421 protein-coding genes, 8 tRNA genes, 1 other RNA gene, 4 pseudogenes and 1 riboswitch (2 of these 435 only partly in view) are annotated in these 461,373 nt (G+C 61.2%); of the genes and pseudogenes, 180 read left to right on the top strand and 254 right to left on the bottom strand.

Annotated elements, in window-relative coordinates:
* From ACU688_RS02675 to hemN, 4 genes are all read left to right on the top strand, one after another.
* On the top strand, positions 1–478 hold the 3' portion of the coding sequence (locus ACU688_RS02675; RefSeq protein WP_448183555.1) for a heavy metal translocating P-type ATPase. The gene continues 1,973 nt to the left of window position 1, outside the view; only the last 478 of its 2,451 coding nucleotides appear in the window; its start codon lies beyond the left edge, outside the window; it ends in the stop codon at positions 476–478.
* A 22-nt stretch (positions 479–500) separates the two neighbouring features.
* Entirely contained in the window at positions 501–713 is a 213-nt protein-coding gene (ccoS, locus tag ACU688_RS02670) for a cbb3-type cytochrome oxidase assembly protein CcoS (RefSeq protein WP_017735332.1), read from the top strand.
* Positions 706–1,389: a sulfite exporter TauE/SafE family protein gene (locus ACU688_RS02665; RefSeq protein WP_448183554.1), complete on the top strand. Its 684-nt coding sequence runs from the start codon at positions 706–708 to the stop codon at positions 1,387–1,389. Before ccoS ends, ACU688_RS02665 begins: the two co-directional genes overlap by 8 nt.
* Before the next feature lie 103 nt (positions 1,390–1,492).
* Complete coding sequence (gene hemN, locus ACU688_RS02660; RefSeq protein ID WP_448183553.1) at positions 1,493–2,875, top strand: oxygen-independent coproporphyrinogen III oxidase; 1,383 nt, start codon at positions 1,493–1,495, stop codon at positions 2,873–2,875.
* Positions 2,876–2,881: 6 nt separating this feature from the next.
* On the opposite strand, the gene ACU688_RS02655 is transcribed toward hemN, so the two are convergent.
* A complete protein-coding gene (locus ACU688_RS02655; protein WP_257781825.1) occupies positions 2,882–3,346 on the bottom strand; it encodes a hypothetical protein in 465 nt (154 codons plus the stop codon).
* 155 nt (positions 3,347–3,501) lie between these two features.
* On the opposite strand from ACU688_RS02655, the gene fnr reads away from it, so the two are divergent.
* On the top strand, positions 3,502–4,236 hold the full coding sequence (fnr, locus tag ACU688_RS02650; protein ID WP_016979302.1) for a fumarate/nitrate reduction transcriptional regulator Fnr: 735 nt from the start codon (positions 3,502–3,504) through the stop codon (positions 4,234–4,236).
* A 92-nt stretch (positions 4,237–4,328) separates the two neighbouring features.
* A complete protein-coding gene (locus ACU688_RS02645; protein ID WP_257781826.1) occupies positions 4,329–4,877 on the top strand; it encodes an adenine phosphoribosyltransferase in 549 nt (182 codons plus the stop codon).
* A 135-nt stretch (positions 4,878–5,012) separates the two neighbouring features.
* On the opposite strand, the gene ACU688_RS02640 is transcribed toward ACU688_RS02645, so the two are convergent.
* From ACU688_RS02640 to dnaX, 5 genes are all read right to left on the bottom strand, one after another.
* Entirely contained in the window at positions 5,013–6,161 is a 1,149-nt protein-coding gene (locus tag ACU688_RS02640) for an acyl-CoA dehydrogenase family protein (protein ID WP_448183552.1), read from the bottom strand.
* 215 nt (positions 6,162–6,376) lie between these two features.
* A complete protein-coding gene (recR, locus tag ACU688_RS02635) occupies positions 6,377–6,979 on the bottom strand; it encodes a recombination mediator RecR (protein WP_017735338.1) in 603 nt (200 codons plus the stop codon).
* A gap of 66 nt (positions 6,980–7,045) precedes the next feature.
* Positions 7,046–8,080 (bottom strand): NADPH-dependent curcumin/dihydrocurcumin reductase, encoded by a 1,035-nt coding sequence (gene curA, locus ACU688_RS02630; RefSeq protein ID WP_448183551.1) that lies wholly within the window; start codon positions 8,078–8,080, stop codon positions 7,046–7,048.
* Between the two features lie 189 nt (positions 8,081–8,269).
* The gene (locus ACU688_RS02625) at positions 8,270–8,608 is read right to left on the bottom strand and encodes a YbaB/EbfC family nucleoid-associated protein (protein ID WP_003175481.1); all 339 of its coding nucleotides are present in this window, start codon (positions 8,606–8,608) and stop codon (positions 8,270–8,272) included.
* Positions 8,609–8,651: 43 nt separating this feature from the next.
* Positions 8,652–10,694: a DNA polymerase III subunit gamma/tau gene (dnaX, locus tag ACU688_RS02620; RefSeq protein WP_448183550.1), complete on the bottom strand. Its 2,043-nt coding sequence runs from the start codon at positions 10,692–10,694 to the stop codon at positions 8,652–8,654.
* Between the two features lie 133 nt (positions 10,695–10,827).
* Here dnaX and ACU688_RS02615 point away from each other — a divergent pair, with 133 nt between their 5' ends.
* Complete coding sequence (locus ACU688_RS02615; RefSeq protein WP_448183549.1) at positions 10,828–11,586, top strand: substrate-binding periplasmic protein; 759 nt, start codon at positions 10,828–10,830, stop codon at positions 11,584–11,586.
* Here the strand turns inward: ACU688_RS02615 and ACU688_RS02610 are convergent.
* The gene (locus ACU688_RS02610; protein ID WP_448183548.1) at positions 11,537–12,436 is read right to left on the bottom strand and encodes a DMT family transporter; all 900 of its coding nucleotides are present in this window, start codon (positions 12,434–12,436) and stop codon (positions 11,537–11,539) included. The two genes, ACU688_RS02615 and ACU688_RS02610, sit on opposite strands and share 50 nt — an antisense overlap.
* A gap of 102 nt (positions 12,437–12,538) precedes the next feature.
* Here ACU688_RS02610 and ACU688_RS02605 point away from each other — a divergent pair, with 102 nt between their 5' ends.
* Complete coding sequence (locus ACU688_RS02605; protein ID WP_448183547.1) at positions 12,539–13,402, top strand: LysR family transcriptional regulator; 864 nt, start codon at positions 12,539–12,541, stop codon at positions 13,400–13,402.
* A 110-nt stretch (positions 13,403–13,512) separates the two neighbouring features.
* On the opposite strand, the gene ACU688_RS02600 is transcribed toward ACU688_RS02605, so the two are convergent.
* From ACU688_RS02600 to ACU688_RS02565, 8 genes are all read right to left on the bottom strand, one after another.
* Positions 13,513–14,100 (bottom strand): SH3 domain-containing protein, encoded by a 588-nt coding sequence (locus tag ACU688_RS02600; protein ID WP_448183546.1) that lies wholly within the window; start codon positions 14,098–14,100, stop codon positions 13,513–13,515.
* A gap of 1 nt (position 14,101) precedes the next feature.
* Positions 14,102–15,148, bottom strand: a complete 1,047-nt coding sequence (locus ACU688_RS02595; RefSeq protein WP_448183545.1) for an N-acetylmuramidase family protein — start codon at positions 15,146–15,148, stop codon at positions 14,102–14,104.
* A gap of 241 nt (positions 15,149–15,389) precedes the next feature.
* Positions 15,390–15,486: signal recognition particle sRNA small type (gene ffs / locus ACU688_RS02590), an RNA gene on the bottom strand.
* 193 nt (positions 15,487–15,679) lie between these two features.
* Positions 15,680–16,846, bottom strand: a complete 1,167-nt coding sequence (locus ACU688_RS02585) for a zinc-binding metallopeptidase family protein (protein ID WP_448183544.1) — start codon at positions 16,844–16,846, stop codon at positions 15,680–15,682.
* 157 nt (positions 16,847–17,003) lie between these two features.
* Positions 17,004–19,361, bottom strand: coding sequence for an NAD-dependent DNA ligase LigA (gene ligA / locus ACU688_RS02580; protein ID WP_448183543.1), 2,358 nt, complete (start codon positions 19,359–19,361; stop codon positions 17,004–17,006).
* An 87-nt stretch (positions 19,362–19,448) separates the two neighbouring features.
* Entirely contained in the window at positions 19,449–20,312 is an 864-nt protein-coding gene (gene zipA / locus ACU688_RS02575; protein WP_017739590.1) for a cell division protein ZipA, read from the bottom strand.
* A gap of 259 nt (positions 20,313–20,571) precedes the next feature.
* A complete protein-coding gene (smc, locus tag ACU688_RS02570) occupies positions 20,572–24,060 on the bottom strand; it encodes a chromosome segregation protein SMC (protein WP_448183542.1) in 3,489 nt (1,162 codons plus the stop codon).
* A gap of 2 nt (positions 24,061–24,062) precedes the next feature.
* Positions 24,063–24,722 carry a GntR family transcriptional regulator gene (locus ACU688_RS02565; RefSeq protein ID WP_124526631.1) on the bottom strand — a complete coding sequence of 220 codons (660 nt, stop codon included), beginning with the start codon at positions 24,720–24,722 and terminating at the stop codon, positions 24,063–24,065.
* 280 nt (positions 24,723–25,002) lie between these two features.
* Here ACU688_RS02565 and xdhA point away from each other — a divergent pair, with 280 nt between their 5' ends.
* The 4 genes from xdhA to guaD all read left to right on the top strand — a co-directional run bounded on the left by xdhA (position 25,003) and on the right by guaD (position 31,123).
* Positions 25,003–26,451, top strand: coding sequence for a xanthine dehydrogenase small subunit (gene xdhA / locus ACU688_RS02560; protein ID WP_448183541.1), 1,449 nt, complete (start codon positions 25,003–25,005; stop codon positions 26,449–26,451).
* Entirely contained in the window at positions 26,444–28,843 is a 2,400-nt protein-coding gene (gene xdhB, locus ACU688_RS02555) for a xanthine dehydrogenase molybdopterin binding subunit (RefSeq protein WP_448183540.1), read from the top strand. Before xdhA ends, xdhB begins: the two co-directional genes overlap by 8 nt.
* Positions 28,844–28,966: 123 nt before the next feature.
* Positions 28,967–29,806, top strand: a complete 840-nt coding sequence (xdhC, locus tag ACU688_RS02550; protein ID WP_448183539.1) for a xanthine dehydrogenase accessory protein XdhC — start codon at positions 28,967–28,969, stop codon at positions 29,804–29,806.
* Positions 29,807–29,818: 12 nt separating this feature from the next.
* Positions 29,819–31,123 carry a guanine deaminase gene (gene guaD, locus ACU688_RS02545; RefSeq protein WP_448183538.1) on the top strand — a complete coding sequence of 435 codons (1,305 nt, stop codon included), beginning with the start codon at positions 29,819–29,821 and terminating at the stop codon, positions 31,121–31,123.
* Between the two features lie 61 nt (positions 31,124–31,184).
* On the opposite strand, the gene ACU688_RS02540 is transcribed toward guaD, so the two are convergent.
* Positions 31,185–31,949 carry a GntR family transcriptional regulator gene (locus ACU688_RS02540; protein WP_017739583.1) on the bottom strand — a complete coding sequence of 255 codons (765 nt, stop codon included), beginning with the start codon at positions 31,947–31,949 and terminating at the stop codon, positions 31,185–31,187.
* A gap of 213 nt (positions 31,950–32,162) precedes the next feature.
* On the opposite strand from ACU688_RS02540, the gene ACU688_RS02535 reads away from it, so the two are divergent.
* Positions 32,163–33,353 (top strand): benzoate/H(+) symporter BenE family transporter, encoded by a 1,191-nt coding sequence (locus ACU688_RS02535; RefSeq protein WP_448183537.1) that lies wholly within the window; start codon positions 32,163–32,165, stop codon positions 33,351–33,353.
* Between the two features lie 37 nt (positions 33,354–33,390).
* Here ACU688_RS02535 and ACU688_RS02530 read toward each other — a convergent pair whose 3' ends face one another.
* Positions 33,391–33,735, bottom strand: coding sequence for a YggL family protein (locus ACU688_RS02530; RefSeq protein WP_448183536.1), 345 nt, complete (start codon positions 33,733–33,735; stop codon positions 33,391–33,393).
* 237 nt (positions 33,736–33,972) lie between these two features.
* Here ACU688_RS02530 and dacB point away from each other — a divergent pair, with 237 nt between their 5' ends.
* Positions 33,973–35,433, top strand: a complete 1,461-nt coding sequence (gene dacB / locus ACU688_RS02525; protein WP_017739580.1) for a D-alanyl-D-alanine carboxypeptidase/D-alanyl-D-alanine endopeptidase — start codon at positions 33,973–33,975, stop codon at positions 35,431–35,433.
* Between the two features lie 227 nt (positions 35,434–35,660).
* Here the strand turns inward: dacB and ACU688_RS02520 are convergent, their stop codons facing one another.
* Both ACU688_RS02520 and rlmKL read right to left on the bottom strand, forming a co-directional pair.
* Positions 35,661–38,060, bottom strand: coding sequence for a sensor domain-containing diguanylate cyclase (locus ACU688_RS02520; RefSeq protein ID WP_448183535.1), 2,400 nt, complete (start codon positions 38,058–38,060; stop codon positions 35,661–35,663).
* Between the two features lie 140 nt (positions 38,061–38,200).
* A complete protein-coding gene (gene rlmKL, locus ACU688_RS02515) occupies positions 38,201–40,465 on the bottom strand; it encodes a bifunctional 23S rRNA (guanine(2069)-N(7))-methyltransferase RlmK/23S rRNA (guanine(2445)-N(2))-methyltransferase RlmL (protein ID WP_207041714.1) in 2,265 nt (754 codons plus the stop codon).
* A 532-nt stretch (positions 40,466–40,997) separates the two neighbouring features.
* Between rlmKL and rmf the strand changes: the two genes are divergently transcribed.
* Positions 40,998–41,213 (top strand): ribosome modulation factor, encoded by a 216-nt coding sequence (gene rmf, locus ACU688_RS02510; protein ID WP_002553055.1) that lies wholly within the window; start codon positions 40,998–41,000, stop codon positions 41,211–41,213.
* Between the two features lie 122 nt (positions 41,214–41,335).
* On the opposite strand, the gene ACU688_RS02505 is transcribed toward rmf, so the two are convergent.
* The 5 genes from ACU688_RS02505 to ACU688_RS02485 all read right to left on the bottom strand — a co-directional run bounded on the left by ACU688_RS02505 (position 41,336) and on the right by ACU688_RS02485 (position 44,592).
* Positions 41,336–42,361 (bottom strand): quinone-dependent dihydroorotate dehydrogenase, encoded by a 1,026-nt coding sequence (locus ACU688_RS02505; RefSeq protein ID WP_448183534.1) that lies wholly within the window; start codon positions 42,359–42,361, stop codon positions 41,336–41,338.
* 85 nt (positions 42,362–42,446) lie between these two features.
* Positions 42,447–42,908, bottom strand: coding sequence for a transglycosylase SLT domain-containing protein (locus ACU688_RS02500; protein ID WP_448183533.1), 462 nt, complete (start codon positions 42,906–42,908; stop codon positions 42,447–42,449).
* Positions 42,901–43,287, bottom strand: coding sequence for a winged helix-turn-helix domain-containing protein (locus ACU688_RS02495; RefSeq protein WP_448183532.1), 387 nt, complete (start codon positions 43,285–43,287; stop codon positions 42,901–42,903). The genes ACU688_RS02500 and ACU688_RS02495 overlap by 8 nt, the downstream gene beginning before the upstream one ends.
* Positions 43,288–43,452: 165 nt before the next feature.
* Positions 43,453–43,668 (bottom strand): FliM/FliN family flagellar motor switch protein, encoded by a 216-nt coding sequence (locus tag ACU688_RS02490; RefSeq protein ID WP_448183531.1) that lies wholly within the window; start codon positions 43,666–43,668, stop codon positions 43,453–43,455.
* Positions 43,669–43,683: 15 nt separating this feature from the next.
* Positions 43,684–44,592 (bottom strand): secretin N-terminal domain-containing protein, encoded by a 909-nt coding sequence (locus tag ACU688_RS02485; RefSeq protein ID WP_448183530.1) that lies wholly within the window; start codon positions 44,590–44,592, stop codon positions 43,684–43,686.
* A 272-nt stretch (positions 44,593–44,864) separates the two neighbouring features.
* Between ACU688_RS02485 and ACU688_RS02480 the strand changes: the two genes are divergently transcribed.
* The 8 genes from ACU688_RS02480 (at position 44,865) to cobA (ending at position 56,237) form a co-directional block, all read left to right on the top strand.
* Positions 44,865–46,091 carry a CmpA/NrtA family ABC transporter substrate-binding protein gene (locus ACU688_RS02480; protein WP_448183529.1) on the top strand — a complete coding sequence of 409 codons (1,227 nt, stop codon included), beginning with the start codon at positions 44,865–44,867 and terminating at the stop codon, positions 46,089–46,091.
* 13 nt (positions 46,092–46,104) lie between these two features.
* Entirely contained in the window at positions 46,105–46,680 is a 576-nt protein-coding gene (locus tag ACU688_RS02475) for an ANTAR domain-containing response regulator (RefSeq protein WP_053132788.1), read from the top strand.
* Positions 46,681–46,891: 211 nt separating this feature from the next.
* Positions 46,892–48,103: a nitrate/nitrite transporter gene (locus ACU688_RS02470; protein ID WP_257781167.1), complete on the top strand. Its 1,212-nt coding sequence runs from the start codon at positions 46,892–46,894 to the stop codon at positions 48,101–48,103.
* On the top strand, positions 48,103–49,773 hold the full coding sequence (locus tag ACU688_RS02465) for a bifunctional protein-serine/threonine kinase/phosphatase (RefSeq protein WP_448183528.1): 1,671 nt from the start codon (positions 48,103–48,105) through the stop codon (positions 49,771–49,773). Before ACU688_RS02470 ends, ACU688_RS02465 begins: the two co-directional genes overlap by 1 nt.
* Before the next feature lie 234 nt (positions 49,774–50,007).
* Positions 50,008–52,461 carry a nitrite reductase large subunit NirB gene (nirB, locus tag ACU688_RS02460; protein WP_448183527.1) on the top strand — a complete coding sequence of 818 codons (2,454 nt, stop codon included), beginning with the start codon at positions 50,008–50,010 and terminating at the stop codon, positions 52,459–52,461.
* Complete coding sequence (gene nirD, locus ACU688_RS02455) at positions 52,458–52,775, top strand: nitrite reductase small subunit NirD (protein ID WP_017739567.1); 318 nt, start codon at positions 52,458–52,460, stop codon at positions 52,773–52,775. Before nirB ends, nirD begins: the two co-directional genes overlap by 4 nt.
* Complete coding sequence (locus ACU688_RS02450) at positions 52,775–55,483, top strand: nitrate reductase (protein ID WP_448183526.1); 2,709 nt, start codon at positions 52,775–52,777, stop codon at positions 55,481–55,483. The genes nirD and ACU688_RS02450 overlap by 1 nt, the downstream gene beginning before the upstream one ends.
* A gap of 10 nt (positions 55,484–55,493) precedes the next feature.
* Entirely contained in the window at positions 55,494–56,237 is a 744-nt protein-coding gene (gene cobA, locus ACU688_RS02445; RefSeq protein ID WP_448183525.1) for a uroporphyrinogen-III C-methyltransferase, read from the top strand.
* A 61-nt stretch (positions 56,238–56,298) separates the two neighbouring features.
* On the opposite strand, the gene ACU688_RS02440 is transcribed toward cobA, so the two are convergent.
* The 8 genes from ACU688_RS02440 to ppsA all read right to left on the bottom strand — a co-directional run bounded on the left by ACU688_RS02440 (position 56,299) and on the right by ppsA (position 64,395).
* Entirely contained in the window at positions 56,299–57,279 is a 981-nt protein-coding gene (locus ACU688_RS02440) for an OmpA family protein (protein WP_448183524.1), read from the bottom strand.
* A 107-nt stretch (positions 57,280–57,386) separates the two neighbouring features.
* A complete protein-coding gene (gene sigX / locus ACU688_RS02435; protein ID WP_124526653.1) occupies positions 57,387–57,977 on the bottom strand; it encodes an RNA polymerase sigma factor SigX in 591 nt (196 codons plus the stop codon).
* A gap of 87 nt (positions 57,978–58,064) precedes the next feature.
* Positions 58,065–58,889: a mechanosensitive ion channel family protein gene (locus tag ACU688_RS02430; protein ID WP_003175519.1), complete on the bottom strand. Its 825-nt coding sequence runs from the start codon at positions 58,887–58,889 to the stop codon at positions 58,065–58,067.
* 2 nt (positions 58,890–58,891) lie between these two features.
* On the bottom strand, positions 58,892–59,137 hold the full coding sequence (locus ACU688_RS02425) for a hypothetical protein (protein ID WP_025854229.1): 246 nt from the start codon (positions 59,135–59,137) through the stop codon (positions 58,892–58,894).
* Between the two features lie 86 nt (positions 59,138–59,223).
* Positions 59,224–60,219 carry a zinc transporter ZntB gene (locus ACU688_RS02420; RefSeq protein ID WP_207041693.1) on the bottom strand — a complete coding sequence of 332 codons (996 nt, stop codon included), beginning with the start codon at positions 60,217–60,219 and terminating at the stop codon, positions 59,224–59,226.
* Between the two features lie 24 nt (positions 60,220–60,243).
* Entirely contained in the window at positions 60,244–60,735 is a 492-nt protein-coding gene (gene rraA, locus ACU688_RS02415) for a ribonuclease E activity regulator RraA (protein ID WP_448183523.1), read from the bottom strand.
* A 188-nt stretch (positions 60,736–60,923) separates the two neighbouring features.
* Positions 60,924–61,913: an alpha/beta fold hydrolase gene (locus ACU688_RS02410; RefSeq protein WP_448183522.1), complete on the bottom strand. Its 990-nt coding sequence runs from the start codon at positions 61,911–61,913 to the stop codon at positions 60,924–60,926.
* 106 nt (positions 61,914–62,019) lie between these two features.
* Complete coding sequence (gene ppsA, locus ACU688_RS02405) at positions 62,020–64,395, bottom strand: phosphoenolpyruvate synthase (protein ID WP_124526656.1); 2,376 nt, start codon at positions 64,393–64,395, stop codon at positions 62,020–62,022.
* Between the two features lie 178 nt (positions 64,396–64,573).
* Here ppsA and ppsR point away from each other — a divergent pair, with 178 nt between their 5' ends.
* On the top strand, positions 64,574–65,392 hold the full coding sequence (gene ppsR / locus ACU688_RS02400) for a posphoenolpyruvate synthetase regulatory kinase/phosphorylase PpsR (protein WP_017739558.1): 819 nt from the start codon (positions 64,574–64,576) through the stop codon (positions 65,390–65,392).
* Positions 65,393–65,923: 531 nt separating this feature from the next.
* On the opposite strand, the gene ACU688_RS02395 is transcribed toward ppsR, so the two are convergent.
* Entirely contained in the window at positions 65,924–67,348 is a 1,425-nt protein-coding gene (locus ACU688_RS02395) for an aminotransferase-like domain-containing protein (RefSeq protein WP_448183521.1), read from the bottom strand.
* Between the two features lie 160 nt (positions 67,349–67,508).
* On the opposite strand from ACU688_RS02395, the gene ACU688_RS02390 reads away from it, so the two are divergent.
* The 7 genes from ACU688_RS02390 to ACU688_RS02360 all read left to right on the top strand — a co-directional run bounded on the left by ACU688_RS02390 (position 67,509) and on the right by ACU688_RS02360 (position 76,291).
* The gene (locus ACU688_RS02390; protein ID WP_448184020.1) at positions 67,509–68,402 is read left to right on the top strand and encodes a DMT family transporter; all 894 of its coding nucleotides are present in this window, start codon (positions 67,509–67,511) and stop codon (positions 68,400–68,402) included.
* Positions 68,403–68,425: 23 nt separating this feature from the next.
* Positions 68,426–70,288 carry a molybdopterin-synthase adenylyltransferase MoeB gene (moeB, locus tag ACU688_RS02385; RefSeq protein WP_448183520.1) on the top strand — a complete coding sequence of 621 codons (1,863 nt, stop codon included), beginning with the start codon at positions 68,426–68,428 and terminating at the stop codon, positions 70,286–70,288.
* A gap of 15 nt (positions 70,289–70,303) precedes the next feature.
* Positions 70,304–71,218 (top strand): PLP-dependent cysteine synthase family protein, encoded by a 915-nt coding sequence (locus ACU688_RS02380; RefSeq protein ID WP_448183519.1) that lies wholly within the window; start codon positions 70,304–70,306, stop codon positions 71,216–71,218.
* A 37-nt stretch (positions 71,219–71,255) separates the two neighbouring features.
* The gene (locus tag ACU688_RS02375; protein WP_448183518.1) at positions 71,256–72,248 is read left to right on the top strand and encodes a serine O-acetyltransferase; all 993 of its coding nucleotides are present in this window, start codon (positions 71,256–71,258) and stop codon (positions 72,246–72,248) included.
* A 2-nt stretch (positions 72,249–72,250) separates the two neighbouring features.
* Positions 72,251–72,979, top strand: a complete 729-nt coding sequence (locus tag ACU688_RS02370) for an alanyl-tRNA editing protein (protein ID WP_257781155.1) — start codon at positions 72,251–72,253, stop codon at positions 72,977–72,979.
* A 228-nt stretch (positions 72,980–73,207) separates the two neighbouring features.
* Complete coding sequence (locus tag ACU688_RS02365; RefSeq protein WP_448183517.1) at positions 73,208–74,953, top strand: ABC transporter permease; 1,746 nt, start codon at positions 73,208–73,210, stop codon at positions 74,951–74,953.
* A 15-nt stretch (positions 74,954–74,968) separates the two neighbouring features.
* Entirely contained in the window at positions 74,969–76,291 is a 1,323-nt protein-coding gene (locus tag ACU688_RS02360) for an ABC transporter ATP-binding protein (protein WP_448183516.1), read from the top strand.
* Between the two features lie 135 nt (positions 76,292–76,426).
* Here ACU688_RS02360 and prpD read toward each other — a convergent pair whose 3' ends face one another.
* The 6 genes from prpD to ACU688_RS02330 all read right to left on the bottom strand — a co-directional run bounded on the left by prpD (position 76,427) and on the right by ACU688_RS02330 (position 84,872).
* Positions 76,427–77,911, bottom strand: coding sequence for a 2-methylcitrate dehydratase (prpD, locus tag ACU688_RS02355; protein ID WP_448183515.1), 1,485 nt, complete (start codon positions 77,909–77,911; stop codon positions 76,427–76,429).
* Positions 77,912–78,122: 211 nt separating this feature from the next.
* Positions 78,123–79,313 (bottom strand): 2-methylaconitate cis-trans isomerase PrpF, encoded by a 1,191-nt coding sequence (gene prpF / locus ACU688_RS02350; protein WP_448183514.1) that lies wholly within the window; start codon positions 79,311–79,313, stop codon positions 78,123–78,125.
* Between the two features lie 9 nt (positions 79,314–79,322).
* Positions 79,323–81,917: a Fe/S-dependent 2-methylisocitrate dehydratase AcnD gene (gene acnD / locus ACU688_RS02345; RefSeq protein ID WP_448183513.1), complete on the bottom strand. Its 2,595-nt coding sequence runs from the start codon at positions 81,915–81,917 to the stop codon at positions 79,323–79,325.
* Positions 81,918–82,100: 183 nt separating this feature from the next.
* Positions 82,101–83,228, bottom strand: a complete 1,128-nt coding sequence (gene prpC, locus ACU688_RS02340; RefSeq protein WP_448183512.1) for a bifunctional 2-methylcitrate synthase/citrate synthase — start codon at positions 83,226–83,228, stop codon at positions 82,101–82,103.
* Between the two features lie 40 nt (positions 83,229–83,268).
* Positions 83,269–84,162 (bottom strand): methylisocitrate lyase, encoded by an 894-nt coding sequence (gene prpB / locus ACU688_RS02335; RefSeq protein ID WP_017739215.1) that lies wholly within the window; start codon positions 84,160–84,162, stop codon positions 83,269–83,271.
* Positions 84,162–84,872 carry a GntR family transcriptional regulator gene (locus ACU688_RS02330; RefSeq protein ID WP_448183511.1) on the bottom strand — a complete coding sequence of 237 codons (711 nt, stop codon included), beginning with the start codon at positions 84,870–84,872 and terminating at the stop codon, positions 84,162–84,164. Before ACU688_RS02330 ends, prpB begins: the two co-directional genes overlap by 1 nt.
* Before the next feature lie 272 nt (positions 84,873–85,144).
* Between ACU688_RS02330 and rloA the strand changes: the two genes are divergently transcribed.
* From rloA to pabB, 4 genes are all read left to right on the top strand, one after another.
* A complete protein-coding gene (gene rloA / locus ACU688_RS02325) occupies positions 85,145–85,681 on the top strand; it encodes a retropepsin-like aspartic peptidase RloA (protein WP_257782999.1) in 537 nt (178 codons plus the stop codon).
* Between the two features lie 5 nt (positions 85,682–85,686).
* Positions 85,687–87,219, top strand: a complete 1,533-nt coding sequence (rloB, locus tag ACU688_RS02320; RefSeq protein ID WP_124526668.1) for an osmotic stress tolerance membrane protein RloB — start codon at positions 85,687–85,689, stop codon at positions 87,217–87,219.
* The gene (locus ACU688_RS02315) at positions 87,219–88,205 is read left to right on the top strand and encodes an alpha-L-glutamate ligase-like protein (RefSeq protein ID WP_027603666.1); all 987 of its coding nucleotides are present in this window, start codon (positions 87,219–87,221) and stop codon (positions 88,203–88,205) included. The genes rloB and ACU688_RS02315 overlap by 1 nt, the downstream gene beginning before the upstream one ends.
* 216 nt (positions 88,206–88,421) lie before the next feature.
* Positions 88,422–89,765 carry an aminodeoxychorismate synthase component I gene (gene pabB, locus ACU688_RS02310; protein WP_448183510.1) on the top strand — a complete coding sequence of 448 codons (1,344 nt, stop codon included), beginning with the start codon at positions 88,422–88,424 and terminating at the stop codon, positions 89,763–89,765.
* A 123-nt stretch (positions 89,766–89,888) separates the two neighbouring features.
* Here pabB and thrH read toward each other — a convergent pair whose 3' ends face one another.
* On the bottom strand, positions 89,889–90,506 hold the full coding sequence (gene thrH, locus ACU688_RS02305; protein WP_192297184.1) for a bifunctional phosphoserine phosphatase/homoserine phosphotransferase ThrH: 618 nt from the start codon (positions 90,504–90,506) through the stop codon (positions 89,889–89,891).
* A 152-nt stretch (positions 90,507–90,658) separates the two neighbouring features.
* Between thrH and ACU688_RS02300 the strand changes: the two genes are divergently transcribed.
* From ACU688_RS02300 to ACU688_RS02290, 3 genes are all read left to right on the top strand, one after another.
* Positions 90,659–91,393 carry a phosphoadenylyl-sulfate reductase gene (locus ACU688_RS02300; protein WP_448183509.1) on the top strand — a complete coding sequence of 245 codons (735 nt, stop codon included), beginning with the start codon at positions 90,659–90,661 and terminating at the stop codon, positions 91,391–91,393.
* A gap of 479 nt (positions 91,394–91,872) precedes the next feature.
* Positions 91,873–93,399 carry an NCS1 family nucleobase:cation symporter-1 gene (locus ACU688_RS02295; protein WP_207045921.1) on the top strand — a complete coding sequence of 509 codons (1,527 nt, stop codon included), beginning with the start codon at positions 91,873–91,875 and terminating at the stop codon, positions 93,397–93,399.
* 13 nt (positions 93,400–93,412) lie between these two features.
* Positions 93,413–94,141, top strand: coding sequence for an aspartate/glutamate racemase family protein (locus ACU688_RS02290; RefSeq protein WP_448183508.1), 729 nt, complete (start codon positions 93,413–93,415; stop codon positions 94,139–94,141).
* A 122-nt stretch (positions 94,142–94,263) separates the two neighbouring features.
* On the opposite strand, the gene ACU688_RS02285 is transcribed toward ACU688_RS02290, so the two are convergent.
* Positions 94,264–95,187, bottom strand: a complete 924-nt coding sequence (locus tag ACU688_RS02285; RefSeq protein ID WP_448183507.1) for a LysR family transcriptional regulator — start codon at positions 95,185–95,187, stop codon at positions 94,264–94,266.
* A gap of 126 nt (positions 95,188–95,313) precedes the next feature.
* On the opposite strand from ACU688_RS02285, the gene ACU688_RS02280 reads away from it, so the two are divergent.
* Positions 95,314–96,060 carry a 3-oxoacyl-ACP reductase family protein gene (locus ACU688_RS02280; protein WP_448183506.1) on the top strand — a complete coding sequence of 249 codons (747 nt, stop codon included), beginning with the start codon at positions 95,314–95,316 and terminating at the stop codon, positions 96,058–96,060.
* Between the two features lie 111 nt (positions 96,061–96,171).
* Here the strand turns inward: ACU688_RS02280 and ACU688_RS02275 are convergent, their stop codons facing one another.
* Positions 96,172–96,858, bottom strand: coding sequence for an HAD-IA family hydrolase (locus ACU688_RS02275; protein ID WP_448183505.1), 687 nt, complete (start codon positions 96,856–96,858; stop codon positions 96,172–96,174).
* A gap of 109 nt (positions 96,859–96,967) precedes the next feature.
* On the opposite strand from ACU688_RS02275, the gene ACU688_RS02270 reads away from it, so the two are divergent.
* From ACU688_RS02270 to ACU688_RS02245, 6 genes are all read left to right on the top strand, one after another.
* Positions 96,968–97,333 (top strand): DUF2784 domain-containing protein, encoded by a 366-nt coding sequence (locus ACU688_RS02270; RefSeq protein WP_448184019.1) that lies wholly within the window; start codon positions 96,968–96,970, stop codon positions 97,331–97,333.
* 54 nt (positions 97,334–97,387) lie between these two features.
* Complete coding sequence (locus ACU688_RS02265; protein ID WP_448183504.1) at positions 97,388–97,966, top strand: DUF4337 domain-containing protein; 579 nt, start codon at positions 97,388–97,390, stop codon at positions 97,964–97,966.
* Between the two features lie 158 nt (positions 97,967–98,124).
* Positions 98,125–98,784 (top strand): M24 family metallopeptidase, encoded by a 660-nt coding sequence (locus ACU688_RS02260; RefSeq protein ID WP_448183503.1) that lies wholly within the window; start codon positions 98,125–98,127, stop codon positions 98,782–98,784.
* Positions 98,785–98,801: 17 nt separating this feature from the next.
* Positions 98,802–99,155: a gamma-glutamylcyclotransferase family protein gene (locus ACU688_RS02255; RefSeq protein WP_448183502.1), complete on the top strand. Its 354-nt coding sequence runs from the start codon at positions 98,802–98,804 to the stop codon at positions 99,153–99,155.
* A gap of 86 nt (positions 99,156–99,241) precedes the next feature.
* Complete coding sequence (locus ACU688_RS02250; protein WP_448183501.1) at positions 99,242–99,619, top strand: c-type cytochrome; 378 nt, start codon at positions 99,242–99,244, stop codon at positions 99,617–99,619.
* Positions 99,620–99,731: 112 nt separating this feature from the next.
* On the top strand, positions 99,732–100,691 hold the full coding sequence (locus ACU688_RS02245) for a fimbrial protein (protein ID WP_448183500.1): 960 nt from the start codon (positions 99,732–99,734) through the stop codon (positions 100,689–100,691).
* Between the two features lie 262 nt (positions 100,692–100,953).
* Here ACU688_RS02245 and ACU688_RS02240 read toward each other — a convergent pair.
* Positions 100,954–101,043, bottom strand: a tRNA-Ser gene (locus ACU688_RS02240).
* Between the two features lie 337 nt (positions 101,044–101,380).
* On the opposite strand from ACU688_RS02240, the gene ACU688_RS02235 reads away from it, so the two are divergent.
* The 3 genes from ACU688_RS02235 (at position 101,381) to ACU688_RS02225 (ending at position 104,117) form a co-directional block, all read left to right on the top strand.
* Complete coding sequence (locus ACU688_RS02235) at positions 101,381–102,073, top strand: crotonase/enoyl-CoA hydratase family protein (RefSeq protein ID WP_124526680.1); 693 nt, start codon at positions 101,381–101,383, stop codon at positions 102,071–102,073.
* Between the two features lie 213 nt (positions 102,074–102,286).
* Entirely contained in the window at positions 102,287–103,009 is a 723-nt protein-coding gene (locus tag ACU688_RS02230) for a lysophospholipid acyltransferase family protein (RefSeq protein WP_448183499.1), read from the top strand.
* A 136-nt stretch (positions 103,010–103,145) separates the two neighbouring features.
* Positions 103,146–104,117, top strand: coding sequence for a magnesium and cobalt transport protein CorA (locus tag ACU688_RS02225; protein ID WP_257782959.1), 972 nt, complete (start codon positions 103,146–103,148; stop codon positions 104,115–104,117).
* On the opposite strand, the gene ACU688_RS02220 is transcribed toward ACU688_RS02225, so the two are convergent.
* From ACU688_RS02220 to ACU688_RS02210, 3 genes are all read right to left on the bottom strand, one after another.
* The gene (locus tag ACU688_RS02220; RefSeq protein WP_448183498.1) at positions 104,114–104,839 is read right to left on the bottom strand and encodes an amidotransferase; all 726 of its coding nucleotides are present in this window, start codon (positions 104,837–104,839) and stop codon (positions 104,114–104,116) included. The two genes, ACU688_RS02225 and ACU688_RS02220, sit on opposite strands and share 4 nt — an antisense overlap.
* A gap of 94 nt (positions 104,840–104,933) precedes the next feature.
* Positions 104,934–107,078, bottom strand: coding sequence for a 3-hydroxyacyl-CoA dehydrogenase NAD-binding domain-containing protein (locus ACU688_RS02215; protein WP_448183497.1), 2,145 nt, complete (start codon positions 107,076–107,078; stop codon positions 104,934–104,936).
* A gap of 16 nt (positions 107,079–107,094) precedes the next feature.
* Positions 107,095–108,300 (bottom strand): acetyl-CoA C-acetyltransferase, encoded by a 1,206-nt coding sequence (locus ACU688_RS02210; protein ID WP_448183496.1) that lies wholly within the window; start codon positions 108,298–108,300, stop codon positions 107,095–107,097.
* A 650-nt stretch (positions 108,301–108,950) separates the two neighbouring features.
* Between ACU688_RS02210 and ACU688_RS02205 the strand changes: the two genes are divergently transcribed.
* The gene (locus ACU688_RS02205; protein ID WP_448184018.1) at positions 108,951–109,757 is read left to right on the top strand and encodes a c-type cytochrome; all 807 of its coding nucleotides are present in this window, start codon (positions 108,951–108,953) and stop codon (positions 109,755–109,757) included.
* Positions 109,758–109,918: 161 nt separating this feature from the next.
* Here ACU688_RS02205 and ACU688_RS02200 read toward each other — a convergent pair whose 3' ends face one another.
* The 15 genes from ACU688_RS02200 to ACU688_RS02130 all read right to left on the bottom strand — a co-directional run bounded on the left by ACU688_RS02200 (position 109,919) and on the right by ACU688_RS02130 (position 121,493).
* Positions 109,919–110,722 (bottom strand): transglutaminase family protein, encoded by an 804-nt coding sequence (locus ACU688_RS02200; RefSeq protein ID WP_448183495.1) that lies wholly within the window; start codon positions 110,720–110,722, stop codon positions 109,919–109,921.
* A complete protein-coding gene (locus ACU688_RS02195; RefSeq protein WP_026137110.1) occupies positions 110,719–111,669 on the bottom strand; it encodes an alpha-E domain-containing protein in 951 nt (316 codons plus the stop codon). Before ACU688_RS02195 ends, ACU688_RS02200 begins: the two co-directional genes overlap by 4 nt.
* Before the next feature lie 4 nt (positions 111,670–111,673).
* Positions 111,674–113,083, bottom strand: coding sequence for a circularly permuted type 2 ATP-grasp protein (locus tag ACU688_RS02190; protein ID WP_017739244.1), 1,410 nt, complete (start codon positions 113,081–113,083; stop codon positions 111,674–111,676).
* A 70-nt stretch (positions 113,084–113,153) separates the two neighbouring features.
* Complete coding sequence (locus ACU688_RS02185) at positions 113,154–113,405, bottom strand: hypothetical protein (RefSeq protein WP_448183494.1); 252 nt, start codon at positions 113,403–113,405, stop codon at positions 113,154–113,156.
* A gap of 78 nt (positions 113,406–113,483) precedes the next feature.
* Positions 113,484–113,825 carry a ribonuclease E inhibitor RraB gene (locus ACU688_RS02180; protein ID WP_448183493.1) on the bottom strand — a complete coding sequence of 114 codons (342 nt, stop codon included), beginning with the start codon at positions 113,823–113,825 and terminating at the stop codon, positions 113,484–113,486.
* Positions 113,826–114,038: 213 nt separating this feature from the next.
* Positions 114,039–114,275, bottom strand: coding sequence for a hypothetical protein (locus tag ACU688_RS02175; protein ID WP_448183492.1), 237 nt, complete (start codon positions 114,273–114,275; stop codon positions 114,039–114,041).
* A 103-nt stretch (positions 114,276–114,378) separates the two neighbouring features.
* Positions 114,379–114,984, bottom strand: a complete 606-nt coding sequence (locus tag ACU688_RS02170; protein WP_017739246.1) for an START domain-containing protein — start codon at positions 114,982–114,984, stop codon at positions 114,379–114,381.
* 41 nt (positions 114,985–115,025) lie between these two features.
* Positions 115,026–115,280 (bottom strand): YkgJ family cysteine cluster protein, encoded by a 255-nt coding sequence (locus tag ACU688_RS02165; protein WP_026137112.1) that lies wholly within the window; start codon positions 115,278–115,280, stop codon positions 115,026–115,028.
* Positions 115,281–115,442: 162 nt separating this feature from the next.
* Positions 115,443–115,907 carry a translation initiation factor 2 gene (locus ACU688_RS02160; RefSeq protein WP_448183491.1) on the bottom strand — a complete coding sequence of 155 codons (465 nt, stop codon included), beginning with the start codon at positions 115,905–115,907 and terminating at the stop codon, positions 115,443–115,445.
* A gap of 104 nt (positions 115,908–116,011) precedes the next feature.
* Entirely contained in the window at positions 116,012–117,451 is a 1,440-nt protein-coding gene (locus tag ACU688_RS02155) for an aminotransferase-like domain-containing protein (protein WP_017739249.1), read from the bottom strand.
* A gap of 287 nt (positions 117,452–117,738) precedes the next feature.
* On the bottom strand, positions 117,739–118,554 hold the full coding sequence (locus tag ACU688_RS02150) for an OmpA family protein (protein ID WP_017739250.1): 816 nt from the start codon (positions 118,552–118,554) through the stop codon (positions 117,739–117,741).
* Positions 118,551–118,913: a DUF4398 domain-containing protein gene (locus ACU688_RS02145; protein ID WP_448183490.1), complete on the bottom strand. Its 363-nt coding sequence runs from the start codon at positions 118,911–118,913 to the stop codon at positions 118,551–118,553. Before ACU688_RS02145 ends, ACU688_RS02150 begins: the two co-directional genes overlap by 4 nt.
* 9 nt (positions 118,914–118,922) lie before the next feature.
* Complete coding sequence (locus tag ACU688_RS02140; RefSeq protein WP_448183489.1) at positions 118,923–119,738, bottom strand: substrate-binding periplasmic protein; 816 nt, start codon at positions 119,736–119,738, stop codon at positions 118,923–118,925.
* 73 nt (positions 119,739–119,811) lie between these two features.
* Positions 119,812–120,741 carry an electron transfer flavoprotein subunit alpha/FixB family protein gene (locus tag ACU688_RS02135; RefSeq protein ID WP_207045894.1) on the bottom strand — a complete coding sequence of 310 codons (930 nt, stop codon included), beginning with the start codon at positions 120,739–120,741 and terminating at the stop codon, positions 119,812–119,814.
* 2 nt (positions 120,742–120,743) lie between these two features.
* On the bottom strand, positions 120,744–121,493 hold the full coding sequence (locus tag ACU688_RS02130; RefSeq protein ID WP_017138339.1) for an electron transfer flavoprotein subunit beta/FixA family protein: 750 nt from the start codon (positions 121,491–121,493) through the stop codon (positions 120,744–120,746).
* 506 nt (positions 121,494–121,999) lie between these two features.
* Here ACU688_RS02130 and ACU688_RS02125 point away from each other — a divergent pair.
* Entirely contained in the window at positions 122,000–123,664 is a 1,665-nt protein-coding gene (locus tag ACU688_RS02125) for an electron transfer flavoprotein-ubiquinone oxidoreductase (RefSeq protein WP_017739254.1), read from the top strand.
* Positions 123,665–123,744: 80 nt separating this feature from the next.
* Here the strand turns inward: ACU688_RS02125 and ACU688_RS02120 are convergent, their stop codons facing one another.
* Positions 123,745–124,638, bottom strand: coding sequence for an AraC family transcriptional regulator (locus ACU688_RS02120; RefSeq protein WP_124526694.1), 894 nt, complete (start codon positions 124,636–124,638; stop codon positions 123,745–123,747).
* 181 nt (positions 124,639–124,819) lie between these two features.
* Here ACU688_RS02120 and ACU688_RS02115 point away from each other — a divergent pair, with 181 nt between their 5' ends.
* Positions 124,820–125,872 (top strand): NAD(P)-dependent alcohol dehydrogenase, encoded by a 1,053-nt coding sequence (locus ACU688_RS02115; protein WP_448183488.1) that lies wholly within the window; start codon positions 124,820–124,822, stop codon positions 125,870–125,872.
* Here ACU688_RS02115 and ACU688_RS02110 read toward each other — a convergent pair whose 3' ends face one another.
* The 6 genes from ACU688_RS02110 to ACU688_RS02085 all read right to left on the bottom strand — a co-directional run bounded on the left by ACU688_RS02110 (position 125,873) and on the right by ACU688_RS02085 (position 131,890).
* Positions 125,873–126,676, bottom strand: coding sequence for an IclR family transcriptional regulator (locus tag ACU688_RS02110; RefSeq protein WP_448183487.1), 804 nt, complete (start codon positions 126,674–126,676; stop codon positions 125,873–125,875). It lies immediately after the preceding gene.
* A gap of 204 nt (positions 126,677–126,880) precedes the next feature.
* The gene (gene araH, locus ACU688_RS02105) at positions 126,881–127,846 is read right to left on the bottom strand and encodes an L-arabinose ABC transporter permease AraH (RefSeq protein ID WP_448183486.1); all 966 of its coding nucleotides are present in this window, start codon (positions 127,844–127,846) and stop codon (positions 126,881–126,883) included.
* Positions 127,847–127,863: 17 nt separating this feature from the next.
* On the bottom strand, positions 127,864–129,363 hold the full coding sequence (gene araG, locus ACU688_RS02100) for an L-arabinose ABC transporter ATP-binding protein AraG (RefSeq protein ID WP_448183485.1): 1,500 nt from the start codon (positions 129,361–129,363) through the stop codon (positions 127,864–127,866).
* The gene (locus ACU688_RS02095; protein WP_448183484.1) at positions 129,360–130,340 is read right to left on the bottom strand and encodes a substrate-binding domain-containing protein; all 981 of its coding nucleotides are present in this window, start codon (positions 130,338–130,340) and stop codon (positions 129,360–129,362) included. Before ACU688_RS02095 ends, araG begins: the two co-directional genes overlap by 4 nt.
* Positions 130,341–130,370: 30 nt before the next feature.
* Positions 130,371–131,192: an SDR family oxidoreductase gene (locus ACU688_RS02090; RefSeq protein WP_448183483.1), complete on the bottom strand. Its 822-nt coding sequence runs from the start codon at positions 131,190–131,192 to the stop codon at positions 130,371–130,373.
* 218 nt (positions 131,193–131,410) lie between these two features.
* Complete coding sequence (locus ACU688_RS02085) at positions 131,411–131,890, bottom strand: GNAT family N-acetyltransferase (protein WP_010208407.1); 480 nt, start codon at positions 131,888–131,890, stop codon at positions 131,411–131,413.
* A gap of 184 nt (positions 131,891–132,074) precedes the next feature.
* Here ACU688_RS02085 and ACU688_RS02080 point away from each other — a divergent pair, with 184 nt between their 5' ends.
* Together ACU688_RS02080 and ACU688_RS02075 are read left to right on the top strand one after the other, a co-directional pair.
* Positions 132,075–133,277 (top strand): MFS transporter, encoded by a 1,203-nt coding sequence (locus ACU688_RS02080; protein ID WP_448183482.1) that lies wholly within the window; start codon positions 132,075–132,077, stop codon positions 133,275–133,277.
* 34 nt (positions 133,278–133,311) lie between these two features.
* Complete coding sequence (locus ACU688_RS02075) at positions 133,312–133,632, top strand: hypothetical protein (RefSeq protein WP_124526702.1); 321 nt, start codon at positions 133,312–133,314, stop codon at positions 133,630–133,632.
* Between the two features lie 109 nt (positions 133,633–133,741).
* Here the strand turns inward: ACU688_RS02075 and ACU688_RS02070 are convergent, their stop codons facing one another.
* From ACU688_RS02070 to ACU688_RS01975, 20 genes are all read right to left on the bottom strand, one after another.
* Complete coding sequence (locus ACU688_RS02070) at positions 133,742–134,647, bottom strand: PfkB family carbohydrate kinase (RefSeq protein ID WP_448183481.1); 906 nt, start codon at positions 134,645–134,647, stop codon at positions 133,742–133,744.
* A complete protein-coding gene (locus tag ACU688_RS02065) occupies positions 134,640–136,106 on the bottom strand; it encodes a purine-cytosine permease family protein (RefSeq protein WP_448183480.1) in 1,467 nt (488 codons plus the stop codon). The genes ACU688_RS02070 and ACU688_RS02065 overlap by 8 nt, the downstream gene beginning before the upstream one ends.
* 100 nt (positions 136,107–136,206) lie before the next feature.
* Positions 136,207–137,208 (bottom strand): ADP-ribosylglycohydrolase family protein, encoded by a 1,002-nt coding sequence (locus ACU688_RS02060; protein WP_448183479.1) that lies wholly within the window; start codon positions 137,206–137,208, stop codon positions 136,207–136,209.
* Positions 137,205–137,918 (bottom strand): GntR family transcriptional regulator, encoded by a 714-nt coding sequence (locus ACU688_RS02055; RefSeq protein ID WP_448183478.1) that lies wholly within the window; start codon positions 137,916–137,918, stop codon positions 137,205–137,207. Before ACU688_RS02055 ends, ACU688_RS02060 begins: the two co-directional genes overlap by 4 nt.
* A gap of 70 nt (positions 137,919–137,988) precedes the next feature.
* The gene (locus tag ACU688_RS02050) at positions 137,989–138,549 is read right to left on the bottom strand and encodes a DUF1285 domain-containing protein (RefSeq protein WP_448183477.1); all 561 of its coding nucleotides are present in this window, start codon (positions 138,547–138,549) and stop codon (positions 137,989–137,991) included.
* 16 nt (positions 138,550–138,565) lie between these two features.
* Positions 138,566–139,171, bottom strand: coding sequence for a DUF4823 domain-containing protein (locus tag ACU688_RS02045; protein WP_017737748.1), 606 nt, complete (start codon positions 139,169–139,171; stop codon positions 138,566–138,568).
* A 116-nt stretch (positions 139,172–139,287) separates the two neighbouring features.
* Positions 139,288–140,256 (bottom strand): GTP 3',8-cyclase MoaA, encoded by a 969-nt coding sequence (locus ACU688_RS02040; protein WP_448183476.1) that lies wholly within the window; start codon positions 140,254–140,256, stop codon positions 139,288–139,290.
* A 115-nt stretch (positions 140,257–140,371) separates the two neighbouring features.
* Positions 140,372–141,025 (bottom strand): TetR/AcrR family transcriptional regulator, encoded by a 654-nt coding sequence (locus ACU688_RS02035; protein WP_124526710.1) that lies wholly within the window; start codon positions 141,023–141,025, stop codon positions 140,372–140,374.
* Positions 141,026–141,454: 429 nt separating this feature from the next.
* Positions 141,455–142,240 carry a TatD family hydrolase gene (locus ACU688_RS02030; protein WP_124526711.1) on the bottom strand — a complete coding sequence of 262 codons (786 nt, stop codon included), beginning with the start codon at positions 142,238–142,240 and terminating at the stop codon, positions 141,455–141,457.
* 63 nt (positions 142,241–142,303) lie between these two features.
* Positions 142,304–143,293 (bottom strand): DNA polymerase III subunit delta', encoded by a 990-nt coding sequence (locus ACU688_RS02025; RefSeq protein ID WP_448183475.1) that lies wholly within the window; start codon positions 143,291–143,293, stop codon positions 142,304–142,306.
* Positions 143,286–143,918 carry a dTMP kinase gene (tmk, locus tag ACU688_RS02020; protein WP_448183474.1) on the bottom strand — a complete coding sequence of 211 codons (633 nt, stop codon included), beginning with the start codon at positions 143,916–143,918 and terminating at the stop codon, positions 143,286–143,288. Before tmk ends, ACU688_RS02025 begins: the two co-directional genes overlap by 8 nt.
* 19 nt (positions 143,919–143,937) lie before the next feature.
* Complete coding sequence (gene mltG, locus ACU688_RS02015; RefSeq protein ID WP_448183473.1) at positions 143,938–145,050, bottom strand: endolytic transglycosylase MltG; 1,113 nt, start codon at positions 145,048–145,050, stop codon at positions 143,938–143,940.
* A gap of 1 nt (position 145,051) precedes the next feature.
* Entirely contained in the window at positions 145,052–145,867 is an 816-nt protein-coding gene (gene pabC, locus ACU688_RS02010) for an aminodeoxychorismate lyase (RefSeq protein WP_448183472.1), read from the bottom strand.
* Entirely contained in the window at positions 145,867–147,111 is a 1,245-nt protein-coding gene (gene fabF, locus ACU688_RS02005; protein WP_448183471.1) for a beta-ketoacyl-ACP synthase II, read from the bottom strand. The genes pabC and fabF overlap by 1 nt, the downstream gene beginning before the upstream one ends.
* 125 nt (positions 147,112–147,236) lie before the next feature.
* Positions 147,237–147,473 carry an acyl carrier protein gene (acpP, locus tag ACU688_RS02000; RefSeq protein WP_448183470.1) on the bottom strand — a complete coding sequence of 79 codons (237 nt, stop codon included), beginning with the start codon at positions 147,471–147,473 and terminating at the stop codon, positions 147,237–147,239.
* A gap of 191 nt (positions 147,474–147,664) precedes the next feature.
* Complete coding sequence (fabG, locus tag ACU688_RS01995; protein ID WP_124528226.1) at positions 147,665–148,408, bottom strand: 3-oxoacyl-ACP reductase FabG; 744 nt, start codon at positions 148,406–148,408, stop codon at positions 147,665–147,667.
* Positions 148,409–148,439: 31 nt separating this feature from the next.
* Positions 148,440–149,378: an ACP S-malonyltransferase gene (fabD, locus tag ACU688_RS01990; protein WP_448183469.1), complete on the bottom strand. Its 939-nt coding sequence runs from the start codon at positions 149,376–149,378 to the stop codon at positions 148,440–148,442.
* Between the two features lie 126 nt (positions 149,379–149,504).
* Positions 149,505–150,515, bottom strand: coding sequence for a phosphate acyltransferase PlsX (gene plsX / locus ACU688_RS01985; RefSeq protein ID WP_448183468.1), 1,011 nt, complete (start codon positions 150,513–150,515; stop codon positions 149,505–149,507).
* Between the two features lie 4 nt (positions 150,516–150,519).
* Entirely contained in the window at positions 150,520–150,702 is a 183-nt protein-coding gene (gene rpmF / locus ACU688_RS01980; protein WP_008152339.1) for a 50S ribosomal protein L32, read from the bottom strand.
* 13 nt (positions 150,703–150,715) lie between these two features.
* A complete protein-coding gene (locus ACU688_RS01975) occupies positions 150,716–151,246 on the bottom strand; it encodes a YceD family protein (RefSeq protein WP_071483177.1) in 531 nt (176 codons plus the stop codon).
* Positions 151,247–151,351: 105 nt separating this feature from the next.
* Here ACU688_RS01975 and ACU688_RS01970 point away from each other — a divergent pair, with 105 nt between their 5' ends.
* On the top strand, positions 151,352–151,930 hold the full coding sequence (locus ACU688_RS01970) for a Maf family protein (protein ID WP_448183467.1): 579 nt from the start codon (positions 151,352–151,354) through the stop codon (positions 151,928–151,930).
* A 135-nt stretch (positions 151,931–152,065) separates the two neighbouring features.
* Here the strand turns inward: ACU688_RS01970 and ACU688_RS01965 are convergent, their stop codons facing one another.
* From ACU688_RS01965 to rluC, 3 genes are read right to left on the bottom strand one after another with little or no spacing between them, the layout of a single operon-like run.
* Positions 152,066–153,049, bottom strand: coding sequence for a S49 family peptidase (locus tag ACU688_RS01965; protein WP_448183466.1), 984 nt, complete (start codon positions 153,047–153,049; stop codon positions 152,066–152,068).
* A 21-nt stretch (positions 153,050–153,070) separates the two neighbouring features.
* Positions 153,071–153,733, bottom strand: coding sequence for an HAD-IA family hydrolase (locus ACU688_RS01960; RefSeq protein ID WP_448183465.1), 663 nt, complete (start codon positions 153,731–153,733; stop codon positions 153,071–153,073).
* Positions 153,720–154,679 (bottom strand): 23S rRNA pseudouridine(955/2504/2580) synthase RluC, encoded by a 960-nt coding sequence (gene rluC, locus ACU688_RS01955; RefSeq protein ID WP_071483181.1) that lies wholly within the window; start codon positions 154,677–154,679, stop codon positions 153,720–153,722. The genes ACU688_RS01960 and rluC overlap by 14 nt, the downstream gene beginning before the upstream one ends.
* 759 nt (positions 154,680–155,438) lie before the next feature.
* Between rluC and rne the strand changes: the two genes are divergently transcribed.
* Positions 155,439–158,579 (top strand): ribonuclease E, encoded by a 3,141-nt coding sequence (rne, locus tag ACU688_RS01950; RefSeq protein WP_448183464.1) that lies wholly within the window; start codon positions 155,439–155,441, stop codon positions 158,577–158,579.
* 187 nt (positions 158,580–158,766) lie between these two features.
* Here rne and ACU688_RS01945 read toward each other — a convergent pair whose 3' ends face one another.
* The 3 genes from ACU688_RS01945 to ACU688_RS01935 all read right to left on the bottom strand — a co-directional run bounded on the left by ACU688_RS01945 (position 158,767) and on the right by ACU688_RS01935 (position 161,769).
* Positions 158,767–159,351 (bottom strand): nucleotidyltransferase family protein, encoded by a 585-nt coding sequence (locus ACU688_RS01945; protein ID WP_448183463.1) that lies wholly within the window; start codon positions 159,349–159,351, stop codon positions 158,767–158,769.
* On the bottom strand, positions 159,348–160,301 hold the full coding sequence (locus tag ACU688_RS01940) for an XdhC family protein (protein WP_448183462.1): 954 nt from the start codon (positions 160,299–160,301) through the stop codon (positions 159,348–159,350). Before ACU688_RS01940 ends, ACU688_RS01945 begins: the two co-directional genes overlap by 4 nt.
* A gap of 136 nt (positions 160,302–160,437) precedes the next feature.
* Positions 160,438–161,769 (bottom strand): dicarboxylate/amino acid:cation symporter, encoded by a 1,332-nt coding sequence (locus ACU688_RS01935; RefSeq protein ID WP_017738180.1) that lies wholly within the window; start codon positions 161,767–161,769, stop codon positions 160,438–160,440.
* Positions 161,770–162,108: 339 nt separating this feature from the next.
* Here ACU688_RS01935 and ACU688_RS01930 point away from each other — a divergent pair, with 339 nt between their 5' ends.
* Positions 162,109–163,107 carry an AraC family transcriptional regulator gene (locus tag ACU688_RS01930; protein WP_448183461.1) on the top strand — a complete coding sequence of 333 codons (999 nt, stop codon included), beginning with the start codon at positions 162,109–162,111 and terminating at the stop codon, positions 163,105–163,107.
* Between the two features lie 129 nt (positions 163,108–163,236).
* Here ACU688_RS01930 and ACU688_RS01925 read toward each other — a convergent pair whose 3' ends face one another.
* From ACU688_RS01925 to ACU688_RS01915, 3 genes are read right to left on the bottom strand one after another with little or no spacing between them, the layout of a single operon-like run.
* Complete coding sequence (locus ACU688_RS01925) at positions 163,237–164,583, bottom strand: ATP-binding protein (protein WP_448183460.1); 1,347 nt, start codon at positions 164,581–164,583, stop codon at positions 163,237–163,239.
* The gene (locus tag ACU688_RS01920) at positions 164,580–165,257 is read right to left on the bottom strand and encodes a response regulator transcription factor (protein ID WP_207046425.1); all 678 of its coding nucleotides are present in this window, start codon (positions 165,255–165,257) and stop codon (positions 164,580–164,582) included. The genes ACU688_RS01925 and ACU688_RS01920 overlap by 4 nt, the downstream gene beginning before the upstream one ends.
* An 18-nt stretch (positions 165,258–165,275) precedes the next feature.
* Positions 165,276–165,584, bottom strand: a complete 309-nt coding sequence (locus ACU688_RS01915; protein ID WP_448183459.1) for a hypothetical protein — start codon at positions 165,582–165,584, stop codon at positions 165,276–165,278.
* 136 nt (positions 165,585–165,720) lie between these two features.
* Between ACU688_RS01915 and ACU688_RS01910 the strand changes: the two genes are divergently transcribed.
* The gene (locus ACU688_RS01910) at positions 165,721–166,437 is read left to right on the top strand and encodes a 4'-phosphopantetheinyl transferase family protein (RefSeq protein WP_448183458.1); all 717 of its coding nucleotides are present in this window, start codon (positions 165,721–165,723) and stop codon (positions 166,435–166,437) included.
* A 98-nt stretch (positions 166,438–166,535) separates the two neighbouring features.
* On the opposite strand, the gene ACU688_RS01905 is transcribed toward ACU688_RS01910, so the two are convergent.
* Complete coding sequence (locus ACU688_RS01905; RefSeq protein ID WP_448183457.1) at positions 166,536–168,146, bottom strand: ATP-binding protein; 1,611 nt, start codon at positions 168,144–168,146, stop codon at positions 166,536–166,538.
* Positions 168,143–168,868 (bottom strand): response regulator, encoded by a 726-nt coding sequence (locus ACU688_RS01900; RefSeq protein ID WP_448183456.1) that lies wholly within the window; start codon positions 168,866–168,868, stop codon positions 168,143–168,145. Before ACU688_RS01900 ends, ACU688_RS01905 begins: the two co-directional genes overlap by 4 nt.
* Positions 168,869–169,435: 567 nt before the next feature.
* Between ACU688_RS01900 and ACU688_RS01895 the strand changes: the two genes are divergently transcribed.
* On the top strand, positions 169,436–172,330 hold the full coding sequence (locus ACU688_RS01895; RefSeq protein WP_448183455.1) for a ribonucleoside-diphosphate reductase subunit alpha: 2,895 nt from the start codon (positions 169,436–169,438) through the stop codon (positions 172,328–172,330).
* Positions 172,331–172,705: 375 nt separating this feature from the next.
* Here ACU688_RS01895 and flgE read toward each other — a convergent pair whose 3' ends face one another.
* The 6 genes from flgE to ACU688_RS01865 form a co-directional block, all read right to left on the bottom strand.
* Positions 172,706–174,022, bottom strand: a complete 1,317-nt coding sequence (gene flgE, locus ACU688_RS01890) for a flagellar hook protein FlgE (RefSeq protein WP_448183454.1) — start codon at positions 174,020–174,022, stop codon at positions 172,706–172,708.
* A gap of 31 nt (positions 174,023–174,053) precedes the next feature.
* Complete coding sequence (gene flgD / locus ACU688_RS01885; RefSeq protein ID WP_448183453.1) at positions 174,054–174,773, bottom strand: flagellar hook assembly protein FlgD; 720 nt, start codon at positions 174,771–174,773, stop codon at positions 174,054–174,056.
* A gap of 16 nt (positions 174,774–174,789) precedes the next feature.
* Positions 174,790–175,233 (bottom strand): flagellar basal body rod protein FlgC, encoded by a 444-nt coding sequence (flgC, locus tag ACU688_RS01880; protein WP_065873987.1) that lies wholly within the window; start codon positions 175,231–175,233, stop codon positions 174,790–174,792.
* A 3-nt stretch (positions 175,234–175,236) separates the two neighbouring features.
* Complete coding sequence (flgB, locus tag ACU688_RS01875; RefSeq protein ID WP_017529461.1) at positions 175,237–175,644, bottom strand: flagellar basal body rod protein FlgB; 408 nt, start codon at positions 175,642–175,644, stop codon at positions 175,237–175,239.
* Between the two features lie 343 nt (positions 175,645–175,987).
* On the bottom strand, positions 175,988–176,815 hold the full coding sequence (gene cheR / locus ACU688_RS01870; protein ID WP_016979774.1) for a protein-glutamate O-methyltransferase CheR: 828 nt from the start codon (positions 176,813–176,815) through the stop codon (positions 175,988–175,990).
* 42 nt (positions 176,816–176,857) lie between these two features.
* Entirely contained in the window at positions 176,858–177,790 is a 933-nt protein-coding gene (locus ACU688_RS01865; protein ID WP_448183452.1) for a chemotaxis protein CheV, read from the bottom strand.
* 94 nt (positions 177,791–177,884) lie between these two features.
* Between ACU688_RS01865 and flgA the strand changes: the two genes are divergently transcribed.
* The 4 genes from flgA (at position 177,885) to ACU688_RS01845 (ending at position 180,480) form a co-directional block, all read left to right on the top strand.
* The gene (gene flgA / locus ACU688_RS01860) at positions 177,885–178,649 is read left to right on the top strand and encodes a flagellar basal body P-ring formation chaperone FlgA (RefSeq protein WP_207046569.1); all 765 of its coding nucleotides are present in this window, start codon (positions 177,885–177,887) and stop codon (positions 178,647–178,649) included.
* A 142-nt stretch (positions 178,650–178,791) separates the two neighbouring features.
* On the top strand, positions 178,792–179,115 hold the full coding sequence (flgM, locus tag ACU688_RS01855; RefSeq protein ID WP_448183451.1) for a flagellar biosynthesis anti-sigma factor FlgM: 324 nt from the start codon (positions 178,792–178,794) through the stop codon (positions 179,113–179,115).
* Positions 179,116–179,163: 48 nt separating this feature from the next.
* Positions 179,164–179,634: a flagella synthesis protein FlgN gene (locus ACU688_RS01850; protein ID WP_448183450.1), complete on the top strand. Its 471-nt coding sequence runs from the start codon at positions 179,164–179,166 to the stop codon at positions 179,632–179,634.
* A 96-nt stretch (positions 179,635–179,730) separates the two neighbouring features.
* Positions 179,731–180,480, top strand: a complete 750-nt coding sequence (locus tag ACU688_RS01845; RefSeq protein WP_448183449.1) for a flagellar brake protein — start codon at positions 179,731–179,733, stop codon at positions 180,478–180,480.
* Positions 180,481–180,540: 60 nt separating this feature from the next.
* Here the strand turns inward: ACU688_RS01845 and ACU688_RS01840 are convergent, their stop codons facing one another.
* On the bottom strand, positions 180,541–181,926 hold the full coding sequence (locus tag ACU688_RS01840) for an MFS transporter (RefSeq protein WP_448183448.1): 1,386 nt from the start codon (positions 181,924–181,926) through the stop codon (positions 180,541–180,543).
* 267 nt (positions 181,927–182,193) lie between these two features.
* Positions 182,194–182,270: transfer RNA gene (locus ACU688_RS01835), tRNA-Arg, on the bottom strand.
* Between the two features lie 325 nt (positions 182,271–182,595).
* On the opposite strand from ACU688_RS01835, the gene ACU688_RS01830 reads away from it, so the two are divergent.
* From ACU688_RS01830 to ACU688_RS01820, 3 genes are all read left to right on the top strand, one after another.
* On the top strand, positions 182,596–182,823 hold the full coding sequence (locus ACU688_RS01830) for a hypothetical protein (RefSeq protein ID WP_448183447.1): 228 nt from the start codon (positions 182,596–182,598) through the stop codon (positions 182,821–182,823).
* A 10-nt stretch (positions 182,824–182,833) separates the two neighbouring features.
* A complete protein-coding gene (locus ACU688_RS01825) occupies positions 182,834–183,013 on the top strand; it encodes a PA3371 family protein (RefSeq protein ID WP_448183446.1) in 180 nt (59 codons plus the stop codon).
* A gap of 392 nt (positions 183,014–183,405) precedes the next feature.
* The gene (locus tag ACU688_RS01820; RefSeq protein ID WP_003193592.1) at positions 183,406–183,732 is read left to right on the top strand and encodes an Arc family DNA-binding protein; all 327 of its coding nucleotides are present in this window, start codon (positions 183,406–183,408) and stop codon (positions 183,730–183,732) included.
* A 102-nt stretch (positions 183,733–183,834) separates the two neighbouring features.
* Here ACU688_RS01820 and mgtE read toward each other — a convergent pair whose 3' ends face one another.
* From mgtE to ltaE, 8 genes are all read right to left on the bottom strand, one after another.
* Positions 183,835–185,277, bottom strand: coding sequence for a magnesium transporter (gene mgtE, locus ACU688_RS01815; protein ID WP_017738211.1), 1,443 nt, complete (start codon positions 185,275–185,277; stop codon positions 183,835–183,837).
* A 349-nt stretch (positions 185,278–185,626) separates the two neighbouring features.
* Positions 185,627–185,703, bottom strand: a tRNA-Arg gene (locus tag ACU688_RS01810).
* Positions 185,704–185,775: 72 nt separating this feature from the next.
* Positions 185,776–185,852 (bottom strand) — tRNA-Arg (locus tag ACU688_RS01805).
* 107 nt (positions 185,853–185,959) lie between these two features.
* Positions 185,960–186,050 (bottom strand) — tRNA-Ser (locus tag ACU688_RS01800).
* A gap of 62 nt (positions 186,051–186,112) precedes the next feature.
* Positions 186,113–186,301 carry a carbon storage regulator CsrA gene (gene csrA, locus ACU688_RS01795; RefSeq protein WP_003175645.1) on the bottom strand — a complete coding sequence of 63 codons (189 nt, stop codon included), beginning with the start codon at positions 186,299–186,301 and terminating at the stop codon, positions 186,113–186,115.
* 175 nt (positions 186,302–186,476) lie between these two features.
* Entirely contained in the window at positions 186,477–187,718 is a 1,242-nt protein-coding gene (locus ACU688_RS01790; RefSeq protein ID WP_124528199.1) for an aspartate kinase, read from the bottom strand.
* A gap of 97 nt (positions 187,719–187,815) precedes the next feature.
* Positions 187,816–190,434 (bottom strand): alanine--tRNA ligase, encoded by a 2,619-nt coding sequence (gene alaS, locus ACU688_RS01785; protein WP_448183445.1) that lies wholly within the window; start codon positions 190,432–190,434, stop codon positions 187,816–187,818.
* Between the two features lie 146 nt (positions 190,435–190,580).
* A complete protein-coding gene (gene ltaE / locus ACU688_RS01780) occupies positions 190,581–191,585 on the bottom strand; it encodes a low-specificity L-threonine aldolase (protein WP_448183444.1) in 1,005 nt (334 codons plus the stop codon).
* A 190-nt stretch (positions 191,586–191,775) separates the two neighbouring features.
* Positions 191,776–191,945: riboswitch (FMN riboswitch) on the top strand.
* Between the two features lie 88 nt (positions 191,946–192,033).
* Here ltaE and ACU688_RS01775 point away from each other — a divergent pair.
* Together ACU688_RS01775 and ACU688_RS01770 are read left to right on the top strand one after the other, a co-directional pair.
* Complete coding sequence (locus tag ACU688_RS01775; protein ID WP_056861672.1) at positions 192,034–192,540, top strand: 6,7-dimethyl-8-ribityllumazine synthase; 507 nt, start codon at positions 192,034–192,036, stop codon at positions 192,538–192,540.
* A gap of 144 nt (positions 192,541–192,684) precedes the next feature.
* Positions 192,685–194,205, top strand: coding sequence for a M91 family zinc metallopeptidase (locus ACU688_RS01770; protein ID WP_448183443.1), 1,521 nt, complete (start codon positions 192,685–192,687; stop codon positions 194,203–194,205).
* Here the strand turns inward: ACU688_RS01770 and astE are convergent.
* The 7 genes from astE to ACU688_RS01735 form a co-directional block, all read right to left on the bottom strand.
* Complete coding sequence (astE, locus tag ACU688_RS01765) at positions 194,202–195,206, bottom strand: succinylglutamate desuccinylase (RefSeq protein WP_448183442.1); 1,005 nt, start codon at positions 195,204–195,206, stop codon at positions 194,202–194,204. The two genes, ACU688_RS01770 and astE, sit on opposite strands and share 4 nt — an antisense overlap.
* Positions 195,207–195,218: 12 nt before the next feature.
* Complete coding sequence (locus ACU688_RS01760) at positions 195,219–195,509, bottom strand: hypothetical protein (protein ID WP_003214319.1); 291 nt, start codon at positions 195,507–195,509, stop codon at positions 195,219–195,221.
* A gap of 24 nt (positions 195,510–195,533) precedes the next feature.
* Complete coding sequence (gene astB, locus ACU688_RS01755; RefSeq protein WP_448183441.1) at positions 195,534–196,880, bottom strand: N-succinylarginine dihydrolase; 1,347 nt, start codon at positions 196,878–196,880, stop codon at positions 195,534–195,536.
* A gap of 190 nt (positions 196,881–197,070) precedes the next feature.
* Complete coding sequence (astD, locus tag ACU688_RS01750) at positions 197,071–198,540, bottom strand: succinylglutamate-semialdehyde dehydrogenase (protein ID WP_448184017.1); 1,470 nt, start codon at positions 198,538–198,540, stop codon at positions 197,071–197,073.
* Positions 198,537–199,562 carry an arginine N-succinyltransferase gene (astA, locus tag ACU688_RS01745; protein WP_124528192.1) on the bottom strand — a complete coding sequence of 342 codons (1,026 nt, stop codon included), beginning with the start codon at positions 199,560–199,562 and terminating at the stop codon, positions 198,537–198,539. The genes astD and astA overlap by 4 nt, the downstream gene beginning before the upstream one ends.
* Positions 199,563–199,613: 51 nt before the next feature.
* Positions 199,614–200,633 (bottom strand): arginine/ornithine succinyltransferase subunit alpha, encoded by a 1,020-nt coding sequence (aruF, locus tag ACU688_RS01740; RefSeq protein WP_124528191.1) that lies wholly within the window; start codon positions 200,631–200,633, stop codon positions 199,614–199,616.
* 221 nt (positions 200,634–200,854) lie between these two features.
* Positions 200,855–202,075: an aspartate aminotransferase family protein gene (locus tag ACU688_RS01735; protein WP_448183440.1), complete on the bottom strand. Its 1,221-nt coding sequence runs from the start codon at positions 202,073–202,075 to the stop codon at positions 200,855–200,857.
* Between the two features lie 244 nt (positions 202,076–202,319).
* Here ACU688_RS01735 and ACU688_RS01730 point away from each other — a divergent pair, with 244 nt between their 5' ends.
* Positions 202,320–208,196: a dermonecrotic toxin domain-containing protein gene (locus tag ACU688_RS01730; RefSeq protein WP_448183439.1), complete on the top strand. Its 5,877-nt coding sequence runs from the start codon at positions 202,320–202,322 to the stop codon at positions 208,194–208,196.
* A 3-nt stretch (positions 208,197–208,199) separates the two neighbouring features.
* On the opposite strand, the gene argR is transcribed toward ACU688_RS01730, so the two are convergent.
* The 7 genes from argR to acs all read right to left on the bottom strand — a co-directional run bounded on the left by argR (position 208,200) and on the right by acs (position 216,246).
* The gene (gene argR / locus ACU688_RS01725) at positions 208,200–209,180 is read right to left on the bottom strand and encodes a transcriptional regulator ArgR (RefSeq protein WP_257783038.1); all 981 of its coding nucleotides are present in this window, start codon (positions 209,178–209,180) and stop codon (positions 208,200–208,202) included.
* Between the two features lie 248 nt (positions 209,181–209,428).
* A complete protein-coding gene (locus ACU688_RS01720) occupies positions 209,429–210,193 on the bottom strand; it encodes an ABC transporter ATP-binding protein (RefSeq protein ID WP_124528187.1) in 765 nt (254 codons plus the stop codon).
* A 27-nt stretch (positions 210,194–210,220) separates the two neighbouring features.
* On the bottom strand, positions 210,221–211,333 hold the full coding sequence (locus ACU688_RS01715) for a succinylglutamate desuccinylase/aspartoacylase family protein (RefSeq protein ID WP_448183438.1): 1,113 nt from the start codon (positions 211,331–211,333) through the stop codon (positions 210,221–210,223).
* Position 211,334: 1 nt separating this feature from the next.
* Positions 211,335–212,033, bottom strand: a complete 699-nt coding sequence (locus tag ACU688_RS01710; RefSeq protein WP_017734152.1) for an ABC transporter permease — start codon at positions 212,031–212,033, stop codon at positions 211,335–211,337.
* Positions 212,030–212,719, bottom strand: a complete 690-nt coding sequence (locus ACU688_RS01705) for an ABC transporter permease (protein WP_010208305.1) — start codon at positions 212,717–212,719, stop codon at positions 212,030–212,032. The genes ACU688_RS01710 and ACU688_RS01705 overlap by 4 nt, the downstream gene beginning before the upstream one ends.
* A 91-nt stretch (positions 212,720–212,810) precedes the next feature.
* On the bottom strand, positions 212,811–213,596 hold the full coding sequence (locus ACU688_RS01700; RefSeq protein WP_448183437.1) for an ABC transporter substrate-binding protein: 786 nt from the start codon (positions 213,594–213,596) through the stop codon (positions 212,811–212,813).
* Between the two features lie 694 nt (positions 213,597–214,290).
* Positions 214,291–216,246 carry an acetate--CoA ligase gene (acs, locus tag ACU688_RS01695; RefSeq protein WP_017734150.1) on the bottom strand — a complete coding sequence of 652 codons (1,956 nt, stop codon included), beginning with the start codon at positions 216,244–216,246 and terminating at the stop codon, positions 214,291–214,293.
* Between the two features lie 397 nt (positions 216,247–216,643).
* Between acs and ACU688_RS01690 the strand changes: the two genes are divergently transcribed.
* The 6 genes from ACU688_RS01690 (at position 216,644) to ACU688_RS01665 (ending at position 221,124) form a co-directional block, all read left to right on the top strand.
* Positions 216,644–216,913 (top strand): DUF2790 domain-containing protein, encoded by a 270-nt coding sequence (locus ACU688_RS01690; RefSeq protein ID WP_026136438.1) that lies wholly within the window; start codon positions 216,644–216,646, stop codon positions 216,911–216,913.
* A 485-nt stretch (positions 216,914–217,398) separates the two neighbouring features.
* On the top strand, positions 217,399–218,649 hold the full coding sequence (locus ACU688_RS01685) for a ribonucleotide-diphosphate reductase subunit beta (protein ID WP_448183436.1): 1,251 nt from the start codon (positions 217,399–217,401) through the stop codon (positions 218,647–218,649).
* A gap of 50 nt (positions 218,650–218,699) precedes the next feature.
* A complete protein-coding gene (locus ACU688_RS01680) occupies positions 218,700–218,888 on the top strand; it encodes an HNH endonuclease (protein ID WP_448183435.1) in 189 nt (62 codons plus the stop codon).
* Between the two features lie 8 nt (positions 218,889–218,896).
* The gene (locus ACU688_RS01675; RefSeq protein ID WP_448184016.1) at positions 218,897–219,541 is read left to right on the top strand and encodes an HAD-IB family hydrolase; all 645 of its coding nucleotides are present in this window, start codon (positions 218,897–218,899) and stop codon (positions 219,539–219,541) included.
* Between the two features lie 149 nt (positions 219,542–219,690).
* Entirely contained in the window at positions 219,691–220,638 is a 948-nt protein-coding gene (locus tag ACU688_RS01670; protein ID WP_448183434.1) for a hypothetical protein, read from the top strand.
* 105 nt (positions 220,639–220,743) lie between these two features.
* Complete coding sequence (locus ACU688_RS01665; RefSeq protein WP_448183433.1) at positions 220,744–221,124, top strand: helix-turn-helix domain-containing protein; 381 nt, start codon at positions 220,744–220,746, stop codon at positions 221,122–221,124.
* Positions 221,125–221,513: 389 nt separating this feature from the next.
* On the opposite strand, the gene ACU688_RS01660 is transcribed toward ACU688_RS01665, so the two are convergent.
* Together ACU688_RS01660 and ACU688_RS01655 are read right to left on the bottom strand one after the other, a co-directional pair.
* Entirely contained in the window at positions 221,514–222,068 is a 555-nt protein-coding gene (locus tag ACU688_RS01660) for a hypothetical protein (protein ID WP_448183432.1), read from the bottom strand.
* A gap of 279 nt (positions 222,069–222,347) precedes the next feature.
* Positions 222,348–223,406, bottom strand: coding sequence for an MBL fold metallo-hydrolase (locus ACU688_RS01655; RefSeq protein ID WP_448183431.1), 1,059 nt, complete (start codon positions 223,404–223,406; stop codon positions 222,348–222,350).
* Positions 223,407–223,529: 123 nt separating this feature from the next.
* Here ACU688_RS01655 and ACU688_RS01650 point away from each other — a divergent pair, with 123 nt between their 5' ends.
* From ACU688_RS01650 to ACU688_RS01630, 5 genes and pseudogenes are all read left to right on the top strand, one after another.
* Entirely contained in the window at positions 223,530–224,156 is a 627-nt protein-coding gene (locus ACU688_RS01650; protein ID WP_448183430.1) for a TetR/AcrR family transcriptional regulator, read from the top strand.
* A gap of 187 nt (positions 224,157–224,343) precedes the next feature.
* The gene (locus ACU688_RS01645; protein ID WP_448183429.1) at positions 224,344–225,402 is read left to right on the top strand and encodes a diguanylate cyclase; all 1,059 of its coding nucleotides are present in this window, start codon (positions 224,344–224,346) and stop codon (positions 225,400–225,402) included.
* Positions 225,403–225,626: 224 nt separating this feature from the next.
* Positions 225,627–226,433 (top strand): annotated as a pseudogene (locus ACU688_RS01640) (PAS domain-containing protein); the annotation flags it as partial.
* A complete protein-coding gene (locus ACU688_RS01635) occupies positions 226,434–226,985 on the top strand; it encodes a methyl-accepting chemotaxis protein (protein WP_412547887.1) in 552 nt (183 codons plus the stop codon). It begins immediately after the preceding pseudogene.
* A 77-nt stretch (positions 226,986–227,062) separates the two neighbouring features.
* Positions 227,063–227,581, top strand: coding sequence for a DUF1003 domain-containing protein (locus ACU688_RS01630; protein WP_124524826.1), 519 nt, complete (start codon positions 227,063–227,065; stop codon positions 227,579–227,581).
* Positions 227,582–227,695: 114 nt separating this feature from the next.
* Here ACU688_RS01630 and ACU688_RS01625 read toward each other — a convergent pair whose 3' ends face one another.
* A complete protein-coding gene (locus ACU688_RS01625; RefSeq protein WP_448183428.1) occupies positions 227,696–228,580 on the bottom strand; it encodes a LysR family transcriptional regulator in 885 nt (294 codons plus the stop codon).
* A gap of 80 nt (positions 228,581–228,660) precedes the next feature.
* On the opposite strand from ACU688_RS01625, the gene ACU688_RS01620 reads away from it, so the two are divergent.
* Both ACU688_RS01620 and ACU688_RS01615 read left to right on the top strand, forming a co-directional pair.
* Entirely contained in the window at positions 228,661–229,359 is a 699-nt protein-coding gene (locus tag ACU688_RS01620) for a CTP synthase C-terminal region-related (seleno)protein (RefSeq protein WP_448184015.1), read from the top strand.
* Entirely contained in the window at positions 229,356–229,676 is a 321-nt protein-coding gene (locus ACU688_RS01615) for an antibiotic biosynthesis monooxygenase family protein (RefSeq protein WP_448183427.1), read from the top strand. The genes ACU688_RS01620 and ACU688_RS01615 overlap by 4 nt, the downstream gene beginning before the upstream one ends.
* A gap of 118 nt (positions 229,677–229,794) precedes the next feature.
* Here ACU688_RS01615 and ACU688_RS01610 read toward each other — a convergent pair whose 3' ends face one another.
* Complete coding sequence (locus tag ACU688_RS01610) at positions 229,795–230,118, bottom strand: DUF2025 family protein (protein WP_124524831.1); 324 nt, start codon at positions 230,116–230,118, stop codon at positions 229,795–229,797.
* Positions 230,119–230,350: 232 nt separating this feature from the next.
* Here ACU688_RS01610 and ACU688_RS01605 point away from each other — a divergent pair, with 232 nt between their 5' ends.
* Together ACU688_RS01605 and ACU688_RS01600 are read left to right on the top strand one after the other, a co-directional pair.
* Positions 230,351–231,478, top strand: a complete 1,128-nt coding sequence (locus tag ACU688_RS01605) for a glycerophosphodiester phosphodiesterase family protein (protein WP_448183426.1) — start codon at positions 230,351–230,353, stop codon at positions 231,476–231,478.
* A complete protein-coding gene (locus ACU688_RS01600) occupies positions 231,479–232,132 on the top strand; it encodes a helix-turn-helix domain-containing protein (protein ID WP_448183425.1) in 654 nt (217 codons plus the stop codon).
* Here ACU688_RS01600 and ACU688_RS01595 read toward each other — a convergent pair.
* Entirely contained in the window at positions 232,124–232,987 is an 864-nt protein-coding gene (locus tag ACU688_RS01595; RefSeq protein ID WP_448183424.1) for a sterol desaturase family protein, read from the bottom strand. The two genes, ACU688_RS01600 and ACU688_RS01595, sit on opposite strands and share 9 nt — an antisense overlap.
* Before the next feature lie 154 nt (positions 232,988–233,141).
* Between ACU688_RS01595 and ACU688_RS01590 the strand changes: the two genes are divergently transcribed.
* Positions 233,142–233,447 carry a PepSY domain-containing protein gene (locus ACU688_RS01590; RefSeq protein WP_448183423.1) on the top strand — a complete coding sequence of 102 codons (306 nt, stop codon included), beginning with the start codon at positions 233,142–233,144 and terminating at the stop codon, positions 233,445–233,447.
* 77 nt (positions 233,448–233,524) lie between these two features.
* Here ACU688_RS01590 and ACU688_RS01585 read toward each other — a convergent pair whose 3' ends face one another.
* Positions 233,525–235,153: a methyl-accepting chemotaxis protein gene (locus tag ACU688_RS01585; protein ID WP_448183422.1), complete on the bottom strand. Its 1,629-nt coding sequence runs from the start codon at positions 235,151–235,153 to the stop codon at positions 233,525–233,527.
* A 262-nt stretch (positions 235,154–235,415) separates the two neighbouring features.
* Here ACU688_RS01585 and ACU688_RS01580 point away from each other — a divergent pair, with 262 nt between their 5' ends.
* The gene (locus ACU688_RS01580) at positions 235,416–236,438 is read left to right on the top strand and encodes a transporter (RefSeq protein ID WP_017737099.1); all 1,023 of its coding nucleotides are present in this window, start codon (positions 235,416–235,418) and stop codon (positions 236,436–236,438) included.
* Positions 236,439–236,699: 261 nt separating this feature from the next.
* Positions 236,700–238,316: an inorganic phosphate transporter gene (locus tag ACU688_RS01575; RefSeq protein ID WP_448183421.1), complete on the top strand. Its 1,617-nt coding sequence runs from the start codon at positions 236,700–236,702 to the stop codon at positions 238,314–238,316.
* A 463-nt stretch (positions 238,317–238,779) separates the two neighbouring features.
* Here the strand turns inward: ACU688_RS01575 and ACU688_RS01570 are convergent, their stop codons facing one another.
* Genes ACU688_RS01570 through ACU688_RS01560 form a run of 3 tightly spaced genes read right to left on the bottom strand, consistent with a single transcriptional unit; the run spans position 238,780 to position 241,446 of the window.
* The gene (locus ACU688_RS01570) at positions 238,780–239,754 is read right to left on the bottom strand and encodes a 5-oxoprolinase subunit C family protein (protein WP_448183420.1); all 975 of its coding nucleotides are present in this window, start codon (positions 239,752–239,754) and stop codon (positions 238,780–238,782) included.
* Complete coding sequence (locus ACU688_RS01565; protein WP_448183419.1) at positions 239,751–240,629, bottom strand: 5-oxoprolinase subunit B family protein; 879 nt, start codon at positions 240,627–240,629, stop codon at positions 239,751–239,753. The genes ACU688_RS01570 and ACU688_RS01565 overlap by 4 nt, the downstream gene beginning before the upstream one ends.
* Before the next feature lie 58 nt (positions 240,630–240,687).
* Positions 240,688–241,446, bottom strand: coding sequence for a 5-oxoprolinase subunit PxpA (locus ACU688_RS01560; RefSeq protein ID WP_448183418.1), 759 nt, complete (start codon positions 241,444–241,446; stop codon positions 240,688–240,690).
* A 102-nt stretch (positions 241,447–241,548) separates the two neighbouring features.
* Here ACU688_RS01560 and ACU688_RS01555 point away from each other — a divergent pair, with 102 nt between their 5' ends.
* Positions 241,549–242,466, top strand: a complete 918-nt coding sequence (locus tag ACU688_RS01555; protein ID WP_017738802.1) for a LysR family transcriptional regulator — start codon at positions 241,549–241,551, stop codon at positions 242,464–242,466.
* On the opposite strand, the gene ACU688_RS01550 is transcribed toward ACU688_RS01555, so the two are convergent.
* On the bottom strand, positions 242,463–243,359 hold the full coding sequence (locus ACU688_RS01550; protein WP_017738801.1) for a LysR family transcriptional regulator: 897 nt from the start codon (positions 243,357–243,359) through the stop codon (positions 242,463–242,465). The genes ACU688_RS01555 and ACU688_RS01550 overlap by 4 nt on opposite strands.
* 106 nt (positions 243,360–243,465) lie before the next feature.
* Between ACU688_RS01550 and ACU688_RS01545 the strand changes: the two genes are divergently transcribed.
* Positions 243,466–244,224 carry an SDR family NAD(P)-dependent oxidoreductase gene (locus tag ACU688_RS01545; RefSeq protein ID WP_448183417.1) on the top strand — a complete coding sequence of 253 codons (759 nt, stop codon included), beginning with the start codon at positions 243,466–243,468 and terminating at the stop codon, positions 244,222–244,224.
* On the opposite strand, the gene ACU688_RS01540 is transcribed toward ACU688_RS01545, so the two are convergent.
* Positions 244,181–244,642: a multidrug/biocide efflux PACE transporter gene (locus ACU688_RS01540; RefSeq protein ID WP_448183416.1), complete on the bottom strand. Its 462-nt coding sequence runs from the start codon at positions 244,640–244,642 to the stop codon at positions 244,181–244,183. The two genes, ACU688_RS01545 and ACU688_RS01540, sit on opposite strands and share 44 nt — an antisense overlap.
* 87 nt (positions 244,643–244,729) lie before the next feature.
* Here ACU688_RS01540 and ACU688_RS01535 point away from each other — a divergent pair, with 87 nt between their 5' ends.
* Positions 244,730–245,584 carry a LysR family transcriptional regulator gene (locus ACU688_RS01535; RefSeq protein WP_448183415.1) on the top strand — a complete coding sequence of 285 codons (855 nt, stop codon included), beginning with the start codon at positions 244,730–244,732 and terminating at the stop codon, positions 245,582–245,584.
* 43 nt (positions 245,585–245,627) lie between these two features.
* Here the strand turns inward: ACU688_RS01535 and ACU688_RS01530 are convergent, their stop codons facing one another.
* The gene (locus ACU688_RS01530; RefSeq protein ID WP_448183414.1) at positions 245,628–246,107 is read right to left on the bottom strand and encodes an SRPBCC family protein; all 480 of its coding nucleotides are present in this window, start codon (positions 246,105–246,107) and stop codon (positions 245,628–245,630) included.
* 158 nt (positions 246,108–246,265) lie between these two features.
* Between ACU688_RS01530 and ACU688_RS01525 the strand changes: the two genes are divergently transcribed.
* Positions 246,266–246,766, top strand: coding sequence for a GNAT family N-acetyltransferase (locus tag ACU688_RS01525; RefSeq protein ID WP_448183413.1), 501 nt, complete (start codon positions 246,266–246,268; stop codon positions 246,764–246,766).
* Positions 246,767–246,826: 60 nt separating this feature from the next.
* Here the strand turns inward: ACU688_RS01525 and ACU688_RS01520 are convergent, their stop codons facing one another.
* Positions 246,827–247,309 (bottom strand): GyrI-like domain-containing protein, encoded by a 483-nt coding sequence (locus ACU688_RS01520; protein ID WP_448183412.1) that lies wholly within the window; start codon positions 247,307–247,309, stop codon positions 246,827–246,829.
* Positions 247,310–247,502: 193 nt separating this feature from the next.
* Between ACU688_RS01520 and alaC the strand changes: the two genes are divergently transcribed.
* The gene (alaC, locus tag ACU688_RS01515; RefSeq protein WP_226456204.1) at positions 247,503–248,714 is read left to right on the top strand and encodes an alanine transaminase; all 1,212 of its coding nucleotides are present in this window, start codon (positions 247,503–247,505) and stop codon (positions 248,712–248,714) included.
* Between the two features lie 94 nt (positions 248,715–248,808).
* On the opposite strand, the gene ACU688_RS01510 is transcribed toward alaC, so the two are convergent.
* Both ACU688_RS01510 and ACU688_RS01505 read right to left on the bottom strand, forming a co-directional pair.
* Complete coding sequence (locus tag ACU688_RS01510; RefSeq protein WP_017738791.1) at positions 248,809–250,161, bottom strand: GntP family permease; 1,353 nt, start codon at positions 250,159–250,161, stop codon at positions 248,809–248,811.
* A gap of 85 nt (positions 250,162–250,246) precedes the next feature.
* Positions 250,247–250,780, bottom strand: coding sequence for a gluconokinase (locus tag ACU688_RS01505; RefSeq protein WP_026137052.1), 534 nt, complete (start codon positions 250,778–250,780; stop codon positions 250,247–250,249).
* Between the two features lie 214 nt (positions 250,781–250,994).
* On the opposite strand from ACU688_RS01505, the gene gntR reads away from it, so the two are divergent.
* From gntR to ACU688_RS01485, 4 genes are all read left to right on the top strand, one after another.
* Positions 250,995–252,026 (top strand): HTH-type transcriptional regulator GntR, encoded by a 1,032-nt coding sequence (gene gntR, locus ACU688_RS01500; RefSeq protein WP_448184014.1) that lies wholly within the window; start codon positions 250,995–250,997, stop codon positions 252,024–252,026.
* A gap of 221 nt (positions 252,027–252,247) precedes the next feature.
* Positions 252,248–252,880 carry a glutathione S-transferase family protein gene (locus tag ACU688_RS01495; RefSeq protein WP_448183411.1) on the top strand — a complete coding sequence of 211 codons (633 nt, stop codon included), beginning with the start codon at positions 252,248–252,250 and terminating at the stop codon, positions 252,878–252,880.
* Between the two features lie 18 nt (positions 252,881–252,898).
* Positions 252,899–253,636, top strand: a complete 738-nt coding sequence (locus tag ACU688_RS01490; RefSeq protein WP_448183410.1) for an NAD-dependent epimerase/dehydratase family protein — start codon at positions 252,899–252,901, stop codon at positions 253,634–253,636.
* 143 nt (positions 253,637–253,779) lie between these two features.
* Positions 253,780–254,268 carry a hypothetical protein gene (locus tag ACU688_RS01485; RefSeq protein ID WP_124524857.1) on the top strand — a complete coding sequence of 163 codons (489 nt, stop codon included), beginning with the start codon at positions 253,780–253,782 and terminating at the stop codon, positions 254,266–254,268.
* Between the two features lie 148 nt (positions 254,269–254,416).
* On the opposite strand, the pseudogene ACU688_RS01480 reads toward ACU688_RS01485, so the two are convergent.
* The 3 genes and pseudogenes from ACU688_RS01480 to ACU688_RS01470 form a co-directional block, all read right to left on the bottom strand.
* A pseudogene (locus ACU688_RS01480) lies at positions 254,417–254,830 on the bottom strand (methyl-accepting chemotaxis protein); the annotation flags it as partial.
* Positions 254,831–255,007: 177 nt separating this feature from the next.
* Positions 255,008–255,631: pseudogene (locus tag ACU688_RS01475) on the bottom strand (PAS domain-containing protein); the annotation flags it as partial.
* 270 nt (positions 255,632–255,901) lie between these two features.
* A complete protein-coding gene (locus tag ACU688_RS01470) occupies positions 255,902–256,771 on the bottom strand; it encodes a LysR family transcriptional regulator (protein WP_448183409.1) in 870 nt (289 codons plus the stop codon).
* A 96-nt stretch (positions 256,772–256,867) separates the two neighbouring features.
* Between ACU688_RS01470 and gstA the strand changes: the two genes are divergently transcribed.
* Positions 256,868–257,470: a glutathione transferase GstA gene (gene gstA, locus ACU688_RS01465; protein WP_448183408.1), complete on the top strand. Its 603-nt coding sequence runs from the start codon at positions 256,868–256,870 to the stop codon at positions 257,468–257,470.
* Positions 257,471–257,617: 147 nt separating this feature from the next.
* Here gstA and ACU688_RS01460 read toward each other — a convergent pair whose 3' ends face one another.
* From ACU688_RS01460 to ACU688_RS01445, 4 genes are all read right to left on the bottom strand, one after another.
* Entirely contained in the window at positions 257,618–258,622 is a 1,005-nt protein-coding gene (locus ACU688_RS01460) for an ABC transporter substrate-binding protein (protein ID WP_448183407.1), read from the bottom strand.
* 8 nt (positions 258,623–258,630) lie between these two features.
* Positions 258,631–259,134 (bottom strand): sigma-70 family RNA polymerase sigma factor, encoded by a 504-nt coding sequence (locus tag ACU688_RS01455; protein ID WP_448183406.1) that lies wholly within the window; start codon positions 259,132–259,134, stop codon positions 258,631–258,633.
* 219 nt (positions 259,135–259,353) lie between these two features.
* Positions 259,354–260,145 (bottom strand): phosphate/phosphite/phosphonate ABC transporter substrate-binding protein, encoded by a 792-nt coding sequence (locus ACU688_RS01450; protein ID WP_448183405.1) that lies wholly within the window; start codon positions 260,143–260,145, stop codon positions 259,354–259,356.
* A 9-nt stretch (positions 260,146–260,154) separates the two neighbouring features.
* On the bottom strand, positions 260,155–261,084 hold the full coding sequence (locus tag ACU688_RS01445) for a fatty acid desaturase (protein WP_448183404.1): 930 nt from the start codon (positions 261,082–261,084) through the stop codon (positions 260,155–260,157).
* A gap of 301 nt (positions 261,085–261,385) precedes the next feature.
* On the opposite strand from ACU688_RS01445, the gene ACU688_RS01440 reads away from it, so the two are divergent.
* The gene (locus tag ACU688_RS01440) at positions 261,386–261,823 is read left to right on the top strand and encodes a GNAT family N-acetyltransferase (RefSeq protein WP_448183403.1); all 438 of its coding nucleotides are present in this window, start codon (positions 261,386–261,388) and stop codon (positions 261,821–261,823) included.
* A 60-nt stretch (positions 261,824–261,883) separates the two neighbouring features.
* Positions 261,884–262,702 carry a class I SAM-dependent methyltransferase gene (locus tag ACU688_RS01435; RefSeq protein ID WP_448183402.1) on the top strand — a complete coding sequence of 273 codons (819 nt, stop codon included), beginning with the start codon at positions 261,884–261,886 and terminating at the stop codon, positions 262,700–262,702.
* Positions 262,703–262,838: 136 nt separating this feature from the next.
* Here the strand turns inward: ACU688_RS01435 and def are convergent, their stop codons facing one another.
* The 3 genes from def to ACU688_RS01420 all read right to left on the bottom strand — a co-directional run bounded on the left by def (position 262,839) and on the right by ACU688_RS01420 (position 264,682).
* Positions 262,839–263,378, bottom strand: coding sequence for a peptide deformylase (def, locus tag ACU688_RS01430; RefSeq protein WP_448183401.1), 540 nt, complete (start codon positions 263,376–263,378; stop codon positions 262,839–262,841).
* A gap of 3 nt (positions 263,379–263,381) precedes the next feature.
* Positions 263,382–264,326, bottom strand: a complete 945-nt coding sequence (locus ACU688_RS01425) for a YihY/virulence factor BrkB family protein (protein WP_124524870.1) — start codon at positions 264,324–264,326, stop codon at positions 263,382–263,384.
* Between the two features lie 170 nt (positions 264,327–264,496).
* Complete coding sequence (locus ACU688_RS01420; protein ID WP_448183400.1) at positions 264,497–264,682, bottom strand: CsbD family protein; 186 nt, start codon at positions 264,680–264,682, stop codon at positions 264,497–264,499.
* Positions 264,683–264,882: 200 nt separating this feature from the next.
* Here ACU688_RS01420 and ACU688_RS01415 point away from each other — a divergent pair, with 200 nt between their 5' ends.
* A complete protein-coding gene (locus tag ACU688_RS01415) occupies positions 264,883–265,260 on the top strand; it encodes a hypothetical protein (protein ID WP_448183399.1) in 378 nt (125 codons plus the stop codon).
* A gap of 196 nt (positions 265,261–265,456) precedes the next feature.
* Here ACU688_RS01415 and fadD1 read toward each other — a convergent pair whose 3' ends face one another.
* Both fadD1 and fadD2 read right to left on the bottom strand, forming a co-directional pair.
* Positions 265,457–267,148 (bottom strand): long-chain-fatty-acid--CoA ligase FadD1, encoded by a 1,692-nt coding sequence (gene fadD1, locus ACU688_RS01410; RefSeq protein WP_448183398.1) that lies wholly within the window; start codon positions 267,146–267,148, stop codon positions 265,457–265,459.
* Between the two features lie 384 nt (positions 267,149–267,532).
* Positions 267,533–269,221, bottom strand: coding sequence for a long-chain-fatty-acid--CoA ligase FadD2 (fadD2, locus tag ACU688_RS01405; RefSeq protein ID WP_017735667.1), 1,689 nt, complete (start codon positions 269,219–269,221; stop codon positions 267,533–267,535).
* A gap of 210 nt (positions 269,222–269,431) precedes the next feature.
* Between fadD2 and ACU688_RS01400 the strand changes: the two genes are divergently transcribed.
* The gene (locus ACU688_RS01400) at positions 269,432–270,376 is read left to right on the top strand and encodes an alpha/beta hydrolase (protein ID WP_448183397.1); all 945 of its coding nucleotides are present in this window, start codon (positions 269,432–269,434) and stop codon (positions 270,374–270,376) included.
* 57 nt (positions 270,377–270,433) lie between these two features.
* Positions 270,434–270,904, top strand: coding sequence for a MaoC family dehydratase (locus tag ACU688_RS01395; RefSeq protein WP_448183396.1), 471 nt, complete (start codon positions 270,434–270,436; stop codon positions 270,902–270,904).
* Between the two features lie 133 nt (positions 270,905–271,037).
* Here the strand turns inward: ACU688_RS01395 and ACU688_RS01390 are convergent, their stop codons facing one another.
* Positions 271,038–271,505, bottom strand: a complete 468-nt coding sequence (locus ACU688_RS01390) for a ferritin-like domain-containing protein (protein ID WP_448183395.1) — start codon at positions 271,503–271,505, stop codon at positions 271,038–271,040.
* A 206-nt stretch (positions 271,506–271,711) separates the two neighbouring features.
* On the opposite strand from ACU688_RS01390, the gene ACU688_RS01385 reads away from it, so the two are divergent.
* Positions 271,712–271,948, top strand: coding sequence for a DUF3820 family protein (locus ACU688_RS01385; RefSeq protein ID WP_076949988.1), 237 nt, complete (start codon positions 271,712–271,714; stop codon positions 271,946–271,948).
* A gap of 10 nt (positions 271,949–271,958) precedes the next feature.
* Positions 271,959–273,134 (top strand): aminotransferase class V-fold PLP-dependent enzyme, encoded by a 1,176-nt coding sequence (locus ACU688_RS01380; protein WP_448183394.1) that lies wholly within the window; start codon positions 271,959–271,961, stop codon positions 273,132–273,134.
* Between the two features lie 204 nt (positions 273,135–273,338).
* Here the strand turns inward: ACU688_RS01380 and ACU688_RS01375 are convergent, their stop codons facing one another.
* The 3 genes from ACU688_RS01375 to zwf are packed head-to-tail and all read right to left on the bottom strand — an operon-like array spanning position 273,339 to position 276,188.
* Positions 273,339–274,004, bottom strand: a complete 666-nt coding sequence (locus ACU688_RS01375) for a bifunctional 4-hydroxy-2-oxoglutarate aldolase/2-dehydro-3-deoxy-phosphogluconate aldolase (RefSeq protein ID WP_017735662.1) — start codon at positions 274,002–274,004, stop codon at positions 273,339–273,341.
* A 17-nt stretch (positions 274,005–274,021) separates the two neighbouring features.
* Positions 274,022–274,735 carry a 6-phosphogluconolactonase gene (gene pgl / locus ACU688_RS01370; protein WP_448183393.1) on the bottom strand — a complete coding sequence of 238 codons (714 nt, stop codon included), beginning with the start codon at positions 274,733–274,735 and terminating at the stop codon, positions 274,022–274,024.
* Positions 274,722–276,188, bottom strand: a complete 1,467-nt coding sequence (gene zwf / locus ACU688_RS01365) for a glucose-6-phosphate dehydrogenase (RefSeq protein ID WP_124524877.1) — start codon at positions 276,186–276,188, stop codon at positions 274,722–274,724. The genes pgl and zwf overlap by 14 nt, the downstream gene beginning before the upstream one ends.
* Positions 276,189–276,407: 219 nt before the next feature.
* Here zwf and ACU688_RS01360 point away from each other — a divergent pair, with 219 nt between their 5' ends.
* Complete coding sequence (locus ACU688_RS01360) at positions 276,408–277,268, top strand: MurR/RpiR family transcriptional regulator (protein ID WP_177325322.1); 861 nt, start codon at positions 276,408–276,410, stop codon at positions 277,266–277,268.
* Positions 277,269–277,390: 122 nt separating this feature from the next.
* Here the strand turns inward: ACU688_RS01360 and ACU688_RS01355 are convergent, their stop codons facing one another.
* The 10 genes from ACU688_RS01355 to ACU688_RS01310 all read right to left on the bottom strand — a co-directional run bounded on the left by ACU688_RS01355 (position 277,391) and on the right by ACU688_RS01310 (position 288,623).
* The gene (locus tag ACU688_RS01355; RefSeq protein WP_448183392.1) at positions 277,391–278,236 is read right to left on the bottom strand and encodes a D-hexose-6-phosphate mutarotase; all 846 of its coding nucleotides are present in this window, start codon (positions 278,234–278,236) and stop codon (positions 277,391–277,393) included.
* Positions 278,237–278,339: 103 nt separating this feature from the next.
* On the bottom strand, positions 278,340–279,686 hold the full coding sequence (locus ACU688_RS01350) for a carbohydrate porin (protein ID WP_017737958.1): 1,347 nt from the start codon (positions 279,684–279,686) through the stop codon (positions 278,340–278,342).
* Positions 279,687–279,771: 85 nt separating this feature from the next.
* Positions 279,772–280,932 (bottom strand): ABC transporter ATP-binding protein, encoded by a 1,161-nt coding sequence (locus ACU688_RS01345; RefSeq protein ID WP_448183391.1) that lies wholly within the window; start codon positions 280,930–280,932, stop codon positions 279,772–279,774.
* 2 nt (positions 280,933–280,934) lie between these two features.
* Positions 280,935–281,780, bottom strand: coding sequence for a carbohydrate ABC transporter permease (locus ACU688_RS01340; protein WP_124524882.1), 846 nt, complete (start codon positions 281,778–281,780; stop codon positions 280,935–280,937).
* Entirely contained in the window at positions 281,773–282,681 is a 909-nt protein-coding gene (locus tag ACU688_RS01335) for a carbohydrate ABC transporter permease (protein WP_026136944.1), read from the bottom strand. The genes ACU688_RS01340 and ACU688_RS01335 overlap by 8 nt, the downstream gene beginning before the upstream one ends.
* Positions 282,682–282,762: 81 nt before the next feature.
* Positions 282,763–284,049 (bottom strand): ABC transporter substrate-binding protein, encoded by a 1,287-nt coding sequence (locus ACU688_RS01330; RefSeq protein WP_017737962.1) that lies wholly within the window; start codon positions 284,047–284,049, stop codon positions 282,763–282,765.
* A 104-nt stretch (positions 284,050–284,153) separates the two neighbouring features.
* Complete coding sequence (locus ACU688_RS01325) at positions 284,154–285,413, bottom strand: D-mannose isomerase (protein WP_448183390.1); 1,260 nt, start codon at positions 285,411–285,413, stop codon at positions 284,154–284,156.
* A 257-nt stretch (positions 285,414–285,670) separates the two neighbouring features.
* Complete coding sequence (locus ACU688_RS01320; protein WP_448183389.1) at positions 285,671–286,516, bottom strand: ATPase; 846 nt, start codon at positions 286,514–286,516, stop codon at positions 285,671–285,673.
* Between the two features lie 114 nt (positions 286,517–286,630).
* Complete coding sequence (locus ACU688_RS01315; RefSeq protein WP_448183388.1) at positions 286,631–287,629, bottom strand: NAD-dependent epimerase/dehydratase family protein; 999 nt, start codon at positions 287,627–287,629, stop codon at positions 286,631–286,633.
* A 97-nt stretch (positions 287,630–287,726) separates the two neighbouring features.
* Positions 287,727–288,623, bottom strand: a complete 897-nt coding sequence (locus ACU688_RS01310) for a LysR family transcriptional regulator ArgP (RefSeq protein WP_448183387.1) — start codon at positions 288,621–288,623, stop codon at positions 287,727–287,729.
* 98 nt (positions 288,624–288,721) lie between these two features.
* Here ACU688_RS01310 and ACU688_RS01305 point away from each other — a divergent pair, with 98 nt between their 5' ends.
* From ACU688_RS01305 to ACU688_RS01275, 7 genes are all read left to right on the top strand, one after another.
* A complete protein-coding gene (locus ACU688_RS01305; RefSeq protein ID WP_448183386.1) occupies positions 288,722–289,123 on the top strand; it encodes an ACT domain-containing protein in 402 nt (133 codons plus the stop codon).
* 5 nt (positions 289,124–289,128) lie between these two features.
* The gene (locus ACU688_RS01300; protein ID WP_448183385.1) at positions 289,129–289,728 is read left to right on the top strand and encodes a LysE/ArgO family amino acid transporter; all 600 of its coding nucleotides are present in this window, start codon (positions 289,129–289,131) and stop codon (positions 289,726–289,728) included.
* A gap of 178 nt (positions 289,729–289,906) precedes the next feature.
* On the top strand, positions 289,907–290,503 hold the full coding sequence (locus ACU688_RS01295; protein ID WP_016975406.1) for a superoxide dismutase: 597 nt from the start codon (positions 289,907–289,909) through the stop codon (positions 290,501–290,503).
* 128 nt (positions 290,504–290,631) lie between these two features.
* On the top strand, positions 290,632–290,841 hold the full coding sequence (locus ACU688_RS01290; protein ID WP_448183384.1) for a hypothetical protein: 210 nt from the start codon (positions 290,632–290,634) through the stop codon (positions 290,839–290,841).
* Between the two features lie 178 nt (positions 290,842–291,019).
* The gene (locus ACU688_RS01285; protein WP_207040704.1) at positions 291,020–293,071 is read left to right on the top strand and encodes a putative bifunctional diguanylate cyclase/phosphodiesterase; all 2,052 of its coding nucleotides are present in this window, start codon (positions 291,020–291,022) and stop codon (positions 293,069–293,071) included.
* A 127-nt stretch (positions 293,072–293,198) separates the two neighbouring features.
* Positions 293,199–294,542, top strand: coding sequence for an imelysin family protein (locus ACU688_RS01280; protein WP_448183383.1), 1,344 nt, complete (start codon positions 293,199–293,201; stop codon positions 294,540–294,542).
* 249 nt (positions 294,543–294,791) lie between these two features.
* Complete coding sequence (locus ACU688_RS01275; protein WP_448183382.1) at positions 294,792–296,246, top strand: TrkH family potassium uptake protein; 1,455 nt, start codon at positions 294,792–294,794, stop codon at positions 296,244–296,246.
* On the opposite strand, the gene ACU688_RS01270 is transcribed toward ACU688_RS01275, so the two are convergent.
* Positions 296,203–297,261 (bottom strand): AraC family transcriptional regulator, encoded by a 1,059-nt coding sequence (locus ACU688_RS01270; RefSeq protein ID WP_448183381.1) that lies wholly within the window; start codon positions 297,259–297,261, stop codon positions 296,203–296,205. The two genes, ACU688_RS01275 and ACU688_RS01270, sit on opposite strands and share 44 nt — an antisense overlap.
* Positions 297,262–297,423: 162 nt before the next feature.
* Between ACU688_RS01270 and ACU688_RS01265 the strand changes: the two genes are divergently transcribed.
* The 4 genes from ACU688_RS01265 to ACU688_RS01250 all read left to right on the top strand — a co-directional run bounded on the left by ACU688_RS01265 (position 297,424) and on the right by ACU688_RS01250 (position 299,569).
* Positions 297,424–297,735: an Mpo1-like protein gene (locus ACU688_RS01265; protein ID WP_257782669.1), complete on the top strand. Its 312-nt coding sequence runs from the start codon at positions 297,424–297,426 to the stop codon at positions 297,733–297,735.
* Positions 297,736–297,747: 12 nt separating this feature from the next.
* On the top strand, positions 297,748–298,023 hold the full coding sequence (locus ACU688_RS01260; RefSeq protein WP_448184039.1) for a hypothetical protein: 276 nt from the start codon (positions 297,748–297,750) through the stop codon (positions 298,021–298,023).
* Between the two features lie 74 nt (positions 298,024–298,097).
* Positions 298,098–298,268, top strand: coding sequence for a hypothetical protein (locus ACU688_RS01255; RefSeq protein WP_448183380.1), 171 nt, complete (start codon positions 298,098–298,100; stop codon positions 298,266–298,268).
* A gap of 104 nt (positions 298,269–298,372) precedes the next feature.
* Entirely contained in the window at positions 298,373–299,569 is a 1,197-nt protein-coding gene (locus ACU688_RS01250) for an MFS transporter (protein ID WP_448183379.1), read from the top strand.
* Here the strand turns inward: ACU688_RS01250 and arfB are convergent.
* The 8 genes from arfB to ACU688_RS01210 form a co-directional block, all read right to left on the bottom strand.
* On the bottom strand, positions 299,566–299,979 hold the full coding sequence (arfB, locus tag ACU688_RS01245) for an alternative ribosome rescue aminoacyl-tRNA hydrolase ArfB (protein WP_016973225.1): 414 nt from the start codon (positions 299,977–299,979) through the stop codon (positions 299,566–299,568). The genes ACU688_RS01250 and arfB overlap by 4 nt on opposite strands.
* Before the next feature lie 12 nt (positions 299,980–299,991).
* Entirely contained in the window at positions 299,992–300,675 is a 684-nt protein-coding gene (locus ACU688_RS01240; protein ID WP_448183378.1) for a pentapeptide repeat-containing protein, read from the bottom strand.
* A 105-nt stretch (positions 300,676–300,780) separates the two neighbouring features.
* Entirely contained in the window at positions 300,781–302,202 is a 1,422-nt protein-coding gene (locus ACU688_RS01235; RefSeq protein ID WP_448183377.1) for an amino acid permease, read from the bottom strand.
* A gap of 622 nt (positions 302,203–302,824) precedes the next feature.
* Positions 302,825–304,033, bottom strand: a complete 1,209-nt coding sequence (gene rluB / locus ACU688_RS01230; protein ID WP_305431118.1) for a 23S rRNA pseudouridine(2605) synthase RluB — start codon at positions 304,031–304,033, stop codon at positions 302,825–302,827.
* Between the two features lie 199 nt (positions 304,034–304,232).
* The gene (scpB, locus tag ACU688_RS01225) at positions 304,233–305,147 is read right to left on the bottom strand and encodes an SMC-Scp complex subunit ScpB (protein WP_448183376.1); all 915 of its coding nucleotides are present in this window, start codon (positions 305,145–305,147) and stop codon (positions 304,233–304,235) included.
* Positions 305,148–305,159: 12 nt separating this feature from the next.
* Positions 305,160–305,978 (bottom strand): segregation and condensation protein A, encoded by an 819-nt coding sequence (locus ACU688_RS01220; RefSeq protein WP_124524903.1) that lies wholly within the window; start codon positions 305,976–305,978, stop codon positions 305,160–305,162.
* On the bottom strand, positions 305,979–306,608 hold the full coding sequence (locus ACU688_RS01215) for an L-threonylcarbamoyladenylate synthase (RefSeq protein WP_448184013.1): 630 nt from the start codon (positions 306,606–306,608) through the stop codon (positions 305,979–305,981).
* 13 nt (positions 306,609–306,621) lie between these two features.
* On the bottom strand, positions 306,622–307,485 hold the full coding sequence (locus ACU688_RS01210) for a PHP domain-containing protein (protein ID WP_448183375.1): 864 nt from the start codon (positions 307,483–307,485) through the stop codon (positions 306,622–306,624).
* 87 nt (positions 307,486–307,572) lie between these two features.
* Here ACU688_RS01210 and ACU688_RS01205 point away from each other — a divergent pair, with 87 nt between their 5' ends.
* The 7 genes from ACU688_RS01205 to ACU688_RS01175 all read left to right on the top strand — a co-directional run bounded on the left by ACU688_RS01205 (position 307,573) and on the right by ACU688_RS01175 (position 313,189).
* Positions 307,573–308,169, top strand: coding sequence for a septation protein A (locus ACU688_RS01205; RefSeq protein WP_448183374.1), 597 nt, complete (start codon positions 307,573–307,575; stop codon positions 308,167–308,169).
* A gap of 1 nt (position 308,170) precedes the next feature.
* Positions 308,171–308,470, top strand: coding sequence for a YciI family protein (locus tag ACU688_RS01200; protein WP_448183373.1), 300 nt, complete (start codon positions 308,171–308,173; stop codon positions 308,468–308,470).
* Between the two features lie 107 nt (positions 308,471–308,577).
* Entirely contained in the window at positions 308,578–308,985 is a 408-nt protein-coding gene (locus tag ACU688_RS01195) for an SH3 domain-containing protein (RefSeq protein WP_448183372.1), read from the top strand.
* 7 nt (positions 308,986–308,992) lie between these two features.
* Complete coding sequence (locus ACU688_RS01190) at positions 308,993–309,670, top strand: response regulator transcription factor (protein WP_448183371.1); 678 nt, start codon at positions 308,993–308,995, stop codon at positions 309,668–309,670.
* Between the two features lie 252 nt (positions 309,671–309,922).
* Positions 309,923–310,387: an LTXXQ domain protein gene (locus ACU688_RS01185; RefSeq protein ID WP_448183370.1), complete on the top strand. Its 465-nt coding sequence runs from the start codon at positions 309,923–309,925 to the stop codon at positions 310,385–310,387.
* 68 nt (positions 310,388–310,455) lie between these two features.
* A complete protein-coding gene (locus ACU688_RS01180) occupies positions 310,456–311,799 on the top strand; it encodes a sensor histidine kinase (protein ID WP_448183369.1) in 1,344 nt (447 codons plus the stop codon).
* Positions 311,800–311,839: 40 nt separating this feature from the next.
* Positions 311,840–313,189, top strand: coding sequence for a CoA transferase (locus ACU688_RS01175; RefSeq protein ID WP_448183368.1), 1,350 nt, complete (start codon positions 311,840–311,842; stop codon positions 313,187–313,189).
* A gap of 107 nt (positions 313,190–313,296) precedes the next feature.
* On the opposite strand, the gene ACU688_RS01170 is transcribed toward ACU688_RS01175, so the two are convergent.
* Both ACU688_RS01170 and arcD (ACU688_RS01165) read right to left on the bottom strand, forming a co-directional pair.
* Positions 313,297–314,160, bottom strand: coding sequence for a DNA-3-methyladenine glycosylase family protein (locus ACU688_RS01170; protein ID WP_448183367.1), 864 nt, complete (start codon positions 314,158–314,160; stop codon positions 313,297–313,299).
* Positions 314,157–315,584, bottom strand: a complete 1,428-nt coding sequence (arcD, locus tag ACU688_RS01165) for an arginine-ornithine antiporter (RefSeq protein WP_448183366.1) — start codon at positions 315,582–315,584, stop codon at positions 314,157–314,159. The genes ACU688_RS01170 and arcD (ACU688_RS01165) overlap by 4 nt, the downstream gene beginning before the upstream one ends.
* A gap of 447 nt (positions 315,585–316,031) precedes the next feature.
* Between arcD (ACU688_RS01165) and arcD (ACU688_RS01160) the strand changes: the two genes are divergently transcribed.
* From arcD (ACU688_RS01160) to ACU688_RS01105, 12 genes are all read left to right on the top strand, one after another.
* A complete protein-coding gene (arcD, locus tag ACU688_RS01160; RefSeq protein ID WP_026136948.1) occupies positions 316,032–317,459 on the top strand; it encodes an arginine-ornithine antiporter in 1,428 nt (475 codons plus the stop codon).
* Between the two features lie 34 nt (positions 317,460–317,493).
* Positions 317,494–318,750, top strand: coding sequence for an arginine deiminase (arcA, locus tag ACU688_RS01155; RefSeq protein WP_448183365.1), 1,257 nt, complete (start codon positions 317,494–317,496; stop codon positions 318,748–318,750).
* A gap of 69 nt (positions 318,751–318,819) precedes the next feature.
* Positions 318,820–319,830 (top strand): ornithine carbamoyltransferase, encoded by a 1,011-nt coding sequence (locus ACU688_RS01150; RefSeq protein ID WP_124524915.1) that lies wholly within the window; start codon positions 318,820–318,822, stop codon positions 319,828–319,830.
* Positions 319,831–319,977: 147 nt separating this feature from the next.
* On the top strand, positions 319,978–320,907 hold the full coding sequence (gene arcC / locus ACU688_RS01145; protein ID WP_124524917.1) for a carbamate kinase: 930 nt from the start codon (positions 319,978–319,980) through the stop codon (positions 320,905–320,907).
* Between the two features lie 18 nt (positions 320,908–320,925).
* Positions 320,926–321,288, top strand: a complete 363-nt coding sequence (locus tag ACU688_RS01140; RefSeq protein WP_207040665.1) for a DUF5064 family protein — start codon at positions 320,926–320,928, stop codon at positions 321,286–321,288.
* Positions 321,289–321,511: 223 nt separating this feature from the next.
* Complete coding sequence (gcsR, locus tag ACU688_RS01135) at positions 321,512–323,020, top strand: transcriptional regulator GcsR (protein WP_448183364.1); 1,509 nt, start codon at positions 321,512–321,514, stop codon at positions 323,018–323,020.
* Positions 323,021–323,437: 417 nt separating this feature from the next.
* Positions 323,438–323,821: a glycine cleavage system protein GcvH gene (gene gcvH / locus ACU688_RS01130; protein ID WP_078738842.1), complete on the top strand. Its 384-nt coding sequence runs from the start codon at positions 323,438–323,440 to the stop codon at positions 323,819–323,821.
* A gap of 10 nt (positions 323,822–323,831) precedes the next feature.
* Positions 323,832–326,669 carry an aminomethyl-transferring glycine dehydrogenase gene (gene gcvP, locus ACU688_RS01125; protein WP_448183363.1) on the top strand — a complete coding sequence of 946 codons (2,838 nt, stop codon included), beginning with the start codon at positions 323,832–323,834 and terminating at the stop codon, positions 326,667–326,669.
* 191 nt (positions 326,670–326,860) lie between these two features.
* The gene (locus ACU688_RS01120; RefSeq protein WP_448183362.1) at positions 326,861–328,237 is read left to right on the top strand and encodes an L-serine ammonia-lyase; all 1,377 of its coding nucleotides are present in this window, start codon (positions 326,861–326,863) and stop codon (positions 328,235–328,237) included.
* Positions 328,238–328,276: 39 nt separating this feature from the next.
* Positions 328,277–329,401 (top strand): glycine cleavage system aminomethyltransferase GcvT, encoded by a 1,125-nt coding sequence (gene gcvT, locus ACU688_RS01115; RefSeq protein ID WP_448183361.1) that lies wholly within the window; start codon positions 328,277–328,279, stop codon positions 329,399–329,401.
* Positions 329,402–329,791: 390 nt separating this feature from the next.
* Positions 329,792–330,010: a cold-shock protein gene (locus tag ACU688_RS01110; protein ID WP_003193835.1), complete on the top strand. Its 219-nt coding sequence runs from the start codon at positions 329,792–329,794 to the stop codon at positions 330,008–330,010.
* A 93-nt stretch (positions 330,011–330,103) separates the two neighbouring features.
* Positions 330,104–330,592, top strand: a complete 489-nt coding sequence (locus ACU688_RS01105; protein WP_448183360.1) for an RDD family protein — start codon at positions 330,104–330,106, stop codon at positions 330,590–330,592.
* 134 nt (positions 330,593–330,726) lie between these two features.
* On the opposite strand, the gene nadA is transcribed toward ACU688_RS01105, so the two are convergent.
* The 15 genes from nadA to ACU688_RS01030 form a co-directional block, all read right to left on the bottom strand.
* A complete protein-coding gene (gene nadA / locus ACU688_RS01100; protein WP_124524925.1) occupies positions 330,727–331,785 on the bottom strand; it encodes a quinolinate synthase NadA in 1,059 nt (352 codons plus the stop codon).
* Positions 331,786–332,021: 236 nt separating this feature from the next.
* Positions 332,022–333,308, bottom strand: a complete 1,287-nt coding sequence (locus ACU688_RS01095; protein WP_448183359.1) for an OmpP1/FadL family transporter — start codon at positions 333,306–333,308, stop codon at positions 332,022–332,024.
* Positions 333,309–333,498: 190 nt separating this feature from the next.
* Positions 333,499–334,572 (bottom strand): glucuronyl hydrolase, encoded by a 1,074-nt coding sequence (locus ACU688_RS01090; protein ID WP_448183358.1) that lies wholly within the window; start codon positions 334,570–334,572, stop codon positions 333,499–333,501.
* Positions 334,569–335,723, bottom strand: coding sequence for an MFS transporter (locus ACU688_RS01085; RefSeq protein WP_448183357.1), 1,155 nt, complete (start codon positions 335,721–335,723; stop codon positions 334,569–334,571). The genes ACU688_RS01090 and ACU688_RS01085 overlap by 4 nt, the downstream gene beginning before the upstream one ends.
* On the bottom strand, positions 335,720–336,856 hold the full coding sequence (locus tag ACU688_RS01080) for an acyl-CoA dehydrogenase family protein (RefSeq protein ID WP_448183356.1): 1,137 nt from the start codon (positions 336,854–336,856) through the stop codon (positions 335,720–335,722). The genes ACU688_RS01085 and ACU688_RS01080 overlap by 4 nt, the downstream gene beginning before the upstream one ends.
* Positions 336,850–338,499 carry a class I adenylate-forming enzyme family protein gene (locus ACU688_RS01075; protein ID WP_448183355.1) on the bottom strand — a complete coding sequence of 550 codons (1,650 nt, stop codon included), beginning with the start codon at positions 338,497–338,499 and terminating at the stop codon, positions 336,850–336,852. Before ACU688_RS01075 ends, ACU688_RS01080 begins: the two co-directional genes overlap by 7 nt.
* On the bottom strand, positions 338,496–340,307 hold the full coding sequence (locus tag ACU688_RS01070; protein ID WP_448183354.1) for a CoA transferase: 1,812 nt from the start codon (positions 340,305–340,307) through the stop codon (positions 338,496–338,498). Before ACU688_RS01070 ends, ACU688_RS01075 begins: the two co-directional genes overlap by 4 nt.
* Before the next feature lie 84 nt (positions 340,308–340,391).
* Positions 340,392–340,664: a MoaD family protein gene (locus ACU688_RS01065; protein ID WP_124524932.1), complete on the bottom strand. Its 273-nt coding sequence runs from the start codon at positions 340,662–340,664 to the stop codon at positions 340,392–340,394.
* Between the two features lie 44 nt (positions 340,665–340,708).
* On the bottom strand, positions 340,709–341,116 hold the full coding sequence (locus ACU688_RS01060; protein WP_448183353.1) for a M67 family metallopeptidase: 408 nt from the start codon (positions 341,114–341,116) through the stop codon (positions 340,709–340,711).
* Positions 341,117–341,121: 5 nt separating this feature from the next.
* Positions 341,122–342,294 (bottom strand): molybdopterin-synthase adenylyltransferase MoeB, encoded by a 1,173-nt coding sequence (gene moeB / locus ACU688_RS01055; RefSeq protein ID WP_448183352.1) that lies wholly within the window; start codon positions 342,292–342,294, stop codon positions 341,122–341,124.
* A 247-nt stretch (positions 342,295–342,541) separates the two neighbouring features.
* Positions 342,542–345,040 carry a prodigiosin MAP biosynthesis aminotransferase PigE gene (pigE, locus tag ACU688_RS01050; protein WP_448183351.1) on the bottom strand — a complete coding sequence of 833 codons (2,499 nt, stop codon included), beginning with the start codon at positions 345,038–345,040 and terminating at the stop codon, positions 342,542–342,544.
* Between the two features lie 20 nt (positions 345,041–345,060).
* Entirely contained in the window at positions 345,061–347,463 is a 2,403-nt protein-coding gene (locus tag ACU688_RS01045) for a decarboxylase (protein ID WP_448183350.1), read from the bottom strand.
* Positions 347,464–347,494: 31 nt separating this feature from the next.
* Positions 347,495–348,724 carry an MFS transporter gene (locus ACU688_RS01040; protein WP_448183349.1) on the bottom strand — a complete coding sequence of 410 codons (1,230 nt, stop codon included), beginning with the start codon at positions 348,722–348,724 and terminating at the stop codon, positions 347,495–347,497.
* Positions 348,721–349,752, bottom strand: a complete 1,032-nt coding sequence (locus tag ACU688_RS01035) for a methyltransferase (RefSeq protein ID WP_448183348.1) — start codon at positions 349,750–349,752, stop codon at positions 348,721–348,723. The genes ACU688_RS01040 and ACU688_RS01035 overlap by 4 nt, the downstream gene beginning before the upstream one ends.
* 11 nt (positions 349,753–349,763) lie before the next feature.
* On the bottom strand, positions 349,764–351,680 hold the full coding sequence (locus tag ACU688_RS01030; protein ID WP_448183347.1) for a TonB-dependent receptor: 1,917 nt from the start codon (positions 351,678–351,680) through the stop codon (positions 349,764–349,766).
* A 222-nt stretch (positions 351,681–351,902) separates the two neighbouring features.
* Between ACU688_RS01030 and ACU688_RS01025 the strand changes: the two genes are divergently transcribed.
* A complete protein-coding gene (locus ACU688_RS01025; RefSeq protein ID WP_448183346.1) occupies positions 351,903–352,868 on the top strand; it encodes a helix-turn-helix domain-containing protein in 966 nt (321 codons plus the stop codon).
* Between the two features lie 5 nt (positions 352,869–352,873).
* Here the strand turns inward: ACU688_RS01025 and ACU688_RS01020 are convergent, their stop codons facing one another.
* The 19 genes from ACU688_RS01020 to ACU688_RS00930 form a co-directional block, all read right to left on the bottom strand.
* Entirely contained in the window at positions 352,874–353,743 is an 870-nt protein-coding gene (locus ACU688_RS01020; RefSeq protein WP_448183345.1) for a phosphotransferase, read from the bottom strand.
* Positions 353,744–353,877: 134 nt separating this feature from the next.
* Positions 353,878–353,953 (bottom strand) — tRNA-Lys (locus ACU688_RS01015).
* 63 nt (positions 353,954–354,016) lie between these two features.
* Positions 354,017–354,706 (bottom strand): 7-cyano-7-deazaguanine synthase QueC, encoded by a 690-nt coding sequence (queC, locus tag ACU688_RS01010; RefSeq protein ID WP_448183344.1) that lies wholly within the window; start codon positions 354,704–354,706, stop codon positions 354,017–354,019.
* A 1-nt stretch (position 354,707) separates the two neighbouring features.
* Positions 354,708–355,355 (bottom strand): 7-carboxy-7-deazaguanine synthase QueE, encoded by a 648-nt coding sequence (queE, locus tag ACU688_RS01005; RefSeq protein ID WP_124524942.1) that lies wholly within the window; start codon positions 355,353–355,355, stop codon positions 354,708–354,710.
* Between the two features lie 164 nt (positions 355,356–355,519).
* Complete coding sequence (gene ybgF, locus ACU688_RS01000) at positions 355,520–356,353, bottom strand: tol-pal system protein YbgF (protein WP_448183343.1); 834 nt, start codon at positions 356,351–356,353, stop codon at positions 355,520–355,522.
* A gap of 6 nt (positions 356,354–356,359) precedes the next feature.
* Positions 356,360–356,860: a peptidoglycan-associated lipoprotein Pal gene (pal, locus tag ACU688_RS00995; RefSeq protein ID WP_003209827.1), complete on the bottom strand. Its 501-nt coding sequence runs from the start codon at positions 356,858–356,860 to the stop codon at positions 356,360–356,362.
* A gap of 55 nt (positions 356,861–356,915) precedes the next feature.
* Entirely contained in the window at positions 356,916–358,196 is a 1,281-nt protein-coding gene (tolB, locus tag ACU688_RS00990) for a Tol-Pal system beta propeller repeat protein TolB (protein WP_032865025.1), read from the bottom strand.
* Between the two features lie 17 nt (positions 358,197–358,213).
* Positions 358,214–359,287 (bottom strand): cell envelope integrity protein TolA, encoded by a 1,074-nt coding sequence (gene tolA, locus ACU688_RS00985; protein ID WP_017738026.1) that lies wholly within the window; start codon positions 359,285–359,287, stop codon positions 358,214–358,216.
* On the bottom strand, positions 359,287–359,739 hold the full coding sequence (gene tolR, locus ACU688_RS00980; RefSeq protein ID WP_161630238.1) for a protein TolR: 453 nt from the start codon (positions 359,737–359,739) through the stop codon (positions 359,287–359,289). Before tolR ends, tolA begins: the two co-directional genes overlap by 1 nt.
* 23 nt (positions 359,740–359,762) lie before the next feature.
* On the bottom strand, positions 359,763–360,458 hold the full coding sequence (gene tolQ, locus ACU688_RS00975) for a protein TolQ (protein ID WP_015885609.1): 696 nt from the start codon (positions 360,456–360,458) through the stop codon (positions 359,763–359,765).
* A gap of 1 nt (position 360,459) precedes the next feature.
* A complete protein-coding gene (gene ybgC, locus ACU688_RS00970; RefSeq protein WP_071484353.1) occupies positions 360,460–360,915 on the bottom strand; it encodes a tol-pal system-associated acyl-CoA thioesterase in 456 nt (151 codons plus the stop codon).
* Between the two features lie 139 nt (positions 360,916–361,054).
* Positions 361,055–362,113 (bottom strand): Holliday junction branch migration DNA helicase RuvB, encoded by a 1,059-nt coding sequence (gene ruvB, locus ACU688_RS00965; protein ID WP_015885611.1) that lies wholly within the window; start codon positions 362,111–362,113, stop codon positions 361,055–361,057.
* A complete protein-coding gene (gene ruvA / locus ACU688_RS00960; RefSeq protein WP_003193868.1) occupies positions 362,114–362,725 on the bottom strand; it encodes a Holliday junction branch migration protein RuvA in 612 nt (203 codons plus the stop codon).
* 68 nt (positions 362,726–362,793) lie between these two features.
* A complete protein-coding gene (ruvC, locus tag ACU688_RS00955) occupies positions 362,794–363,318 on the bottom strand; it encodes a crossover junction endodeoxyribonuclease RuvC (RefSeq protein WP_065908840.1) in 525 nt (174 codons plus the stop codon).
* A gap of 154 nt (positions 363,319–363,472) precedes the next feature.
* Complete coding sequence (locus tag ACU688_RS00950; RefSeq protein ID WP_448183342.1) at positions 363,473–364,219, bottom strand: YebC/PmpR family DNA-binding transcriptional regulator; 747 nt, start codon at positions 364,217–364,219, stop codon at positions 363,473–363,475.
* Between the two features lie 135 nt (positions 364,220–364,354).
* Positions 364,355–366,130, bottom strand: coding sequence for an aspartate--tRNA ligase (gene aspS / locus ACU688_RS00945; protein ID WP_448183341.1), 1,776 nt, complete (start codon positions 366,128–366,130; stop codon positions 364,355–364,357).
* A gap of 108 nt (positions 366,131–366,238) precedes the next feature.
* Positions 366,239–366,460, bottom strand: a complete 222-nt coding sequence (locus tag ACU688_RS00940; RefSeq protein ID WP_010208103.1) for an FmdB family zinc ribbon protein — start codon at positions 366,458–366,460, stop codon at positions 366,239–366,241.
* Positions 366,461–366,631: 171 nt separating this feature from the next.
* On the bottom strand, positions 366,632–366,973 hold the full coding sequence (locus ACU688_RS00935) for a ribbon-helix-helix domain-containing protein (protein ID WP_448183340.1): 342 nt from the start codon (positions 366,971–366,973) through the stop codon (positions 366,632–366,634).
* 181 nt (positions 366,974–367,154) lie between these two features.
* A complete protein-coding gene (locus ACU688_RS00930; RefSeq protein ID WP_448183339.1) occupies positions 367,155–367,628 on the bottom strand; it encodes a Dps family protein in 474 nt (157 codons plus the stop codon).
* Positions 367,629–368,058: 430 nt separating this feature from the next.
* Between ACU688_RS00930 and ACU688_RS00925 the strand changes: the two genes are divergently transcribed.
* Positions 368,059–368,661, top strand: coding sequence for a cold-shock protein (locus ACU688_RS00925; protein WP_005790922.1), 603 nt, complete (start codon positions 368,059–368,061; stop codon positions 368,659–368,661).
* Between the two features lie 83 nt (positions 368,662–368,744).
* Here ACU688_RS00925 and ACU688_RS00920 read toward each other — a convergent pair whose 3' ends face one another.
* Both ACU688_RS00920 and ACU688_RS00915 read right to left on the bottom strand, forming a co-directional pair.
* On the bottom strand, positions 368,745–368,951 hold the full coding sequence (locus ACU688_RS00920; protein WP_448183338.1) for a SlyX family protein: 207 nt from the start codon (positions 368,949–368,951) through the stop codon (positions 368,745–368,747).
* A gap of 3 nt (positions 368,952–368,954) precedes the next feature.
* Complete coding sequence (locus ACU688_RS00915) at positions 368,955–369,380, bottom strand: HIT domain-containing protein (protein ID WP_448183337.1); 426 nt, start codon at positions 369,378–369,380, stop codon at positions 368,955–368,957.
* 735 nt (positions 369,381–370,115) lie between these two features.
* On the opposite strand from ACU688_RS00915, the gene ACU688_RS00910 reads away from it, so the two are divergent.
* Positions 370,116–371,405 (top strand): OprD family porin, encoded by a 1,290-nt coding sequence (locus ACU688_RS00910; protein WP_448183336.1) that lies wholly within the window; start codon positions 370,116–370,118, stop codon positions 371,403–371,405.
* 190 nt (positions 371,406–371,595) lie between these two features.
* Here ACU688_RS00910 and ACU688_RS00905 read toward each other — a convergent pair whose 3' ends face one another.
* Both ACU688_RS00905 and ACU688_RS00900 read right to left on the bottom strand, forming a co-directional pair.
* Positions 371,596–372,438 carry a mechanosensitive ion channel family protein gene (locus ACU688_RS00905; protein ID WP_448183335.1) on the bottom strand — a complete coding sequence of 281 codons (843 nt, stop codon included), beginning with the start codon at positions 372,436–372,438 and terminating at the stop codon, positions 371,596–371,598.
* Between the two features lie 138 nt (positions 372,439–372,576).
* Positions 372,577–373,062, bottom strand: coding sequence for a YajQ family cyclic di-GMP-binding protein (locus tag ACU688_RS00900; RefSeq protein ID WP_448183334.1), 486 nt, complete (start codon positions 373,060–373,062; stop codon positions 372,577–372,579).
* A 123-nt stretch (positions 373,063–373,185) separates the two neighbouring features.
* On the opposite strand from ACU688_RS00900, the gene ACU688_RS00895 reads away from it, so the two are divergent.
* Genes ACU688_RS00895 through ACU688_RS00885 form a run of 3 tightly spaced genes read left to right on the top strand, consistent with a single transcriptional unit; the run spans position 373,186 to position 376,767 of the window.
* Positions 373,186–374,103 (top strand): putative 2-dehydropantoate 2-reductase, encoded by a 918-nt coding sequence (locus ACU688_RS00895; RefSeq protein ID WP_448183333.1) that lies wholly within the window; start codon positions 373,186–373,188, stop codon positions 374,101–374,103.
* A gap of 46 nt (positions 374,104–374,149) precedes the next feature.
* Positions 374,150–376,186 (top strand): sensor histidine kinase, encoded by a 2,037-nt coding sequence (locus ACU688_RS00890; RefSeq protein WP_448183332.1) that lies wholly within the window; start codon positions 374,150–374,152, stop codon positions 376,184–376,186.
* 2 nt (positions 376,187–376,188) lie between these two features.
* Entirely contained in the window at positions 376,189–376,767 is a 579-nt protein-coding gene (locus tag ACU688_RS00885; RefSeq protein ID WP_448183331.1) for a cob(I)yrinic acid a,c-diamide adenosyltransferase, read from the top strand.
* Positions 376,768–376,884: 117 nt separating this feature from the next.
* On the opposite strand, the gene ACU688_RS00880 is transcribed toward ACU688_RS00885, so the two are convergent.
* From ACU688_RS00880 to secA, 3 genes are all read right to left on the bottom strand, one after another.
* Positions 376,885–377,829, bottom strand: coding sequence for a Nudix family hydrolase (locus ACU688_RS00880; protein WP_448183330.1), 945 nt, complete (start codon positions 377,827–377,829; stop codon positions 376,885–376,887).
* Positions 377,830–377,849: 20 nt separating this feature from the next.
* A complete protein-coding gene (gene argJ, locus ACU688_RS00875; RefSeq protein ID WP_448183329.1) occupies positions 377,850–379,067 on the bottom strand; it encodes a bifunctional glutamate N-acetyltransferase/amino-acid acetyltransferase ArgJ in 1,218 nt (405 codons plus the stop codon).
* Positions 379,068–379,191: 124 nt separating this feature from the next.
* A complete protein-coding gene (secA, locus tag ACU688_RS00870) occupies positions 379,192–381,927 on the bottom strand; it encodes a preprotein translocase subunit SecA (RefSeq protein WP_448183328.1) in 2,736 nt (911 codons plus the stop codon).
* Between the two features lie 305 nt (positions 381,928–382,232).
* Between secA and ACU688_RS00865 the strand changes: the two genes are divergently transcribed.
* The gene (locus tag ACU688_RS00865; protein WP_448183327.1) at positions 382,233–382,688 is read left to right on the top strand and encodes a DUF721 domain-containing protein; all 456 of its coding nucleotides are present in this window, start codon (positions 382,233–382,235) and stop codon (positions 382,686–382,688) included.
* Positions 382,689–382,692: 4 nt separating this feature from the next.
* On the opposite strand, the gene ACU688_RS00860 is transcribed toward ACU688_RS00865, so the two are convergent.
* Entirely contained in the window at positions 382,693–384,171 is a 1,479-nt protein-coding gene (locus tag ACU688_RS00860; RefSeq protein ID WP_448183326.1) for a helicase HerA-like domain-containing protein, read from the bottom strand.
* A gap of 204 nt (positions 384,172–384,375) precedes the next feature.
* On the opposite strand from ACU688_RS00860, the pseudogene ACU688_RS00855 reads away from it, so the two are divergent.
* Positions 384,376–385,407 (top strand): annotated as a pseudogene (locus ACU688_RS00855) (cache domain-containing protein); the annotation flags it as partial.
* A gap of 93 nt (positions 385,408–385,500) precedes the next feature.
* Positions 385,501–386,265, top strand: coding sequence for a methyl-accepting chemotaxis protein (locus ACU688_RS00850; protein ID WP_448184012.1), 765 nt, complete (start codon positions 385,501–385,503; stop codon positions 386,263–386,265).
* A gap of 606 nt (positions 386,266–386,871) precedes the next feature.
* On the opposite strand, the gene ACU688_RS00845 is transcribed toward ACU688_RS00850, so the two are convergent.
* Together ACU688_RS00845 and purU are read right to left on the bottom strand one after the other, a co-directional pair.
* Positions 386,872–387,042, bottom strand: a complete 171-nt coding sequence (locus ACU688_RS00845) for a hypothetical protein (RefSeq protein WP_257781279.1) — start codon at positions 387,040–387,042, stop codon at positions 386,872–386,874.
* 86 nt (positions 387,043–387,128) lie between these two features.
* A complete protein-coding gene (gene purU / locus ACU688_RS00840; protein WP_124524960.1) occupies positions 387,129–387,977 on the bottom strand; it encodes a formyltetrahydrofolate deformylase in 849 nt (282 codons plus the stop codon).
* 346 nt (positions 387,978–388,323) lie between these two features.
* Here purU and mvaT point away from each other — a divergent pair, with 346 nt between their 5' ends.
* Positions 388,324–388,698, top strand: coding sequence for a histone-like nucleoid-structuring protein MvaT (gene mvaT / locus ACU688_RS00835; protein ID WP_005790963.1), 375 nt, complete (start codon positions 388,324–388,326; stop codon positions 388,696–388,698).
* 87 nt (positions 388,699–388,785) lie between these two features.
* Here the strand turns inward: mvaT and sbcB are convergent, their stop codons facing one another.
* Positions 388,786–390,213 (bottom strand): exodeoxyribonuclease I, encoded by a 1,428-nt coding sequence (gene sbcB, locus ACU688_RS00830; protein WP_448183325.1) that lies wholly within the window; start codon positions 390,211–390,213, stop codon positions 388,786–388,788.
* 167 nt (positions 390,214–390,380) lie between these two features.
* Between sbcB and ACU688_RS00825 the strand changes: the two genes are divergently transcribed.
* From ACU688_RS00825 to ACU688_RS00800, 6 genes are read left to right on the top strand one after another with little or no spacing between them, the layout of a single operon-like run.
* Positions 390,381–391,073: an RDD family protein gene (locus tag ACU688_RS00825; protein WP_448183324.1), complete on the top strand. Its 693-nt coding sequence runs from the start codon at positions 390,381–390,383 to the stop codon at positions 391,071–391,073.
* Complete coding sequence (locus ACU688_RS00820; protein ID WP_448183323.1) at positions 391,070–392,050, top strand: stage II sporulation protein M; 981 nt, start codon at positions 391,070–391,072, stop codon at positions 392,048–392,050. Before ACU688_RS00825 ends, ACU688_RS00820 begins: the two co-directional genes overlap by 4 nt.
* On the top strand, positions 392,037–393,566 hold the full coding sequence (locus ACU688_RS00815; protein WP_448183322.1) for a DUF4129 domain-containing protein: 1,530 nt from the start codon (positions 392,037–392,039) through the stop codon (positions 393,564–393,566). The genes ACU688_RS00820 and ACU688_RS00815 overlap by 14 nt, the downstream gene beginning before the upstream one ends.
* Complete coding sequence (locus tag ACU688_RS00810) at positions 393,563–394,720, top strand: DUF4350 domain-containing protein (protein ID WP_448183321.1); 1,158 nt, start codon at positions 393,563–393,565, stop codon at positions 394,718–394,720. Before ACU688_RS00815 ends, ACU688_RS00810 begins: the two co-directional genes overlap by 4 nt.
* On the top strand, positions 394,717–395,712 hold the full coding sequence (locus ACU688_RS00805) for an AAA family ATPase (RefSeq protein WP_448183320.1): 996 nt from the start codon (positions 394,717–394,719) through the stop codon (positions 395,710–395,712). Before ACU688_RS00810 ends, ACU688_RS00805 begins: the two co-directional genes overlap by 4 nt.
* 7 nt (positions 395,713–395,719) lie before the next feature.
* Positions 395,720–397,051, top strand: coding sequence for a DUF58 domain-containing protein (locus ACU688_RS00800; protein ID WP_448183319.1), 1,332 nt, complete (start codon positions 395,720–395,722; stop codon positions 397,049–397,051).
* A 61-nt stretch (positions 397,052–397,112) separates the two neighbouring features.
* On the opposite strand, the gene ACU688_RS00795 is transcribed toward ACU688_RS00800, so the two are convergent.
* On the bottom strand, positions 397,113–397,472 hold the full coding sequence (locus tag ACU688_RS00795; protein ID WP_448183318.1) for a PilZ domain-containing protein: 360 nt from the start codon (positions 397,470–397,472) through the stop codon (positions 397,113–397,115).
* A 222-nt stretch (positions 397,473–397,694) separates the two neighbouring features.
* Complete coding sequence (locus ACU688_RS00790; RefSeq protein ID WP_124524969.1) at positions 397,695–398,069, bottom strand: tol-pal system YbgF family protein; 375 nt, start codon at positions 398,067–398,069, stop codon at positions 397,695–397,697.
* 173 nt (positions 398,070–398,242) lie between these two features.
* On the opposite strand from ACU688_RS00790, the gene pyk reads away from it, so the two are divergent.
* Entirely contained in the window at positions 398,243–399,694 is a 1,452-nt protein-coding gene (gene pyk / locus ACU688_RS00785) for a pyruvate kinase (protein WP_124524970.1), read from the top strand.
* Between the two features lie 110 nt (positions 399,695–399,804).
* Here pyk and ACU688_RS00780 read toward each other — a convergent pair whose 3' ends face one another.
* Entirely contained in the window at positions 399,805–400,554 is a 750-nt protein-coding gene (locus tag ACU688_RS00780; protein ID WP_448183317.1) for an enoyl-CoA hydratase-related protein, read from the bottom strand.
* 30 nt (positions 400,555–400,584) lie between these two features.
* Entirely contained in the window at positions 400,585–401,517 is a 933-nt protein-coding gene (locus tag ACU688_RS00775) for an iron-sulfur-binding ferredoxin reductase (RefSeq protein ID WP_448183316.1), read from the bottom strand.
* 215 nt (positions 401,518–401,732) lie between these two features.
* On the opposite strand from ACU688_RS00775, the gene ACU688_RS00770 reads away from it, so the two are divergent.
* The 4 genes from ACU688_RS00770 (at position 401,733) to ACU688_RS00755 (ending at position 408,202) form a co-directional block, all read left to right on the top strand.
* Positions 401,733–403,256, top strand: a complete 1,524-nt coding sequence (locus tag ACU688_RS00770) for a fumarate hydratase (RefSeq protein ID WP_016971118.1) — start codon at positions 401,733–401,735, stop codon at positions 403,254–403,256.
* Between the two features lie 252 nt (positions 403,257–403,508).
* Positions 403,509–405,284, top strand: coding sequence for an ATP-binding protein (locus ACU688_RS00765; RefSeq protein ID WP_448183315.1), 1,776 nt, complete (start codon positions 403,509–403,511; stop codon positions 405,282–405,284).
* On the top strand, positions 405,269–406,594 hold the full coding sequence (locus tag ACU688_RS00760; protein WP_448183314.1) for a sigma-54-dependent transcriptional regulator: 1,326 nt from the start codon (positions 405,269–405,271) through the stop codon (positions 406,592–406,594). Before ACU688_RS00765 ends, ACU688_RS00760 begins: the two co-directional genes overlap by 16 nt.
* Positions 406,595–406,882: 288 nt before the next feature.
* A complete protein-coding gene (locus tag ACU688_RS00755; protein ID WP_124524981.1) occupies positions 406,883–408,202 on the top strand; it encodes an MFS transporter in 1,320 nt (439 codons plus the stop codon).
* A gap of 133 nt (positions 408,203–408,335) precedes the next feature.
* Here ACU688_RS00755 and ACU688_RS00750 read toward each other — a convergent pair whose 3' ends face one another.
* Entirely contained in the window at positions 408,336–409,097 is a 762-nt protein-coding gene (locus ACU688_RS00750) for a COG4705 family protein (RefSeq protein WP_448183313.1), read from the bottom strand.
* A 166-nt stretch (positions 409,098–409,263) separates the two neighbouring features.
* Here ACU688_RS00750 and ACU688_RS00745 point away from each other — a divergent pair, with 166 nt between their 5' ends.
* Positions 409,264–409,896, top strand: coding sequence for a flavin reductase family protein (locus ACU688_RS00745; RefSeq protein WP_448183312.1), 633 nt, complete (start codon positions 409,264–409,266; stop codon positions 409,894–409,896).
* Positions 409,897–410,023: 127 nt separating this feature from the next.
* On the opposite strand, the gene ACU688_RS00740 is transcribed toward ACU688_RS00745, so the two are convergent.
* Both ACU688_RS00740 and ACU688_RS00735 read right to left on the bottom strand, forming a co-directional pair.
* Positions 410,024–410,302, bottom strand: a complete 279-nt coding sequence (locus ACU688_RS00740; protein WP_448183311.1) for a hypothetical protein — start codon at positions 410,300–410,302, stop codon at positions 410,024–410,026.
* Positions 410,303–410,314: 12 nt separating this feature from the next.
* Positions 410,315–410,656, bottom strand: coding sequence for an antibiotic biosynthesis monooxygenase family protein (locus ACU688_RS00735; protein ID WP_207040609.1), 342 nt, complete (start codon positions 410,654–410,656; stop codon positions 410,315–410,317).
* A 328-nt stretch (positions 410,657–410,984) separates the two neighbouring features.
* Here ACU688_RS00735 and ACU688_RS00730 point away from each other — a divergent pair, with 328 nt between their 5' ends.
* The gene (locus tag ACU688_RS00730) at positions 410,985–411,914 is read left to right on the top strand and encodes an AraC family transcriptional regulator (RefSeq protein WP_448183310.1); all 930 of its coding nucleotides are present in this window, start codon (positions 410,985–410,987) and stop codon (positions 411,912–411,914) included.
* Between the two features lie 57 nt (positions 411,915–411,971).
* Here the strand turns inward: ACU688_RS00730 and ACU688_RS00725 are convergent, their stop codons facing one another.
* From ACU688_RS00725 to edd, 4 genes are all read right to left on the bottom strand, one after another.
* Positions 411,972–413,441 carry an ATP-binding protein gene (locus tag ACU688_RS00725; protein ID WP_448183309.1) on the bottom strand — a complete coding sequence of 490 codons (1,470 nt, stop codon included), beginning with the start codon at positions 413,439–413,441 and terminating at the stop codon, positions 411,972–411,974.
* Positions 413,431–414,165 carry a response regulator gene (locus ACU688_RS00720; RefSeq protein WP_017738074.1) on the bottom strand — a complete coding sequence of 245 codons (735 nt, stop codon included), beginning with the start codon at positions 414,163–414,165 and terminating at the stop codon, positions 413,431–413,433. The genes ACU688_RS00725 and ACU688_RS00720 overlap by 11 nt, the downstream gene beginning before the upstream one ends.
* Before the next feature lie 144 nt (positions 414,166–414,309).
* Entirely contained in the window at positions 414,310–415,266 is a 957-nt protein-coding gene (locus ACU688_RS00715) for a glucokinase (protein ID WP_448183308.1), read from the bottom strand.
* Entirely contained in the window at positions 415,263–417,089 is a 1,827-nt protein-coding gene (gene edd / locus ACU688_RS00710; protein WP_017738076.1) for a phosphogluconate dehydratase, read from the bottom strand. The genes ACU688_RS00715 and edd overlap by 4 nt, the downstream gene beginning before the upstream one ends.
* A 221-nt stretch (positions 417,090–417,310) precedes the next feature.
* On the opposite strand from edd, the gene gap reads away from it, so the two are divergent.
* The 7 genes from gap (at position 417,311) to ACU688_RS00675 (ending at position 426,364) form a co-directional block, all read left to right on the top strand.
* Positions 417,311–418,312, top strand: a complete 1,002-nt coding sequence (gene gap / locus ACU688_RS00705; protein WP_049711713.1) for a type I glyceraldehyde-3-phosphate dehydrogenase — start codon at positions 417,311–417,313, stop codon at positions 418,310–418,312.
* Between the two features lie 212 nt (positions 418,313–418,524).
* A complete protein-coding gene (locus ACU688_RS00700) occupies positions 418,525–419,043 on the top strand; it encodes an RNA polymerase sigma factor (RefSeq protein WP_101272772.1) in 519 nt (172 codons plus the stop codon).
* A gap of 61 nt (positions 419,044–419,104) precedes the next feature.
* Entirely contained in the window at positions 419,105–420,073 is a 969-nt protein-coding gene (locus tag ACU688_RS00695) for a FecR family protein (protein WP_448183307.1), read from the top strand.
* A 115-nt stretch (positions 420,074–420,188) separates the two neighbouring features.
* Positions 420,189–422,759, top strand: coding sequence for a TonB-dependent receptor (locus tag ACU688_RS00690; protein ID WP_448183306.1), 2,571 nt, complete (start codon positions 420,189–420,191; stop codon positions 422,757–422,759).
* A gap of 137 nt (positions 422,760–422,896) precedes the next feature.
* Complete coding sequence (locus tag ACU688_RS00685; protein ID WP_448183305.1) at positions 422,897–423,505, top strand: biliverdin-producing heme oxygenase; 609 nt, start codon at positions 422,897–422,899, stop codon at positions 423,503–423,505.
* 179 nt (positions 423,506–423,684) lie between these two features.
* Positions 423,685–424,086 (top strand): YbaN family protein, encoded by a 402-nt coding sequence (locus ACU688_RS00680; RefSeq protein WP_305431199.1) that lies wholly within the window; start codon positions 423,685–423,687, stop codon positions 424,084–424,086.
* A 139-nt stretch (positions 424,087–424,225) separates the two neighbouring features.
* The gene (locus ACU688_RS00675) at positions 424,226–426,364 is read left to right on the top strand and encodes a methyl-accepting chemotaxis protein (protein WP_448183304.1); all 2,139 of its coding nucleotides are present in this window, start codon (positions 424,226–424,228) and stop codon (positions 426,362–426,364) included.
* A 139-nt stretch (positions 426,365–426,503) separates the two neighbouring features.
* On the opposite strand, the gene ACU688_RS00670 is transcribed toward ACU688_RS00675, so the two are convergent.
* Positions 426,504–427,067: an NAD(P)H nitroreductase gene (locus ACU688_RS00670; protein WP_448183303.1), complete on the bottom strand. Its 564-nt coding sequence runs from the start codon at positions 427,065–427,067 to the stop codon at positions 426,504–426,506.
* 139 nt (positions 427,068–427,206) lie between these two features.
* On the opposite strand from ACU688_RS00670, the gene ACU688_RS00665 reads away from it, so the two are divergent.
* Genes ACU688_RS00665 through ACU688_RS00655 form a run of 3 tightly spaced genes read left to right on the top strand, consistent with a single transcriptional unit; the run spans position 427,207 to position 430,830 of the window.
* Positions 427,207–428,634, top strand: a complete 1,428-nt coding sequence (locus ACU688_RS00665) for a di-heme oxidoreductase family protein (protein ID WP_448183302.1) — start codon at positions 427,207–427,209, stop codon at positions 428,632–428,634.
* Positions 428,635–428,665: 31 nt separating this feature from the next.
* Positions 428,666–429,730, top strand: a complete 1,065-nt coding sequence (locus ACU688_RS00660; RefSeq protein WP_448183301.1) for an imelysin family protein — start codon at positions 428,666–428,668, stop codon at positions 429,728–429,730.
* A 2-nt stretch (positions 429,731–429,732) separates the two neighbouring features.
* Positions 429,733–430,830 carry a DUF1513 domain-containing protein gene (locus tag ACU688_RS00655; protein WP_448184011.1) on the top strand — a complete coding sequence of 366 codons (1,098 nt, stop codon included), beginning with the start codon at positions 429,733–429,735 and terminating at the stop codon, positions 430,828–430,830.
* A 174-nt stretch (positions 430,831–431,004) separates the two neighbouring features.
* Here ACU688_RS00655 and ACU688_RS00650 read toward each other — a convergent pair whose 3' ends face one another.
* The 5 genes from ACU688_RS00650 to colR form a co-directional block, all read right to left on the bottom strand.
* Positions 431,005–431,232 (bottom strand): hypothetical protein, encoded by a 228-nt coding sequence (locus ACU688_RS00650; protein WP_017738089.1) that lies wholly within the window; start codon positions 431,230–431,232, stop codon positions 431,005–431,007.
* A complete protein-coding gene (locus tag ACU688_RS00645) occupies positions 431,229–431,948 on the bottom strand; it encodes a lipopolysaccharide kinase InaA family protein (RefSeq protein WP_207040597.1) in 720 nt (239 codons plus the stop codon). The genes ACU688_RS00650 and ACU688_RS00645 overlap by 4 nt, the downstream gene beginning before the upstream one ends.
* Before the next feature lie 4 nt (positions 431,949–431,952).
* Positions 431,953–432,633 carry a class I SAM-dependent methyltransferase gene (locus ACU688_RS00640; protein WP_448183300.1) on the bottom strand — a complete coding sequence of 227 codons (681 nt, stop codon included), beginning with the start codon at positions 432,631–432,633 and terminating at the stop codon, positions 431,953–431,955.
* 191 nt (positions 432,634–432,824) lie between these two features.
* On the bottom strand, positions 432,825–434,105 hold the full coding sequence (locus ACU688_RS00635) for a sensor histidine kinase (RefSeq protein ID WP_448183299.1): 1,281 nt from the start codon (positions 434,103–434,105) through the stop codon (positions 432,825–432,827).
* Positions 434,095–434,778, bottom strand: a complete 684-nt coding sequence (colR, locus tag ACU688_RS00630) for a two-component system response regulator ColR (RefSeq protein WP_026136965.1) — start codon at positions 434,776–434,778, stop codon at positions 434,095–434,097. Before colR ends, ACU688_RS00635 begins: the two co-directional genes overlap by 11 nt.
* 201 nt (positions 434,779–434,979) lie before the next feature.
* Between colR and ACU688_RS00625 the strand changes: the two genes are divergently transcribed.
* Positions 434,980–436,929: an LTA synthase family protein gene (locus ACU688_RS00625; protein WP_448183298.1), complete on the top strand. Its 1,950-nt coding sequence runs from the start codon at positions 434,980–434,982 to the stop codon at positions 436,927–436,929.
* Positions 436,930–437,011: 82 nt separating this feature from the next.
* Here ACU688_RS00625 and groL read toward each other — a convergent pair whose 3' ends face one another.
* The 5 genes from groL to ACU688_RS00600 form a co-directional block, all read right to left on the bottom strand.
* Positions 437,012–438,655, bottom strand: a complete 1,644-nt coding sequence (groL, locus tag ACU688_RS00620) for a chaperonin GroEL (RefSeq protein WP_448183297.1) — start codon at positions 438,653–438,655, stop codon at positions 437,012–437,014.
* 50 nt (positions 438,656–438,705) lie between these two features.
* Entirely contained in the window at positions 438,706–439,002 is a 297-nt protein-coding gene (locus tag ACU688_RS00615) for a co-chaperone GroES (protein ID WP_003175874.1), read from the bottom strand.
* Between the two features lie 246 nt (positions 439,003–439,248).
* Positions 439,249–439,725, bottom strand: coding sequence for an FxsA family protein (locus tag ACU688_RS00610; protein WP_448183296.1), 477 nt, complete (start codon positions 439,723–439,725; stop codon positions 439,249–439,251).
* Between the two features lie 66 nt (positions 439,726–439,791).
* Positions 439,792–440,523 (bottom strand): HugZ family pyridoxamine 5'-phosphate oxidase, encoded by a 732-nt coding sequence (locus tag ACU688_RS00605; RefSeq protein ID WP_448183295.1) that lies wholly within the window; start codon positions 440,521–440,523, stop codon positions 439,792–439,794.
* 107 nt (positions 440,524–440,630) lie between these two features.
* The gene (locus tag ACU688_RS00600; RefSeq protein WP_448183294.1) at positions 440,631–441,638 is read right to left on the bottom strand and encodes a DUF481 domain-containing protein; all 1,008 of its coding nucleotides are present in this window, start codon (positions 441,636–441,638) and stop codon (positions 440,631–440,633) included.
* Positions 441,639–441,831: 193 nt separating this feature from the next.
* Between ACU688_RS00600 and ACU688_RS00595 the strand changes: the two genes are divergently transcribed.
* From ACU688_RS00595 to ACU688_RS00580, 4 genes are all read left to right on the top strand, one after another.
* Complete coding sequence (locus ACU688_RS00595; protein WP_207040803.1) at positions 441,832–442,146, top strand: MGMT family protein; 315 nt, start codon at positions 441,832–441,834, stop codon at positions 442,144–442,146.
* Between the two features lie 43 nt (positions 442,147–442,189).
* Positions 442,190–443,722, top strand: a complete 1,533-nt coding sequence (locus ACU688_RS00590) for an AmpG family muropeptide MFS transporter (RefSeq protein WP_448183293.1) — start codon at positions 442,190–442,192, stop codon at positions 443,720–443,722.
* A 127-nt stretch (positions 443,723–443,849) separates the two neighbouring features.
* The gene (locus ACU688_RS00585) at positions 443,850–445,565 is read left to right on the top strand and encodes a proline--tRNA ligase (protein WP_257784011.1); all 1,716 of its coding nucleotides are present in this window, start codon (positions 443,850–443,852) and stop codon (positions 445,563–445,565) included.
* Positions 445,566–445,585: 20 nt separating this feature from the next.
* Complete coding sequence (locus ACU688_RS00580; protein ID WP_207040591.1) at positions 445,586–446,539, top strand: hypothetical protein; 954 nt, start codon at positions 445,586–445,588, stop codon at positions 446,537–446,539.
* Positions 446,540–446,671: 132 nt separating this feature from the next.
* Here ACU688_RS00580 and dinB read toward each other — a convergent pair whose 3' ends face one another.
* Positions 446,672–447,730, bottom strand: a complete 1,059-nt coding sequence (dinB, locus tag ACU688_RS00575; RefSeq protein ID WP_448183292.1) for a DNA polymerase IV — start codon at positions 447,728–447,730, stop codon at positions 446,672–446,674.
* Between the two features lie 279 nt (positions 447,731–448,009).
* On the opposite strand from dinB, the gene ACU688_RS00570 reads away from it, so the two are divergent.
* From ACU688_RS00570 to ACU688_RS00555, 4 genes are all read left to right on the top strand, one after another.
* Positions 448,010–448,086: transfer RNA gene (locus ACU688_RS00570), tRNA-Met, on the top strand.
* 194 nt (positions 448,087–448,280) lie between these two features.
* A tRNA-Met gene (locus tag ACU688_RS00565) sits at positions 448,281–448,357 on the top strand.
* 279 nt (positions 448,358–448,636) lie between these two features.
* Positions 448,637–451,279: a bifunctional lysylphosphatidylglycerol flippase/synthetase MprF gene (gene mprF / locus ACU688_RS00560; protein ID WP_017736759.1), complete on the top strand. Its 2,643-nt coding sequence runs from the start codon at positions 448,637–448,639 to the stop codon at positions 451,277–451,279.
* Positions 451,279–452,559 (top strand): virulence factor family protein, encoded by a 1,281-nt coding sequence (locus ACU688_RS00555; RefSeq protein ID WP_448183291.1) that lies wholly within the window; start codon positions 451,279–451,281, stop codon positions 452,557–452,559. Before mprF ends, ACU688_RS00555 begins: the two co-directional genes overlap by 1 nt.
* 137 nt (positions 452,560–452,696) lie before the next feature.
* On the opposite strand, the gene recJ is transcribed toward ACU688_RS00555, so the two are convergent.
* Together recJ and ACU688_RS00545 are read right to left on the bottom strand one after the other, a co-directional pair.
* Positions 452,697–454,406, bottom strand: coding sequence for a single-stranded-DNA-specific exonuclease RecJ (gene recJ / locus ACU688_RS00550; protein WP_448183290.1), 1,710 nt, complete (start codon positions 454,404–454,406; stop codon positions 452,697–452,699).
* Between the two features lie 197 nt (positions 454,407–454,603).
* A complete protein-coding gene (locus ACU688_RS00545; RefSeq protein WP_017736762.1) occupies positions 454,604–455,146 on the bottom strand; it encodes a YaeQ family protein in 543 nt (180 codons plus the stop codon).
* 148 nt (positions 455,147–455,294) lie between these two features.
* Here ACU688_RS00545 and ACU688_RS00540 point away from each other — a divergent pair, with 148 nt between their 5' ends.
* Both ACU688_RS00540 and ACU688_RS00535 read left to right on the top strand, forming a co-directional pair.
* Complete coding sequence (locus ACU688_RS00540) at positions 455,295–456,494, top strand: CaiB/BaiF CoA transferase family protein (RefSeq protein ID WP_448183289.1); 1,200 nt, start codon at positions 455,295–455,297, stop codon at positions 456,492–456,494.
* Positions 456,494–457,381, top strand: coding sequence for a TIGR02285 family protein (locus tag ACU688_RS00535; RefSeq protein ID WP_448183288.1), 888 nt, complete (start codon positions 456,494–456,496; stop codon positions 457,379–457,381). Before ACU688_RS00540 ends, ACU688_RS00535 begins: the two co-directional genes overlap by 1 nt.
* A gap of 170 nt (positions 457,382–457,551) precedes the next feature.
* Here ACU688_RS00535 and ACU688_RS00530 read toward each other — a convergent pair whose 3' ends face one another.
* Positions 457,552–457,836, bottom strand: coding sequence for a DUF3509 domain-containing protein (locus ACU688_RS00530; protein ID WP_026136787.1), 285 nt, complete (start codon positions 457,834–457,836; stop codon positions 457,552–457,554).
* A 313-nt stretch (positions 457,837–458,149) separates the two neighbouring features.
* Between ACU688_RS00530 and ACU688_RS00525 the strand changes: the two genes are divergently transcribed.
* Both ACU688_RS00525 and ACU688_RS00520 read left to right on the top strand, forming a co-directional pair.
* Positions 458,150–458,350 carry a hypothetical protein gene (locus tag ACU688_RS00525; RefSeq protein WP_124525018.1) on the top strand — a complete coding sequence of 67 codons (201 nt, stop codon included), beginning with the start codon at positions 458,150–458,152 and terminating at the stop codon, positions 458,348–458,350.
* Positions 458,351–458,486: 136 nt separating this feature from the next.
* Positions 458,487–459,140, top strand: a complete 654-nt coding sequence (locus tag ACU688_RS00520; RefSeq protein WP_448183287.1) for a response regulator — start codon at positions 458,487–458,489, stop codon at positions 459,138–459,140.
* Here the strand turns inward: ACU688_RS00520 and ACU688_RS00515 are convergent.
* Together ACU688_RS00515 and ACU688_RS00510 are read right to left on the bottom strand one after the other, a co-directional pair.
* Positions 459,109–460,353: an EAL domain-containing response regulator gene (locus ACU688_RS00515; protein ID WP_448183286.1), complete on the bottom strand. Its 1,245-nt coding sequence runs from the start codon at positions 460,351–460,353 to the stop codon at positions 459,109–459,111. The two genes, ACU688_RS00520 and ACU688_RS00515, sit on opposite strands and share 32 nt — an antisense overlap.
* 73 nt (positions 460,354–460,426) lie before the next feature.
* Positions 460,427–461,373: the 3' portion of a transporter substrate-binding domain-containing protein gene (locus tag ACU688_RS00510; RefSeq protein WP_448184010.1), read on the bottom strand. The gene runs 2,611 nt beyond the window's last position; 947 of the gene's 3,558 nt are visible here — the last part of the coding sequence; its start codon lies beyond the right edge, outside the window; the stop codon is at positions 460,427–460,429.

The raw sequence follows: 461,373 nt of genomic DNA, 5'->3' as shown, positions 1-461,373 counted from the left end.
CGTGGCGGCCGAATTGGGCATCGACGAAGCCCGTGGCGGCCTGCGCCCGGACGACAAGCTGCAGGTGTTGCAACAGTTGCATCAGCAAGGCCGCAAGGTGCTGATGCTTGGCGATGGGGTCAACGATGTGCCGGTCCTCGCCGCCGCCGATATCAGCGTGGCGATGGGTTCGGCCACCGACCTGGCCAAGACCAGCGCCGACGCGGTGCTGCTGTCCAACCGCCTCGACGCCCTGGCCCAAGCCTTCACCCTGGCGCGCCGCACCCGCCGGGTAATCATTGAAAACTTGCTGTGGGCCGGGCTGTACAATGGCCTTATGCTGCCGTTTGCTGCCCTGGGTTGGATCACGCCGATCTGGGCGGCGATCGGCATGTCCCTCAGTTCGTTGACCGTGGTGCTCAACGCCCTGCGCCTGACTCGCCAGCCGAGCGCGCCTGCCGCCAGCGCCCCTACCGTCACCCGCCCGCTGCCGGCATGAGCCGGGCGGGCATGGAGTACCGATGCCAGCTCTCTACGTGATGATTCCAGCGGCGCTGCTGTTAGTCGGCGTGGCCATCTACATCTTCTTCTGGGCGGTGGACAGCGGCCAGTACGACGACCTCGACGGCCCGGCCCACAGCGTGCTGTTTGACGACCAGGACCCCAACCACCTGGCCGCCGTCGACGAAGCCAACGGCCCCGAACAGCCCCCCAAAGACCCGCCCCATGCTTGAATTGGCGCCGCTGCTGGTCTCCGCGCTGATCCTTGGCCTGCTCGGCGGCGGCCATTGCCTGGGCATGTGTGGCGGGCTGATGGGCGCTCTGACCCTGGCGATCCCCAAGGAGCAACGCAGCCGCCGCTTTCGCCTGCTGCTGGCGTACAACCTGGGGCGCATCCTCAGCTATGCCACCGCTGGCGTCCTGATCGGCCTGGCGGGCTGGGCCGTGGCGGATAGCCCGGCAGCGGTGTTCATGCGCGTGCTCGCCGGTTTGCTGCTGATCAGCATGGGCCTATACCTGGCCGGCTGGTGGAGCGGCCTGACCCGTATCGAAAGCCTCGGGCGCGGCCTGTGGCGGCATATCCAGCCGATTGCCAACCGTTTGCTGCCGGTGTCCAGCCTGCCGCGCGCCTTGCTGCTGGGCGCGCTCTGGGGCTGGTTGCCGTGCGGGTTGGTCTACAGCACCCTGCTGTGGGCGGCGAGCCAGGGCAATGCGCTGGACAGCGGGTTGTTGATGCTGGCGTTTGGCTTGGGCACTTGGCCGGTGCTGCTGGCCACCGGGCTGGCGGCTGAACGGGTCACCGCGTTACTGCGCAAACGCAGCATAAGGATGGCGGGCGGCTTGCTGGTGATTGTGTTCGGGATTTGGACGTTACCCGGCCCGCATCAGCACTGGCTAATGGGCCACTAAATCGCCATGTGGCATAGCGCCGCTCCCCGTTGATGCAAATCAAGATGCCATCCCCGCCACGCCCCTAGACTCGGCCCATTAGCCTATCCGGGGGAACGCCCGCATGCTCGACGCCATTCGTTGGGACACCGATCTGATTCACCGCTACGACTTGGCGGGGCCGCGCTACACGTCCTACCCCACCGCCGTACAATTCGACAGCCAGGTTGGCACGTTCGACCTGCTCCACGCCCTGCGCGATAGCCGCAAGGCCGCACGGCCGTTGTCGCTGTATGTGCATGTGCCGTTCTGCGCGAACATCTGCTACTACTGCGCCTGCAACAAGGTCATCACCAAGGACCGTGGCCGCGCCCATGCCTACCTGCAACGGCTGGAGCAGGAGATCCAACTGGTGGCCTGCCACCTCGACCCCAAACAGCCGGTAGAGCAACTGCACTTCGGCGGCGGCACCCCGACCTTTCTTAGCCACGACGAACTGCGCCAGGTCATGGGCTGCCTGCGCAAGCACTTCAATCTGCTCGACGATGACTCCGGCGACTACGGCATCGAGATCGACCCGCGCGAAGCCGACTGGGCGACCATGGGCCTGTTGCGTGAGCTGGGTTTCAACCGCGTGAGCATCGGCCTGCAGGACCTCGACCCCGAGGTGCAACGGGCGGTCAACCGCCTGCAAAGCCTGGAAGAAACCCGCGCGGTGATCGATGCGGCGCGCACCCTGCAATTTCGCTCGATCAATATCGATCTGATCTACGGCTTGCCCAAGCAAACCCCGCTCAACTTTGCGCGCACCGTGGAAGAAGTGATCAAGCTGCAACCCGACCGCCTGTCGGTGTTCAACTACGCCCACTTGCCGGAACGCTTCATGCCCCAGCGGCGGATCAACACCGATGACCTGCCCTCCCCGGCGGAAAAACTGCTGATGCTGCAAACCACCATCGAACAGCTGACCCAGGCCGGCTACCGCTACATCGGCATGGACCACTTCGCCCTGCCGGACGACGAGCTGGCCATCGCCCAGGAAGAAGGCACCTTGCAACGCAACTTCCAGGGCTACACCACCCACGGTCATTGCGACCTGATCGGGCTGGGCGTGTCAGCCATCAGCCAGATTGGCGACCTGTACTGCCAGAACACCAGCGACCTCAACGCCTACCAGAACACCCTGGCCAGCGCGCAACTGGCCACCAGCCGGGGCTTGGTGTGCACCACGGACGATCGCTTGCGCCGGGAAGTGATCCAGCAGTTGATCTGCAATTTCAGCCTGGCATTCGAGAAGATCGAACAGGCCTTCAACATCGATTTTCGCGGGTATTTCGACGACATCTGGCCGCAACTTGAGGCGATGGCCGCCGACGGCCTGATCGAACTGGATGCCCAGGGCATTCGCGTGTTGCCGGCCGGACGCCTGCTGGTGCGCTCGGTGTGCATGGTGTTCGATGCCTACCTGGAGCACCAGAATAGGCAGCGGTTTTCACGGGTGATTTGAGCGCGGTTATTTCATTGCCAGGCTGGCGGCCTTGATCGCGTCGCCGGCACTCAGGTCCTTCATCGCCTTGGTCAAGGACGCCTGGGCACTGGTCAGGCTGGCCTGCAGCGCACCCAACGCCGATTGCAGGGCAGTGGCCTTGGCCCTGGCCTGATCGGGGCTCAAGCTTTTGTCAGCCATGACCGCCGCCATTTCCGCCTGTTTCTCGGCGATCTGCTTCTTGATTTCGCGGATCATCTTCAACAGCTGTTTGACGTTGTCTGCCAGGCCGCTGTCGTCGATGTCACTGTTGGAGGTTTTCTCGGCCGCCGCCGCTTTCATCGCCGCACCGGAAATAACCACTGAGACCGCAGGTTTGGTCTCGTCGGTGGCCTTGGGATCGGCGGCGTCGGTTTTAGCAACGGGCTTTTTTGTATCTGGCGTCGTCGTAATCTGCGTGCGCATTGCCAGGTCAAGCGTTAGGGAAGCCATCTTGTGAACATCCAGGTTCCAGGGTTGATAGCAAGCCATCGGCACCTGGCGAAAATTCTTTATACCCCTGCCGGTTTTTTGTACAGGCTGGCCTCACCCTCCCTCAGTGCGTTACCCTTACGTCTTATGTGTGTTTTCCCACAAGGATTTAAGAAATGTCCGAGCCAGTTAAACTGCGCGCTCACAGCCAGGCTCATTGCAAGGATTGCAGCCTGGCCCCCCTCTGCTTGCCACTTTCGTTGAATTTGGAAGACATGGATGCGCTGGACGACATCGTTAAACGTGGCCGCCCACTGAAAAAAGGCGAGTTCCTGTTTCGCCAGGGCGACAAGTTCGATTCCGTCTATGCAGTACGTTCCGGCGCGTTGAAGACGTTCAGCCTGAGCGACAGCGGCGAAGAGCAGATCACCGGTTTCCACCTGCCCAGCGAACTGGTCGGGCTGTCCGGCATGGACACCGAGATTCACCCGGTGTCGGCCCAGGCGCTGGAGACCACGTCGGTGTGCGAAATCCCCTTCGAACGCCTCGACGAACTGGCCCTGCAATTGCCGCAGCTGCGCCGCCAGTTGATGCGCGTGATGAGCCGCGAAATTCGTGACGATCAACAAATGATGCTGCTGCTGTCGAAGAAAACCGCCGACGAGCGCATTGCTACCTTCCTGGTCAACCTGTCCGCACGTTTCCGCGCCCGTGGTTTCTCGGCCAACCAGTTCCGCCTGAGCATGTCGCGCAATGAAATCGGCAACTACCTGGGCCTCGCGGTGGAAACCGTGTCCCGCGTATTCACCCGCTTCCAGCAGAACGAACTGATCGCCGCCGAGGGCAAGGAAGTACATATCCTCGACCCGATCCAGCTCTGTGCGCTGGCCGGTGGCTCGCTCGAAGGTTAAGCGAAAGGCTGATCCAGACACCTGTGGCCGCGCCAACCGGCGAGGCCGCAGGTATACTTCGAGTCCGTTTCCAGCCCCAGGACTCTTCGACGATGATCGCTGATTCGTTCGACATCAAATCCCTGATCCGCCCCGTAATCGACTTCCCCAAGCCTGGGGTGATCTTTCGTGACATCACGCCGCTGTTCCAATCGCCCCGCGCCCTGCGCCTGGTGGCCGATACCTTTGCCCAACGGTATGTCGAAGCCGACTTCAGCCACATCGGCGCGATGGATGCGCGGGGCTTCCTGATCGGCTCGATCATCGCCTACCAGTTGAATAAGCCGCTGATCCTGTTCCGCAAGCAGGGCAAACTACCGGCCGACGTGCTGGCCGAGGGTTACCAGACCGAATACGGCGAAGCCTTCCTCGAAGTGCATGCCGACAGCCTATGTGAAGGCGACTCGGTGCTGATGTTCGATGACCTGATCGCCACGGGCGGTACCTTGATAGCGGCGGCGAATCTGGTGCGACGCATGGGCGCGAAGATCTTTGAAGCGGCGGCGATTATTGATTTGCCGGAGCTGGGTGGCTCGCAGCGGTTGGAAGATATGGGGATTCCGACGTTTTGTTTGACGCAGTTTGCGCTGAGCGAGCAGTAACGGTTTTTTCGGGCGCCTGTACTGGCCTCTTCGCGGGCAAGCCCGCTCCCACAGTTGACCGAGTACATTCTTTGGAATGCGGTCGAATGTGGGAGCTGGCTTGCCTGCGAAGAGGCCCTGAAAAACATTACAAAACTACAGCCCCATCTGCTTGCTGATGATCTCGTTCATCACCTCCCGCGTCCCCCCACCAATCGACAGGATGCGATTGTCGCGATACAGCCGCTCCACCAGGCTGCCACGCATATACCCCTGCCCGCCCAGGATCTGCACCGCGTCATAGGTCACCCGATCCGCCGTATCGGTCGCCAGGTTCTTGGCCATGGAAATCTCCTTGATCACACTCTTGCCCGCCGCCATCTTCGCCGCCTGGCGATAGGTGAATTCCCGCGAGACTTCCACCGCCGTGGCCATTTCCGCCAGCCGGTGCTTGAGCACCTGGAATTTGCCGATGGGCCTGCCGAACGCTTCACGCTGAGCGGCCCACTTGAGGCTTTCTTCCAGGGCCATCTGCGCCGTCATGTTGGCCATCAGCGCCAGGGCCAGGCGTTCACTCTGGAAGTTGCCCATGATGCAGGCAAAGCCCATGTTCTCGGCGCCGATCAAGTTGCCTACAGGCACGCGGCAATCGTCGAAGAACAATTCAGCCGTGTCCGACGCCCACCAGCCCATTTTCTTCAGGGGTTGGCCGACGGTGAACCCGGGGGTGTTTTTTTCGATAAGTAGCAGGCTGATGCCGGCAAATCCCGGGCCGCCGGTGCGCACGGCGACCGTGTAGAAGTCGGCGCGGATGCCGCTGGTGATAAAGGTCTTGCTGCCACTCACCCGGTAGTAGTCGTCATCACGGACGGCGCGGGTTTGCAGGTTGGCCACATCGGAACCACCGCCCGGCTCGGTGACGGCCAGGGCGATGATCTTCTCGCCCGCCAGCACCAGAGGCGCCACGCGTTCGCGCACCTCGGCCCGCGCCCATTTGACGACGGGCGGCAGGCCGATATCCAGCGAACCGAGCCCGGCCACCACGCCACCAGAGCCACAGCGCATCAACTCCTCGCTGGCCGCAACCTTGGCGAACAGATCCCCTTCATGGCTGCCGCCGACGGCTTCGGGGTAGCCGATACCGAGGATCCCCGCCGCGCCGGCCTTGAGGTACAGCTCGCGGGAAAAGCTCTCGGCCTCCTCCCATTGCTCGATCCCCGGCAGCATCTCGCGCTCGACAAAACGGCGCACGCTGTCGCGGACCAATTGGTGGCTGGGGTCGAAGTAATCCTGATAGGCAGACATCGGCAAGCTCCACGGTGAGGTGGAGGGAAATTACCAAGCGCTTGCTTGGTTATCAAGCCAGACACAAATATCACCAACACTACAAAACTACTGTGGGAGCTGGCTTGCCTGCGATAGCGGAGTGTCAGGCGACATCAATGTCGCTGTTCCACCGCAATCGCAGGCAAGCCAGCTCCCACAGAAGCCAGCGTCCACATTGGGGGTTGCCGTGTTGCTTAGAGCGCGATTGGCTTGCGACCGGCAAACGAATGCGCCAACGTGCCGCCATCCACCAATTCCAACTCGCCCCCCAACGGCACGCCATGGGCGATACGCGAGGTGATCAAGCCTTTGTTGGTCAGCAGTTGCGCGATGTAATGCGCCGTGGCTTCGCCTTCCACCGTCGGGTTGGTGGCCAGGATCACCTCGGTAAAGGTGCCCTGCTCTGCAATCCGCGCCACCAGTTGCGGGATGCCAATCGCCTCCGGCCCCAAGCCATCCAGCGGCGACAGGTGGCCCTTGAGCACAAAGTAGCGCCCGCGATAACCGGTCTGCTCCACCGCGTACACATCCATCGGCCCTTCCACCACGCACAGCAGCGTGTCGTCGCGGCGCGGGTCGGCGCATTGCGGGCAGAGGTCTTCTTCGGTGAGGGTGCGGCACTGGCGGCAGTGGCCGACGCCGGTCATGGCCTGGCTCAGGGCCTGGGCCAACCGGGTGCCACCACTGCGGTCACGCTCCAGCAGTTGCAGCGCCATGCGCTGGGCGGTTTTCTGGCCGACGCCGGGCAAGGTGCGCAGGGCGTCGATCAGTTGGCGAATCAGGGGGCTGAAGCTCATGGGCGAAGGGTCCGACAAAACAACGAGACGCGGTTTATACCCGCGCCCCGGATTAGCGTCAAATGCTCAATCCTGCGCGACGCGCACCACCAACTTGCCGAAGTTGCGCCCTTCGAGCAAACCGATAAAGGCTTCGGGCGCCTGCTCCAGGCCGTCCACCACGTCTTCGCGGAACTTCACCTTGCCCTCGCGCACCCACGGCGCCATGGCGCTGATGAACTCCGGGTGGCGGTCGCCGTAGTCGTCAAACACGATAAAACCCTGGATGCGCACGCGCTTGGTCAACAACGTGCGTTGCAGTGCCGGCAGCCGGTCGGGGCCACTCGGCGGCTGATGGGTGTTATAGCCGGCGATCAACCCGCACAACGGGATGCGCGCCTTGGGGTTGAGCAACGGCAGCACCGCGTCGAACACCTTGCCGCCGACGTTTTCGAAGTAGATGTCCACGCCCTTGAAGCAGGCCTGGGCCAGTTCATCGGCGAAGTCCGCGCTCTTGTGATCGATACAGGCATCAAAGCCCAACTCTTCCACCACGTAGCGGCACTTGTCCGCACCGCCGGCGATACCGACCACACGCAAGCCCTTGAGCTTGGCCACTTGCCCTACCACCGAGCCCACCGCGCCGGACGCCGCCGCCACCACCAGGGTTTCGCCAGCCTTGGGCTGGCCGATATCCATCAGGCCCATGTAGGCGGTCATGCCCGGCATGCCGAGCACGCCCAAGGCCATGGAGGGGCTGGCGAGGCCCTTCGGCACCGGTATCAGGTTGTGTCCGTCGGAAATGCTGTGGCTTTGCCAGCCGGTGGCACCGACCACCAGATCACCCACTTCGAATTTCGGATTGCGCGACTGCTCGATACGGCTGACAGCGCCGCCGGTCATCACTTCGTCGATTTCCACCGGAGCGGCGTAGGACGGCGCGTCACTCATGCGTCCGCGCATGTAGGGGTCGAGGGACAGGTACAAGGTCTTTAGCAGGACTTGGCCGTCTGCCAACTCCGGAAGATTCACACGCTCCAGGCGGAAGTTTTCCGGGGTGGGGGCGCCCACGGGGCGTGAGACCAGGACAATGCGCTGGTTCAAAGTCGGTTGTTGAGGCATCTGGGGCTCCTTTCGCGAATCCATCGGTATAAGGTGCAGACCATGATAGAGCGGTTGGGGTTCGATGTTTTATCCGTAGCACCGAGGTGACTGCATCGCAGGCAAGCCAGCTCCCACATGGGTCGTGGCGCGCGCAAAAAAAATGCCAGGCACATGGCCTGGCATTCGAGTGTAGCTAAGGCTCGCGAATCAGAACGGCAGCTTCATGCCCGGTGGCAGTTGCATGCCAGCGGTCACGCCGCCCATTTTTTCCTGGCTGTTGGCTTCGATCTTGCGCACGGCGTCGTTGACGGCCGCGGCGAACAGCGCTTCGAGCATTTCCAGGTCGTCTTCGCCAACACCTGGCAATACGCTTGGGTCGATGCTCACGCGTTTGATGTCGTGACGACCGGTCATCACCACGCTGACCATATCGCCACCGGCTTTACCGGTGACTTCGGCGTTGGCCAGTTCTTCCTGCATCTTGGCCATCTTTTCCTGCATCTGCTGCGCCTGCTTCATCAGGCCGGCCATGCCACCTTTCATCATGGGAATCACCTCAAAGTACGTGGATCAAGTTAGTAGCCCGGTGTCAGGATGCCTGGGGCACCGGGGCTTCGACAGGTTCAATAGTATCGTGACGGACGACCGCACCGAACTGTTGCATCATTTGCTGGATGAGCGGATCAGCGTGGATCGAGTCCTCGGCTTCGCGCTGACGGTTGATGCGCCGGCGGGTCGCGGCCTGGGCCGGGGTTTCCTGCTCAGGCTTGATCAACTCGATGGCGATGGTCAGCGTGCGCTCATGGTACTGGTTCAGTGCGTCATTCAGGCGACGTTGCTGGGTGGCGTTGAACAGGGCGCTGTGGGCCGGGTCCAGGTGCAGTAGCCAGTGGTCGCCGTCAATGGCGATCAGCGTGCAGTTGGCGGCGATGCTGCCGGTCATGCCGGAGATCGGCAGTTTCGGGAACAGTTCCAGCCATTGCAGGGCCAGGCCGGTGGCCGGCGCCGCAGCGGGTTCCGCCTCGGGCTCGGGGGCTGGCTCGGCGGTGTGCTCGCTGGCCAGGTCGTCCAGGTAGCTGTAGGCCGAATCCATGTCCGGCTCGATGTAGTCTTCGTCCAGCGGTGGTTCGTCGTCGTCGATACCCGGCACAGCCGCTTCAACCTGGGCGACGGTCGGCTCCGGCACGGGTGCAGACACCCATTCAGGGGCGTCGGGCACCGCGCTGTCCGGGGTCGGCGTGGGCATTGGCGTCAGCTCGGGCTGTTCGCCGGTGGTTTCCAGCACGGGCTCCACGGCCGGCTGTTGCTCGGCTTCGGGTTCGGCCTCGGCTTCCACCGGGTCGTTCCACGGCAGGTCAACGACCGGCGCGGGCTCGGGTTCGGATTCAACAACCGGTTCCGGCGCGACCACCACCGGCTCGGGAGCCGGTGCGGGTATAGCAACCACTGGCGCGACAACCGCCGCGCCAGCCACTGGTTTGGCGGAATCAACTGTGGCCTGGCTGATCCCCACTGGCTTTAGCGGCTGTCTCGGCGCATCTGCCGCGTCAGCGGGCCGGAACGCCAGCATGCGCAGCAGGACCATTTCGAAACCACCTCGCGGGTCTGGCGCCAGGGGCAGGTCGCGACGACCAATCAGGCCCATCTGGTAGTAGAACTGCACATCCTCGGCCGGCAGCGCCTGGGCCAGGGCCAGCACGCGGTCACGGTCGCCGTGACCGTTATCGACGCCTTCAGGCAAGGCCTGGGCGATGGCGACACGGTGCAGCACGTTGAGGATTTCCGAGAGCACGCCGTTCCAGTCCGGGCCTTGCTCCGACAGGTGGCGCACGGCTTCGAGCAACGCCTTGGCGTCGCCTTCGATCAGCGCGTGCAGCACGTCGAACACCTGGCCATGGTCGAGGGTGCCGAGCATGGCGCGCACATCGGCGGCCATGACCTTGCCTTCACCAAAGGCGATGGCCTGGTCCGTGAGGCTCATGGCGTCACGCATCGAACCATCGGCGGCACGGCCGAGCAGCCACAGCGCGTCGTCTTCGAACGGCACGTTCTCGACGCCCAGCACGTGGGTCAAATGCTCGACCACGCGCTCGGGGGTCATGTTTTTCAGGGAGAACTGCAGGCACCGCGACAGAATCGTTGCAGGAAGTTTCTGCGGGTCGGTGGTGGCCAGGATGAATTTGACGTAGGGCGGCGGCTCTTCCAGGGTTTTCAACAAGGCGTTGAAGGAGTGGCTGGACAGCATGTGCACTTCGTCGATCAGGTAGACCTTGAAGCGGCCGCGGCTGGGCGCGTACTGCACGTTGTCCAGCAGCTCGCGGGTGTCTTCGACCTTGGTGCGGCTCGCGGCGTCGATCTCGATCAGGTCGACAAAGCGCCCTTCGTCGATTTCCCGGCACACCGAGCAGGTGCCGCAGGGCGTCGAAGTGATACCGGTTTCACAATTCAGGCATTTGGCAATGATGCGCGCGATGGTGGTCTTGCCCACCCCGCGTGTACCGGTGAACAGGTAGGCGTGGTGCAGCCGCTGGCTGTCCAAGGCATTGATCAGAGCCTTGAGCACATGGGTCTGGCCGACCATTTCGCGGAACGAGCGCGGACGCCATTTACGTGCAAGAACCTGATAACTCATCGAAAACCGTCGCAACTGGGAAGCGGAAGCCGGTAATGCTAGCGGAGCAAGGGGGAAATTGCATCCGGCACGCTCGCCTAATCTGACTAAGCTCATCGCACTGGCCCCGAAAAGGCCTGAACCCGGAGAGCATATGCGCGTAGTCCTGGGCGCTTTATGGATGATTGCCACGGCTAGCCTAGCGGCGCCTGCACCGCTGCGCTTCTCGGTTTCCGACAGTTGGGCGATGCCCATGGTGCAACTGGAGGACGGCCGGCCCACACAGGGCATTTTGTATGACTTGATGTCTAGCCTCGCCACCCAGGTCGGGCGCCCGGCGCACTTCCACGTGCTGGCACGGGCGCGCATCGCCGCCGCCATGGAGCACGGCGAGATTGATGTGCGTTGTTATGTCGCCCAGGCGTGGGTCGATGACATGTCCGGCGACTACACTTGGAGCATTCCGCTGTTTGTGCAGCGCAACCTGCTGGTCAGCACCCATGTGCCCGCGCAGACCGTGGAGTTGAGCAAGCTGGCACCGCAGTTGATCGGCACGGTGCTCAACTACCGCTACACCACCCTCGACCCCTTGTTCGCCAGCGGCCAGCTCATCCGTGACGACGCCCGCAGTGAAGAGCAGGTGCTGCACAAACTGGTGGCCGGTCGCTTCAAGTACGCGGTCACCAATGAATGGATACTCGACCGCTTCAACCAACGCCTGGCGCCCGGTCGGCGCTTGCATAAAGTCGCGGTGATCGAGGAGCAAAGCCTGGGCTGCACCGTGCGCAACGACCCGAATGTGCCGGTGCAACGCATCCTGCGCACCTTGTTGCGAATGAAAATGTCCGGCGAAATCGACGACATCATCCAGCTGTACACCGGGGAGCACGCAGCCAGCGCCCCTCCAGACTGATCGCCGCCACACTGGCCAGCACGATCACCCCGCCCAGCACCACTTGCGCGGCAATGTGCTCGCCGAGCAGCGTCGCAGCCATCAGCATGGCCACCGGCGGGATCAGGTACATCGCCACCGACGCGCGGCTGACCTCGACATGCTTCAACACATAAGCCCAGGCCAGGTACGCCAAGGCGCTGGGAAAAATCCCCAGTACCAGCACCGCCAGGTTCTCCGGCAACGGCGCCTGCGCCACGGCGGCGGGCAGGCCGGGCAGGTTGACGCACAGCATCAAGGTGCCCGCCCACACCATGTAGCACGCCATCGTCAGCGGGCTGTAGCGATGGGAATAATGCTTCTGGATAGCGAAATACACACTCCACGACAGCGCCGCCAGCAGGATCAACAGGCCACGCGGGTCGATGTCTGCCACGCCCTGATCGCCCCAGATCACCACCAGCACGCCCAGCAAACCGAGCAACACACACCCCCAGCGCCAGGCGCTGACCCGCTCCTTCAAGGCGAAAAAAGCGATCAACACGCTGAACAGCGGCGCCGACTGCGCCAACACGCTGGACGCCGCCGCCGTGACGAACTGCTGCCCATAGTTAAGGCTGGTGTGGTGCAGAAACACGCCGAAAAAACCCAGCACCAACAACCACGGCAGATCCCGCAGGCGCGGCCGGCCGATCCCCATCACCAGCGCCACGCCGCCCATGAACAGCGACGCAATCAGAAATCGCAGCAAGGCCAATTGCCCGGGGCTGTAGCTGTGCAGCCCCATGTGCACGCCAATCGGCGAATAAGCCCAACAGAGGATGACGCTGGCAACCACTAGCGTAAGCTTCACGGGTGACGGGGATTTCATCGAAGGCATCCAGAAACAGGGAAGGAATGCCGTCAGTCTTGACCCCGGTAACGCGCAGGACAATTAACCGTTTCTGACTTCTGCAATCACTGGAACTGAGCAATGGAACTGGCCCAACTGAAGATGGTGCGAGCCGTGGCGCAAACCGGCAGCGTGGCCCAGGCCGCCGTGCAATTGCACTGCGTGCCGTCCAACATCACCACGCGCATCAAGCAACTGGAAAACGAGTTGGGCACGCCGCTGTTTATCCGAGCCGGACGCGGGCTGGCGATCAGTGCCGCCGGCGAGATCTTCCTGGAGTACTGCGAACGCATCCTCGCGCTGGTGGACGAATCCAAACGCGCCGTGGACGCCAACGCCATCCCCCGTGGCACCTTGCGTATCGGCGCGGTGGAGTCCAGCGCCAGCGGGCGCCTGCCGCCGCTGTTGGCGGAGTATCACCGGCGCTACCCGGACGTCAGCCTGGAGTTGGTGACCGGCGCCTGGAGCCAACTGCTCGACGACCTGCAACACCATCGCCTGGACGTGGCACTGGTGGCCAGCGGCGGCAAGCGCGCCAAGCTCGAGCACAGCGTGGTCTACAGCGAACGCCTGGTGCTGATTGCCAGTGCGTCCAGCGCGCCGATCCATAGCGCCGAAGACCTGGCCGGGCGCACGTTGCTGGTGTGGCCACCGGGCTGCCCCTATCGCGCGGCGCTGGAGAACTGGGTCAAGCCCCAGGCCTTCAAGCCAAGCATTGCCAGTTACGCCAGTTGGGGCACGATCATTGGTTGCGTGAGCGCAGGGATTGGCGTGGCGTTGGCGCCGGAGGGCATTTTGGCCCGCTATGAGCAGGCCAATCAGCTGGCGTCGTATCGGTTTGAGGAGTTGCAGGCGGTGGACAATCTGCTGTTCTGGCACGCGGACACCCAGCGGCATCTGGCCAGGGATGCGTTCGCCGGGCTGCTACGCGAAACCTTCGGCTGATGTGGTAGCAGGCTTCTGTGGGAGCTGGCTTGCCTGCGATGCAGGCACCTCGGTGTGTCAGACCTACCGAGGTGATGCCATCGCAGGCAAGCCAGCTCCCACAGTGCAGGTCAGCTTCCAGGGGCCTTCAAGCGCGCATATTGATCCTGGCTGATCCAGCCAGTAAACGAACGATTCTGCGCATTGATGAACTCAACCTGCGCCCAGCCATCCTTGAAGGCCAGTACCCCGACCACATCATCCTTGACGATATACGGACGCTTGGCCGCCTTGGCCCCCGGGGTTTTCAGCAGGTAAACCTTGTCGGCGGCCACCGTCACCAAACCAATCCACTGTTTATTCGCGGTCTGGGTCAGGTCCAGCCCCGTGGCAATTTCCGGCATCAGCACATTCATGCAGCCGGCATGCTGGCGGCCCTGTTCCACGGTCAAGGTCACGCCGTCGGCGGACGGTGTCACGCTGCCAGGGTAGGCATCGACGAGCCAGGTGGTCAGTTCGTTCCCGCTGCCTTGTAGGTAGAACGCGCATCTGCTGACGCCCTCCCCCAGTTCTTCCGCGTAAAAACCTTCCACCCGGTGCTCGGGCGTCACCGCCAGCATCAGCCCTTCATACATGCCCGAATGCAGCGCAGGCGCACCCGCAAATGCCGGGGCCACGGCGCACAGCGACAACACACCCATCGTCAGAACACGCATCATCTTATTTTTTCCCTTCAAGTGCGTTGTAGGCTTTTTCGATAAGCACGTCATAGTTACCGTAATCCTTGCCGTTATAGTTACGCGCCATGGCCACGTAATCCTTGTCTTTCATGGCTTTCATCAGTGTCGGGCTCTGACTGCAAAAACTCAGGAACGCTCTAAGTTGGCTGCCGGCATTGATCTTTAATGCCGCGACAAACTCAAACACCGTCTTGTAACCGCACGCCGCGAAGTTAAAACCCATCACCTGAAACATGCCCCAGGACGCCGACATCAACGCCGCTTCCTGATCCAACGCAAAGGCGGTGGCCATGGTCTCCCAGGCCTTGACTTGATCCTTATTATTGACCTGCCACTGCGGCCCGGCTTTTCGCACATAGGGATACGACAGCAGCGGATGCGCCTGGTCGTAGATGTGTTTGGTGTACTTGCGAAACAGGTGCCCCTCAAAAGCGATCACCGGCAACTTCGCCGGCCCGAACCCCGAGCGCCCGCCCGATTCAACCGTGGCGAACGCCTTGATGATATTGACCGAGATGCCGTTGCCCAACTGCTTGGCGGCGTTCTGGAAGTCGCTTTCAGTCAGGGTCATGCCCCCGTCGCACGTGGCCTGGAGCACCAACTGGCGGTTGCGCCGCTCGGCCTCGACCATGGCGCGCATGCGGTCCAGGTACACATTGACCGTGGCCTGCACCGCATCGCCCTGGTTATTGCCGAACACATTGAGAAAGCTCGGGATGCGCATCGCCGGGAAGGCCTTCACCGGCACTTTCACCGCTTCTTCGATCAGGCTGTTGAAGGTGCGGCCCGTCGGATCGATCACCCCATCGGGGTGCGCGTACTTGAGATGGCGGAACTGATACTGGCTGATGCACTGCACCAACTGGCCGTCGCACTTGCCGTTCTCGGCAAGCGGAAAACCCAGCTTGGGAATGATCAGATTGAATAAATACTGGATGCACTGCACATCGGCGGGCAAGTTGCGGGCTTTACCGGGGGCGCCCACCGACGCACTGATAAGTCGGGGCAACCCTTGCAGGCTTTTCATCACAAACATCCTTGTTAGTTAAAGAAGTGATAGCACTTCAATATCAATTCCGCACACTTGTCACATTCTGAAACAAGCTGGCGGCGCAAACTAACAAGGTGGTTTTGGCTTGTAAAGTGGGGGAATTTAAAGTTGTGAGACAGGCGTCATCGCTGCGCAATAAGTTGAGCAGGTGGCTAGATAAAAGATTTTTTGATTTGACGCAGAAGAGGTACTGCAAGGGAGAGCGTTATGGAGGCAACCCCACCAGCCACACCCCGGCACACAATGTTCCCGCTGTGGCTGCTGCCTTCCGGCTCTGACCAGGTTCACGGGTAATCGTTGCGGGGGGACCGATGGGGTCACCATAACGACGCCTGCCTCTCGGCAAGCGGGGCCATTGTACCGATCTCATCGGAAGTTACAACCGTTCGCTCCAGATTAAAAATAGCTGATGGCTCAAGCACTTGCCCGTGATGCAGGCGACGCGGTCGGTCAGCTGGACCGAGGTGATGCTATCGCAGGCAAGCCAGCTCCCACAGAAAAGCCATTTCACTGGGCCTGTAGGACCTCATCCGCCCTTCCGCCCTCCTCCTGGATGACCAAGTGGATAAAGTGCAACTTGGCAATCACCGCCGGTGGCAGCACGAAGGGATAGAAATCCGGCTGGCCCATGCTGCGTGACAGTTCGTTGAGCATGCCGGCCAGTTCGATCCAGGCGTTGACGAACGACAGGAACGCCACGCCGCCAGGATGTTCGGGGTCGTAGAGGGTGCTGAGGGGGAACGGCTGGTAATCCAGATCCATCTCGCGGGCGCTCATGCCAAAGCCGAGCGCCGTATCGACTGCATCCATCATGTGCAGGTAGTGAGCCCAGGTTTCAGCCCAGTCTTCCCAAGGGTGCATGGTAGCGTAGGCGCTGACGCAGGTCTGTTGCCAGCCGGGGCGCGGGCCGTTCTGGTAGTGCTGGTCGAGGGCGTCGGCGTAGCTGGCGCGTTCGTCGCCGAACAGGCGGCGAAACGGTTCAATCCAATGGGTATTGGCGATCAGGCGATCCCAGTAGTAATGGCCGACCTCATGGCGAAAATGCCCCAGCAAGGTGCGGTAAGGCTCACGCATCTGTACGCGAACTTTCTCACGGTGGGCGTCGTCGGCTTCCTTGATGTCCAGGGTGATCAGGCCATTGGCGTGGCCGGTCATGGGCGCGTTGCCTTCAAGGTCGATACCGACAAAATCGAAGGCCAGGCCCGTGTCTTCGTCGACGCTCTTGGGCACCACTTGCAAGCCGAGGCTGATGAGCTGGGCCACCAGGCGGCGCTTGGCGATCTCCACTTTGCGCCAGCGTTCGGGGTTTTCCGGGATAGACAGGTCGGGGATGGTGCGGTTGAGGCTGCACGCCACGCACAGCGGCGCGGTGCTATGGGCGGGGATCAGCCAGTTGCAGGCGGCCGGGGTGTCGAGGTTGGCGCAGCGGCGGAAGGCGCCGGCGTCGAGATTGCCGTCTTGTAGCCACGTGCCTTCCACGGGGCCGGGTTGCAGGGAGGCGAGCCGACTTTGTTGCGGCTGGTAGCCCAGCAGCGCCTGGCAGGCCAGGCATTGGCTGTTGCGAAAGAACAGGGATTGGCCGCAGCGGCATTGCCATACCTTGCCGTCGCGAGACGGCCCGGCCACGAAGGGGGCGGCGATGCGTGAACTGAGCTGCTCGAAGTAACGGAACATGGCGATCTCTCCCCTGGATGACTGAGACTAGATCATTTCCCGCGTAAGATCGTTCCCACGCTCTGCGTGGGAACGCCTCTTGTGACGCTCAGCGTCACGCTTTGGGCGCAGAGCGCCCGGGGCTGCATTCCCACGCGGAGCGTGGGAACGATCATCATCAGACGGTGATGTTGTGCTTGGCCAGGAAGGCGACGAAGGCTTCTTCGTCGAGGACCTTGAGCCCCAGTTCGCTGGCCTTGGCCAGTTTTGAACCGGCACCCGGCCCGGCCACCACGCAGTGGGTTTTCGCCGAGACGGAACCCGCCACCTTGGCACCGAGGCTTTCGAGCTTGTCCTTGGCCACGTCGCGGCTCATCAGCTCCAGGGAGCCGGTGAGCACCCAGGTGTGACCGGCTTCGGGCAGGCCTTCGACGACCTTTTTTTCGCTCTCCCAATGCATGCCGAAGTCTTTGAGCTGCTGCTCGATGGCCAGGGCGCGGTTGGCGTTATCAGGATTATCGAAAAACTCACGCACGGCCTTGGCCTGCTTCTCGGGCAGCGCCTGGCGCATGTCCAGCCAGTCGGCCTTGATTACGCCTTCGAGGCTGCCGAACTTGTCCGCGAGTTTCTGCGCTGCACCCGGGCCGACGCTAGGCACGTGCAGCTTGTCGAGCAAGCCGCCCAAGGTGGTGCTGGCGGCGAACTCGGCGCTCAGGTCGCCCTGATCCTGCAATTGCAGGCCGCACTCGTCCGGCGACAGCAGCGCGCCGATCACCTCCTGGTTGTGGCTGTCTTCAAAGAAACTGTGGATCTCGTGCGCCACTTCCAGGCCCACGTCCGGCAAGTACGTCAGCACTTCCGGCAAGGCCTGCTGCACGCGCTCCAGGGACGCCAGGGACCGCGCCAGCACCTTGGCCGTCTCCTCGCCCACGTCGGGGATGCCCAGCGCATAGATAAAACGCGCCAGGGTTGGTGTCTTGCTGTTTTCGATGGCCGCGATCAGCTTCTTGCTGGAGATGTCGGCGAAGCCTTCCAGGTCGATGACCTGCTCATACTTGAGCTTGTAGAGGTCGGCCGGCGAGCCGATGAGTTTTTCGTCCACCAATTGCTCGATGGTCTTGTCACCCAGGCCGTCGATGTCCATGGCACGGCGCGAGACAAAGTGGATAATCGCCTGCTTCAACTGCGCGCCACACGCCAGGCGCCCGACGCAGCGGTACACCGCGCCTTCGCTGACGGTTTCCTTGCCCTTGCTGCGCTTGACCAGTTGGGTGCGTTCCACATGGGAACCGCACACCGGGCAGCTTTCAGGAATCGGTACCGCGCGGGCGTCTTGCGGGCGGCGTTCGAGCACCACGGAGACGACTTGCGGGATCACGTCACCAGCACGGCGGATGATCACGGTGTCGCCGATCATCACGCCCAGGCGCGCCACTTCATCCATGTTGTGCAAGGTGGCATTGGACACGGTAACCCCCGCGACCTTGACCGGCTTCAAGCGCGCCACCGGGGTGACGGCGCCCGTGCGGCCGACCTGGAATTCCACGTCGAGCAGCTCGGTCATTTCTTCCAGTGCCGGGAATTTATGCGCGATGGCCCAGCGCGGTTCGCGGGCGCGGAAGCCCAGCTCGCGCTGGTAGGCAATGCTGTTGACCTTGAACACTACGCCGTCGATCTCGTACGGCAGGCTGTTGCGGCGCTCGCCGATGTCGCGGTAGTAGTCGAGGCAATCCTGAATGCCCTTGGCCAGTTTCAGCTCGTGGCTGATGGGCATGCCCCACTTTTGCAGTTGTTGCAGGTTGCCGATATGGGTGTCGCTGATGTCGGTGGTCACGCCGTAGCAGCAGAACTCCAGCGGGCGGCTGGCGGTGATCTTCGAATCCAGCTGGCGCAGACTACCAGCGGCGGCGTTGCGCGGGTTGGCGAAGGTTTTGCCGCCGACTTCCAACTGCGAGGCGTTGAGCCGCTCGAAGCCGGCCTTGGACATAAACACTTCGCCACGCACTTCCAGAGTCGCCGGCCAGCCGCTGCCGTGCAGTTTCAGCGGGATATTGCGTACCGTGCGCACATTGACGCTGATGTCTTCGCCGGTGGTGCCATCGCCACGGGTGGCGCCGCGCACCAGTTCGCCATCCTGATACAGCAGGCTGACCGCCAGGCCGTCCAGCTTGGGTTCGCAGCTGTATTCCACCACCGCGCCACCGCCGAACAGATCACCGGCCGGCAGGTCGAGACCTTCAGTCACACGGCGATCAAATTCGAGCATGGTGGTTTCATCAAACGCGTTGCCGAGGCTGAGCATCGGCACTTCGTGCTTGACCTGGGTGAACGCCGACAACGCCGCACTGCCCACCCGCTGTGTCGGCGAATCCCGCGTAACCAGGTCCGGGTGCTCGGCCTCCAGGGCCTTGAGTTCGTGGAACAGCCGATCGTACTCGGCGTCCGGGATGCTCGGCTCGTCAAGGACGTGGTAACGGTAGTTGTGCTGATCCAGTTCAGCGCGCAGTTCGAGGATGCGGGTGTGGGCGGCGGTCATGGGTGTTCTCTCATAAAGCAAAAGAGCAGCCGAAGCTGCTCAATATGTTAGTGCACGGATTCTACAGACAACGCTTAAGCTCAGGCCTCAGCGTTTCTGTGTCAGGGCGCGACGCTCGAACTCGACGATGCGCTGACGGTAATGTTCGATGGTCTGCGCGGTGAGGACGCTGCGTTGGTCGTCCTTCAGCTCGCCGTTCAGTTCCTGGGACAGCTTGCGCGCTGCGGCCACCATCACGTCGAACGCTTGTTTCGGGTGACGCGGGCCTGGCAGGCCGAGGAAGAAGCTCACGGCCGGGGTGCTGAACAGGTCGATGTCGTCCAGGTCAAACGTGCCCGGCTTGACCGCGTTGGCCATGGAGAACAGCACTTCGCCGTTACCGGCCATGCTTTCGTGGCGGTGGAAGATATCCATCTCGCCAAAGCGCAGGCCGCTTTCGAGGATGTTCTGCAACAGCGCTGGGCCTTTGAAACCGGCGGCGTCGCGGCAGATCACGCTGATCACCAGGACTTCTTCCGCGGCCGGCTGGTCGTTGACTGATTGGCGCGGCGCGGGCTTGCCGACGTTTTCATCCGGGAAGTCATCGTCGCGGCTGCTGAAGCTCGGGCCATCATCGACGTCGAGGTTCAGGTCGCCCTGATGTGGCTCGGCCACGGCAGCGCTGGCACGCTTGCCACGTTTGGACGAAGGCTCACGGGCTTCACGCAACGGCGCGCTCATCGACGGCAGGTCGTGCTCGTCCAGTTGCGGTTCTTTATGGGTATCCAGCACACGGGGCGGCCCCAGCAGCTCGGCGGCGCCGTCGTCGTCTGGCAGGTTGGACAGGTTGCGGTCCAGGCGGAATTTGAGCTTGCCCTTGCCACCGCGCATCCGGCGCCAGCCATCAAAAAGAATACCGGCAATGACAATAATGCCGATGACGATCAGCCACTCGCGCAGACCGATTTCCATGTAATCCCGTGCCTCTAATAAAAAATGCTGAAAAATAAGGGGTTTAGCACCGTGCAAACCGCTTTAAAACGTGGCGCCAACTCTATGTTCTGACTGACGTTTTGCCCACGCACACGAAAAATTGACATTAAACTAGCACGACCAAAGATAACTTTACACCGTCTGTCAAAATGCCTTGAACAATTATGTCGTTAGGCCATCTTTGCCAGACCGGTAAAACACCTTACATCCTGCTGAAAATTCTCTTTCGAAGCCTGGGTCAGGATTCCACCATCGCCATTGCTTCTTCCACATCCACCGCCACCAAACGCGAACAACCCGGTTCATGCATCGTCACGCCCATCAACTGATCAGCCATTTCCATGGCGATCTTGTTGTGGGTGATATAGATGAACTGCACGGTCTGGGACATCTCTTTGACCAGTCGTGCATAGCGTCCAACGTTAGCGTCATCCAGCGGCGCGTCAACTTCGTCGAGCATGCAGAACGGCGCCGGGTTCAACTTGAAGATGGCAAATACCAGGGCCAATGCGGTCAGGGCTTTTTCGCCGCCGGACAACAAATGGATGGTGCTGTTCTTCTTGCCCGGAGGCCGCGCCATGATCGTTACCCCTGTATCGAGTAGATCTTCGCCCGTCAGTTCCAAGTAAGCGCTGCCACCGCCGAAAACTTTCGGGAATAACGCCTGTAAACCGCTATTAATCTGATCAAAGGTATCTTTGAAGCGGTTGCGGGTTTCCTTGTCAATCTTGCGGATCACGTTTTCCAAGGTATCCAGGGCTTCGACCAAGTCGGCGTCCTGCGCGTCCAGATAACGTTTACGCTCGGATTGTTGCTGGTATTCGTCGATAGCCGCGAGGTTGATCGCACCCAGGCGCTGGATACGCGCGGCAATCCGCTCAAGTTCTTCTTCGGCGTCTTTCTCGTTGGCCTGGGTAGTCAACGTATTGAGCACGCCGTGCAAGTCGTAGCCGTCTTCGAGCAACTGGTCTTGCAGGGTCTTGCGGCGCACGGTCAGGGCTTGCCATTCCATGCGCTGTTGTTCGAGCTGGCCGCGGATCAACTGGGATTGCTGCTCGGCCTGGGTCCGGCGTTTCTCGGCGTCGCGCAGTTCGCGGTCGGCGTCTTCCAGGGCGATTTGCGCGGTCTTGAGTTCTTCGTCGACGGTCATGCGCTTGTCGAGCAATTCTTCAAGCTTGAGGCGCAACTCTTCCAGCGGCGCTTCGCCCTCTTCCAGGTTGAGGCTCAGTTGCTCGCGTTTTTCGGTGAGGCGTTCGGACTGCATCTCCAGGCGTTCAAGGGCCTGGGCGGTGGACGCGTGCTGGGCCTTGAGCGAGCCCAGGCGCACCGCCAGTTGGTGCGCGTGGTCCTTGTGCTGACGGGCTTCCTGGCGCACGCGGTCGAGGCGTTCGCGCAGGCTGTCACGCTGGGCCAGCAACAGTTCGCGCTGCTCGGTGTCGAGGGCCATGCTGTCGAGGGCTTCCTGCAATTGCAGGCGCGCTTCGCCGATCTGTTCGTGCTCCAGGGCGCGCTGTTCGCCCATCTCGGCGACTTCTTCGTCGAGACGGGTGCGGCGCAGGGTCAGTTGTTCGGCCTTGGCCTTGCTCGCGGAGAGCTGGGCCTTGAGTTCACCTTGCTGGCGCGCTTCGTCCTGCAACAGGCGGCGCAGGTGTTCACGACCGGTCTCTTGCTGGCGCTGGGTGGCGCGCAGGGTTTGCAGTTGGGTTTCCAGGCTTTCCAGGGTGGCTTCGCGCTCTTCGCGCTCGGCGATCAGGTTGACGATTTCCTGGCCACGGGCCAAGACGCCGCTTTCCGCTTCGCTGGCGCGGCGCACCCGCAGGAAGTGCCGGCCAACCCAATAGCCGTCGCGGCTGATCAGGCTTTCGCCGGCGCCGAGCTGGCCACGCTGGGCCAACGCTTGCTCAAGTGATTCAACCGGCTTGACCTGGCCCAGCCACGGCGACAGATCAATCGCCGCCTCAACCTTGTCCAGCAAACTACCCGGCACCCGTTTGCCATCGGCAGCGGGGCTGAGCAAACGCAGGTCGCCCTGGGCAAAACCGGCCAGGTCGAAGCCGCCAAAGTCATCCACCAGCACGGCTTGCAGGTCGGCGCCCAGCACGGTTTCCACCGCCAGTTCCCAACCCGCTTCGACTTTCAAACCTTCGGCCAGGCGCGGGCGCTCGGCCAGATGCTGGTCGCGCAGCCATTCGGCGGTGCCGGTGTCGGGGTCCAACGCCGCTTGTTGCAACGCCTCAAGGGACGCCAGCCGGCCATTAAGCCGCTGCAAATCGCCCTGGGCCTGCTGCTGCGCCTGGGTCGCCTGTTGCAGTTGCTGACGCAGTTGCTCCAGGCGCTCCACTTGTTGTTCTTCGCTGGCTTCCAGCTCCTCAAGCGTCATTTCGCTTTCGGCCAGTTGCTCGCTCAGCTCCATGATCGCCGCGTCTTCCGGGTCGGCGGCGAGCAGCACGCGCTCTTCCTGCAAGCGGCGCTGGCGCTCGGCCAAACGCTCCATGCTGGTTTCCAGTTGCTGGATGCGTGACTGCTGCACCTCGGCCTGGCGGCGCGGCTCGGCGGATTGCAGGTTGAACGTGTCCCACTGCTCCTGCCAGCCGTGCATGGTGCTTTCGGATTCTTCCAGGGCGGCGGCGGCTTCTTCGGCGGCGGCGTTGGTAACTTCCTGCTCGGGGGTGAGCATGTCCAGCTCTTCGCCGAGGGTCAGCAGCAACGTGCGGTCGTGGCCCAGGTGGGATTCGGTCTCCAGGCGCGCGCGTTCGGCTTCCTTGAGATCGTCCTGCAACTGGCGCAGGCGTTGCTGGCCGTGCTGGATGCTTTGTTCCACGCGGGCGATATCGCCGCCCACCGAATAGAAACGGCCCTGCACCAGATTGAAGCGCTCAGACAAATCATGGTGCCCATCACGCAGGCGTTCGATGCTCGCGTCGGCATTGCGTTGCTCGGCCACCAGCGCTTCAAAGCTGATTTCCTGGGTGCCGATGATCGCCTCGCGCTGGCCGACCTGCTCGTTCAACGCCTGCCAGCGCAGGGCCGACAGTTGTGCCTTGAGCTGGCGCTCTTCGCCCTTGTATTCCTGATACTTCTCGGCCGCCTGGGCCTGGCGGTGCAGGCGCTCCAACTGGCGCTCCAGCTCTTCGCGCAGGTCGGTGAGGCGGGCGAGGTTTTCGTGGGTGCGGCGGATACGGTTTTCAGTCTCGCGGCGGCGCTCCTTGTACTTGGAGATGCCGGCCGCTTCTTCGATAAAGTTGCGCAGGTCTTCGGGCTTGGCTTCGATCAGCTTGGAGATCATGCCCTGCTCGATGATCGAGTAGCTGCGCGGACCCAGGCCGGTGCCGAGGAAAATATCGGTGATGTCCCGACGGCGACACTTGGTGCCGTTGAGGAAGTAACTGTTCTGGCTGTCGCGGGTCACTTTGCGGCGGATCGAGATTTCCGCGTAGGCCGCGTACTCGCCAATCAAGGTGCCGTCGGAGTTGTCGAACACCAGTTCGATGCTCGCCTGGCTCACCGGCTTGCGGCTGGTGGAGCCGTTGAAGATGACGTCGGTCATCGACTCGCCGCGCAGGTTTTTCGCCGAGCTCTCGCCCATCACCCAACGGACGGCGTCGATGATGTTCGACTTGCCGCAACCATTGGGCCCGACCACCGCCGCCATATTACTGGGGAAGTTCACCGTGGTCGGGTCGACGAAGGATTTGAACCCCGCCAGTTTGATGCACTTGAGCCGCACGTTTAGGCGTCCGCCAACGCAGCGATGACCAGCGAGCAACTGCGCTCGCCGTAGGCCGACAGCACCTGGCGAATCTGTGGCAGGTCACGGGCGAGGACGGCGGCGAGCAATTGCTCGAACAGCACCAGGTATTCGCTCATGGACGCCTTGCGCTGATCCAGGGCCAGGTAATAGGCGCGGTTCATCGCCGGTTGCAGGTTTTCGACGGTTTCCTGCAAGTACGGGTTGTTGGCGAACGGGTACGCGGCGCGCATCACGTTGAAGCTTTCTTCGACGAAGGCGCGGATGTCCTGGCGCTCGAAATTAGTCACCAGGCGCTGCTGGATTTGCACGAAGGGCGCCATGTCGGCCTGGGTCTGCCAGCCTTGGGCGACTGCATTGCCGAGCAGGATGTACAACTCGCCCATCAACGTGCACAGGCTCTGCACTTTGTGTGCGGTGAGTTCGGTGACGTGGGCGCCACGGCGCGGCAGGATCGCGATCAGGTGGCGGCGTTCGAGGATCAGCAAGGCTTCGCGCACGGAACCACGGCTGACATTGAGTGCCAGCGTGACCTTTTGCTCCTGGATCCGCTCCCCAGGCTTGAGTTCGCCGCGAATGATGCGTTCGGCGAGGTGGTGAGCGATTTGCTCGGCGAGGCTGTCCGGCGCCTTGAACGTCATGTTTTACCTTCAAAATCTTCTATCGATACAAGCGCGGCAGTGTAGCGCATTGGCCCGCTGATGGCGCTACGCCCACCGTGGCTAATTTGGCACGGAATAAGCAGCGTTGAAAACTCAAAAGCCCCTGAAAACGCCGGTTCCAGAAGACTGGACCATAATTGAAAGTGTTGCGACCGGATTTTCTTGACCTTCTGGTCAGAAAATCGTTGACCGAAAAGTCAGACATGACTAGATTCGGCGCAAAGCGGTTAACAACAATAATGAGTCTGCGAGGCCTTCCGTGATCCAGTTTTTACTTAACCAGGAACTCCGTAGCGAGCACGCCCTGGACCCCAATCTCACCGTGCTCAACTACCTGCGTGAGCACCTGGGCAAATCCGGTACCAAGGAAGGCTGCGCCAGTGGCGACTGCGGCGCGTGCACCGTGGTGGTCGGCGAGCTGCACACCGACGCTCAAGGCGCGGAGCAGATCCGTTATCGCAGCCTCAACTCGTGCCTGACCTTTGTCTCGTCCCTGCACGGCAAGCAATTGATCAGCGTCGAGGACCTCAAGCACCAAGGCCAATTGCACAGCGTGCAACAGGCGATGGTCGAGTGCCACGGCTCGCAATGCGGCTTTTGCACCCCCGGTTTCGTCATGTCGTTGTTTGCCCTGCAAAAGAACAGCGACGCCCCCGACAGCCAAAAAGCCCACGAAGCCCTGGCCGGCAACCTGTGCCGCTGCACCGGTTATCGGCCGATCCTCGCCGCCGCCGAACAGGCCTGCTGCAACAAGCCGCAGGACCAGTTCGACAGCCGCCAAGCCGACACAATCGCCCGCCTCAAAGCCATCGCGCCGACGCAAACCGGCGAACTCAACAGCGGCGACAAACGCTGCCTGGTGCCACTCACCGTGGCCGACCTGGCCGATCTCTACGACTCGTATCCGCAAGCACGCCTGCTGGCCGGCGGCACCGACCTGGCGCTGGAAGTCACCCAGTTCCACCGCACGCTGCCGGTGATGATCTACGTCGGCAATATCGAAGAGATGAAGCGCATCGACGACTTCGCCGACCGCCTGGAAATCGGCGCCGCCACTGCCCTCTCCGATTGCTACACCGCACTGCACCACGAATACCCGGACTTCGGCGAGTTGCTGCACCGCTTCGCCTCCTTGCAGATCCGCAACCAGGGCACCCTCGGCGGCAATATCGGCAACGCTTCGCCAATCGGCGATTCGCCGCCGCTGCTGATCGCCCTCGGTGCGCAGATCGTGCTGTGCAAGGGCAACACCCGGCGCACCTTGGCGCTCGAAGATTACTTCATCGACTACCGCGTCACCGCGCGCCAGGACAGCGAATTCATCGAGAAGATCATCGTGCCGAAGGGTCACGCGCTGTTCCGCGCCTACAAGGTTTCCAAACGCCTGGACGATGATATTTCCGCCGTCTGCGCCGCGTTCAACCTGAAGATCGACAACGGCGTGATCCGTGAAGCCCGCGTCGCCTTCGGCGGCATGGCTGCCACGCCGAAACGCGCGAAAAGCTGCGAAACCGTGCTGGTCGGTGCTACCTGGAACAGCGCCACCGTGGAAAAAGCCTGCGCCGCCCTGGCCGAGGATTTCACCCCACTGTCGGACTTCCGCGCCAGCAAGGAATACCGCCTGCTCAGCGCGCAGAACCTGCTGCGCAAATACTTCATCGAACTGCAAACGCCGCACATCGAGACTCGGGTGACCGCTTATGTCTAACCATCACGCCGTCGTTAAAACCCAAGCCGAACTCGCCGAGCTGTTCGCCCAGGACCTCACCTCCGGTGTGGGGCGCAGCGTCAAGCATGACAGCGCCGCCAAGCATGTTTCCGGTGAAGCGCAGTACATCGATGACCGCCTGGAATTCCCTAACCAGCTGCATCTGTATGCGCGCATGTCCGACCGCGCCCACGCCCGCATCATCAGCATCGACACCGCGCCGTGCTACGCGTTTGAAGGCGTGCGCATAGCAATCACCCACGAAGACGTGCCCGGCCTGAAAGACATCGGCCCGCTGATGCCCGGCGACCCGTTGCTGGCCATCGATACCGTACAGTTCGTCGGCCAAGTGGTGCTCGCCGTCGCCGCCCGTGACTTGGAAACTGCACGCAAAGCCGCGATGGCGGCGGTGATCGAATACGAAGACCTGGAACCGGTGCTGGACGTGGTCGAGGCCTTCCGCAAGAAACACTTCGTGCTCGACAGCCACACCCACCAACGCGGCGATTCGGCCAGCGCACTGGCGTCGGCGAAAAACCGTATCCAGGGCACCCTGCACATCGGCGGCCAGGAACACTTCTACCTGGAGACCCAGATCTCCTCGGTGATGCCCACCGAAGACGGCGGCATGATCGTCTACTGCTCCACGCAAAACCCCACCGAAGTGCAAAAACTGGTGGCCGAAGTGCTGGACGTGTCGATGAATAAAATCGTCGTGGATATGCGCCGCATGGGCGGCGGTTTCGGCGGCAAGGAAACCCAGGCCGCCAGCCCGGCGTGCTTGTGCGCCGTGGTCGCGCGCCTCACTGGCCAGCCGACCAAGATGCGCCTGCCGCGCGTCGAAGACATGCTGATGACCGGCAAGCGCCACCCCTTCTATATCGAATACGACGTGGGCTTTGACGACAGCGGCCGCCTGCACGGGATCAACCTCGATCTGGCCGGCAATTGCGGCTGCTCGCCGGACTTGTCCAACTCGATCGTCGACCGCGCCATGTTCCACTCCGACAACTCGTATTACCTGGGCGATGCCACGGTCAACGGCCACCGCTGCAAGACCAACACCGCGTCCAACACCGCCTATCGCGGCTTCGGCGGCCCGCAAGGAATGGTCGCCATCGAAGAGGTAATGGACGCCATCGCCCGCCATCTGGCCCTCGATCCGCTGGCGGTGCGCAAGGTCAATTACTACGGCAAGACCGAGCGCAACGTCACCCACTACTACCAGACCGTCGAGCACAACCTGCTCGAAGAGATGACCGCCGAGCTTGAGGCCAGCAGCCAATACGCCGAGCGCCGCGAAGCGATCCGCCTGTACAACGCCCACAGCCCGATCCTGAAAAAAGGCCTGGCGCTGACCCCGGTGAAATTCGGTATTTCGTTTACCGCCAGTTTCCTCAACCAGGCCGGCGCGCTGATCCACATCTACACCGACGGCAGCATCCACCTGAACCACGGCGGCACCGAGATGGGCCAGGGCTTGAACACCAAGGTCGCGCAGGTGGTAGCCGAAGTGTTCCAGGTGGAAATCGACCGCGTACAGATCACCGCCACCAACACCGACAAGGTGCCCAACACCTCGCCGACTGCGGCCTCCAGCGGCGCCGACCTGAACGGCAAGGCCGCGCAGAACGCCGCCGAAATCATCAAGCAGCGCCTGGTGGAATTCGCCGCGCGCAAGTACGACGTAAGCGAAGCGGATGTGCAATTCCACAACGGCCATGTGCGCGTGCGTGAACAGATCCTCACGTTTGAGGCGCTGATCCAGCAGGCGTATTTCGCCCAGGTGTCGCTGTCGAGTACGGGCTTCTACAAGACCCCGAAAATCTTCTACGACCGCAGCCAGTCGCGCGGTCGGCCGTTCTACTACTTCGCCTTCGGCGCGGCGTGCTGCGAAGTGATCGTCGATACCCTGACCGGCGAATACAAGATGCTGCGCACCGACATCCTCCACGACGTGGGCGCCTCACTGAACCCGGCCATCGACATCGGCCAGGTGGAAGGCGGGTTTATCCAGGGCATGGGCTGGCTGACGATGGAAGAGCTGGTGTGGAACAACAAGGGCAAGCTGATGACCAACGGCCCGGCCAGCTACAAGATCCCAGCCGTTGCCGATATGCCGCTGGACCTGCGGGTGAAGCTGGTGGAAAACCGCAAGAACCCGGAAGACACGGTGTTCCATTCCAAGGCCGTGGGTGAACCACCGTTCATGCTCGGGATTGCTTCGTGGTGTGCGATCAAGGATGCGGTGGCGAGTTTGGGTGACTATCGGCATCAGCCAAAGATCGATGCGCCGGCGACGCCGGAGCGGGTGCTTTGGGGCTGTGAGCAGATGCGGCAGTTAACGGCGGCTTCGCCTGTGGAAACTGAAACCGAGTTGGCTTCGCTTTAGGACCGAGGTGCTGCCATCGCAGGCAAGCCAGCTCCCACATTTTGAACTGTGAACACCGTCAAATGTGGGAGCTGGCTTGCCTGCGATAGCGGCCTGACTGACAACAGAAATGTTGAGGTAGACATGAACAACTGGATCAGCGCCCTCGCCCACCTGCAAACCAGCGGCGAACCCTGCGTACTGGTAACCATCATCGAAGAACTCGGCTCCACGCCGCGCAACGCCGGTTCCAAGATGGTCATCAGCGCCGCCCAGACCTTCGACACCATCGGCGGCGGGCACTTGGAATACAAGGCGATGCAGATCGCCCGAGACATGCTTGTACGTGGTCAGCAGAACACCCATCTGGAGCGCTTCAGCCTGGGCGCCAGCCTGGGCCAATGCTGCGGCGGGGTGACCGTGCTGTTGTTCGAGCCCATGGGCCAGGTGCAGGCCCAGATCGCGGTGTTTGGCGCCGGCCATGTCGGCCGTGCGTTGGTGCCGCTACTGGCCAGCCTGCCGTGCCGGGTGCGCTGGATCGATTCCCGCGAGCAGGAGTTTCCAGAACATATCCCCGAAGGCGTGCGTAAAATCGTCAGCGAAGAGCCGGTCGATGAAATTGCCGACCTGCCAGTGGGCAGTTACTGCATCGTCATGACCCACAATCACGCGCTGGACCTGGAGCTCACCGCCGCCCTGCTCAAGCGCAATGACTTCGCCTACTTCGGCCTGATCGGCTCCAAGACCAAACGGGTCAAGTTCGAACACCGCCTGCGTGATCGCGGCTTCGACGCCGCACAGTTGCAACGCATGCGCTGCCCCATGGGCCTCACCGAGGTGAAGGGCAAGTTGCCAGTGGAGATCGCGATCTCCATCGCCGGCGAAATCATCGCCACCTATAACGCCAATTTCGGCCAGCACACTGCGAGTGCCGAACCGATTGCCAAACTGCTGCCGGCTTCGCGTCGCAGCCAAGCCATTTGAATTGAGATGACCATGCCTTTGACTCGCAAAGCCTACCGTGCCGCCATCCTGCACAGCATCGCCGACCCCGCTGAAGTGGGCATCGAAGCCTCTTATGAGTATTTCGAAGACGGCCTGCTGGTGATCGAAAACGGCAAGATCAGCGCCGTCGGCCCTGCCAGCGATTTGCTGCCGACCCTGCCTGCCGATATCGACATCACCCATCACCAGGACGCCCTGATTACCCCCGGCCTGATCGACACCCATATCCACCTGCCGCAGACCGGCATGGTCGGCGCCTACGGCGAGCAGTTGCTGGACTGGCTCAACACCTACACCTTCCCGTGTGAAAGCCAATTCGCCGACAAGGCCCACGCTGAGGAAGTAGCCGACATCTTCATCAAGGAACTCCTACGCAACGGCACCACCACCGCGCTGGTGTTCGGCAGCGTGCACCCGCAGTCGGTGAACGCGTTCTTTGAAGCGGCGGAAAAGCTCGACCTGCGCATGATCGCCGGCAAGGTGATGATGGACCGCAACGCCCCGGACTACCTGACCGACACCGCCGAATCGGGCTATCAGGAAAGCAAGGCGCTGATCGAGCGCTGGCACGGCAAGGGCCGCCTGCATTACGCCGTCACGCCACGTTTTGCGCCGACCAGCACGCCGGAACAACTGGCGCTGGCCGGGCAACTGCTGGGGGAATACCCGGACCTGTACATGCAGACTCACATCAGTGAGAACAAGCAGGAAATCGAGTGGGTCAAGGCGCTGTTCCCTGAGCGCAACGGCTACCTGGACGTGTACGACCATTACCAGCTGCTCGGCGAACGCTCGGTGTTTGCCCACGGCGTACACCTGTGTGACGACGAGTGCGCGCGGCTGGCGGAGACCGGTTCGGCGGTGGCGTTCTGCCCGACGTCGAACCTGTTCCTCGGCAGTGGTTTGTTCAACCTGCCGATGGCGGAAAAACATAAATTGAATGTAGGACTGGGCACGGACGTGGGCGGCGGCACCAGCTTCTCGCTGCTGCAAACGTTGAACGAAGCCTACAAGGTCATGCAGTTGCAGGGCGCGCGGTTGAGCCCGTTCAAGTCGTTGTATCTCGCCACATTGGGCGGTGCGCGAGCGCTGCGCCTGGAAGACAAGATCGGCACGTTGCAACCGGGGACGGATGCGGACTTTTTGGTGTTGGATTACAACGCCACGCCACTGCTGAGCTATCGCTTGAAGCAGGCGAATGACATTGCCGAGACGTTGTTTGTGCTGATGACGCTGGGGGATGATCGGACGGTGTTGCAGACGTATGCAGCCGGACAATTGGTGCACCAACGCTAACTTCAAAACCACCACAAAACAAATGTGGGAGCTGGCTCAGCTCCCACATTGTTGATCGGGTTTACAGTTTTACTGAGGAGCGCCCCGGCTTCTTGGTCTGCAACAAATGCGAAAACACCGCATGCAAATCATCCGACGCGCTTTCCTCATCGAGGTTGAGCTTGCTGTCGATGTGATCCATGTGATGCATCATCAAATCCACCGCCAACACCGCGTCCCGCGCTTCGATCGCGTCGATCAACTGGGTGTGTTCATCATACGAACAGTGCGAGCGGTTACCGCTTTCGTACTGGGCGATGATCAACGACGTCTGGGACACCAGGCTGCGCTGGAAGCTGATCAGCGGTGCGTTCTTCGCCGCTTCGGCCAGCTTGAGGTGGAATTCGCCGGAAAGACGGATACCCGCACCCCGGTCGCCACGGGAAAAGCTGTCGCGCTCGTCGTTGACCATTTGGCGCAACTCGGCCAGTTGTTCGGCCGTGGCGTGCTGCACCGCCAATTCGGTAATCGCGCGCTCCACCAGACGCCGCGCCATGAAGACCTGGCGGGCCTCTTCGACACTCGGGCTGGCCACCACGGCACCGCGATTGGGCCGCAGCAACACCACGCCTTCATGGGCCAGACGCGACAGCGCGCGGCGAATGATGGTGCGGCTGACGCCGAAGATTTCGCCCAGTGCCTCTTCACTCAATTTGGTGCCGGGTGCCAGGCGTTGTTCGAGGATCGCCTCGAAGATATGCGCGTAGACGATATCGTCCTGGGTTCCGCTGCGACCGGCCTTGCCGGCTCGCGGTTGTTTCTTGAGAGGTTGCAACTGTTCGTTCATGGGCACTCGGTTTGGAGAACGGCGGCGAATTAACGGTAATACGGCAACAACGGGTTGCTGGCAAGTATCACCTAAAAACATGGCACATTGTACACAACCGTATGCGCCAACACACTGTACGGCTGTTTGTGGCCTCGGCTGTATTGCAATGAGTGGTTACGTTTGAGTTTAGGCTTGAATCCGCTTTTTCATAGGTAGAAGGAACACCGCTCCATGACCGATGCCACCCAAGCGCCTCTGCGCCCGCTGGCCGACACCTCACCGTCGGCTGTCGTCGCCGGTTTTATCGCCATGATGACCGGCTACACCAGCTCCCTGGTGCTGATGTTCCAGGCCGGACAAGCCGCGGGCTTGACCACGGCGCAAATTTCTTCCTGGATCTGGGCGATTTCCATCGGCATGGCGGTGTGCAGCATCGGCTTGTCGCTGCGCTACCGCACGCCGATCACCATCGCCTGGTCCACACCCGGCGCGGCGCTGCTGATCACCAGCCTGGGTGGAGTGAGTTACGGCGAGGCGATTGGCGCCTACATCACCTGCGCGGTGCTGGTGACCATCTGCGGGCTGACCGGCAGTTTTGAAAAGCTGGTCAGACGCATCCCGGCGTCATTGGCGGCGGCCCTGCTGGCGGGGATTCTGTTCAAGATCGGTAACGAGATCTTCGTCGCCGCCCAACACCGTACCGGCCTGGTGCTGGGGATGTTTTTCACTTACCTGATCATCAAGCGCCTGTCGCCACGTTACGCGGTGTTGGCTGCGCTGGTGATCGGCAGCCTATTGTCAGGCTTGATGGGGCTGCTGGATTTCAGCGGCTTTCACCTGGAAGTGGCGACGCCGGTGTGGACCACCCCGCACTTTTCACTGGCCGCGACCATCAGCATCGGCATCCCGCTGTTCGTGGTGGCGATGACCTCGCAGAACATGCCGGGCGTCGCGGTGCTGCGGGCCGACGGTTATAACGTGCCCGCCTCGCCGTTGATTACCGCCACCGGCCTGGCGTCGCTGGTGCTGGCGCCCTTCGGTTCCCACGGCATCAACCTGGCGGCGATCAGCGCGGCGATCTGCACCGGGCCCCACGCCCATGAAGACCGCAACAAGCGCTACACGGCGGCGGTCTGGTGCGGGGTGTTCTACGGGATTGCCGGGGTGTTTGGCGCGACGCTGGCGGCACTGTTCGCAGCCTTGCCCAAGGAACTGGTGCTGTCGATTGCGGCATTGGCGCTGTTTGGCTCGATCATCAATGGCCTGAGCATCGCCATGAATGAGCCGAAGGAGCGGGAAGCGGCGCTGATCACCTTTATGGTCACGGCGTCTGGCTTGACGCTGTTTTCCATCGGGTCGGCGTTCTGGGGGATTGTCGCGGGGGTGTTGACGCTGTTGATTCTGAACTGGCGCAAGGCATAAAAAAACGGCGACCCTCAGGTCGCCGTTTTTTTCAGTATCACTTAGCCGCGTTGATCGGCTTTTCCGGATACCACACGTCCAGCAGCGGGCTGACTTCAGCGCTTTTCAGTTCGCTGCGGCCTTTGAGCCAACTTTCAACAGCGGCACGCTGTTCTTCGCTGACCGAGCCACGCTTCTGCAGGCAAACCAGACCGAAGTCATCGCCGCCGACATAGCCCAGAAGGTTGGCTTCCATGGCTTCTTTGATGAATGCTTCGAGGAAAGCATCGGTAGCTTCTTCACTCAGGTCTTCTTTGAAGTCCAGGTTCAGTTCGAAACCCAGCTCTTGAAATTCATCAACGCACAGTTTTTTGCGCAGACGCTGGGAACGGTTAGTCGCCATTGGAACAATCCTCTTAAGTAATAACGGGCGGCACTTTAGCAGTTTAAGGCGGCGATTGCCCGACTCTCTGGGACGGGCGGCAAATTGCCTGCAAAAAAACGCCGATTTCCAGCTATCGTTCAGCTACAAGAGGCCCCACCTTGGGGCATAATGCCGACACTTTCGTGACCAATGAGGGATTTTTCTTATTTACCCCTCGCCTTTTTCACCCTCCTCAGCAGTAGGGTTTTATTCTCTATGATCAAATCTTTGCGTCCATTGCTCCTTGCCGGTCTTCTTCTGCCACTGGCCTTCTCTGCCACCGCCGCCACCGTCAACAACACCCTGCCGCCGAACGTCCAGCAGGCACTGTCCAAAGCCAAGCTGCAAAACAACGCACTGTCCCTGGTGATGATCCCCCTGAACGGCCCGGGCACGCCGACCATCTTCAACGCCGACGTTTCGGTCAACCCGGCCTCCACCATGAAGCTGGTCACCACCTACGCCGCCCTGGAAATGCTCGGCCCCAACCACCAGTGGAAAACCGAGTTCTACACCGACGGCACCCTCAGCGGTGGCGTGTTGCACGGCAACCTGTACCTCAAGGGCGGCGGTGACCCCAAGCTGAACATGGAAAAACTCTGGCTGTTGATGCGCGACCTGCGCGCCAACGGCGTGCAGCAAGTCACCGGCGACCTGGTGCTGGACCGTGCCTTCTTCAAACAGCCGCTATTGCCCGAGTTCAATGACGACGGCAACGACGAGAACAAGCCCTTCCTGGTCAAGCCCGACGCCCTGTTGGTCAACCTCAAGGCCCTGCGCTTCGTGACCCGCAATGACTCGGGCCGGGTGATCGTGTCGGTCGAGCCGCCGATTGCCAGTATCCGTATCGACAACCAGGTCAAGGTGTCCAACACCAAGCAGTGCACCGGCGACGTGCGCTACAACCCGGTCACCGCCGCCGACGGCAGCGTGACGGTCACCGTCAGCGGCCAACTGGCCGATGGCTGCAGCTCGCAGACTTATCTGTCGCTGCTCGACCACGCCACCTACACCGCCGGCGCCGTGCGGGCGATCTGGCAGGAACTGGGCGGCAGCATCCAGGGCCGCGATATCCAGGCGCCGGTGCCGAAGGACGCCAAGGTCCTGGCCCGTGCGTTCTCGCCGGACCTGGCGGAAATCATCCGCGACATCAACAAATACAGTAACAACACCATGGCCCAGCAGTTGTTCCTGAGCCTGGGCGCGCAGTTCCGCAACGATGCCGACGGCGACGACGCCAAGGCCGGCCAGCGCGTCGTGCGCCAGTGGCTGGCGAAAAAAGGCATTACCGCGCCGCACCTGGTGATGGAAAACGGTTCCGGCCTGTCCCGCGCCGAACGGGTCAGCGCCCGCGAAATGGCGGCGATGCTGCAAGCCGCCTGGAAAAGCCCTTACGCCGCTGAGTACATCAGCTCACTGCCGATTGCCGGCACCGACGGCACCATGCGCAAACGCCTGAAGACCACGGCCATGCGCGGCGAGGCCCACGTCAAGACTGGCACCCTGAACACCGTGCGCGCCATTGCCGGGTTCAGCCGCGACAACAACGGCAACACCTGGGCAGTGGTGGCGATCCTCAACGATCCGAAGCCGTGGGGCGCCTCGTCGGTGCTGGATCAGGTGCTGCTGGACCTGTATCGCCAGCCGAAACTGGCGGCGGCTGCGCCCGTTCTCTGACCCTGGAAGGCAGAGTGTCAGACTGATAAACCGCTATCGCAGCGATGCGGCGACCCGACTAGCCAGCTCCCACAGTGGGTGGGGTTCACAAAGCAAAATGTGTGTGAACCCCACCCACTGTGGGAGCTGGCTTGCCCGCGAATGCAGTGCATCAGTCACCTGATAAATTGGCTGACCCACCGCTTTCGCGAGCAAGCCCGCTCCCACATTGGGTACTGCGTCAGCCTTCAGGCCCGTACCCGCTCCGCTTCTACCCGATCCCGACCGGCTTGCTTGGCCACATACACCGCCGAATCAGCGCGCAGCAACAACCCATCAATCCCCTCATCAACGCGCCAACTGGCCACGCCAAAGCTGGCGGTGACAATACCGACCGGCTCCATCGGCTCGCTGCGCAGCGACTGCCACAACTCCATCGCCAGGCTGTAGGCCTGTTCGCCATCGGTGTTGGGGCACAGCACCATGAACTCTTCCCCCCCCAAACGGCAGAACACGTCGGTACGCCGCAGGCGCACGCTGATGCGCTTGCACAACTCCTGCAACACGCCGTCGCCCACGCCATGCCCGTGCTGGTCGTTGATCCGCTTGAAGTGGTCGATATCCAGCATGATCAGCGACAACGACCCCGACACCCGATTGAGCCGCACCATCTCGGCCTTGAGGCGATCCTGGAAATACCGACGGTTATGAATACCCGTCAGGGAATCGGTAATGGACAGGGCGCGCAGTTCTTCCTCAACCCGTTTCAAGTCGGAAATATCCGACACATAGCCGTGCCACAACGTACCGCCTCCCGGTAACTCTTCCGGAGTAGCTTCGCCGCGAATCCAGCGCACGCCCCGCTGCGGCAACTGCACCCGATATTCTTCACGCCAATGGCTCAATTGCAGCGCCGACAAGCGAATCGAGGCCCGCACGCGCTCGATGTCCAGTGGATGAATACGGTCCAGCGCCTTGCTGGCGTCCTGTTGCAACACGCCCGGTTCGATCTCATAGATATCGCGTATGCCATCGCTGGCGTAGATAAAGCGCCAGTTGTCCTTGGGCTCAAGGGTGAACTGGAAGATCCCGCCGGGGACATGGGCACTGAGTTTTTTCAGCAGGCGATCCCGTGCAGCCAAGGCTTCGTAGGCACGTTTTTGTTCGGTGATATCCAGGTAAATCGCCAAGTGCCCCACCCACAAGCCATGGTCATCCAGCAACACCGTGGCCAGCATATTCACCGTCAACTGGCTGCCATCCTGGCGTTTCAAGGTCCACTCGCGGGCCTCGTGCTGGTGGTCGGGGCTTTCTACCAGCATTGCCTGGCTCGGCGGGATGCGCTTGCCCATGACCATGCTCAGGCTGGCGGCGCGCGCCTCCAACTCAGGTGCCAGGTGCAGGCTTTCCAAGGTCAGGCGGCCCAGCACATCCTCGGACTTGAACCCCAGCATCTGCTCGGCGCCGGCATTGAACGTATTGATCACGCCGCGCAGGTCGGTGGCAATGATCGCGACTTGGGTCGCCGCGTTCAGCACGCTGCGCAACTGACCATGGGCGCCGCGCAACTCCAGTTCGCTCAAGCGCAATTGCTCAGTACGTTGTTCGACCATTTTCAGCGCGCGCTGACGCTGGCTGACCAATACATAGAGCAACGCGCTGAGCAGCAGGCTGAGCAGGCCGCCCATGGTCAGGATCGTGTTCATCGAGGAATGGTTGGCCTGGTCGAACACCTGGCTCGCTTGCAGGCTCAGGGCATAGACGTGATCGCCCAGGGTCAGGCGGCGCGCAGCGGCCAGGTCGCTGCTGCCCGGCGTGTTGCTGGACGCGTACAGCACGCGCTTCTGGGTGTCAGAGGTGTCGATGATCTGCATCACCAGGTTGTCGCGGTTTGGCTTGGGCAAGCCATCGGCCACCAACTGCCGCATGCTGATCACGGCCATCACAAAGCCATAGGCCTCGGGCTGGGATTGTTGACTGTCCGGCAGCTTGCTGACGGGTGCTACCAGCAATACGCCGGCGGCATAGGACGGTTCCACCCCCACCAGTTGCATGGGTTGCGACACCGCCATCTTGCCGGTCTTCAGCGCACGCTCAAGGGTTGAACGGCGCAGCGGCTGGGCCAGCAGATCAAAGCCCAACGGCGAACCGAGCAGGCTCTGGGTCTGGCTGTAGAGCACCGGCACGTACTCATCGCGTTCGGGCGCAGGGGCCAACTCGCCCGTGGCGTCCAGCTCGCGAATGACAAAGGGCTTGCCGCGCTGGCGTGACACCTCCTGCTCAAACGCGCTGCGCTGCTCGCGAAACACCCGCGGCGCCCAGGAATAGGCACGGGCGCGCAGCAGCAGGGGCTGGGCGAAACCGTCGAATTCTTCACGGGAGACGTCGCCGGAATTGACGAAGAAACGCCGCAGGCTACCCAGGCGTTGCTCCTGGTCCTCGAAGCGCTCTTGCAAGCGGCTGTAACGCTCATTGACCAGCAACTGAAAGCGCTGGCGCAGCTGTTGCTGATAGAGATTGGACGCCGCCCACGCGACGATCAGCGTCAGCGCAGCCCCCGCCAATAACACCACCAATGCCACCAGCCAAGCCGATGCCTGCTCACTGATAAAACCAAGGATTTTCGGGCGAACGGCTTGCAACGGCATAGGCAACACTCACAACGCCAGCGTGCGGGGGGTGTCACTTTGGCTAGGCGTTAAGTTATAGCCATCGGGCCTGTATTTGACCAGCGTAAAAAAGCCGCAAGGCCGGAATATTCCAGGCTTGCGGCTTTTAGTGACGGCGATCAGCGTGCGGTGATTTTCCACGCCCGGTGGATCTTCGCGTTACGCGCGAAATCCGGGTCGATGGTCTTGTCGCTGATTTCCTCGACCGCGTAGCGTTCGCTGAGGTTGTCCTCCAGCGCGAACTTACGGAAGTTGTTCGAGAAGTACAGCACGCCGCCCGGTGCCAGGCGGGCCATGGCCAGGTCGAGCAACTGCACGTGGTCACGCTGCACGTCGAAGATACCTTCCATGCGCTTGGAGTTGGAGAAGGTCGGCGGATCGATGAAGATCAGGTCGAACTCATCGCGGCTGGCTTCCAGCCACGCCATCACATCGCCCTGCTCCAGACGGTTCTTGTCGGAGAAACCGTTCAGGGAGAAGTTTCGACGCGCCCAGTCCAGGTAAGTCTTCGACAAGTCGACGCTGGTGGTGCTGCGCGCGCCGCCCTTGGCTGCATGCACGCTCGCGGTGGCGGTGTAGCAGTACAGGTTGAGGAAACGCTTGCCCGCCGCTTCTTTCTGGATGCGCATGCGCATCGGGCGGTGGTCGAGGAACAGGCCGGTGTCGAGGTAGTCGGTGAGGTTGACCAGCAGCTTCACGCCGCCTTCGCTGACTTCGGTGAACTTGCCCTGGGCGCTCTGGCGCTCGTACTGCTTGGTGCCGCTCTGACGCTCGCGACGTTTGACGACGACGCGGCTCTTGTCGATGTTCAGCGCCTGGGGAATCGCGGCCAGGGCATCGAACATGCGTGCGGAGGCTTTTTCCGGGTCGATGGACTTCGGCGCGGCGTATTCCTGGACGTGCACCCAATCGTGGTACAGGTCGATGGCCATGGAGTATTCCGGCATGTCGGCGTCGTACACGCGGTAGCAATCCACGCCTTCACGCTTGGCCCACTTGCCCAACAACTTGAGGTTCTTTTGCAGGCGGTTGGCGAACATCTGCCCGCCTTCGCTCAGGCGCGCCTGTTCAACCACCGGCGCCGGGGCTGGCTTGATCGGGTTGCCGTTCTTGTTGTACTGGCGCTCTTGTGGCTCAACCGGGGCTTGATCGTAAGCGGCTTGCTCGCGTTCGGCCTGACGTTGCTCCGGGGTGCGGCGCTCGCCGGTGACGAACTGGTCCGGGTTGACCTTGATCAGCAGCAACTTGCACGGCAACGCGCCGTTCCAGAATGAGTACTGCTTGTGACTGCGGATGCCCATGCGCTTGCCCAGGTCCGGCGCGCCGGTGAACACCGCCGCTTCCCAGCCCATGCACGCCTGGCGCAGACGCTCGCCGAGGTTCTGGTAGAGGTACAACAGGCTGGCTTCGTCACCCAGACGCTCGCCGTACGGCGGGTTGCAGATGACCAGGCCTTTCTGATTCTGGTCCGGGCGCGGCTCGAAGGTGCCGACTTCGCCCTGGTAGACCTTGATCCAATGGCTCAGGCCGGCGCGCTCGATGTTGTTACGAGCAGGCTGGATCAGACGCGGGTCGGCTTCATAACCACGCACCCACAGCGGCGGCTTGTTCATGCCGATAGCGGCACGTTCCGACGCTTCGGTGTGAAGTTTCTTCCACAGCGCCGGGACGTGACCGAGCCAGGTGGTGAAACCCCACAGCTCGCGGTTCAGGTTGGGCGCCATGTCGGCAGCGATCATCGCGCCTTCCACCAGGAAAGTGCCTACGCCACACATCGGGTCAGTCAGCGCGCCGCCTTCGGCAGCAATGCGCGGCCAGCCGGCACGGATCAGGATCGCGGCGGCCAGGTTTTCCTTCAACGGCGCAGCGCCCTGCTGCAGGCGGTAGCCGCGCTGGTGCAGGCTGTGGCCGGAGAGGTCGAGAGAGAGGATTGCCTCGCCACGGTCCAGACGCAGGTGAATGCGCAGGTCCGGGTTGATCTTGTCGATGGACGGACGTTCGCCGGTCGGGGTGCGCAGCTTATCGACAATCGCATCCTTGACCTTCAGCGCGCCGAAGTGGGTGTTGTCGATGCCCGAGCCGTGACCGCTGAATTCCACGGCCAGGGAACCGTCGGGGACCATGTGTTCGGCCCATTCGATATCCAGCACACCGTGGTAGAGGTCTTCGGCGTCCTTCATCGGGAAGCGCTTGAGTACCAGCAACACGCGGTTGGCGAGGCGCGACCAGAGGCACAGGCGATAGGCGGTTTCCATGTCGGCCATGCCGCGCACGGCCGAGGTGTGCTCGCGGGCTTCCTCAAGGCCAAGCCCGACGGCTTCCTCGATCAGCAGGCCTTCGAGGCCCTTGGGGCAGGTGAGGAAGAGTTCAAAACGGTCCGACATGGGGCATTCCAGGCTTTTCAGCAATAAATGAACGGGCGACGCATCGCCGGCTCGGTTTTTAATCAAGCACTTTTCTTGAAGAGTGCTCGCGTGGCACGAATGTGCCGTCCCACCCCGCCTGCCGGGCCTTGAGGCCGTGGTTGACGGGGCAGATAGATAATGCGACGTAACAAAAGGAAATATTCCGACCCTTCGTCGAATAGTAACCGACTGCAACGGGCGGGAATTCTCACTAAAGGATTAAACCCATCCTCTTTGCAGGGTGCATCATAGCTGGCTTTGCCCATTAAAAGGGGCGAAAAGCCATCCCAGCTTATGGCTATAGCATCGTTATCGTTACGTGCTTATGACAAAACGATCATTGAATCCATGTGACCTATTGGTTAGAACTCAACACAGGTTGGCGCCGTAACGACGCCGACACATAGGCTCGCCACGCCGGCAGCGAGCCCACCAACGGCAGAAAAACTCTGCCCGGCCCCAGACGAGGCCGAAGGATATCAAGACAGTCAACAAGTGAGGGAAACACCCTATGAGAAGACTTAAGCGTGATCCGTTGGAAAGAGCATTTTTACGCGGATATCAATATGGCGTTCATGGCAAATCCCGTGAGCTTTGCCCATTTACTCTACCGTCGGTACGCCAAGCCTGGATCAACGGCTGGCGAGAAGGACGCGGCGACAACTGGGACGGTATGACTGGCACTGCGGGAATCCACAGACTCAACGAACTTCACGCCGTCGGCTAATCAGGGCATTCAATTCCGACATACACTGTTGAAGATGTAACGACTTAACCATGCACGTCCTATCCGGGCGGCGGGCTTCGGCCCAGGGGGCTCCTTTATGGAGCCCTTTTTATTGGGTGGCTTCAGGCCTTTGGCAGTGCCGCGATGGCATCCACCGACTGGCGAATCAACGCCGGGCCCTTGTAGATAAACCCGGAATACAACTGCACCAGGCTGGCGCCAGCGGCAATCTTCTCAGCGGCGTGCTGGCCTTCGGTGATGCCACCGGCAGCGATGATCGGCAAACGCCCGGCCAGTTCGGCTGCCAGCACCTTGACGATATGGGTACTTTGCTCACGCACCGGTGCGCCCGACAGGCCGCCCGCTTCGTCGCCATGGGCCAGGCCTTCGACGCCAACCCGGCTGAGGGTGGTGTTGGTCGCGATCACTGCGTCCATGCCCGAGTCCACCAGGGCCTGGGCCACCAGTACGGTCTCTTCGTCGCTCATGTCCGGGGCAATCTTGATCGCCAACGGCACGCGCTTGCCATGGCGCACGGCCAGGTCTTCCTGGCGCTGGCGCAATGCTTCGAGCAATTGCTTGAGGGAGTCACCGAACTGCAGACTGCGCAGGCCCGGGGTGTTGGGCGAGCTGACGTTGACGGTGACGTAGCTGGCGTGGGCGTAGACCTTGTCCAGGCAGATCAGGTAGTCATCCACCGCACGTTCCACCGGCGTGTCGAAGTTCTTGCCGATATTGATCCCGAGGATGCCCTTGTACTTCGCCGCCTGAACCCGCGACAGCAAATGATCCACGCCCAGGTTGTTGAAGCCCATGCGGTTGATGATCGCCTCGGCTTCCGGCAGGCGGAAGATACGCGGCTTGGGGTTGCCCGGCTGTGGGCGCGGGGTCACGGTGCCGATCTCGACAAAACCGAAACCCAGCTGCGCAAAACCGTCGATGGCCGCACCGTTCTTGTCCAGGCCAGCCGCCAGCCCGACCGGGTTGGGGAAGTCGAGCCCCATTACCGATACCGGCATTTTTGCCGGCGCCTTGCATACCAGGCCATTGAGCCCCAGGCGGCCACCGGCACCGATCAGGTCCAGGGACAGATCGTGGGAGGTTTCCGGGGAAAGTTTGAACAACAGCTGGCGGGCCAGGGTATACATGGGCGGGCTAGACTCGGATGGCGGCGAAAGGTGGCGACGATTATAGCCGGGGTGGCGTGCTGCATGCGAGGCGTGCCGCCAATCGTCATGGGCGATTGGCAACCAGCTCTTCGTAGCGTGCCCAGATCTTCTGCGCGTATTGCATGCGCAAGGCGTCACGCTTGCGGCCCGCTCCTCCACCGACGTTATAGGAGCCGACGGCCGTCCAGTTGTAACCAAAGCGCTGGATGAACTCGGTCAGAATCGACGCTGCCACCTCCACCGAGAGACAGGGCTCGCTCAACAACCGCTCTTCCGTAATACCCTGCTTCAGCAGACGGGGCAGATGAATGCTGTTGATCTGCATCAAGCCGATATCCCGTGTGCCATTGCGGTTGGCTTTGTTGATGGTCTGCGGGCGGTAACCCGACTCGACAGCAGCGATGGCCTGCAGCAGCTCCGGCTCAAGATCATAACGGCTGGCCACTTCATCCCAGCAGTAGGCCAGTGCCGGGCTGCTGCCCATCAACAAGCTAAAAAACAGGCCCTTGCCCCAGGTTTTAAACATTGTTGACCTGACCACACACCGCACACACATGCGCTACCTGCCGCGCATCGACACTTCCCGCGTGCACCGGGCAAGTAAACCGATACCCCCGGCCATAGATCGTCTTGATAAACCCCTTGTCGGCCTTCAAGTGCTTGCGTAACGAATAAATGCAACGTGTCAGTGACTCCTCGGCCACCTCTCCCCTGGGCCATGCGAGTTCCAGCAAGCGGTCCTTGGTCATCAGCATGCCACCAGCCCCCAGCAGCAACCGCAGCACCTGGCCCTCCTTGGGGGGCAACTGAACGTCTGTCCCGCCACCCGTCAACCGACCATCACCATGCAAGGTCCAGTGGGCAAAAACGAGGGACGTCGCTGATCCGTCAATCACGGCCGCCATACGCACCTCTGTATCCAACTACTGACATTGAAATCCTTATTTCCTGTACTGGCTCACCCGCCAACATCACGACTATAAGAAGCAGCCCTACGCCCCGCGCTAGGGAAAAACCCATTCATCTGGCGCTTTTCGCAGCTGCTCGGTAGGAGAATTCTTTATCTGGTCCTAGCGAGGGACCCAATCCTGATAAACCTCATGCAACTCGACTCCCAATCGATCCTCCAATTGCACCAACTCTCCCAAAGCCATCAACTGACCATTAACCCGCACCTCCACGCAGCGAATGACTTCAGGTGCCAGCGGCAACACCTTCCCTACTGCAAACGTCGCCAGACGCTTGCGACTGACCAGTTGCTCTTGCAGAAGTATTTCCAGGTGCATGGACAAGCGCCCTATTCATGGAGAAATTTCGCGACCCCGCTGCATGAACGCGCGATGCACATGCTCATGCTGCTCCGCCGTCAGGGGTAATGGCACAGGAGGGGCGGTCAGGATCTTGGGTTCGTCTTCGGCGCCGACCTGCCACAACGAGACCTCATCCCGCCGGGTGAGTACATCCAGCTCCGCGACCCATTGCTTGATGAGACTCACCTGATCGGGCTTGCCCTGGATCAGCAGGCTGTTGGTGTCTGGGTAGGCAACGAACATAAGGCTGCCGTCAGCCAGTTGAGCTTTGTGCACGCTGGACAAGCGGGCTTCGATCATTGAAGCCATCCCCGGCACGCTGATGGTGTCCGTACCCACTCCATACTGACGATCCGCCACATCGACATTGAACACCTGCACCACGCCAATGGCGGGCAACTCCACACGCGGCGGGACGGGCGGCCGATCCATCAGTTGCGCCAGGCGCAGCACCTGATCGACATAGCTGGGCGGCCCCGTGACGGAGAGCATGCGCTCACCGCTTTTACGCAAGGGATAGCTGGGCTCATCCAGCCCCGTATGCCGCATCAGGCTCCGCAGCCTGTCGACGGAAATGTGCCGTAGCGCCACCGCCGAGTTCCTCACCTCATCGGCTTGGTAGAGATAGAGGACTTGCCCATCGCGATGCCAGATCAGGCCCTCCTGCATGGCCAGCACCTCCAGCACCTGTTGCGGCGCATCAAAATCAAACAGGCCACTGACGTGCAGGCGCGCGACTTTGCGGCTGAGCACCACCGACAGACCCAAGGGCACCGAGAGCGCCGTAAAGAACCGCTGCGAGTCTTCCTCCTGCGCCCGGTAGGCCTCGCCCCTGGCCGCACAGGTGCCCAGCAATAACGCAGCGCACAACAACCAGCTGCACAGCCGGTGGCGGGTCATCCTTGCTGGGAATTCACTCTTCACCTTGGTTATTCTCGGCGGCCTGGCGTGACAAAGCGGCCATACTGAGAGCCAGCCAGTTTTCAATCTTGACGAAAAAGTGACGGCCCGCCCTCTTCCCCTGGCCATGGCATGTGCATTGCTAGACACACTCCTCAGAGCGCGCGCCAACGAAGGCACGGGCCTACGAACAAAGGCGTCGTTACCCTGCAATGGCCTCTAGCGCCATCCGAGGGAACGACGCTTTTTTTTGAGAGAAAAGGCAGGTGCTGATGAACGAACCGGCAGATATCCGCCCGGGAAAAGACCCACTGGCTTGGGTCAACGGCAGTGACGCGCCGGAAAAGAGCAGCCTCGACCTGGGCTTCATGGCCTTGAGCGATTGCGCCTCACTGGTGGTCGCCGCCACCCAGGGCTTCGCCCAACCCTACGGCCTGACACTCAATCTCAAGCGCCAGGCGTCATGGGCCAACCTGCGCGACAAACTGGTCAGCGGCGAACTCGACGCCGCCCACAGCCTGTACGGGCTGATCTATGCCGTGCACCTGGGCATCGGCGGCGTGGCGCCCACCGACATGGCGGTGCTGATGGGGCTGAACCAGAACGGCCAGAGCATCAACCTGTCCCACACCCTGCAACAGCAAGGCGTGGTCACTCCTGAGGCACTGGATCGCCATGTGCACCAAAGCCGCACAAAACTGACCTTCGCCCAGACATTTCCCACCGGCACCCACGCCATGTGGCTGTATTACTGGCTGGCGAGCCAAGGCATCCACCCGCTACAGGACGTCAACAGCGTGGTCGTGCCGCCGCCGCAAATGGTCGCGCACCTGCAAGCCGGACGTATCGATGGTTTTTGTGTCGGCGAACCCTGGTCCGCCAGCGCGGTGCAACAAAATCAGGGCTTTACCCTGGCCACCACCCAGGCGATCTGGCCAGACCACCCGGAGAAAGTCCTCGGCTGCACCCAGGCGTTTGTCGACCAATACCCCAACACCGCCCGCGTGTTGGTGATGGCCATCCTCGAAGCCAGCCGCTTTATCGAACAAAGCCAGGAAAATCGGCGCTCCACCGCCCAGTTGCTCAGCGCCCGCGACTACCTTGACGCGCCCCTCGACTGCATTGAGCCGCGCCTTTTGGGCACTTACGACGACGGCCTCGGCCACCAATGGCAAGACCCCCATGCCCTGCGTTTTTTTGCCGATGGCGAGGTGAACCTGCCGTATCTCTCGGACGGCATGTGGTTCATGACCCAATTCCGTCGCTGGGGCCTGTTGCGCGAAGACCCGGACTACCTGGGGGTTGCCCGCCAGGTGCAGCAATTGAGGCTGTACCGCGAGGCCGCCAGCGCCGTCGGCGTCGCCCCCATCGCCCAGGACATGCGCAGCAGCCAATTGATCGACGGCAAGATCTGGGACGGCGCCAACCCCGCCGCCTATGCGCGCAGTTTCCGTCTGCACGCCATGAGTGATCCTACCGGCCGCCAGGCCCTGCGCTGACAGGAAGACCGATATGTTGCGAATCCTGTTGATCAATGACACCCCGCGCAAAGTCGGCCGCCTCAGGGCTGCGCTGATCGAGGCCGGGTTCGAGGTGATCGATGAGTCCGGCCTGACCATCGACCTGCCCGCGCGCGTCGAAACGGTGCGCCCGGACGTGATCCTGATCGATACCGAGTCACCCGGCCGCGACGTGATGGAACAAGTGGTGCTGGTCAGCCGCGACCAGCCCCGGCCCATCGTGATGTTTACCGACGAGCACGACCCGAATGTGATGCGCCAGGCGATCAAGTCCGGCGTCAGCGCCTATATCGTCGAAGGCATCCAGGCCCAGCGCCTGCAACCAATCCTCGACGTGGCCATGGCGCGCTTCGAGAGCGACCAGGCCCTGCGCGCCCAGTTGCAGGCCCGCGACCAGCAGTTGGCCGAGCGCAAGCGCATCGAGCTGGCCAAGGGCATGCTGATGAAAATGAAGGCCTGCAATGAGGAAGAGGCCTACACGCTGATGCGCCGCCAGGCCATGAGCCGCCAGCAGAAACTGATCCAGGTGGCGGAGCAGATTATCGCCATGAGCGAGTTGCTCGGCTGATCTGGCTCAGCTCTTGCTAAAGGATCACTACAGGTAACCAACGGCGGTTGCCCCTCCACGACAAAGACGTCGCACATCCGGTTTGCCCCTCGCGAACCCGGTGGCGGCGTTTTTGCGTTTTGGCCCCAGCGCTTGGGGCCGGTGGGGCGGCCTTCGCCGGCAGCTCCATCACCAGGCCTTCTTATAAGACTCCCAACCGTTGAGGTGCGTGATGAAATCAAGCTTCTGGAAATCCGGGCACACCCCGACCCTGTTTGCCGCGTTCCTGTATTTCGATTTGAGCTTCATGGTCTGGTATTTGTTGGGCCCGCTGGCGATCCAGATTGCCGCCGACCTGCACCTGACCACGCAACAACGCGGCCTGATGGTCGCGACACCGATCCTCGCCGGTGCGGTGCTGCGCTTTTTGATGGGCATGCTGGCCGACAAACTGTCGCCCAAGACCGCCGGGCTGATCGGCCAGGTGATCGTGATCGCGGCGTTGTTCGGCGCCTGGAAACTCGGGATTCACAGCTACGAACAAGCCTTGCTGCTGGGGGTATTCCTCGGCATGGCCGGTGCGTCGTTTGCGGTCGCCTTGCCACTGGCGTCCCAGTGGTACCCCGCTGAACACCAGGGCAAAGCCATGGGCATCGCCGGCGCGGGCAACTCCGGCACCGTGTTTGCGGCGTTGCTGGCGCCGGTGCTGGCCGCCGCGTTTGGTTGGAGCAACGTGTTCGGCTTTGCCCTGATCCCCTTGATCCTGACCCTGATCGTCTTCGCCTGGCTCGCGCGCAACGCCCCGGAACGGCCAAAAGCCAAAGCCATGGCCGACTACTTCAAGGCCCTGGGCGACCGCGACAGTTGGTGGTTCATGTTCTTCTACAGCGTGACCTTCGGCGGCTTTATCGGCCTGGCCAGCGCCCTGCCCGGCTATTTCAATGACCAGTACGGCCTGAGCCCGGTGACGGCCGGCTACTACACCGCTGCCTGTGTGTTTGGCGGCAGCCTGATGCGCCCATTGGGCGGCGCCTTGGCTGATCGTTTCGGCGGGATTCGTACCCTGCTCGGCATGTACGGCGTGGCGGCGGTCTGTATTGCCGCGGTGGGCTTCAACCTGCCGAGTTCCTACGCGGCTCTGGCGCTTTTCGTCTGCACCATGCTCGGCCTCGGCGCAGGCAATGGCGCCGTGTTCCAGTTGGTGCCGCAACGTTTCCGCCGTGAGATAGGTGTGATGACGGGCTTGATCGGCATGGCCGGTGGTATCGGCGGCTTTGCCCTCGCGGCGGGAATGGGCGCGATCAAACAGAGCACCGGCAGCTATCAATTGGCCCTGTGGCTGTTCGCCAGCCTCGGCGTGCTGGCCTGGTTCGGCCTGCACGGCGTGAAACGGCGCTGGCGCACCACCTGGGGCTCGGCCGCCGTGACGGCCGCGCGCGTCTGATGAGCCTGCGACTGAGCATCGCCCAGGCCAGCGCCATCGGCCCACGGCCGGAAAACCAGGACGCGCTGCGGGTGGTCACGCCCGTGGCCGAACTGGCCGCGAGCAAAGGCTACCTGTGCGCGCTGGCCGACGGCGTGAGCCAATGCGCCGACGGCGGCCTGGCCGCCCGTTCGACCTTGCAGGCGCTGGCCCTCGACTACTACGCCACGCCGCAGACCTGGGGCGTGGCCCAGGCGCTGGAGCGCTTGCTGCTCGCGCAGAATCGCTGGCTGCAAGCCAATGGCGGCGGCCAGCCACTGCTGACCACCCTCAGCGCCCTGGTGTTTCGCGGCCAGCGCTTCACCCTGGCCCATGTCGGCGATTGCCGGGTGTATCGCTGGCTGGAGGGCGAGTTGCAGCGCATCAGCGAAGAGCATGTGTGGGAACAACCGGGCATGCAGCATGTGCTCAAGCGCGCCCTCGGCCTGGATCAACACCTGGTGCTGGATTTTCTCGATGGCGAACTGCGTGAAGGCGAGTGCTTCCTGCTGGTGAGCGACGGTGTGTGGGCCACCTTGGGCGACAACAGCATCAACACGATCCTGCGTGAGCAAAGCGACCTCGACGTGGCGGTCAACACCTTAGTCAACGCCGCGCACCTGGCCGGCAGCCAGGACAACGCCAGCGCCTTGCTGGTGCGTATCGACACACTCGGCGCCGCGACCCTCGGCGATGCACTGGTGCAGTTGCAGCAGTGGCCGCTGCCGCCGCGATTAAAAGCCGGACAACACTTCGAAGGCTGGCAAGTGGAAAGCCTGCTGGCCCAGAGCCAACAGTCACTGTTGTACCGGGTGCGCGATGCCCAACAGCAACGTTGGCTGCTGAAAACCCTGCCGCTCAACCGTGACGACGACAACGATGCGGGCCAGGCCTTGCTGTCGGAGGAATGGTTTTTGCGTCGCGTCGCCGGGCGTGCGTTTCCTGAAGTCCATGCCGCTAGCGCGCGACAGCATTTGTACTACGTGATGCGTGAATATTCTGGGCAAACCCTGGCGCAGTTGTTCCAGCAACAAGGCCCATTACCCCTGGCGCAATGGCTGTCCATCGCCGAGCGATTGGTGCGGGCGGTGGGCATGCTGCATCGACGGCAGATCCTGCATCGCGACATAAAACCGGAGAACCTGTTGCTGGCAGACGACGGCGAACTGCGCGTACTGGACTTCGGCCTAGCCTACTGCCCAGGGCTCTCGGAAGACCGCGCCCACTTGCTGCCCGGCACCCCGAGTTTTATCGCCCCCGAGGCCTTTGCTGGCGAGCATCCTACGGCTCAACAGGATTTATACAGCGTTGGTGTGACGCTGTATTACCTGCTGACCGGGCATTACCCCTACGGTGAGATCGAAGCCTTTCAACGGCCGCGCTTCACCCAGGCCGTCAGCGCCAGCCGCTACCGTCCCGACCTGCCCGAGTGGCTGCCCCTCAGCCTGGAGCGGGCAGTCGCCGCTCAACCCACACAACGTTACGAAACGGCCGAGGAGTGGCTGCGGGCCCTGGAGCAGGCCGACCGCCGCGAATTGAGCGTGCGCCCCAGACCGCTGCTGGAGCGTGAACCGCTCAAGGTCTGGCAAACCCTGGCGGCCGTGTCTTTGCTGCTCAATCTGGTGCTGCTGTACTGGCTGTTGCACCACTAGAGGGCGAAACAACCTCGCCAGATCCGGCGCGAACCCAATAAAACCGGCGGCTGGCCAACTTGGCACAAGCGCTGCATTAGCTTCCCCAACACCATACATATAGCCGCCCCTTCAACGACGAAGGGCCGTGCTTCCCGAGAGAACGGGACCAGGACAAAGGCGTCCTCGCTAGCTAACTAGCGGGGACGCCTTTTTTGTTTGCGCGCGATTTGTCGAGCCATTGCGGAGAACGACATGAAAAAACTCAAATTGGTGATGATCGGCAACGGCATGGCCGGGGTTCGCACCCTTGAAGAATTACTCAAGTTGAGCAGCGACCTGTACGACATCACCGTGTTCGGCGCCGAGCCCTACACCAACTACAACCGGATCCTACTGTCGCCAGTGCTGGCCGGAGAACAGACCTTCGATGAGATCGTGCTCAACGACCTCAGCTGGTACCTGGACAACCACATCAAGCTGCTGCTCAACCGCAAAGTGGTGCAGATCGACCGCGTCAAACGCGTGGTTATCGCCGAAGACGGCAGCGAAGCCGAATACGATCGCCTGCTGATCGCCACCGGCTCCACGCCGTTTATCCTGCCGATCCCCGGCAATACTTTGCAGGGCGTGATCGGCTACCGCGACATCGCCGACACCCAAGTCATGATCGACACCGCCAAGACCCACAAGCATGCGGTGGTGATCGGCGGTGGCCTGCTCGGCCTGGAAGCCGCCAACGGCCTGATGTTGCGCGGCATGCACGTGACCGTGGTGCATATCGGCGAGTGGCTACTGGAGCGGCAACTGGACAAGACCAGCGGCCAATTGCTGCAAACCGAGCTGGAAAGCCGTGGCCTGGTGTTTCGCCTGTGTGAACAAACCCAGGCGCTGCACGATGCCGGCAATGGCCGCGTCGGCTCGGTGCAATTCAAGAACGGCGACATCATCCCCGCCGACCTGGTGGTGATGGCCGCCGGTATCCGGCCCAACACCGAACTCGCGGAAAAATCCGGCATCCCCTGTAACCGTGGGATTCTGGTCAACGACACCCTGCAAACCTACGACCCGCGCATCTATGCGATCGGCGAATGCGCCAGCCATCGCGGGATCGCCTACGGCTTGGTGGCGCCGCTGTTCGAACAGGCCAAGGTCTGCGCCAATCACCTGGCCCAGCTGGGTTTTGCCACCTACAAGGGCTCGGTAACCTCGACCAAGTTGAAGGTCACCGGTATCGATCTGTTTTCTGCCGGCGATTTCATGGGCGGCGAAGGCACCGAGACCATCACGCTCTCCGACCCGATTGGCGGCGTGTACAAGAAGCTGGTGATCAAGGACGACATCCTGGTCGGCGCCTGCCTGTACGGCGACACCGCCGACGGTGGTTGGTACTTCCGCCAGATCCGTGAGAACCATGCCATTGGCGAGATCCGCGACCACCTGATGTTCGGCGAAAACGCCCTGGGTGACGTAGGCCATCAAGGCCAGGACAAGGCCATGAGCATGGCCGACAACGCCGAGGTCTGCGGCTGCAATGGTGTGTGCAAGGGCACCATCGTCAAGGCGATTCAGGAACAGGGGTTGTTTAGTGTCGATGAGGTGAAAAAGCACACCAAGGCGGCCAGCTCTTGCGGCTCTTGCGCTGGCTTGGTGGAGCAGATCCTGATCAACACCGTCGGCGGCGCGGCTGACGTCAAACCGAAAAGCGAAAAAGCCATCTGCGGTTGCAGCGACCTCAACCACGGGCAAATCCGCCAGGCCATCCGCGACCAGCACCTGCTGACCATCGCCGGCACCATGAGCTACCTCAACTGGCGCACACCCAACGGCTGCGCCACCTGCCGCCCGGCGCTGAACTACTACCTGATTTCCACCTGGCCCGGCGAAGCCAAGGACGACCCGCAATCGCGCCTGATCAACGAACGGGCCCACGCCAACATTCAAAAAGACGGCACCTACTCCGTAGTCCCACGGATGTGGGGCGGTGTGACCAATCCCTCAGAACTGCGCCGCATCGCCGACGTGGCTGACAAGTACAACGTGCCCATGGTCAAGGTCACCGGCGGTCAGCGCATCGACTTGCTGGGGATCAAGAAACAGGACTTGCCAGGGGTGTGGAAAGACCTCGACATGCCGTCCGGCCACGCCTACGGCAAATCCATCCGCACCGTTAAAACCTGCGTGGGCAGCGAGTTCTGCCGATTCGGCACGCAGAATTCCACGCAGTTGGGCATCGAGCTGGAGCATGACCTGTTCAATATGTGGTCGCCGCACAAGGTCAAGTTGGCGGTGTCCGGTTGCCCACGCAATTGCTCGGAAGCCGGGATCAAGGACGTGGGAATCATCGGCGTCGACTCCGGCTGGGAGATGTACATCGGCGGCAATGGCGGGATCAAGACCGAAGTCGCGGAGTTCTTCGTCAAGCTGAAAACCGCCGAAGAAGTACGCGAATACAACGGCGCCTTCCTACAGCTATACCGCGAAGAAGCCTTCTACCTTGAGCGCACCGTGCACTACCTGCAACGGGTCGGCATGGAGCACATCAAGAAAGCCGTACTGGAAGACCCCGCCCGCCGCCAGGCCCTCAACGAGCGCCTGCAATTCTCCCTGTCGTTCGAACAAGACCCGTGGAAAGAGCGCCTGGAACAACCGCTGCTGAAAAAGGAATTTGATGTCATCCCCGTCCAACAGCTGGAGGTGCCGGCATGAACTGGCTGAATATCTGCGCCCTCGACGAGATCAACGTACTGGGCTCGCGCATCATCCAGGGCCCCAAGGGCGACATCGCGATTTTTCGTACCAGTGACGACGAAGTCTTCGCCCTCGACGACCGCTGCCCACACAAGGGCGGTCCGTTGTCCCAAGGTCTGATCTACGGCAAGCGCGTGGCCTGCCCGCTGCACAACTGGCAGATCGACCTGGCGTCCGGCGAAGCCCAGGCGCCGGATATCGGTTGCGCCCACCATCACCCGGCCCGCGTGGAAAACGGCCGGGTGCTGCTGGCCCTGCGGGACGCCGTGTGATGAACCGCCAGACCACCGCGTCCACCTGCTGCTATTGCGGCGTGGGTTGCGGCGTGCTGATCGAGCATGACGGTGCGCAGATCCTCGGGGTGACGGGCGACCCGCACCACCCGGCCAACTTCGGCAAATTGTGCAGCAAGGGTTCCAGCCTGCACCTGACCGGCGACCTGTCCGCCCGCGCCCTGTACCCGGAGCTGCGCCTGGGCAAAGGCATGGCCCGCGCGCGCAGCGACTGGGACACGGCCCTGGATCACGCGGCAAACGTGTTCGCCGACACCATCGCCGAACACGGCCCAGACAGCGTGGCCTTCTACATCTCCGGGCAACTGCTGACCGAGGACTACTACAGTTTCAACAAGCTCGCCCGGGCATTGGTGGGCACCAACAATATCGACAGCAACTCACGGCTGTGCATGTCCTCGGCGGTGGTCGGCTACAAACGCAGCCTGGGGGCCGATGCGCCACCGTGCAGCTATGAAGACCTGGAGAACAGTGACTGCGTGATGATCGTCGGCAGCAATATGGCCTACGCCCATCCGGTACTGTTCCGACGCTTGGAGGAAGCCAAGGCGCGCCGCCCGCAGATGAAAGTGCTGGTGATCGATCCACGGCGTACAGACACCTGCGATCTGGCTGACCTGCACCTGGCGATTTTGCCGGGCACCGATGTGGCGTTGTTCCATGGCATTTTGCATCTGCTGCTGTGGGAAGACTGGATCGACCGCGGGTTTATCCAGGCCCACACCGAAGGCTTGGCCGAGCTGAAACGCCTGGTGCATGACTACACGCCGCAGATGGTCTCGCAGCTGTGTGGGATCAGCGTCGAGCAACTGCGCCTATGCGCTGAGTGGGTGGGCACCTCCAGCAGTTTCCTGTCGTTGTGGTGCATGGGCCTTAACCAGTCCACCGCCGGCAGCGCGAAAAACAGCGCGCTGATCAACCTGCACCTGGCCACCGGGACGATTGGACGGCCGGGTTGTGGCCCGTTTTCCCTGACGGGGCAGCCGAATGCCATGGGCGGGCGCGAAACGGGTAGCTTGTCGAACCTGCTGCCGGGGCATCGTGAGGCGGCGAATCCTGAGCATCGCGCAGAGGTCGCGGCGTATTGGGGCGTGGCGTCGTTGCCCGCCACCGTTGGGTTGAGCGCTGTCGAACTGTTCGAGCAGATGCAGGCTGGCAAGATCAAGGCGGTGTGGATTGCCTGCACCAACCCGGCCCAATCGCTGCCGGACCAGAACACCGTGCGCGCGGCCTTGGCAACCTGCCCTTTTGTGGTGTTGCAGGAAGCCTTTCACACCACTGAAACGGCGGCCTATGCCGACCTGTTGCTGCCCGCCGCCAGTTGGGGGGAGAAAGAAGGCACGGTGACCAACTCCGAACGGCGTATTTCCCACGTCCGCCGCGCCATCGCCCCACTGGGAGAAGCACGGCCGGATTGGGCAATTACCGTGGATTTCGCACAGCGCCTGGAGCATCGTTTACGCCCGGGGCGTGAGAGCCTGTTTGCCTTCGAGCAGCCAGCGCAGATTTTTGATGAATACAAACGGCTGACCCGCGGGCGCGATCTCGACCTGTCGGGCATCAGCCACGCCTTGCTCGACAGCATCGGCCCACAGCAATGGCCGTTTCCTGCCGGTGCGCAGGCCGGCACCTCACGCTTGTACACCGATGGCCACTTTCCCACCGCCAGTGGGCGCGCGCAGTTTGTCGCCGACCCTTACCGCGCGGCCAAGGAACAGCGCGACGCGCGCTTCCCCTTGACCCTGATCACCGGCCGCCTGCGTGACCAGTGGCATGGCATGAGCCGCACCGGCACCGCCGCGCAGCTGTTCGGCCATGTCAGCGAGGCATTGTTGAGCCTGCATCCAGACGAAATGCGCCGTCATCGCGTGAAAGACGGTGATCTGGTCAACCTGAAAAGCCGTCGCGGCCAAGTGATCGTTGCGGTCAGCGCTGACGACAGCGTGCGCCCTGGCCAGGCGTTTCTGCCGATGCATTGGGGGGATCGCTTTCTCAAAGGCGGCGTGAATGCCCTCACCCAGCCGGCGTTCGATCCGCTGTCGAAACAGCCGGAACTCAAGCACAGCGGTGTGCGCCTGGAGGCAGTGAGCCTGCCGTGGCAGTTGTTCGCCTTGATCGAGGGCGATGTGCAACAACACTTTGCTGCGTTGCGCCCGCTGTGCGAGGAATTTGCCTACGTCAGCCTGAGCCTGGCCGGACGCGAGCGCCCGGCCCTGCTGCTGCGTGCGGCACACAGCGAAGCGCCCGACTTGCAACTGCTGACGCGTATCGACGAATTGCTCGGCCTCAACGACGGCCCGGTGATGGCCTATGACGACCCGCGTCGCTCTATTGGCAAGCGCGTGAAAATCGAGAAAGGCCGGATCACGGCGCTGCGCCTGGCCGGGGAAACCCTGGCGCGCCACTGGCTGCAAAGCCTGTGGTTGGAGGGGCGTACCGACGATCAACTGCGGCGCTGGCTGTTAGCGCCACTCAGCGCACCGCCGGGAGGCGCGGCGGCCAGCAGCAAGGTGCTGTGTAACTGCAAGAACGTCAGCGAGAACGCTGTGTGTGCCGGCATTGCCCGTGGCCTGGAGTTGGATGGGCTCAAGCGGGAGTTGGGTTGCGGCACGCAATGCGGCTCCTGTGTACCGGAAATCAAACGTCTGTTGGCCAGCAATCCGCAGCCAATCGCAATCAGTGTGTGAGGGGAAGAACATGAGCGCAAAAGTCTGGCTGGTGGGTGCAGGGCCCGGCGACCCGGAGTTGCTGACCCTCAAGGCGGTAAGGGCGATGAATGAAGCCGATGTGGTGCTGATTGATGATCTGGTCAACCCGGTGGTGCTGGAACATTGCGCCGGTGCCCGGGTGATTACTGTCGGAAAGCGCGGCGGTTGTCGCTCGACGCCGCAGGATTTTATCCACCGCCTGATGCTGCGTTATGCACGCCAGGGCAAGTGCGTGGTGCGACTCAAGGGCGGCGACCCGTGCATTTTCGGTCGGGGTGGCGAAGAGGCGATGTGGCTGCGTGAGCGTGGGGTCGAGGTGGAGTTGGTCAACGGCATCACCGCCGGCCTGGCGGGGGCGACGAATTGCTCGGTGCCCCTCACGTTGCGCGGTGTCAGCCGGGGCGTGACGCTGGTGACGGCGCATACCCAGGACGACAGCAGCCTCAATTGGCGGGCGCTGGCCGAGGGCGGGACGACGTTGGTGGTGTATATGGGCGTGGCGAAGCTGGAGGAGATTCGTCAGCAATTGCTGGAGGGCGGCATGGCGGCGGATATGCCGGTGGCGATGATCGAAAATGCCTCGTTGCCCCAGCAGCGCGAGTGTCGCAGCACGCTGTTGCGGATGCACGAAGACGCCCAAGACTTTGCCTTGAAAAGCCCGGCCATCCTGGTGATTGGCCAGGTTGCGGCCAGCGGGCAAGCGGCCTATGTGGCGGCAGCGGTCAGCGCCTGAGGCAAATTGCAGGCGAAAAAAAGCCCGGCCTAAGCCGGGCTTTTTTCTACCACTCAGCTAATTACTTAGCTTGAGTTTCAACCGCTGCTTCTACGCGACGGTTAACAGCACGACCAGCTTCAGTTGCGTTATCAGCAACTGGGCGGGATTCGCCGTAACCTACGGAAGTGATACGGCTAGGAGCAACGCCGTCTTTAACCAGGACTTGCTTAACAGCGTCAGCACGACGCTGGGACAGCTTCTGGTTGTAAGCGTCTGGACCTACGGAGTCAGTGTGACCAGCCACTTCTACGCGAGTGTCTGGGTACTGAGCCATGAAGTCGGCCAGGTTTTTCACGTCGCTGTAGCTGTTAGGCTTAACAACGGATTTGTCGAAGTCGAACTTAACGTCCAGCTCAACACGAACAACCTGAGCAACCGGAGCTTCTGGCTCTGGAGTTGGCTCTGGAGCTGGTGCTGGGGTAGGAGCTGGAGCAGCTGCGCCAGCGTTACCGCCGAAGTTTACGCCCAGGCCAACCAGTGCGGAGTAATCCCACTTGCCGTTGTCCAGACCGTAGTCAGCTTCAACACCGGCACGAGCGTACAGGTTGTTGGTGAAGTAGTACTTCACGCCAGTACCGACGGTAGCGAAAGTAGTTTGATCGCGACCGCTGTGGCCGTCAGCTTTGACGTTGCCACGGCTCTGGTGGCCGAAACCGCCTTCAACGTATGGACGCAGGCTGTCTACGCCAGCTTGACCGAAGTGATACTGGGCAACCAGGCTGCCGGTATCGCCTTTGATCTTCTGGTTACCAGTACCGTCGTTCGAACGGGTGTGGTTGGTTTTGTCGTAGGACAGGTTCAAGGACAGGTCGTCGGTCAGGAAGTAACCGATGCGAGCGCCAGGATTGAAGCCGTCTTCGATGTGCTTGACGCTATCGTTGTACTGCTTCTTGTAGAACAGCTCGCCTTCAACTGCGCCTTGGCCTTGTGCCAGAACGCCGAAAGAAGTAGCGGCAATAAGAGAACCAATGGCCAAGCCCAAGGTGTTTTTCAGTTTCATCCGTTAAATCCCCATCTGGTGATTGTAAAGCAGTCCCACAAACCGGGGGACAACTCGGCGACAAGTCTAACAGAACTTGCCTACACGTAAGAGATATTTGCCACGCACTAAGTTTCAGTCTCGCCCGCAAATTTCTCACGTAATTTATCTAGAGCACGTTTGTAACGCATTTTTGTAGCACTCAAACCCATGTGCATGATGTCAGCGATTTCCTGAAATTCCAGTTCTGCGACAAATCGTAGCACCAGGATTTCGCGGTCAATCGGGTTCACATACACCAACCAGCGATCGAGTCCAGCCTTGTCCTCGGGTGCCGGCGTCTTTTCTTCAGACGCCTCCTCAAGGGGGTCCAGACTCAAAGCGTCCATCAAGCGACGCTTTCGCCGTTCCTTACGATACTGCGTGATGCACTCGTTGTACGTGATGCTATATAGCCATGTCTTGAACTTCGATTTGCCCTCGAAGTTCTTCAACCCATACAGCACCTTGAGCATCACTTCCTGACAGACATCATCCGCATCTCTATCGTTCCCTAAATACCTTGAACAAACGTTGAACAGAGTGCGTTGATATCTGCGCATCAATTCTTCGTACGCGCGAGTTACGTGAAACAGCTCCGTGTGCGAGCGCGCGACCAACTCCTCATCAGAGAGCTCACGGGGGTCATAGCGCGTGGACAGCGTTTGGGCTTTATTCAAAACAAGTCGTGCCGACAGTCAGGTCAATGTCCGCTACAGCCCGGTCAGCCGGGTTTGCGGCGGCGTACATTAGCAGGGTTTGCCGGGTTAGCGGCTACTGACCTGCTGTTCCAGGAGAATCCGATTGGACAACGACACCAGGTCGCCGTCATCGGTCAGCACCGTCGTCTTGACTGTGCCGATCTCCTCGATTTGCCCTTCGACCTCGCCTACACGCACCTGTTGCCCAACCTGATACAACTCACGCACATAGATTCCCGCAAGAATCTGCCCGGCAATTTCCCGGCTTCCCAAGCCCATGGCCAGCGCAACGGCCAGACCAACGGTAATCAAAACGATCACAATCACGTGGTTGAGCAGGTCAGTCTTGACCTCCAACTGGCTGATCGCGACCGAAATACTTATGATGATCACCAGGCCCTGGGCAATTCGCCCAAGGCCCGCGGCATAGTCCAGCCCCACGCCTTCAGCGGCCCCGCGCACCAGGCCATTGGCCAGTTGCGCCAGTAAAACGCCTACCAGCAGTACCAGCGCGCCACCGAAAACCTTCGGCAAATACAGCGCCAGCATGTCGAGCGTAGCTGAAACTCGCTCAAGGCCAAGGGATTGAGCCGCAGAAACCAGAAAAATCAGCAAAACGAACCAATAGACGATCTTGCCGATCAGCGTGGAGATCGGCACTTGCAGCCCGGCACGACCCAGCAGCTTGGTCAGGCCGGTGCCTGCCATCAAGCGGTCGAGGCCAAGTTTGGCGAGGAGTTTGGACAGCAGGGTGTCGAGCAGCTTGGCCACGACAAAACCCAGCAGCACTAGTACCAGGGCACCAAACAGGTTGGGAATGAAGTTCGCCACCTTGGTCCACAATGCGGTCATCGCGGTGACCAGGCTCTGGGTCCAGAGATCAAGTTCCATATTCAATCAGCCTTATCAGCAGTGCGAGCAAGAGGTTTACGACGGGAAACCGGTGATACGTGGGCCGAACCGTTGTTCAGGGCCATCATCAACGCCGGCACCCAACGCCCGAGCAGGCCGAACAAATCACCCGCCCCTACCTGACGGTTGGCGGTTTTCAACACGCGGCCCAGGCAGGCATCGTCGTCACGGTTGGACGGCGAAGCATTGAGCATGTCACGCAAAGACTGTTCGAACGGATCGTGCATAAAGACCTCTCGCAAGTGTTTTAAAAGACGAGGGTTAAATTCTTGGGGTCACATAGGCCCCTTCCTACGTTCAGGTCATATTCAGGTCAAACCCAGCGCAATCGTCGAAATAGCCACCATTGCCCCAGTGCCACCGACACCATCAACAGGCATGCAATCACAAACCCATAGGGGCTGGCGGAGAACGGAATCCCGCCCACATTGATACCCAGCAAGCCGGTGAGAAAGCTCATCGGCAGGAAGATCCCGGTGATGATGCCAAAACGGTACATCGTGCGATTCATACGCACGCTCAAGCGCCGGTCTTCGGCTTCCAGCACAAGCCCCACGCGCTCCCGGGTCAATTCAAGCTCTTCCAGGTAGCGGGTCAGGCTGTTGTTCAATTCGTTCCAATAGTCGGCATCGTCGTCGCAGAACCACGGCAATTTGATCCGCGTCAGCTGGGCAAAAATATCCCGCTGCGGCGCGAGGAATCGCTTGAGCCCCGCCGCTCGCCGACGGATCTGCAAAACGCTGCCATGCTCCGGGGTATACCGTTCGTCGGTATCGAGTTTTTCTTCCTCGGCATCGACGATTTCGGACAGGTCGGTGACCAGATCCTGCACTTTATTGGTCAAGTACTGCGCCATATAAAGGATAAGTTCTGACGCCGTTTTAGGACCTTTGCCATCCGCCAATTGCACCAACAGCTCATCGGTGGCGCGCAATGGCCGCAAACGCAGGGAAATCACCCGACTGGCCGCCGCAAAGATGCGCACCGAGACCATGTCTTCCGGCTCGGCGCCCGGATTGAGGTTGACCCCGCGCAGGAACAGCAGCAACTCGGCATCCGGCAGCGGCAGCAGGCGCGGGCGGGTGTTTTCCTCCAGCAACAGGTCACAGGCGAATTCGCTCAAGCCACTGGATTTGCGCAGCCAGGTCTGCGTCTGGGGATGACTGCGATCCCAGTGCAGCCACAGGCTTTCCTGGGGCTGCAGTTGCAAGTCGTCGAGCTCAGTCCGGGCAATCGAACGCGCACCGCCTTTACCGTCCAGCACCAGGGCATGCACCAGCCCCCATTGCGCGTTTTCTTCCTCGAACATCCTCACCCCATCGGCTATTGCGGTTTATTCAGGCATTTTCAGCGGGCTTGGCGACACGATCACACCGTTGTTATCGGCATAGATGTATTCACCCGGGCGGAACGTCACGCCGGCAAACGTGACCACCACGTTCAGGTCGCCGATGCCGCGCTTGTCGGTTTTCATCGGGTGGCTAGCCAGCGCCTGCACACCCAAATCGGTCTGCGCGATGACATCGACGTCACGGATGCAACCGTAGATCACCAGCCCTTCCCAACCGTTTTTTGCGGCCTTTTCAGCGATCATGTCACCCAGCAAGGCGCGGCGCAGGGAACCACCACCATCGACCACCAGCACCTTGCCGGAGCCCGGCTGGTCGGCTTGTTCCTTGACCAACGAGTTATCTTCGAAGCACTTGATAGTGACGATCTCACCACCAAAGGAGTCTCGGCCGCCGAAGTTGCTGAACATCGGTTCGACAACCTGTACCAGCTCCGGGTAGGCGTCGCACAGGTCGGGGGTCACGTAATGGTTCATCGAAAAAATTCCTTTCTGTCAAAGAAGTGTCTTTCAAGGAAGTACCGGTAAAGGCGGACAAGGAACATCCCACTCACCTCGCCGTAACGCAATAGCCACTGCGCGACTGAATATGACCAGAAGCGCTCAGCGCGTCATATCTTAGCCGCAACCGTAAAGGAGCGAAACGCCCGTGGTTGAGCGCCTCATCAAACCTCAGTCGCAGCCTCGACCGAGGCCCCGAACAAAGGTGTGAGTGGATCCTTCAACCATTGCGCCACCAACGGCCACACTTCAACCTGTGCAGCTTTGCTGACCAGCATCTCAACGTGCCCGAAATCCCCGGTAAACCCTTGCTGGCGCCCCAGGCACAGATACTGGCGATGTTCGGAGCCGATCTGCTCGAACAGCTTGCGACAGGCCCAGTCCGGGTCTTGATGGTCGCCGGCAGCGCTCACAGCCAAGAGCGGCACCTCGACGTCGGCCAGGCCTTTCCACCAATCATTTTTACCTTCGCCAAAACGTCCAAACAGGCCGTTCCAGCGCATGGCTTCGATCAGCACGCCCGCCGGTTCGTCCTCCGGGCCGCGCTTGAACCGTGTGCCGGAAATCTCGCCGAAGCGTTTCAACAGCAAGCGGCCAGTCCACTCCAGCGGCGGCAGTTTCAACGGCCAATGCGTGCGACTGACCTGGCAGCCAAACAATGCCACCGACGCCACTGCCGGCGCGCCCAAGTGTTGCCCACCCAGGGCCGCAGCCAAGCTGGTGGCGCCCAACGAATGACCGAGCCAATGCGGGATCTGCCCGCTTTGCTCACGCACAAACGCGCCAATGGCCGGCAAATCGTAGCGCGCATAGTCCGCGACACGGTTGCGCGCGTAGTCATGATTGCGCTTGGACAGGCCATGCCCGCGCATTTCCGGGATCCACACATCAAACCCCTGACGGGCCAGGTGAGCGCCCAGCCCGAGCCCCTTGGGCGAATACCAAAAGCGTCGATTGGAAAAACTGCCGTGCAACAAAATAACGGGGATGCCCCGGTTTTCCGGGACATCAGCCAGGCCCAAACGGGTAACCGCCAGCTCGACGGTGCCGTCGGGACTGTTACCGGGTTTGAGGCGATAGACATCTTCACTCAGGTCGCCACGACGTTCAGCGCTGATCAAGGCGACGGGAAACAGGTTGCTGCTGCTTTGCATAATGCTCTTGCACAAAAAAGGGCGGCGTCCGCGAGGAGGCCCGCCCTGTACAGATAAGAATGCCGGCCACCCTCAACGAGTGACCGGCACTTTTGACGTACCGACCTTAGGCGGACGCTTGGCCTTCCGCCAGGAAGAACCAGGTTTCCAGCACGGAATCGGGGTTCAGCGAGACGCTCTCGATACCTTGTTCCATCAGCCATTTGGCCAGGTCCGGGTGGTCGGAAGGGCCTTGGCCGCAGATACCGATGTACTTGCCGGCCTTGTTGCAGGCCTGGATGGCGTTGGCCAGCAGCTTCTTCACCGCAGGATTTCGCTCGTCGAACAGGTGCGCGATGATCCCGGAGTCGCGGTCCAGGCCCAGGGTGAGCTGGGTCAGGTCGTTGGAGCCGATGGAGAAACCGTCGAAGAATTCCAGGAACTCTTCGGCCAGGATGGCGTTGGACGGCAGCTCGCACATCATGATCACGCGCAGGCCGTTCTCGCCACGGGACAGGCCATTTTCAGCCAGCAGGTCCACCACCTGGCTCGCTTCACCCAGGGTGCGCACGAACGGCACCATGATCTCGACGTTGGTCAGGCCCATCTCGTTACGCACGCGCTTGAGGGCGCGGCATTCCAGCTCGAAGCAGTCGCGGAACGCTTCGCTGATGTAACGCGAGGCACCACGGAAACCCAGCATCGGGTTTTCTTCTTCCGGCTCGTACAGCTTGCCGCCGATCAGGTTGGCGTATTCGTTGGACTTGAAGTCCGACAGGCGCACGATGACCTTTTTCGGGTAGAACGCCGCCGCCAGGGTGCTGATCCCTTCCACCAGCTTCTCGACGTAGAAACCCACCGGGTCGTTGTAGCCGGCGATGCGCTTGTCGACGCTTTCCTTGATGTCCAGCGGCAGGCCGTCGTAGTTCAACAGGGCCTTGGGGTGCACGCCGATCATGCGGTTGATGATGAACTCCAGGCGGGCCAGGCCCACACCGGCGTTCGGCAGCTGCGCGAAGTCGAAGGCGCGGTCCGGGTTGCCGACGTTCATCATGATCTTGAACGGTAGGTCGGGCATGGCGTCGATGGAGTTTTGCTTGATGTCGAAGCCCAGCTCGCCTTCAAAGATGAAGCCGGTGTCGCCTTCGGCACAGGAAACGGTGACGCCCTGGCCGTCCTTGAGCAGTTGGGTCGCGTTGCCGCAGCCCACGACCGCAGGAATCCCCAGTTCACGGGCGATGATCGCCGCGTGGCAGGTACGCCCGCCACGGTTGGTGACGATGGCGCTGGCGCGTTTCATCACCGGTTCCCAGTCCGGGTCGGTCATGTCGGAGACCAGTACGTCACCTGGCTGGACTTTGTCCATTTCGGACACGTCCTTGATGATCCGCACCTTGCCGGCGCCGATGCGCTGGCCGATGGCACGGCCTTCTACCAGCACGGTGCCGGTTTCTTTCAGCAGGTAGCGTTCCATGACGTTGGCCGAAGTGCGGCTCTTCACGGTTTCCGGGCGGGCCTGCACGATGTACAGCTTGCCGTCGTCGCCGTCTTTGGCCCACTCGATGTCCATCGGGCACTTGTAGTGCTTTTCGATGATCATCGCTTGCTTGGCCAATTCGCTGACTTCAGCGTCGGTCAGGCAGAAACGCGCGCGATCAGCTTTGTCGACGTCAACGGTTTTCACCGAACGGCCGGCCTTGGCTTCGTCGCCGTAGATCATCTTGATGGCCTTGCTGCCCAGGTTGCGGCGCAGGATGGCCGGACGACCGGCTTCAAGGGTGTGCTTGTGGACGTAGAATTCGTCCGGGTTCACCGCGCCTTGTACGACGGTTTCCCCCAGGCCGTAGGCGCCGGTGATAAACACCACATCACGGAAGCCGGATTCGGTATCAAGGGTGAACATCACGCCGGCGGTGCCAGTTTCCGAACGCACCATGCGCTGCACGCCGGCAGACAGGGCTACCAGCTTGTGGTCGAAACCTTGGTGTACACGGTAGGAAATCGCGCGATCGTTGAACAGCGAGGCGAACACTTCCTTGGCCGCGCGGATCACGTTTTCCACGCCGCGGATGTTCAGGAAGGTTTCTTGCTGGCCGGCGAAAGAGGCATCCGGCAAGTCTTCGGCGGTGGCCGAGGAACGCACGGCAACGGCCACGTCCGGGTTGCCAGCCGACAGTTCGGCGAAGGCGGTGCGGATTTCTTCGTTGAGCTTCTCGGGGAACTCGGCGTCCATGATCCATTGACGGATCTGGCTGCCGGTCTTGGCCAGGGCGTTGACGTCATCGACGTCCAGTGCGTCCAGCGCGGCGTGGATCTGAGCGTTGAGGCCGCTCAGTTCGAGAAAATCGCGGTAAGCCTGGGCCGTGGTGGCAAAACCACCCGGCACCGAAACACCAGCGCCTGCAAGATTACTGATCATCTCGCCGAGGGATGCGTTCTTGCCCCCCACGTGCTCTACATCATGGACGCCGAGCTTATCGAGGGAAACTACGTACTCTACCAAGGTGATCTCTCCACTAACTGTGTTGGAAAAGCTCAGGACGCCGGCTGCTCAGTAGGAGCTTTCGCCAGCGCTTGTGGCCTGGACCTGGAAAATAAGTGAGAATGCGGCCCACTGCGGGACGGCAAAATCGCGCCTATCATATCCAAGATTCGTCATCAGCTTAAGGCCCAGGGCTCAAATGAAACGATCTGCTTTCTTTATCTCCGACGGCACCGGCATCACCGCCGAAACATTGGGTCAAAGCCTGTTGGCGCAGTTCGAAAACATTACCTTCGCCAAATTCACGCGGCCTTATATCGACAGCGTGGATAAAGCGCGGGCCATGGTACAACAAATCAATCTGGCGGCTGAAAAAGACGGCTTTCGGCCGATCATTTTCGACACCATTGTCAATCAGGACATTCGTGAGATCCTCGCGACTTCCAATGGTTTCATGATCGACATCTTCTCGACGTTCCTCGCGCCACTGGAGCAAGAGCTGAGTGAACACTCCTCGTACTCGGTAGGAAAGTCCCATTCCATTGGACACAACTCCAACTATATGGAGCGTATCGAGGCGGTGAACTTCGCCCTCGACAACGACGACGGCGCCCGCACGCATTACTACGACAAGGCCGACCTGATCCTGGTGGGCGTGTCTCGCTGCGGCAAGACGCCAACTTGTCTGTACATGGCCATGCAATTCGGCATCCGCGCGGCCAACTACCCGCTGACCGAAGACGACATGGAGCACCTGACGCTGCCTGCGGCCTTGCGCTCACACCGGCACAAGTTGTTCGGCCTGACCATCGACCCGGACCGCCTTACCTCGATCCGCAACGAGCGCAAGCCCAATAGCCGTTACTCCAGCTATGCGCAGTGCGAGTTCGAAGTGCGTGAAGTAGAAAATCTGTTCCGTCGCGAGAATATTGCGCATATCAATTCCACGCACTTTTCGGTGGAAGAGATTTCCGCGAAGATTTTGGTGGAGAAGGGTGTGGAGCGTAGGTTCAAGTAGTTGTGTTGCCTGGGTTGGCCCCTTCGCGGCATAGGTATCTACACAACTTTGAGCATGACTGCTGGACCTGTGGCGAGGGAGCTTGCTCCCGTGACGGCCTGGCAGTCGGGCGATTTTTACCGGGTGTAAATCGGCTCTACTGTGGGAGCTGGCTTGCCTGCGATAGCTAGGTGTTAGGCGCTGAGGTTTTTTGGCCGGAGTACATATCCGTTATTTAGGTAACGGCTGATATTGGTTCCGCCCTTACGGCGGCTCACTTTTGAAGAGCGCAAAAGTAAGCAAAACGCTCTTGCCCCACCACTCGGCACCTCGCCTAGGCTCGGTGTGCCCTCTCTCCGGCCAGCGTGGTTAACGGGGCGCCTAAGATCAAAAGCCAGAGCCAGAGCCAGAGCTTCGGGTTTTGTCAGGTCCAATAGTTGTGTAGATGCCTATGCCCATCGCGGGCAAGCCCGCTCCCACATTTGACTGCATTTACATATCAAAATGTGGGAGCTGGCTTGCCTGCGATGAACGATAACGCGGTAACCCTGCCTACAACTGAAACCGCCCCCCACCCTGCCCCAGCGCCGTCGCCAACGCATCAAACCCCGCCAACAACAGCTGATCATCCCCCGATGTATTGCAGACACTCGCCCGAATAAACTGCGGCACCGCCGTCTGCCCTACGGCAAACGCCTCGGCCGTGGCGATCAGGTAATTATTCTGCTTAAGCTCCGCCTCGATTTCCGACGCGCGCCACGGTTCCGGGACTTCAATCCAGAAGTGCGGGCTGTTGAGGTGCGTGCGGTACTCAAGCCCGGCCAACAAGTCCTCGACCAGGGTTTTGCGGCGGCTGATCTCGTTGATCTGCTGACGCAAGAGATATTCCGCAGTGCCATTTTCGATCCACTGCGTCGCCAGTTCCAGCGTGACCGGCGTGGCCATCCAGCAGGTCGAACGCAGCGCCGCCGAGATACGGCTGACCAACGCCGGCGGCGCATGCACGTAACCCACGCGCAACCCAGCCGACACCGCCTTGCTCAGGCTGCTGATCAAGATCGTACGCTCGGGCGCGAAATAACTGAGGGGCGGCGGACGATCTTCCACCAACACGCCGTGAGCCTCGTCTTCGAGCATCAGCAGGTTGTGTTCGCGACAAACCCTGGCCAACGCTTCCCGGCGCGAAATCGACAGGACCGCCGTGGTCGGGTTCTGGATGGTCGGTGTGCAATACAACGCCGAAACCCGGTGGTTACGACAGACTTCGTCCAAGGCCCCCGGCAGCACGCCCTCCTCGTCCATCTCCAGACCGATCAAGCGCACGCCAAGCATGCGGGCTGCGGTGATCAACCCCGGGTACGTCAATTGCTCGGTGACCACCGTATCGCCCGCGCGCAGCAACGCCATCATCGCGCAGAGCAAACCATGCTGGCCGCCATTGACGCAGATGACCTGCTCGGGAATCGGATGAAAGTCACGCTGCACCAGCCATTGCGCGCCCGCTTCGCGGTAACGCGGCAGGCCGGCATCGGGGGTGTAGGCGCTGATGTCCTGGAGGAACTTGGCGTTGGTCGCCAAGGTTTGCAGGCTCTGGGAAAGAAAGGCCGTCTCTTGCCCGGGGATATGCATGTTGCGGCTCATGTCGAAGAACTGGCGCGGCTCCTCACTGAAGTTGCGAAAACCTTCATCACGTTGGCGCTCCATCCCACGCTTGCGTACGAAAGTGCCGTCACCCACCCGCGCCACCACCAACCCCAGGCGTTCCAGTTCGCCGTAAGCCCGGCTGATGGTGCCGATGGTCACCCCAAGATTGTCGGAAAGCACCCTGTGGGGCGGTAGCTTTCGTCCTGGTTCAATCAGCCCTTCAAGGATGCCCCGCTCCATGACATCGGACAGGCGCTTGTACTTCACGCCCTGCCCGCTGGACAACCCTTCACGCATAATTGACACCATGTCAATATTTGTTTTGACAGCCATCTTTCGCCCTAATAGTGTGCTTTTACGGGTTCAATCGCCGAATTTAATAACTCATTACAAGTTCAATATAGAGTTCAATTCCGGCTCAGGGAAGCAATAAACGATGCCAATGTCCGCCGTTCTCGAAAACGCTGAAAAAACCAAATCCCAGAAACAGTGGTTGGCCGGCCTGGTCACCAGCCTGATGTTTCTCATCGTGTGCCTGAGCTGGGGCACCACCTGGCTGGGGATCAAGATCGCCGTGGAGAGCGTGCCGCCGCTGACGTCCGCGGGCCTGCGCTTCCTGATCGCCTTCCCGCTGTTCCTGTGTTTTGCCCTGGTGCGTCGCGAGCCGATCCTGTTCCCCCGGGAAAGCCGCTGGTTCTTTGTGTTCGTGACCCTTTCCTACTTCAGCGTTCCCTATTACCTGCTCAACTACGGCGAGATGCATGTGTCGTCCGGCCTGACCGCCCTGCTGTTCAGTTGCATGCCGGTATTCATCCTGATTTTCTCCGCGCTGTTCCTGCGCGAGCGCATCTACTTCTCCCAGGTGGTCGGTATCGGTATCGGTTTCGGCAGCCTCTACATGATCATCAAGAGCCAGGGCCTGCACCTGGACCACGCCGAGTTCTTCGGGGTGCTGGCGATTCTGACCGCCGCGATCATGCACGCCTTGTGCTACGTCATTACCAAGCAAAAAGGCAGCGCCATCAGCGTAATCACCTACAACACCCTGCCCATCGGCATTGCCGGGCTGATGCTGTTCGTGGCCGGGCTGTGGTTTGAAACCCCCAGCTTCGACAGCATCACCCTGCGCTCCTGGAGTGCGCTGTTCTACCTCGGCCTGGTCGCCTCGGTCGGCGGTTTCATCGTGTACTTCATGCTGCTCAAGCGCCTGAGCCCGATCATCCTGTCGTTCGTGTTCATCATCTTCCCGGTGTTCGCGGTGATCATCGGCGCCTGGTACGAAGGCGTGGCGATTTCCCGCGACCTGATGCTGTATTCGGCCATCCTGCTGGCCGGTTTTGCGATCACCAAGTTGCCGGTTGAAAAACTCCTGGCCAAGAAAAAATGACCTTTAACAGACGCGAGAGAAACATGGACGTCCTCCGCCCAAAAGCCCTGGAACAGATCTACGCCCACGCCAGCCGCAGCTATCCCGAGGAATGCTGTGGTTTCGTCTTCGCCGATGGCAGCGTGCATCTGGGCAGCAATATCCAGAACGAGCTGCACCGCAAGAACCCCGAGATCTACCCGCGCACCGCCGCCAACGGCTACACCTTCTCGGTGGCCGACACCCTGCTGCTGAACAAGGCGTTTCGCAGCGATAACCCGGTGGTGGTGATCTACCACTCCCACCCCGACGTCGGCGCCTACTTCAGTGACGAAGACCAGGACAAGGCGCTGTTCATGGGCGAACCGATCTTCCCCGTGAGCTACCTGGTGGTCGATGTTCGCCAGGGCCAGGCCCTGTGTTCAAAGCTGTTTGCCTGGGATGGCAAGCAGTTCGCCCTTAACCCTTTCAACGACCTGCACACGGAGTTGTCCATGAACGCTGTCTCTTTCCCCGACATTCTGGTTCGCGTGGCCAGGCTGCCAGAATCGACCCTTGAGGGCACCGGATCGACATTGCGCGAAGTCATTGAAAACCTCTGCAACAGCCACCCGCAATTGCGCCCGCACCTGTTCCACGAAAAGAACAACCAGCTCAAGGAACACTTCCTGTTTACCGCCGAGGAAGAGTTGATCGGCGCCGACGATCCACTCCCCGGGAAAGCCCGGATCGAAGTGTTGCTCGCCACATCCGGCGGCATGGATGTGCAGACGTTGAGCAATGAAGAAGTACAACGCTACGTGCGCCACATCACCCTGCCGGGCGTCGGCCGTGAAGGCCAGTTGAACCTGAAGAAAGCCAAGGTGCTGATCATCGGCACCGGCGGCCTGGGCTCGCCCATCAGCCTCTACCTGGCGGCGGCCGGCATCGGCACCCTCGGGCTGGTGGATTTCGACGTGGTGGAAAGCAGCAACCTGCAACGCCAGATCGTCCACGGCAACAGCACGTTGGGCATGCCCAAGGTCGAATCCGCCAAGCAGCGCCTGCAAGACCTCAACCGTCACATCCAGATCAACGCCCACGACACCGCCCTGAATGGCGACAACGCCCTGGAACTGGTGGGTGCCTACGACCTGGTGATCGACGGCACCGACAATTTCGACACCCGCTACCTGGTCAACGACGCCTGCGTCCAGCTGGGCAAACCCTTGGTGTACGGCGCCATCTACCGTTTCGACGGGCAGATCAGCGTGCTCAACTATAAAGGCGGGCCGTGCTACCGCTGCCTGTTTCCCCAGGCGCCGCCCGCCGAGCTGGCGCCCAATTGCAGCGCCGGTGGCGTGATCGGCGTGTTGCCCGGTGTGGTCGGGATGATCCAGGCCACCGAGGCGATCAAGTTGCTGATCGGCATCGGCGAACCCTTGTCCGGCCGCTTGATGCGCTTCGATGCGCTGGCGATGAAATTCAGCGAGATCCGCTTCAAGCGCCGCGCCGACTGCCCGTGCTGCTCAGAGCTGCGCCACAGCGCAACCCAGGCACCGGCGGTGTGCGCCGATGCCGTGCCGAGCACACCGTCACTGGCCGCAGAACGCTACATCAAGCCTCGCGTGCTCAAGCAACTGCTCGAACACCACCACAGCGCCGACGTACTGCTGGACGTGCGCGACGCCAGCGAACTGGAAGTGTGCAAATTGCCTGGGGTGGTACACATCCCCCTGGCCGAGCTGGATGGGCAACTCGACAGCCTCAGCCGCGACAACACCCACTACCTGATCTGTTACGCCGGTACCCGCGCCGAGCAAGCGGCCACCACCCTGTTGGCGGCCGGCTTCGCCAACACCAAAGTCCTGCAAGGCGGCATGAAGCATTGGGTGCGCGACGTCGAACCCGACATGCCTTTGTATTGAGCCGGGGGCTGACTGATGCTGCATAACTCCATTCTCGACGTCATCGGCCATACGCCGATCGTACGCCTGGCACAGTTTTCCGAAGACCTCGGCATCGAGGTCTATGCCAAGCTCGAATCCCTCAACCCGGGCGGCAGCCACAAGGCGCGCATCGCCCTGGGCATGATCCTCGATGCCGAGCGCCGTGGCGTGCTGATCCGTGACGCCGGGCAAACCATCATCGAGCCCAGCGGCGGCAACACCGGCATTGGCCTGGTGATGGCGGGCAACGTGCTGGGCTACAAAGTGGTGCTGGTGATCCCCGACAACTACAGCCCCGAAAAGCAAAAGCTGCTGCGTCTCTACGGCGCCAAGGTGGTGCTGTCGGACAGCCGCCTGGGCAACAACTCCCATGGCGAAAAGTGCCTGGAACTGCAACTGGAAAACCCCAGCTACGTGATGCTCAACCAGCAACGCAATGGCGCCAACCCGCAAACCCACCGCGACACCACCGCACCCGAGATCCTGCGCGCCTTCGGTGAACGGCGCGCGGACTACTTCGTAAGCGGCATCGGCACCGGTGGCCACATCACCGGCATCGGCGAAACCCTCAAGGCCGCCTGGCCGGAGCTGCGCGTCATGGGCGTGGAGCCGGAAGAATGCGACCTGCTGAAAAACCAGCACGCGCCGCACCATATCCAGGGCCTGTCGATTGGCCTGATCCCCAGCATCCTCAACCTGGATGTGCTGGACGGCATGCTCAAGGTGTCGCGCCAGGAGTGCATCGACATGATGAAACGCATCATGCGCACGGATGCCATCAGCCTGGGCCTGTCCTCGGCCGCCAACATGGTGGCCATCGCCAAGCTCGCCCCGGAGCTGCCCACCGAAACAGTGGTACTGACCATGGTCTACGACAATGCCGACAGCTACCTGCCCAGTTTCGAATAAGCGGTTTCCCAACCATCCAGAATGCGGGGGTGCCTCCATGGGGGGCTTTATTGACATGCAACAGCTGCACGATGAGTTGCTCACCCACCTCATCAAGACCCTGACGCCAACGCAGATGAAGCAGCTGGAACCGCACCTGGCGCCTTTGGTGCAGAACGCCGCCCAGGCCGTGGCCGAAGACTTGATCGCCTACGCCTACCGTGACCCGGCGTCACGGGGCCGGGGTGAACTGATCCTGGAGTCCTACGCCTCGTTCAAGGCCGTGCTGTTCTATCGCCTGGCGCACCTGGTGTGGAACTTCCCCGACCAGGTCAACGGCGTGTTCTCGCGCATTGCCCTCAAGCTCAGCAACCAGGGCAAGATCCTCTCCGGCGCCGAGATCCACCCGGCGGCGCGTATCGGCCGGCGCTTTGTGCTCGACCACGGCTACGGCACGGTGATCGGCGAAACCTGCGAGATCGGCAACGACTGCTACATCCTCTGCGGCGTGACCCTCGGTGCCCGTGGCATCGCCAACAACCCGGACGGCAAGCGCCACCCGCGCCTGGGCAATAACGTCGAAGTCGGCTCCGGCGCGCGCGTGCTGGGCTATGTGCTGATCGGCGACAACGTGTTTATCAGCCCGTCCTGCGTGATCACCCAGGACGTGCCGGCGGGCACCAAGGTCAAGGTGGTCAACCAGGTGCAACTGCAAAGAAACGACGAGTCCGAGCACAGCAATTACCTCGGCGCCTTTGCCCTCGACGAGCGCCTGCACGTGGTCGGCGAAATCAACGCCAACCACAAGGTCACGGTGCTGGACGCCGACTTTCACCCCTTGCCGGGCTTGATGCTGGAGCCGACGGTGAAAGAGCGCCACCACCTGCAATTTCGCCTGCACCGCATTGAAGCCGATAGCCACCTGCCGCGCCTGCCCCTCAACCTGAAGGTCTGCGGCCCGGAGTTTGAAATCACCCTGCTTTCCCCACCTGGCTTGAGTGCAATGGTGCGTCACCTGTTGCAAACCAGCCCTTTGAACGTCGGAGGTTGAACATGTCCGTACACACCATGGAAACCCTGGCGCTGTTCGACAGCGCGCCCTACCAGAATGCGTTCAGCGCTCGGGTCATCGCCGTCAGCGAACACGGCATAGCCCTGGAGCACACGCTGTTCTATCCCACGGGCGGCGGGCAGCCAGGTGACACCGGCCACTTCACCCTGGCCGATGGCACGCGGGTCGAGGTCGTCGGCACCGTGCGCGACCCGGTGCTGCGCTCGATCATCTGGCACCAGGTGGAACACTGCCCCGAACAATTGACCTCGGGGGTGCAGGTTGACGCCGGCCTCGATTGGGAACGGCGCTACCAGCACATGAAGATGCACACCTGCCTGCACCTGTTGTGCTCGATCATCGACGCCCCCGTGACCGGTTGCAGCATCAGCGCCGACAAAGGTCGCCTGGATTTCGACCTGCCGGAAATGACCCTCGACAAAGACAGCATCACCCGCGACCTGAATGCGCTGATCGAACAGGCCCACACGGTGAAGGCCCTGTCGATGCCTGCCTCGGAGTATTCGACCCTGCTGCAAATCACCCGCACCCAGGCGGTTGCGCCGCCGGTGGTGCAAGGCTCGGTGCGCATCATTGAAATTGCCGGGGTGGATATCCAGCCGTGCGGCGGCACCCATGTGATCAACACCGAGGAAATCGGCCGGGTGTTCTGCGAAAAAATCGAGAAGAAGAGCAAGCACAACCGCCGCGTCATCCTGCGTTTTGAATAACCCTCAAGCGGCTGGAGCGCCAATGCCCCAGCCGCTTTTCGTACAGCGAACTGACAGGAAATTTATCCGCTTGTAACATTCAGAAACGTATCATTCCACCAGCAGCCATCGTCCTGATGTGCTGCTACCCAGCTCTCGCAGAAAGCGCACCCGCCCGCCTTTCGAACAGAAGCTAAGCTCACCCCGTCGCCCCCCCACTGAACCTGAACGCAGCAGGAATGACTGCCTATGAATAAAGTGCTCCGTCACTACATACCAGCCTCCACCTTGCGCTTGCTGCCCAATCGTTGGGACCTGGTCGCCCTACCGCTGGTGATCGGCTTTCTGCTGTTTTTTTCCATCACTGCACGGGAAACCTGGGCGCCCATCGACACGTTGCAGAGCGAGGTCATCTCCCTCGACCCGGCCAACCTGCCGGAATACGCCATGCGCACCACCCTGCGCATGCTCGCGGCGATGGTGGCGGCACTGGTGTTCACCTTCCTCTACGGCACCCTGGCGGCAAAAAGCCGGCGCGCCGAAAAACTCCTGGTGCCGGTGCTCGACATCCTGCAATCGGTGCCGGTGCTTGGTTACATCTCCTTTACGGTGACCTTCTTCCTGTTGCTATTTCCCGGCCGTGTGCTCGGCGCCGAGTTTGCGGCGATCTTTGCGATCTTCACCAGCCAGGCCTGGAACATGACGTTCAGCTTCTACCAGTCACTGCGCATGCTGCCCCATGACCTGGTGGAAGTGTCCACCAACCTGCGGCTCTCCGGCTGGCAACGCTTCTGGAAGCTTGACGTGCCCTTCGCCATGCCCGGCCTGGTGTGGAACATGATGATGAGCATGTCCGGCGGCTGGTTTTTCGTGGTCGCCTCCGAAGCCATCACCGTCGGCGACAAGACCATCACCCTGCCCGGCGTGGGCTCGTACCTGGCCCTGGCCATCGCGCAGAAAGACCTGCATGCCGTGGGCTACGTGATCCTGGCGATGATCGCGGTGATCCTGATCTACGACCAGTTCCTGTTCCGCCCGCTGGTGGCCTGGGCCGACAAGTTCCGCATGGAAACCACCGCCTCCCAGGGCGCCGCGCCGCAATCCTGGGTATTGAACCTGATCCAGCGCACGCGCATAGTCCAGCGCATCCTGCGTCCTATCACCCGCACCATCAGCCGTATCGGCAATAAGCGCTTCAGCCTCGCCGGCGGTGCGCTCAAGGCACTGCCAGCGGAATCGCCGGCGGCGTCCAAGGTGATCGATTGGGTGTGGGGTTCGTTGATTGCCGTGCTGACCGCCTACGCGCTGTACCACATCGTGATGTACGTCGGCACCGAAGTGACCTTCGCCGAGGTCGGCCATGTGTTCGTGCTGGGCTTGATTACCCTGCTGCGGGTCAGCGGGTTGATCCTGATTGCCTCGCTGATCTGGGTGCCGCTGGGCGTGATGATCGGCCTGCGCCCGCGCCTGGCGCAAAAGATCCAGCCCGTGGCGCAGTTCCTCGCGGCGTTCCCGGCGAACCTGCTGTTCCCGGTGTTTGTCATCGTGATCCTGCACTACCACCTCAACCCGGACATCTGGCTCAGCCCGCTGATCGTGCTCGGCACTCAGTGGTACATCCTGTTCAACGTGGTGGCCGGTGCCAGTGCGTTTCCCAATGACTACAAGGAAGCTGCGGCCAACTTCCGCATTCGCGGCTGGCTGTGGTGGCGCAAGGTGATGCTGCCGGGGATTTTCCCCTATTACGTCACCGGCGCGATTACCGCCTCGGGCGGCGCATGGAACGCCAGCATCGTTTCCGAGTACGTGTCCTGGGGCCAGGACAACGTGGTCGCCCACGGCCTTGGCGCCTACATCGCGCAAACCACCGCTGCCGGCGATTTCCCGAAGATCGCCCTGGGCGTGGTGGTGATGTCGATCTTTGTGGTGGCCTTCAACCGCGCGGTCTGGCGCCCGATGTACGCCCTGGCTGAAAACAAACTGCGTCTGAATTGAGGGGGATTCACCCAGATGACTACCACTACCGAACACAGCGCCGACACCCCGCAAATCTATTCGCTGAAGAACGTGAACCGGGTGTTCGGCAAAGGCAAAGACGAGCTGCAAGTGCTCAGTGGCGTTGACCTGAGTCTGCACGAAGGCGAGATCGTCGGCATGCTCGGCCGCTCCGGCTCCGGCAAATCCACCCTGCTGCGCATCATTGCCGGGCTGATCCAGCCGTCGTCGGGCGAGGTGCATTACCACGGCGTGCCGCTGACCGGCCCGGCCGAAGGCGTGGCCATGGTGTTCCAGACCTTTGCTCTTTTCCCCTGGCTGACCGTGCTGGAAAACGTCGAAGCGGGCCTGCAAGCCTTGCAGGTCGAACGCAAGGAAACCCGCCGCCGCGCCCTGGCCGCCATCGACCTGATCGGCCTGGACGGTTTTGAAAACGCCTACCCCCGCGAACTGTCCGGCGGCATGCGCCAGCGCGTCGGCTTTGCCCGTGGCCTGGTGGTCAACCCGACCCTGCTGCTGATGGACGAACCCTTCTCCGCCCTCGACGTGCTCACCGCCGAAACCCTGCGCACCGATTTGCTGGACTTGTGGAGTGGCAAGCAACTGCCGATCAAGTCGATCCTGATCGTGACCCACAACATCGAAGAAGCGGTGCTGATGTGCGACCGCATCCTGGTGCTGTCCTCCAACCCCGGCCGTGTGGTCGCCGAGATCAAGGTGCCGTTTGCCCACCCACGCAACCGGCTGGACCCGACCTTCCGGCAAATGGTCGATGACATCTACGCGCTGATGACCGACCGGCGCAGCGCCGATGCCAGCGCCGGCAAGCCCGAGTTGAAAATGAGCAGCCTGCTGCCAGAAGTCTCCACCAACCTGATGGCCGGCCTGATCGAAACCCTCGCCGCCGAGCCCTACAACGGCCACGCCGGCTTGCCCACCGTGGCCGAGCGGCGCTTGCTGGAAGTCGACGACCTGTTTCCCGTGGCGGAGATGCTCGAACATCTGGGCTTCGCCGAACTCAAGGGCGCCGACATCACCCTCACCGACGCCGGCAAGTTGTTTGCCGACTATGGCACCCAGGAACGCAAGACCCTGTTCGCCGAACACCTGATCCAGCACGTACCGTTGGCCGCGCGCATTCACCAAGTGTTGCTAGAGCGCAGCGGACACCGCGCGCCACGGGTGCGTTTCGAGCAGGAGCTGGAGGACTCGATGACCGAGGCGTTCGTGGAAAAAACCCTGGAAAGCGTGGTGGCGTGGGGAAGGTATGCGGAGATTTTTTCGTATGACGACCATACCGAGACGTTTAGCCTGGAAGACGTCGAAGGCAGCATGTAACTCAGCCCCCTTGAACAACACAGAACAAAGTGTGGGAGCTGGCTTGCCTGCGATAGCGGCCTAACAGTGCCAGATGTGTGGCTGACCCACCGCTATCGCAGGCAAGCCAGCTCCCACAGTTGACCGCGTTGTTATTTAAATGACGAACAGGTCCATGAACCGATTCACCGGCGTGGCCTCAAGCTTCGCCTGATCCTTGCACAACGCAAAAATCTCCCCGCTGCGCTGCGCCGTAAACCGCGTAGCCAGGTTGGCCTTGAACTTGTCTTCCAGCAACGGAATACCCTCCACCCGGCGGCGGCGATGGCCAATCGGGTATTCCACCGCCACTTGCTCGGTGCTGGAGCCGTCCGTGAAAAACACCTGCACCGCGTTGGCAATGGAGCGCTTGTCCGCTTCCAGGTATTCGCGGCTGTAACGCGGGTCTTCGACGATGACCATCTTGTCCCGCAGCGCGTCGATGATCGGGTGCGCAGCGTGGAATTCATCTTCGTACTGCTCGGCCACCAAGTTGCCGAACGCCAGCGGCACGGCAGTCATGTATTGCAGGCAATGGTCACGGTCGGCGGCGTTGGCCAGTTGGCCGACCTTGGAAATGATGCGGATCGCCGACTCATGGGTGGTGATCACGATGCGCTCGATGTCGTGCAGGCGATCCTTGACCAACGGGTGCAGCGTCACGGCGGCTTCGCAGGCGGTTTGTGCGTGGAATTCGGCGGGGAAGCTGATCTTGAACAGCACGTTTTCCATCACGTAGGTGCCGTAGGGTTGGGACAGGCTGAAGGCGCGCTTGTCCTCAGGCTTGAGGGCCAGGTCCTTGTTGGTGTGACTGAACAGCACGTCGTAGAAACCCCATTGTGGCGCGCTCAACACGCCGGGGATGCCCATCTCGCCACGCAAGGCGATGTCGGCCAGGCGCACGCCGCGACTCGATGCATCCCCCGCCGCCCACGATTTGCGCGAGCCGGCGTTCGGCGCGTGGCGATACGTGCGCAGCGCTTGGCCATCGACAAAGGCATGGGACAAGGCCGCCAGCAGTTGCTCGCGGTTGGCGCCCATCAGCTTGGCGGTCACGGCGGTGGAGGCGACTTTCACCAGCAACACATGGTCGAGGCCGACACGGTTGAAGGAGTTTTCCAGGGCAATCACGCCCTGGATTTCGTGGGCCATGATCATCGCGTCCAGCACCGCGCGCACGGTAAGCGCCGCATCGCCTTGAGCTACACGTTTTTGCGAAAGATGGTCGGCCACGGCGAGAATGCCGCCGAGGTTATCCGAAGGGTGGCCCCATTCGGCGGCGAGCCAGGTGTCGTTGTAGTCGAGCCAGCGCACGATGCAGCCGATGTCCCAGGCGGCCTTGACCGGGTCGAGCCGGAACGAGGTGCCGGGCACCCGTGCGCCAAACGGTACCACCGTGCCTTCGACAATCGGTCCCAGGTGCTTGGTGCACTCCGGGAAACGCAGGGCCAGCAGGCCGCAACCCAGGGTGTCCATCAGGCAGTTGCGGGCCGTGTCCAGCGCGGCCGGGGAATCGATCCGGTAGTTGAGGACGTAGTCGGCGATGTCCTGCAAGACCTGGTCGTAGTCGGGGCGGTTGTTCTGGTCGACGTTGGCGCTCATGGCAGTACTCCAAAAAAGGGTTGGGGTTGGTCCTCGGGCTCACGGTTGTTAGAGAGCAGATCTTGATCGCCTGCCTTGGAATAGAAACTCTATGTAGGTAGTCCCCTGTGGGAGCGGGCTTGCCCGCGATGGCGGTGGGTCAGCAAACCTGTTGTAACTGATCTACCGCTATCGCGGGCAAGCCCGCTCCCACAGGGGTTAGTGTGATGTTTTAGAAGGCATCACCGGGGATGCGCACAAAGCCCTCCATCAACACCCGCGCACTGCGGCTCATGATGGCTTTTTTCACCACCCACTCCCCGTTGACTTCACTGGCCTCGGCGCCCACCCGCAACGTGCCGGACGGATGCCCGAAGCGCACCGCATTACGCTCCACACCACCCGCCGCCAGGTTGACCAGGGTGCCGGAAATCGCCGCCGCCGTGCCAATCGCCACCGCTGCCGTGCCCATCATCGCGTGGTGCAGCTTGCCCATGGACAGCGCGCGCACCAGCAAATCCACATCAGCGGCCTTGATCGCCTTGCCGCTTGAGGCCACGTAGTCCGCAGGTTTGGCGACAAACGCGACTTTCGGCGTGTGCTGGCGCTGGGCGGCTTCGTCCAGGTGTTTGATCAGGCCCATGCGCAACGCGCCGTAGGCGCGCACGGTTTCGAACATCGCCAGGGCCTTGGGGTCGCTGTTGATCGCGCCTTGCAGCTCGGTGCCGGTGTAGCCGAGGTCTTCGGCGTTGATGAAAATCGTCGGGATACCGGCGTTGATCAGCGTCGCCTTGAAGGTGCCGACGCCGGGTACTTCCAGGTCGTCCACCAGGTTGCCGGTGGGGAACATCGAACCCCCACCGCCCTCTTCTTCTGCCGCCGGGTCCATAAATTCCAACTGCACTTCGGCGGCCGGGAAGGTCACGCCGTCCAGCTCAAAGTCGCCGGTTTCCTGTACCGCACCGTCGGTGATCGGCACGTGGGCGATGATGGTCTTACCGATATTGGCCTGCCACACGCGCACCACGGCCACGCCGTTGCGGGGGATGCGGGACGGGTCCACCAGCCCCGCGCTGACGGCGAACGAACCCACCGCCGCCGACAGGTTGCCGCAGTTGCCACTCCAATCCACAAACGGTTTGTCGATGGACACCTGGCCGAACAGGTAGTCCACGTCGTGATCGGCGCGGGTGCTCTTGGCCAGGATTACCGTCTTGCTGGTGCTGGACGTGGCGCCGCCCATGCCGTCGATCTGCTTGTCATAGGGATCGGGGCTGCCGATCACCCGCAGCAGCAGGGCATCCCGCGCGGCCCCCGGCACCTGCGCCACGGCGGGCAGGTCGGTGAGGCTGAAAAACACGCCCTTGCTGGTGCCGCCACGCATATAGGTGGCGGGAATCTTGATTTGCGCTGCATGTGCCATGGTTACCCCTCAGGCCGTCGCCGCCGATTCCAGGAAGTCCTGGGCAAAACGCTGCAACACGCCGCCCGCCTCGTAGATCGACACTTCTTCAGCGGTGTCCAGGCGGCAGGTCACCGGCACTTCGACACGTTCGCCATTCTTGCGGTTGATCACCAGGGTCAGCGTCGCACGCGGGGTGCGCGCGCCGATCACGTCATAGGTTTCACTGCCGTCGATGTTCAAGGTGTTGCGGTCGGTGCCCGGCAGGAACTCCAACGGCAGCACGCCCATGCCCACCAGGTTGGTGCGATGGATGCGCTCGAAACCTTCGGCGGCGATCGCCTCCACCCCGGCCAGGCGCACGCCCTTGGCCGCCCAGTCGCGGGACGAGCCCTGGCCGTAGTCGGCGCCGGCAATGATGATCAGCGGTTGCTTGCGTTCCATATAGGTTTCGATGGCTTCCCACATCCGCGTGACCTGGCCTTCAGGCTCGATCCGCGCCAGGGAACCCTGCTTGACCTTGCCGTTTTCCATCACCATTTCGTTGAACAGTTTCGGGTTGGCAAACGTGGCGCGCTGCGCGGTCAGGTGGTCGCCGCGATGGGTGGCATAGGAGTTGAAGTCCACTTCCGGCAAGCCCATTTTCGCCAGGTATTCGCCGGCGGCGCTGTCGAGCATGATCGCGTTGGATGGCGACAAGTGGTCGGTGGTGATGTTGTCCGGCAGCACCGCCAGCGGGCGCATGCCCTTGAGCGGACGCGCCCCGGCCAGCGCGCCTTCCCAGTACGGCGGGCGGCGGATATAGGTGCTTTGCGGGCGCCACTCGTACAGCGGCGCGACTTTCGGGCCGGTGTCTTCGTGGATCGCGAACATCGGGATATACACCTTGCGGAACTGCTCCGGCTTGACTGAAGCCTTGACCACCGCGTCGATTTCTTCGTCGCTTGGCCAGATGTCTTGCAGGCGGATTTCCTTACCGTTGGCGTCGAGACCGAGCACGTCTTTTTCGATGTCGAAGCGGATGGTGCCGGCAATCGCATACGCCACCACCAACGGCGGCGAAGCGAGGAAGGCCTGCTTGGCGTACGGGTGAATGCGCCCGTCGAAGTTGCGGTTGCCCGACAACACGGCGGTGGCGTACAGGTCGCGGTCGATGATCTCTTGCTGGATCACCGGGTCGAGTGCGCCAGACATGCCGTTGCAGGTCGTGCAGGCAAACGCCACCACGCCGAAACCGAGTTTTTCCAACTCATGGTCCAGGCCTGCGTCTTCGAGGTACATCGCCACGGTTTTCGAACCCGGCGCCAACGAGGACTTGACCCACGGCTTGCGCGCCAGCCCCAGCTTGTTCGCGTTGCGTGCCAACAGGCCGGCGGCAATCACGTTGCGCGGGTTGCTGGTGTTGGTGCAACTGGTGATGGCCGCGATGATCACCGCGCCGTCGGGCATTTGCCCCGGCACATCGTCCCACTGGCCGCTGATGCCCTTGGATGCCAAGTCGCTGGTGGCGACGCGGGCATGGGGATTGCTGGGACCTGCCATGTTGCGCACGACGCTGGACAGGTCAAACGTGAGGCCGCGCTCGTATTGCGCGCCCTTGAGGTCATCGGCCCACAGGCCGGTGTGGCGGGCGTATTGCTCGACCAGGGTGACTTGTTCGTCTTCGCGGCCGGTGAGTTTCAGGTAGGCGATGGTTTGCTGATCGATATAGAACATCGCCGCCGTCGCACCGTACTCCGGGGCCATGTTGGAGATGGTCGCGCGGTCGCCCAGGGTCAGGGCCGAGGCGCCTTCGCCAAAGAACTCCAGCCAGGCGCCGACCACTTTCTGTTTGCGCAGGAACTCGGTCAGCGCCAGCACCATGTCGGTGGCGGTGATGCCCGGTTGCAGCTTGCCCGTCAGCTCCACGCCGACGCTTTCCGGCAGGCGCATCCACGACGCGCGGCCGAGCATCACGCTCTCGGCTTCAAGGCCGCCGACGCCGATGGCGATCACGCCCAGCGCGTCCACGTGGGGCGTGTGGCTGTCGGTGCCGACGCAGGTATCCGGGAAGGCCACGCCCTCACGCACCTGGATCACCGGAGACATTTTCTCCAGGTTGATCTGGTGCATGATGCCGTTGCCCGGCGGGATCACATCGACGTTCTTGAAGGCCTTTTTGGTCCACTCGATAAAGTGGAAACGGTCTTCGTTGCGGCGGTCTTCGATGGCGCGGTTTTTCTCGAACGCGTCCGGGTCGAAACCACCGGCTTCGACAGCCAGGGAGTGGTCAACGATCAGTTGGGTCGGCACCACCGGGTTGACCTGCGCCGGGTCGCCACCTTGCAGGGCGATGGCATCGCGCAGGCCGGCGAGGTCGACCAGGGCGGTCTGGCCGAGGATGTCATGGCATACCACGCGGGCTGGGAACCACGGGAAGTCGAGGTCGCGCTTGCGCTCGATCAACTGGCTCAGGGACGCATTGAGGGTGGCCGGGTCGCAACGGCGCACCAGGTTCTCGGCGAGCACGCGGGAGGTGTACGGCAAGGTGGCGTAGGCGCCGGGGGTGATGGCCTCGACCGCCGCACGGGCGTCGAAGAAATCCAGGCGGCTGCCGGGGAGCGGTTTGCGAAATTCAGTGTTCATCGTCAGGACTCGGTCACGGTAGGTTCACAGGGCGAACGGTCGACACTGGCCTTGCTTCCTGTGGGAGCTGGCTTGCCTGCGATGGCATCCCTGCGGTGTGGCAGGTACACCGAGTTGATCCCATCGCAGGCAAGCCAGCTCCCACAGAAAAGCACAGTGGCCGGTGTGCTCGGTTCATCCCACTCAGCGACGTTCGATTGCCACGAACTTGCGCTGCTCAACGCCGATGTACTCGGCGCTTGGACGGATGATGCGGTTGTTGGCACGCTGCTCGAACACGTGTGCCGCCCAGCCGGTCAGGCGCGAGCAGACGAAGATCGGCGTGAACAACTTGGTCGGGATGCCCATGAAGTGGTACGCCGAGGCATGGTAGAAGTCGGCGTTGGGGAACAGTTTCTTCTGCTCCCACATGGTTTTGTCGATGGCTTCGGAGACCGGGAACAGCACCTTGTCGCCCACTTCGTCAGCGAGTTTTTTCGCCCAGCCCTTGATCACTTCATTGCGCGGGTCGTTGTCTTTGTAGATCGCGTGGCCGAAGCCCATGATCTTGTCCTTGCGCGCCAGCATGCCGAGGGTGCCTTCGACGGCGTCTTCGGCCGAGCTGAAGCGCTCGATCATTTCCATCGCCGCTTCGTTGGCGCCGCCATGCAGCGGGCCGCGCAGGGAGCCGATGGCGGCGGTGACGCAGGAGTACAAATCCGACAGGGTCGAGGCGCACACGCGGGCGGTGAACGTCGAGGCATTAAATTCGTGCTCGGCGTAGAGGATCAGCGACACGTTCATCACCTTGACGTGCAACTCGCTCGGCTTCTTGCCGTGCAGCAGGTGCAGGAAGTGGCCGCCGATGCTGGGCTCGTCGGTCACGCAGTCGATGCGCTTGCCGTCGTGGCTGAAGCGGTACCAGTAGCACATGATCGCCGGGAACGCGGCGAGCAGGCGGTCGGTCACGTCGTGCTGGGCGCTGAAGTCTTTTTCCGGTTCGATGTTGCCCAGGAACGAACAGCCGGTGCGCATCACGTCCATCGGGTGGGCGTCGGCGGGGATGCGTTCCAGCACTTCCTTCAGGGCTTGGGGCAGGTCGCGCAGCGTGCTCAGCTTGGCGCTGTAGGCGGCCAGTTCGGTTTTGCTTGGCAGCTCGCCGTACAACAACAGGTAGGCGACTTCTTCAAACTGCGCATCGGCGGCCAGTTCGCGCACGTCGTAGCCGCGATAGGTCAAGCCGGCACCGGCCTGGCCCACGGTGGACAGTGCGGTCTGCCCGGCCACCTGGCCACGCAGGCCGGCACCACTCAGTACTTTTGCTTCAGCCATGTCTGTTCTCCAATCTTGTATTTATAAGGAGGCGCGTTTGTTACTTCTTGGCAGCAAACAGCGCGTCGAGCTTCTGCTCGAAGGTGTGGTAGTCGATGCGATCGTAAAGCTCCATGCGGGTTTGCATGGTGTCGATCACGTTCTGCTGGGTGCCGTCGCGGCGGATCGCGGTGTAGACGTTTTCGGCAGCCTTGTTCATCGCACGGAACGCCGAGAGCGGGTACAGCACGATGGAAACATCGGCAGCTTTCAATTGTTCGGTGGTGTACAGCGGCGTGGCGCCGAACTCGGTGATGTTGGCCAGGATCGGCGCTTTCACCCGGGCGGCGAACAGCTTGTACATCTCCAGCTCCGTGATGGCCTCGGGGAAGACCATGTCGGCGCCGGCTTCGATGCAGGCGGCAGCGCGCTCCAAGGCAGACTCCAGGCCTTCGACGGCGAGGGCGTCGGTGCGCGCCATGATCACGAAGCTGTCATCGGTGCGCGCATCGACGGCGGCCTTGATGCGGTCGACCATTTCCTGCTGGGACACGATTTCCTTGTTCGGGCGATGGCCACAACGCTTGGCGCCGACCTGGTCTTCGATGTGGATCGCGGCCGCGCCGAACTTGATCATCGACTTGACGGTGCGCGCAACGTTGAACGCCGACGAACCGAAGCCGGTGTCCACGTCCACCAGCAGCGGCAGGTCGCAGACGTCGGTGATGCGGCGCACGTCGGTGAGCACGTCATCCAGGCCGGTGATGCCCAGGTCCGGCACGCCGAGGGAGCCAGCAGCCACACCGCCACCCGACAGGTAGATCGCCTTGAACCCGGCGCGCTTGGCCAGCAGCGCATGGTTGGCGTTGATCGCGCCCACCACTTGCAGAGGGTGCTCACTGGCGACGGCGTCACGGAAACGCTGGCCTGGGGTGCTCTTATTATTGGAACTCATCATTCACCTCGTGATTGGGCTGCGCCGTCGGGGAAGTGACGGGCGATGTTGCGTTTGGATGCGCCGATGTGGCGGCGCATCAACAGTTCGGCCAGTTCACCGTCGCGATCGGCAATCGCGTCCAGAATGCGGTGGTGCTCGGCAAAGGCCTGGCGTGGACGATTGGGGGTGGCGGAGAACTGGATGCGGTACATGCGCACCAGCTGATACAGCTCGCCGCAGAGCATTTGCGTGAGGGTGCGGTTGCCGGCGCCCTGGATGATCCGGTAGTGAAAGTCGAAATCGCCTTCCTGCTGGTAATAGCCGACGCCGGCCTGGAACGCTTCGTCGCGTTCATGGGTGTGCAGCACTTGGCGCAGTTCTTCGATCTCGGCATCGGTCATGCGCTCGGCGGCCAGGCGACAGGCCATGCCTTCGAGGGATTCGCGGATTTCATAGAGTTCGATCAGCTCGGCGTGGCTCAACGACACCACCCGCGCGCCCACATGCGGCACGCGCACCAGCAGGCGCTGGCCTTCCAGGCGGTGGATCGCCTCGCGCAGCGGGCCACGGCTGATGCCGTAGGTGCGCGCCAGTTCCGGCTCGGAGATCTTGCTGCCGGGGGCGATCTCGCCCTTGACGATGGCGGCCTGGATACGCCGGAAGACGTTCTCGGACATGGTCTGCGAGTCGTCTTGTACCGCCACTGGGGTTTCCAGCTGATCCAGCATATTGTCGACACCTTTAAAAGCAATGTCGCAAAAACTAGCCAATCAGCCCTGGATAGTCAAAGAATAAATGAACATTGTCGACAATCGTCTAATAACCCCTTCCGCACCCCAACGGGGCATGGCCGCCTGCCAGCGCTGGCGCCAAAAAAGCATCATGTTAGAATGCCCGCCGCTTTTGCCTGACATCACCTGATGAAACGGCGCACGAGGGAGTTTGCGCAGCAATGCCAGTCGCCTTGAACTCAACATCGCACTGCACCGCCTCGGGATTTATGACACTCAAGCCCTTCCTTCTATTGATCAGCCTGCTGCTTGTACCGGGCCTTGGCGTAGCCGCCGAGAAAACCGTGTATGGCCTCAACGAATACGCCAAGTTGGCGGGTATCGACCTTGAAGTCGCCGCCAAACTCGACACCGGCGCCAAGACCGCCTCCCTCAGCGCCCGCGACATCAAGCGTTTCAAGCGCAACGGCGAATCCTGGGTGCGCTTCTACCTGGCCATCGACACCGCCCATTCCCACCCCATCGAACTGCCCCTGGCCCGCGTCAGCAAGATCAAGCGCCGCGCCGGTGACTACGATCCCGATGAGGGCAAGAACTACACCGCTCGTCCGGTGATTGCCCTCGAGGTGTGCATGGGCACTGCTTTACGCAGCATCGAAGTGAACTTGACGGACCGCAGCACCTTCCAATACCCGCTGCTGATCGGCTCCGAAGCGCTGAAACGCTTTGATGCGCTGGTCGACCCCAGTCTTAAATACGCAGCAGGCAAACCCGCCTGCGCCACCGACGCTCATACCGCCGAGTAAACCGAATGCGCTCTCTGACCCTGCACCTGAAAATCCTGATCACCATCCTGGTGGTGCTGGGTATTTCGGTCACCGCCTACCAGATCTTCGTGCTGGGGATCCCCGTCACCGAGGACGCCACCGACGACTTGTGGAACATCGACGCCAAGGTCGAGTTCGTCGCCAACCCGAAAGACCCGGTGAAGATCCAGATGTTCGTGCCGCCGCTGAGCCGCGACTTTGTGAGCCTCAACGAGAGTTTTATCTCGAACAACTACGGGGTCAGCGTCAACCGCATCGACGGCAACCGCAAAGTCACCTGGTCGGCACGCCGCGCCAAGGGCAACCAGACCCTGTACTACCGCCTGGTGCTGACCAAGCGTTACAGCGGTGAAAAGGTCAAGGTCAAGGGCCCGACCTTCCGCGACAGCATCGCCGTCGAAGGCCCGGAGAAAATCGCCGCCGAAGCCCTGCTGGCGCCGATCCGCCAGCACTCGGCCGACGTCGAGACCTTTATTACCGAAGCGATCAAGCGCACCAACAACCTCAACGACGACAACGTGAAGCTGCTGCTGGCGGGCGACCCGTCGACGCCGCACAAGGCCAAGATCGTCGAGCTGCTGCTGTCCATCGCCCACGTGCCGGTGGAAAAAGTCCACACCATCCGCCTCGTCGCCGACCAGCCGCAAACCCCGGAATTGTGGCTGCGCAGTTTCAATGGCAATGACTGGCTGTACTTCAACCCGGAAACCGGCGAACAAGGCCTGCCCGCCGACCGCCTGCTGTGGTGGACCGGCGATGAAAACCTGATCACGGTGGATGGCGGCAAGAAGGCCATGGTGACCTTCAGCCTGAACAACAGCGAGATGAACGCGATTCGCCTGGCCAAGCTGACGGACGAAAACACCGACGCCAACTTCCTCGAATACTCGCTGTACGGCCTGCCGCTGCAAACCCAGCAGACCTTCATGATCATGGTGATGATCCCGATTGGCGTGCTGGTGATCCTGATCCTGCGCAACCTGATCGGCCTGCAAACCCTGGGCACGTTTACCCCGGTGCTGATCGCCCTGGCGTTCCGCGAGACGCAGTTGGGCTTCGGTATTGTGCTGTTTACGATTATTACGGCGCTGGGGCTGTCGTTGCGCTCCTACCTGGAGCATTTGAAGTTGCAGATGCTGCCGAGGCTGTCGGTGGTGCTGACGTTTGTGGTGGTGTTGATTGCCGCCATCAGCCTGTTCAGCCACAAGCTCGGCCTGGAGCGCGGCTTGTCGGTGGCGCTGTTCCCAATGGTGATTTTGACCATGACCATCGAACGCCTGTCGATCACCTGGGAAGAACGCGGCGCCAACCATGCGCTGAAAGTGGCGATTGGTACGCTGTTCGCGGCGTCCCTGGCGCACCTGATCATGAGCGTGCCGGAGTTGGTGTACTTCGTATTTACCTTCCCGGCGATCCTGTTGATCCTGGTGGGTTTCATGCTGGCCATGGGTCGTTATCGCGGTTATCGCCTGACCGAGCTGGTGCGTTTCAAGGCGTTCTTGAAGGCTGACAAGTAATGTTCGGTTTCTGGAAGACCTGGAAAGCCCTGGAAGCGCGGGGAATCATGGGCATCAACCGGCGTAACGCCGACTACGTGCTCAAGTACAACAAGCGCAGCCTGTACCCGATCGTGGATGACAAGATCATCACCAAGGAACGGGCCATCGCCGCTGGCATCCACGTGCCGGAAATGTACGGAGTAATCTCCACCGAGAAGGAAATCGACAAGCTCGACGAGATCATCGGTGGGCGCAGCGACTTCGTGATCAAGCCCGCCCAGGGCGCTGGCGGCGACGGCATCCTGGTGGTGGCGGACCGCTTCGAGGGGCGCTATCGCACGGTGTCGGGCAAGATCATCAGCCACGAAGAGATCGAGCATCAGATCTCCAGCATCCTCACTGGCCTGTATTCCCTGGGCGGCCACCGTGACCGCGCGCTGATCGAATACCGCGTGGTGCCCGACCAGATCTTCAAGAGCATCAGCTACGAAGGCGTGCCGGATATCCGCATCATCGTGCTGATGGGCTACCCGGTGATGGCCATGTTGCGCTTGCCGACACGCCAGTCCGGCGGCAAGGCCAACCTGCACCAGGGCGCCATCGGCGTGGGTGTGGACCTGGCCACCGGCCTGACCCTGCGGGGCACCTGGCTGAACAACATCATCACCAAACACCCCGACACCACCAACGCGGTGGATGGCGTGCAACTGCCCAACTGGGACGGGTTCATGAAGCTCGCGGCCGGTTGCTATGAGTTGTGTGGGCTGGGTTATATCGGCGTGGACATGGTATTGGACCAGGAGAAAGGCCCGCTGATCCTGGAACTGAATGCGCGGCCGGGGCTGAATATCCAGATCGCCAACGACTGCGGCCTGACCTTGCGCACCCATGCGGTGGAAGCGCGCCTGGAAGAGTTGAAGGCCGCTGGCGTGACGGAAACGCCAGAAGAACGGGTGAAGTTCGTGCAGGAGATGTTTGGGCATATTCCGCCGGTTGAAGGCTGAAGACCGCGTCGACTGCATCGCAGGCAAGCCAGCTCCCACAGTTGACCGAGTACACCCTTTGGAATGCGGTCAACTGTGGGAGCTGGCTTGCCTGCGATAGCATTCGTACAAACACCCCATCCATCAGAATGTGCCCACATTCCAGCTACCCCTAGGACCAAATCCAGCGGAGGACTACAATCCCCTCCCCACGCTAACGGCTGATCCATTCCGCGCATGCTGACCTGCTCCGTACACCCACTGCCCTACCGCGCCAACCCCGCCGCGTATTTTTCGGCCATTCGCCATGCACCGGGCTCGGTGCTGTTGGACAGCGGCCGACCCGCTGCCGAACGTGGGCGTTATGACCTGCTCAGCGCCTGGCCTTTGGAAACGTTGACGGTATCGCCTGACGAAAGCGGCAGCTCGTTTCTGCAACGCTTACGGAAGAACCTCACACAACTGGGCGAAGTGAATTTACCGGCCGGTTATGAACTGCCCTTTGCCGGCGGCTTGATCGGCTACCTGAGCTACGACTTCGGCCGCCATCTGGAGCAGATGCCAACCTTGGCCGCAGACGACCTGTACCTGCCAGATGCACGCTTTGGGCTGTATGCCTGGGCGCTGATCAGCGATCACCAGGCGCAGACCAGCCAGCTTGTATTCCATCCCACGCTGGCCGACAGCGAGCGGCAACGCTTGATAGCACTGTTCAGCACGGGCATGACCGCCCCCCCCGCCACCTTCAAACTCCAAGGCCCCATGGCCCCGGACCTCAGCGCCGAGGCGTACCGCCAGGCCATCGTGCGCATCCAGGACTACATCCAGGCCGGCGACTGCTACCAGGTCAACTTTGCCCAGCGCTTTCGGGCGCCGTGCAGCGGTGATCCGTGGGTCGCTTACTGCGCCCTGCGCGCAGCCTGCCCTACGCCCTTCTCGGGGTTCCAGAGCCTGCCCGATGAGGGCGCCGTGCTGAGCCTGTCGCCGGAGCGTTTCGTGCACATCAGCGAACGCCACGTCGAAACCCGCCCGATCAAAGGCACCCGCCCCCGCGGCCTGACGCCAGAAGAGGACGCCGCCAACGCCGCCGAACTGCTGGCCAGCCCCAAGGACCGCGCCGAAAACCTGATGATCGTCGACTTGCTGCGCAACGACCTCGGCCGCACCTGCCGCACCGGCTCGGTCAGCGTGCCGGAGCTGTTCAGCCTGGAAAGCTACCCCAACGTGCACCACTTGGTGAGCAGCGTCATCGGCATACTGGCCGACGACAAAGACGCCCTCGACCTGATCGCCGGCAGCTTCCCCGGTGGCTCCATCACCGGCGCGCCGAAGATCCGCGCGATGCAGATCATCGACGAGCTTGAGCCGACACGGCGCGGGTTGTACTGCGGTTCGTTGGTGTACCTGGATGTGCGCGGCGAGATGGACAGCTCCATCGCCATCCGTAGCTTGCTGGTCCAGGATGGGCAGGTTTGTTGCTGGGGCGGCGGCGGGATTGTCGCGGACTCGGAGTGGGAGGCGGAGTATCAGGAGTCGCTGACGAAGGTGCGGGTGTTGTTGGAGACACTGGAAGGTTTGTAGTGACTGGGCTGGCCTCTTCGCGGGCAAGCCCGCTCCCACATTTGACTGCATTCTCATGTTGGAACCCGGTCAAGTGTGGGAGCTGGCTTGCCTGCGATAGTGCCATCAGCCGCGCTGAACGCCTTACAGACTCAACGACCGATTCGACGCCTTGATAAATTCCAGCTTCAAATCCTCAAACGTATGCACCGCCGGGAATTGCGGGAACTCACGGATCACATTCTCCGGCGCATGGAACAGAATCCCACGATCAGCCTCGCCCAGCATGGTGGTGTCATTGTAGGAATCGCCGGCAGCGATCACGCGGTAGTACAGGCTTTTGAAGGCCAATACCGACTGGCGCTTGGGATCTTTCTGGCGCAGCTGGTAACTCACCACGCGGTCGGTTTCATCGGTGATGAGGCGGTGACATAGGAGGGTCGGGAAGCCCAATTGGCGCATCAGCGGCTGGGAGAATTCGTAGAAGGTGTCCGACAGGATCACCACCTGGAAGCGCTCGCGCAGCCAGTTGACGAACTCGATGGCACCGTCCAGCGGCTTGAGGGTGGCGATCACTTCCTGGATGTCGGCCAGCTTGAGCCCGTGCTCATCGAGGATGCGCAGGCGTTGCTTCATCAGCACGTCGTAGTCGGGAATGTCGCGGGTGGTGGCCCGCAGGGATTCAATACCGGTTTTTTCAGCGAAGGCGATCCAGATTTCCGGGACCAGCACCCCTTCCAGGTCGAGACAGGCAATTTCCACAAGACACTCCCATTAGATGTTGTTAGTTGAGCGAGCAAAAGGACTGCCGAACTCTAGCGATTCATGCTCGCCGCCGCAACGCAGAGCGGATTTTGATACCATCGCCCACCTATAGAGCGCTTAGCGCCACTGACCTTGTAGGAACCGTGCTGATGACCCAAGCCTTCGACGTCGCTGAACTCGCCGCGACTTATGCCAACAAGTCCGCCCAGGACATTCTCAAGCTGGCGTTCAGCCAGTTCGGCGATGACCTGTGGATTTCCTTCAGCGGTGCCGAAGACGTGGTGCTGGTGGACATGGCCTGGAAGCTGAACAAGAACGTCAAGGTGTTCAGCCTCGACACCGGCCGCCTGCACCCGGAGACCTACCGGTTCATCGAGCAGGTGCGTGAGTTCTACAAGATCGACATCGAGCTGATCTCGCCGGACCAGACCAAGCTGGAACCCTTCGTCAAGGAAAAGGGCCTGTTCAGCTTCTACAAGGACGGCCACGGCGAATGCTGCGGCGTGCGCAAGATCGAGCCGCTGCGCCGCAAACTCTCCGGCGTCAGTGCCTGGGCCACCGGCCAGCGTCGCGACCAGAGCCCCGGCACCCGCAGCCAGGTGGCGGCGCTGGAGATCGACGCAGCCTTCTCCACACCGGAACGCACCCTGTACAAGTTCAACCCGCTGGCACAGATGACCAGCGAGGAAATCTGGGGCTACATCCGCATGCTGGAACTGCCCTACAACAGCCTGCATGAGCGCGGTTTTATCAGCATCGGCTGCGAACCGTGCACCCGTCCGGTGTTGCCGAACCAGCACGAGCGCGAAGGTCGCTGGTGGTGGGAAGAGGCGACGCAGAAGGAATGTGGGCTGCATGCGGGGAACATCATCAGCAAGGCTTGATGCAGTAAAAAATGTGGGAGCGAGCTTGTGTGGGAGCTGGCTTGCCTGCGATAGCGGTGTATCAGTGATGAATGTATCAACTGAAACACCGCAATCGCGGGCAAGCCCGCTCCCACATTTGTTTTCGTATTGGTTACTTAAGGTGTACACACAAATGTAACCATCGGTGCCATTTATGTGTGCAATTTTCCTTTATCCGCACCAATACGTAACACCTCTTCCCGCCTATCTTTCCCGCTTGTGAATCCCCCTCTTCCTGCCGAAAAATAAATACCTGTTCAATCGGTCAATTTATATCTCTTCTAATTCAGTCAGTTATTTAACCAACCTATAAAAACGAAATTAACCAAAGTTTTCATAGAGCAAAAACTGGCACGCATGTGGCTTAAGGTGAAAAGTGCTTTGTATACAATAAATACAAAACCTACATACACTTTGCCATCCGCGGATCTCTCGCAGATGTGCTGGAGCCTGCCGGAATGCGTACAAGTCTCTCGAATAACATCGCACTGGATCTGCCCTCCTCCCTGAACCCAGCGGCCGAGGGCCCCGGCCCGTTGGTGCTGAGCCCGCGCCTGCACAACAAGGACCTGGCCCCCACCAAGGTCGAAGGCCGACGGTGGGGGCGCTATAGCATCTTCGCACTGTGGACCAATGACGTGCACAACATCGCCAATTATTCGTTCGCCATTGGTTTATATGCCTTGGGCTTGGGCGGTTGGCAGATTTTGCTGTCCTTAGGCATCGGTGCCGCACTGGTGTACTTCTTCATGAACTTGTCGGGGTATATGGGCCAAAAGACCGGTGTGCCGTTTCCGGTGATCAGTCGGATCAGTTTCGGCATTCATGGCGCGCAGATTCCGGCCTTGATCCGCGCGGTGATTGCGATTGCCTGGTTTGGTATTCAGACCTACCTGGCGTCGGTGGTTTTCCGCGTCTTGCTGACGGCGATTCATCCAGGTTTTGCCGACTATGACCACGACTCGATCCTCGGCCTGTCGTCCCTCGGCTGGGCGTGCTTCGTGGCGATCTGGCTGGTGCAACTGGTGATCCTGGCCTACGGCATGGAGATGGTGCGCCGCTACGAAGGTTTCGCCGGGCCGGTGATTTTGCTGACGGTGGCGGCATTGGCCGGCTGGATGTACTTCCAGACGGGCGGCAACATCGCCTGGTCGATCCGCGAACCGCTGAGCGGTGGCGAGATGTGGCGCAATATCTTTGCCGGTGGCGCGCTGTGGCTGGCGATCTACGGCACGCTGATCCTCAACTTCTGTGATTTCGCCCGCTCTTCGCCGTGCCGCAAGACCATCCAGGTCGGCAACTTCTGGGGCCTGCCGGTGAATATCCTGGTATTTGCCGCGATCACCGTGCTGCTGTGCGGCGGGCAATTCCAGCTCAATGGCCGAGTGATCGAAAGCCCGACCGAAATCATCGCCGCGATCCCCAATACCTTCTTCCTGGTGCTCGGCTGCCTGGCGTTCCTGATCGTCACCGTGGCGGTGAACATCATGGCCAACTTCGTCGCGCCAGCGTTTGTGCTGAGCAACCTGGCGCCCAAGTACCTGAACTTCCGTCGCGCAGGGCTGATCAGCGCCACGGTCGCGGTGCTGATCCTGCCGTGGAACCTCTACAACAGCCCGCTGGTGATCGTGTATTTCCTCTCTGGCCTGGGCGCGCTGCTGGGGCCGCTGTACGGGATCATCATGGTCGATTACTGGCTGATCCGGAAAAGCCAGGTCGACGTGCTGCAACTGTATAGCGAAGACCCGAACGGCGTTTATTACTACAGCCGTGGCGTCAACTTGCGCGCAGTGGCGGCGTTTATTCCCGCAGCCGTGATCGCCATTCTCCTGGCCCTGTTGCCCGGTTTCGCCAGCGTGTCACCGTTTTCCTGGATGTTTGGCGCCGGTATTGCAGGGCTGCTGTACCTGCTGATCGCCAAGCGCCAGCCGTTCTACGCCGATGTCAGCGGCGAAAGCATTGCCGTCGATAACGTCAGCCATTAATCAGGGACATTCCATGCGCATCCTCGTGGTCAACGTCAACACCACCGAATCCATCACCGAAACCATCGCCCAGCAGGCCCGCGCCCTGGCCGCGCCGGGCACCGAAATTGTCGGGCTCACGCCCTACTTCGGCGCGGAATCGGTGGAGGGCAATTTTGAAAGCTACCTGGCCGCCATCGCAGTGATGGACCGGGTGATGGCCTACGATCAACCCTTCGACGCGGTGATCCAGGCCGGCTACGGCGAGCACGGCCGCGAAGGGTTGCAGGAGTTGCTGAACGTGCCGGTGGTGGACATCACCGAAGCGGCCGCCAGCACCGCGATGTTTCTGGGCCACGCCTATTCGGTGGTGACCACCCTCGACCGCACGGTGCCACTGATCGAAGACCGCCTGAAACTCGCCGGGTTGTACCAGCGTTGCGCCTCGGTGCGAGCCAGCGGCATGGCGGTGCTGGAGCTGGAAGAAAACCCGCTGGCCGCGATGGAAGCCATCGTGCGCCAGGCAGAACTGGCGATCAGCGAAGACAAGGCCGAGGTGATCTGCCTGGGCTGCGGCGGCATGGCCGGGCTGGATGAGCAGATTCGCCAGCGCACCGGCGTGCCGGTGGTGGATGGAGTGACGGCGGCGGTGACCATTGCGGAAGCGTTGGTGCGGCTGGGGCTTTCTACTTCCAAGGTCAGGACGTATGCGACACCACGGCCGAAGAAAGTCATTGGCTGGCCGGGTCGGTTCGGGCGGTAGACCGAGGTGCGGCCATCGCAGGCAAGCCAGCTCCCACAGGGGAACGCATTTCAACGTTGGAATGCGATCAACTGTGGGAGCTGGCTTGCCTGCGATGCCGGCGACTCGATCTACCAGACTCATTAAACCGCACTAAACCGCCGCCCCCACTGCTGCTCGGCAAACTGCTCAATGATGAAATCCACAAACGCCCGAGTCTTGCCGGGCAACAACTTGTGCTCGGCGTAGTAGATGGAAATGTTGCCGTCATCCACATACCAGTCCGGCAACACCCGCACCACCGCGCCACTGTCCAGGAACGGCACGGCCATCGGCATGCTCACCAGCGCAATGCCCAGGCCTTGGGCGCTGGCGCAGCAGGCGGCTTCGGAGTCGCTCATGGTCATGCTCGGCTTGAGCACCAGCGGGCGGTGTTCTCGCTCGATGCTGGTCAGTTGCCACGAACGCACGCGCCCGGTTTGCGGGGAGCGGATCAGGATGCCGCTGCAGCGCGCCAGGTCTTCTGGTGCGTTGACCGGCGGACGTTGCGCCAGGTAATCCGGCGCGGCCACCAACACCCGATGGGCCGGCGTCAACTTGCGCGCCACCACGCCCTGGGGCAGCTCAAAACCGCCGCCGATCGCCGCATCAAAACCTTGGCCGATCAGGTCCACCTGGCGGTTATCGAAATGCCAATCCGGGCTGATATCCGGGAAGCGCTGCATGAACGCCCCCAGCAACGGCACTACGTAGCGATTGCCAAACACCGTGCCCATGCTGACCTTGAGCGTGCCCACCGGTCGCCCTTCGGCGCTGGCCAAGTTGGCCACGGCGTTCTGGATGGTGGTGAGGCTGCCACTGACTTCCTCAAGAAACAGTTTGCCGGCTTCGGTAAGGGTGAGACGTCGGGTACTGCGCTGAAACAGGCGCACACCGAGGCGCGCTTCCAGCTTGGCAACACTCTTGCCGACCGCCGCCGGGGTGAGGCTCAGGTGCCGCGCGGCCTCGGCAAAACTGCCACCTTCGGCGCTGCGCACAAAGCATTCGATACTGCCAAAGCTTTCCATATCGCCTCACTCTAAACTTTTGGTTTACACAGACTATAGCAATCACGGTCTATCGGGCGGGACGGGTGAGGTCGATACTCGGCTCCAACAACAAGGCATTCCGCCTTGAACAGCTAGGAGATCGACATGACCACACAAAACCTCAGCGGCAAAGTCGCCTTGATTCAAGGCGGTTCCCGCGGCATCGGCGCGGCCATCGTCAAGCGCCTGGCCGCACAGGGTGCAGCGGTTGCCTTTACCTACGTCAGCTCGGCCGCCAAGGCTGAAGAATTGCAAAACAGCGTGATCAGCGCCGGCGGCAAAGCCCTTGCGATCCACGCCGACAGCGCCAATGCCGAGGCGATCCGCAACGCAGTCAGCGCCACCGTCGAAGCCTTTGGGCGCCTGGACATCCTGGTGAACAACGCCGGCGTACTGGCCATCGCACCGCTGGAAGACTTCAAGCTGGAAGATTTTGACCAGACCCTGGCGATCAATGTGCGCAGCGTGTTTATCGCGACTCAGGAAGCGGCCAAGCACATGGGTGATGGCGGCCGGGTGATCAATATCGGCAGCACCAACGCCGAGCGCATGCCCTTTGGTGGCGGTGGGCCGTATGCGATGAGCAAGGCAGCGCTGGTGGGCCTGACCAAGGGCTTGGCACGGGACCTGGGGCCGCGCGGCATCACGATCAACAATGTGCAGCCAGGGCCGGTGGACACGGATATGAACCCGGCGAACAGTGACTTTGCCGAAAGCTTGATGGGGTTGATGGCGGTTGGGCGGTATGGGCATGTTGAAGAGATTGCCAGTTTCGTTGCCTACCTGGCAGGTCCAGAGGCCGGCTACATCACCGGTGCCAGCCTGACCATCGATGGTGGCTTCAGCGCTTAAGACTTCAGGAACACTGCAAAACCAACTGTGGGAGCTGGCTTGCCTGCGATGGCGTCTTCAAGATCGCTATCGCAGGCAAGCCAGCTCCCACATTTTTTTGACCGCGTTTATTCAGCGCAGGGGCGGCAGGCCGTAAGCCGCCAGGTCAAACTCCGCAAGTTTGCGGATGATCTGGTCGGCATGCTGGTACTTGCTGTCGGCCATGGCCTCGTCCGGCACGGCGATGGCGGTCATATTGGCGGCCTTTGCAGCGGTCACACCGAACGGCGAATCCTCGAACACCAGGCAATCCTCGGGCGCAACGCCGAGGCGGCGGGCGGCGGTGAGGAAGATGTCGGGCGCCGGCTTGGCGGCGCCGACTTCCGGGTCATCGGCGGTGACGATGGTGTCGAACAAGCCAAACCATTCGCGGTGCAAGGTGGTCTTGTGGCCAAACGAATTGCGCGAAGAACTGGTGCCAACGGCAATCGGAATGTTGTGCGCCTTCAAGTGCCGCACCAGCGCTTCGGCGCCGGGCATGCCCAGGGCCTGGGGAAAGCGCTCGCTCATCAACGGTTCGCGAATCACCAGGAACTCGGCCGGTGTGATCGGCAGATCCAGCGCCTTGACCACATACTCGGCCAAGTCCTGCGCGCCACGGCCGATGATGTGCTGCTTGATCCCCCAGTCGTAGGTACGACCGTAACGTTCAGCGATGATCTGTGTGACTTCGGTGTAGATGCCTTCTGTATCCAGCAACAAACCGTCCATATCGAAAATCACGGCCTTGATCGGGCCGGCGGTACGCGGTGCGTTCATCAAAACAGATCCTTGGGGGGAAGGACTAAAAGGATTCAGCACAATAACGGCCACGCTTGCCGGCAGGCAACCCTTTAGACTGTGCGCCTCTCCTTTTGAAGTGACCATGATGCTCTACCGCCTTGCCGCCGACAGCCTGGTGCTGTTCCACCTCAGCTTTATCCTGTTCGTGTTGTTTGGCGGGCTGCTCGCCCTCAAATGGCGCCCGGTGCTGTGGCTGCACCTGCCCGCTGTAGCGTGGGGAATCGCCGTCGAGGTGCTGCACCTGCCCTGCCCGCTGACCCGCTGGGAAAACCTTCTGCGCCACCTCGCCGGGCAGGACGGCTATGGCGCTGGGTTTATCGAGCACTACATCCTCGCGCTGATCTATCCCGCCGGGCTGACGCCGGATATCCAACTGGTGCTGGGCGCGGTGGTGGTGGCGATCAACGTCGCGGTGTACGGCTGGCTGATCCGGCGTTACGTACAGGCTTGAGACAGCTCGGCTGGTGAAGAATCAGGCTCCCTCAATCCGTTCGTAGCCACCGCCATGTCCGAAGCCTTCGAAGTCCCCAGCCCCCACGAAAAACACATCGAACACACCACCGAACATGCCCACGGCCGCGGGGACAATTTCGCCAGCCGCATTGCGGTGATGACCGCACTGATGGCCACCCTCGGCGCCATGCTCAGCTACCAGGCCGGCTCCACCGAAAGCGAAGCGGCGATGGACAAGAACAACGCCGCCATCATCAAGACCGAAGCCGCCAACCAATGGAACTACTACCAGGCCAAATCCAGCCGGCAGAACCTGGCGGAACTGGCCACCCACATTCCCGGCGTGGACGCGGCGCATTACCAGGACGAGATCGAGCGCTACAAGAGCCAGAAAGAAGACGTGCGCAAGCAGGCCGAGAAGCTTGAGGCCACCTCGAAGGAATGGGATGAAAAGTCGGAACAGGCGCTGCATCAGCACCACCGCTGGGCCCAGGCGATGACCGCGATTCAGATCGCGATTTCGCTGGCGGCGATTACGTTGCTGACGAGGAAGGAGTGGTTGAAGCGCATGTCGTATGCGGCGGCGGGTGTGGCGGTGGTATTGGGCAGCCTGGCGTGGCTACATATCTGACACACCGCAGTCCCAATGTGGGAGCTGGCTTGTGTGGGAGCTGGCTTGCCTGCGATGACGGTGGCTCAGCCAGCACATTTTGCACTGTCACTACACCACCCCATCGCTATATAGTAAAAAGCATAACGAAAAAACCTACACAAGCCGAGGAACCGCTGGTGACCGCACAACCCAAGGAAGCCGTGGGCGCCGCCTACAACATAGAATCCATGCGCTACGCCCAAGCCATGACCTGGCAAGCCATCGAACAACTCGCCCAACGCATCCGCCCGGGCATGCTTGAATCCCAAGCCCGCGAACTGGGCAAACACGTCCTCGCCGACCTCGACATGCAACGCATCTGGCACCCGCTGCTGGTGCGCTTCGGCGCCAACACTTTGAAAGCCTTCAACCAGCGCTCCGAAGGCGACCCGGTACTGGGCGAAGACGATATCTTCTTCATCGACATGGGCGCCGTATGGCAAGGCCACGAAGGTGACGCCGGCGCCACATTCACCACCGGCAACGATGCAGAAATGATCGCCTGCGCCAGCGCCGCCAAAGCGCTGTTCGACCGCGTCCAAGCGCGCTGGAAAAACGACCAGGTCGTCGGCCTCGAACTCTACCGCTACGCCGAAGAACAAGCCCAGGCCATGGGTTGGCAACTGAACCTCGACATCAAGGGCCACCGCGTCAGCGACTTCCCCCACGCCATCCACCGTGGCGGCGACCTCGGCGACTTCGAGCACTACCCGAATGCGGGATTGTGGATCCTCGAAATCCAGATCGCCCACCCCAGCAAACCCTACGGCGCTTTCTACGAAGACCTGCTTGCCTGACCCTTTAAGGAACCCAAATGGAACGCTCCACCGAGACTCCCGTGCTGCTTTTTTCCTACGGCACATTGCAGGACAAAGCCGTACAACTGGCCAACTTCGGCCGCGAACTGGCGGGCCAGCACGATGCAATGCTCGGCTACACAAAAAGCTGGGTAGAGATCACCGATCCCGAAGTGCTGGCCACCAGCGGTAAAACCCATCACCCGATCGTGGCGCCCACTACCGAAAACGGCGACAGCGTGGAGGGCATGGTCTTTCAGATCACCGAGAAAGAACTGGCCGCGGCGGATGCGTATGAAGTGTCGGACTACAAGCGGGTGTCGGTAGCCCTGGCGTCAGGGCTGACGGCTTGGGTGTACGTGCAGGCATAATGACTCATGGGGGCCTGACCACTCGCCGGCCCCCAGCCAAGCACGCTTTCGACCCAAACCTTCTTTATGAAAAGGGCCATCTATCAATGAGGATGTCACTCATCGCTGCGTTGGGATTTTTATCGCTGATACACGCGCCACTCTCCCTCGCGGAGAACATCAACGGTAAGAATCTCTTTTCGCAGCGATGCGCCATGTGTCACGGGGCCGACCTCAAAGCCACAGGACCACTGGCCAATAAAAGCACCCCGCCTACGCCCAACCTGACCACACCCGCCTTCAAGAAACGGTTGGGTGACTATCCGGGCGTCATCGTGTCTTCGATCATACTTCGCCCCAATGGCGACTTGATTCCACGCACCTTGCGGGAGAATGGGGTAAAGCTCGCGCCGCATACGTGGACCATCCAGGACCTGCGCGACTTGAATGAATACATGAGCGGGGCGATCACAAAAGCCCGATGAGCAGGCTGAAAAGGCACAGTAATAAATTAGGGAACGTCTGATATTCGTAGGCTTTGATGCTGAATAGAGTGCTTCATTCTTCAGATAACTCTATCGGTATCAACATGATGTTTTGGAAAAGTTTATTGGCCAGTGCTGCCACAGTATTGCTGGCCTGCTCAGCCGGGCCTGCTCAGCCGGGGCGGCGAGTGCGGCATCTAGTTGCGGCATGACCGGTGGCAACCCCCTTACCGTTAATTTCGGGAAAAATCTAGCGCAGGGAATTACGACCCCTCAGGATGTACCTAACGGAACGGTTCTTTACAAGGAAACTTCCGCACAATTTCCAAAGTTTGACTTTAGATGCACCGATGGAATGATTGGGTTTAACGTCAATCCTGCTTTGGGTAGTGTGACCAGCGGATCGGTCTTTCCTTTAGGGGTGCCAGGGCTCTCTTTCAGAATACTTTTTGACACCTATTATACAAACGCACCAAAAGTTGAATACGGCAACATCACCTGGTTCTACCCCGCCTCAACCTACACCCTGGAAATCATCAAGTCTGGCGACCTCTTATCGCAAAGTCCGGTCCCTGCGACCTCACTCGGCATTTTTAAAGCCAACCAAGTACAATTAATCAATTTCAACCTGATCAATCCCGTGACTGTGAACTCTGCATCCTGCCAAACGCCCTCGGTATTTGTGGCGATGGGTGACGACTATCAATTGTTTGAGTTCGATAACACCGGCGACGCACCTCGGCCGATAAAATTCGACCTGTCGTTGAACAACTGCCAACGCGGAATACAAAAAGTCACTTACCAACTCCAGGCCAATACTCCGGTGATCGACGCGCAAAAAGGCATTGTCGCACTGAGCGGCGCATCAACCGCCAAAGGCATCGGCTTGCAGCTGCAGAACGATGCAGGCCAACCCATTGTGCTAAACACCCCTTATACGTTCAGCGGGTTCAATACCACGGGTACCGACTTCAAAATCCCTTTAAACGCCGCTTATATTCGCCTCGCGGACAGCACCCTTCAAGCCGGCAGTGCCAATTCGGAAGTTACCTTTATCGTGAACTACCTATAACGAGGAAGGTCGTCTCATTTACCCCAGAAACGGCCATTCAAACATCGTGAACTCGCAACCTCCGAAATCCATTTAGCCCCCCCTCCACTGCCGCCCCAAGCGCATCGCTGGCCAAGGTCAGCCACTCATCCGGCAGGCTCTTTTTGCGCAGCCAAATAGAGCCCCAGTCCCAGATCTGTCCCATACGGCCATTTTTCAGACGCCAGAAACCACAAACCCCCGGTTTCCTCTAGGAAAACCGGGGGTTTGTGTTTACTTAATGTGGCGGTGAAGGAGAGATTCGAACTCTCGATACAATTTCTTGTATACACACTTTCCAGGCGTGCTCCTTAAGCCACTCGGACACTTCACCGTATCTCGTCAAACTAGTTCAGTCTGTCGAGGCGCGCTAATGTAGTCGAAAGCCTTTCAGATGGCAAAGGTTTTTTTCAGAATTTTCATGCGCTTAGCGGGATATGCCATTTCACGCCCGGCAAGGGGCGGTGTTTCTGCCATTCTCAGGCACCGGCAGCGTGCATCTGGTTCGGCTGTTGTGCCCTGCCCCAAGGCTGCCCAGCGTGGGGCAGGCGGGAAAAGTCTGACTGGGTAGTCAGTCATGGCGCTTTACCGAGGCGAGCGTGGTGGGTAACGTCTGTGCATGCTCGTCTATAAACAGCCTATCTATAACAAGTCCTACAAGGAACCGCGTCATGAGTGAGTTGATTGCTTACCACCTCGAAGACGGTATCGCGACCCTGACGTTGAGCAACGGCAAGGTGAATGCCATTTCTCCCGATGTGGTCAGTGCGTTTAATACAGCGCTGGATCAGGCGGAGAAGGATCGGGCGGTGGTGATCATCACCGGCACGCCGGGGATTTTGTCCGGTGGTTATGATTTGAAGGTGATGACCGCCGGCCCTAAAGAAGCAATCGGTTTGGTGACGTCGGGCTCGACGCTGGCGCGCCGTCTGTTGTCGCACCCGTTCCCGGTGATTGTGGCGTGCCCTGGGCATGCGGTGGCCAAGGGCGCGTTCCTGTTGTTGTCGGCGGATTATCGGATTGGGGTCGAGGGCCCGTTCAGCATTGGCCTGAATGAAGTGGCCATCGGCATGACCATGCACCACGCCGGAATCGAACTGGCGCGGGATCGTCTGCGCAAGTCGGCGTTTCATCGTTCGGTGATCAATGCCGAGATGTTTGACCCGCAAGGCGCGTTGCAGGCTGGCTTCCTGGATAAGGTAGTGGCGCCTGAAGAACTGCACGCTGCCGCCCTGGAAGCCGCACGGCAGTTGAAGAAGATCAATATGAATGCGCACAAGCACACCAAATTGAAGGTGCGCAAAGAGCTGCTGGAGGCGTTGGACGACGCCATCATCCAGGATCAGGGCCATAACCTGAGCTGACCGCCTACAGCCGCAGCAGCAGAGCCCGACCTTGAGTCGGGCTTTTTCTTACAAATAAATCCGAAACACCTTTAGCCGCTCTAGCCAGCTGCTGCTGGCACATGTTGAAACATGTACTAAAACATCGCCTATCTCCTACCTCTACAGGGGTAATTGCCGAATACAGTGCACATCCGTACACTGCGCCACCTTTTGTCTCGATAGGCCGTGTCGATGCTCTTTCTGTTGCGTATGTTGTTGATGGGCCTGCATTTTATGATCGCGGGTGTGCTGGGCGTTCTCGTCGGGATCTGCCGGCCGTTCAACCCGGACAACAGTCGCCTGTGCGCACGCCTGTACGCGCTGCCGGCCATGTGGATCCTGGGGCTGAACGTCAAGACCGAAGTGGACTCGCTGCGCAACAAGCCCAGCGGTTGCGTGATCATCGCCAACCACCAGTCCAACTATGACCTGTTTGTGTTCGGCAACGTGGTGCCCTATCGCACCGTGTGCATAGCCAAGAAAAGCCTGAAATGGGTGCCGCTGTTCGGCCAGTTGTTCTGGTTGGCGGGCAATGTGCTGATCGACAGGGGCAACGCGCACAAGGCGCGCCGGGCGATGCTCACCACCACCGATACGCTGCAACACAAAGACACGTCGATCTGGGTGTTCCCGGAAGGCACGCGCAACCTGGGCAAAGGGCTGCTGCCGTTCAAGAAAGGCGCGTTCCATATGGCGATTGCAGCCGGCGTGCCCATCGTGCAGGTGTGCGTGAGCAATTACGTCACGCAGATGCGGCTAAATCGCTGGAACAGTGGTGATGTGCTCATACGCTCGTTGCCGCCGATTCCTACGGCTGGGATGACGGTGGATGACGTGCCGAGGTTGATGCAGGCGTGTCAGGGGCAGATGGAGGCTTGTATTACGCAGATGGATCTTGAGTTGCGGGTGGGCTAAGCCTTTGGGGGCGCTTCGCGCCCCAGCGCGAGCAAGCTCGCTCGCCACAACAAGCTCGCTCGCCACGACAACAACGGAACGCCTTTCAGGCTAAGCTGCCCAACACCTGTCCTCCTAATAAGAAGTGATCAGCACCATGGGTAGAGTTGTTGCGGCCGCCGTCTACAGCGCCGGTAAGAAAGTTACTGATATCACCCTCGACGAAGGCGCAGCCTGGGCCGCCAAACCCGACCACTTTGTATGGATCGGCCTGGAAGAACCCAACGCCCAGGAGCTGGCCAACCTGCAACGCCAGTTCAACCTGCATGAACTGGCCATCGAAGACGCCCTGGAGAAACACAGCCGCCCGAAGCTGGAAACCTTCGGCGACGCGCTGTTTATCGTCACCTACTCACCGGTGCGCGAGAACGGCAAGCTGGTGTTTATCGAGACCCATATCTTTGCCGGCAACGGCTACATCATCACCGCACGTAACGGTCACTCGGCGTCCTACGGCTTTGTGCGCCAGCGCTGTGAGGCGCGGCCGCTGTTGCTGGAGCATGGGGAAGATTTCGTACTCTATGCGCTGCTGGATTTCGTCACCGAGAACTACCAGCCCGTCAGCGAAGCGATCCATGCCGAGATCGATGAGCTGGAGCGCAATGTGCTGTGCAGCTCATTGAGTGAACGCGACATCCAGAAGATTCACGGCCTGCGCCGCGATGTGCTGCGGCTCAAGCGTTATGTGGCGCCGATGGTGGAGATCAGCCAGGAGCTGCAGAAGCTGAGCTTCCCGTTTATCGACAAGAACATGCGCCCGTATTTCCGTGACGTGCAGATCCACGTGACGCGGCAAATGGAAGACCTCACCACCCTGCGCGATATCGCCAGCCAGACCATCGAGATCGGTGTGTTGCTGGAGGCCTCGCGCCAAAGCGTGGTGCAGCGCAAGTTCGCCGCGTGGGCGGCGATCCTCGCGTTCCCCACGGCGGTCGCGGGGATTTATGGGATGAACTTCCAGAACATGCCCGAGCTGCAATGGCACTACGGCTATTTTGCGGTGCTCGGGTTTATCGCATTTGGCTGCACTGGGTTGTGGGCCAGCTTCAAGCGTTCGGGCTGGCTTTAAGCCACAGCGCCTGGTTTGTGCGCGACAAAACGCATCATCCATTCCGCCACGGTCACGCCGTGGTGGTCATGCTCCAGGCTCGCCACACCGCTGCTGTAGATTTTTTCGCCGAGGTTCTGCTGGCGAATATCCAGCAAGGCGCGGGAGTAATCGTGGATAAACTCCGGGTGGCCCTGGAAGCACAAAACCTGGTCATTGATGTGGTACGCGGCAAACGGGCAGAAATCGCTGGAGGCGATGACAGTGGCGTTTTCCGGTAGCGCGGTGACCTGGTCCTGGTGGCTGATCAACAGGGTCAGTTCCTCCACCACCGGGCTGATCCACGGCGCCTTAGCGGCCATTTGATAGTTGTGGATGCCCACGCCCCAGCCTTGGCTTGCGCGCTCGCTCTTGCCGCCCAGCAGCAGCGCCAGCAATTGGTGACCGAAGCAGATGCCCAACAGTTTGTCACCGCGCTCGTAGCGGTTGAGCAGGTAGGTCTTGAGGGTCTGGATCCACGGGTCGGTGCCGAACGAGTCGGCCTTGCTGCCGGTGACGAGGTAGGCGTCGAACACCTGGTCGTCCGCCGGGTAATCGCCGTTCATCACGTTAAATACGGTGAACTCGGCCGCAATCGGCTGCTGGGAAAACAGACGCTGGAACATCTGCCCGTAACCCTGATATTGATCCACCAACTCCGGGCGCAGGACATCGGTTTCCAGAATGCAGACGCGTAGCGACATAAAAAATACCTGACACGGTGATGGGAATAATGCACACCTCAGAGCCTGCCTTGAAATACCCCTTCAAGGCAAGCCCTGCCGGTGCGCCCATGCCCTAGAAACTAGCACCCTGCGCGGCTTTTTCCAGCAGCAACGCCGGTGGTGTGAAGCGCTCGCCATACTGCTCGGCCAAATAGCGGGCGCGGGCAATGAAATCGTTCAGACCATACTGGTTGATGAACTGCAACGCGCCGCCACTCCACGCGGCAAAGCCGATGCCGAAGATCGAGCCGACGTTGGCGTCAGCCGTGGACATCAGCACGCCCTCCTCCACACAGCGCACGGTTTCGATGGCCTGGATAAACAGCAAGCGATCACGCACATCTTGCGCTGAAATGCGTTGCCCAGGCCGTTCAAAGCGGTTTTTCAGTTCAGGCCACAGCTGCTTCTGACCACCGACGGGATAATCGTAAAAACCGCCGCCTGCCGCCTTGCCCAAGCGCTTGTACTCGTTGACCAACAAATCAATCACCACCGTCGCCGGATGCGTCGGCACGACCTTGCCTTCGGCCTGTAGATCCTTGGCCGTCTGCTGTCGGATATGGTTCATCAGGCTGAGGGACACTTCATCGGATACCGCCAACGGCCCCACCGGCATACCGGCCTTGCGCGCTTCGGTCTCGATCATTGGCGCGGCCACGCCTTCGCCAAGCATGGCGATGCCTTCATTGGTGAAGGTGCCGAACACCCGCGAGGTGAAGAAGCCGCGACTGTCGTTGACCACAATCGGGGTTTTCTTGATTTGCAGTACGAAGTCGAAACCGCGCGCCAGGGTTTCGTCCGAGGTGTGGGCGCCTTTGATGATTTCCACCAGGGGCATCTTGTCCACCGGGCTGAAGAAATGCAGGCCGATAAACTTGCCTTGATCCGGCACGGCCGTCGCCAGCCCGCTGATGGGCAAAGTCGAGGTGTTGGAGGCGATCACCGCGTCCGTACCGACTACGCTTTGCGCCGCAGCAGACACCTTGGCCTTGAGTTCGCGGTCTTCGAACACCGCCTCGATGATCAGATCGCAGCCCGCGAGGTCGGCGTCCGCGGCCGTAGGATGAATCCGCGCGAGGATGGTTTCCCGCTGCTCCGCGGTCAATTGCCCACGGCTGACTTTCTTGTCCAGCAACGCCGCCGAGTGTGCCTTGCCCTTTTCGGCGGCCGCCAAGTTGATGTCCTTGAGCACCACCTCGACCCCTGCACTGGCGCTGACGTACGCGATACCCGCGCCCATCATCCCGGCGCCGAGCACGCCGACCTTACGCGTGACATAAGGCGCAAAGCCTTGTGGCCGCGAGCTGCCGGCGTTGATTTCATTGAGTTGGAACCAGAAGGTGCCGATCATGTTTTTCGCCACTTGCCCGGTCACCAGTTCGGTGAAGTAGCGGGCTTCGATCAAATGCGCAGTGTCGAAATCCACCTGGGCTCCTTCCACGGCGGCACACAGGATCTTCTCCGGGGCGGGGAAACAGCCCTGGGTTTTACTGCGCAGGATCGACGGCGCAATGGCCAGCATCTGCGCGACTTTCGGGTTCGACGGCGTACCGCCGGGGATTTGGTAACCCTTGTTGTCCCACGGCTGCCTGGCCTCGGGGTTGGCCAGGATCCAGGCGCGGGACTTGGCCAGCAACTCATCGCGATCCGCCGCCAGTTCATTGATCAGCCCGGCCTGCAACGCCTGTTGTGGCCGGACTTTTTTGCCCTCCAACAAGTACGGCAAGGCCTTTTCCAGCCCGAGCAGGCGCACCATGCGCACCACGCCGCCACCGCCAGGCAGTAAACCCAGGGTGACTTCCGGCAGGCCGAGCTGCACCGACTTGTCGTCCAGCGCGACGCGGTAATGGCACGCCAGGCAAATCTCCCAGCCGCCGCCCAGCGCTGCGCCATTGATCGCGGCGACCACCGGCTTGCCGAGGGTTTCCAGGCGGCGCAGTTGCGCTTTGAGCACCCGTACGCCGTCGTAGAAGTCCTTGGCGTGGGCCTTGTCGACCTTGATCAGTTCATTGAGGTCGCCGCCGGCAAAAAAGGTTTTCTTGGCCGAGGTGATGACCACGCCGGCCAGCGTGTCTTTTTCTGCCTCCAGGCGCTCGACCGTCGCGGCCATGGCCTCGCGGTATACGCCGTTCATGGTGTTGGCGCTCTGGCCGGGCATGTCGAGGGTCAGCACGACGATCTGGTCCTGGCCTTTTTCGTAGCGAATGGCTTGGGTCATGATGGATTCCTTGGGCTCAGAGCCGTTCGATAATGGTGGCGATGCCCATGCCACCGCCGACACACAGGGTGGCCAGGCCGTAGCGCTGCTGGCGTGTTTCCAGCTCGTCGAGCAAGGTGCCGAGAATCGCGCAGCCGGTGGCGCCCAAGGGATGGCCCATGGCGATGGAGCCGCCGTTGACGTTGACCCGGGCGGCGTCGATGCCCATGTCCTTGATGAATTTGAGGACCACCGAGGCAAACGCTTCGTTGACTTCAAACAGGTCGATGTCTTCCACGCGCAGGCCGGCCTTGGCCAGGGCCTTGCGCGTCGCCGGCGCAGGGCCCGTGAGCATGATGGTCGGGTCGGTGCTGGTCACCGCCGTGGCGACGATGCGCGCCCGGGGTCGCAGGCCCAGTTCGCGGCCCTTGGCTTCGGAGCCGATCAACATCAGCGCGGCGCCGTCGACAATCCCGGAACTGTTACCCGGTGTGTGAACATGGTTGATGCGCTCCACATGGCTGTAGACCCGCAGCGCGGTGGCGTCGAAGCCCATCTGCCCGATCATTTCAAAGCTGGGCTTGAGCTTGCCAAGGCCTTCGAGGGTGGAGTCGCCACGGATGAATTCATCGTGGTCGAGCAACACGATGCCGTTCTGGTCCTGCACTGCGATCAGCGATTTGTTGAAAGAACCATCCGCACTAGCCCTGGCTGCTTTCTGCTGGGAATGTAGGGCGAAGGCGTCCACATCCTGGCGCGTGAAGCCTTCCAGGGTCGCGATCAAATCTGCGCCGATACCCTGGGGTGTGAAGTGGCTGTGCAGGTTGGTTTGCGGGTCCAGCACCCAGGCGCCGCCGTCGCTGCCCATGGGCACACGGGACATGGACTCGACGCCACCGACCACTACCAGGTCTTCAAAGCCGGAACGTACCTTCATCGCGCCAAGGTTCACCGCTTCCAGGCCCGAGGCGCAGAAGCGATTGACCTGCACGCCGGCGACGCTGATGTCCCAGTCCGCCACCAGCGCGGCGGTCTTGGCGATGTCGGCGCCCTGGTCGCCCACGGGGGTGACGCAGCCGAGGACGATGTCATCCACCTGGTGCGTGTCGAGGTCAGCGCGCCGCGCCAGCGCACTGAGCAGGCCGGCCACCAGGTTTACCGGCTTGACGCTGTGCAAGGCGCCGTCAGCCTTGCCTTTGCCACGGGGCGTGCGTATCGCATCAAAGATCAAAGCTTGGGTCATGACGTCCTCGAACCGCTGTGCATGTGTGCCCCTTACCTTAGGCCCGATTGACACGGTTTCAATGACGGATGCGCTCATTGCTTTTGACCCCCACGCTCGGACGAACGGTAGGCCGCACACGCCATCAGCGGGTTAATCGTTTGAGCTGTCTAGCCAACGGTCTGGCGCCAAGATGGCGTTAAGCCTCATGCCGTTTTTAGCGCAAATATCGATTAGCTGATATGAAATGGATCTAAGCCACGCAGAACGAGGGCTCTAAGGTTGAATCAGTAGGAGGCTGCTGCCGGGTTTTGCTGGAGCAGCTGTAAGAAAAGTGTCATGCCACAGCGTGATACTGAAATTGACCGGCACGTATTTGACGCTCAGGAATAACAACAAAAGGCAGTCAGCCATGTTCAAACATTCGAAAGCACGTCAGGCGGGACTTATTCTGTTCGCAACCACACTGATTCTGATCTTGCCCAATCTGACCAAGGTCATTGGGTGACCCTTCAGCCCACACATTCCGTGCACACACAGCATCAGGACTGCAGCTTTTGGCAGCGCCTGCCGGGACATTGCGCATAGCGGTCCTGTTGCAGGCGCTGTCTTTTTGCCTGCGCGTTTCCGGTATCGTGGGCGCCATCGCCACTTTGTATCGGGCCTTCCTCTTGAAATCGATCCTCGCCCTCCTCGCCTTGCTCTTCACCCTGCCGGTCGCGGCGGCGCCATTGAGCGTCGAACTGGACCACGCCAGCAAGACCTGGCAGACCGCCGAACTGCTCAAACACCCGGATGCGCAAACGGTGCAGATCGTCGATGACGTTTCCTACAAGCGTGCCATGACCTATCGCGCTGTGCCCCTCGCGGTGCTCCTACCGGGCCTTGACCCGCAGAGCCATGTGCAAGCGGTTGCCCTGGATGGGTTCGCCGCCGAACTCGCTGCTGCCCCATTGCTGGAGAAACGAGGCGCCCGCGCCTGGCTGGCGGTGGAGGACCCAGCGCAACCATGGCCCGCGCTGGCACCGGGCAAACCCAGCGCCGGGCCGTTTTACCTGGTGTGGACGGACCCGCAAGCCGGCCATATCAGCCCGGAACAGTGGCCCTTCCAGGTCGCCGCGATCAAGCAGTTGAAGAGCGTGGCCGAGCGGTTTCCGGCCCTGCTGCCAGACCCGAGACTGGCCGCCGATGATCCGATCAACCGGGGCTTTGCGCTGTTCCAGAAGAATTGCCTGGCCTGTCACCGGCTCAATGGCGCCGGCGATGCGCAGGTGGGGCCGGACCTGAATATTCCCTACAACCCCACGGAGTATTTCGGCGGGGATTTCCTCAAGCGTTATATCCGTGACCCGCAAAGCCTGAGGCACTGGCTGCAGGCGAAGATGCCGGGGTTTGCGGCGAGTGTGTTGCCGGATAATGAGCTGGATTTGTTGGTGGGGTATTTGAAGCATATGGCAGGGCGTAAACAACAACCCTGAACACGCCGAAAATCAACTGTGGGAGCTGGCTTGCCTGCGATAGCGGTGGATCAGCTAAACAGGTACTGGCTGACAGTCCGCTATCGCAGGCAAGCCAGCTCCCACAGGGGTTTGGCTGTGCCTGTGAGAGCACTGTCGCCCTACCAACAAGCTACCTTCACCTACTGTTGCTGCACCGCAATCACCGGCGTCGGCGCCACGAATACCTTGGCATGCATCTGCTCATGCCCGCCGCCACGGCGCATGCCGCGCACCGGGCAGGCGTCGAGGTAGTCCAGGCCCACGGCCAGCTTCAGGTGCCGCTCGGGCCGTGCGAGCTGGTTGGTCACGTCAAAGCTGTACCAGGCGTCATCCAGCCAGGCTTCAGCCCAGGCGTGGCTGGCCAGGTGCGCGCTGTCTTCTGTGTACAAATACCCCGACACATACCGCGCCGGCACGCCCAGGCTGCGGGCGCATGCCAGGAACGCGTGGGTGTGGTCCTGGCACACGCCCGCATGGCCGGCGAAGGCTTCGGCAGCGCTGGTGTCCACTTCGGTGGCGCCGGGGGTGTAGACCATCGAGTGGTTGAGGGCGTGCATCAGGTCGATCAACGCAATGCGGTCGCGGCGCTGATGGCAGTGCAGCAAGGCAAAGTTGCGCAGCGCCTCGTCGGCCTCGGTCAGGCGTGTGCTGCGCAGGAAGGGAAACGCCGACTGGCTCTCGTGTTCGGCCTCGCGCAGCTCGTCGATATCGACCTGGCCACGGGCGCCGATAATGATGGCGTCGTGGGGTTCGTCCAGGGTCAGCACGTGCAGGATATTGCCGAACGGGTCGACTTGGGCGCGCACCGGGCGGGGCAGGTCGAGCTGCCAACTGAGGACGTGCTGGCGCTCGCTGTCGTGGGGCGTGAGGCGCAAGTACTGGATGCTTGCGCGAACCTGGTCGTCGTAGTGGTAGGTGGTTTCGTGGCTGATGGAGAGTCTCATGCGGCCTCCAGGTAGGAACTGTAGATGGCGTCGCCTAATTGGCGTACCAAGGGGATAAAGTCGGTCAGCCAGGCGTGCAGGCCTTCCTCGAGGATTTCATCGATGGCGGTAAAGCGCAGGCGCGCGTCCATCTCGGCGGCCAGGCGCTGGGCCGGGCGGCCGTTGAGACCGGGCAGGCTGGCGAGAATCTGGTCGATTTCTTCACTGCAGGCCCGCAGCGAGCGCGGCACATCGGCGCGCAACAGCAGCAACTCGGCGACTTGCCGCGCGCCAGGCGCATCACGGTAGATCTCGGTGTAGGCCTCGAACGACGACAGCGCGCGGAGCAAGGCGCTCCATTGATAGTAGGCGTGGGCGGTGCCGTCGGTGACCGCTGCGGCCTGGTCGCCGGCCATTTCGTAGCGCGCATCCAGCAGGCGCAGGGTGTTGTCGGCCCGCTCGATAAAGGTGCCCAGGCGAATAAACCGAAAGGCATCGTTGCGCATGATGGTGCCGTAGGTCGCGCCACGGAACAGGTGGGAACGTTCCTTGACCCACTCGCAAAAGCGGCTCATGCCGTAGCGGCTCAGGCCTTGCTGGGCGATATCGCGAATATCCAGCCAGGTGGCGTTGATGTTTTCCCACATGTCGGCGGTGATTCGCCCACGCACCGCATGGGCGCTGGCCCGCGCCGCGCCGAGGCAACTGTAGATGCTCGCCGGGTTGGCCGCATCCAGGGCAAAAAAGTGCAGCAGATGTTCGGCGTGCAGTTCACCGTGGCGCTCGCGGTAATCATCCAACGTGCCGGTGATCAGCAGCGGCATCGCCAGTTCGTGCAGGCCATCACCGCGCCCGTCCTGGGGCATCAGCGACAACGAATAACTGACATCGAGCATGCGCGCGAGGTTTTCCGCGCGCTCCAGGTAGCGCGACATCCAGTACAAATCCGAGGCAGTTCTACTCAGCATGGCATCAGTCCTCCACCACCCAAGTGTCTTTGGTGCCGCCGCCCTGGGACGAGTTGACCACCAACGAGCCTTCGCGCAACGCCACGCGGGTCAAGCCACCAGGCACGACGCGGGTTTCCTTGCCGGACAAGACGAACGGGCGCAGGTCGATATGGCGCGGCGCGATCCCGTTTTCGACAAAGGTCGGGCACGTGGACAAACACAAGGTGGGCTGGGCGATATAGGCGTGGGGCTTGGCCTTGATGCGCGCGCGGAAGGCTTCGATCTCCGCCGCTGTGGACGCAGGGCCCACCAGCATGCCGTAACCGCCGGAGCCTTGGGTTTCCTTAACGACCAGGTCCGGCAGGTTGGCCAGCACGTGGGACAATTCGTCGGGCTTACGGCACTGGAAGGTCGGAACGTTCTTCAGGATAGGTTCTTCATCCAGGTAAAAACGGATCATATCGGTGACGAAGGGGTACACCGACTTGTCATCCGCGACCCCGGTGCCGATGGCGTTCGCCAGCACCACGTTGCCGCAGCGATAGGCCGCGAGCAGGCCGGGCACGCCGAGCATCGAGTCGGGGTTGAACGCCAGCGGATCAAGGAAGGCGTCGTCGAGGCGGCGATAGATCACGTCCACCGCTTTGGGGCCGTCGGTGGTGCGCATGAAGACACGGTCGTCGCGCACGAACAGGTCGGCGCCCTCCACCAGTTCCACGCCCATTTCCCGGGCCAGGAAGGCATGTTCGAAGAATGCGCTGTTGAAGCGCCCGGGTGTCAGCACCACCACGCTGGGATTGTCCAAGGGGCTGGAGCTTTTCAGGGTGTCGAGCAGCAGGTTGGGGTAATGGTCGATCGGAGCGATGCGCTGGGCGGCGAACAGTTCGGGGAACAGGCGCATCATCATCTTGCGGTCTTCGAGCATATAGCTGACGCCGCTCGGAGTACGCAGGTTGTCTTCGAGCACGTAGTAGGTGCCGTCGCCATCACGTACGAGATCGACCCCGGAGATGTGGGAATACAGGTCGCGGTGCAGGTCCAGGCCCTGCATCGCCAACTGGTACTGCTCGTTGGCCAGCACCTGCTCGGCGGGGATGATCCCGGCCTTGATGATGCGCTGCTCGTGGTACAGGTCGGCGAGAAACATGTTCAGCGCCTTGACCCGCTGGATGCAGCCGCGCTCGACAATCCGCCATTCGCTGGCAGGAATGCTGCGCGGGATCGTGTCGAAGGGGATCAGGCGCTCGGTGCCCTGTTCGTCGCCGTAAAGGGTGAAGGTGATCCCGGCCCGGTGAAACAGCAAATCGGCTTCGCGCCGGCGCTGGGCCAGCAGTTCAGCAGGGGTTTCAGCCAACCAGCGGGCGAATTCGCGGTAATGGGGGCGGACCTGCCCTGCCCCATCGTACATTTCATCGTAATAAGTGCGGATCATGCCGTACTCCTTGTCACCCGGACGCAAGAACCATCGCAAGGCCCGTGCCAGCGGCATAAACACTTAAAAATCAGTGAGTTGAATAAAAACAGAAATCCACCCGCACCGTCCTGGTGCGCAGAATGCCCGCCGTCCTGTCGTACGCTTCATCGCAATGCGAGCTTTGACTATCAACAGCATAGCCAGAGTTGATTTCACTGCCCGGCCACGCCTGCGGATAATCGCGCTCATCTGCTGAACCCGCTCCTTTCAGCACATCGCTCTTCCCTTTAGGCCACCCTCGTTGGGTGGCTTTTTTTTGGTGCTGAAAAAAGGCGCGCAAGTTCCGAAAAGTTTTCCTACGGCACAAACAAAATCGGCCGACCCAAAGGTCAGCCGATACGCTGTGTTTCTCATACTGCTACATGGGTAACCCACGCACCTCCTGCTTGACGCCCCAGCCTTCGATGATCCCGCCGAGAGGCTCAACCACGGCTTCAAAGTCTTGCTCGAAGTTGCCTATGCCGTCGTAGGTGGCAAACATGATCTTGCTCAGTTCCAGGTACCAGGCGCCATCGTCGCGCGCGCTGACCTGGGCATTCAGGGATTCCCCGCGAAACTCACCCGCAGCCCTGCGCGCCCGTTCCTCATCCGGGAAAATGGCGTAGAACTCAATGGGGTGAAAACGCGAGAAGTCGAAGCCGCCTTCTTTCATGCGGCGCAGAACGTTGGTGCTGATGTCTTCTTGATAGGCTGTGCTCATGAAAAGTGCTCCTCTAACCGATGGATAGACTTTCCGTGCTTCCCGAAGCCCACGCCGCAATAGCGTGGGTACGACGGCAATAACAACACCGCTGGAAAACAAGCATGTAGCTGACAAGACCAGACCTTAGCGATTCATTCGCTGATCTCGATTGCAGAGTAGCGCGAAGCTATCACCTCCACCAGAGGCGCTTTTGTGGCAATCAGGGAATGTTCAGGCGGCGGGCGAGATGTCGAGGATTTGAATGCTGTTCTGGTCTTTGAGGATCTTGACCGTCGGTTCAGGCTTGCGCCCCTCAAGGTCGTTGAGGTCAAGTTCGGCGGCCACCGGCACCAGCTTGTTGCGGATCATGTGCGCGGCGTCTTCGAGGCTGGGTTTCTCATTGCAGGCGAACTGCTCAACCGAGGTTTCGCCGTGATCGTCAACGAAGGTAATTTTCCACGTTTGCATCGGTGCCTCCTCGATAAAGCCCGCGTGTGGGCTCACATCTATCTGGACCTTGAGGGTTCGCCAAACGTTCCACCCAAGGCCGGAGGCACCTGATCAACTGCGCTTACTTCTCAGCGTGATCCTTGAGGGCTTTCAAGGTGTTGAACGGTGCGTCCACCACGAACTTGTTGGCCAACCACGATGGCACGCTACCGCCTGGCTCGGTGTGTACCTGATAGGTGACTTCGGTCAGGTTGTCGCCTTTGGGCACCAGTTTCCAGAAACCTTCGACCTGGGCGACACGCACGTAGCCTTTGACTTCCGGCTGGTAGGTGGGCACTTCCAGCAGCTTGCGGGTGAGCGTGCCGTCGGCGGCCTTGGAGGTGGTGATCTCCAGGATGGAGTCACGGTCGGTCACCGGGAACGGGGCCTTGAACTGGGTGTAGGTCCAGCTCTTGTCGCCTTCCTGCTTGAGCAGTTTTTGCGATTTGCACTCGTGAATCCAGGAGCAGGCGCCCGCCACGTCTTCTTGCAGCGCCTGGATCTTGGCCACCGGTGCCTTGATCGTGGTCACACCGCGATACGCCTTGTACTTGGAGCCGGCGACTTCGCTCAACGACACCTTGATCCCGTCTTCGTCCTTGGCGACCTGCCAATCCTCAGCCTGGGCAGTGGCAGCAAACATCACCGTAAAACCGCACAACACAGCCATTCGTTTCAGCGAACCCATTGTTGTATTCCTTATTGTTGAAGTTCCGATAGTAAAGCCCATCAAGCCGCCGTCATCTGCTCCCACCAGCCGATCAAACGGATTGCATCGGCCTGGTCGGTGCCGCAGACCTCGATATCCGCCTTGAAATCACTGCACACCGCCGGTCGCTCCGGTTGCCCGAACAGTTGGCACAGCTGTTCGACCGACAGGTGCAGGCAGCGTTCGCCCGCCGGTTTGCCCTGTGGCATTCCGGGGAGTGGCGAACTGATGGAGGGGGCGATGCAGCAAGCGCCACAGCCTTCACGGCATTTCATGACCAGCAAGTCCTCGACGACTCAATGTGGATGGCCGGGCTAGAGTACGCCCTTAAACAGCCGTTTTAAAATGGTCTAACAGGGGTTTTTCGCAGAAAACAAAAGTGACTGACCAGTCTGCGACAGATGGTCGAAGGGCGCCGTCACGTTTGTGGGAAAAGTTTACTGCTTGAACTCGAATTCCAACGCTGCGCCTTCCACTTCACGGCGCTCTTCGTTGCGCAGTTGCAGCTTCATCTCATTGCTGAGCAGGCGACCGTTGATCTGGAAGGCGCTGTTGTCGGTGGGTTTCTCACCGAACATCGGCGGCAGCAAGGGCACGCTCTTGGGTTTGGGCATGGTGCCAATGGGCTGCAAGTGCCTGACCATGTCCGAAGGCAATGACAGGTCTAACTGTGCCGGTGGCAATTTGGTCTGGGCGACTTCGCTGGCGGACTTGCTGGCTTTCGCTGCGCGCTTTTTCACTGCGGGGGTCTTCTTTTCCGCCACTGGGGCTTTTTTCGCCGGGGTCTTTTGCTCGGCAGCGGCAGGTGCGCGTTCCGTCACAGGCGCCGCCGCCAGCGCGGTGCCGACGTTGCACAGGCTTAACAGGCCAATCACCCACACAGCGCGAAAAATAGAGTTCATATCGCCAACAGCATTAACGGCAGAGGGCCATATGCTCGCTTGTTGTGCGCGGCATGACAAGCGTGGTGATTAGCCCGCTACCGATCATGCCCCTGTTGCGGGGTTCAAAAGCCCGCTGCGGTTTCCTGGCACAACTGGCTGGCGAGCATCCCCAAGGTCATCAGCGCACGCTCTGCCTCGCGGTTCCACGGCGTGCCGCAGTTGAGGCGAATACAGTGGTTGAACTGCTCGGTGTTACTGAAAATCAACCCCGGCGCAATGCTGATGCCCTGTTGCAGGGCGCGCACGTGCAGTTCCTGGGTATTGACCCGCCCCGGCAAACTGACCCACAGGATAAAACCACCACTGGGGCGGGTCATCTGCGTGCCTTCGGGGAAGTACTGCTGCACCGCCAGCTGGAAGGCGTTGAGATTTTTACGGTATTCCTGGCGGATATAGCGTAGGTGGCGATCATAACCACCGTTTTCCAGGTAGGCCGCGACGCCCATCTGCGTGACGCTGCACGCCGAGTGGGTGCTGAACATCTGCAAGCGCTGGATTTCCTGCTGGTACTTGCCGGCAATCATCCAGCCGATCCGCACGCCCGGGGACAAGGTCTTGGAAAAGCTCGAGCAGTAGATCACCCGATCCAGGCGGTCATAGGCTTTCAGGGCCTTGGTGCGGCCGACTTCGAACATCAGCTCGCCGTAGATATCATCCTCGACGATCTGGATATCGAAATCCGAGGCCAGGCGCAGCAACTGTTTCTGCCGCTCCTCGGGCATGGTGCCGCCCAGAGGATTGCTCAGGCGCGTGGTCAGCACCAGGGCCTTGATCGACCATTGGTTGGCCGCCAGTTGCAGGGCTTCCAGGCTCATGCCCGACGCCGGGTCGCTGGGAATCTCGATGACCTTGAGGCCGAGCAGGTCAGCCAATTGCAACAAGCCGTAGTACGTCGGCGACTCCGCGGCGATCAGGTCGCCGGGGCGCGTCAGCACACGCAGCGACATCTGCAATGCATCCACACAACCGTGGGTGATCACTACTTCGGACGGGTCCACCACCACGCCCGCATCGCGCATGCGGATCGCCACCTGGCGTCGCAGCGGTTCGAAACCAGGGCTGAACATGTAGCTGAACGCCCGTGGGCTCTGGAAGCGCGTGACCTTGGCCAACTGCTGATGCAGTGCGCGCACCGGCAGGTAATCGACACTCGGCACAGCGGCGCCCAACGGGAATACGCCTTCGCGGCGCGACTCGACCAATACCTGCTGGATGATGCTGCTGCGGGTGACCAACCCTGGGCGCTCTACGCGGGCGATGTCTGGCGTCGGCGCGGTGAGCGCGGGCGTCTGGTGCACGTAGTAGCCGGACTGCGGCCGCGCGCGGATCAGCCCCTGGTCTTCCAGGTTGGCGTAGGCCTGCAACACCGTGGCATGGCTGACGTTGAGCTGGGAGCTCATCTTGCGCACCGAAGGCACACGCTCGCCCGGTTGATAGACACCGCGCCGGATATCCTCAGCCAGTTGCTGGGCGATACGTTGGTAGAGCAAAAGATTGGTCATGACGCAGCACTCGATTTCACGGGTATTTTATTTTTGTGTGAAACATACCGGCACAGTTTAGAAGTGTACGGGGACAGTTGCCACAATAGTCGAGCGCGGGCGGGAGTGACAGTAAAAACTGTAGGGGTAGTGAAGCGTTTTTTGGGTGTACACCCAACAAAATGTGGGAGCGGGCTTGCCCGCGATAGCGGTGTATCAGCAGAAAAATTCTTGACTGACCCACCGCAATCGCGGGCAAGCCCGCTCCCACATAGGCTCGCGTCCACATTTGGATGGGTGTCTGGCTTTTAGCGAGCGGCGCCGAGCTGGCCTTTTTCATCGGAGAACACAATCTCTACCCGACGGTTCTGCGCCCTGCCCCGCTCGGACGCATTGGCCTCCACCGGATACTGGTCGCCATACCCTTCGACCTGGATGCGTTTTTCATCGATCCCTAGGTCCACCAGCACATCGGCCACCGATTGCGCGCGGTCACGGGACAGTTTGAGGTTTTCCTGCTCGCCACCGGTGCTGTCGGTGTAACCCTCGATGCGCACCACACGCTTGGGGTTCAGTTGCAGGAACTGGACGATTTTCAACACTGTGCGGTTCGCCGAGTTTTTCAGCTCCGCTTCGCCGGTATCAAACAACACGTCGCCCAGGGTCATCACCAAACCGCGATCGGTCTGGGTGGTGGTCAGGCTGGCGATCTGTTCTTCGAGCCATTTGCCCTGCTGCTGCACGCTGGTCAGTTTGTTTTCACGCAGGGCCAGTTGCAGGCGTTGGCGTTCCAATTCGAGCTTGGCGCCCCGTTCGGCGTTCAGCGCCTGCTCGGTGTGTTCGCGAGCGATGGCGCTGTAGCGCTGGCTCAGGTAAGCGTAATGCGCGACGTCGTTGCCGCTGCCCCAGTAGCTGGACAGGCGGTCGGCACGGGCCAGGGATTCGCCGGCGCGGATCACATCCTTGGGCGCAAAACGCAGCACGTTGGCGTCTTCCTTGACCTTCTGGAAGTCGCTGCCCGCCTGCTGCAACGCCTGCTCACTGTTGGGATGGCTGGCACAACCGCCCAACACCGCGCTACTCACCAGCAACGCACAGCTCAGACCACGGATCAGCGGGCTCATTGGGCTTCTCCCAACTGCAGCTGTTTGCGCAGGCGCGTGATGCGGGTGTTAAGCACGTTCAACTGCTCCTGGCTCTTGCGGGTCAGCACTTGGGCTTCGGCCAGGCGCGCATCCAGTTCAGCTTGTTCGGCGCGCATCCGCGCGTTTTTGTAGGACTCATCAGCCATGCTGCCCTGAGCCCGGGCGAATTTGGCTTCAGCCAGTTTCAGTTCAGGCGATTCATCCGCGTTGGCCCCCACGGCACTGGCTTGTTCCAGGGCTTGCTGGGTGAGGCGCATTTGTTCAATCGGCGCAGGATCGCTCGCACATCCCGCCAGAGCAACAACGGCGAGGGCCGCGAAAAGAGGTCGAAGAGTCACTGAAAATCCTTACTTTGCTGGGGTGCCGACAGGTTGCTGCAATTGCGCTTTCCAACGTTCCAGATTGCTCTGCAACGCTGCTTGCGCCACACCGGAGGCCGACAATTCTGTCATCTTTTTGGCCAACTGTCCGCGCAGCCACGGATCATTGCAGGCCGAGTTGTGGGAAATCGCCAGGTACAGGCCGGGCTGATCGACCGGCACTTCACGCGCGATCAAGTCATTGCTCATCCCCAGGGTCTGGGCCATGGCCATGCCGGAGTAACGTCCGGCGAGGACGTAGTCCACTTCGCCAAGCAGCAGTTTCTGGAAGGCCGGCGTCAAGCTGGGCAAGCGTTGCAGGGTGAGTTGCTGGCCGGCGAAGGTTTCGAAACCGGCGCTCAAGCGTGCACGCTCCGAGACCGCGCCCTTGTGGCCGTGCAGGTCGGCGGCGGTGGTGTAGGCCAGCGCCGAGTCCTTGCGTGTCCACACCAGGTAATCGGTCTGCACCAGGGCCGGGTGGATGTAGTCGAGGGTGTCCAGTTCGCCCAGGTTCAGCGGCGCATCGGCGAGGATGTCCATGCGCCCGCTGCGCACTTCGTCCAAGGCCAGGGAGCGTTTGCCGCCGTAGAGCAGGTCAATCTTCAGGCCGAGGTCCTTGGCCACTTGTTGCAACACATCGGCGGTGGCACCGATCAGGCGCGTGGGGTCTTGGGGGTCGCGCCAGAGCAAGGGCGGTGCGTCCGGGCTGCCGGTGATCACCAGGCGCTCGCATTTGCCGGCGGCCAGCGTCAGGCCTGGCAGCAGCGTGAGGCCTAGCAGTACAGTCCAGCGACGCAATTCCATGGGGAAGTTCTCCAGCCAGTCAAAAAAAAACCCGGTCACAAGGACCGGGCTCTTTATAAGTGAAGCGGCTGGATTAGACCAGCTTCTCCAACTCAGGTACGGCGTCGAACAAGTCCGCTACCAGGCCGTAATCAGCCACCTGGAAGATCGGTGCTTCTTCGTCCTTGTTGATCGCAACGATCACTTTGGAGTCTTTCATACCGGCCAAGTGCTGGATCGCGCCGGAGATACCGACGGCGATGTACAGCTGTGGCGCGACGATCTTGCCGGTCTGGCCGACCTGCATGTCGTTGGGTACGAAACCTGCGTCAACGGCCGCGCGGGAAGCGCCGACCGCAGCGCCCAGCTTGTCGGCCAGGGCGTACAGGTGTTTGAAGTTGTCACCGTTCTGCATGCCACGGCCGCCGGAAACGACGATCTTGGCAGCGGTCAGCTCAGGACGATCCGACTTGGCCAGCTCTTCGCCGACAAAGCTGGAGGTGCCAGCGTTGTGGGCAGCAGCGACGGCTTCAACGGCAGCCGAACCACCTTCAGCGGCAACCGGGTCGAAACCGGTGGCACGCACGGTGATGACTTTGACCGAAGCAGTCGATTGCACGGTGGCAATGGCGTTACCGGCGTAGATCGGGCGCTTGAAGGTGTCAGCGCTTTCAACCGAGATGATCTCGGAGATCTGGTCAACGTCCAGCTGCGCGGCAACGCGTGGCAGGATGTTTTTGCCGTTGGAGGTAGCGGCAGCCAGGATATGGCTGTAGCCAGCGCCAAGCTCTGCGATCAGCGGGGCAACGTTTTCCGGCAGCTGGTGAGCGTACGCGGCGTTGTCGGCCAGCAGTACTTTGCTCACGCCAGCGATTTTCGCGGCGGCTTCAGCCACGGCGCCAGCGCCTTGACCTGCAACCAGCACGTGGATGTCACCACCGATTTTAGCGGCAGCGGCCACGGTGTTCAGGGTGGCCGGGGCCACGACCTTGTTGTCGTGTTCTGCGATTACCAAGATAGTCATGGTTAGATTACCTTCGCTTCGTTTTTCAGTTTCTCGACCAGTTCAGCCACCGACTTGACCTTGATGCCCGCGCTGCGTGCAGCCGGTGCTTCAACTTTTACAGTCTTGTTGGTAGAGGCGGTGGAAACGCCCAAAGCTTCAGGAGTGACCGACTCAAGCGGCTTCTTCTTGGCTTTCATGATGTTTGGCAGGGACGCGTAGCGCGGCTCGTTCAAACGCAGGTCGGTGGTGACGATGGCCGGCAGTTTCAGGGAAACCGTCTGGGCGCCGCCGTCGATTTCACGGGTCACAGCAACGCTGTCGCCGCTCACTTCGACTTTGGAGGCGAAGGTGCCTTGGCCGTAACCGGTCAGGGCAGCCAGCATCTGGCCAGTCTGGTTGTTGTCGCTGTCGATGGCCTGTTTGCCGAGGATCACCAGCTGGGGCTGTTCCTTGTCGACAACGGCTTTGAGCAGCTTGGCCACGGCCAGGGAGGTCAGGTCTTCAGCAGACTCGACCAGGATGGCACGGTCGGCACCCAGTGCCAGGGCGGTACGCAGCTGCTCTTGAGCAGTGGTAGGACCGATGGAAACCACGACGATTTCAGTTGCCACGCCTTTTTCTTTCAGGCGTACGGCTTCTTCCACGGCGATTTCACAGAAAGGGTTCATCGACATCTTGACGTTAGCAAGATCGACGCCGGAATTGTCCGCCTTGACGCGAACTTTCACGTTGTAATCGACAACGCGTTTGACAGCTACAAGAACCTTCATGGATTCCTCGTTACTCTCCGGTGAAAAGAAAGTCGCCTAGGCGAACCTGGCGGTTGATGCTCATCGGCACACAAGGGCACCTCCAAAACCTTCGGCAGTGACCTTGCTCACGGGAAGTGATGACCGTTCGTCAGTGGTGACTGAGAGGTCATTCTTTATCGCGGCGTGTAAACTGCGCGCCATCATTTGGGCACGCATGCCTTTAGCCTGTCTTTGGACGTGCTCTTGAAACCCGCTGTCTGCCTACGGTAAGCGCAAAACCGACCGTATATTGACCGGAACACCTATTCTGGTCAATACGCCAAAATAGCCAGTCATAAGCCGCGTTGCTTTGATTTACCTAGCCTGCGGCCGATTCAAACAAACGTTTGTATTGGACGCTAGCAGTGGTCTATATATAATGCGCCACCTAGAGAGAAAGGTGGGTCGGGCCTTCGCGCCAGACGACACCAAACCTCCACCCCATTAGAAAAAAAGCCTGTTGAGCCTTGAGTAGGAGATAACCTGTGGAACGCGAATACATGGAATTCGACGTGGTCATCGTCGGCGCTGGCCCGGCGGGCCTGTCTGCCGCCTGCCGACTGAAGCAGAAGGCCGCCGAAGCCGGTAAGGAAATCAGCGTCTGCGTGGTCGAGAAAGGCTCCGAAGTCGGCGCCCACATCCTCTCCGGTGCCGTGTTTGAACCACGCGCCCTGAACGAACTGTTCCCGGACTGGAAAGAGCTCGGCGCCCCGCTCAACACCCCTGTGGTGCGCGATGACATCTATGTACTGCGCAGCCCCGAAGCGTCCACCAAGGTTCCCGACTTCTTTGTGCCCAAGACCATGCACAACGAAGGCAACTACATCATCTCCCTGGGCAACCTGTGCCGCTGGCTGGCCCAGCAGGCCGAGAACCTCGGCGTGGAAGTCTACCCAGGCTTCGCCGCCCAGGAAGCGCTGTTCGACGAAAACGGCGTAGTGCGCGGGATCATCACCGGTGACCTCGGCGTCGACCGCGAAGGCCATCCAAAAGAAGGCGTCTACACCCCGGGCATGGAGCTGCGTGGCAAGTACACGCTGTTCGCCGAAGGCTGCCGCGGCCACATCGGCAAGCAACTGATCCAGCGCTTCAACCTGGACAGCGACGCCGACGCCCAGCACTACGGCATCGGCCTCAAAGAAATCTGGGAAATCGACCCAGCCAAGCATCAGCCAGGCCTGGTGGTCCACACCGCCGGCTGGCCGCTGGACATCATGAAGAACGAGAACACCGGTGGCTCGTTCCTCTATCACCTGGAAAACAACCAGGTGGTGGTCGGCCTGATCGTCGATCTGTCCTACAGCAACACCTTCCTGTCGCCGTTCGATGAGTTCCAGCGCCTCAAGCATCACCCGGTGCTGGCCCAGTACCTGGAAGGTGGCAAGCGCATCAGCTACGGCGCCCGTGCCATCTGTAAAGGCGGCCTGAACTCGCTGCCGAAGATGGTGTTCAACGGTGGCGCGCTGATCGGTTGCGACCTCGGGACCCTGAACTTCGCCAAGATCAAGGGCAGCCACACCGCGATGAAATCCGGCATGCTCGCCGCCGACGCCGTGGCCGACCGCCTGTTCGCCGACTCCGAAGGCGGTGACGAACTGACCGCTTACGTCGACAGCTTCAAATCCAGCTGGCTCTACGAAGAACTGTTCGCCAGCCGCAACTTCGGCCCGGCGATGCACAAGTTCGGCCCGATCATCGGTGCCGGCTTCAACTGGTTCGACCAGAACATCCTCGGCGGCAAGATGCCGTTCACCCTGCACGACACCAAGCCGGACTACGCCTGCTTGAAGCTGGCGAAAGACAGCCAGAAGATCGACTACCCGAAACCCGACGGCAAGCTGAGTTTCGACAAGCTGAGCTCGGTGTTCCTCTCCAGCACCAACCATGAAGAAGAGCAGCCGTGCCACTTGAAATTGAAAGACCCGAGCATCCCGATCGGCACCAACCTGCCGCTCTACGATGAACCGGCGCAGCGCTACTGCCCGGCCGGCGTGTATGAGGTGATCACCAAGGAAGACGGCGAGAAGCGCTTCCAGATCAACGCCCAGAACTGCGTGCACTGCAAGACCTGTGACATCAAGGACCCTTCGCAGAACATCACGTGGGTTACGCCGGAAGGCGCGGGTGGGCCGACTTACCCGAATATGTAAGGCCAACTAAGGCTCCCAGATGGGGGCCTTTTTTATAGCTGACACAGCTCCCACATTGACCAGTGTTGAATCATTAAAAGTCAGGCAGCCCGCTCTTCGCCAGGGTTACGCTCGAAGTAACGCTTATATTCCCGACTGAACTGCGACGTACTCTGATACCCCACGCTATGCGCCGCCTGCGCCACGCCCATGCCTTCCACCAGCAGCAACTGCTGCGCCTTCAACAACCGCAGACGCTTCAGATACTGCACCGGCGACAACAACGTGCAGCGCTTGAAATGCTCATGAAACGTCGACGCACTCATGTGCGCATACCCGGCCAACGTCTCGATATTCAGCGGTTCGTCAAAATGCGCATGCAGGTGATTCAGCGACGTGGCAATCCGCGAAAACTGCCCTTGCTGTTCCACCAACGCCCGCAACACATCCGCCTGGGGCCCGCGCAGCGCAGTGAACAACAATTCACGCACTCGCGCCGGGCCCATGATCCGGCTTTCCAGCGGATCGTGCAGGCACTGCAACAACCGCTCGACGCAACCGCGCATGGCGTCGTCGAGTACCACTGAGCTCATCGACTCCAACGTCTGCGCCGTTGGCGGCGGCCCGGCCTGAATGCCCATGGCCATCACCAACTCGCCCAACACAACGCGATCGATGCCCACCGTCACGCCGTACAACGGCGCATCCGGCGCCATGGCAAACGTCTCGCATTCGAACGGCACCGGCATGGCCTGGATCAGGTAATGCCCGGCGCCATACTCCAACGTGCGCGGGCCCAAGTAGGCGAGTTTGCTGCCCTGGGCCACAAACATCAGGCTCGGCTCATAGATCTGCGGCCCGCGTGCCACATCGCAACTGGCGCGCAACACCTTCACGCCCGGCAGGTTCGTCGGGGAGAAACCGTCGCAGGGCGTAAGCCCCTCGATCAAGGAGACCAGCGTGGCGTTGGCGTCGAGATGGCGGGTCAACAACATGGCAAAAAACTTCGCGAAAAAGGGATGAGAGCATCATCGCAGGTCTGGCGACACATAAATCCAAACACGGGGCACTCCCGGACGAATAGGCATGAGACTCGGAGCAATCGCCATGGCCGCTGCATGGCTCGGCGCGGAGAATGCGCCGCCTCTCCTGTGATTGTTTTTGCGAGGTTTCCCCATGTACACCGCCATCGGTTATGCCGCCCAGTCGGCCACCACTCCCCTCGCCCCCATGTCCTTCCAGCGCCGCAGCCCGCGCGTGGATGACGTGGCGATCGAAATCCTCTACTGCGGCGTGTGCCACTCCGACATCCACCAGGCGCGCAACGAGTGGGGCATCGCCGTGTACCCGCTGATGCCGGGCCACGAGATTGTCGGCAAGGTCACCGCCGTCGGCGCCAACGTCACCGCGCATAAAGTCGGCGACCTGGTCGGCGTGGGCTGCATGGTCGATTCGTGCCGCCACTGCGAAGCGTGCAAGTCGGACCTGGAGCAATACTGCCTCGAAGGCCCGACCATGACCTACGCCACCCCGGACCGCGTCGATGGCAGCAACACCATGGGCGGCTACTCCGACAGCATCGTCGTCAGCGAGCACTTCGTGGTGAAGATCCCGGCCAAGCTCGACCTGGCCAGCGCCGCGCCAATCCTCTGCGCAGGCGTGACCATGTACTCGCCGATCAAGCACTACGGCATCAAGGCCGGCGACAAAGTCGGCGTGTTGGGCATGGGCGGCCTCGGCCATATGGGCATCAAGCTGGCCAAGGCGATTGGCGCCGAGGTGACCCTGTTCACCCGCTCCGCGAGCAAGGCCGAGGAAGGCCGTCGCCAAGGCGCCGACCATGTGATCGTGTCCACCGACGCTGAGCAGATGAAAGCCGCCGCCGGGCACTTCGACTTCCTGCTGGACACCATCCCGGTGCAGCACGATCTGAACCCCTACCTCGACGTACTGCGCTTTGACGGCGTGCACATTCTGGTGGGCCTGATCGAGCCGGTGGATCCTCCGGTCAACGCCGCCAAGCTGATCCTTGGCCGCAAAGTGCTGGCCGGTTCGCTGATCGGTGGCATTGCCGAAACCCAGGAAGTCCTGGATTTCTGCGCCGAGCACGGCATCAGCTGCGACATCGAAATGCTCGATATCCGCAACATCAACGAAGCCTACAGCCGCATGATCGCAGGCGACGTGAAGTACCGCTTTGTCATCGACATGGCGACCCTGAAGGTCTGATCAGGCCTTTGCGCCCAACTCCGCTGACAGCCGCGCTGCGACCTGTTTGATCACAGGGATCAGCTCGGCCATTTTTTCCAGCGGCATGTAGGGCACGGTACTGGCGATGCTGATGCCGGCGACGATTCGCCGGCTGGCATCGCGCACCGGTGCCGCGACACAACGGATCGACGGTTCGTTGTCTTCCAGATCGAACGCAAAACCACCCACCACGTATTCGCGCATGCGCTGCTCGAACTGCGCCCAGGATTGCTCCGGGTGCTGCGGCCACTGCAGGCTTTTGCCGGCAACCGGCTGGCTCACTTCGTACAGGCGCTGCCACTCTTCCACCGGGTCATCCAACAACAACGCCTTGCCGATCCCGGTGCGCGCCAACGGCATGCGATGGCCGACCCGCGAGCGCATTTCCGGGCCATTGCGGCCGGGGTTCTTGTGCAGGTAGAGCACGTCATCGTATTCGCGAATGGCCAGGTGGATGGTGTCGCCGGTCAGCGCCGACAACTCGTCCAGGTACGGCACCGCCAGGGTCACCAACGGCAGTTCCTCGCGAGCCTGGAAACCCAGCTCGATCAGCTTCGGCCCCAGCAGGTAACCGACTTGCGGCACCACGCGCAGGTAGCGCTCCTCCACCAGGCAACTGGCCAGGCGGTGGGTGGTGCTGCGGGTCGTGCCGATGCGCTTGGCGATCTCTTTGAGATCCCGCGCACCGGCCGCCACTGCGTGCACCACGCCCAGGCCACGGAGCAGGGTCTGGGTGCCGGTGGGGGCGGTGTCTTTGGTGGGGGTGGGGGCGTTTTCCTGCATGTCGGGCCTATAAGTGTGAAAGCGCGGGCATTATGGCAAATACCGAACCTCAATACAGTGGAGTTCCCAATGTGGGAGCTGGCTTTTGTGGGAGCTGGCTTGCCTGCGATGCGGGCGCCTCGGTGAGTCAGGTGTACCGAGGTGATGCTATCGCAGGCAAGCCAGCTCCCACATTTGAGCTCCACTGTTCTTGAGAGCGTATTTTCAGCGTTGTTTCATGCGGTCGATGATCACCGCCAGCAACAGGATCGAGCCCCGAATCACATATTGGTAAAAAGTATCAATGTTCTTCAGGTTCATCGCATTCTCAATGATCGCCAGAATCAACACCCCGGCAATCACATGCCGGATCATCCCAATACCACCGCTCAACGACACGCCGCCCAGCACGCACGCCGAGATAACCGTCAGCTCGAACCCCTGGCCAATCATCGGCTGGCCCGAGGTCATGCGCGACGCGAGGATCACCCCCGCCAACGCACCGATCAAGCCGTGCACGGCAAAGATGATGATCTTGGTGCGATCAACATTCACCCCCGCCAGCAGCGCCGCTTCCTGGTTGCCACCGATGGCCATGGTGTTGCGCCCGTAGGTGGTGTAGTTCAGCAGCCAGCCGAAGAACACAAAACACAGCACGGTGATGATGATCGGCACCGGCACGCCCAGCAGTTGGCCGTTGCCGAACACAAAGAAGCGCTCATCCATCACCCCCACCGCTTTGCCGTTGGAGAAGATGTACGCCAGGCCCCGCACGATCTGCATGGTCGCCAGCGTCGCGATCAACGCGTTGATGCGCAGCTTGGCAATGACGATGCCGTTGATCAGCCCCACCACCAGGCCCATGGCCAACGCCGCCGACACGCCGAGCACCACGCTGTCCGTATCGTGAATCACGATGCCCGCCACCACGCCGGCGCAAGCAATCACCGAGCCCACCGACAAGTCAAAATGCCCCGACGCCAGGCAGAACAACATGGTGCACGCGGCAATACCGACGGTGGAAATCGCCAGGCCCAGGCCGCGCATGTTCAGCGGTGAAAGGAAGTTATCGATAAACAGCGCGCTGAGCACAAAGATGCCCAGCGCCGCGAGCAGCATCACCCAGTCATCGAGGAACTTGCGCTGGTTGAAACCCGGCCAGAAGCCCTTTGCAGTTTTAACTTCAGACATCATTCACCTCGAATTCTTCAAGCCCGCGAACGCGGGAGAGCCAGTTGCAACAGCCGCGCTTCATCCGCCTGGTCGCGGCTCACTTCGCCGGTCAGGGCGCCTTCGCTCATCACCAGGATACGGTCGCTGATGCCCATCACTTCCATCAGGTCACTGGACACCACGATCACCGCAATGCCCTGGGCCGCGAGGTTATGGATGATCTGGTAAATCTCCGACTTGGCGCCGATATCGATACCGCGCGTGGGTTCATCCAGCAGCAGGACTTTCATCGGCATCGACAGCCAGCGGCCGAGAATGGCCTTCTGCTGGTTGCCGCCCGAGAGGTACATGATTTTCTGCTCGGCATTCGGCGTCTTGACCTTCATCGCCTTGATTTGATGCTCTGCGTTGCCCTTTTCCCAGCCTTCACGCAACAGCCAACCGAACGCGGAATGGGCGCCCCGGGCACTGATATTGATGTTCTCGGCAACGCTGGAGAGCGGGATGATGCCTTCCTTTTTGCGGTCCTCGGGGCACAGCAACACCCCGGCGCCGATGGCATCGCGCGGTGAATGCAGGTGCAGTTTTTTGCCACAGAGTTCCAGGCTTCCGGCGGTGCTGCGGGTCAAACCGCTCAACACGCGGAACAGCTCGGTGCGCCCCGCCCCCACCAACCCGAACAGGCCGAGAATTTCACCTTTGCGCACGTTGAAGCTGATCGGCTCACGCAGGCCGGGGCCTTGTAAACCATCGACCTTCAACGCCACTTCGCCGTGTTCGCGCGAGCGGTAATCGTAGATGTCCTGGATATCGCGGCCGACCATGCACGTCACCAACTGATCATGGCTCAGCGCGCGCATGTCGTCGAAGGTGCGTACAAAACGGCCGTCCTTGAACACCGTCACCGCATTGCAGATACGGAACACTTCCTCCATGCGGTGGGACACGTAGAGCACCACTTTGCCCTCATCGCGCAGGCGCGTGATGATCGCCATCAGCCGGTCGATTTCCCGCGCGGAGAGGCTGCTGGTGGGCTCATCAAAGGCGATCACATGGGCGCCACGGGACAGTGCCTTGGCGATTTCCACCAGTTGCCGTTGGCCCAGGGACAGGCGCCCCAACTTCTCAGCCGGGTCGATTTCATCCGCCAGGCCCTTGAGGCACGCCAGCGCCTGCTCGCGCAACTGGCGGCGATTGACCACGCCAAACCGCGACGGCAAGTGCCCGAGAAACAAGTTCTCGGCCACGGTCATTTCCGGCACCAGATGCAGCTCTTGGTGAATCACCGCCACGCCACTGGCGATGCTATCGGCGGCGTTTTTGAAGGCCATCGTCTGCTCGCCAATGTGCAGCGTGCCGCTGCTGGGAATGTAGGCGCCGCCGAGGATCTTCAGCAGCGTCGACTTGCCCGCGCCGTTCTCGCCCATCAGCGCATGCACCTCGTGCGGCCGCGCTTCAAAGCTGATCTGCGCCAGGGCCTTGACCCCGGGAAACTCTTTGCCGATGCCGTTGAAGCGCAGGGCCGCGCCGGTCATTTCCACAGCCCGATCTTGGTCAGTTCTTCCTGGAAGTTAGCGCGGGTGATCAGGGTTACTTCGTCCATGGCCGTGTACTTCGCCGGTTCCTTGCCGGTGGTGACCCACTCGTACATCGCCAGCGCGGTGTTGTAGCCCTCGATGTGCGGGCTCGGCAGCATCGAGCCGAAGAAACCGCTGTCGGCCTTCTTCAATTCGCCGATGGCGTCGGTGCCGTTGATGCCGATGCCAATCACATTGGCCGCCTTGAACCCGGCGCTTTCGGTGGCGCGCACGCCGCCGAGCACGGTGTTGTCGTTCATGCCGCCAATGATCAGGTTTTTCGCCGCGCTGGGCAGTTTGACCAACGCCGAGTTGGTGGCGTCCATGCTGCCGGGGACGTCGAGGGTTTTCAGCGCGGCGGTGAGGATGTGGTCCTTGGGAATGCCGGCTTCTTCAAGGGATTTGATCGAGCCGTCAGTGCGTTTTTTACCGGTGTCGAGTTCGTTGTAGGTGTTGATCACGGCGTAGGTGTCTTTCCAGTCCCAGCCGCGTTTTTTCGCTTCAGCGGCCATCGCCGCGCCCTGCTTCTGGCCGACTTCGAAGGCCGCCATGCCGAGGTACGGCACGTCTTCCATGAAGTTGCCCTTGGCATCGACGAAGCGGTCATCCACTGCCATGACTTTCAATCCGTTGGCCTTGGCCTTGGCGACAATGGCCGGGCCGAGGGACACGTCCGGCGGGCAGATCACAAAGCCCTTGGCGCCGTTGGCGGCGAGGCTGTCGATGGCCGAGAGGGTCTTCTCGCCATCGGGCACGGCGATCTTGATCACCGTGAAACCGTGCTCCTTGCCGGCTTTTTCGGCGAAGGCCCATTCGGTCTGGAACCAGGGTTCTTCGGCCTGCTTGACGAGGAAACCGATCTTCACTTCTTCGGCCGATACGAAGCCGCTGAATGCGACGGCAAGGGCCAGGGTGCCGAGTGTCTTCTTCAACATGAACCACCTCTTCTTGTTATTGGAAAAGTGTTAGTCGTGGTACATCACAGACCGCCCGCCATCGATCATCAGGCAGGTGGCATTGATAAAGGGCGCCTCGTCGGTGGCCAAAAACAGCGCCGTCATCGCCACCTCGACCGGCTGGCCGATGCGCTTGGGTGGGTGCAGGTCGAAGGCGCGCTGGCGTTCGGCGTGGGGGTCGGCAAAGCCGTTCCAGTAATCGACGTTGAGTTGGGTTTCGATATAGCCCGGCGCAATGGCATTCACGCGGATGCCCTTGGGCGCGTATTCGATGCCCAGCGCGCGGGTCAGGCCGAGCAGGCCATGCTTGGCCACGGGGTAGGGAAAGCAGCCGGGGATGATGTGGCTGGAATGGGTGGAGGCGATATTGATGATGTTGCCGATGCCCTGCGCGATCATGTGTGGCAACACCGCGCGGCAGCCGAACCAGGCGCCGTCGAGGTCGATGGCGAAGCAGCGCCGCCAGTCTTCGTCGCTCATTTGCAGCGGGTCACGGAACACGTTGACCCCGGCGCAATTGACCAGCACATCCACGCGACCGAAGCGCGCGATGGCCAGGTTGACCAGCGACTGCCATTGCTCGTTTGAGGTGATATCGACGGCTTGCGCGTAGATTTCAGCGCCGCGTTCGCGCCAGTGGGCGGCGACTTTCTCGACTTTTTCAGCCTGGATATCAGCGATGACCAGGCGCGCCTGCTGGGCCTGGAAGCACGCGACGATGGCCTCGCCAATGCCTTGGGCGGCGCCGGTGATAATCACCACCTTGTCTTTGAGCCGCTCGCCATAGGTTGGCTCGGGCACGGCGGGGAGTGACAACGGTTGTGCCTGCATCGCTTCACCTGTTTTATTTTTGGTAGTGAGTGCTGATGCAGGCGACTATAAACCGATCTTTTGAAACATCTCAATATATAAATTTGCATCCCATATATTGAGCTAATCACAAAAAAAATGTGGCAACCCAATCTTCTGTGGGAGCAGGCAAGCCAGCTCCCACAGAAGATTGGGTTCCCACAGGGAGTTGGGTTGCCACATTTGAACTTCAGCGTTTTCTAGCCCAGCGCAAAATCCCGCAGCGCATCGCCTTCCATGCGGTAACGCACCCATTCTTCCTGCGGCTGCGCGCCGATGGATTTGTAGAAGGCAATCGCCGGTTCGTTCCAGTCCAGCACGCTCCACTCGAAACGCCCGCAACCATTGTCAAAGGCGATCTTGGCCAGGTGGCGCAGCAACTTCTTGCCGGCCCCGCCACCGCGTTGTTCCGGGTTGATGTACAGGTCTTCGAGGTACAGGCAGTTGCTGCCCAACCACGTGGAATAGCTGAAAAAGAACACCGCGAAACCAATCGGCAAACCGTCACGCAAACAGATCAGGCCATGGGCGGTGGCGCCCTCGCTGAACAGGCTGCGCTCGATGTCCACCACGCTGGCGATCACTTCGTGCCGGGCCTTCTCGTACTCGGCCAGCTCAGTGATGAAAGTCAGGATCTGCGCAGCATCGCTGGGCACGGCGGGGCGAATCTCGATGGTCATGGGCGAGCCTTGGGCAATTGCAAAGCACACATACTAAGGGGGTTTGATGACTGATTGCAGTGCATTTTCATGGGCAGCGTTACTCCGTCGCCGGGTAACGCTGGCACCAGCAACCACACAACAATCGCCCTGAGCGTGCGTGGTAAAAAGTTGCGCATAATTCCAACGACTTCCAGGCCTTCCCATGCACGCCTCATCCCCGGTGAGCACCAAGCTGTTCGCCCTGTTTTGCCTTGCCAGTTTTTTGCTGTCGCTGTCTTACGGCTCGACCTTTTTGCTGTCGCTGCTGATCCATACACGCGGCGGTGACGAGCACGATGCCGGCAATGTGATTTCCACGGCGATGCTCAGCACCTTTGTGGCGGTGATGATCTCCGGGCACTTGTCCGATGCATGGGGCGCGGCCCGCACGATTGCCGGGATGGGCTTGCTGTTGGTGGCGGCCTGCCTGGGTTTTGCGCTGATGCCCGGCTTTGGCCAGGGCTTGCGGGTGTTTGGCCTGGCCTTGGGCTTGGGTTGGGGGGTGTTCTACACCTTGGGGCCGATCATCGTCGCGATGCTGGTCGCACCGCAGCAACGGGCCAAGTACTTCGCATTGCTGTCGGGCAGCATGATGAGTGGCATCGGTGCCGGGCCGTTGTTAGGGCGGGCGGCGAGCGCGCTGGGGCTGCCGCTGACCACGGCGTTTTATATCGCCGCACTGGCGAGCCTGGTCGGCGTACTGGTGTTTTGGCGCCTGAGCCGGCATCTCAAGCAAGAAGCGGCGGTGGCAAAAATCTCCTGGGCCGCCACGCGCCAGGTGCTGTCCTCCAAAGCGGCGTTCGCGATCATCATGGTCGGCCTGGGCGGTTGCGTATTTGGTGGGTTGTCGTCGTTCCAGACCAGCTATGCGGCGGCGCACGGGTTGGACTATTCGCTGTTCTTTGCCGGCTTCCTCAGCGCGGCGATCACCAGCCGCTTGCTGATCGCCGGGTGGGTGGTCAAGCGTGATGCCTACGCGGCGGCGTGTGTGTTGTCGGGCCTGATGCTGTTGTCGGTGTTGATGTTTGGCTTCACCGTGTCGGGGCCCTTCAGTTACCTGCTGGCGGCGCTCACCTTGGGCGTGGGTTACGGCCTGACTTACTCGGTGATCAACGGCTTGGTGGCCAATGAAGCACCGGCGGGCACCACGTCCCAGGCGCTGTTGCTGTTCAGCCTTGGGTATTTTGTCGGGGTGTTCGGGTTTCCGTTGCTGGCGGGGCGGATCATCGTCGAATACGGGCTGGCGACCTTGCTGCTGACGATCGTGGCGGTGGCGCTGTGCAACTGGTTGATCACCGTGGCGCGACTGATCTGTCGCCGTTCGTCGCCAGCCCGGCACCAACAGCCAATGGGGGCGGACCAATAGAGGGTAAGGACAATAATCCTAAGGAGACACACTCATGAAGCATTCCCAGTTTGCTGCCCTCGCCCTCACCGGCCTGCTGTCTGCGGTTTCCCTGAGTGGTTTTGCGGCCACGTCGTCCACCGGCCCGACCAATCCGTCTACCAGCGAGACGCAGAAATCCATGGGCACCGGCATGGAGATCAACGGCGGCGCCGTCGACAACAGCAACAGTGCCGACCCGCACACCAAAGGCCAGGACACCCAGCGCCAAGCGCCCGCTGCGGTGGGCAATGGCAAGATGGGGCCGGCGGTGAATGAGCCGAAGGTGCACAAGGATGACAACCTGCCGGGTGCGCCGAAGCAGCCGGCAGAATAAAACCAAATGTGGGAGCGGGCTTGCCCGCGATGGCGTCCTGTCAGCCGATGATGATGTGGCTGATACACCGCTATCGCGGGCAAGCCCGCTCCCACAGTTTTGATTGGGTTTATTCAGTGAGAAGCGCGTCGACTTCGGTGGTGCCGGGGGACGTGGCCGGGCCCCAGCGTGTCACGGCCAGCGCCGCCGCCGCATTCGCTCGGCGCGCCGCTTGGGCGGGTGTCAAACCCCTCGCCAACCCAGCGATAAATACGCCGGCATGGGCGTCCCCTGCGCCATTGCTGTCCACGGCCTTCACCTTGAAGCCCGGCACATGCTCGGCATTCACCCAGCAACCATTCGGCCCATCGCGCACCACGCGCAATGCGCCCTCGGGCAGATGGCGTTGCAGTTCGCCCAACGCCTGTGCCAGCGTATTCGCCCCCGTAAACGCCAAGGCTTCCGGGCCATTGCTGGTCCAGATGTCGATGCGCGGCAGCAACGCGACCATCAATGCCGAATCCGGCGCCCTGACCAGCGGGCCCGGGTCGAACACCACGCGGATTTCACGCGGCAGCGCCAGCAGCCAATCGAGCAACGCCTGCGCCTTGCCGTCGAGCAACAGGCTGTAGCCGCTGACGTACACATAGTCGTCCGCACGCGGCAGCACGCCGGCCAAATCCTCGGCGCTCAACTCGCCCTCGGCGCCGAGGTGGGAAATGAATGTGCGCTCGGTGCTCGCCTCGGTCAGCGACACGCATAAGCCGGTGTCTTTATCCGGGCTGGCCGCCAGGGCCATCTCTACCCCTTCGGCCTGCATCGCCGCGCGCGCCAGGTCGCCAAAACGCCCATTGCCGTGGCGCCCGAGGTACACCACCGGCAAACCGTTGCGCTTGGCGGCAGCCATCACGTTGAAACCGCCGCCGGCTTCAAAACTGGCAGACCGCGCCAGCACATCGCCGCCGCTGACGGGCAGGGAATCCAGGGCCATGACCAGATCGACGATGACCTGGCCGGTGTGCAGCAATCTAGACATGGTGGCTCTCAACTATCGCCGGGCGACGATCAGCCGCGCCGCCCAATACCGCATAAATCCCGCCGGCCACCAGGAAGGTCACGATCCAGCCCAGGCCGTTGTGGCCCAACCAGGAGTCGGACAACGGCCCGGCGAACCAGATATTTTCGGCGGTGGTGCCAATGGTGGTGAAGCTGAAACCCAGCACAATCGCCACCGCCCACGCGCCGAACGCACGCCATTCCACGCCGCCGCGATACCAGTAGGCGCTGCTCGGGCTGACGTCCAGCAAGTCCTTGGGGCTGTAGTAGTGACGGTGAATCAGATCGACCACGAATATCCCGACCCACGCGGTAATCGGCACCGCCAGCAGCGAGATGAAGGTGATGAACGGGCCGTAGAAGCTGTCGGCGATCAGCATGAAGTAGATGGAACCGGCAAAGATCGCGACGATATCGACGATCACCGCGTGCACGCGCTTGACCTTCAAGCCGAGGGTCAAGGTGGTGAGGCCCGCCGAGTACACCGAGAGGTTGTTGGACAGCAGCAACCCGCCGAACGCCGTGATCAGGTACGGCACGGCCATCCAGGTCGGCAGCATGTCGCGGATCGCGATGATCGGGTCGGTGGCCGAGGCCAGGTCATTGTTGCCCACCGACAGCAAGCCACCGAGGGTGATCAGCAACACCAACGGAATACCCGCGCCAAACGCCGCCGACGCCACCAGGCGCACGGCCTTGACGCTGCGGTGCTGGTAACGCGACATGTCGGCGCCGGCGTTGGCCCACCCAATCCCGGTGCCCGCCGCCATGGTGCCGACGCCGATGATCATCGCGCTGAGCGGCGCCGGAGTTGCATTGAACACGGCACTCCAGTCGATGGTGGCGCACAGGAAGCCGCCCACCAGCAGGTTCAGGGCGCCGAATACGTAGGTCGCCCACTTCTGGATCACCAGCAAGGTGGCGTGGCCCAGGCCGGAGACCGCCAAGGTCAACAGCACAAAGATAGCGATGAACAGCAGTGTCAGCAGGGGTGCACTTTTCGCGGCGACGGGCGAACCAAACAGGATCGAACACAACGACAGCAGCACGAAGGCGGCGGTGGTGGTGTTGACGGTTTCCCAGCCCAGGCGCGACATCAGCGAGACCAGCGTCGGGCCGATATTGCCGCGCACGCCGAAGATCGCCCGGGACAGCGTCAGGCTCGGTGCACGGCCACGTCGGCCGGCGATGGAGATGATGCCCACCACGGCAAACGAACCGGCCGCGCCCAGGATCGCGACGATGATCGCCTGCCAGATGGCCAGGCCACGAAACGCCACCAGCGTCGCGCCCAATGGCAAGCCGAGGATGCTGATATTGGCCGCGAACCAGACCCAGAACAGCTGCAGCGGATGGCCATTGCACTCGCCTTCCGGGACCGGCTCGATGCCGCGTGTTTCCAATTGCCCGGCGTTTTGGCCGGAAGAGGTGTTGCTCATGAAGGGATACTCCGGGTGCCGATATTGTTGTGGTTGTGGCAATTTTTACTGGGGTGCTGGCTTGTGTGGGAGCCAGCTCCCACATTTTGATCGGTGTTGCTTATCGCAATGCGAGTAACCCTTCGACCAACGGCTGTAGATCCAAACCATTGACCCGCTTGACCTGCTCCACCATCACCTGCGGCCAGCACTGCATGCCCAGGCAGGCACCCAGCATGGCGCCGAGAATCGCGGCAATGGTGTCGGTGTCACCGCCAAGGCTGGCAGCAAGGCACAATGCTTCGAAGGCAATCATCTCGCCCACCGCCACCTGTTGGGCCAGGGCAAACGACACCACCACCGATTCCTGGGACGCAACCGAGGTGCCGATCAACTCGTAGAGCAAATCCGCAAACAACGCTTTGTCGCCACTGCCGACGCTCAAAGTGCGCGCCCAACTGATGCGGGTAGAGATGCGCCCGCCCGCGATCCAGTGGCCGTGCTGCTCGGCCTGCTGGGCGACCTGGGTGCCGATGTTCAGCGCTTCACCCAGGTCCACGCCGTTGATGCCGGCCGAGACCACGGCCGCCACGGCAGCGGCGCTGGAGATGCCCAGGCTGGTGTTATGGGTGACCTGGCACGCCTGGATCACGGCCTGGATAAAGTGCGCGGGGTCGCTGACATCGGCGGCAATACCGACGGGCGTGATACGCATCGCCGCGCCGTTGGTAGTGCCGTAGCGCCCGGACTCTTCCGGCGTGTGGCCAGCGAGGATCATGTCGATCGCGCGTTTGGTCGAGGGGCCGAGCAAGTCCTGGGAGCCCTTGGCGCGCATCACCGCTTCCCAGTCGATCAGGCGCTGGGCGAGCACGGTGGGTTCGATGCGGCCTTGGCCTTCCACCAGCAACTCGCCCACCAGGATCGCCTGCTCGGTGTCATCGGTGATGGAACCGGCGGGCATGTTTGGCGCGATGGGTTGGTCGGCGCCGGCATCTTCCAGCGCGGTGATGGCTCCGAAGCGGGCGCGCACTTGCTCGCGGCTCAAGGACTGGGTCGGCATGCCCAGGGCGTCGCCCAAAGCCAAGCCGTAGAAGGCGCCGAGGGCGCGGTTGTGCGGGGTCATTTCGAATTCCCAAATTGCAGGTGCAGGCGAAAGTGCAGTGGGTCGAGCAGGCTTTCGACATGTTCCATAAAGCGCTCGCGACGGTCATAGGTGGTGCGCGAGGCCTTGAGAAACACGCTGCCGGCGGGACGGCCGAGCAATTCGGCATCGCCATCACTGAGGGGCTCGGCACCGATCCACTGGTCACCTTCCGCACCCACATAGCCGTAGGCCGCCAGGGTGATGGTCAGGGAGTTTTCGATCAGGCCGACTGTTGGCAGGCTTTCCAAGCCGCCGGACGCTGGCATCAGCGAGCGCTCCAGGGACACGGCGGTGCCATCGGTGGTGTAGCGCAGGCGGTCGAGGGCAATGAATTGGTCGCTGCCGAAACGGCTGAGCAGGTCCGGCCGGGTCACGGCTTCGAGGCGCAGAATATCGGTGTTGATCCGCGCGCCCGTGTCCGCCAAGGCCTGGGCCCAGCCGCTGCGCTGGTCGAGCACCATGCCGTCAAAGGTGACGATGGAGCCGACACCGCTCTGGGTGGCGATGTAGTTGCGTCGCTTGAGTTCGGCGAGGGCCTCACGCAGGGTGCCGCGACTGACCGCAAACTCTTCGGCCAGTTGATGCTCACCCGGCAACAGAAAGCCGTCGACCATCACCCCACCTTCGATTCGGCGGATCAGTTCATCGACGACGCGTTTTTTCTTATCAAATCGGACATGTCTAATCATGTACAAATTGATAACCGAAAGCCGCCGTTGGCAGCAAGCGAATTATTTCAGGGAGATGAAAAAACCGGCCTCAGGGTTCCAGGCCAATGGGGAAAAACACCCCGCCGCTCCAGACGCCCAGCCACTTCTGACCGTTGATCGGACGGCTCACCGCCAGCTCCACCAGTTGGTAGAACACGTTGCGATGCACGAGGGCTTCGAGGTTGGTGCGTACCCGCAGATACGGTGAAGGCTCCTCGGTGAGCGGGTCGATGACCACACGCAGCGGGTGCTCCATGCCGGCGTCGATCGTCTCGTCGACATTGCTGGTAAAGCGCAGCACCTGGCTTTCGCCCTGCCCTTCGACCTCCAGGATCAGCGCGACGAACGGCGCATCTTCGACGCTGATGCCGACTTTTTCCACAGGGGTGATCAGGAAGTAATCATCGCCATCGCGGCGGATGATATTGGAGAACAGCTTGACCATCGGCTTACGCCCGATCGGCGTGCCCTGGTAGAACCAAGTGCCATCGCGAGCAATGCGCATGTCGATATGGCCGCAGAACTCCGGGTTCCACAGGTGTACCGGCGCCGGTCCCTTGCCCTTGGGCAGTTGGGCCAACAGATCGTTGGCCTTGGCGGAATCGGTCATGGGCATCTCCTGTGTCTTACTGATCGCTCATGCCCAGCAGGCCACGGGCGTACTTGGCCAGGGGGCGGGCGATCAGGTCTTCTGGCTTGTTGTCGTGGAACGTCAGTAAACCGCCACGGCTGCGAATGCGCACAGTATCAATCAAATACTGGGTGCTGGTCTCGATCAGCATGACCTGGATCACACCGCTGTCGAGGCCGACGCGGTCGAGGGCTTCCTGGTCGGCCCACTCGTCGGCGTTGCCGATGCGGTCATCGGCCTTGGCGAAACGGCAGTACAACAGGTAATGGGCGCCGGCGGCACGGGCTTCGGCCATCGCCTGTTCCAGGCCTTCCGGCTGGCGGGCGCGGCGCACCATGGGGAAGTATTCGATGAAGCCGTTGAAAGCTTCTTCGGCCACCACGTTCGGGCGCGGGTAGGCGCTGCCGGGCGGCACGAAGGCGCCCTGGGCGATAAAGATAAAGGAGTCCGGCTGCACGCGGATCGAGTTGGTACGACGGGTATCGCTGTGGTCCAGCAAGCCGGCGTCGCTCATCTGATAGCGGGTGCCTTCGGCCATATCGCTGACGGTCATGCAACCACTCAGCGTCAATGACGCCAGCAACAAAACCAGACTACGCATCCTAATCCTCCAGAAGCCGGTGACGGAAAACCGGCGAATGGGCGTGAGATGCAGAATTTGGGCCAGTGGGACGGCTTCAAGCTTCAAGCTTGGGGCTTCGAGCTTCGGGCTCGGCGTCAGCCGCCAATAATCTTCATAATCGTCGCACCGCCCGAGAACGCCACTTCCTGCTTGTCGCCCAGGGCTTTCATCAGCAACCCTTGCAGCGCCGGCAATGCCTGGTGGCGCGGCTTGTCCAGCAGGTCGCCTACATAGTGGCGGTTGCTCGATGACAGGCAGCCATGCAGCCAACCGGTAGACGACAGCCGCAGACGCGAACAGGTCCGGCAGAACGGCACGCTTTCATTGGCGATCACGCCAAAGTAGCCCTTGCCAGGGATTTCATATCGCACGGCGGTGGCGTCCACCGGGGCATTGGCTTGCAGGTATTCGTGGCGCTCGCCAATCAGGCTGAGCAATTGCTGCAAGCTGACGAATTGCTGCAAAAACGCATTGGAATCCTTGGCCAGGTGGCCCATGCGCATCAACTCGATAAAACGCAGCTCGTAGCCACGTTCCAGGCAGTAGTCGAGCAGCGGCATCACCTGGTCCAGGTTCTGGCCGCGCAACGGCACCATGTTGACCTTGATCTTGATCCCGGCGGCGCGGGCCTGGTCCATGCCGTCGAGCACGGTGGCGAGATCGCCGCCACGGGCGATGCTGCGGAAGGCATCGGCGTCCAGGGTGTCGAGGGAGACGTTGATACGCTGGATGCCGGCATCCAACAGCAGCGGCAGTTTGCGCGCCAGTAACTGGCCGTTGGTGGTCAGGCTGATATCACTGAGGCCCATCTGCCCCACCGCGCCCATGAAGGCTTCCAGCTTGGGACTGACCAGCGGCTCGCCGCCGGTGATGCGCAGGCGGTCTATGCCCGCCGCTTCGATCAGATATTCGACGCCCCGCGCCATGGCCTCGGCCGAGAGTTCGTCCTGGGCAGCCACCAGCCGCTTGCCGTTGGGCACGCAGTAGGTACACGCATAATTGCAGGCTGAGGTCAGGCTGATCCGCAAATTGCGAAAACGCCTGCCTTGACGATCAACGATCATGGATCACTCCGGCAGAGGATGATTCGGGCGCGCTAAAAGCTGACTGATAAATCAGCTTTTAGCAAGAGTCCTTGCCTGAGTATATTCCTGGGGTACTGCGTCTGGCAGTAAATCCTTACGCAGCCGGCGGTTCAGCCGGTGGCAGTTCGCTGCTGTGCTTGCGCTTGTTGCCCATGCGCACGCCGATATCCATCAGGAACTGGAAGAAACCTTCCTGATCTTCCAGCACATTGCTCCAGAACGGCGAGTGGTACAGCGCCACCGCTCCATGCACCAACGCCCAGGCGGCGCAGTAGTGGAAATACGGCGGCACGTCTTCCAGCTTGCCTTCGCTGATGCGGCCCTTGATCAGCAGGGTCAGGCGTTCGAAGTTCGAGGCACGGATCTTGTGCAGCTCCTCGACCATTTCCGGCACCTGATGACCCTTGACCACCTTTTCTTCCAGGCGGTCGAACAGGCGGTAGCGTTGCGGGTCGCGCATGCGGAATTCGAAGTAGGCGCGGGACAGGGCTTCCTTGTCCTTGTCCACATCGGCCGAATGTAGCAGCTCATTCAAGTCGCGCTCGTAGTCGAGCATCAGGCGCAGGTAGATCTCGGCCTTGGACTTGAAGTGCTTGTAGATCGTGCCTTTGCCGATACCCACGGCATCCGCGATCATCTCGACGGTGACGCTGTCTTCACCTTGTTCGAGAAACAACTTGAGCGCGGTGTCGAGAATTTCCTGCTCACGGCGGCGAAACTCACGGACCTTACGGGGTTCTTTGTGCATGAGAAAGAGGTCTGCAAAGGTGACTGTGGGGAGGGTTGCGCAGGGCCACGAACACGTGGCGATACGATTTACCCGGTGCGAGGGATTATCCCGACTGAACGGTCGTTGGGCAACGCCTATGTGAACCCGCCGCACACTTAAGTTTCAGCGCGCCAACGATTTCATCGCTTGCAGTCAGAAATCATACGTAACAAAGGCACCTGTACACCCGCTTAATGAGAACTCAAGCGAAGCGCGCGTATTCCAAATCTGTTTAAAAAACGACCAGTCGCGACTGGACTGAATCAGATACTGATCAATACTTGAACTGTCGGCGCGGCATCTCCCCCAAGTGACGCGCTGACCCTGGGTACCGACGGACTGTGTGCCCTGTTTTACTCCTAATGGTCTTAGCCCGGATTCACCCCCCAGAACCCGGGTTTTTTTTGCCTACGATTTAACGTGGGCCAGCGGGAACAGGCGCTTGAAGTTCTCGGTCGTCTGTTCGGCAAAGCGCTCAACGGACTCACCGCGCAGCATCGCCAGGTAATCCGCCACATCCCGCACATACTCCGGCAGGTTCGGCTTGCCGCGATGGGGAATGGGCGCCAGGTACGGCGAGTCGGTTTCCACCAGCAGGCGGTCGGCCGGCACTTGGCGTGCCACGTCACGCAAGGCGTCGGCATTGCGGAAGGTGACAATCCCCGACAGGGAAATGTAGAAACCCAGGTCCAGGGCCGCCTTGGCCATGTCCCAGTCTTCGGTAAAACAATGCAGCACCCCGGCCTGGGGCAGCGCGGCTTCGCGCAGCAGGGCCAGGGTGTCGGCGCGGGCGCCACGGGTGTGGACGATCACCGGTTTGCCGGTCTGCTGGGCGGCTTGCAGGTGCAGGCGGAACGAGGCCTGCTGCAACTCGGCGGCTTCGGGCTCGTAGTGGTAGTCCAGGCCGGTTTCGCCAATCGCCACCACGCGCGGGTGGTTGAGTTCACCCAGCAACCAGTCGAGGGCCGGGGCTTCGCCGGGCTTGAGGTCCAGCGGGTGGATGCCCACCGAACAATCCACATCGGCATAACGCTCGGCCAGGGCTTTGACGTCGGCAGCGTTGTCGGCGCTGACGCCGATACACAGGAAGTGCCCTACTCCGCGCTGGCGCGCTGCTTCAAGGGCGGCGTCGAGGGAACCGCCGTGTTGGGCAAGGTCGAGGCGGTCGAGGTGGCAATGGGAATCTACGAGCATAGGTAGTTACGACTTAAATCACAGAGAGTGTCTGGCCGACGATACACCCGCCGGCCACGGAATTTAACGGCGGCCGAGCAGGCCCACCCATTGCACCAGCAGCGCTTCGAGCAACAGCACGCGGTTGAGGTTGGCCTTGCCGAGCACCTTCTGGCGCTGGGCCAGAATCCAGTCCTGAATGTTGAGCACCTTGTCCTGGGCGCTTTTCTGCGCGAGGTACTGCACGACTTTGCGCATGTCCGGCAGGCCCAGGCCATGTTCATCCTGGGTCAACTGGTAGCGCAGGATCAGGCTCGACCAGTCACAGAACCAGTCGAACAGCAGCAACAGCGGAATATCCTTCCAGGCCGTCTCGGCCAATTGGGTGGCGGACAGTTCCTGCTTGAGCAGTTTCTTCACGCCATCTACCACCAACGCGCGTTGTTCACGCACGCCTTGGGCCTGCAATTTCAGTGCGGCCAGCGGCGAACCGGCGGCCAGGGTGAGCAATTCGGCCCGCTCGTCTGCGCTGCATTCCGGCAACGCCTGCGCCAGCCACTCAAGGCTCATGGCCTCGCTCGGCAACGGGCAGGCCTGCTGTACGCAACGGCTGCGGATCGTCGGCAGCAGACGGCTGGACTGGTGACTCACCAGCAACAACACCGTATCGCCGGACGGTTCTTCCAGGCTCTTGAGCAAGGCGTTGGCGGCGTTGATGTTCATCGCCTCCACCGGCTCGATCAACACTACTTTGCGCCCGCCCATCTGCGCGGTCTGCACCACGAAGCTGACGAGGTCGCGGACCTGATCGACCTTGATCGCCTTGTCGGCTTCCTCGGGTTCCAGCAAGTAATTGTCCGGGTGGCTGCCCGCCTTGAGCAGCAGGCAGGATTTGCACTCGCCACAGGCTTCCAGGTTGACCGGACGCTGGCACAACAGGCTGGCCATCAGGCGTTCGGCGAGCGCACGTTTGCCAATGCCAATCGGCCCGTGCAACAGGTAGGCGTGGGCATGCTGGGCACGTCCCGCCAATTGTTGCCAGAGGCTGTCCTGCCACGGGTAGGCTTCAGCCACGGGCACGCTCCAGCAGGGCCGGCAGCAAGGCATCGATGGCCTGTTGCACCTGGGTCAGCGGCTGGGCGGCATCCAACAGGTAGTAACGCGCGGGCTCGGCCTTGGCGCGGGCGAGGAATGCGCTGCGCACCGCGTCGAAGAAGGCACGGCCTTCCAGCTCGAAGCGGTCCAGGCGACCCCGGGCGCTGGCGCGGGCCAGGCCGACTTCCACTGGCAGGTCGAACACCAGTGTCAGGTCGGGACGCAGATCGCCTTGCACGAACGTTTCCAGCGTGGTGATGCGCTCCAGGCACAAACCCCGGCCGCCGCCCTGATAGGCATAGGTTGAATCGGTGAAACGGTCGCAAATCACCACCGCACCGCGGGCCAGCGCCGGGCGGATCACTTCGGCCAGGTGCTGGGCGCGGGCGGCGAACACCAGCAGCAGCTCGGTGTCCGGGTTCATCGGCTCGTCACCCGGGGCCAGCAGCACGTCGCGGATGCGCTCGGCCAGCGGCGTGCCGCCGGGCTCACGGGTCAACACCACCTCGATGCCATCAGCGCGCAAACGCTCGGCCAGGTAATCGCGGTTGGTGCTTTTGCCGGCGCCTTCGGGGCCTTCCAGGGTAATAAACAAGCCAGTCACAGGCAGTCCTTAGTCAGAGTCATTGCGGGCTTTGCGGCTCGGCGGGCGTGTCGGCGGGCGTATCAGCCGGAGGCGTTGCCTCTTCCGCCGGTTTTACCACGGGCGCCGGGCTGGAGCGGTAATCGGCGCGGCGCTTGAGTTGGAACTCACGCACGGCGGCATTATGCGCATCCAGGTCATCGGAGAAAATATGGCTGCCATCGCCCCGGGCGACAAAATACAGGCTGCTGCCCGGCACCGGGTTCAGCGCGGCATGGATCGCCTCGCGGCCGACCATGGCGATCGGCGTCGGCGGCAAACCGGCAATCATGTAGGTGTTGTAGGGGTTGGCTTCCTTGAGGTGGGCGCGGGTCAACTTACCGTTGTAGCGCTCGCCCAGGCCGTAGATCACCGTCGGGTCGGTCTGCAGCAGCATGCCGATCTTCAGGCGGCGCACAAACACACCGGCGATCTGGCCGCGCTCTTCCGGCACGCCGGTTTCTTTCTCGACCAGCGACGCCATGATCAGTGCTTGATAGGGCTCGGTGTAGGGCGCATCGGCGGCGCGTTTGCTCCACTCCTGGGCGAGGACATCGTCCAGGCGGTTGTAGGCTTTTTTCAGGAACTCGACGTCGGTCATGCCGCGTACGAAGCGATAGGTGTCGGGGAAGAAGCGGCCTTCCGGGAATACGCCGGGGTGGCCGAGTTTTTCCATGACTTCGCTGTCAGTCAGCCCCGACAGGGTTTGTACGATCTTTTCGTGCTTGGCCAAGGCCGAGCGAACTTGGCGGAAATTCCACCCTTCCACCAGTGTGAGGCTGTATTGCACGACTTCGCCGCGCTGCCACAGGCCGATCAAGCCCTGCGCCGTCATGCCCGGGGTCATGCGGTATTCGCCGCTGTGCAAGGGCTGGCCATCAAGGTTGAAGCGCCAGTACAGGCGCAGCCAGAACGCGCCGTCGAGCACGCCGTCGGCTTCCAGGCGATTGAAGGTGCCGGTGGGGGTCGCCCCTGCCGGAACGTCGAGCAATTGCTCCTGGGTCAGGTTCAGGGGCTGTTTGAGGGCAGCGTCGTATTTCCAGGCGCCATAACCCAACAGCAAGGCCGCCGAGAACACACCGACCAGCAGCAGTACAACCAGTTTTCGTATCAACTCAAATATCCAATAGCGCGCGAACAATGCCCTGCAGTTTACGGGTGAGCGGCCCAACCGGCCAGCTCATCGCAGCGCAGTCGCGCACCGGCCAAATGCCATAAACGCTGTTGCAGACAAACACTTCGTCAGCCAGCTGCAACTGCTCCAGGCTGATGTCAGCCACGGCCACCGGGACGCTCAGGGTCTGCGCCTGGGCGAGGATCTCGGCGCGCATGACGCCGGCAACCCCGCAACGCGTCAGATCAGCGGTTAGTAACAAGCCGTTGCACACGAGGAACAGGTTGCTGAACACACCTTCGATGACACGACCAGACACATCCAGCATCAAGCCTTCGGCGTGCTCGGCATCCTGCCATTCGGTGCGGGCAATCACTTGTTCCAGGCGATTGAGATGCTTGAGGCCGGCCAGCAAGGGTTGCTCGGCCAAACGGGTGGCGCACGGAAACAGACGGATGCCGTCAATGCCATGGGCTGGGGGATAGGTTGCGGGCGGACTGCCCTGCAAGATACGGCGCACCGGGGCGCCGGGGTTGATGCCATAACCGCGCAGGCTATCGCCGCGAGTGAGGATCAACTTGAGCACGCCATCGCCAAGGGCGGCGGCATAGGCCTGCACTTCGCTGCGGATCAACCCGTGATCCGCAATGAAAGCGAGGCGCCTGCAGCCGTCGTCGAGACGTTGCAGGTGACGGTCGAGCAGCACGGGCTGCCCAGCCTTGACGGCGATGGTCTCGAACAGCCCATCGCCATAGGCCAGGCCGCGATCTTTCAGGGGCACGTTGTCCGCTGGCTGACCGTCGACCCAGCTGTCCATCACTCGGCGAACCGGCGGAACACCAGGGAACCGTTGGTGCCACCAAAGCCGAACGAGTTGGAAATCGTCACGTCGATCGGCATCGGCTGCGCTTCGTGCGGCACGAAGTTCAGGTCGCAACCTTCGTCCGGCTCATCCAGGTTGATGGTCGGCGGAGCGACCTGGTCCTTGATGGCCATTACGCTGAAGATCGCTTCCACTGCGCCCGCCGCACCCAACAGGTGACCGGTCATGGACTTGGTGGAGCTGACCGCCAGCTTGTAGGCGTGCTCGCCGAACACCGACTTGATGGCCTCGGCTTCCGCCAGGTCGCCGGTCGGCGTCGAGGTGCCGTGGGCGTTGATGTACTGCACCTGGTCGGCATTGATCTTCGCATCGCGCAGGGCATTGGTGATGCAACGCGCAGCGCCGGCACCGTCGGACGGTGGCGAGGTCATGTGATAGGCGTCGCCGCTCATGCCAAAACCGATCAGCTCGGCGTAGATCGTGGCACCACGCGCCTTGGCGTGCTCCAGCTCTTCCAGCACCAGGGCACCGGCACCGTCCGACAGCACAAAGCCGTCACGGCCCTTGTCCCACGGACGGCTGGCACGGGTCGGCTCGTCGTTGCGGGTGGACAGCGCACGGGACGCGCCAAAGCCGCCCATGCCGAGGCCGCAGGCAGCCATTTCGGCGCCACCGGCAATCATCACGTCGGCTTCGTCGTAGGCGATGTTGCGCGCCGCCATGCCGATGCAATGCGTACCCGTGGTACACGCCGTGGCAATGGCGTAGTTAGGCCCCTGTGCACCGAGGTGGATGGACAGAAAACCGGAAATCATATTGATGATCGAGCCCGGCACGAAGAACGGTGAAATTCGACGGGGGCCAGTATCGTGCAGGATGCGGCTGGTTTCTTCGATATTGGTCAGGCCACCAATACCTGAGCCCATGGCCACGCCAATGCGGTCACGGTTGGCGTCGGTGACTTCCAGGCCGGCGTTACGCACTGCCTGAAAACCGGCTGCCAGGCCGTATTGAATGAACAGGTCGAGCTTGCGGGACTCTTTGATCGAGAGATATTCCTCGACATTAAAACCCTTTACCGAGCCGCCAAAACGGGTGGAATAGGCAGAAAGGTCCGTGTGTTCGATCAGACCAATACCACTGCGGCCAGCCAGAATGCCCTGCCAACTGCTCGGCACATCCGTACCCAGTGGCGACAACATACCCATACCGGTGACTACGACGCGTCTACGCGACACAGCACTCTCCTTTTTCTAATGACGACACTTTGCTTCAGGTTCACTTTTCGTCAGGCCTAAAGAAAAAACCGCACGCTGTAACAGCAGTGCGGTTTTTCCCAACAGCAAGCGACGACTAAAAACTATTACGCCTGATGGCTGTTGATGTAGTCGATAGCAGATTGAACGGTAGTGATTTTTTCAGCTTCTTCGTCCGGGATTTCGGTCTCGAATTCCTCTTCCAGAGCCATCACCAGCTCAACGGTGTCAAGGGAATCGGCACCCAGGTCTTCTACGAAGGAAGCAGTGTTGACCACTTCTTCTTCTTTAACGCCCAGTTGCTCGGCAACGATTTTCTTGACGCGCTCTTCGATGGTGCTCATACCTTGTTTAACTCCTAATGGACAAATTCAGGCAGCTGGCCAGTGGGTAAGTGTATAGAAAGCCTTTTCAGCTTTTCAACTGAAAGCTTCACCACGTACCCGATCGGCCACCCGCCTCTAAATTAAGTTGCAGCTTTATAACGGATTTTAGACAGCTCGTATGACATTTTTTTGAAGCGATCCGTCACAATTTAACTCATGTACATCCCGCCGTTCACCGGGATTGTAGCCCCAGTCACGTATGCCGCACCGTCGGATGCCAGGAAAGACACCACATTCGCGATCTCTTGAGCCTGGCCCAGACGGCCCAGCGGAATCTGCGTCAGCAAGGCTTCACGCTGTGCTTCCGGCAGTTCGCGGGTCATATCGGTGTCGATGAACCCAGGGGCCACCGAGTTGACCGTAATCGACCGCGAACCGACTTCACGTGCCAATGCACGGCTGAAACCTTCCAGACCGGCCTTGGCGGACGCGTAGTTTACTTGGCCTGCGTTGCCCATGGCACCCACTACGGAGCCAATATTGATAATTCGACCCCAACGCGCCTTGGTCATGCCGCGCAGAACGCCCTTGGACAGGCGAAACAGACTGTTCAAGTTGGTATCGACTACGTCGTACCACTCGTCGTCTTTCATGCGCATCATCAGGTTGTCACGGGTGATACCAGCGTTGTTCACCAGAATAGCCGGCGCGCCGAACTCTGCCGTGATCTGGGCCAATACAGCGGCCACGGATTCATCGCTGGTCACGTTCAGCTCAAGGCCAGTGCCTTGCACGCCGTTTTCCTTCAGGGTCGCGGCGATACGCTCGGCGCCCGAAGCGGAAGTGGCGGTGCCGATCACAACGGCGCCCTGACGGCCCAATTCCAGGGCAATCGCCTGGCCAATGCCACGGCTGGCGCCGGTAACCAGTGCAACTTTACCTTGCAGACTCATGCAGGCTTCTCCCAAGTTCGAAAATAAAGGCTCAGGCCAGTGCTGCACGAGCGGCAGCGAAGGCATCCGGGGTATTGAGGTTGGCAGTCGACACGCCGTCGGCGCAACGCTTGTTCAGGCCGGCCAGGACTTTGCCCGGGCCGCACTCGACCAGCTCGGTGGCGCCATTGGCAGCCAGGGTCTGGACAGATTCAACCCAGCGCACTGGCTTGTAGAGTTGCTCCAGCAGGTCGCGCTTGAGGGTGTCGAGGTCGGCAGCCACGGCCGCGCTGACGTTCTGCACCAGCGGGATCTGCGGTGCCTGCCAGTTGATGGCGGCGATGGACTCGGCAAAACGCTCGGCTGCCGGGCGCATCAGCTCGCAGTGCGACGGCACGCTCACTGGCAACGGCAACGCGCGCTTGGCGCCACGGGCCTTGCAGCCTTCGATGGCGCGCTCAACCGCGGCCTTGGCACCGGCGATCACGACCTGGCCAGGCGAGTTGAAGTTCACCGCGCTGACCACTTCGCCCTGGGCCGCTTCGGCGCAGGCTTCGATCACCACGGCATCGTCCAGGCCCAGGATAGCGGCCATGCCGCCCTGCCCGGCAGGAACGGCTTCTTGCATCAATTGGCCACGACGCTCGACCAGCTTGACCGCTTCCGCGAGCGTCAGGCTGCCCGCCGCTACCAGGGCGCTGTATTCGCCCAGGCTGTGACCGGCAACAAATGCCGGACGCGTGCCGCCCTCTGCCAGCCACAAGCGCCACAGGGCGATCGAAGCGGTCAGGATGGCCGGCTGGGTTTTATCGGTTTGATTGAGTTGCTCTTCCGGCCCTTGCTGGGTCAGCGCCCACAGGTCGTAACCCAGGGCGTCGGAAGCTTCCTTGAAGGTATCCAGGATCAGCGGGTATTGCGCGCCCAGCTCGGCCAACATGCCGAGGGACTGCGAACCCTGCCCTGGAAAGACGAATGCGAGGGATGTAGACATGTAACAAGCCCCTAATGATCTGGTCGTCAAAAATGAACGCGCCTACGGTGGGAGCGCACGAAACTGACAGATTGGATGGTCAATTGAACTGGCCGGTCACATTTAAGCATTTCCGGGCCGATTCGCCTAAGGCAACAGATCCTCGAGACGGCCGTGCAAGCGCTGTGGCAGGTTTTCCTGGATCTCGATCAGGGCCCGCGCAATCGCGCTTTGAAAGCCTTCCACACCGGCCGAGCCATGGCTTTTCACCACGATGCCCTGTAAGCCGAGAAAGCTCGCACCGTTATGCCGTGCGGGCGCCAGGTCAGCCTGCAAGCGGCGCATCAATGGCAGCGCCAAAGCACCCACCAGACGCGAAGCGAAGCTCTGCTTGAACAGCGCTTCAATGCGCGTGGCGATCATCGTCGCCAGGCCTTCACTGGATTTAAGCAGGATATTGCCGACAAATCCGTCACATACCACCACATCCGCTTCGCCACGGTACAAACCGTCCCCCTCGACAAAACCGATGTAATTCAAGCCGCGCGCGCCCTGTAACAACGCGGCGGCGAGCTTGACCTGCTGATTGCCCTTGATGTCTTCGGTGCCGATATTCAGCAACGCGACACGCGGTCGGGCCACGCCCAATGCTTCGGCGGCCACCGAACCCATCACCGCGAACTGGAACAGATGCTCGGCACTGCAATCGACGTTCGCGCCCAGGTCCAGCAACTGGCAATAGCCTTTCTGCGTCGGAATCGCTGCGACCATCGCCGGCCGATCAATGCCCGGCAACGTCTTGAGCACATAACGCGACAACGCCATCAACGCGCCGGTGTTGCCGGCACTGACACAGGCTTGCACCTTGCCATCACGCAACAGCTCCAGAGCCACGCGCATTGAAGAGTCAGGCTTGCCACGCAGGGCAGCCGCCGGCTTTTCATCCATGGTGATGGTTTCGCTGGCTGGCGTAATCGTCAGGCGCGCGCGATCCACCGCCGGATGGCTGGCAATCAGGTCTTCAAGTAAGGAGAGTTGACCGACAAGGGTCAGGTGCAGCGAGGGCGTTGCAGACAGGCTGGCGATGCAGGCCTGAACAATGCTGCGGGGACCGAAGTCCCCGCCCATTGCGTCTATCGCGATGACTAGAGCAGACAAGTGATTACTCGTCAGCGCCCTTGTCGATCACTTTACGACCACGGTATACGCCTTCTGGCGATACGTGGTGACGCAGGTGAATTTCACCGGTGGTTTTTTCTACAGACAGAGTGCTCGCCGTCAGGGCGTCGTGCGAACGACGCATGTCACGGGCAGAGCGGGATTTTTTGTTCTGCTGAACAGCCATAATTGATTAACTCCTAAACGTTTGGGTCACGCTTTAACTGCGCCAATACACTGAACGGGTTGGACCGCGTTACCTCGTCCTCGCTCGGTTCGAGCTCGTCATCGAGCCCCTCCGGCTGCTGGCATTCTTCCGGATGATGAGCAGGCACAATGGGCAAGGCGAGCAAAAGCTCCTCCTCGATCAGTGCATGCAGATCCAATGGATCTTCGCCCAGTTCCAGCACGTCATAACCTTTCGGTAACGACTGGGTATTCGCACCCTCCTTCACCACAGCGTAACTGCATTCGCTGTGAATCGGCAGGGTGACCAGCTCAAGACAACGCTGGCAAACCATTTTGACCTCGGTGTCGATAAAGCTGTGAATTACCACAGATTTACGTTCATCTCGTTCAAAAACGAATTTAGCCTGCACCGTACCGACAGTGTCGGAAAGCGGGTCGCAGAGTCTCTCCAAATCGGCCAGCAGCAATTCACCTTGAAGGGAAGTGCCACGATCTGCCAATTTGCGCGGGTCAACGTGAGGTGGAATCGGGTCATTCAACATAGGCGCAGCATTATAGGGATGCACCCAGCCATGTCAAAGGAAATTCAGCCCTGTCCGTCACCTGGACTCCTCGCTAGAATCCGCGACTGCCTTGAGGAGACGCCCATGCTGCCTTTATTACTCGCTTCCAGCTCGGTTTATCGCCGGGAATTGCTCGGCCGCCTGCACTTGCCGTTCATCTGCAGCTCGCCGGATATAGACGAAAGCCATCGCGCCAATGAGTCCGCCATCGAACTGGTCAAACGCCTCGCCGAAGAGAAAGCCCGCGCGCTCGCCGTCGCTCATCCGGGGCACTTGATCATTGGCTCCGACCAGGTCGCAGCGCTCGACGGACGGATCATCGGCAAGCCGCACACCTTCGAGAACGCCCGAGAACAGTTGCTGGCCGCCAGTGGCAAGCGCGTGAGCTTCCTGACCGGCCTGGCGCTGCTCAACAGCGAGACAGGGCACTGCCAGGTGGACTGTGTACCGTTTACGGTGCAGATGCGCGTACTGGATGCCGAGCGAATCGAGCGTTACCTGCGGATCGAGCAGCCGTATGACTGTGCGGGCAGCTTCAAGGCCGAAGGGTTGGGGGTGAGCTTGTTCCAGAGCACCGAAGGGCCGGATGCGACCAGCTTGATCGGGCTGCCCCTGATTCGACTGGTGGATATGCTGCTGGCCGAAGGCGTACAGACCCCCTAAGCCCACCACAAAACCAAATGTGGGAGCGGGCTTGCCCGCGATGAGGGCGGGCCAGCCAACATTGATTTTGACTGACCCACCGCTATCGCGGGCAAGCCCGCTCCCACATTTTGGATCTAAACCTGCCTTGAGGTATCAGCGCAGGGTCGGGCCCTGGAAGCCCATATACAGCGCGAGTTTCTCTGCCACGCTGGCACCCAGCTTCTTGGAGAACCGGTCAAACGGCGATTCCTGCACAGTGAAGTCCACCAACTCTTTCTCGCCGATCACATCCCGCGCTACCGAACTGGCGCTGCCCAAGCCATCAATCAGGCCCAGCGGCAACGCTTGTTCGCCCGACCAGACCAACCCGGAAAACAGCTCTGGATGATCCTTATCCTTCAGACGATCGCCACGCCCTTGCTTCACGCTGGCGATGAACTGGCGATGGGTAGTGTCGAGCACGCCCTGCCAGAACTGGGTTTCATCCGCCTTCTGCGGCTGGAACGGATCAAGAAACGATTTGTGCTCACCCGAGTTGTAGGTGCGACGCTCCACCCCCAGCTTCTCCATGGTGCCGACAAAGCCGTAACCGGCCGCCGTCACACCAATGGAACCCACCAGGCTGGCCTTGTCGGCATAGATCTGGTCGGCGGCGCTGGCGATGTAATAGGCGCCGGAGGCCCCCAGGTCGGAAATCACCGCGTACAGCTTGGTATCCGGGTGCAGGGCGCGCAGACGGCGAATCTCGTCATACACATAACCCGACTGCACCGGGCTGCCGCCAGGGCTGTTGATGCGCAGGATCACGCCCTTGACCTTGGGGTCTTCAAACGCGGTGCGCAGGCTGCCGACAATATTGTCGGCGCTGGCGGACTCCTTGTCGGCAATCACCCCGCGCACTTCGATCAAGGCAGTGTAATTGCTGCCACGGGTGGCGCTTTTCTCCATGTCCACCAGCGGGCTGAACAACACCAGCATGCCGAACAGGTAAGTGAAGGTCAGCAGCTTGAAAAAAATCCCCCAACGCCGCGAACGACGCTGCTCCTGGACGCTGGCCAGGAGGGTCTTCTCCAGCAGCTTCCAGCTCTTGTCGTCACCACTCTGGGCCTTTTCGGGCGCTTTCCACTCATCACTCATGCCATTAACCCCAGCAAAGACTTATTGAGCCCGGCCGAGCCAGGCCTGCAATTCGGAAAAATGATCGATCGTCAGCCGCGGCTCGTATTGCTGCAAGGCCTCGGCGGCCTGGGCACCATAGCTGACCGCAACACTGTCCATGCCAGCATTGCGCGCCATCATCAGGTCAAAGGAAGCATCACCCACCATCAACGCCTGGCGCGGCGATACGCCGCAATGGGCCAGGATCTGCTCCAGCATCAGCGGGTGCGGCTTGCTGGCGGTTTCATCGGCAGCACGGGTGATGTCGAAATAATCTTCCCAACCGTGGGCCTTGAGCACACGGTCCAGGCCGCGACGGGCCTTGCCGGTGGCGACGGCCAATTGGTAGCCCTCGGCACGGAACGCGGCCAGGGACTGCACCACCCCTTCGAACAGCGGCGAAGGCTCGGCCTCCAGCGCAATGTAGTGATCGGCGTAGTGCTCGCGGAACGCAATCAGCTCAGCGTCGCTGATCTCGGGGTATAGGGTGCGGATCGCCTCAGGCAAACCCAGGCCGATAATGCCCTTGACCGCGTGATCCGTGCACAGCGCATAACCCGAGCGGGTCGACGCGGCGTGCATCGACTCGACGATCCGGCCAATGGAATTGGCCAGGGTGCCATCCCAATCAAAAATCAGCAGCTTGTAGTCAAGGTGCGACACTCAAACGCTCCACGGTCTTGGCCCACATCTCATCGACCGGGGCCTGCAGCTTCAATTCGCCGCCATCGGGCAGCGGCACAGTGAGCATGTAGGCGTGCAGGAACAGGCGCTTGCCGCCCAGGTCGCGGATCTCCTTGGAGAAGTCCTCGTCACCGTATTTGGTGTCGCCGGCAATGCAATGCCCGGCGTGCAGTGTGTGCACACGAATCTGGTGAGTACGACCGGTCACCGGCTTGGCCTCGACCATCGTGGCGAAGTCACCGAAGCGGCGCAGCACCTTGAACAGGGTCAGAGCCTCTTTGCCCTCCTCGTCCACTTCGACCATGCGTTCGCCGGAGCGCAGGTTGCTCTTCTGCAACGGCGCACGCACGCTCTTGATCGAGCTGGCCCAGTTGCCGCGTACCAGCGCCATGTAGCGCTTGTCCACGCCATCGCCACGCAGCGCGGTGTGCAGGTGGCGCAACATGCTGCGCTTCTTGGCGATCATCAGCAGGCCGGAGGTGTCACGGTCCAGGCGATGGACCAACTCCAGCTCCTTGGCATCCGGGCGCAACTGACGGAAGGCTTCGATCACGCCGAACGTCAGGCCGCTGCCGCCATGCACGGCAATGCCGCAGGGCTTGTTGATCACGATCAGCTTGTTGTCTTCGAAGACAATCGAGGCTTCCAGGCGCTGCAACAAGCCCTGGGCCAATGGCACAGGCTCGTCACGCTCGGGCACGCGTACCGGCGGCACGCGGACGATATCGCCCGCCTGCAGCTTGTACTCGGGCTTGATCCGGCCCTTGTTCACCCGCACTTCACCTTTACGCAAGATGCGGTAAATCAAGGTCTTGGGCACGCCTTTGAGCCTGGCCAGGAGAAAATTGTCGATGCGTTGGCCGGCATATTCCGGCGAGACCTCAAGCAGCTGGACGCTGGGGGTCTGGGGGGCGGTAGTCGTCATGCCGGCGATGATAACAATTTTTTATGGAATTGAAGCACTTAATCATTGCTGCTATAGTCGCGAACGCCGCCAAAAGCGGCCTGGCCAGAGGACATGCGGCACACAGCCGGCCCTGACCATCGCAATTCATCAGGACGCGAGGCCGTCCTACGGGGCTTTCGCCACCTTGGAAAGCTCAGGATTGTAACGAGCGCAGGTGACATGAGGCCTGAAGCGAGTGCAGAAAGCAGAGTGAATACTCGCGTTTTGCGCCGATATTTACGGCCAGTTCACAAAGTGCAGTCAGTCTTGAGCCAGACCATGGCGAATGCTTCGGAAACAACGCCTGTTAAGAGCTGAGTGAGAGCGCAATCGCCCTCACCCAGTCTTGTTTAGCCATGAGCGTGTTCTCCCCATTGGAAAACACGGTAAATGCCAACCCGCTGCGGATTCTGCGCGCGGCAGCACCCGAATTATCAGGGATACGTGTAGGGTGGAGATGCACAACCGTCGGACCGTGTAGCACTAGGCTTATATTTAGACGCTTCATCTCGTCCACAGTCGCCGGTTGATTCCTCCTCCTGACCTTAGCTTTTGTTGAAGTGGTGCCTTTGTCACCACCGCTAACAAGCAGGACGCGTCCGTCGCGATACCGGCCCAATTGGCCTGTATTTGCTGGACACTGGAGTGGCCAACCACTCTTGACGCACCTGACACCGACCGTGAGAAGTCGTGTGTGCCGAACGCCGTTTCCGGCAGCCCGGAAACCGACGGTACAACATGAAAAGAATGCTGATTAACGCAACTCAACCCGAAGAGTTGCGTGTTGCACTGGTAGATGGCCAACGCCTCTACGACCTGGACATCGAATCCGGTGCACGCGAGCAAAAGAAGGCCAACATCTATAAAGGCCGTATTACTCGCATCGAACCAAGCCTTGAGGCTGCCTTTGTCGATTTCGGCTCCGAGCGCCACGGCTTCCTGCCCCTTAAAGAAATCTCCCGCGAATACTTCAAGAAAGCCCCTGAAGGTCGCGTGAACATCAAGGACGTCCTGAGCGAAGGCCAGGAAGTCATCGTCCAGGTCGAAAAAGAAGAACGTGGCAACAAGGGCGCAGCCCTGACCACCTTCATCAGCCTGGCTGGCCGTTACCTGGTCCTGATGCCGAACAACCCACGTGCCGGCGGTATTTCCCGTCGCATCGAAGGCGAAGAGCGCAACGAACTGCGTGAAGCGCTGAACGGCCTGATCGCACCCGCCGACATGGGCCTGATCGTGCGCACTGCCGGCCTGGGCCGCAGCAGCGAAGAAATGCAGTGGGACCTCGACTACCTGCTGCAACTGTGGACCGCCATCAAAGAAGCGTCCCTGGATCGTTCCGCGCCGTTCCTGATCTACCAGGAAAGCAACGTGATCATCCGCGCCATCCGCGACTACCTGCGCCAGGACATCGGCGAAGTGCTGATCGACAGCGTTGAAGCCCAGGACGAAGCCCTGACCTTCATCCGCCAGGTGATGCCGCAGTACGCCAGCAAGATCAAGCTGTACGAAGACAGCGTGCCGCTGTTCAACCGTTTCCAGATCGAAAGCCAGATCGAGACCGCCTTCCAGCGCGTGGTCGAACTGCCTTCCGGCGGCTCCATCGTGATCGACCCGACCGAAGCCCTGGTGTCCATCGACATCAACTCGGCGCGCGCCACGAAAGGCAGCGACATCGAAGAAACCGCCCTGCAGACCAACCTGGAAGCGGCTGAAGAAATCGCCCGCCAGCTGCGCCTGCGTGATATCGGCGGCCTGATCGTGATCGACTTCATCGACATGACCCCAGCCAAGAACCAGCGCGCCGTGGAAGAGAAAGTCCGCGAATGCCTGGAAGCCGACCGTGCCCGCGTACAAGTCGGCCGTATCTCGCGCTTCGGCCTGCTGGAAATGTCCCGTCAGCGCCTGCGTCCATCCCTGGGCGAAAGCAGCGGCATCGTCTGCCCGCGTTGCAACGGCACCGGCATCATCCGTGACGTTGAATCGCTGTCCCTGGCGATCCTGCGCCTGATCGAAGAAGAAGCCCTGAAAGACCGCACCGCCGAAGTCCGCGCGCAAGTGCCGATCCCGGTTGCAGCCTTCCTGCTCAACGAAAAACGCAACTCGATCACCAAGATCGAACTGCGCACCCGTGCCCGTATCGTGATCCTGCCGAACGATCACCTCGAGACGCCGCACTTCGAAGTACAGCGCCTGCGTGACGACAGCCCGGAAGCCCACAGCGGCCAGTCCAGCTACGAAATCGCCGCTGCCGCAGCCGAAGTGGAAGAAGTCCAGCCAGCCGCCGCGACCCGCACCCTGGTTCGCCAGGAAGCAGCGGTCAAGACTGCCCCGGCCCGCGCCAACGCTCCGGTTCCGACCGAAGTTGCCGCACCGGTTGCCGCGCCGGCCGCGCTGCCTGAGCCGAGCCTGTTCAAGGGCCTGGTGAAGTCGCTGGTCAGCCTGTTCGCCACTAAAGAAGAGCCTGCTGCTCCGGTTGTGGTTGAGAAACCGGCCGCCGAGCGTCCAGCACGCAACGAAGAGCGTCGCAACGGTCGCCAACAGAGCCGTAACCGCAACGGTCGCCGTGACGAAGAACGCAAGCCGCGCGAAGAGCGTGCGCCACGTGAAGAACGCGCACCGCGTGAAGAACGTGCCCCACGTGAAGCCCGTGAAGAAACCCCAGCCGTAGCCCGCGAAGAACGTGCACCGCGTGAAGAACGCGCACCACGCACTCCACGCGCCCCGCGTGAAGATCGCAAGCCACGTGGCGAGCGTGAAGAACGTGTGCGTGAACTGCGCGAGCCGCTGGACGCAGCACCGGCTGTTGCCGCTGCTGGCGCCGCCGCTGTTGCTGAAGAGCGCCCGGCTCGCCAGCCACGCGAAGAACGCGCGCCACGTGAAGAACGTGCTCCACGCCCACCGCGTGAAGAGCGTCAGCCGCGTGCCGAGCAAGCCGCTGCCAGCGAAGACGAAGAAGTGCTGACCGCTGAAGAGCAGTCGCAGGAAGACGGTCAAGACGGCGCCGAAGGCGATCGCCCACGCCGCCGCTCCCGTGGCCAGCGTCGCCGCAGCAACCGTCGTGAGCGTCAGCGTGATGCCAACGGCAACGTGATCGAAGGCTCGGAAGAAGCCGGCGAGAACGCCGAAGCCGCCACCGGCGAAGCCACTGGCACCGAACTGGCTGCCGGCCTGGCCGTAACCGCCGCCGTTGCCAGCTCGGTCATCAGCGCACCTGCTGAAGCCCAGGCGCACGAGCAAGCTGAACGCGCTACCGCTGCCGTCGAAGAAACCGCCGCAGTTGAAGCGCCAGTCGCCGAAACCCCAGTGGTAGAAGCGCCGGCGGTTGAAGCGCCAGTCGTGGAAGCCATCACCCCAATCGAAGCGCCGGTTGTTGCCGACGTGGAAGTTGCACCGGTTCAGGAAACCCTGCCAGCCGTTGAAGTGGTTGCGGTTGAGCCAACCCCAGTGGTTGAGCCTGAGCCAGCGGTTGAAGCGGTGGTTGAAGCCCCGGTTGTCGAAGCGGCTCCAGAAGTGCGCGAAGTTCGTGAAGAACAGACCGCCTTCCAGTGGACTGCCGAACCTGCCGCTCCGGTTGAAGCGCCAGCGCCTGCCCCAGTGGTAGAAGAAGCGCCGGCTCCGGTTGCCGAAGAAGTCGTGGTAGCAGAACCTGCGCCAGTGGCTGAACCTGCACCGGTGGTCGAGCCTGCGCCAGTGGTTGAAGTGGCAGTGGTTGCCGAGGTCGCCGCCGTGGTGATTGAAGCAGCTCCGGCCAGCGCCCTGACCGAAAACGGCCGTGCGCCGAACGACCCACGTGAAGTGCGTCGTCGTCGCAAGGAAGCTGAAGCAGCGGCAGCCGCCGCTGCACAGGAAGCAGAACACGAGACCAAACCTCTCGTCTGATTCCATCAGCGACTAAAAAGCCCCGCCTGAGAGATCAGGCGGGGCTTTTTTATGCGTCCTGCAAAACGCTGGAGATCCAATGTGGGAGCTGGCTTGCCTGCGATAGCGGTGGTTCAGTCAGCACATCGCTTACTGACAGACCGCTATCGCAGGCAAGCCAGCTCCCACACAAGCCGTGTTCCCACATTCAAATCGGTTTGAAGTTCAACGACTGCGGCACGTCCACATCCCACAGCACACCGGGATCATCCACCACAACCTCATGCACCGCCGCCCGCGCAAACAACGACCTGGCCCCACGATCACCGCTCAGCGCCATCAACCCCGACCCAAACGCCCGGCCAAACGCCACGGGATGCCCGTACTGCCCCGCCTGCACCGGCACACTGATGCCGTCGACGACCAGTCCATCGATCACCCGCTCAATACTCGCCGACCGAATGAACGGCATATCCCCCAACACCACCAGCCAACCCTCCGCCGCGCCGCTGGCCGCAACCGCCGCCGCCAGGCTATCGCCCATACCTGCCGACTCCAACAGGAGCACCTCGCAACCATAGGCTTTGGCCAAACGAATGACCTCAAGCCGCTCCGGCAAGGTCACCACCCAGCGCCGCACAATGCGTGCAGGCAGATTCAACAACACCTGTTCGATCACCGAGCGCGTCACGCCGTCCAGGCCCACGCAATCCGCGAGCAACTTGTCCTGGCCTGCCTCGGCCCGGAACCGGCTGCCCTGCCCCGCCGCCAGCACAATTGCCGTGACCGTCACGCCGCCACACCATTCTTGATCGCCACAATTTGCGCCAACAACGACAAGGCAATCTCCGCCGGCGTATGGCTGCCGATGTACACGCCAATCGGCCCGTGCAAGCGCGCAATCGCCTGCGCCGACAACCCCAGTGCTGCCAGGTCTTCGCGGCGTTTCTGGCTGTTGACCCGCGACCCGAGGGCGCCGATATAGAACGCGTCAGAATTGAGCGCCGTGAGCAACGCCATATCATCGAGGCGCGGATCATGGGTCAGGCAGACGATGGCTGTGCGCTCGTCGGTCTGGATGGTCAGCACTGCTTCGTCAGGCATGCCCGGGACAAAGCGGCCGTGCTGTTCTTCCCAGCCGTGGACGAACTCGGTACGCGGGTCGCAGATCAACACCTCGAAATCCAGCAGCCGCGCCATTTGCGCCACATAGCGCGACAACTGGCCGGCGCCGATCAACAGCAGGCGCCAGCGCGGGCCGTAGATGGCGCGCAGGCGTTCGCCGTCGAACGTCAGCGCATCGGCCTTGCTCGCGGCGCTCAGCGTGACCTCGCCGGTGCTCAGGTTCAGCTCGCGAGCGACCATTTGATGATCCTCGCAACGCGCCAGCAGCTCTGCCACCCACGCCCACTCCTCCACCCGCTCCTCGGTCAGGCGCAAGGTGCCGCCGCACGGCAGGCCAAAGCGCGCCGCCTCATCGCGGGTGACGCCGTAGGTCACCAACTGCACGGGCGGCCCATCATCAGCCAGGCGGCCGTCGTACAGCCGGGCGATCAAGTCATCCTCGATACAACCACCGGACACCGAGCCAATCACCACCCCGTCGCCGCGCAAGGCCAACATCGCCCCCGGTGGCCGCGGCGCACTGCCCCAGGTCTGCACGACGCTGTACAACACCACACGCTGCCCGGCGCGGCGCCATTCGAGCACGCTGCGCAGGACATTCAGATCCACGCTGTCCATCAAACCTCCAGCAGGCGTCACAACAAAAAACCGATTCACTCACTGTAAAACAAATAAACCGCCAGAAACGCAAACGCCCCGAACAGGTCGGGGCGTTTGTGCGTAGCGGTGGGCGTCAGTTCACGCCATCAGCGCCTTACTTGACGGTCGGTGCAGGGCCTTCGGCCACGCCCAGGTCGTCCAGTTCGCGGGTTTCCGAGATACCGGTACCGCCAGACGCCAGCTCGCTTTGCAGCTTGTCGGTGTCCAGTTCCTTGACCCACTTGGCCACAACGATGGTGGCAACGGCGTTACCCACCAGGTTGGTCAGTGCGCGGGCTTCGGACATGAAGCGGTCGATACCCAGGATCAGCGCCAGGCCAGCAACCGGCAGGTGGCCTACGGCCGACAGGGTGGCAGCCAGTACGATGAAGCCCGAACCGGTCACGCCAGCAGCGCCTTTGGAGGACAGCAGCAGCACCAGCAGCAAGGTGATCTGGTGGGTGATGTCCATGTGGGTGTCAGTCGCCTGGGCGATGAACACGGCAGCCATGGTCAGGTAGATCGAAGTACCGTCGAGGTTGAAGGAGTAGCCCGTTGGAATCACCAGGCCTACTACGGATTTCTTCGCGCCCAGACGCTCCATCTTGATCAGCATGCGTGGCAGTGCGGATTCGGAGGAGGAAGTACCCAGTACGATCAACAGCTCTTCACGGATGTAGCGGATCAGCTTGATCACGCTGAAACCGTGAGCGCGGCAGATACCGCCCAGCACGACCAGCACGAACAGGATGCAGGTGATGTAGAAGCAGATCATCAACTGGCCCAACTGCACCAGCGAACCGACGCCGTAGGCACCGATGGTGAACGCCATGGCGCCCAGCGCACCGATTGGCGCGAGCTTCATGATCATGTTGATGATGTTGAACATCACGTGGGCGAAGCGATCGATGAAGTCCAGTACTGGCTTGCCGTAGGCACCCAGGCGGTGCAGGGCGAAACCGAAGATCACCGAGAACATCAGCACTTGCAGGATGTCGCCGTTGGCGAAGGCGCCGACGATGGTGTTCGGGATAACGTTGAGGATAAAGCCGACGATGCTCTGGTCTTTACCGGCGGTCACGTAGGCCGCGACTTTGGAAGCATCCAGGGTCGCTACGTCGATGTGCATGCCGGCGCCCGGTTGCACAACGTTTACCACGATCAGGCCGATCAGCAGCGCGACGGTGGAAACGATTTCGAAGTACAGCAGCGCGTAGCCGCCGGTCTTGCCCACCGATTTCATGCTTTGCATGCCAGCGATGCCGCTGACAACGGTGCAGAAGATGATCGGGGCGATGACCATTTTGATCAGTTTGATAAACCCGTCACCCAGCGGCTTGAGGGCCACGCCGGTGTCCGGGTAGAAGTGACCGAGCAAAATGCCGATTACGATGGCAACGATCACCTGGAAATACAGGGATTTGTAGATTGGCTGACGAGTCGTCATTGCAAAGTTCCTCAATCGTCCCGTGTGGCAAAGATCCGCCATTGCCCACGACACTTCAATTGCGAACCCTCCTGCACTGGAGGGATTTGTTGTTTGCGAAGCCTGTAGGTCCAGGCCTGCGCTGTAGTCCTTATCGCAAACGCCGTGCCACTTTGCGCAAAATGCCTGAAGGCCTTTAGACATCAGGGTTGCGGGTTTTCAGGCGCCGTCCATGGCGCCGAATCAGGTGGCGGATTTCCGCCCGCTCATCCAATCCCGTCCTACAATTTGGCGGATATCCGCCTTGTCGCCCCATCCGCCGGTGGCTAACATCCGCCACTCCATGGACGAGGCCTTCGCATGCGTGAACGTACCATCGCCAGTCACTACGCCAGGGCCGCGCTCGGCGGTGCGCGCCGGGCGGGTTACGACTATTCGGGGCTGTTGCAGCAGGTGGGGATCACCCCGGAACTGCTGAGCAAACCGCGCGCGCGCATTGCCCCCGAGCAATTCACCCGGTTGTTGCAGATGCTCTGGCTGGGGCTGGATGACGAATACCTGGGCTTCGCCGAAGGCCCGAGCAAGCGCGGCACCTTCGCCATGATGTGCCACGCGCTGATCCACTGCCGCACCCTGGAGAAGGCGCTGGAGCGCGGCTTATTATTTTATAGCCTATTCCCACAGGGCCCGCGCTGGCAGCTGACGCGCGACGGCGACATGGCCTGCTTGAGCCTGGACGACTCAACACTATGGGACCCGGATCACTTCCTGAGCGAATGCCTGCTAGTGATCTGGCATCGCCTCGGCAGCTGGCTGATTGGTCAGCGCATCCGCCTGCACCAGGCCACATTCAGTTACCCGATGCCGGCCCACGCCAGCGAATACGACCTGCTGTTTCCCTGCGCCCTGGAATTCGGCGCACCGCACAGCAGCCTGGTGTTTCCCGCGCGCTACCTGAGCCTGCCGCTGTTGCAGGATGAGCGCACGCTCAAGCACTTCCTGGAGCGCTCACCGGCCGACCTGCTGTCACGGCCGGACGAAGGCGACAGCTTGAGCAGCCAGCTACGCCGCCTGCTGAGCCGCGACCGCACGCCCTGGCCGGATCTGGAAGCGGTCGCCCAGCACCTGCACATCAGCCCGCAGACGCTGCGCAGGCATCTGCGTGAGGAAGGCACCAGCTTCCAGGCACTCAAGGATGAGCTGCGGCGGGACATCGCCATCTATCATTTGGGGCGGGCGGATTTGTCGTTGCAGGAGATTGCCGAGCAGTTGGGGTTTTCCGAGCCGTCGGCGTTTCACCGGGCGTTCAAGAAGTGGACGGGGGTGACGCCGGGGGCTTATCGGGCGCAGGAGAGTTAGAGACATGTTGGATGGGAGGGCCTCATCGCGGGCAAGCCCGCTCCCACAGTTGACTGCATTTCAAATTTGGAACGCGGTCGAATGTGGGAGCTGGCTTGCCTGCGATGAGGCCAGTACAGCCAAAGGAAATCACAAAGCCGGAAAATGAATCTTGAACGCCGCTCCACCCAACGGCGAATCCCCCAAGGTCAGCCGCGCGCCGTAACTCTCTATGATGTCCTTGACCACCGCCAACCCGATCCCCTGCCCCGGATGCTGGCGGTCCAGCCGTTCGCCCCGTTGCAGAATCCGCGCGCGCTGGTCCGGCGGTACACCCGGCCCATCATCTTCAATGCATAACTCGCTGCCTTCGAGGCTTTCCACCACGCGGATGCGCACTTCGCTCAAACACAGGCGATAGGCGTTTTCCAGCAGGTTGCCGAGCATTTCCAGCAAAGCGCCCTTCTCGATCGGCACATAGCACTCGTCCGGCAAGTCGAAGGCCACGGTGACGCGCTTGTCGCGGTAGACCTTGTCCAACGTGTCGCACAGGCTTTGCAACACCGGTTCCAGACGCACCTGGTGGCGCACCAGGCCGCTTTTGCGCAGGCTGGCGCGCTGCAATTGATAGCTGATCTGTTGGCTCATGCGCTCGATCTGCGATTGCAGCACCCAGGCCTGATCGCGGTCTTCGGGGCGCTGGGCCATGTCTTCGCTGACGCCTTGCAACACGGCGAGCGGGGTTTTCAGGCTGTGGGCCAGGTCATCCAGGGAATCGCGATAACGCGCCCGTTGCTCGCGCTCGCTGGCGAGCAAACGGTTGAGGGAGCCGGTGAGGCGCAGCAATTCACGCGGGTGTTCTTCGGAAAGACTCTCGCGGGTGCCGCCTTCGATCTGGTCCAGTTCCTGGCTCAAGCGCCGCAAGGCTTGCAGGCCCCAGGTCAAGCCCAGCCACAGCAACGTCAACAGCACCAGCAAGGCCGCGCCGAAACCCAGGTAGAGGTTTTCCCGCAGGCCTTCGAGGGTCAGCTGGTACTCACGCACCGGTTGCAGGGCAACGATACTGAACGCCGCGCTCTTGCCACCGAGCAGCTTGACCTCCACGTCATAGACGAAGAATTCCTGGCCATTGGCCTCGCGAATCCGCGCAAACTCATTACCGCGCCCGTCGTAGCGCGGCTTGTAGTTGATGTTTTCTTCTTTGGTCGCCCGCGAGCGCCATACCAGATGGCCCTCGCGGTCGTAGATATAACCGAGCAGGCGGCTGTCAGTGAGGTTGAAACGTTCGTCGGGCAACTGCGCCGGCATCAGCAGGCGGTTGTTTTCCACCCGCGCGGCGGAGATCAGCGTGGTGACGTCCGACGCCAGGCGTTGCTCGATGGAATCCTGCAACGCCAGGCTGAACGCGCCTTGCATCGCGGGGAGCAAGCCCAGCATAAACAGCACGGCCAGGGTGGCGGCCGCCAGCATCAGGCGCACGCGTAGCGAGCGAATCAACGGCAGCGCTCATTGAACAGGTAGCCCAGGCCGCGCACGGTGTCGATCGGCTTGAACCCTGCCGGGCCTTCCAGCTTGCGGCGCAGGCGGCCGACCAATACTTCGATGACGTTTGGATCGCGCTCGTCGTCATCCGGGTAGAGCTGCTCCATCAGGCGGTCCTTGGCGACCACCTGCTGGTGATGACGCATGAGGTATTCGAGGATGCGGTATTCGTAGGCCGTCAGCGCCAGCGGTTGTTCGTCGAGGGACGCCTGCTTGCGGTTGAGGTCGAGCATCAACGGCCCGGCCACGATGGTCGACTGGGTAAACCCGCTGGAACGGCGCAGCAGCGCGTTCATGCGCGCTTCCAGCTCTTCGAACTGGAACGGCTTGACCACGTAGTCGTCGGCGCCGGCGGCGAGGCCTTCAACCTTGTCCTGCCAGTTGCCGCGCGCGGTGAGGATCAGGATCGGAAAGGTCTTGGCCTGGGTGCGCAACTGGCGGATCAGGTCCAGGCCGCCCATGCCGGGCAGGCCGAGGTCGATGATCGCCAGGTCATGGTTGAATTGGCCGGTCTGGTACAGCGCCTCTTCGGCATTGGCCACAGCTTCAACCACGTGTCCGCTGTCGGTCAGGCGGGTCAACAGGTGATGACGCAGCAGCGCCTCATCTTCCACCACCAGCAATTTCATAAGGCTCTCCAAAGCAAATCAACTGTCCGACAGAGGGATATCATAGCGGCCCTGCAGGTCTTGCGGGCGCAGTTTAGTGCCATTGTAGTGGCCCGTCAGGTGTTCGTAGCCAGTGCGGTACGCCGGCTGAGGGGCAGTGAAGCCCAGAGATTGGCCCCACGGCGTGGGCTGGCTGCCGGCGTCTTCGAAGCTGACACGCTGGATCAGCGTGCTGGATTTCTTGGTCTTCTCGCTGCCAAATGCCGGAAAGAAGCCGTCGACGGCCTGGGCCCCAGAGGTGGCACTGAGCATGGTCAACGCCAACATCAGCTTTTTCATCGCAGTCATGGTGCTTACCTCTACGCGTTTGGCGGTTGAGGCCAGACTACGCAGGCGCCCCTGAACTCCCCCTGAACGGGCTCTGAACCGCACCTGAACCGCTGCGGGCTATCCGCCGGTGCCGCAACTCGGCAAAATAGCGCCCATGACGCCCCTACCCGCTTGCTGCACCCCACTCGACGCCCATTGGCCACTGCCCGCCCCCTTGCCCGGCACGGTACTGCTGAGTACGCGCTTCGACCCGGCCTTGCTGGCCGATGGCGACTTCCAACGCAGCGCCGTGCCGCCACCGCCGAGCATCCAGCGCTCAGTAGCCAAGCGCCAGGCCGAATTTCTGGCCGGCCGCCTGTGTGCGCGTGCGGCGTTGCAACAACTGGATCAGCTCGACTGCATCCCCGCCATCGGAGACGACCGCGCACCGGTGTGGCCTGGGCATATCAGCGGCTCCATTACCCACAGCACCGGGCATGCGGCAGCGATTGTCGGGCATAAGGCACAATGGCGCGGGCTGGGGATGGACCTGGAGAATGTGATGCCGCTGGAACGGGCGGAGCGCCTGGCGGGGGAAATACTCACTGCCGACGAGCTCAAGCGCATGGCCGATGTGCCGCGTGAACAGCACGCGCTGCTGGTGACGCTGACGTTTTCGGCCAAGGAGAGTTTGTTCAAGGCGCTCTACCCGATTGTGCAGAAGCGTTTTTATTTTGAGCATGCCGAGGTGGTGGAGTGGGATGAATCGGGGGCTGTGCGGTTGCGGTTGCTGACGGATCTGTCCAGTGAGTGGTGTTTTGGCAAGGAGTTGGTGGGCCAGTTTGTGGTGGCGGATGGGCAGCTGTTGAGTCTGGTGGCTGTCGGCGCTTGATAGATCGCTATCGCAGGCAAGCCAGCTCCCACAGTTGACCGAGTTTCAACTTTGGAATGCAGTCAACTGTGGGAGCTGGCTTGGCTGCGATGAGGGCCTCAAGGTTTCTCCTGATCCCTGGGCCAACTCAAACTGAAGCAAGCGCCACCCAGGTTGTTGCTCTTGCCAATCAACGCCCGCCCGCCATGCCAATAGATAATCCGCCGCACAATCGACAACCCCAACCCATGCCCGCCCGATGCGCGGGTGCGGCTGTCGTCCAGGCGCAAGAACGGCGTGAAGATGCGCTCCCAGGCGCTTTCCGGCACTCCCGGGCCGTCGTCTTCCACATCAATGCGGCAACGCACCTGCCCCACCTGATAACTGATCATCACCCGGCCCTGGGCGTGCCGCATGGCGTTGCTCACCAGGTTTTGCAGGGCACGGTGCAGGTAGCGCGGCTCGGCTTCGACCCAGGCGTCGTCCCAATGCGCCGAGGACAGGCAAATGCCCCGGCTGACCGAGACCTGCGGGCGAAGTGGCGATAATTCGCCGATCACCTGGTCGAGCAACGCACTGAGGTCGACGCGCTGGAAATTCAGCTCCGGCGCGCCCTGCTCCAGGCGCGCATAGGTGAGCATTTCGTCCACCAGGCCATCGAGGTCCTGGATGTCGCTGTCCATGCCCTCCAGGTATTTGTGCCGCGCTTCCGGCGTGGTGGCCTCGCCGACCATCTCCAGGCCGAAACGCAGGCGCGCCACCGGTGTGCGCAATTCGTGGGACACGGCACGCACCAGTTCGCGCTGGATCGCCAGCAATTGCTGCAAGTGCTCGGCCATGCCATTAAAGGCCGCCGCCAGGCGCCCCACCGAGTCGGCGCCACGGGCGGGCACGCGCACTTCCAGGTTGCCCTTGGCGATGCGTGTGGCGGCGGCTTCCAGGCCTTTGAGGCGCCGCTCCAGCTGGCGTACCAATAGATAGACGATCAAGCCGATCAGGGTCAGGCCGATCAACGCGATGAGGATCAGCCATTGCGGCGGGTAAGGGCTCATTTGATACAACGGGCCGATTTCCAACACCCACGGCGTGCCGACCATGCCGGCAAACACGCGGATCGAATCGCCGCCCTTGCCCAGGGCCATCACCGTGTCGCCTTCCGCGACGCGACGGCGCTGATCGTCATCCATATCGGCCTGGTCGAGGGCCATCAGGTGCATCTCGAAACCAAAACCCTTGGCTTCCTTCAGGTCGGCCAGGCGTTGCGGCTGTTCGGCGACGGGGTAGCGCACCAGTTCATCGGCCAGCAGGTAAATCGTCGCACGGGCCAATTGTTCGCTGATCTGCTGCACTTCGCCGGTCAACACCAGCGACTCCTGCTCGCTGACCAGGCGCAGCACCCGCGCCGCATGGGGGCCGGTCTGCTGCACCAGGACCTGGCCGCGTTGCAGGCGGTTGCGCTGGCTCAGGTCCAACTGCGCATCGCTGAGGCTGCGCAGTTCCAGGGGAATGCCGAGCAAGCGCTCCCAGACCGCCAGGGCGCGCTGGCGCTCGATGGGGCTCATCGGCTTGAGGTTGTCGCCCATCAGCGCAAAGGTGCCGTGGGCCAGCCGCTCGCGGTACTGGCCGCTGCGCACCTCGTTGAGCAGGTGCAGGGCCAGCACGCCCAGCAGCGCCACCAGGATCAGGGCCGCGCACATGCCGCCATAGATGCGCAGGAAGATCGAGTTCACAGCGGCATGTCGGCGGCGGCTTCGGGGACGAACAGATAGCCTTTGCTGCGGATGGTCTTGATCAGGCGCGGGTGGATGGGGTCGTCGCCTATTTTTGGGCGGATGCGCGAGATGCGCACATCAATGGAGCGGTCCTGGCCGTCGTAGCCGATGCCGCGCAGGGCGATGAAGATTTCTTCGCGGGACAGGATGCGCCCGGCATTCGCCACCAACAGCCATAAAAGGTCGAACTCGGCGCTGGTCAGCTCGATACTGCCGTCCTGCAACCAGGCCTCGCGCAGGGCGTTGTCCACCACCAGCGGGCCGAATTGCAGGCGGCGCTGGTTTTCGACGATGGCGGGCTCGGTTGGCTCGCTGCGCCGCAGCAGGGCCTGGATGCGCGCCAATAAGAGGCGTGGGCGCACGGGTTTGCACACGTAGTCGTCGGCGCCCATGTCCAGGCCGAGCACCTGATCCATGTCGTCGGTGCGGGCGGTGAGCATCAGGATCACGCCGTCGTAGCGCTCGCGCACCTTGCGGCAGATGCTCAAGCCATCTTCGCCGGGGAGCATGAGGTCGAGGATCACCAGGTCGGGTTGTTCGGCGATGATCCGCGCCGCGGCCAGGGCGCCGTCGCCTTCCACCGAGACGCGCAGGCCGTTGCTTTCCAGGTAATCACGGGTCAACTCGGCCAATCGCTCGTCGTCCTCGACGATCAGTATTTGCCAGGCTTCTTGCTCCACGGGTGGTCCTCGTTGTTATTAGAAAGTTGTCGAGATAGCACAGCTTATTTGTAATCTTTTGAGGGCATAACAGAGGCCGATTGTAGCCATGCTCACGGCCTGTAGCACAAGGCGGGAAATCCATTCGGTGATCGCGATAATTTGTGATAGGGTTCGCGCCCTTCGAAAATGGCCCAGCGGTTTTGAGCCGGAAATATTTCATGACAAACGGCGTAACGCAGCAGTAATGCGGCCTACACGCTGATTGGACCTTTCATACACATTTTACCCACAGCGTTATCCACAGGTTACTGCGTTGCCAACCCTTCCGAAACGCATTATCTTGTACCTCGGCGACACGACAGACCCTATATGTGGGGTTTTTGACCAAATCGCCCAACCACACAAGTGGTTCGAAATTCAAGGGTTTTATTGCTAGCGCAGTAGGGAACCAACCGATTTTTCAGTAGACCAAACCGCTCACGCGGATGGCAGCTGTTTCCCATTCCCCGATATGGAAAACGGTACGGGTGTTGCAGGAAGAGCCTGGCACTCGCAATCAAATATAGAACGTGGAGACAACCCCCCATGCAAACCGACACAACTCGCGAGAACCCGCAAGGCTCCGTGACGCAGGCCGCTGATTCGAACCTGGATCTGTCCGCCACCGCACCTGGCCAACTGCGCGTGATCAAGCGTAACGGCACTGTCGTTCCTTACACCGATGACAAAATCACCGTCGCCATCACCAAAGCGTTTCTTGCAGTTGAAGGCGGCACCGCTGCCGCTTCGTCGCGTATCCACGACACTGTTGCCCGCCTGACCGAACAAGTCACCGCGACCTTCAAGCGTCGCATGCCATCGGGCGGCACCATCCACATCGAAGAAATCCAGGACCAGGTCGAACTGGCCCTGATGCGTGCCGGCGAGCAGAAAGTGGCACGCGACTACGTGATCTACCGTGACGCCCGCTCCAAAGAGCGCGCCGTGCGCACCCCGGCCGAAGAAGCCGCCGTGCAAGCTCACCCGTCCATCCGCATCACCCTGGCCGACGGTACGTTTGCACCGCTGGACCTGGGCCGCCTGAACACCATCATCACCGAGGCCTGCGAAGGCCTGGAAGAAGTCGATGGTGACCTGATCCAGCGCGAAACCCTGAAGAACCTGTACGACGGCGTGGCCCTGACCGACGTCAACACCGCCCTGGTGATGACCGCCCGTACCCTGGTTGAACGTGAGCCGAACTACTCGTTCGTGACCGCGCGCCTGCTGATGGACACCCTGCGTGCCGAAGGCCTGGGTTTCCTCGGCGTTGCCGACAGCGCCACCCACCACGAGATGGCCGACCTGTACGCCAAGGCGCTTCCAGCCTATATCGCGAAAGGTATCGAATTCGAATTGCTGAACCCGATCCTGGCCACCTTTGACCTGGAAAAGCTCGGCAAGGCAATCAACCACGAGCGCGACCAGCAGTTCACGTACCTGGGCCTGCAAACCCTGTACGACCGTTACTTCATCCACAAGGACGGTATCCGCTTCGAACTGCCGCAAGTGTTCTTCATGCGCGTGGCCATGGGCCTGGCGATTGAAGAGAAGCACAAAGAAGACCGCGCCATCGAGTTCTACAACCTGTTGTCGTCCTTCGACTACATGTCGTCCACACCGACACTGTTCAACGCCGGTACCCTGCGTCCACAGCTGTCCAGCTGCTACCTGACCACCGTGCCGGATGACCTGTCGGGCATCTACCACGCGATCCACGACAACGCCATGTTGTCCAAATTCGCTGGCGGCCTGGGCAACGACTGGACCCCGGTGCGCGCACTGGGTTCGTACATCAAGGGCACCAACGGCAAGTCCCAGGGCGTTGTACCGTTCCTGAAAGTCGTCAACGACACCGCCGTAGCGGTCAACCAGGGCGGCAAGCGCAAAGGCGCTGTGTGTGCCTACCTGGAAACCTGGCACATGGACATTGAAGAGTTCATCGAGCTGCGCAAGAACACCGGTGATGATCGTCGTCGTACCCACGACATGAACACCGCCAACTGGATCCCTGACCTGTTCATGAAGCGTGTCTTCGACGACGGCCAGTGGACCCTGTTCTCGCCTTCCGAAGTACCAGACCTGCACGACCTGACCGGCAAGGCCTTCGAAGAGCGCTACGAGTACTACGAAGCCCTGTCCCAGTACCCGGGCAAGATCAAGCTGTTCAAGACCATCCAGGCCAAAGACCTGTGGCGCAAAATGCTGTCCATGCTGTTTGAAACCGGCCACCCATGGCTGACCTTCAAAGACCCGTGCAACCTGCGCAGCCCGCAGCAGCACGTGGGCGTGGTCCACAGCTCGAACCTGTGCACCGAGATCACCTTGAACACCAACAAGGACGAGATCGCCGTTTGCAACCTGGGCTCGATCAACCTGCCGAACCACATCGTCAACGGCAAGCTGGACACCGCCAAGCTGGAACGTACCGTCAACACCGCAGTGCGCATGCTCGATAACGTGATCGACATCAACTACTACTCGGTGCCACAGGCGCAGAACTCCAACTTCAAGCACCGTCCGGTCGGCCTGGGCATCATGGGCTTCCAGGACGCGCTGTACCTGCAGCACATTCCTTATGGTTCGGATGCTGCGGTCGAGTTCGCCGACAAGTCCATGGAAGCGGTCAGCTACTACGCGATCCAGGCTTCCTGCGACCTGGCCGACGAGCGCGGCGCCTACGAGACGTTCCAGGGTTCGCTGTGGTCCAAGGGCATCCTGCCGCTGGATTCGCAACAGATCCTGATCGAAGCCCGTGGCCAGAAGTACATCGACGTTGACCTGAACGAATCCCTGGACTGGGCGCCGGTACGTGCCCGTGTGCAGAAAGGCATTCGTAACTCCAACATCATGGCCATCGCACCGACCGCAACCATCGCCAACATCACTGGCGTATCGCAGTCGATCGAACCGACCTACCAGAACCTGTATGTGAAATCGAACCTGTCGGGCGAATTCACCGTGATCAACCCGTACCTGGTTCGCGACCTCAAGGCTCGCGGCCTGTGGGACTCGGTCATGATCAACGACCTGAAGTACTACGACGGTTCCGTGCAGCAGATCGAGCGCATCCCGCAAGAACTCAAAGAGCTCTACGCGACTGCCTTCGAAGTGGACACCAAGTGGATCGTTGACGCCGCCAGCCGTCGTCAGAAGTGGATCGACCAGGCCCAGTCCCTGAACCTGTACATCGCCGGTGCATCGGGCAAGAAGCTGGACGTGACCTACCGCATGGCTTGGTACCGTGGCCTGAAAACCACTTACTACCTCCGTGCCCTGGCTGCGACCAGCACCGAGAAATCGACCATCAACACCGGTAAGCTGAACGCTGTTTCCAGCGGCAACCACGGTGATGATTCGGTTCTCGCCGCCCCTGCCGGCCCGGCGCCAGTGCCAAAAGCCTGCGCGATTGATGAGCCGGATTGCGAAGCTTGCCAATAAGCTGAGCCGGTGAGCGCCAACAGGCGCTCACCTGAAACCCCCGCCAAGCCCCCTGGGTTTGCCGGGGGTTTTCTTTTATGGGCATGACAAAGACCTCTTCTTGCAATGCAATCACCTGTGGGAGCTGGCTTGCCTGCAATAGCTCTGTCAGTTAATGCATCTCTGGCTGATACACCGCCATCGCGGGCAAGCCCGCTCCCACAGGGGTTTGGCGGTGTACCTGCTTCCTGAGCCTGACACACATCCAACTGTGGGAGCTGGCTTGCCTGCGATGGCGGTGGGTCAGCCACATAGCTATCGCAGGCAAGCCAGCTCCCACACGCCACCCACAAAAAAGCCCCTCATATGAGGGGCTTTTTGTTGAGCGCTACCGCATCAGGTCATCTGGATGATGGTCTGCATGATGGTGCTCTGGGTGGAGATGGTCTTGGCGTTCGCCTGGTAGTTGCTCTGGGCCTTGATCAGGTCCACTAGCTCGTTGGTCAGGTTGACGTTGGAGTTCTCCAGGGAGTTGGCCACGATCGAACCCAGGGTGCCGGCTTGTGGAGCGTCGTAGCCCGGCTGGCCCGATGCGAAGGTCTCTCTCCACGTCGTGCCGCCGGCAGGTTGCAGGCCCTGCTCGTTGTTGAAGCTGGCCAGGGAGATCTGGCCGATGGCCTTGCTCTGCTGGTTGCTGAACGTGGCGAACAGAACGCCGCTGCCGTCGATTTTCAGGCCGGTGATCTGGCCGGTGGCGTAGCCATCGGTGATCGGCGGGTTACGGTAGCTGGCCGAGTTGTACTGGGTGATGTTGGACATGTTGACCGCGATGCCGTCTTTGTTCGCCGTCGCGTTGTTGGCCTTCCACACCCCGCCGGTCACGGTGCCCGGCACCCAGTCCTTGATGGTCAAGGTCGTGCCCGCGACACCAGCCGTCACGATGCTCTTGAGATTACCGGCACCATCGAAGGTCACGGTCGAAGGTACAGGCGCCTTCATGTCCGGATCGGTACCGGTAGGCGGCGTGCCGTCAGGGTTGCGACCATCGATCAAGGTGTAGGACTGCCATACGTTGGCGTCCGTTTTCACCATGTACTGCACCATCGGGTGGGCATTGCCCTGGGAGTCGTACAACGTGGTGCTGTAGGACGTGGTGAAGGTATCGGTCTTGAGCGGATCAAACGGCTTCTTGGACTGATCGATAACCGGCTCCGAGGAGTTCAGGTTACTGGTGGAGTCCACCTTGGTAGACGCCTTTGGCGGCAGGTTCGCCAGGTTCAATTGCAGGTCGACCAGGCCGCCCTTGGCAATCTTGCCATTGTCGTCAGCCGCATAGCCTTGCAGGCGCGAAGTACCGGTGTTGTTGGTGATGTAGCCGTCTTTGTCGGCACGGAAGGCACCGCTACGGGTGTATTCCAGCGAACCGTCGCTGGCCTTCTGTACGAAGAAGCCGCCGCCCTGGATCGCCATGTCCAGGATGCCGCCGCTACCGTTTACGTCACCTTGGGTGAACTGCTGGGACACTGCCGCCAGGTTCACACCGTTGCCGATGCTGTTCTGGCCGGTGCCGAGCTTGGACGCCGCGTAGATGTCCGCGAATTCCGCACGGGACGATTTGAAGCCAGTGGTCGCGACGTTGGCGATGTTGTTGCCGGTCACGTCCAGTTGTTTGTTGGCCGCATAGAGGCCGCTAAGGCCGATGTTAAAAGACATGTTTCTCTCCCTCTGCCGTATTTAGCCGGCTCTATGTACCGATAGTCTGAATTTGCGACAGCTTGACGCTGCCCATGCCGCCTGCAAGGTTCAGCAGCATTTCGCCGCCGGTCTTGCTCAAGGTCACGCTGGTGACCGTTGCTGGCAGCGACGTTGCCAGGGCGACTGCTTCGCCCTTGTCATTCTTGGTGGTGGCGGTAAAGGTGTAAGTGCCAGCAGCGGCGACCTCGCCTTTGTCGTTCTTGCCATCCCAGATAAAGTCGGCCGTGCCGGCGCTCTGTGCGCCCATATCGACGGTGCGTACCACATTGCCGTCTTTGTCGGTGATCTTCACCGAGACGTTGCCCACCGCCGAGGTGACTGCGACGGAACCAGTCATACTCTTGCTCGTATCCACCAGGGCCTTGTCGGTCTGGGTGATGATCGAACGCCCCACCAGCGACGACGCTTGCAACGCTTGCGACGAGCTGAAGTTGCTGGAGATCGCATTCACCGAGTCGTTCAGGGTGTTGATGCCTTCCAGGCTGCTGAATTGCGCCAGCTGGGCCACGAACGCGCCGTTGTCCTGGGGTGACAGCGGGTTCTGGTTCTTCAACTGCGTAACCAGCAGTTGCAGGAACGCATCCTTGCCCAGGGACTGGTTGCCCGTGGCGGCAGTGGCGGTGCTCGCCACATTGTTCGTAGCAGTCTTGACCTTGGAATTGAAAAGGTCCTGGACCGCCGTGTTGGTACTGGTATCAACAATGGCCATTATTTGGCGCCCCTTATCACTGACCCAGGGTCAGGACCTTCTGCATCATGGTTTTGGCGGTGTTCATCATTTCCGCGTTGGTCTGGAACGAACGGCTGGCGGAAATCATGTCGGCCATTTCCTCGACCACGTTGACGTTGGGGTAGTAGACATAACCCTTTTCGTTCGCGGCGGGATGGTTGGGCTCGTAGCGGGCTTCCAGGTTGCTCTGGTCTTCAACCACACCCAGCACCTGCACGCCGGAACCGGCATTGCCCTGGTCCTGGAACAGCGAATCGCTGCCACCGGCCTGGCCGCCCTGGAACATGGTGGCGAACACCGGGTGACGGGCGCGGTAGGTCTGGTCAATGCTCGACGACACGGTCTCGGCGTTGGCGATGTTACTGGCGACGGTGTTCAGACGCGTGGTCTGCGCGCTCATGCCACTACCGGCAATATTGAAAACACTGGACAGGGACATGGCTTACTCTCCACGCAGGGCTGACATCAGCCCTTTGAATTTGCTGTTGAGCAGGGTAAAGCTTGCCTGAAAGTTCACTGAGTTCTCGGCGTAGGCCGATTGCTCCAGCTGGGCGTCGACGGTGTTCTGGTCGATCGACGGCTGCATCGGCGTGCGATACAGCAGCGACTCATCCCCACTGCTCAGGCCTTGCGCTTCGATATGACGGTTGTTGGTCATGTTCAAGGCGAAGGTGCCGTTCTTGGTCTTGTCCTGCTGCGCAGCGAGCACGGCGGAGAAGTCCAGGTCCCGAGCCTTGTAGTTCGGGGTATCGGCGTTGGCAATGTTGTTGGCCAGGACTTCGGCACGCTGGGCGCGAAAGCCCAGGGCTTGTTCGTGGATACCGAGCGCTTTATCGAAGCTGATGCTCATGGCGGAAACCTTTAGGCTGACCTGCTGTTCGTTAACAGGGTTATAGCAAGGTGTGTGCCAGTTTATGCAGAGCCCGTATTTAAAGGGTTTGAGGGCAGGTTGCCGATGGCAATGCCAGAAAAGCGGCAAGCGGTTTCCGCGTAGCGCCAGTAAAGCGGCAATCCGCGTTGCCGCTATCAGGAGGATTGCCGCAAAACAAATGTGGGAGCGGGCTTATGTGGGAGCTGGCTTGCCTGCGATGCGGGCACCTCGGTTTTTCAGTTAGACCGAGGTGATGCTATCGCAGGCAAGCCAGCTCCTACAGAAGCCTGGCTCCCACATTTTTGGTCGAGTGAACCCGGACTTACTTGGCCTGGTAGATGATCCCAGGACTGCACTGCACCATCTGGTAATGATCCGGCAAACCGTTCAGCGCTTCGGAAGCACCGAGGAACAGATAGCCGCCCCGCTTGAGCGTGCCGTGGATGCGCAACAGGATGTCTTTCTTCACTTCGGCCGAGAAGTAGATCAGCACGTTGCGGCAGAACACCATGTCGAACTTGCCCAGGCTGGCGTAGCTGTCGAGCAGGTTGAACGAGCGAAACTCCACGCGGCTCTTGATCGGCGCCTTGACCGCCCAACGCCCTGCCCCTTTCGGGTCAAAGTAACGTTGCAGGCGCTCCTGGGACAAACCCCGGCCCAAGGCCAGGCTGTCGTACTCGCCGGTCTTGCAGTTGGTGAGCATGGTGCCGGACAGGTCGGTGGCAACAATCTGCGCACCGGCCTTCAGTTGGCCCATGTTGGTCCGCTCGAACTCGTCGATGGACATCGAGATCGAATACGGCTCCTGCCCCGAGGAGCAGGCCGCCGACCAGATGCGCAAGCGCTGGCCCGGGCTGGCCTTGATGGCTTCCGGCAGCACTTTGCTCTTGAGCACTTCAAACGGGTAGGTGTCACGAAACCACAGGGTTTCGTTGGTGGTCATGGCATCGACCACCATTTCCTTGAGCCCGCTGCGCGGCTGCCCCTGGATACGTTGAACCAGCTCGCCCAACGACTTGATGCCCTGCTGTTCCATCAGCTTGTTGAGACGGCTGGATACCAGGTACTGCTTGTTTTCACCGAGCAATATGCCACAGGCTTTTTCCAGGAAGACCCGGAACTGTTCGAAATCCAAATTACCCGTAGACAATGATACCGCCTCTTAAATCGTGTGACCGCCAGGGGAAATCCCCTAGCCGTGATCTGCTGCCTTGATCCGGTCAACAACCCGGTTTGCCAGGTCATCCGGGCGGAATTTGGCCAGGAAGTCATCGGCACCGACCTTCTTGACCATCGCCTGGTTGAATACGCCCGACAATGAAGTATGCAGGATGATATGCAATTTTTGCATGCGTGGATCGTTGCGTATCTCGGCCGTGAGGGTGTATCCGTCCATTTCCGGCATCTCGATGTCGGAAATCATCATCAAGAATTCTTCTTCCGGCTTTTTGCCTTCATCGACCAGTTTGCGCAGGTAGTCCAACGCCTGGCGCCCATCATTGAGGGCCACCACGTCTACGCCGACGGTTTGCAGGCAACGGGTCACCTGCTTGCGCGCCACCGAGGAGTCATCCACCGTCAGCACACGCAGCGAAATCGCCTTGTGCGCCGTCTCGGCGTCGACCACACCGACGGAAATCGATTCCGAGGTAGGCGCCACTTCGGCGAGGATCTTCTCCACGTCGATGATTTCCACCAACTGGTTATCCACCCGCGTCACCGCCGTGAGGTAGTGATCGCGGCCGGTGCCCTTGGGCGGCGGATGGATCTCTTCCCAGTTCATGTTGACGATGCGCTCCACCGAGCGCACCAGGAAGCCCTGGGTCTTGGTGTTGTACTCGGTGATGATCACGAAAGGGTTTTCGCGGTCCTGCAAACCTGCCGAGCCGGTAGCCAGGGACAGGTCAAGGATCGGAATGGTCGCGCCACGGATGTTGGCCACGCCACACACCACCGGGCTGGACTTGGGCATGATCGTCAGTTTGGGGCACTGCAACACTTCCCGCACCTTGAACACGTTGATGCCATACAGCTGTTTGCCATCCAGGCGAAAAAGCAACAACTCCAGGCGATTCTGCCCTACCAGCTGTGTGCGCTGGTTTACTGAATCCATTACTCCTGCCATGCCTTGACTCCCACGCTAAAACCTTTGGCCATACCTATAAGGGCAGTGACGCGCACCCAACACTAAACGGCACGAGCTTTGCTATTTATTGGTCATGGATATTAAAACGACAGTTTCCCGACACCTTGACCTGACACGGTATTGCCGCTTGTTTTGCGTACCGCTGGCGCTGCTTGCCTTGGGCTTGGGCACCACGGCCCGCGCGGACAACGTCACCTTGCCTGATCTACTTATCGGCGTCACCCAAGGGTTTCTTGAGTTCACTGTAGAAGATTATCTGGCGACCACCCAGACGCCCGGGCGTTATGAAATCCAGGTCAACCAACTCGACCCGCGCCTGCGCATGCCGATGTGCGACAAGGAATTGACAGCCACCCTGGAAAGTCCCGCCCAGCCGATTGGCCGCGTGACCGTAAAAGTACGCTGCGAGGGCGCTGCGCCGTGGACCGTGTTCGTGCCGGCGCAGGTCAAACTGTTCCGCGATGTGGTGGTGGTGGCACGGCCGCTGAAGCGCACCGGCATAATCGGTTTCGACGATGTTGTGCTGCGTGAGCGTGATATCAGCCTGATCAGCCAGGGCTATCTCACCTCGGTGGATCAGGCGGTCGGGCAAAAATTGACCCGACCAGTGGTCACCGATCAGGTCATTACCCTGGTGCATCTGGAACAGGCCGAGGTTATTCGCAAGGGCGACCAGGTGGTGATTTCCGCCAGCAGCGGGGCCTTGCAGGTAAAAATGCCGGGGGAAGCGCTGTCCAATGGCGGCATGAGTGAACAGATCAGGGTCAAGAACCTCAACTCCAACCGCGTGATCAAGGCACGGGTGACGGCACCCGGCCAGGTCGAGGTGGCTTTATAGAGAACTGGTATCAGGCGCCAGCTTTTCCTACACTGTGTACCAGACGTGTGCGCATGCAGGTTTATTGTCAATCGAGCCTAAAGTTTGTCCGGGTATGGCCGAAAACATGGCAAGCGTCCAAATACCCAGAGGTTTTTTTATCATGGTCATCGATTTCAGTCGTTTAAATAATTCCCAGGCGTTGCCCGGTTCTACGCGCACCAGCAGTGCCAAGGACAGCGCAGAAGCCAAGTCCCAGGCGCTGCCCGCCAAGGCAGAACAGGCCGGCGCGAGCCAAAGCGGGGAATCCGTACACCTGAGCAATGAGGCTCAACAGTTGCAGAAGGTCACTGACTCGCTGCGCGATCAACCGGTTGTCAACAGTGCCCGCGTGGCCGAGTTGAAACAGGCAATCGCCGATGGCAGCTATAAAGTCGACAGCAACCGTGTAGCCAGCAAGCTGCTTAACTTCGAAGCCGAGCGCTAGGCAAAGGCCTGCGCCGGGCTTTTGGACGCTTAAAACCCAAGGCCAGCCATGCACCACGACGAAACCCTGCTTCAACTGATCATTGATGATCTGGCGCCGACGCAACAATTGCTCGAGCTGCTAAAAGAAGAATCCCTGGCCCTCTACGGCCGGGATATGCGCTTGCTGGAAGAAATCCTGGCGCGCAAACAGTCGCTCATCGTGCTCCTCGAACAGCATGGCAAGAAGCGCAGCCAGATCCTGGCCAGCCTCGGCCTGCCCACCGATCACGACGGCCTCAGCCAACTGGCCAGTCATTCCTCCGTCGGCGACGAGTTGCTGGCGCAGAGCCAGGCACTCAATGAGCTGCTCAGCCAATGCCAGGAAGCCAACCTGCTTAACGGTCAGTCGATCCAGCTTCAGCAAGCCACGACCGCCAACCAGTTGCGTATACTCCATGGCGGCGAGCCACCGGCCCTGTATAACGCCCAAGGCTCCACCTCACGCCTGGTCAAGCCAGGCACCCGCAGCCAAGCCTGACGCCGGTTTACAGCGCGCCCTATCCAAGGCGCGCTACATGCTGGCAAAATGCCGGTTCTTGCGTGTAGTCGTATTTTGTCTGGAGATGGAAGAACCGTGTTCAACGCCCTTAATGCGGAAGATACACCGCAGCCACCCAAGGTACTCACTACACCTCTGGAAATTGTCGGCACCCTGCGGATGCTGCAAGAAAGCCACGACCCGCTGATCATTACCTTCCACGAACGCAGCCAACGCTTCCAAAGCTACCTGGTGGACGTCGACCGGGACAGCAAGACCCTGGCACTGGACGAAATGATCCCGCGCGATGGCGAGCGCTTCCTGGAAAGCGGCGAACCGTTTCGTATCGAAGGCTTCCACGAAGGCGTGCGCGTCGCGTGGGAAAGCAACGGCACCTACACCGTCAGCGAAAAAGACGGCCACCGTATCTACACCGGCAGCATGCCGGACGAGGTGGTCTACCATCAGCGCCGCAATGCCTTCCGCGCCGCGCTGAAGCTGGCGCAACTGGTGAACATCGAGCTGGGCGGCGAGAAACTCAAGGCGCCGGTCAGCGGTAAGCTGCTGGACATCTCCGCCACCGGCTGCAAATTGCGCTTTGAAGGCGACATCTCCGAGCGCTTGCAACTGGGCCAGGTCTACGATCGCTTTATCGCCGCCCTGCCCTTCGGCAGCATGACCACCTCCGTCGAACTGCGTTACCTGCACTTCGAAGAAAAGATCAACACCACCTTTGCCGGCGTACGCTTCCACAACATGAGTGGGTTGGTGCAACGCCAGGTCGAACGCTTTGTGTACCAGCTGCAACGCGAAGCACGGCGCTTTGACAAAGACGACGACTTTTAAGCCTTAAAGCACGCCGCAAAAAAACGGGTAGATCCTCATGGGATCTGCCCGTTTTTGCATTCAGGGACGCGCCCTGCTCAAGTCATGGGGGTGTTCTTCAGGGCCCAGAGGCTCCGGTGGGCCTTCGAATGCAGGCTCATCTACTGGCGGCTGCTCGGTTTCAGGTACGGGCTCTTCCGGCACAGCGGTTTGCATCTGCTCCTGCACCACCTGCTCGTCTACCCGCGGGTCCAGCGCAGCCACCAGCGGCGAGCTGGACATGCTGTCAGGCATCGCCACGTGATGCAGCGGCGCATCATCCACCTGATGCAGGTTGGTCACCGCCTTCGGCCGTATGCGCCACACCAGGATCAGCGCACACAAGCTGAAGAACGCGTACAGCATCTGACTGCCGAAGAGCTTCATCACCACGCCGGCCAACAGCGGCCCGATACTGGCACCGACACCGTAGGTCACCAACAGCATAGCGGTCAGCGACACGCGGCGGTCACCCTCAACATGGTCGTTGGAAAAGGCCACGGCCAACGGGTAAAGACAGAACTGCACCAGTGAACACAGGAAGCCCGCCACGAACAGCACCTCCAGCGGCACCTGCGTCATGATCGCCAACGGCAACGCGGCGACCGCCAGGCACAAGGCAAAACAGCGAATCAACAAGGCCCGGTCATAACGGTCGGACAACCAGCCCAGCGGCCACTGCACCAGCAGGCCGGCAAAAATGCAGGAACCCATGAACAGACCGACCTGCTCCGTCGTCAGCCCTTGCTGGGAGGCGTAAAGCGGCGCCAGACCGTAGAACGAACCAACGATCAACCCCGCACCCAGCACCGTACTCAGCGACTGCGGCACCCGCTTGATAAAGAAGCGCGGCTCCATCGGCGCAGGATGCAGCGGCGCCGGGTGAATCCGCCGGGTCATGGCCACCGGCACCAGGCACAGGGCAAAGCACAGCGCGACCAGCATCAGCAATTCCAGACCGAGCTGGGGATGCATCACCAGGATCAACTGCCCCAGCACCAGCCCCAGGTAGGAAGCGATCATGTAGCCGCTGAACACCACGCCGCGCTGCTTGGCGTCGGCCTGCTCATTGAGCCAGCTCTCGATGACCATGTATTGGCACATCATCCCCAAGCCGACGATGATCCGCAGCACAATCCAGGCCGGCAGCCAGTCGATCAGGCCGTGCCCCAACACCGCCGCACCGACGATCCCGGCACAGGTGGCATACGCACGAATATGCCCGACCCGGGCGATCAGGCGGTGCCCGATCTTGCCACCCAGCACCAGGCCAAAATAGTTGGCCGCCATCAGCGCACCGACCCACAGGCTGTCCACATGGTCGGCCGCCAGGCGCAAGGCCAGGTAGGTACTGAGCAGGCCGGAGCCGATCAGCATCATCAAGGAGGCGAAATAAAGGGCTCGAAAAGATTTCCAGATCTGGCGCATCGGCGTTCCGAGCGGCTCCTTGCAGTGAGGGACAGGGCTATCGGCATGATAGTCCTGGGTGACGGACCCGGACAGGCGGCAAATGCTGTTTCCGGGGATTATTTTGCTTAACCGTCAGACGTTGCCCGGCTGCCTGTCAGATACACAGATAGCGATAAATAAGCCGGGCACCTGCTGTGAACCCAGAACCGCGGCAAGGTTCGGCGCGTCTTTGACGAACGCCCACAAAAAAGCCCCGCCAGAGTGATCTGTGCGGGGCTTTGGATCTGGTGTCCCAGGGCCGGTTCGAACGGCCAACCTTCCCCTTAGGAGGGGGATGCTCTATCCAATTGAGCTACTGGGACAAATCGCCGTCGCTGCGCCAGGGGCAGTGCGACGGACGGCGTGCATGTTAACGGCCGAGGTGGGTTTTGTCATGTCGTCCGTAGGCTTTTTGAGTGTAGGCCGCTGCCTGCCTGGGCGACTACAGCCTGCCCCAGCAAATCCAGGCACTTGGCGCCATCGTGCAAAATGCACTCTCCCAAAATGCCATCATTGCAAATTGCAATAAAACAGACCTGCAAATAACATCTAAACCACTGATTTAATTGAAATAAAACGTTGGCACGGGTTCTGCAATACCTCTCCTACAACACCCATTTGGCAACGCCAGCCACGGAGAACATGATCATGAACAGCGCGCTTCTGTTAGCTCTCAATACCGTGGCCCTGGCCGCATTGGTGATGTTCCACTTCCAATCGAGCAACAGCGAAGACACCGCGCAGTTGCACCAGCCCGTGCCGCATCACTTGCAACAGCGCCCGCAATTGGCCGTGATGACCGCCAAGCCACAATCCGACATCCATCTGACACAGGGCACTCAAGCAGCGCCCTCCTCCGAACATTGGGTTTTCTGAGGGCGTACCCATGAGCAAGCCTGCCTGGATGTTCCTTTGCTTGACCTTGGCTGCTGCCATTCTGGGACTCAACGTCAACGCCCAAGATGAGCAAACCACATCCTTTATAGCCAGCGGCGTGTTTGCCAGCCTTCTCTTGCTGACCCTCATCGTCGGCCGGCGGATCAAATTCGACCCCGTATTGCGCTGAGCCGCCCCCTTCCCATCGCCTACCTTATGTCGCCTCGCGCTAGTAAATCGGCAGATTGCCACTAGTCTTAAAATTAAGGGCAAAAGGCCACATTGCTATAGGATGTGCGCCCTTCAACCCTTTTGCGGCCGGGGTATAAGCGAAAATTGCTGGATGAGGTTTTTCGTCGAAAAGTTTTCCAACCAGTCCGCAAAAAAGCAAATCAGTGCTGGCATTAAGCCTGTAGGCAGTTCAATATTTGTCACAGAATTGACGCCAAGGAACTGGCAAATCTGAGGCATGATGCGGCCTCTTTGCAATTCAGGTTGAACTTTGGTCGTGAGCCTTGTCTTAACTCTCATCGCTTGCGGCCAATTCCAAAAACCGCTCCCCTGAACTAACCGGTTAAATATATGCGCCCATTGAAACAGGCAATTTATTCCAGCCGTACGGCTGACAAGTTCGTCGTACGTCTGCCAGACGGAATGCGGGAACGCATTGCCGAGGTGGCTCGCAATCATCACCGCAGCATGAACTCCGAAATCATCGCGCGCCTGGAGCAAAGCCTTATTCAGGAAGGTGCGTTGGGCGAAGAGTTGAGCATGCGCCTGGACAGCCCCGAGCTGTCGCTGCACGAACGCGAACTGCTGCAGCGTTTTCGTCAGCTCTCCCACCGCCAGCAAAATGCTCTCGTCTCGCTTATCGCGCACGACGTCGAGGCGGCCGCAGAAGCCAATTGATAGACAACTGAAAGCCGAAGCCAGCTAAGTGCTGGCTTTTTTTTGCATGGAATTTGTAAAGGGAATGCAACAAGGGGGCAGAGTTGCCCCCTCAGGATAGGATCAGAGCAGGAAGATTGTTGCCAGACCCAGGAAGATGAAGAAACCACCACTGTCGGTCATTGCAGTAATCATCACACTGGCACCCATGGCAGGATCGCGCCCAAGGCGCGCCAGGGTCATGGGGATCAACACCCCCATCAGCGCCGCCAACAGCAGGTTGAGCGTCATGGCAGCCGTCATCACGACGCCAAGCGACCAACTGCCGTACAGCAAGTAAGCCACCACACCGATCACCCCACCCCACACCAGGCCGTTGATCAGGCCCACTGCCAGCTCCTTACGCAGCAAGCGCGATGAGTTGGCAGTACTCACCTGGTCCAGCGCCATGGCGCGCACGATCATGGTGATCGTCTGGTTACCCGAGTTGCCGCCGATCCCGGCCACAATCGGCATCAGTGCCGCGAGCGCCACCAGCTTCTCGATTGAGCCTTCGAACAGCCCAATAACCCGCGACGCAATGAAGGCCGTGATCAGGTTGACGGCCAACCAGGCCCAACGGTTTTGCAGTGAGCGCCAGACCGAGGCAAAGATATCTTCCTCTTCACGCAGACCCGCCATGTTGAGGACTTCAGTCTCACTTTCTTCACGAATCAAGTCGACCATTTCATCGATGGTCAAACGGCCAATCAACTTGCCGTTCTTGTCGACCACCGGGGCTGAGATCAAGTCATAACGCTCAAACGCCTGCGCAGCTTCGTAGGCATCTTCGTCCGGGTGAAAACTCACCGTATCGCTGGCCATCAGATCCGCGACTTTCTTGTCCGGGTCATTGACCAGCAAACGCTTGATCGGCAGCACACCCTTGAGGATGCCTTCGTAATCCACCACGAACAGCTTGTCGGTGTGACCTGGCAGCTCTTTGAGGCGACGCAGGTAACGCAATACCACTTCCAGGCTGACGTCTTCGCGGATAGTGACCATCTCGAAGTCCATCAGGGCGCCGACCTGATCCTCGTCATAGGACAGCGCGGAGCGTACTCGCTCACGCTGCTGGCCATCGAGGGCCTCCATCAGCTCATGCACGACATCACGCGGCAGCTCAGGGGCCAGGTCAGCGAGTTCGTCGGCATCCATCTCCTTGGCTGCAGCCAGGAGCTCGTGATCGTCCATGTCGGCGATCAGGGTTTCACGTACCGAGTCGGATACTTCGAGGAGGATGTCGCCGTCGCGGTCAGCCTTGACCAACTGCCAGAGGGTCAGTCGATCATCAAGCGGCAAGGCTTCGAGAATGTAGGCGACGTCGGCGGAGTGCAGATCATCGAGTTTGCGTTGCAGCTCGACGAGGTTTTGCCGGTGAACCAGGTTTTCGACGCGGTCGTGGTTCGGACCTTCCTGGCGATGCGTGAGGTCTTCGACCACGCGCTGGCGCTGCAGCAGCTCGATGACTTGAGCCAGGCGATCCTGCAGGCTTTCTTGTGTTTTCTTTACTTCTACTTCGGTCATAGGCGAACTCCACTCCCAGCAGCGGGGCACGCCGGAAGGATCAATCAGTCAATTCATGATTGGTAAAACGGGGTACTGAGTAACTACTGGGTAAGTCCATGGAGGTATTCCACAAGCCCCGGCGGGGCTGACGGGCGCAATGATACACCGCCCGACCGCTTTAAACGTTAAAAAACTGGAAAGAACAAGCGCTTGCGAGCAAAAGCTGAGCAACGGCTGGATCTATGAACTGCGACGACGCAGCCCGAAAGGAAAACACATGACATAGGAGAAAAGATAAAGCCTGGGATAAATCCTACTCAAACCCCAGACGGCAAAAAGCCCGCACTAGGCGGGCTTTTTGTTTGTATGGTGCACTCGACAGGATTCGAACCTGTGACCGCTCGGTTCGTAGCCGAGTACTCTATCCAGCTGAGCTACGAGTGCAGATTGTGTTTTTAGACCAGATCACAACTGGTTGGAGCAAAGTCACCTGCATTGCTGCAACTGACTCTTAAATGGTGCACTCGACAGGATTCGAACCTGTGACCGCTCGGTTCGTAGCCGAGTACTCTATCCAGCTGAGCTACGAGTGCATTTGTTGCCGCGCATTATAGGCCGTTCAATCTCTATGTAAAGCTATTTTTTCGTTTATTTTCAACAACTTACGAAAAAACCAGATTGCAACGTACTAAGCAAATAATGGCGGAGAACGGGGGATTCGAACCCCCGACACCCTTTTGAGGTGTACTCCCTTAGCAGGGGAGCGCCTTCGGCCACTCGGCCAGCTCTCCGCAACACGGGGCGTATATTAACCACGTTCTTCCCCGTTTGCAAACATAAAAAACGATAAAAATTAAAGGCTTGGTTCTTCGTCCTTCTCTTTCTTGATCCGCAGGTAGATTTCCTCGCGGTGGACCGCTACCTCTTTCGGAGCGTTAACCCCAATACGCACTTGATTGCCTTTGACGCCGAGCACGGTCACGGTGATTTCGCCATCACCGATAATCAGGCTTTCTGCGCAACGACGAGTCAGAATCAGCATACCTTTCTCCTCACGCATTTCAGTTCAGGAACAACAGTCTGCAAAAAAAAGGCGTTCGACCTACAACCTGATGGCCATAGCCCTACCCGCCTAAGTATTGTCGAGCCCACGCAAAAGAACATGCGCCCTACAAAAAAAGGAAAGGCGCGGTAAACCGCGCCTTCCTGGCCTTACATCACTCGCCCTGTCGGGCCGGAGCATCCAGCTCGAACGCGGTATGCAGCGCGCGTACAGCCAACTCCAGGTACTTCTCTTCGATCACCACCGAGACCTTGATCTCCGATGTGGAGATCATCTGGATGTTGATGCTCTCCTTCGCCAGGGCGCCGAACATGCGGCTGGCAACGCCGGCATGGGAACGCATGCCCACGCCCACGATCGACACCTTGGCGATCTTGGTATCGCCAACCACTTCACGCGCGCCAATCTCGCTGGCGGTGTTCTCCAGGATCTTCAGCGCCGCATCGTACTCGTTGCGGTGCACGGTGAAGGTGAAATCGGTGGTGTTATCGTGGGAAACGTTCTGCACGATCATGTCGACTTCAACATTCGCGTCGCTGATCGGGCCCAGAATCTTGAAAGCCACGCCCGGGGTGTCTGGCACGCCACGGATAGTCAGCTTGGCTTCATCACGGTTGAAAGCGATACCGGAAATGATCGGCTGTTCCATGGATTCCTCTTCATCAATAGTAATGAGGGTGCCCGGACCCTCTTTGAAGCTGTGCAATACGCGCAGCGGAACGTTGTACTTGCCGGCGAACTCCACCGCGCGGATCTGCAACACCTTGGAACCGAGGCTGGCCATTTCCAGCATCTCTTCAAAGGTGATCTTATCCAGGCGCTGGGCCACGGACACCACACGCGGGTCAGTGGTATAGACGCCGTCCACATCGGTGTAGATCTGGCATTCATCGGCCTTGAGAGCCGCTGCCAGCGCCACGCCGGTGGTGTCCGAACCGCCACGCCCGAGGGTGGTGATGTTGCCGTGCTCGTCAACACCCTGGAAGCCCGCTACAACTACCACGCGCCCTGCTTTCAGATCAGTACGAATTTTCTGATCGTCGATCTGCAGGATGCGCGCCTTGGTATGTGCGCTGTCCGTAAGGATGCGTACCTGGCTGCCAGTGTAGGACACCGCCGGCACACCGCGCTTGTTCAGCGCCATGGCCAGCAAGGCGATGGTCACCTGCTCACCGGTGGACACGATCACATCCAGCTCACGCGGCAGCGGCGGTTGATCACCGCTGATAGCCTTGGCCAGGTCGATCAGGCGATTGGTCTCGCCGCTCATGGCCGACAGCACCACCACCAGGTCGTCGCCGGCATCACGGAATTTCTTAACCTTGTCGGCCACCTGCTCGATTCGTTCGACGGAGCCGACCGAGGTGCCTCCAAATTTCTGTACGATCAAAGCCATTTCTAAGCCGCCTCAGCCCGTAAAGGGGCGCCCAATAAACCAATCTTCCAGCACCTGCGCGCGCCCATGACTAGACCATGGGCGCGCCACCAGTGCCTTAAATACCCGCTTCGACAAACGGCACGGTCAGGGCCAGGGCCGCGTCCAGGGCACCGGCGTCTACACCACCGCCTTGTGCCATGTCTGGACGACCACCGCCCTTCCCGCCCACTGCCGCAGCGGCTTGCTTCATCAAATCACCGGCCTTGAGTTGGCCAGTCAGGTCCTTGGTTACACCGGCAACCAGAACGACCTTATCCTCATGGACACCGCCGAGCAGGATCACTGCGCGGCCGAGCTTGTTCTTCAACTGATCGACCAAGGCCAACAGCGCCTTGCCGTCCTGGCCGTCCAGACGCGTCGCCAGGACTTTCACACCCTTGACGTCCAGGGCCGTGGCCGACAGATCGTCGCCCGCCGCGCTGGCTGCCTTGGCTTGCAACTGCTCCAGCTGTTTCTCCAGGGCGCGATTGCGCTCCAGCACAGCGGACAGTTTGTCGATCAGGTTGTCGCGGCTGCCCTTGACCAGGCTGGCCGCTTCCTTGAGTTGTTCTTCGGCGGCATTCAGGTAGGCCAGGGCCGCAGCGCCGGTCACTGCCTCAATACGGCGTACACCGGACGCCACGCCGCCTTCGCTGATGATTTTCATCAGGGCGATGTCACCGGTACGGTTGGCGTGAATACCGCCACACAGCTCCACCGAGAAATCGCCGCCCATGCTCAGTACGCGCACGCTGTCGCCATACTTCTCGCCGAACAGCGCCATGGCGCCCTTGGCCTTGGCGGTCTCGATGTCGGTTTCTTCGGTTTGCACCGGGGTGTTCTTGCGGATCTCGGCGTTGACGATGTCTTCCAGCGCCTTGATCTGCTCAGGCTTGATCGCTTCGAAGTGGCTGAAGTCGAAACGCAGGCGCTGGCTATCCACCAACGAGCCTTTCTGCTGGACGTGATCGCCCAGGACCTGGCGCAATGCCGCGTGCAGCAAATGCGTGGCCGAGTGGTTCAGTGCAGTGGCGTGGCGTACATCGGCATCGACCTGGGTATCGACCGGCGCACCGATCGTCAGGTTGCCCAGCACCATCACACCGTGATGCAGGAACGCACCGCCGGTCTTGGTGGTGTCGCGCACGTCAAAACGGCCCGACGTCGAACTCAGGAAGCCACAGTCACCGACCTGGCCACCGGATTCGGCGTAGAACGGCGTCTGGTCCAGGACCACCACCGCTTCTTCGCCTTCGTTCAACACATCGACCGACTTGCCGTCTTTATAAATGGCGACGATCTTGGCCGAACCCACGGTGGCGCTGTAGCCGGTGAACTCGGTCGGCACATCAACCTTGACCAGGGTGTTGTAGTCCAGGCCAAAAGAGCTGGCGGAACGCGCACGCACACGCTGGGCTTCCATCTCACGCTCAAAACCGGCTTCGTCGATGGTCAGCTCGCGCTCACGGGCGATGTCGGCGGTCAGGTCCATCGGGAAGCCGTAGGTGTCGTACAACTTGAACACTACGTCGCCCGGGACCACGGTGCCTTTGAGGCCGGCCAGGTCCTGTTCGAGAATTTTCAGGCCGTGGTCCAGGGTCTTGGAGAACTGCTCCTCCTCCGCCTTGAGCACGCGCTCGATGTTGCCTTGCTGCTGCTTGAGCTCCGGGAAAGCTTCGCCCATCTCGGCAACCAGTGCCGCGACGATCTTGTAGAAGAAGCTGCCGGTGGCGCCCAGCTTGTTACCGTGGCGGCAGGCGCGACGGATGATGCGGCGCAGCACATAACCACGGCCTTCGTTCGACGGCAGCACGCCATCGGCGATCAGGAAGCCGCAGGAACGGATGTGGTCGGACACTACCTTGAGCGAAGACTGGCTTTCATTGGCGCAGCCAATGGCCGCTGCCGAGGCGCTCAGCAGGTTTGTGAACAGATCGATTTCATAGTTGGAGTGCACGTGCTGCATCACCGCACTGATCCGCTCCAGGCCCATGCCGGTGTCTACCGACGGCGCTGGCAACGGATGCAACACGCCATCGGCGGTGCGGTTGAACTGCATGAACACGTTGTTCCAGATCTCGATGTAGCGGTCGCCGTCTTCTTCCGGCGAACCCGGCGGGCCACCCCAGATGTCGGCGCCGTGGTCGTAGAAGATCTCGGTGCAAGGGCCGCACGGGCCGGTATCGCCCATGGTCCAGAAGTTGTCGGAAGCGTACGGCGCGCCTTTGTTGTCGCCGATACGGATCATGCGCTCTTGCGGCACGCCGATTTGTTGGGTCCAGATGTCATACGCTTCGTCGTCCGTGGCATACACGGTGACCCAGAGTTTTTCCTTCGGCAGCTTCAGCACGCCAGTCAGGAAGGTCCAGGCGAAGGTGATCGCATCTTTCTTGAAATAGTCGCCAAAGCTGAAGTTGCCCAGCATTTCGAAGAAGGTGTGGTGACGCGCGGTGTAACCGACGTTTTCCAGGTCACTGTTCTTGCCGCCGGCGCGTACGCACTTCTGGCTGCTGGTGGCGCGGGTGTAGGCGCGCTTTTCCTGGCCCAGGAAGCAGTCCTTGAACTGGTTCATCCCCGCGTTGGTGAACAGCAGGGTTGGGTCATTGCCTGGGATCAAAGAGCTGGAGGCTACACGGGTGTGGCCTTGCTCTTCGAAGAAGCGAAGGAAGGCTTCACGGATTTCTGCGCTTTTCATTAGGTTCTTCCACGGAGGCTGCGGCCAAAGGCCAGTGCGCAACATCATCAGACGGAGCGACGGCAAAGGGCCGCATTATATCGGCCCTTTGCCGGTGGTACAGCGTGTTTATACGATTGAAACGTTCAATTAGACGGTGTGCAGGCTCATTTGCGCGAAAATTCGACGAATGTCGCCAGCACCTGTTCGATCTGCGCGCGGCTCACATCCAAATGGGTGACCATGCGCAGGCGCGGTGCGGCGCTCAACTTGATCCCGCGCTCGGCGGCAAACGCCTTGAGCGCCTGGGCCTGGTCGCCGATCTGTACGTAGACCATATTGGTCTGCACCGGCTCCACCGTGTAGCCGGCCTTGCGCAGCTCATCCCCCAGCCATTGCGCGTTGGCATGGTCGTCGGCCAAGCGCTGCACCTGGTGATCCAGCGCGTACAGCCCCGCCGCCGCCAGCGAGCCGGCCTGGCGCATGCCGCCGCCGACCATCTTGCGCAAACGCCGCGCCTTGGCGATCAACACCTGCGAGCCGCACAGCACCGAGCCAATCGGCGCGCCCAGACCTTTGGACAGGCACACCGAGACCGAATCGAAATACCCGGCGATCTCCCGCGCATCCACCCCCAGCTTGACCGCCGCGTTGTAGATCCGCGCGCCATCCAAGTGCAGCGCCAGGCCATGCTCACGGGTAAACGCGCGCGCCTTGGCCAGGTATGCCAGCGGCAGCACCTTGCCTTGCATGGTGTTTTCCAACGCCAGCAAGCGCGTGCGGGCGAAGTGGAAATCGTCAGGCTTGATCGCCTCCAACACCTGGTCCAGGTCGAGGGAGCCATCCGCCTGCACCTCAAGCGGTTGCGGCTGGATCGAACCGAGCACCGCCGCGCCACCACCTTCGTATTTGTAGGTATGGGCTTGCTGGCCGACGATGTATTCCTCGCCGCGCTCACAGTGCGCCATCAGCGCCAGCAGGTTGCTCATGGTGCCGGTGGGCACGAACAACGCAGCCTCGAAGCCCAGGCGCTTGGCCATTTCGGCTTCCAGAAGGTTGACGCTGGGGTCTTCGCCATACACGTCGTCGCCGCTGGCGGCGTTGGCCATGGCGTCTCGCATGCCGGGAGTGGGTTGGGTCACGGTGTCGCTGCGCAGGTCGATCACAGACATGAAACAGGCCTCTTACGGAGTGGATAAGTCCTTTTGAAGGTCATTACTGCGGGCAACGCCACGGAATATCAAGCCCCGGGCATATTCAATCGAATACCAACCAAACAAACCGATATAGCCTATCGATACGGCAGCCGTGCAGTTTTTGAAAAACCATGATAAAAACTCTCCGCCGCCAGGGTTCTGGTGGCAACGTTCTCAGGGCGGGGTGCAATTCCCCACCGGCGGTAATTACACGCAATGTGTATAGCCCGCGAGCGCTTGGCGCCTCGAACTGCTCACGCGGGGCGGCGCCAAGGTCAGCAGACCCGGTGTGATCCCGGGGCCGACGGTCATAGTCCGGATGAAGAGAGAACGGGATTGGCACCTAAGGGCCGCTCGTCTTGCGTACCCTTAAATCCCATTCGATTCATATCGCCCTGTTTTTTTCTTAAACAGGAGTCAGAACATGCAACCCACCGCAATCGACAGCAAAAGCAAAAACCATCACGGCGAGCGCGTCGCATTTATCCAGGCCTGCTGGCACAAGGATATTGTCGACCAATCGCGCAAAGGCTTCCTCGCCGAAATGATCGCCCAGGGCTACCAGGAATCGGACATCGATTTCTTCGAAGTCGGCGGCGCCTTTGAAATGCCCCTGCACGCCAAGCTGCTGGCCAAGACCGGCCGCTACGCCGGTATCGTCGCCGCCGCGCTGGTGGTGGACGGTGGCATCTACCGTCACGAGTTCGTCGCCCAATCGGTGGTCAGCGGCCTGATGCAAGTGCAGCTGGAAACCGAAGTGCCGGTGTTCTCGGTATCGCTGACGCCGCATCACTTCCATGCAGGCAGTGAGCACCACACCTTCTTCTACGAGCACTTCGTGCACAAGGGCCAGGAAGCTGCACGTACCTGCGCCGACACCCTGCACAAAGTCCGCGCCATTCGTCGCAGCGAGCAGAAGCTGGCCGTCTAAATCCAGGCCTGCGCAAACGCCCCGCTCACGTCAGTGACCGGGGCGTTTTCATTCAAACATCTACCACCGCCCCTCCGAGCAGATACGGTCTAGTGAGCCACCGGCTGATCCCCAGCCCTCCACTCATCAGAGACCTGTCACACCATGACCCGCCCCCTCTTTGTGCCTGACACCCCCAGCGCGACCTACGCCATACATGGCGGCTGCCTATCTCTCAACGACTTGGGACTGAACCCCATCCTGCCGTTATCCTCCGAGGATACGATCTACCTGGACAGCCACCTGAACGTGGCACGCATTAGGTTGCGTACGATGAACCACAAGCCCCCTATGGATGACCTGCTGCGCTTCACCTTCAAGACCGAGCAAAACACCCTCTGGCTCACGGCCGTGCAGGACCATCTGCATTTGTACGTAGCGAAGGTGCTTTACCGGATAAAGCCCTCATCCCAAAAGCAGGTCATTGTTCTCAATACCCGTGAGGGTGCTGACTCGGTGTACATCGATGATGGGATAGAAAACCCCGTCGTCATCAGATCCGGTCCTGGCGATGACTACCTGTGCGTCGGCGGCCGGCACACCACGCTGCTGACCGGCGAAGGCGACGACAACGTGAGGATCACTTCGGGCATCTGCAACCTGGACACCGGCAGCGGTGATGACAGCATCCAAATTTCCAGCGCTGAAACCACGCGGGTATACGCTGGCGAAGGCGATGACCGTGTTCAGGCAGGCAGCGGACTGAGCTTTGTCGACGGCGGCCCCGGCCAAGACACCATCACCGGCGGCAGCGGGCATAACATTCTCAGTGGTGGCGACGGTAACGACGTCATCACGGCCGGCACCGGCACCCACGCGATCTACCCGGGCCGAGGTCATGACCGTGTCTGCGGGCTGAAACCGATCGACACGGTCTACAGCCAGGCCGATACCACCCTGGTCGCCATCACCAACGCTCAACGCCGTAAGTGGATGCTGGAAAAGCTCAACACCCTGCCTTTACCGTCCGTGGATCAGATTATGGCGGTGCTGATGCCAGACGACCCCAACGCCATTCATCACATACCGGTCGCGGCGAGCGATGCGGGCAAAGTCGGGGTACTTATCGAGGGCTCGCCGGAGTTCATCGCGCGGGTCGAGGCAGACCTTGCAATATTTCGCCTTTCACCCAACGGCCAAAAACTGCTGCAGGCGTTGGATAAAGCAGCGCAATTGGGCGGCAAAGCCGTGCGGATTGAGTACTTTGAAATGGCGAACGCGTCATTCAGCCTCTCTTCCACCACCGATCAGCCGATCATCCGCGATGGCCAACCAGGCACACCAGACTACGGCGGGCTAGTGAAATACAACCCAAACTTCAGCCCATCGGGCCTGCTGCCGATCATTGGCCTGTATCACGAGTTATGCCACGCCTATAACGCCGTCACCGGCACGGCGGTTTCAGGGAAAACAGCGGAAGCATATGGCGATCAAACCGTACAGACGCCCAATATAGAGCGACAGGCCGTGGGCTTGCCGATCGCAATGGAGCCGTTTGACTTCGACTTGGACCCCACTACACCGCCGACGCAAACCAACCCGCAAGCCTTCACCGAAAATGGCATCCGCAAAGAGTTCGGACTGCCGTTGCGCACCTCCTATGCATCGAAGGACATTGGCAACTAAGCCAACGCTTCACCCAGGCTAGGTACGATCAAAATCCCCGCCCGCAGGCCATTCTTGACCTTCGGGTTGGGGAAGATAATGCGTGCTCCCTCCTCCTCAATCACCCAACGCGTCTTGGCCACGTCTTCGGCCAGCAAAAAGCCCTTGGCCAACGGTGAGAAATTTTCCACATCGGCCGGCAGGTGCAACAGGAAGGCGTCACTGTGCTTGATCACTTCACGGGACACCGCAAACAGTAGCAAGCCATCGAGACTGTCGGTGGCCGGCTCGATGCCTTCGATAATCTGCTTGAGGCGCGTCTCCAGGCGTGACACATCCACACCCTGGTTTTGCCCGAACGGCCGCGCCTTGCCCAACTCAAGGGTGAAGGCCTCGGCGTCCAGTTGCTCGTAGGTAAAGGCGGTGAAGGTAATGGAGGTCTTGTTTTGCAGCAGCACCGCTTGCATGCCGGCACCGTTCAGGCGCGCCAGCTCGCGTCGCGAATGCTGGCGCCCGTCCTTCCACGGGTACAGCGCAAACTGCTCGATCTTCGAGCCGCGAATCGCGGTATGCAGGTCGTAATGCAGGCGCCAGCGGTCAGGCAAGCTGAAAAAGCTGCGGGCCAGTTGCTCAAGCTCGGCGGCGCGCATGGCCTCCGGGCCGATGTTTTGTTCGTGACGGCCGTTGAACAGCCGGTTGACGTCCAGTTCGAGGTAACGCTCGCCGCGACGCATGGCCTCGGGGTTGCCGAACAGGAACAGAATACGGTTGCGGGGCTTGATCTCCCCACGGGCGATGCCATGCAACAGGCGGTCGAGCAGTTCGATCGGCGCCGTTTCGTTGCCATGGATGCCGGACGACAGCAGCAGGTCGCCGCCGTTGTCCTTGCCCTGCGGCGGGCGCACTTCAAGCGCGCCCTCGCTGAGCCAGCGCATCTGCACGCCGTCGACAGTCAGTTGAATTTTTTGCGCCGGTTCACGACCGGCGAGGGTCAGTTCAAGCAGTTTGCCGAGGGCGAGCATAAGCAACTTCTCTTAGTGATTGCAGCCTGGGCCGTGGACGTGATCGTCGTCGTCACCTTCAACGTCGGCCGGTTCCATTTCCAGTTGCAGGCTCATCAGGTTGGTGGCCAGTGGGCGCATCAGCAGATTGGCGTATTCGGCGTCGCCTTCTTCCACGTCCACGCCGATCAGCAGCTGGCCACGGCCGTCGTGCTGGATCCAGATTTCCTTGCCCTGCCACACCACGGCGACGCGGGTGCAGGAGGTTTCCAGCTGGGTGCCGTCGGTGTCTTCAAGAATCAGTTTCAGGGTGTCGGTGGTCATATATAACTCTCAGCCGTGCGGCGTTTAATTGATCTGGAAAGGATAAACCGAGCCCAGTTTAAGGATTTGCGTCAGTTCATCCAGTGCCGTCCGGCATTCAAGCAACAATTGCGGGTCAGCCAGATCGGTTTCCCGCAGGCTGTCGCGGTAGTGCTTGCCTACCCACTGGGTCAGTGTTTCGTACAACGGCGCGGTCATGATAACGCCTGGATTCACCGCCGCCAGTTCCGTTTCATTCAACGCCACGCGCAAGCGCAGGCATGCCGGGCCACCGCCGTTCTGCATGCTTTGCTTGAGGTCGAAGACCTTCACTTCACGGATCAGCCCACCGGCAGCCGTCAAGCCTTGCAGGTAATGCCACACGCGTTCGTTGGCGCGGCATTCTTCCGGCACGATCAGCAGCATCGAGCCATCGGCGCGGGTCAGCAATTGGCTGTTGAACAGGTAGGAACGCACCGCGTCCTCGACGCTGACCAGGGCGCGGGGCACGCAGACCGACTGGAAGTTGCCGCCCAGCTTGCCTAACTTGGCTTGCAGCTCAGCCAGCATCTGTTCGGTATTGAGGAACGCATCCTCGTGATAGAACAGCACTTCGCCGTTGCCCACCGCAATCACGTCGTTGTGGAACACACCGGCATCGATCACAGCCGGGTTCTGCTGGGCGTAGACCACGCCTTCTTCCTTCAGGCCGTGCAAACGCGCAACGGCCTGGGAGGCTTCGAGCGTCTGGCGCGCCGGGTACTTTTGCGGCGCCGGGAAACGGCTGTCGAACGCACTGCGGCCGAACACAAAAAACTCCACACCGGCTTCGCCGTACTCACGGCAGAAACGCGTGTGGTTGGCCGCGCCTTCGTCACCGAACTGCGCCACTGCCGGCAACGCGGCGTGGTGGGCGAAGTGCTTCTGATCGGCAAACATCGCCCCCAGCACGCGGCTGGTGGTCGGGTGTTCGATGCTGCGGTGGTATTTGCAGTTGAGGTTGGCGGCGGTGAAATGCACGCGGCCATCGGCAGTGTCGGCGCTGGGGCTGACCGTGGCGGCGTTGGCCACCCACATGCTCGATGCGGAGCAGCTTGCCACCAGCAACGGCATGGCATCCTTGGCGGCTTGCTGGATGACCTGGGCGTCGCTACCGCTGAAACCAAGGCTGCGCAAGGCGGCCACATCGGGGCGTTCCTGCGGCGCGAGCACGCCTTGGACAAAGCCCATGTCCGTCAGGGCTTTCATTTTTTGCAGGCCCTGCAACGCCGCTTCCTTGGGGTTGGAATGCTGCTGGCTGTTGCTCTGGGACGCGACGTTGCCGAAGGACAAACCGCCGTAGTTATGGGTCGGCCCCACTAGACCGTCAAAATTGACTTCATAGGATTTCATCGGCGAGGCTCCACGAACATCTGTTTTTATAGGCATCAACTGCGATTTCTAAATCACCGCAACTCTATATCTGCAAACCCGATCAATGTGGGAGCTGGCTTGCCTGCGATGGCATCACCTCGGTGTATCTGAAAGACCGAGTCGTCTGCATCGCAGGCAAGCCAGCTCCCACATTGGGTCGGTGGCATCTTTAGTTCAGGGTAATACCTGGGGTCAGTGTTGCTGGAACTACCAAGCTTGGCGTTTCCAACGACGCCACCGGATACGCACAATAATCCGCCGCGTAATACGCACTGGCGCGATGGTTGCCCGAGGCCCCGACCCCACCAAACGGCGCAGTACTCGCCGCGCCGGTCAGTTGCTTGTTCCAGTTGACGATCCCCGCGCGGCTTTCCAGCCAGAACTGCTGGTAACGCGCTTCGGAGTCCGACAACAAGCCAGCGGCCAAGCCGTATTGGGTGTTGTTGGCCTCGGCAATCGCGCCTGCAAAATCAGCGTAGCGAATCACCTGCAACAGGGGGCCGAACAGTTCTTCGTCTTCGCGCTCGGTCACGCCGGTCACATCGATAATGCCAGGGGTCAGCAGCGCGGCCTGCGCCTGCGGCTGGGTCATTTCCAGCAGCGCCACGGCGCCGTTGGCGAGCATCAATTCCTGCGCTTCCATCAACGCTTTGGCCGCCGCCAGGGAAATCACCGAGCCCATGAATGGCGCTTGCTGCTGATCAAACGCGCCCACTTCGATCGTCGCGCTGACCGCCACCAGGCGCGCCAGCAACGCATCGCCCCACGCACCTTCCGGCACCAGCAGGCGACGGGCACAGGTGCAACGCTGGCCAGCGGAGATAAACGCCGACTGGATAATGGTGTAGACCGCCGCATCCACGTCGGCCACTTCATCCACCACCAGCGGGTTGTTGCCGCCCATTTCCAGGGCGAGGATCTTGTCCGGGCGCCCGGAGAATTGCTGGTGCAGATGATTGCCGGTGCGGCTGGAACCGGTGAAGAACAACCCGTCGATCCCAGGATTCGCCGCCAGGGCGATACCGGTTTCCCGCGCGCCTTGCAGCAGGTTCAACACGCCCGCCGGCAAACCGGCTTCGATCCAGCACTGCACCGTCAGCTCGGCGACTTTCGGCGTCAGTTCGCTCGGCTTGAACAGCACGGTATTGCCCGCCAGCAACGCGGGGACGATATGCCCGTTGGGCAAATGACCGGGGAAGTTGTAAGGGCCAAACACCGCCACCACACCGTGAGGCTTGTGGCGCAGCACGGCGGTGGCGTCGCCCAGCGGGCCGCTCTTCTCGCCGGTACGCTCGCGGTAGCTTTGCACCGAGATGGCGATCTTGTTCGCCATGCTGGTGACTTCGGTAGCCGATTCCCACAGCGGTTTGCCGGTTTCCTCACCGATGCAGTGGGCGATTTCATCTGCGCGTTTTTTCAGGGTGGCGGCGAAGGTTTCCAACACACCGATGCGCTCTTCCAGCGAACGCTTGGCCCAGGCCGGGAACGCCTGGCGTGCGGCCTGCACGGCGGACTCAACCTGCTCGGCGGTGGCGCCATTGCCGGCCCACAGCACTTGCTGAGTCACCGGGTTGCGCGATTCAAACAGCTCACCCTGGCCGGCCAGCCAGCTACCTGCGATATACAACGAATTCATTATTTCGACTCCCGGGCAGCAGACAACGGAACAGCACGCACTTGATCACCCACCACCAGTTGCAGGCGCTTGGCGGTCTGTGGATCGACCACCAGCGTGCCTGCCGCCAGACGGGCCGGAGCGGCCGTGATGCGGCACTCCTCGCGCTTGCGGTTATGGATCAGGAACGGCGTGGCGTCGTCCCCCGGCGTGCCGATGGCCAGCACCAGCGATTGGCTGTCGCGCACCGCACGGATCTTGCTGGTCTCACATTCCACCGCCGGGCCCGCGTCGAAGATATCGACGTAGCCCTGGTAGCTGAACCCTTCGCTCTTGAGCATGCTCAGCGCCGGCTCGGTGTCCGGGTGGACCTTGCCGATCACGTTGCGCGCATCCTCGGACAGGAAGCAGCTGTACAGCGGAAATTTCGGCATCAGCTCGGCGATAAACGCTTTGTTGCCCACACCGGTGAGGTAGTCCGCCTGGCTGAATTCCATCTTGAAGAAGTGCCGGCCCAGGCTTTCCCAGAACGGCGAACGCCCGGCGTCGTTGGACACACCGCGCATCTCGGCGATGATCTTGTTGCCGAACAGCTGCGGGAACTCGGCGATAAACAGCATGCGCGCCTTGGCCAGCATGCGGCCGTTGAGGCCGGTGCGGTAATCGGCGTGCAGGAACAACGAGCACAGCTCGGAGTTGCCGGTGAGGTCGTTGGCCAAAAACAGCGTCGGGATCTCGCGGTAGATATTCAGCTCCTGGGAGGCGCTGACCGTCAGTCCGACCCGGAAGTTGTACCAAGGCTCGCGCAGGCCGACGGCGCCAGCGATGGCGGAAATGCCCACCACGCGGCCTTCGTCGTTTTCCAGCACAAACAGGTAGTCGGCATCGCCGCGCCCGGCTTCGCCGCGAAAGGTCTTCTCGGCCCAGCCGACCCGGTGGGTCAGGCGCTCTTCGTTGGCCGGCAAGGTGGTGAGGCCGGTGCCAGTGCTGCGCGCCAGATCAATCAGGGCAGGTAAATCGCTGCTGCGTACGGGACGAACGATCATGCTATCTCCTCAGACGGGCCGCTGTTGCCAGCCACCCGCGAAACTCTGTGTTTAAACCGCAACCAAACGCACGCTGGCACCTTCACCGACACCCAGCGCTTCCGCCGCGGCCAGGTCCAGGGTCACTGGTTTGCCGGGCGCGTAGTCCAGCTCCAGCAGCACCGCGCGGTAATCCTGCAACGAGGCATTGCTCACCAGGTACTGGCGGCCGACCCCCTTGGCCATCTCGCCGATTTTCACCGGCACCACGCGGCTCTGGGCGATGGAGCGAATGCCCGAAACCCGTGCATGCAACGTCGGGCCACCGTCGAAGATATCGATGTAATGGTCGGTCTCGAAGCCTTCGCGCATCAGGATGTCGAAGGTGATCTGCGCACGCGGATGCACCTGGCCCATCGCCTCTTGGGCTTCGTCCGGCAGCAGTGGCACGTAGATCGGGTAGTGCGGCATCAGCTCGGCGAGGAAGGTACGGCTTTTCAGCCCGCACAGGCGTTCGGCGGCGGCGTAGTTGAGGTCGAAGAAGTTGCGACCGATGGCGTCCCAGAACGGCGAGTCACCGTTCTCGTCGCTGTAGCCGACGATTTCGGTCACCACCGAGTCGGCAAAGCGCTCGGGGTGACTGGCGACGAACAGCAGGCGGCCACGTGAATTGAGTTCCGACCACGGTGAACCGACCAGCTCGGGCACCACGTAGAAGCTGGTGAGCAGGCTGTTGCCGGTGAGGTCGTGGCACTGGGAAAGCACGTGGATCTTGTTGTGGATCTTCAGCTCGCGGGAGGCGTGCACGAAGGTCTCGTTACGAAAACTGTAGAAGGGTTCCGAATAGCCGGCCGACGCGACAATGGCCGAGCAACCGGCGAGCTTGCCGGTCTCGGTGTCTTCGAGCACAAAGAAATAGCTTTCTTCACCGTTGAAACTCACCTCGGCCGCGAAGGACGCTTCGCTGGCGGCGATCTTGTCGCTGAGGCGTTCGACATCATCCGGCAAGGAGGTGACACCAATCGGGCTGTCCGCAGCCAGACGCTGTACCTCGCCCAGATCAGCCATTTGCGCGGGGCGCATCACCAGCATGGTGTCACTCCTTAACTCGAAAAACTCATAGAGGAAAAAATGCCGGGCCGGTCCTGTTCAACACAGGTCCAAATGTGGGAGCGGGCTTGCTGTGTGGCGAGGGAGCTTGCTCCCGCTGGGCTGCGCAGCGGCCCCAAAATCTTGGGAGCGCTTCGCACTCCAGCGGGAGCAAGCTCCCTCGCCACAAAAGCCCGCTCCCACACTTGATCCGGTCCGGCCAATCAGATTTGTGTAAGGGTTTTTACTGCACGTTCAAAACGGTCAAGACCTTCAGTGATATCCGCCTCTTCCACCACCAGACTCGGCGCAAAACGCACCACGTCCGGGCCGGCTTGCAGGATCATCAGGTTTTCTTTCTCGGCCGCGTTGAACACGTCCTTGGCCTTGCCTTTGAACGCGTCGCTCAGCACGCAACCGAGCAACAGGCCCATGCCGCGTACTTCGGTGAAGATGCCGTACTGCTTGCCGATCTGTTCCAGGCGCGCCTTGAACTGAGCGTGCTTGGCGTTCACGCCGGCCAGCACTTCGGGGGTGTTGATCACGTCGATCACCGCTTCGGCCACCGCACACGCCAGCGGGTTGCCGCCGTAGGTGGTGCCGTGGGTGCCGACCACCAGGTGCTTGGCCAGCGCTTCGGTGGTGAGCATCGCCGCGATCGGGAAACCGCCGCCCAGGCTCTTGGCGCTGGTGAGGATGTCTGGCGTCACGCCGTAATGCTGGTAGGCGAACAGCTTGCCGCTGCGGCCCATGCCTGTCTGTACTTCGTCGAACACCAGCAGCGCGTCGTTCGCGTCGCACAGCTCGCGGGCGCCTTGCAGGTAAGCCAGCTCGGCCGGCAGTACGCCGCCTTCGCCCTGGATCGGTTCCAGCACCACCGCGCAGGTCTTGTCCGACACGGCGGCCTTCAGCGCAGCCAGGTCGTTGTAAGGCACGTGGGTGATGCCGGTGATTTTCGGACCGAAACCATCGGAGTACTTGGACTGGCCACCGACGTTGACGGTGAACAGGGTACGGCCGTGGAAGCTGTTCAGCGCGGCGATGATCTCGTACTTCTCAGTGCCGAAACGGTCGAACGCCACGCGACGGGCCAGCTTGAACGCGGCCTCGTTGGCCTCGGCGCCGGAGTTGCAGAAGAACACACGCTCGGCAAAGGTGGCGTCGATCAGCTTGTGGGCCAGGCGCAGGGCCGGCTCATTGGTGAAGACGTTGGACACGTGCCACAGCTTGTTGGCCTGTTCGGTCAGAGCACCGACCAGCGCCGGGTGGGCGTGGCCCAATACGTTGACCGCGATGCCGCCGGCAAAGTCGATCAGCTCGCGACCCGCCTGGTCCCATACACGGGAACCTTCGCCACGCACAGGGATGAAGGCGGCAGGTGCGTAGTTAGGCACCATGACCTGGTCGAAATCGGCACGTTGCACCGGGGCTTGCTCAACGGACATCGGAGTCTCCTGAAGAGGAACGCCTGCCTGGACATGGCGGGCGATGCAGGGATTGTAAGGACAGTTTTCAGTGGGGCCTTGTCGCCAAGCGACAACTTCTTATAGCGCCAACCCGCGTTTTTGGCGGGTTTACGCCAATGCGACAAATACCGTCGCAAAGGCGCAGTTTAAACTAACTATCTAGAGCAGGCGGCGTGAAACGCGCTGATCTACTGATGCGCTTTCCTGCTATCAGAGATTGAGCATGAGTACATCTTCGTTCACCGATGACGCCGACCAGCCCGACAGTCATTACCAACTCCTGAAAAACGCCATCCCGACCTGGCTCGGCAGCGCGTCGAGCGTCAAGCGCCAAGCCCTGTCCAAGGCCACGCCCCGGCCGCTGCCGATCACCGCCGAATTCAAGCGCCTGAACGCCGCCCACTGGGAAGCACAAAACGCGGTGGATAGCGCGCTCAAACAGCTGCAAGGGCCCCGCGCCTTTGCCCGCGCCATGCTAGAAGAGGCGCTACTGACCCGCTATGGCGTAGACCTCAACAGCGAGACCATCTACCTGCGCCTTTATATTCCCCAACACGTGCCGTGGTTTTCGATCCCGTCCGGCGCCGCGCGCACCTGGACCGTATCGCTGCTGGATGCGGCCCTGCACAACTTCGAACATGGCGAGACCGTAGCGGGCGCCTACGAGGCCGACTCGACCTTCATTAGCCAGCCCGACGCCAACGGTCAGTTCGATACCCAGCCCGCCATCCTGGAAAAAATCAGCATCACCGACTTCACCGGACTGTGCCGAGAGCTGGATATCGGCGCGCACTATCAGACCTACCTGCGCACCCAACTGGGCCTGACGGAACCTGTCAGCGCCGCCGTGCTGCAAGCCAACGTCGACGCCAGCCACAAAGCCGCCCTGCGCAGCGCCCTGCACCTGGCGCGCCTGCGCGGCGACATCCAGCCGGACTACGCACAGCAGATCGAAAACCTGCTGCAAGGTCGCAGCGCGCTGACCCTGGGCAACCTGCCACTGCACTGCCACCGTTTGCAGATGATGGACGCCCCGCTCACCGGCATCCTGTTGTTCGCCCCAGACCTGGAAACCACCCGCTCCGTGCAGCGCCTGGTGGCCTGGGTGCCGGACGATCCGCAGCATCCGCTCAAGGAATACCCCTCGGCCCTGGCCTTCAAACAGGAACTGACCCGCCAACTGCGCGACGCCGACTACCAGGCGTTTTTCAGCCGCTTCGTCGCCCATGCACAGCGTGGCCTGTTCTTTGCCAACTTGAGCCAGCGCCTGGGCCGTATCACCTGGCACCCCACCGAATACGGCAGCGGCCTGGCGCCCTGGCGCCGCGAACCTACCGACGATCCCAAGCTGCAATTTGTCGCAACCGCCGTGCAGGGCGACGTGTGGCGGCACCTGTACCAGCAAAAGCTCAACCGGATCCTCAACGACGCGCGCACCCAGGCGGTGTCCACGGCGACGGTCGACCGTAACGCGCGCTGGGCCCTGTGGGACTCGGCCGTGAACGTAGCCTCGTCGATCCTCAACGCCGTACTGCTAATCGTCGCGCCGTTTGTTCCGATGTTTGGGGAATTGATGCTGGGCTACATGGCCTGGCAACTGCTCGATGACGTCTTCGAAGGCGTGGTCGACTGGGCCGAAGGCTTGCCCAAGGAGGCCTTCGGGCACCTGATGAGCGTGCTGCAAGCGTTGGTGCAACTGGGTGCGTTCGGCGTGGGCACCACCATTGGCGTCGCCCAGTTGCGCAAGGTGCTGCCGGCGGAGGTGATCGCGTTCATCGACCGTTTCAAGCCCGTCACCCTCGCCAGCGGTGCCAAACGCTACTGGAAACAGGACCTGGCGTCCTATCAACAAAAAATGCGCCTGCCGCCACGCCTGGGGGTCAATGCGATGGGCCTGCATCAAGTGCGCGCCGAAACGATCCTGCCCCTGGAAAACCAGCTATACGCCGTGCGAGCCCTCGCCGACGGCAAGCGCCATGTGATCAAGCACCCCACCCGCGCCGATGCCTACACCCCCAGCCTGCAACACAATGGCGCCGGGGCCTGGCACACCGAGCTTGAAGCCCCCGCGCAATGGGATCGCGCCACCTTGCTGCGCCGCCTGGGCCACGGCGTGGAAAGTTTGAATGAAGGCGATCGCGACCTGGCGCTGCGCCTCAGCGGCGTCAACGAAAACGCCCTGCGCCAGATGCATGTGCGTGGCGATCCGGTGCCACCGCTGCTGGACGATACCCTGGCGCGCCTGAGCATCGACCGCAACCTGCAACGCCTGATCGACCGGCTCGACAGTGATGATCCGGCCCAGCACGCACAAGTCGACCCCCAGGACGAACTGCAATTGCTCACCACCTATGGCGACTGGCCCAAGACCCGTTCGCTGCGCATACTCGATGCCACCGGCAACACCGCCTGGGAATATGGCGACAAGCGCATGCCGGTGGTGCAGATCCACGAGGCGCAGCTGGCCAATGGCGAGCTGCTCAAAACGCTGTTGCAAGCCCTGAGCCCGGAGGAGATCCACGAACAATTCGGCGAACGCGCAGCCGACCCCGAATTGAGCCTCGATAACCGCATCAAGCAACTGCGCAAAAAACTCGCCCGACAGGCCCGGACCCATCGCCGCGCCCTGTTCGATTCGCGCTACGCCCAACGGCAAGTCACCACCGACGCCCACGCCCAACACCTGATGCAGACCGCCCCCGACCTGCCGGCAAGCGTCACGACTCAACTGCTCGCCCAAGCCAGCGGACGAGAACTGCAAGCGTTGGACAACCGCAGCACACCCCCACGTCTGGCCGATATGGCTCGCAGCGTGCTGGACGAACTGCGCGTCAACCGCGCCTATGAGGGCCAGCATCTGGAAGCGGTGCACAACCTCGACACCGATCGCCTGGCACTCAATACCCTGAAACTGCTGCCAGGCTGGTCGGCCCAAGTGCGACTTGAGGCCACGCACCTGTCGCCCAAGGGCAGCGTCTGGCTACAGATTGGCCCGGAGGATGCGCCGGTGCGCCGCACACTGGTGCGTACAGCGTCGGACCGTTATGTACCCCACGATGAAAAAGGCGCACTGTTCGGCGAAACCGATCTGTACACCGCGATTCTCAACGCCCTGCCGGACGCGCAACGTGAGGCGCTGGGGATCGACATCACCCAGGGTGCCGAACTCAAACAGCGCCTGCGCCATAGTCCGCTGGCGCGTGATGAGCTGCGCACCGCACTGATGATTGAGCCGCGGGAGCCGGCGCGTGAAACCCTGCGCCTGCTGGGCAGCGATACGGGGTACCCGGTGCGACCGGCATCCGCCAACCGCCAGCCCACCTTGCATGAACGTGCGACCCGCTTGTATCCGGCCCTCAATGAGTACCAGATCCAGGACCTGCTCACCCATTTGCGCACCTTGCCCGGCGGCCCCGCCAACGCCCTCGACGCCCTGGCCGCAGAATATGCGCAACTGCTCACTGACCTGGAGGCCTGGGAGCAACAGATTCCCACCCAGCACCCACGCACCGGCAACCCGTTGTCGGCGGCGCAACAACGCGGCGAACGCCGTGACCGCCGCCTTATCGCCTCGACACTGCGGCGCTGCTGGCGGCGCGAATCGATGATTGATCATTATTATGGCGACCCGGCGCGCGACGGCCACACCCTGCGCCTGGACTCGCCCACATTGGGTGCATTGCCCGTACTGACGGCCAACTTCGACCATGTGTCGCTGCTGACCCTGGCCGGCAGCACCGATACCACAGGCGTCAACGCATTCCTGGGGCGCTTTCGGCAATTACGGCACCTGCGTGTGGATGGCTTCGACCTTGGCTCGCCGCCGGTAGAAATCTACCCCATGCCACGCCTGGTCACCCTGGACCTGAGCAATTGCAACATCGCCCTCACCCCCACCAGCCAGGCACAGATCGCCGCCTTGAGCCGCTTGAGGAACCTGGTGCTGTTCGGCAACCCACTGGGACGAGTGCCCAGCGTACGAGGCATGCCCGCGCTAACTCATATCGACCTGTCGCAAACCGGCATCACGCAACTGCCCGATGGGCTGCTCAGCCGCCCCGAGCTGCGCCTGGGCCTGTTCAGCGGCAATCAACTGCGCGAGCTACCCGACGAACTGTTCGAGCGCCCGGCCAACCAGCCGGACGAATTTGATTTCAGCGACAACCCGCTGTCGGCCGAGACCATCAAGCAGGTCAAAGCCTACTTCCAACGCTATGACACCTACTGGGAAATCGATGCCCCACAAGGCGACATTCGCGACGCCCAAGCGCTGTATCCGAGCCTGAATCAAGATGAACTCAATCGCCTGGTCTACAGCTTGCCCGGCTCGTTGGAGGCCGGCCGAATCGAGTTGGCAAGGTTGGCCGGCGAGCTGCAAACCCTGCAAGAACAGCTCGCCCACTGGGAACATGCGCCCGGCCTGGGCGCACAAGAGTTCGCCAGACGCATTGCCCTGCGCAACCTGCTGGAAAAGAGCTGGCGCCGCGAACCGGCGGTGCGCGGCGAACCCGTGCACGCGCTGACCATCACCAGCAACCTGGCGGGTGAGCTGCCCACCCTGAGCGCCACCTTCAGGCATATCAGGGCGCTGAAGCTGGAAGGCACAGGGCAGGCCATCGAACTGAGCGGTTTGCTTGAACGTTTACCAGGGCTGCGCATTCTCAATGTCGGCAACGTGGTGCTGGGGGATATTCCGCCGAAAGTCTTTGATGTGGCCAACCTGTGGGTGCTGACCTTGAGGAACTGCTCAATCACCCTGTCTGCCAGTTCTCGCGCAGCCCTGGAGCGCATGACACCGCTGCAACACTTGAACCTCAATGGAAACCCGCTGGGAGTCTGCCCGGACTTCACCCAACTGCCGGGCCTGAATGCGATTTTTCTGGAAGACGCCGGGCTCGATTCGGTACCCACCAGCCTGCTGGCGCCGATACAGCGCCAGTTCATCAACCTCAGGGCCAATAGGATCGAGCAATTGCCGCCCGCCCTGTTCGCCCTGCCGGATAGCGTCAGCCAGGCCTTCGACCTGTCCGGCAACCCGCTGTCGCAGCAGGCGCTGGAACAGATCAAAAGCTACCACCAACGCACTCAGGAACACTTCAAGGCCCAGGTTCCGGCCGCACAGCGCAACTGGGCCAAACGCCTGTACCCAAAGATGGGCGACACCGCCGCGGACAGCTTCGTGTTTGGCCTGCCAGGCCGCATGGCTGATGTGGACGCAGCATTGAGCGGGCTCGAAACCGACTACGAGCACTTGACCACCGATCTACAGGAATGGGCCACTCACGTACCCAGGCTGCATCCGGTTCTTGGGGTGGCGCTGGACATCGGCACCCGCGCCCAGGAGCAGATCAACCGGCTCAACTTCAAGCGCCTGGTGGAAGAGGCCTGGCGCCGGGAAAGCGCGCTGGACGAAGAAAGCCTGGATGACCACCCCACCCACTCGCTGGTGATCGACACCCCGATCATGGGCGCCCTGCCGGAGTTGCGCGGGAGCTTTGAGCACGTCACCACGGTGGAATTCAACGGCGAGGCCACCACCACCCAGGTCGATCAGTTCCTGCGGGGCTTTGCGCACGTGCAAACCCTCAGGTTGAGCGGATGCAGCCTGGGCGGCCTGCCCGCCGCACTGTTTGAACTGCCATCGTTGACGACGCTGGAGTTGCGTCGGTGCGCCATCACGCTGACCCCGACCACCGCACAATCAACGAGCGACCTGCAATCCCTGGAGTTCCTGGAACTGAGTGACAACCCCCTGGGCCACGCGCCGGACGTGAGTCACTTGCAGGCGTTGACCTCATTGCACCTGCGCAACACCCGCCTATCGCAGCTGCCGAACGGCGTGTTCCAACTGGCCAATCTGCAAAACCTGGACGTGAGCCGCAACCTGATCCACGAGCTGGCGCCCGACCTGCTGGACATGCTGCAAAACTTCCACGAGGACAGCGACCTGAGCGCCAACCCCTGGTCGACGCAAAGCCTGGAATACCTGCGTGAGTACTACCGAAGGACCGGCATTGATTTCCAGATCACGGAAGTCACCCTGGACGCCCAGGGCAACCCATTGCAGCCGCCACTGGAAGAACCAATGGATGAGGAGTAACAGCTAGCCCCGCTCGGCGGGCACCGACGACAGCTCAAACGGGCTGCTGCTGCGGCGCTGGTTGCGGTCCTCACGAGGAGTGGCGCCGAAGAAGTTGCGGTAGGCGCTGGAGAAGTGCGGCCCCGAGGAGAAGCCGCACGACAGGCCGATCTGGATGATCGACTTGCTGGTTTGCATCAGCATCTGGCGGGCCTTGTTCAGGCGCAGTTCCAGGTAGTACTGGCTGGGGACGCGGTTGAGGTATTGCTTGAAGATCCGCTCAAGCTGTCGTCGCGACACGCACACGTGCTGGGCGATTTCGTCGGTGGTCAGCGGTTCTTCAATGTTGGCTTCCATCAGCAACACCGCCTGGGTCAGCTTGGGATGGCTGGAGCCCAGGCGGTTTTGCAGCGGAATGCGCTGGCGCTCGCCGCCTTCGCGGATGCGCTCGACCACCAGCTCTTCGGAGACGGCACCGGCCAGTTCGGCGCCATGGTCACGGGCCAATACCGCCAGTAACAGGTCGAGCACCGACATGCCACCGCAGGCGGTGAGGCGGTCGCGGTCCCAGTCGAACAGGTGGCTGGTGGCGATGACCTTGGGGAAACGCTCGGCAAAATCGTCCTGCCAGCGCCAGTGCACAGCGGCGCGGTAGCCGTCGAGCAGGCCGAGTTGGGCCAGCGGATAGACACCGGCCGACAAACCGCCGATCACGCAACCGGCGCGCACCAGTTGCTTGAGGGCCGTGCTGAGCTGGGAAGCGATGGCCGTCGGTGGCTCATCCGCCAGCAGGAACAGTTTCTGGAAGCCTTCCAACTTGCCGGCCCACGGTTCGCCCGGCAGTTGCCAGGCGCCCTCGATGGACGGCTCGGCGAGCAGGAACGACAGCTCGTAGACCACATCGGGATGCACCCGCTGAGCAACGCGCAAGGCCTCCTCAGCCAGCGCAAGCGTGAGTGCTTTTGTGCTGGGCCAAATCAGGAAACCAATGCGATGGGCGGTCATGGAGGGCTATCCGAAGCGAGTAACAGTAATGAAGACAGGGGCTAATGCTAGCCGGTAAACCAACACAAATCTTAAAAGCTGATGAGTTTCCAACTGTGGGAGCTGGCTTGCCTGCGATAGCGGTGGGTCAGTTGGCACATTTGTTTCTGATACACCGCTATCGCAGGCAAGCCAGCTCCCACAAGGGATTGGGGCCAGCCTCAAGACTGTGGAGCATGCACTAATTCAGTGCACAAAAGCAGCCTTGATTATTTCAAGCTACCCGACAAAAACTGCTGCAAACGCTCGGACTGCGGGTTCACCAGCACTTCACGCGGGTTGCCGCGTTCTTCGACGATACCTTTGTGCAAGAACACCAACTGGTTCGACACTTCACGGGCAAAGCCCATTTCGTGGGTCACCACCACCATGGTGCGGCCTTCCTGGGCCAGGTCCTGCATCACCTTGAGCACTTCACCGACCAGCTCCGGGTCGAGGGCCGAGGTGGGTTCGTCAAACAGCATCACCTCCGGTTCCATCGCCAGGGCACGGGCAATCGCTACGCGCTGCTGCTCACCGCCGGACATATGGCCTGGGAACGCATCCTTGCGATGGCCCACGCCGACTTTGGCCAGGTAGTGCTCGGCCTTTTCCCGGGCGTCTTTTTTCGACATGCCCAGTACGTGTACCGGCGCTTCCATCACGTTTTCAATAGCCGTCATGTGCGACCACAGGTTGAAATGCTGGAACACCATGGACAGGCGCGAACGCATGCGTTGCAACTGTTTAGGGTCGGCGGCCTTCATGGCGCCGTCCTTGTTGGCCACCAGTTTCAGCTCTTCGTTGTTGAGCAGAATCTTGCCGGCGTGGGGTTGCTCCAGCAGGTTGATGCAGCGCAAAAAGGTACTTTTGCCCGAACCACTGGAACCGATGATGCTGATCACATCACCGGCCGCGGCGGCCAGGGACACACCTTTGAGCACTTCATGACTGCCATAGCGTTTATGCAGGTCTTGGACTTCAAGTTTGTACATGCGGTCGGTTCTCACAAAAACAGGTGGTCAGTCGTTGAGCAAGCGCCCGTGACGCAGCGCTTCGCGCCCCGCCACCTTGGCCAGCCAGAAACCCGCTTGGGCATATCGTAGCCGTTCAACGGCAAACAACACCCCGGACGTGCCCGCGCAGATAATGCTCACGCGGTCTTCCAGGGGATCAATCACTTCAAAAATCGCTTCGCCTGCTTCTACCCAGTCACCGGCTTGACGCAGGTAACTGATCACCCCGGCGTGGGGCGCAAACAGCAACTCGGTGCCTTCGAAGGGCATGCCTTCGCAGGGTTCGTGTTGCGGTGCGGGCCACTCGCCTTTGATCAAGCCTTGTTCGGCGAGGAACGCGAGAATGCCTTCGGCGTGAGAGATCGCTTCGTCGCGGCCGGTGTCGGCTTGACCGCCCAACTCCAGCGTCGTCGCCAGGCACGCCAGCGGGATTTGCGCCTCGGGGAACGCGCGGGACAAGCGCAACCACGGCAACGAACAGGCTTCATCAAACGAACTGCCGCCGGAATCTTCCGCCAGCAGGCCGACCTTCACATTCAGATGCGCCGACAACGAACGCCACTGCGGCCAGTGTTGCGGCAGCGCGTACATGTGCAGCGCGGCTTCGGCGTCGCAATGCAGGTCGAGTACCACGTCTGCCGTGCAGGCGTGGCTCAGCAAGATGCGTTGCATGCCTTGCAGCTGGCTGCTTGGCGCGGGCAATGCGTCCAGTGCAGCGCTCATCGCCTGGCGGATCAGGCGCACGTTGGCGTGGGGGTCGTCCCCCAGCTTGCCGTCGAGCAGCGCGGCAACCGGTTCGCTCAACTCGACGAAATCACGGTTGAAGTTCTTGCCACTGCCCACTTCGAAACGCCCCTGGTGACTGCCTTGCAGCAACTGGCCAAGGCCCATCGGGTTGGCCACTGGCACCAGCTCGATCACGCCGTTGAGGGCGCCTTGCTGTTCCAGTTCAGTTAGGCGTTTTTTCAGCTCCCAGGCGGCGCGCATGCCAGGCAATTCATCGGCGTGCAGACTGGCCTGGATATAGGCCTTGCGCTCGCCGTGGCCGAAGCGGAACACGCTCAGCTGGCGCTCGCAACCCAGGTGGCCCCAGGGCAACAGATGATCGATACGTTCCATCTCAATGCTTCCGTGGAGCCAGGTAGCTCAGCCAGCGGCGCTCGGCCAACTTGAACAGGCGCACCAGGATGAAGGTCAGGCACAGGTAGAACACGCCAGCGGTGATATAGGCTTCGAACGGCAGGTAGAACTGGGCGTTCACCGTGCGCGCGGCACCGGTGATGTCGATCAGGGTGACGATGGAGGCCAGGCTGGTGGTCTGCAACATCATGATCACTTCGTTGCTGTACTGCGGCAGCGCGCGGCGCAGGGCCGACGGCAGCAGGATGCGGCGGTACAGCTTATAGCGCGACATGCCCATGGCCTTGGCCGCTTCGATCTCGCCATTCGGTGTGGCCTTGAGGCTACCGGCGATGATTTCGGCGGTGTAGGCGCTGGTGTTGATCGCAAACGCCAGGCACGCACAGAACGTGGCACTGGACAGCAGCGGCCACAGGAAGCTTTCGCGTACCGCTTCGAACTGGGCCAGGCCGTAGTAGATCAGGAACAACTGCACCAGCATCGGCGTGCCACGGATCACATAGGTAAACAGCCAGGCCGCGCCGTTGACCACCGGCTGCTTGGACACGCGCATCAAGCCCAAGGGCAAGGCGGCGAGCAGGCCGAAGAACAGTGAGATGGCGAGCAGTTTCAGGGTGGTCAGCAAGCCGCCAAGGTACAGCGGCATGGCCTCCCAGATGACGTTGTAGTCGAAGATCATAGATCAGCCGCCCTTACGCCTACCGAGTAGCGCTTCTCAAGGTGACGCAAGGCCAGCAACGACACGCTGGTGATCACCAGGTACATCGCCGCCACTGCGAGGAAGAAGGTAAAAGGCTCGCGAGTGGCGTCTGCCGCCTGCTTGGCCTTGAACATCATGTCTTGCAAACCCACCACCGAGATCAGCGCAGTGGCCTTGGTGAGTACCAGCCAGTTGTTGGTAAAGCCGGGGATCGCCAGACGAATCATCTGGGGCACCATCACCCGGAAAAACACCTGGAAACTGCTCATGCCATACGCAAGGCCGGCCTCGGCCTGGCCCTTGGGAATGGCCATGAAGGCGCCACGGAAGGTTTCCGACAGGTAGGCGCCAAAGATGAAACCCAGGGTGCCGATACCGGCGGCCAAGGGGTTCAAGTCAATATAGTCGTCGTAGCCCAGCATCGGCGCGACGCGGTTGAGCAGGTCCTGGCCGCCGTAGAAAATCAGCAGGATCAGCACCAGGTCGGGGATCCCGCGGATCACCGTGGAGTACAAGTCACCCAGCCAGGCCAACCAGCGCACCGGCGACAGGCGTAACGCGACCCCGATCAGACCCAGAACAATGGCCAAGGCCATGGACGACAAGGCGAGCTGAAGTGTCAACCATGCGCCATCGAGGATGACGGCCCCGTAGCCTTTCAACATGATTCAGGTCCTCGAAAAGGGGGATGAAAAAATGGCGCAAACCGCAGGAATTCTGTTGCTTGCGCCATTTCGGACAGACAGCTAGGACGATTTACTGGGCTTCAGGCCCGTAGATGTCGAAGTTGAAGTACTTTTTCTCGATTTCTTTGTATTTGCCATTGGCACGGATCGCGGCGATGGCAGCGTTGATGCGGTCCAGGTTTTCCTTGTCGCCTTTACGCACCGCGATGCCAATGCCGTCACCGAAGTATTTGGCGTCGGTGAAGGATGGGCCGGTGAACGCGTAGCCTTTGCCGGCGTCGGTCTTCAGGAAGCCGTCTTCCAGCAGGGTGGCGTCGGCCACGGTACCGTCGAGGCGACCGGCAGCCACGTCCAGGTAGATTTCGTTCTGGGTGCTGTAAGGAACAATGGTGGCGCCTTTTGGAGCCAGCACTTCCTTGGCGAAACGGTCGTGGATCGAACCACGCTGCACGCCGATTTTCTTGTCTTTCAGCTCAGCCAGGCTGTCGCTGACTGAAACGCCTTCCTTCATCACCAGGCGCGCCGGGCTCAGGTAGTAGCGTTTGGTGAAATCGACGGACTTCTTGCGGTCGTCAGTGATGGACATGGACGACAGGATCGCGTCGATCTTGCGCACTTTCAGCGCAGGGATCAGGCCGTCGAACTCTTGCTCAACCCACGTGCACTTGACCTTCATCTCTTCGCACAGCGCGTTGCCGATGTCGTAGTCAAAACCCACGATGCTGCCATCCGGCGCCTTCGAGGCAAACGGAGGGTAAGCCGCTTCGATACCAATTTTCAGAGGCTTCTCATCAGCGAAAGCCTGCATGGACAGCACGGACAGCGCCAGGGCGCCCAACAGCACGAGTTTCTTCATCTTGGGACTCCATCGGTATAGGGCAAAACAGCAGTATGAGCCATGGCCCACGATGCGACTTAAGGAAAACCGAATTGCGGTGCTGCGTCCTACACCAGTTACACACTGGAGACGACGAGCGAGTGATCGGCATTCTAACGACAGGCCGGAAGCCGATATTTCCTCAATGCGACAACAATTTACAGAAGCACTGAGAAAGCGGTTCCAGCACATTGACAGCTTCTGATTTTTATGCAGAAGCAAAAGATATTAAACCTGTAGATACTGCAAATTGCGGGCCTATTATTCGCAAACCCTTCTGGGACGGCAAGTCTGGCGTTTAATCTTATTTACGAGGGTGTCTAAAACGCGGCTTTTCGGGGCATGGGTGTAGCACATTGCCTCATGTTTGGGCGCTGGGTTACACATTTGGCAACGCCGGTAACATTCAGAAACCTCCTACGAGAGAAACCGATATTTATTGGCTTGAGGGTTATGGGGACCTGTCAGAGCACCGCCAGCATTGATTGGCAATGCATCCCCATGTGGGAGCTGGCTTGCCTGCGATAGCGGTGATTCAGCTGGCAGATATGTAGCTGACTCACCGCTATCGCAGGCAAGCCAGCTCCCACATTTGATCTCCATTGGTGTTGAGATCCCACAAAAAAGCCCCATCCGGCTTACACCGAACGGGGCTCTGTACCACCAACCCGTCTTACGCGACGTTCATGGTCTTGTGCGTCTCGATCAAATGCGCCACCACACCCGGGTCCGCCAAGGTGGAGATATCCCCCAACCCGTCGTACTCGGCCGTGGCAATCTTGCGCAGGATCCGCCGCATGATTTTCCCCGAACGCGTCTTCGGCAAGCCCGGCGCCCACTGGATCACGTCCGGCGAAGCAATCGGCCCGATTTCTTTGCGCACCCAGTTTTTCAGCTCCAGGCGCAGCGCTTCGTTCGGCTCTTCGCCATTCTTGAGGGTGACATACACATAGATGCCCTGGCCCTTGATGTCATGCGGCACACCGACCACCGCCGCTTCGGCGACTTTCGGGTGGGCAACCATGGCACTTTCGATCTCGGCGGTGCCCATACGGTGGCCGGACACGTTCAACACGTCATCCACACGCCCGGTGATCCACCAGTAGCCGTCTTCGTCGCGACGGGCGCCGTCACCGGTGAAGTACATGCCACGGAAGGTCTTGAAGTAGGTATCGACAAAACGATCATGGTCGCCGTACAGGGTGCGCGCCTGGCCCGGCCACGAATCGAGGATCACCAGGTTGCCTTCGGCAGCGCCTTCGATGATGTTGCCCAGGTTGTCCACCAGTGCTGGCACCACGCCAAAGAACGGCCGCGCCGCCGAACCCGGCTTGAGCGCGTGGGCGCCCGGCAGCGGGCTCATCAGGGTGGCGCCGGTTTCGGTCTGCCACCAAGTGTCCACGATCGGGCAACGGGATTGGCCGACGTTCTTGTAGTACCAGTCCCACGCTTCCGGGTTGATCGGCTCACCCACCGAGCCCAGCAGGCGCAAGCTGCTGCCGTCCACGCCTTCGCAGGCGGCGGTGCCGGACGCCATCATTGCGCGAATCGCGGTCGGTGCGGTGTAGAGGATATTGACCTTGTGCTTGTCGACGATCTTGCCTACGCGGGTGATGTCCGGGTAGTTCGGCACGCCTTCGAACAGCAGCGTGGTCGCGCCATTGGCCAGCGGGCCGTAAACGATATAGGTGTGGCCAGTGACCCAGCCGACGTCGGCGGTGCACCAGTAGATCTCGCCCGGACGGTAGTCGAACACACGCTCGTGGGTCAGCGCCGCGTAAAGCAGGTAGCCGCCGGTGGTGTGCTGCACGCCCTTCGGCTTGCCGGTGGAGCCGGAGGTATAAAGGATAAAGAGGGCTTCTTCGGCGCCCATCTCTTTAGGCGCGCAGACCGTGCCGGCCACTTTCATCAGGTCTTCGTACCAGATGTCGCGATGCTGGTTCCACTTGATCGCGCCGTTGGTGCGTTTGCACACGATGACTTTCTGAATGCTGCTGGTTTCCGGGTTGGTCAGGGCGTCGTCGACGTTGGCCTTCAGCGGAATCTTCTTACCGGCGCGGATGCCTTCGTCGGCGGTGATCACCACCTTCGACTTACAGTCGATGATGCGACCGGCCAGGGCTTCCGGCGAGAAACCGCCAAACACCACGGAGTGAATCGCACCGATGCGGGTACACGCCAGCATGGCGACCACGGCTTCGGGGATCATCGGCATATAGATAGTCACCACGTCGCCGCGATGCACATCCTGGCCGCGCAAGGCGTTGGCGAACTTGCAGACTTCTTCATGCAGCTCGCGGTAAGTGATGGTGCGGCTTTCGGAAGGGTCATCGCCTTCCCAGATGATGGCTGCCTGGTCGCCACGCTCGGCGAGGTGACGGTCCAGGCAGTTGTAGGAAACGTTCAGGGTGCCATCGGCAAACCACTTGATATCGACATGGTGATCGTCGAACGAGGTCTGCTTCACCGCGGTGAAAGGCTTGACCCAGTCAAGGCGCTTGGCTTGCTCACGCCAGAAACCGTCGGGGTTGACCACCGACTGCTGGTACATGGCCTTGTAGGTCGCCTCGTCGGTCAGCGTGTTGGCTGCTACTTCGGGGCGAACGGGGTACAGGGAAGCCGCACTCATCTTTCTTACCTCGGTGACAATAGTTGTTTTTGTATGCCCTGTTGTAGCCGGGGCTGCCCCATAGAACCATTCGACGATGGTAGTAACAAGCCCCTACATTTTGCCCTGCTATCAGCTTTGACTGCTCTGGCCCGCGGCCCGTGGCGCTTTGCGCCAGGATGAAAAAAGCTTTACCACGGGATTGTTACAAAAACCGCCAACAGTGTTTATCAAAAGCACGGGTATATGAATATAACCCGCAGGCCTAGAATCACTTCCGCCAACACAGGCACTGTGATTAACACCGCAACAGCCCCCACGAAGGCAACGTTAATCCGAAACAACCAACCCTAAGTTACACACGCGGCCTCACAAGGGCCCCGTGACCCCTTTCGCCCTGAATAAGGTAAATACAGAAATGAAAGCTCTAGTAGTTATGGCCCTCAGCAGCTTGTGCGCCACCGCCGCCCTGGCCGACGAAGCCCCGACTGACGTAGCTAGCCGCAACGCCCCGATTGTTGAAGACTACACTTACAGCACCCACCTGGATGTGGCCAAAGTATTGTCCATGAGCAGCATTCCAGAAGTCTGCGAAGTTGTACCGGTGAAGATGGAATATGAAGATTCGCAAGGCCAGCGTCATATTCTTAATTACCATGTAATGGGTAATGGTTGCTCTAACGGATAACAACTTGGTGAGTGCAAGTTGAACCTGATCTTATTCGCCGCAAGAAATCGTTCTTGCGGCAAAAAAACCGTCCCCTCCTCCCCTCGCTGCGCCCCCTCGAAAAAAATCCTGCCGCTCGTCCCTCCAGCCAACCCCAGCAAACCCGCGCCTTGGCTTGAAAAGCAGGCTTTTTGTCTGCGATCCGTGACCATCCGCCACAACACAAAGCCGATTTTTTCCCTATAATGCGCGGGTAAATCGGGCCTGCAATATCCCTTTACACTGGGATGAAGAGCCAGACCTGAGGCCCCGCTGGAGCAAACACCTGCGCTCCGCCCCTCAAGCCTCAAGCAGACCACCCGTAACCCTGATTCCGTTTAATGCCTGCGCGAGCTGTTGCAAGAAACGATTCCTTAAGATCCACCGCGGCCTCTGGGCCGTGTGAACACCCAACCATCCGGTTTCACACGGGCACCTTTGAGCCCTCACGCAGGAGACGACACGTCATGCTGAGCTGGGACGAATTCGACAAAGAAGAAGAAGGCGAAGTTGCCACCAAAGGCGCCAACGCCGGCCACGCCACCGAAGCCAACATGGACCGCCTCGACGGTGCTGGTGCCGCCGCCGCCGTGGAAGCGCGCGCCGTCACCGCCAACGACTCCGCCGCCATCATCCGCGCCAAGGCCGCCCTCGACAAACTCGACATCGCCGAAGGCCTCGCCGAGCTCGAAGGCGCCTCCGCCCGTGTCGCCGTTGACGAAAAGCGCATGATTAACTGCCGCGCAGACCTCAACCAACTCGTGCCGTTCAAGTACGACTGGGCCTGGCAGAAATACCTCGACGGCTGCGCCAACCACTGGATGCCGCAAGAGGTCAACATGACCGCCGACATCGCCCTGTGGAAAAACCCCGAAGGCCTGACCGACGACGAGCGCCGCATCGTCATGCGCAACCTGGGCTTCTTCTCCACGGCGGATTCGCTGGTCGCGAACAACCTGGTGCTGGCCGTTTACCGCCTGATCACCAACCCGGAGTGCCGCCAGTACATCCTGCGCCAGGCCTTCGAAGAGGCGATCCACACCCACGCCTACCAGTACTGCATCGAATCGCTGGCCATGGATGAAGGCGAAATCTTCAACATGTACCACGAGATCCCATCGGTCGCGAAAAAGGCCGCTTGGGGCCTGAAGTACACCCGTTCGATCTCCGATCCGAAGTTCGAAACCGGCACCGTCGACACCGACAAAGAACTGCTGCGCAACCTGGTCGCCTACTACTGCGTCCTGGAAGGCATCTTCTTCTATTGTGGCTTCACCCAGATCCTGTCCATGGGCCGCCGCAACAAAATGACCGGCGTGGCCGAGCAGTTCCAGTACATCCTGCGCGATGAGTCGATGCACCTGAACTTCGGTATCGACGTGATCAACCAGATCAAAATCGAAAACCCACACCTGTGGGATGCCGAGATGAAGGAAGAAGCGACCCAGATGATCCTGCAAGGGACCCAGCTGGAAATCGAATACGCCCGCGACACCATGCCGCGCGGCGTACTGGGCATGAACGCCGCGATGATGGAGGACTACCTCAAGTTCATCGCCAACCGTCGCCTGTCGCAGATTGGCTTGAAGGAAGAATACCCAGGTACGACCAACCCGTTCCCGTGGATGAGCGAGATCATGGACTTGAAGAAAGAGAAGAATTTCTTTGAGACCCGAGTGATCGAGTACCAGACTGGCGGCGCGCTGAGCTGGGATTGATTCCTGAGCCAAGCAGCATCCAGAAGCCCTGACGTGTTCAGGGCTTTTTTATGTCCCGTGATTGGCCATTTCTTGAAGCACATCGCACCAGACACTTGGCGCAGAAGGGTTCGGATCGCACCAGCAATGCTGTAGCCTTGTGCTCCAATTGCCATCAGCCATTGATACGCGAGCAAATGCCTGTTGTCACAGCTGATGCACTTCCAAAAAAATTAGATAGGACCGAGGCCAACCCGTGAACCCAGACATGCTCGAAGCCGGCCCCGCTGATGCCAAAGTACTTTCCGTCTTTGACTTCGACGGCACCCTGACCCACCACGACAGTTTTGTGCCGTTCCTCAAGTTTGCCTTTGGCAAGGCTGAGTTCTGCCGGCGCATAGTGAAGCTGGCGGTGCCCGGGCTGCGGTTTCTGCTGCGGCTGACCAGCCGGGATGAGTTGAAGGCGCAGTTGATCCGCACCTTTATGACCGGCGTGGAGAAGGCTTGGGTGCAGCAGCAGGCGCAGGCCTATTGCCAGGCGTATTGGAACAAGTTGATGCGCCCGAGTGGCTTGCAGTCGGTGGCGGATGAGTTGAAGTCCGGCGCGGTGGTGACACTGTGCTCGGCGTCGCCGGCGCTAGTGTTGCAACCGTTTGCCGATCGGCTGGGGATCAAGTTGATTGGCACCGAGCTTGAGGTGGTCGACGGGGTGTTGACCGGCAAGCTCACCGGGAATAATTGCCGGTGTGAAAACAAGGTGCTGCGCCTTGAAGCGGTGTATGGGGACCTTGGGGAGTATCGGCTCAGGGCCTGGGGCGATACGCGCGGGGATCGGGAGTTGTTGGCGGCGGCGCAGGATGCGCATTTTCGGCATTTTCATACGAAGAAGAAGCGGGCTCGGTTGCAGCGGTGATGCCAGTGGATGGGGTGGGCAAGAAGATTGAGTCGATCCCTTCGCAGTCTCGCTAGGGCTCGACAGCTCCCACATTTGATAGCTTCTGTTGCTGATATTTAGGGCAAATCCCGCTATTAATAGCGAAACCTCTCACGGACCCGAGCCCCATGAAATTCGACACGGCCTACAGCCTGAGTCTCGATGAAAAATTGTCGATCTACGACGTCCGAGACCTGAATTTCGACGAAACTGCGGATTTCGACTCCGACAAGGACCGTTTCCTCTGCCCCAACGACGAATGCCGTGCCGCATTCGATTCAGGTAATGCGCTGAGTACCTTCAACGCAAAAAACGTCAACTACCAGCGCACACCGCACTTCAAGAACAAGACCGGCACCCGCCATATCGACGGCTGCCGTTATGCCAGCACGCACAAGGCCGCATCGGGTGAAAGTGACGACGAGCGCGAGGACAATTTCCCATCGGAGTTTGTGCTCACCCGACGTCAGTACGAACGCAAAGCCCCCCTCGCCGGCGTTGAGGGAAACACCCCGCAAGATCCAACGAAAGCCCCTTCAAGCCCCAGCAGTGCCGCCCACGCAGGCAGTGAGGCCATCCCGGACAAAACCAGCGTGTTCGCCCACCCGGTGGAGTGCTACGTGTCGAATATCGACGACAAGGACAAGCTTAAAAGCATGCCCTTGAAGATCGGCGACCATACCGCGACCTACTGGACATTTTTCAAGAAGATCGAATACCTGCAAGACAACAAGGGCCTGATCTACTGGGGCAGGATCAAGACGATCAAGGACTACACCAGCAGCTTTCGCATCGACTTCGAAAAGAAGGTGTGGCTCGACAAGAAGCCTTATTCGGTGAACGTCTACCTGAGTAAAAAACTGATCGAGAGCTACCGCAAGCGCAAAGCCTTCCTGGAACAGATCAAGGCTGCGGCGGACAGTGAACAGCCGTTGTATTGCTTCTTTTACGGCGTGACGCCGGAGCTGAAACAGGTGCCCAGCAAGAAGAATCCCGAGCAGACGTTCGGGGTGTTCAGCGCAAACATCGAAAACCTCGACCATCTGATTATTCGGGAGGCGCAGGGGGTGGAATAGCTGCTCGCCGGGAACCCATAAAAAATCCAGTTGATAGACGGTCAAAACAACTGTACAAAAACACAGTATAGTTTGCCCTCCCCCGTCAAACCCTGGAGAAACCCCATGTCCTCCCTGGCAATGAGCTCTTTCGTAGAACAGCAGATCGTCCTGCACCAATTCACCGCCAAGCACAGCGCACAGGCCCGCGCGATGCTGGGCTGGAGCCGCGAAGACCTGGCCCGTCAGGCAGGCGTGGCAGTAGAGGCGGTGCAACGCTTTGAAAGCCATGCCGACGTGGAGGATGAAACCCGTTTGACCCTGGCGTTTCGGCTGGAGGCGGAAGGGCTGGTGTTCTTCCCGGGGTTTGCGCCGGGATGGGGGGTGAATGTGCGCAGGTCTCCCCCCGCCCCTACCGAACCTGCCGAGCCCGGTATTATCTCGCGGCTGATGAGCTCAACAGCAGTGTCCGTTGATTCACCAACCCCTCATCCGAACGGTGCGTAGAAGGCAGCCGTATTGCCAGCCGATCAGAGCACCGTTTTAGTGGACACTTGAGCCGCCTGCTCATACCCACGGGCTACAGCGAGCAATTAATGCTGGAGGTATTGATGCGCTTGAGTGTTGGCTGGTGGTCCGTCGCAGCGCCATCGCGGTCGTCGTTGAACTTGACCAAGTCGGTCAGTGATTTTACAGGCAGTCGGCGGTGGGGCTGCCGCTAATTGCCGGGCGGCTTGTTGGAGAATCGAATGCACACCATAAGCAACTCCTGAGGTCAGAAATAACGAAGGATCAAGGTCGATCCGTCCGACAGTCCAAGAACCCCAGCCCCCCCACGCGTTAAGACCATGGCCACTCACGGTGTGGGATGGTTCAACGCGCTCTGTAATGATGCCCTACATCTGCGAAACCTGCTGGCGATACGCCTGAGCCAGCACGGCCAACGAGTCTCGCGACCACCTCGCGCCATAGAAGCGAAGTTTCACGCCATCCTCCAGCGACACGCAGAGGCTGGGATACCCGCTCCGGCAGGCATCATGAAACGCGTCGCTCAGGTCCTCCGACACCAACGCATCAAGGCAATGCCGGGTCACGAGAGCATCGATTTCGTTGATGACCTGCAAGGTAAATTCAAGGTTATGGTCCGCACGCTGAGCATCCACCTCAACCAGTTGCGCGCCGGCCTGACGCAGGATGTCGAAGGCTCGGCGCAAGGCGCGACTGTGTTCGATAGGTTCGACATGACCACCCTGCACATACCGCCCGGCAAAACCGATGCGCCACCCGGCGAGCGTCTGGGGAACGGTGAAGGTGGTGTTATTCAGTACCAAGGGGACTTCGACCATCACTGGCCCCGTCGGCTCGATACCACTCAGGGCGATAAGCGACAACGAAGGGTCGCGTGCAGGCTTCATCAGCGGGGCCAACGCGTTGTATCCCGGAATACGCACAGCGCCCTCAGAGTGTTCAGTACCGAAGACGATACCGGCCGGGTTCACTTTGTCGGGTTTTACAGGCGTCTGCGCAGACTCAAGGCCACCACCTTCCCCTGCCGCAGGCAACACCTGCTCGTGCCTGCACGAAACGCCCACTTGCCAGCTCTTCCTACAATCGCGCTCCATCAGCACCTACCCCGGAAAATGACTTTGCCGGGATCATCCCATTCTTGGCTGACGCTTGTCGCAACGCTGAAACACCCTGAAAACTCCTTTTTGCCTGCGCACTGGGCCTCAGCCCGCAACCTGCTCCTGCACGCCTTGAGTCTCCACCTCCAACCACCACGCATGCCCACGTTCAGGCTGGTTCAGGCTGAACGCCTGACCCATTGCCGGCGTGGTGATCGACACATTGCGCTCCCACGCCAGGGCCATGATGCGGTCGAACGGTTCGTGCCAGGCATGGAACGCCAGGTCGAACGTGCCGTTGTGGATCGGCAGCAACCAGCGCCCCTTGAGGTCGATATGCGCTTGCAGGGTTTGCTCCGGCTGCATGTGTACGTGGGGCCAATCGACGTTGTAAGCGCCCGTTTCCATCAGCGTCAGATCAAACGGGCCGTATTGCTCGCCGATGCGTTTGAAGCCATCGAAGTAGCCGGTGTCACCGCTGAAGAAAATTCGCCGCGCGCCATCGATCATCACCCAGGAGCACCAGAGGGTCTGGTTACCATCAAACAGACCACGCCCGGAAAAATGTTGCGCAGGGGTGGCGACGAAATGCACGCCATCTACCTCAGTGCCCTGCCACCAATCCAGTTGCCGCACTTTATCGGGATCGACGCCCCACTTGACCAGAATGTCGCCGACGCCGAGCGGCGCTAGAAACCAGCGGGTCTTCTCGGCCAATTGGACGACAGCCTTGTGATCAAGATGGTCGTAATGATTGTGGGAAAGAATCACTGCCTCCAAGGGTGGCAGCTCTTCAAGGCTGATCGGCGGCTGATGGAAACGCTTGGGGCCGGCCCAACTGAACGGCGAGGCGCGCTCGGCAAACACCGGATCGGTGACCCAGAACTTGCCGCGCATTTTCAGCAATACGGTGGAATGCCCAAGGCGAAACACACTGTGGTCAGGCGCAGCCAGCAATTGCTCGCGGGTCAGCGGTTGCACCGGGATCTTGCCCACCGGTCGCGTGCTGCGTGGTTTGTTGAACAACATGTTCCAGAAAATGCGCAAGGTCTTGCCAAAGCCACCGTGCTGCACGGGAGCGTCGTTGCTGAAGTGGCTTTGTTCCTGCTCGGCAGGTTTACGCGCCTTGGGCGAAGGGGCAACACGGGATGAGATCGTGGCCATTACCAGGTGACTCCTACGGACCGCTCAAAAGTTACACTGCACAGTGTAGTTTCAAGATTGCAACAAAAGCCGGAACAAGTAAACTACCGAGTGTAATTTTCCCGAAAGAGCCGAACACTCGCCATGACTGCCCCTCAACGTCTCACCGACCGCAAACGCGAAGCCATCGTGGCCGCCGCCATCGCCGAGTTTCGCGCTAACGGTTTCGAGGTCACCAGCATGGACAAGATCGCCGCCACCGCCGGCGTTTCCAAGCGCACGGTGTACAACCACTTCCCGAGCAAGGAAGAGTTGTTCGCAGAAATTCTCCATCAACTCTGGGCCAGCAGCGTCGCGCAGTTGGACGTGAGCTACGCCAGCGACCGCCCGCTGCGCGAGCAATTGCGCGGGTTGCTGGAAGCCAAGATGAAGATGATGGCGGACGCCAATTTCCTCGACCTGGCCCGGGTCGCCATCGCCGCCACCATTCATTCGCCGGAACGTGCGCAAGACATGGTCACCCGCCTGAGCCAACGCGAAGAAGGGTTTACCCAGTGGGTCCGCGCCGCCCAGGAAGACGGCCGGCTCAGTTGCACCGACCCGGCCTTCGCCGCCCACCAGATCCAGAGCCTGCTCAAGGCGTTTGCGTTCTGGCCGCAGATCACCCTCGGCCAACCCACCCTGGACGCTACCAGCCAGGCCAGCGTGATCGAGTCGGCCATCGACCTGTTCCTGGCCGGCTACGAAGTGCGCGCCCCGCAGCCGTCGTAAAACCTATCGTCGAAACGACATCCCAAGTCGCTTTTGACGCATTCGCCCTCTGTTTTGCGCAAATGGCCTGTAAGGCCACTGATTATTGCGTTGCAAATAACTGACAATAATCAACGTATTATCCGATCAACGGTGAACCCGGGATCGCGCACTGTTGCATCTGCAAAATTGAGCTGACTCAAAACTTATGGAAAACAGACAAGGCAAAGGGCTTTCGTTTGCCAAGCGTATCTACAAGCCAAGGATTATTGGCCTGGGCATCGGCAGCATCAGTGTCGCCGCCGCCCTTTACCCGCTGGCCATGCCCGGCTGGGTCTGGGCGTTCCTGCTGTTCAACGGCTTTGCCTGGGCGCACGTGGCGTATCAGCTTTCAACCCGCGCCCAATTCCCCTACCAGGCCGAACAACGCAACCTGATCTACGACTCGTTTTTCGGTGGGTTCTGGGCGGCTGCCACCCAGTTCACGCCCCTGACCGCCGTAACGATCCTGTCGATGATGGCCATGAACAACGTCGCCGCCGGTGGCAAGCGCCTGTTCCTGCGCGGCCTGCTGGCACAGGCCGTTGGCGTCGGCGCTGCATGGCTATTGTTCGGCGCCCGCTTCAACGCGGATGTCAGCCTGCTCCAGGTCTATGCCTGCCTGCCGATGTTGACCCTCTACCCGATGGCCATCGGCACCGTCTGCTATCAATTGGCGATAAAACTGTCAGAACACAAGCGTGCCCTAAGCGCGCTGAGTCGCACCGATAGCCTCACCGGGCTGCTCAACCACGGCTCCTGGAAAGACCTGTTGCACATCAAGTTCCACAAGTGCCAGCAACAACAAAGCCACGCCACCATCGCCCTGATCGACATCGACCACTTCAAACAGATCAACGACACCCACGGCCACATCGTCGGTGACGCGGTCCTGCGGCAACTGAGCCTGGAATTACGCCGCAACCTACGGGAAAACGACTTGGCCGGGCGTTACGGGGGCGATGAGTTCTGTGTGATTCTTCCGCAAATGCCATTGGAAGAGGCTGCGCAAGTGATGGAGCGCATGCGCGAAACCTTCGGTAACTATCGCAACCCGCAGATCCCTGAATTGCGCGTGAGCCTGAGCATCGGCCTGGCCGATTTCCAGCCCGGCTTCAGCGATGCCGCCATGTGGCTCAACGCCGCGGATCGTGCGCTGTACGCCGCCAAAGCCACCGGGCGTAACCGGGTCAATATCAGCGCCTATGCCGTGGCCCATTCCGCGTAAGTTGTCCGACGACACCTCGTCTGAATTTCCTACCCGCCACCCACGGCGATAGCATAATGCCGCCATTGGTCGCCTCCGGTGAAAAGTGCCTGCCCATGGCCGAACTTCTGACGCACCGCGCGACTCTGAACCCCGTTGTTCCACCCCCGCTGTCAGCACCCGGAAGCTGACAATGAGCAAGTCAACCGTAGGGCCCGGCGCCCTACGGGGGCAGGCGACTTTGCATGGATAACCCCGAAGCTTGCTTGCCCGAGCACCCGACTATGCTATTCAACGCCTACAAAAAAACCATCAGCACCCTGCAACACACAGTCGCCCAACAGGCCAGCCTGCTGGATGCCATCGAGCGCTCCATGGCAGTCATCGAGTTCGACCTGCAAGGCAACGTCCTGCGGGCCAACGACAATTTCCTCAAGACCATGGGCTACCGCGCCGAACAGATCCTGGGCCAGTCCCACCGGCTTTTCTGCACGCCCGCCTTCGCGCGCAGCGCCGAGTACAGCCAGCTGTGGACGAACCTGCGCAATGGCCAATTCCAATCCGGCACGTTCGAACGCGTGGCGGGCACCGGTCAATCGGTGTGGCTGGAAGCCAGCTACAACCCGGTACGTGACGAGGCCGGCCGCGTGGTCAAAGTGGTGAAGTACGCCATGGACGTCACCCCGCGCATGCAGGCCGAAAGTGAAGCCAACGCCAAGTTGGACGCCATCGGCCGCGCCATGGCGGTGATCGAGTTCAACCTCGACGGCACCATCCTCACCGCCAATGAAAATTTCCTACAGCGCATGGGCTACAGCCTCACTCAGATCCAAGGCCAGCATCACCGCCTGTTCTGCACGCCGGAGTTAGCCAACAGTTCGACCTACAGCGACTTCTGGCGACGCCTGAACCAGGGCGAGATGTTCAGCGGCCAGTTCGAGCGCGTGGATAAACACGGCCAGACCGTCTGGCTCGAAGCCAATTACAACCCGGTGCACGACGCCAGCGGACGCCTGTGCAAAGTGGTCAAGTTCGCCTCAGACGTCACCGCCATGGTGCAACAACACAGCGCCGACGCAGCCAGCGCGGCCCAGGCGTATCACATCTCCCTGAGCACCCGCGACATCGCGGAAAAAGGCGCCGAGGTGATACAGCAAACCGCCAGCGGCATGCGGGAAATTGCCGCCGACATTGACGGCTCTTCCCAATTGATCGCCAAGCTCGGCGAACGCTCGCAACAGATCACCGCCATCGTCAACACCATTCGTGGCATTGCCGACCAGACCAACCTGCTGGCGCTGAACGCTGCCATCGAAGCGGCGCGTGCCGGCGAGCAGGGTCGGGGCTTTGCCGTGGTGGCCGATGAAGTGCGGCAACTGGCAGCGCGCACCAGCGGTTCCACCGCGGAAATCTCCAGCATGATCGCGATGATCCAGGACGAAACCCGCCAGGCCATCCACAGCATGGACGGCACCCGCGACCGCGCCGCGCAAGGCGTGGACCTGGCCAACCGCGCCGGCACGGTGATCCTGCAGATTCGCGAAGGCACCAGCGAGGCGGTACAGGCGGTGAGTGCGTTCGCCAATGAACGCGGCGGCAGCTGACCCGATCTTCATGCGTAGGGGCCGAGGGCTCGGTCTATAGTGTTTGCCTGTCTCTATGTTGATGATCCGAGCCCGCCATGACCCCAGATAAACCCGAAGTCGATCACCTGCGTTTTCACCGCCCCCACGCCCACCTGGCGCCGACCTTTGGCAACGATACCTTTGCCCTCAAGGCCGAAGCCTTCGCGCGCTTCTTTGGCACGCCGACCTTCCTTGGCGCACAGACCGCCATCGTGGTGTTGTGGGTAGTGCTGAACATGACCGGCGTCACGCACTTTGACGTGTACCCGTTTATCCTGCTCAACCTGGCCTTCAGCCTGCAATCCGCCTACGCCGCGCCGTTGATCCTGCTGGCCCAGACGCGCCAGGCCGCGCGCGACAAGGCCCAGTCCGACGCCGACGCGCAGCACCGCGAAGCCTTGGCCGTGGCCAACACCGAACGCCAGGCGCAGGCTGCACAGACCACCAAGCAGTTGCTGGAATTGCTGGAGCAAAACACCCGGCTGACGGAAATGACCAAGCAACTGACCGAGCGCATCGAAACACTGACGTGTGAAATGCACGAGCAGTTCGTACGAAAGCCTCAAGACCACTGATGAACCCCTGTGGGAGCGGGCTTGCCCGCGATAGCGGTGTATCAGCTACTGAATCAGCCACCTGACAGTCCGCTATCGCAGGCAAGCCAGCTCCCACACAAGCCAGCTCCCACATTAGATCCGTGTTGTGCTTACAGCCCTGCCCAACTCATCAAACAACGTCACCACCGAGCGCAACGCCCGGCAATCGGGGCGGGTGAGCAGCCACAGCGCCGTGTCATGCCCGGCCAACGCCGGTCCCAACGGTTGCAACCCGCCATCCAACAAGAAATCCGGCAACGCCGCCACGCCCAACCCAGCACGCACCAGTTCGGTGACCGATAACATGCTGTTGCAGCGGTAACTGAGGCGTACACCCGGCAAGTGCTCGCGCCGCCAGGCGACCGTCGGGTGATCCGGCAGGAAGTCGTCCGGCGCGATCCACGCCAATTCGGCCAGCTCACGCCCCGCATGCAGGCGGGCATACCCCGGGCTGGCGCAGACCTGATAGGCGACTTCACCGAGGCAGCGTCCTACAAGGTGCTCCGGCGGTGTCTTGGTCAGGCGTAGGGCAATATCCGCATCGCGGCGGCTGAGGTTGGCGAAGTCATTCGAGGTACTCAGCTCCAGGGTCAGCGCCGGGTAATCCGGCATGAACTGCGCCAGCGCCGGCAGCAACAAACCTTGCAACACCGAGTCGGTACAGGTCAGGCGCACGGTGCCGCTGATCACTTCACCGCCCTGCTCCACCCCAATGCGCGCAGCTTCCAGGGCTTGTTCGGCGCGCTCGGCCTGCTGCGCCAGGTCCCGGGCCAGGCTGTTGGGCAGGTAGCCCGTGCGGCTTTTTTCAAACAGAGTCTGGCCCAGCGCCGCCTCCAGGCGCCGCACGGCGCGGAACACCGTGGACACATCCACACGCAATAACGCCGCCGCTCGCGCCAGGGTGCCACCGCGCACCAGCGCGAGGATCAGCGACAAGTCCGCGTGTTCGATTTGATAGTGCGTCAGTGCATTGAACATATGGGTAAACGCCAATATTGATTGCGCGAACGCCAATCTATAGTGCGCTCCAGGACACCACAAGCCATGGGAAGCACATGATGCAAAGCACGACGTTGAACCTCGCCCTGATCGGCGACTACAACCCTGAAGTTACGGCACACCAGGCTATTCCCGTGGCGTTGCAACAGGCCGCCGACTCACTGGGCCTGACGGTTCACCTGCATTGGCTCGATACCGATACGCGCCCGTCACTGCACGGCTTCGACGGTTTCTGGTGCGTGCCCGCCAGCCCTTACCGTGACATCGACGGCGCACTGCGGGCGATCCGTTTTGCCCGCGAGCAGCGGAGACCTTTCCTCGGCACCTGTGCCGGTTTTCAACACGCGCTGCTGGAATATGCGCGCAACGTATTGGGTTGGGCGGATGCCGAGCATGGCGAGTTGGCGCCCGATGCCAAGCGCGCCGTGATCGCGCCGTTGAGCTGCGCGTTGGTGGAAGCGACCGACAGCGTGCGTTTGGTGCCCTACACCCGTATCGCCGAGGCGTACGGCTTGTTGGATCTGCACGAGGGTTACCATTGCCGTTACGGGGTAAATCCTGCATTTCTCGATGCCCTGCTCGAAGGCAACCTGATCCCCAGTGGCCATGACGCAACGGGCGATCTGCGTGCCGTGGAGCTACTCGACCACCCGTTCTTCGTCGCCACCCTGTTCCAACCTGAACGCGCCGCGCTCAAAGGCATCACCCCGCCACTCGCCGTGGCGTTGCTCAAGGCTTGCCAGGCGGTGTCGGAATGATCGCCAACACGCCTGCCCCGCCCTACTACGCGGTGATCTTCAGCTCGCTGCGCACCGAGGGTGACAACGGCTACGGCGAAGCCGCCACACACATGCTGGAACTGGCGCGTGAGCAGCCAGGGTTTCTCGGGGTGGAATCGGCACGGGAGGATGGGCTGGGGATTACCGTGTCGTATTGGGAAAGTGAGGCGGCGATCCTGGCGTGGAAGCAGAACGCCGAGCATAGCGCCATGCGCGAACAAGGGCGGGCAAGCTGGTATTCAGCGTTCCAGACACGGGTATGCAAGGTCGAGCGGGCCTACACATTCCAAAACTGAAATGCGGACCCTGTGGGAGCTGGCTTGCCTGCGATGGCGGTAGTGAATTCAACACTGTCATCGCAGGCAAGCCAGCTCCCACATTGGGTTCTCTATAACATCGGAAATGTGTTGTGACTTAACTCACTAGGCTACGCAACGCACTGATCTGCGGAATTTCCACCCGGCGCATATACACCCGCAGCGGCTCGCTGATGTTGATGCGGTCGTCGATATTCTGGTCCAGCAGCAACTGGATACGCTCGCGCGACAAGGTCATGGTGTCGTCCGTGGCCGGCAGCCAGACAAACTCGGCGGTGGGGATGATGCCGTCATCGGCCACGTCCATGCCGAAGGAGTCTTCGCTGAAACGCACGATGTATTGCCCGGTCTTGCGGTTCAGGCCAACAAAACCGTGGAGTTGGTCAGCGGCCTGGCAGATAAGCTCGGAAGTGATGCGCATGGTAAACCTCACTGAAAAGTCCCACTGGGACTGGAAAGATGGTTTACACGCGTGGCAGAAATTGCAGCCCTCTAATGGGGCAGCTTCGCGCAAGATTACTGCAATGCTCCACAAAAAAACCGAGAAAATTGGCGCCCGCGCACGTTAATGTCGGTTTGGTGATAGCGCCATTCGCAATCAATTGTTAAAAAGGAGGCCTTCTAAAAGCTACCTCCTCGAAAGGACTTCGCATATGCCTGTCACGTTTACCAAGAGCGCCCTGCTGCTCGCACTGATGCTGGGCCTTGGCCAGGCACAGGCTGCCGACCCGATCAGCCCGGCTGAATTGGCAACCAACGAAGGCATTCCGTACCCCGCGGTTATCGCCCACCGTGGCGCATCCTACGACGCTCCCGAATCCACTGCGGCTGCTTACAAGGTCGCCCGCGACCTGGGTGCCGACTACCTGGAAATGGACTTGCAGCGCAGCAAGGACGGCGTGCTGTTCGCCCTGCACGACAACAACCTGCAACGCACCACCGACGTGGCCACCAAGTTCCCCGAGCGCAAAGACGCGCCGGCCAACGAATTCACCTGGAAAGAACTGCAAACCCTCGACGCCGGCAGCTGGTTCAACGCCGCCTACCCCGACCGTGCGCGCCCTGGTTTTGTCGGCCTGAAAATCCAGAGCCTGGACGACATCATCAAGATCGCCGAAGGCAACCCGCAGCACAAACCCGGCCTGTACATCGAAACCAAAGAGCCGAAGCAATTCCCGGGCATCGAAGCCGACCTGAAAAACAAGCTGCTGGATAAGGGCTGGTTGAGCTCCGCCGGTTCCAAGCTGGGCAAGAGCAATACCGGCGTCGGCCAGGGCAAGGGCCGCGTGGTGCTGCAAACCTTCGAAACATCCAGCCTGGTCGAGCTGCAAAAAGAAATGCCGAATACCCCGAAAATCCTGCTGTTGTGGGTGGGTGAAGGCAGCATCGAGCCAAAATCGAAGCAGACCTTCGCCGAGTCCGGCGAAACCACCAAGGCCGCCTACTACGCCAAGCAAGAGCCGAAAGACGCCGCCGAGTTCGAAAAGTGGGTCGACGAAGCCAAGAGCCTGGGCGCTATCGGCACCGGGCCTTCGGCAGAGCTGACCGCTCACAGCGATCAAAGCTATTCGGACCTGGTCAAGCCTGAGATGAACAAGCTGACCCACGACAAAGGCCTGCTGGTACATGTCTACACCGTCGATGAGCCGGTGGACTTCGACAAAGTGATGAAGGCCGGCGTGGATGGCATCTTCACCAACCGCGCCGCCGAACTGTTGAAGTTCTACAAGCGCTGGCCGTCGTCCAGCGTGCAAGACCTGCTGAACGACTATAAGTACTGAGTGAAGGCCGAATGGTCGGGCCGTTTGTGGTTGGGCCCTGACTACGGCCTGATCCTCGGCGAGCTGGGGCGCACCGCGCCCCATGCGCACTATGCGCATCAGTTGATGTGCTCCACAGGCTCACCGATCACGGTCAGCCTGGATGGCCAGATCACCACGGCCCAGCGCCTGTTTATCCCCTCGCGACAAACCCACGCCATTCTTGAAACCCAGGGTGAGGTGACGGTGTTGTATGCCGAACCTGCCGTGTTTGATATTGCCCCTTTGCTGCACGCGGACCTGTCTCTGGAGGCCTTGCGCCAACTGCCCCGGCGCAGCCTGGATGACCCGCGCCTGGAGCGCGCCCTCAGCGCCCTGGACCAGCAGCTGGGTGGCAAGGTATCGGCCCAGGCGTTGGCCGAGGCGGCGCACCTGTCGCTCAGTCAGTTGGAGCGCCTGTTCAGCCATCGCCTCGGCGTGCCCGTGCGCCGCCTGGTGCTGTGGCGACGGCTGCGTGTCGCCCTGCAATTGGCCCTCGCCGGCAACACGCTGACCCAAGCCGCACACGGCGCGGGGTTTGCCGATTCGGCGCATTTCTCGCGAACGATGAAGCAGTTGTTCGGCGTCACGGCGGCGGCGTCGTTGCGCCAGTTGGACGTGCGACTGCTAGCGTAGCGCGTCGGGCAACGGCGGCTCCTTGCGGGTACGCACCGGCATAAACGGATCACGCAATTGCGCACCATAGTCCACTGGAAAATCCGGCCGGCTGCCAATGCCCAAATCCCCCGGACCCATGCGGTAGTCATCGCGGTAAAACGCCGTGCCCAACAGCCAGTCCCACAGGTTGAAAAACAAGCCGAAATTCACATCCCCGGCGCGGCCGTATTTCATATGGTGGAAGCGATGCACCGGCGCCCAGGCGAACACCCAGCGCAACGGCCCCAGGCGCATGTCGACATTGGAATGCTGCAACAGCAATTGCACGGCAATCGCCAGCGCCAGCAACAGGGCCACGTCCAGGGGAATGCCCAGCAGGATCAGCGGCAACAGGCCGGCCGAGGCTTCAAGCATTTGATGCAAGGGATGCTTCATCAAACCGTTGAAACCATAGAGGCGCTGCACGCTGTGGTGCACCGCATGCAAACGCCACAACGGCGCGATGCGATGGCTGGCGTAGTGCATCAAGGTGATGCCCGCGTCGGCCAGCACGATGGCCATCAGCAGCTGCTGCCACAACGGCCAGCCACGCGGCCAGATACCGTCGAACGCCAGCAACGCGGTGAGCCCCGGCAGGATCAACAGGCCCAGGGCGTTAAGGGTTTCGTTGACCAGCGCATGCAAGGTGTCGCGGCGACGATCGCCCAGGCTGCGATTCCACTGCGGTTCGTAGGGCAACCACCGCTCCGCCAGGAACGACACCGCCACCGCCGTCGAAAAAATCAACAGCAGCCACTGCGGCTGGCAGAGTGCCCAACCGACAAAGCCCAGCAGAAATGCCGGCGCGTAGATCCAACTGACAAACCGTTTCATCCGAGTCTCCCTTTAAATGAGGACCCAGCATGAAATCCCGCGCGCCTCGCCGATTGAACAAACTGCGCAACCGCTTGAATTAATTAAGGGTGAATTAAGTTGCGCTGGCTAACCTGAGGCCACTTAAACAGCTCACCCGAAAAGGACACACACGATGAAAACCCTGAACGCTTTGTTCGCCGCCACCGCCTTGACCCTGACTGCCGGCCTGGCCCAAGCCGACGTGCGCCCTGACCAGATTCCAGGCCTGTTGCAGTCCGGCGCGGTGAAGCCTTTCGAGCAACTCAACAAAGACGCCCTGGCCAAACACCCTGGCGCCACCATCAATGACACCGAGCTGGACGACGAAGCCGGTCGCCTGGTCTACGAAGTGGACCTGACCGACACCAGCGGCAAGAAGTGGGACATCAAGCTCGACGCCAAGACCAGCGAAGTGCTGGAAAACAAACTGGATACTTGATCAAACCGCAGACTGCACCCGTGGCGAGGGAGCTTGCTCCCTCGCCACAAGTTGATTCCTCCACCTTTCAGATTGGGTCAGGCACCCAACCGCGCCGTCACCTCATTCAACTCCCCCGACAACCCCCGCAAGTTCAGACTCGCCGCTTCCGTACGCTGCACGTTATCCATATTCGCCGTGGCCACCGTGGTGATCTGCGTAATGTTGCGCGAAATATCCTCGGCCACCGACGTCTGTTCCTCGGCCGCCGTCGCAATCTGCCGGTTCATGTCACGAATCGCCTCCACCGCCTCGGTGATATGCGCCAGCATCGCGCCGGCCTGGGTCACCTTCTCCACGCTCTCATCACTGCACGACTGGCCGCTGACAATCGCCTCGGCCGCATCCACCGCGCCGGTTTGCACCGCGTGGATAATCTGGTTGATCTCGATGATCGAAGCCGCCGTGCGTTGCGCCAGCGAGCGCACTTCATCGGCCACCACCGCAAAACCACGGCCCGCTTCGCCGGCACGCGCCGCTTCAATCGCCGCGTTCAACGCCAGCAGGTTGGTCTGCTCGGCAATCGCACGAATCACTTCCAGCACCTTGCCGATGCGCACGCTGTCGGTTTCCAGCTGGCGGATGATGGTGCCAGTGTTGAGGATTTCGTTGCGCATCTGGCCGATGGTAGCGATGGTGATTTTCATCACTTCACCGCCTTCGCGGGCCGAGTGATCCGCCTCATCGGCGGCGCGTGAAGCGCTGGCGGCGTGGCGCGCGACTTCCTGGGCCGTGGCCGACATTTCGGTCATGGCCGTGGCCACCTGGTCGGTGCGGTTGAACTGCTCGTGGGTGCCGGCGCTCATCTGCCCGGCGATCGAATTCAACTCGCCGCTGGCGCTGACCAGGTCGGTGGCGCTGCGCTGCAAGCGGCTGAAGGTTTCGGCGAGGAAGTCGCGCAAGGTGTTGGCGGCGGCGGCCAGGTGCCCGAGCTCATCCTGGCGACGGCTGGCCACGCGCTCGGCAAAGCGGCCGTGGCTCAGTTGGGTCACGTAGTCGATCAAGCCGCGAATCGGCAGGATCAGGTTGCGGTTGATCAGCCACAGGCTGAACAGGCCGATCAACACACCGGACAGCAGCATGATCGCCAAGCCGACGATCACCGTGCGATCGGCGTAGGCACTAATGGCCAGGGATTGTTTCGCACCTTGTTCACGCAAGTCGCTGACCAGCGCGCTCATCTGATCACTGGCGGCGCGGTCCACGCCTTTGACGGCAGCGTCGCCAGCGGTCGCATCACGGCCAGCGGCCACATAGGCGTCGCGGCCTTTCTGGTAGGCCACGCCGAGTTGCTGGTGTTCCTCGCGCAGGGCTTCGATCCGCCGGCTCAAGGTGGCATCGTCACGGGTCTGGGCGACCAGCCGGGTGAGGATGCCTTGCACATCGCGCTGGCGGTCCTGGAACTGGCCCCAGTATTTCTCCATATCCTGGGGCTGCTTGCCGCGCAGCAGGACGTTTTTCCATTCCTGCACTTGCACCTTGAATTGCAGGTTGGCCTCGTCGATCAGCTGTGAGGTCTGCAATGGCCCGTCGATCAAACTGCGATAACTCTGCACCCCGTTGGAGAGGAAGTTGAAACAGGCCAGGGCGATCAACAGCATCGCCAGCAGGCTGCCACCGAGCAGCGACAGGATTTGTGCTCTCAAGGAGGTTCGCAAAACATTCATCGGGGTAAAGCCTCGATACAGGGAATTGGTGCATGCACGCCATAACATCCCTGTCATCAAAGGCACCGCCCATCCACAGCGGTTCTACCCGCTTGAATCGGCCGCGCCAGACGCTTCTTGAACGCTTCCTGACAAATGGTCAAATTAATGTCACAGCGGCGAAATAATTAGAAAACTGTCACAAAACTGTCAAATCCACTTGCAATGATTCGCCTACGCGAACCTGTGAAACGTCCTACAGGCGCTTTGTCTGCGAGCCGCCATGAACCACAGCATTGACCACAGCCACCAAGATCCCGATCTGTTTGGCTTGCTTTACGGTTTCCGTTTTCGCCCCGGCGAAAAAGGCGAGCAGATTGATTCGGCCACCGCCCTGCGGGCCTTGCAGCAACCGGCCGACCCGGAAGAGTTTTTGTGGCTGCACCTGAACCTGGCCCACGCCGCGTGCGAGCGCTGGATGCAGACCCACCTGGAATTGCCCGAAGAATTCTTCGAGGCCTTGCACGAAGGCTCGCGCTCCACCCGTATCGAACACGTGGACTCGGCCTTGCTGGCGGTGGTCAACGACGTGGTGTTCAACTTCAGCAGCATGGTGTCCTCGGATATTTCCACCCTGTGGGTCTGCGCCCGCAGCCGCTTGCTGGTCAGCGCGCGCCTGCAACCGCTGCACTCGGTGGACAAGCTGCGCTCGTCGGTGAAGGCCGGTGAACGCTTCCGATCGCCGTTGGAATTGCTGGTGCATTTGCTGCGCGACCAGGGCGAAGTGCTGACCCAGATCGTGCGCAAGACCAGCATCAGCGTCGACCATATCGAAGACCAGTTGCTGTCTTCACGCCTGTCCACCAACCGCGCCGAACTGGGCGCCGCCCGCCGCGTGCTAGTACGCCTGCAACGCCTGCTCGCGCTGGAACCGGGCTCGCTGCTGCGCCTGCTCAACCGCCCGCCGCAGTGGCTGCAAAAGGAAGACGTGAAGGAGCTGCGCAAATCCACCGAGGAGTTTGCGCTGATCATCAATGACCTGATGGCCCTCGGCGAGCGCATCAAACTGTTGCAGGAAGAAATCGCCGCCAACCTCAACGAGCAAAGCAACCGCACGCTGTTTACCCTCACGGTGGTGACGGTGCTGGCGTTGCCGATCAATATCATTGCCGGTTTTTTTGGCATGAACGTGGGCGGTGTGCCGCTTTCCACGGACCCGGAGGGGTTCTGGATTCTGGTGGCGTTGGTGGCGACGTTTACCTTGATTGCCGGGCGCTGGGCTTTCCGCAAACGCAAAGACTACTGAGTGTGGGAGCAGGCCGCTGTGGGCGCTGGCTTTTTGTGGGAGCTGGCTTGCCTGCGATGCAGACACCTCGGTCTATCAGTAATTTCGAGGTGAGGCTATCGCAGGCAAGCCAGCTCCCACATAAGCCAGTCCGACATAGATCCAGCAGGGCATGGCAGATCAGCGGTCGCCTCAATCCCCTAAACACTGACATATGGCAGCATCTCTGTAACATTCTGCAACGATCATGACCGACATCCCTCCCACACTGGATGCTCCGGCATGGCCACCCCTTCCCTGACTGCCTCCCCCCACGCCTCCCCCGCAGACCCCAAGCCCCGGTTGGACAAGAAACCCAACCTGGTCACGGTGATCATTTTCTTCGCCGTGCTCGCCATGGGCCTGCTATTTACCGCCTACAGCCTGATGCATGACATGCACGAGCTGGGCACGGTGGTCACCACTTGGACGCCGTTCCTGCTGCTCGGCGTGGCGCTGTTGATCGCCCTGGGTTTCGAGTTCGTCAACGGTTTCCACGACACCGCCAACGCCGTGGCGACGGTGATCTACACCAACTCGCTGCCGCCGCATTTTGCGGTGGTGTGGTCGGGCTTTTTCAACTTCCTCGGCGTGCTGCTGTCCAGCGGCGCGGTGGCGTTCGGCATCATTGCCCTGCTGCCAGTGGAGCTGATTTTGCAGGTCGGTTCATCGGCCGGTTTCGCGATGATCTTCGCCCTGCTGATCGCGGCGATCCTGTGGAACCTCGGCACCTGGTGGCTGGGTTTGCCGGCCTCGTCGTCCCACACCCTGATCGGTTCGATCATAGGCGTCGGCGTGGCCAATGCCTTGATGCACGGGCGAGACGGCACCAGCGGGGTGGACTGGGCGCAGGCGATCAAGATTGGCTACGCGCTGCTGCTGTCGCCGTTGATCGGCTTTGGTTTTGCCGCGCTGCTGTTGCTGGCCCTGCGCGCCTTTGTGAAGAACCGCTCGCTGTACAAGGCACCGAAAGGCGACACCCCGCCGCCGTGGTGGATTCGCGGCATGCTGATCGCCACCTGCACCGGCGTGTCGTTCGCCCACGGCTCCAACGATGGGCAAAAAGGCATGGGCCTGATCATGCTGATCCTGGTGGGCACGCTGCCGATGGCCTATGCGCTGAACCGCACCATGCCCGCCGAACAGTCATTGCAGTTCGCTGCCGTGGCCGAAGTGACCCAAGTCGCCCTGGCGAAAAGCGCGCCGCAGGTGTTGGCGGGCGATCCACGGCCGATCCTCTCGACCTATGTGCGCACCAAGGAAGCCACGCCGGAATTGGTGCCGGCCCTCGCCGCGCTCGCCGGGCAGATCGGTGAAGAAGTCAAAGGCTACGGTTCCCTGGCCAAAGTCCCCGCCGAAGCCGTAGGCAATGTGCGTAACGACATGTACCTGACCAGCGAAACCATTCGCTTGATGGACAAGGGCAAGGTCGGCAACTTCGACGCCGACACCCAAGGCAAGCTGCAACTGTTCAAGCAACAGATCGACAACTCCACGCGCTTTATCCCACTGTGGGTGAAGATCGCCGTGGCCATCGCCCTCGGCCTGGGCACCATGGTCGGTTGGAAGCGCATCGTGGTAACCGTAGGCGAGAAGATCGGCAAGACCCACCTGACCTACGCCCAGGGCGCCGCAGCGGAAACCGTGGCGATGCTGACCATTGGCGCGGCTGATATGTATGGCTTGCCGGTGTCCACCACCCATGTGTTGTCCTCCGGTGTGGCGGGGACCATGGTGGCGAATGGCGGGGGGTTGCAGATGAAGACCATCCGTAACTTGCTGATGGCGTGGGTGCTGACGTTGCCAGCAGCGATCCTGCTGTCGGGCAGCCTGTACTGGCTGTTCACCAAACTGTTCTGACCCAACACAGGACAAAAATGTGGGAGCTGGCTTGCCTGCGACAGCTATGTGTTAGGCGCTGGGGCTTTTTGACCGGAGTACATATCCGTTATTTGGGTAGCGGCTGATATTGGTTCCGCCCTTACGGCGGCTCACTTTTGAAGAGCGCAAAAGTAAGCAAAACGCTCTTGCCCCACCACTCGGCACCTCGCCTAGGCTCGGTGTGCCCGAACGAAGGCTTGAATCCGTGGGCCGCCGTCATGGGCCATCCTTGGCCCAGGACGGCTAACCCGGCGTCCTGCCGGGTTACCCACGGATTCAAGCCTGCGTTCGGCCAGCGTGGTTGACGGGGCGCCTCAGATCAAAAGCCAAATCAAAAGCCAGAGCCAGAACCAGAGCGTCGGGTTTTGTCAGGTCCAGTCGTTGTGTGGAGACCTATGGGTATCGCAGGCAAGCCAGCTCCCACTGTTGGTTTTGTGTTTCTTCAGTTGTTGAAGAGTCCAGCCATGATCTTCACCCGTTTTTTGTAGACCCGCCGCGCCTCCAGCGCCTCTTCCAGGCTCACTGCCACAAACCCCGCCCGCTGGTTCGGCTGCATCTGCCCGATCAGGTCCAGGTCGGCGCTGATCACCGTGCCGATCATCGCGTAGCCACCGCCCGACACCGCATCCCGATGCAGCACGATCGGCTCCAGCCCTGCCGGCACCTGGATCGAGCCGATCGGGTAGCAACTGTCAACAATGTTCGACGGATCCGAGCCCGCGCCAAACGGCTGCTCCCGTGGCTGAAAGCTCAGCGCGCTGCCGCCCTTGAAGCGATAGCCGATGCGGTCCGCTTCTGAACCGACGGTCCAGGGTTCGGCAAAAAAGCTGCCTTTGGCCGCCTCGCTCAAGCGCTCGTAATACAGCCCCGGCACCACGCGCAAGGTCACGTCACCGCCGACCGAACGGCGCAAGGCCATCGGCAAACTGTTGCCCGCACGCCCCGCTCCACTGGCCGCGCCGACCGGCAACACATCGCCTTCCTGCAAGCGTCGCCCGTTAAACCCACCGAGCGCACCGAGGGTGTAAGTCGAGCGACTGCCCAGCACCACCGGCACATCAATGCCACCGGCCACCGCCAGGTAGGTGCGCGCGCCGGCCTTGGGAAACTCAAAGCGCAGCACCTGCCCGGCACGCACCTGGAACGCGGTGTCCTGGTGCACCACTTCGCCGTCCAGGCGCGGTGACATCAGCGCGCCGCTGAGGGCCACCAAAGCGTCCTGTTGGAATTCCAATTCCGGGCCGATCAACGTGCATTCCAGACCGGCCGCGCCAGGCGGGTTGCCCACCAGGTGGTTGGCGGCGCTCAGCGCGTACTGGTCCAACGCGCCCGAGGGCGGGATGCCCAGGTGGTAATAACCTTCGCGGCCAAGGTCTTGCACTGAGGTGGCGAGGCCGGGTTTGAGGACCTTGATCATGCCAGCGCCTCCTGCAGGGTTTTCGGGTAGCCGATGGGGTCGGCCAGAAAGGCGTCGAGGGAAAATTCCACGGGGCGGATGCGCAGGTCGAAACGTCCTGCGTCCACCTCGGCGACGGCCCGGTCGTAGGCGTCACGGTCCATGGGTGTGAACTGCACGATATCGCCGGGGCGGAAGAACACCATGTGCTCCTTGAGGTACGCCAACTGCTGCGCCGGGTCGTAGATCGGTGCCGGGGTCACGCCGAACATCTGGTAGCCGCCGGCGCCGCGCACCGAGTAGATGCAGCCGAAGCAGCCGCCATGGCCGAGGGTCAATTTCGGCGTGTCGGTGCGCGGGCGCAGGTACTTGGGCACCTGCAATTGGCGCTCGCGCTCGACCATCTGGAACATGAACGGCAAGCCCGCGACAAACCCCACCATCGACACAAACCACGGTGCGCCACTGTGGGCGGCGATAAACGCGTCCACATCGGCCAGGCCATTGATGCGCGCGGCGTACTCCAGGTCCGTGCCGCTGGGATCTTGATGGCGGTCGCGAAAGCGCATCAAGGTCTCGTGGGTCCAGGGGTCGTTGTACAGCACCGGGATTTCGATGATGCGCGTGTGCAAGGTGCGCTCGGCCACGGCCTGGGCTTCGGCGCTTTGCACGGCGTCGAGCAGCACGTGGGGCGCGATGCGGTCGGGGTCGAAGCGGATCTGGAACGAGGCATTGGCCAGGCACACATCCAGCACGCCTTCCAACGCCAGGCGCTCCACCGCGCGGGTCACCGCCATGCCTTTGAAAAAGGCCTCCAGGGACATGCTGTCGCTGACCTCGGCAAACAGGTGTTCATCACCGCCGAAGCTGTAGCGGATGGGGGTCGTTTCAGCCATGTCTGTTCCTCTTGGAATCATTGTAGAAAGGCAGGCGAAAAAAAATAACGGGGCGATCTTATTCTGCGGTTTTAACCGTAATGCCCGCTTGGTCCAGGGCGTCGCGGGTGGCTTCCACCAACTCCAGGGCACCCGGGGTGTCGCTGTGCAGGCAGATGGAATCAAATTCGATAAACAGGTCTTCACCTTCGACGGTGCGCACCAGTCCGGTCTGACAAGCGCGTAGGACGCGCGCCGCGACCGTCGCAGGGTCCAGCGCGCGCACCGTGCGGGTAAACACAATCGAGCCGCTGAGATCGTACTCACGATCCGCATAGAATTCCCGCACCACCGGCTGCCCCAGCTCCTTGGCCACGCGCCAGATCACCGAGTTGGGCATGCAGTACAGCAACAGCGTCGGTTCGATGATTTGCAGGTTTTGCACCAACAGGCGCGCGGCTTCTTCGTCGCGGGCCAGGTGCATGTAGAGCGCGCCGTGGGGCTTGATGTGTTGCAGGGTCATGCCTTGGGCACGGGCGATTTCCCGCAGGGCGCCGAGCTGGTAGAGGATGTCGTCCACCAGTTCCTGGGCCGGTGCGTTGATATGCCGACGACCAAAGCCCACCAGGTCGCGAAAGCCCGGGTGCGCGCCGATGGCCACGCCCAGTTGCTTGGCGCGCTCGACGGTGCGGCGCATGGTGCCGGGGTCGCCGGCGTGGAAGCCGGTAGCGATATTGGCTGAGCTGATGTAGGCCATCAGTTCGGCGTCAACGCCATCGCCGATGGTCCAGGGGCCGAAGCCTTCGCCCATGTCCGAGTTGAAATCCACTGCTTGCATCGGGGTCGCTCCGCCTAAGTGATGGCAGAAAGTAGGCTGCGGCTTGACCCCTTGGGAAGATCTATTATCAGATGGGCCATCTTCTGAAAAACAGATATCGCTATGTCCCTGACCTTGCGCCAAGTCCGCTACTTCGTCGCCACCGCCGAGATCGGCCAGATCTCCCAGGCGGCGATTCACCTGAACATCTCCCAGTCGGCGGTGACCACCGCGATCAAGGAACTGGAAGCCATGCTCGGCGTGCAACTGTTTGTACGCTCGGCCCAGGGCATGAGCCTGACCGACGCCGGGCGGCATTTTCTCAACCGGGCCTATGTGATCCAGCGCAGCGTGGACGACGCGCTGAACAGCCCGCTGCCCGACTACCGCGCCAGCGGTGAACTGCGAGTAGCCGCCAGCTACACGGTGCTCGGTTACTTCCTGCCCCACCACTTGCAACGCATGGAACACTGGCACCCGGACGTGACCATCCAGGTGTTCGAGCAGGAACGCCAGGCCATCGAGCAAGGCCTGCTGGACGGCCAGTTCGACATGGCCGTGGTGCTCACCGCCAACCTGACCCACGCGGATATCACCTCGGAGATCCTGTTCAACTCGGAGCGCCGCCTGTGGCTGCCCAGCCATCACCCCTTGTGCGAACGCGGCACCGTGAGCCTGGCGGATGTCGCCCGGGAGCCCTACATCCTGCTCACCGTCGATGAAGCCGAACACAGCGCCATGCGCTATTGGGAACAGGCCGGGCAAACGCCCCAGGTACGCCTGCGCACCAGTTCGGTGGAAGCCGTGCGCAGCATGGTCGCCAACGGCAGCGGCGTGGCGATTCTGTCGGACCTGGTGCACCGGCCCTGGTCGCTGGAGGGCAAACGCATCGAAACGCTGACCGTCACCGACCCCGTCACCCCCATGAGCGTCGGCCTGGCCTGGCACCGCGAGCGCGCGTTCACCCCGGCGATGCAGGCGTTTCGCGACTACTTCCACGACGCCTTCCTCGCCCCGCAACAGTTGTCGGCGCGCCGCTAAAGTGCGCCTTGCAACAGCGCGGCCAGCCAGTCCATAAACACTCGTACCCGCAGCGGCAAATGCCGTTGGCCGGCGTACAGCAGCGACACATCCAGCGGCGGCGCCGGGTAGTCGGGCAAGAACGCCACCAATTCGCCGCTGGCGAGCAACTCGCGAATACCCAGGGCCGGCACCTGGGTGATGCCAAACCCACCCAGGCACGCCACGCGGTACGCATCGGTGCTATTGACGGTGACCCGCCCGGCCATAGGGATGCGGTGCACCTTGTTACCTTGCTGGTATTCAAACCCCGCCGAGCGTGAACCCAACGGCCGTACGTAATGCACCAGTTGATGGTGGGCAAGGTCGGCCAACGTCGTAGGCACGCCGTAACGTTGCAGGTAGGCCGCGCTCGCGCAGTTGATCATCGGCAGGCTGCACAGCAGGCGCGCCACCACGCTCTGGTCGGGTTGTGCGCCCACCCGCAATACACAGTCGAAACCTTCGGCGAGCAGGTCGACCTGGCGGTCGGTGCTGCTGATTTCCAGCTCGATCAGCGGGTGTGCGTCCATGAATTCCGGCAGGCGCGGCAGGATCAATTCCCGCGCCATTACGTTGGGCATGTCCACCCGGATGCGCCCGCTTAGCTGCGCCTCGTCCTGACGGAACAGCCCTTCCAGCTCCTCCATGTGCGCCAGCAGATCCTTGCTGCGCTCGTACAGCACGCGCCCGTCCTGGGTCGCCTGCACCTTGCGTGTGGTGCGCTGCAACAGGCGCGCGCCGAGCAGTTCTTCCAGCGCTTGCACGTGCTCGGACACGGTGGAGCGTGGCAGGCCGAGGCTCTCGCCGGCGCCGGTAAAACTCGACAGTTCGGTGACGCGCACAAAGGTGCGCAGCAGCTCAAGTTTGTTCATGGGATTGTTCGCCTTATCCGGCCAGTGATTCCGGTATAGCGCTGTTTATCACGTTACGGGCGGACAAATACACTCAATCCCACAGACAACCTGAGAGGGATACACCATGACCCGCAAAATCGCATTGATCACCGGCGCCAGCCGCGGCCTGGGCAAAAGCGCGGCGCTGCACCTGGCGGCACAGGGCGTCGATATCATCGGCACTTACCACAGCGCCGCGGCCGAAGCCCAGGCGGTGGTCGAGCAAATCCAGGCCCTGGGCGGCCGCGCCGCGATGCTGCAACTGGATGTGAGCCGGAGCGCTACCTTCGATGATTTCGTCGGCGAAGTCGCCGGCGTGCTCAAGGATGTGTTCGCACAGGATCACTTCAACTTTCTGATCAACAACGCCGGCATCGGCGCCCACGCCAGCTTTGCCGAGACCAGCGAAGCGCAGTTCGACCAACTGGTGGCGATCCAATTCAAAGGCCCGTTTTTCCTCACGCAAAAGCTGTTGCCGCTGATTCGTGATGGCGGGCGCATCGTCAATATTTCCAGCGGCCTGGCGCGGTTCAGCCTGCCAGGTTATGCGGCGTACGCGGCGATGAAGGGGGCGATGGAAGTGCTGACACGCTACCAGGCCAAGGAACTGGGCGCGCGTGGGATCACCGTGAACATCCTCGCCCCCGGCGCCATCGAGACCGACTTCGGCGGCGGCGCGGTGCGTGACAATGCGGCCCTCAACAGCATGGTCGCCAACAACACGGCACTGGGGCGTGCCGGGTTGCCGGACGATATCGGCGGGGCCATTGCAACCTTGCTGGCCGATGGCAGCAACTGGATCACCGGTCAGCGCATTGAGGCTTCGGGCGGGATGTTTCTTTGACCGCCTGGAGCTTGTCGCGCAGCACGTCATAGGCCCAGTGGTAGACATAGGTGTACGGCAGGAAGAACAGCAGTACACCGATGTCGAGGATAAACGCGTCCAACAGGCTGATGTTCAGCCACGCGGCAATCAGTGGCACGCACACGATGATCAGGCCGCCTTCGAACATCAGCGCATGCAGCACCCGCGTCCAGGCGTTGTTGGCCAGTTTCAGGCGCGCCTTGAGGCGGTCAAACAGGCTGTTGAAAATGATGTTCCAGGTCAGCGCCAGCAAGCTGATGCCCAGCGTCACCGCGCCCATCTCCAGCGCCGGCCGGCCGGTGATCCACACCAGCAACGGCGTGCAGATCAACAGGGCCAGGCCTTCAAAACCGAGGGCTTGGCCAACACGTTCAGAAATCGATTTGGTAGGGTTCATGGTCTGGCTCCGTGGGGGTGTCTGTTGCCATGATTACCCCTTGAGCCGATACTTCATAACCAATAACCATCGAGATAGGCGATAGTCATGGCGTCCAATGAAGTGCTGCAGGCGTTTGTGCAGGCCGCCACCCAAGGCTCGTTTTCGGCGGCGGCGCGCAAGCTGGGCAAGAGCCAGTCCACCGTCAGTGCCGCCGTGGCGAGCCTGGAGATTGACCTGGACCTGGTGCTGTTTGACCGCAGCAGCCGCAAACCCACCCTGACCGCCGCCGGGCAGGTGTTGCTGCAACGGGCCGAGCAGGTGCTGGAGGCCAGCAGTCGCCTGGAGCTGGCAGCGAGCCAGTTGTCCCAGGGGTTGGAGCCGAAACTGACGATTGCCATGTCGGACACCTACCAGTCCGACCGCTTCGAGGTCGCCCTCAGTGCGTTTGAACAACGTTACCCGGACCTTGAACTGGAATGCCTGATCGCCGAATGCGAAGACTTGATCGCCCTGGTGCAAAGCGGCCGGGCGCAGGTGGCGTTTATCGAAAAACAAGAGGTGTACCCGCCCGACCTGACCGGCGCGCCCGTGGAGGAGCGCACGGAAATTGCGCTGTATGTCGCGCCCAAGCACCCCCTGGCGAAGCAGAAAAACATCCCCGCCGACACCTTGCGCCAACACCGCGAACTGCGCCTGGCCAGCATTATCAATCCGAATGAAACCCGCGCCAGCGGGCGGGTGTGGTCGGCGCCGAGTTACCTGATGCTGATGGAAATGGCCCAACTGGGATTTGGCTGGGCGCCGCTGCCGCGTTGGCTGGTGGAGCGCTTTGATGGTGGCCAACTGGTGGAACTGAAAGCCCGCAGTTGGCCGCGCTCGGTGGCGGTGGATGCGTTGTGGTCGCGGCATCACCCGCCGGGGCCGGCGGGGAGTTGGTTGCTGGGCAAGATGTTGGAATGATTTTACCCAGACAATCCCACAGTTTTGATTGCCTACAGTCTGGTCAATCGTTCATGCCTTGAGTCACCAACGTCACCAACCGATCCAGACTCTGCCCCCAGCCATCATGAAAGCCCATCGCCTCATGGGCCTGCTTATCTTCAGCACTCCAATGCATGGCCCGGGCGGTATAGAGCGTCTTGTTGCCCTCGACCTCCTGCAAAGTCACTTCAGCCGTCATGAACGGCTTGCCCGAAGGAATCCACCCCGGCATGAACGCATCGGTAAACACCAGCCGGCGCGGCGCGACGATCTCCAGGAACACGCCCTGGGTCGGATACTCACTGCCGTCCGGCGCACGCATCAGGGTGCGAAACAAGCCACCGACCCACAGGTTCATTTCGCACTCGGGGGTGGTCATGCCGTGGGGGCCCCACCACTGTTGCAACAGGGCCGGCTCGGTCCAGGCGCGGAATACCCGGCTGCGGGGCGCATCGATCACGCGGCTGATGGACAGTTCAAATTCGGCAGGTTGGCTGGACATGGGGTAAACCTCCTGATTTTTTTGATTGTTGTGTTCAGAGAGTCAACGGGTGCACGGCAATCACTATAGTTCGCGCCGCCCCAGGTTTGCGTTCGACCAGACAGGCGACAAACCCGCTAGAATCGCCGGCTCTCTGTAGTATTTGGGATGCCGCCCCGATGGAAACCCGCCTCGTCCCCTATGAGACGCTGAGCCTTGAGCAAAAACAGCAGCTCGACACCCTGCAAGTGCACCCCGAACAACTGGCGTTTTCCGGCGATATCTATTGCGCGCTGAACAGCCTGCTGGTCAATCCCCATCCCGATGCTATCAAAGGCTTCGCCCTGCTCGCCGATAACCAGCCCGTGGCCTTCCTGCTGCTCAAACGGCCGCCCTGCCTGCCCCATTGGGCCGATGAGCACAGCGCTACGCTGCATGCATTCCAGGTGGATCGCGGGCAACAAGGCCGGGGGTTTGGCAAGGCGTGTTTGCAGGCGCTGCCGGATGCGGCGCGGTTGGCGTGGCCGCAGATCAAGGGGCTTGAGTTGTCGGTGGACGCAGACAATGTGGCGGCGATGGGGCTGTATCTGGCGGCCGGTTGGGTCGACGGCGGCGAAGCGTACAAGGGACGGATTGGGTATGAGCGCAGGTTGAGGTGGGTGTTTGATCCACAACGCTGATGTCACGTAAACACGACATTCAAGGGGACATGTCGTGTTTACGTGACAGTGGCTGACGTTTCAGCCGCGTTCGCCCACCGGCAGCCAGATTTCCACCGTGCCGGTGCCCTTGCGCACATCAAAATCGGCGCTGTAGCGCTCGAAGTCCGCCCCCATGACTTTGTAGCCGGAGTGCGGCAACCACTCGAACATGATGCGTTCGTACGTTTGCTCAAGCGCCTGCACCGGCCCGTAGTGCGGGAACACCGCATAGTTGAGCGGTGGAATTTCGATGACTTCAAAATTGCTCGGCACATCGCTTTTGCTCGGCACTTCCACCCCGGCCATGTAATCGAACTCGCCATGATTGGGGTTATGGCACACCCCATACGTCACACCGCCGACACGCTTCTTGATGTCCTTGATGCAGGTGTCGAACAACTCCCACAGCTTGGGAATATCACCCACGGTGGCCTTCGAATAACGCCCTTGCACCCCGGCAATCACCAGGGCTTTACCGGCTTCCATGCGTGGCTCTAACGGTTGTTTTGTCTGCTGATCCATTGGAACAGTCTCCTTCTTATAGGGAACAAACCCGCATCGAGTATAGGGGCATATCCGCGCTGTACTCCAAGCAGAAAATTTTCCTACGCATCTGGACAACTGGCCATCATCGCCCGTATTGTCTGCCCGCAGGCCACCGCAGTGGCCGACGTCGCTCGGACGGTTCCGGGCGCTTACGTACCTCGAGGCAACAATGGCAGACCAAGGTTCGCCGCGCCGCTTTGCGCGCATAGATCGACTCCCCCCTTACGTTTTCAATATCACGGCCGAGCTGAAGATGGCTGCGCGTCGGCGCGGCGAAGACATCATCGACTTGAGCATGGGCAACCCTGACGGCCCCACGCCGCCGCACATTGTCGAAAAACTTGTGCAAGTGGCCCAGCGTGAAGATACCCACGGCTACTCCACCTCCAAAGGCATTCCGCGTCTGCGCCGGGCGATTTCGCGCTGGTACAAAGACCGCTATGAAGTGGACATCGACCCCGAGTCGGAAGCCATCGTCACCATCGGTTCCAAGGAAGGCCTGGCGCACTTGATGCTGGCCACCCTGGACCAGGGCGACACCGTGCTGGTGCCCAACCCGAGCTACCCGATTCACATCTACGGTGCCGTGATTGCCGGCGCCCAGGTGCGTTCGGTGCCGCTGATCCCTGGCGTGGATTTCTTCGCCGAGCTGGAACGGGCGATTCGCGGCTCGATCCCCAAGCCGAAGATGATGATCCTCGGCTTCCCGTCCAACCCCACCGCGCAGTGTGTGGAGCTGGACTTCTTCGAGCGCGTGATCGCGCTGGCCAAGCAGTACGACGTATTGGTGATCCACGACCTGGCCTACGCCGACATCGTCTACGACGGCTGGAAAGCCCCGTCGATCATGCAGGTGCCGGGCGCCAAAGACATTGCGGTGGAGTTTTTCACCCTGTCCAAGAGCTACAACATGGCCGGCTGGCGCATCGGTTTCATGGTGGGCAACCCGGAACTGGTCAACGCCCTGGCGCGTATCAAGAGCTACCACGACTACGGCACGTTCACCCCGCTGCAAGTGGCAGCCATCGCCGCATTGGAAGGCGATCAGCAGTGCGTGAAAGACATCGCCGAACAGTATCGCCAACGCCGCAACGTGCTGGTCAAGGGCCTGCATGAGTTGGGTTGGATGGTGGAGAATCCGAAGGCGTCGATGTACGTCTGGGCGAAGATTCCCGAGGCGTATGCCGAAATGGGTTCGCTGGAGTTTGCCAAGAAGCTGCTGCTGGAAGCCAAGGTGTGCGTATCACCGGGGATCGGCTTTGGCGAGTATGGCGATGATCATGTGCGCTTTGCGCTGATCGAGAACCAGGACCGGATTCGGCAGGCGGTGCGAGGGATTCGGGGGATGTTCAGGGCGGATGGCCTGGTTACCAAGGCCTGACCCAATCCACCTGTAGAAACCCAATCAATGTGGGAGCTGGCAAGCCAGCTCCCACATTTTGATTGGGTTCCCACATGGGGTTTTGTGGTGTGGCTTACACCACCAGCGACAACAGCATGATGAAGATCAGCGCCACGACGGACAGAATCGTCTCCATCGCCGTCCACGTCTTGAACGTTTCCGCCACGGTCATGTTGAAGTACTGCTTCACCAGCCAGAACCCCGCATCGTTGACGTGCGACAAGATCAACGAGCCCGCCCCCGTCGCCAACACCAGCAGCTCACGGTTGACGCCCGGAATCATCCCCACCACCGGCACCACGATGCCTGCGCCAGTAATGGTCGCCACAGTCGCCGAACCGGTCGCCACGCGAATCACCGCCGCCACCAGCCACGCCAGCAGGATCGGGTTGATCTGCGCGTTCACCGCCATATGGCCGATCACGTCGCCCACGCCGCTGGTCACCAGCATCTGCTTGAAGCCACCACCGGCACCGATGATCAGGATGATCGCGGCGGTCGGCGCAAGGCTGGCGTCGAGCAGTTTGAGGATCTGCTTGGAGTGGATGCCCTGGCGATGGCCGAAGGTGTACAGCGACAGCAGCAACGCCAGCAACAGCGCGGAGATCGGGTGACCGATCATGTCCATCCAGTTGCGCACGATGTGGCCGTCAGGCAAGCCGATGTCCGCGAAGGTTTTCAGCAGCATCAGGAACACCGGCAGCAACACGGTGATCAGGGTGATGCTGAAGCTCGGCAGGTTCTTGTGTTCCGACTCGCGGGCCAGTTGGTCCACCAGTTCCTGGGACGGGTTGCCCGGGATGTACTTGGCGATGAACGTACCGAAGATCGGGCCGGCGATGATGGCCGTCGGCAGCGCGACGATCAGGCCGTACAGGATGGTCTTGCCGATGTCCGCGCCAAACACGCCGATGGCCAGCAGCGGGCCCGGGTGCGGTGGCACCAGGCCGTGCACTGCCGACAGGCCGGCGAGCAGCGGGATGCCGATCTTGATCAGCGACACGCCGGTGCGGCGCGCGACGATGAAGACCAGCGGGATCAGCAACACAAAACCGATCTCGAAGAACAGCGGGATGCCCACCAGGAACGCGGCGAACATCATGGCCCACTGGACCTTTTCCTTGCCGAAGGCGCGGATCAGGGTCTGCGCGATCTGATCGGCGCCGCCGGATTCGGCCATCATCTTGCCGAGCATCGTACCCAGCGCGAGGATGATGCCGACAAAGCCGAGCACGCCGCCGAAGCCGTCCTGGAACGCCTTGATGATCTTGTCCACGGGCATGCCCGAGGTCAGGCCGAGGAAGCCGGCCGCGATGATCAGTGCAATGAACGGGTGCACCTTGAACTTGGTGATCAGAACGATCAACCCGATGATAGTGACCACTGCATCAAGCAGTAGGTAAGACTCGTGGGACATGCCAAACATGGGGGGTCTCTCCTGTTTGTTGTTGTTATTAAAGCGGGTGTTGAATTTCCTGCCGGGGGATAGCGCTATCTTTTCCGGCAAAAAATCACTTGGAAGGTTCGAAGCCGTGTTGCAGCCACCAGGCATGGGTCTGCTCGGCCAACGCCTCGACACTGTCTACGCTGGCGTTGAGGGCCAGGGTCAGCGGCTCGCCCACGGGCGATTCAAGGGTGGCGAATTGGCTGTCAATGAGGCTTGCCGGCATGAAATGGCCGGGGCGATGGGACACGCGGTCGGACGCCACTTCACGGCTCAGCTCCAGAAACACGAAACCCAGGCCCGGCGCGGCTTCGCGCAGGTGGTCGCGGTATTTTTTCTTGAGGGCGGAACAGGTGAGCACCGGGTGTTCACCGGCTTTCAGCGAACGGCGCAATTCATCGCAGAGGATGTCGAGCCAGCCGGCACGGTCGTCGTCGTTGAGGGGGTGGCCGGCGCTCATCTTTTCGATGTTCGCGGCAGGGTGAAAGCTGTCGCCTTCAATGGCAGTGGCGCCGTTCAGACGGCACACGGCCTCGCTGACGCTGGTCTTGCCACAGCCAGCAACACCCATGATGACCAGGGCAGTAACAGGTTGACTCATGAAACACCTCAGGACGCAGATAGCGCTACCTTTGCACGCTGTAAGGCTAGTGCAAAAACAGGCTTTTCCCGCGCCGTCTTGTCTTTTTTTATGGAGTGACGCGTGCATCCGCTCCAAGCGTTTGAACCCGGATCAGGCAACCCGAAATTCAAGAATTTGCAGCCTTTTGGAGACAGCGCTACCTTAGTGCCTCGATTTTTGTTTGGCAAGCCGCCTGATGACCTCCAAGAACGATAAAAAATTGCGCACCACGGGTCGCCCGACCCTTAACGAAGTCGCCCGCCTCGCCGGCGTCAGCCCGATTACCGCCTCCCGCGCCTTGCGCGGCATCAGCACCGTGGCCACCGAACTGGTGGAAAAAGTGCAAAAGGCCGCCAGTGAGCTGAACTACGTGGTCAACCCCGCCGCCCGCGCCCTGGCCTCGGCCCAGAGCCATTCGGTGGTGGTGATCGTGCCGTCATTGTCCAACCTGCTGTTTATCGAAACCCTCGAAGCCATCCACCAAGTGCTGCGGCCCAAGGGTTTTGAAGTGCTGATCGGCAACTCCCACTATTCGCGCGACGAAGAAGAAAACCTGCTGCGCAACTACATGGCCTACCAGCCACGGGGTTTGTTGCTGACGGGGTTTGACCGGACCGAGAGCGCCCGACGAATGGTCGAGGCCAGTAATGTGCCGTGTGTGTACATGATGGACCTGGACCCGAATGCCGGCGTGAACTGCGTGGGTTTCTCGCAGCTGGCGGCGGGTGAAACGGCGGCGGCGCACCTGCTGTCCCGTGGGCGCAAGCGCCTGGCTTATATAGGTGCGCAACTGGACCAGCGCACCTTGCTGCGTGGCGAAGGTTTCCGCCGTGCGCTGCAACAGGCGGGTATGTACGACCCGGCGCTGGAATTGCTGACGCCGCGCCCCTCCTCCGTAGGCCTGGGTGGCGAACTGTTCTTGCAGATGCTGGCCGCCCATCCCGATGTGGATGCGATCTTCTTCGGCAACGACGACCTGGCCCAGGGCGCCTTGCTTGAAGCCCTGCGCCACGGCATCAACGTGCCGGAGCGCGTGGCGGTGCTGGGTTTCAACGACCTGCCCGCCTCGTCGTTCATGGTGCCGCGCCTGAGCAGCATCAGCACGCCGCGCGAGGCGATCGGGCGGCGCTCGGCGGAACATCTGTTGACGATCATGGCGGGCAATAAAGTGGCCAAGCCGGTGGTGGATATGGGCTTCGAGTTGCAAGTACGCGAAAGCACCTGACCCTCTAAAGCCGAACACAATCAAAATGTGGGAGCTGGCTTTTTGTGGCGAGGGAGCTTGCTCCCGCTGGAGTGCGAAGCGCTCCCAAAATCTTGGGGCCGCTACGCAGCCCAGCGGGAGCAAGCTCCCTCGCCACAAAAGCGCATATTTTCCACTTGGAAATATCGCCGTAGCTTGCGCCCCCTGCTAGATTGGCTGCTCTCCACCGCAAGGAAAGCACCATGGGACACTCTCTGAAAATCTTGGGCCGCACGTCCTCCATCAACGTGCGAAAAGTGCTGTGGACCTGCCAGGAACTCGGTATCGACTACCACCGTGAAGACTGGGGCATCGGCTACACCCCCACCCAATCCCCCGAATTCCTCGCCCTGAACCCCAACGCCCAGGTGCCGGTGCTGATCGACGATCACGGCGTGCTGTGGGAATCCAACACCATCTGCCGTTACCTCGTCGGTCTCTACGAGCGCCATGACCTGTTGCCCGCCGAACCCGCGCCACGGGCCCGCGTCGAGCAATGGATGGACTGGCAAGCCACCGAGCTCAATCCGTCCTGGGGCTACGCCTTTCACGCGCTGGTGCGCCAGAACCCCGACTACCAGGACCCGCAGCGCATCCAGGCTGGCGTGCAAGCCTGGAACAGCAAGATGGGCCTGCTCGAACAACAGTTGATCAAGACGGGTGCCTTTGTCGCCGGCAATGAATTTACCCTGGCCGACATCCTCATCGGCCTCTCGGTACACCGCTGGCGCAACGCCCCGCTGGACCACCCGCCCTACCCCGCAGTCGAGGCGTACTACCAGCGCCTCAGCCAGCGCCCAGGTTTCCAGGCCTTCGCCCTCGACGGCCATAACTAAAAAAACAAGGACAACACCGTGAAAGGACTCAACGTACTGCTCACCGGCGCCTGCGGCAGAATCGGCAAGACGTTTTTCGACGCCTCGAAAGACCGCTACCGCTTCACCCTCACCGACCGCATCGCGCCGGATTTCGCCCTCGGCGAACACCGCTTCGTGCACGCCGACCTCAGCGACAAAGACAGCCTGGCAGCGCTGCTCGATGGCATCGATGTGATCGTGCACCTGTCGGGCATCCCCCACGCCAGCGCTTCGTTCGACGAATTGCTGCCGAACAATATCCTTGCCACCACCTACCTGTTCGAAGCCGCCGTGGCCGCCGGGGTCAAGCGCCTGGTCTTCGCCAGCAGCGCACAGACCATCGAGGGTTACCCGGTGGACCGCCAGATCGTTCCCGGCATGCCGGTGATGCCCGCCAACCTGTATGGCGTGAGCAAATGCTACGGCGAGGCACTGTGCGCCTACTACGCGGCGAAAACCCCGCTGTCGACGATTGCCCTGCGCATCGGCGCTTTCGAGTTCGTCGAAACCCACGACCTCAACAACGCCCGCGACCTCAGCGCCTGGCTCAGCCCGCGCGATGCGGTGCAGTTGCTGCAACGCTCGGTGGAAGCCGAGGGAGTGAAGCACCTGATCGCCCATGGCATCTCCAACAACCGCTTCAAACGCCTGGATTTGAGTGAAACCACGCGGGTGTTGGGTTACCAGCCGCAGGATGATGCGTTCCAGACCTTTGAAATCCCGATCACCTACTGAGACACCCACGGCAACGGTTGGCCGCCGACAGGCCAACCGTTGCCGCAAGCACCGCGCCATCCCCAATGAAAACGGGGGGTTTCACACCCGGCACGCTATTTGCTCCATCTGTGGCACACAGACATTTCCCCAGGTGACCGATCATGCTGGTTAACAACAACACCCAAGCCGTGACCACCGTGCAGCAGCTCAAGCGCTCCGACATGGACCCGGCCAACGCCGCCGCCAGCGCGCTGTACAGCGGTGCCCTGCAAGCGGCGCAGCAAAGCGTGACCGTGCCGGCCGCGCAGAAGGAACTGGATAAGGCCGCCGACCGCATCGACGAAGCCTTCGCCAAGACCCGCGTGCAATTGCAAGCCAGCACCACGGATGTGCCAGCGGTCAACGCCACGTCTTCGGCCCGTGCGGAATTCACCGACTACATGAGCAAATCCCCGGCCGAGCGCATCCGTGAGCAATTGCTCAAGGAACAAGGCTTGACCGAGGCGGATGTGCAGGGCATGTCCCAGGAAAAACAGGACGCGATCAGCAAGCAAGTGGCGGAGCGCGTGAAGCAGCAGCAAGAGCAGCAGGTTGTCGCGAAGGCCACTGACCCGGCGCAGGCTGTGAAAGCGACTCTGGCGGCGATCTAAGCAACCGCCGCCGATTAAAATGTGAAAGCTGGCCTATGTGGGAGCTGGCTTGCCTGCGATGGCATCACCTCGGTCTACCTGATGTACCGAGGTGTCTGCATCGCAGGCAAGCCAGCTCCCACACAAGCCAAACCTCACATTGATCGGGTTACTGTAGTTGCAGGGTCGAGTTGAACTGACTGATCGCATCCACCACATGCTTCGACCCTTCCTGAATTTCCAGGATCACCTGCCCCGCCTCATTCGCCAGCTCCACCCCGAGCCCCGTGCGGCTCAAGCTCGACTGCATGCTCGACACCGCGCTCAGCGACAGGTCGTGGTTCTTGCGCACCACATCGACAATCTCCACCGTCGCCTGGCTGGTCCTCGCCGCCAGGCTGCGCACCTCGTCAGCCACCACCGCAAACCCGCGCCCATGCTCACCGGCGCGCGCCGCTTCGATGGCCGCGTTGAGCGCGAGCATATTGGTTTGCTCGGCGATGCTGCGGATGGTTTGCACAATGGCCCCGATGATGTCCGACTGCTTGCTCACCGCGTCGATGCTTTGCGCCGCCTGGTTCAGGTCGTGGGAAATTTCTTCGATGATCTGCACGGTTTGTTGCACCACCTCCGAGCCTTTGCGTGCGCAGGCGTCGTTTTGTACCGAGGTGGCGTGGGCCGAATCGGCAGCATTGCGCAGAGTGGTGACCTGGTCGGTGATGTCGCTGGCGAACTTCACCACTTTGTACAGGCGGCCATTGGTGTCAAAGATCGGGTTGTAGGACGCTTCCAGAAACAGCGTCTTACCGTGTTTGTTGCGGCGCTCAAACCGGTGGGAATGGTATTCGCCGCGGTTAAGAGAAGCCCAGAACGCCTTGTAGGCCGGTGAGTCGACCTCGCTGCGATGGCAGAACATGCTGTGGTGCTGGCCGATGATTTCGTCCAACGAGTACTGCACGGTGCGTAGGAAATTCTCGTTGGCGTTGAGGATCTGCCCCTGCGGGGTGAACTCGATCACTGCCATGGAGCGACCGATGGCGTCGATCAGGCTTTGGTTTTCGTGTTCATGGTGAACCCGCGCGGAAATATCCGACGCCACCTTGATCACGCTCTGCACCTGCTTGTCGCTGTCCAGCACCGGCATGTAGCTGGCTTCAAGCCACACTTCCTGGCCGCGCTTGTTCAGGCGCATAAAGGTGCCGCTGATGGCCTCGCCCCGCGCCAGGTCGCGCCAGAGCTTGGCGTAGGGCTCGCTGTGGGTGTAGGCCTCCTCGCAAAAGATCCGATGATGTTTGCCGCGAATCTCCTCGGCGCTGTAGCCCATGGTTTTGCAGAAGTTGTCGTTGGCATCGAGGATCACGCCATTGCGATCAAACTCGATCATTGCCATGGAACGGCTGATGGCGGCGAGTTTGGCGTTGGCTTCGGTTAGGGCGCAGGAGAAACGTTCGATTTCTTGCAGGTCGGATTTGTGATGGCGGTTGAACATGGTCAGATCACCCTTGATTCCCGGCGCCGGTCGGCGCATTCCATTCATCAGTTGGATACTGCTGGCAAACCTTTCATGGGGAACAACCATCCGAATCGCTTTATATGCCAAGCGTCATCACGGTTCTGGGTGAGCATAGACAGGGCTTGGCGCTATGCAAGGTCACTAGTCACCCAGCATTTTTAACAATGCACGGGTGGCGACGGACGGTGATCGACTTGGCGAGCCGACCAAGGCGAATTCCCGATGCAGTGGCACCGTCAACGGCATCACACGCAGGCCATTGCGCTGGGCCGGCAAGGCCATTTCCGGCACCAGTGTCACGCCGACACCTTCGCGCACCAGGCTGTAGGCACTGTTCCATTCGCGCACCTCGACGCGGATATCCCGCAGGGTCAGCCCGGCTGCCACACCGAGGCTGCGGGCGTTGGCGGTGCAGCCACCGGTGGCGAGCACAAAAGGTTGGTCGAGCAGTTCCGCCAACGTCACCGTGGCATCCGCCGGGCGTTGCGCCAGAGGGTGACCGGCCGGCAGCACCGCCATCCAGAAATCACGGCCCAGCACCGTGGCGTTTTGCTCGGGCCTGGGGTTGAGCACGACGCCCAGGTCGATCAGGTCGGCGTTGAGCAAGGTGTGTACTTCGTTGTCCGTCACATCCAGGGTGGTGACCTCGATACCGGGATAAAGCTGGGCGAAACGCTGCAACAGGGGTGTCAGAAACGTCGCCAATACCATGGGAAAACTCGCGATGCGAATCGTCCCACGCAAAGTGGGCTTGGCGTCGTCCACGGTGTTGCGAATGGCCTGCAAGGCGCCGAGCATCACCCGCGCCTGCTCGATCACACTCAACCCCAACGCGGTGGGCAAGGTCTTGCGCGGCGCGCGGGTAAACAGCTGCGCCCCCAGGGTGGCCTCCATGCCAGCCATGGCCTGGCTGGCGGCGGACTGGGTCATGCCCACGCGCTCGGCGGCGGCGGTGATGCTGCCGTGGTCGGCAACGGCCACCAGCAAGCGCCAGTGCATCAGGTTCATCATGGCAGTAGCTGTCCTTATGGCAGGGCGCTGAAGGTTTAATTTTACGCACGGTGCCATGGCCATGAGACTGGCGCAAATCCCATGGAGTTGCCTTCGATGAAACTGTATTACTTCCCACACGCCTGTTCCCTGGCACCGCATATCGTCCTGCGGGAATTGGCGCTGCCGTTCGAGCTGGTACGGGTGGATAACCAAGCGAAAACCACGGCCGATGGCGAAGATTTCCTACAGATCAACCCCAAGGGCTATGTAGCGGCGCTGCAACTGGATAACGGCGAGGTCCTGACCGAAGCCAGCGCGATCCTGCAATACCTGGCCGACCTCAAACCCGCCGCCAGCCTGGCCCCGGCCAATGGCAGCTGGGCGCGCGTGCGCTTGCAGGAATGGTTGAATTTTATTGCCACCGAGATTCACGGCGGGCTGGCGGTATTCTTCAACGCTGCGATCCAGGGCGAAGTGCGGGCGATGTTCCAGGCCACGCTGTTCAAGCGGTTGGCGGTTTTGGAGCAGACGTTGGAAGGCCAGGATTATCTGCTGGGTGCGCAGTATTCGGTGGCGGATGCGTACTTGTTCGTGGTGCTGCGCTGGGCGGCTTTCCACGCTATTGACCTGGGCGCATGGCCGGCGCTGGTGGCGTTTCAACAACGGGTCGGGCAGCGGCCAGCAGTGATTGCGGCCTTGGCTGCCGAGAGCCAATAAGAAGCCACACCACCAACCACTGTGAGAGCGGGCTTGCCCGCGATGGCGTCCTGTCAGCCGACTGATCTGTCACTGATGTACCGCAATCGCGGGCAAGCCCGCTCCCACATAAGCCTTCACCCACTGTTGAGTTTTGTGGGTTTCAACTCAGAGCGCGGCGTTGACCTTGGCCGCCACCTCCGCCGGCACCCACTGCTGCCACACCTGCGGTTGCTCCTTGAGGAACGCCAAGGCCACCTGGCGCGGCGGTGTGCGTTTCTCGCTCATGTCCGCGAGGATGCCGTTGAGCAGATCAATCGGCAGGTCGACCTTTTCAAAGACACTCACCAGCTGCGGGTACTGCGCCTTGAACGGCGCCGACACACCGATCGCCAGCTGTGCCGGCATTGAGCGGGTGCCGATGGGGTTGGGGTGTTTCGCGTCGGCCAGGGTCTTCCAGGCGTCGGCGTTGAACGCCGGCTCTTCCAGCTTGATCAGCTTGAAGCGCCCCAGCAGCGGCGTCGGCGACCAGTAGTAGAACAACACCGGCTTGCCGCGCCGGATCGACGAGGCCACTTCCGCATCCAGCGCCGCGCCGGAGCCGGTGCGGAAGTTGACGAAGCTGTCGGTCAGGCCGTACGCCTTGATCTTCTGGCTGTTGACGATTTCCGAGGTCCAGCCGGTGGGGCTGTTGAGGAAGCGCCCACGGCTCGGGTCTTCGGGGTCGCGGAACACGTCCTTGTAGCGCGCCAGGTCGGCCACCGACTTGAGGTCCGGCGCCAGAGGCTTGATGCCGCGCGCCGCGTCGCCCTTGATCACGTATTCCGGCACCCACCAGCCTTCGGTGGCGCCTTTGACCGTGTCCCCGAGGCCGAACACCTTACCTTCGCTTTCGGCCTTGACCCACGCCGGACTGCGCCCGGCCCATTCTTCGCCGATCACCTGGATATCGTCCTTGGCCAGGGCAGCTTCGAGGCTCACGGTGCTACCGGGTAAGGTATCGGTGGGCAGGCCGTAGCCTTTTTCGACGATCAGGCGCAGGACTTCGGTGATCAGGCTACCGCTTTCCCACGTGGTGTCGCCGAAGTGGATCGGTGTGGCGGCGTATGTCGGCGGGGCCGATAGCGTCAGTGCGAGCAGCGAGCCACCGAGCAGGTTTTTCAGTCTTTTCATGCAGGACCTCATGTTGATGATCGTTGGCGGGTGAAGACCCGGGCCATGTAGTCGCTCACCGAACGCTGGGAAATGCCCAATTCAGCGGCAATTTGCGGGTAGGTCAGGCCATTGAGCCGGGACAGCAGGAAGGTCGCTTTAACCTTGGCCGGCAAGCGGTCGAGCAACTGGTCAATCCCTTGCAGCGCTTCGAGCGTTTGCGCGAGGTCTTCGGGGGACGGTGCGCTGCAGGTTTCGTCGCGATCGAGGGCGTCCAGGTAGGCGCGCTCCAGGTCACGGCGGCGCCACAGCTGGTACATCAAGCGCTGGGCGATGGTGGTGAGCAAGGCGCGGGGCTGGCGGATCGGCAGCCGGTCCGGCGACGTCAGCAGTTGGACGAACGTGTCGGCCGCAATGTCTTCGGCGTGGGCGCGGGAATCGAGGTGGCGGTGCAGGCGGCCGCACAGCCAGTCGTAATGGCTACGGAACAATCCGCCCACGTAATCGCTGTGAGAACTGTCGGCGCCGGACATAGTGGCTCCATCTGAGTAGGTTGCGCGTTATGTCCGGTGTTCCGGTGGGGCGATCCTAGCAAGGCTGCTTATTCTTTAATAATATTTAAAAGGTATTTTTATATAACCTATCGTTCACACGCTCTGCGTGGGAATGCAGCCCCTGACGCTCTGCGTCTGCTCTTTGGCGCGTGACGCGGAGCGTCACAGGAGGCGTTCCCACGCGGAGCGTGGGAACGATCATTTGAGCACTGGGTAGCCCGTACCGGCGGCTTGCTGCTGGTAGTCCAGGAGCACTTGGTAGTCGTCTTCGCTGGCTGGCAGGACTTCCCGTACACCCAGGCTTTCTACAACCTGCGGCAAATCCTGCAACGCCAGGTTCATCGCCTCACGAATCCTGGCGACCTGCGCATCGCTCAAGCCCAGCGGGCCGATATAGGGCAACGTCGGGCTCGGTGCGCTGCGGGTGATAACGCGCAGCCCTGCCACTTCGTCAGGGGCGAAGCGCGCGAGGTAGTCGTAGGTGACGCTGTCGATGGCGGCGAGGTCGGCGCGGTTTTCCCGCAGCCAGCGCAAGCTCTCGCGATGGGCGCCGCTGATGGCGACACTGGCGAAGAAACGCCCTTCACGTTGTAACGACGCAAGGCGTTCACGCAGCAGGTTCATGCCGCTGTTGGAGTCGTGGCCATTGATCACGCCACGGCTGTTGTAGAAATCGGCCAAGGCGGTGCGCGGGTTGTCGGCCTGGGTCAGCAGCAGGCTGCAATGTTCACCCTGGCTGCTGTGGGCCAGTTCATAGCGGGGACGGCCAATAACGCGGACCTGGCCGCGCAGCTGGGTCATCAGCGGATAGCCGCAGGTTTGGCTCACAAGCAGTTCGGGGGCGAGCCACAGGTTGCGCAGGTCCAGATGATCGGCGTTGCGACGGTTGAGATCCAGCCGTTCGAAGATACGCGCCAACCACTGCTGGTTGGCCTGTTGGATTGGCTCGGGCGCCACGTACATCAACAGCTCGGCGTAGTGCTCACTCATGCTCGTCTCTCACGCAAAAGGGTGGCGCGGGCTGTCGATGGCCTTGAGGCCGTGCCGGCTGATCAACTGCCCGTAGCCCTGCACCAGGAAACCACCGCTGCGCGCCAGCCACTGCTCGCGGCGGGCGCGGTAGACCGTGGGCAGAAAATACCAGGGCAGCTTCGGCAAGTCGTGGTGCACCAGGTGCAGGTTGTTGTTGAGGAACAGCCACGTCCATGGCCAGGCCGCTTCGTTAAGCACGGTACGTTGCTCGGGTTGCGGGTGCGGGCGATGTTCATAGTAGGAACGGATCGACGCCAGGGACAGCGCCGGCACGCTGACCAGCAGCAGGTAATGCCACACCGACAGTGCGCTGTAGTGGGCGATGAAACCCAGCATCAGGAGGGTGATGGCGCCGTGGGTCAGCCACATCGGCCAGGCCTGGGGCAGGCGCTGCCATTCGTGACGTGCCAGCCGCGCTATCGCCAACGGCGCAGCCAAGAGGACGCGGCCGAGTACAGTCTTGGTCAACCAATGCAGGCCGCGTTCGAACAGCGAGCTGTTGGCCCACTGCTGTTGGTTGAGGTAGCGGCTTTCCGGGTCGATGCCCGGCAGGGTCAGGTCTTCGTCGTTGTGGTGCAGCAGGTGGCTGTCGCGGTACAGGGTGTAGGGGTACCAGACGGCGAACGGGGCGTAACCGAGGAGTTTGTTAAGCAACAGCGAGCGGGTGGGATGGCCATGAAGCAGTTCGTGCTGCACCGACAACCACAGCGTCACCAGCGGGATCAGCAACAGCGTGCTCAGCCACAAGCCTAGCCAACGGCTGCCAAGGACCACGGCAAACCAGCCGGCATACACGCCGATCAGCAGCAGCCAGGTCGGCCATTCGGTCTTGGCGGTGAAGCTTTGTGCCAGGGCTTGGATTTCCTGGCGGTGGGTCGGGTCAAGGTAGTGGGCCATCGTCAGCTCAGAGCAGGTGTTTCCTGCTCTGTGCAGTGACGCGGGAAAATCTTGCAGATCATTTGGTTCTAAGCTTGGAACTCAATGGCCGAACAAGCCGCTCTCGGACTTCTTGGCTTTCTTGTCGGCGCGTTTTTCATCGGCGGTCTTTGCCGGTTTTTTCTTCGCGGCTTTCTTTGAATCCATACCTTTGGCCATGATGCATGCTCCACTGACAGTGAATGTAACAGTGGGTATACCACCTATTGCCCGGCAGAAGGCGCTTATAATCGCGCCCCCTTTCTCACGCCTCCTGAACACCATGCCCGAGTTGACCATCGATCTGCTGGCAGAGCCCCTGTGGCCACTGCTGAACAAGTTTTATCGCAGCCACAATTCGTCGATGAAGGCGCTCAAGGGTGGAAGCTTGTGGGTTGCGCGCGATGGAGAGATCGTCGCCGGGTTGTGCCTGACGCCCGTCGTGGGCGGGCAGTGGTTGACTGGGGTGTTTGTCGACCCAGCGTATCGTGGTCAAGGGTTGGCGGCGCAGTTGATTCTTGCGGCGGCCGCAGAGGGTGAAGGCACGCTGTGGCTGTTGTGCCACCCCGATCTGGAAGGGCTGTACCAGCGCATGGGTTTTACCCAGGACACGCTGCTGCCCCAATCCCTCAGCGAACGGCTGGTGCGCTACAAGCGCAACAAGCCGATGATCGCCATGGGCTTAGAACGTTTGGTGAGGTCAACCTCGGATAATGTGTGATCGGCCGATAGAGGGCCCATGCTAGCCTCGGCGGCACAGTGGCCCACTTTTCGGATGATCATGAAAACGACGTTTGCAGCGCTGTCCCTTACCGCCCTCCTCCTCCCGACCTTCAGCCAGGCCGCCGACACGCCCATCAGCGCCGAGCAGTACGCCAGCGTGCTCGGCGGCAATTGGCGCGACCCGGCCAACAGTGCCCGCGACGGGTATCGCCACCCGCAGCAGACCCTGGCGTTTTTCGGCCTGGGCGGCAAACAGACGGTAATCGAGATCACCCCCGGCGGCGGTTGGTACAGCGAACTGCTGGCACCGTTGCTCAACGACCACGGGCACTACATCGCCGCCGTACAGGCCGCGAGCAGCAGTGCCTACGCGCGAACGTCCGAAGAAAACCTGAAGAAGAAGTTTGCGGCGGACCCCGCGCGGTATGGCAAGGCACAGGTGCTCGAGTTCGATCCCAAGTCGCCGGTGTTTGGCCAGCCGGGTTCGGCGGACGCGCTGCTGACCTTTCGCAACGTGCATAACTGGGTAGAGGCAGGCACCGCGCCGGCCACGTTCAGTGCGTTTTACGCCGTGTTGAAACCGGGTGGTGTGCTGGGCGTGGAAGATCACCGGGCCAAGGACGGGGCGGATCTTGCGGCGATCAAGGACACGGGTTACCTGACCACAGCCCAGGTGGTGAAGCTGGCCACCGATGCCGGATTCAAGCTGGCGGCGCAGAGCGAAGTGAACGCCAACCCGAAGGACACCAAGGATTATCCGGCGGGGGTGTGGACGTTGCCACCGACGTTGCGGCTGGGGGAGCAGGACAAGGCCAGGTATGTGGCGATTGGCGAGTCGGATCGGATGACGTTGCGGTTCGTGAAACCTGCGAAATAACCCGAACTGAACGCGGACCCAATGTGGGAGCTGGCTTGCCTGCGATAGCGGTTTACCAGTCAATATTTGTTTAGCTGACCTACCGCTATCGCAGGCAAGCCAGCTCCCACAGTTTTGATCCCAGTGAATCTGGAAATCAGTCGTCGGCCGTGGGGTCCATGTCGGGGAACATCACTTCGATAAAGCCGAACTTAGTGAAGTCGGTGATCCGCGACGGGTACAACCGCCCGATCAGGTGATCGCACTCATGCTGCACCACCCGCGCATGGAAACCCTCGGCAATCCGCACAATCGGCTCGCCCTTGGGGTCAAAACCCTCGTAACGAATCTGCTGGTAACGGTCCACCGCCCCGCGCAAACCGGGCACGGACAGGCAACCTTCATAACTCTCTTCCAGCACCGGACTCAACGGCGTAATCAGCGGGTTGATCAAGATGGTCTGCGGCACCGGCGGCGCGTCCGGGTAGCGTTCGCTGGCCTCGAAACCAAAGATCACCAGTTGCAGGTCAACGCCGATCTGCGGCGCGGCCAGGCCGACACCGCCGACGTGTTCCATGGTCTGGAACATGTCGTCGATCAATTGCCACAGCTCGGGGCTGTCGAACATTTCCGGGGGCACCGGTGGCGCGATGCGCAGCAGGCGCTCGTCGCCCATTTTCAGGATTTCACGGATCATCGATCAGACTTCATCAGTGGTGGGCTTGGAGTGGTCCCGGCCGAGGCCCGAGACGTGTTGTTTTTCCTGCGGCGGCTCATCGAAATCCTTGGCTCCCGGCGCCTTGCCTTCGGCCGACATGTGTTCGATCACTGCATTCATCTCCGCCCCCAGCAACAGCACGGCGGCGGAAATATAGAAGTACAGCAGCAACACGATGATCGCACCGATACTGCCATACATGGCGTTGTAGTCGGCGAAGGTTTTCACGTAATAGCCAAAGCCCAGGGACGCGACGATCCACACCACCACGGCCAACACGGAGCCGGGGGTGATAAAGCGGAATTTCTGTTTCACGTCGGGCATCACGTAGTACATGAGGGCCACGGCGAACATCAGCAGGATCACGATCAGCGGCCAGCGCAGGATGGTCCACAGGGTGACCACGAACTCCTGCATGCCGATCTGCCCGGCTAGCCACTCCATCACTTGCGGGCCGAGCACCATCAGTGCCGCGGCGGCCAGCAGCATGCCGGCGATGCCGACGGTGTAGAAGATCGACAGCGGGAAGCGCTTCCAGATCGGCCGGCCTTCGACCACATCGTAGGCGGCGTTCATCGCGCTCATCATCAGGCGCACGCCGGCCGAGGCAGTCCACAGGGCAATCACGATACCCACCGAGAGCAGGCCGCCCTTGGATTGCTGCAACTGGTCGATCACCGGGTTGACCTGCTCCAGGGCCTGGGGCGGCAACACCAGCTCCGACTGCAAGCGCAGCCAGGTGAAGAAGTCGGGCAGGTGCAGGAAACCAATCAGGGCGATGAGGAACAGCAGGAAGGGAAACAGCGAAAACAGCATCTGGTAAGCCAACGCCGAGGCGTAGGTGGACATCTCGTCATCGACAAACTCTTTGACGGTGCGCACCAGTACTTTGTGGAGCTTGAGGCCGTTGAGGACCGGAAAAATCATAGCGTCTCCTTTCGCCGCAAAAAGGTTGAGTTCAAGGGCGACTCAGGGGCCGTTTTCTACATCAAGGTAGCTTATTTGGCGACCTTGAAACAATTTCGAAACTTTAACTGCATCCGGTGACATAAAAACGGCCATCCGTGGATGGCCGCTTTCGCTGCTCAAGTACCCGCCTATTTGACGGCTTTCTTGACGGCGTCCTTGGTGTCGCCAATGGCTTTTTCGACCTGGCCTTTCTTTTCCTGTACCACGCCTTCAGCGCGCAGTTTGTCGTTGCCGGTGACTTTGCCGATGCCTTGCTTGATGTTGCCAATGGCTTCGTCTTTCAAACCTTTTGCCTTATCCGCTGTGCTGCCCATGGTATTTCTCCAGAAGAACAATCAAGGGTTTTGGTCATTACCTAGAGATTGACCCGGCGCGGTCCGGCAGAGTTTCAATTATTTTTCGAGGGGCATTTCATCGCCAGGCGCAGGTTTGGCTTTATGTTTTGCGGCCAACCCACGAGAATGCCCGGCACATTCAGGCTAAAACGCTGAATAACAGATCCCGTAGGAAGGTTATGAAACTCAATAAAGCACAGGCCATCGCCCGCAGAAACACCGAACTGGGCGGTGCCGTACTCGGCGTCAACAACTGCCACTTCACCGACCTGGACAGCAAGCGCAACATCTGGTGGTTCGACCTGCCGGTGGTGCGTATTGGCGTGGGCCAGTACGAGTGGATCCACCTGTTGATGCACAACGCCGAGACCGACCAGTTGCTGCACCTGAAGGTGCCGACCGTGTTCCTGCGTGAGCACATCGAAGGCTTGGTGGTGCGTAATGCGAACAAGCGCAAGCCGGAAATCACCCTGGAGCTGAGCGCGGACAAGGATTCGTTCTTGAAGGATGTGCGGCCGGCGGGTGCGGGCATCAGCTTCGCGCAATTTGCCCTGTAAAAACCCGGTTCAAAAAACTGTAGGAGATTGGCTTGTGTGGGAGCTGGCTTGCCTGCGATAGCGGTGGGTCAGCCTCTGAAGGTGTGACTGATATACCGCCATCGCAGGCAAGCCAGCTCCCACATGGGATTGCATTTCAAGGCAAGCCAGTCGGCCGGCATTAAAAAACCCCGCATTCGCGGGGTTTTTTATTGGGTTACTTCTTGAGGCCCAGCTTCTTCAGCTCTTCATCACGCAACTCACGGCGCAAGATCTTGCCCACATTGGTGGTCGGCAAGGCGTCGCGGAACTCCACGAGCTTGGGCACCTTGTAGGCGGTGACGTTGGCGCGCATATGCTCCATCACCTGGTCCTTGGTCAAGGTGGCGCCCGGCTTGACCACGATGAAGATCTTGATGATCTCACCGGACTTCTCGTCTGGCACACCGATGGCCGCGCATTGCAGCACGCCCGGCAGGCCGGCGAGCACGTCTTCAAGCTCATTGGGGTACACGTTGAAGCCCGAGACCAGGATCATGTCCTTCTTGCGGTCGACAATGCGCATGTAGCCGTCCGGCTGGATGATCGCGATGTCGCCGGTCTTCAGCCAGCCTTCGCTGTCGAGCATCTCGTCGGTGGCGTCCTGGCGCTGCCAGTAGCCCTTCATCACCTGCGGGCCCTTCACGCACAGCTCGCCGGTTTCGCCCAGCGGCAACTCGGTGCCATCATCGGCGATGACCTTGCACACGGTGGACGGCACGGGAATGCCGATGGTGCCGACCTGGATATGCTGGATCGGGTTCACGGTCGCCACGGGGCTGGTTTCGGTCATGCCGTAGCCTTCGCAGATGCCACAGCCAGTCACGGCCTTCCAACGCTCGGCGGCTGCCAACTGCAGGGCCATGCCGCCCGACAGGGTGACTTTCAGCGCAGAGAAATCCAGCTTGCGGAACGCCTCGTTGTTGCACAACGCCACGAACAGCGTGTTCAGGCCGACAAAGCCGCTGAACTTCCACTTCGACAATTCCTTGACCATCGCCGGCAGGTCGCGCGGGTTGCTGATCAGGATGTTGTGGTTGCCGATCAGCATCATCGCCATGCAATGAAAGGTGAACGCATAGATGTGGTACAGCGGCAACGGTGTGATCAGGATCTCGCAGCCTTCATTGAGGTTGGAGCCCATCAGCGCCTTGCATTGCAGCATGTTGGCGACGAGGTTGCGGTGGGTGAGCATCGCGCCCTTGGCCACGCCGGTGGTGCCGCCGGTATATTGCAGCACCGCGACATCGCCGCTCGCCGGGCTGGCATCGCTGACCGGCTGGCCATGCCCCTTGGCCAGCACGTCGTTGAACTTGATCGCGTTGGGCAAGTGATAGGCCGGGACCATTTTCTTCACGTACTTGATCACGCTGTTGATCAGCAAACGCTTGAGCGGCGGCAACAGGTCGGCGACTTCGGTGACGATCACGTGCTTGACGGCGGTCTTGGGCACGACTTTTTCTGCCAGGTGCGCCATGTTGGCCAGGCAGACCAAGGCCTTGGCACCGGAGTCGTTGAATTGGTGTTCCATTTCCCGCGCGGTGTACAGCGGGTTGGTGTTGACCACGATCAGGCCAGCCCGGATGGCACCGAATACGGCGACCGGGTATTGCAGGACGTTGGGCAACTGCACGGCGATGCGATCGCCAGGCTTCAAGTCGGTATGTTGTTGCAGGTACGCGGCGAACGCGCCGGACAATTCGTACAACTCACCGTAAGTGATTGTCTTGCCCAGGTTGCTGAAAGCCGGTTTGTTGGCGAAGCGCTGGCAGGACTGTTTCAGTACCGCCTGAATATTTGGATACTCGTCTGGATTGATCTCTGGAGCAATCCCGGCGGGGTACTTATCCTTCCAAAAGTCTTCGTTCATGGAAGCCCACTCCTCAGCGACGCGAATTCATCATCGCATTTGATGCGATTATTATTGGTGTATGTTTTTTTAGGTGAATCTGGCGCTTTCAAGCAGGCCGAGACGTCACAAAGCGCGCCGAGAGTAGCAGCTTTGCCAAGGGCCGCCTAGAGCCAAACGCGGGCCCCACAGTCATATTCGCGACTGTCCTACAATATTTGGTCACACTATAAACAACCCCTAATTCCCCCCACAAAAGGCTCTGGAATAGGCATTTCAGGACAACACAAGGCAAATGTGGGAGCGGGCTTGCTCGCGAATGCGGTCTACCAGTCACCCAATATGTCGACTGATACACTGCTTTCGCGAGCAAGCCCGCTCCCACATTTTTTACCCTATTTCAAATCACGCGATGTCGCGAAGCTCACGCCGCAAGATTTTCCCTACAGGCGTCATCGGCAACGACTCACGCAACACAATATGTTTGGGCACCTTGTACCCCGTGAAGTTGGTCTTGCAGTAGGCCTTCAACTCCTCAAGGCTCACGCCCTGGGCGCGCGCGACCACGAACAGCTTCACGGCCTCCCCCGTGCGCTCGTCCGGCACGCCGATCACCGCGCAGTTGGCCACTGCCGGATGCGCCATCACCACGTCTTCGATCTCGTTGGGATAGACGTTGAAGCCCGAGACGATGATCAGGTCCTTCTTGCGGTCGACAATGCTCACAAAGCCATCGGTGTCGATCACCGCAATATCACCGGTCTTGAGCCAGCCTTCGGCATCGAGGGTCTCGGCGGTGGCGACCGGCTGCTGCCAGTAACCCTTCATCACCTGCGGGCCCTTGATGCACAGCTCGCCGCGCTCGCCCAAGGGCAGCTCGCGGCCTTCATCATCAATCACTTTCATCGCCGTGCCCGGCACCGGAATACCCACGGTGCCCAACCGCGATTGGCTGCCGTAAGGGTTGGTACTGGCAACCGGTGAGGTTTCCGTCAGCCCGTAGCCTTCGCCGATGGAACAGCCGGTCAGCGCCTTCCAGCGCTCAGCCGTGGCCTTGACCAATGCCGTGCCGCCGGAGTTGGTGATCTTCAAGTGGGAGAAATCCAGGGTCTTGAAATCCGGGTGATCCATCAACGCCACAAACAACGTGTTCAAGCCCAGCAGGCAGGAGAACCGCCACTTCTTAAGCTCCTTGATAAAGCCGCCGATGTCTCGCGGGTTGGTGATCAGCACGTTGTGGTTGCCGGTCACCATCATGCACATGCAGTTCGCCGTGAATGCATAGATGTGGTACAGCGGCAGCGGCGCGATCATCACCTCCTGCCCTTCGCGCACCAAGGGCTGGCCGTCGTCGGTGACCTGGGACATGCACGCCCGCGCCTGCTGCATATTCGCCACCAGGTTGCCGTGGGTGAGCATCGCGCCCTTGGCCAAACCGGTGGTGCCGCCGGTGTATTGCAGCACGGCGATATCATCCAGGGTCACCGGATGGCGGGTCACGCCCAGGCCTGCGCCCATGCGCAAGGCGCGCTTGAACGAAACGGCCCGCGGCAGGCTGTAGGCCGGGACCATCTTCTTCACCTTGTCCACCACGGTGTTGATCAGCCAGCCTTTGGCGGCGGGCATGAAGTCACCCATCTTGGCTTCGATCAGGTAGTCGATCTCGGTGTCGCCGCACACCTCCTGCACCCGCGAACCGAACAGGTTGAGGTAGACCAGCGCACGCACGCCGGCGTCCTTGAACTGGTGGCGCATCTCGCGCGGGGTATACAGCGGGTTGGTGTTGACCACGATCAGCCCGGCGCGCAAGGCGCCGAACACGGCAATCGGGTAATGCAGCACGTTGGGCATCTGCACCGCGATGCGCTCGCCGGGCTTGAGGTCGGTGTGCTGTTGCAGGTAACCGGCGAACGCCGCGCTCTGGCGCTCCAGCTCGGCATACGTGAGGGTGATGCCCATGTTGCTGAACGCCGGACGGTCGGCAAAGGCCTTGCAGGAACGTTCGAAGACTTCGATCACCGACTTGTAGGCCGTGAGGTCGATGTCATTGGGGACGCCTGCGGCGCGTTTGTCATTCCAGAAATCAGGTTGCATTATTCTTGTCCTCTTACCTGAGTGTGTCCGGCCGCTTTTGCACTGCTATATAAAGCGGAGCTTGGGGGACGTTAGCAGTTATGGCCAAACTGGCAAACATGCCAAACCCTGTCATTGATTGTATGAATCTTGCCCCTGATGCGTAGGCAGATACCCCGCCCCTCCACGGATGAGCTATACACTGCATCGACCCCGAGCAAAGGAAGCGCCATGAACCACAGCACCTTCTGGCTGACCGCGAATGACCGCAGCCGCCTGTACGTCAATCAATGGCTGCCGGAAGGCCAGGCCAAGGCCATAGTCATGTTGTCCCACGGCATGGCCGAGCACAGTGGGCGTTATGCGCGCCTGGCGGCTGCCTTGTGTGCGGCGGGCTACGGCCTGTATGCGCTGGACCAGCGTGGCCATGGCCGCACCGCCGACGAAGGCACCCTGGGCCTGTACGCCGAAAAAGATGGCTGGAACAAAGTGGTAGGCGATCTCGCCAGCCTCAACCAGCACATCGGCCAGCAGCAGCCGGGCCTGCCGATCATCCTGCTGGGGCACAGCATGGGCAGCTATATTGCCCAGGCCTATCTGTTGCACCACAGTGCCAGCCTGGACGGGGCGATTCTCAGTGGTTCGAATTTCCAGCCGGTGGCGCTGTACCGTGCCGCGCGGCTGATCGCGCGGATCGAGCGGGCGCGCCAGGGCTTGCGCGGGCGCAGTGCGCTGATCGAGTTCCTGTCGTTCGGCTCATTCAACAAAGCGTTCAAGCCCAACCGCACCGCCTTCGACTGGCTCAGCCGCGACCCGGATGAGGTGGACAAGTACATCAACGACCCACTCTGCGGTTTCCGCTGCACCAACCAGCTGTGGATCGACCTGCTCGGCGGCTTGCAGCAGATCAGCAAAGCGTCCAATCTCGCGCAGATCGATCCAGGCCTGCCGATCCTGGTGACCGGCGGCGAATGTGATCCGGTGAGTGAGGGCAAGCGTCTCACAGGCCTGGCCAACGCCCTGCGCGAGGCCGGCTGCCAGCAGGTACAACTGACGATTTACCCGCAGGCGCGCCATGAAGTGTTCAACGAAACCAACCGCGAGGAATTCACCGCGGATGTGCTGACGTGGCTCGACCAGGCCCTGACCCTGCACAGGCCGGCCCGCTGCGAATAATTTTTGCTTTAAAATCAGCCGATTAAATTACCGATTAGCCACAGGATGCACCTTTAGATGACCCAGGTAACCAACACCCCGTACGAAGCCCTCGAAGTCGGCCAGACCGCCAGCTACAGCAAATTGGTGGAAGAGCGCGATATCCAGCTGTTCGCCGCGATGTCCGGTGACCACAACCCGGTGCACCTGGACGCCGAGTTCGCCAAGGCGACCATGTTCAAGGAGCGTATCGCCCACGGCATGTTCAGCGGCGCCCTGATCAGCGCGGCCGTGGCCTGCGAACTGCCTGGGCCGGGCACTATCTATATCGGCCAGCAGATGAGCTTCCAGAAGCCGGTGAAAATTGGCGACACCCTGACCGTGCGCCTGGAAATCGTCGAAAAACTGCCGAAGTTCCGTGTGCGCATTGCCACTCGCGTGTTCAACCAGCGGGATGAGTTGGTGGTGGATGGTGAAGCAGAGATCCTGGCGCCACGTAAGCAGCAGGTTGTGACGCTGACGGAATTGCCGCCGATCAGCATTGGCTGAATCCAACAAATTAAAAATGTGGTAGCGGGCTTGCCCGCGATGGCGGTCTTTCAGTCACAGATTCACTGACTGATCGATCGCTATCGCGGGCAAGCCCGCTCCCACAGTTGTTACAGGTGTTACTGGATAAGGCTTACGACTGGGCGCGAGCCTGGTTACGCAGTGCCTTCACCTGGTCGTGGTTGCGTTGTACGCCGTGGTACTGACGCTCAACCAGGTCACGAATGCCCAGCAGGTTGTGCTTGTTGATCTTCTCGATCGCTTCCTTGTAAGCCTTCAACGCGTGGTCTTCACCGCGCTCGGCTTCGTTCAGGACAGCCTCTTCATCTTTACCGGTGAGCATCGACTTCACGTCGACCCAGCCACGGTGCAGTGCGCCGGCAACGCTGCCGGAATCTTCCGGGTCACCACCTAGGGCACGCACGGCGGTCTTCAGCTCGGCAGCAGCGCTGGCACAGTCAGCGGAACGCTTGGCGAAGAGGGCTTTAAGCTCTGGGTGCTTGATGTCTTCAGCGCACTCCTTGAAACCCTTCTGGCCGTCGATGCTGGTTTCGATCAGGTCGTTGAGTACAGAGATCGATTCTTTATTAATGTCAGTCATTTTCTAATTCCTTGTGCGGGTTAAGAAGGTTGTCTTAATGATTGCAGCGCCCGTGCCAGGTTTTAAAAAACAATAATATTGTTGTATTTCAATAACTTGAAATTAATTGAACCATCTGTATGTACGTTATTTGCATGATCTGTCAATTGGCCTTCATGCAGAATGCCTGTATTTTCCAGGGTCTCGATAAACGCCGTTGAAACCCCATGAACCCCGAAAAACTCGAACTGCTGATCACCCGCCAAATGCCCTTCGGCAAGTACAAAGGCCGGATCATCGCCGACCTGCCTGGGCCTTACCTGAACTGGTTTGCCCGTGAAGGTTTCCCCCACGGCGAATTGGGTGGATTGCTGGCCTTGATGCAGGAAATCGACAGCAACGGTCTTTCCGAACTGCTCGAACCGCTGCGTGCCAAACACGGCAAACCCGCCCCTCGCCATTAAGAGCCCTGCCATGCCAAGGAATGCCGATAACGAACACCACTGGCACACCGTCGCCCAGCGCTATGAGTTGGAGCCCGGCCCGATCAACCTGGAAAACGGCTACTTCGGACGCATGAGCCGCGTCGTGCGCGCGCAGTACCTGGAGCATGTGGCGTTTATCAACCGCAGCAACTCGTGGCATGTCCGCCAGCGCTTCGAGCAGGGCGAAAACGTCGAGATCCGCCGCCAATTGGCCGAGCTGATCAATGTCGACCCAGAGGCGGTGGCGTTCACCCGCAACGCCACCGAAGCCTTGCAGTCGCTGATCCGCAACTACAACCGCTTGCAACCGGACGATCAGGTGTTGATCAGTGACCTCGAGTACGACACGGTCAAAGGCGCCATGCGCTGGTTGGCGGGCGTTCGCGGCGTGGAGGTGATCGAACTGTCCCACGCGCACCCAGCCAGTTTCGACGGCCTGGTGCAGACTTATCGTGATGCGTTCGCCCAGCACCCGCGTTTAAAGCTGATGGCCCTGACCCACGTCACCCATCGCACCGGCCTGGTGATGCCCGTTGCAGCAATTGCCAAGGCCGCGCGTGAACACGGCGTGGACGTAATCCTCGATGGCGCCCATGCCCTGGGCCAGATCGACTTCAACCTCGCCGAACTGGGCATTCAATTCGCCGGCTTCAACCTGCACAAATGGATCGGCGCGCCGCTGACCCTGGGCTTTCTGTACATCGCCCCCGAGCGTCTGGCCGATATCGACCCGGACATGGGCGAGTTTCACTACCCGATCAACGACGTGCGCGCACGCACGTCCTACAGCACGCCGAACTTTCCGGCGCTGATGACGTTGCCGCTGGTGTTTGAAGAACATCGCGCCTTGGGCGGCTCGGCGGCCAAAGGGGCGCGGGTCAATTACCTGCGGGACCTGTGGGTGAGCCGGGTGCGGCCGTTGGCGGGCATCGAGGTGCTGACGTCGGATGATCCACGGCTGTATTGCGGGATCACGGCGTTCAAGTTTGTAGGGCGGGATCAGCAGGCGATGACAGAGCGATTGCTCAAGGGTTACAACCTGTTCACCACTACTCGGGTGGGCGCGGCGTTTGGTACTTGCATTCGGGTGACGCCGGGGTTGGTGACGTCAGCGGCGGACATCAATGCATTGGTCCACGCCATCACCGAACTGAACGCAGAATAAATTGTGGGAGCTGGCTTGCCTGCGATAGCGGTGGGCCAGTGAATGCATACGTGACTGATACACCGTCATCGCAGGCAAGCCAGCTCCCACATTTAGAACGGCGTTGGTCTGAAGGTGTTTTTCAGGCAAAAAAAAGCGGTACACCGACCAAGTGCACCGCCAAAAATGCCGTTAAGCACAGCAACAACGATTCGAAAAATCAGATCAGTCCAGCAGCGCCAGCGCCTCGGCGGTGACTTCCTGGATACGTGCCCAGTCGCCGTTCTTGATCCACTCGGGATCCAGCATCCAGCTACCGCCCACGCACATCACGTTTTTCAACGCCATGTAGCTCTTGATGTTGGCTGGACCAACGCCGCCAGTCGGGCAGAATTTCACTTCGCCGAACGGGCCGCCGAGGGCCTTGATCGCCGCGACGCCGCCGCTGACTTCCGCCGGGAACAACTTGAATCGGCGATAACCCAGGCCATAACCTTCCATGATCCCGGAAGCATTGCTGATGCCCGGCAGCAGCGGGATCGGGCTGTGTACCGAGGCTTCCAGCAGATCGCGGGTGATGCCTGGAGTGACGATAAATTGCGAACCGGCCACTTCCGCCGCTTCGAGCATATGGCGATCCAGCACGGTGCCGGCACCGGTGCACAGTTCAGGGCGCTGCTCGCGCAGGACCTGAATGGCCTTGAGGCCGAACTCGGAACGCAGGGTCACTTCCAATGCAGTCAAACCACCGGCTGCCAGGGCATCGGCCAGCGGCAGGATGTCCTGTTCGCGGGCGATGGTGATCACCGGCAGGATCCGCGCCTTGGCGCAGAGGCTGTCGATCAAGGCAACTTTATCCGCCATGGACACGGTCGGTTGAGGGCTTTTCATAGCGGCTGATCCTTGGCTCATGGGCACCAGTAAATCTCTAATGTAGGTTGCAAAAACGCGCGAATCGGCATGGCAGCAACATCGTCACTGGCCAGCGCGGCGCTCAAGGTGGTCAATTTCGAACTGCCGGAAATCGACAGTACGGTGTAGTGCGCCGTGGCCAGCAGTGCGCGACTCATGGTCAGGCGCTGGTGCGGTACGGTCGGCGCCAGCATCGGCCAGCAACGGCGGGTACCGTCCGGCTTCAAGGCTTCGCTCAGGTTCGGGCTGTTGGGGAACAGCGACGCGGTGTGACCGTCATCGCCCATGCCCAGCACCAGCACATCAATGGCTGGCAGTTCGCCCAGCAGGCGATCGGCCTGCAAGGCGGCGTCTTCAAGGTTGGCCGCAGCGCTGTACAAGCTCAAGAACTTGGCCTTGGCCGCCGGGCCTTGCAGCAAGTATTGCTTGAGCAAACCGGCGTTGCTGTCGGCGTGTTCCACCGGCACCCAGCGTTCGTCGGCCAGGGTGATGGTCACCTTGGACCAGTCCAGGCCTTGCTTGGCCAGGTGCTGGAAAAACGCCACTGGGCTACGGCCACCGGACACCACCAACGTCGCGTCGCCCCGGGCACTGATGGCCGCGCGCAATTGCTCGGCCACATCATTGGCCAGGCCTTCCGCCAACAGCACCGGCGTGCGGTACTCATGGGGCGTGACGCCCTGGGGCAGTTTCAACTCAGATATCGCCATACCACGACCTCCCATCCCGCGTGATCAGTGCAATGGAGCTCATCGGCCCCCAGGAACCCGCCGCGTACGGCTTGGGCGCATCGCCGGATTTCTTCCAACCGGCGATCAACTGGTCACACCACTTCCACGCGGCTTCGATTTCATCTTTGCGGACAAACAGGTTCTGATTGCCGCGCATCACTTCCAGCAACAATCGCTCGTAGGCATCGGGAATCCGTGCGCTGCGATAGGTGTCGGAAAAATTCAGTTGCAGCGGGCCGCTGCGCAGTTGCATGCCCTTGTCCAGGCCTTGCTCCTTGGTCATCACACGCAAGGAAATACCTTCGTCCGGTTGCAGGCGGATGATCAGTTTGTTGCTGATCTGCAAGCGCTGCTCGGGGGCGAAGATGTAGTGGGACGGTTCCTTGAAGTGGATGACAATCTGCGACAACTTTTGCGGCATACGCTTGCCGGTCCGCAGGTAGAACGGCACGCCGGCCCAACGCCAGTTGCGGATATCGGCCCGCAGGGCGACGAAGGTTTCGGTGTCGCTCTGCGTGTTGGAATTCTCTTCTTCCAGGTAACCCGGCACCGGCTTGCCCGCGCTGTAGCCGGCGATGTACTGGCCGCGCACCACTTGAGTGGTCAGGCCTTCCGGGCTGATGGGCGCCAGGGCCTTGAGCACCTTGACCTTTTCGTCACGGATACTGTCGGCAGACAAGTCGGCCGGCGGGTCCATGGCAATCAGGCAAAGCAGTTGCAGCAGGTGGTTCTGGATCATGTCCCGCAGCTGGCCGGCCTTGTCGAAATAGCCCCAGCGGCCTTCGATACCGACCTGCTCGGCCACGGTAATTTCCACGTGGGAGATGTAGTTCTGGTTCCACTGGGTTTCGAACAGGCTGTTGGCGAAACGCAGGGCGATCAGGTTCTGGACGGTTTCTTTGCCCAGGTAGTGGTCGATGCGGTACGTGCGGTTCTCCGGGAAGAACTGCGCCACGGCGTCGTTGACCTTGCGCGAGGATTCCAGGTCCGAGCCGATGGGCTTTTCCAGCACCACACGGGTGTTTTCCGCCAGGCCAGCCTTGGCCAGGTTTTCGCAGATCGCGCCGTACACCGCCGCCGGGGTAGCGAAGTAGGCGATCAGGCGTTGCTCGCTGCCGACTTTTTCCGCCAGGGCGGCGTAGTCGTCAGCGTTTTTGAAGTCCACGTGAACGTAGGTCAGGCGTGCCAGGAAACGCTGGGCGATGGTCTCGTCCAGTTCCTTGCCGACGTAGCTGCGCAGTTCTTTTTCGATATGGGCCAGGTGCTGTTGCTCGGTCCCGGCTTCACGGGCCAGAGCCAGGATGCGGGTGTCGTCGTGCAAGAGCCCGGCGCCATCGAGTTGATAGAGGGCAGGAAATAACTTGCGCAGCGCCAGATCACCCAAGGCGCCAAACAGGGCAAAGGTGCAGGGTTCTACGGTTATCGAAGGCATGATGTTTGTTCTTTTATCAAGTTAAGCTACAAATACCTTTTTTCAAGGCATCACTCAAGGAAAAATGTAGTAATAACCACAACATTTTACCGAAATACGCATTCCGAGTGGTGGTGTTCAGCTACCCTCAGTAGGATAGGCCACCGCAAAAGACCACTGGTCGATTGGTTGCCACCCTTTATTTGCATCGTCGCCCGAAGGAAAGACTGAATGGACCGCGTGCGAAATCTTCTGGAACAGATCCGGAACCGCCTCGAAGAATTGAACAAGGCCGAGAAAAAAGTCGCCGAGGTCATCCTGCTCAACCCACAGCAGGCGACCCGCTTCTCTATCGCCGCCCTCGCCCAAGCCGCCTCGGTCAGTGAACCGACGGTCAACCGTTTCTGCCGTTCGTTCGGCGTCAGCGGCTACCCTGAACTGAAACTGCAATTGGCGCAAAGCCTGGCCAGTGGTGCGGCGTATGTCAGCCGCGCCGTGGAGGCCGATGATAACCCTGAGGCCTACACCCAGAAGATCTTTGGCAGCGCCATTGCTTCCCTGGACAGCGCTTGCCAGGCGCTGGACCCGAACCTGATCAGCAAGGCCGTGGACCTGTTGATCCAGGCGCGGCAGATCCACTTCTTCGGCCTTGGCGCTTCGGCGCCGGTGGCCATGGATGCGCTGCACAAGTTCTTCCGCTTCAACCTGTCGGTCACCGCCCACGCGGACGTGCTGATGCAGCGCATGATCGCTTCAGTGGCGCATACGGGCGAGCTGTTCGTGATTATTTCCTACACCGGGCGTACCCGCGAGTTGGTGGAAGTGGCGCGTATCGCCCGCAGCAACGGTGCCTCGGTGCTGGGCGTCACCGCCGAAAACTCACCGCTGGCCAAGGCCAGCACGGTGAGCCTGAATATTCCGTTGCCGGAAGACACCGACATCTACATGCCGATGACCTCGCGGATCATTCAGTTGACGGTACTGGATGTGCTGGCGACCGGCATGACCTTACGCCGTGGGGTGGATTTCCAGCCGCATCTGCGCAAGATCAAAGAGAGCTTGAATGACAGCCGGTATCCGGTGGGGGATGAGTTCAACTAAGGCTGGAATCTCTACCAGCAGTACTGGCCTCATCGCGGGCAAGCCCGCTCCCACATTTTGATTTGTGAACACATTCAAATGTGGGAGCGGGCTTGCCCGCGATAGGGCCATCAGCAGCACCGCTAAACCCCAGCCCGCGCCTGCAAACTCAAATGCGCCCTCTCCCCCGGCGCCAAACTGCCCGCGGCCATCGCCGACTCCACACACACAAACCCCGACGCCTCGTTGAAGCTCACGCCCAACAGCGGCCGGCTGCCCGGATGCCACACCACGGTGTCGGCGCTGTCGCCGGTGTCGATGCACAGCTCACGCTGCCAGGCATGGTCCTTGAGCTGCAATTCCCCATCATGCTGGAACACCCGCTGGCACCCACCGTCCACCCGCAACTCACCTTCCTGCTGGCACGCCTGGCGGCTGAGCTGGTCATAGCCTTGCGCGCCGTCGAGCCCAGACAGCGCTATCTCATCGACATGACCAATACGCCAATAAGCATGCAAAGCATGGCTCAATTGGCACGGCAGCTCGTCCTGATGCTCGGTGCTCAGGCGCAGTTCCAGGGTTTCGCCCAAGTGCGCGTGCAGGTCCACCTGCCAGTCGCACAGCTGCAATTGCCAGTGCAGGCGCACGCCGTCGTCGTCGGTACTGCTGTCGAGCAGTTTCCAGTCGATCAAGCGCGCCCAGCCATGGGACGGCCACGCGTTCTCGCTGGGATGACGGCCATACCACGGCCAGCACACCGGCACGCCGCCCCGGATGGCGCCGACTTGCGGCCACTTCGCCGCGCACCACAGCCAGGGTTTTTGCCCCGTGGGTTGAAAGTGCAACAGTTGCGCGCCCTGGCGACTGAACACCGCCTGGCACCGCGGGTGGTCGATCACCAATACGTCGCGCATCTGGAAGCGCTCCCAGGCGAACACTGGCTGTTCACGCAGGGATTTGAAAAAGCGTTGCAGCGGTTGCTCATGCATTTGCCACAGTCCTGAATGTCTTCACAGTGCTGCGCAAAAAAAAGCGGATAGCCATGGCTATCCGCAAAATGCGCACAGAGAGAAGGAGCTTATCGCAACAGCGTTAGAACGTAGACTGAATTTTCAGGCCAGCCACCAACGCGTTGTCGACTTTATCCACGCCGCCAGGTTGCACGACGTATTGCAGGTTGGGACGCACGGTCAGCCAGTTGGTGACGTGGAAACCGTAGTTGATTTCGAAGTTGTACTCGGTCTCGCGGATCGGCGTGTACAGCGGGTTGTCGTAGTCGCTCACGCCGTTGGAGGCGTTGAGCAGCTCGGCGTTTTTCTTCACGTCATTGTTGACGTGCAGACGCGCCGCACCAATGCCGACGTCATCTTTTGGACGCGCGTCGAATGGGCCTTTGTACACCAGCATCAGCGACTGGTAGTTGTCGACGGTGTTGGTTTCCTTGTCGTGGAACGTGGCGTTGGCCGCGATGTTCAGACCACGGGAAGCGTCGCCGTTATGGGTGGTGAGTTGCTGCTGGGCAACGAACCAGTAGCCTTTTTTGCTGCTGTGGGTGCGGTAGTCCGCGCGCGTGGTAGCAGCATCGTTGCCATTGACGTCTTCACGTACGTCAGAGGCCTCGGCGGCGCTTTTGTAGTAACCCACACGGTATTCGCCCGGCAGGTTATTGACCTTCGGCGACCAGACCAATTCCACCGGGATCACGGTGCCCTTGGTGCCGCTGCCGCTGAGTTTGAAGCCGTTGCCGTGCTCCAGTTGCGACGGGTTCTGGTTGTACGCACCGATTTGCGCGTACAGCTCAGGCGTGATGTGGTACTTCACGCGGATCGCGGCCTGGCTGACCGGCCAGTTGTACCAGGTGCTCACGTAGTTACCGACCTGGGAACCGCAGAACGACAGGTTCTGGAAGTCGCACGGGAAGGTGTTGAAGTCTTCGCCTTCACCGAAGTAACCGAGCTTCACGTCCAGCTTGTTGTCGAACATCTGGTGCTGGATCCAGAACTGGGTCAGACGCACCATGTGGCCACGACCATAGACTTCCATCGACGAACTCAGCGTGCCGGCACGCGGGTCGCCGATGCGGTCGTTGGAGATGTTCTGGCCATTACGGTTGGTCAGCTGGATCTTGGCCTGGGTGTTGTCCCAGCCCCACAGTTTTTGCAGGTCCAGCGCCACGCCCAAACCGAACTGGTCGGAGTAGCGACCGGTCTTGTCGGTGTTGTAGCCGCCGTGGGCGTTGTAGCCCATTTCGCCTACGTAATCAGCCTTGATATCGATACCTTGCTCGATCAGCTTGGTCCGTTCGCCGCCCCAATCACCGGTCATCCACTTGGAATCGGCGCTGAATGCTTCGTCTGCCATCGCATTGGCGGACAAAACCAGGGCTGCTGCCGCTGACAGTTGGCAGATCAGCCGGGTAGTGTTGTGTTGCTTTTTCATCCCTACATCCTCGTCTTTATTGTTATTAAACTGTTTTTATCTAACGCGGTTTACTTTTTTTATCTAAAACAACAACTTATCTACTTCAGCGACCTTTGAATTGGGCCACATTGTCGGCATGCCCCTGTGCGGGCGATGAAGAAGCAGTGCCCAGACGCTCACCGGTGTTGGCGTCGAACAGCAAAACCTTGGATGGATCGAATTGCAGGGTCAGGGTCTCGCCCACCTGCGGTGCCACATCGGGCGCCAGGCGGCAGCAGACCTTGGTGTCATTGAGTTGCACGAACACCAGGGTGTCCGGGCCGGTGGGCTCGGTGACTTGCACTTCGGCACGAATGCTCGACGCACTGTCGCCCTCGCCCGCCGCCAACATGATTTGCTCCGGGCGCAGGCCGAGGATCACGTCGCGGTCTTCAAGGCCGGCGTCCGTCACGTTCAGCGCCAGTTCGCAACGGGCCTGGCCGCTGTCGAGCACGGCCACCAGGCGACCGTCCTTGCGCTGCAGGCGCAGGGGCACGAAGTTCATCGGCGGCGAGCCGATAAAGCTCGCCACGAACTGGTTGGCCGGGTTGTTGTAGATGTCTTTCGGCGTGCCGAACTGCTGGATAATACCGTCCTTCATCACCGCCACTTTGTCGCCCAGGGTCATCGCTTCGATCTGGTCGTGGGTCACGTAGACGGTGGTGGTCTTCAAGCGCTGGTGCATCAGTTTCATTTCGGTGCGCATCTCGACGCGCAGCTTGGCGTCGAGGTTGGACAGCGGTTCGTCGAACAGGTAGATCTTTGGCCGACGCGCCAGGGCGCGGCCCATGGCCACACGTTGTTGCTGGCCACCGGAAAGCTGGCCCGGCTTGCGGTTGAGCAGGTGTTCGATCTGCAACAGCTTGGCCACGCGCGCCACTTCGGCGTCGATGTCAGCCTGGGGCATTTTGCGGATCTTCAGGCCGAACTCGATGTTTTCGCGCACGCTCATGGTCGGGTACAGCGCGTAGGACTGGAACACCATGGCGATGTCGCGATCCTTGGGGCTCATGCCGCTCACGTCCTGGTCGCCGATCATGATCGCGCCGCCGGTGATGGTTTCCAGGCCAGCGATGCAGTTCATCAGCGTGGATTTACCGCAACCCGAAGGGCCGACCAGGATCAGGAATTCGCCCTCCTTGATCGACAGTTCGATGTTCTTCAACGTGTCGGGCAGGCCGGGGCCGTAGGTCTTGTTTACATTGCGAAGTTCAAGCGTAGCCATGATTACCCCTTGACCGCGCCGGCCGTGAGGCCGCGCACGAAATACTTGCCTGCGATCACATAGACCAGCAGGGTCGGCAGGCCGGCGATCATCGCCGCTGCCATATCCACGTTATATTCCTTGGCCCCGGTGCTGGTGTTGACCAGGTTGTTCAGCGCCACCGTGATGGGCTGCGAATCGCCACTGGAGAACACCACGCCGAACAGGAAGTCGTTCCAGATCTGGGTAAATTGCCAGATCAGGCAGACCATGATGATCGGGGTGGACATCGGCAGGATGATCCGACGGAAGATGGTGAAAAATCCTGCGCCATCCAGGCGTGCAGCCTTCACCAGCGCATCGGGAATGCTTACGTAGTAGTTACGGAAGAACAGCGTGGTGAACGCCAGGCCGTAGACCACATGGATAAACACCAGGCCGGTGGTGGTGCTGGCCAGGCCCATCTTGCCGAGGGTGAACGACGCCGGCAGCAGTACGGTCTGGAACGGCAGGAAGCAGCCGAACAACAACAAGCCGAAGAACAACTGCGAACCTTTGAAGCGCCAGAACGACAGCACATAACCGTTCAACGCACCGATGGCGGTGGAGATCAGTACGGCCGGAACGGTGATCTTGATCGAGTTCCAGAAGTAACCGTCTACGGTGGCCCAGGCCTTGACCCAGCCGATGCCGGTGACCACGGTCGGCCAGCTCAGCAGGTTGCCGTTGCTGATGTCATCCGGGGTCTTGAAGCTGGTGAGCAGCATCACCACCAGCGGCACCAGGTACAGCAGCACGGCGAGGATCAGCACCGCGTAGATCGCGACGCGACTCAGGCTGATGGCAGGTTTGGAGGCGAGACTAGTCATTACGTTTGGTCCTCAGCTCGGAGTAGAGGTAAGGCACGATGATCGCGAGGATCGCACCGAGCATCAGGATGGCACTGGCCGAACCCATGCCCATCTGGCCACGGCTGAAGGTGAACGAGTACATGAACATCGCCGGCAGGTCGGACGAGTAGCCCGGGCCGCCTGCGGTCATCGCCGCCACCAGGTCGAAGCTCTTGATCGCAATATGCGCGAGGATCATCACCGCACTGAAGAACACCGGGCGCAGGCTAGGCAGCACCACGCTCCAGTAGATGCGCGGCAGGCTTGCGCCGTCGATCTGCGCAGCACGGATGATCGACTGATCAACGCCACGCAGGCCAGCGAGGAACATCGCCATGATGAAACCCGAGGCTTGCCACACAGCAGCGATCACCAGGCAGTAGACCACGCGATCCGGGTCGATCAGCCAGTCGAGACGGAAGCCTTCCCAGCCCCAGTCCCGTAGGAGTTTGTCCAGGCCCATGCCCGGGTTGAGCAGCCATTTCCAGGCCGTACCGGTGACGATCATCGACAGCGCCATCGGGTACAGGTAAATGGTGCGGATAAAACCTTCGCGGCGGATACGCTGGTCGAGAAACACTGCCAGCAGCACACCGATGACCAGGGTGATGCCAATGAACATGCCGCCGAACAGCGCCAGGTTCTTGCTCGCCACCCACCAGCGGTCGTTGTCGAACAGCCGCTCGTATTGCGCCAGGCCCGCCCACTTGTAGCTGGGCAGGAAGGTGGACGTGGTGAACGACAACACAAACGTCCACAGGATGTAGCCGTAGAAGCCCACCAACACGATGAACATGCTCGGCGCCAGCACCAGTTTCGGTAGCCAGCGCTGCAGTGCGTCGAACGGCGAGGCTTTGCTGAACACAGCAACAGAACTCATGGGGAAATCCAATACAGGGAAAAAGGACTACAGGAACAAGCCTTGAGGGGGGCCAGGGAGTTCCCCCCTCAAGGTCAACCGTTACTTCGCAGACTTGATCGCAGCGCCCAGTTTCTTGGCGGTGTCGGCCGGGTCGGCTTTCGGGTCGTTGAGGAAGTTGGTCACGACGTCAAAGAACGCACCTTGCACCGCCAGGTTGGTGGCCATGTTGTGCGCCATGCTTGGCTGCAGGCCGCCGGTCTTGGCGTCGGCCAGGAAGTCCTTGGCGGCGGTCTGGGCGCAGGAGTCGAAGCCGAGCTTGTCCATTTCGTGGAGCATGTCGTTGCGCACCGGGATCGAACCCTTGTTGATGCTGAACACTTTCTGGAAGTTTTCACCCAGCACGACTTTGGCGATGTCCTGCTGGCCAGCAGCGGTGCCTTTGTCTTTCTGCTTGAACACCGCCAGGGAGTCGATGTTGTAGGTGAAGGCTTTGTCGGTGCCCGGGAAGGCTACGCACTCGTAGTCTTTACCGGCGACTTTCTTGGCGGCGGTCCACTCGGACTTGGCCCAGTCACCCATGATCTGCATGCCGGCCTTGCCGTTGATGACCTTGCCTGCTTCGAGGTTCCAGTCCTGGCCTTTGCCGTCAACGTCCATATAGGTCGCGACTTTCTTCAGTTCGGTGAGGGACTTGACCATTTCCGGGCCGGTCAGCGCGGCGTTGTCCAGGTCCACCAGGGCTTTCTTGTAGCCATCGGCACCCATCACCGACAGGACCACGGCTTCAAATACGGTACTGTCCTGCCAAGGCTGGCCACCGTGGGCGAGCGCGATGAAGCCCGCGGCTTTCAGCTTGTCGCCGGCTGCGTAGAATTCTTCGAGGGTGGTTGGGTTCTTGGTGATACCGGCTTTCTTGAAGACTTCCGGGTTGATCCACAGCCAGTTCACGCGGTGGATGTTGACCGGTACGGCGACGTAGTCACCGTCGAACTTCACGGTATCGGAGACTTTCTTGTCGAGCAGGGAGTCCCACTTTTCTTCTTTGGCGACGTCTTTGAGCACGTCGGTGTCGAGCAGGCCGGTGGACGCCCATTCCTGGATGTCGGGGCCTTTGATCTGGGCAACGCCAGGTGGGTTGCCAGCGACTGCGCGGCTTTTCAGCACGGTCATGGCCGTGGCACCACCGCCACCGGCGACGGCGCCGTCTTTCCAGGTGAAACCGTCTTTCTCAACTTGGGCCTTCAGGACATCTACAGCCGCCTTTTCACCGCCCGAGGTCCACCAATGCACAACTTCAACCGTACCTTTGGAGTCGGCGGCAAATGCAGTGAGGGGAAACAACGAGGCAATGGAAATAGCGACGGCGAGGCGATTAATCGCGTTCATCTGAGTACCTTTTTTTGTTGTTATGCATGCAAGTCTAGAGCTTGCGCTGCACGGAGTTTAAACATGGATTTTTGCGGCGCAGGTAACAAAGGGACGTACAAATGTCACCAGCTGGTGACATAGCACCCACTCCCTATGGCACTGGCCATGCTGGGTGCCAAGGGTAGCGCAGGCAGCACGACCGCTTGCCAGGCATGGTACAGGTCCGGCTTGCCGCCCCAGATGTTGCTGCTGGGTTGGTTATACGGGCTGAGTTCGTGGTGCCAGCTGCCGTGGATGCGGTCGATGAAATGGGTTTCGCAGAACTCCCAGAGGCGCCGATACCAGGTTTCGTAGTGCAACTCACCGGTACGTTTGAGCAAGGCCTGGGCGGCGGCGCTGGCTTCGGCGTGGGTCCAGTGCAGCCGCTCGCGTACCACCGGGCGGTGGTTCCAGTCGAGGGTGTAGACAATGCCCGGGGCACCATCGACGGCCCAGGCGTATTCGCAGGCGCTGGCGAACAGGCCCTTGGCGTCGGTCAACAGCCAGTCCGGCGTGGCCAGCCCGGCTTGCTCGCGCGCCGCTTCCAGGTGCAGCACCAGCCGCGCCCACTCAAAACCGTGGCCGGGGGTGATCCCGTAGGGGCGGAAGCCGTCGGCGGGGTTGTCTTGGTTGTAGTCGAGCAGGGGGTGCCATTGCGCGTCGAAATGCTCGATCACCATGAATTGGTTGGCGGCTGCGTGGTTATGGATCACCCGCTCGACGATCCGCAGCGCGCGGTCCAGCCAGCGTGTTTCACCGGTCACATCGGCCAGGGCGAGGAACGCCTCAGTGGCGTGCATGTTGCTGTTGGCGCCGCGATAGGCCTCGACCCCGCTCCAGTCCTGGGCGAAGGATTCGAGCATCACGCCTTCCTCTTCACTCCAGAAGAATTGGTCGATGATGTGGATGGCATCGTTCAACAGGTTCTGCGCACCGGGGGCGCCCGCCACCACGGCGGAACTGGCGGCCAGGGCGACAAAGGCGTGCAGGTAGGCAGCCTTGCCGGGGTTGCCATCGAGGGCGTGAGGCGTGGCAAACCAGCCACCGTGAGCCGAATCCTTCAGCGGACCGCTGAGCGCGGCGACACCGTGGGCTACCAGGTCTGCGTAACCCGGCAGCCCCAGGGCGTGGGCCATGGCGAAGCTGTGGGTCATGCGGGCGGTGTTCATGGTTTCGCCGTGAGCATCGGCGGGGAGTTGGCCTTTGTCGTCCAGGTTGCCGAACCCGTCAGGCAGGCGCGAAGCCTTGGCAAATGCCAGCAGGCGCTGGCCTTCGGCCGCCAGCCAGGCGTGATGGGCAGGCGCGTTCAGCCAACTGCTGGCAGGCAGAGGTTGGGTGGTCATGGGTGGCCCTTATTATTGTTTGTGGGATGACCGGAGTCTAAACAAGGGCGGGATGGGGGCAAGTAACGAAGGGGATGGGAAATGTCACCAGGCGGTGACACTTCTTCAACTCTCGGCCTCGATACAACTGTGGGAGCTGGCTTGCCTGCGATGGCGGTCTATCAGTATCCAATGTGCTGACTGACCCACCGCCATCGCAGGCAAGCCAGCTCCCACACAAGCCAGCTCCTACAGGTTGAGCACCTCTTGGCTGGTAATCACTGGCTCAGCGGAATGACCTTCGCCGGCTCACTGAGCCGTTGGTGCAGGTTCTGCACCTGGCTCTGCAAGGTGGTGATGTTGCGAGTGGTCTGGATGCGGAACACATCGAACTCTTTGTTGGTCGGCGCATCGCTGTTGGCCGGCTGGTTGTCCTGGGCACTTTTGAGCACCAACAGGTCCTGCTCCAGGCGGGCAATGGCCGCACTTGGGTTGCCTTGTTTCTTCAGCGCGGCCACATCGGCCACCAGTTCCTTGAACTCGGCATCGCGCTTGGCCGCATCACCTTGCGCCGCTTTCAGGGTGGCCACGGCGTCGGTCAGGGCCTGGACCTGGCCTTGCAGCTTGCTGTTGGCACTCGACAGCTCGGTGGTGCTAGCGCTCATTTGTGCCAGGCGCTTGTCCAGCTCGGTGGCCTGGCCGGCCACGCCAACCTGTTGCTTGCCCTGTTCCAGCAACTGGGTTTCCAACTGGCGAATCTGCAACTTCAACGCTTCGCTGCCGTTGTTCACACTGGCTTCACTGGCAACGACCTTGCCGGAAATATCCTGCAGGCGCCCCGCCGCTTCTTCGCTGATGCGCGCAAAGCTTTCCTGGGTCGCGACCAGTTGCTGGCCCATCAGGGAAATCTGCTGGAAGCTCCACCAGGCCAGGCCGGCAAAGGCGATCAGCAACGCGCCGATCAAGGCCCACAATGGCCCGGTGCTGGCGCTCTTGACCTTGACCACCGGCGTGCTGCGCGAGCGCACCGACGTGGCGGGGGTAGGTTCGAAATCGTCGTCATCTCCCAGGTCGGCCCGCAGGCTGGGAACGTTATCGAAATCGTCTTTGGCATCGTTACGCATGAATCAACCCTGAATCGGTGAGGTGGCGAGCGCCGGGAGTATAAACCGCTGTCCTGTTGCTCTGATCGACCCGGAACCACGAATTCGGTTCCCGATGTGTTGCCTGTTGTGACCTTACTTCAGCCCCGGATCCTGGGCCTTCCACCAGCTGCAGAACTCGTCGAGGGCGGTCCACAGGCTGACCTTGGGCTCGTAGTCCAGATAATGCCGGGCGCGGCTGATATCGAGGGTGAAATCTTTGTTCATCACCTGCATGCCCAAACGCGACAGCGCCGGCTCCGGGCGCCCCGGCCACATCGCGCAGAACGCTTCGTTGAGTGCCGCCACGCTGTAGGACAGGCCATAGGACCGGTAACGCTTCACCTGTGGCAACTCCATTTGGCGCATCACGTAGTTCACCACATCCCACACCGGCACCGGGGTGCCGTTACTGATGTTGTAGGCCTTGCCCAACGCCGAGCCGGTGGCGAGCAAACTGCTGAGCAACGCTTCGTTGAGGTTGTGCACACTGGTGAAATCGACTTTGTTCAAACCGTCGCCAACGATGGCCAGGCGGTTCTTGCGCTGCATTTTCAGCAGGCGCGGGAAGATGCTCATGTCACCGGCGCCGGTGACAAAGCGCGGGCGCAGGGCCAGCACTTCAAGGCCGAATTCCTGGGCACCAAAGACTTTTTGCTCGGCCAGGTATTTGGTCGCGGCATAAGGATGCTTGAAGCGCTTGGGCACTTGCTCTTCGGTCAGGCCCAGGTGATCGCGGCCGTCAAAATAGATCGACGGCGACGACAAGTGGACCAAGCGCCCGACACGCTGTTTAAGGCAGGCCTCGACGACATTCTCGGTCACCAGCACATTGCCTTGATGGAAGTCCTGATACTTGCCCCACAGCCCGACGGCGCCGGCGCAATGCACCACGGCTTCAACGTCGCGGCACAAGTCACGCACCAGGTCGGCATCATTCAAATCACCCTGGATAAACTCGGCGCCGCGCCTGACCAGGTGTTCCACACCTTCGGCACGCCGCCCGTTGACCCGTACGTCCAGGCCTTGCTCAAGGGCGAAACGCGCAAAGCGCCCACCAATGAAGCCGCTTGCGCCGGTGACCAGAACTTTCATGGAGCCTCCTACGGATGCAGCTGTAGCTTCAAGCTATAAGCTGCAAGATAAATACGGTCTGCAAGCGCTTCTCTTGCAGCTTGCAGCTTGACGCTTGTCACTGCTCATACGACACCAACCATTGGCCACACGCCTGGGCCAGATGGTCGGTCAACAAGCCCAACAATTGCCCGCCACTGCGCCAATGATGCCAGTACAGCGGCACATCGATGGGCTTATCTGGCAACAACTCCACCAACACGCCCTTTTCCAGCTGGTCGCGCACCTGCAATTCCGGCACCAAACCCCAGCCGAGCCCGGCTTCGGTGAGGCGGATGAAGCCTTCGGACGATGGGCACAAATGATGTTCGAAACCGCCGTCCACGCCGAGAGACGCCAGGTAGCGATGTTGCAGGAAATCATCCGGGCCAAACACCAACGCCGGCGTGCGCGCCAATTGGTCGGCGCGTACACCCTCGGGAAAGTGCCGGGCGATAAAGGCCGGGCTGGCCAGCGCACGATAACGCATGGCGCCGAGCAACAAGCTGCGGGCCCCGGCCACGGGACGTTCGCTGGCGCAGATACACGCCGCCACTTCACCGGCGCGCATACGCTTGAGGCCGACGGTCTGGTCTTCCACCACCAGGTCCAGCAACAGGTGTTGCTCGGCACAAAATACGCTGACGGCCTCGGCCCACCAGGTGGCAAGGCTGTCGGCATTCAGGGCGATGCGCAGGCGCTCGGGCATGCCTTCGGCGTCCAGCGCCGGCACCTGGCTTTGCAGGTCGCGCTCCAGCAGGCGCACCTGTTGCACATGGTTGAGCAGGCGCCGGCCGATGTCGGTGGGCGTCGGCGGCGTGGCGCGCACCAGCACCGGCTGGCCAATGCGTGCCTCCAGCAACTTGATGCGCTGGGAGATCGCCGATTGCGAAACCCCGAGCACCTGGGCGCCGCGCTCGAAGCCGGCCTGTTCCACCACCGCCGCCAGGGCGGAAAGCAATTTATAGTCGAACATCAGTTTCTCTAATGGGCGATCAGCAATATTTGTTTTTCTTATACAGCCTGGCCCGTGAGAATGACCAGCATTGCTTCTCTCTATTTAAGGAACCTCACATGGCTGGCGAAACCGCCCTGGCAACCCTGCTACGCAGCATGAGCCCGCACCTGAATGACGGCGATTATGTGTTCTGCACCCTGCCCGACCAGCACATCCCGGCAGGTTGCGAGGTGATCGGCAGCTTTCGCGAGCAGGAAGGTTTGACGCTCATCGTCGAGCGCCAGCACGCGGAACAGGCAGGCCTGGCCTTCGACTACGTCGCCGCATGGATCACCCTGAATGTGCATTCGGCCCTGGAAGCCGTGGGCCTCACCGCCGCTTTCGCCAGCGCGCTGGGCCAGGCCGGCATCAGTTGCAATGTGATTGCCGGTTATTACCACGATCACCTGTTCGTTGGCCGCGCCGATGCTGAGCGCGCGATGCAAGTACTGCGGCAACTGGCGACAGGCGCGGAGTAAATCCTATGTGGCAAAGCTATGTTAACGGCCTGTTGGTGGCCCTCGGCTTGATCATGGCCATTGGCACCCAGAACGCCTTTGTCCTGGCGCAAAGCCTGCGTCGCGAACATCACCTGCCCGTGGCGGCGTTGTGCGTGGTGTGCGATGCGTTGCTGGTGGCCGCCGGGGTGTTTGGCCTGGCCACGGTGCTGGCGCAAAACCCGCTGCTGCTGGCGATTGCCCGTTGGGGTGGCGCGGCGTTCCTGTTGTGGTACGGCACCCTGGCGCTGCGCCGGGCGTTTTCCAAACAGAGCCTGGAGCAAGGCGGCAACCTCAAGACCCGCTCCCTGCGCGCCGTGATGCTCAGCGCTTTGGCGGTGACTCTGCTCAATCCCCACGTCTACCTGGACACGGTGCTGCTGATCGGCTCACTCGGCGCCCAACAAACCGAACCTGGCGCCTACGTGGCCGGGGCGGCCAGTGCATCGTTCCTGTGGTTCGCCACCCTGGCGCTCGGCGCGGCATGGTTGGCACCGTGGTTGGCGCGGCCGGCTACCTGGCGCCTGCTGGACCTGTTGGTGGCGGTGATGATGTTCAGCGTGGCCTATCAATTGATCGCGGCGTAGGGAATATTCCAAAACGCTCTGGAACCTCTATCCCACACAGTTGTTGCGTGGTTTTGCCGCACCCCCGGTGCTATGATCCTGCCCCTGCGCCGCAAAGAGTACAAACTCCCCGGCGCTTGTTTGGCCGCCCGTGATCGGCCTTGCGCTCACCGCAACTGACCTGATTAGGAGAATCATCATGGCTTTCGAATTGCCGCCGCTGCCCTACGCACACGATGCCCTGCAGCCGCACATTTCCAAGGAAACCTTGGAATTCCACCACGACAAGCACCACAACACCTACGTCGTGAACCTGAACAACCTGGTGCCTGGCACCGAGTTCGAAGGCAAGACCCTGGAAGAGATCGTCAAGTCCTCTTCGGGCGGCATCTTCAACAACGCCGCTCAGGTCTGGAACCACACCTTCTACTGGAACTGCCTGGCGCCAAACGCCGGCGGCCAACCAACCGGCGCGCTGGCTGAAGCCATCAACGCTGCGTTCGGTTCGTTCGACAAGTTCAAGGAAGAGTTCACCAAGACGTCCGTCGGCACCTTCGGTTCCGGTTGGGGCTGGCTGGTGAAAAAGGCTGACGGTTCCCTGGCCCTGGCCAGCACCATCGGCGCCGGCAACCCGCTGACCAATGGCGATACCCCGCTGCTGACCTGCGACGTCTGGGAACACGCTTACTACATCGACTACCGCAACGTGCGTCCAAAGTATGTGGAAGCGTTCTGGAACCTGGTCAACTGGAAGTTCGTGGCTGAGCAGTTCGAAGGCAAGACCTTCACTGCCTAAGCAACGCTTGCAGTAGAAAGAGCCCGGCAATTGCCGGGCTTTTTTGTGCCCGATGGAACCGCACGGCGCAACTTGGCCACCCAGGCAGGGAGAGGAATGCGCCTCTCATACTTGTCGGAGAAATTACGATGTCTATTGGAGCCCTAGCCGCACTTCCCGTGGTCGGTGAACTATTCAAGGCCGGTGCAGATCTCGCCAAGGCGGCCATCCCCCTCGCCCAGCCCTTCGCCGATGTACTGGCCAAAGCCCTGGGTGATGCGCTGGAACCACAAAACAAAACCGTGGATTTTGCCAGCGCACAAGAGACCACAAACCGCCCAATCACCTTCAACAGCTGAGCCCAAGCGCGACACGGAACCCGGCAAGCGGATGCAAATCCGCCTTGCCCCGTCCTCCTACATCCCCCTCCAAAAGCATCAATCCCACCTTTGCTCCAATGTCCCTTTGACTGCCATCACGAGATTGCCAATACTCATGGCATATTGAGGCTACCCGCATGGAACAAGGAATAACCCTTTGAAGCTGGAACTCAAAAACAGCTTGTCGGTGAAGTTGCTACGGGTCGTGCTGCTGTCGGCATTGGTCGTGGGTGTGGCGCTCAGCGTGGCGCAGATCGTTTTTGACGCCTATAAGACGCGCCAGGCCGTGGCCAGCGACGCCCAGCGTATCCTCGACATGTTCCGCGACCCCTCGACCCAGGCCGTCTACAGCCTTGACCGCGAGATGGGTATGCAGGTCATCGAGGGCCTGTTTCAGGACGACGCCGTGCGCATGGCGTCCATCGGCCATCCCAACGAAACCATGCTCGCGGAAAAAAGCCGCGCCTTGCAGCAATCCCCCAGCCGCTGGTTGACCGACCTGATTCTTGGCCAGGAACGCACGTTCACCACGGCGCTGGTGGGTAAAGGCCCGTACAGCGAGTATTACGGCGACCTGAGCATCACCCTCGACACCGCCACCTACGGCAAGGGCTTTATTGTCAGCTCGGTGATCATCTTTATTTCCGGGGTGCTGCGCGCCCTGGCTATGGGCCTGGTGTTGTACCTGGTCTATCACTGGCTGCTGACCAAGCCGTTGTCGCGGATTATCGAGCACCTGACGTCGATCAACCCGGACCGCCCCAGCGAACACAAGATCCCCCAACTCAAGGGCCATGAGCGCAATGAACTGGGGCTGTGGATCAACACCGCCAACCAGTTGCTCGAATCCATCGAGCGCAACACCCACCTGCGTCACGAGGCCGAGAGCAGCCTGCGGCGCATGGCGCAGTACGACTTCCTGACCGGTTTGCCGAACCGCCAGAAATTGCAGGAACAACTGGACAAGATCCTCATCGACGCCGGCCGCCGGCAACGCCGCGTGGCGGTATTGTGTGTGGGCCTGGACGACTTCAAAAGCGTCAACGAGCAGTTCACCTACCAGGCCGGCGACCAACTGCTGCTGGCCCTGGCCGACCGCCTGCGCGCCCACAGTGGCCGCCTCGGCGCCCTGGCCCGCCTGGGCGGCGACCAGTTCGCCCTGGTGCAGGCCGACATCGACCAGCCGTACGAAGCCGCTGAGCTGGCGCAAAGCATCCTCGACGACCTGGAAGCCGAGTTCGCCCTCGACCACGAACAGATCCGCCTGCGCGCCACCATCGGCATCACTTTGTTCCCGGAAGACGGCGACAGCACCGAGAAGCTGCTGCAAAAAGCCGAGCAGACCATGACCCTGGCCAAGAGCCGCTCGCGCAACCGCTACCAGTTCTATATCGCCAGCGTGGACAGCGAAATGCGCCGCCGCCGCGAACTGGAAAAGGACCTGCGCGACGCCTTGAGCCGCGACCAGTTTCACCTCGTCTATCAGCCGCAGATCAGCTACCGCGAGCATCGCGTGGTGGGCGTCGAAGCGCTGATCCGCTGGCAGCACCCGGAACACGGCCTGGTGCCGCCCGACCTGTTCATCCCGCTGGCCGAGCAGAACGGCACCATCATTGCGATTGGCGAATGGGTGCTGGACCAGGCCTGCCGGCAGTTGCGCGAATGGCACGACCAGGGTTTCACCGAGTTGCGCATGGCAGTCAACCTGTCCACCGTGCAGTTGCACCACACCGAGCTGCCGCGGGTGGTCAACAACCTGATGCAGATCTACCGCCTGCCGCCGCGCAGCCTGGAGCTGGAAGTCACCGAAACCGGCCTGATGGAAGACATCAGCACCGCTGCCCAACACCTGCTGAGCCTGCGCCGTTCCGGGGCGCTGATCGCCATCGACGACTTCGGCACCGGCTATTCATCCCTCAGCTACCTGAAAAGCCTGCCGCTGGACAAGATCAAGATCGACAAGAGCTTCGTCCAGGACCTGTTGGATGACGACGACGATGCCACCATCGTGCGGGCCATCATCCAGCTGGGCAAAAGCCTGGGCATGCAGGTGATCGCCGAAGGCGTGGAAACCGCCGAACAGGAGGCCTACATCATCTCCGAGGGCTGCCACGAGGGGCAGGGTTATCACTACAGCAAACCGCTGCCGGCCCGGGAGTTGGCGGCGTTTTTGAAACAGTCCGAGCGCAATAACGCCGCGATTCTTTGAGCCGGGAAAACGATACTGAATATTTCCCGCGTTTAAGCCTTTACACAAAATGCAAATCTTTCGCATTATGTCGCAGTTTTGCGCTCCCCCCGCGCGCCCTATCAACAACCGAAGCAGGATGTTCGCCATGATTCGTATGCCCCTGGCCACCGCCAGTCTGCTGGCCATTGCCATTTCTCTCGCCGGTTGCGGCGAAGGTAAAGACAAGGCCGCCGCGCCACAGGCGCCGACCCCGGCTGCCAGCACTACCGCTCCAGCGGCTGCCACCCCTGCCGGCCAGGTTGACGAAGCCGCCGCCAAGGCTGTGGTCGCGCATTACGCTGACATGGTGTTCGCGGTCTACAGCGACGCAGAATCCACCGCAAAAACCCTGCAAACCGCGATCGACGCGTTCCTCGCCAAGCCAAGCGACGAAACCCTGAAAGCCGCCCGCGCCGCCTGGGTTGCCGCCCGCGTGCCGTACCTGCAGAGCGAAGTGTTCCGCTTCGGCAACACCATCATCGATGACTGGGAAGGCCAGGTGAACGCATGGCCACTGGACGAAGGCCTGATCGACTACGTCGACAAGTCCTACGAACACGCCCTGGGCAACCCGGGTGCCACCGCCAACATCATCGCCAACACCGAGATCCAGGTCGGCGAAGACAAAGTCGACGTGAAGGAAATCACCCCGGAAAAACTCGCCAGCCTCAATGAGCTGGGTGGTTCCGAAGCCAACGTTGCCACCGGCTACCATGCCATCGAATTCCTGCTGTGGGGCCAAGACCTCAACGGCACCGGCCCTGGCGCGGGCAACCGTCCGGCCTCGGACTACCTGACCGGTGACGGCGCCACGGGCGGCCACAACGAGCGTCGCCGCGCCTACCTGAGCGCCGTGACCCAATTGCTGGTGAGCGACCTGGAAGAAATGGTCGGCAACTGGAAGCCAAACGTCGCCGACAACTACCGCGCCACCCTGGAAGCAGAACCTGCCACCGACGGCCTGCGCAAAATGCTGTTCGGCATGGGCAGCCTGTCCCTCGGCGAGCTGGCCGGTGAGCGCATGAAGGTTTCCCTGGAAGCCAACTCGCCAGAAGACGAGCAGGACTGCTTCAGCGACAACACCCACAACTCGCACTTCTACGACGCCAAGGGCATCCGCAACGTCTACCTGGGCGAGTACACCCGCACCGACGGCACCCAGATGACCGGCGCCAGCCTGTCGTCCCTGGTGGCCAAGGCCGACCCGGCTGCCGACAGCGCCTTGAAGGCTGACCTGGCGGCGACCGAAGCGAAGATCCAGGTCATGGTTGATCACGCTGGCAAAGGTGAGCACTACGACCAATTGATCGCCGCCGGCAACGATGCAGGCAACCAGATCGTACGCGACGCCATCGCCGCACTGGTCAAGCAGACCGGTTCGATCGAAGCCGCTGCAGGCAAGCTGGGCATCAGCGACCTGAACCCGGATAACGCTGATCACGAGTTCTGATCAGTGCCGAGTTGAAAAAAGGCGACCTTCGGGTCGCCTTTTTTATGCACGCACCCTCGGTCACCTCATACTCCTGTGGGAGCTGGCTTGCCTGCGATAGCGGTGGATCAGTTGATGAAGGAGTGACTGACCCACCGCTATCGCAGGCAAGCCAGCTCCCACATTTGCTCTGCGTTGCGTCCAAGCCCCGGTTTACAAGACCTGCACCGTAGGTAGAATGACGCCACTCCCACATACCTGAGTTCACTCATGGCGTTGCCGACCCTACGCATCATCGGTTTCATCATCGGCATCTTCCTGATCACCCTCGCGATCGCCATGGTCGTGCCCATGGCCACCCTGGTGATCTTCGAACGCACCCAAGACCTGCCGTCGTTCCTGTGGGCCAGCATGATCACCTTTCTCGCCGGCCTGGCCCTGGTCATCCCCGGGCGCCCCGAACACGTGCACCTGCGGCCACGGGACATGTACCTGCTGACCGTCACCAGCTGGGTGGTGGTGTGCATCTTTGCCGCGCTGCCGTTCCTGCTGACCCAGCACATCAGCTACACCGACTCGTTTTTTGAAAGCATGTCCGGCATCACCGCCACCGGTTCCACCGTATTGAGCGGGCTGGACAGCATGTCCCCCGGCATCCTGATGTGGCGCTCGCTCCTGCACTGGCTGGGGGGCATCGGCTTTATCGGCATGGCGGTGGCGATCCTGCCGCTGCTGCGCATCGGTGGCATGCGCCTGTTCCAGACCGAATCCTCGGACCGCTCGGAAAAGGTCATGCCGCGATCGCACATGGTGGCGCGGCTGATCGTGGCGGCGTACGTGGGCATCACCATCCTTGGCAGCCTGGCCTTCTGGTGGGCCGGGATGGGTTTGTTCGATGCGATCAACCATGCGATGTCGGCGATTTCCACCGGCGGTTTTTCCACCTCCGATGAATCCCTGGCCCACTGGAAACAACCCGCGGTGCATTGGGTCGCCGTGGTGGTGATGATCCTCGGCAGCTTGCCGTTCACCCTGTATGTGGCGACGTTGCGCGGCAACCGCAAGGCCTTGATCAAGGACCAGCAGGTGCAAGGTTTGCTCGGTTTGCTGCTGGTGACCTGGCTGGTGCTCGGCACCTGGTACTGGTGGACCACCGACCTGCATTGGCTGGACGCCCTGCGCCACGTGGCGCTGAACGTGACATCGGTGGTGACCACCACCGGCTTCGCACTCGGGGACTACAGCCTGTGGGGCAACTTCTCACTGATGCTGTTTTTCTACCTGGGCTTTATCGGCGGTTGCTCGGGCTCCACGGCCGGCGGGATCAAGATCTTCCGCTTCCAGGTCGCCTACATCCTGCTCAAGGCCAACTTGAACCAACTGATTCACCCCCGCGCGGTGATCAAGCAGAAGTACAACGGCCACCGTCTCGACGAAGAGATCGTGCGGTCGATCCTGACCTTCTCGTTTTTCTTCGCCATCACCATCTGCGCCATCGCCCTGGCCCTGTCGCTACTCGGCCTGGACTGGATGACCGCGTTGACCGGCGCCGCCAGCACGGTGTCCGGCGTCGGCCCGGGCCTGGGGGAAACCATCGGCCCGGCCGGCAACTTCGCCAGCCTGCCGGACGCGGCCAAGTGGATTCTGTCGCTGGGCATGCTGCTGGGCCGGCTGGAGATCATTACAGTGTTTGTGCTGTGTATTCCGGCGTTTTGGCGCCACTGACCAGCGACGCCTCCAGCAACCGCGCCCGGTATTCGCCGGGCGTGGCATCGAACCAGCGGCGAAACGCGCGGAAGAAGTTACTCGGGTCGGCAAACCCCAACAGGTAGGCGATTTCCAGCAAGGTCATGCTCGGCTGCGCCAGGTACTGCTCGGCCAGTTCGCGACGGGTGTCGTCGAGCAAGGTCTGGAAACTGGTGCCCTCCTCCTGCAAGCGCCGCTGCAAGGTGCGCTGGGACAGGTGCAGGGTCTGGGCCACCACTTCACGCTTGGGCTCGCCCTGGGGCAGCAGGCGGCACAGCACCTGGCGCGCCTTGTGGGTCACGCGGCTTTCCGAGAAGCGCGCCAGGTATTCTCCGGCAAATCGATCATGCAACAGCGCCATGGCTTCGTTGGCGGTGGGCAGTGGCGCGTCCATATCGGCCCGCTCGAAAATCAGCGCGTCATACGGCGCATTGAACTCCAGGGGGGCATGGAACGCTTGTTTGTAGGGCGCCAGGTCCTCGGGCTGGTCGCCTTGCAACAGCACTTTACGCGGCTGCAAGGTGCGCCCGGTAAGCCAGCCGCACAGGGCCAGGGCGCTGGCCAGCGAGGCTTCGGCGCTTTGCCGGGTGGGTGGCAGATGATCGCCATGCACCGTCAGAATCAGCGCATAGCCTTCGGGCAATAATCGGAAACTCAGGTCGGCGCTTTCAGCAATGATCCGCTGGTAACGCACCAGGCGCATAAAACCTTCGGCCAGCGTGTTGCTGGACATCAGCGCATACCCCGCCACATGAAACGAAGCGGGGCGCACCACTTTGCCCATATTCAAGCCAATCGCCGGGTTGCCCGACAGCTCCACCGCCCGCTGCCACAGGCGGGTCATGGAGTCTTGTGGGAAGCGCGCATCGGGATCGCTCAGGGCGCTGTAGTCCAGGCCCAGCTGCTTGAACAGGGCTCGGCAATCCAGGCCGTCCATCTCCAATGCCTTGACTATCCCCATCGCCCAGCTTGCAGAAGTTGTTCGTTCGCTCATGGCGTCTTCTTAATAAAGCAGGCTTAAAACGGCAGCCAGGAAAGCCAAGGATACTAAAGTGGCATCTATTGTCACTGGCTGTTACCACTGATCACTCTAGACTCAAATAAGCTCCCCGCCGAACATCTGTTGGGCGGCACAACAATCAAAGGGCCGGTCATCGTGGAAAATGTTAAGCAATTCAACAGCTTTGCCGAGTTCTACCCCTATTACCTGAAAGAGCACGGCAACAGCACCTGCCGACGCCTGCACTTCATCGGCACCACCCTGGTGATCGGCATCCTGGCCTACGCCATTGGTCGGGGTTCGCTGGGCTTGCTGCTGGCTATCCCGATCGCCGGCTACAGCTTTGCCTGGATCGGCCACTTCTTCTTCGAAAAGAACCGTCCAGCGACGTTTAAACACCCGTTCTACAGCTTATTGGGGGATTTCGTGATGTATCGCGACATGATCCTCGGCAAGGTGCCGTTCTAGGCCTGTGACCTCATGTCACTTGCGTTAAAGGATGAAAGTTCCGACATCCGCCGACATAAAATTCTTTTTGTCATTTGCAGTGCTGTATCCTGCCAAGGCTTTTTGAGAGCGCGGAATCACCTGCGATTGAAAAAACAGACCTTGCGAGGAGCGACGACGATGCACGAGATACCTAATCTCCCCTTCCCAAGCCTGCACCCTACAGAGCAGCCAACACCGCAGCAGGCCAGCGACAAACAGCCTGAGGCCAAAGAAGCCAAACCAGTCGACAGCGAAAGCCAGGACTGACGCCGTACCAGACCGTGTGGAAAGCGCAGCTTTGAGCGCTTTCCACACTGCCTGAATAGACCTGGATACCCACCATGACCGACACCCCAGACACCGCCGTGCTCGACGCTGCCTTGCAGATGGTCGAAGTATGGAACCGCCTCAGCGCGGACAAACAAGCCATGTTGCTCAAGCGCTTCGGCACCCAGGAAAACGCCTTGGCCGCTCTGGTCACCACCCAACTGCTCGCCCCCTCCCAGCCCTGACGTCTTTTTGATCTGACGTTTTTGCGATTTACCGCCCTGCGCGAGCCCAACCACCGGTATCATTAGCAGCCTATCTTTACCTGCTGCGACTGTGGACCTCTCCCATGCCAGATACCCAGCGCCCCATGGCGGTCACGCTGCAAGTTGTTTCCATCGTGTTGTTCACCTTTATCGGCTACCTGAATATCGGCATTCCCCTCGCCGTATTGCCGGGCTATGTCCACAGTGAACTGGGCTACGGCGCCGTGATCGCCGGGTTGGTGATCAGCGTGCAATACCTGGCCACCCTGCTGAGCCGTCCGTACGCCGGCAAAATCATCGACAACCTGGGCAGCAAGCGCGCCGTGGTGATCGGCTTGGCGGGCTGCGGCTTGAGCGGTGTGTTCATGCTGCTGGCGGCGTGGTTTGCCAGCTTGCCGGCCGTCAGCCTCGGTAGCCTGCTGATTGGCCGCCTGGTCTTGGGCAGCGCGGAGAGCCTGGTCGGCTCGGGTGCCATTGGCTGGGGCATCGGCCGCGTCGGTGCGGCCAATACGGCCAAGGTCATTTCCTGGAACGGTATCGCCAGCTACGGCGCCCTCGCCGTCGGCGCGCCGCTGGGGGTGTTGCTGGTCAGCCATCTCGGGCTGTGGAGCATGGGCGTCAGCATCATCCTGCTGGCGATCATCGGCCTGCTGCTGGCCTGGAAGAAGGAACCCGCGCCCATCGTCGCCGGCGTACGCTTGCCCTTCATGAACGTGCTGGGCCGCGTCCTGCCCCACGGTTGCGCGTTGGCGCTGGGCTCCATCGGTTTCGGCACCATCGCCACCTTTATCACCCTGTATTACACCACCCAGCACTGGGACAACGCCGTGTGGGCCCTGAGCCTGTTCGGCGCCAGTTTTATCGGCGCACGCCTGCTGTTTGGCAACCTGATCAACCGGATCGGCGGCTTTCGCGTGGCGATTGCCTGCCTGTCCGTGGAAATCCTCGGCCTGCTGTTGTTGTGGCTGGCGCCGGACGCCAACCTGGCCCTGGCCGGTGCGGCCTTGAGCGGGTTTGGCTTTTCCCTCGTGTTTCCGGCGCTGGGCGTCGAAGCGGTCAACCTGGTACCGGCGTCCAGCCGTGGCTCGGCGGTGGGGGCTTACTCGCTGTTCATCGACTTGTCGCTGGGGATTACCGGTCCGTTGGCCGGGGCGGTTGCGGCAGGGTTCGGCTTTGCGTCGATCTTCCTGTTCGCCGCCCTTGCCGCCCTCGGTGGTTTGCTGCTGAGCGTCTACCTATACCGACAAGCGCCCAAGGCCCGCGAGGCGCGCGGCGACTAGAAGTCGACCTTGCCGCGCCCGGCCTTGATGGTGCCGCGCTTGGTCTTGGATTCCAGCCGGCGTTTTTTCGAGCCCAGGGTGGGCTTGGTCGGACGGCGCTTCTTCTCGACCTTGGTGGCACTGAGGATCAACTCCACCAGGCGCTCCAGCGCATCCGCGCGATTCTGCTCCTGGGTCCGATATTGCTGGGCCTTGAGCACCAGCACACCTTCGCTGGTAATGCGACTGTCGCGCAGCGCCAGCAGCCGCTCCTTATAAAACTCCGGCAACGACGACGCCGGAATATCAAAACGCAGGTGCACCGCGCTCGACACCTTGTTGACGTTCTGCCCACCGGCGCCCTGGGCGCGAATCGCGGTCAACTCGATCTCGGCATCCGGCAGGTGCACATTGTTGGAAATCACCAGCATCAATCAAAAACCCTAGGCAACGGACAAGCCCAACTCGGACAACAACATCGACGCCTGGGCTTTGGAAATCACGGCGCCTTTGAACAGTTTGGCATCATTGAGGCGAAACCCGCTCAAATCCGCGCCCCGCAGGTCGGCACCGGCAAAGTTGGCACCGTTGATACGCGCGTGGGCGAGGCTGCAATCGATCAATTCGGCCTTGCGAAAGTCTGCGTCCGACAAGTCGCTGTCGGAGAAATCCAGGTTATTCAGCACCGTGCGCGCAAACGACAACCCGGACAGGAAGGCGCTGTTGAGCCGCGTCTCGCTGAAACTCAAGCCCAGGGACGCACAATGGGTGAAGTTGGCACCGGTCAACTTGCAGTGCTCGAAACTCGCCTGGGGCAGCTTGCTGCGCTGCCAGCGGGTGTTGTTCAGGTCGCAACTGTGGAACTGCGCTTCCAGCAGGTTCGCCGCTTCAAAGATCGCGAGGCTGGCGCGGCAGCTTTTCCATTGGGTGCCCTCCAGGCGGGAGCCGAGGAGCGAGGTCTGGATAAGGATGCAGCGTTCGAAGATCCAGTGATCGAGCACCATGCGCGACAGGTCGGCGCCGCTCAGGTCCACGCCAATCAGGCGCAACGGGCCGCTGTGCTGGTCGATCAGGTCTTCCAGGTCAGCGCGTTGCAAGGTGCCGCCGTCGATGTCGGTGTGGTGCATGGGGCCTCCGAGCCTGTAGCAAATTAAAACGAGGCGCGAGTCTACCCCGTCAACGCCAACAAAAAACCCGGCAAAGCGCCGGGTTTTCTGTTTACGGAAGGGTTCCTACTCCAGAACCGTCCCTGTTGTGCTCAGGGCTGCCTGCGCCTTGCGCTTGTTCTTGATCCAGTAGCACACCGCCATAAACGCCACCCACACCGGGATCGCGTACACCGACACCTGGATCCCCGGGATCATCAGCATGACCACCAGGATAAACGCGACGAACGCCAGGCAGACGAAGTTGCCGTACGGGTACCACAACGCCTTGAACAGCGGCACCTGCCCGGTGCGGTTCATGTGCTGGCGGAACTTGAAGTGGGAGAAGCTGATCATCGCCCAGTTGATCACCAACGTGGCCACCACCAGCGACATCAGCAGTTCCAGCGCGTGTTGCGGGATCAGGTAGTTCATCAGCACCGCCACCAGGGTCACCGCCGCCGAGGCGAGGATCGAGCGCACCGGCACGCCGCGTTTGTCGATCTTCGCCAGCGCCTTGGGTGCATCGCCCTGCTCAGCCATGCCCAGCAACATGCGGCTGTTGCAGTAGGTGCCACTGTTGTACACCGACAGTGCCGCCGTCAGTACCACGAAGTTGAGGATGTGTGCCGCGGTGTTGCTGCCCAGCATCGAGAACACCTGTACGAACGGGCTGCCGCTGTAGGCATCGCCAGACGCATTGAGGGTGGTCAGCAGGCTGTCCCACGGCGTCAACGACAACAGCACCACCAGGGCACCGATGTAGAAGATCAGGATGCGGTAGATCACCTGGTTGATCGCTTTCGGGATCACCGTGCGTGGCTGGTCAGCCTCGGCAGCGGTGAAACCGAGCATTTCCAGGCCACCGAACGAGAACATGATGATCGCCATGGCCATCACCAGACCGCCCACGCCGTGGGGGAAGAAGCCGCCGTGTTCCCACAGGTTGCTCACCGACGCTTGCGGGCCGCCGCTGCCGCTGACCAGCAGATAGCTGCCCAGGGCGATCATGCCGACGATGGCCACCACCTTGATGATGGCAAACCAGAACTCGGCTTCACCGAACACTTTGACGTTGGCCAGGTTGATCAGGTTGATCAGCACGAAGAACGCCGCCGCCGAGACCCAGGTCGGGATCTCTGGCCACCAGTAATGCACATATTTGCCGACAGCCGTCAGCTCCGACATGCCCACGAGAATGTACAGGATCCAGCAGTTCCAACCCGACAGGAAGCCGGCGAAACCGCCCCAGTACTTGTGGGCAAAGTGGCTGAAGGAACCGGCCACCGGCTCTTCGACGATCATCTCGCCGAGCTGGCGCATGATCATGAAGGCGATAAAGCCGCAGATGGCATAGCCCAGGATCATCGACGGGCCGGCGGATTTGAGCACCCCGGCCGAGCCGAGGAACAGGCCGGTGCCGATGGCGCCACCGAGGGCGATCAACTGGATATGACGATTTTTCAGGCCGCGTTTCAGCTCGCCTGAAGAGGAATGGGGTCCACTCATGAAAAGGGTCTCACGCAAGGTTTGATGATGTTGAATGCACGTCGCTCGCTCGAATCTCGACTCAAGCAGCGCCGCTCAAACCCCAGCGCAGGCACCAGGAGTACAGCGTGTTTATATCGGTCATGCGTCACCTGTTTGTTTTTATCTGTGACGAAATCGAACCCGTCCGGCTCGTGGCCAGGCGGAGTGATCAGGGTAGGCAAACCCTGGGTCTTGGCCTTTTGCGTGGGTACGCAAGGGGGGTCACAGTAAAACGCGGCGGATTGTACACGCAGAGAAGCTTCAGGCCGAGTCTTGTTGTTGAGGATCAGAACTGTCAGGTAATCCTTACAGCGTCACCTACCCCAATAAACACGCCACCATTTCGTAAACTATTCGTTACAGAGCGGAATACACGCGTTACAGACACTGGAGATCAACTGTGGGAGCGGGCTTGCCCGCGATTGCGGTGGGCCAGTCAAAGATGCATCCAATGACACACCGCCATCGCGGGCAAGCCCGCTCCCACATTAGGCTTGCTTCCACAGGTGTCATCGCATTTCAAATTCAAAACAAAAAAAAACGCCAACCCGAAGGCTGGCGTTCTTTCTTGCAGCTTGCCGCTAAAAACCAGCCGCTGCCTTTAAGGCTTCTTGCGACCAAAACCAGGACGCTGGCCCGAACCGGCCGGGGCGCCACGGCGCTTGCCCGACGGCTCGTCCGCGACCAGTTTCGGGCCAGGGCGCTTGTTCGCCGCTGGCTTGGCTGGACGCTTGGTGCTGGCGTTGTCGGCCGGGCGCTCGGCTTCACCACGGTTGCTGCGACCACCGGCCGGGGCCGGACGCGGCGTGCGCGGAGCACGTTCGCCTTCCTGACGCGATGGCGCGGTTGGGCGACGCTCGCCTTCGATGTGCGGCTGACGGGAAATACGCCCGCCAGTGGCCGGTGCATCCAGCGCCGGGCGCACGGTACGGGCAACGCGCTCGGTACGGGCGACAGGACGCGACGATTTACGCTGCATACGCTCAAGCTTGTCTTTGCTCTTGGCGTTCATCTGCGGCATCGCGACCGGCGTCAGGCCCACTTCGGCACTGAGGATGTCCACTTCGTACTGGCTCATTTCGCGCCAGCGGCCCATCGGCAGGTCGGAGTTCAGGAACACCGGGCCGAAACGCACGCGCTTCAGGCGGCTGACCACCAGGCCCTGGGATTCCCACAGGCGACGTACTTCGCGGTTACGGCCTTCCATCACCACGCAGTGGTACCAGTGGTTGAAACCTTCACCGCCTGGCGCTTGCTTGATGTCGGTGAACTTGGCCGGGCCGTCTTCCAGCACCACGCCGGCTTTCAAGCGCTCGATCATCTCGTCATCGACTTCGCCACGTACACGCACTGCGTATTCGCGGTCCATCTCGTAGGACGGGTGCATCAGGCGGTTGGCCAGTTCACCGTCGGTGGTGAACATCAGCAAGCCGGTGGTGTTGATGTCGAGGCGACCGATGTTGATCCAGCGGCCTTCTTTCGGCTTAGGCATCTTGTCGAACACGGTCGGACGGCCTTCCGGGTCGTCACGGGTGCAGATCTCGCCGTCAGGCTTGTTGTACATGATCACGCGGCGCACCGATTCGGCGGCCTCTTCACGCTTGATAACCTTGCCATCAATGGTGATTGCATCGTGCAAGTCGACGCGCTGGCCGAGGGTGGCCTCGACGCCGTTGACCTTGATGCGCTTCTGGGTGATCCAGGCTTCGACGTCGCGGCGCGAGCCCACGCCGATACGCGCCAGCACCTTTTGCAGTTTTTCACCTGCTGGGCCGATTTCCTGGCTGTCGTTCTGGTCTTTGTCGTTCATCTTAAGCACCTCCCGGTGGGTCGATTCAGGCGTGGCCTGAAGAGTGTTGAAAGCGGGGTCTTGGCCGAAGAGGTCGGCGAAGGGTCGCGAATCATACGCGTATGGCGGGCGTTGCGCATCACAGACTAGTCGATAAGCCTAAAGTCGTTCACTTTTCCGCCGACCGGTGCCGCCCGCCAGCTCCCACAGGGGTTCGGCGTCAGTCTTCGAATTTGCGGCGTTCGGCTTCGATGGCTTCAGCCAGCGCGCGGGCTTCGGCTTCTTCTTCGCTCAGGGCCGGCTGTTCGAGGGCGGCGACAGCGGCCAGGAGTTTTTCGCGGGCTTCGGCAACGCCGAGAATGTCTTCCTCAGGCTCGGGTTCAGGCTCAGCGCTCTCCGCGGCCTCAGGCTCGACAGCTCCATCACGCAGCAGGTCATCAAAGTCAGTCTTGATGCCCTGCTCCATGTCATCCAATTCCAACAACAAGGTGTGGAAGCTGGTTTCGTCCTTCGGCTCTTCCGGCTCGGCGCTGGCATCGGCCAGCTCTTGCAGGCTGGCGGGCACCGGCGCGTCGTCGAAGTCCAGCACCGGGTCTGGCTCCATCTCGCGCAGCTCGGCCAGCGGCGGCAAGTCGTCGAGATTCTTCAGGTTGAAGTGGTCGAGGAACACCTTGGTGGTAGCAAACATCGCCGGCTTACCGGGCACATCACGGTAACCGACGATGCGAATCCACTCGCGCTCCAGCAGCGTCTTGACGATATGGCTATTGACCGCCACACCCCGCACGTCCTCGATCTCGCCCCGGGTGATCGGCTGGCGATAGGCGATCAGCGCCATGGTCTCCAGCATCGCCCGCGAATAACGCTGCGGGCGCTCTTCCCACAGGCGACCGACCCATGGGGAAAATTTCTCACGGATCTGCAGGCGATAACCCGATGCCACTTCCCGCAGCTCAAAGGCGCGGCCATCGCAAGATTTGCGCAGGATCTCCAGCGCCTTCTTGAACACCGGCGGCTCGGGGCGTTCGGCTTCTTCAAAGAGTTCGAACAGGCGTTCCAGGGATTGCGGCTTGCCCGAGGCCAGTAGAAAGGCCTCCAGCAACGGGGCCAGTTCGCGGGGTTCAGTCAGATTCATCGATTCAGCTCTTTATTCGGCTCGCGCCCGCACGTGGATAGCCGCAAAAGGCTCATTCTGGACCAGCTCGACCAAGGATTCCTTGACCAGTTCAAGCACCGCCATAAAGGTCACCACCACCCCCAGGCGCCCTTCTTCTTTGGTGAACAGCTCGACAAACGGCACAAATCCACCGCCTTTGAGGCGCTCCAGCACATCGCTCATACGCTCGCGGGTCGACAGCGCCTCGCGGCTGACCTGGTGGCTTTCAAACATATCGCCACGGCGCAGTACTTCGGCCATGGACATCAACAATTCTTCCAGGCTCACATCCGGCAACAACTTGCGCGCGCGGGCCTCGGGGGCATCCAGCTTGGGCACCACCACATCGCGGCCCACACGGCTCAAGCCATCGATACCTTCGGCAGCCGCCTTGAAGCGCTCGTACTCTTGCAGGCGACGGATCAGCTCGGCGCGCGGGTCGTCTTCCTCGGCTTCCACCGTCTCCGAACGCGGCAACAGCATGCGCGACTTGATCTCGGCGAGCATGGCGGCCATCACCAGGTACTCGGCGGCCAGTTCCAGGCGCACCGACTGCATCAACTCCACATAGCCCATGTACTGGCGGGTGATTTCCGCCACCGGGATGTCGAGGATGTTGATGTTCTGCTTGCGGATCAGGTACAGCAGCAAGTCCAGCGGGCCTTCGAAGGCTTCGAGGAAGACTTCCAGCGCATCCGGCGGAATGTACAGGTCCAGCGGCATTTCCATGACCGCCTGGCCATAGACCATGGCAAACGGCAGTTCCTGCTGGGCGCCGGCCTGGGGATCAACGGTTTCCACGGCGGACATTCAGGCCTCGACCATGAACGGCGCCGGGTCACCGCAACCCACGCGGATCACTTCGGGTTCGCCGTCGGCCAGGTTGATCACGGTGGAGGCTTTGTTGCCGCCAAAGCCACCATCGATGATCAGATCGACCTGTTTTTCCAGGAGTTGGCGCATTTCGTACGGATCTTCCAGCGGCTCGGTGTCACCGGGCATGATCAGCGACACGCTCATCAACGGCTCACCCAGCTCCTCAAGCAGCGCCAAGGCAATGGGATGCTCAGGCACGCGCAGGCCGATGGTGCGTTTCTTCGGGTGCAGCAATAGGCGCGGCACTTCGCGGGTGGCGTTGAGAATAAAGGTGTAGGGCCCCGGCGTGTGCGCCTTGAGCAGGCGGAAGGTGCCGGTGTCGACCTTGGCGAACAGGCCCAGTTGGGACAGGTCGCTGCAGATCAGCGCAAAGTTGTGCTTGTCGTCCAATTGACGCAGGCGTCGTACACGCTCGACCGCGCCCTTGTCGCCGATCTGGCAACCGATGGCGTAGGACGAATCCGTTGGATAGATCACCACGCCACCGGCGCGAATGATCTCCACGGCCTGTTTGATCAGGCGCGCCTGGGGGTTCTCCGGGTGAATCTGGAAGAATTGACTCACGTGTTCTACCTGTTCAGACGGTGGCAGTAATGGGGTCATGCTTGAATCGCCCCGACAAGAGCGGCAGGTCTTCAGGTACCTGGCGATACTCGCCGATTTCGGACCACCCACCTGGGCCATGAAAATCACTGCCGGCGCTGACCAGCAGACCAAATTCGCGGGCAAGAATAGCCAGGCTGCCGACCTGTTCAGCGGGTTGATGCCCATTGACCACTTCGATCGCGTGGCCTCCCGCTCCAATATAGTCGCTGATCAGCTTGCGACGCTTGCTGCGGGTGAAATCGTAATGCCATGGATGCGCCAGGCTGACCCAGGCCCCGGCGGCTCGCAAGGTCGCGACCGTGTCTTCGAGAGTCGGCCAGTGTTGCTTGACGTCACCCAACTTGCCGGCGCCCAGCCATTTGCGGAAGGCTTCGGCGCGGTCCTTGACGAACCCCTCGCGCACCATCCAGTCGGCGAAGTGCGGACGGGCCGGGGCGTTGCCGCTGTCGCCCAATTCCTGCTGGATCGCACGGGCGCCGTCGAGGGCATTGGGCATGCCCTTGAGGCTGAGTTTGCGGCTGATTTCTTCGGAACGCAGCCAGCGGCCGTCGTGCAAAGCGGCGATGGCGGCCACCAGCGGCGCGGCTTGTTGATCGAAACCGTAGCCGAGCACATGAATGGTGGCGCCGCCCCAGGTGCAGGACAGCTCCACGCCGTTGACCAACTGCATACCCAGCGCATGCGCGGCTTCGCGAGCCTCGTCGAGGCCTTCAAGGGTGTCGTGGTCGGTCAAGGCCAGGACTCGCACGCCTTTTTCAAACGCACGCGCAACCAGTACCGCGGGCGCCAGGGCGCCGTCGGAGGCCGTGCTGTGGCAGTGCAAATCAACATTCACGGGGATGTGTAACCTCAAGTCAGCTGGCGCTTTCGCTACCTAGGATGTTTGTTATTATGCCGCCACATCCAGCTTCTGGCTCTTACTGTGAAACAATTCATCGACTTCATCCCGCTGTTGCTGTTTTTCATCGTGACCAAAATCGACCCTCGGGTCCTCGATATCGCCGGTCACCCGGTGTCATTCGGAGGCATCTACAGCGCCACCGCCGTCCTGATCATCAGCTCTATCGTCGTCTACGGCGCCATCTTCATCTCCCAGCGCAAGCTGGAAAAAAGCCAATGGCTGACCCTGGTCGCCTGCCTGGTCTTCGGCGGCCTGACCCTGGCCTTCCACAGCGAAACCTTCCTCAAATGGAAAGCGCCGGTGGTCAACTGGCTGTTCGCCCTGGTCTTTATCGGCAGCCACTTCATCGGTGACCGCCTGCTGATCAAGCGGATCATGGGCCATGCGCTGACCCTGCCGGAGCCGGTGTGGACACGCTTGAACGTCGCCTGGATCGTGTTTTTCCTGTTCTGCGGCGCCGCCAACCTGTTCGTGGCCTTTACCTTCCAGGACTACTGGGTCGACTTCAAAGTGTTCGGCAGCCTGGGCATGACCGTGTTGTTCCTGGTCGGCCAGGGCATCTACCTGTCGCGCCACCTGCATGACGCCGCCCCTACCACGCCAAAAACCGAGGACTGACATGCTCTACGCCATCATTGCCACCGACGTCGCCAACTCCCTGGAAAAACGCCTGAGCGTGCGCCCGGCCCACGTCGAGCGCCTCAAGCAGCTGCAAGCCGACGGCCGCCTCGTACTGGCCGGCCCGCACCCGGCCGTAGACAGCAATGACCCGGGCGCCGCCGGTTTCACCGGTAGCCTGATCATCGCCGAGTTCGCCTCGCTGGCAGACGCCCAGGCCTGGGCCAAGGCCGATCCGTACATCGCGGCAGGCGTTTATGCCGACGTGGTGATCAAGCCGTTCAAGCAAGTCCTGCCTTGACCCGAGCCTGTGCCGGACCGATTGCGTTCGGCACACACCTAATTGCTCATTATTCTCGGTAACCTGCCGACAACGTCCTGAATATTCGTGTGGAATCAGGAGTTCCGATGCGCTTACGTCAGTTGTGTCTGTTGGCAGTGTTATTGATCGGGGCTACGGCCCACGCTGAAGAAACCCCGAATACCGGCAATTCGACGCCCCTGTCGTTGAGTGCCGGCAGCCAGATCAGCGAGTTGCAGCAACGCTTGAAAGACAGCGAGCGGCAACGTGAAGAACTGAGCAAGCAACTGCAAAACGCGGATGCTGCCCGCGAAAGCGCGCAATTAAGTCGCCTTCGCCAAGAGAACCAACGCCTGTCCCAGCAACTCAAAGAGACACAAGGCGGCGCCTTGACCCGTTGGCTGACCGAGCAACAACAGTGGTTTGTCACCGGTGGCGCCGTCGCACTGATCGCCTTGCTGTGCGGGATCTTCGCCAGCGGTGGGCACCGTCGCCGTCGACAATGGCTAAATTGAGTGAGTCATGAGCGAGCTGTTACTGATAGATGATGACCAGGAGCTCTGTGAGCTGCTGACCAGTTGGTTGAGCCAGGAAGGCTTCCAGGTGCGCGCCTGCCATGACGGTTTGAGCGCGCGTAAAGCCTTGGCGGACAGCGCGCCTGCCGCCGTGGTGCTGGATGTGATGCTGCCCGATGGCAGCGGCCTGGAGCTGCTCAAGCAATTGCGCACCGATCACCCGGACTTGCCCGTGCTGATGCTGTCGGCCCGGGGCGAACCGCTGGACCGCATCCTCGGCCTGGAACTCGGCGCCGACGACTACCTGGCCAAGCCGTGCGACCCACGGGAACTGACCGCCCGCCTGCGCGCGGTACTGCGCCGCAGCCACCCGGCCGCCGTGTCTACGCAAATGGAACTGGGCGACCTGTGCTTCAGCCCGGTGCGCGGCGTGGTCAGCATCGACGAGCAGGAATTCACCCTCACCGTCTCCGAAAGCCGCCTGCTGGAAGCCTTGCTGCGCCAGCCCGGCGAGCCCCTGGACAAACAGGAACTGGCGCAGATCGCCCTCGGCCGCAAGCTGACCCTTTACGATCGCAGCCTGGACATGCACGTCAGCAACCTGCGCAAAAAGATCGGCCCGCACCCGGATGGCCGGCCACGGATCGTGGCGTTGCGTAGCCGTGGGTACTACTACGCCCCCTGACAAGCGCCTCGTTGCCCTTCTGTGAGAGCTGGCTTGCCTGCGATAGCATCACCTGGATCTAGCGGACAGACCGAGTTGCCTGCATCGCAGGCAAGCCAGCTCCCACACTTGACCTCATCCGCCTCAATCGTTTTGTCAGCTCCCGCCAAACCCCTCTTTACCCAAGCTTTACGCTCCCCTGACTGCCGCTGACCTTCATCTCCGTAATCTACTTACATCCGGACTCACCGGAATAGAGACAGGAGAATCACCATGCGCAAGACCCTTATCGCTTTGATGTTCGCCACTGCCCTGCCAACCGTTGCCATGGCGGCAATGCCCGACGGTCGCGGCCCGATGGGCGGGCCAGAAGGCCACATGATGGGCGGCCCGGGCCACGGCGGTGAACACGGTCCGCGTGGCAAAGGCGGCCCCTTCAGCCAGCTGGATTTGAGCAAAGAACAGCGCGAGCAAATCGGCAAACTGATGGGTGACCAATGGCACGCTCGCAAAGACCTGACCAAAAAGTACCTGGACAAACTCCCGGCCGCTGAGCAGAAAGCCATGCAGGACGAGATCGCCGCCGGCAAGCAGAAAACCCAGGCGGATATCCGCGCGGTGCTGAAACCCGATCAGCAGAAGAAATTCGACGAGATCGTCAAGAAACAAGCCGAGCGCCGTGCCGAGTGGAAGGAATTCCAAGCCTGGAAAGCGCAACAGCCGCAAAAAGCGCAATAATGCCCACGCGTTAACGCTTCCAGCCCAGTGGCCACCGCCACTGGGCTTTTCCTGTTTGAGGGTTTCCTGTGCGCTCATTGTTCTGGCGGATCCTGGCCAGTTTCTGGCTGGCCATCGCTCTGGTTGCCGGGTTGTCGATCCTGCTTGGGCACATGCTCAACCAGGACGGCTGGATTCTCAGCCGCCACCCCGGCCTCGCCAACCTGCCCGAAGAATGGGCGCAACTCTACGAATCCCAGGGCGAAGACGCCGCCCAGGAGTTGCTGCAACAGCGCAAGCGCCAGTACCACATCGACGTGCAGGTGCTCAACGAAAGCGGCGAGCCGGTGGTGCGCGGCACATTCCCACGGCGCTCGGCCGCGTTCGAGGCCCGGCAAAATGACAGCAAGGACGGCCACCTGCCGTGGCGGCGCCTGACCGCCGAGTACACCAGCGAGAAAACCGGCGACACCTACCTGCTGATCTACCGCATCCCCCACCCGGAACTGGACGCCTGGCACCGCAGCAGCCTGTTGTGGCCACTGAGCGCGCTGGCGATTGCCCTGGTGGTGCTGACGTTGTTCAGCTTGCTGGTGACGCTGTCGATCACCCGCCCCTTGAGCCGTTTGCGCGGCGCGGTGCATGACCTCGGCCAAGCCACCTACCAGCAAAACAGCCTGGCGCGCCTGGCCAACCGCCGCGACGAGTTCGGCGTGCTCGCCACCGACTTCAACCGCATGGGCGCGCGCCTGCAAAGTCTGATCGGCAGTCAGCGCCAGTTGCTACGCGACGTCTCCCACGAACTGCGCTCGCCCCTGGCCCGCCTGCGCATCGCCCTGGCCCTGGCCGAACGCGCCAGCCCCGAAGAACGGGAAAAACTCTGGCCGCGCCTGACCCGCGAATGTGACCGCCTCGAAGCCTTGATCAGTGAAATCCTCGTGCTGGCTCGTGTCGATGCCGACAACGCCAGCGCCGAGGACGTCGATCTCGACCCGTTGCTCAAGGCCCTGCAAAAAGACGCCCTGCTCAGTGCACCCGAGCAAAAGGTGCAACTGAGCGGCGACAGCGACCTGCACCTCAAGGGCTGGCCGACCATGATCGAACGCGCCGTGGACAACCTGCTGCGCAATGCCCAGCGCTTCAACCCACCGGAGCAGCCCATCGAATTGCACGCCCAGCGCCAGGGCGAGCGCATCCTGATCAGCGTGCGCGACCACGGCCCCGGCGTCGAAGCCGAGCACCTGAGCCAGTTGGGCGAACCGTTTTACCGCGCCCCCGGCCAGACTGCCCAAGGCCACGGCCTGGGCCTGGCGATCGCACGCCGCGCGGCCGAGCGTCACGGCGGCAGCCTGATCCTGGCCAATCACCCGGGCGGCGGTTTTATCGCCAGCATCGAGCTGCCGCTGGAGCCTGGGGTTGCCACACCGGCCTGATGATCTCTTATAGTGGCCCTTCTCTTACGGAGGGCCTTTGATGACTGACCTGCTGACCCCCATCCAAGCCGCACTCAATCTGCCCCACACACCGCTGGCCTTTACCGAGGCCGGCGCCCTGCCCTCGGCCTTCGCCGTCACCGAACTGGCCAGCGCCAGCCTCGGCTCTGCGGGCCAGGCGGTGGCACTGTTGATCCAGCAACAGACCGGGCGGTTGCCCGCCGTCAGTGTGGACCGGCGCCTCGCCTCTTTCTGGTTCTCCTCTTCGATCCGCCCGCTGGGCTGGCAAGTGCCGCCCCTGTGGGACCCGGTGGCCGGCGACTACGCCAGCGCCGACGGCTGGATTCGCTTGCACACCAACGCGCCCCATCACCGTGCGGCCGCCGAACGCATCCTCGGCAAGGTCGCCGACCGCGACGAGATGGCCAGCAAGGTTGCCCAATGGAACGCCGCCGAACTGGAGCAGGCGATTGTCGATGAAGGCGGCTGTGCCGCGCAGATGCGCACATGGCAAGCCTGGCAGGCGCACCCGCAAGGCTTGGCCGTGAATGCCGAGGCGTTGGTGCAGCGTCAGGCCGTGACAACTACCTCCGACAAACCCTGGCACGGTTCAGTCGCACGGCCACTGGCGGGCATCAAAGTGCTCGACCTGACCCGCGTCTTGGCCGGCCCAGTGGCCAGTCGCTTCCTGGCCGGCCTGGGCGCCGACGTGCTGCGCATCGACTCGCCGACTTGGGACGAGGCCGGCGTGGTGCCGGAAATGACCCTGGGCAAACGCTGCGCGCGCCTCGACCTGAAAAGCCCCGAGAGCCGGCAGGTGTTCGAAGCGCTCCTCAAGGACACCGACATTCTGTTCCACGGCTATCGCGCCGACGCCCTGGAACACCTGGGCTACACAGCCACTGAACTGCAGCAGATCGCCCCGGGCCTGATCGATGTGAGCCTCAATGCCTACGGCTGGAGCGGCCCGTGGCGCAATCGCCGCGGGTTCGACAGCCTGGTGCAGATGAGCAGCGGGATTGCCGACGCGGGGATGGCCTGGAAACACGCGGATAAACCGGTGCCGCTGCCGTTGCAGGCGCTGGATCACGCCACCGGGTATTTGATGGCGGCGAGTGCGATCCGGGCCTTGAGCGAGCGCTTGAACACCGGGCGCGGCGGGTCGGCGCGGTTGTCGCTGGCGCGCACGGCGGCGTTGTTGGTGGAGGCTGGGCAAGTGCCGCAGCAACCGGCGTTGCGGGCGGAGCAGCCGAGCGATCAAGGCTTGCTGGTGGAACAGACGGCCTGGGGGCCGGCCCATCGTTTACTGGCGCCAGTAACCATCAGCGGCACACCGTTGCAGTGGGATTTGCCGGCTGGGGAATTGGGTTCACATCGGGCTCAGTGGTGACCTGACAACCGCTATCGCAGGCAAGCCAGCTCCCACATTTTGAACTGTGTTCACAAATCAAAAATGTGGGAGCTGGCTTGCCTGCGATGAGGCCCTCACAGCCACTATCAATCCCCCCGACTCAACGACGCCCACAAATGCTGCGCCGCATACGCCCGCAACGGCCGCCAAGCTTCGGCCCGCGCCAACAGTTGACGCGCCGAGACCGACCCGCCCTCCAGTGCCGCCAGGGCATTGATCAAGCCAACATCCCCCGAAGCAAACGCATCCACCTCACGCATCTGACGCATGGCGATGTACTGCGCCGTCCAATCGCCAATCCCCGGCAACACGACCAACCGCGCCACGCCGTCCTTGAGGCTGGCCTTGGCCTCGAACAATTCCGGATCATCCAGCAACGCCTGGGCAACACCGGACAAGGTGCGACCACGGGCCTTGGGCATGCCCAAGGCCGCCAGGTCTGCCGCCGCCAGCACCTCGGCCGTCGGGAACACATGGGTGATGCCCGCATGCGGCGTAGCCAGTGGCTGGCCATACTGGGCGACCAACTTACCCGCCAGGCGAATCGCCGCCACCACCGTGATCTGCTGGCCCAGTACCGCACGGATCGCCAGTTCCAGGCCGTCCCAGGTGCCCGGCAAGCGCAGGCCAGGACGGGCCGCCACCAGCCGCGCCATCAACGGGTCGTTCGCCAGTTGTGGGTTGATCACCTGCGGCTGGGCATCCAGATCAAACATCCGCCGCAAACGCCGCACGATCTCGGGCAAGGCGGCGGCGCCAGGAAAATCGACGGCCACCTCCAACCAATCCCCCGCTCCCAGCGCCACACTGATCCAACCATGCTCGCGCCCCACGCTGATGCTGCGCCGATACACGCCAGCCTCAACTGTCTCCAGCCCGCTGATCGCCCGCGCTGACAAAAACCCGATCATCGCCGCCCAGTCGTAGGGCGGCGCAAATGCCAGTCTCACAACGTCAACACCCCGCTATACAAGCCATACGCCGCCAACCCGGCACCGGCGATCACGCAGCTGAAAATGCCTTTTTCCATGTGGGTAAACAACGACTGCCCCTGCTCGCGCTTGGCCAAGGCAAACAGGATCACGCCCGGCGCGTACAGCAGCGCCGACAACAGCAAGTACTTCAACCCGCCGGCATACAGCAGCCACACCGCATACCCCAGGGCAATCAGCGCCACCAGCAAGTCCTTCAGGCGCTGGCCATGGGCGCCTTCATAGGTCTCGCCACGTCCGCTCAACAGCACCGCATAGGCCGCCGACCACAGGTACGGCACCAGGATCATCGACGAGGCCAGGTAGATCAGGGTGGTGTAGGTACTGTGGGAAAACAGCGTGATCACCAGAAAGATCTGGATCATCACATTGGTCAGCCACAGTGCATTGACCGGCACCTGATTGGCGTTTTCCTTCTTCAGAAACGCCGGCATGGTCTTGTCATGGGCGGTGGCGTAGAGGATTTCGGCGCAGAGCAACGCCCACGACAGCAACGCGCCGAGCAGCGACACCGCCAGGCCGAGGCTGATCGCCATGGCGCCCCACGGCCCGACGATATGTTCCAGCACACCGGCCAGGGACGGGTTTTGCAGCTTGGCCAGTTCCGGCTGGCTCATGATCCCCAGGGACAACACATTCACCAGCACCAGCAACGCCAGCACGCCGAGAAAGCCGATCACCGTGGCGCGGCCCACGTCCGAGCGCTTCTCCGCCCGCGCGGAGTACACGCTGGCGCCTTCGATGCCGATGAACACAAACACCGTGACCAACATCATGTTGCGCACCTGGTCCACCACGTCGCCCAGCTGCGGGTTGCCCAGGCCCCAGATATCGCGGGTAAAAATATCCGCCTCGAACGCCACGGCGGCGATCACGATAAACATCAGCAACGGCACGATCTTCGCCACGGTGGTGATCAGGTTGATAAACGCCGCCTCCTTGATCCCACGCATCACCAGAAAATGCACCGCCCACAGCAACAACGACGCACAGCCGATGGCCACCGGCGTGTTGCCCTGGCCAAACACCGGAAAAAAGTAGCCCAGGGTGCTGAACAGCAACACGAAGTAACCGACGTTGCCCATCCACGCGCTGATCCAGTAACCCCAGGCAGACGAGAAACCCATGTAGTCGCCAAACCCCGCCTTGGCGTAGGCATACACCCCGGAATCCAGCTCGGGCTTGCGGTTGGCCAGGGTCTGGAACACAAACGCCAGGGTCAGCATGCCCACAGCGGTGATCCCCCAGCCGATCAACACGGCGCCCACTTCGGCGCGGGCGGCCATGTTTTGTGGCAGGGAAAAAATCCCCCCGCCAATCATCGAGCCCACCACCAGGGCGATCAGGGCGCCAAGTCGAAGTTTCTGGGCCGGTTGGGACATGGCGACTCCTGGATTAACCACTGTTTGAGCTGACAACTGTGCACTCAACTAATTAACTCAGCGAGTGTAGCGTTTATTAGAGAAGGCGATAAAACAGACATGTTCATAACCTAAAAGCATGTCGCGCCGTGAAGTTTAGGCTTATTTAGATTTTAAATACTGCACAAAACTTAACGCTTATAGCGCTTTCGTGAAACTTCGTTCAAAAAGTTTGCACATCCGAAAAAAGGGGCTAGCTTCAAACGTCCATGCCCCTGACTAAATGATTAACAACAACGGCGAAACCGCTCTGGAAAGCGCTTTCCCGCGTCTTTGTATTGCCCAAGGGATTCCATCCTAAGTCATTAATTCACAATGGAATGTGCCAATGAAGTGATCTGAGTCAGCTGTTTGAATAGCGCACAGAATTATTCTGTGGTCTCTCTTCTCCTGCATTGGAGTCACGCAATGTCTGACACTCCCGGAAAACTTAGGCTTGGTGCACTGGTTGCACTTGTCGTCGGCTCAATGATTGGTGGCGGGATCTTCTCTCTGCCACAAAACATGGCCGCCAGCGCCGATGTCGGCGCAGTGTTGATTGGTTGGGTCATTACCGCCATCGGCATGTTGACCCTCGCTTTCGTGTTCCAGACCCTCGCCAACCGCAAGCCCGACCTCGACGGCGGTGTGTACGCCTACGCCAAGGCCGGTTTCGGCGATTACATGGGCTTCTCGTCCGCCTGGGGTTACTGGATCAGCGCCTGGCTGGGCAACGTCGGTTACTTCGTATTGCTGTTCAGCACCTTGGGTTACTTCTTCCCGATCTTCGGCGAGGGCAACACGCCAGCGGCCGTGATCGGTGCCTCGGCGCTGCTGTGGGCCGTGCATTTCCTGGTACTGCGCGGGATCAAGGAAGCGGCATTCATCAACCTGGTGACCACCGTCGCCAAGGTCGTGCCGCTGGTGCTGTTCGTCTTGATCGCGCTGTTCGCGTTCAAGCTGGAGATCTTCACCGCGGACATCTGGGGCGTGAAAAACCCCGACCTGGGCAGCGTGATGAACCAGGTGCGCAACATGATGCTGGTCACCGTGTGGGTGTTTATCGGTATCGAGGGCGCGAGCATCTTCTCGTCCCGTGCCGAAAAACGCTCCGACGTGGGCAAGGCCACCGTGATCGGCTTTATCACCGTGCTGCTGTTCCTGATGCTGGTGAACGTGCTGTCCCTGGGGATCATGACCCAACCGGAACTGGCCAAGCTGCAGAACCCGTCGATGGCCGCCGTGCTGGAGCATGTGGTGGGTCACTGGGGCGCGGTGCTGATCAGCGTCGGCTTGATCATCTCGCTGCTGGGGGCGCTGCTGTCGTGGGTGCTGCTGTGTGCGGAGATCATGTTTGCCGCCGCCAAGGACCACACCATGCCGGAGTTCCTGCGTAAGGAAAACGCCAACCACGTGCCGGTCAACGCCCTGTGGCTGACCAACGCGATGGTGCAGCTGTTCCTGATCATCACGCTGTTCTCCGCCAGCACCTACCTGTCGCTGATCTACCTCGCCACCTCGATGATCCTGGTGCCCTACCTGTGGTCGGCGGCCTACGCGCTGCTGCTGGCGGTGCGCGGCGAGACCTACGAAAACGCCCTCAAGGAGCGCAAGAAAGACCTGTTCATCGGCGCCATCGCCCTGATCTACGCGATCTGGCTGCTCTACGCCGGCGGCACCAAGTACCTGCTGCTCTCCGCCCTGCTCTACGCCCCCGGCGCGATCCTGTTCGCCAAGGCCAAGCGTGAACTGGGCAAACCGATTTTCACCAACGTCGAGAAGCTGATTTTCGCCGCAGTGGTCATTGGCGCCCTGGTGGCGGCCTATGGGCTCTACGACGGCTTCCTGACCCTGTAACACCTGAATCTTTTTGTTCACTGGAGGATCTGAAATGACCACGGAAAAAGTGAAGTACGGCGTACATTCCGAAGCCGGCAAACTGCGCAAAGTCATGGTGTGCTCCCCAGGCTTGGCCCACCAGCGGCTGACCCCCAACAACTGCGATGAACTGCTGTTCGATGACGTGCTGTGGGTGGCCCAGGCCAAGCGTGACCACTTCGACTTCGTGACCAAGATGCGCGAGCGGGATATTGATGTGCTGGAAATGCACAACCTGCTCACCGACATCGTCGCCATCCCTGAAGCCCTGGACTGGATCCTGGAGCGCAAGATCACCGCCAACACCGTTGGCCTGGGCCTGGTCAATGAAGTCGGCTCGTGGCTGCGCAGCCTGGAGCCGCGCAAGACCGCCGAGTTCCTCATCGGTGGCGTATCCGCCGATGACCTGCCGAGCCAATTCGGCGGCAAGACCATCGAGATGTTCCGCGACTTCCTCGGCCACGCCAGCTTCATTCTGCCGCCGTTGCCCAACACCCAGTTCACCCGTGACACCACCTGCTGGATCTACGGCGGCGTGACGCTGAACCCGATGTACTGGCCGGCGCGACGTCAGGAAACCCTGCTGACCACCGCCATCTATAAGTTCCACCCCGAGTTCACCAACGCCGACTTCCAGATCTGGTACGGCGACCCTGACCAGGAACACGGCGCGTCCACCCTGGAAGGCGGTGACGTGATGCCAATCGGCAACGGTGTGGTGTTGATCGGCATGGGCGAGCGCTCGTCCCACCAGGCCATCGGCCAACTGGCGCGCAACCTGTTCAAGAACAAGGCCGTGGAAAAAGTCATCGTCGCCGGCCTGCCAAAATCCCGCGCCGCGATGCACCTGGACACCGTGTTCAGCTTCTGCGACCGCGACCTCGTGACCATCTTCCCCGAAGTGGTCAACCAGATCGTCGCCTTCACCCTGCGCCCTGACGAAAGCAAACCCCACGGTATCGACATCACTCGGGAGAAATCCAACTTCCTCGACACCGTCGCCGCCGCCCTCGGCCTCAAGGCCCTGCGCGTGGTGGAAACCGGCGGCAACGCCTTCGCCGCCGAGCGCGAGCAGTGGGACGACGGCAACAACGTGGTGGCCGTGGAGCCCGGCGTGGTCATCGGCTACGACCGCAACACCTACACCAACACCCTGCTGCGCAAGGCCGGCGTGGAAGTGATCACCATCAGCGCCGGTGAACTCGGCCGGGGCCGTGGCGGCGGCCACTGCATGACCTGCCCGATCATCCGCGACCCTATCGACTACTAAACGACCATCCACCCGGCGGCGCATATCCCGCGCCGACCGGGCCGATTACCGAATCCAAGGAGAATCATCATGGCGTTCAACATCCACAACCGCAGCCTGCTCAGCCTGGAACACCACACCCCGCGCGAGCTGCGCTACCTGCTGGACCTGTCCCGCGACCTCAAGCGCGCCAAGTACACCGGCACCGAACAGCAACACCTCAAAGGCAACAACATTGCGCTGATCTTCGAAAAAACCTCGACCCGCACCCGCTGTGCCTTCGAAGTGGCGGCCTATGACCAGGGCGCCAACGTCACCTACATCGACCCGGGCTCGTCGCAGATCGGCCACAAAGAAAGCATGAAAGACACCGCCCGCGTGCTCGGGCGCATGTACGACGCCATCGAATACCGTGGCTTCAAGCAGGAAATCGTCGAAGAACTGGCCAAGTTCGCCGGCGTGCCGGTATTCAACGGCCTGACCGATGAATACCACCCGACCCAGATGATCGCCGACGTGCTGACCATGCGTGAACACGCCGACAAGCCGATCCACGAGATCAGCTACGCCTACCTGGGCGATGCGCGCAACAACATGGGCAACTCGCTGCTGCTGGTGGGTTCCAAGCTGGGCATGGACGTGCGCATCTGCGCGCCAAAAGCCCTGTGGCCTCACGATGATCTCGTCGGCCGCTGCAAAAAATACGCGGAAGAAAGTGGTGCGCGCATCACCCTCACCGAAGACCCGAAAGCCGCCGTCAAAGGCGTGGACTTCATCCACACCGACGTCTGGGTCTCCATGGGCGAACCGGTGGAAGCCTGGGCCGAGCGCATTGAGCAACTGCTGCCGTACCAAGTAAACGCCGAGCTGATGAAAGCCACCGGCAACCCACGCACCAAGTTCATGCACTGCCTGCCGGCGTTCCACAACAGCGATACCAAGATCGGTAAGCAGATTGCCGAGCAGTATCCGCACCTGGCCAATGGCATTGAAGTGACGGACGACGTGTTCGAGTCGCCGGCGTGCATAGCCTTCGAGCAGGCGGAGAACCGCATGCATACCATCAAGGCGATTTTGGTCTCCACCCTGGCCGACCTCTAAGGCACGACACCGTCAATGTGGGAGCTGGCTTGCCTGCGATGCAGGCAACTCGGTCGCTCAGAGAGACCGCGGTGATGCCATCGCGGGCAAGCCCGGCTCCCACATTGACCGTGTTCCTTCATCAGTTTTTTTAGAAGGACAGACGCTATGCGTATCGTCGTTGCACTGGGCGGGAACGCCCTGCTCCGCCGTGGTGAACCCATGACTGCGGACAACCAACGCGCCAATATCCGAATCGCCACCGAACAGATCGCCAAGATCCACCCCGGCAATGAACTGGTGATCGCCCACGGCAATGGCCCGCAAGTCGGCCTGCTGTCGTTGCAGGCGGCGGCCTACACCCAGGTGTCGCCGTACCCGCTGGACGTGCTCGGTGCCGAAACCGAAGGCATGATCGGCTACATCATCGAACAGGAACTGGGCAACCTGCTGGACTTCGAAGTGCCCTTCGCCACCCTACTCACCCAGGTCGAAGTGGACGCCAACGACCCGGCGTTCAAGAACCCGACCAAGCCCATCGGCCCGGTGTATTCCAAGGCCGAAGCGGAAAAACTCGCCGCTGAAAAAGGCTGGGCGATTGCCCCGGACGGCGACAAATACCGCCGTGTGGTGGCCAGCCCGCGGCCGAAGCGCATCTTTGAAATCCGCCCGATCAAGTGGCTGCTGGAAAAAAGCAGCATCGTGATCTGCGCCGGTGGTGGCGGCATCCCGACCATGTACGGCGAAGACGGCAAGCTCAAGGGCATCGAAGCGGTGATCGACAAGGACCTGTGCTCGTCGCTGCTGGCGTCGCAACTGGAAGCCGACTTGCTGGTGATCGCCACGGACGTCAACGCGGCCTTTATCGACTACGGCAAGCCGACCCAGAAAGCCATCGGCCAGGCCCACCCCGACGAAATCGAAAAACTCGGCTTCGCCGCCGGCTCCATGGGGCCCAAGGTGCAAGCGGCCTGCGAGTTCGCCCGCAAGACTGGCAAAACCGCCGTCATCGGTTCACTCTCGGACATCGAAGCGATTGTCCAGGGCAGCGCCGGCACACGCATCAGTACGGCAAAACCTGGCATCACCTACCTGTGAAGTTGAGGAGAAACGCCTATGGCCATCTTTGAACCGGGTCACTTGCACGTCGAACGTCATGCGCTCAATGCCAATGACTACAGCTACAACCTGTGCATCGACTATGAAGTCAGCCAGGACCCCAAGGAAGGCAAGGGCATGCTCTTTAAACTGCATGGCTCGGTGCAGGGCAAGGACCTCAAGGAAGAGTTCTTTTTACCCAAGGACCAGGCGTTCGACTTTGCCCGGCATGCGATGAACATCGCGCAGAAATACGGCATGCCAAAGATCGCGGTGCTCAACGGCTCGATGCACAAGCAGTACGACCTGATGTTCGAGGATGTGCGGCATCAGTTGGATGTGAAGCCAGGTGATCCGGTCAAACCCGAACACCTGGAATGACCCTTCTCTCATAGGCAAAACAGGACAAATGTGGGAGCTGGCTTGTGGTGGCGAGGGAGCTTGCTCCCGCTGGGGTGCGAAGCGCCCCCAAGAGCCGGCTCCAGCTGCGCTGTCGGACGGGAGCAAGCTCCCTCGCCACCGCAAGCCCGCTCCCACATTTTGATCTCCATCGTCAGCAAGGCATACTTGCCACCTCTCGCACCACAGAACCAAACGCCATCCCATGCGTATCCACGTCAGCTTCATCGACCGCGTCGGCATCACCCAGGAAGTCCTGGCCCTGCTCGGTGGGCGCAATCTCAACCTGGATGCGGTGGAAATGGTGCCGCCCAACGTCTACATCGACGCGCCAACCCTCAGCGCCGAGGTGCTCGAAGAACTGCGCGACGCCCTCTTCAGCGTGCACGGCGTACAGGCCGTCACCGTGGTGGACATCCTTCCCGGCCAGCGCCGCCACCTGCAACTCGACGCCCTGCTGGCCGCCATGACCGACCCGGTGCTGGCCCTGGACAGCGCGGGCAAGATCCTGCTGGCCAACCCGGCCTTGATCGCGCTGTACGGGCGCGAACCTGCCGGGGAAAGCATCAGCGAGCTGTTCAACGACCCGGCGCTGCTCGCCACCTTGCTGGAGCATGGCTTTCGCTTGCCGCTGCGCGAGATCAGCGTCAACGGCCAGACCCTGCTGCTGGACGCCACGCCGATCACCGACGCCGGCGCCCTGCTGACCCTCTACCAACCCAACCGCATCGGCGAACAACTGTCGGCACTGCACCACGACCATGCCGAAGGTTTTGACGCGCTGCTCGGCGAATCGCCGGTGATCCGCACCCTCAAGGCGCGGGCGCAGCGGGTGGCGGCGTTGGATGCGCCGCTGTTGATCCAGGGCGAGACCGGCACCGGCAAAGAGCTGGTGGCGCGGGCCTGCCACGCCAGCAGTGCACGCCACAGTGCGCCGTTCCTGGCATTGAACTGCGCGGCGTTGCCGGAGAACCTCGCCGAGAGCGAGTTGTTCGGCTATGCACCGGGCGCGTTTACCGGCGCGCAACGTGGTGGCAAGCCGGGGCTGATGGAACTGGCCAACCAGGGCACGGTGTTCCTCGATGAGATCGGCGAGATGTCGCCGTATTTGCAGGCCAAGCTGCTGCGCTTTCTCAATGATGGCAGCTTCCGCCGCGTGGGGGGCGACCGTGAGGTGAAGGTCAACGTGCGCATCCTCAGCGCCACCCACCGCGACCTGGAAAAGATGGTCAGCGAGGGCACCTTTCGCGAAGACCTGTTCTATCGCCTCAACGTGCTCAACGTCGAAGTGCCGCCGCTGCGCCAACGCGGCCAGGACATCCTGTTGCTGGCGCGCTACTTCATGCAGCAGGCCTGCGCGCAGATCCAGCGCCCGGTCTGCCGCCTGGCGCCTGGCACCTACCCGGCGCTGTTGGGCAACCGCTGGCCGGGCAACGTGCGCCAGTTGCAGAACGTGATCTTCCGCGCAGCCGCCATCTGCGAAAGCAGCCTGGTGGACATCGGCGACCTCGACATCGCCGGCACCTCGGTGGCGCGCCAGAGTGACAACGAAGTCGACAGCCTGGAACAGGCCGTGGAGGACTTCGAACGCAGCCTGCTGGAAAAGCTCTACACCAGCTATCCGTCGACTCGGCAATTGGCCAGCCGGTTGCAGACGTCGCACACGGCCATTGCCCATCGCCTGCGCAAGTACGGCATCCCCAACAAGCCTTAGCTGACAAAACGCGGTCCACATGTAGGAACTGGCTTTTGTGGGAGCTGGCTTGCCTGCGATAGCGGTGGGTCAGCAAGCCCATGTGTCACTGACAGACCGCTATCGCAGGCAAGCCAGCTCCCACAGGGACTGCATTCCAAATTTTGGTCCAGGAACGACATCGGCTGTACTGAAAGCGCTACAGCGTAACGATATCGCTACAACCCTGTTTTTCGCGTGCCATGCAAGGCTTTGATCCACATAGGCTTTTTTTCCTGCGCCCAACTGTATCGAAATCGCTACAGCTGCACTGCATAGCGCTATAACCATATTTGTTAACTTGTTGATTTATAACGATTTAATAACCTTGGCCGCAATCTTGCTAAGCAACTCCCCATTATTCCGTCCACCAGACGAATCTGGCCCCGAGGAGTTTCCATGAGCGAGTTGCGTTTCACTGAAGATCACGAATGGCTGCGCGCCGAAGCTGACGGCAGCGTCACCGTGGGTATCACCGCTTTCGCGCAGAACGCGCTGGGTGATGTGGTTTTCGTGCAACTGCCGGAGTTGCAGGCCTACGACAAGGGCGCCGAAGCGTCCACCGTGGAGTCGGTCAAGGCCGCCAGCGGCGTGTACATGCCGCTGACTGGCGAAGTGCTGGAAGTGAACGACAAGTTGAGCGACAGCCCGGAGCTGGTCAACGAAGACCCGATGGGCGAAGGCTGGTTCTTCCGCTTTAAACCGGCCGATGCCGACGCGGTAGCTAAACTGTTGGATCAGGACGCGTACGACCGCCTGATCAAAGCCAACGCTGAAGCTTGAGGAGCGCGCAATGACCGTTCAACTGACCACCGCCAACGAATTCATCGCCCGCCACATTGGCCCGCGCGCGGAAGACGAGCAGCAGATGCTCGCCAGCCTGGGTTTTGACTCCCTGGAAGCCCTGAGCGCCAGCGTGATCCCGGAAAGCATCAAGGGCACCAGCGTGCTCGGCCTGGAAGACGGCCTGAGCGAAGCCGAGGCCCTGGCCAAGATCAAGGCCATCGCCGGCAAGAACCAACTGTTCAAGACCTATATCGGCCAGGGCTACTACAACTGCCACACACCGTCGCCGATCCTGCGCAACCTCCTGGAAAACCCGGCCTGGTACACCGCCTACACGCCGTATCAACCCGAGATTTCCCAAGGCCGCCTGGAAGCGCTGCTGAACTTCCAGACCCTGATCAGCGACCTCACCGGCCTGCCGATCGCCAACGCCTCCCTGCTCGACGAAGCCACCGCCGCCGCCGAAGCCATGACCTTCTGCAAGCGCCTGAGCAAGAACAAGGGCAGCAACGCCTTCTTCGCCTCCGTCCACAGCCACCCGCAAACCCTCGACGTGCTGCGCACCCGTGCCGAGCCGTTGGGCATCGACGTGGTCGTAGGCGATGAGCGCGAACTGACTGACGTCAGCCCGTTCTTCGGCGCCCTGCTGCAATACCCAGCGAGCAACGGTGACGTATTCGACTACCGCGCACTGACCGAGCGCTTCCACGCCGCCAACGCCCTGGTGGCCGTGGCCGCCGACCTGCTGGCCCTGACCCTGCTGACCCCACCGGGTGAGTTCGGCGCCGACGTGGCCATCGGCAGCGCACAACGCTTCGGCGTGCCACTGGGCTTTGGTGGCCCGCACGCGGCGTACTTCTCCACCAAGGATGCGTTCAAGCGCGACATGCCGGGCCGTCTGGTCGGTGTCTCGGTGGACCGTTTCGGCAAGCCGGCCCTGCGCCTGGCCATGCAGACCCGCGAGCAACATATCCGCCGCGAGAAAGCCACGTCGAACATCTGCACCGCCCAGGTGCTGCTGGCCAACATCGCCAGCATGTACGCCGTGTACCACGGCCCCAAAGGCCTGACCCAAATCGCCCAGCGCGTGCACCAGTTGACCGCGATTCTGGCCAACGGCCTGACCACCCTGGGTTTCAAGGTCGAGCAACAGCACTTCTTCGACACCATCACCCTCAACACCGGCGCCAACACCGCCGCCCTGCACGACAAGGCCCGCGCCCAGCGCATCAACCTGCGTGTGGTGGACGGTGAGCGTCTTGGCGTTTCCGTGGATGAAACCACCACCCAGGCCGATATCGAAACCCTGTGGGCGATCTTCGCCGACGGCAAGGCACTCCCCGCCTTCGCCGAGACTGAAAGCACCCTGCCCGCCGCCCTGCTGCGCCAGTCGCCCGTGCTCAGCCACCCGGTGTTCAACCGTTATCACTCGGAAACCGAGCTGATGCGCTACCTGCGCAAGCTGGCCGACAAGGACCTGGCGCTGGACCGCACCATGATCCCGCTGGGCTCGTGCACCATGAAGCTCAACGCCGCCAGCGAAATGATCCCGGTGACCTGGGCCGAGTTCGGCGCCCTGCACCCGTTCGCCCCGGCCGAGCAAAGCGCCGGCTACCTGGAGCTGACCTCCGACCTGGAAGCCATGCTCTGCGCGGCCACCGGCTACGACGCGATTTCCCTGCAACCGAACGCCGGTTCTCAGGGTGAGTACGCCGGCTTGCTGTCGATCCGTGCCTATCACCAGAGCCGTGGCGACGAGCGCCGCGACATCTGCCTGATCCCGTCGTCGGCCCACGGCACCAATCCGGCGACCGCCAACATGGCCGGTATGCGCGTGGTCGTCACCGCGTGCGATGCACGTGGCAACGTCGACATCGAAGACCTGCGCGCCAAGGCCATCGAGCACCGCGAGCACCTCGCCGCGCTGATGATCACCTACCCGTCCACCCACGGCGTGTTTGAAGAAGGTATCCGCGAAATCTGCGGGATCATCCACGACAACGGCGGCCAGGTGTACATCGACGGCGCCAACATGAACGCCATGGTCGGCCTGTGCGCACCGGGCAAGTTCGGCGGCGACGTGTCCCACCTGAACCTGCACAAGACCTTCTGCATCCCCCACGGCGGTGGCGGCCCGGGCGTTGGCCCGATTGGCGTGAAGTCGCACCTCACGCCGTTCCTGCCAGGCCACGCGGCCATGGAACGCAAGGAAGGCGCGGTGTGCGCGGCGCCGTTCGGCAGCGCGAGCATTTTGCCGATCACCTGGATGTACATCAGCATGATGGGCGGCGCGGGCCTCAAGCGCGCTTCGCAGCTGGCGATCCTGAATGCCAACTACATTTCCCGTCGCCTCGAAGAGCACTACCCCGTGCTCTACACCGGCAGCAACGGCCTAGTGGCGCATGAATGCATCCTCGATCTGCGCCCACTCAAAGACAGCAGCGGCATCAGCGTGGATGACGTAGCCAAGCGTTTGATCGATTTCGGCTTCCACGCGCCGACCATGTCGTTCCCGGTGGCCGGCACCTTGATGATCGAGCCGACCGAAAGCGAATCCAAGGAAGAACTGGACCGCTTCTGCAACGCGATGATCGCGATCCGCGAAGAAATCCGTGCGGTGGAAAACGGCACGTTGGACAAGGACGACAACCCGCTGAAAAACGCGCCGCACACCGCCGCTGAATTGGTGAGCGAGTGGACCCACCCCTACACCCGCGAGCAGGCGGTGTACCCGGTGCCGTCGTTGATCGAAGGCAAGTACTGGCCGCCGGTTGGGCGAGTGGACAACGTGTTTGGTGATCGCAACCTAGTGTGTGCGTGCCCGTCGATCGAGAGCTACGCGTAAACCTGACTGACGGAACACGGTCAAATGTGGGAGCTGGCTTTTGTGGGAGCTGGCTTGCCTGCGATGCAGGCACCTCGGTCTATCAGGTAGACAGGGGTGATGCTATCGCAGGCAAGCCAGCTCCCACATAGGCCTCCTCCACAGTGAGACCGAGCGCACCCAGAAAATAATAAGAAACCGGAGAACAACTCATGGCTTTAAGCGTGTTCGACCTGTTCAAGATTGGCATCGGCCCCTCCAGTTCCCACACCGTTGGCCCGATGCGCGCCGCCGCTCGATTCGTCGAGGGCCTCAAGCGCGACCACCTGCTGGGCACCACCACCTGCGTCAAGGTGGAGCTCTATGGCTCGCTGGGCGCCACCGGCAAAGGCCACGGCAGCGACAAGGCCGTGTTGCTGGGCCTGGAAGGCGAACACCCCGACACCGTGAATACCGAAACCGTAGCCGCCCGCCTGACGCAGATGCGCAAGGACGGTTGCCTGAATTTGCTCGGCGAACACAGCATTGCGTTCAACGAGAAAGAACACCTGGCGATGATCCGCAAACCCCTCGCCTACCATCCCAACGGCATGATCTTTCGTGCCTTCGACGCCGCCAATATCCAGATCCGCAGCCGTGAGTACTACTCGGTCGGCGGTGGTTTTGTGGTGGATGAAGATGCCGCCGGCGCCGACCGCATCGTCGAAGATGCGACCCCGCTGACCTTCCCGTTCAAGCACGCCAAGGACCTGCTCGGCCATTGCACCACCTACGGGCTGTCCATCAGCCAGGTGATGCTGACCAACGAAAGTGCCTGGCGCCCTGAAGCCGAAACCCGCGCCGGGCTGCTGAAGATCTGGCAGGTCATGCAGGACTGCGTGGATGCGGGCTGTCGCAACGAAGGCATCTTGCCCGGTGGCTTGAAGGTCAAGCGCCGCGCGGCGGCGTTGCATCGCCAACTGTGCAAGCACCCGGAGTCCGCGCTGCGTGATCCGCTGTCAGTGCTGGACTGGGTCAACCTGTACGCGCTGGCAGTCAACGAAGAAAACGCCAACGGCGGACGCGTGGTAACGGCGCCCACCAACGGTGCGGCCGGGATCGTCCCGGCCGTGCTGCATTACTACATGCGGTTTATCCCCGGTGCGAATGAAGACGGCGTGGTGCGCTTCCTGCTCACCGCCGCCGCCATCGGCATTCTGTACAAGGAAAACGCCTCGATCTCCGGCGCCGAAGTCGGCTGCCAGGGCGAAGTCGGCGTGGCCTGCTCCATGGCCGCCGGCGCCCTGTGCGAAGTGTTGGGCGGCACGGTTTCCCAGGTGGAAAACGCCGCCGAGATCGGCATGGAACACAACCTCGGCCTGACCTGCGACCCGATTGGCGGGCTCGTGCAGGTGCCGTGCATCGAGCGCAACGCGATGGGCTCGGTGAAAGCCATCAATGCGGTGCGCATGGCCTTGCGCGGCGACGGGCAGCACTTTGTGTCCCTCGACAAGGTCATCCGCACCATGCGCCAGACCGGCGCCGATATGAAAAGCAAATACAAGGAAACCGCCCGTGGCGGTTTGGCGGTCAACATTATCGAGTGCTGACGCCGCAAGGCGCGCCAGCACGTTTTTCAGGAGCTGAATATGTCCACCGAAACCCTGTTGAAAACCCCATTGCACGCCCTGCACCTCGAACTCGGCGCGCGCATGGTGCCCTTCGCCGGCTACGACATGCCGGTGCAGTACCCATTGGGCGTGATGAAGGAACACCTGCACACCCGCGATCAGGCCGGGCTGTTCGACGTGTCCCACATGGGCCAGATCCGCCTCACCGGCGCGAATGCCGCCAAGGCCCTGGAAACCCTGGTGCCGGTCGACATCATCGACCTGCCGGTGGGCATGCAGCGTTATGCGATGTTCACCAACGACCAAGGCGGCATCCTCGATGACCTGATGGTGGCCAACCTGGGTAACGACGAGCTGTTCCTGGTGGTCAACGCCGCGTGCAAGGACCAGGACCTGGCGCACCTGCGCAAACACATTGGCGAGCAGTGCAGCATCGAGCCGCTGTTCGAAGAACGTGCCCTGCTCGCCCTGCAAGGCCCGGCGGCGGTGAAGGTGCTGGCGCGCCTGGCACCGGAAGTGACCAAGATGACCTTCATGCAGTTCGCCACCCTGCGCCTGCTGGGTGTGGAGTGCTACGTCAGCCGTTCGGGCTACACCGGTGAAGACGGCTTTGAAATCTCCGTGCCCGCCGCCAACGCCGAAAGCCTGGCCCGCAGCCTGCTGGCCGAAACCGAAGTACAGGCCATCGGCCTGGGCGCCCGCGACTCCCTGCGCCTGGAAGCCGGCCTGTGCCTGTATGGCCACGACATGAACAGCGAGACCACACCGATTGAAGCCAGCCTCCTGTGGGCGATCTCCAAGGCCCGCCGCGCCGACGGCGCGCGTGCCGGTGGCTTCCCGGGCGCCGACCGCATCTTCACCCAGCAGCAAACCGGTGTAAGCCGCAAGCGCGTAGGCCTGCTGCCCCAAGAGCGCACGCCAGTGCGTGAAGGCGCAGAGATCGTTGACGAACACGGCACCGTGATCGGCAGCGTGTGCAGCGGCGGCTTTGGCCCGACCCTCGGCGGCCCGCTCGCCATGGGTTACCTGGACAGCGCATTCACCGCGCTGGACACCGAAGTGTCTGCGTTGGTACGTGGGAAAAAGGTGCCACTGCGTGTAAGTAAAATGCCATTTGTGCCGCAACGTTACTACCGTGGCTGATTGACTGTTTCTATAAGTAACGCGGTTGCATTAACGCGCACTAATTTGTAACGCAACCGCCATAAAACAGTGCATTGACGATAGTCAACTTAATAGGGAACAACCTATAACAAGTGATCAACTCTATCGAATAAGCCGAATCCCCTGCGGTGACAAAAGTGTCACAAACCCGAGCAAACGCTGGGGTTTTGGCAGGGCTTGTATTTTCTCTATTAGTTGGCGTAGAGTTTGCCCACTGTGTTTGCATGGGTCGCTTTGAACCTGGACCTGGGCAGTAGCCGAAGTGTTGCTACAACCCGTTCGATGTCTCTTACTTTCCTGCAATCCAGCCCAGTACTCTTTCATGCGAAAGAGGCTGTCATTAATTTTTAGCGTCAAGGAAATAAGAAAATGTCGGATAGCAAACGTCAGAGCGGCACCGTCAAGTGGTTTAACGACGAAAAAGGGTTTGGTTTTATCACTCCAGAAAGCGGCCCGGATCTGTTCGTGCATTTCCGCGCTATTCAGGGCAACGGCTTCAAGAGCCTGAAAGAAGGCCAGAAAGTGACCTTCGTTTCGGTCCAGGGCCAAAAAGGCCTGCAAGCAGACGAAGTACAAGCAGAAGGTTGATCCTTCCTGCGACAAAAAGCCCCTGACATGACATCAGGGGCTTTTTTATGGGCGTTATTCCGTACTATGGATCTTTTTTCCGAGAGCCCTGCCATGTCCAAATCCCTGCTGAGCCCCCAGGGCGAGTTTCCCGCCGTTGGCCTGGGCCGTCGTCTGGCAGCGATGTTCTATGACTTCTTGCTGTGCACCGCGCTGCTGATCGTCACCGCGTTTATCTACAAGCTGGTGTGGATGGCGTTTATCGGCGAAGCCAAGATGCGCACCCTCACCGAATCCGGCGCGTTGGACGGCGACCCGTTGCTGTCAACGATTCTGCTGTTTGTGGTGTTTGGGTTCTTCGCCAAATTCTGGACCCATTCCGGCCAGACCTTGGGCATGCAGGTGTGGGGCGTGCGCGTGCAGAACGCGGATGGCTCGCGCATCAGCCTGTGGCAGGCGCTGCTGCGGTTTGTGGTGTCGATTGCGTCGTGGCTGTGCGTGGGGCTGGGGTTTGTCTGGTCGCTGTTTGATAAGCAAAAGCGCAGCTGGCATGACATTTATTCGGATACGCAGCTGGTGCGGATCCCGAAGCAAAAGAAGTAATCCCAGACGACACAAATCAACTGTGGGAGCTGGCTTGCCTGCGATAGCGTCAGCCCAGTCACTGCAATATTGACTGGTAGACCGCTATCGCAGGCAAGCCAGCTCCCACATTTTTGACCGCGTTCACAACGGGGTCAGGCGTTACCGGCCAGCTTCAACCGCGCTGCCTGGGTGAAATCCAGCATGCGTTTGAGCGGCCGCACCGCGTGCGGAATCACCGACGGCTCGACAAAGATCTCATTACTCCCCTCACGCAGGCACTGCAACGTACGCTCCAGCGTATTCATCGCCATCCACGGGCAGTGCGCGCAACTGCGGCACGCCGCGCCGTTACCGGCAGTGGGCGCTTCGACAAACACCTTGTCCGGGCACAGCTGCTGCATCTTGTAGAAGATGCCGCGGTCGGTCGCGACGATAAAGGTCTTGTTCGGCAAACGCTGGGCGGCAGCGATCAGCTGGCTGGTGGACCCCACGGCGTCCGCCAGTTCGATCACGGCGGTCGGTGATTCCGGGTGCACCAGGATCGCGGCGTCCGGGTACAGCGCCTTCATGTCTTCCAACTGCTTGGATTTGAACTCTTCGTGGACGATGCACGCACCGTCCCACAGCAGCATGTCGGCACCGGTCTGGCGCTGGATGTAGGTGCCCAGGTGCTTGTCCGGGCCCCAGATAATCGTCTCGCCGTTGTCCATCAGGCTTTCGACGATTTCCAGCGCGCAGCTGGACGTCACCACCCAATCCGCCCGGGCTTTGACCGCCGCCGAGGTGTTGGCATAGACCACCACCGTGCGCTCGGGATGCTGGTCGCAAAACGCCGAGAACTCGTCCACCGGGCAGCCCAGGTCCAGGGAGCACGTGGCTTCCAGGGTCGGCATGAGGATGCGTTTTTCCGGGGTGAGGATCTTGGCCGTCTCGCCCATGAACCGCACGCCGGCGACCAGTACGGTCTTGGCCGGGTGAGCGGCGCCGAAGCGGGCCATTTCCAGGGAGTCGGAAACACAGCCGCCGGTTTCTTCGGCCAGGGCCTGGATCACCGGGTCGCAGTAGAAGTGGGCAACCAGCACCGCGTCCTGAGCTTTAAGCTCGGCGGCGATGGCGGCGCGCAGGCTCGCCTCTTCTTCGGCGCTGAGGGCCTTGGGCTGCTTGGCGTCGAGGTGGGCTTGAACCAGAAGGCGTTCGGAAATTTGCGTCATGTTCGCAAGACCTGCAGGCGCAGTAGCGCGAAAGTCGAGTGTACCACCGGCTCTGGTGCCCTTCGGGCGCCGCCGGACGAAGTGTTTTTGTTCATCAAGCACGGGTGAAGCTGCGCAAGGCTACAGAATATCCAATCGTTTCAAAAGCCTAATCTGGCATCCAGCGCCACGCCCGTCGGGCAAAAAAAAACGGCAAGGCCCAGTGATGGACCTTGCCGTTTTCATGTTTGCACCGGTCAGAAGCGGTAAGTGACCGAACCACCAAAACCGTTGGCGCTGTTTTCGTACTTGGCGTCGTAGGTCAACTGCAACTGAGGGTTGTTGTCGCGCACCTTGATCGGCTCTTCCTTCAGGTAGGAATAGGCCACGTCAAAGGTCAGGTTATCCACGGGCGTCCAGCCGGCACCCAGGCTGAATACGGTGCGATCGCCCGTCGGAATACGCACGGAACGGTCGGTGTTATTGGTCGGTGTCTGGTCCACGGAAAAGCCCGTGCGCAGCACCAGTTGCTTGTTGAGCTGATACGACAGGCCGATCGCGTGGGACCAGGTGTCATGCCAGTGCTGTTCTTCGGTGATGGAGTCCAGGCCGGCCAGCTCAGCCGTAATGTCGGACACACCGGTGTTGTTCACCGTGATCTTCTTCAACTGGCTCCAGCGGGTGTAGGTGCTGCCCACATAGAGGGTCAGGGCATCGCTCAATTGGTGGGTGACCGAGAAGTCCACGGAAGACGGCGTGGTGACATTCAACTTCGCGTCATACTTCTGCGGCCCGCCGTCCAGCAGGTCGGACAGCACGCCCGAGGCGTTGGTATGGCCGCTCAGGTGATAGACCACTTGCGAATGGTAGGTGACGCCAACGCGGGTCGTGTCCAGGGCCTGCACCAGAATCCCGGCGTTGAAGCCCATCGCGGTGTCATCGCCCTTGATCTTGGCCGTTTCCGTGCCCAGGCCAAACGCAGGCACCTTGGAGTCCAACTCGCCGCTGATTTTGTTGAAGGTCGGGCCGAAACCTACCGAAACCTTATCATTGAACGCGTAGCTGACCGTCGGTTGCACGGTGATGACCTGCACCTTGCTCTTATTGCCAAAGCCATTGCCTTGAAAGCTGTGTTCATAGTCGGTCACCAGGCCAAACGGTGCGTAGATCCCCAGGCCAAACGCCCAGTGCTCGTCGATCGGCGTCACCAGGTAACCCATCGGCACGGCAATACCGGGGACCATATCGCCTTTGTTGGTGCCTGGATTCTCGGCGCCGCCCTGGGAGGAACTGGCGTCCTTGATGTTGGATTTGGCATCGAGGTAGGTCGCGCCGATGCTCACTTCATTCTGTTTGATGCGAGCCATACCGGCCGGGTTGCCGAACACCGTACTGGCGTCGTCCGCCGAGGAGGAGCGCCCGGCGTAGCCTGTACCCATCGAACTGATGCTTTGTTCGTTGAGCGCAAAACCACCGGCGAACAGCGGTGTGGAGGCAAGCGAAATGGCAAGCGCCAAAGCGCTTCTGAGAGTTTTTTTATTCATTATTAGGACTCGAATTATTGGGCAGCGGGAAGAAAGCTACCAACGTTCGAGCGGAGCGATTATGAAGAGTTTTTCATGCACAAGATTGTCGGACAATCCTATCCATTTCAAAGACTTTGACCGATTTAGCGCTTCTTTTTATGACTTTTTAACCTGATCGTGACCGGCGGGTTTCTGGCCCGACGGGGGCTCAAATCAGCCGAGCATCCAACTCCCCCGCCCAAGCCATCAACGCCGCCAGCAGAAAGAAACTGCCGCAGGCTGACTCGACTTTTTGCTCCGTCGTCGCCGACGTGCGATAGCAATGCCCGTTGAACCGCCCCTCGACAAAGTCGCCACTGCGCACGATCGCCGCCAGCAAACGCCCCGCCTCCTGCTGCAACAGATGTCCATCGGCCTGCTCCAGCCCCTGCGCTTGCAGGGCCAGCGACGCCATGGCCGCCGCGCACGGATCGTGCGGCCCATCAGGCTGATCCAGACGGTTGAGCGGTGCTTGCACCGAGCGGCTGCGCAGCCAGTATTGGCCGGCGCGTTGGGCATTATCGTGAAAGGGCACGCCGTACAGACGCGCACCAACGCCAAGGCCGAGCATGGCCCAGGCTTGGCCACGGGACCAATCGCCCGCCAGGTCACCGACGAGCCATTGGCCTTGCTCGTTGAGCGCGTGACTACTCCAGGCGCCCGCCCCCCCTGCACAGGCGCGAAACGAAGCCTGCAAGTGCTGGCGCCCCAAACTTAGCAGGTCAGGGGCGTTGCCTAACGCGAACAGGTTTAACGTCGCCGCCAGTGGGTCGATGCTCAAGCTGCGATCCCCCTGCGCGCCGCCGCCCATCTCGCGGCCCAGGGGGATGCAACCGAGCACCGGATCAAACCCGTGGGCCAGCCGTTGTGCAGCCTGCTTCGCCAAATCTGCAGCCTCTGGATCCGCCAATAACTGCGCACCAAGACCGGCGCCGTACCAGAAGATCAGCGCGCGGTGATGGGTGTCACTGTCGAGCTTGTCGCGAAGGCGTTCGGCAATCCTCAGCGCGTGTTGCCGATCCATCTGGCGCCCGTAATGGACGGCGCGCAACCACCACAACCCCGCCCAGAAACCGCCCAGCCACGAACCACCGGCCGAGACTTTCCAGGCGCCGTCGTTGTACAGCGGGAAACCTTCACCACAGACCGCCTCGATCTGCTCCAGTCGAGCCACAATCGCCTCGATGGCGCGCTGCGTCTCGGCACTGTTGAGCGGCCGGTCCAACACTTCGAACGCGCTCATTTGACCACCTGCAAACCCGGCGCCGCGCGCACCCGCGTCAGTACCAGGCTCAGCCCACAGGCCAGTAGCACCACGCCGATGGGCATCCACCAGGACTGGCCGAACACAAGCCCGAACAACGGCGGCCCCAGCGCAAACCCGCCGAAAAAGCCCACCGACAGTAGACCGGCCGACGGCGCCGGCGCGCCGAAACCGGGATCACGCAGCACCATGCTCATGGCGATGGCATTGGTCGCCACCGCCGTCAGGCCCATGCCCAGCGCACCGGCCCACAACAGCCAGTGACGCGCGGGCGTGGCCTGGGCGGTCAGCCACAACGCCACGCTCGCCAACAGCAGCAACACCAGCAACAACCACGACTCATCGGCCATGCGCGCACCCAACGGCGTCAACAGCGTGCGCGCGACAATGCCCATCACACCGAAGCCGGCGATCAAGCCGCCGATGGCCGTGGCCGACATGCCCTGCCCGGCGGCGAATACGCCGAGAAAGGTCACGAAGGACGACAGCACAACGCCCACGCACAACTGGATACTCATCAACACTGCCAGGCGCGCAGTCGGCCGCGCCACCCGCAAACTCAGCGGTTTGCGTGCCGATGACGCTGGCGCCACACGCGGCCCCAACACCGCCAGCAACAACGCTGGCAGCAGCAGGCACGCCAACGCCCCACGCCACCCAAAACCCAGCGCCAAGCCCGGCAACAACGCCCCGGCAAACAGCGCCGATACCTGCACCCCGGACTGCTTCAACCCGACCACCGCCGCCTTGAACTTCGGCTCGACGCGCTCGGCAATCAGCAGATTGGTCACCGGGTTGGCCAACGCCTGGGCAATCCCGCACACCGTCAGCGCCAGCACCACACCTGCAAATCCCGGCAAAGCGGCGAGCAGGCTGTAGGAACACGCCGTGCTCCAGAACAGCAACGCCAGGCCGCGCCGGCTGCCGAGCGCATTGACCAACGGCCCGGCCCACAACGACAGCAACGCGGCAAAACCAAAGGTGCTGGTGATCAACCAACCGAGCCACGGCGTCGGCACGCCAAGGTCGGCGACCATCAACGGGCCAAGGGTGCCGACTGCGTAGAAGATCAACATCGGCAGGGCCATGGCGCAGGTCAGCACCACGCGCAACCACAGGCTATTGCTCATCCCCGCACTCCCGACGACGGCAGGTCGAAGTCCAACCCGTCCACGCCACAGCTGTCCAGCAACTGCCGGCCGACCGCACTGATCAGCGCATCGTCGGTGCCGTCGAGGATGTGCGTGGTGCGCGCGGTGTTGTAGATGCCCGGCAGTGGCGACCACGCGCTCAAGCCTTCGGCGCCCATGATCTGGATCGCCGAATCCGCCGCCGCGCTCAACGCCTGGGACGCCGCGACCTTGGCGATATTCACCTCAACGCTGTTGGCCACGCCCGCATCGCGCTTGGCCGCCGCGTCCTGCAACAACAACCGCGCACTGGCGATGGCCTGGTACACACTGAACACCCGCAGGCGCACCAACTGCTTGTCGGCCAGGCGCGCCTGTTGGCCACGAGGCGAATGAATGCGCGCGCACATCAGGTCGAAACAACGCTGCGCCAACCCCAGCCAATGCACCGAGCGCAGGATGCGCCCCAGGCCCAGACGCGCCTGCATCAGCGCCAGCCCTTGCCCCGGCTGGCCCAGCACATAGGCCGGTGCCACCGGCACATCGTCAAAGGCCAACTCGCCCTGGCCACTGAAACGACCGAGGATCGACAACGGCCGCACCACGCGAAACCCCGGCGCATCCGCTGGCACCAGGAACATCGACAAGCCCTGCGCCGTCTGCGCCACCACCGTGACCAACGCCGCCCGCTCGGCGCGGCAGATAAACCACTTGCGCCCGTTCAAGCGCCACTGGCCGTCGATCAGTTCGGCATGAGCCGTAATCGTCGCCGGGATCGAACCGATGCTGTCCGGCTCGGACATGCCGTAACTCGACACCATCGCCCCGCAGGCCAACGGTTCCAGGAACCGCTGGCGCACCGCCTCGCTGGCGTGGCGGCTGAGCATGTGCAGATCCAGGGTGGCGTCATCGCCAAAGATCGCCGGGGCGTATTCCGAACGCCCCTCCTGCTCGGCCACCGCCAGGTACTCGCGCAGGCTACCGCCGGCTTGCGGATAAAAATTGCCCCACAATCCCTCGGCCCGCGCCTGCTCGCTCAGCTCGGCCAGCAACTGCGGATTACTCGCCAGTTCGGCTTCCAAAGGGATGATCCGCTCATCGACAAACTGCCGTACCCGCTGCGCCTTCAACATGCGATGCCCGCCCCGCTTTCGAGGAACGCCACTTCGGCGGCGAGGGATTTCTTGTCGATCTTGCCTGCGGGCGTCAGCGGCAACTGGCGATAGAAACGCAGGTATTCCGGCAGCTTGTTCACCTCCAGCCCTTGCTCGCCCAGGTAGTCGGTCAGTTCGCTGAGGGAGAAACGCGCCGCACCGTCACGCAAGGTCACGCAGATGCACACGCGCTGGCCGAGGTCCGGGTCGGGCACCGCGACGCAGGCGACGCTGACCACATCCGGGTGGCTGGTGGCGAGGGTTTCGATCTGCACCGGGCTGATGTTCGCGCCGCCACGGATGATGATGTCTTTCTTGCGCCCGGCGAGGATCAGGTAGCCGTCGTTGTCGATGTAGCCGAGGTCGCCGGTATTCACCCAGCCTTCGGCGTCGCGGTACTGCGCGTCGAGTTCCGGCGCGTTGACGTACTGCATCGGGCTCAACGGGCCGCGCGCCTTGATTTCACCGACGCTGCCCTGGGGCAATTCCACGCCGTCTTCGTCAAAGATCTTGATTGCGCACACCGCCGGGTTCGGCCGGCCGACGCTGTAGAACACCACGTCCAGCGCATCGTCCAGAGTGTTGTGGCAGTTCACCCCATCGGCGGAACCGTAGAGGCTGATAAAGCCGCAACCGAACGCCTCGACACAGCGGCGTACGGTGACTTCGTCGATCAGCGAACCGCCGCAGATCAGGCCGAGCAGGCTGGATTTATCCACCTGCGCCAACCGCCCATCGGCAGCGATACGTTGCAGCATGGTCGGCACGCCAAGGATGTGGGTCGGGCGCAATTGGGCGATGGCCTCGATGGCCGCCGCGACATCGAATTGCGGCAACACCGCAATCGAACCGCCGAGCCAGGACAGGCTGCCAAAGGTCGCCGTCGAACCAAACGACGAACCCAGCGGCACCAGGTACAGGCCACGGAACGTGCCGCCTTCGGGGTGCACACGTTGCAGGAAGCGCCCACGCCCGCCGACCAGGGCGTTGTGGGAATACGCGACCAATTTAGGCTCCGATTCGGTGCCGGAGGACACCAGCAACCGCACCGGAGAATTCGGGCACACCTCGGGCAATTGCGCTTCGCTCAACGGCTCGGCCTGGAACATCTGCTCCAGGCTCAACCAGCCTTTGCGCGCCTCGCCTTCGACGATCAGCACGCGCAGCGACAACAGTGTCGGGCGCAACGCTTCGATGACCTGGCACAAATCGATGCCGGCGTACTGCGACGGCACGATCACCGCCCGCGCATCGCAACGGCGCACCAGGGATTGGATGTCGAGGCTGCCGCGCCCCGGTGGAAACGGCGCGACCACCGCGCCCAGCGCCGCAGCGGCGAGGTCGATGGCGCAGCTGCGCCAGCTGTTGGTCAGCTGATACGCCACCACGTCGCCGGCGACGATGCCCGCGTTGCGCAAACTGGCAGCCATGCGCAGCGCCGCTGCGTGCAGCTCGCCGTAGCTGATGCTGCTGTCGGGTTCGAGCACCGCCGGTTTGTGCGGGTCGCGTTCGGCGTGTTCACGAAACAGTTGGTAGACCGAGCGGTTGGGGTAAGTGCCGTCCTGTTCCCACACGCTGCGCACAGCGGCGGGAACCAGATCGATAATGCCTGCGTTGTTCATCGAAAACTCCAGTGAGCGTTGACCGAGGTATAGGCATTCACGCTTAAACACGTCTTCAATCGCCTGTCTTGAGCCAGGGCTGACAGGTCTTCTACGGCCACTGAGGCCGGGATATCGGCGGCGCCCAGCACCTGTTGCCAGGTAGCGGCGGGTTGCGACGCCAAGGCGCTGCGGATGGCTGCGTCGCTGTGCAGGTCGCAGGCGAGAATTTGTTCCAGCTGCGAGAGCTGCTGCGGGGTCTGGCAGTCGATGGCCAACACGCCGTCGGCGGTCGGGTAGACGCCCTTGAGCAGGCTCGGTGCGGGTGCGTCCTGCACCGTCAGCAGGTTGGCGGCGCCGAGCAACGAGCTGTCGACCCGCGCGCCCTGGCCGCTGAGGGCACGGTGCAGCAAGGCCGCACTCACGCCTTGGGCGGCGACCACACCGCCGAGCACATCGAGCACGGTGAACAACGAACCGCCCGGCGTGGCCGAAGCCTCGCCGATCTGTGCGCCGACGCCGGACCAGGCCTGCACCATAAAGTCGGTGCCGGGCAGCGGTTCGCCCGGGCGGTCGTGGCCCCAGCCACCGGCGTAGGCGTACACCAGCGCCGGGTTGATGCGCATCAGGTCGGTGCTGTCCAGGCCCAGCTCGGCGGCCTTGCCCGGCGCCCAGTTGTGCAGGAACACATCGGCGTCACGCACCCGTTCAAACAGTTCGTCGCGACCGGCGCGGGACTTGATGTCCAGCTCGCGCACTTGCTTGTGCCGGTTCAGCGCATCGAAACGCACCGACACACCGTCGACACACGGCGGCATGCCGCGCAGCGGGTCACCACCGGGCAATTCGAGACGGATCACCTCGGCGCCCAGCAGCGCCAGCAGATGCCCGGCCAGCGGGCCCTGGATGCGGCGGCAGGATTCGATGACGGTGAGGCCGCTCAACGGCAGCGCCGGGTTGTCCAGGGCGCGCAACGGCTGGCCGCTAGCGGCGACGGCAAAACTCCACGGGCCTTGGGCGATTTGCGCGGGCAGGTCCGCATCGCCACGGCGCTCGGCAAGGCTGCGCAACGGGCACACCGCCATGCCGCTCAAGGCGCACAACGCGGTGATGCGCGCCATCGACAAGCGCGCCATGGCCTGGCGGAACACCGGCGGCATCGGCGCGACGGCTTTGGCGTAGCGCAGCAGGAAGGCTTTCCAGCCCTGCCCGGCCTGTTCGCCGTCAATACCGACCTGCGCCCAGAAGCGCCGCCAAGGTTCGGCGTCGAGGGTTTCCAATTCGAAATACACGCCGTCGGCCGACATGAACGGCGGGCGATTCTTCGCGCACGTCGCCCCCGGCAGCAGGTGTTCGGCTTCAGCGCCCGCCGTGGCACCGGCCAGGTATTGGGCGATGCTCAACACGCCGGCACCGGCCATGGAGGTGTCCACGCGGCTGAAATCGCCGCCACGCAGTTGCCCGACGGCAGCGGCCAACACGCCTTGCAGCGCGAGGCTGGCGCCGAGGGTGGAGACGTAATCCACTCCCAGCCCCTGGGCCTTGCCGCTGGCCCGGCCGTGCACCGACATCAAGCCGCAGGCCGCTTGCACCGTGTGTTCGGTGGCGCCGGCGTGGGTGCCGTCGGCCCAGCCATGAATCACAGCCTGCAATGACTTGAGGTCAGGATGATGCAGGCCGATGCACATGGCATCGCGCCTATCGCTGTCGTGGGGCGCCAGGCCCAGCGCCGTCGCCTGGTAGCGCAGTGACGCGGCCAAGCTGGCCATCCCGGCCTGTGCGCCGGTAAACGTGCCGCTGAGGCTACAGCCGTGTAGAAGTGCAGACATTCGACATTCGCCAGAAAGGTGATTGATCGCTGCGCGCGACCTCGGGTGAGGTACGCCGCGCCAGCCCTTAGAGATCGCCGCCGATCAGCCGCCCGCGACGGCCGGCAGGATGGTGATGGCGTCACCGGCCTTGAGCGCGGTGCCCAGGTTGTCGGCGAAACGGATGTCGTCATCGTTGACGTAGATGTTCACGAAGCGATGCACCTGGCCGTCGCCGATCAGGCGATCCTTGACGCCTGGATACTCGCGCTCCATCTGTTCGATCACTTCCAGAACTGTGTTGCCTTGCACTTCCACGCGCTTCTGATCCTGGGTAAAAGAGCGCAACAAAGTGGGCACCATCACGGAAATCGACATGCAGAACTCCCTGGGCCTTAGTTGGCCCACTAATGAACTTCGGATTAATTAACGATGTAGATAACTTCTTCAGTCACTTTGCGTTTGACGATACGAAAACTGCGCACTGCAACTTCAACTTCCGGCAATGTTGAAACAATCACGTAGTGCACCGATGGATCACCGGCATAACTCACATCTTCCGCACTGGGGTAGGCCACGCTGGCGGTGTGGGAGTGGTAGATCACCCGACACTCTTCGTCCCGTTCATCGAGTTCACGCCACACCGCCAATTGCTGCTTGGGGGCGAAACTGAAGAACGTTTCGGAGCGCGCCGCGTTGTCCATCGCCACCAGGCGTTCGGCGGTTGGCTCATCCACCGGCGCGGCGATAATGCCGCAGGTTTCCAGCGGGTGATCGCGGTGCGCCTGTTCCAGCATGGCCTCCAGCAGGCCGGCACGCAGCTTCAACATGGCCGTCAGTAGCTCGGCAACGTCGGTTCGACATCACGCACCCAGGCGAGCACGCCGCCGTCGAGGTTGCGCACGTTGCTGAAACCGCGCTGCTGCAACTCCAGCAACACCGCCTTGGAACGCATCCCGGATTTGCAATGCAGCACCAGGTTGGCGTGCTTGCCGAAACGGGTTTCGATGACCTGCGCGGTGTTCGGGCCCTTGGGGATATGTTGCGCGCCGGGGATGCGCACGATGTCCCACTCGGTCTGTTCCCGCACGTCGATCAGCAGCAGGTTTTCCCGGCGTTCACGCAGGGCGTGCAGCTCGCGGGCGCTGATGGATGGAATGTCCGAAGGCTGCACGCCGTGGGGCGCCAGCAGGCCGCAGAACGCCTGGTAATCGCTGAGGGCGGTAATCGGCTGACGGCCCGGCGCACGGCGCAGCGGCATTTGCCGGTAGGACATTTCCAGGGCGTCATAGACCATCAAACGCCCCAGCAGGCTTTCGCCGATGCCGGTGATCAGCTTCACCGCTTCGGTGGCCATGATCGCGCCAATCGACGCGCAGAGAATGCCCAGTACGCCGCCTTCGGAGCAGGACGGCGCCAGTTCCGGTGGCGGCGGCTCGGGGTAGAGGTCGCGGTAATTGAGGCCGACGCCGCCGGGAGCATCTTCCCAGAACACCGAGGCCTGGCCTTCGAAACGGTAGATCGAACCCCACACGTACGGCTTGCCGGCCAGCACGCAAGCGTCGTTGACCAGGTAGCGGGTGGCGAAGTTGTCGGTGCCGTCGAGGATCAGGTCGTACTCGCTGAACAGCTGCACGGCGGTTTCCGGTTCCAGGCGCAGGTTGTAGCACTTGATCTGCACATGAGGGTTCAAATCGCGGATCGCCGCGGCAGCGCTATCGACCTTCAATTGGCCGACGGTGGCGACGCGGTGGATCACCTGGCGTTGCAGGTTGGACTCGTCCACCACATCAAAATCGATAAGGCCCAAGGTGCCGATACCGGCCGCTGCCAAGTACAACAACGCGGGCGAACCGAGACCACCGGCACCAATGACCAACACTTTGCTGGTCTTTAAACGGCGCTGGCCGTCCATGCCGACATCGGGAATCAACAAGTGCCGACTATAACGGGTGATCTCGTCGTTACTTAGTTGGGCAAGTGGCTCTACAAGTGCAGGAAGTTTCATCACGAATACCTGTTTCTGAATGCAACTGATTCTCAAGTAAACACTTGGTTTAATCAATTCAACAAATCAGAACATTCATATTCATAAAGGATATTTTTGTATGCGTTTAAATAAACAGTGGTGAACGGAACACCTGTGGCGAGGGAGCTTGCTCCCGCTGGGCTGCGTAGCGGCCCCAAAATCTTGGGAGCGCTGCGCACTCCAGCGGGAGCAAGCTCCCTCGCCACAAGGAGACAGCCCAGGAAAATCAGCCGAGGAAGGTCGACATGTCCTTGCACACCGCGCTGAACGCCTGCACAAAATGCCGCGCCTCGGACTCGCTGAGCACCAGCGGCGGCTGGATGCGCATGACCCGGTTGTTGTTGGCGGTGACGAAGGTCAGCACGCCATGTTCCCGGGACAGTTTGCTGACAAAGCGCAGCACGAACATCTCCTCGAAGTTTTTCTCGATCTCGCTGATGGCCTCGTCGATATGCCGCTTGGCCTTGCCCGAGAGCATGCGATAGGTGCCCGCCGCGTTGCCTGGCATGCGGCTGGCGAACTCGCGCACAAATGCTTCTACGCCGCCCTTATAGCTGTACTCGAACTCGATGGCGATCATCAGGCCCTGGCCGCGCACTTCGCGGATGAACGGGTAGCCGCTGACGGCTTCGCTCAACGCCTCCTTGAGTTGCGTGCCGACCCGCGCGGCGTTGCCGGCCAGGTCTTCGTTGGCGATCACCTCCAGGGTGGCAAGGGCCGAGGCCGAGGCGAAGTTGCCGCCGCCGAAGGTCGAGGTGTGCAGGGCGAAGGTGTCGATGCTGCCGTAGGCGCGGTCCCACAGCGCCGTGCTGGACAGCGTCGCGCCAATCGGCACGGCGCCGCCGGAGAGGGATTTGGACAGCACCAGAATATCCGGCACCACCCCTTCCCACTCACAGGCAAACAGCTTGCCGGTGCGGCCGAGGCCGGTCTGGATTTCGTCGAGGATCATCACGCAATCGTGGGCCGTGCACAGCGCCCGCACCTGTTGCAGATAGCCCGCTGGCGGGAAGATCACGCCGCCTTCGCCCTGGATCGGCTCGAGGATGAACGCGCCGACATCGCCTTGTTGCAGGGCGCTTTCCAGGGCGTGCAGGTCGCCGAAGGGAATCGAATCGCAGCGCGGCAGCAGCGGCTTGAACGGGTCGCGGTGTTTGTCGCGGCCGGTCACCGACAGCGCGCCGAGGGTCTTGCCGTGGTAGCCGTTGTCGCAATACAGCACGCGCGGGCGACGCATCGCGGCCATCGCCAGTTTCAACGCGGCTTCGATGGCCTCGGTGCCGGAGTTGCTGAAGAACACCCGCTCCAGGTTGCCCGGCGCCAGTTCGCTCAAGCGCTGGGCGAGCAGGCTGGTGTGCAGCGGCACCGACACGTACTGCACAAAGGTCGGGTGCTGGTTTTGCAGGAATGCCTGCAACGCCTGGTTGACCTTGGGGTGGTTGTGCCCGGTGTTCAGGCAGCCGTAGCCGGCGACGAAATCCAGGTAACGACCGCCGTCCAGGTCGGTGAGCCAGCACCCGTCGCCTCTGGTGAACACGCGCTCGATATGGTTGAACTGGTAGAACTCGCGCAGCACCGGGTTGATGTGCTGGCCGAAGCAGCGCAAGGCTTCGGCACGCAGGTCGGCGGGTGGCGCCACGTCCTGGCGGCGGTGGAAACGGCGCAGGGGCTGGAAGTCTTCGTCGCGCAGGCGCTCGCCGTAGGAGGCCATGGGCGACGGCGAGAAGCCGTGCAGCTCGGCGATGCGGCCGATTTCCAGGACTTTTTCTTCGGGCAGTTCACGCCCGATGGAGAACGCTTCGGCGCGGCCTTCCAAGGCCAGTACCAGGGTTTCGGCGAGGCAGCCGTTGAGGAATTTCTTTGGCGCAAGGCCCAAGTTTTCGGTGCCGAAACGCACCGCGTCGCTGGCCGACACCAGGCCGCCGTCGACGATCAGAATGTCATTGCGGTCGTGGTTGAACGCCAGCACATCGCGGGGCAACGCAGCGTCGATCACCACCGCGCCGGGGGCCAGGCGATACGGGTCGATCACCCCGCCGCTGGAGGTGGCCGCGACGTAGAAACGCACGTCGTCGTAGCAGCTTTCAATCTCGGCGGTGAGGCGCACCTGGGCGTGCATCTCCCCCGGCAGATAGGCCAGGCTTTCCTGGCCTTGTTCGACACTGCCGCGATGTACCAGGCGCAAGCGGCAACCGTGGCGGGCGAGCAACTTGGCGATGACCAGGGCGATGGAGCCGGGGTAGCCGACCACCGCGACTTCGCTGTCGGCCGGGTCTACGTCGAGGCGCTGCATGGCCTCCAACACGTTCTTGTACGCGGCGTAAGCGGTCAGCGAATTACCCGTGGTGACCGCCACGCCGCTGCGCTCCTGAGTCTGCAAACCACGGTTGCCGACGATGGCCGTGAAACCACCCAGGCCGACCAGATGGGCGCCCTGCTCCTTGAGGTTGTTCACACCGTCCAGCACCCGCGCGGCAATGCTGCGCGGCTGGCTGAGCATTTGCTCGGCGGTCAGTGGCAGGTAATGCAGGATGCCTTCGCAGGTGGCGCCGGTGGCGCTGACGATGCGCCCGAAATCGGCGAACGGCACCAGGTTGCGCGGTTGCCACAGTTCCGGCTGATAGCCGCGATCCTGCTCGGCGAGGGTGCGGTCAAGCAGGTCGATGATCTTCACTTGGCGTTGCAGCGCGATGGACGTCGGGTGAGCGATAAAGCCGAATTTCATGGGAGCGTGTCCTCTGTGTTTCATTGACGGTTCCAGGCGGTTTCGGAGACCAGGCTCAAGCCGTCGCCTTCCGAGTTGTGGGCCAGCAAGACGTCGAAAATATTCAGTTGCCCGGGTTGGGTCAGGGCGTTGCGCAGATGCGCTTCATCGAAACGCACCAGACGCTCGCGGTGCAGGTTGATCGTGCCGATGCGCTGCACGGGCTGCGTCGCGGCGACGCGGGTGCTGACCGCGACCTGTTGCGCACCGTTGTGGGCGTAGCGTTTGTCGAGGTAGGTCTGGATCAGCGAGAGCACGCCGTTGCTGAGGTAGAACAAGGTCACGTTGCGCGCAGGGTCGGTCAGGCCTTGGGCCAGGCGCGCTTCGATGTCCGGCACCAACGCCCGGGCGCCATCGCCGACAAACGCCAGCACATTGCCGCTACCGGTCATGGCGATATACGGCAAGGCCATCAGGCCATCGCCCATCAACGCACGGCCGTACCAGCCGGAGAACCCCGGGTCGGTGCGCGGCACGTTGCGCAACGCCGAGATGGCGCCACGGCCGACGTCGTACACGCCGATGTAGCGGTAGTCGTGCTGCTCGATCAACTCGCGCACCAGGTTGCCCAGGCGGCGGAAGAAGTAGTTGGAGGTCATCGGCAGGGTTTCGATATGGTCCGCCGCCACGCTTTCGCTGGTGGCGGCCACTTGCGCCAGCTTGGCGCGGCGCAGGGCGAGCACCACGGGTTCGACCTGCAAGCCGCGCTCGATGTGATCGAGGAACACGTCCAGCGGCACGTCCAGCGCCAGATCGGTGAACGGCGACAAGTGCCGCGGCTCGTGGTTGACCTGCACCACGCGCAACTGGCGCTTGAGCTTGCCTTCGGAGAACGGCGTGGCGGCCTGATCGACCTTGCCCTTGAGGAAGAACACGCAGTGACTTTGCGGCCCGTTGAGTTCATGGTCGGTGTGCACGAACTGATAGACCCGGCGACTGAAGCCATACAACGACAGCGGCCCGAGGTAGTTCGGCACCTTGCGGCCCTGGTGATACGGGCCGACGCTGCCCGGCTGGGTGATGCTGTCGGACAGCGCAATCGCGCCGTGTTCGGCCAAGGCATGCACGCGTTGGCGCTGTTGATCGTTGAGCTTGCCGCACTGCCAGAGCAGGTGCAGCGGCTGGGTGTTGATCAGGTCCAAGGCCTGGTCCAGCGCTTCGAGTTGCGCGCTGCTGAGGTTCACTTCGGCAGTCGATGGCAAGGCCGGCAGCGCCACGTTCAGCGGCACTTGCGGACGCGATTCGAGCACGCCTTGGGTGGCCAGGATAAACACCGGCTCGGCACGTTCGGCGAGCATGGCGAAGGCTTGTTCCAGGCAGGCGCCGATCTCTTCGACCTTGCGGATGAACACCTGGCGCAAGCCCTTGGCTTCGATGACCTGGCGCCCGTCGTTGTCGTTGTCGTGGGTGCCCTGGAACGCGTACCAGACGTTTTCCGGGCTGTCGGCGCAGATGATCAGGCCCGGCGCGCCGATGCGCTTGAGGTTGGCCAGGGTGCCGCGAAACTCGTCGATCATGCCCGAGGTCACGGTGATCACATAGGCGCGGCCAAACAGTTGCCAGCCGGCCATGGCGCCCACCGCCAGGCTGTGTTCGTTGCAGCCGCTGAGGCAGCGCACGCCGGTGCCGGCGACATTTTGCTGCATCGACTGGATCAGGCCCGCGACCATCGAACCGGTGTAGGCGTGAAAGTCCCAGCGCTCTTGCCAGCGGCTGTGCATAAAGCGCGTGACCTCGGTGGCCAGGCTCACCGAGAGTAATGGCCCGCTGATAGAACGGGCGAGCAAGCGGTTGAAGTGGGCGTGCTCCAGATGGTCGAGGATGATGCGCAGCAGGTCGGCACGGCGCGCAGCGCGGTCGTCGTTGGCCACGCGCAGGTGGCGGTTGCCGCCGACGCGGTTCATCCAGCCGGGCAAGGCCGACAAGGCGCAGTACAGCACGGCCGAATGGGGCGACAGGCGCGCGTTGGGTGCGGCGGCGATCAGCGTGTCGAACGGATCGTCCATGCCCGCCTCGGCCTGTTCGCCGAGGTCGAGGATGAACAGCTCGTTGGACAACGGCGGGCTCTGCTGACGCAAGCGAGCCTGCGCGGCCTCCACCGAATCGAAGCTCATCAACCACATGTCCGGCAACGCCGCCGCATGCGCCGGGCTGCCTTGCAGGTAGCGCTGGGCCTGGACCATCAGGGTTTCCAGTACCGCATCGCTGCGCGGTCGGGGGCCCAGGGCCTGGTGCATTTCTTCGCAGTCGCCAGCGGTCACGGGCCAGTCAGCGGCATTCGGCAGCGGCTGCAAACCGGCCTGCAAATGCTCGATGACAAACGTCACGTCCTCAATCAGCGGCTGCGCCTGGGTAATCAAGCAGATTCCTAACGTGGCCTTCATGAACCTATCCCTATTCCAATCAAACTGAGGATCAAATGACCGGCCGCTGCTGATCGCCGGTAGCCAAGGCAATCGAGCGCCGCGCCAGCACGGCCACGCCGCACACCAGGGCCATCGCCAGCGACAGGCCGGCGAGCATGCCGACGTGGCCGCTGCGGTCGAGCAGCACGCCAGCAGCAATCGGCACCAACATGCGCGTCAACACGAACAGACTGGCCTGCAAGCCGTAGTCGGCGGCCTGGCGATGCTCGCGGGAGAAAAACATCATCAAGGCGAAGACCAGGGTCGAGACCGCGCCCATGGCTGTCGCCAACAGGAACGCCGCTGCTACCAGCCAGACCATGTCGGCGCGCAGGCCGACAGCGGCGGTCAGTGCTAATAACGAAATCAACGCCCACAACATAAACAGCGGAATCGCCCGGCCCGGGCCGATGCGCTGGATCAGCCGCCCGCCGAGCAAGCTCGCCACGGCGCCGACCACGCCGCCGCCGACGCCGGCAATCAGCGCGACTTTCGGCGCGACCATGCCCTGGTCCAGCAGCAGCGGCTTGAGGTACAGCCACGCTGCGCCGACAAACGGAAAACTGGTTAACAGCACCCAGGTCCACAGGCGTGCGCCGGGTTGGCGGAAGTAACCCGACCAGTCGGCCAGCGCCGGGCTGATTGGCGCGCTGCTGGTGCCTTGCGCATTGCCTTCACGCAGCCAGGCCAGGGGCAGCAATGCCAGCAGCAAACCGCCGGCCATCAACAGGAACGGCGCTTGCCAGCCCCAGCGGCTCTGCACCAGCAACATCACACCAGCGCCGACAATCGCGCCGAGAAACAGCGCGGCCGAACGGATGCTGCCGGCGCGCACTTGCTCCGATTGCGGCAGCAACTTGATCGCCAGGGCGTTGACCGGGATGTCGGCCCAGGTCGCCAGCACCGAGGCGGCGAAGGCCAGGCCGAAGAGGTACAACGGGTTGCCGGTGATCGACAATTGGCTGGCCGCCACCAGCAACACCGCCAGCAGCAGGCACAACAACATTGCCCAGTTGCGGTAATGCCCACGCTGGAAGCGATAGCGCTGCACGGGCAGCGCCAGCAAGAACTTGAACACCGCCGGCAAGCCGGCCAGTTGGAACAGGCCGATGTCGGTGCCCGACCAGCCGTGTTCGCGCATCACCAACGGCAGGCCGAGCAGCAGGTAGATGCTCGGCACCACCAGGACAAAACCGAGCCAGCCAAACAGCAATTGCAGACGCCACATGGAAGGGTTCATGAGGCGCTCCGACGGGCGACTAGCACCGAGACGGGGGCAACGGCGAAGGCCACTTCGGGGTAGCTGTCGATGTGGCTGAAGCCGGCCTGTAGCAAGGCGTCACTCAGGCCGCCGGCCTCGGTGACATGGCGACCGAGCATTTGCATCGACAGGTAATACGGCATCACGCGTTGGGCGTGTTCGGGGTCGGCGGGGATCTCGGCATGAGCGCTTATCAGCACGCCGCCGGGGCGCAGTGCGGCGTGGATCTTGGCCAGTGTGGCTGGCAGGTCCGGGACGAAGTGCAGCACCGAGGAACACCAGATCACGTCGTAGCCGTCGCCAATCGGGTCGCTGGCCAGGTTGCCGCCGCGCACGTTGAGGCGTTGTTCGAGGCCTGCGCGCTGGATGTTGGCGGCGGCGACTTCGACGGTTTTGTCGAAGTCGAAGACTTCGCCGCTGAGCAGCGGGTTGTCACGCACCAGGGCAATCGCCACCAGGCCGGGGCCGCCGCCGAGGTCGAGCAGGCGGCGTGCCTGGCTGAATTCGGGGACCAGGGCCGTCAAGCGCAGGGCCACGTCGACGGTGACGGCGCGCTGCTCCTGGGCGATCTGCAGGCGTGCGGCGGCGGTCCAGTTGTCGATGGTGGTGGTCATGTCGGTGGGCTGGCTGTCGGGCTGGCCGGCGCGCACTTGCTCGCCCAGTTGGCTGCCGAAACGGCGCATGCCGCGCAGGCGAAAGGTCCAGGCGTCGCCGCAATAGTCCGTGGCATCGCTGCGCAGGTAATCGCTGGCCACCGGCGTGTTGCGGTACAGCGGCGGCTGGCGTTCATCGCGTTGCAGCAGGTCCATGCTCCACAGGGCTTCGAGCCAGAAGCAGGTGTTGGCCGGGTCGAGTTCCAGTTGCCGGGCGACGAGGTGGGCCGAGGTGGGTACTTGCAGCAGGTCGAAGAGTTTCCATTCCAGCGCAATGCGCAGGGCGTCGGCGCGCACGGCAGCAAGGGTCAGGTCCCAGAAAGGTTGCAGGGCATGTGGGGTGGACAGGTTCATAGGGTTATCGCTCACAGTTCATAGCTGAGCCGCAGGCCGACTTCGCGGCCCGGGCTGTACACGCGGGTGGTGCCATTCAGGTAGCCGACGGCGTCGTAGCGCTTGTCGGCGGCGTTGTTCACGTAGGCGCTGATGCCGTAGTGGCTGAAGTCGTAGCCGGCTGTCAGGTCGATCAGGCCGTAGCCGCCACGGCTGTATTGGTTGGCGGCGTCGAGGTAGGTCTTGCCGACGGCGCTGACACCGCCCTGGGCGTACCAGCCGGCAGGCGCGTCGTAGCGCAGGCTGAGGTGGCCGGTGAGGTCCGGCGCGTAGGGGTTGTGATTGCCCTTGTAGTCGTTGCTGCCTTCAGTGAATTGCTTGAAGCGCGTGCGGTTCAGGCCCACGGAACTGACCACGCGCCAATCGTCGGCGACGAGGTATTCGGCCTCCAGTTCAAGCCCGGTGGAACGTGCGGTGGCAGCGTTGGTGATGTACACCACGCCGGGCTGGATGATCTGCTGCACCTGCATGTCGCGCACGTCCATCAGGTACACCGCGGCCGAGTAGCGCAGGCGTTTGTCGGCGAGCCAGCCCTTGGCACCGAGTTCGTAGGTTTTGACTTTTTCCGGGTCGTAGCCGGGGTAGTTGGCGGCGCTGGAGAAGGCGTTGAAGCCGCCGGCGCGGAAGCCTTCGGCGTAGCTGGCGTAGACGTAGGCGTCGGGCTGCCACTCATATTGCAGCGCGGCCTTGGGGGTGAAGCGTTGCCAGCTGGCGCTTTGGCGGCTACCGATGGCTGGGTCGATATGCACTTTGTCCTGCTCGGCACGGGCGCCGAGGGTGAGGGTCCAGCGCTCGGCCAGAGGCATCAGCCATTGGCCGAACAGTGCGCTGGTGTTGCCGCCCAACTGGCTGGCGGTCTCGGTCAGGCGCAGCGGCAGTTTTTGTTGGTAGGACAGGTCGTGGTCGTCGCGATCAGCATAGGCGCCGAGCAGCCACTGGTTGTCGCGCCACTGGCCTTCGAGGCGGAATTCCTGGGACAGGGTGTTGAAGTGGTAGTCGCGGGCCAGGTGCAGTTGGTCGGCCGGTTGGAAGTCGGTGTCTTGTTGCAGGCGGTCGTAGAAGTCGTTGCGGGCGGTGATGGAGCGCAGTTTCACCCCGGAGTCGAAGGTGTGCTGCACGTCCAGCGACAGGCTGCGGCCGCTGGAGTGGTTCCAGCTCGGTGTGCCGGAGCGCACTTCGCGACGGGTCGAGGTGGCGGCGCCCCATTGTGAGCCGCCATCGCGGTAGTCCTGGCGGCTGTAGCGCAGGTTGACGTCGGTGGCCAGGGTTGGCGTCCAACGCAGCACCATGCGCGCGCTGTGCCGTTCACGGTCATCGGCTTGCCCGCCTTTGTAGGCGTTGTCGATAAAGCCGTCCTGCTCGCGCCATTGGCCGGACACGCCGGCATATAGGGTGCCGGGGACCAACGCCGTGCTGGCATCCGCGCTCAGCGTGCGCAGGTCGCGGCTGCCGGTGCCGGCTTCGAGGCGTGCGTAAGGCGTATCGCCGGGCTGGCGGGTGTGGATGCTCAGCACGCCCGCTTCGGCGTTGCGCCCGTACAGGGTGGACTGCGGGCCGCGCAGGATCTCGATACGCTCGACGCCCAGCAGGTTGTGGTCAAAGCCCTGCCCCATCAGGGTCGGCACGCCGTCCACGAGCATCAGCATCGACGATGAAAACGCCGTCGCCCCGGAACTCAGGCCACGGACCACCGGCAGGTTGGTGCCGGACTGGCCGAACGGCTGGAAGGTGAAGCCTGGCGTGCTGCGAGCCAGGCGTTCCAGGTCGTCAATGTTGCCTTTACGCAGGTCTTCGCCGGTGATCACCGTCAGGCTCGCCGGGACTGCTTCCTGTTCCTGCTCGATCTTGTTGGCCGTGACCTTGACCGGTGCCAGTTCGGTCTGTGCCATGGCAACGCTTGCGCTGCCCAGACAGCACACCAGCACGCCGCTGAAAACCCCTGTGTTCAAAAGCTTTCCCCTTCAATGAATCGCCCCATGGCCGCGTCGTGGCGATGGCAGTTGATGGGGAAACATGCTATTCATTAATGCGAATGCTTATCATGTGTGTCCGTATGGATTTCGGATCAATCCATATGCGAACCGGAGCCAAAACTAGGGAGGGCGTGAAACGTGTCGGCTTTACAAAGGATTTCCCAGTCGTATCGAGTCGCGTCAACGCACTCGCGGCTGGTCAGCACGCAAGACTGCGGCTGGATGCGCCAGCAGTTGCCGGAAGAGCTGGGCGAGTGCTATTCGGAACGCTTGAGCTTCGACGACGACCTGATGGTGGTGCGCTCGCGCTATCGCCCGACGCGCAACCTGATTGAAGAAACCGTGAGCCCGCACAACCGCCACATGCTGGTGATTACCTTCGGCATGCAGGGTGATTCTGGCTATAAGGGTGCGGATGGCGCGGCGGTGTCGTTCAGGGCAGGCTTCACCACGATCACGTCGTTCCAGCTCAGCCTGGGCGAGCGCTGCTATGAAGCCGGCGCGACGGTGTCGCAACTGCGCCTGTTGATTGGCGAGAGCATGCTCAACAAGTACATCGGCGAGCAGCGTACCCAGCAGATCCTCGGCAACGGCAACGTGCGCCAACTGGCCTTCCAGAAGACCTCCGCCGCCAGTGCCAGCCATGCCAGTGCCCTGACCCGCTACCTCAACCACGGCGTGACCGGCACGCTGGACATGCACATCCACACCCTGAGCCTGCTCTCCGAACAGCTCAAGTTGCTGAGCCCCGACACCCTCCCGGAAAGCCTGCAATTCAGCGCCACCGACATCGAGAAACTTGAGCGCGCCCGGGACATCATGATCGAGCAGATGGACCAACCGCTGACCATCCCGTATCTATGCGCGGCGGTTGGGCTCAACGAGTTCAAGCTCAAGGAAGGCTTGCACTACCGCTTCAACTCCACTCCGCACCGCATGCTCAACGAGATTCGCATGCGCAAGGCCTACACCCTGCTGGAAAGCGGCTGCCAGGTGGCGCAGGCGGCCTACCAGGTGGGGTACAAATTCCCGAACAACTTCAGCGCGGCGTTTACGCGATTCTTCGGCAAGACGCCGAAGTCAGTGTTTGGCAAACGCCGCTGAGCCCATCAAGGGTGCGTGGCGGGAGCCCGCTTGAAGGCCGCCTGGGCCTTGGCGTTGGTCAGGATGCTGTAGCGCGTGGTGCGCGAGACTTTGTGGGTGAGGAAGCGTTCGAACACCGGGTCGAAGGTGGCGCGTTGCAGGTTCGGCTGCTCGTCCATCAGGTAGCGTTCGCAGAGCGCACGATAGGCGTCGAGGGTGACGAAGCGCTTGATCCAGAAGTGATAGAAGTAGCCCATCAGGAAACCCAGGCTGAAGTCATGATCGATGACCGAATGCGCGCAGCATTCAAAATCGATCAGGCGTAGCTGGCCGTCCAGGGCGATCAATATATTCTTGGGGTGCGGGTCCATATGCACAAACCCTTCGGCGAGCATCTGCGCGAACAATCGGAACACCCGTGGAAGCAGTTCATCGGCCTGTTCCGGGTGCGCAATAAGACGATCATCCACACTGCAATGATCATCAAAAAACCCCACCAGCAGGTATTCCTCTTTCAGGAAGGGGAAGCGCGTTTTATAGCCGAACCCGGCCACACGCGGCACGCTGGCGGACTTGGCAGACACCACGGACAGGTTGATGAACTCGTTGGTCAAGTCATGCAGGCCGAACGCGCGTTTTAGCCCCAGGTAGTTTTGCAGCTGTTTTTTCCAGTGCTCAAGCTTGTTGTGCTTCAACACCCACCGGCGCTCTCCCTCCAGCAGGAATACGCCGCGGGTGGCTTCGGGTATGTCGAGGCTGGTGTGTTGCTGCGGTGCGGCGAGGAAGCGCTGGACCAGCGTGGAGAGTTCAGGCTGATGGCGGGGGTCGAAATGGAAGGTGATGTCGCCGATGGACTCGGGTTGGAATGCGCGGGTGATGGTGTTGAGGTGACGCATGGGGTCTTCCTGACGCAGCGCTATCGGATTTTTCGAAATGGCCCGGCCAGGTAGACCGCGCTAAATCCCAGGCAAAAAAAAACCCGGAAATCCTCACTTGCGTGGGCCTTCCGGATTTTCTAAACCGCCAAAAATGGTGGGTCGTGTGGGATTCGAACCTACGACCAATTGGTTAAAAGCCAACTGCTCTACCAACTGAGCTAACGACCCGCTGTGTGGTGGCGCGTATAATACTGATTTCTAAGGATTATTCAACACCTTATTTTAAATAAATCAGAAATAACGCGTTGGGTCCGTAATTCCGGCCGCTTGGAAGCCTTCTGCACGCAGTCTGCAGCTGTCGCATTTCCCACAAGCACGGCCGTCATCGTCTGCCTGGTAGCAGGAAACTGTCAGCGAGTAATCGACGCCAAGTCCTACGCCAGCCTTGACGATATCGGCTTTGCTGAGGTTTTGCAGCGGCGCCAGGATGCGGAAGCCCTGCCCTTCTACACCGGCCTTTGTCGCCAGGTTGGCCATGCGTTCGAACGACTCGACGAACTCTGGGCGGCAGTCTGGGTAGCCGGAATAATCCACCGCGTTGACGCCGATAAAGATGTCGCGGGCGTTGAGCACTTCGGCCCAGCCGAGGGCCAGGGATAGGAAGACGGTGTTGCGCGCCGGCACGTAGGTGATTGGAATGCCTTCGCTCGGCGCTTCCGGCACGTCGATGCTGCTGTCGGTCAGGGCGGAACCGCCGATGCCGTTGAGGTTCAGGCCGATGACCTTGTGCTCGACCACGCCCATGTCGCGCGCTACACGGGCAGCGGCGTTGAGTTCGGCGCGGTGGCGCTGGCCGTAGTCGAAGCTCATGGTGTAGCAGCTGTAGCCTTCAGCTTGCGCCATTGCGACTACGGTGGCGGAGTCAAGGCCGCCGGACAGCAGGATTACGGCGCGTTTTTGATCTGTGGTTTGTTCGGTCATGTCAGCGTCCCGGCTCGTCGTTCCAGAGGTATTTGTGCAACTGCAATTGCAGGCGCACCGGTAGATTGTCCGCCACCACCCAGTCGGCAAGGTCGCGGGCGTTCAGGTCGTGGTGGCTGGGAGAAAACAGCACCTCGCCTGCGCGACGGTCCAGGCCGTATTGGATCAGCTTGGAGTTCGCCCAGTCGTAATCGTCACGGGAACAGATGACGAACTTGACCTGATCGTTGGCCGTCAGCAAGTCGATGTTCTCGTAACGGTTGCGGTGCGATTCCTTGGAGTCGGGCGTCTTCAGATCGACTACTCGGCTCACGCGCGGGTCGACCGCGGAAATATCCAAGGCGCCGCTGGTTTCCAGGGACACCTCGTAACCGGCATCGCACAACTGCTTGAGCAAAGGGATGGCATTGGGTTGCGCCAAGGGCTCACCGCCCGTCACACAGACGTAGCGTGGCCGGAAGCCGGCAACCTGTTCGAGGATGTCGTCGAGGGTGCGCACGGTGCCGCCACTGAAGGCGTAGGCGCTGTCACAGTATTGGCAACGCAGAGGGCAACCGGTCAGGCGCACAAATACTGTGGGCAGGCCAGCGGTGCGCGTTTCACCCTGCAAAGAGTAAAAAACTTCGGTGATACGTAATGTGTCTTGCATAGTCGCCACGGGCGTAACAGCTAAACAGGCTGTCCGCCTCCGTCAGGCACTTCGAGAGACCCCGCCAACGCGTAGACCCCAAGAAGCGTGTTTCATAAAAGGGCGTGGATTCTAACGAAAAAACCCGCGCCAGGCGCGGGTTTCTTCCAAACGGGCTGCATTGCTTACAAGCGCTGCAAGTCCCGCTGGGCCAACTGAGCGGCGGAAGTCCCCGGATATTGGGCGACCACCTGTTGCAGAATGCCTTTGACCTTGTCGGTATGACCCAGGCGGCGTTCTACGTCGGCGAGTTTGTACAGCGAATCCGGCACCTTGGCGTGCTTGGGGTACAACTGGCTGACCTTGGCAAATGCCTGGCCCGCCGCTTGTAGATCACCCTTGGCCAGGTTGACCTCGCCCAACCAGTATTGGGCATTGCCCGCGTACTGGCTGTTCGGGTATTTGCGCAGGAAAGCGGTAAATGCCTGGCTGGCTTTATCGAAGTCCTTGGCCTTGATCAGGTCGAAGGCTGCATCGTAATACAGCTTTTCCTTCGCCGGATCACCCGGTTCGCTGCTGGCGGCAGGGGCTTGGCTGACAGCCGCCCCTGCTGCTGCACCACCGATAGCTGCGCTAGGCGCGCCACCGGCAGAAGAATTATCAGGAGTTGCGGCAGGTGTAACGCCGGCTCCAATGCGTCGATCAAGATCCTGGTAACGCTCCAGGCCTTCTTGCTTCAGCTGGCGCACTTCATTTTGCAGAATTTCAATGGTGCCTTGTTGCTGCGCCAATTGATCCTGCATGCGTTGCAGCTGGTTGAACAGTTCGCCCTGTGCCGAGGGAGCGGACGTAGCCGCTCCCCCCGCATAGGCGCCGTTCGTGCCATAACCTGCTGGCGGATAACTGCTCCCGCTATTGTTATAGCCAGAGTTGCTATCTTCCACAGGAACCGCAGCCCACACCGCAAGCGGTGCGAGGCTGAGAGCCAATACAGTTAGAGCACGACGGCACGTTCGCATGACGAATTACTTACGCAGTTCGACGCGACGGTTTTGAGCCCAGGACTGCTCGTCGTGGCCAGTAGCAACTGGACGCTCTTTACCGTAGGAAACCAGTTCCAGTTGGCCTGGAGCAACACCTTGCAGTACCAGGTAGCGCTGAACGGCTTTCGCACGACGCTCGCCCAGTGCCATGTTGTACTCACGAGTACCACGTTCGTCGGTGTTACCTTCCAGAACAACGCGAGCGCCGTTAGCTTTCAGGTCCTTCGCGTGAACGTCCAGAGCGCGCATGGCTTCTGGTTTCAGGTCCGAACTGTCGTATTCGAAGTAGAAAGTGGTGATAGCGCGCAGAGCAGCTTCTTCGCTCAGGGAGCCGTCAACTGCACCAGTGTTAGCGCCGTAACCAGCGTTTGGATCAACAGCTGCGCCTTCACCGGCATTGTCGCCGCCTTTAGACGAGCAACCAACGGCTACGGACAGAGCCAGAGCCAGAGCAGCAAACTTACCAAACTTCAGCATTTCCATCGTGAAACTCCTAATGAACCCCAGTGTGTTAAGTACTTCTTTTTGTAGCGCCGCGTCAGTTCAGGTAAGGGGACCAGGATGGTTCTCTGACTTCGCCTTGAGCGGTAGGAAGTGGGAGCCTTACGCGTCCATTAATGGATACGAGCATCAAGACTCCCCGGCCCTGCTGGCGGGTGGCGTAGATTACCATGGTGCCGTTGGGCGCAACAGTAGCTGACTCGTCAAGGTTGGTATCTGTAAGGATTTTTACGGTTCCACGCTGCAAATCCTGGGCCGCAACCCGGAAATTAGTGAAACCATCCTGACGGTGAATCATCACCAACGTCTTTTCATCAGCCGAAAGCTTCGGATTGGCGTTGTAGTTACCAATAAAGGTCACACGTTCCGCACCACCGCCGCCCACGCTTGCCTTGTAGACCTGTGGCTTGCCGCCACGGTCGGAAGTGAAGTAGATGGTCGAGCCATCTTTACCCCAGAACGGCTCGGTGTTGATACCTGGGCCGCTGGTCACGCGAGAGATCTGGCGCGAAGCCATGTTCATCACGTAGATATCAGGGTTGCCATCCTTGGACAGCACGAACGCCAGGCGCGAACCATCCGGCGACCAGGCTGGCGCGCCGTTGAGGCCTTCGAAGTTGGTGATCTGCTCACGACGGCCAGTATCGATGTGCTGGACGAAGATGCGCGGACGCTTCTGTTCAAAGGACACGTAGGCAATACGCTTGCCGTCCGGTGCAAAACGCGGCGACAGGATCGGCTCACGGGATTGCAGCAAGGTCACGGCGCGAGCACCGTCGTAGTCCGAACGCTGCAAGGTGTAGCGCGTGTTGTCTACCGAGAAACGCTCAGCCGTTACATAAAGCAGACGCGTCGAGAAAGCACCCTTGATACCGGTGAGCTTTTCAAACGACTGGTCCGAAATGTAGTGCGCCATGTCACGCAGTTGTTCAGCCGTGCCCGACACGCTGCCGGTCAAGACCTGCTGCTCGGTGGCCACGTTGAACAAGGTGTACTGGATCTGCAGGCGACCACCGGCTGGCACGATATTGCCGACCATCAGGTACTGCGCGCCCACGGCTTTCCAGTCGCGGAACACAACTTCGCTGGCCTGGTTCGGCTGGCTGATCATGTTGCCTTTTGGAATCGGCGCGTAGTAACCGGAGTTGCGCAGGTCGTCGCTGACGATCTGGGCCATGTCGTCCGGCAGCACGCTGCCGCCCTGCCAACCAAACGGTACTACCGCGATCGGGGTGGCCCGATCGCTACCGCTGGTGACCAGGATGTTTTTTTCATCCGCCGCCGCTATCCCTGCCATACAGCAAATAACGACAAGCATTCCTCGAAGAAGGTTTCTCACAAGGCTAGATCCTCAGGTGTGAATGTCATCTTGAATGAACGATAGGGAGCGAAGTCGCTTGGTTTCATTCCCTGCATCTCGGTCAACCGGCCAATGTTCTTGACCGCTGCAACCGCCGAACTGTCGAACGAACCATCGCCACTGGACTTGGCCACGCTGACCGAAGTCACCGTACCGTCCGGCAACATGCCGATCTGCAGCACTACTGTCATGCCTTTGCGTGCCGAAGGTGGACGCGTCCAACCCTCTGCTGCCCGCGCCCGAATCAGGTCGTCGAAACTGCCCGCGACTTCATCACCACGTTCATCGGCCAAGGCTTGCTGACGCTGCGGCGTGTCCGAAAGCAAATCTGCCAAGGCCTGGGCCTTTTTCTCTTCGGCGGATTTGCGTGCTGCTTCCTGGGCCTTTTTCTTGGTGGCGTCGGCGGCAGCTTTCTTCTTAGCGTCATCGGCGACTTTCTTCTTCGCCTCGTCTGCTTCAGCTTTTTTCTTGGCGTCTTCGGCGGCTTTCTTCTTCGCGTCTTCGACTATTTTCTTCTTGGCTTCCTCAGCGGCCTTTTTCTTGGCCTCTTCTTCGGCAGCTTTTTTGGCTTCTTCTTCAGATTTCTTCTTGGCTATATCAGCCAATTGTTTCTCTTCGGCTTTTTTGGCTTCGGCAGCTTTCTCGGCTTTCTTGGCTTCATCAGCCTTTTTCGCCTCGTCGGCCTTCTTCGCTTCGTCAGCCTTTTTCGATTCCTCGGCCTTTTGAGCCGCCTCTTCTTTCTTTTGTTCCGCAGCAGCCTTCACCGCTTCCTGCTCGACCTTTTTCTGTTCCATCTGTTCGACTTCAGTCTGGCGCGCAGCCGACTTCTGGGCCTCACCCGCAATCTTCTGATTGGTCTGGGTGGTGGCCTGACTTTTCGATTTCAGCTGATACAGGGTCGCCTGCACGATCGGCTTGGCTGGCGGCAGGTCCGGGGTCATGGCAAAGCTGACGAACAGCATGCCAAACACCAGGACGTGCAGGGCAATTGCCCAGACGCTAGGCCAGAAGTAGCTTTCCGAGGCGGACGGCTCTCGCTGCTGCTGCATCAGGGCGCCTCGGTAATCAAGCCAACGTTACCGACGCCGGCCTTCTGCAGCCCGCCCATGGCGCCCATGACAGAGCCGTAGTCGACAACCTTGTCACCACGAATGAACACCTGGGTGTGCTTGCCGCCTTCGTTGCCGGAACGGATGATCTTGGTCACCGCGTCGGTCATCTGCGGCAAGGTCATGGCCTTGTCCTGCTGTTTCTGGGTATCGACTTCGCTGCCAAGGTTCCAGTAGTAGGTCTTGTCAGCCTTGATCGAAATGGTCAGGACCTGAGTGTTGTTGTCTTGCGGCAAGGCTTCGCTGGAAACCTTGGGCAGATCAACCTTCACGCCCTGATTGAGCATCGGCGCGGTCACCATGAAGATAACCAGCAGTACCAGCATCACGTCGATGTAAGGCACTACGTTCATCTCGGCGACCGGCTTGCGCTTTTTGCGAGCTCGAGCGATTAAAGCCATTGTGAATTACCTGCTTATTCTTCGCTGGTGTGCACTTTACGGTGCAGGATCGCCTGGAATTCATCGGCGAAGGTGTAGTAACGGCCAATCAGGGTTTCGCTGGTGGCAGCAAAACGGTTGTAGGCAATTACTGCGGGGATAGCAGCGAACAGGCCGATCGCGGTGGCGATCAGGGCTTCGGCGATACCCGGGGCCACGGTGGCCAGGGTCGCTTGCTGGGCCTGGGCCAGGCCGCGGAAGGAGTTCATGATCCCCCACACGGTACCGAACAGGCCGATGTACGGGCTCACGGAACCGACGGTGGCGAGGAACGGCAAGCTTTGCTCAAGCTTTTCTTCTTCGCGGGAGATGGCCACGCGCATGGCGCGGGCCACGCCTTCCATCACGGCTTCCGGGTCAACGCCAGGCTGCTGACGCAGACGGGAGAATTCCTTGAAACCAGCGCGAAAGATCTGCTCGACGCCCGAATCCGGGTCCGGGTTGCTGCCCGCCTGGCGGTACAGCTTGGACAGGTCGATACCCGACCAGAAGCGCTCTTCAAAGCTCTCCAGGGCACGTCTACCGGCACGCAGCAGGTTGCTGCGCTGAAAAATCATGACCCAAGAGGTAACCGATGCGGCTACCAGGGTCAGCATTACCAGTTGAACCACGACACTGGCATTGCTGACCAGGCTCCACATGGAGGAATGGTCGACGACGGTAGGTTCCACGCTAAATCTCCTGCTTTGATTGTTTACCCGCGCCGCTTACGCCAGCAAAGGCCGCACGTAGAGCTTCGGGAATGGCCCGGGGTTTCAAACTATTGGTGCGCACACAAGCCACCAGGAACTGCCCCTCACAGAGCAGCGTTGCATCCGTTGCCCGCCTGACCTGCTGTTTAAAGCGCAGGCTGACACGGTTCAATTCGATTACTTCAGCGCTGACCAGCAGTTCATCGTCCAGCCGCGCCGGCGCGTGATACCGCGCCTCGCTGGAATGCACGACAAACAACAGGTCCTCCCCTGCCAGCTGGGATTGGGCAAAGCCCAGCTCCCGTAGCCGCTCGGTTCGAGCCCGCTCCATGAACTTGAGATAATTGACGTAATACACGATGCCGCCCGCATCGGTGTCCTCGTAATAAACGCGACAGCGATGTGCGAACGACTGATCCCCGTTTTGCGCGCGCATACTCTAGTGCTTACTCCTCAGGTTGCCAATCCGGCTGGGCAACTGTTTTTTCATTCCCTGAAACATTTCCAGTAACTGAATGACGCCGCCAGCCACTAGGACAGCACAAACGTCGAATAAATCGACTTGCGCAATGCTTTTAATCGTCCACTGCATCAAGGAATTCGTCTACCACGGGCATCTCACCCAATCGTGACGGAATGTTTAACCCAAAGTGCAGGTAGGCATGCCGCGTCACTACTCGGCCCCTTGGGGTGCGCATGATGTAACCCTGCTGGATCAGGTACGGCTCCAGCACATCCTCGATCGTGTGGCGCTCTTCGCTGATGGCGGCTGCCAGGCTGTCGACGCCCACCGGGCCGCCGTCGAACTTCTCGATCATGGTCAAGAGTAGACGCCGATCCTGGTGATCGAAGCCATGCTCATCCACATCCAGCAGGTTCAAGGCCAAGTCGGCCACGGCCTTGGTGATGTGGCCCTTGGCACGCACCTCGGCAAAGTCACGCACGCGGCGCAGCAAACGGTTGGCGATTCGCGGTGTACCACGGGCACGACGGGCGATTTCGAACGCGCCTTCCGGGTCCAGCGGCAAGCCGAGAATGCCCGCCGAACGGCTGACGATGGTCGCCAAGTCTGCGGTGCTATAGAACTCTAGACGTTGAACAATGCCGAAACGGTCTCGCAACGGGTTGGTCAGCATGCCCGCGCGGGTGGTGGCACCAACGAGGGTGAAGGGTGGCAGGTCGAGCTTGATCGAGCGCGCCGCCGGGCCTTCGCCGATCATGATGTCGAGCTGGAAGTCTTCCATGGCCGGGTACAGCACTTCCTCAACGATCGGCGACAGCCGGTGGATCTCGTCGATAAACAGCACGTCGTGCGGCTCAAGATTGGTCAACAGTGCCGCCAGGTCACCCGGACGTTCCAGCACCGGGCCGGAGGTGGACTTGATCGACACGCCCATTTCCTGGGCGATGATATTGGCCAGGGTGGTCTTGCCCAAGCCCGGAGGGCCAAAGATCAACGTGTGATCCAAAGACTCACTGCGCCCGCGCGCGGCCTGGATAAACAGTTCCATCTGCTCGCGCACGGTGGGCTGGCCGATGTAGTCGGCCAGGCTCAGGGGGCGGATGGCGCGGTCCTGCACTTCTTCACGGTCGCGCGGGCCGGTGGCCGCGATCAGACGATCTGCTTCAATCACTTAAATCATTCCCTTCAGGGCGCGGCGGATCATGTCTTCGGCACTCAGGTTCTTATCCTTGATGGCCGACACGGCCTTGCTGGCTTCCTGCGGCTTGTAGCCCAGGGAAATCAGCGCATTGACCGCATCGCTCTCGGCGCTGGCGACCTGGGCCGCTGGCATGTCCGGTTGGTTCGGTACCAGGGCGAACATGCTCGGCACCACTTCCCAGGCCTTGAAACGGTCCTTGAGTTCCACCAGCAGGCGCTCGGCGGTCTTCTTGCCGACACCCGGCACCTTGGTCAGCGCCGAGGTGTCCTGGGCCGACACCGCGCGCACCAGCTCATCCACTTCCAGGCTCGACATCAACGCCAGCGCCAGTTTCGGGCCGACGCCATTAAGGCGAATCAACTCGCGGAAGAAGTCGCGGTCGCGCTTGCCAATGAAACCATAGAGCAATTGCGCATCTTCGCGCACCACCAGATGGGTGTGCAGCGTAATCGGCTCGCCGACCGACGGCAGGCGATACAGGGTGGTCATGGGCACTTCCAGCTCATACCCCAACCCGTTGACATCCAGAATCAGGTGCGGCGGCTGTTTCTCAGCGAGGGTGCCGCGCAAGCGTCCAATCACGGTTCAAATCCTTAAAGCTTGAGGGTCAGGCACAGACCAGACCGGGAAAAACGATTGCGCTGATGCTATCAGAGACGCAGCCGCCCGCCACGACTGCGTGCCGTGCCCAGGCCGTGGGGCAGCAGGCTGGAACGGGTGTGCGCATGGCAAATGGCGATGGCCAGGGCGTCGGAGGCGTCGATTTGCGGCTTGGCGGTGAGTTTGAGCATGTGCATGACCATCATCTGCACCTGTTCCTTGTTCGCCGCACCGGTGCCGACCACGGCCTGCTTGACCTGGGTCGCGGTGTATTCGGCGATCTCCATGCCCTCCTCGGCACCGGCGACGATGGCCGCGCCACGGGCCTGGCCAAGCTTGAGCGCCGAATCGGCGTTCTTGGCCATGAACACCTTTTCGATGCCCATGGTCACCGGGCCGTAGGTCTGGATCACCTCACGCACACCGCGATAGACGATCTGCAGGCGCTCAGCCAACTCGCCGGCGCCTGTACGGATGCAACCCGAGGCGACGTAAATGCAGCCGCGCGGGGTTTGTTGCACCACGCCAAAGCCGGTGATGCGCGAACCGGGGTCGATACCTAGGATTAAAGTCATAACGCCTGCAGAGTGGGAAAAACACAATTCTTGCGGCCAACATCGAACAACTGTGGGAGCTGGCTTGCCTGCGATGCAGACACCTCGGTGTTTCTGTCAACCCGAAGTGATGCCATCGCAGGCAAGCCAGCTCCCACAAGGATCCTCATTGTGCTCAGGTAAGCTGCTCGGCTACAGATTCCGGGATGTCGGCATTCGAATAGACGTTCTGCACATCATCCAGGTCTTCAAGCATATCCAGCAGCTTCAGCACTTTCTGTGCACCCTCCAGGTCCAGTTCGGCACTGGTGGTCGGCAGCATCACGATTTCCGCGTCAGTGCCTTTGAAACCCGCTGCGTCGAGGGCGTTGCGCACGGCGTAGAAGCTGGCAAACGAGGTGAACACGTCGATGGAGCCATCTTCGTTGGTCACTACGTCGTCGGCGTCAGCCTCCATCGCCGCTTCCATCAGCGCGTCCTCATCTACACCCGGCGCGAAGGAAATCTGGCCCTTACGCTCGAACAGATAGGCCACCGAGCCGTCAGTACCGAGGTTGCCACCGCACTTGCTGAACGCATGGCGCACCGCTGCGGCGGTACGGTTGCGGTTGTCGGTCATGCACTCGACCATCACCGCCACGCCGCCCGGGCCGTAGCCTTCATAGGTCAGCTCGACCATGTCGTCGGTATCGGCAGCGCCGGCACCACGGGCCACGGCGCGGTCGATGATGTCGCGGCTCATGTTGGCGCCGAGGGCCTTGTCCAGCGCCAGGCGCAGGCGCGGGTTGGAGCCCGGGTCGCCACCGCCCTGGCGGGCAGCGACGGTCAGCTCGCGAATCCACTTGGTGAAGATCTTGCCTTTCTTGGCATCCTGACGCTCTTTGCGGTGCTTGATGTTCGCCCACTTGGAATGGCCAGCCATAACACAACTCCGAAATTCTGTAGAAACCTTGTCAACCCTGCCCCAGGCAGGATGCAACCCTTGTAACGCAAAGGCGCATCCGAAGATGCGCCTTTTTAGACTGCGTAGAACTCAGTGCGCTTTCACGCCGCAGCCTTACTCAGCCTTCGGCGTCTCGCGCAGGCGGATGTGCAACTCGCGCAGCGCCTTGGCATCCACCACACCTGGAGCCTGGGTCATGACGTCCGCAGCACTCTGGGTTTTCGGGAAGGCGATCACTTCACGGATCGACTGGGCGCCGGTCATCAGCATCACCAGGCGGTCCAGGCCGAAGGCCAGGCCACCGTGGGGCGGCGCGCCGTATTTCAGGGCGTCGAGCAGGAAGCCGAACTTCTCTTCCTGTTCTGCTTCGTTGATGCCCAGCAGGCGGAAGACCGACTGTTGCATTTCCTTGCGATGGATACGGATCGAACCGCCACCCAGCTCAGTACCGTTCAAGACCATGTCGTAGGCACGGGACAGAGCGCCAGCCGGGTTGGCTTCCAGCTCGGCAGGCGTGCACTTCGGGGCGGTGAACGGGTGGTGCAAGGCGCTGAAGCTGCCGTCGTCGTTCTCTTCGAACATCGGGAAGTCAACGACCCACATCGGGGCCCATTCGCAGGTCAGCAGGTTCAGGTCGTGACCCAGCTTGATCCGCAGCGCGCCCAGGGCTTCGCTGACGATCTTGGCCTTGTCGGCGCCGAAGAACACGATGTCGCCATCAACCGCACCAACGCGATCGAGGATCTCGTTCAGGTTTTCCAGCGGGATGTTTTTCACGATCGGCGATTGCAGGCCGTCAACGCCATTGGCGCGCTCGTTGACCTTGATGTACGCCAGGCCCTTGGCACCGTAGATGCCGACGAACTTGGTGTAGTCGTCGATCTGCTTGCGCGGCATGCTCGCGCCGCCAGGCACACGCAGGGCAGCGATGCGGCATTTAGGGTCGTTGGCCGGGCCGCTGAACACCTTGAAGTCGACTGTTTTGAGCTGGTCGGCAACGTCTACCAGTTCCAGCGGGTTACGCAGGTCTGGCTTGTCGGAACCGTAGCGGCGCATGGCTTCTTCGAAGGTCATGTGCGGGAAGTCGCCGAATTCCAGGTCCAGCACTTCCTTGAACAGGTTGCGGATCATTTGTTCGGTCAGGCCCATGATCTCTTTTTCATCGAGGAAGCTGGTCTCGATGTCGATCTGGGTGAATTCCGGCTGGCGGTCGGCGCGCAGGTCTTCGTCACGGAAGCACTTGGCGATCTGGTAGTAACGGTCGAAGCCGGCCACCATCAGCAGTTGCTTGAACAGCTGCGGCGATTGCGGCAAGGCGAAGAAGCTGCCGGCGTGGGTGCGGCTCGGCACCAGGTAGTCACGCGCGCCTTCCGGGGTGGCCCGGGTCAGGATTGGCGTTTCAACGTCAAGGAAGCCGTTCTCGTCGAGGAAGCGGCGGATGCTGGTGGTCATGCGCGAACGCAGACGCAGCTTCTCGGCCATTTCCGGGCGACGCAGATCCAGGAAGCGGTAGCGCAGGCGGGTTTCTTCGCCCACGTCGGAGAACTCATTGAGCGGGAACGGCGGGGTTTCCGACTCGTTCAGCACTTCCAGTTCGTAACCCAGCACTTCGATGCCGCCAGAAGCCATGTTCTTGTTCACGGCACCGGCCGGACGCAGGCGCACCTTGCCGGTGATCTTCACGACGTATTCGCTGCGCACGCGGTCGGCGGCGGCGAAGCTTTCGGCGCGGTCCGGGTCGAACACCACCTGGGCCAGACCATCACGATCACGGATATCGAGGAAGATGACCCCGCCGTGGTCGCGGCGACGGTGAACCCATCCGCAAAGAGTGATTTCCTGGCCTTCCAGGGTCTCGTTCAGTTGGCCGCAATAGTGGCTGCGCATCATGGTAGTGGTTTCACTTCTCGTAATTCGAAATTCGGTGGAGGCCTGCCTCGTCACCGTACATTTAAGCCAGGGGACGGATAATGCAGGAGCCTGCGCGTAGAGTTCAACTCAGTCTGCTTTGTCGCCGCCGGCCAGATTCTTCTTCGAGCCGGTCTTGAAGTCGGTCTCGTACCAGCCGCTGCCACTCAGGCGGAAGCCTGGCATGGACAACATCTTCTTGAGCTCCGGCGCCTGGCAGGCTGGGCAATCGACCAGCGGTGCTGCGCTGATCTTCTGAATGGCTTCCAACTGATGACCACAGGAAGCACATTGATAGTCGTACATGGGCATGGCGATGTCTCGGCGATCAGATCGTTACTGCGCCACGCCTGCCCATTGGAGAATAGCCCAGGCACGCGCAGCAAAGCGCGGGATTATATAGGGTAAATCAAGGCAGCGCAGCCGGCTTTCTGCCCGAGACGCAGCCCGCCTGGACAGCGGGCCGCGCTCGGGACCGCTGGTTTACCCAGGGCTCGGCGGATCTACGTGGCCCTTGAGTGCGTGAACCACACACACCACCCGGACCAGACCACTGAAGTTCTTCACTCCCCCATAACGCAAATGCACTTCCCGATCGACATAAGACAGCAATGCACTGACTGAACAGGCATTGATCCTGGCAATTTCCGTGAGGATGTTCCAATAAATCTGTTCAAGTCGCAGGCACGTGGAAAATCCATTGAGCCTGACTGATCGGGACAAGGGCCTGGCCAGTCCCATGTCGAAGCCCTTTGCAAAGGGATCGACTTTTATCTTGTGGAAACCACAGGCCTCCATCACTCCATTACCCACTCCGCGTGACATACACCTGACACTCCATTGCCAAACAGCAGCCCATGGGTTTGTCCCACGGGACAGTGGGCCTATAAAACAGCAGGAGGACAAAGGCGGCCAGAAGACGCGGAGTTGATAGTTGTAGGACAACGCCAGGAAGCGAAGAGAAACAAGCAAGTGGCACCAGGGTGGCGCCACTGCGGGTGCGTATTTAATGGTTTTCGAGCAAGGAGCGCAGCATCCACGCGGTTTTTTCGTGAACCTGCATACGTTGGGTCAGCAAGTCGGCGGTCGGCTCATCACTGACCTTGTCGAGCAGTGGGAAGATACCGCGCGCGGTGCGGGTAACGGCCTCCTGGCCCGCCACCAGCTGCTTGATCATCTCTTCGGCGCTGGGCACGCCCTCCTCTTCCTTGATGGAAGACAGGCGGGCATAGATCGAATAGGCACCCGGCGCAGGGAAGCCGAGGGCGCGGATGCGCTCGGCAATGGAGTCCACCGCCAGCGCCAATTCGTTGTACTGCTCTTCAAACATCAAGTGCAGCGTACGAAACATGGGGCCCGTGACGTTCCAATGGAAGTTGTGGGTCTTCAGATACAGTACGTAGGTATCGGACAGCAGCCGTGACAGCCCATCGACGATGGATTTACGGTCTTCTTCACTGATACCAATATCGATTGCCATGGTTTTCCCCTTCAATTGACGAACGTTCATTGATCAGGTGCAGGACCACTCTAGCAAGAGAGTCGGCCTTGTGCAGCCCGACGCCACCATGGCACGTGCGGCAAATTGCCCCTTCTACTCTGTACTGGCCGCCGCAGGGCAAGCCGTCAACCATGTAGGAAAAGTTTCAAATCCCCATTCAAAAACGCCCATACCTCTCTAGAACAAGCCTTTGTCGCAGAAATGCCCACGCCATCGCAACACCCTGAAATGCTTGATTTGAGTAGGCACAGCCTTTGCTGTTAAATAGGCGGCGTGTGGCTGCCGTTAATGTTTGCGGCACGTTACATAGGCTGATACCCGCGCACGTGCTCAACGCCTCCCATTGTTCAGAAGCGAACCGTGCCAGTCAGCTCTTCCTTGTGATCCGTCTTAACGTGAGTTAATCAAAATGTTGAAAATCGTCCACCTGCTAACGGGCGTTGCAGCTTTGCTGCTGTCCTTTATCCCGAGCCTGCAGCCTGAAAGCCTGCCCTACCTGCAACAACATGACGCTCTGTACCTGGCCTTGTTCGGCCTTCTTAACCTGACGTTGGCACCAGTGATCCCTTACTGGAACAAAGGCACACGTCATCAACTGCAAAACCTGGTCAGCGCGCTGCTGGTACTGACCGTTGTCGTGCAAACCCTCACCCTCCTGGCGCCCATGCCTGAAGTCGGTGGCCACCCGGCCATCCTGCTCAGCCTGGTGATTGCCGTGGTTGCCATCGTTCTTCACTTGGCGATCAGCTTCTACCGTTCGTCGCCTGCGGCCGCGTCGCAAAACTACGACATGACCAACCGCGATACCGGCACCGTCAAGTGGTTCAACACCTCCAAAGGCTTCGGCTTTATTTCCCGCGATTCGGGCGACGATATCTTCGTCCACTTCCGGGCCATCCGTGGCGAAGGCCATCGCGTCCTGGTGGAAGGCCAGCGCGTGGAGTTCTCCGTGATGAACCGCGACAAGGGTTTGCAAGCAGAAGACGTGATTGCGGCACTGCCGCGTCGCTGATTTAAACTTCGCAACAAAAAAACCGCGACCCAGTGCTGACTGGGGCGCGGTTTTTTTATTGCCCGGCTATTGATGGAGCGGCATCAATAATGGGGCGGCGGCGCTTCCTCTTCGGAGGTCTCGAACTGGCCGCCCATTTCTTCCTGGCGCTTGAGCAGCGCGGCCATCTGCAATTGCAGGCGTTCAACCGCCCGCTGCTGAGTGACCAGGATGTCATTGAGGGTTTCGATGGTGTCGTCCTGAAAGGCCAGGCGGCTTTCCAGGTCGTTGACGCGGTCTTGCAAGTCCATGGTTCAGCCCTGGGTAAAGATAAAGTCGGCAGGCAACAGTTCACGCAATCGCGCGCGAATGGCCGTCACTTGTGCGTCGGTGTAAGGCTGGGCGGGATGCTTGCCCCATACCGGTGCCGGCCAGGCGGCGTCGTCGCGTTTGCGCACGATCACATGCACATGCAACTGGCTGACCACGTTACCGAGTGCGCCGATGTTCATCTTGTCGGCGCCAAGACCTTCGTTCAGCAATTGGGCAAGGGCCGTCGTCTCTTGCCACAAAGTCTGCTGATCGGCGACATCTAGTTGAAACACTTCACTGATAGCGTTGATGCGCGGCACCAGGATGAACCAGGGGTAATTCGAGTCATTGGACAGCAGCAGGCGGCACAGAGGGAAATCCCCAATGGCCAGCGTGTCTTGTTGCAGGCGTTGATCTAGGGCGAACACCGCGGGCACTCCATTCGGCAGGTCAGTTTCAGGCGCCCAGCATACCTTCGAATGCGCCCGCCTTCACGGCGAAGACGCCACCCGACAAAAAAGCCCTGCCCCTTTTCGATGCAGGCAGATATTTCGACTACGCTAAGTCGGGCTTTAACGGGGCGCACCAAAATGACCCACTTGTGCCTCAAAGGGATCCGCCAATTACCCACTCTGCGGGGTGAACCGGTAACGTTTTGCTCGGCAGCAAGGTTTTCGCAGTACCAAACCCGTGTAATAGGTGGGCGTCAAGTCCAAACCAAACGGCGTAAACAGCCCGTGCTTATGCGGTTTTAACAGCGTCGTAACGTTTTTCACGAAAAAATGACATTCGGTTACCGCTTTGAGCACGCTTGTTGCATTCACACTCATATCGTCGGCAACGACACCCGCTTGGAAGCCGGTGTTTCGCGATAAAAAACAGTAGCGTTTCAATGCTTATCAGGATGGCTTCAAACTTTCAAAATCGTTTGAAAACAGCATTGAAGTTGTCAGTCCCGTTACATTAAGGACTGTGAATTTGCGACATGGATCTAGCAATTTACGACAGCCTCGTAAAGAAGCTGAAAGGAAAGATAGGCAAGTATCGCCAATGATTGTCAGCGTGATATACCTTTGCGCCGACACAAAAAAGAAAGAGCCGCCCAGACAAAAATACAGGTGGGACGGCAGTACTCTTCCTAAAAACCAAAGGAGCAAATCACGATGCGCGTGATGAAGTGGAGCATGATCGCCCTGGCTGTTTCAGCAGGCACCTCGCAGTTCGCAATGGCGTCCGCCCAGGATGATTCCAAGGGCTTTATCGAAGACAGCACGGCCAGCATTCTGACCCGAGCCCTGTACTTCAGCCGTGACCGCCGTAACCACGATGCGGAACAAAGCCGTATCGAAGAAACCGGCCTTGGCTTCCACGGCCTGTTCAGCTCGGGTTACACCCAGGGCACCATCGGTGTCGGTGTAGATGTGATCGGCCTGCTGGGCGTCAAGCTCGACAGCGGCAAGGGTCGCGCCGGTACCGGCTTGTTCCCTGAAGGTTCCGACGGCCGTTCGCAAGACGACTACTCCAAAGGTGGCGCCGCCGTTAAGTTCCGTATCTCCAACACGGTCCTGAAGGTCGGCGATCAATACACCACCGCTCCAGTGTTTGCTTCCGATGACAGCCGTCTGCTGCCGGAACTGCCACAAGGCGTTTCCATCACCAGCACCGAAATCAAAGACCTGAAACTGGAAGCCGGTCACTTCACTTCGATCGTTGCCCAGGACCAGACCTACCGGGACAGTATCAGCAGCTCCGAGCCTGGCTCCAAGCGTGGCCTGCGTGATGCCAACTTCGGTGGCGCCGTTTACGCCTGGACTCCAGAGCTCAGCACCAGCCTCTACTACTCGAAAGTGGAAGATTACTGGAAGAAGACCTACGCCAACGTAAACTGGACCCACGCACTGAGCGATGACCAATCGCTGGCTTTCGACTTCAACATCTACAGCACCAAAAGCGACGGCGCTGGCCTGGTACGCTCCGACAAAGACGGCAGCAAGCTCGACAACCGCGCGTTCAGCTTGCAGGGTGCTTACACCCTCGGCGCTCATACCTTCACCCTGGCAGCCCAGAAAATCACTGGCGACGGCCAATACGCCTACGGCGTAGACGGCGGCGGCACGATCTTCCTGGCCAACTCCATCGCCCGTTCCGACTTCAACGCCGAAGGCGAGAAGTCCTACCAGGCTCGTTATGACCTCAACATGGCTACCTTCGGTATTCCTGGCCTGAGCTTCATGACCCGTTACGTGAAAGGTACCGGCGCAAACATCGCCTCTACCAGCAACGGTAAAGAGTGGGAACGCGACATCGAAGCCAAATACGTGATTCAGAGCGGTCCAGCCAAGGACCTGAGCCTGCGCGTACGTCAAGCGACCTATCGCTCGTCTGATCAGGTTTACTCGGGTTCGCTTGACGAACTGCGTCTGATCGCGCAATACCCGCTGAACATCCTGTAATTGATTGCCTGATTACAACGATGACTTAAGGCTTCGACCTTAAATAAAAAGCCGCTCCCCTGTTTGCAAGGGAGCGGCTTTTTTATTGCAGTTTTATTTCAATGAAAAAATAACTAGCAAGCTAACTAACGAGTCACATCAAAAAGTTTAAACCTGACCTATCGACCAGGTTAAACACTGCAACACCTTATTACTTCGTCGCCGTTTCCTGCATTACGCGAATAACCCGCTGCGGAAACGGGATATCAATCCCCGCCGCTTTCAAACGGTCACGTGCAAGTTCATTCAACATGAACACCACATCCCAATAATCCGCCGTCTTGGTCCAGCAACGCAGGGAAACCGTGATAGAGCTATCGCCCAAGGTCGACACCACGGCCACCGCAGCCGGGTCAGCCAGTACGCGCGGGTCTTTTGCCAAATCCAGCAACACCTCACGGGCTTTCTGCAGGTCGGCGTCATAGTCCACGCCCACGTCAAACACCACCTTGCGGGTTGGCTGACGGTTGGTGTTGGTGATGATGCCGTTGGACAGGCTGCCGTTCGGGATGATGACCGTCTTGTTGTCGCCTGTACGCAGCACGGTGTGGAAGATCTGGATGCTGTCGACGGTACCGGAAGTGCCCTGGGCTTCGATCCAGTCACCAATACGGAACGGACGGAACAACAGGATCAGCACGCCACCGGCGAAGTTCGCCAGGCTGCCTTGCAGTGCCAGGCCAATAGCCAGGGTTGCGGCGCCGATTGCGGCCACGAACGAGGTGGTTGCCACGCCGATCATCGAGGCCACGTTGACCATCAGCATCACTTTCAGCGCGATGTTGGCCAGGTTGGTGATGAAGTGTTGCAGCGCCAGGTCCGCATTACGCAGGGCCAGCAAGCGTCCCACCCGGTGGGTCAAGATGTTGATCAGCCACCAGCCGATGGCCAGGGTCAGCACGGCCAGCAATACGCGGCTGCCGTATTCCATGATCATCGGGACCCAAGACTGCGACGTCTTGATCAGTTGATCCACTTCAGCGTTCAAATCCATCTACCTTCTCCTGTCTCGCGGATGTGCGGCTTTAAATTGAGTACCCAGTAACGCAATTGAGCCCCGTAGGGCTCAATGGTCGGCGCAGGTTCTGGGGCGTGGGACGTCAAAAACGCCCCCAGGTTCCCCAAATGGCCATCAGTCGCGGAAGTTATTGAACTGCAGCGGCATGTCAAAGGTCTTGGCGCGCAGGGCGGCGATCGCTTCTTGCAGGTCGTCACGCTTCTTGCCGGTGATACGTACCTGCTCACCTTGGATGGCCGCCTGGACTTTCAGCTTGGCGTCCTTGACGTGAGCCACGATTTTCTTCGCCAGCTCCTTGTCGATGCCTTCCTTGAGGACGGCTTCCTGCTTCATCAGCTTGCCGGAGGCGTACGCTTCCTTGATTTCCAGGCACTGCGCGTCGATCTTGCGCTTGACCAGCGACAGCTTGAGGATCTCGATCATCGCTTCCAGCTGGAATTCAGCTTCCGCGGTCAGGTTGACGGTCAGGTCCTTTTCCTTGAATTCGAAGCTGCCCTTGCCTTTCAAGTCATAGCGGCGGTCCAGTTCCTTGACGGCGTTCTCGACGGCGTTGGTGACTTCGTGTTTGTCCAGTTCGGATACCACGTCGAACGAAGGCATGTCATTTCTCCAATATAAGGGGCGGGCTCAGTAGAGATGGAGCGCGCCCGAGCTAAAATGCCGGGGCATTATAGCGGTTCTTTCGCCTCGTTCACTGCGGGCGACCCTACGGAGCAAAAACTGATGTCGATCACCTGGCATATTCTCGGCGCCGGCAGCCTTGGCACCCTGTGGGCTACGCGCCTGGCGCGCGCGGGTGTGCCCGTCAGGTTGATAGTGCGCGACGAAACCCGTCTGGCCAGCTATCAGGCCGGGCCAGGGCTGACACTGGTGGAACACGGCATTGCACACACCTACCCGGTGATCGCTGAAACATCCGACAGCCCGGAGCCAATCCATCGCCTACTGGTCGCATGCAAAGCCTACGACGCTCAAGGCGCTGTCGCACAGCTGCAACATCGTTTAGCTGCGGACGCCGAATTGATCCTCCTGCAGAACGGCCTCGGCAGCCAGGATGCAGTGGCCGCCCAGTTCCCCCTGGCCCGCTGTATTTTTGCCTCCAGCACCGAAGGCGCATTTCGCGACGGCGACTGGCGAGTGGTGTTCGCCGGCCACGGCTATACCTGGCTGGGGGATGTAGGCCATCCCACCCCGCCACTGTGGCTGGAAGACCTGCACGCTGCCGCAATCCCCCACGACTGGAGTACCGACATTCTCACCCGCCTGTGGCGCAAGCTCGCCCTCAACTGTGCGATCAATCCGCTGACGGTGCTTTACCAATGCCGCAACGGCGGCCTGCAAGCCCACCAATGCGAAGTCGCGACCCTCTGCGCCGAACTGAGCGAGCTGCTCGAATGCTGCGGCCAACCCGCCGCCGCACAGGACCTGCACAGCGAAGTGACGCGAGTGATCGAGGCCACCGCAGCCAATTACTCCTCGATGTATCAGGACGTGGCCAATGCCCGGCGCACCGAAATCAGCTATCTATTGGGCTATGCTTGCCAGGCGGCGGCCCGTCACCAGTTGAACCTGCCCCATCTGCAGCAGTTGCAAGTACGCTTGGTCGAGCAGTTACGCGTACGCGGATTGCCCCAAGACTGAGCCACGCGCTACCCTGCCCGCCTGTCTATCACCTGGGAAAACCCTGATGCCGCTGCGCCAGCGTCTAGAAAATCTACCGGTAGGGCAGAAACTGCTGGCCGCCCTGCTGGTGCTGCTGACCACCGTATTGCTGGTGGCCAACCTCACCTTTATCAGCGCCGCCTACTGGATCTCCCAGGAAAGCATGGCGCCCCAGGCGCTCCAGGCCATTGGCCGATTGGTGTCCAACCCCGCCCTGGCGGCCGAAGCCCTTGAATCCCCGGCCAAAGCCGACGCCTTGCTCAATGAGCTGACCAGCTACTCGCCCCTGCGCGCGGCGGCCTTGTATGACGGCGAAGGCAACCGCCTGGCGCAGATGCAACACGGCGACCGTCTGCACCTGCCCGACCATTACCGGCACATCGAAGCCTGGCGCGTCACCGAGTTTCGCAGCAACCAGGTCATCACCCTGCCCCGCGCTGGCCAGCCGTCCGGGCACTTGCTGCTGGTGGCCAGCAGTGAACTGCCGGTGGCGTTCTATACCGGCACCTTGACCGCCAGCCTGGGCATCCTGATTTTCAGCGTGCTGCTGTGGCTGATCATCGCCCGGCAGATCAAACGCCTGATCACCCGGCCGATCCACGAATTGGAAGAACTCTCGCGCCAGGTCACCCGCGAAGAGAACTACGCCCTGCGCGCCGGCCGTGGCAACCACGATGAAATCGGCAGCCTGGCCGAGGCATTCAACACCATGCTGTCGCGCATCGAGGCACGCGAGCAGCAGCTCAAGCGCGCCCGGGACGATTCCCAGGAAGCCTACGCCCAGGCCCAGGGCCTAGCGGAAGAAACCCGCCACACCAACCGCAAACTGGAACTCGAAGTCCAGGTGCGCAGCAAGATCGAGAAAAAGCTCACAGGCTTCCAGAACTACCTCAACAGCATCATCGACTCCATGCCATCCGCCCTGATCGCCCTGGACGAGCAACTCTACGTCACCCAGTGGAACCAGGAAGCCAGCGCCCTCTCCGGCACACGCCTGGATGAAGCGCTGAACCAGCCGATCTTCCTCGCCTTCCAGCCGCTCAAGCCGTACCTACCGCAGATCAAGGCCACCGTTGAACAGCACACCGTGGAGCGCATCGAGCGCGTCACCTGGATCAAGGACGACGAGCCCAAGCATTACGCCCTGACCTTCTACCCGCTGATGGGCGGCGCCGGGCGCGGCGTGGTGATTCGTATCGACGACATCACCCAGCGCCTGTCCCTGGAAGAGATGATGGTGCAGTCGGAAAAAATGCTCTCCGTCGGCGGGCTGGCCGCCGGCATGGCCCACGAGATCAACAACCCGCTGGGGGCGATCCTGCATAACGTGCAGAACATCCGCCGCCGCCTCTCCCCCGACCTGCCCAAGAACCTCGAACACGCCGAGCAGGCGGGCGTCGAACTGGACGTCGTCAACCGCTACCTGCGCAGCCGCGAAGTGCCGCAACTGCTCGACGGCATCCAGCAGGCCGGTGCACGCGCAGCAAAAATCGTCACCCACATGCTCAGTTTCAGCCGCCGCAGCAACCGGCAGATGGCACCTTGCGACTTACCTGCATTGATCGATCAGGCCGTAGAAATCGCCGGCAATGATTTCGACCTGACCATCGGTTTCGACTTCAAGGGCCAGGCCATCGTGCGCCAGTTCGACCCGCAACTGGGCCCGGTGCCCGGCACCGCCAACGAACTTGAACAAGTGCTGCTCAATCTGCTGAAAAACGCCGCCCAGGCCATCCACCTGCGTGAAGACGACCGCGAACCGGGGCGCATCATCCTGCGCACCCGCCTCAACCCGCCGTGGGCAGAAATCCAGGTGGAAGACAACGGCATCGGCATGAGTGAAAACGTGCGCAAACGCACCTTCGAGCCGTTCTTCACCACCAAGGAAATCGGCCAGGGCACCGGGCTTGGGCTATCGGTTTCGTATTTCATCATCACCAACAACCACAAGGGCCAGATGGAAGTGCAGTCCACCCTCGGCCAAGGCACCTGCTTCACCTTGCGCCTGCCCTTGGCCGGCAGCCAACTGCCGCCTTATGAACTGACTCAACTGGAGCAATGACCATGGGCTTTCGCCTGTCGAAGATCTACACCCGCACCGGCGACAAAGGCGAAACCGGCCTTGGTGACGGCCGCCGCGTGCCCAAGGACCACCCTCGGGTCGAAGCGATTGGCGAGGTGGATACGCTGAACAGCCAGTTGGGGTTGTTGCTGGCCAACCTGGAAGAACAGTGCGGTAAACATCCTGAATTGAAGGACGTGATCGAGGTGCTGACCCCCTGCCAACATCGCTTGTTTGACTTGGGCGGCGAGCTGGCAATGCCGGTGTACAAGGCGTTGAATGCAGCGGAAGTGGATCGCCTGGAAGCGGCGATTGACAGATGGAACGAGGAAGTCGGGCCGCTGGAGAACTTCATCCTGCCCGGTGGCTCGGCGTTGATCGCCCAGGCCCATGTGTGCCGCAGCCTGGCGCGCAGTGCGGAGCGGCGGTGTCAGCAGTTGAATGCGATTGAGCCGTTGGAAGGGGTGGGCTTGGCGTATATCAATCGGTTGTCGGATGTGTTGTTTGTGGCGGCCAGGGTGATTGCCCGGCGCCAAGGTGTTGCGGAGGTTTTGTGGCAGGCGGCTGCCAAGCCGCACTGATGATTTTGTAGTGTTTGATCCGGCCCTATCGCGGGCAAGCCCGCTCCCACATTTGATTTGTGAATACATTCAAAATGTGGGAGCTGGCTTGCCTGCGATGAGGCCGGCAAAGCTACATCAAACCTCAGGCCAGAACGCCCGAATCCCGGCAACTCCCTGAGCCCCAGCCTCCCAAGCCTGTTCCCGCTCGGCCGGCCCAACCCCACCCAGCAAAAACACCGGCTTGCTGAACCCACTGATCAACTGCGCCGCCTGCTCCCAACCCAACGGCTGAGCATCGGGGTGCGTCTGGGTCGGTTGCACCGGCGACAGCGTGACGAAATCCACGTCCATCAACTCTGCCAGCGCCAGTTCCTCAGCGTTGTGGCACGAAGCCGCCAACCACCGATCCTTGGGTAATGGCCGACCTTTACTCGCGTACTTGCGCAGTTGCGCCGAGGTCATGTGCCAGCCGGCCGCAGGAAAATCCCCCAGCCATTCAAACGGCCCCTTGAGCATCAACTGCGCCTTGCCGGCACACAGGCCCACCGCGTCCACCGCCAGGTCACGATACTTGGGGTCGTAACCATTCGGCGCACGCAGTTGCACCAGCTTGATGCCACCGGCAATGGCTTTCTGGATACCACGCAACAACGTCGGGGTTTCCAGTTCACCCGGGGTGATCAGGTACTCGGCTGGCAAGCGCGCAGCCGCAACGATCGGTGCATTGGCCGCTGGGAACTCATAGTTGGGTAAATCCCGAGGGGCCACCCATTCCAGCGGCTGCCCTTCGGCGCCATGGGGCTCGCCGGTAAACGCCGACACTTCCCAGACATCCAGCAACACCTGTTTGTCCGGGTAGTCATGCTGCACCTTGATCAACGGCCGCGCCGTGGTGACCTGGATGCCCAATTCTTCCTGCAACTCGCGGGACAGCGCAGTGGCGACCGATTCACCGGCCTCCACCTTGCCACCGGGAAACTCCCAGAGGCCGCCCTGATGCTGGGTATCGGCGCGGCGCGCCAGCAGAATCCTGCCGTCGACACCACGGATCACCGCTGCTGCTACATGCACTCGTTTCACCGCGCTTATCCTCTTGGCGATCAGGTACGGTATTCCGCGTTGATCTTCACGTACTCGTGGGACAGGTCGGTGGTCCAGATGGTTTCGCTGCATTCGCCGCGACCCAACTCGATGCGGATGGTGATTTCTTCCTGCTGCATCACCGCCGAGCCCTGGGCTTCAGTGTAGGTTTCGGCACGGGCGCCACGGCTGGCGATGCACACGTCACCGAGGAACACGTCGATCTTGCTCACGTCCAGGTCCGGCACGCCGGCACGGCCAACGGCGGCGAGGATGCGGCCCCAGTTCGGGTCGGAAGCAAACAGCGCGGTCTTGATCAGCGGCGAGTGGGCCACGGTGTAGCCCACGTCCAGGCATTCCTGGTGGTTGCCGCCGCCGTTGACTTCAACGGTGACAAACTTGGTGGCGCCTTCGCCGTCGCGCACGATGGCCTGGGCCACGTCCATGCACACTTCGAACACGGCCTGTTTCAGCGCCGCAAACAGCGGGCCGCTGGCGGCGGTGATTTCCGGCAGGTTGGCCTGGCCGGTGGCGATCAGCATGCAGCAGTCGTTGGTCGAGGTGTCGCCATCGATGGTGATGCGGTTGAACGACTTGTTGGCGCCGTCGAGGATCAGGCTGTGCAACACCTCGCGGGAAACCTTGGCGTCAGTGGCGATGTAGCCGAGCATGGTGGCCATGTTCGGGCGGATCATGCCCGCGCCCTTGCTGATGCCGGTCACGGTAACGGTCACGCCATCGTGCTCAAACTGGCGGCTCGCGCCTTTGGGCAGGGTGTCGGTGGTCATGATGCCAGTGGCAGCGGCCGCCCAGTTGTCCACCGACAGGTCATCCAGCGCGGCTTGCAGTGCGCCTTCGATCTTCTCGACAGGCAGCGGCTCGCCGATCACACCGGTGGAGTACGGCAGCACTTGGCTGGCATCGACGCCGGTCAACTCGGCCAGCTTGGCGCAGGTACGCGCAGCCGCCACCAGGCCTGGCTCGCCGGTGCCGGCGTTGGCATTGCCAGTGTTGGTCAGCAGGTAGCGGATGGTGCCAGCCACGCGTTGCTTGGCCAGGATCACCGGCGCTGCGCAGAACGCGTTGAGGGTGAACACACCCGCGACCGTCGAACCTTCGGCACAGCGCATCACCACCACATCTTTACGCCCCGGGCGCTTGATGCCGGCCGAAGCGATACCGAGTTCAAAACCGGCAACCGGGTGCAAAGTGGGCAAAGGACCAAGACCAACAGCCATGAATGCGCTCCTTAAAAATCAGATGATGTGTGTGCCGTCGTAAGCGACGGTGAAATTAATGGCAAAACGCCGCGACGGCAAAGGCCGGTCGCGGCGCGGGGTGTTGCAGCGTCAGGGCGAAATCTTATTCGATCTGGCCGTGGCAGTGTTTGAACTTCTTGCCCGAACCGCAGTAGCACAGCTCGTTGCGGCCCAGCTTCTGGTCGTTGCGCACTGGCGTCTGAGCCAAGGCTACATCAACCTCTTCGCCCAAGACTTCAGGGGCTTCCAGGCCCGGTGCTTCGTCGTGCTGGAACTGCATGCGCGCAGCCAGTGCCTCGGCTTCCTGACGCAGGCGAGCTTCTTCCTCGATCGGGTCTTCGCGACGCACCTGAACGTGGGACAGCACGCGGATCGAATCGCGCTTGATCGAATCCAGCAGTTCGGAGAACAGCGTGAACGACTCGCGCTTGTACTCCTGCTTCGGGTTCTTCTGGGCGTAGCCACGCAGGTGGATGCCGTGACGCAGGTGGTCCATGGTCGACAGGTGGTCTTTCCACAGGTCGTCCAGCACGCGCAGTACGATTTGCTTCTCGAAGGTGCGCAGTGCTTCGGCACTCGCCTGCTCTTCTTTCTCGTTGTACGCGGCCAGCAGTTCGGCCATCAGTTTTTCGCGCAGGGTTTCTTCGTACAGGTGGTCGTCTTCGTCCAGCCACTGCTGAACGGGCAGATCGACACCAAAATCGCTCTTCAACGCGGCTTCCAGACCGGCGACATCCCACTGCTCAGGCAGGGATTGTGGCGGAATGTGTGCGCTGACGGTGGCGTTGAGCACGTCCTGACGGAAATCGGCGATGGTCTCGCCAATGTTGTCGGCGGCCAGCAACGTGTTACGCATGTGATAGATCACTTTACGCTGTTCGTTGTTGACGTCATCGAATTCCAGCAGTTGCTTACGGATATCGAAGTTGCGGCCTTCAACCTTGCGCTGTGCCTTCTCGATGGCGTTGGTCACCATGCGGTGTTCAATCGCTTCACCGGACTGCATGCCCAGGGCCTTCATGAAGTTCTTCACGCGGTCCGAGGCGAAGATGCGCATCAGGCTGTCTTCCAGGGACAGGTAGAAGCGGCTGGAACCGGCGTCACCCTGGCGACCGGCACGACCACGCAGCTGGTTGTCGATACGGCGCGATTCGTGACGCTCGGAAGCGATCACCTGCAAACCACCGGATTCCAGCACGGCCTGGTGGCGTTTCTGCCAGTCCGCCTTGATCTGGGCGATCTGCTCGGGGGTCGGGTTGTCCAGGGAAGCGACTTCCACTTCCCAGTTGCCGCCCAACAGGATGTCGGTACCACGACCGGCCATGTTGGTGGCGATGGTCAGTGCGCCTGGGCGACCGGCCTGGGCGATGATCTCGGCTTCTTTTTCGTGGAACTTGGCGTTGAGGACCTTGTGCTCGATGCCTTCCTTGTTGAGCAGGTTCGATACGTGCTCGGAAGTCTCGATGGTGGCGGTACCCACCAGGATCGGACGCCCCTGGGCCATGCCGTCCTTGATGTCGTTGATGATGGCCGCGTATTTCTCTTCGGCCGTCAGGAACACCAGGTCGTTGAAATCTTTACGGGCCAGCGGCTTGTTCGGTGGGATAACCATCACCGACAGACCGTAGATCTGGTGGAACTCGAACGCCTCGGTGTCAGCCGTACCGGTCATGCCGGACAGCTTGTTATACAGGCGGAAGTAGTTCTGGAAGGTGGTGGACGCCAACGTCTGGCTTTCAGCCTGGATGTTGAGGTGTTCCTTGGCTTCGATGGCCTGGTGCAGGCCTTCGGACAGACGACGACCCGGCATGGTACGGCCGGTGTGTTCGTCAACCAGTACGACCTGGCCGTCCTGCACGATGTATTCAACGTTGCGATGGAACAGCTTGTGAGCGCGCAGGCCAGCATACACGTGGGTCAGCAGGCCCAGGTTGTGCGCCGAGTACAGGCTTTCACCTTCGGCCAGTTCGCCGATCTGGGTCAGCATCTCTTCGACGAACTGGTGACCGGCTTCGTTGAGCTCGACCTGGCGGGTCTTCTCGTCGATGGAGAAATGACCTTCTTTGGTCACCACGCCTTCCACTTCCTCGATGTGCTGCTCCAGGCGCGGGATCAACTTGTTGATCTCGGTGTACAGGCGCGAGCTGTCTTCGGCTTGGCCGGAGATGATCAGCGGGGTACGGGCTTCGTCGATCAGGATGGAGTCGACTTCGTCGATCACGGCAAAGTTGAGTTCGCGCTGGAATTTTTCATCCATGCTGAACGCCATGTTGTCGCGCAGGTAGTCGAAACCGAATTCGTTGTTGGTGCCGTAGGTGATGTCGCAGGCGTAGGCAGCGCGCTTCTCTTCCGGCGGCTGGAACGGCAATACGACACCGACGGTCAAGCCGAGGAATTCGTACAGCGGGCGCATCCAGTTGGCGTCCCGGCGGGCCAGGTAGTCGTTCACCGTCACAACGTGCACGCCCTTGCCGGACAGTGCGTTGAGGTAAACGCCCAGGGTTGCCACCAGGGTCTTGCCTTCACCGGTACGCATTTCGGCAATCATGCCTTCATGCAAGGTCATGCCGCCGATCAACTGGACGTCGAAGTGGCGCATGCCCATGACACGCTTACCGGCTTCACGGGCGACCGCAAAGGCTTCGGGAAGCAGCTTGTCGAGGGTTTCACCTTTGGCTATGCGGGCCTTGAACTCTTCGGTCTTGGCGCGCAATTGGTCGTCCGAAAGGGCAACCATCTGCTCTTCGAAGCCGTTGACCAGCTGCACCGTCTTGAGCATGCGTTTGACTTCGCGCTCATTCTTGCTTCCAAAAAGTTTCTTTAACAAAGGCGCAAACATATCGGCAGGTTCTTCCACACATAGGGATGGAGGGCGCACCGTGAGTGGCCCGAGCAGCCCTCACGGCCGCATGCGAACGCGCATTCTACCCGGATTCGTGGGTGAGGAAAGTGGCGTTATTCCCCGATGCTGGCATGGTGCTGTGAGAGGGCTTGTTTAAAATAAGGGCTTTTGGCGGAACTTCAACCCATGGAGCACAGAAGTTACCTATTGATTTCGCAGGTTTTGCCCCGCCGATGCATTGCCAGGGGGCGTACAGGCGCTTTCTGCTAAGATGGCCGCTCTGTTACTTAAGGTGTCCAATAATGGCATTTCGCCCTCTTACAGCCCGCGCTCCCGGCGCGTTGCTTCGCGAAGCCAAGCCGTTGAAAGCCATCTTTGGCCATGCGCAACGCTTGGGCCATCTGCAACGCCTGGTTGAAAGCCAGCTGCAACCTGCCGCACGCGAACATTGCCATGTGGCGTCGTGGCGCGAAGGCAACCTGCTGCTAATTGTCACAGACGGCCATTGGGCGACCCGCTTGCGCTATCAGCAAAAACGCCTGCAACGGCAATTGATGGCCTTTGATGAATTCGCCAGCCTGATGCGCATCCAGTTCAAGGTGCAACCGCCCACCGTCCAGCAAGGCGCGGTGGGGCATACCATGGACTTGTCGGAAAACGCGGCCGAAACCATTCAGGCAACGGCCGACGGGATCAGCGACCCAGGCCTGCGCGCGGCCCTGGAACGGCTCGCTGCCCACGCCAAGCCGAAGGCTTGAGCCACTACTTGCGCTTGCTGCCGCCGAGCAACGACCCCAATAACCCGCGCACCAACTGCCGCCCCATCTGATTAGCAGCTTGTTGCATCGCGGATTTCAGCGCCTTGCCCGCCGTGGTGCCCAGGAATGCACCGGCCTTGTCGGTAAAGCTCGGTTCCTCATCGGCCGGTTTGGCTTCTTCGGTCGGCCCCAACTCCTTGCGCGCCATCAGCACTTCGTAGGCCGATTCGCGATCGATTGGCTTGTCATAGCGCCCGGCAAGCGGCGAACTGGCGACCAACGCCGCGCGCTCAGCCTCGCTCAACGGCCCGATTCGCGATTGCGGCGGTGCAACCAATACGCGCTGGACCACTTCTGGCGTGCCCTTTTCCTGCAGCGTCCCCACCAATGCCTCACCCGTGCCCAATTCGGTCAGCACCGCCAAGGCGTCAAAGGCCGGGTTCGGCCGAAAGCCATCCGCCACCGCCCGCAGGGACTTCTGCTCTTTGGTAGTGAACGCACGCAGGCCATGCTGGATACGCAGGCCGAGCTGTGCCAGCACCGTGTCCGGCAGGTCCCCTGGGGATTGCGTGACGAAATACACGCCGACGCCTTTGGAACGGATCAGCCGCACCACCTGCTCCAGGCGCTCTTGCAACGCCTTGGGCGTATCGGCAAACAGCAGATGCGCCTCATCGAAAAACAGCGCCAGCAACGGTTTGTCCGCGTCGCCGCGCTCGGGCAGTTGCTCGAACAACTCCGCCAACAGCCATAAAAGGAAGGTCGCATAGACCTTCGGCGACTCATGCACCAGGCGACTGGCGTCCAGCAGATGGATACGCCCCCGACCGTCGCTGGCCGGTTGCAGGATATCTTCGAGTTGCAGGGCCGGCTCGCCAAACAAGGCTTCGGCGCCCTGTTGCTCCAGCACCGCCAGGCGGCGCAGCAGTGCCTGGCTGGAGCCGGTGGTCATCAGCGCCGCATCGTCACCCAACAGTTCCGGGTGGTAACGCAGGTGGTTGAGCAGTGCCTTGAGGTCCTTCAAGTCCAGCAGCAACAGGCCTTCGCGGTCGGCCACCTTGAAGGTCGCATAGAGCGCCGACTGCTGGCTGTCGGTGAGTTCCAGCAAGGCGCCGAGCAGCAACGGGCCCATCTCGCTGATGGTGGTGCGCAACGGATGACCGGACTGCCCGTGGATATCCCACAACGTAACCGGGTATGCCTTGGCCGTGTAATTAAGGAAAGGCATGCCGGCAATCCGCTCGGCCACCTTGCCCTGTGGGTTGGCGGCGGCGCCCAGGCCACAGAGGTCGCCCTTGATGTCGGCGGCAAATACCGCCACACCCGCGTCGCTGAACGCTTCCGCCAGGCGCTGCAAGGTCACGGTCTTGCCCGTGCCGGTGGCGCCGGCGATAAGCCCATGGCGGTTGGCCAGGCGCATGGCCTGGGCGATGGGCTGGCCTTCAAGGTCTGCGCCGATCAGGAGTTGCGTGGAGTCGGACATTTTCTCACCCGTGGTTAAGCTTTAGTGCTGCAAGGTCGATATAGACAGATGTGAGACCCACAAAGTCTAAAAATAGGTCAGACAGTTCCCACAGGAGCCAGCGGAACTGTCACAAGCAATAACACACCTTTTTTGACGCTGCCATTCTGCGCATCCCATAAGGGCGCGCATCGGATATCAAGACCTTAGCGGACCCTACAAGCCATGAATAAAAATCTACGCTTCAGCCACAAAATCCTGCTTGCAGCCTCCCTTATCGTCGTCGCCGCTTTTGCGCTGTTTACCCTCTACAACGATTACCTGCAACGCAACGCGATCCGCAACAACCTCAACAGTTACCTGCATGAAATGGGCGATGTCACCGCCGGCAACATTCAAACCTGGCTCAGCGGGCGCATTGCACTGGTCGAGAACGCTGCGCAAAACATCGCTATCAACCCAGAACCCAACGTGGTCGCCAGCCTGCTGGACCAGAAAAGCCTGACCTCCTCGTTCATGGCAACCTACGTCGGCGACAGCACCGGCGCCTTCACCATTCGCCCCGACACCAAGATGCCGGACGGCTTCGACCCGCGCACCCGCCCCTGGTACAAGGGCGCCCAGACCAGCAACGGTTCAACCCTGACCGAGCCCTACATCGATGCGGCGACCGGCAAGTTGATCATTTCCATCGCCACCCCGAGCACCAAGGCCGGCCAGGCCATCGGCGTGGTGGGCGGCGACCTCAGCCTGCAAACCCTGGTGGACAACATTGGCGCACTGAACCTGGGCGGCATGGGTTATGCGTTCCTGGTCAGCGCCGACGGCAAAGTCCTGGTACACCCGGACAAGAACCTGGTGATGAAGTCCCTGGCCGATGTCTATCCAAACAACACCCCGAAAATCAGCAGCGACTTCAGCGAAGTCGAGGCCAACGGCAAGGACAACATCATTACCTTCACGCCGATCAAAGGGTTGCCGTCGGTGAACTGGTACCTCGGTATTTCGGTAGACAAAGACAAAGCCTTCGCCATGCTCAGCGAATTCCGCGCCTCGGCAGTGATCGCGACGGTGATTGCCGTGGTGATCATCATCGCCCTGCTCGGCATGTTGATCCGCGTGCTGCTGCAACCGCTGCACCTGATGACCCGTGCCATGCAAGACATCGCCGATGGCGAGGGTGACCTGACCCGCCGCCTGACCATCCAGAACCACGACGAATTCGGCACCCTGGGCAATGCGTTCAACCGGTTCGTCGAGCGCATTCATACCTCGATCCGCGAAGTGTCGTCGGCCACGGGGCAAGTCAATGAAGTGGTCCTGCGCGTGGTCAGCGCCTCCAACTCGTCAATGGTCAATTCCGACGAACAGGCCAACCGCACCAACAGCGTCGCCGCCGCCATCAACCAACTGGGGGCCGCCGCCCAGGAAATCGCCCGCAACGCCGCGCAAGCCTCCAGCCAGGCCAGCGATGCACGCAACCTCGCGGAAGACGGCCAGCAAGTGGTGGAACGCAACATCAAGGCGATGACTCAGCTCTCGGCGATGATCAGCACCTCTAGCACCAATATCGAAGCACTTAACAGCAAAACGGTGAACATCGGGCAGATCCTCGAAGTGATCACCAGTATCTCCCAGCAAACCAACCTGCTGGCGCTCAACGCCGCCATCGAAGCGGCTCGTGCCGGTGAAGCGGGACGCGGGTTTGCCGTGGTCGCCGATGAAGTGCGCAACTTGGCCCACCGCACCCAGGAGTCTGCGCAACAGGTGCAGACCATGATCGAAGAGCTGCAAGTCGGCGCGCGGGATTCGGTCAGCACCATGAGTGAAAGCCAGCGCCACAGCCAGGACAGCGTGGAGATTGCCAACCTCGCCGGCGAGCGCCTGAACAGCGTGACCCAGCGCATCGGCGAGATCGACGGCATGAACCAGTCGGTCGCCACCGCTACCGAGGAACAGACCTCGGTGGTGGAGTCGATCAACATGGACATTACCGAGATCAACACCCTCAACCAGGAAGGCGTGGAAAACCTGCAATCCACGTTGCGCGCCTGTACCGACCTTGAGCAACAGGCTGGGCGGTTGAAGCAGTTGGTTGGCAGTTTCCGTATTTGACCCATCAAGGCGTAGGTATCTGCACAACTTTGAGTATTGCTGCTGGACCTGTGGCGAGGGAGCTTGCTCCCGTGACGGACTGGCAGTCGGGCGGTTTTTACCGGGTGTAAACCGGTTCAAAATGTGGGAGCTGGCTTGCCTGCGATAGCTATGTGTTAGGCGCTGAGGCTTCTTGGGCGGAGTACATATCCGTTATTTAGGTAACGGCTGATATTGGTTCCGCCCTTACGGCGGGTCACTTTTGGAAAAGAGCCCCAAAAGTAACCAAAAGGGCTCTTGCCCCACCACTCGGCACCTCGCCTAGGCTCGGTGTGCCCTCACTCCGGCTTGAATCCGTGGGCCGCCGTCATGGGCCATCCTTGGCCCAGGACGGCTAACCCGGCGTCCTGCCGGGTTACCCACGGATTCAAGCCTGCGTTCGGCCAGCGTGGTTAACGGGGCGCCTCAGATCAAAATCAAGAGCCAGAGCCAGAGCCAGAGCCAGAGCCAGAGCCAGAGCCAGAGCCAGAGCCAGAGCCAGAGCCAGAGCCAGAGCCAGAGCCAGAGCTTCGGGTTTTGTCAGGTCCAGTCGTTGTGTAGATACCTATGTTCATCAAGGGCAAGGCGTTACGCCTTGTCGTCTTCGGCCTTGCCCTGCTCACGTTCCCACAGCTCGGCGGCACCCGGGAATTCGGTGCCGTCGTCACTGTCGAGGTCATCCGGGTCATAGCGGCTCAAACAGCCCTCCCCCAACGTCGCCGGGGCTTTGGATGTGGCTTTGTCCAGCGGATCGCTCATCGTCCACTCCTTGATGGCAGGCAAAGAAAAAGGGCCTGGGACGATTTAACGCCCAGGCCCTTCATTCTTCAATCGCAACGCGCTGATCAGAACACGACCGTCTTGTTGCCGTGGACCAATACGCGGTCTTCCAGGTGATAACGCAGGCCACGGGCCAGCACCATCTTCTCGACGTCACGACCGAAGCGCACCATGTCTTCAATGCTGTCGCTGTGGCTGACACGGACTACGTCCTGCTCGATGATCGGGCCGGCGTCCAGCTCTTCGGTCACGTAGTGGCATGTCGCGCCAATCAGCTTCACACCGCGCAGCGAAGCCTGGTGATAAGGCTTGGCGCCGACAAACGACGGCAGGAAGCTGTGGTGAATGTTGATCACCTTGCCCGCGTACTCACTGCACAGCTCCGGCGGCAGGATCTGCATGTACCGCGCCAGCACCACGACGTCGGCTTCATGCTGCTTGACCAGGCGGGAGACTTCGGCGAAGGCCGGCTCCTTGTCCTGTGGATTGACCGGCACGTGGTAGTACGGAATACCATGCCACTCGACCATGCTGCGCAGATCGTCGTGGTTGGAAATCACACAGGCGATCTCGCAGTCCAGCTCATCGCTGTGCCAGCGATGCAGCAAGTCGGCGAGGCAGTGGGATTCGCGACTGGCCATCAGCACCACGCGCTTCTTCTGCTCGGTGTCGGTGATGTGCCAGGTCATCGAAAACTCTTCGGCAATCGGCGCAAATGCGTCGCGGAAGGCATCAAGACCAAAGGGCAGCGAGTCGGCACGAATCTCGTGACGCATGAAGAACCAACCGCTGAGATTGTCCGAGTGATGGCTCGCCTCGGTGATCCAGCCGTTGTGGGAGGCCAGGAAATTACTGACTTTGGCAACGATACCAACCCGGTCCGGGCAAGCAATCACCAGCCGAAAAGTGCGCATTAGGGGGAAACTCCAGAACTTCGCAAAGGCCGCCATTCTAGCGACAACGCAGAAAAACTGCAGTATCCGTTGCGCCTATTCTGAGCACCCGCCCCGGACACATCCCTTAACAGCGTAAGGTTTTACCACCGTTATATGAACGCCTAACAGCAAGATTGAGCAGTTAAGCTTTTTAAGGAGATTATCTTGGCGGCCTACGCCCTATTAATTAATTCGAACGCATGGCACTGCCACAAACATTCAACGTAATTCACATAAATACACCCTTAAATGTTTACTTGAGGATTTGGCCTGACTATTATTGGCCCACTTCCTGTCAATCAGCGCTCTACATAAGGTAGTCCACATGTCCCTGATCAACGAATACCGCGCCACCGAAGAAGCTATCAAAGAGCTGCAAGCCCGTTTGAAGAACCTGTCCCAAGACGACAAGCTGCAAACTGAGCTGGAATTCGAAGGCAAACTGCGCACCCTGATGGGTGAATACTCCAAGTCCCTGCGTGACATCATCGCGCTGCTGGACCCAGAGTCGAAAGTTAAAGCTCCACGTGGTGCCGTGAAAACTACTGGCACCAAGCGTGCACGCAAGGTCAAGCAATACAAGAACCCGCACAACGGCGAAGTGATTGAAACCAAAGGTGGCAACCACAAAACGCTGAAAGAGTGGAAAGCCAAGTGGGGCGGTGACGTGGTTGAAGGCTGGGCTACCCTGCTGGGCTAAGCCTCATCGGGCCAAGGCCTGATACGCGACACATTAAAAAACGCCAGCTAGCTGGCGTTTTTTAATGCCGGCTTTTTAATAAGCCGATTACAAATTGAAGCGTGCCGCTAAAGAATCGGCATAGTGCTGCCACTGATCCAACACCTGAAGCTGATACGGCGTAGCACTTACCGCTAACTCCAGCCGTGCCTGGTTAAATGCCTCAAGGGTAATCGGCGCGCCCCATTCAGGATCCGTCAAACGCTGCGCACAGAACAATTTCCAGCGTTGTTGCTCCTCGCTATTCAAGGTCTCTGGAAAGTTACGCGCACGGTAGCGAAATAATAATTCGGGCAGACGATGATCATCGAAAGGCCATGGCTGGCTCGCTAATTGTGCCGGCTCGGCGTTACGCACTTGCTCGCATAAGCGACGATCACGATCACCGATAAAACCATCATAAAGCTGCTGCTCCGGGTCATGGGTCGGTGCAAAATCTTCCTCGGCATAAATCGCCGCCAACTTGTCACGCCAAACTTCCTGTGCGTCAGTTAGCCGCAGCGCACGTGCCTGATAACTGTCCATATCCAATTGCAGCCGCTCGCGATCTTGCGCCCGCAGCACACTCAAGGGCGCCACCACCGGGCAGCGATTGATGTGCAGCAACTTGAGTGGCACCGGCAACTCACCCTCTGCCAGTTCATCACGCCGCGTGTAAAGGCGCTGGCGTAGCGTCTCGGCGTCAAGGTCCAGCAACCCTTGAGGGTCGAGGCCCAGGTCGCACACGATCAACGCATTGCGGTTGCGTGGGTGCCACGCCAACGGCAGCACCACGCCGAGGTAATGACGCTCAGCGGAAAAACGCCCGGAAATATGCACCATCGGTTGCAGCAGCCGCACCTGGTCCATCACGCGCTGTTTGCTGCGCAGTTCGAACAGCCAGTCGTACAGCTTGGGTTGCTTTTCGCGCACCAACCGCGCCAACGCGATGGTCGCGCGCACATCGGACAAGGCATCGTGGGCCTGGCCATGGTCAATCCCGTTGGCCGCGGTCAGGCGTTCGAGCTTGAGCGTGACGCGCCCGTCCTGTTGCGGCCACTCGATGCCTTCCGGGCGCAGGGCGTAAGCGGTGCGCACCACGTCGATCAAGTCCCAGCGGCTGTTGCCGCCCTGCCACTCACGCGCATAAGGGTCGAAAAAGTTGCGATACAAACTGTAGCGCGTCATTTCATCGTCAAACCGCAGGGTGTTGTAACCCGCCCCGCATGTACCGGGGGCTGCCAGCTCCGCATGCACCCGCGTCATGAAATCAGCCTCGGCCAAGCCCTTTTGCGCAAGGATGTCGGGGGTAATGCCAGTGATTGCACACGCGGCAGGATGGGGCAGGATATCGTCGCTGGGTTGGCAGTACAGGTTGACCGGCGGCCCGACTTCGTTCAGTTCGAGGTCGGTGCGAATACCGGCGACCTGAAGCGGACGATCGCTGCGCGGGTTGATGCCGGTGGTTTCATAGTCGTACCAGAAAATGGAGGTCACGGGCTGTTCCTGTGCTGATGATGCGCAAAGTCTAGGCGCTGCAAGGCGCTCGAAGCCAGCCCGATCTCGCCTGTACAAACATCCAGCAAAAGCTTGAGTGGTTGCTTCCAGCGCCGACACTGCTAGCATCCGTGTCTGCCAGCCACACTGCACTGCCAAGGATCGCGATGCCATCAGCCCCATTGGACACCCGTTACCAGATCGAGACCCCGGAGGGCATCGACCTGCCGCTGCGCCCCGCGGGTCTTGCGCCTCGTGCATTGGCCTTTGCGTTCGACCTGGGCTTGCGCGGGCTGATCATGGGCATCCTCATCGTCCCCCTGGCGTTGCTCGGCAACCTCGGGGTCGGTATCGGTTCGCTGCTACTGTTCCTGGTCAGCTGGTGGTACATGGTGCTGTTCGAAGTGCTCAACCAAGGCTGCTCGCCGGGCAAGCAAGTGATGGGCTTGCGCGTCGTCCAGGACGACGGCACACCTATCAGTTGGTCCGCCTCGTTGATTCGCAACCTGCTGCGTTTTATCGACATGCTGCCTTTCGGTTATTTTCTAGGTGCCATCAGCTGCCTGCAGCATCCTCACTTCAAACGGCTCGGCGACCTGGCCGCCGGCACCCTGGTGATCTACCGCGAACGTCCCCTGCCACGCCCCAAAGTGCCCCAGGCCGCCGCGCTGCGCTTGCCCTTCGCCCTGGACCTCGACGAGCAACGCGCCATTCTCGGCTTTGCCGAACGCCAGGGTGAACTGTCCGCCGAGCGGGTTCACGAGCTGGCTTCCATCCTCGCGACGCCCTTGCAAGTGTCTCCGGCCCGCGCCGTCGAGCAACTCAACGGCGTGGCCCGTGGCCTGTTGGGGCCGACATGAAACAGAGCCTCTTCGAACACCGTCACCAGCCCCAATGGCAGGCCTTCACCGTACAGCTTGAACAATTGGAGCAGGGCAAGGCCAAGGCCAGTGACCTGGCCGGCTTCCCCCACCAGTATCGACGCCTGTGCCAACACCTCGCCCTGGCTCAGGAGCGCGGCTACAGCAGTTACCTGGTGGACCCGCTGCAGCAATTGGCCTTGCGTGGCCATCAACAGTTGTATCGCCATCGCAGCCAATTGGGGGCGAAGGTATTGAGCTTCGTACTCGCGGACTTCCCACGCCTGGTGCGCGCCCAGTGGCGCTTTGTGCTGGCCGCCAGCCTGCTGTTCTTCGGCAGCCTGGTGGGTGTAGCACTGCTGGTGTTCCTGTTTCCCGACCTGATCTACAGCATCGTCAGCCCCCAACAGGTAGCCGAGATGCAAAGCATGTACGACCCTGCTGCCAGCCACCTCGGGCGGGCCGCCGAGCGCGCATCCAGCGAAGACTGGATGATGTTTGGCTACTACGTGATGCACAACATCGGTATCGCCTTCCAGACCTTTGCCGCCGGTTTGTTCCTGGGCCTGGGCAGCGTGTTCTTCCTGATTTTCAACGGCCTGATCATCGGCGCAATCTCCGGGCACCTCACCGAGATCGGCTACGGCCAGACGTTCTGGTCATTCGTGATCGGTCATGGTGCCTTTGAACTCAGCGCCATCGCCCTGGCCGGCGCGGCAGGCCTGCAGTTGGGCTGGGCGTTGATCGTCCCCGGGCAACTGACCCGTGGTGAATCCCTGAGGCTGGCGGCCCATCAAAGCGTGCAGATGCTCTGCGGCGTGATGGCGTTCCTCCTGATCGCAGCGTTTATCGAAGCCTACTGGTCCTCCACCACCAGTATTGCGCCGTGGCTCAAATACCTCGTGGGCGCCCTGCTCTGGCTGCTGGTGGCCACTTACCTGATCTTTGCCGGACGGACTCAGCATGCGCCTGAGTAATGCAAGCGTGGTGATTCGCCCTCGCACATCCTGGGAGGCCATGGACCTTGGGGTGCTCATGGCCCAGGAACATCGCTGGTTGCTGATGGGCAGTTGGGCGTTGGTGACATTGCCGATTTTCGCGTTGCTGACCGCACTGCTGTGGCGCTACCCCTCCATGGTCGCGTTCCTGTTCTGGTGGTTGAAGCCGGCCTTTGAACGTCTGCCGCTGTATATCCTGTCCAAAACCTTGTTTGCAGAAACACCCAGTATCAGCCAAGCCGTGCGCCAATGGCCGCACCTGCTCAAAGGCCAACTGCTGGTCAGCCTGACCTGGCGGCGATTCAGCCTGAGCCGCAGCTTCGCAATGCCCGTCAGCCAACTCGAAGGCCTGGATGGCAAGGACCGCCAACGCCGCCTCGGCGTACTGCAACAACACAACGCCGGGGCCGGGCGCTGGTTGACTCTTATCGGGATGCACCTGGAGGTAGGCCTGTGGCTGGGTTGCATGGCCCTGTTCTATTTGTTCATCCCCCAACAGCTTGAACTGGATTGGGACTGGCGACGGCTGGCATTGTCCACCGGTTCAGAGGCGCTCTGGCTGGAACACTTGGGCAATGGGTTCTACGCACTGATCCTGGTGTTCTGGGAACCCATCTACGTGGCCTGCGGCTTCAGCCTTTATCTCAACCGCCGCACCGCGCTGGAAGCCTGGGACCTGGAGCTGGTGTTCCGCCGCCTGCGTCAACGCCTGAGCAGCGCGGTGCCGCTTGTACTGCTGGTGTTCGTGCTGGCCTGCACCCCATTCAGCCGCCCCGCGATGGCCGATGACACTGCCGCCCCCAAGCCAGTGAGCACCCAGGCAGCCAGCCAATCGATCAAGGCACTGCTGGATAAACCACCGTTCAAGAACCCGGAGACGGTCACGCGTTATCGCTTCGGCGATGAAAAGGCCGCCGTCGAAAACAAACCCCGCGGCAACGGCAAGCTGCCGGCCTGGCTGCAAGCATTGCTGGACAACCTCAACAGCAACGCCTTCAAACACATCGCCCAAGGCGTGGAAGTAGTGCTTTGGGGCCTGTTGGCAGGCGGCATTGCCCTGTTGGTCTGGCGCTATCGCGACTGGCTGCACACCTTTGTCACCCGGCGTCGGCCACGCCAACCCAAACCCGGCAAGCCACCGCCCACCCAACTGTTCGGCCTGGAGCTGGGCGTTGAAACCCTACCCGACGATATCGCCAGCAGCGCCGAACAACTGTGGCCCACACAACCACGGGAAGCCCTCGGCCTGCTCTATCGCGGCCTGCTCAGCCGGCTGTTGCACGACTTCAACCTGCCACTCAAAAGCGCGGACACCGAAGGCCAGGTCCTGGAACGCATTCAAATGCTGCAACAACCGCAACTGCTGGCATTCAGTGATGAGCTGACTCGACACTGGCAAAACCTCGCGTACGGCCACCGTCTTCCACCGGTCCAGGCGCAGCAGCAACTGTGTAGCGACTGGCGCACCCTGTTCACCTCGGGAGCGCCGCAATGAACCGGCCTTTATTGTGGGTAAGTCTGCTGTTGGGGTGCCTGCTGGGGGTGGGAGGTTATTACCTCTGGGGCAAAGCGATCCCCTACGACGAAGTCATCGACCACGGCCCCTCTCCAGAAGCCAGGGCCAACCCTTACCTGGCGGCGGAACACTTCCTGCGCCAGCACGGCCTGAGCGTCCAACACGCCAATGGCCTTGAGCGCCTGGCGACCCTTCCCGCCAAGGGCAACAGCCTGTTGTTACTCGGGGAGCGCAGCAACATGTCGCCTCGCCAGGTCGAACAACTCCTGGAATGGGCCAAGGCCGGCGGCCACCTGCTGTTGGTGGCCGAAGCACTGTGGGACGAAGAAAGCGGCAAAAGCGGCGATTTGCTGCTTGATCGCCTGCATCTGCACCAAACCTTGAGTGACGAACCTGAAGAGCCCGCACAGGCCCGCAAAAAGCTGGCTCCCGACCTGACAAAGCTCTATGTCGACAACGAAACCGCCCCGGCCTATTTCAGCTTCGACACGGACTTCAACCTCACCGACCCCAAGCACCTGGCGCAGTTTTCCGCCAACAGTGCGAAGTCCAGCCACCTGATGCAACTCAAGCTCGGGCAGGGCAATGTGACGGTGATCACCGACAGCGACCTGTGGAAGTACCCGGCAATCGGCAAGCACGACAACGCCTGGCTGCTGTGGTACCTCAATCAAGGCACCGATGTGACCTTGTTGTTCAACAGCGACGTGGATGACCTCTTCACCTTGTTGCTACGCTATTTCCCCCAAGCCCTGGTGGCGCTCGCCGCCCTGCTCGCCCTGACGCTGTGGCACGCCGGCATGCGCCAAGGCCCGATGCGTGCCCCCGCGCCCAAGGCGCGCCGACAATTGCTGGAACACCTGCAGGCCAGCGCCGATTTCCTGCTGCGCCGCAGTGGCCAGGGTGCCTTGTTGCACGCCTTGCAGCGCGACATCCTGCGCGCCGCAAGGCGCCGCCACCCGGGCTTTGAACACCTCGACACGGCTGAACAGCAGCAAGCCCTTGAACAGCTGACACGCCAACCCTCTCACGTCATCAGTCAGGCCCTCGGCCCACTTCCGGCAAAACGGCTTTCCAGTGCCGACTTCAGCCGCCAGGTGGCAAGCCTGCAAACTCTCAGGAACGCCCTATGAGCGAATACTCCCCGGCACCGGCTCCGACGACCGAAGCCCTGCACCTGGCAAGCCAGCAGGCACAGGCCCTGCGTGTTGAACTACGCAAGGCGGTGATTGGCCAGGATCAAGTGATCGATGACGTGCTCACGGCACTGATCGCCGGCGGCCACGTGTTGCTTGAAGGCGTGCCCGGCCTGGGCAAGACCTTGCTGGTACGTGCCCTCGCGCGGTGTTTCGGCGGCGACTTCGCGCGCATCCAGTTCACCCCGGACTTGATGCCCAGCGATGTCACCGGCCACGCCGTGTACGACCTGCACACCGAACAGTTCAAGCTGCGCAAAGGGCCGCTGTTCACCCATTTGCTGCTGGCTGACGAAATCAACCGCGCCCCAGCCAAGACCCAAGCCGCCTTGCTCGAAGCCATGCAGGAGCGCCAAGTCACCCTGGAAGGGGAAGCACTGCCCATTGGCCAACCGTTCATGGTGCTGGCAACCCAGAACCCGATCGAACAGGAAGGCACCTACCCGTTGCCCGAGGCCGAACTGGACCGCTTCATGCTGAAGGTGCGCATGGACTACCCCGACGCCCGGCAGGAACTGGACATGGTGCGTGAAGTCACGCGTTCATCCCGGGCCGACATGCTCGACGTACAGCCCCTGCGCACCGTGCTGCAAGCCGAGGATGTGCTGCAACTCCAGCAGATCGCCAGTGAGCTCGCCCTGGACGAGCAAGTCCTGGACTACGCTGTGCGCCTGGCACGCGCCACCCGCAGCTGGCCCGGCTTGACCATCGGCGCCGGCCCGCGTGCGTCCATCGCCCTGGTGCGCGGTGCCCGGGCCAGGGCCCTGCTACGCGGCGGCGAGTTCGTCACCCCGGATGACATCAAGAGTTGCGCCTTGGCCGTATTGCGCCACCGGGTGCGTATCGCCCCGGAACTGGACATCGACGGACTGGACGTAGACCAGGTGCTCAAGCAAATGCTCGACCAGATCCCGGCCCCTCGGCAGTGAACCGCCCATGAAACCAACCCGCCTGCTGCTGGCCTGGCTTGCTGTGCTGCTGGGCCTGAATACCCTGCTCGGCGCTGCGGCAGCGTTGCAGCTTGAGGTGCCAAACACCCTGCACTCGGTCGCCTGGGGGCTGCTGCTGGCGCTCTTGTTGCTGGCATTACTGGATGCCGCCCGCCTGCGCCGGCGCCCTTCCCCGCGCGTGCAGCGGCAGATGCCCGGCAGCCTGGCACTGGGCCGTTGGGGCGAGGTCCACCTGACGTTCGAGCACGACTACCCACAGCCCCTGAACGTGCACGTATTCGACCACGTCCCCGATGGCCTGGGCGTGGAGAACATGCCCCAATCCATCGAGTTGCGACCCGGCGAGCGCAGTGAGCTGGTGTATCGCCTGCGCCCCTTGCGGCGCGGGCATTTCAGTTTCAGCCGTTGCGAAATGCACCTGCCGAGCCATCTGGGGCTTTGGGCTGCGCGGCGCTTTATCGAGGCCAGCGACGCCACCCGTGTCTACCCGGATTTCGCCCGCCTCTACGGTGCACAACTCTTGGGGGTGGATAACTGGCTGAGCCAGTTGGGGGTACGTCAACACCAACGGCGCGGACTAGGGCTGGAATTCCATCAGTTGCGCGAGTTTCGCGAAGGCGACAGCCTGCGCCAGATCGACTGGAAGGCAACCGCCCGGCAACGCACGCCCATCGCCCGGGAGTATCAGGATGAACGCGACCAGCAGATTGTATTCATGCTCGATTGCGGCCGTCGCATGCGTAGCCAGGATGGCGAGCTGTCGCATTTCGACCATGCGCTCAACGCCTGCCTGCTGCTCAGCTATGTCGCCTTGCGCCAGGGTGACGCCGTGGGGTTGTGTACTTTCGCCGGCGAGCGCTCGCGCTACCTTGCGCCAGTCAAGGGCAGCAGCCAGTTGAACCAGCTACTCAACGCGGTGTACGACCTGGACACCACCCGACGCACGGCCGACTACGAGGTCGCAGCCACCCAACTGCTGGCCCGACAAAAACGTCGTGCCTTGGTGATCATGGTCACCAACCTGCGGGATGAGGACGATGACGCACTGCTCACCGCCGTCAACCGCATCAGCCGCCAACACCGGGTGCTGGTGGCAAGCTTGCGCGAGGAGGTACTCGATCAACTGCGCCAAGCCCCGGTGCAAACCCTGGCTGAAGCCCTGGCCTACAGCGGCGCCGTAGACTACCTCAACACCCGCAATGAACTGCACGACCGTTTGACCGCACACGGCCTGTCGGTGCTGGACACTTCGCCATCGGAGTTGGGAGCGGATTTGGTAACGCGCTACCTGGGCTGGAAAAAAGCCGGGGTATTTTGAAATACCGAGTGCGCGGTCACGGCTGGGGTAGTCCCCTTGCCGTGCCGATTGCGCTCTGGATCTAGGCGGAAGCCTGCACGTGGTCAAAACTGAAGTACTGCAACAACAGGTTGATCAGTTGCCCATATTCCGCAGGCGCCTGGGCCAGGCTGAACCCTGAATCGTAATGTTGTGGATTGATGTCTTCACGGCTCCACAAGCAGGTCGCCGTGAGATCCACTACAAGCACAGAGGTGTCAGGCCCGGGCACCTTCAAGCGTAGCTCGAAGTCGACGCCAACCATCATGGGTAATTGGCTGATTAACATCAGCCCGCCTTCCGAAACGTTACCTAAAAAGCCGATAGGTTTATCGGTTAGACGGTTAAACACTTGTAGGAAACAAGGTAACTGGTGCCGTTCGATCCGTCGGTCGGTAAACATGTTGAGATCGCCATCCAGTGGCCATGACTCTGGCCGTGCCAGTGATAATGAACGAGCAGAATCGCTCGCTCTCCCTGGATTCCGACGTGACAACAACACGCTTGTCACAGGACAACTGCCGAATCCGGGCCCCGCATCCGTTCGAATGGAAACTTGTACAAACGAACATTCAAAGAGTAGCCCAAGACTGGCAGCCGGCCAGCTATTAAATGACGAATATCATCACAAAGACGCTGGACGTGCCTGTGCGGTGCTCGCGCCGGAGTAATGCCCCAGCTGTTGCAAGGTATCGAGCCGCGCGCGGGCACGGTATGCGTACTCGCTCGACGGGTATTGGTTAATGATGAATTGATAGGTCTGCACAGCATCGACGAACAGTTTCTGCCGCTCCAGGCATTGCCCGCGCAGCATCGAGACTTCTGGCTGCACATAACGCCGGCTGCGACTTTCACGATCGACCTGGGACAATTCCAGGGTCACGCGCTCGCAATCGCCAACCTTGTAGGCGCGGTAGGCGTTGTTCAAATGGTGGTCCATCGACCAGCGGGTGCAGCCGACAACACTGACGGCCAGGGCAGCAATGAGCAAAATTCGCATGAGGGTTCTCCTGTCTTGTGCAATGTATCGACCCCTCGTCGAAAATCTTCAAGGTTGTTCGTAATCAGCCGCAGTGAAAACAAGTCAATCATCGATAAGTAGTGCAAACGAACAATGACTACAACGATAGAGCATAGTAGCCTTCCTCAGCGCTTGAACTCAGGAGTCTGTGCATGTCCGTCCGTCGTACCAAAATCGTCGCCACCCTTGGCCCGGCCAGTAACTCGCCGGAAGTCCTCGAACAGCTGATTCTGGCTGGTTTGGACGTTGCCCGTCTGAACTTCTCCCACGGCACCCCAGACGAGCACAAGGCTCGCGCCAAACTGGTGCGTGACCTGGCCGCCAAGCACGGCCGCTTCGTGGCACTGCTGGGTGACCTGCAAGGCCCGAAAATCCGTATCGCCAAATTCGCCAACAAGCGTATCGAGCTGAAGATCGGTGACCCGTTCACTTTCTCCACCAGCCACCCGCTGACCGAAGGCAACCAGCAAGTCGTGGGTATCGACTACCCGGACCTGGTCAAGGACTGCGGCGTCGGCGACGAACTGTTGCTGGACGACGGTCGCGTCGTGATGCGCGTCGACACCGCCACCCCAACCGAACTGCACTGCACCGTGATCATCGGCGGCCCGCTGTCGGACCACAAAGGCATCAACCGTCGTGGTGGTGGCTTGACCGCACCGGCCCTGACTGAAAAAGACAAGGCCGACATCAAGCTCGCCGCCGAAATGGAAGTGGACTACCTCGCCGTATCCTTCCCGCGCGACGCTGCCGACATGGAATACGCCCGTAAACTGCGCGACGAAGCCGGCGGTACCGCCTGGCTGGTGGCGAAGATCGAACGCGCTGAAGCCGTGGCCGATGACGAAACCCTCGACGGCCTGATCAAGGCTTCCGACGCCGTAATGGTTGCCCGTGGTGACCTGGGTGTGGAAATCGGTGACGCCGAGCTGATCGGTATCCAGAAGAAGATCATCCTGCACGCACGCCGCCACAACAAAGCGGTGATCGTGGCGACCCAGATGATGGAGTCGATGATCCAGAACCCGATGCCGACCCGCGCCGAAGTGTCCGACGTGGCCAACGCCGTGCTGGACTACACCGACGCCGTGATGCTCTCGGCGGAAAGTGCTGCTGGCCCGTATCCGCTGGAAGCGGTGCAAGCCATGGCGCGTATCTGCGTCGGCGCCGAAAAGCACCCGACCAGCAAGACCTCCAGCCACCGCATCGGCAAAGAGTTCGAAAGCTGCGACCAGAGCATCGCCCTGGCCGCCATGTACACCGCCAACCACTTCCCGGGCGTGAAGGCGATCATCGCCTTGACCGAAAGTGGCTACACGCCGTTGATCATGTCGCGTATCCGCTCCTCGGTGCCGATCTACGCGTTCACTCCACACCGCGAAGCCCAGGCTCGCGCGGCGATGTTCCGTGGCGTGTACACCGTACCGTTCGACCCGGCTTCGCTGGCACCCAATGAAGTGAGCCAGGCAGCCATCGACGAGTTGGTCAAGCGCGGCGTCGTGGAGAAAGGCGACTGGGTCATCCTGACCAAGGGCGACAGCTACCACACCACTGGTGGCACCAACGGCATGAAGATCCTGCATGTGGGCGACCCGCAGGTCTGAGTGACTGCTGAATGAAAAAGCCCCGACTGGTTCGGGGCTTTTTTATGCCTGGATTTTTGTGTGGCGGCAGAGGGCTTGCCCGCGATGAGGCCCGACCAATCACCCTAGTTTCATCGCCGAGTGATAAAAGCCGACAACGCCGCCACCGCCTCCGGCGACCGCAACCGCTGGGTAAACAACGCCCCCTCTTCCTCGATCACCTGCCGCAGCTGCTCGCGATCCACGCTCTTCATCAGTTGCTTGGTCACCTGCACCGCCTCCGGCGCCAGGTCTTCAAAACGTGCGGCCATTTCCCGCGCCTTGGCCAACGCCGCTTCACCACTGCCCAACGCCTCGGTGGCAATCCCCCATGCGGCCGCCTGCTCGCCGCTGAAACCTTCGCCCAACAGCAGCAATTCAGCCGCCTTCGCATGCCCTAACAAGCGCGGCAGGATCAAGCTCGACCCAAACTCTGGACACAGCCCCAGATTGACAAACGGCATACGCAAACGCGCATCGCGGCTGACGTAGACCAGGTCGCAATGCAGCAACAGCGTGGTGCCGATCCCCACCGCCGCGCCCGCCACAGCGGCGACCACCGGTTTGCGGCAGTTGAGCAGGCTTTGCATGAAGTGAAACGGTGGGCTATCGAGGCTGGTGGGCGGCTGTTCAAGAAAGTCGCCGATGTCGTTGCCGGCGGTAAAACACGCACTGCTGCCCTGGATCAGCACGGCGCGAATGCCTGCGTCCGCATCAGCGTGCTCAAGCGCCTCGGCCAACTGCGTGTACATCGCGCGGGTCAGGGCATTTTTCTTGTCGGGGCGATTGAGCTGCAAGGTCAGCAACCCACGTTCGCGGTACTGCAGGATGGCGTCGGTCATGGCGATTCTCGCGGCCTTGGAATTCAGCGCTCAACCCCGGGGCAGGAACACATCGGCCAGCAGTTGATTGCGCGGCAGGCCCGCCAGGAACAGGCGCTTGGAAAACGCCTCGACCTGGGCGGGGTGCCCGCAGAGTAAGGCCAGCGTTTGCCGCGAAACAAGCCGCAGTTGCGCCAATGCCTGGGCCGACTCGGCCGCCGTCCACAACTCCACCGTCAGATTCGGATGCTGCGCAGCCAGCGCGGCCAAGGGCTCGGCCAGATAATGCCCATTCGCATCATGAGCCTGGTGAATCACGCGAATGGCGCCCTGGTGATCCTGGCGCAATGCCTCGCGCAACACGCCCCACAATGGGCCCAGGCCGGTGCCCGACGCCAGCAGCCACAACGGCCGGGATTGCCAGTCGGGATCGTATTGCAACGCGCCGCCGCGCAATTCGCCCAGGCGCAAAACGTCGCCAACCTGCAACTGCCGAGCACGATCACTGAATTCACCCGACTGACGGCAATCGAGGTGAAACTCCAGGAACGGCTCTTCCTGAGGCAAGCTCGCCAGGGAATACGGCCGCGCCACCTGCCCCGCCCACAACACCAGATGTTGCCCGGCACGATAACGCAGGCCGCACTCCGGATGCAGGCGCAGGCGCAGCACTGTCGGGTTCAGCCAATCGGCTCCCACCACCTGGGCGGCCAAACCGTCACGTGTCGGGTCAAACGTTTCGACCCGCAGATCACCGCTGACCTGGCACTGACAGGCCAACCGCCAGCCCTCCTCACGTTGCGCCGGGCTCAAGGCCTCCGGCTGCCGGTCAGACACCTCACCGGCACAGCGCACCAGGCACGCATGGCAACTGCCCGCGCGGCAACTGTAGGGTACGGCCACACCCGCCTGGTTCAGCGCATCCAGCAGATTGCTGCCGGGGGCGACCGACCAGTGGCGTTCGCCGACGTGCAGTTCAGGCATATAAAGGTCTCAATCTCAGGGGATGGGCACAGGGAATCATGCCTGCGACAGTTTGACCATAGTCGGGTGTATCGGCCACCGCGCCGGGTTATACTGCCGCGCCTTTTTAGCGTCGCGCCTGCACCATTGGCGTGCCTTGGAAAGGTGGTTCCAGCCGACCGATGCAACACTGGAGCCACCTTTATTGAATGTTCCCTTATAGAGGAGCGCGACTCATGACCGTGATCAAGCAAGACGACCTGATTCAGAGCGTTGCCGACGCCCTGCAATTCATTTCCTACTACCACCCCGTTGATTTCATCCAGGCCATGCACGAAGCCTACCTGCGCGAAGAATCGCCAGCGGCCCGTGATTCCATTGCCCAGATCCTGATCAACTCGCGCATGTGCGCCACCGGCCATCGCCCGATCTGCCAGGACACCGGTATCGTTACCGTGTTCGTGCGCGTGGGCATGGACGTACGTTGGGATGGCGCCACCATGGGCCTGGACGACATGATCAACGAAGGCGTGCGTCGCGCCTACAACCTGCCGGAAAACGTCCTGCGTGCATCCATCCTCGCCGACCCGGCCGGTGCGCGCAAAAACACCAAGGACAACACCCCGGCGGTCATCCACTACTCCATCGTCCCGGGTAACACCGTGGAAGTGGACGTGGCGGCCAAAGGCGGCGGTTCCGAGAACAAGTCGAAAATGGCCATGCTCAACCCGTCCGACTCGATCGTTGACTGGGTGCTCAAGACCGTTCCGACCATGGGCGCCGGCTGGTGCCCACCGGGCATGCTGGGCATTGGCATCGGCGGCACCGCCGAGAAAGCTGCGGTGATGGCCAAGGAAGTGTTGATGGAATCCATCGACATCCACGAGCTGAAAAAGCGCGGCCCGCAGAACCGTATCGAAGAGATGCGCCTGGAGCTGTTCGAGAAGGTCAACCAACTGGGCATCGGCGCCCAGGGCCTGGGTGGCCTGACCACCGTGCTCGACGTGAAGATCATGGACTACCCGACCCACGCCGCTTCGTTGCCGGTGTGCATGATCCCCAACTGCGCCGCCACCCGTCACGCGCACTTTGTGCTCGACGGCTCGGGCCCGGCGTCGCTGGAAGCGCCACCGTTGGACGCCTACCCGGAAATCGTCTGGGAAGCCGGCCCATCGGCCCGCCGCGTCAACCTCGACACCCTGACCCCGGAAGAAGTGCAGAGCTGGCAGCCGGGCGAAACCGTGTTGCTCAACGGCAAGATGCTCACCGGTCGCGACGCTGCGCACAAGCGCATGGTCGAGATGCTGAACAAGGGCGAAACCCTGCCGGTAGACCTCAAGGGTCGCTTCATCTACTACGTCGGCCCGGTTGATCCGGTGCGCGAAGAAGTGGTTGGCCCAGCAGGCCCGACCACCGCAACGCGGATGGACAAGTTCACCCGTCAGATCCTCGAACAAACCGGCCTGTTGGGCATGATCGGTAAATCCGAGCGCGGCCCGACTGCGATCGAAGCGATCAAGGACCACAAGGCCGTGTACCTGATGGCCGTCGGCGGCGCCGCTTACCTGGTGGCGCAAGCCATCAAGAAGTCCCGCGTTGTCGCGTTCGCCGAGCTGGGTATGGAAGCGATCTACGAGTTCGACGTGAAAGACATGCCGGTCACCGTTGCTGTCGACAGCAAGGGCGAATCCGTACACATCACCGGTCCTGCCATCTGGCAGAAAAAGATCAGTGAAAGCCTGGCGGTAGAAGTGCAGTAAGCGCTTCCCCCGCAAGGAAAAAGGCGACTGCGGCCCCATGGCCCAGTCGCCTTTTTTATGGCTGGCGCTATTGCAATGATGAACTCGGACATGTGGGAGCTGGCTTGCCTGCGATGCAGACACCTCGGTTTCCCAAGGACACCGAGGTGATGTCATCGCAGGCAAGCCAGCTCCCACAAAAGCGCGCTCGACACAAGATCCTGGCAGCTCATGGTATGGTGCACTCCCCTCACTGCGCCTGTTCATCACCGTATGATCGTGATCCCTCGCCCCCTGCGCCTGACCTTCTACTCCCTGCTGATCATCGCCGGCGCGCTGCTGGCCGCCGCCTTGGCCACCCGCCACGCCGAACGCCAGGCCCTGGTAGACGACGCCGCCCGCGCCAATCAGCAACTTGCGCTGTACGCCAACTCCCTGCATACCCTGATCGAACGCTACCGCGCCCTGCCCGCCGTGCTGGCGCTGGACTCGGAAATGATCAATGCGTTGAAAGGCCCGCTGGATGCCACCACCCAGGACGTGCTCAACCGCAAACTGGAGCGCATCAACGGCGCCGCGCAGTCGTCCACCCTGGAGTTGATGGACCGCACCGGCCTGGCCGTGGCCGCCAGCAACTGGAACCTGCCGAGCAGTTATGTCGGGCACAACTACGCGTTTCGGCCGTATTTCAGCCAGACCCTGAGCCAAGGCACCGGGCGCTTTTACGCCGTCGGGGTGACCACCGGGGTGCCGGGGTATTTCCTCTCCAGCGCGGTGGTGGATGAACACGAGCAGTTCCTCGGCGCCATGGTGGTCAAGCTGGAATTCCCTGAACTGGAACGCGAATGGGCCCAGGGCAACGACCTGCTGCTGGTCAGCGACGCGCGCGGCATCGTGTTTATCGCCAACCAGCCGGGCTGGCGTTATCGCAACCTGCGGCCGCTGTCGGCCACCGATCTGGCCGAACTCAAGGCCACTCGCCAATACGACAAGAAACAACTGGAGCCCCTGGAAACCGAGGCGTTGCAGCGCTTTGACGACAACAGCCACCTGGTGCGCGTCAACGGCCCCGACGGCAAGGCCAACTACATCTGGGAATCCCTGCCGCTGAAAGCCGAAGGCTGGACCCTGCACCTGCTGCGCAAACCGCAGTTTGCCTTTGAGGACCAACGCAACGCCGGCCTTGCCGCCGCCGGCTCGTGGCTGGCGCTGGTGTTCCTCGTGCTGTTTCTCACCCAGCGCTGGCGCCTGGCCCGTTTGCGCCAGCGCAGCCGCGAAGAGCTTGAGCAACTGGTGGAAGAGCGCACCCAGGCCCTGCGCACGGCCCAGGATGGCCTGGTGCAATCGGCCAAGCTGGCGGCACTGGGGCAGATGTCCGCCGCCCTCGCCCATGAGATCAACCAACCGCTGACCGCCCAACGCATGCAGTTGGCCACCTTGCGCCTGCTGCTCGACCACGGTCGCGTGGACGACGCCTACAAGGCCCTCACCCCGCTGGACGAAATGCTCACGCGCATGGCCGCGCTCACCGGCCACCTCAAGACCTTTGCGCGCAAAAGCCCCAGCGGCCTGCGCGAACGCCTGGACCTGGCGCTGGTGGTCGATCAATCCCTGCACCTGCTCGACGCCCGCCTGCGCGACGAATCCATCGGTGTGGTGCTCGACCTGACCCGCCCAGCGTGGGTGCGCGGCGACGCGATCCGCCTGGAACAGGTGCTGATCAACCTGCTGCGCAATGCCCTCGACGCGATGGCCAACACCCCGCGCAAACGCCTGGAAATCCGCCTGCACGCCGACCAGCAACTGTGGCAGCTGACCGTCAGCGACAGCGGCGGCGGGATTGCCGAAGAACACCTCAACAGCGTGTTCGATCCGTTCTTCACCACCAAGCCGGTGGGTGACGGCCTGGGCCTGGGGCTGGCGGTGTCCTACGCCATCGTGCACGAACTCGGCGGGCGCCTGATCGCCGGCAACCGTGGCGACGGCGCCGTCTTTACCCTGACCCTGCCCATCGCGCTGGAGACGCCCGACCTATGCTTAACGCCGTGATTGTGGTCGATGACGAAGCCAGCATCCGCACAGCCGTCGAACAGTGGTTGAGCCTGTCGGGCTTTGAAGTGCAGCTGTTCAGTCGCGCCGAAGAATGCCTGGCGCAATTGCCCAGGGACTTTGCCGGGGTGATCCTCAGCGATGTGCGCATGCCCGGCCTCAGCGGCCTGGAGCTGCTCGCCGAAGTGCAGCGCCGCGACGCCGACTTGCCGGTGATCCTGCTGACCGGTCACGGCGATGTGCCGATGGCGGTGGAGGCCATGCGCGACGGCGCCTACGACTTTCTGGAAAAACCCTTCAGCCCCGATGCCCTGCTCAACAGCCTGCGCCGCGCGCTGGACAAGCGCGGGCTGATCCTGGAAAACCGCCGCCTGCATCAACAGGCCGACCACAAGGCCCAATTGGAATCCAGCCTGCTCGGCGTGTCCCGGGGTTTACAGAACCTGCGCCGGCAAGTGCTGGACCTGGCGAGCCTGCCGGTCAACGTGCTGATCCGGGGCGAGACCGGCAGCGGCAAGGAACTGGTTGCACGCTGCCTGCATGACTTCGGCCCACGGGCAAAAAAACCGTTTGTCGCGCTCAACTGCGCGGCGATCCCTGAGCAACTGTTTGAAGCCGAACTGTTCGGCCACGAAAGCGGCGCGTTCACCGGCGCCCAGGGCAAGCGCATCGGCAAGCTGGAATACGCCCACGGCGGCACGCTGTTCCTCGATGAAATCGAAAGCATGCCCCTGGCCCAGCAAGTCAAACTCCTGCGGGTGTTGCAGGAGCAGAAACTGGAGCGCTTGGGCTCCAACCAGAGCATCCACGTGGACCTGCGCATCATCGCCGCGACCAAGCCCGACCTGCTGGAAGAAGCCCGCGCCGGGCGTTTTCGCGAAGACCTGGCGTATCGCCTGAACGTTGCGCAACTGCGCCTGCCGCCGTTGCGGGAGCGGCGTGAAGATATTCCGCTGCTGTTCGAGCACTTCGCCCACAGCGCGGGCGAACGCCTGGGCCGCACGGCTGAACCGCTGAGCGGCGCGCAACTGGGGCGCCTGCTCAGCCATGACTGGCCGGGCAATGTGCGCGAACTGGCCAACGTCGCCGAACGACAGGTGCTGGGGTTGGGTGAGCCGGAGCCGGAAGGGATCGAGGCGGGGCAGTCGCTGGCGGCGCAGCAGGAAGCGTTTGAAGCGCATTGCTTGAAGGCGGCGCTGACCCGGCACAAGGGTGATATCAAGGCGGTGCTGGCGGAGTTGCAACTGCCACGGCGGACCTTGAATGAGAAGATGCAGCGGCATGGGTTGGTCAGGGAGATGTTTCTCTAGCGACCTTCAGGCCTCATCGCGGCGGTGCGACGATTCGACAAGCCCGCTCCCACATTTTTGAATGTATTCACAAATCAATATGTGGGAGCTGGCTTGCCTGCGATGAGGCCGGCAGCCATAAGCGGATTTCCGCTCACCACCCCCAATTCATCAGCAACTTTCCGCTCAAAAAAATCCCCCAACCCTTCTAGACCGGGCCCTCCCCCACCTGGCACAGCTCCTGCTATAGCCCCTGCCAGGCTGTGCCCAGGCACGCTCCATAAAAACAACTAGATGAAGGATCCTTCAATGGATAACTCCAACGCCCTGCCTCTGGGGTCGGCGGCCGCGCCGGCAAAAGAGCGCACCACCTCCAGCCGTATCAAGTCGATCTTCAGCGGCTCCGTCGGCAACATGGTCGAGTGGTATGACTGGTACGTCTACGCCGCGTTCTCGCTGTACTTCGCCAAAGCCTTCTTCCCCGCCGGCTCCTCCACCGCACAACTGATGAACACTGCCGCGATTTTTGCCGTGGGCTTTATCATGCGGCCGATTGGTGGCTGGTTGATGGGCATGTATGCCGACTACAAAGGTCGCAAGGCGGCGCTGATGGCCTCGGTGCTGCTGATGTGCTTCGGCTCGCTGCTGATCGCCCTGACCCCCGGTTATGACACCATCGGTATCGGCGCGCCGATCCTGCTGGTCCTCGCCCGTTTGCTGCAAGGCCTGTCGGTGGGCGGCGAGTACGGTACTTCCGCGACCTACCTGAGTGAAATGGCGACCAAGGAACGTCGTGGCTTCTTCTCCAGCTTCCAGTACGTGACCCTGATCTCCGGGCAACTCATCGCCCTCGCGGTGTTGATCGTCTTGCAACAGACCCTGACCACCGAGCAGCTGTATGCCTGGGGCTGGCGTATCCCGTTCGCCATCGGCGCGCTGTGTGCAGTAGTCGCGCTGTACCTGCGTCGCGGCATGGAAGAAACCGAGTCGTTCACCAAGAAGGAAAAAGCCAAGGAAAGCGCGATGCGCACCTTGCTGCGCCACCCCAAGGAAGTGTTGACCGTGGTCGGCCTGACTATGGGCGGTACGCTGGCGTTCTACACTTACACCACCTACATGCAGAAGTACCTGGTGAACACCGTCGGTATGAGCATTTCCGACTCCACCACCATCTCGGCGGCGACGCTGTTCCTGTTCATGTGCATCCAACCCCTGGTCGGCGGGCTGTCGGACAAGGTGGGCCGTCGGCCGATCCTGATCGCGTTCGGCATTCTCGGCACCCTGTGTACGGTGCCGATCCTGACCACCCTGCACACCATCCAGACCTGGTGGGGCGCGTTCTTCCTGATCATGGCCGCGCTGATCATTGTCAGCGGCTACACCTCGATCAACGCCGTTGTGAAAGCCGAACTGTTCCCCACCGAAATCCGTGCGCTGGGCGTCGGCCTGCCGTATGCGCTGACCGTGTCGATCTTCGGCGGTACGGCTGAATACATCGCGCTGTGGTTCAAGAGCATTGGCATGGAGACGGGTTATTACTGGTACGTGACCGCGTGTATTGCGGTGTCGCTGGTGGTCTACGTGACTATGAAAGACACCCGCAAGCATTCGCGGATTACCACGGACTAAAGACGCTGGGAGCGGGCTTTTGTGGCGAGGGAGCTTGCTCCCGCTGGAGTGCGGAGCGCTCCCAAAATCTTGGGGCCGCTTCGCAGCCCAGCGGGAGCAAGCTCCCTCGCCACAGCAAGCCCGCTTCCACATTTTAGCTTTGTGTCGCCTGGCTAATGCGGTCACGCCCATACCGCCGCTGCGCATACGACGCCCCCGCAATCATCACCACCAGCACCGCCGCCAGCACCGCTGACGAGCCAATCGTGCCGAAATCCAAGCCGCCCTTTTCATAGGGTTTGGTGAGGAAGTCCCCCAGTGTTGCGCCAAACGGCCGGGTCAACACAAACGCGACCCAGAACAACAACACCGACGAGATCTGCGTGAAGTACTTGAGCGCAACGACCACCGCGATGGTCGAGCCGATCAACAACGCACCGCCGGCAAAACCCAACCCCGAATCGTCCGCCAGGAAGTCGCCCAGCGCGGTGCCCAGGGTGTTGGAAAACAGAATCGCCATCCAGTAGAACAATTCCCCGCGAAAGGTCTGCACCTTGTTCACGTTCAGTGAATCGCCGCTGAGGTGCCACATGGCGAAGATGATCATCAGGATCACAATCAGGATCATCGACCCCGTGGCGTAGCCCAGGCCCAGGGTGCGGTCCATAAAGTCCGACATGGTAGTGCCAGCCGTGCTGGTGGACAGGATCACGATCCAGTACAGCACCGGGTTGTAGGTTTTCGACCAGAGTTGCGTCAGCAGAGTGACGAGAAACACGCTGATCAGGATCATCGAGCTGAGGGCGTAGCCGACATTCAGGGTCATCGACAGCAAATCCCCGGCGGTTTCGCCGAGGGTGGTTGCGCAGATTTTCATGACCCAGAACGCCAGGGTGATCTGAGGAAGTTTATTCATGGGGTGGAAGGCTCCGAGGCGCAGTCATTCGATTGCGCGCAGACTGAACGTGGAGCTGTGAAAAATAGGTGGGCGCGGTATGAAAATTCCATATCGCCGATGGAAATTCTCCTCCACGCCTTGCAGTATGAGCGCCTCATTGCACCCGATCGCAGGAACCCCGGCCATGCCCGACGATATTCATTTCTACGAACCCGCCAACGGCCACGGCCTGCCCCATGACCCATTCAATGCCATCGTCGGCCCGCGGCCCATTGGTTGGATTTCTTCCCACGACAATGAAGGCCGCCTGAACCTGGCGCCCTACAGCTTCTTCAATGCGTTCAACTACATTCCGCCGATCATTGGGTTTTCCAGTGTCGGGCGCAAAGACAGCCTGAACAATATCGAACAGACCGGCGAGTTTGTGTGGAACCTGGCGACCCGGCCGCTGGCCGAGCAGATGAACCAAAGTTGCGCGGCGGTATCGCCGGAGGTGAACGAATTCGAACTGGCCGGGCTGACGCCGGTGGCGTCGAAGGTCATCAAGGTGCCACGGGTGGGCGAGAGCCCGGTGTCGTTTGAATGCAAAGTGACGCAGATTATTCAGCTGCAACGGGCCGACAAGGAGCTGGTGCCGAGTTGGCTGGTGCTGGGTGAGGTGGTGGCGGTGCATATTGCCAAGTGGTTACTCAAGGATGGCGTCTATGACACGGCGGCGGCGGAGCCGATCTTGCGTGGTGGTGGGCCGGCGGATTACTTCCAGTTGGGCCCGGAAGCGCTGTTCAAGATGTACCGCCCCGGCGCCGCAAAACCCTGACTGAAATACAGTAAAAAATGTGGGAGCGGGCTTGCCCGCGATAGCGGAGGGTCAGTTATCACAGCTGTGACTGACAGATCGCTATCGCGGGCAAGCCCGCTCCCACAGTTTGGATCAGTGGTGTTGGTTAGGCTGTGGCAGATGCCCAGGAAAGCTGGCCTTCTTCGTCAACGTCGATCAACCGCTCCAACTGCAACGCAGCCGCATCATCGGCATCGGACGCCGTCTTGAATTTCTGTCCATCAAGGATCTTGTGAAAGCGCGGTGCGCCCATACCATCCAGTGCCTTCACGGCGACGGCGGCGCTGTAGCCACCCTCTCCCGGCACTACGGCGGAAACGGCTTCGTGGTGGGCAAATTCTTTACGTGCCATGTTGCAGGTCCTGGCCAATGGGAAGTCGGCCATTCTAAACCTGATTCAGCCGGCGAGTTGCAGGTACTCGCCATAGGCGTTGGCGGCGGATGCATCGGTGAAGGTCTGGAAATCCATGCTGCGGATCACCATGTCGTTCAACAGCTCGGTGAAGATCATCAAAGCCGGCGAGTTGAAGTACACGCTCATCGCCTGCTCGCTGCTCCAGAAACCCGAGACCAGCCACACATCGGCGTCTACCTGGGACTGCTGCAACGAGAATTGCAGGCAACCCTGAGCCTGGCGGCCCGGTTCGATCAAACTGCTCAAGCGTGCACCGAGTTCGGTGCTGCACCCGCTGCGGGCGCGGATAAAGGCCATATGGCTCGCGGGAATGGGGGTGGACATGTTCGACTCTCCCGTTGAGAAGTGATGCTCGGCAAGCACTGTGAGGGCGTGTTGCCACAGGATCAAAGATAACGGCGCGGGGCCGGGCGCGGTTAGTCGATTCCTGCCGGCTTATTGCACAATCCTGCGAGAAGCGCAGACAGGGCGCCTGACCCGCTGGATTTATCGCAGGCACAGACGCAGTGTTTCAGGCTGATGACAGGCCTCGCACTTGCCTGATTCACGACTTATCGCAGGATCAGGCAAGGATTGTGCAGGATCGACGTAACACTTTTGTGCAACCCGCCGCTAAGCTGAGCCCATCAAAAAAGCGTGTAGAGGCCCACCCATGTCGTCGCCTGAACATCAGCCCGCTCCCCTCGATGCCGAGATGGAAAAACAGCGCGCCGAACTGGCCAGCATCGTGCATCGGCACACCTGGGAGGACGGTTCCTACGGCACCGCGATCACCTCGCTGTACCTGAACCGTCACAACACACCGCGCGATTTCATGCCGGTGCTGGTGGAGCCCGCCCTGTGCATCCTCGCCAGTGGCAGCAAGGAAGTGCGCCTGGCCGACGAGATCTTTGCCTACGACCCGCTCAACTACCTGGTGTTTTCGGTCGCCATGCCGGTGGCCGGGCGCATCATTGATGCCACGCCTGAAGACCCGAACCTGTCGGTGCGCATCAATATCGACCCGGCGCAACTCACCGCGCTGATCGCCGAAGCCGGGCCGATGGGTGTGCCGTCGCGGCCCACATCCCGTGGCATGTATGTGGATCGCATCGACCACCAACTGCTGGACGCGGTGCTGCGCCTGTCGCGCCTGCTGGATACGCCCAAAGACATCGCCATGCTCGCGCCGTTGATCAACCGGGAGATCCTCTACCGCTTGTTGCGTGGGCCACAGGGCTATCGGCTGTATGAAATTGCCGTGGCCAACAGTCAGAGTCATCGGGTCAGCCAGGCGATCACCTGGTTGAACGGCAACTACGAACAACCGCTGCGCATTGATGACCTGGCCAAGGAAGTGAACCTCAGCGTCTCGACCTTGCACCACAGGTTCAAGGCGATTACGGCCATGAGCCCATTGCAGTATCAGAAGCAGTTGCGCTTGCAGGAAGCGCGGCGGCTGATGATTGCCGAAGGGCTGGAAGCGTCGGCGGCGGGGTATCGGGTGGGGTATGAAAGCCCGTCGCAGTTCAGCCGGGAATACAGCCGGTTGTTTGGTGCGCCGCCCCTCAGGGATTTGGCCAGACTGCGCCAAAGCATCTGACCCAAATACAGATCGAACTGTGGAAACTGCCAGCTCCCACATTGGTCCTGCATGCATTCAGTCCAGGCCGCGGGGTAATTGCAGGGTGACTCGCAGCCCACCCTCACGCAAATTCTGCAAACTCACCTCGCCCCCATGACTGTGGGCAATATTACGCGCAATCCCCAACCCCAACCCATACCCCTGCTGCTGCCCGGCCAGGCGGAAGTGCGGTTCAAACACCTGCTCCAAGCGCTGCTCCGGCACGCCTGGGCCTTCATCATCCACGTGCAAGATGAACTCCGCGCCATCGTCCTCAATGTGCAAGTGGGCGTTCTGCCCGTACTTCAAGGCGTTGTCGATCAGGTTGCCGATGCAGCGCTTGAGCGCCAGCGGTTTGCCCGGGTAGGTGGTCAGCGCGCGGCCGTGCTGGGTCACGCGGCCGTTGCCGTTGGGCGCCAGGTACGGTTCCACCAGGCAATCGAGGACGTGGTTGAGGTCCACCGGTTCGATGTTTTCGTGGATGTCGGTGTCTTTCACGCATTGCAGCGCGCCCTTGACCAGCAACTCCAATTCATCCAGATCGCGGCCGAACTTGGCTTGCAGGTTGTCGTCTTCGAGCAATTCCACGCGCAGGCGCAGGCGGGTGATCGGGGTACGCAGGTCGTGGGAAATCGCGCTGAACAATTGGCTGCGTTCGGTCAGGTAACGGCTGATGCGTTCACGCATGGCGTTGAAGGCGCGGCCGACTTCCTCCACTTCGCTGCCGCCGCCTTCGGCCACCGGTTCGACGTCGGCGCCCAGGGACATGTCCCGCGCGGCCCGGGCCAGGCGCTTGAGTGGGCGGCTTTGCCAGTGCACCAGCAGGCCGATGAACAGCAGCAAAAAGCCGCTGGTGAGCACGATAAACCACACTTGCTGGGACGGCAGGCCCTGTTCTTCCAGGCTGGTGTAGGGCTCGGGCAATAGCGAGGCGATGTACAACCATTCGCCGGGGGCGAGTTGGATCTGTGTGACCAGCACCGGCGGATTGACCGGTTCCAGGGTCAGTGCGTAATGCGCCCAGGAGCGCGGCAATTCATCAAGCTTGAGACCGGCATTGAAGATGCGCAGGTCTTCGGCACTGACAAATTCCACCGAGATATGCACGTCGGCGCCGAGGGTCTGGCGCAGCACTTCGTCCACCGCCACCAGCACCGCTTGCTTGCGCGGAGTTTCCGGCAACACTTGCATGTCTAGCGGGCGGTCGTTGAGGGTCACCACAAACCGCGTGCCGCCCATGCTGCGCAATTGGTCGAGGACCAACGGACGATAAGCCACTGGCAACGAGCGGAAATAACTCACGCTGGCAGTCATCGAATGCGCCAGGCTGCGCGCGCTGGTGACCAAGCCTTCGAGCTGGGTGGCGCGCAATTGCGAGACCCAGATCACGCTCGACAGCGCCTGGGCAAACAGCACCACCAGCAAGGTCAGCAGCAACATGCGCCCCAGCAGCGAGCGCGGCACCGGAAAGCGCCGGCGGCGCTCAGTCACATGATCAGTGGGCATTGCCGGCAACCACGCTGGCTGCCAGTTGATAACCGCTGCCACGCACGGTGCGGATCAGCCGCGGCGGTTTTTCGGTATCGCGCAGGCGTTGGCGCAGGCGGCTGACGGCCATGTCGACGATCCGGTCCAGCGGCATCAGGTCGCGGCCACGGGTGGCGTTGCCGATGGTGTCGCGGTCGAGGATTTGTTGCGGGTGGTCGAGAAACAACTTGAGCAGGGCGAAGTCGGCGCCGGAGAGGATCACTTCTTCGCCATCGAGGTGGAACAGGCGGTGGCTGATCATATCCAGGCGCCATTCATCAAACACCAGCACGTCGCTGCTGCCGCGTTGCTCCTGGCCGAACTGGGCACGGCGCAACAGCGCCTTGATCCGCGCTTGCAGTTCGCGGGGGCTGAAGGGTTTGCCGATGTAATCGTCGGCGCCCAGTTCCAGGCCGATCACGCGGTCGGTTTCATCGGAGCTGGCGGTGAGCATGATGATCGGCACCTGCGCCTGGCGCGGGTGTTGGCGGATCCAGCGACAAAGGCTGAAGCCGTCTTCGTCGGGCAACATCACGTCGAGGATGACCAGGTCGCACGGCGCCTCGTTCATCGCCTGGCGGAACCCCGCGCCGTCCGGCACGCCACGCACCTGGAAGCCGGCACGACTGAGGTAGGTTTGCAGCAATTCGCGGATTTCCTGGTCGTCGTCGACGAGGAGAATGGATTTACTGATTACGCTCACGGGGGCCTCCTTGTTGTTATGGCCAAGCTTGAGTCATTTGTTGCTCTTGAGGCCCTCATCGCAGGCAAGCCAGCTCCCACATTTTGACCGTGTGAACCTGATCAACTGTGGGAGCTGGCTTGCCTGCGATAGGGCCATCACTGCCTATGCAAAAGCCTGCTCCAGTGCCACACCCGCCCCAGTCAACCCGGAATACGGCGCCGTCACCAACCACACCGGAATCCCTTTGAAATAGTCACTCATGCAGCCTTTGTCACAAAAACTCTTGGCGAAACCACTGTTGATAAAGAAGTCGGCAAACCTCGGTATCACCCCGCCCACGATATACACACCGCCGCGACCGCCAGTGGTCAGCACGTTGTTGCCGGCTACGCGGCCGAGCCAGATGCTGAACTGGTCCAACACTTCCATCGCCACCGGGTCGCCGGCCAGGCCTGCGGCCGTGATGGCTTCGGGCGTGTCCAGCACCGGCGTGTGCCCGTCCACCGCGCAGATCGCCCGGTACAGACGCGGCAAGCCGCCGCCGCTCAAGGCGGTTTCGGCGCTGACGTGACCGATTTCCGTGTAGATGTGCTGCCACAGCTGGGTTTCACGTGGGCTGCTCAGGGGCAAGTCGACATGGCCGCCCTCCCCCGGCAGCGCCGCAAAGCGACCGCCACCCAAGTCCAGCAGGGTGCCGACGCCCAGGCCGGTGCCCGGGCCGATCACCACGGCCGGGCGCAACGGTTCCGGTGTGCCTTCACAGACCACACGGAATTCGTCGGGCTTGAGGCGGGTCATGCCCAGCGCCATGGCCGAAAAATCATTGACCAACAGCAGTTCATCCACCTGCAACGCCGCGCAAAACGCGGTCTTGCTCAGGCGCCAGTGATTGTTGGTGAACTTGAATTCATCGCCACTCACCGGCCCCGCCACCGACAGGCACACCGCGCCGATATCGCCGATGCGCAGGCCTTCTTCCTTGAGGTAAACCTTGATCGCGTCCTCAGGGCTGGCGTGATCCGCCGTAGCGTGTACGCGGATCGAATGCAGCTCCTGGTCCCGCCACAACGCAAACCGCGCGTTGGTTCCACCGATATCACCGACCAGCGCAAGCTTCACTTAAGCGTCTCCAGGGCAGAGGTAAAGGCGCTGGCGCCCTGCTCTGCGGAGCTTGCGGCCAAGCGCATAAATGCAAACAGCTCGCGACCGGCCCCCACGTTATTGCCCAACAGGCCCGTGGCAGGCGCGCGCGCTGCAAATTCTTCGGCGTCCACCTTAAGCTCCAAGGTGCCCTTCACGCCATCGACGCGAATGATATCGCCATCACGCACCCGCGCCAGCGGCCCGCCGCTCTGGGCTTCGGGGTTGACGTGGATCGCGGCGGGGATCTTACCCGAGGCGCCGGACATGCGCCCGTCTGTGACCAACGCGACTTTGAAACCACGGTCCTGCAACACGCCCAGGAACGGGGTCATCTTGTGCAGTTCGGGCATGCCATTGGAGCGCGGGCCCTGGAAGCGCATCACGGCGACGAAGTCTTTTTCCAGCTGGCCGGCCTTGAAGGCATCGGCCAAATCCTGCTGATCCTGGAACACCACCGCCGGCGCTTCGACGATTTGATGCTCAAGGGCCACGGCCGACACCTTCATCACACCACGGCCGAGGTTGCCTTCCATCACCCGCAAACCGCCTTCCGGTGAGAACGCACGGGCGACCGGACGCAGGATGGTTTCGTCGAGGCTTTCGATAGGGCCGTCGCGCCAGATCAGTTCGCCGTCCACCAGGAACGGTTCCTGGGTGTAGCGGCTCAAGCCCTTGCCCGCGACGGTGTTGACGTCTTCGTGCAACAGGCCGGCTTCGAGCAGTTCGCGGATCAGGAACGACATGCCGCCCGCCGCCTGGAAGTGGTTGATGTCGGCCTTGCCGTTTGGATAGACGTGGGACAGGGTCGGCACCACCTCGGAGAGGTCGGCCATGTCATCCCAGGTGAGGATGATGCCCGCTGACATGGCGATGGCCGGCATGTGCAGCGTGTGGTTGGTGGAGCCGCCCGTGGCGTTGAGGGCAATGATGGAGTTGACGATGGATTTCTCATCAACGATCTCGCCGATCGGCGTGAAGTTGCCGCTGGCCTTGGTCAGGCGCGTGACCTGGTGCGCGGCTTCGCGGGTCAGCGCGTCACGCAGCGGCGTGTACGGGTTGACGAACGACGCGCCGGGCAAGTGCAGGCCCATCACTTCCATCAGCAGCTGGTTGGTGTTGGCGGTGCCGTAGAAGGTGCAGGTGCCGGGGCTGTGGTAGGACTTCATCTCCGATTCCAACAGCTCTTCGCGGGTCGCCTTGCCTTCGGCGTAGCGCTGGCGCACGTCGGCTTTCTGTTTGTTGGAGATGCCGGATGGCATTGGGCCGCCTGGCACAAAGATCATCGGCAGATGGCCGTAGCGCAGCGCGCCCATCATCAGGCCGGGGACGATTTTGTCGCAGATGCCCAGCATCAGCGCGGCGTCGAACATGTTGTGGGACAGCGCTACCGCCGTGGACATCGCAATCACTTCGCGGCTGAGCAGGCTCAACTCCATGCCGGGCTCGCCTTGGGTCACGCCGTCGCACATGGCGGGCGTGCCGCCGGCGAACTGGCCGACCGAGCCGACTTCGCGCAGGGCTTTCTTGATTTGTTCGGGGAAATGTTCGTACGGCTGGTGCGCCGAGAGCATGTCGTTATATGACGAAACAATTGCCACGTTGGCGGCATTCATCATGCGCAGACTATTTTTATCTTCAGTACCGCAGCCGGCCACGCCATGGGCGAAGTTGGCGCATTGCAGCTTGCCGCGCATCGGACCGTCGCTGGCTGCGCCGCGAATGAGCGCAAGGTAAGCCTCGCGGGTGGCGCGGCTACGGGCGATAAGCCGTTCGGTGACCTCAAGAACGCGGGGATGCATGTGTAGAACTCCAGGCTAACGGATGTGGCGACCTGAGTGTCTATGCTGATCAAACGCCCGCTACGCATGGGATGGCAGGGTGTCGTTTAAATCATCGGACCAGTTGATTCAGGTCACTCGTTGTAGATTGAACAAAATATTGCCACTAAAAAGGCTTGTTTTCTATTTTTATGCGAATAATCTTGTAATTCTTACAACAAATCGACGACAGGCACTCTCCAATGACTCTTCGTATCGCAATCAATGGTTTTGGCCGTATTGGCCGTAATGTCCTGCGCGCACTGTATACCCAAGGCTACCGCCAGGATTTGCAGATCGTCGCCATCAACGATCTGGGCGACAGTTCGATCAACGCCCACCTGCTCAAATACGACACCGTACATGGCACTTTCGAAGCAGAGGTCGCCCACGATCAGGAAAGCCTGACCGTCAATGGTGACCGGATTGCCGTCAGTGCCATTCGCAACCCCGCCGACCTGCCGTGGGCTGCCCACAAGATCGACGTGGTGTTCGAATGCACCGGCCTGTTCACTGACCGTGACAAGGCGGCCGCCCATATTACCGCTGGTGCGCGCAAGGTGATCATTTCTGCACCGGCCAAGGGCGCGGACGCCACCGTGGTCTATGGCGTGAACCATGACATTCTGCGCCAATCCCACCAGATCATCTCCAACGCCTCGTGCACCACCAACTGCCTGGCACCGGTGGCCCAGGTGCTGCACCGCGAGCTGGGTATCGAAAGCGGCCTGATGACCACCATCCACGCCTACACCAACGACCAGAACCTCACCGACGTCTACCACACCGACCCATACCGTGCGCGCTCGGCCACCCAGAACATGATCCCAAGCAAGACCGGCGCCGCCGAAGCCGTGGGCCTGGTGCTGCCGGAACTGGCGGGCAAGCTGACCGGCATGGCCGTGCGCGTGCCGGTGATCAACGTGTCGCTGGTGGACCTCACCGTGCAGTTGAAGAAAGAAGCCACGGCCGAACAGGTCAACGCGCTGCTGAAAGAAGCCAGCCAGCACTCGAAAATCCTCGGCTACAACACCCTGCCGCTGGTCTCGAGTGACTTCAACCACAACCCGCTGTCGTCGATTTTCGATGCCAATCACACCAAGGTCAGTGGCAAATTGCTGAAAGTGCTCGCCTGGTATGACAACGAGTGGGGCTTCTCCAACCGCATGCTGGATAACTGCCTGGCGCTGTGCAACGCCGAGTAATCCCCTGCCGCCGCCGGTTTGTGTGGGAGCTGGCTTTTGTGGGAGCTGGCTTGCCTGCGATAGCATCACCTCGGTCTGACTGAAAGGCCAAGGTGCTTGCATCGCGGGCAAGCCCGGCTCCCACAGGGATCTGCTCAGTCCTGCAAAGTGCTGCTTGCCATTTGCGTTGATGATAAGCATTATCATTAACTGCAAATCGGTCTGGTATCACTGTGAGCCAATCTCGCTTCAACCAAGTCTTTCTCACCCAACGGGTGATTCTGCTGCGCACCTTGCAGCGCATGGTGAATAACCACAGCACCGCCGAGGACCTGTTGCAGGAAACCTACCTGCGCGTCACCCGGGCCCTCAGTGAGCGGCCTATCGATCACCTCGAACCGTTCGTCTACCAAACGGCGCGCAATCTGGCGCTGGACCACCTGCGTTCCCGCAGGATCCAGGCCCGCACGTTGCAGGAAGATGTCCCGTTGGACATCCTGCAAAGCGTCGCCGCCCCCATCAGCACGCCCGAAGATGCCACCCAGGCCGAGCAATTGCTTGAGCACCTGAGCGTCAGCCTGGGCCAGTTGAGCGCCCGCCAGCAGCAGATTTTCATCCTCAGCCGTCTGCACGGTTGCAGCTATCAGGAGATTGCCGATCAGCTGGAAGTGTCCTTGAGCACCGTGCAAAAGGAACTGAAGTTGATCATGGCTATCTGCGTAGGTGTGGCCGAAAGGTTGGATCGGCCTTAAGCTGCATCCGATTCAGCGGTAGGAAAGATCAATAAAACGTGGCGAAGACCCGAGGAACACCGTGACGGACCCGAATAAACAGCACCCCCATGAGCTGGCTCATGAGGTGTTGCAAGACACGGCTATGGACCAGGCCCTCGATTGGCTGATCGCCTTGCAATGCCCGCAACCCGGGCAACAGTCTGAATTCGAAGCCTGGCTGGCCAGCGACCCGGCCCATGGCCAAGCATTCGCCAAAGCCCAGGCCGCCTGGGGTGGCGCGCCGGTACACAGCGCCGCCGTGGCCCTCGCCGCGCCGCGCAAGCCGAGCGCCTGGCGCCGGATCAAACCACACTGGAAACCCTTGGCCACCGCCGCCGTGCTGCTGATCGGCCTGTTCAGCTTCAGCAACCTGCCGGTGCGCCTGCAAGCCGACCATCTCACCGTGGTCGGCGAACGCCAGCGCCTGCAATTGGACGACGGCTCCAAGGTGTTGCTGAACACCAACTCGGCATTTTCCAGCCGCATCAAGGACCAGCAGCGCATCGCCCGCCTGTACCAGGGCGAAGCCTTTTTTGAAGTGGCGCCCAGCCACGGCCTGCCCCTGGAGATCGACGCCGGCCCGGTGCGCGCCAGCGTGCGCGATACCGCCTTCGCCGTGCGCTACCTCAATGGCGAGGCGCAGGTGCAGGTGCAACGCGGCGACGTCGACCTGAGCAACACCTTCGACGACGCGCGCGTGCGCTTGAGCGCCGGGCAAAGTATCCGCATCGGCCCCAAGGGCTTCGGCCCGCCCGCCAAGCTGGACGCCAACAAGGACCTGGCCTGGGTCCAGGGCCGGCTGATCTTTGAAAACTGCCCGATGAGCGAAGTGCTCGCCGAGCTGCGCCGCTACTACCCCGGCTGGATCGTCAACAACAACGAGCAACTGGCCAGCGTCGCCGTCACCGGCAACTACCGCCTCGACCAGCCCCTGGACGTGGTGCGCTCACTGGCCCACATCACCTCGGCCAAACTGTCGGAATACCCGGCGCTGGTGATCCTGAACTAAATGAGAATTATTTTTACTCGATAACCTCTGACGGTACGTCTCGTCTTAGCCAATGCAACTGATTCCTATTTGTTTCAGTTCGCGACTATAAGATTCGTACTCCGGAGCGCTCTCGATGTCCTCTCGTTTCAACCGCCGGTCTTCCTTGCCCGTGCTGTCCGTGCTGACCGCCGCCATCCTGCTGGCTGGCGCGCCCGTGATGGCCGCCACCGCAGCCGAACCTGCCCCGCGCAGTCACGGCAACTACAACTTCAGCATCGAGCAACAGCCGTTGGTGGCCGCACTGAACGCCTTCACCAGCGTCACCGGCTGGCAAGTCGGCCTACCGGCAGAGCTGGGCCAGGGTGTGTCGTCCCCTGGCGTACGTGGCCCGCTGTCACCGGAAAAAGCCCTGGACCAGTTGTTGGTGGGGACCAACCTGAGCTACCGCAAACTGGGCAACAACAACATCGTCCTGGAAAAGCGTGCGGCCGGCGGCACCCTCAACCTGCAACAAGTGACCATCAGCGCCACCCGCCACGAGCAGGATGTGACCAGCGTACCGAGCACCGTCAGCGTGCATGACCGCCAGGAGCTGGACCGCCTCAACGTCGGCAACAGCCGCGACCTGGTGCGCTACGAGCCCGGCGTCTCCGTGGGCGGCGCCGGTACCCGTTCGGGCAATGCCGGTTTCAACATCCGTGGCATCGACGGCGACCGCATCCTCACCCAGGTCGATGGCGTCGAAGTGCCCGATCACTTCTCCAACGGCCCGTACGCGCAAACCCGCCGCAACTATGTCGACCCGGAGATCGTCAAGCGCGTCGAGATCCTGCGCGGCCCGGCCTCGGCCCTGTACGGCAGCAGCGCCATCGGCGGCGCGGTGAGCTACTTCACCCTCGACCCCGACGACATCATCAAGCCCGGCCAGGACGTCGGCGCCCGCCTGAAGACCGGCTACAGCTCCGCCGACGAAAGCTGGCTGACCTCCGGCACCGTCGCCGGCCGCGTGCAAGACTTCGACGGCTTGCTGCACCTGAGCCAGCGCAACGGCCACGAGACCGAATCCTACGACGGCAACAACGTCACCGGCTTGAACCGCACCGCCGCCAACCCGGAAGACGCGCGTACCACCAATGTTTTGGCCAAGCTGGGCTGGAACTACGGCGATGACAACCGCCTCGGCTTCACCTACGAGAAGTACAAGGACGACCGCGACACCAATCAGAAAAGCGCCGTGGGCGGCCCGTACAACACCGGTTTCAACAGCAACCTGTACCGCGCCCGCACGGGCAACGACACCATCAGCCGCGAACGCTTTGGCCTGGAAAACAGCGTTGCCGTCGACTCGCTCTTCGCCGACCGCATCAAGACCAGCCTCAACTACCAGATCGCCAAGACCGACCAGACCACGGACGAACACTACGTGTCAGGCGCGCGTAATTTGCTGCGCCAACGGCAGACGCTCTACGAGGAAAAACAATGGGTGCTTGACGCCCAACTGGACAAAGCGTTTGCCATTGGCGACACCGACCACGTGCTGACCTACGGCACCACAATCAAGCAGGCGAAAGTCACCGGTTCGCGTACCGGCAGCGCCACCTGCCTGACCGTCAGCACCTACTGCGCAACCGTCGGCGGCCCGAGCACGTTCCCGTCGGACAAGGTCGTCCCGGCCAGCGACTTCCCGGACCCGACCATCAACACCTACGCGCTGTTCGCCCAGGACCAGATCAACTGGGGCAAATGGACCTTCCTGCCCAGCGTGCGTTATGACTACACCCAGCTCAAACCGAAGCTGACCGAGGACTTCCTCAACGCCACCGACCCGAATCGCATCTACGCCCACGACGACAGCGACAAAACCTGGCACCGCGTTTCACCGAAATTCGGGCTGACCTACGCCCTGACCGACAACTACACCTGGTTCGGCCAATACGCCGAAGGCTTCCGCACGCCATCGGCGAAAGCCCTGTACGGTCGCTTCGAAAACATCCAGCAAGGCTACGTGGTCGAACCCAACTCGGACCTCAAGCCAGAAAGCAGCAAGAGCTTTGAAACCGGCCTGCGCGGCAACTTCGAGGAAGGCAACTTCGACGTGGCGGTGTTCTATAACAAGTACCACGACTTCATCAACGAAGACGCGGCGCTGCTGTCCCCCACCGGCACCGCGTTCAAGGCCAGCAACATCAAGCGCGCCACCATCAAGGGCGTGGAAGCCAAGGGTCGCCTGAACCTCGACAGCTTCGGCGCACCGCAAGGCCTGTACACCCAGGGCTCGGTGGCCTATGCCTACGGCCGCAACGAAGACACGGGCGAGCCGATCAACAGCGTCAACCCGCTCAAGGGCGTGTTTGGCCTGGGTTACGACCAGCAAAACTACGGCGCGCTGGTCAGCTGGACCCTGGTCAAGAAGCAGGATCGTGTCGACAAAAACACCTTCTTCTCCCCCGACGGCGACACCAGCAAGGCCCCGTTCAAGACCCCAGGCTTTGGCATCGTTGACCTGACCGGTTTCTACAAGGTGACCAACGACGTGACCATCAACGGTGGCCTGTACAACGTGACCGACAAGAAATACTGGAACTGGGACGACGTGCGCAGTTTCGACAGCATTGGCGAAGCCGGTGTGACCGCGCCCGCCAATATCGACCGCCTGACCCAGCCCGGCCGCAACTTTGCGATCAACCTGATCTGGGATATCTGATAGCGCCTGCCTCTCCCCGCCGATATTTCCGCGGCGGGGTGAGGTTTTTTTACTGTGCCGCGTCTTCTTGTTCGTCTATTTGATAACAGCTCTCTTTAAGAGCAACAAGGCGCTCCCCCTTCTCAAGGACTTTTTTCATGACCGCTACCACTACCGCAGAACGCCCAAGCCTGCGCTCCCAGCGCCTGAACCAGATCACCAACGAACCGCACACCAAGCTCGACGCCCTCGTCAAAGCCCACGCGCCGTTCGAAACCCAAGCCAACTTTGCCCGCTTCGTGGTGGCGCAATACCTGTTCCAGTCGGAACTGGTGGCCCTGTACAACGATGCCGAACTGATCAAAATCGTCCCGGACCTGGCCGCACGCTGCCGCGCCGACGCCGCCAAGCTGGACCTGGCCGACCTCGACACCGACGTGCCGGCCCCTGTCGCCGGCGCAGTGAAAGACCCGAGCAAGGCCGAAGCCCTGGGCTGGCTGTTCGTGTCCGAAGGTTCCAAGCTTGGCGCTGCGTTCTTGATCAAACGCGCCGTAGGCCTGGGCCTGAGCGAAACCTTCGGTGCCCGTCACCTGGGCGAGCCGGCCGGTGGTCGTGCTGAAGGTTGGAAGAGCTTCACGCGCACCCTCGATGGCCTGGAATTCAGCGCTGAAGAAGAAGCCGCCGTGGAAAAAGGTGCAGTGGATGCGTTTGTGCGCTTCACCGTGCTGCTGGAACAGGCGTACGCTAGCGCCCCTGAACTGGCCTGATTGCTCAACTGAAATGTAATGCAGGTTTGTGTGGCGAGGGAGCTTGCTCCCGCTGGGGTGCGGAGCGCCCCCAAGATTTTGGGAGCGCTGCGCGCTCCAGCGGGAGCAAGCTCCCTCGCCACAGCAAGCTCCCTCCCACATTCAGGTCTCATTTCATATTGAATTCCTGTGATACCCCCATGACCGGCAAAACCCAATCCACCTCGAAAATCGCCCGAGTCCTCTTCGGCCTGCTGGCCTACGTCAGCCTGGGCATTGGCTTGGTGGCAATTGTCATACCGGGTTTGCCCACCACCGAATTCATCCTGCTCGCCGCCTGGGCCGCCACCAAAAGCTCACCGCGCCTCAGCGCCTGGCTGGAAAACCACCGTTTGTTCGGGCCGATCCTGTTCAACTGGCGCAACGGCAAGATCATCGCCCGCCGGGCCAAGGTCAGCGCCACCGTGAGCATGCTGCTCTGCGCCGGGCTGATGCTGGTGATGCTCGACCACGGCTGGCCGATCTACCTGGCGATTGCCGGAATGAGCCTGGGCAACCTGTGGATCTGGTCACGTCCGGAGCGGCTTGCAGCCCCCGCGTAACGCTGCCTGTAGTCTTTTTCCTACCGCTCATCGCCTGCCGCTAATGAAACATCCTGATACGCCGATGCCCCGGACATAGCGCCGAATGGACTTGGCCCGCCCTGCGTGCCTTTCAACACGTCCATTCGCGAGTGAACCTATGTTCGACACCCTCTCCATCCGCTTGAAAATCGTCCTGTTGTCCGGCCTTTGCCTGTTGGGCGTGATTGCCCTGGTCGTCGGCGTCAACCTGTACGAGGCCGATCAGAACAACCGCCTGGTCAGCGACTCAAGCTCGCGAATGCTCACCGACAGCGTGCAGGACCTGTTGCAGGCCAAGGCCGCCGAACAAGCCGTGCAACTGCAGAAAACCTTTGGCGAAAACCTGTTGGTGGTGACCGCCCTCGCCGACCAGGTCAAAGACCTGCGCGCCCTCGCCAGCCAACGTTCGCTGGAGCCAGGCGCCCTGCGTGAAGCCCTCAACCAGAGCGTCAAGACCGCCTTTGAGCGCAACCGCAAGGCCCTGGGCATCTGGCTGTCGTTCGAACCCAACGGGCTGGATGGCAAGGACAGCGAGTTCATCGACGACAAGGCTCGCGTCTCCAACGAGAAAGGGCGCTTCTCCACCTACTGGAGCCGCGCCGGCGGCGCAGGCTTGAACACCATCATGGTCGAGGACGACCTGACCAAGACCAGCCTCAACCTCAGCGGCACGCCCTACAACATCTGGTACACCTGCCCACGGGACACCCGCAGCGTTTGCCTGCTGGACCCGTACGCCGATGAAGTGGCGGGCAAGTCGATGCTGATGACCACCATCTCCCTGCCGCTGATCGTCGATGGCAAAGTCATCGGCGTGGTCGGTATCGACATCGCCCTCGACACCCTGCAAGCCACCACGGACGCTGCGCAAAAAGAATTGTTCGACGGCGCCGCGCACCTGGAAATCCTCGCCAGCACTGGCCTGATCGCGGCCTACAGCGGTGAGCCGGGGCGCGTCGGCAAAAACCTGATCGACACCCTCGGTGCCGAAGGCAAGGAGATCGTGCAACTGCTGGCCAACGGTACGCATACGATTCGTGAACAAGACGACACCATCCGTGCCGTGTACCCGGTCAAGCCGATCGCCGACGCCAAATCCTGGGGCGTGCTGATCAAACTGCCCAAACACGTGATGCTGGCTGACACGTTAAAACTGCAAACCCTGCTCGACAAAGCCCAAGACGCCGGCACCCTCAAGGCCCTGCTGGTCGGTGCCGCTGCCGGCCTGCTGGGCTTGCTGCTGATCTGGCTGACCGCCACTGGCGTGACCCGCCCGATCAACAACGTGGCCGCCATGCTCAAGGGCATTGCCAGCGGCGACGGCGACCTCACCCAACGCCTGGCCTACAGCAAAAAAGACGAACTGGGCGAATTGGCCAACGGCTTCAACGCCTTCCTCGACAAGCTGCAACCGACCATCGCGCAGATCAAGCAAAGCATCACCGAAGCGCGCGGCACCGCCGACCAGTCCTCGGCCATCGCTCGCCAGACCAGCGAAGGCATGCAGGTGCAGTTCCGCGAAATCGACCAGGTGGCCACCGCCTCCAACGAAATGAGCGCCACCGCCCATGACGTCGCCAACAGCGCGTCCAACGCCGCCAGCGCGGCACGGGGCGCCGATCAGTCGGCGCGTGAGGGCATGTCGATCATTGAGCAAAGCACCCGCGACATCACCACCCTCGCCGAAGAAGTCAGCAAGGCCGTGGGCGAAGTCGAGGCCCTGGCGGTCAACAGCGAGCAAATTGGCTCCGTGCTGGAAGTGATCCGCAGCATTGCCGAACAGACCAACCTGCTGGCGCTCAACGCCGCCATCGAAGCGGCCCGCGCCGGCGAAAGCGGCCGGGGTTTTGCGGTAGTGGCCGACGAAGTGCGCAACCTGGCCAAGCGCACCCAGGATTCGGTGGAGGAAATCCGCGTGGTGATCGAACGCATCCAGAGCGGCACCCGTGGCGTGGTGGCGACCATGCATTCGAGCCAGACCCAGGCCCAGAACAATGCCGGGCAGATCCATCAGGCGGTACAAGCCCTGGGCAAGATCAGCGATGCCGTGACGGTGATCAGCGACATGAACCTGCAAATCGCCAGCGCCGCCGAACAACAGAGCGCCGTGGCCGAAGAGGTCAACCGCAACGTCTCGGCGATCCGCACCGTGACCGAGACGCTGACCGGCCAGGCCACCGAATCGGCGGCCATCAGCAGCCAGCTGAATGCCTTGGCCAACCAGCAGATGAAATTGATGGATCAGTTCAGGGTGTAAACCCCAACCCTGAGAACAATGGAGCCTCCCCTGTGGGAGCTGGCTTGCCTGCGATAGCGGTACATCAGCAACACAACATTGACTGATCCACCGCTATCGCAGGCAAGCCAGCTCCCACATAAAGCAGATCTGCGCTGCCTTAAAGACCGGGCCACGCCTGCACAAACGCCGCCACATCTTCCTTCGCCGCCGTACGCGGCGGGTTCTGCGGTGTACCCAGGTACAGGAAGCCAATCACTTCCTCACCTTCCGTCAGCCCCAAGCCTTTGGCGACGTGAGCCGAATACGACAACTCACCCGTACGCCACACCGCACCAATCCCCTGGGCATAAGCCGCCAGCAAGATGCCATGGGCCGCGCAACCGGCCGCCAGCAACTGCTCGGACTTCGGCACCTTGAAGTGCTCCTGCAAACGCGCAATCACCACTACCACCAACGGCGCACGCAACGGGCCGTTCTGGGCCTTGTCGATCACCGCTTGCGGGGCGTCGGCGTCTTGCAGACGGGCGGCCTCGGCCAACAGTGTGCCCATCTGCTCACGGGCGGCGCCTTCCACCGTGAGGAAGCGCCATGGACGCAGCTGGCCGTGGTCTGGCGCGCGCAGGGCGGCGGCGAACAGCACGTCGCGCTGTTCCTGGGTCGGTGCCGGTTCCAGCAGGCGCGGTACGGAAACACGGTTGAGCAAAGCGTCGAGAGCCTGCATTGGCCACCTCCAGAAAAAAATGTGCGGCCATTCTAGCGGGAATGCAGCGCCGGCCACCAAACGATAATTGCTCTTATTCCTTACGCCCTGCCCTGTTAGACTTTGCCACCTTATTTTTGCCCTTCGTTCAGGAAACTCGATGTCCCGTTGGCTTTTTCGCCTGTCCGCTGCACTGCTGGCCTTGAGCCTGACTGCCTGCGATGACGCGCCCCGGTTTACCAAGGCCGAGCCGGGTGAATCGCGGGCGGGCGGCGCGACGACCGTGAACAAGCGCGACCAGAACGCGTTTTCCCTGCCGTCGGCCAACCTGTCGCCCACGCGCCGCCTGGATTTCAGCGTCGGTAACAGCTTCTTTCGCAGCCCCTGGGTGATTGCGCCGTCCACCACCACCGCGCGTGATGGCCTGGGCCCGCTGTTCAACACCAATGCCTGCCAGAACTGCCATATCAAGGACGGTCGCGGCCATCCGCCGGTGCCCGACGCGGCGAATGCGGTGTCGATGCTGGTGCGCCTGTCCATCCCGGACGCCCCGGCCTACGCCAAGGCCATCGAGCAGATTGGCGTGGTACCCGAGCCGGTCTACGGCGGCCAATTGCAGGACATGGCGGTGCCCGGCGTGCCGCCAGAAGGCAAGGTGCGGGTCGACTACACGCCGGTCCACGTGACGTTCAAGGACGGCACCGTGGTCGAGTTGCGCAAGCCAGACCTGCAGATCACCCAGCTCGGCTACGGCCCGATGCATCCCGATACGCTTTTTTCCGCGCGTATTGCCCCGCCGATGATCGGCCTGGGCCTGCTCGAAGCCATCAGCGACGCCGATATCCTACGCAACACCGACCCCAAGACCGCCGACAAGGAAGCCATCGTCGGCCGCGCGAATTGGGTCTGGGATGACGCCCAGCACACGACCGTCCTCGGACGTTTTGGCTGGAAAGCCGGGCAACCGAACCTCAATCAACAAAATGTTCACGCGTTTTCTGGTGATATGGGCCTCACCACGTCCCTGAGACCTTTTGATGACTGCACCGATGCCCAAGTCGCCTGCAAACAGGCGCCCAATGGCAATGGCCCCGATGGCGAGCCGGAAGTCAGCGACAACATCCTGCGCCTGGTGCTCTTCTACACCCGCAACCTCGCCGTGCCGGCCCGGCGTGGCGTCAACACGCCCGAGGTGCTGGCCGGCAAGAACCTGTTCTACCAAGCCGGTTGCCAGGGTTGCCACAAGCCCGCGTTCACCACGGCGGCCAATGCCGCCGAACCTGAACTGGCCAGCCAGGTGATCCGCCCCTACAGCGACCTGCTGTTGCACGACATGGGCGAAGGCCTGGCCGACAACCGCAGCGAATTCAAGGCCGGTGGCCGCGACTGGCGCACCGCGCCGTTGTGGGGCATCGGCCTGACCCAGACCGTGAGTGGCCACACCCAGTTTTTGCATGACGGCCGCGCCCGCAACCTGCTGGAAGCCGTGCTGTGGCACGGCGGTGAGGCACAAGCGGCGCAGCAGCATGTGTTGTCCTTTAATGCCGAACAGCGCGCTGCGTTGCTGGCGTTCCTGAATTCTTTATAAGCTTCGCCCCAATTACCGAAGGGAGCTTTACATGTTCCGTCCCAAGTTGTTGTTCACCAGCCTCGCCGCCCTCGCCCTGGGCGCCTGCTCGCCGCAAGACCCGCAAGCCGTGACCTCGGCGGCCATCGCCAAGCAAGTGATCCTGCCGACCTACAGCCGTTGGGTCGAAGCTGACCGCCAACTGGCCGTCAGCGCCCTGGCCTACTGCCAGGGCAAGGAAAGCCTGGACACCGCCCGCGCCGACTTCCTCCACGCGCAAAAAGCCTGGGCCGAGTTGCAACCGCTGCTGATCGGCCCACTGGCCGAGGGCAACCGTTCGTGGCAAGTGCAGTTCTGGCCGGACAAGAAAAACCTCGTCGGCCGCCAGGTTGAACAGCTGGTCACCGCTCAGCCGCAGATTGATGGCGCCGCACTGGCCAAATCCAGCGTCGTGGTGCAGGGCCTGTCGGCTTACGAATACATCCTCTACGACGCCAAGACCGACATCGCCGACGAAGCGCAAAAAGCCCGCTACTGCCCGCTGCTGGTCGCCATCGGTGACCGCCAGAAGGCCTTGGCCGAAGAGATCCTGGCGAGCTGGAACAGCACTGATGGCATGCTCGCGCAGATGAGCAAGTTTCCGAACCAGCGCTACGCCGATTCCCACGAAGCCATCGCCGATCTGCTGCGCGTCCAAGTGACCGCACTGGATACCCTGAAGAAGAAACTTGGCACGCCGATGGGCCGCCAGACCAAGGGTATCCCGCAGCCGTTCCAGGCCGATGCCTGGCGCAGCCAGTCGTCCCTGCAAAGCCTCGAAGCGAGCCTCGCCGCCGCCCAGACCGTGTGGGTCGGCGTCGACAACAAAGGCCTGCGTGGCCTGCTGCCAGCAGATCAAAAGGCGTTGGCCGACAAGATCGACGCCGCCTACGCCGCCTCGCTGAAGCTGTTCGCCAGCAACCAGCGCACCCTCAACGAACTGTTGGGCGACGATGCCGGGCGCCAACAGCTCAACGACCTCTATGACAGCCTCAACGTCGTCCACCGCCTGCACGAAGGCGAGCTGGCCAAGGCGCTGGGCATCCAACTGGGCTTTAACGCCAACGACGGTGACTGATGATGCTCAGGCGACAGGCTTTGGCCGTTGGCAGCGTGCTGCTCAGCGCCCTTACATTGGGTGGCTGGACGCTGTTCAAGCAGAAGGACAAGGGCCCGCTGCTACTATCGGCGCGGGATGATGGCGACGGCAAGCACTACGCCGTCGGGTTTCGCCTGGACGGCAAGCAGGTGTTTGCCACCCAGGTCGGCCAGCGCTGCCACGACATCATCAACCACCCGACGCTGCCGATTGCGCTGTTTGTCGCCCGTCGCCCGGGGACCGAGAGTTACCTGATCGACCTGCGGGATGGCACGCTGCTGCAAACCATCAGCTCCCATGCCAATCGCCACTTCTATGGCCACGCGGTCATTCACAAGAGCGGCGACTGGCTGTACGCCACCGAGAACGACACGTCCGACCCCGGCCGTGGTTTGCTCGGTGTGTACAAGTTTGAAGGCGAGCGACTGGTGCACAGCGGCGAGATTTCCACCCATGGCATTGGCCCGCACCAGGTGTCATGGATGCCCGACGGTGAAACCCTGGTGGTGGCCAACGGCGGTATTCGCACCGAAGCCGAAAGCCGCGTCGAGATGAACCTCAACGCCATGGAACCCAGCCTGGTGCTGATGCACCGCGACGGCACGTTGATCAGCAAGGAAACCCTCGGCCAGCAGATGAACAGCGTGCGCCACATGGGGATCGCCAGCGATGGCACCATCCTCACCGGGCAGCAGTTCATGGGGCCGTCCCAGGAGCGTTCCGAGTTGCTCGCAATCAAGCGGCCTGGGCAACCGTTCGTGGCGTTCCCGGTGGCCGATGAGCAGTTGCAGGCCATGGGTCACTACACCGCCAGCGTCGCCGTACACAGCGAATTGCGCCTGGTGGCGTTGACCGCGCCGCGGGGTAATCGCTTCTTTATCTGGGACATGGACAGCCTAGAGCTGCGCCTGGACGGGCCGCTGCCAGACTGTGCCGGCGTGGGCGCGGTTGCCGATGGGTTTGTCGTCACGTCCGGACAAGGCCGTTGCCGTTTCTACAACTGCCGCCAAACACCGTTGGTGGCAACACCGTTGGAATTACCGGCAGGGCTGTGGGATAACCATCTGCATCTGGTCTGAACGCCACCGGTCAATGATCGTTCCCACGCTCCGCGTGGGAATGCTACCCGTGACGCTCTGCGTCACCCTGGCGGGACGCAGAGCGTCCCAAGAGGCGTTCCCACGCAGAGCGTGGGGACGATCAATAAAAAAGGCCTCGCATTGCGAGGCCTTTTTTATGGGGTTTGAATCGTTTCAACTCTGCGGCCTCATGCCTTGGGACATGCCAAACATAAACAACAGCAACTCATGATCAGGCTTGACCGCCGTACTCGCCTTGGCGACGCGCGGCAGCAAGCACTGCGCGCTGCCTTGCACGGCACTGAGGACTTGTGTGCGAGGTTGTTCCCATGCGGCCAGGGCCAGCGCTGCAACGCCCATCGCCCCCACCAGGAACAAACCTCGTGCTATTTCTAGCTTCATCTGGTTAAACCCTTGATAGCGCTGCCAAACGCCGTCTCATAAAAGTAGCTGAGTTTGTTCCAGTCGGCGCTGCTCCACGACGAATGGCGCCGTAGTTGCTGCATGTCATGGGAGGCTGCCCGATAAGCGGTCAGGCGTTGCCGGCATTTCTCGAAATCCAGCAAGGCAATGTCGACATTGGCCGAATCGCCGGTACCGGTGACGCGCACAAAGACGTGCTTGGCATACAGGCAACCGTGCTGCCAGCGGCCCTTGTGCATGCGCACCAATGTCCCGGCCAATTCCTTGAGCACACGTTCGTGGACCAACTCGCCGTACTGTTCGCGGCCACCGGCGGCGTACCAGTTTTCGATTTCATCGAAGCCGTCCAGGGCCGCCGTCACCAACAATGCTTTCCATTGGTGCTCAGGGTCGCGACGCGCCCCGCAAAACACCAGGTCCGGCACCCGCACATCAAGTGCGCGCAGACCCTTGAGTGCGTCACGCTCGCGCAGCACGGTCGGGCGCCCGAAGGGATGCAACCAACTGCGGTAGATATGCCCGGTCTGGCGCTTGCTGTAGAGCAGGTGGCCATTGGGGCCGGTCACCCGTTGCACACCACTTTCACCGCCACGCCGACGATTGGGTTCCTCGACCCACTCGCCCTGCTGGCGCCAGAAAAAATCGAATTTCTCTTCGGGCGCTACATGACTGCCTACTACGCACTCAACTGCCATCCTGTTACCTCTTTCTCAATACATACACTCGCCACATGGCGTAGAGCGGCATGAAGTCCAGAGATTCCTGAACGCGGAAACCGGCCTGCTCGAATTCGTCTTCAACAGTAGCAGCTGGTAACACAAAGCGATTTTGGTAACCGTCCTGCTCACCTTTGCCCTGACGTTTTGCTTCGAGGCGCTTACGTTTCCAAGCCTTGAAATTGCCATCGACCCACAGCGAAAGGATCACGCTGTCACGTGTAACACGCTGAAACTCCCGCAATATCGCGACCCGGTGCGCCGGGTCACCAATGTGGTGCAGCAGGCGCATGCAGAAAATGCTGTCCACCGAGTTATCCGGCAAATCGATATCGAAGGCAGATGTCTGCAAGGGCCGTACCCGTTTCACCACATCGGCGGGTTGAGCGGCCATCGCGACCTTCAACATCGACTCGGAATTGTCCGCGCCGATAATCACACGGTTGGGTCTTTCGGCCAGCAGCGGCCAGAATCGCCCCGCGCCGCACGGCAGGTCCAGCACCAGGCCAGGCTCGCCGGCCATGGCCAACGCACCACGGGCCAATTGTTCATCGCGTTTGTGGGACAGCCGGCGCGCCAGATTGTCCTTATGCTTGAGCAAATATTCCTGGGCGTGCTGGTCGTCGTACTTATCGGAAAATTCGAGCTTGATCGGGGAAGTCATCAACGGATCTCCAGTAGCTGATGCCTACAACCTTAAGCATCCAACTGTGATCATCCGGTCAACTCTTTGTGAAAAACTTGTCCTGTCTAATCCCATACATTTCAAGACTTTACGGACACATTCAGTATCATGTAGCCATCTTCGGCGAAAATCAGCGCCAGCTTGCCGCAGCATAACGGCAAGCCAGGCCCTCAGGACTTGACCTGGCTCAGTTCAACGTGAAAGCGGCAGCCGTTGGGTTCCATGGTACTCAGGCTGACGCTCCAGCCCTGGTTCTCACAGATCCGTTGCACCAGCGACAGGCCCAGGCCAAGGCCTTCGCCGCGCTTCTCGCTGCCACGCACAAAGGGCTCGAACATGGCTTCGCGCTTGTCTTCCGGGATGCCCACACCTGAGTCCTCTACCACGAAACCTTCCGGCTCCAGTGTCAGGCGGATAAAGCCCTGCTCGGTGTAGTGCAAGGCGTTGCGCAGCAGGTTGCCCATGACCGCGTGCAGGAACGTCGCGTTGTAGCGCGTATCCAGCGGGTTGCCGGGCTGATAGATCAACTCCAGGCCTTTGCTCTCGATAGGTTCGCGCCAGATGTTGAGCAAATCGTCCGCCACCTGCTCCAGCGTGACCCGGGGCGACATGCTGCCATCGTCGTGCTGGGCGCGGGCGAGCATGAGGAAGGTCTGCACCAGCTCGCGCATTTCTTCGCAGGCGCGGGCGATGCGTTCCACTTGGTTGCGCCCGCGCTGGTCGATGGCCGGGTTTTCCAGCAGCAACTCGCAGGAGCTGGCCAGGACCATCAACGGCGTGCGCAACTCGTGGCTCACATCACTGGTAAACAACTGCTCGCGGGACAACGCCTGGCGCAGGCGCCCCAGGGTCGCGTCGAACGCCACAGCCAGTTCGCCCACTTCATCGGCCGCGTAGTCCGGCGCCAGCGGTGGCGCCAGGCCGAGCAACTGGTCGCGGTGGCGCACCTGACGGGCCAGGCGCACCACCGGCGCCATCACTTTGCGCGCCAGCACCCAGCCGAGGAACACCGCCAGTGCCAGGCTGAGCACAAAGCCCACCAGCACCACGGCGAACAGCACGCGCTCACGCTCTTCGAAATCGCTCTGATCCTGCAACAGCACGTAGCGCCGGCCATCCACCACTTCGACCATGGCGTGGTACGACAGCGCCTCACGGAACACTTCATGGAAGCCCGGCTCCAGGTGACGCAGGTCCTTGGGCAACTCGAAATCCCCAGGGCCACCGCTGAAGTAAAACAGCTGGTCCGGCTCGGGGCGGTGGTTCCAGTCCTCGACGCTGTCCATCAGCAGCAGGCGTTGCAAATCGCCGCCCAGGCCCGCCGAGATCAGTTTCTCTTCCACCAGGTGCACGGTGGCGACGATGCCCATGGCGAAGGCCCCCGCCACCAACGCACTCATCAAGGCAAAGGCGATGATGATCCGTTGGGCAAGGCTTTGCTTAAACTCCATCACGCCCCTCGGCCAGGCGATAACCGACGCCGTGCACCGTTTGCAGCAACGGCTTGGCGAACGGTTTGTCGATCACTTGGCGCAATTGATGGACGTGGCTGCGCAGGCTGTCGCTGTCGGGGCAATCATCGCCCCACAGGGCTTCTTCGAGGATTTCGCGGCGCAGGACGTGGGGGCTTTTCTGCATCAGCACCGCCAACAATTTCAGGCCGACCGGGTTGAGCTTGAGCAAGCGCCCTTCGCGGGTGACTTCCAGGGTATCGAGGTCGTAGCTCAGGTCTGCCACTTGCAGGGCACGGCGCCCGCCACCCTGGGCGCGGCGCAGCACGGCTTCGATGCGTGCGGCCAATTCCGACAGGGCGAAGGGTTTGAGCAAGTAGTCATCGGCGCCGGACTTGAAGCCCTGCAGCCGGTCATCCAGTTGGTCGCGGGCGGTGAGCATGATCACCGGCGTGTCGCGGCGTGCATCTTCGCGCAGGCGTTTGCACAGGGTGTAGCCATCGATGCCGGGCAGCATGATGTCGAGCACGATCAAGTCGTAATGCTCGGTGGCGGCCAAGTGCAGGCCCGACAAACCGTCCTGCGCACAGTCCACGGTATAGCCTTTGAGCCCCAGGTAATCGGCCAGGTTGGCCAGAATATCGCGGTTGTCTTCAACCAATAGAATTCGCATGGGCAGTGTCTCCGTACGCGGTAACGGCCGTGTTGGCTCGCGCAGCTTAAGGCCAAGTGTGGCTCAGGGATAGACCTGCAAGGCCCATCGATACAGGTTTTCAACCGATATTTCAGTTGAACGAGATTTTCACTATAGCTTCACAAACTGACTACAGTGTCAGGGCGAAGATCGCCGCCCATCGATATAAGGAAGTTAGACATGGGGTTTCTCAAAACAGCGCCTATGCGCTATTTGCTGTTGGTAACCGGTGCCTGGCTCGCCGTTTTCCTGCTCACGCGTGGCGTGTTGCTCATCACTCACCTGGATGAAGTCAGTGGCAACCTGCTGCCGGTATTTGGCGTGGGCCTGCTGTACGACCTGGGCTTCCTCGCCTATGCCGCCCTGCCGCTGGGCTTGTACCTGCTGCTCTGCCCGTCCGCGCTGTGGCGTCGCCGGGGCCATCGCTGGTTTCTGCAAGCGCTGCTCACGGTCAGCCTGTTCGCGATGCTGTTTACCTCCGTCGCCGAATGGTTGTTCTGGGATGAGTTCGGCGTGCGCTTCAACTTTATCGCCGTCGATTACCTGGTGTACTCCGACGAGGTGTTGAACAACCTGCTGGAGTCCTACCCCATCGGCAAGCTTCTCAGCCTGCTGGCAATGCTGGCGATTGTGTTGAGCCTGCTCCTGCGCAAGCCCTTCAACGCGGCAATGAACGCGCCACTGCCACCGCTGCGTGGGCGCCTGGTGAATGCGTTGGGCCTGTTGGTGATCGCCGGCCTCAGCCTGCAACTGATCAGCCAGGACAGCCCGCGCACCCAAGGCGGCAATGCCTACAACAACGAGCTGGCCAGCAACGGCCCGTATCAGTTCTTCGCCGCGTTCCGTAACAATGAACTGGACTACCCGCAGTTCTACAAAACCCTGCCCACCGACGTGGTCGCCAAGCAGCTGCGGGCCGAGCTGAGCGAACCCAATGCGCGCTTTATCGGCAAAGACCCCCTGGATATCCGCCGGGCCATCGACAACCCCGGCACGTTGCGCAAACCCAACATTGTGCTGGTGACCATCGAAAGCTTCAGCGCCAAGTACATGGGCAGCAACGGCGATGAGCGCAACCTCACGCCCAACCTCGATGCGCTGCGCAAGCAAAGCCTGTACTTCAACAACTTCTATGCCACCGGCACGCGCACCGACCGTGGGCTGGAGGCGATCACCCTGGCGATCCCGCCGACGCCCGGCCGCTCGATCGTCAAGCGCATTGGCCGTGAAAGCGGTTTCGCCAGCCTCGGCCAGCAACTCAGCGCCGTCGGCTACGACAGTGTGTTCGTCTACGGCGGGCGCGGTTACTTCGACAACATGAACGCGTTTTTCAGCGGCAACGGTTATCGGGTCGTGGACCAGAGCAGCGTGCCAGAGGCGGAAATCTCGTTTAAAAACGCCTGGGGCATGGCCGACGAAGACCTCTACAAACAAACCCTGAAACTGGCGGATGCCGATTACGCCAAGCAGCAGCCGTTCTTGCTGCAACTGATGACCACCTCCAACCATCGCCCCTACACCTACCCGGACGGGCGTATCGACATCAAATCCGGCAACGGCCGCGATGGCGCGGTGAAGTACACCGACCACGCCATCGGTGAGTTCCTCGCCGCGGCACGCCAGAAACCCTGGTTCGATAACACGATCTTTGTGTTTGTCGCCGACCACACCGCTGGCAGCGCGGGCAAGGAAGACCTGCCCATCACCAACTACCAGATTCCGCTGTTCGTCTATGCGCCGAAGCTGATTGATGCCCGGGAAAGCGCGCAACTGGCCAGCCAGATCGACCTGGCACCGACGCTGCTGGGGTTGCTCAACCTGAGTTATGAATCGACGTTTTTCGGCCGCAACCTGTTGCAAGACAACCCACTGCCACCGCGCGTGGTGGTTGGCAACTATCAGCACCTGGGCTTGTTTGACGGCAAGGACCTGGCAATTCTCAGTCCGCGCCTGGGCTTGCGTCGTCATGACCAGGCACTGGGTGAAAGCCAGGAGTTGCGGGTGGGCAGTGATGATCCTTTGATTCAGCGGGCGATTACCTATTACCAGGGCGCCAGTTATGGGTTCAAGCAGCAGTTGTTGAGTTGGAAGGGACCCAAGGAGGCGAGTCCGCAGTTGAGCACGCGGTAATGGATGGGAACGATCAGCCATAAAAAAGCCCCGCCTGCATCACTGCAGGCGGGGCTTTTTCAGTACGGGGGGTAAGGCTGGCTTACATCATGCCGCCCATGCCACCCATGCCGCCCATGTCTGGCATGCCGCCGCCAGCGCCTTCAGCCTTTGGCTTGTCGGCAATCGCGACTTCGGTGGTCAGCAGCAGACCAGCGATAGAAGCGGCAGCCTGCAACGCCGAACGGGTTACTTTGGTTGGGTCCAGGATACCCATCTCAACCATGTCACCGTATTCGCTGGTTGCGGCGTTGTAACCGTAGTTACCTTTACCGTTCTTCACTTCGTTGACCACAACACTTGGCTCGTCGCCGCTGTTGGAAGCGATCTGACGCAGTGGCGATTCAACGGCACGACGCAGAACAGCGATACCGACGTTCTGGTCAGCATTGTCGCCTTTCAGGTCAACCAGGGCTTCCAGAGCACGGATCAGCGCAACGCCACCGCCAGGTACCACGCCTTCTTCAACGGCTGCACGGGTTGCGTGCAGGGCGTCTTCAACGCGGGCTTTCTTCTCTTTCATTTCAACTTCGGAACCAGCGCCAACCTTAATCACTGCAACGCCGCCGGACAGCTTGGCCAGGCGCTCTTGCAGTTTTTCACGGTCGTAGTCGGACGAAGTTTCGGCAACCTGGGCGCGGATCTGGGTGATGCGCGACTGGATGTCAGTTTCATCGCCAGCACCGTCAACGATGATGGTGTTTTCCTTGGAGATGGTCACGCGCTTGGCGCTGCCCAGGTTTTCCAGGGTGGCGCTTTCCAGGCTCAGGCCGATCTCTTCGGAGATAACGGTACCGCCGGTCAGAACAGCGATGTCCTGCAGCATGGCCTTGCGACGGTCGCCGAAGCCTGGAGCCTTGACGGCTGCGACTTTAACGATGCCACGCATGTTGTTCACAACCAGAGTCGCCAGGGCTTCGCCTTCAACGTCTTCGGAAACGATCAGCAGTGGACGGCCGGCTTTGGCAACGGCTTCCAGCACTGGCAGCATTTCGCGGATGTTCGAGATCTTTTTGTCGACCAGCAGGATCAGCGGGCTTTCCAGCTCGGCAACCATGGTGTCTGGCTTGTTGACGAAGTACGGGGACAGGTAGCCACGGTCGAACTGCATGCCTTCTACAACCGACAGTTCGTTTTCCAGGCCTGTGCCTTCTTCAACGGTGATCACGCCTTCTTTACCGACTTTTTCCATGGCTTCGGCAATGATGTCGCCGATGGAGTTGTCGGAGTTGGCGGAGATGGTGCCAACCTGAGCGATAGCCTTGGTGTCAGCGCATGGCTTGGACAGGTTTTTCAGCTCGGCAACGATGGCGATGGTCGCCTTGTCGATGCCGCGCTTAAGGTCCATCGGGTTCATGCCGGCAGCGACGGCTTTCAGGCCTTCGTTGACAATCGACTGAGCCAGGACGGTAGCGGTGGTAGTACCGTCGCCTGCGTCATCGTTGGCACGGGAGGCAACGTCTTTGACCAGCTGCGCGCCCATGTTTTCGAAACGGTCTTCCAGTTCGATTTCTTTGGCGACGGAAACGCCGTCCTTGGTGATGGTCGGAGCGCCGAAGCTCTTCTCGATGATCACGTTACGGCCTTTCGGGCCCAGGGTCGCTTTTACTGCGTCAGCCAGGATGTTGACACCGGTGAGCATTTTTTTACGGGCGGAATCGCCGAATTTAACTTCTTTAGCAGCCATGATCGATATTCCTTAAATACTTTGTAGTAACGGGAAAATGAGCGGGGAAATCAGTCTTCCAGAACGGCGAGAATCTCGTTCTCAGCCATAACCAGCAGATCTTCGCCATCAACTTTCACAGTGTTGCTGCCGGAGTAAGGGCCGAATACAACCTTGTCGCCGACTTTTACGGCCAGCGCACGCACGTCACCGTTTTCCAGAGTCTTGCCTGGGCCTGCAGCGACGATCACACCGTGGTTGGCTTTTTCAGCAGCCGAACCTGGCAGAACGATACCGCCAGCGGTTTTCTTTTCTTCTTCGCTGCGACGGATTACGACGCGGTCGTGCAGAGGACGAAGCTTGCTCATTGTCGATCTCTCCTAATTGTGTTTTTCATCGGCCGGTATCAGTACCGGCGGGTTGTATTCCGGCTGTGCCGGTCACGCCTCGCCAAGCAAGACGCGGAAGTCTGTCTGGTGTCGCCACCAGAAACCTTGCGGTGACCGTTACATAAGGGCGCATAAGCTTATTACAAGGGGCCTCGGCGGAAATTTTTTACCTGTGCCGACGGCTGAAAGCAACACGGCACCCAGAGGTGCCGTGCCAGAGAAGCGTTATTTGCTGTCGCGGTGTTCGAACTCGCCTTCGATCACATCACCTTCACGCCCCAGCGGTTGGCGCGGGGCCGGGCCGCCGCGGGGTTGCAGGTCGTCGGCGAACGCACGCTGGCGCAATGCAGCCTCTTCAGCTCGCTGGCGCATCTTGCCAGCAAGCAGCTTGCGCGAGAACGGCAGCAACAGCAGCAGGCCGATCACGTCGCTGATGAAACCCGGCAGGATCAACAGGCCACCGGCCAGGGCCATCATCAGGCCTTCAAGCATGGTCTGGGCTGGCAGTTCGCCGCGATTCAGGCTTTCACGGGCACGCAGTGCCGTGGCCAGGCCGGCGACGCGCAGCACCAACACGCCAAGCATCGAGCCGAGAATAATCAGCAGCAACGCCGGGAAAAACCCGACCGCACTGCTGACTTGAACAAAGACGAACAGCTCCAACACTGGAAATAGCAGAAAGAGCAATAAAAAAGGGCGCATCAACTGGTTCCTCAACGCAAGAATGCCTTGCTAGTCCACCTTAGATGACGTCGCCGTTTCGTGAATTCAAGCGCTGGCTGCGGTTTTTTTCGGCCAGGCCTCAGCGTGAGCCAATGAAACCAGGGCTTCGCGCACTTGTGTCGGCGTGTTGCAAGGCTCTGCAAAAGGCAGCCAATGCAACGACTGGCCGACACGCAAGTGCATGCCTTCACTGTCGATACCGGCCAACTGTGCGGGCTCGCGGGTGGGCAAGCCGGTCAACGCGACGTAATGGGCGATGGCCTTGGTGTGATCGCTGTTCATGTGTTCAATCATGCTGCGCTCAGCCTTGCCGGCGAACGGGTTGGCCAGGGTCAGTTGATCAACCCAGTGAATCGCGCCAAACCCGCCGATGTAGCGATGGCGTACCGGCTTGAGTACCCAGAAATCAAAGTCATGGGCCTTGTGGTAGTTGGCGGAGTCGGGGAAGTAGCGGTAATAGCGCTCTGCCGCCGCTTCAATCGCAGCCGGGTCTTCGATCTTCTCGGCTTCGCCCAGGTAGGTCAGGCGCCCCACCGCTTGCACGTCGTCCGCCTCGCGCTCGCCGACCAGCAGCGAACACTTGGGGTCTTTTTGCAGGTTGTGGGTGTGCTGGGCGATGCGGCTGATCAGGATCAGCGGGCGGCCGTGCTCGTCGAGGCAGTACGGCACCACTGAACCGAAAGGAAACCCGGGCATGGCCTTGGACAGTGTGGAGAGAGCCCCACGGTATTCCTTGAGCAAAAGCTCGCGGGCGTTCTTGGCAACCTGTGCGCTCAACGTATGACTCCTCGGGGTATTCAGCCGCCCATGGCATATGGGAATGGATCTCAACACAAGGTAATCAATATCCGCAGAGGTTGCCAAGCAGGTTTTGTCCGAGCGTGTTACCAGGCCACGCCAAAACCAGCGGTGTAGCGGGTCTTGCTCAAGCTGCTGTCGGAATCGCCACTGATGATGTCGCGCTCGGCCTTGAGGTTGAGGGACGCCCATTCGGTGACTTTGTAGCGCAAGCCCATTTCCGCATCCAGGGAGTAGTCGATCGGGCCGTCGACCGGTTTGCCCAATTCCCCTGTGGTGAAGAACTCGACGGTCTTGCCCACCAGGTAGCGGTTGTAGTTCCACTTCATGGCCAGCGAGTAGAAATGGTCTTTGCCGCCCTCGGAATACTCGTAATCGGTGCGGTTGACCAGGGAACCGAGGGAGAACGCGCCCAGTTCATCATCCCAGAACTGGTAGCCCGGGCCGGTACCGACGGTGCGCTGGCGCGACAGGTCTTCAACCTTGTCGCGCTTGTAGGTCAGACGGCCCTGCCAGAACCAGTGTTCGGTGATAAACCGGTCCAGGTCATATTCCAGCGCCCAGTTGTCGGTGGTGGTCACATCATCCTGGAACTCGCGGTTGTACTCGCCCTGCCCGGTATGACGCCACAGGCCATGACGGGCGGAGGTCTTGAAGTCGATGTCGTAGTCGTTGGTGTCTTTTTCCGCACGCTTGTAGTCCAGCGCCAGGTCAACATTACCCTTCCACACCAGGTCTTCGATCACCGGCTTGGGCTTGATGATCTGCTGGATGCTGGCCAGATCGACGGTCTTCGGTGCCTCGCCATTGGCCAGCACCACCTTGCCGTCCTCCGCCGCTTTCAACGACTTGGCCTTCTCGCCGGTGTAGGCGTCCTGCTTGACCAGCAACTCCTGGTCGCTCTCCAGGGTTTTCACCTGTTTCCAGTCAATCGGGATGGCGCCTGCGTAGTCGGTCTGAATCAGCAACTTGCCACCGTCGAAGACTTTGATCTTGCCGGTCAGGCGGTCACCGTTCTTCAACCAGACGGTGTCAGCCAGCAAGGGCGTGGAGGCGCTGAAAACAGCAAGGCACAGCAGGGTTCTGGACAACATAAGCGGATTCGGGGCTCAGGATTGGCGAAAAGGGCGCGTTATCGTGTTAGATAGCTAGGACTGACTCAAGGATTAATATTGAGTTCAATTCTCATCAGCATAATTACAGACGTTTCTTACAATTAGGCCGAAGATCTCAACGGATGCACCCACAGTGAATCAACCCGCCGACACTCCGCAAAGCCCCGCCGAAATGCGCCGCACGGCGCTGTACCTGACGTTGGCCCAGGTGCCCGAAGGCTGCGTGGTCAGTTACGGCGAGCTGGCGCAGCTGGCCGGATTGGGCCGCGCGGCGCGCTGGGTCGGGCGCACGTTAAGCCAGTTGCCGCAAGACACGCGGCTGCCCTGGCACCGGGTGCTGGCTGCCGGTGGTCGGATAAGTCTGCCGGTGGGCAGTGCCTCGGGTGACGAACAACGTGCGCGCCTGCGCAGCGAAGGTGTCAGTATCCTGAACAATCGCGTGGATATTCAGCGTCATGGCTGGCGCCCGGTAGAGCACAGCGGTTAGAGTGCGCGCTTTGTTTTCGCAATCCTGAGGCAGACTCCAGCCCATGCCCCGTAAAACCTGGCGCGCCGCGCTCGCCGCCTATGCCAGCCCCTCGACATTAGTCCTGTTGTTGCTCGGCTTTGCCGCCGGCTTGCCTTACATGTTGGTGTTCTCGACGCTTTCGGTGTGGCTGCGTGAGGCCGGTGTGGCCCGCGAGACCATCGGCTATGCGAGCCTGATCGGCCTGGCGTACGCCTTCAAGTGGGTCTGGTCGCCGCTGCTCGATCAATGGCGCCTGCCAATCCTCGGCAAACTCGGGCGTCGACGTTCCTGGCTGGTGCTTGCCCAGTCGCTGGTGATCCTCGGATTGATCGGCATGGGTTTCTGCGATCCGCAGAAACACCTGTCCTGGCTGATAGCCATTGCCGTGGTCGTGGCCTTCGCGTCGGCCACCCAGGATATTGCGGTGGACGCCTACCGCCTGGAAATCGCCGACGACAGCCGCCAGGCCGCCCTGGCTGCCAGCTATATGTCTGGCTACCGCATCGCCGCCCTCCTGGCCACGGCCGGTGCGCTGTTCTTTGCCGAAGGCTTCGGCTCTACCGGTTTCAACTACCAACACTCGGCGTGGCTCGGCACCTATGTGCTGTTCGGCGTATTGATGGTGCCGGCGCTGCTGACCACCCTGTTCATGCGCGAACCCAATGTGCCACTGCGCACCCAGTTGCAGGCCGGGCGCTACAGTTTTGTGCATCAATTGGTCTCGGTGTTCGTGCTGATTGTGCTGCTGGTGTCGGTGCCGGCGATGTTCACCCAGTTGTACAACACCGATTTCGAGAGCGTGATGTTCCACGGCATGAGCCTGTGGGACCTGCTGATGGACGACCGCGCGTTCCTGCGGGCCATCCTCTATATCACCCTCACTGCGCTCTGCCTCTCGGCCATGGGCCGTCGCGGCCTGGCTCCGGTGCTGACGCCGGTCAATGACTTCATCCTGCGTTACCGTTGGCAGGCGCTGCTGCTGCTTGGGCTGATTGCCACCTACCGCATGTCCGACACAGTGATGGGCGTGATGGCCAACGTGTTCTACATTGACCAGGGCTTTACCAAGGACCAGATCGCCGGGGTCAGCAAGATCTTCGGCCTGATCATGACCCTGCTCGGCGCCGGCATGGGCGGCCTGTTGATTGTGCGGTTCGGTATCTTGCCGATCCTGTTTATCGGCGGTGTGTTCTCGGCGGGCACCAACCTGTTGTTCGTCGCGCTGGCTGACATGGGCCCGGACTTGCAGATGCTGATCTTCACCATCTCGCTGGATAACTTCAGCTCGGGCATGGCGACCTCGGCGTTTGTCGCCTACTTGTCGAGCCTGACCAACCTCAAGTTCTCCGCCACCCAATACGCCCTGCTCAGCTCGATCATGCTGCTGCTGCCGCGCCTGATCGGCGGGTATTCGGGGGTGATGGTGGAGAAGTTCGGCTATCACAACTTCTTCCTGATCACCTGCCTGCTGGGTGTGCCGACGCTGTTTCTGATTGCGTTGCATTGGTTTCAGGAAAATCGGCGGGCGCGGTTGAATCCACCGGTAGAAGACTGACAAGCCTCAGTCAATGTGGGAGCCAGCTCCCACAAAAACACACTGCGACCTCGTGCCTGTACTCCGGCAGCAACCGCCCGTACAATCCCAAGTCATTTCAAGTCCAAGCAACCGACAACGGCCTACCATGCGTACCAGTCAATATTTGCTCGCCACACAGAAAGAAACGCCTTCCGACGCGGTTGTGATCAGCCATCAGTTGATGCTGCGCGCCGGTATGATCCGCAAACTGGCCTCCGGCCTGTACACCTGGCTGCCCATGGGCTTGAAGGTGATGCGCAAGGTCGAAGCCATCGTTCGCGAAGAAATGAACGCCGCCGGCTCTCTGGAAGTGTTGATGCCGAGCACCCAACCGGCTGAACTGTGGCAGGAATCCGGGCGTTGGGAAGAGTACGGCCCTGAGTTGCTGCGCTTCAAGGATCGTCATGGCCGCGACTTCTGCGCTGGCCCGACCCACGAAGAAGTAATCACCGACCTGATGCGCAACGAGCTGAGCAGCTACAAGCAGCTGCCGCTGAACCTGTATCAGATCCAGACCAAGTTCCGTGACGAAATCCGCCCACGCTTCGGTTTGATGCGCGGCCGCGAATTCATCATGAAGGACGCCTATTCGTTCCACGCAGACCAGGCGTCCCTGCAGGTCACCTACGACCGCATGCACCAGGCCTACTGCAACGTGTTCACGCGCCTGGGCCTGAAATTCCGCCCGGTTGAAGCGGACAACGGTTCCATCGGCGGCGCCGGCTCCCACGAATTCCACGTGCTGGCCGAATCCGGCGAAGACGACATCGTGTTCAGCAACGGCTCCGACTACGCAGCGAATATCGAGAAAGCCGAAGCCGTGCCACGGGAAACGTCCCGCGCTGCACCGGCCGAAGAGCTGCGCCTGGTGGACACCCCGGAGACCAAGACCATCGCGGCCCTGGTGGAAAAATTCAATCTGCCGATTGAAAAGACCATCAAGACCCTGATCGTGCGCGCCGAGGAAGAAGGCAAGCTGATCGCCCTGGTGATCCGTGGCGACCACGAACTCAACGAAATCAAGGCCGCCCAGCAACCTGGCGTGGCCAGCCCGCTGGTCATGGCCACCGATGCCGAACTGCGCGACGCCATTGGCGCCGGCGCCGGCTCCCTCGGCCCGCTGAACCTGCCGCTGCCGATCATCATCGACCGTTCGGTCGAGCTGATGAGCGACTTCGGTATTGGCGCGAACATCGACGACAAGCACTACTTCGGCGTGAACTGGGAGCGTGACCTGCCGGTTCCAACCGTGGCCGACCTGCGCAACGTAGTGGCTGGCGACCCAAGCCCGGATGGCAAGGGCACCCTGGAAATCAAGCGCGGCATCGAAGTCGGGCACATCTTCCAGCTGGGCAACAAGTACAGCCAGGCGATGAACTGCAAGGTGCTGGGCGAAAACGGCAAGCCGGTGATCCTTGAAATGGGTTGCTACGGTATTGGCGTATCCCGCGTGGTTGCCGCTGCCATCGAGCAGAACAACGACGCAAACGGCATCATCTGGAGCGACACCCTGGCGCCGTTCCAGATCGCGCTCGTGCCCCTGCGCTACGAAACCGAGCAAGTACGCGAAGCCACCGACAAACTGTATGCCGAACTGACGGCCGCCGGTTTTGAAGTGCTGCTGGATGACCGGGACAAGAAGACCAGCCCGGGCATCAAGTTTGCCGACATGGAACTGATTGGCATCCCGCACCGGATCGTGGTCAGTGACCGTGGCCTGGCCGATGGCAATCTGGAATACAAGAGCCGGACCGAAGCCGAAGCCCAACCGTTGCCGGTGGCTGACGTGCTGTCTTTCCTCCAGGCGCGTATTCGTCGCTGAAAACCAGATCAAGAGAAGTCATGTTCAAGCGAAACACCAGAGCCCTGGGGGGCGCCGCCTTGTGCGGCGCCCTGCTGGTCAGCGGCTGCGCCAACCAGATGTCGCAACGCAGTGAGCACGAGGAGCGGGTCGAGCGTAAGTTGCTCGACCACAGCCTGCAGATCGATGTAGGCGAACCCAAAGTGCTGGAACTGCCGCAACGCCGGGTGCGCATTCACGAGCAGAAGACCTTTGAGGTCACCGAGTTCGAAGTCACCCGTCGTTACGACCGCTACACCCCCTACCAGCCCTGGCGCAAACTCTATGAGATGCCTTTGGGTGCCGTCGCCCTGGTGGCCGGCGCGGGCGCCAACGTGGTGAATATCTTCGCCCTTGGCAACCTGCCGACCAGCGTGACCCGTGACTGGCTGACCTACGGCGTGGACGGCCTCAACCCGTTCATGAACGTGCAGTCCCATGGCCGCGCGCAACAGAACCTGGCGGGTATCGATGAAGTCCAGCGCGACAAGCGCGTGGAGTATTCGAGCCTGCCCTGGAGCGAGCGCCCGGTACAAGTCACCGCCGGCAAGCAAACCCATGAGCTGAGCACCGACCGCAACGGCGTCCTGCGTCTGAACCTGTTGGACAGCCCATTTGCCGAGCAGGACCTGAACCGCATCACCACCCTGAAAATCAGCGTGGAAGATGGCCAGGACGACGTGCATTCGGACTCGACCCTGGCGATCAGCAGCACATTGCGCGGCAAGCTGCTGGAAGCCCATGGCCTGATCTATGACGACCTGGAAGATGACGAGGTGAACCAGTGGGTGCACCGGGTCAAGCGCCTGTCGGAGTTGGGTTTGGAAGAAGAAGCCAGCGAATTGGAACAGAGCTTGATTGAACTGACTCGCAATGATCCCGAGCTGCAGCAGGAGTTTTTGCAGGCGCTGACCAAGGATGCGGGGCGACTCGTCGCAGATCCCGGCGCTCGCTGATATTTTACAAACGCAGCAAATCTAAATGTGGGAGCTGGCTTGCCTGCGATAGCGGTGAACCAGCTTGCATATAGAGTGGCTGATATACCGCTATCGCAGGCAAGCCAGCTCCCACAGTTTTTGATCGGGTTTCTACCAGGAGAATTCGAGCTGTTCGTTACCGCTGCTTAGATCCAGCAGCCGCACACCGATGCCTAATAGCCGCACCGGTTTCCCACCCCGATTAAACGCCTGCGTCAGCAGCTGTTGATAACTCTCCAGATCCCGCCCTGCCCCCGCCTGTTCCAGGGTCGTCTGGGTAAAATCATGAAACTTCACCTTAACGAACGGCTTGCCTGCACGGTAGCTGCTGTCGATACGCGCCATCCGCCCCGCCAGGGTTTCCATCAGCTCAGGCAGTTTCGCCAGGCAGCTTGAGAGATCCGGCAAGTCCACATCGTAGGTATTTTCCACACTGATGGATTGCCGGCGGCTGTCGTTGTGCACCACTCGCTCATCAATCCCACGCGCCAGACTCCAAAGCCGCTCGCCAAAACTGCCGAATTCGCGCACCAGCGCCAACTTGTTCCACTCGCGTAATTGCAGACAGTCTTCAATGCCTAGACGCGCCAGCTTGTCCGCCGTGACTTTGCCGACACCGTGCAACTTGTTCACCGGCAATTGGGAAACAAAGTCTTCGACCTGGTCCGGGGTAATCACGAATAGGCCGTTGGGTTTCTTCCAGTCACTGGCGATCTTGGCCAGGAACTTGTTCGGCGCCACGCCAGCGGAGACGGTGATGTGCAACTGGTTGGAGACCCGGCGTCGGATATCCTGGGCAATGCGCGTGGCGCTGCCGCCGAAGTGCGGGCAGTCGGACACATCCAGATAGGCCTCATCCAGCGACAGCGGTTCGATCAGGTCGGTGTAGTCGCGAAAGATCGTGTGGATTTCCTTGGACGCTTCCTTATAAGCATCCATGCGCGGCTTGACGATGGTCAGGTCCGGGCACAGCTTCAAGGCGTGGCGTGAAGACATGGCCGAACGCACCCCATACGCCCGCGCCTCGTAGTTGCAGGTGGCGATCACCCCGCGCCGGTCAGCCGAGCCGCCCACCGCCAGCGGCTTTTGCGCCAGGCTCGGGTCGTCGCGCATCTCGATGGCGGCGTAGAAACAATCACAATCAACGTGGATGATTTTGCGCTGCGTCATATAAACAGAGGGTTGATTCAACGGATGGCCAGTATCGCATCCACCCCTGTATATAGCACCAGTAGTTTGAATCTTCCGTTTGAACGGTAGGAAGATTCGCTGATGAATTTATTTTCTCAATCGAATCGAGCGCTCCAATAGAGCTGAAACCCTTGGCCAGACTGGGCCAGAGCCGTTCACACAAGTGTCTTATAGAGCTAACCGATTGAACCACAAGCGCTTTTCTTCGAATAAGCGGTTGACACCCCGGCGTTCCTCTGTAGAATGCCGACACACAGACGCGGGATGGAGCAGTCTGGTAGCTCGTCGGGCTCATAACCCGAAGGTCGTCGGTTCAAATCCGGCTCCCGCAACCAAACATCAAAAAAGGCTACTCGAAAGAGTGGCCTTTTTTGTGCGCGCCTGTTTTTGATTGTCGGACAAAAATCTTTGTCTATCGCGCACTTACCGCTCGCGGGCGGCCATTCAACGACTAATTCACACTTATTTGACCGATACATCTATTAACGGTTGACACCCCGCCGCTTGGCTGTAGAATGCCGCCCACAGACGCGGGATGGAGCAGTCTGGTAGCTCGTCGGGCTCATAACCCGAAGGTCGTCGGTTCAAATCCGGCTCCCGCAACCAAACATCAAAAAAGGCTACTCGAAAGAGTGGCCTTTTTTGTATCCGGTGAAAAAGTCCTTCTGAAACAATGACATGGCATCTTTCATGAAACCGTACACGGTTTGTAGAGTCCATCTCATTGCAAGCTATGCTCAATGCTCAAGCGCTGCCCTCTACGACCAATGGCCGCAGTCGCCGCACCCGGCGATCCGCGTTAATATTTGTAATTATTTTGTCCATAGGGATTGGTAACTTGGCTGGATACCTCCATCCTGTCGCGCACAATCCACGAGGTGATTGATGCGCGCCAACTCGTCTGAACCACTAGACACCGTCACAGCAGAACAACCGATCGCTCCCGCGCGCTTGCGCTGGCTGGATCTGTTGAGCAAATACCGCCAGCCCATCGGCTTGGCTGTCACCTTGTTGCTGTTTGCAATCGCCCTGATCGCCTGCCGGCACTTGCTGCTGGAGTTGGACCTTTACGCCCTCCACGACTCGATCCTGGAAGTACCCAAACCTGCCTTGCTCGGTGCATTTGCCGCAGCGGTTGCCGGTTTCGTCATTCTATTGGGCTATGAGTTTTCCGGCGCACGCTACGCGGGTGTGAACCTGCCGGCCAAGACCCTGGCCCTCGGTGGCTTCACCGCTTTTGCCATCGGCAATGCCATTGGCTTGTCGATGCTCTCCGGCGGGTCGGTGCGCTACCGTTTATATGCACGGCATGGCATCGGGGCTTCGGAAGTCGCCCACATGACTGTGTTTGCCAGCCTGGCCCTGGGCACCGCCCTGCCGCCACTGGCTGCACTGGCGACGCTGAGCAACCTGCCAGCTGCCTCGACCTACCTGCATTTGCCGCAAGCGGTGCTGGGCGGGATTGCTGGCGCGGTGCTGCTGCTGTCGGCGGTGTTGTGCATCGGCATTTACCGTCGCCGCCTGCCAGAGCAACCCTACCCGGACAATCTGCTGGTGAAAGCCGGCCGTCGTACCCTGCGCCTGCCGGGCCGTCGCCTGACCTTCCTGCAACTGATCATCACCGCACTGGACGTCGCCGCCGCCGCTACCGTCCTCTATATGTTGCTGCCGGAAGCGCCACCCTTCGGCCCATTCCTGCTGGTGTACCTGCTGGCCCTGGCCGCCGGCGTGCTCAGCCATGTGCCGGGCGGTGTGGGTGTCTTCGAAGCCATCCTGCTCGCCGCCTTCGCCGACAAACTCGGTGCCGCGCCACTGGCGGCCGCCCTGCTGCTGTACCGCATGATCTATGTGGTACTGCCATTGCTGATCGCCTGTGTATTCCTGCTGGTCAATGAAGCGCAGCGCCTGTTCCAGACCCAGCAAAGCCTGCGGGTTGCCTCTGGCCTGGCAGCACCGGTGTTGGCCGTCCTGGTTTTTTTGTCCGGCGTGGTCCTGCTGTTTTCCGGCGCCACGCCAGAAATCGACTCACGCCTGGAAAACATCGGCTTCCTGATTCCCCACCGCCTGATTGACGCCTCGCACTTCGGCGCCAGCCTGATCGGTGTGTTGTGCCTGTTGCTGGCCCAGGGTTTGCGCCGACGTTTGTCGGCGGCCTGGATGCTGACCATGGTGTTGCTGCTGACCGGCGCCCTGCTCTCGCTGCTCAAGGGCTTCGACTGGGAAGAAGCCAGTCTGATGACCATGACCGCGATCCTGCTGGCAATCTTCCGCCGCTCGTTCTACCGCGCCAGCCGCCTGACAGAATTGCCGTTCTCACCGCTGTACCTGGTGGCCAGCGTCTGCGTGCTCGGCGCGTCGATCTGGCTGCTGCTGTTCGCCTACCAAGACGTGCCCTACAGCCATCAACTGTGGTGGCAGTTCACCCTCGACGCCAACGCCCCGCGCGGCCTGCGCTCGTTGCTGGGTGCCGCCGTGCTGCTGGTGATCGTGTCGCTGACCTGGCTGCTGCGCACCGCACGCCCGATCATCCACCTGCCGACCCCGGAAGAACTGGAACGCGCCAGCAAGATCCTGATGGCCTCGTCCCAGCCCGACGGCGGCCTGGCGCTGACCGGCGACAAAGCGCTGCTGTTCCACCCCAATGATGAAGCTTTCCTCATGTACGCCCGTCGCGGCCGTAGCCTGGTAGCCTTGTACGATCCGATCGGCCCGACCCAACCTCGCGCCGAGATGATCTGGCAGTTCCGCGACCTGTGCGACATCCACCATGCGCGCCCGGTGTTCTACCAGGTGCGGGCGGAAAACCTGCCGTACTACATGGACATCGGCCTCACCGCGATCAAGCTGGGCGAAGAAGCCCGCGTCGACCTGAAACGCTTTGACCTGGAAGCCAAGGGCAAAGAGATGAAGGACCTGCGCTACACCTGGAACCGTGGCACCCGGGACGGCCTGTCCCTGGAGATCCATGAACCGGGTACGGCGCCGATGGATGAACTCAAGGTCATCTCCGACGCCTGGCTGACCGGCAAGAACGTGCGGGAAAAAGGCTTTTCCCTGGGACGATTCAGCGACGACTACCTCAAGCACTTTCGCATCGCGATCATTCGCTTCGAAGGGCGCCCGGTAGCGTTCGCCAACCTGCTCGAGACCTACAACCACGACCTGGCCAGCCTCGACCTGATGCGTGCGCACCCGGACGCGCCCAAGCTGACCATGGAGTTCATGATGGTCGGCCTGATTCAACACTATAAGAGTCACGGCTACGCCCGCTTCAGCCTCGGCATGGTGCCGTTGTCGGGCCTGCAACCACGCCGCGGCGCCCCGCTGACCCAGCGCCTGGGCTCGATGGTGTTCCGCCGTGGCGAGCAACTGTATAACTTCCAAGGTTTGCGCCGCTTCAAAGACAAATTCCAGCCTGACTGGGAACCCCGTTACATGGCCGTGCCCGCAGGACTCGATCCGCTGGTGGCACTGGCCGATACCGCCGCCCTGATCGCGGGCGGCTTGACTGGATTGGTGAAACGCTGATGATTCGACGTTCCTGGCGGTATGTATTGGCCTTTGTAGTGCTGCTCGCCCTGATCGCAGGCGGTGGCTTTTGGTACTGGAACCGCCCTGCCCCGCAGCCGACCCTGGCGCAGTTGCCCCAGGCCGACGGCTCGATGATGACGCTCGTCACCCCATATGGCACGCCAAAGGCCCGCGTCGCCGTGGCCGTGATGGCCGACGAAACCCTGACCGACAGCCAACTGATCGCCCTGAGCCAGGGCGGCAAGGCACAAATCGTACAAGTCGTTCTGCCAAAGGATGACTGCACGTTGCAGGAACAAGCGCTGCAAGGCGCCCTGGCCCAGCTCAAGGGCCCGGCCACCCTGGTTAGCGGCATCGGCCCTGGCGCAGCCCTCGCGTGGCGCTGGCTGGCCACCCAGAACGACGACAAGGCCAATGCCATCTCCGTCGGCTTCGCCCTGGTGCAGGAAGGCTGCAAGGACCCGCTGCCGAAAACCTCAGCCCATGGCAACTGGCTGGTGGCGTGGAACGACAACCCTGACGATGAAAGCGCCAGTTTCGTACGTGACACACCGCGCGCCACCACCAGCATCAGCGACTACGACATTCACTACCCGCAAGTGCTGAACAACGAACTGCGCAAGCAACTGGTGGGTTCGGACAACGGCGGCCTGGCAATCCCGGTGGTCGAAGTACCGGCGGGCCAAGCCAAGGACACCGTGACCCTGTTCCTCTCCGGTGACGGCGGCTGGCGCGACCTGGACCGCGACGTGGCCGGCGAAATGGCCAAGATCGGCTACCCGGTGGTCGGCATCGACACCCTGCGCTACTACTGGCAGCACAAGACCCCGGAACAAAGCGCCAAGGACCTCACCGAACTGATGCAACACTACCGTCAGAAGTGGGGCACCAAGCGCTTCGTCCTGACCGGTTACTCGTTCGGCGCCGACGTCCTGCCCGCGATCTACAACCGCATGCCGGAAAACGAACAGCAACGGGTGGACGCGATCATCCTGCTGGCCTTTGCCCGCACCGGCAGCTTTGAAATCGAAGTGGAAGGCTGGCTGGGCAACGCCGGCAAAGAAGCGGCGACCGGCCCGGAAATGGCCAAGCTGCCACCGGAGAAGGTGGTGTGCATCTACGGGGCGGAAGAAGTCGATGAGAGTGGTTGCACCGACAAGACGGCGGTGGGTGAAGCATTGAAGTTGCCCGGTGGGCATCACTTTGACGAGAACTACCCGGCGCTGGCGCAGCGGTTGGTGGATATCATCGTGAAGCATCAGGCCAAGGCCGAGTAACTCAAGCCCATACGCAAAACCCAATGTGGGAGCGGGCTTGCCCGCGATAGCGGTGGGTCAGTCACAACCTCGTTGGCTGACACTCCGTAATCGCGGGCAAGCCCGCTCCCACATTTGTTTCGTGGTGTGATTAAGATCTAGCGCGGCTCGATATGGGCAATCATCAGTTGCACCGTCTCATTACCCCGAAACTCATTCACATCCAGCTTGTAGGCCAATTCAACCCACTTCACCGTCGGGTTCGGCCACACCTCACGGTCCACGCCAAACGCAATGCCATCGAGCTTCACCGACCCGCATTCGCTCTTGAGCACCACCTTCAGGTGCCGCTCCCCTACCACGCGCTGTTCCACCAACTGAAACACCCCGTGAAACAACGGCTCGGGAAAGTGCTGCCCCCACGGGCCGGCGTGGCGCAAGGCGCGAGCCAGTTCCAGGTGGAACTCTTCCACCGCCAGGGTGCCGTCGGACAGCAGACGACCGGTGAGGTCTTCTTCGCGCAATTGCCGACGCACTTCGGCATCAAAGGCTTCGGCAAACAGTGGGAAGTTTTCCTCGTGCAGTGTCAGCCCCGCCGCCATCGCGTGGCCGCCGTATTTGGCGATCAGGTCGGGATGCTGGCTCGCGACCACCGCCAGCGCGTCACGGATGTGAAAGCCCGGCACAGAGCGCCCTGAGCCCTTGAGCAAGCCATCGCCGGCGTCGGCGAAGGCGATGGTCGGGCGGAAGTAACGTTCCTTCATGCGTGACGCCAGGATGCCGATCACACCTTGGTGCCATTCCGGGTCGAACAGGCACAAGCCGAACGGCATCGACTCTACCGGCAAGTCCTTGAGCTGGGCCAGGGCCTCGCGCTGCATGCCTTGCTCGATGGATTTGCGGTCCTGGTTCATGCCATCCAGCTGTGCGGCCATTTCCCGCGCGGCGGCGACGTCGGTGGTGAGCAGGCATTCGATGCCCAGGCTCATGTCATCCAGGCGCCCGGCGGCGTTGAGCCGTGGGCCAAGGATGAAACCGAGATCGGTAGAAGTGATACGCGCCGCGTCGCGCTTGGCCACTTCAAGGATCGCCTTGATCCCCGGCCGCGCGCGACCGGCACGAATGCGCTCCAGGCCCTGGTGCACGAGGATGCGGTTGTTGGCGTCCAGGGGCACCACGTCCGCCACGCTGCCCAGGGCCACCAGGTCGAGCAAGTCGCCGATGTTCGGCTGCGGTTTGTTTGCGTACCAACCCAGGTCGCGCAGACGCGCACGCAGGGCCATCAGCACGTAGAAGATCACGCCCACGCCGGCCAGGGCCTTGCTCGGGAAACCACAGCCCGGCTGGTTGGGATTGACGATCGCATCCGCCGCAGGCAATTCATCACCCGGCAAGTGGTGGTCGGTGACCAACACTTGCAGCCCCGCCGCTTTCGCCGCCGCCACGCCTTCGACGCTGGAGATGCCGTTGTCCACGGTGATCAGCAACTGTGGTTCGCGCTGCAAGGCCACCGCGACAATTTCCGGGGTCAGGCCATAACCGTACTCGAAGCGGTTGGGCACCAGGTAATCCACATGGGCCGCGCCGAGCAAGCGCAAGCCCAGGGTGCCCACGGTGCTGGCGGTGGCGCCATCGGCGTCGAAGTCTCCGACGATCAGGATGCGCTGGCGTTGCTCCAGGGCTGTCACCAGCAAGTCCACCGCCGCGTCGATCCCTTTGAGCTGCTGGTAGGGAATCAACCGCGCCAGGCTCTTATCCAGCTCGGCTTCGGACTGCACGCCGCGAGCGGCGTAGAGACGGGTCAACAGCGGCGGTAATTCACCGAGAAACGGCAGGACGGCGGGCAACGGGCGGGGATCGATACGCATGGGGTGAGGAAGGCTTCTCTTCGATACAACGGTTAAACAGGAATTTTCAAAACAACACATATCAACTGTGGGAGCTGGCTTATTGTGGCGAGCGAGCTTGCTCGCGCTGGGGTGCGAAGCGCCCCCAAGAAGCCGGAGACTGCTGCGCAGTCAACGGGAGCAAGCTCCCTCGCCACAGCAACCCCTCCCACACTTTTTCAGCCGCGCTCGCCGACCAGCCATTGCAGTTGCACTTCGTGCTGGCCACGGTCGTCGGTGACGAAGATCGTGCCTTCGCTGATCATCACATCCCACTTGATCACGCGCGGCATGTCCTTGGCCAGGGTCTCCAGGACTTCCTGGGGCACGGCAGCGATGTGCACGTTTTTCAGGTTGTTCGCCACCGGCACCACCTTGCCTTCCCACACGCGCAGGCTGCCGTAGGCCAGCAGGCTGGTGCGTTCGGTACGACGCGAGCACCAGGTCAGGCGGTCGGCATCGGGCTGGCCGACTTCGATCCAATGCAAAACCCGATCATCCAGGCTTTTTTCCCACAGGGCTGGCTCGTCTACATCTGACAGGCCACGGCCGAACGACAAGTGCTCGTTGTACCAGAGGGCGTAGGCCAGCAGGCGCACGGTCATGCGTTCTTCGGTTTCCGAAGGATGACGGGCGATGGTCTGTTTGACGCTCTCGTACACCGAACGATCGAGGTCGGTGAGGTTGAGTTCGAATTTGTAGGTCGTGGACGGCTGGGCCATGAACGGGCTTCTAGAGACAGGGAAAGGCGGTCAGTCTAACCGATGGCGAGGTCATTCAACGAATACTGCGCTGCATCATCCTTATCCATGGGCCGCTCGCCTATGTTAAAAGGCATCACACCACCGCCCCGTGTTTGTAAGGATCCCCATGTCGCTTAATGCCAAACCCCTTGCCGGCCTGAAAGTCATCGAACTGGGCACTCTGATCGCCGGTCCGTTTGCCTCACGTATCTGCGCCGAGTTCGGTGCCGAGGTGATCAAGGTCGAATCCCCGGACGGTGGCGACCCGCTGCGCAAATGGCGCAAGTTGTATGAAGGCACTTCGCTGTGGTGGTTTGTACAGGCGCGCAACAAAAAATCGCTGACGCTGAACCTCAAGCACCCGGACGGACTGGCCATCCTCAAGCAGTTGCTGGCGGACGCCGATATCCTGATCGAGAACTTTCGCCCCGGCGTGCTGGAAAAGCTCGGCTTGAGTTGGGAGACCCTGCACGCGCTGAACCCGAAGCTGGTGATGGTGCGCCTGTCGGGGTTCGGCCAGACCGGGCCGATGAAGGACCAACCGGGGTTTGGCGCGGTGGGCGAATCCATGGGCGGGCTGCGCTATATCACCGGCTTCGAGGACCGCCCGCCCGTGCGCACCGGGATCTCCATCGGCGACTCGATTGCCGCGCTATGGGCGGTGATCGGCGCGCTGATGGCCCTGCGGCATCGCGAGGTCAACGGCGGCTTGGGCCAGGTAGTGGATGTGGCGCTGTATGAAGCGATCTTCGCCATGATGGAAAGCATGATTCCCGAGTTCGACGTATTCGGGTTTATCCGTGAGCGCACCGGCAACATCATGCCCGGTATCACGCCGTCGTCGATCCACACCAGCGCCGACGGCAAGCATGTGCAGATCGGCGCCAACGGGGATGCGATCTTCAAGCGCTTCATGCTCGCCATCGGTCGCGAAGACCTGGCCAACGACCCGGCACTGGCCAGCAATGACGGGCGTGATAGCCGTCGCGATGAGCTGTATGGGGTGATTGATCGCTGGGTTAATTCATTGCCGCTGGAGCAGGTAGTCGAGGCACTGAACAAAGCCGAGGTGCCCGCCAGCCGGATCTACAGTGCCGAGGACATGCTCGGCGACCCGCAATTTCTCGCCCGGGAAATGTTCCTCAAGGCCCAACTGCCCGATGGCAAGGACTTCAAGATGCCCGGCATCGTGCCCAAGCTGTCGGACACCCCCGGCAGCTGCGAGTGGGTGGGACCGCAGTTGGGCGAGCACAATGGCGTGCTGCTGGACAGTCTGGGTTACGACGCCGCCGCCATTGCCCGTTTGCGTGAGGAAGGCGCGATCTGATGGTGCTTCGGTGTAAACGCGGGTGGGTGCAGCTCTGTCTTATCGCTTCGATGCTCAGCGGCTGGCCCCTGCCAGCGCACGCCGGCGAGACGTTGACCTGGTTGTTGCGCGACCTGCCACCGCTGACCATTTTCGAGGGGCCGCGCAAAGGCCAGGGCGCACTGGATCAACTGTTGCCGATCCTCATCGAGCACTTGCCGGACTATCAACATCAGGTCCTGCACGTCAATCGCGCGCGCGGCATGCAGATGATGCGCGAGCCGACGACACTGACCTGCGATCCCTCATTGCTGTGGACGGCGGAGCGCGCCAAATACATCGTGTTCTCCAGCCAGGCGTTTGTGGTCGCCAGCAACGGCATCATGATCCGGCATAGCCAGGAAGACGCGATGGCACCCTATATCGTCGATGGCCAGTTCGACCTGCAAGCCTTTTTCGACGCCCATAAAGCACGGGTGGGCGCCATCGCCGAACGCAGTTACGGGCCGCTCGTCGATCAACAGCTCAAGCTGGCCGATGCCCACAAGCTCGCCCTTCACTATGGCAACGATGCCCTGGGCAGCCTGCTGCAAATGCAACGCCTGGGGCGACTGGAGGCGGTGTTGGGTTACTGGCCGGAAATCCGCTATCACGCGATGCAACAGGGCATCCCTGCGGCGGACCTGAGCTTTTATCCGATCAAGGGCTCGGCGCCCTACCAACGCACCCAGATCGGTTGCTCGGATACGCCTCGTGGGCGTCAGATCATTCAGCGCATCAACCAGGTGCTGCTGGACATCCCACTGGAACAGGTGCAGCAGTCCTACGCTTCGTGGCTGGACCCGGTGATGCGCGAGCATTATCTGCGGGATAACCCAAGCTTCTTCCAGGATTCGCCGGAGCCCTGAAAAATCGCAGGCAAAAAGAAACCCCGAAGAGTGGGGAGACACTTCGGGGTTAAACGTGGCCTACAAAGACCAGTACAACAAGGCACAAACACCGGAGCACAATGTTTGCTCTTGCTGTTACAAAATCTGACCGGCCATGTTGTAGGAAGTTTCCATGATTAAACAATTCTTCATGCAGCGGCGGCGCTGCGGGTCTGGGCAGCGTTGCGCAACGCCGCAATGACCGAGGGTTCCAGACGTCCTTCGGCAATCTTGATGTCACGCAGAAGGCAGTCCACCACATCCACCAGCACGCGTTTATCCATCAACTGTGTGCGGTCCACTTCTCGCTCGACCACGATGGCACCAGCAGGGTTCTTCACGGTGACCAGGCACTCGTCCTGCACACCGGAGGTGGTCAGCGTAACCTGATAAGGGCTCAGTGCTTCTTCGAGCAATAGGCTGATACTTTCCATCTCGATCACCACTCAATAGTTCAGGAACAATCGGTTCAACGGGAGCTGCATCTATCCTAAGTGACTGTTTGTGACGTAGGAAAGTTCGCTTTATCGTCTTTATGGGGCCGTCAGGGGTGACGGATTCCAGCATGCGCTTGCAACATGACAAGCAAAAAACGGCGCACATAAATGCTTACGCAATGGGCGACTGTTTTGCGGGTTGCCGACGGCTGAGGCCGGGGGGTGAATCCTAAACTCGGTGAGCGCTGATGACGCGGCTACGCAGATAAAAGCGCATGTCAAAAGGCCCTTATTGCGAAGGATGAAGACGATGTTGGAACACGACAAAGAGCAGGCAGCATTAGAGAAGATTCATGCCGACATATCACGCATCTATGCGGAGCAACGCAAACTCAACGCCGAAGCACACAAGATCACCCGTGAAAACTTCTGGTATCCCCTGGGTGTCGTCATGGCTATGTTTACAGTTTTCACCAGCGTAGTGGCCCTGGCAGTAAAAATACTCGCATAGCGCATTCGCGCCGCCTGGGCCTGCCAAAAACAAAAAACGCCGCTACCCCAAGGAAGGCAAAGCGGCGTTTTTGTGCACCGTTAAACCCCCACCGGGTTAACAGGCTAGAATCCCCGAATTGCCCGGGGAACCTATCTTGAGAAGCGCACCTGAAAAACCCTTGCGTATCATCCTTGCCGACGACCATCCGATTTTCCTGATTGGTCTGCGGGCGGTCCTGGAGCGCGATGAACAACTGGAAATTGTCGGCGAAGCCAACTCTCCCCTATCCCTGACCCAATTGCTGCAACACTGCGCCTGCGACCTGTTGATCACCGATTTCATGATGCCTGACGAACCCCAGGCCGACGGCTTGCGCCTGATCAACCAACTGCGCCGCCATCACCCGTCGCTGCCCATCGTCGTGGTGACCATGCTCAACAATGCAGGGTTGTTTCACGCCATCCTGGAGCTGGGTGTCATGGGCCTGCTGAGCAAAGCCAGCCTCGCGAATGAATTGCCTGAGGCCGTCCGACAGGTCCGCCAGCAGCGCTGCTATGTGGCCCACACCATTCGCCAGGCGCTGAGCGCACTGGGTACTGATCGGTTACAGTCCCACGAGCAGCTATCGCCCCGCGAGCTGGAGGTGATTCGCCTGCTGGCCAGAGGGCTGACCGTTGGCGAGATCGCGGCACAGCTGCATCGCAGCAAGCAGACGGTCAGCGCGCAAAAAGTCAGCGCCATGCGCAAGCTTGGGCTCAGTACCGACGCCTCACTGTTTATCTACGTGCAGGAGCATGGGTTGGCCTGACCTGGTGGCCGATCCACGCTTTCAGGGCCTGGGCGTCCATCGGCGGTGCAATCAGGCAACCTTGCAGCCAGGCAGGGCCCAGTACACCGACCGCATCACGATCGGCAGGGGTTTCAATACCTGTCACCACCACGTTCATGCCCATGCGGCTGGCCATGCTCATGGCGCCGGCAACGACCGCCACTTTGCGCTCATCACTGGCCATGCCACTGGCAAAGGCCGGGGGAATTTTCAGCTCCGTGAACGGTAGCTCCAGCAAACGCTGCAAACTGGTACCGCCGACGCCGAAGTCACCGATGGACAACTTGCAGCCAATCATCCGTAAACGCAGCAAGCTGCTGACATGCGCGCTGTCGGTGTTCAACCGCGTGGTTTCGACCAACTCCAGCGTCAGGCTATGGGCCGGCACGGCATGGCGTTGCAGCAAACGCTGCAGCGCCTGGGGAAAGTGCGCATGCTCCAACATCCGCCTGGGAATATTCACCGCCACCGGCAAGATCTCGCCCGTGTCCCACGCTATCTGGCTGACAAACCCCAGGGCTTCTTCCAGCACATGCCAGGTAAACGCCTCCTCCATGCCGGCAAACTCCAGCACCGGCAGGAACTCATGGGGCAGTAACACACCTCCGTCAGGTAGATACCAGCGCGCCAGCACCTCAACCCCCTGCAACACGCCTGCCTGGCAAACGATAGGCTGGAAGCTGGCGCTGGCGTAGCGCGCGATAGCCACCTGGCAGGCATCCACCGAAGGCGGCAACCCATCCCGTTCATTGAGCCCCAACAGTTGGCGCACCTTATCCCAGGACACGACTTGCGGCCCCGGACGCAAGTGTTGCAGGCAAGCCGTCAGCAGTTGCCCAACCAATTGGGCCGAGGCGGGTTTGGGCAAGCACCGGAGCACATTCAACCCAGCCTGGCGCGCCATGCTGGCGACCCCTTCCAACACATCAGGCTGAGCACTGCTCAACAGGATCAGCACCTGAGCCTGGCGCAGTTCGCCCAGTTCGCGAATCAGTTCAAGGGCATCGCCTTGCTCCAGATAGAGGTCGCAAATGGCAATATCCACCGGCCCCTTGCTCACCAACGACTGCCGGGCGGCCTCTACGGTTTCGGCGGTCATTACATTGAAGACACCGTTGGCGTTGAGCATCTGGTGCAGGGCCATCAGTTGGAACGGGTGATCTTCGAGGATCAAGACATTGAGGGAACGCATGGCAAACTCTAAGACGCAGAAGCAAAGTTGCGCAGGCTACGCAAAAGGTTCTGCGCGCCCCATAGGACGCGTCCTATTCTTGCGGACTCAAATGGGTGCCCAGCTCCACCTTGAAGGCTGTCAGCGCGTCATTCAGCACGCGCCACAGCGCTTCAACCTCGTCAATGCGCTGCCCACGCAGGCAGCCCTCAAGCCCCACGCACGCCTTGGCAAGCGGCAGCGCATCCACCAGGCAGCAAATGCCCTTGAGCCGATGCAGTGAGGCCAGCACTCCCGGAAAGTCCTGACACGCCAACGCCGTCTGGATCCCATCGTGCTCATGTTCAAGACTCTTCGCCAACTCCTCCAGCATGCGCTGCAGGACCGGCCCATCGGCCTGGGTCATCACCTGCAAGGTCTGGATATTGAAGGTGCGCAGCGGCGCCACGCGGGCGAGGACGGTGGCCCACTGCTCAAGAGTCACCGGTTTGACCAACAACTCATCCATCCCCGACGCCAGGCAACGCTGGCGCTCATCCTCCAGGGCATTGGCGGTACACCCCACCAGCGCAGTGCGCGATCGCTGCTCTTGGGTTTCAATCCCACGCACGGCTTCGCTCAAGGCGTAGCCGGACATGCCCGGCATGTTGCAATCCGTCACCAGCACGTCAAAGGCGTCATCGCGCCAACGCTGCAAGGCCGACTCCGCCGAGTCGAAGGCCACCACCCGGTGGCCGAGGAATTGCAGTTGCTGAGCCAGCACCAGGCGGTTGGCCGGTAAGTCATCGACGATCAACACCGACAAACGGCGACCGGCCGCCGGCAGGACCGCCGCAGGCTCAGTTGGCCTGTCGTCGCCTCTGACCCGCTGCAGATACAGGTCAATGCAAATCGTCGTGCCCTCGCCCGCCGCGCTGCTCAGGGCGATCGTGCCGCCCATCAACTCCACCAGTTGCTGGCAAATGCTCAATCCCAACCCGGTCCCGCCATGCTGAGCCGCCGTCAGCGGGCTGACCTGGACAAACGGCTTGAACACCCGGG

The sequence above is a fragment of the Pseudomonas acericola (SeqCode) genome (genome assembly GCF_053456465.1).
This window is presented reverse-complemented; position numbering and strand designations above follow the sequence as displayed.

Coding starts and splice junctions, on each gene's coding strand:
- ccoS (WP_017735332.1), top strand. CDS start 501: ATGCCAGCTCTCTACGTGATGATTCCAGCGGCGCTGCTGTTAGTCGGC.
- ACU688_RS02665 (WP_448183554.1), top strand. CDS start 706: ATGCTTGAATTGGCGCCGCTGCTGGTCTCCGCGCTGATCCTTGGCCTG.
- hemN (WP_448183553.1), top strand. CDS start 1,493: ATGCTCGACGCCATTCGTTGGGACACCGATCTGATTCACCGCTACGAC.
- ACU688_RS02655 (WP_257781825.1), bottom strand. CDS start 3,346: ATGGCTTCCCTAACGCTTGACCTGGCAATGCGCACGCAGATTACGACG.
- fnr (WP_016979302.1), top strand. CDS start 3,502: ATGTCCGAGCCAGTTAAACTGCGCGCTCACAGCCAGGCTCATTGCAAG.
- ACU688_RS02645 (WP_257781826.1), top strand. CDS start 4,329: ATGATCGCTGATTCGTTCGACATCAAATCCCTGATCCGCCCCGTAATC.
- ACU688_RS02640 (WP_448183552.1), bottom strand. CDS start 6,161: ATGTCTGCCTATCAGGATTACTTCGACCCCAGCCACCAATTGGTCCGC.
- recR (WP_017735338.1), bottom strand. CDS start 6,979: ATGAGCTTCAGCCCCCTGATTCGCCAACTGATCGACGCCCTGCGCACC.
- curA (WP_448183551.1), bottom strand. CDS start 8,080: ATGCCTCAACAACCGACTTTGAACCAGCGCATTGTCCTGGTCTCACGC.
- ACU688_RS02625 (WP_003175481.1), bottom strand. CDS start 8,608: ATGATGAAAGGTGGCATGGCCGGCCTGATGAAGCAGGCGCAGCAGATG.
- dnaX (WP_448183550.1), bottom strand. CDS start 10,694: ATGAGTTATCAGGTTCTTGCACGTAAATGGCGTCCGCGCTCGTTCCGC.
- ACU688_RS02615 (WP_448183549.1), top strand. CDS start 10,828: ATGCGCGTAGTCCTGGGCGCTTTATGGATGATTGCCACGGCTAGCCTA.
- ACU688_RS02610 (WP_448183548.1), bottom strand. CDS start 12,436: ATGAAATCCCCGTCACCCGTGAAGCTTACGCTAGTGGTTGCCAGCGTC.
- ACU688_RS02605 (WP_448183547.1), top strand. CDS start 12,539: ATGGAACTGGCCCAACTGAAGATGGTGCGAGCCGTGGCGCAAACCGGC.
- ACU688_RS02600 (WP_448183546.1), bottom strand. CDS start 14,100: ATGATGCGTGTTCTGACGATGGGTGTGTTGTCGCTGTGCGCCGTGGCC.
- ACU688_RS02595 (WP_448183545.1), bottom strand. CDS start 15,148: ATGAAAAGCCTGCAAGGGTTGCCCCGACTTATCAGTGCGTCGGTGGGC.
- ACU688_RS02585 (WP_448183544.1), bottom strand. CDS start 16,846: ATGTTCCGTTACTTCGAGCAGCTCAGTTCACGCATCGCCGCCCCCTTC.
- ligA (WP_448183543.1), bottom strand. CDS start 19,361: ATGACCGCCGCCCACACCCGCATCCTCGAACTGCGCGCTGAACTGGAT.
- zipA (WP_017739590.1), bottom strand. CDS start 20,312: ATGGAAATCGGTCTGCGCGAGTGGCTGATCGTCATCGGCATTATTGTC.
- ACU688_RS02565 (WP_124526631.1), bottom strand. CDS start 24,722: ATGACGTTCAAGGCGCCGGACAGCCTCGCCGAGCAAATCGCTCACCAC.
- xdhB (WP_448183540.1), top strand. CDS start 26,444: ATGTCTAACCATCACGCCGTCGTTAAAACCCAAGCCGAACTCGCCGAG.
- xdhC (WP_448183539.1), top strand. CDS start 28,967: ATGAACAACTGGATCAGCGCCCTCGCCCACCTGCAAACCAGCGGCGAA.
- guaD (WP_448183538.1), top strand. CDS start 29,819: ATGCCTTTGACTCGCAAAGCCTACCGTGCCGCCATCCTGCACAGCATC.
- ACU688_RS02540 (WP_017739583.1), bottom strand. CDS start 31,949: ATGAACGAACAGTTGCAACCTCTCAAGAAACAACCGCGAGCCGGCAAG.
- ACU688_RS02535 (WP_448183537.1), top strand. CDS start 32,163: ATGACCGATGCCACCCAAGCGCCTCTGCGCCCGCTGGCCGACACCTCA.
- ACU688_RS02530 (WP_448183536.1), bottom strand. CDS start 33,735: ATGGCGACTAACCGTTCCCAGCGTCTGCGCAAAAAACTGTGCGTTGAT.
- dacB (WP_017739580.1), top strand. CDS start 33,973: ATGATCAAATCTTTGCGTCCATTGCTCCTTGCCGGTCTTCTTCTGCCA.
- ACU688_RS02520 (WP_448183535.1), bottom strand. CDS start 38,060: ATGCCGTTGCAAGCCGTTCGCCCGAAAATCCTTGGTTTTATCAGTGAG.
- rlmKL (WP_207041714.1), bottom strand. CDS start 40,465: ATGTCGGACCGTTTTGAACTCTTCCTCACCTGCCCCAAGGGCCTCGAA.
- rmf (WP_002553055.1), top strand. CDS start 40,998: ATGAGAAGACTTAAGCGTGATCCGTTGGAAAGAGCATTTTTACGCGGA.
- ACU688_RS02505 (WP_448183534.1), bottom strand. CDS start 42,361: ATGTATACCCTGGCCCGCCAGCTGTTGTTCAAACTTTCCCCGGAAACC.
- ACU688_RS02500 (WP_448183533.1), bottom strand. CDS start 42,908: ATGTTTAAAACCTGGGGCAAGGGCCTGTTTTTTAGCTTGTTGATGGGC.
- ACU688_RS02495 (WP_448183532.1), bottom strand. CDS start 43,287: ATGGCGGCCGTGATTGACGGATCAGCGACGTCCCTCGTTTTTGCCCAC.
- ACU688_RS02490 (WP_448183531.1), bottom strand. CDS start 43,668: ATGCACCTGGAAATACTTCTGCAAGAGCAACTGGTCAGTCGCAAGCGT.
- ACU688_RS02485 (WP_448183530.1), bottom strand. CDS start 44,592: ATGACCCGCCACCGGCTGTGCAGCTGGTTGTTGTGCGCTGCGTTATTG.
- ACU688_RS02480 (WP_448183529.1), top strand. CDS start 44,865: ATGAACGAACCGGCAGATATCCGCCCGGGAAAAGACCCACTGGCTTGG.
- ACU688_RS02475 (WP_053132788.1), top strand. CDS start 46,105: ATGTTGCGAATCCTGTTGATCAATGACACCCCGCGCAAAGTCGGCCGC.
- ACU688_RS02470 (WP_257781167.1), top strand. CDS start 46,892: ATGAAATCAAGCTTCTGGAAATCCGGGCACACCCCGACCCTGTTTGCC.
- ACU688_RS02465 (WP_448183528.1), top strand. CDS start 48,103: ATGAGCCTGCGACTGAGCATCGCCCAGGCCAGCGCCATCGGCCCACGG.
- nirB (WP_448183527.1), top strand. CDS start 50,008: ATGAAAAAACTCAAATTGGTGATGATCGGCAACGGCATGGCCGGGGTT.
- nirD (WP_017739567.1), top strand. CDS start 52,458: ATGAACTGGCTGAATATCTGCGCCCTCGACGAGATCAACGTACTGGGC.
- ACU688_RS02450 (WP_448183526.1), top strand. CDS start 52,775: ATGAACCGCCAGACCACCGCGTCCACCTGCTGCTATTGCGGCGTGGGT.
- cobA (WP_448183525.1), top strand. CDS start 55,494: ATGAGCGCAAAAGTCTGGCTGGTGGGTGCAGGGCCCGGCGACCCGGAG.
- ACU688_RS02440 (WP_448183524.1), bottom strand. CDS start 57,279: ATGAAACTGAAAAACACCTTGGGCTTGGCCATTGGTTCTCTTATTGCC.
- ACU688_RS02430 (WP_003175519.1), bottom strand. CDS start 58,889: ATGGAACTTGATCTCTGGACCCAGAGCCTGGTCACCGCGATGACCGCA.
- ACU688_RS02425 (WP_025854229.1), bottom strand. CDS start 59,137: ATGCACGATCCGTTCGAACAGTCTTTGCGTGACATGCTCAATGCTTCG.
- ACU688_RS02420 (WP_207041693.1), bottom strand. CDS start 60,219: ATGTTCGAGGAAGAAAACGCGCAATGGGGGCTGGTGCATGCCCTGGTG.
- rraA (WP_448183523.1), bottom strand. CDS start 60,735: ATGAACCATTACGTGACCCCCGACCTGTGCGACGCCTACCCGGAGCTG.
- ACU688_RS02410 (WP_448183522.1), bottom strand. CDS start 61,913: ATGCAAAGCAGCAGCAACCTGTTTCCCGTCGCCTTGATCAGCGCTGAA.
- ppsR (WP_017739558.1), top strand. CDS start 64,574: ATGAAACGATCTGCTTTCTTTATCTCCGACGGCACCGGCATCACCGCC.
- ACU688_RS02395 (WP_448183521.1), bottom strand. CDS start 67,348: ATGGCTGTCAAAACAAATATTGACATGGTGTCAATTATGCGTGAAGGG.
- moeB (WP_448183520.1), top strand. CDS start 68,426: ATGGACGTCCTCCGCCCAAAAGCCCTGGAACAGATCTACGCCCACGCC.
- ACU688_RS02380 (WP_448183519.1), top strand. CDS start 70,304: ATGCTGCATAACTCCATTCTCGACGTCATCGGCCATACGCCGATCGTA.
- ACU688_RS02375 (WP_448183518.1), top strand. CDS start 71,256: ATGGGGGGCTTTATTGACATGCAACAGCTGCACGATGAGTTGCTCACC.
- ACU688_RS02370 (WP_257781155.1), top strand. CDS start 72,251: ATGTCCGTACACACCATGGAAACCCTGGCGCTGTTCGACAGCGCGCCC.
- ACU688_RS02365 (WP_448183517.1), top strand. CDS start 73,208: ATGAATAAAGTGCTCCGTCACTACATACCAGCCTCCACCTTGCGCTTG.
- ACU688_RS02360 (WP_448183516.1), top strand. CDS start 74,969: ATGACTACCACTACCGAACACAGCGCCGACACCCCGCAAATCTATTCG.
- prpD (WP_448183515.1), bottom strand. CDS start 77,911: ATGAGCGCCAACGTCGACCAGAACAACCGCCCCGACTACGACCAGGTC.
- prpF (WP_448183514.1), bottom strand. CDS start 79,313: ATGGCACATGCAGCGCAAATCAAGATTCCCGCCACCTATATGCGTGGC.
- acnD (WP_448183513.1), bottom strand. CDS start 81,917: ATGAACACTGAATTTCGCAAACCGCTCCCCGGCAGCCGCCTGGATTTC.
- prpC (WP_448183512.1), bottom strand. CDS start 83,228: ATGGCTGAAGCAAAAGTACTGAGTGGTGCCGGCCTGCGTGGCCAGGTG.
- prpB (WP_017739215.1), bottom strand. CDS start 84,162: ATGAGTTCCAATAATAAGAGCACCCCAGGCCAGCGTTTCCGTGACGCC.
- ACU688_RS02330 (WP_448183511.1), bottom strand. CDS start 84,872: ATGCTGGATCAGCTGGAAACCCCAGTGGCGGTACAAGACGACTCGCAG.
- rloA (WP_257782999.1), top strand. CDS start 85,145: ATGACACTCAAGCCCTTCCTTCTATTGATCAGCCTGCTGCTTGTACCG.
- rloB (WP_124526668.1), top strand. CDS start 85,687: ATGCGCTCTCTGACCCTGCACCTGAAAATCCTGATCACCATCCTGGTG.
- ACU688_RS02315 (WP_027603666.1), top strand. CDS start 87,219: ATGTTCGGTTTCTGGAAGACCTGGAAAGCCCTGGAAGCGCGGGGAATC.
- pabB (WP_448183510.1), top strand. CDS start 88,422: ATGCTGACCTGCTCCGTACACCCACTGCCCTACCGCGCCAACCCCGCC.
- ACU688_RS02300 (WP_448183509.1), top strand. CDS start 90,659: ATGACCCAAGCCTTCGACGTCGCTGAACTCGCCGCGACTTATGCCAAC.
- ACU688_RS02295 (WP_207045921.1), top strand. CDS start 91,873: ATGCGTACAAGTCTCTCGAATAACATCGCACTGGATCTGCCCTCCTCC.
- ACU688_RS02290 (WP_448183508.1), top strand. CDS start 93,413: ATGCGCATCCTCGTGGTCAACGTCAACACCACCGAATCCATCACCGAA.
- ACU688_RS02285 (WP_448183507.1), bottom strand. CDS start 95,187: ATGGAAAGCTTTGGCAGTATCGAATGCTTTGTGCGCAGCGCCGAAGGT.
- ACU688_RS02280 (WP_448183506.1), top strand. CDS start 95,314: ATGACCACACAAAACCTCAGCGGCAAAGTCGCCTTGATTCAAGGCGGT.
- ACU688_RS02275 (WP_448183505.1), bottom strand. CDS start 96,858: ATGAACGCACCGCGTACCGCCGGCCCGATCAAGGCCGTGATTTTCGAT.
- ACU688_RS02270 (WP_448184019.1), top strand. CDS start 96,968: ATGCTCTACCGCCTTGCCGCCGACAGCCTGGTGCTGTTCCACCTCAGC.
- ACU688_RS02265 (WP_448183504.1), top strand. CDS start 97,388: ATGTCCGAAGCCTTCGAAGTCCCCAGCCCCCACGAAAAACACATCGAA.
- ACU688_RS02255 (WP_448183502.1), top strand. CDS start 98,802: ATGGAACGCTCCACCGAGACTCCCGTGCTGCTTTTTTCCTACGGCACA.
- ACU688_RS02250 (WP_448183501.1), top strand. CDS start 99,242: ATGAGGATGTCACTCATCGCTGCGTTGGGATTTTTATCGCTGATACAC.
- ACU688_RS02235 (WP_124526680.1), top strand. CDS start 101,381: ATGAGTGAGTTGATTGCTTACCACCTCGAAGACGGTATCGCGACCCTG.
- ACU688_RS02230 (WP_448183499.1), top strand. CDS start 102,287: ATGCTCTTTCTGTTGCGTATGTTGTTGATGGGCCTGCATTTTATGATC.
- ACU688_RS02225 (WP_257782959.1), top strand. CDS start 103,146: ATGGGTAGAGTTGTTGCGGCCGCCGTCTACAGCGCCGGTAAGAAAGTT.
- ACU688_RS02220 (WP_448183498.1), bottom strand. CDS start 104,839: ATGTCGCTACGCGTCTGCATTCTGGAAACCGATGTCCTGCGCCCGGAG.
- ACU688_RS02215 (WP_448183497.1), bottom strand. CDS start 107,078: ATGACCCAAGCCATTCGCTACGAAAAAGGCCAGGACCAGATCGTCGTG.
- ACU688_RS02210 (WP_448183496.1), bottom strand. CDS start 108,300: ATGACCCAAGCTTTGATCTTTGATGCGATACGCACGCCCCGTGGCAAA.
- ACU688_RS02200 (WP_448183495.1), bottom strand. CDS start 110,722: ATGAGACTCTCCATCAGCCACGAAACCACCTACCACTACGACGACCAG.
- ACU688_RS02195 (WP_026137110.1), bottom strand. CDS start 111,669: ATGCTGAGTAGAACTGCCTCGGATTTGTACTGGATGTCGCGCTACCTG.
- ACU688_RS02190 (WP_017739244.1), bottom strand. CDS start 113,083: ATGATCCGCACTTATTACGATGAAATGTACGATGGGGCAGGGCAGGTC.
- ACU688_RS02180 (WP_448183493.1), bottom strand. CDS start 113,825: ATGAGCACAGCCTATCAAGAAGACATCAGCACCAACGTTCTGCGCCGC.
- ACU688_RS02175 (WP_448183492.1), bottom strand. CDS start 114,275: ATGCAAACGTGGAAAATTACCTTCGTTGACGATCACGGCGAAACCTCG.
- ACU688_RS02170 (WP_017739246.1), bottom strand. CDS start 114,984: ATGGGTTCGCTGAAACGAATGGCTGTGTTGTGCGGTTTTACGGTGATG.
- ACU688_RS02165 (WP_026137112.1), bottom strand. CDS start 115,280: ATGAAATGCCGTGAAGGCTGTGGCGCTTGCTGCATCGCCCCCTCCATC.
- ACU688_RS02160 (WP_448183491.1), bottom strand. CDS start 115,907: ATGAACTCTATTTTTCGCGCTGTGTGGGTGATTGGCCTGTTAAGCCTG.
- ACU688_RS02155 (WP_017739249.1), bottom strand. CDS start 117,451: ATGACCAATCTTTTGCTCTACCAACGTATCGCCCAGCAACTGGCTGAG.
- ACU688_RS02150 (WP_017739250.1), bottom strand. CDS start 118,554: ATGAGCCCGCTGATCCGTGGTCTGAGCTGTGCGTTGCTGGTGAGTAGC.
- ACU688_RS02140 (WP_448183489.1), bottom strand. CDS start 119,738: ATGGAATTGCGTCGCTGGACTGTACTGCTAGGCCTCACGCTGCTGCCA.
- ACU688_RS02135 (WP_207045894.1), bottom strand. CDS start 120,741: ATGACTATCTTGGTAATCGCAGAACACGACAACAAGGTCGTGGCCCCG.
- ACU688_RS02130 (WP_017138339.1), bottom strand. CDS start 121,493: ATGAAGGTTCTTGTAGCTGTCAAACGCGTTGTCGATTACAACGTGAAA.
- ACU688_RS02120 (WP_124526694.1), bottom strand. CDS start 124,638: ATGTTGTTGACCCGCCATCTCGACGCCAACGCCACGCTGGTCTCCTTG.
- ACU688_RS02115 (WP_448183488.1), top strand. CDS start 124,820: ATGTACACCGCCATCGGTTATGCCGCCCAGTCGGCCACCACTCCCCTC.
- ACU688_RS02110 (WP_448183487.1), bottom strand. CDS start 126,676: ATGCAGGAAAACGCCCCCACCCCCACCAAAGACACCGCCCCCACCGGC.
- araH (WP_448183486.1), bottom strand. CDS start 127,846: ATGTCTGAAGTTAAAACTGCAAAGGGCTTCTGGCCGGGTTTCAACCAG.
- araG (WP_448183485.1), bottom strand. CDS start 129,363: ATGACCGGCGCGGCCCTGCGCTTCAACGGCATCGGCAAAGAGTTTCCC.
- ACU688_RS02095 (WP_448183484.1), bottom strand. CDS start 130,340: ATGTTGAAGAAGACACTCGGCACCCTGGCCCTTGCCGTCGCATTCAGC.
- ACU688_RS02090 (WP_448183483.1), bottom strand. CDS start 131,192: ATGCAGGCACAACCGTTGTCACTCCCCGCCGTGCCCGAGCCAACCTAT.
- ACU688_RS02085 (WP_010208407.1), bottom strand. CDS start 131,890: ATGACCATCGAGATTCGCCCCGCCGTGCCCAGCGATGCTGCGCAGATC.
- ACU688_RS02080 (WP_448183482.1), top strand. CDS start 132,075: ATGCACGCCTCATCCCCGGTGAGCACCAAGCTGTTCGCCCTGTTTTGC.
- ACU688_RS02075 (WP_124526702.1), top strand. CDS start 133,312: ATGAAGCATTCCCAGTTTGCTGCCCTCGCCCTCACCGGCCTGCTGTCT.
- ACU688_RS02070 (WP_448183481.1), bottom strand. CDS start 134,647: ATGTCTAGATTGCTGCACACCGGCCAGGTCATCGTCGATCTGGTCATG.
- ACU688_RS02065 (WP_448183480.1), bottom strand. CDS start 136,106: ATGAGCAACACCTCTTCCGGCCAAAACGCCGGGCAATTGGAAACACGC.
- ACU688_RS02060 (WP_448183479.1), bottom strand. CDS start 137,208: ATGACCCCGCACAACCGCGCCCTCGGCGCCTTCTACGGCTTGGCTTTG.
- ACU688_RS02055 (WP_448183478.1), bottom strand. CDS start 137,918: ATGATTAGACATGTCCGATTTGATAAGAAAAAACGCGTCGTCGATGAA.
- ACU688_RS02050 (WP_448183477.1), bottom strand. CDS start 138,549: ATGACCGATTCCGCCAAGGCCAACGATCTGTTGGCCCAACTGCCCAAG.
- ACU688_RS02045 (WP_017737748.1), bottom strand. CDS start 139,171: ATGCGTAGTCTGGTTTTGTTGCTGGCGTCATTGACGCTGAGTGGTTGC.
- ACU688_RS02040 (WP_448183476.1), bottom strand. CDS start 140,256: ATGATCGTTGATCGTCAAGGCAGGCGTTTTCGCAATTTGCGGATCAGC.
- ACU688_RS02035 (WP_124526710.1), bottom strand. CDS start 141,025: ATGCACAAAGAACCCCGTAAGGTCCGTGAGTTTCGCCGCCGTGAGCAG.
- ACU688_RS02030 (WP_124526711.1), bottom strand. CDS start 142,240: ATGCTCGTAGATTCCCATTGCCACCTCGACCGCCTCGACCTTGCCCAA.
- pabC (WP_448183472.1), bottom strand. CDS start 145,867: ATGGACAGCTGGGTCGACGGTCAGCCAGCGGACAACGTGCCCCTGAAA.
- acpP (WP_448183470.1), bottom strand. CDS start 147,473: ATGAGCACCATCGAAGAGCGCGTCAAGAAAATCGTTGCCGAGCAACTG.
- fabG (WP_124528226.1), bottom strand. CDS start 148,408: ATGAGTCTGCAAGGTAAAGTTGCACTGGTTACCGGCGCCAGCCGTGGC.
- fabD (WP_448183469.1), bottom strand. CDS start 149,378: ATGTCTACATCCCTCGCATTCGTCTTTCCAGGGCAGGGTTCGCAGTCC.
- rpmF (WP_008152339.1), bottom strand. CDS start 150,702: ATGGCTGTTCAGCAGAACAAAAAATCCCGCTCTGCCCGTGACATGCGT.
- ACU688_RS01975 (WP_071483177.1), bottom strand. CDS start 151,246: ATGTTGAATGACCCGATTCCACCTCACGTTGACCCGCGCAAATTGGCA.
- ACU688_RS01970 (WP_448183467.1), top strand. CDS start 151,352: ATGCTGCCTTTATTACTCGCTTCCAGCTCGGTTTATCGCCGGGAATTG.
- ACU688_RS01965 (WP_448183466.1), bottom strand. CDS start 153,049: ATGAGTGATGAGTGGAAAGCGCCCGAAAAGGCCCAGAGTGGTGACGAC.
- rluC (WP_071483181.1), bottom strand. CDS start 154,679: ATGACGACTACCGCCCCCCAGACCCCCAGCGTCCAGCTGCTTGAGGTC.
- rne (WP_448183464.1), top strand. CDS start 155,439: ATGAAAAGAATGCTGATTAACGCAACTCAACCCGAAGAGTTGCGTGTT.
- ACU688_RS01940 (WP_448183462.1), bottom strand. CDS start 160,301: ATGGACAGCGTGGATCTGAATGTCCTGCGCAGCGTGCTCGAATGGCGC.
- ACU688_RS01935 (WP_017738180.1), bottom strand. CDS start 161,769: ATGACGACTCGTCAGCCAATCTACAAATCCCTGTATTTCCAGGTGATC.
- ACU688_RS01930 (WP_448183461.1), top strand. CDS start 162,109: ATGCGTGAACGTACCATCGCCAGTCACTACGCCAGGGCCGCGCTCGGC.
- ACU688_RS01920 (WP_207046425.1), bottom strand. CDS start 165,257: ATGAAATTGCTGGTGGTGGAAGATGAGGCGCTGCTGCGTCATCACCTG.
- ACU688_RS01915 (WP_448183459.1), bottom strand. CDS start 165,584: ATGACTGCGATGAAAAAGCTGATGTTGGCGTTGACCATGCTCAGTGCC.
- ACU688_RS01910 (WP_448183458.1), top strand. CDS start 165,721: ATGACGCCCCTACCCGCTTGCTGCACCCCACTCGACGCCCATTGGCCA.
- ACU688_RS01895 (WP_448183455.1), top strand. CDS start 169,436: ATGCAAACCGACACAACTCGCGAGAACCCGCAAGGCTCCGTGACGCAG.
- flgE (WP_448183454.1), bottom strand. CDS start 174,022: ATGTCTTTTAACATCGGCCTTAGCGGCCTCTATGCGGCCAACAAACAA.
- flgD (WP_448183453.1), bottom strand. CDS start 174,773: ATGGCCATTGTTGATACCAGTACCAACACGGCGGTCCAGGACCTTTTC.
- flgC (WP_065873987.1), bottom strand. CDS start 175,233: ATGTCCCTGTCCAGTGTTTTCAATATTGCCGGTAGTGGCATGAGCGCG.
- flgB (WP_017529461.1), bottom strand. CDS start 175,644: ATGAGCATCAGCTTCGATAAAGCGCTCGGTATCCACGAACAAGCCCTG.
- ACU688_RS01865 (WP_448183452.1), bottom strand. CDS start 177,790: ATGGCAGGAGTAATGGATTCAGTAAACCAGCGCACACAGCTGGTAGGG.
- flgA (WP_207046569.1), top strand. CDS start 177,885: ATGGATATTAAAACGACAGTTTCCCGACACCTTGACCTGACACGGTAT.
- flgM (WP_448183451.1), top strand. CDS start 178,792: ATGGTCATCGATTTCAGTCGTTTAAATAATTCCCAGGCGTTGCCCGGT.
- ACU688_RS01850 (WP_448183450.1), top strand. CDS start 179,164: ATGCACCACGACGAAACCCTGCTTCAACTGATCATTGATGATCTGGCG.
- ACU688_RS01840 (WP_448183448.1), bottom strand. CDS start 181,926: ATGCGCCAGATCTGGAAATCTTTTCGAGCCCTTTATTTCGCCTCCTTG.
- ACU688_RS01830 (WP_448183447.1), top strand. CDS start 182,596: ATGAACAGCGCGCTTCTGTTAGCTCTCAATACCGTGGCCCTGGCCGCA.
- ACU688_RS01825 (WP_448183446.1), top strand. CDS start 182,834: ATGAGCAAGCCTGCCTGGATGTTCCTTTGCTTGACCTTGGCTGCTGCC.
- ACU688_RS01820 (WP_003193592.1), top strand. CDS start 183,406: ATGCGCCCATTGAAACAGGCAATTTATTCCAGCCGTACGGCTGACAAG.
- mgtE (WP_017738211.1), bottom strand. CDS start 185,277: ATGACCGAAGTAGAAGTAAAGAAAACACAAGAAAGCCTGCAGGATCGC.
- csrA (WP_003175645.1), bottom strand. CDS start 186,301: ATGCTGATTCTGACTCGTCGTTGCGCAGAAAGCCTGATTATCGGTGAT.
- ACU688_RS01790 (WP_124528199.1), bottom strand. CDS start 187,718: ATGGCTTTGATCGTACAGAAATTTGGAGGCACCTCGGTCGGCTCCGTC.
- alaS (WP_448183445.1), bottom strand. CDS start 190,434: ATGAAAAGCGCAGAAATCCGTGAAGCCTTCCTTCGCTTCTTCGAAGAG.
- ltaE (WP_448183444.1), bottom strand. CDS start 191,585: ATGTCTGTGATCGACCTGCGCAGCGACACCGTGACCCAACCCACTCCC.
- ACU688_RS01775 (WP_056861672.1), top strand. CDS start 192,034: ATGCAACCCACCGCAATCGACAGCAAAAGCAAAAACCATCACGGCGAG.
- ACU688_RS01770 (WP_448183443.1), top strand. CDS start 192,685: ATGACCCGCCCCCTCTTTGTGCCTGACACCCCCAGCGCGACCTACGCC.
- astE (WP_448183442.1), bottom strand. CDS start 195,206: ATGCTCGCCCTCGGCAAACTGCTTGAACTGACCCTCGCCGGTCGTGAA.
- ACU688_RS01760 (WP_003214319.1), bottom strand. CDS start 195,509: ATGACCACCGACACCCTGAAACTGATTCTTGAAGACACCGACGGCACC.
- astB (WP_448183441.1), bottom strand. CDS start 196,880: ATGAAATCCTATGAAGTCAATTTTGACGGTCTAGTGGGGCCGACCCAT.
- astA (WP_124528192.1), bottom strand. CDS start 199,562: ATGATCGTTCGTCCCGTACGCAGCAGCGATTTACCTGCCCTGATTGAT.
- aruF (WP_124528191.1), bottom strand. CDS start 200,633: ATGCTGGTGATGCGCCCCGCGCAAATGGCTGATCTGGGCGAGGTACAG.
- ACU688_RS01735 (WP_448183440.1), bottom strand. CDS start 202,075: ATGTCCGTTGAGCAAGCCCCGGTGCAACGTGCCGATTTCGACCAGGTC.
- ACU688_RS01730 (WP_448183439.1), top strand. CDS start 202,320: ATGAGTACATCTTCGTTCACCGATGACGCCGACCAGCCCGACAGTCAT.
- argR (WP_257783038.1), bottom strand. CDS start 209,180: ATGACCGCCCATCGCATTGGTTTCCTGATTTGGCCCAGCACAAAAGCA.
- ACU688_RS01720 (WP_124528187.1), bottom strand. CDS start 210,193: ATGTACAAACTTGAAGTCCAAGACCTGCATAAACGCTATGGCAGTCAT.
- ACU688_RS01715 (WP_448183438.1), bottom strand. CDS start 211,333: ATGGAACGTATCGATCATCTGTTGCCCTGGGGCCACCTGGGTTGCGAG.
- ACU688_RS01710 (WP_017734152.1), bottom strand. CDS start 212,033: ATGATCTTCGACTACAACGTCATCTGGGAGGCCATGCCGCTGTACCTT.
- ACU688_RS01705 (WP_010208305.1), bottom strand. CDS start 212,719: ATGTTGAAAGGCTACGGGGCCGTCATCCTCGATGGCGCATGGTTGACA.
- ACU688_RS01700 (WP_448183437.1), bottom strand. CDS start 213,596: ATGAAGAAACTCGTGCTGTTGGGCGCCCTGGCGCTGTCCGTGCTGTCC.
- acs (WP_017734150.1), bottom strand. CDS start 216,246: ATGAGTGCGGCTTCCCTGTACCCCGTTCGCCCCGAAGTAGCAGCCAAC.
- ACU688_RS01690 (WP_026136438.1), top strand. CDS start 216,644: ATGAAAGCTCTAGTAGTTATGGCCCTCAGCAGCTTGTGCGCCACCGCC.
- ACU688_RS01685 (WP_448183436.1), top strand. CDS start 217,399: ATGCTGAGCTGGGACGAATTCGACAAAGAAGAAGAAGGCGAAGTTGCC.
- ACU688_RS01680 (WP_448183435.1), top strand. CDS start 218,700: ATGTCCCGTGATTGGCCATTTCTTGAAGCACATCGCACCAGACACTTG.
- ACU688_RS01675 (WP_448184016.1), top strand. CDS start 218,897: ATGCTCGAAGCCGGCCCCGCTGATGCCAAAGTACTTTCCGTCTTTGAC.
- ACU688_RS01670 (WP_448183434.1), top strand. CDS start 219,691: ATGAAATTCGACACGGCCTACAGCCTGAGTCTCGATGAAAAATTGTCG.
- ACU688_RS01665 (WP_448183433.1), top strand. CDS start 220,744: ATGTCCTCCCTGGCAATGAGCTCTTTCGTAGAACAGCAGATCGTCCTG.
- ACU688_RS01655 (WP_448183431.1), bottom strand. CDS start 223,406: ATGGCCACGATCTCATCCCGTGTTGCCCCTTCGCCCAAGGCGCGTAAA.
- ACU688_RS01650 (WP_448183430.1), top strand. CDS start 223,530: ATGACTGCCCCTCAACGTCTCACCGACCGCAAACGCGAAGCCATCGTG.
- ACU688_RS01645 (WP_448183429.1), top strand. CDS start 224,344: ATGGAAAACAGACAAGGCAAAGGGCTTTCGTTTGCCAAGCGTATCTAC.
- ACU688_RS01635 (WP_412547887.1), top strand. CDS start 226,434: ATGGTGCAACAACACAGCGCCGACGCAGCCAGCGCGGCCCAGGCGTAT.
- ACU688_RS01630 (WP_124524826.1), top strand. CDS start 227,063: ATGACCCCAGATAAACCCGAAGTCGATCACCTGCGTTTTCACCGCCCC.
- ACU688_RS01625 (WP_448183428.1), bottom strand. CDS start 228,580: ATGTTCAATGCACTGACGCACTATCAAATCGAACACGCGGACTTGTCG.
- ACU688_RS01620 (WP_448184015.1), top strand. CDS start 228,661: ATGCAAAGCACGACGTTGAACCTCGCCCTGATCGGCGACTACAACCCT.
- ACU688_RS01615 (WP_448183427.1), top strand. CDS start 229,356: ATGATCGCCAACACGCCTGCCCCGCCCTACTACGCGGTGATCTTCAGC.
- ACU688_RS01610 (WP_124524831.1), bottom strand. CDS start 230,118: ATGCGCATCACTTCCGAGCTTATCTGCCAGGCCGCTGACCAACTCCAC.
- ACU688_RS01605 (WP_448183426.1), top strand. CDS start 230,351: ATGCCTGTCACGTTTACCAAGAGCGCCCTGCTGCTCGCACTGATGCTG.
- ACU688_RS01595 (WP_448183424.1), bottom strand. CDS start 232,987: ATGAAACGGTTTGTCAGTTGGATCTACGCGCCGGCATTTCTGCTGGGC.
- ACU688_RS01590 (WP_448183423.1), top strand. CDS start 233,142: ATGAAAACCCTGAACGCTTTGTTCGCCGCCACCGCCTTGACCCTGACT.
- ACU688_RS01585 (WP_448183422.1), bottom strand. CDS start 235,153: ATGAATGTTTTGCGAACCTCCTTGAGAGCACAAATCCTGTCGCTGCTC.
- ACU688_RS01580 (WP_017737099.1), top strand. CDS start 235,416: ATGAACCACAGCATTGACCACAGCCACCAAGATCCCGATCTGTTTGGC.
- ACU688_RS01575 (WP_448183421.1), top strand. CDS start 236,700: ATGGCCACCCCTTCCCTGACTGCCTCCCCCCACGCCTCCCCCGCAGAC.
- ACU688_RS01570 (WP_448183420.1), bottom strand. CDS start 239,754: ATGATCAAGGTCCTCAAACCCGGCCTCGCCACCTCAGTGCAAGACCTT.
- ACU688_RS01565 (WP_448183419.1), bottom strand. CDS start 240,629: ATGGCTGAAACGACCCCCATCCGCTACAGCTTCGGCGGTGATGAACAC.
- ACU688_RS01560 (WP_448183418.1), bottom strand. CDS start 241,446: ATGCAAGCAGTGGATTTCAACTCGGACATGGGCGAAGGCTTCGGCCCC.
- ACU688_RS01555 (WP_017738802.1), top strand. CDS start 241,549: ATGTCCCTGACCTTGCGCCAAGTCCGCTACTTCGTCGCCACCGCCGAG.
- ACU688_RS01550 (WP_017738801.1), bottom strand. CDS start 243,359: ATGAACAAACTTGAGCTGCTGCGCACCTTTGTGCGCGTCACCGAACTG.
- ACU688_RS01545 (WP_448183417.1), top strand. CDS start 243,466: ATGACCCGCAAAATCGCATTGATCACCGGCGCCAGCCGCGGCCTGGGC.
- ACU688_RS01540 (WP_448183416.1), bottom strand. CDS start 244,642: ATGAACCCTACCAAATCGATTTCTGAACGTGTTGGCCAAGCCCTCGGT.
- ACU688_RS01535 (WP_448183415.1), top strand. CDS start 244,730: ATGGCGTCCAATGAAGTGCTGCAGGCGTTTGTGCAGGCCGCCACCCAA.
- ACU688_RS01530 (WP_448183414.1), bottom strand. CDS start 246,107: ATGTCCAGCCAACCTGCCGAATTTGAACTGTCCATCAGCCGCGTGATC.
- ACU688_RS01525 (WP_448183413.1), top strand. CDS start 246,266: ATGGAAACCCGCCTCGTCCCCTATGAGACGCTGAGCCTTGAGCAAAAA.
- ACU688_RS01520 (WP_448183412.1), bottom strand. CDS start 247,309: ATGGATCAGCAGACAAAACAACCGTTAGAGCCACGCATGGAAGCCGGT.
- alaC (WP_226456204.1), top strand. CDS start 247,503: ATGGCAGACCAAGGTTCGCCGCGCCGCTTTGCGCGCATAGATCGACTC.
- ACU688_RS01510 (WP_017738791.1), bottom strand. CDS start 250,161: ATGTTTGGCATGTCCCACGAGTCTTACCTACTGCTTGATGCAGTGGTC.
- ACU688_RS01505 (WP_026137052.1), bottom strand. CDS start 250,780: ATGAGTCAACCTGTTACTGCCCTGGTCATCATGGGTGTTGCTGGCTGT.
- ACU688_RS01495 (WP_448183411.1), top strand. CDS start 252,248: ATGGGACACTCTCTGAAAATCTTGGGCCGCACGTCCTCCATCAACGTG.
- ACU688_RS01485 (WP_124524857.1), top strand. CDS start 253,780: ATGCTGGTTAACAACAACACCCAAGCCGTGACCACCGTGCAGCAGCTC.
- ACU688_RS01470 (WP_448183409.1), bottom strand. CDS start 256,771: ATGATGAACCTGATGCACTGGCGCTTGCTGGTGGCCGTTGCCGACCAC.
- gstA (WP_448183408.1), top strand. CDS start 256,868: ATGAAACTGTATTACTTCCCACACGCCTGTTCCCTGGCACCGCATATC.
- ACU688_RS01460 (WP_448183407.1), bottom strand. CDS start 258,622: ATGAAAAGACTGAAAAACCTGCTCGGTGGCTCGCTGCTCGCACTGACG.
- ACU688_RS01455 (WP_448183406.1), bottom strand. CDS start 259,134: ATGTCCGGCGCCGACAGTTCTCACAGCGATTACGTGGGCGGATTGTTC.
- ACU688_RS01450 (WP_448183405.1), bottom strand. CDS start 260,145: ATGAGTGAGCACTACGCCGAGCTGTTGATGTACGTGGCGCCCGAGCCA.
- ACU688_RS01445 (WP_448183404.1), bottom strand. CDS start 261,084: ATGGCCCACTACCTTGACCCGACCCACCGCCAGGAAATCCAAGCCCTG.
- ACU688_RS01440 (WP_448183403.1), top strand. CDS start 261,386: ATGCCCGAGTTGACCATCGATCTGCTGGCAGAGCCCCTGTGGCCACTG.
- ACU688_RS01435 (WP_448183402.1), top strand. CDS start 261,884: ATGAAAACGACGTTTGCAGCGCTGTCCCTTACCGCCCTCCTCCTCCCG.
- def (WP_448183401.1), bottom strand. CDS start 263,378: ATGATCCGTGAAATCCTGAAAATGGGCGACGAGCGCCTGCTGCGCATC.
- ACU688_RS01425 (WP_124524870.1), bottom strand. CDS start 264,326: ATGATTTTTCCGGTCCTCAACGGCCTCAAGCTCCACAAAGTACTGGTG.
- ACU688_RS01420 (WP_448183400.1), bottom strand. CDS start 264,682: ATGGGCAGCACAGCGGATAAGGCAAAAGGTTTGAAAGACGAAGCCATT.
- ACU688_RS01415 (WP_448183399.1), top strand. CDS start 264,883: ATGAAACTCAATAAAGCACAGGCCATCGCCCGCAGAAACACCGAACTG.
- fadD1 (WP_448183398.1), bottom strand. CDS start 267,148: ATGAACGAAGACTTTTGGAAGGATAAGTACCCCGCCGGGATTGCTCCA.
- fadD2 (WP_017735667.1), bottom strand. CDS start 269,221: ATGCAACCTGATTTCTGGAATGACAAACGCGCCGCAGGCGTCCCCAAT.
- ACU688_RS01400 (WP_448183397.1), top strand. CDS start 269,432: ATGAACCACAGCACCTTCTGGCTGACCGCGAATGACCGCAGCCGCCTG.
- ACU688_RS01395 (WP_448183396.1), top strand. CDS start 270,434: ATGACCCAGGTAACCAACACCCCGTACGAAGCCCTCGAAGTCGGCCAG.
- ACU688_RS01390 (WP_448183395.1), bottom strand. CDS start 271,505: ATGACTGACATTAATAAAGAATCGATCTCTGTACTCAACGACCTGATC.
- ACU688_RS01385 (WP_076949988.1), top strand. CDS start 271,712: ATGAACCCCGAAAAACTCGAACTGCTGATCACCCGCCAAATGCCCTTC.
- ACU688_RS01380 (WP_448183394.1), top strand. CDS start 271,959: ATGCCAAGGAATGCCGATAACGAACACCACTGGCACACCGTCGCCCAG.
- ACU688_RS01375 (WP_017735662.1), bottom strand. CDS start 274,004: ATGAAAAGCCCTCAACCGACCGTGTCCATGGCGGATAAAGTTGCCTTG.
- pgl (WP_448183393.1), bottom strand. CDS start 274,735: ATGGCGATATCTGAGTTGAAACTGCCCCAGGGCGTCACGCCCCATGAG.
- zwf (WP_124524877.1), bottom strand. CDS start 276,188: ATGCCTTCGATAACCGTAGAACCCTGCACCTTTGCCCTGTTTGGCGCC.
- ACU688_RS01355 (WP_448183392.1), bottom strand. CDS start 278,236: ATGCATGAGCAACCGCTGCAACGCTTTTTCAAATCCCTGCGTGAACAG.
- ACU688_RS01350 (WP_017737958.1), bottom strand. CDS start 279,686: ATGAAAAAGCAACACAACACTACCCGGCTGATCTGCCAACTGTCAGCG.
- ACU688_RS01345 (WP_448183391.1), bottom strand. CDS start 280,932: ATGGCTACGCTTGAACTTCGCAATGTAAACAAGACCTACGGCCCCGGC.
- ACU688_RS01340 (WP_124524882.1), bottom strand. CDS start 281,780: ATGACTAGTCTCGCCTCCAAACCTGCCATCAGCCTGAGTCGCGTCGCG.
- ACU688_RS01335 (WP_026136944.1), bottom strand. CDS start 282,681: ATGAGTTCTGTTGCTGTGTTCAGCAAAGCCTCGCCGTTCGACGCACTG.
- ACU688_RS01330 (WP_017737962.1), bottom strand. CDS start 284,049: ATGAACGCGATTAATCGCCTCGCCGTCGCTATTTCCATTGCCTCGTTG.
- ACU688_RS01325 (WP_448183390.1), bottom strand. CDS start 285,413: ATGACCACCCAACCTCTGCCTGCCAGCAGTTGGCTGAACGCGCCTGCC.
- ACU688_RS01320 (WP_448183389.1), bottom strand. CDS start 286,516: ATGCGTAACGATGCCAAAGACGATTTCGATAACGTTCCCAGCCTGCGG.
- ACU688_RS01315 (WP_448183388.1), bottom strand. CDS start 287,629: ATGAAAGTTCTGGTCACCGGCGCAAGCGGCTTCATTGGTGGGCGCTTT.
- ACU688_RS01310 (WP_448183387.1), bottom strand. CDS start 288,623: ATGTTCGACTATAAATTGCTTTCCGCCCTGGCGGCGGTGGTGGAACAG.
- ACU688_RS01305 (WP_448183386.1), top strand. CDS start 288,722: ATGGCTGGCGAAACCGCCCTGGCAACCCTGCTACGCAGCATGAGCCCG.
- ACU688_RS01300 (WP_448183385.1), top strand. CDS start 289,129: ATGTGGCAAAGCTATGTTAACGGCCTGTTGGTGGCCCTCGGCTTGATC.
- ACU688_RS01295 (WP_016975406.1), top strand. CDS start 289,907: ATGGCTTTCGAATTGCCGCCGCTGCCCTACGCACACGATGCCCTGCAG.
- ACU688_RS01290 (WP_448183384.1), top strand. CDS start 290,632: ATGTCTATTGGAGCCCTAGCCGCACTTCCCGTGGTCGGTGAACTATTC.
- ACU688_RS01280 (WP_448183383.1), top strand. CDS start 293,199: ATGATTCGTATGCCCCTGGCCACCGCCAGTCTGCTGGCCATTGCCATT.
- ACU688_RS01275 (WP_448183382.1), top strand. CDS start 294,792: ATGGCGTTGCCGACCCTACGCATCATCGGTTTCATCATCGGCATCTTC.
- ACU688_RS01270 (WP_448183381.1), bottom strand. CDS start 297,261: ATGAGCGAACGAACAACTTCTGCAAGCTGGGCGATGGGGATAGTCAAG.
- ACU688_RS01260 (WP_448184039.1), top strand. CDS start 297,748: ATGTCACTTGCGTTAAAGGATGAAAGTTCCGACATCCGCCGACATAAA.
- ACU688_RS01255 (WP_448183380.1), top strand. CDS start 298,098: ATGACCGACACCCCAGACACCGCCGTGCTCGACGCTGCCTTGCAGATG.
- ACU688_RS01250 (WP_448183379.1), top strand. CDS start 298,373: ATGCCAGATACCCAGCGCCCCATGGCGGTCACGCTGCAAGTTGTTTCC.
- arfB (WP_016973225.1), bottom strand. CDS start 299,979: ATGCTGGTGATTTCCAACAATGTGCACCTGCCGGATGCCGAGATCGAG.
- ACU688_RS01240 (WP_448183378.1), bottom strand. CDS start 300,675: ATGCACCACACCGACATCGACGGCGGCACCTTGCAACGCGCTGACCTG.
- ACU688_RS01235 (WP_448183377.1), bottom strand. CDS start 302,202: ATGAGTGGACCCCATTCCTCTTCAGGCGAGCTGAAACGCGGCCTGAAA.
- rluB (WP_305431118.1), bottom strand. CDS start 304,033: ATGAACGACAAAGACCAGAACGACAGCCAGGAAATCGGCCCAGCAGGT.
- scpB (WP_448183376.1), bottom strand. CDS start 305,147: ATGAATCTGACTGAACCCCGCGAACTGGCCCCGTTGCTGGAGGCCTTT.
- ACU688_RS01220 (WP_124524903.1), bottom strand. CDS start 305,978: ATGTCCGCCGTGGAAACCGTTGATCCCCAGGCCGGCGCCCAGCAGGAA.
- ACU688_RS01200 (WP_448183373.1), top strand. CDS start 308,171: ATGCTCTACGCCATCATTGCCACCGACGTCGCCAACTCCCTGGAAAAA.
- ACU688_RS01195 (WP_448183372.1), top strand. CDS start 308,578: ATGCGCTTACGTCAGTTGTGTCTGTTGGCAGTGTTATTGATCGGGGCT.
- ACU688_RS01190 (WP_448183371.1), top strand. CDS start 308,993: ATGAGCGAGCTGTTACTGATAGATGATGACCAGGAGCTCTGTGAGCTG.
- ACU688_RS01185 (WP_448183370.1), top strand. CDS start 309,923: ATGCGCAAGACCCTTATCGCTTTGATGTTCGCCACTGCCCTGCCAACC.
- ACU688_RS01175 (WP_448183368.1), top strand. CDS start 311,840: ATGACTGACCTGCTGACCCCCATCCAAGCCGCACTCAATCTGCCCCAC.
- arcD (WP_448183366.1), bottom strand. CDS start 315,584: ATGTCCCAACCGGCCCAGAAACTTCGACTTGGCGCCCTGATCGCCCTG.
- arcD (WP_026136948.1), top strand. CDS start 316,032: ATGTCTGACACTCCCGGAAAACTTAGGCTTGGTGCACTGGTTGCACTT.
- arcA (WP_448183365.1), top strand. CDS start 317,494: ATGACCACGGAAAAAGTGAAGTACGGCGTACATTCCGAAGCCGGCAAA.
- ACU688_RS01150 (WP_124524915.1), top strand. CDS start 318,820: ATGGCGTTCAACATCCACAACCGCAGCCTGCTCAGCCTGGAACACCAC.
- arcC (WP_124524917.1), top strand. CDS start 319,978: ATGCGTATCGTCGTTGCACTGGGCGGGAACGCCCTGCTCCGCCGTGGT.
- ACU688_RS01140 (WP_207040665.1), top strand. CDS start 320,926: ATGGCCATCTTTGAACCGGGTCACTTGCACGTCGAACGTCATGCGCTC.
- gcsR (WP_448183364.1), top strand. CDS start 321,512: ATGCGTATCCACGTCAGCTTCATCGACCGCGTCGGCATCACCCAGGAA.
- gcvH (WP_078738842.1), top strand. CDS start 323,438: ATGAGCGAGTTGCGTTTCACTGAAGATCACGAATGGCTGCGCGCCGAA.
- gcvP (WP_448183363.1), top strand. CDS start 323,832: ATGACCGTTCAACTGACCACCGCCAACGAATTCATCGCCCGCCACATT.
- ACU688_RS01120 (WP_448183362.1), top strand. CDS start 326,861: ATGGCTTTAAGCGTGTTCGACCTGTTCAAGATTGGCATCGGCCCCTCC.
- gcvT (WP_448183361.1), top strand. CDS start 328,277: ATGTCCACCGAAACCCTGTTGAAAACCCCATTGCACGCCCTGCACCTC.
- ACU688_RS01110 (WP_003193835.1), top strand. CDS start 329,792: ATGTCGGATAGCAAACGTCAGAGCGGCACCGTCAAGTGGTTTAACGAC.
- ACU688_RS01105 (WP_448183360.1), top strand. CDS start 330,104: ATGTCCAAATCCCTGCTGAGCCCCCAGGGCGAGTTTCCCGCCGTTGGC.
- nadA (WP_124524925.1), bottom strand. CDS start 331,785: ATGACGCAAATTTCCGAACGCCTTCTGGTTCAAGCCCACCTCGACGCC.
- ACU688_RS01095 (WP_448183359.1), bottom strand. CDS start 333,308: ATGAATAAAAAAACTCTCAGAAGCGCTTTGGCGCTTGCCATTTCGCTT.
- ACU688_RS01090 (WP_448183358.1), bottom strand. CDS start 334,572: ATGAGCGCGTTCGAAGTGTTGGACCGGCCGCTCAACAGTGCCGAGACG.
- ACU688_RS01085 (WP_448183357.1), bottom strand. CDS start 335,723: ATGAGCAATAGCCTGTGGTTGCGCGTGGTGCTGACCTGCGCCATGGCC.
- ACU688_RS01080 (WP_448183356.1), bottom strand. CDS start 336,856: ATGTTGAAGGCGCAGCGGGTACGGCAGTTTGTCGATGAGCGGATCATC.
- ACU688_RS01075 (WP_448183355.1), bottom strand. CDS start 338,499: ATGAACAACGCAGGCATTATCGATCTGGTTCCCGCCGCTGTGCGCAGC.
- ACU688_RS01070 (WP_448183354.1), bottom strand. CDS start 340,307: ATGTCTGCACTTCTACACGGCTGTAGCCTCAGCGGCACGTTTACCGGC.
- ACU688_RS01065 (WP_124524932.1), bottom strand. CDS start 340,664: ATGTCGATTTCCGTGATGGTGCCCACTTTGTTGCGCTCTTTTACCCAG.
- ACU688_RS01060 (WP_448183353.1), bottom strand. CDS start 341,116: ATGTTGAAGCTGCGTGCCGGCCTGCTGGAGGCCATGCTGGAACAGGCG.
- moeB (WP_448183352.1), bottom strand. CDS start 342,294: ATGAAACTTCCTGCACTTGTAGAGCCACTTGCCCAACTAAGTAACGAC.
- pigE (WP_448183351.1), bottom strand. CDS start 345,040: ATGAAATTCGGCTTTATCGCTCACCCGACGTCCATCGCGCTGCAACGC.
- ACU688_RS01045 (WP_448183350.1), bottom strand. CDS start 347,463: ATGAAGGCCACGTTAGGAATCTGCTTGATTACCCAGGCGCAGCCGCTG.
- ACU688_RS01040 (WP_448183349.1), bottom strand. CDS start 348,724: ATGAACCCTTCCATGTGGCGTCTGCAATTGCTGTTTGGCTGGCTCGGT.
- ACU688_RS01035 (WP_448183348.1), bottom strand. CDS start 349,752: ATGAACCTGTCCACCCCACATGCCCTGCAACCTTTCTGGGACCTGACC.
- ACU688_RS01030 (WP_448183347.1), bottom strand. CDS start 351,680: ATGGCACAGACCGAACTGGCACCGGTCAAGGTCACGGCCAACAAGATC.
- ACU688_RS01020 (WP_448183345.1), bottom strand. CDS start 353,743: ATGCGTCACCTCAACACCATCACCCGCGCATTCCAACCCGAGTCCATC.
- queC (WP_448183344.1), bottom strand. CDS start 354,706: ATGACCGAACAAACCACAGATCAAAAACGCGCCGTAATCCTGCTGTCC.
- queE (WP_124524942.1), bottom strand. CDS start 355,355: ATGCAAGACACATTACGTATCACCGAAGTTTTTTACTCTTTGCAGGGT.
- ybgF (WP_448183343.1), bottom strand. CDS start 356,353: ATGCGAACGTGCCGTCGTGCTCTAACTGTATTGGCTCTCAGCCTCGCA.
- pal (WP_003209827.1), bottom strand. CDS start 356,860: ATGGAAATGCTGAAGTTTGGTAAGTTTGCTGCTCTGGCTCTGGCTCTG.
- tolB (WP_032865025.1), bottom strand. CDS start 358,196: ATGCTTGTCGTTATTTGCTGTATGGCAGGGATAGCGGCGGCGGATGAA.
- tolA (WP_017738026.1), bottom strand. CDS start 359,287: ATGCAGCAGCAGCGAGAGCCGTCCGCCTCGGAAAGCTACTTCTGGCCT.
- ybgC (WP_071484353.1), bottom strand. CDS start 360,915: ATGCGCGCGCAAAACGGGGATCAGTCGTTCGCACATCGCTGTCGCGTT.
- ruvC (WP_065908840.1), bottom strand. CDS start 363,318: ATGACTTTAATCCTAGGTATCGACCCCGGTTCGCGCATCACCGGCTTT.
- ACU688_RS00950 (WP_448183342.1), bottom strand. CDS start 364,219: ATGGCTGGCCATTCCAAGTGGGCGAACATCAAGCACCGCAAAGAGCGT.
- aspS (WP_448183341.1), bottom strand. CDS start 366,130: ATGATGCGCAGCCACTATTGCGGCCAACTGAACGAGACCCTGGAAGGC.
- ACU688_RS00940 (WP_010208103.1), bottom strand. CDS start 366,460: ATGCCCATGTACGACTATCAATGTGCTTCCTGTGGTCATCAGTTGGAA.
- ACU688_RS00935 (WP_448183340.1), bottom strand. CDS start 366,973: ATGTCACGCGGAGTGGGTAATGGAGTGATGGAGGCCTGTGGTTTCCAC.
- ACU688_RS00930 (WP_448183339.1), bottom strand. CDS start 367,628: ATGGCAATCGATATTGGTATCAGTGAAGAAGACCGTAAATCCATCGTC.
- ACU688_RS00925 (WP_005790922.1), top strand. CDS start 368,059: ATGTTGAAAATCGTCCACCTGCTAACGGGCGTTGCAGCTTTGCTGCTG.
- ACU688_RS00920 (WP_448183338.1), bottom strand. CDS start 368,951: ATGGACTTGCAAGACCGCGTCAACGACCTGGAAAGCCGCCTGGCCTTT.
- ACU688_RS00910 (WP_448183336.1), top strand. CDS start 370,116: ATGCGCGTGATGAAGTGGAGCATGATCGCCCTGGCTGTTTCAGCAGGC.
- ACU688_RS00905 (WP_448183335.1), bottom strand. CDS start 372,438: ATGGATTTGAACGCTGAAGTGGATCAACTGATCAAGACGTCGCAGTCT.
- ACU688_RS00900 (WP_448183334.1), bottom strand. CDS start 373,062: ATGCCTTCGTTCGACGTGGTATCCGAACTGGACAAACACGAAGTCACC.
- ACU688_RS00895 (WP_448183333.1), top strand. CDS start 373,186: ATGTCGATCACCTGGCATATTCTCGGCGCCGGCAGCCTTGGCACCCTG.
- ACU688_RS00890 (WP_448183332.1), top strand. CDS start 374,150: ATGCCGCTGCGCCAGCGTCTAGAAAATCTACCGGTAGGGCAGAAACTG.
- ACU688_RS00885 (WP_448183331.1), top strand. CDS start 376,189: ATGGGCTTTCGCCTGTCGAAGATCTACACCCGCACCGGCGACAAAGGC.
- argJ (WP_448183329.1), bottom strand. CDS start 379,067: ATGGCTGTTGGTCTTGGTCCTTTGCCCACTTTGCACCCGGTTGCCGGT.
- secA (WP_448183328.1), bottom strand. CDS start 381,927: ATGTTTGCGCCTTTGTTAAAGAAACTTTTTGGAAGCAAGAATGAGCGC.
- ACU688_RS00865 (WP_448183327.1), top strand. CDS start 382,233: ATGGCATTTCGCCCTCTTACAGCCCGCGCTCCCGGCGCGTTGCTTCGC.
- ACU688_RS00860 (WP_448183326.1), bottom strand. CDS start 384,171: ATGTCCGACTCCACGCAACTCCTGATCGGCGCAGACCTTGAAGGCCAG.
- ACU688_RS00850 (WP_448184012.1), top strand. CDS start 385,501: ATGGTCAATTCCGACGAACAGGCCAACCGCACCAACAGCGTCGCCGCC.
- ACU688_RS00845 (WP_257781279.1), bottom strand. CDS start 387,042: ATGAGCGATCCGCTGGACAAAGCCACATCCAAAGCCCCGGCGACGTTG.
- purU (WP_124524960.1), bottom strand. CDS start 387,977: ATGCGCACTTTTCGGCTGGTGATTGCTTGCCCGGACCGGGTTGGTATC.
- mvaT (WP_005790963.1), top strand. CDS start 388,324: ATGTCCCTGATCAACGAATACCGCGCCACCGAAGAAGCTATCAAAGAG.
- ACU688_RS00825 (WP_448183324.1), top strand. CDS start 390,381: ATGCCATCAGCCCCATTGGACACCCGTTACCAGATCGAGACCCCGGAG.
- ACU688_RS00820 (WP_448183323.1), top strand. CDS start 391,070: ATGAAACAGAGCCTCTTCGAACACCGTCACCAGCCCCAATGGCAGGCC.
- ACU688_RS00815 (WP_448183322.1), top strand. CDS start 392,037: ATGCGCCTGAGTAATGCAAGCGTGGTGATTCGCCCTCGCACATCCTGG.
- ACU688_RS00810 (WP_448183321.1), top strand. CDS start 393,563: ATGAACCGGCCTTTATTGTGGGTAAGTCTGCTGTTGGGGTGCCTGCTG.
- ACU688_RS00805 (WP_448183320.1), top strand. CDS start 394,717: ATGAGCGAATACTCCCCGGCACCGGCTCCGACGACCGAAGCCCTGCAC.
- ACU688_RS00800 (WP_448183319.1), top strand. CDS start 395,720: ATGAAACCAACCCGCCTGCTGCTGGCCTGGCTTGCTGTGCTGCTGGGC.
- ACU688_RS00795 (WP_448183318.1), bottom strand. CDS start 397,472: ATGTTTACCGACCGACGGATCGAACGGCACCAGTTACCTTGTTTCCTA.
- ACU688_RS00790 (WP_124524969.1), bottom strand. CDS start 398,069: ATGCGAATTTTGCTCATTGCTGCCCTGGCCGTCAGTGTTGTCGGCTGC.
- pyk (WP_124524970.1), top strand. CDS start 398,243: ATGTCCGTCCGTCGTACCAAAATCGTCGCCACCCTTGGCCCGGCCAGT.
- ACU688_RS00780 (WP_448183317.1), bottom strand. CDS start 400,554: ATGACCGACGCCATCCTGCAGTACCGCGAACGTGGGTTGCTGACCTTG.
- ACU688_RS00775 (WP_448183316.1), bottom strand. CDS start 401,517: ATGCCTGAACTGCACGTCGGCGAACGCCACTGGTCGGTCGCCCCCGGC.
- ACU688_RS00770 (WP_016971118.1), top strand. CDS start 401,733: ATGACCGTGATCAAGCAAGACGACCTGATTCAGAGCGTTGCCGACGCC.
- ACU688_RS00765 (WP_448183315.1), top strand. CDS start 403,509: ATGATCGTGATCCCTCGCCCCCTGCGCCTGACCTTCTACTCCCTGCTG.
- ACU688_RS00760 (WP_448183314.1), top strand. CDS start 405,269: ATGCTTAACGCCGTGATTGTGGTCGATGACGAAGCCAGCATCCGCACA.
- ACU688_RS00755 (WP_124524981.1), top strand. CDS start 406,883: ATGGATAACTCCAACGCCCTGCCTCTGGGGTCGGCGGCCGCGCCGGCA.
- ACU688_RS00750 (WP_448183313.1), bottom strand. CDS start 409,097: ATGAATAAACTTCCTCAGATCACCCTGGCGTTCTGGGTCATGAAAATC.
- ACU688_RS00745 (WP_448183312.1), top strand. CDS start 409,264: ATGCCCGACGATATTCATTTCTACGAACCCGCCAACGGCCACGGCCTG.
- ACU688_RS00740 (WP_448183311.1), bottom strand. CDS start 410,302: ATGGCCGACTTCCCATTGGCCAGGACCTGCAACATGGCACGTAAAGAA.
- ACU688_RS00735 (WP_207040609.1), bottom strand. CDS start 410,656: ATGTCCACCCCCATTCCCGCGAGCCATATGGCCTTTATCCGCGCCCGC.
- ACU688_RS00730 (WP_448183310.1), top strand. CDS start 410,985: ATGTCGTCGCCTGAACATCAGCCCGCTCCCCTCGATGCCGAGATGGAA.
- ACU688_RS00725 (WP_448183309.1), bottom strand. CDS start 413,441: ATGCCCACTGATCATGTGACTGAGCGCCGCCGGCGCTTTCCGGTGCCG.
- edd (WP_017738076.1), bottom strand. CDS start 417,089: ATGCATCCCCGCGTTCTTGAGGTCACCGAACGGCTTATCGCCCGTAGC.
- gap (WP_049711713.1), top strand. CDS start 417,311: ATGACTCTTCGTATCGCAATCAATGGTTTTGGCCGTATTGGCCGTAAT.
- ACU688_RS00690 (WP_448183306.1), top strand. CDS start 420,189: ATGTCCTCTCGTTTCAACCGCCGGTCTTCCTTGCCCGTGCTGTCCGTG.
- ACU688_RS00685 (WP_448183305.1), top strand. CDS start 422,897: ATGACCGCTACCACTACCGCAGAACGCCCAAGCCTGCGCTCCCAGCGC.
- ACU688_RS00680 (WP_305431199.1), top strand. CDS start 423,685: ATGACCGGCAAAACCCAATCCACCTCGAAAATCGCCCGAGTCCTCTTC.
- ACU688_RS00675 (WP_448183304.1), top strand. CDS start 424,226: ATGTTCGACACCCTCTCCATCCGCTTGAAAATCGTCCTGTTGTCCGGC.
- ACU688_RS00670 (WP_448183303.1), bottom strand. CDS start 427,067: ATGCAGGCTCTCGACGCTTTGCTCAACCGTGTTTCCGTACCGCGCCTG.
- ACU688_RS00665 (WP_448183302.1), top strand. CDS start 427,207: ATGTCCCGTTGGCTTTTTCGCCTGTCCGCTGCACTGCTGGCCTTGAGC.
- ACU688_RS00660 (WP_448183301.1), top strand. CDS start 428,666: ATGTTCCGTCCCAAGTTGTTGTTCACCAGCCTCGCCGCCCTCGCCCTG.
- ACU688_RS00655 (WP_448184011.1), top strand. CDS start 429,733: ATGCTCAGGCGACAGGCTTTGGCCGTTGGCAGCGTGCTGCTCAGCGCC.
- ACU688_RS00650 (WP_017738089.1), bottom strand. CDS start 431,232: ATGAAGCTAGAAATAGCACGAGGTTTGTTCCTGGTGGGGGCGATGGGC.
- ACU688_RS00645 (WP_207040597.1), bottom strand. CDS start 431,948: ATGGCAGTTGAGTGCGTAGTAGGCAGTCATGTAGCGCCCGAAGAGAAA.
- ACU688_RS00640 (WP_448183300.1), bottom strand. CDS start 432,633: ATGACTTCCCCGATCAAGCTCGAATTTTCCGATAAGTACGACGACCAG.
- ACU688_RS00635 (WP_448183299.1), bottom strand. CDS start 434,105: ATGGAGTTTAAGCAAAGCCTTGCCCAACGGATCATCATCGCCTTTGCC.
- colR (WP_026136965.1), bottom strand. CDS start 434,778: ATGCGAATTCTATTGGTTGAAGACAACCGCGATATTCTGGCCAACCTG.
- ACU688_RS00625 (WP_448183298.1), top strand. CDS start 434,980: ATGGGGTTTCTCAAAACAGCGCCTATGCGCTATTTGCTGTTGGTAACC.
- groL (WP_448183297.1), bottom strand. CDS start 438,655: ATGGCTGCTAAAGAAGTTAAATTCGGCGATTCCGCCCGTAAAAAAATG.
- ACU688_RS00615 (WP_003175874.1), bottom strand. CDS start 439,002: ATGAGCAAGCTTCGTCCTCTGCACGACCGCGTCGTAATCCGTCGCAGC.
- ACU688_RS00610 (WP_448183296.1), bottom strand. CDS start 439,725: ATGCGCCCTTTTTTATTGCTCTTTCTGCTATTTCCAGTGTTGGAGCTG.
- ACU688_RS00600 (WP_448183294.1), bottom strand. CDS start 441,638: ATGTTGTCCAGAACCCTGCTGTGCCTTGCTGTTTTCAGCGCCTCCACG.
- ACU688_RS00595 (WP_207040803.1), top strand. CDS start 441,832: ATGCGCCGCACGGCGCTGTACCTGACGTTGGCCCAGGTGCCCGAAGGC.
- ACU688_RS00590 (WP_448183293.1), top strand. CDS start 442,190: ATGCCCCGTAAAACCTGGCGCGCCGCGCTCGCCGCCTATGCCAGCCCC.
- ACU688_RS00585 (WP_257784011.1), top strand. CDS start 443,850: ATGCGTACCAGTCAATATTTGCTCGCCACACAGAAAGAAACGCCTTCC.
- ACU688_RS00580 (WP_207040591.1), top strand. CDS start 445,586: ATGTTCAAGCGAAACACCAGAGCCCTGGGGGGCGCCGCCTTGTGCGGC.
- dinB (WP_448183292.1), bottom strand. CDS start 447,730: ATGACGCAGCGCAAAATCATCCACGTTGATTGTGATTGTTTCTACGCC.
- mprF (WP_017736759.1), top strand. CDS start 448,637: ATGCGCGCCAACTCGTCTGAACCACTAGACACCGTCACAGCAGAACAA.
- ACU688_RS00555 (WP_448183291.1), top strand. CDS start 451,279: ATGATTCGACGTTCCTGGCGGTATGTATTGGCCTTTGTAGTGCTGCTC.
- recJ (WP_448183290.1), bottom strand. CDS start 454,406: ATGCGTATCGATCCCCGCCCGTTGCCCGCCGTCCTGCCGTTTCTCGGT.
- ACU688_RS00545 (WP_017736762.1), bottom strand. CDS start 455,146: ATGGCCCAGCCGTCCACGACCTACAAATTCGAACTCAACCTCACCGAC.
- ACU688_RS00540 (WP_448183289.1), top strand. CDS start 455,295: ATGTCGCTTAATGCCAAACCCCTTGCCGGCCTGAAAGTCATCGAACTG.
- ACU688_RS00535 (WP_448183288.1), top strand. CDS start 456,494: ATGGTGCTTCGGTGTAAACGCGGGTGGGTGCAGCTCTGTCTTATCGCT.
- ACU688_RS00530 (WP_026136787.1), bottom strand. CDS start 457,836: ATGGAAAGTATCAGCCTATTGCTCGAAGAAGCACTGAGCCCTTATCAG.
- ACU688_RS00525 (WP_124525018.1), top strand. CDS start 458,150: ATGTTGGAACACGACAAAGAGCAGGCAGCATTAGAGAAGATTCATGCC.
- ACU688_RS00515 (WP_448183286.1), bottom strand. CDS start 460,353: ATGCGTTCCCTCAATGTCTTGATCCTCGAAGATCACCCGTTCCAACTG.